Below are 450247 nucleotides of genomic sequence, written 5' to 3' on the forward strand. Positions count from 1 at the left end.
ATCGAGACGGCGCACAACGAGGCCTGGGAGATCCTGGTCGAGAACCGCGACGTCCTCGACAACCTGGTCCTCGCGCTCCTTGAGAAGGAGACGCTGGGCAAGGAGGAGATCGCCGAGGTCTTCTCGACGATCGTGAAGCGCCCGGCCCGCCCGGCGTGGACCGGCTCTTCGCACCGCACCCCGTCGACCCGTCCGCCGGTGCTCTCTCCCAAGGAGCTCCAGCTGACGAACTCGGCGAACGGCACGTCGGCGGGTGCGTCGGCCGTGTCCGTGGAGAAGGACCCCGCGCCGGAGGACCGCGCCGAGTAGCCCTCGGCCGGACCGTCCCGGAATGGATGCCGCGCCCCCCAGGTTCTAGCCTGGGGGGCGCGGCACTTTCGCGTGTCCGCGAGCGCCAGTGCACACAGGAACGAGGAAGAGATGACGGACCCAGTGACCCTGACCGGTGACGAGGGCACGATCGGCGAGTTCGACGAGAAGCGCGCCGAGGCGGCGGTCCGCGAACTCCTGATTGCGGTCGGCGAGGACCCGGACCGCGAAGGCCTCCTGGAGACCCCGGCCCGGGTGGCGAGGGCGTACAAGGAGATATTCGCGGGCCTCTACCAGAAGCCCGAAGAGGTCCTGACGACCACCTTCGACCTGGGACACGACGAGATGGTCCTGGTCAAGGACATCGAGGTCATGAGCAACTGTGAGCACCACCTGGTGCCCTTCCACGGCGTCGCCCACGTCGGCTACATCCCGTCCGTCGATGGCAAGATCACCGGCCTGTCGAAGCTGGCCCGCCTCGTGGACGTGTTCGCCCGCCGTCCGCAGGTGCAGGAGCGGCTGACCACGCAGATAGCGGACTCCCTGATGGAGATCCTGGAGCCGCGCGGGGTCATCGTGGTCGTCGAGTGCGAGCACATGTGCATGACGATGCGCGGGGTCCGCAAGCCCGGCGCGAAGACGATCACTTCGGCGGTCCGCGGCCAGCTCCGCGACCCCGCGACCCGCAACGAGGCCATGAGCCTGATCATGGCCCGCTGACCGGACGTCCACGCCCGGCCCGAGGGCGGTCAGGCGCGGGCCGGGGAGTGGGGGGTGGTGTCGTCGTCTTCCGGGAGTTTCAGGACGTGCTCCAGGAAGAGGGCGGCGGCGATCACGGCCGCGCCCGCCACGACAGAGAAGGCGGCGTACCAGGCCTGGTCGCGGCGGGCGGGTACCTCCAGGCCGTCGGCCAGGAGGAAGACGCCCACACCGCCGTACATGCCCGCAACGAGGGCGGCCACGAGAGCACTGGCCTGGCCGAAGACGACCGCGCGGGCCGCCATCAGCGGTTCCACGCCCTTGGCGCCCGGCCGGCGCTCGCGCTGGGCCTTGAGGCGGGCCCGCAGCGAGAGGGCCGTGGCCAGCAGGACGACCGCGATGACGCCCAGGACGATGGGCGCCGCCAGCGGGACGCCCGGCAGGGTCCCGTAGGCGTTCCACAGCCGGGCGCCCGCCCAGGACAGCACGCCGGCGACGACGAAGATCCCCGCCAGGACCACCGGCCTCAGTTGCTTCACGTGCCGTTCCCCGCTTTCGCTCTCCGCACCACGTCGTCGGCTTCAGCCAGCCACAGGTTAACGACTACTCGGGGAGGCGGAGTTCCAGGTCCGGGCGCGGCGTGACGCCCGTCAGGCCGATTCCGGCCAGGAGGGCCGCGACGGGGCCCTGCCCGGGGATCTGCGCCTCGGGGTCGACGTCGTTCCACGGGGCCAGGACGAAGGCCCGCTGGTGGGCCCGCGGGTGCGGGAGGGTGAGGACCGGGTCGTCGGAGACCACCTCGGCGTACGAGACGATGTCGACGTCGATGGTGCGCGGGCCCCAGCGCTCCTCGCGGACGCGGTCGAAGGCCTCCTCGATGGCGTGGCCGCGTTCCAGCAGGGACGACGGCGGCAGGGTCGTCTTCACGCGGACCACCGCGTTCAGGTACGAGGGCTGCGAGCCGGGCTCGACGCCCCACGGCTCGGTCTCGTAGACGGGGGAGACGGCCTTGACCCGCATGCCCGGGGTGTCGCCGAGGGCGTCGATGGCGCCTTGGAGGGTCTCCAGACGGTTGCCGAGGTTCGCGCCGAGCGCGATCACGGCCCATTTGGGGTTGGACAGGGTCACATCCGCCGCGTCGACCGCCTCGACGACGGATGCGGGCACCGGCTGGACGGTGGGGTCGCTCTGGGCGTTCAGTCCGTTGTTCACACGCGGCTCCGGGTGATCGTGATGGTCACGTCGTCGAAGGGGACGGTGATGGGGGCGTCCGGTTTGTGGACGACGACCTCCACCTGTGCCACCGCTTCGTGCTTCAGGCACTGCTGGGCGATCCGCTCGGCCAGGGTCTCGATCAGGTCGACGGGCTCTCCCTGGACCACGTCGACGACCTCTTCGGCGACGACCCCGTAGTGCACGGTCTTCGCCAGGTCGTCGTCGGCCGCCGCGGGGCGGGTGTCGATGTGCAGCACGAGGTCGACGATGAAGGTCTGGCCCTCCTCGCGTTCCCGGGGGAAGACGCCGTGGTGCCCGCGAGCCTTGAGGCCGCGCAGCGCGACACGATCCACGCGAATCACTCCTGCTTTCGTAGGTGCTTCCGGTCCGGGACTCCCCGGATCCATGGGCCTACGCCGAGTGCGGTCGGCGTCGTCCGTCTTCGAATTTACCTGCGAAATACCCCGGACCCCGCCGGAGGGGTCAGGCGGAGTCCTCTTCTTCGTCGTCGTCGGAGTCCGTCAGGACGGGAGAACCGTGGTGGGACCAGAGCCGCCAGCCGTCCGGTGTGCGTCGGAACACATTCGTGGCGACGACCAACTGGCCGACCAGCGGACCGAGCGCGCCGCCGTCCTCGGCGGGGCCGCCGCTGAGGATGTTCTCCGTACACGTCACCAGCGCGGTGTCACCTATGACGGCGACCTTCGTGTCGGTGAGGAAGAACTGGATGTAGTCGGTGTGGGACATGATCAGCGCGTACGAGCGCAGCACTTCGCCGCGGCCTGAGAGCACCGGCCAGCCCGGGTGCACGCAGGAGATCTCGTCTTCGAGCCAGAGCGCCGACAGTGCGTCGAAGTCCCCCCGCTCCATGGCCTCGTAGAAGGCCGTGTTGACCTCGTCGACGGCTTCGATGTCGGTACGGCTCACCGTTCCCCTCTCCTGGCTGTACGGGCCCCACCACTGGCGGGGCGGATCACAGGGCCCCTTCCACGGCGCGGGCCACCCGAACCGCGTCGGCGGTGGCCCGTACCTCGTGGACCCGTACGGCCCAGGCGCCCTGGTGGGCGGCGATGGCGGACACGGCGGCGGTGGCGGCGTCGCGCTCGCGGGCGGGCGGCGGTGCGGCGTCGGCGCCGGCCAGTACCCGGCCGAGGAATCGTTTGCGCGACGCGGCGACGAGCAGCGGGAAGCCGAGGGCGCGCAGTTCGGGGAGGTGGGCGACCAGGGCCAGGTCGTGCTCGGCGTTCTTGGCGAAGCCGAGGCCGGGGTCGACGAGGAGCCGCTCGGGGGCGATCCCGCCGGCCACGACGGCGTCGATGCGGGTGCGGAGCTCGGCGGTGACCTCGGCGAGGACGTCCTCGTAGACGGCGAGGCTGTTCATGCTGTCGCTGAAGCCGCGCCAGTGCATCACCACGAACGGCACCTCGGCGGCGGCGACGGCCGGGATCATGCCGGGGTCGGCGAGGCCGCCGCTGACGTCGTTGACCAGCAGCGCGCCGGCGGCGACGGCTCGGGCGGCGACCGAGGCGCGCATGGTGTCGACGGAGACGGTGACCCCCTCGGAGGCCAGGCCGCGCACCACGGGGACGACGCGGCGCAGCTCCTCCTCCTCGTCGACGCGGGAGGCGCCGGGGCGTGTGGACTCGCCGCCGACGTCGACGAGGTCGGCGCCCTGGGCGACGAGGTCGAGCCCGCGCTTGACGGCGGCGGTGGTGTCGAACCAGCGCCCGCCGTCGGAGAAGGAGTCCGGGGTCACGTTGACGACGCCCATGACCGCGCAGCGGTCCCAGTCCGGCAGGCCTGCGACCCGGCCCCTGCCGGTGGCCCCGCGCTCGATGTTCATGGCTCCAGGGTAGGGCCGCCGTGCTGACCGGGCGGAACGCGGGCAACGGCGCCCGGCCCCGACCGGGCGGGGAACGCCGAAGCCCGGCCCGCCGGGAGCGGCGGGCCTGGCTTCGCAAGCGGCGTACGGGTCGGCTCAGGCGACCTGGACCTCGCGGTCCGGCTTGGGCTGCGCCGGGACCGTGGCCGCCGGGTGGATGTGGGCGCAGGTGCGCACCGGCTTGGGACGGCGCCGGCTGGCGAACAGCCGGGGCAGCGCCACCGTCACGAAGCCCTCGGCCTGCATCACGGCGAAGCCGATGCGCGGCAGGTCGCTGCTGGTGCGGTAGACCATGAAGCGCGGCTCCCAGCGGGGGCGGAACTTCTCGTTGAACTTGTACAGCGACTCGATCTGGAACCAGCGGGAGAGGAAGACGAGCAGGCTGCGCCACATCCGGAGCACCGGGCCGGCGCCGATCTTCTCGCCGCGGGCCAGGGCCGCGCGGAACATCGCGAAGTTCAGGGAGACCTTCTCGATGCCGAGGTCGGGCGCCTGCTGCAGGGAGGCGACGATCAGCAGTTCGTTCATGCCGGGGTCGGCGGCGCGGTCGCGGCGCATCATCTCCAGCGACATGCCGTCCTTGCCCCACGGGACGAAGTGCTGGATGGCCTTGAGGTCGCCGAACGGGCTGGTGTCGCCCTCCTCGACGCGGTGCGCGGTGGCGATGAAGCAGTCCCCGTCGCCCGGGTCGCCGACGCGGCCCAGGGCCATGGAGAAGCCGCGCTCGGTGTCGGTGCCGCGCCAGGCCTCGGACGCGCCGCGGACCTGCTCCAGCTCCTCCTCGGTCAGCTCGCTGACCCGGCGGACCTTGGTGGTGTAGCCGTTGCGCTCGATGCGCTTCACCATCTGTCGGACGTTGCGCATGGGGCGGCCGGAGAGGGAGAAGTCTTTGACGTCGACGATCGCCTCGTCGCCGAGCTCCAGGGCGTCCAGACCGGTCTCGCGGGTCCAGACCTCGCCGCCGGTCTCGCTGCAGCCCACGACGGCCGGGGTCCAGGAGTGGGCCTTGGCCTCCTCCATGAACCGCTCGATGGCGCCGGGCCAGGCCTCGACGTCGCCGATGGGGTCGCCGGAGGCGAGCATCACGCCCGAGACGACGCGGTAGGTGACGGCCGCCTTGCCGCTGGGGGAGAAGACGACGGCCTTGTCGCGGCGGAGCGCGAAGTGGCCGAGGGAGTCGCGGCCGCCGTGCTTGGCCAGCAGCTCGCGCAGCTTGGTCTCGTCGTCGGCGGTGAGCCGGGCGGCCGGGTGCTCGGGGCGGAAGGCCAGGTAGATGGTGGTGAGCGCGGTCAGCATGCCGAGCGCGCCGAGGGAGTAGCCCACGGTCCAGGAGACCCGGCCCGCGTAGTCGACGGGGCCCTCGATGCCGAAGAGGCCGTACACGACGTGGCTGATCTGCTCGTAAATACCCGGATGGCCGACGACACGGCCCGGGTGGGAGTTGACGATGACCAGGCCGAGGCCGATGGAGCCGGCGCTCATCAGCACGAAGTTGGCGAGCGCCTTCCAGCGGCTGCGCGGGTCCGGCAGTGCCTTGAATTCACCCTGGTGGCGCACGATGAGCCCCAGGAGCACCGCCGCGATGACGACGCTGATGATGGAGTGGCGGTACGTGAACTGCGCCACGGCACCGGCCGGAAGCAGGGCGACGGCGGCCCGCCAGGCACGGCGCTTGCGGCGCTTGAGACCGTGGGCGAGGAGGAGCAGCAGGACGCCCGCGCTGATGGCGAGGGCGGCTGCGAACGGGCCCAGCGAGCCGGGCAGCACCTCGGTGACCGCGTGGATCCGGCTGTGCCGGAACCGCGGGAACACTCCCGCCGCGATGTCCAGAAGGCCGACGATCATGACGGCCGTACCTACGAGCCCTGGCACCGACTCCGGTCGGGGACCGCGGAAGATTCGGCGGACCTGCTTCGGAACCTGTCCCGACTTATCGCCATCTATCCTGCTAGACATCGCTTCCCGTTGCTCCGCGAGAGATCATGTGGCCGAAGGCCGCGACAGCCTCCGGAGTGTGGTGCGTCCACTAGGACGACATCGGGGTCGAGCGGGTTCACTCTTCCGCCGAGAAAAACTAGTCCTGCCATCAGAAAGTCGACTGACTGCTCATGGGTCTCACCAGTAATACGGTTCTGGCGCTGGCCATCATCGCCGGTGTGCTGCTGTTCGCGGCCACGGTGTGGTGCTGGCCCCGGCTCGCGGGCCGCACCTGGCGTGCGATGCTCGGCCGGATCGGCCTCCTGCTCGCGACCCAGCTGGCGCTGTTCTCGGCCGTCGGCCTCGCGGCGAACAAGTCCTTCTCCTTCTACGGCTCGTGGGCGGACCTGTTCGGCCAGCAGACTTCCGTCGGCAAGGTCGTGGACCACTCGATGAGCAGCAAGGACATCAAGGTCGTCGACAAGCAGAAGCTCGACGTGCCGGGCGGCGCCCAGCCCCAGGTGGGCGGACAGATCCTGAAGGTTGCCATAACCGGGCAGAAGTCGAAAATAACGAGCCCGGGGTACGTGTGGCTGCCGCCGGAGTACTTCCAGCCGCAGCACAAGGAGCAGAACTTTCCGGCCTCCATCGTGCTGACGGGCTACCCGGGCACCGCCGAGAACCTGATCAAAGGGCTGAACTACCCGATGACGGCCTTCAAGCAGGCCAAGGCGGGCAAGATGAAGCCGATGATCCTGGTGATGCTGCGCCCGACCATCGCGCCGCCGCGTGACACCGAGTGCGTGGACATACCGGGCGGCCCGCAGACCGAGACGTTCTTCGCCCAGGACCTGCCGCAGGCCATCCAGGACACCTTCCGGGTCGGCAAGAAGCCGCAGAACATGGGCTTCATCGGCAACTCGACGGGCGGCTACTGCGCTCTGAAGATCGCCGCGCACTACCCGGAGACCTTCGGTGCCGCCGCGGGTCTGTCCGCGTACTACGACGCCGCGAACGACGCGACGACCGGCAACCTGTTCCAGGGCGACGACAAGCTGAAGAAGCGTGCGGACGTCCTGCACAGCATCGAGCACAAGAAGCCGTCCGGTACGTCCTTCCTGGTCACCAGCAGCGAGCAGGGCGAGCCGAACCTGGACGACACCAAGAAGTTCATCAAGCTGGTCAAGGGCCCGGACCGGGTCTCCTCGATCATCCTCGACAGCGGCGGCCACAACTTCAACACGTGGCGCCGCGAGATCCCGCCGATGCTGGTGTGGATGAGCAACCGCATCCAGGCCTGACCCCCGGCGGGACGGCCCGCCAGCGTGACCGTGACCGGCCCGACGAGGCCGGTCACACGTCGTTCCGGGCCCTGTTGCCCCCGGCCGCGCGACGCCGTGACCGCGCGACGCCGTGAGCCCGGGCCCCGTGGGTCCTACGCCTCCTGCAACTGAGCCCGGCGCAGGGCCCGGTGGACGCCCTCCGGGGTCAGTACGCCGGCCAGCGCGCCGGTGTCCGGATCCGTGACCCCGATCCGGCCCGAGTCCTCCTGGAGCAGAGCGGCGAGGGCCTCGCGCAGGCTCGCCCCCAGCGCCACCGGTCCGGCCGCCGGAGGCGCTCCGTCCACCGCCGTCAGGTCCGCCCGCTCGACGGGGGTGACGGCGAGCCGCTTCAGGCCCCGGTCCGCGCCGACGAAGGAGGCCACGTACTCGGTGGCCGGGGCGCCCAGCACCGCGGCCGGGCGGGCGAACTGCTCGATGGTGCCCGTGCCGTAGACGGCGATGCGGTCGCCGAGCCGGATCGCCTCCTCCAGATCGTGCGTGACCAGCAGGATCGTTTTGCGCACCGTCTTCTGCAGGGCCAGGAACTCGTTCTGCAGGCGCTCGCGGACCACCGGGTCCACCGCCCCGAACGGCTCGTCCATCAGCAGCACCGGCGGATCGGCGGCGAGTGCGCGGGCGACGCCGACGCGCTGGCGCTGCCCGCCGGACAGCTGCTCCGGGTACCGGCCCCCGTACACGGCCGGGTCCAGACCCACCAGTTCGAGGAGCTCGGCCGCCCGGGCGCGGGCCTTGGCCTTGGGGGTGCCGGTCAGCTGCGGCACGGTCGCGGTGTTCTCCAGCACCGTCTTGTGCGGGAACAGCCCGACCTGCTGGATGACGTAGCCGATGCGCCGGCGCAGCTCGACCGGGTCGGCGCTCGCGATGTCCTCGCCACCGAGCAGGATCCGGCCGGAGGTCGGCTCGATGAGCCGGTTGACCATCTTCATCGTGGTCGTCTTGCCGCAGCCGGACGGGCCCACGAGTGTGACCAGCTCGCCCTCCGCGACCTCGAAGGACAGGTCCTCGACGGCCGTCGTCCCGTCGGGGTAGCGCTTGGTCACATGCTCGAATCGGATCACGGGCCCATCCTCCCCCACCCCGGCATCGAAATTTGTGACGGGAGCATTACCCCCGTACGAAGGATTCCGGCCATTGTCCGCGCCGGGGGTTATGGTCGCTTCCGGCCGTGTCCTTTCGAATGGGTGTGCGCGGCGGAGGCGGGGAGGTGAGGGCATGGACGGGCAGAACTGCCTGGTGGCGAACGACTGGATCTGCTGGGACTACGTCACGTCCCGCTCCCAGGAGCTCACCGACGCCACGCTCCAACACGTGTGGATCACGGGCGTATCGGTGCTCATCGGCCTCGTCGTGTCCCTTCCGCTGGCCCTGCTGGCCCGCCGGGGCCGGCGCTGGGCCGCGCCCGTCCTGGGCCTGACCACCCTGCTCTACACCGTCCCCTCGCTCGCCATGTTCTCCCTGCTGCTCCCGGTGTTCGGGCTGTCCGCCGCGTTGGTGGTGACCGGCCTGGTGCTGTACTCGCTGACGATCCTGGTCCGCAATGCGATGGCCGGCCTGGAAGCCGTCCCCGAGGAGGTGCGGGAGGCCGCACGCGGCATGGGCTACGGGCCCGCGAGGCTGCTGTGGCAGGTCGAACTGCCGCTGGCGCTGCCCGCGCTGCTCGCCGGGGTGCGGATCGCCATCGTGTCCACGGTGGCGCTGACCACCGTCGGCTCCATCGTCGGCAAGGGCGGTCTCGGCAACCTCATCGCCCCGGCGGTCAACAGCTCCTTCAAGGCCCAGGTGCTCACCGCGTCGGTGCTGTGCGTCCTGCTCGCGCTGGTGGCGGACCTGCTGCTGCTCGGCGTACAGCGGCTGCTCACTCCGTGGACGCGGGCGACGCGGGCGCCCCGTGCGCCGCGGGCCCGGCGGACGGCGCCGGCGCCCGCTCCGACCACGAAGGGGGCCTGAGGCGATGGGCGTGCTGGGACGGTCCTGGGACTGGCTGGCGACCGGAGCCAACTGGTCCGGGGAGAACGGGGTGTGGCACCGGCTCGGCGAGCACGTCTACGTCAGCGGCATCTCGCTCGCCATCGCCTGCGCGCTGGCCCTCCCGGTCGGCCTGTGGCTCGGCCACGTCGGCAAGGGCGGGGCGCTCGCCGTCAACGTCTCCAACATCGGGCGGGCCGTCCCGGTCTTCGCCGTGCTGGCCCTGTTCATGGTCTCGCCGCTGCGCAATGCGGGCTATCTGCCCACCATCGCCGCGCTCGTGCTCTTCGCCGTACCGCCGCTGCTGACCAACGCGTACGTCGGCATGCGTGAGGTGGACCGCTCGGTGGTGGAGGCCGCCCGGGGCATGGGCATGTCCGGCGGCCAGCTGTTCTGGCGGGTGGAACTGCCCCTCGCGCGCGGGCTGGTGATGACCGGGCTGCGGTCGGGCGCCGTCCAGGTGATCGCCACGGCCACGATCGCGGCCATGGTCGGCCAGGGCGGCCTCGGCAGGATCATCACCGCCGGCTTCAACACGTACAACACGCCGCAGGTCTTCGCGGGGGCCCTGCTGGTGGCGGCCCTGGCCCTGGTGGTCGAGGGCGTCCTGGTGGCGGCGGACCGGCTGTTCTCGCGCCCGGCGGCGCGCTGAGCCCTCCGGCCCGCGCCGCGCGCCCTCCCCTGTCGTTGGTCGTTCCCACTCCCTTGGAGGAGCAACAGATGAGCAAGTCCACGCGTGTCCTCGGCGCCGTACTGGGGGCGGCGGCCCTGACCGCCTCGCTCGCCGCGTGCGGCGGCGACAGCCTGGAGAAGAGCAAGGACTCCGGTACGGGCGCCTCCGCCCCCGCGGATTCCGGCTCCGGGTCCGGCAAGGGCAAGGTCGTGATCGGCGCGGCCGGGTTCACCGAGTCCAGCGTGCTGGCGGAGCTGTACGCGCAGGTACTGAAGGACGCCGGCTACGGCACGTCGATCACCACGGTGAACAACCGCGAGCTGTACGAGCCCTCGCTGGAGAAGGGCGAGATCGACGTCGTCCCGGAGTACGCGGCCACCCTCGCGGAGTTCCTCAACGCCAAGGTGAACGGATCGAAGGCGCCGGAGGAGAAGCCGGTCGCGTCGAGCGACGTGGCGGCGACGGTCGCGGGGCTGGAGAAGCTGGCCGGCCCGCTCGGCCTGAAGGCGCTCCCGGCGGGCGCGGCGGTCGACCAAAACGCGTTCGCGGTGTCGAAGGAATTCGCCCAGAAGAACAACCTGAAGACCCTTTCCGATCTCGGCAAGTCGGGCCTGAAGGTGAAGATCGCGGCGGGCGACGAATGCGCCGTCCGGCCCTTCTGCGCGCCGGGCTTGAAGACGACGTACGGAATCGACGTGTCCGGCATCGACCCGAAGGGCGTCGGCACCCCGCAGGCCAAGCAGGCGGTCAAGGACGGGGTGGACCAGCTGGTGCTCACCACGACCACGGACGCCACCCTCGACTCCTTCGGCCTGGTCCTGCTGGAGGACGACAAGAAGCTCCAGAACGCCGACAACGTCCTGCCGGTGGTCAACGCCAAGGACGCGGGGTCCCCGGAGATCGCGGCCGCCCTGGACAAGCTGACCAAGGTCCTCACGACCGCCGACCTCGTCGAGCTGAACAAGCGGGTGGACGCCCAGCGCGAGAAGCCGGCGGACGCCGCGAAGGCCTATCTGAAGGCGAAGGGCCTGACGAAGTAGCAGTAGTTACGGGTTTGATGGAGAAATGACGGGTAACTGCCCGGCCACAGATTGCCGGGCAGTTACCCCACTCGACCCCCACGCCCTGTAAATTTCAGGCCATGCCCCGTGGACGCCACCGCAATCCCGAACCCCTGCACCGGCTGCTCACGCCGACGACCGTGGCCGGAGTCTCCGTCGCCAGTGCGGCCGCGGCCTGGCTGCTCGCGGAACCCGTGCCACTGCGCCTGCTCGTGGCCCTCGCGGCGGGAGCGGGCGTGGCCGGCGCCGTCGTCATGCGCGCCTGGGACCGCTCGGCCGGGCGCCGCGTCGCGGAACTCGCACGCGAACGCGTCAAGGACGAGTGGAAGACCGAGGAGCGGATAGCCGAGCTGGAGTCCGACCTCGAAGAGGCCCGGGCCCTGCGCGCCAAGCTCGACGCGAAGCTGCGCGCCAAGCGGGTCGAACTCGCGGGGCTGCGCGGTGAGCACGCCGCGCTGCTGCGCCGGTACGCGACCGCCGAGACCGAACGGGCCAGCGCCCTGGAGGGCCGTCGGCTGCTCGCCATCGAGGCCTCCGCGGCCCCGGCGGCGGCGAAGGAGCTCCCGCCGGTGTCCGAGGAGCGCACGTCGAGCGGCGCGCCGACCAGCGTCGGCTACGCCCGGGCCCACGCGGCCCTGGCGGCCCTCGTCCGCAAGGCGGAGCCGGAGCCGGAGCCGGAGCCGGCCCGGCCGAAGGTGCTGGAGGGCAAGGGCGCCGAGCCCAGGGCGCTGGAGCCCGGTTCGCCGGCCGGCGACCCGCAGACCCGTACGGGCGCCGGTGCGGGCGCCCCGGCAGCGGTCCCGGCGCGCCGGCCGGCCGCGGCGGTGGCGCCGTACTCGGCCGCGCGCCGCTCGGCGTCCCGGGTCGAGGGCGGCTTCGACTTCTTCGGCACGAAGAACGCGGCCCAGGCTCGTGCCGCGATCGAATCCGTGCAGAACGAGGACCTGGCCGACGTGGTCGGCGCGGAGGCCCTCGCGGTGCACAAGGCGGAGTCGGCCCGGGCCGCCGCCGAGCAGCCGGTCAAGGAGCAGGGCTTCAAGCCGGCCACTCCCGAACAGCGCGCGGTGGGCCAGGTCATCGACCTGACGGCCCACGACGAGACCGAGCCGATCGACGTCGTCCGCCTGCGCACCGCCATCTCCTAGCGGCGCCGCCGGCAACGCCGGTTTCTCCGCCGGCCGGGCCGCCGGTCAAGCCGCGTACGAGCCCACCAGTCGGGCCGGGTGGCGCCCCGCCAGCGGGAGCGGGGTCGGCCGCCGACTCGGGCGCCGACACCGGGATCCTCGCCGTCCACGCCGAGCTGTACCGGCGTGGGGTCGGGGCCGGCTTCGGGGACGACAGCAGCACGCGGCTGATCGGGCTGCTGGGGGCCGGGCCGGCGGCCTCCGGGGGCGGCTGCGTCGGCGGCCGGGTACGGCGGACCACCCGGTCGTACTCGGGCTCAGAACAGCGGCAGCTGCCCCGGCAGCTCCGGCAGCACGAAGCCGGCCAGTGTGGGCGCCGACGCCCCGAGCACCACCCGTGCCCGGGATCCGGGGCAGGAGACCAGGTCACCGCGGCCGCGCCCGGTGGGCGGGTCGTGGCGGGCGATCCGGCCGGCGGTCACGGCGCAGTCGCGGCCGCATGCGGGACAGGCCCGTCGGGGGGAGTGGGACATGCCCCAAGTCTGCACTCCCGCACCGACATCGGCACCGACAGCGGCCCCGGCACCCGACAGCGGCCCCGGCACCCGCTTCGCCCCCGGCACCCGCTTCGGCCCCGGCTCCGCTTCAGCTCCCGGCCGCAGCCACCTCGGCTCCGGCGCCCACCTCCGCCGTCCGGCCGGCCAGCCACACCGCGTGCGCCGCGCACACCCGATCCCACAGCGCCGACCGGTCCTGCGCCGTCAGATCGTCGAGTTCGCGCTCGAAGAGCCCGCCGATCACCGCCCAGAACTCCCCGGGCGTGTCCAGGACCCGCTCGCTCGTCCCCTTCACCGGGTCGATCCGGCTCAGCACCCGCCCGCGCAGGGTGTCGACGCCGTCCGCATCGCGCCGCAGCAGGGCGAGGGTCCGTACGAAGCCCGAGTCCGGCGCGCTCGACAGCCGGACGTGCGTGGCCTCGAAGTCGGCCGTGGTCGCCGGCGCAGAGAGGATGTTGACCACCGGGCAGGGGGCCGCCTCGTTGACGTACCTCCAGCCGGTCCCGTCCCCCTCCAGCGGGCCCAGTTCGTACGTGAACGCCCCCTGCCGGTGCGTTCCGGCGCGCAGCGGCAGCGGCTCGTACGGGCCGTCGCCGAGCCCGGCGTCGACGAAGTACTCCTTGCCGTCGACCCGGACCGTCAGCGCGAGGTGGTCGCCGCTGACGTCGCGGCGCTCGCGGTCCGCCGCGCCGAGGACGCCCGCCAGGTGCCGGGTCACCGCGAAGCCGAGGTGTTCCAGGAGCTGCGCGAAGGCGCCGTTGAGGTGGAAGCAGTACCCGCCGCGTCCGGCCGCGAAGCGGCGTACGGACAGCTCGGGGTCGATGCCGGGCGGCCGGCCGAGCTGGATGTCGAGGTTCTCGTACGGTATGCGTTCGAGATGGGCGCGCTGGAGCGCGAAGAGCGCCTCCGCGGTGGGCCGGGGCGGCCGGGGGAAGCCGAGGCGTCGCAGGTAGCCGTCGTACATGCCTGGGGTCATTCCCGCACCCTAGGCACAAACGCCCGGCACAATCGCGGGAGTTCCCGCGACTTGTCACTTGTCGATATCGCCCACGACGAAGAACAGCGAGCCCAGGATCGCCACCATGTCCGCGACCAGCTGCCCCGGCAGCAGCACCGCCAGCGCCTGGATGTTGTTGTAGGAGGCGGAGCGCAGCTTCAGCCGGTACGGGGTCTTCTCGCCCTTGGAGACCAGGTAGTAGCCGTTGATGCCGAGCGGGTTCTCCGTCCAGGCGTACGTGGCCCCCTCGGGCGCCTTCAGCACCTTCGGGAGGCGCTGGTTGATCGGCCCGGGCGGCAGTTCGGCCATCCGGTCCAGGCAGGCCACGGCCAGGTCGAGCGCGTTGTGGGTCTGCTCCAGCAGGCACTCGAAGCGGGCCAGGCAGTCGCCCTCGGTGCGGGTGACCACCTTCAGGACGTCCTGGAGCTCCCCGTACGCCAGGTACGGCTCGTCGCGGCGCAGGTCGAAGTCGACGCCGGAGGCGCGGGCGATCGGCCCGGAGACCCCGTACGCGTGCACCGCCTCGGCCGACAGCACGCCCACCCCGCGGGTGCGGCCGCGGAAGATCTCGTTGCCGTGGACCAGCTTGTCGTAGACGTCCATGCGGGTGCGGACGTCGGCGATCGCGGCGCGCGCCCGGCCCAGCCAGCCGGCCGGAAGGTCCTCCTTGAGGCCGCCGACCCGGTTGAACATGTAGTGCATGCGGCCGCCGGAGATCTCCTCCATGACGGCCTGGAGCTCCTCGCGCTCACGGAACGCGTGGAAGATCGGGGTGATCCCGCCCAGTTCGAGGGGGTACGAGCCGAGGAACATCAGGTGGTTCAGCACCCGGTTCAGCTCGGCGAGCAGGGTCCGCATCCACACGGCCCGCTCGGGGACCTCCATGCCGAGCATCCGCTCGACGGCCATGACCACGCCGAGTTCGTTGGAGAACGCGGACAGCCAGTCGTGGCGGTTCGCGAGCATCACGATCTGCCGGTAGTCGCGCGCCTCGAAGAGCTTCTCGGCGCCGCGGTGCATGTAGCCGACGACCGGCTCGGCGCTGACGATCCGCTCGCCGTCCAGGACGAGGCGCAGGCGCAGCACGCCGTGCGTGGAAGGGTGCTGGGGTCCGATGTTGAGCACCATGTCGGTGCTCTCCGCCGCTCCGCCGATGCCGACCGTGGTCTCCGTCATGGCCGCATTCTCGCAGCCCTACGCTGAACCCATGGAAACGGGGACGACGGGTGAGACGAGCCGACCCGAGTGGGTGGGGCTGCCGGGCGGGCTGCTGACCCTGCGGCGGCTGCTGCTGGTGATCTGGACGGTGCCGCTCGCCGTGGGGACGGCGCTGCTGCTGGGGCTGACGGCCGGCCCGGCATGGGCGGCCACGGGGGTGTTCTGGCTGGCCGTCCTGGCCTGGGGCTGGGTGCTGCTGGGCCGCAACTGGCGGTCCTGGCGGTACGCCGAGCGCGCTGACGACCTGCTGATCAGCCGCGGGGTGCTGTGGCGGGAGCAGACCGTGGTCCCGTACGGGCGGATGCAGCTGGTCGAGGTGACCTCGGGGCCGCTGGAGCGGCGCTTCGGGCTGGCCTCCGTACAGCTGCACACGGCGGCCGCGGCCTCGGACGCCAAGATTCCGGGACTGGTCCCGGCCGAGGCGGAGCGGCTGCGGGACCGGCTGACGGAGCTCGGCGAGGCAAGGTCGGCGGGCTTGTGACCGCCGAATCCGAATCCGGAGCCGAGGCCGCAGCCGCAGCCGTGCCCGTGCCCGCAGCCGCAGCCGCAGTCGCTGCCGTGTCCGCAGCCGGGCTCGCGCCCGGCGCCGAGCGCCGGCTGCACCTGCTCACCCCGCTGCGCCGGGCGTGGGTGCCGATCGCCGCGACCGTCGGCGTCGTCGTCAAACAGGGCGACGAGGTCGAGCAGTGGGCGAGCGGGCTGTCCACGACCCTGCGGACGCTGACGCTGGCCGGGCTGGTCGTGGTGTTCGGCCTGTACGGGTTCCTGAGCTGGTGGTTCACCCACTACGCGGTGACCGACACCGAACTGCGCATCCGCAGCGGGCTGCTGTTCCGGCGCACCGCCCACATCCGGCTCGACCGGATCCAGGCGATCGACGTGACCCGGCCGCTGCTGGCCCGGGTGGCCGGGGTCGCCAAGCTGCGGATCGACGTGATCGGCACCGAGGACAAGGACGAGCTGGCCTTCCTCGACGAGCGGGACGCCGTCGCGCTGCGCGCCGAGCTGCTGGCCCGGGCGGCCGGGTTCGCCCCGGCCGAGGCCGTCACGCTCGGCGAGGCCCCGCAGCAGGAGCTGCTGCGCGTCCGGCCCGCCGATCTGGTGGTGTCGCTGCTGCTCACCCTCTCGGTGTGGGCGGCGCTCGCCGTCGGGCTGATCGCCCCCGTCGCCGTGTGGTGGTTCAGCGGCAACCCCTGGGCGACGATCGCGACCCTGCTGCCCATGCTGGGCGGGGTCTGGTCGGGTACGGCCGGCCGGTTCCTCACCGAGTTCGACTGGCGGGTCGCCGAATCCCCCGACGGGCTGCGGCTGGACCACGGGCTGCTGGACCGGGCCCACGAGACCGTGCCGCCGGGGCGGGTGCAGACCGTACGGATCGTGGAGCCGCTGCTGTGGCGGCGCCGGGGCTGGGTGCGCGTCGAGCTGGCGGTGGCCGGCTCGAAGAACGGGGTCCTGGTCCCGGTGGCCTCGCGGGCCGCCGCCCAGGCGCTCGTCGCCCGGGTGCTGCCGGGAGTGGACCTGGCCGGCCTCGCCTTCGGCCGGTCCCCGAAGGCCGGGTCGCGGTGGGTGCTCCCGGTGTGGTGGAGGGGCTACGCCCTGGCCGTCTCCCCGGACGTGTTCGCCGCCCGCAAGGGGCTGCTGTGCCGCCGTACGGAGATCGTCCCGCACGCCAAGGTGCAGAGCGTCCGGCTCACGCAGGGCCCGTGGGAGCGTGCCCGGGGCCTCGCCGACGTCCACGTGGACACGGGAGCCAACGCTACGGTCACGGCCCGCCTGCGCCCGGCGGCCGAGGCCGCCGACCTGCTGGACGCCCAGGCGGCCCGCTCCCGCACCTCCCGCGCGGACGCCCGCCCGGACCGCTGGATGACCTGACCCGCGGCGTGGCGGCCCGGCGGGCCGGGGAGAGGGGCAGACCGTCGTGGTGCCCGCCCGACTGGCCCGGGGAGGGGCACCGGGCGCCGGACACCGGACGCCGAGGGCCCCCGGTCCGCGCTGCCGGCAGCCGCTACGCGCCGCCGGCGCGGACCAGGCCCGTCTCGTACGCGAGGACGACGACCTGGACGCGGTCGCGCAGGTTCAGCTTGGTCAGGATGCGGCCCACGTGCGTCTTCACCGTCGCCTCCGACAGGACCAGGCGGCCGGCGATCTCGCCGTTGGAGAGGCCCTGGGCGACCAGCAGCATGACTTCGCGCTCGCGTTCCGTCAGCCGCTCGACGTCCTTGTTCTGGGGCTCCTGCGTGTTCGTCGGCAGCATCGGCGCGAAGCGGTCCAGCAGGCGCCGGGTCGTGGACGGGGCCACCACCGCGTCACCGCTGTGCACCGAGCGGATCGCGGCCAGCAGCTCCGCCGGCGGCACGTCCTTCAGCATGAACCCGCTCGCACCCGCCTTCAGACCCGAGAAGGCGTACTCGTCCAGGTCGAAGGTGGTCAGGATGATCACGTCGGGGTGCTCGTCCCGCTCGCAGATGCGGCGCGTGGCCTCGACCCCGTCGAGCTTCGGCATCCGGACGTCCATCAGCACCACGTCCACCTTCGTGGACCGCAGCACCTCCAGCGCCTCCAGGCCGTCGCCGGCCTCGGCGACGACCTCCATGTCCGGCTGGGCCGCGAGCACCATGCGGAAGCCCGTGCGCAGCAGTACCTGGTCGTCGACCAGCATCACTCGGATGGACATCAGTTACCTCGACCTCGTCATTTCTTCTTGAGCGGGAGCAGTGCGCTGATCCGGAAGCCTCCGCCGGGACGCGGGCCCGCGTCCAGGGTGCCTCCGACCATGCCGATCCGCTCGCGCATGCCGATCAGCCCGTGCCCGGCGCCGTCGGCGCCGCCGTCCTCGTACAGCTCGTGGGCCGCCCCCCGGCCGTCGTCCTCGATCAGCAGGCCGAGCCCGTCGTCGAAGTAGACCAGCCGGACGCTCGCCTTGGCGTCGGGGCCGCCGTGCTTGCGGGTGTTCGTCAGCGCCTCCTGCACGATCCGGTACGCGGTGAGCTCGACGCCCGTGGGCAGCCGGCGCGGTGCCCCCTCGACCTCGAAGTCCACCGTGAGCCCGGCCGCCCGTACCTGTTCGACCAGGACCTCGATCTGCTCCACGTCGGGCTGGGGCACGTAGTCCTCGGCCTCCTGCGGCTCCCCGGTGCGCAGCACGCCGAGCAGCCGGCGCATTTCGGCCAGGGCCTGGCGGCCGGTGCCGGAGATGGTCTGGAGGGCCTCCTTGGCCTGTTCCGGGGCCACGTCCATCACGTACGCGGCGCCGTCGGCCTGGACCACCATCACCGAGACGTTGTGCGCGACGACGTCGTGCAGCTCGCGGGCGATCCGGGCGCGCTCGGCGGCGACGGCCACCTTGGCCTGGGCCGCGCGCTCCTTCTCCAGCCGCTGGTTCCGCTCGACGAGCTGGGCGTAGTAGGCGCGGCGGGTGCGCAGGGAGTCGCCGAGCACCCAGGCGAGGGCGAAGGGGACGATCGCGAAGAGCGTGAACAGGATGTTGGCGGTGGTGTCGCCCTTGTCGACGCGGAAGCGCAGCGCGTAGAGGGGCGCGGAGACCAGTCCGACGGCGAGCGCCGTACGGGAGATGCGGCGCGAGACCTCCGCGGACGCCGCCACCGTGTACAGGATGATCAGCATCGCGAAGTCGGCGTTCTGGATCTCGGTGCCCGTGGCCAGCTGGTAGACGCCGGTGCCGACGGCGAGCCAGAACATCGGCTGCGTCCACTTGCGGCGCAGTGCCACGACGACGCCCATCGCCAGCACCGAGGGAACGGCGATCAGGCGCGCGGCGGTGCTGCTGAAACTGTCGTCGGCGACTTGCAGCAGTCCGAGCCCGACCAGGAGGACAGCCCAGAAGCTGTCGACGCCCGTCGGGTGTCTGCGGAGGAAGTCGTAGAGGCGCTGCACGTAACCCAGAGTAGGCAACGGAGATAGGTGCTGGAGTCAACCACAGGTGCGATCCGTGTGACGGAGGCGTACTCCCCAAGGTGGAGGGCGAGCTTAACCTTTCGGGGATGAGGACCCAGGGAGAAGTCGCGGACACGATTCCGGTTCCGGTTCGGTGGCGTACGGCGATGCAGGCCGCGCTGTACGGACCGGACGGGTTCTACGTGCGCCCGGGCGGGCCGGGACCCGCCGGGCACTTCCGCACCTCCGTGCACGCCTCGCCGCTGTTCGCGGGGGCGGTGGCCCGCCTGCTGCGGTGGGTGGACGCGGAACTCGGGCATCCGCCGGGGCTGGACCTGGTCGACGTCGGGGCCGGCCGGGGGGAGCTGCTGGCCGGGGTGCTGGCCGCGCTCCCGGCGCAGGACGCGGCGCGGGTACGCCCGTACGCGGTGGAGCGGGCGGCCCGGCCGGACGGACTCGATCCGCGCATCCGGTGGGTCGCCGAACCGCCCGAGGGGACCACGGGCCTGCTGTTCGCCAACGAGTGGCTGGACAACGTACCCCTGGAGATCGCGGAGGACGGCCGCTACGTGCTGGTGGCCCCGGACGGGACGGAGAGCCCCGGCCCGGCGGTGGACGGCGCGGACCGGGCGTGGCTGGAGCGGTGGTGGCCGGGGACGGGCCGCGCCGAGATCGGGCGGGCGCGCGACGAGGCCTGGGCGGGGGCCGTGGCCACGCTCGGCCGGGGGCTGGCGGTGGCCGTGGACTACGCCCACACCCTGGCCGAGGGGCGGCCGCCGTACGGGACGCTGACCGGGTTCCGATGCGGTCGGGAGGTCACGCCCGTCCCGGACGGGAGTTGCGACGTGACGGCGCACGTGGCGCTGGACGCGTGCGCATTGCCCGGGGCGGTGCTGGTTCCGCAGCGCGAGGCGCTGGGCCTTCTCGGGGTCTCGGGGGCTCGCCCCCCGCTGGCGATGGCCTCCGCGGACCCCGCGGGGTACGTCCGGGCGCTGGCCTCGGCCGGCGAGGCGGCGGAACTCACCGCCCGCGGCGGCCTCGGTGACTTCGGCTGGCTGATCCAGCCGGTCGGTGTCGCGGGCTGGCCCGGTTGACCGTGCGCCGCTGCGCGGGGCCTGCCCCCACCCCGCCCCTTCCCGGAACCGGGGGGGGCAGAGCCCCCGGACCCAGCCCCCGGACCCCCCGGACCCCCCGGGTCCTCACGCGCCGGACGGCTGGGAAGTCCGGCCCCGCCGGCGATCGAGGCACGGAGAAGGGGCGGGGCGGGGAGGGGGCCCCGCGCAGCGGAAGCCGTTACTGCACGGTGTCGTGGTCGTGGCCCGGGCGCAGACCGCCGCCCGTCGCGCCGCCCGTGGTCGGCTTCGAGGCGACCGGCTGCGACAGCGGGGCCAGGTCGAACGCGTAGTGGCCGACCGCGTTCGCGATGACGTCGACGTTGATGTCGAGCGCCTTCTGGTTGATGTTGGTGATGTCGTCGCCCTTGCCGTGGTAGTTCACGTCGTACGCGACACCCGCCTGGCCGCCGAACTTCGCGGCCTGCGCCGCCGTCTTGATGCCCTCGGCGCCCGTGTCCGTACCGCCGGACGGGATGCCCGCCTCGATGAACGGGCCGTAGTCCGAGCGGCCCGTGAAGTCCGAGCCCTCGTGCGGGATCTTCTGCGCGTCGAGGAAGTCGGTGATGCCCTTCTCCAGCTGCGCCGAGCCCTCCGGGCCGGGGCCCGAGCCGACGTGGTCGGAGTCGTCGCCGTCGTAGACGAAGTACGCGGCGTTCGGTGAGGCGATCATGTCGAAGTTCAGGTACAGCTTGATCTGCTTCTTCTGGGCGTCCGTCAGTCCGTTGACGTACGCCTCGGAGCCGAGCAGCCCGAACTCCTCCGCCGACCACCAGGCGAACTTGACCTTGTTCTTGATCTTGTTCTGGCTGCTCGCGAGGCGCTGCGCGACCTGGAGGATGCCGGCCGATCCGGACCCGTTGTCGTTGATGCCGGGGCCGGCCGAGACCGAGTCGAGGTGCGAGCCGAGGAAGACGGTGTTGTTCTCGTCGCCGCCCCGCGTCTCCGCGACGACGTTGTACGTCTTGCGGTTCTCGCGGAACTCGCGGATGTCGAGGGTGACCTCGACCGGGCCGGCCGCCGCCTCGGCGGCGAGCCGCTCGCCCTCCGCCTGGGTGACGCCGCCGGTGGGGACCTTGCCCGCGTCCGCCGCGCCGAGGGTGCCGTTGAGGGCGCCCGCGGTGTTGTTGTAGATGATCGCGCCGACCGCGCCGGCCGCCGCCGCATTGGCCTGCTTGGCCGCGAAGGTGCAGCCGCCGCGCTTGACGAGCGCGATCTTGCCGGTGAAGGCGCCCGCGGCGAAGTCGCCCGGCTCGCATCCGTTCGTACCGTCCGCGTCCACGGGGGCGACGGCTACCGGCGCCGTCACGCCGCCCTCCGGGCCGCTCGCCGTGTAGGTCATCAGCTTGATCGGGACGTCGCGGCCGCCCGCGCCGCCCACCTTCAGCGTCTCGGCGATCGTCTCGACGTACACGAAGTCGAACTCGTTCTTCGAGACCTCGTAGCCGGCCGCGCGCATCACGGCCTCGACGTACTGGGCGGACTGCACGTGGCCCTTGGAGCCGGCCACGCGGGTGCCCTTGTTGTAGTCGGCGATGGCCTGGAAGACCTTCAGGTGGTTGTTGGCGCCTTTGCCGGTCGCGTCCTTGACCAGCTTCCTGGCCAGTGCGTCGCCCCGTGCGGCATCGCTCTGCGGGCTGCCGGTGGCACCGGCCGGCCCGGCGAGCACGAGCGGGGAGACGAGGGCCGCGGCGGCCAGGGAGGCGGTTGCTGCGGCTATACGGCGTGAGGGCATGAAGATCCTTCCACGACAAGTACGAGCAGACACACGGACGGAGGCGGTGCACGGTACGTGGGGGAGCGGTGGACGCACGGTATAGACCATGGGGCCGGTCTGGCCAGAGGTTTCACTGTTTCCGGTTGACGAAATCCGCATATCGGTACGGTCAGCGCAGGATGCCCTCGATGAACTCCGAGCCGATCCGGGCGACCACTCCCAGGTCCAACTGGTGCTGGACGTACCGTCCTTGGCGCCGGGTGTGCAGCAGGCCGGCCTTCTTCATCGCCGACAGGTGCCGCGACACCTCAGGCGCCGTGATGCCGTGTACGGTCGCCAACTCGCTCGTCGTGTACGGGGCGCGGGCCAGGCTGCGGCACAGCATCATCCGCATCGGGTGCGCCAGCGCCTCCATCCGCCGCTGGAGCAGCTCCACCGAGCCCGGCTCGGGCAGTTCGGGGGAGCGCAGCGGATAGTGGACCACCGGCATCCAGCCGGGCGCGTGCAGGACCAGCAGGTGCGGCCAGCCGAAGTTCGTCGGGACGAAGACCAGGCCGGGGCCCATCTGCGGATCGGTCGCCGTGGCCGAGCCGTGGACCATCTTGTCGACGGTGATGGTGGTGGCGGCCTGGTCGACGCTCAGTGCCCTCGACACCTCCTGGAGCGTCGATGCCAGCCCCTTGCGGCGCAGCATCTCGGTCTTGTGCCGCGCGTCGGCGCTCTGCCCCGGCTCTATCCGGCGCCAGGTCTCCGCGAAGAACGCCTCGTCGCAGTCCTCCAACAGCCGCCGCAGCCACACCCGTACGGAGGCCGTGTCGTCCAGCAGCCGCAGCGAGAAGTCCAGCTGCCGGGGGCCGCGGGCGGCGGCCGTCTCCAGCGCCTTGGTCCGGGCCCGCGGGTCCTTCAGCGGGGAGGGGCCGCCGCCCTCGTTGTAGAGCGCCAGCCAGCAGTGCTCCAGGGCGGCCATCACGAACCGGTCGTCGTCCATCCGGTCGAGTACGTCGAGCTCCTCGGCCAGCGTCGCGGCGGGCAGGCCGCTGCCGCCGGGGATGGCGGCGAAGGCCATGAAGATGTCCGAGAAGGAGCTGCGCCACATGAACTCGCCCTCCAGCAGCCGGTCCGCGAGGCAGGGGTCCAGCGCGGCCGAGGTGGCGGTGGTCCAGGAGGCGAGGCCGGGGTGGTGCGCGGGCTGCGACAGCGAGTGCAGCGCCATGCAGAGCTCGGAGAGCGGGGAGGGCGCGAAGCGGATGCGGTCCGCGGGGAGCCCGGCGATGTCGATGGTGACGCTCATCGGCCCATTCTGACCCGTCGGAGGTCTGTGACCAGGCCAGACACGGATCGATTGACGAGGAGCGTCAATCGTCGTGCGGGGTGGGCCGAGCGGGTTCAGGGTGGATGCATGACAGCGATAGAGCAGTACCTCATCGACACCTGGCGGGCCTCCCAGCAGGGCGCCCCGATGCCCCCGCCGCCGGGCCGGGACGACGTCGCCGTGCTGCGCTCGGCCCGTACGTACGCGCAGTTCCAGGCCGTCGTCGACGGCAGAGGGGCCCGCCACCCCTGGTGGGCGGCCCTGTGCCGGCACGCGGCCGGAAGGACGTGATGCGGACCGGTCAGCGGTCTTCGGGGTGGAAGTCGATCTCGTACGCGATCTCGGAGCGGCGGTCGGCGACCACGATGTCGGCGGTCTCCACGGCCCGGCCGTCCGTCGCGTAGTACGTCCGTTCGATAGCGGTGATCAGGTCGCCGACGCTGATGCCGAGCAGATTGGCCTGCCGCTGGTTCGCGCGCGCCGGGCGGGGGACCTCCAGCGCCGAGGCGACCAGCACGCCGATGGAGCGCATCCGCTCGATGACCCCGGCGCCCTTGAACGGGCCCGCCTCCGGCAGGACGACCGGGGTGCCGTCCGTGACCGCCATCGGCTCCCAGGACTCGCAGATCTCCACCGGCCGGCCCTCGGCCAGGAACTCGTACGTGGTGAACACGCACGGGTCGCCCGCGGGGACCGCGAGCCGCTCCGCGATCCGCTCGGGTGCCGGCGTACGGGCCGTGGAGTGCGATTCCCACGTCAAGCCCGAACCGCCCGAACCGCCCGGACCGGCCCGGCGGCGGCGCCGGGAGCGGACCGTGCGCAGCCGTTCGCGCGGCTCGCACAGGTACGTGCCCGAGCCCGCGCGGCCCTCCAGCAGGCCCTCGATGATCAGCAGCTCCAGCGCGCGCTGCGTGACGCTCTGCCCGACGCCGTACTCCCGGGCGAACCGGGCCCGCGACGGCAGCTTCGCGCCGACGGGCCACTCCTCGGCCCGGATCCGGGCGCGCAGCGCGTCCGCGACCTTCAAGTACGCCGTATCACGGGCCATATGAGCCGTCCTGTGCCTGTCGACGAGTTGGGCTCAAGCTAATTCATCAGGTCGAACCCGAGTCTTCAGAACGGCGAGGAGTGAGAGGCCGCGCAGCCCGCCCGCCCCCCGGCAACCGTGCGGGCGGGGCGGGGCGAGCGGCATGCATGCGGCAGGCCGGCAGGCAGGAGGGCTGCGCGGCCTCAGTCGAAGTTCGGCGCGTTGCGCTCGTACACCAGGCGCAGCCCGATCAGCGTCAGCCACGGCTCGTGGTCGTCGATGACGGAGGACTCGCCGAGGACGATCGGGGCGAGCCCGCCCGTCGCGATGACCCGTACGTCGGACGGCTGGCCGGTCGGGCCCGCCAGCTCGCGGGCCATCCGGTTCACGATCCCGTCGACCTGGCCCGCGAAACCGTAGACCACGCCCGACTGCATGGCCTCGACCGTGGACTTGCCGATCACGTTGCGCGGCCGCGCCAGCTCGATCTTGCGGAGCTGGGCGCCCCGTACGCCGAGGGCCTCCATCGAGATCTCGATGCCCGGGGAGATCACCCCGCCCACGTACTCGCCCTTCGTGGACACCGCGTCGAAGGTGGTAGCCGTACCGAAGTCGACCACGATCGCCGGGCCGCCGTAGAGCTCGACGGCGGCGACCGCGTTGATGATGCGGTCCGCGCCGACCTCCTTCGGGTTGTCCATCAGGATCGGCACGCCCGTCTTGATGCCGGGCTCCACGAGCACCGCGGGGACGTCGCCGTAGTAGCGGCGGGTCACCTCGCGCAGCTCGTGCAGCACCGACGGCACGGTCGAGCAGATCGCGATGCCGTGGATGCCGTCGCCCAGCTCGCTGCCGAGCATCGGGTGCATGCCCATCAGACCCTGCATCAGCACGGCCATCTCGTCGGCCGTGCGCCGCGGGTCGGTCGAGATCCGCCAGTGCTCGACGATCTCGTCACCGTCGAACAGGCCGAGCACGGTGTGGGTGTTGCCGACGTCGATGGTCAGCAGCATTACCGCTCCTCGCGCAGGTCCAGCCCGATGTCCATGATCGGGGACGAGTGCGTGAGCCCGCCGACCGCCAGGTAGTCCACGCCCGTCTCCGCGTACGCGCGGGCGTTGGCCAGCGTGAGCCGGCCGGAGGACTCCAGCACCGCGCGGCCGGCGACCAGCGCGACGGCCTCCTCGGTCTCGATCGGCGTGAAGTTGTCCAGCAGGATCAGGTCGGCGCCCGCGTCCAGGGCCTCGCGGACCTGGTGCAGGGTGTCCACCTCGACCTCGATCGGCAGGTCGGGGAACTGCTCGCGGACGGCCTTGAACGCCTCCGCGACACCGCCCGCCGCGATCACGTGGTTGTCCTTGACCAGTGCCGCGTCCGACAGCGACATCCGGTGGTTGACGCCGCCGCCGCAGCGCACTGCGTACTTCTCCAGGGAGCGCAGGCCCGGCGTGGTCTTGCGGGTGTCACGGACCTTCGCCCCGGTGCCCTGCAGCTCGTCGGCCCACGTACGGGTCGCCGTCGCGATGCCCGACATCAGGCAGAGCAGGTTCAGCGCGCTGCGCTCACCGGTCAGCAGGTCCCGGGTGCGGGCCCTGACCGTCAGCAGCACCTGGCCGGGCTTCACCCGGTCGCCGTCCTCGACGTGCCGCTCGACCTCGAACTCGTCCTCGCAGACGACGGACAGGACGGCCTCGGCGACGCGCAGGCCGGCGACCGTGCCCGCCTCGCGGGCGGTGAAGTCGGCGTGCGCGACGGCGTCCTCGGGGACGGTCGCCACCGTGGTCACGTCCACCCCGCCGTCAAGGTCCTCGGAGATCGCCATGTGGGCGATGTCCTCGACCTCGATCGGGTCCAGGCCCGCGTCGGCCAGCAGCTGGGCCAGCGCCGGGTCCAGGCCGGACTCCTCGCCGTCGCCGCAGCCGCAGTCGTCGCCGCAGCCGCCCGCGGACTCGTCGAGGAGCGGCAGCTCCGCGTGCTCGTGCTCGTGGTCGTGCGTTTCGGGGGTGCTCACGATGACTGCTCCTGGCTCAGGGGGTGCTGTACGGACGGAAAGCCCGCGGAGTCGGTGGGGATGACGACCAGGGCCCGCTTTTCGGTGGCGGACAGCCGGACGACGAGGTGGCGGCGCCAGGCGGCGTCGTCGCGGTCGGGGTGGTCCTCGCGCCAGTGGCAGCCGCGGGTCTCCTCGCGGCGCAGGGCGGCGGCGACCAGCACGCGGGCCACGCACAGCAGGTTCGTGGCCTCCCAGGTCTCGGTGCCGGGCACGGCGGTCTTGCCGTCCGTCTCCAGCGCCGTGAGGGCGGTCGCGTACAGGTCCTCCAGGGCGGCGGCCGCCGTGCGCAGGGACTCGGCCGAGCGGAGCACGCCCGCGCCTGCCGTCATGATGCGCTGGATCTCGTACCGCGCCCCGGCGGGCTGGAGCGGCCCGGTCGCGGGGACCGGGATGCCCGGGCCGTTGCCCGCGGGCGCCCGGCCGATGATGTCGTCGGCGATCCGCTCGGCGAAGACCAGGCCCTCCAACAGGGAGTTGGACGCGAGCCGGTTCGCGCCGTGCACGCCGGTGCAGGCCACCTCGCCGCACGCGTACAGCCCGGGGACGGTCGTCCGGCCGTGCAGGTCGGTCCGTACGCCGCCGGAGGCGTAGTGCGCGGCGGGCGCGACCGGGATCGGCTCGGTCACCGGGTCGATGCCGTGGGAGCGGCAGGCGGCCAGGATGGTCGGGAAGCGCTGCTCCCACATCTGCGCGCCGAAGTGGCGGGCGTCCAGGTACATGTGCTGCGCGCCCTGCTCCTGCATGCGGCGCGTGATGCCCTTGGCCACGATGTCGCGCGGGGCCAGCTCGGCCAGCTCGTGCTGTCCGAGCATGAAGCGGACGCCGTCGCCGTCGACCAGGTGGGCGCCCTCGCCGCGGACCGCCTCCGACACCAGCGGCTGCTGGCCCTCGGCGTCCGGGCCGAGGAACAGCACGGTGGGGTGGAACTGGACGAACTCCAGGTCGGAGACCTCGGCCCCGGCCCGCAGGGCCAGCGCGACCCCGTCGCCGGTGGACACCGACGGGTTGGTGGTGGCCGAGAAGACCTGGCCCATGCCGCCGGTCGCGAGGATCACGGCGGGCGCGTGGACGGCGCCGACGCCGTCGTGCTGGCCCTCGCCCATGACGTGCAGGGTGACACCGGCCGTACGGCCCTCGGCGTCCTGGAGCAGGTCCAGTACGAGCGCGTTCTCGACCGTCTCGATGCCGGCCGCCTGCACGGCTTCGACCAGCGCCCGGGAGATCTCGGCGCCGGTGGCATCGCCGCCCGCGTGCGCGATCCGGCGGCGGTGGTGGCCGCCCTCACGGGTCAGCTCTATCTCGCCGGTCTCGGCGGAGGTGTCGAAGACCGCCCCGGTGGCGATGAGCCGGCGCACGGCGTCCGGTCCCTCGGTGACGAGGAGCCGCACCGCGGCCCCGTCGCACAGTCCGGCGCCCGCGACGAGCGTGTCGTCCAGGTGCTGCCCGGGAGTGTCGCCGTCGCCGAGGGCCGCGGCGATCCCGCCCTGCGCCCAGCGCGTGGAGCCGTCGTCGAGGCGGGCCTTGGTGACCACGACCGTACGGCGGCCCGCGGCGGCGCAGCGCAGTGCGGCCGTCAGGCCGGCGACGCCGGAGCCGACGACGACGACGTCCGCGTCGACGGCCCAGCCGGGGGCGGGGGCGTGCAGCCGTATGCCGGTACCGGCGGTGGCTGTGCCTGGGGTGCTCACGTGTGTGCTCCGAACTCCAATGGGATGTTGTCGATCAGCCGGGTCGTCCCCACCTTCGCGGCGACGGCCAGCACGGCCTGCCCGGTGAAGTCGGGGCCGACATCGGTGAAGTCCTGCGGATCCACCAGGGCCAGGTAGTCCAGCAGCAGCGGCGGATCCTGCCGGGCCGCCTCCTCCAGGACGTGCCGGGCGGCGGCCCGTACGGCGTCCGGGAGGCCGGTGCCCGCGGCGGACACGGCGTGTGCGTCGGCGGCCGACCGGATCTCGCCGAGCCGGGCCAGGGCGGTGGCCCGCTCGTCGCTGGCCGGAGACGCCTCGGCGCGGGCCCGCAGCGCGGCCTGCGCGGCGAGCCGGTCCTGCCCGGCGAACAGGGCGCGGGACAGGGCCAGGGCGGTGCGCCGCTCTCGGTCGGAGAGGTACCGGTTGCGGGAGGACAGCGCGAGCCCGTCCTCCTCGCGGACGGTCGGTACGCCGACCACCTTCGCGGGGAAGTTCAGGTCGGTGACCATCCGTCGGATCAGGGCCAGCTGCTGCGCGTCCTTCTGGCCGAAGAGGGCCAGGTCGGGACGGGTGAGGTGGAGCAGCTTGGCGACGACGGTCAGCATGCCGTCGAAGTGGCCGGGCCGGGTGGCCCCTTCGAGGCGCTCGCCCATCGGGCCGGCGCTGACCCGCACCTGGGGGGCGCCGCCGGGGTAGACCTCGTCGACCGCCGGGGCGAACACCGCATCGGCGCCGGCCGCCCGGGCGATCTCCAGGTCGGCGTCGAGGGTGCGGGGGTAGCGGTCGAGGTCCTCGTTGGCCCCGAACTGCAGCGGGTTCACGAAGACGGTGACCACGACCTGGCCCGCGGGCCCGGCCTGCTCGCGGGCCGTGCGGATCAAGGTGGCGTGGCCCTCGTGGAGGGCGCCCATGGTCATCACGACGGCGCGCGGGCCCTCGGCGGTGCGCGGGAGCTTGTGCAGTTCCTCCGCGGTGTCGATCAGCAGCAGGTCGTGGTTCACCGGCGGTCGTCCCCTTCGGTGCCGTTGACGCGGTCCGCGCCGTCGGCGAGCACCCCGAGCAGGTCCTCGGCGAGTTCGGGCTTCAGGAGGCCGTGCGCGAGGGCCCGGTCGGCGGTGGTGCGGGCCATCGCCAGGTACCCGGCGACCGTGCTGGGGGCGTGCTTGCGCAGCTCCGAGACGTGGGCGGCGACGGTGCCGGCGTCACCGCGGGCCACCGGGCCGGTCAGCGCGGCGTCACCGGAGCGCAGGGCGTTGTCGAGGGCCGCGCCGAGCAGCGGGCCGAGCATCCGGTCGGGGTGCTCGACCCCGGCCTTGTGCAGCAGCTCCATGGCCTGGGCGACCAGGGTGACCAAGTGGTTCGCGCCGAGTGCGAGGGCCGCGTGGTAGAGCGGACGGTTCTCCTCCGCGATCCACTCGGGCTCCCCGCCCATCTCGATCACCAGGGCCTCGGCCGCGAGCCGCAGCTCCTCGGGAGCCGTGACGCCGAACGAGCAGCCGGCGAGCCGCTGTACGTCGACCTCGGTGCCGGTGAAGGTCATCGCCGGGTGCAGGGCCAGCGGGAGCGCGCCCGCGCGCCGGGCCGGGGCCAGCACGGCGGTCCCGTACCGCCCGGAGGTGTGGACGAGGAGCTGGCCCGGCCGGACCGCGCCGGTTTCGGCGAGCCCCTCGACGAGCGACGGCAGCGCGTCGTCGGGCACGGTCAGCAGGACCAGGTCGGCCAGCTCCAGCACCTGCGCGGGCGGTACGAGCGGCACGTCGGGCAGCATCCGCGCGGCGCGCCGGCGGGAGGCGTCGGAGACGCCGGAGACGGCGACCGGCCGGTGTCCGGCCTGCTGGAGTGCGCGGGCCAGCGCGGGGCCGACCCGACCGGCGCCGACGACGCCGACGGTGAGCCGGGCCGGGCGCGGTTGCTGGGATGAATTCACGCGGGGAGGGCCTTCCGTTCCAGTCCGCGGGGGGTACCGGACGATACGTCGCCATGCTAGCCCCTGGGCGTGTTGGCCGGTCGGCGATGATCGGGGGCATGACTGCTGACGACGATCTGACGAAGAGGCTGGTGGCGGCGGGGCGCAGCGCCGAGCGGAGGCTCAGCGGCAGCCCGCGCGAGGCGACGGTCGGCGAGCTGCTGTCGGGTCTGGCGGCGCCGGATCCCGACGAGCCGGCCGACGTGTACGGGGACGGCGTGGTGACCCGGCTGGAGCGGCGGGTGGCGGAGCTCCTGGGCACGGAGGACGCGGCGTTCTTCCCGTCCGGGACGATGGCCCAGCAGATCGCGCTGCGCTGCTGGGCCGGCCGGACCGGGAACCAGGTGGTCGCGCTGCACCCGATGAGCCACCCGGAGGTGTGGGAGGGCGGTGCGCTGTCGCTGGTCTCGGGCCTGCGGACGGTGCACCCGACGACGGACCCGCGCCAGCCGACGGCCGAGGACGTCGCGGACCTGCCGGAGCCGTTCGGGACGCTGATGCTGGAGCTGCCGCTGCGGGAGGCCGGATTCCTCCTCCCCTCCTGGGAGGAGCTGGAGGCCGTGGTCGACGCGGCCCGAGACCGGGACGCGGTCGTCCACTTCGACGGGGCCCGGCTGTGGGAGTCGACGGTGCACTTCGGGCGGCCGTTGCCGGAGATCGCGGGGCTCGCGGACTCGGTGTACGTCTCGTTCTACAAGTCGCTCGGCGGCCTCAGCGGCGCGGCCCTGGCGGGCTCCTCGTCCCTGGTCTCGGAGGCGAGGGTCTGGCGCCACCGGTACGGCGGCCAGATCTTCCACCAGTTCCCGCAGGCCCTGTCGGCGCTGGCGGGCCTGGACCGGGAGCTGCCGCGCCTGCCGTCGTACGTGGAGCGGGCCCGCGTCGTGGCGGCGGCGCTGGCCGAGGCCCTGGCCGACGGTCCGGCCCCCTGGTTCCGGATCAACCCGGAGGTCCCGCACACGCACCAGTTCCAGGTGTGGCTGCCGTACGGGGCCGACCGGCTGACGGAGGCGGGCGTCCGCCTGGCGGAGGAGACAGGCACGGTCCTCTTCCGCAGGTGGTCCCCGACGGTGGTCCCGGGCGTGTCGATGACGGAAGTCACGGTCACGCAGCCGGGCCTCACCTGGACCGCGGAAGACGTCCGCGAGGCCACCCGGGCCTTCACGGCCCGCCTCTGAGGCGGGCCCGCCCCGCGCTTCCGGGCCCCGCCGGGCACGGTGCGGACCCGGCGTCGTCCGGGCGCAGGAGTGCGGGGCGGGGCCCCCGGCGGCGGTGCCGCAGATGCACGAACGGTCCCGCCAGTTCAACGACGACGCACCGAATTCCGCCGAAGTCGTCGGTCCGGCGCCCCGACGGAGTTACCTTCCCTTCCACGGGAAGCAACGGAGCCGTCCCCCGAGGAGAGACACCATGACCGCTCACCCCGCCTGGCAGAAGTCCACGTACTGCGGCGAAGGAGACGCCTGCGTCTACGTCTCCGCGGCCCCCGGACACCTCGTCCGTGTCGCTGACCGGGCCGACCCCGCGCACCTGGTTCTGGCCACCACCCAGGCCGCCTGGGCCGACTTCCTTGACGCAGTCAAGGCGCAGGGGTAGGGCCCGCCCCGGCCCGTCGCTCGGCGGACGCGCCCGGAATCACGCCCCTCAGGGGATTTTGTCCGATTAGCGCGTATCTTCGGCCCATGCCCACGCCCTACGGATCCCGCGGCGGCATGGCGTTCAGCGCCGCCGAGCTGCACGTGCTCAGGCGAACGCTCGCCCACGCCCTCCAGTCCTCCACGGCCCCCCTGACGACCTCCGAGGTCCAGGACTGCCTGCGCCTCGCGCAGTCGGTGGACGAAGCGGTCCAGGAGGCGGGGCGGCTGAGAGAGTTCCTCCTCGCCGACCTCGCCCGCTACCGCGGCGCCCTGCCCGGCAGCCTCTCCGGCTACCTGGAGCTGCTCCAGGACGCCCTGGCGGCGGGGTACGAGCCCGCGCCCGACGACCTCGCGGCACTGCGCGCGCTACGGGCCAACCCGGTCGCGGCGGCCCTGCTGGAACGCTGCCAGGCCATCGCCGAGCGCTCCGTGCGGCGGCGGTTCTCGACCGCGCCCGCGCCCCGGACGCGCCTGTTCGCCCTGGCGGGCGGGAAGGACGGCAAGGAGGACAAGGGCGCGAAGGACGCCAAGGGTGAGAAGGGTGAGAAGGGCGGCAAGGGCGGCAAGGAGGAGCCCGCCCGTCCCGCGCCGACCCCCAAGGAGCCCAAGGACCCCGAGCGGCCCGCCGAACGCCCGTCCGAGCGGCCCATTCCGACGCCCGGCGAGGTGTTCCCGCCGCGCCGCAAGCCCACCCCGCCCCCGGCGGCCGGGCTCGCCGCCGGGTAGCTACGCTGGGGGCATGGACTACGTTTCCGCGCTCGTGCCCCCCGTAGTGATGGCCGGCTTCTTCATCGCACTCGTCGTGACGATCGTGAAGAGCCAGGGCGGCGCCAACAAGGCGAAGGAAGACGCGGCGGCCGACGCCGTGATCGCCCGCGCCGAGGCCGCCCGGCAGGCGCAGCCCGGCAAGTAGCCGGCACCCCCCGGACGGCGCGCAGCCACTACCCGGGGCACACGTGCAGGGCCGGGGGTTCCCGCGACTTCGTCGGGGCGCCCCCGGGATTTCGTGGCGCGTTGCCTTCCGAATAGCCGGGCAATTCCGCACATTCCGCACTATCGTGCTGTTGTGCCTCGCCCCTTGGGAGAACTCGAAGACGCGGTCATGACGCGGGTGTGGCAGTGGAACCGCCCGGTCACTGTTCGTGAAGTACTGGAAGACCTCCAGCAGGAACGGTCCATCGCGTACACCACGGTCATGACGGTTATGGACAATCTTCATCAGAAGGGCTGGGTCCGCCGGGAAGCCGAAGGCCGCGCCTATCGATATACGGCGGTCTCCACCCGAGCCGCCTACTCGGCCGCACTGATGAACGAAGCGTGGTCGACGAGCGACAACCCCGCGGCCGCCCTCGTGGCCTTCTTCGGCATGATGTCCGCGGAACAGCGCGAAGCCCTCCGGGACGCCATCCGCATCGTCGGGTACGACGCCGAGTCGGGCGCCGAGTCCGCCGCGGCGCCCCCTGCCGCAGCGGCCCCCGATGCACTTCCCGAAGCGGCCTCCGAAGCGCCTTCCGAACAGCCGCCCGCCGAAGGGGACTCCGCCGGGCGCGGCACCGAGCCGGGGCGATAGCGTCCGGGCATGGGTGAGTTTTCCGCTGCACACGCAAAAACACTGACGATCCGCCGTGCCCGCACCGGCGATGTTCCCGCACTGCGCCGCCTGCTCGACCAGTACGTGCAGCAGCGGATCCTCCTCGACAAAGCCCCGGTCGTCCTTTACGAGGACATCCAGGAGTTCTGGGTCGCGGAACGCGGTTCCGACGGCCAGGTGGTGGGCTGCGGCGCTCTCCACGTCATGTGGGAAGACCTGGCCGAAGTGCGTACTCTCGCGGTCGACCGCGAGTTGAAGGGCGCTGGAGTCGGCCATCAGCTGCTCGGGCAGTTGTTGGACACCGCCCGGGCAGTGGGCGTCTCGAAGGTTTTCTGCCTCACCTTCGAAGTGGACTTCTTCGCGAAGCACGGCTTCGTCGAGATCGGCGAGACCCCGGTCGAGACGGATGTCTACATGGAGCTCCTGCGTTCCTATGACGAGGGCGTCGCCGAGTTCCTCGGTCTCGAACGGGTGAAGCCGAACACCTTGGGCAACAGCCGGATGCTTCTGCACCTCTGAACGATCACGGTGGCTTTTCCCGTGCTCCGCGCACCTGTGGCCTATGTCCGAATCGCGCACGTTTCCCGCCGCGTTGCGGTCTCGAACCTCTCCCCGGGGGTTTGTGTTTTCCAGGGAAAAGCGGTTTCCTTTCCGCGTACTGCTTTTCGATGAAAGGAAATCCCGGTGGCACAGAAGGTTCAGGTCCTTCTTGTCGACGACCTCGACGGTGGCGAGGCGGACGAGACCGTGACGTTCGCTCTGGATGGCAAGACCTACGAGATCGACCTCACCACCGCCAACGCGGAGAAGCTGCGTTCCGCGCTCGCCGACTACGTCAAGGGCGCTCGCCGCACCGGCGGCCGCGCCTCCGGTGGTCGCGCCAAGACGCGGACGGCCGCGACGTCCGGCAACCCGGACACCGCGGAGATCCGCGCGTGGGCCAAGGCCCAGGGGATGAGCGTCAACGACCGCGGGCGCGTCCCGCAGGAGATCCGCGAGGCCTACGAGAACGCCAAGGGCTGACCCGCGGCCTCTCGTTCCAGGGGCGTACGCCGCCACAGGCGCGCCCGGTGGCATTCCGTCGCCGCCGCGGCGACCAGGCGTACGAGATCGGGCCCGGCACCACCGTGCCCGGGACCGGCACCCTGCCCGGGACCGGGCAGGGACGGCAGCAGTGCCTCACACCCCTGCTCGGGGGGTCGCAGCCACACGGCGGCCCCCCGGGGAGTTCCCCCGGGGTGTCCCGGTGGAACCGGTGCCGCGATCCGGCCGCCGGCGCCCAGCCCGACGAGGTCCAGGGCGACTCCGCCCCACTCCAGCCAGTCGAGCAGCCCCTCCAGCTCGTCCGCGCTCCCCGGAGCCACCAGGAACCGCATCCGGCGTCCGGTGAGCGCCACCGGCCCCGTGGCGAGCGGCCTGCGCAGCAGCTCCGCCCCGGCATCGGCCGGTAGCTCCAGTACGTCGAACCGCGTCCCGGTGAGCAGCCGGGCGGGCGGCCCGGCCGCGACGGGCCAGCCGAGCACCCCCTCGTACCAGGACGCGTACGCGTCCCGGAACGAATCCGCGGGAGAATCCTCGGGCGCGACGCGGGGGAGCGGAGCGGTGACGGCCATGTCCGGAGCAACTCCGCGGCGACCGTGGAGTTACGCAGCGCACCGGGTTCTGTGCGGAACGTAAACTTCCGTCGGGGTGGGGTCCTACATTCGGGACGCAATCGTGTTCGCCCGTAGCTGAGGGAACCGGCGCCACCGGCATGGAGTGTCGGTCCTTACGGGTAAGACATTCCTAGTGGATCGGGGCGACACGCTGATTTGGCCGGCTTCCGTTCGCCATCGGCGTACACGTGTGACGGGTATCTGCCTGGCCTGCGGGAACATCGTCTCGCACCATCGGGTTGGAGCAGTTGTCGGCTGATGAAGCCGGTTTTCCCCACTGACGTGGGGGTGATCGCGGACGGATGTCGGCAGTTGGAATGAGCTGTCCCGCCCCGCGGGACTAGCATGCGGAAGGACAGGGCGGGGACCGACCCCGAACTGCCCGACCGCTCTGAGGAGCGATAAACGATGTTCGAGAGGTTCACCGACCGCGCGCGGCGGGTTGTCGTCCTGGCTCAGGAAGAAGCCCGGATGCTCAACCACAACTACATCGGCACCGAGCACATCCTCCTGGGTCTGATCCACGAGGGTGAGGGTGTCGCCGCTAAGGCCCTGGAGAGCCTCGGGATTTCGCTCGAGGCTGTTCGCCAGCAGGTTGAGGAGATCATCGGTCAGGGGCAGCAGGCCCCGTCCGGCCACATCCCCTTCACTCCGCGGGCGAAGAAGGTCCTGGAGCTTTCGCTCCGTGAGGCCCTCCAGCTCGGCCACAACTACATCGGCACCGAGCACATCCTGCTCGGCCTCATTCGCGAGGGCGAGGGCGTCGCCGCCCAGGTCCTGGTGAAGCTGGGCGCCGATCTCAACCGAGTCCGGCAGCAGGTCATCCAGCTGCTTTCCGGCTACTCCGGCGGAGGCAAGGAGTCGGCCACGGCCGGCGGCCCGGCCGAGGGCACCCCCTCGACCTCCCTCGTCCTGGACCAGTTCGGCCGCAATCTCACGCAGGCCGCCCGCGAATCCAAGCTCGACCCGGTCATCGGGCGCGAGAAGGAGATCGAGCGGGTCATGCAGGTCCTGTCCCGCCGTACCAAGAACAACCCGGTCCTCATCGGCGAGCCCGGCGTCGGCAAGACCGCCGTCGTCGAGGGCCTGGCCCAGGCGATCGTCAAGGGCGAGGTGCCCGAGACCCTCAAGGACAAGCACCTCTACACCCTGGACCTCGGCGCCCTGGTCGCGGGCTCCCGCTACCGCGGTGACTTCGAGGAGCGCCTGAAGAAGGTGCTCAAGGAGATCCGCACCCGCGGCGACATCATCCTGTTCATCGACGAGCTCCACACCCTCGTGGGTGCGGGCGCCGCCGAGGGCGCGATCGACGCCGCCAGCATCCTCAAGCCCATGCTGGCCCGTGGTGAGCTCCAGACCATCGGTGCCACGACGCTGGACGAGTACCGCAAGCACCTTGAGAAGGACGCGGCCCTTGAGCGCCGCTTCCAGCCGATCCAGGTGGCGGAGCCTTCCCTCCCCCACACGATCGAGATCCTCAAGGGCCTGCGCGACCGCTACGAGGCCCACCACCGCGTCTCCATCACGGACGAGGCCCTGGTCCAGGCGGCGACGCTGGCCGACCGGTACATCTCGGACCGCTTCCTGCCGGACAAGGCGATCGACCTGATCGACGAGGCCGGCTCCCGGATGCGCATCCGCCGGATGACCGCGCCGCCGGACCTCCGCGAGTTCGACGAGAAGATCGCGGGCGTGCGCCGCGACAAGGAGTCGGCCATCGACTCCCAGGACTTCGAGAAGGCGGCTTCCCTCCGTGACAAGGAGAAGCAGCTGCTGGCGGCGAAGGCCAAGCGCGAGAAGGAATGGAAGGCCGGCGACATGGACGTCGTCGCCGAGGTCGACGGCGAGCTCATCGCCGAAGTCCTCGCGACCGCGACCGGCATTCCCGTCTTCAAGCTCACCGAGGAGGAGTCCTCGCGACTGCTCCGCATGGAAGACGAGCTCCACAAGCGCGTCATCGGCCAGAAGGACGCCATCAAGGCGCTCTCCCAGGCCATCCGCCGTACCCGTGCGGGTCTGAAGGACCCGAAGCGCCCGGGTGGCTCGTTCATCTTCGCCGGCCCGTCCGGCGTCGGTAAGACCGAGCTGTCCAAGACGCTCGCCGAATTCCTCTTCGGCGACGAGGACGCGCTGATCTCCCTCGACATGTCGGAGTTCAGCGAGAAGCACACGGTTTCCCGCCTCTTCGGTTCGCCCCCCGGCTACGTGGGCTACGAAGAGGGCGGCCAGCTCACCGAGAAGGTGCGCCGCAAGCCGTTCTCCGTCGTCCTCTTCGACGAGGTCGAGAAGGCCCACCCGGATATCTTCAATTCCCTTCTCCAGATCCTGGAGGACGGTCGTCTGACCGACTCCCAGGGCCGGGTCGTGGACTTCAAGAACACGGTCATCATCATGACGACCAACCTGGGTACCCGGGACATCTCGAAGGGCTTCAACCTCGGCTTCGCCGCCGTGGGCGACGTCAAGACCGGTTACGACCGGATGAAGGCGAAGGTCAACGAAGAGCTCAAGCAGCACTTCCGGCCCGAGTTCCTGAACCGTGTCGACGACACGGTCGTCTTCCACCAGCTGTCGCAGGAAGACATCATCCAGATCGTCGACCTGATGATCGCCAAGGTCGACGAGCGCCTGAAGGACCGCGACATGGGCATCGAGCTGAGCGGCGACGCGAAGCTCCTGCTCGCCAAGCGGGGCTACGACCCGATCCTGGGTGCCCGCCCGCTGCGCCGCACCATCCAGCGCGAGATCGAGGACATCCTGTCCGAGAAGATCCTCTTCGGCGAGCTGCGTCCCGGCCACATCGTGGTCGTGGGCAAGGAGGGTGACGGCGAGGACGCCAAGTTCACCTTCCGCGGCGAGGAGAAGTCGGCTCTGCCGGACCTGCCCCCGATCGAGGCCACGGGCTCCGGCCCGGACCTGAGCAAGGGCGCGTAAGCACCGGTCGCACCGCTGCACGAGGGGCGGCCCCGGAACCATTCGGTTCCGGGGCCGCCCCTTTTCCGGTGACAAGCCGCACAGGGCAAATCGGACCTACGAGGACCTCTCGTAGGTCCAATGTCCGATTTGCCCTGGAATGGGGATGCCCTCCGCCCAGAAATGATGCCGTCAAACGGCTGCGTCACACCTCCGCGCCTACGAGTCCCGGTAGTAATCGGGAGGTTTGGGGATGTCGCGGGACACGGGTTACCAAGGGTGGGCAAGTCCGGCACCGCCTTCCGGCACGCCGGGTGGCTTCATGCCACGCCCCGCCCTTGTCCCCGGCCCCGGAGGTCTCCACATGTCCGTGAAGCGCGTCAGCACCCGTCGTACCCGTATCGTCCTCGGCGCCACCGCTCTCGGTGCGGCCCTGGCTCTCGGGGCCGGAACGACCGCCGCCTTCGCCGACACCGCCCCGCAGACCACCCTGACCGGCACCCCCGAGCTGGTCGCGGCCCAGGCCGCCGCCCAGGGCTCCGCGGCCGCCGCCGGGAAGACCGTCACCTGGCAGAAGCCGGTCGGGACCTACACGCTCTCGGCGACCTTCGGCAAGGGCGGCACCATGTGGTCCCACAAGCACTCGGGCCAGGACTTCGCCTGCCCCGTCGGCACCCCCGTCAAGGCCGCCCACGGCGGCATCGTCGTCAAGGCGGGCCCCAACGGCGGCGGCGACGGCCCGGCGTACGGCAACGCCATCGTGATCAAGCACGCGAACAACACGTACTCGCAGTACGCGCACCTCTCGAAGATCCAGGTCCGGATCGGCCAGAAGGTCACCAAGGGTGCGCAGATCGCGCTGTCCGGCAACACCGGCAACTCCAGCGGCCCGCACCTCCACTTCGAGATCCGGACCACCCCGAACTACGGCTCGGCCGTGAACCCGGTCGCGTTCCTGCGCAACGTCGGCGTCACCGTCTGATCCGAGCGGCAGCCGCTCAGTACAGCAGCCAGGAGCCCGTCGGCTTCGCCGACGCGTCCACCCGGCCCGCCTTGAGCGTGTCGATCTGCGCCGGGGACAGCAGGACGTCGTACGTCTGCACGCTGTCCATGGCGCCGCTCCAGGCGGCCGTCCACTTGTCCTCGTGCCGGGTCCGGGCCAGCTGGAGCGGGCCCGGCGCCTGGAAGACGCCCGGGACCGCGCTCTCGCCCGTCTTCTTCCCGTTCACGTACAGGGCGACCAGCTTGCGCTCGGCGTCGTAGGTCCCCGTCAGCTCCGCGAAGGTCTTCTCCATCTTCGGGTTGTCGCCGGCCACGACCACGGTGGTGGCGTCCGCGCCCTGGTCGCCCGTCTGCACGCGGAAGACCCAGGCCGGCTTGCCGTTCACCTGGTCCAGGCCCAGCTCGAACGAGGACGACTTCTCGTTGCCCTGGCTGACGGCGATCTGGCGCCCCTTGGCGGAGCGGACCCAGACCCGCGCCGAGACGGTGAAGCTCTTGGCCGTGTCCACCACGCGCTTCTCGGACTCGGCGTACGAGTTCTCGTTGCCCTTCGTGCGGATCTCGAAGCGCTTGTCGATCGGGAAGACCCCTGCGTCGGGGCCCATCTTCAGCGGGGCCTTTCCGCTGCGGTCGCGGATGCTCGTCGGGTCGTCCTTGACGGTCGGGGTGTTGTCGACCGGAGTCTTGCTCTTCGAGCCGCTGGGGGAGGGCGAGGCCGATACGGTCGGGGACGGCTTGTCGTCCTTCGCCTCGTTCTCGTCCTTGCCGTCGCCACCCAGCAGCAGGAACGTTCCACCGCCGGCGAGCAAGGCCAGTACGGTCACCCCGCCGCCGATCATCCACAGCCGCTTCTTGCGCTTCTCGGCCGCCGAGCGGTCGGCCATGGCCTCCCAGTCCGGCTGGTCCGACTGCGGCGCGAACGGCCCGGGGAGCCCGGGGCCCGGACCGACCGGCGGCGCCGGCGCGCCCATGTTCGGCAGGCCCTGGGCCCACTCCTGCTGCTGCGGCGGGACCGCGGCGGCCGGGGCCTGCTGGTACGGGGCGGGCTGGGCACCGGGATGGCCGCCCTGCTGCGGGTAGCCGTAGCCGGAGCCGTCCGCGGGCGGAACCGCCGGCGGGGGGCCGAAGCCACCGCCACCGGGGGCGGGCGCACCGGGCGGGTAGCCGTAGCCGGCCGCGGGGGCCGGCGGGACCGGCGGGAACCCGTAGCCCCCGTTCCCCGGGGCGGGCTCGGGCTGCGGGTTGCTGGAGGGATTCGTACCGTCGGTCATGCCTGGGATGCTAAAACACGGGACCGCACGGGTGTGCGGCCCGGTCCCGATCGGCATCCGGCCCGGCCCGGCGGTCCCGCGTCCCGGCGCCTCCTCCGGCTCAGCCCGACGGCTTGATGATGGGGAAGCTCCCCGTCGCCGTCGGCGCGTGCTCCGGCAGCCACAGCACCGCCACCGCTCCGGCCGCCGCACCCTCGCGGTCCACGCCGCCCGGGGCCGCCACGTTGCGGAACGTCAGCCGGGCGCCCAGCACCCGCGCCTGCCCCTCGGCGATGGTCAGCCCCAGCCCGTGCCCCACCCCGGCCCGGTCGGTCGAGCCGGTGCGGAACCGGCTCGGCCCCTCGCGCAGCAGCGCCTCCGGGAAGCCCGGCCCGTGGTCCCGGACCCGTACGACCCGGCCCTCGATGTCGACCTGGACCGGCGGCTGCCCGTACCGCGCGGCGTTGGCCAGCAGGTTGCCCAGGATCCGCTCCAGCCGTCGCGGGTCGGTGCTGACGATCTCGTCCGCCACCACCCGTACCGACGCCTCCGGCATCAGTGCCGTCACCCGTCGGCTCACGAACTCGCCCAGCGCCACGTCCTGGAGCTCCGCCCGCTCGGACGCGCTGTCCAGCCGGGCCACCTCCAGCACGTCCTCGACCAGCGCCCGCATCGCCTGCGCCCGGTCGCGCACCAGCTCGGTCGGCCGCCCCGGAGGCAGCAGCTCCGCCGCTGTGAGCAGGCCCGTCACCGGGGTCCGCAGCTCGTGGGCGATGTCCGCGGTCACCCGCCGCTCGGCCTCCAGCCGCTGCTGTAGCGCGTCCGCCATGGCGTCCACGGCCCGCGCGAGGTCGTCGGTCTCGTCCCGGACGACGCCGCCGACGGCGTCCCGCACCCGTACGTCGGGATCCCCGTGCGCCACCCGCTGCGCGGCGGTCGCGGCCTTGCGCAGCCGGCGCGAGATCTGCCCGCCGATGAGCACGCCGAGCGCCGCGCCCGCGACCACGACGGACAGCGACCCGACGACCAGGGCCCGGTCCAGGTCGCGCACCAGGTTGGCGCTCTCCTTGAACGGGCCGTGCAGCGACAGCACCTGGCCATTGCCGAGCGGCACCGCGGCCCACACCTCCGGCACGCCCTTGCGGGATTCGTGGACGTACGTGCCGCGCCGCCCCGACTTCGCCTTCTCGCGCAGCGAGGCGGGCAGCTCGGGGTCGTTGAGCTTGGCCCCCATGGGCGGCTTGCGCCCGGTCTCGACGAGGCGGGCGATGAACTGCACGTTGGTCAGCTGTGCCTCGCGGGCGCTTTCCAGCATCGACACGCGGGCAGCACTGTGCACGACCAGGCTCAGTGCGACGGCGACGAGTGCGCCGACGGCGGCGATGGCGAGCGTGATCTTCCAGCGGATCCCCGTACGGAGGGTGAAGCGCCTCATGCCTTCAGCTTGTATCCGAAGCCCCGGACCGTTTCGATCCGGTCCTGCCCGATCTTCGTGCGCAGCCGCTGGACGTGGACGTCCACGACGCGGGTGTCGCCGCCCCAGTCGTAGTCCCAGACGCGCTCCAGCAGCCGGTCGCGGGACAGTACGGTGCCGGGCGCGGAGGAGAACTCCAGCAGCAGCCGCATCTCGGTCGGCGTGAGCGCCACCGGGGCGCCGGCCTTGCGGACCTCCATGCCTTCGGTGTCGACCTCCAGGTCGCCGAAGAGCAGCACCCCGCGCTCCTCGGAGGGGTCCTCGCCGTTCGCGCCCGCCCGGCCGTTCTGCGGGCCGCCGGCGTGGCCGAAGCGGCGCAGCACGGCGCGGATGCGGGCGACGAGCACCGAGCCGTCGAAGGGCTTGGTGACGTAGTCGTCGGCGCCCGCCTCCAGGCCCAGCACGACGTCGATGGAGTCGGCGCGCGCCGACAGCATGATCACGGGGACGGTGGACTCGTCGCGGATGCGGCGGCACAGGCTCACGCCGTCCATGCCGGGCACCATCACGTCGAGCAGCGCGATGTCCGGGCGGTCGGCCCGGAAGGACTCCAGGCCGGACAGGCCGTCGGGCATGGCGGTGACCACGAACCCGTCGCGTTCCAGCGCCAGGGTCGTGGCCTCACGGATGACGTCGTCGTCCTCCACGAACAGGACATGGGTCTCGGCCATGCGGAAGCCTCGCCTCGGTTCTTCGGTCCGTCAGTTCTTCTGGGTGATCGCGGGTGCCGGCTGGGCCCCGCCGTCGACGTTGCTGTAGTCGGTGTGCACCCGGTCCTGCTCCGTGAACTTCTCGCCGTTCCAGTGGTACGTGACCACGTCCTCGCCCGACGGGTAGGAGAGGGGATCGGTCTTTCCGTAGACGGGCTTGGTGACGACCAGGTCGCCCCGGTCGATCTCCGCGTAGACGGGCGGCTGCTCGTCCGAGAACACATTCTCGTACGTCCCGCCCGCCGCCCTGTACACGTACGAGCCCCGCCCCAGCGCATCGGCGCAGGACAGCACGTTGACGACGATGTCGACGCTCTCGCCGCCGGTGACCTTCCCGTAGCTCACGTCGATCGGGTACTCCTTGCCCGTGCAGGGCTTGAGGTCCCGCTTGACCGCGGCGCTGACCTTCGGGTCAGCCTGGAGCAGTGCGACGGGGTCGACCTTCTTGCCGGGCTTGCCGGACGCGCCGGTGGTGGCCGGGACGTGGTCCGGCGGGGTGGTCGTCGGCGAGCCGCTCTTGCCCACGGCCTCGGTGTGGGCAGGGCCGCCGTCGCGCAGCCCGGTGCCGCCGGTGGAACAACCGGCCGCGAACAGCACAGTGCCGACGAGGACGATCGTCCCCGCCGACATCAGCACCAGCGAACTCCTGCCGCTCAGGCTTTGGCCATTCAGGCCGCGCACCGCTCACGCCCCTCGTACCGGATGGTGTGGTCACCGCGGTGGTCACCGCGCTCCAGCGCGCGCATGTCCAGGTCCCGGCTCTCCAGCTCCTGCCGGAGCCGGGCCAGTGCGCGGTGCAGGGTGCTCTTCACAGTACCCGCAGACATTCCGAGCGCGGCGGCGGTCTCCTCGGTGCTCATCTGCTCCCAGTGTCGCAGTACGACCACGCTGCGCTGCTTGGGCGCGAGGACCTTCAAGATGTCCATCAACAGGGCGCGGTCGGCGCGCTGGTCGGTGCCGTCCTCGACGGAGGCGTCCGGGAGCTGTTCGGTGGGGACCTCTTCGAGCTTGCGGGCGCGCCACCACTCGGTCCGGGTGTTGATCATGACGCGGCGCAGGTAGGCGTCGGCCAGGGACTTGTCGGCGATGCCGTCCCAGCGGCCGTACGTGCGCACCAGCGCGGTCTGCAGGAGGTCCTGGGCGTCGGTGGGGTCCGGGACCAGGCGCCGGGCACTGCGCAGGAGCGCGTCCTGCCGAGTGCGTACGTACTCTTCGAATCCGAGTACCTCGCCGTGCGCCATCTCAGACCGCCTCCGTCCCGTCCAACCAACCGCTCGTCCGCCCTACGGATTCGAAGGTACGGAGGGGTTGTCACGGGGTTGTGCGGGCCAGCCTTCGGTGGGCGCACGGACACCCATAGGTTGTGTAACAGTGCCGTGAGCTGGGGTTTCGCCGAGATAAACGGAATCTGTGACTCAGTTTGTGTCGGTGTCCCCGGACGGCCGTGCGGCGGTGCCCTGGGGCAGCCGGTACATCCCCGCGGCCAGCGGCTCGACCAGCCCGTCGGAGACCAGCCCGTCCAGCGCCCGCGCCCGCTGCACGGGCTCGTCCCAGACGGTGTCGAGCACGGACTGCGGAACCGGTCCGACCGCGTCCCGCAGCACCGCGAGGAGCTTGCCGCGCACCTGCCGGTCCGTCCCCGCGTACGTCTGTCCGCGCCGCGGCGGCCCGTCGTGGGCCGGCTTCCCGGCCAGGCGCCACGCGCACAGCCCGGCCACCGGGCAGCGCGCGCAGTCCGGGGACTTGGCCGTGCACACCAGGGCGCCGAGCTCCATCGAGGCGGCCGCCCAGCGGGCCGCGGTGCCCTCGTCCTCGGGCAGCAGGGCCCGGGCCAGGCGCCGCTCGGCCGCTGTGGTGGCGTTCGGCGGGTACTCGACGCCGGTCGTGGTGCGGGCGAACACCCGGCGCACGTTGGTGTCGAGCACCGCATGCCGCTGCCCGTACGCGAACGAGGCCACGGCCGCCGCCGTGTACTCGCCGATCCCGGGCAGTGCGAGCAGCTGCGCGTGCTCCTGCGGTACGTCGCCGCCGTGCCGCTCCGTTATCGCGACGGCCGCGCCGTGCAGGCGCAGGGCCCGCCGGGGGTAGCCGAGGCGCCCCCAGGCCCGGACCGCCTCGCCGGGGGCCTCGGCGGCCAGGTCGGCGGGGCGGGGCCACCGCGCGAGCCACTGCTCGTACACGGGCAGGACCCGGCTGACCGGGGTCTGCTGGAGCATGAACTCGCTGACCATGACCCCCCAGGGGCCGGCCTCGGGGCGGCGCCAGGGCAGGTCGCGGGCGTGCTCCTCGAACCAGGCGATGACCGGGGAGTGCAGCGCGTGGGACACGTCGGGGGACGCGGTGACGGATGCGGCGGGGGAAGGGCTGGTGGATGCAGTCATGGCAGACGGCATCCTGGCACGTTTCAGGGCTGCCGCGCGGGGCCCGGGCCGCTGAACCAGACAGCGGCGCGCCCCCCGCTCGCCCGCATGGCGGTGGTGATCGTACTGATCGGAGCGGTGAGGACCAGGACGGTGATCGCGGCGAGCGAACCGCCGAGCAGCAGGCCCACCACCACGTCGTGCGGGTAGTGCACCCCGACGAAGACCCGGGAGAAGGCCATCAGCAGGGCCAGCGGGACGGTCAGCAGCGCGAGGCGGCGTACGGCGAAGGCCAGCGCGACGGCGGCGGCCCCCGCGATGGCGGAGTGGTTGCTGGGGAACGACCAGTCGCCGGGGGCCGGGCAGGTGACGAGCGAGGCCGCGGCACCGGCCACGGCCCGGCACGGCCGCTCCTCGTGCACGGCGGACTTCACCACCTCGGAGCCCACGTACGCGAGGGCGGTCGCGAGCGGCGCGACGACGGCCAAGGCGATGGGCCCCGCGCCGGCCGCGGTTCGGGCGCGCCACCACACGGCTATGAAGAGCAGACCGAAGAGCAATAGCCCGTACTCGGTCCAGGCCTCGAACGCCGACTGCACCCAGCCGGGTGCGGAACGGGCGGAGTCGGTGATGTCGCGGTACAGGCCGGAGGTGTCCATGGTCACCGACCGTACTCAAACGCGATCAAGCCTGACACCCGGCCCTTGGCCGAATCTCGATGGTGCGGGCTCCGCCCCCGAGATGATCATCGGCAAAACAAGTCGGTTGCGCGGCATGTGGGGCGCGGATCGGGCCGCGGACTCTCGTAAAGTTCCGTCCGTGGGATCTATGCGCAATCCGGTCGGGCCGCTCCCCTCCTCCATCTACTGGCGACGGAGGGCCGTGCTGGCGTCCGTCGTCGCGCTCCTCGCGCTCCTCGCCGTATGGACCGTCAGTTCCGATGGTGGGAAGACGAGTACGAACGGCAAGGGCGAGAAGGGACCCGATCCCGTCGCCTCGATCACCCCGGGACCCTCGGGGACGGGGCCGGCGATCAGTCAGGCGCCGGGCGGGCGTGCGGAGTCGGGCGGAGGCTCCGGCAAGAACGGTGAACCGGGCGGCGCTCCGGGCACCGGCGCGGGTTCCGGTGGAGCCGGTGCGGGCGCCGGCGGCAGTGGCGCCGGCAGTAGCGCCGGCAGTAGCGGCGCGGGCGGCGCGGCGGCCCAGGTCCCGGCGGACTCCCCACTTCCCACGTGCGCCCCGAGCGGGCTGCAGTGGGAGGTCAAGAGCGTGAAGAACGAGTACGAGACGAGCGAGAAGCCCCGCCTCGAACTGCTCGCGCGCAACGTCTCCGGCACGACCTGCAAGGTCGACCTGGGCCCGAAGCAAGCGGTCCTGAGCATCCTTCAGGCGAGCACCAGCAAGGCCGTCTGGTCCTCGGCGGACTGCCCCTCGGGCGCGGGCAACGCGTTCTTCCGGGTGCCGGCGCAGGGCGAGACGAAGCAGTCGCTGGAGTGGGACAGGAAGTTCAGCGCCGCCGACCAGTGCCAGACGCCTCCGGCGGGGAGCGCGCCTGCGGACACCTACGTGGTGGAGGTCAAGTCGCCGGGCATGCCGGTGGCCCGGACCTCGTTCGTCCTCAAGCAGGACTAGCCGAGCGGTGGCCGGGCCCGGCAGCGCCGGGTCGGGCCGCCGGACCGGGCCGGGGGCCCGGGGTCAGACGTAGCGTTCGAGGATCGAGGACTCCGCCAGGCGCGATAGGCCCTCGCGGACGCTCCGCGCCCGCGCCTCGCCCACGCCGTCCACGGTCTGCAGGTCGTCCACCGACGCCGCCAGCAGCTTCTGCAGGCCCCCGAAGTGCTCCACCAGCCGCTCGATGATGGCACCCGGCAGCCGCGGAACCTTCGCCAGCAGCCGGTAGCCCCGCGGGGACACCGCCGAGTCCAGGGTCTCGGGCGAGCCCGTGTACCCCAGCGCCCGCGCCACGATGCCGAGCTCCAGCAGCTCCGGGTGCGTCAGCGCGTCCAGCGCCGGCAGCGCCTCCTCCACCGTGCGGGAGCGCTTCGCGGTCGGCTCCGGCACGTAGTCCCGGATGACCAGCTCCCGCTCCTGCTCGATGCCGACCGTCAGCTCGTCCAGCTGGAGCGACAGCAGTCGCCCGTCCGTGCCCAGCTCGACCACGTATTCAGCGATTTCCGTGGCAATGCGGCGGACCATTTCCAGCCGCTGGGCTACCGCCGTCACGTCGCGCACCGTGACCAGGTCCTCGATCTCCAACGCGGACAGCGTCCCGGCGACCTCGTCGAGGCGCAGCTTGTACCGCTCCAGCGTGGCCAGCGCCTGGTTCGCCCGCGACAGGATCGCCCCGGACTCCTCCAGGACCCGGCGCTCGCCGTCCACGTACAGCGCGATCAGCCGCATCGACTGCGACACCGACACCACGGGGAACCCGCACTGCTTCGAGACGCGGTCCGCGGTGCGGTGACGGGTGCCCGTCTCCTCCGTCGGGATCGACGCGTCCGGCACCAGCTGCACGCCGGCCCGCAGGATCTTGGTGATGTCCTTGTCGAGGATGAGCGCGCCGTCGAGCTTGCACAGCTCGCGCAGCCGGGTCGCGGTGAACTCCACGTCCAGCACGAAACCGCCCGTGCACATCGCCTCGACGGACTTGTCCATCCCGAGCACGATGAGGCCGCCGGTGTTGCCGCGGACGATCCGTTCCAGGCCGTCGCGCAGGGGCTGACCAGGTGCGACCGCGCTCAGCGAGGCGCGCATCATGGCCTCCTGCTTGGAGCTCGCGCCCGACTTCCCGGATGCTGCTGCCCCGTCCTTGGCTGCCACTGCACTCCTCCGGTCGCGGGTTGCGCCGCCTGCGTACGGCCGGGCGGACCAGCACAAAGTCTACCGGCGCGCGCTGTGCGCCCGCCGTGGCTTGGCCAGGAGCGCCCGCGGGGAGCCCCTCACGGGGCCCCTCACCAGCAACTCCTTCCCGGTGGCCGTGACTCCTCGGCCGTTACTCCTTGGCCGCCGCGCGCGACCGGCCGCGCGGCAGGACGCGCAGCGCGTCGCCCATGTCCGCGACCTCCGTGACCTTCATCCCGGCCGGCACCTTCCCGGGGTCGGCCGGGACCAGGGCGTGCGTGAAGCCGAGCCGGTGCGCCTCGGCGAGCCGTCGCTGCACCCCGGTCACGCGCCGCACCTCGCCCGCCAGGCCGACCTCGCCGATCGCCACCAGGTTCTTCGGCAGCGGCACGTCGCTCGCCGCCGAGGCCAGCGCCAGCGCGATCGCCAGGTCGGCGGCCGGCTCCGTCAGCTTCACCCCGCCCACGGTGGCGGAGTAGATGTCGCGCTTGCCGAGCGCGGTGATCCGGCCGCGCTGCTCCAGCACCGCCAGCATCATCGAGACGCGCGAGGTCTCCAGGCCCGAGGTGGTCCGCCGGGGCGAGGGGATCTGCGAGTCCACGGTCAGCGCCTGCACCTCGGCGACCAGCGGACGCTTGCCCTCCAGGGTCACCGTCAGGCAGGTTCCGGGCACGGCCTCCGCGCGCCGGGTCAGGAACAGCCCGCTCGGGTCCGCGAGCCCGGTGATCCCCTCGTCGTGGAGTTCGAAGCAGCCGACCTCGTCGGTGGCCCCGTACCGGTTCTTCACGCCGCGCACGAGGCGCAGCCGTGCGTGCCGGTCGCCCTCGAAGCTGAGGACGACGTCCACCAGGTGCTCCAACAGGCGGGGTCCGGCGATCGCCCCGTCCTTGGTGACGTGCCCGACGAGCAGGGTGGCCATCCCGCGCTCCTTGGAGGCGCGGATCAATGCTCCGGCCACCTCGCGGACCTGGGCCATTCCGCCGGGCGCGCCGTCGATCTCGGGAGAGGCCACGGTCTGTACGGAGTCCAGGACCAGCAGCGAGGGCTGTACGGCGTCGAGGTGGCCCAGTACGGCGGAAAGGTCGGTTTCGGCGGCGAGGAAGAGGTGGTCGTTCAGCGCGTTGATCCGGTCGGCCCGCAGCCGCACCTGGCTCGCCGATTCCTCGCCCGTGACGTACAGCGTGCGGTGCGCGTCGCTGGCCGCCTTCGCCGCGACGTCCAGCAGCAGCGTCGACTTCCCGACGCCCGGCTCGCCGGCCAGCAGCACCACGGCGCCGGGTACGAGCCCGCCGCCGAGGACGCGGTCCAGTTCGTCCACGCCCGTGCTCCGGGCGGTCGCCGTCCGGCCGTCGACCTGCGCGATCGGGAGCGCGGGCGCCGACACCCGCCCGGCGGCGGTCGTCCGTACGGCGGGGGCGCCGCCCATCTCCTCCACGGTGCCCCACGCCTGGCACTCGGGGCACCGGCCGAGCCATTTCGCGGTCGTCCAGCCGCACTCGGAGCAGCGGTAGGACGGCCGGTCCTTGGCGGATGAACGAGATGTACGGGCAGCCATGCGGCCCACGGTATCCGGACCCTGTGACAGTGCCCGCCCCGCGGGACGGTCCGGGCGGGCGTGCGCGGCCCCGCGCACCCGTTGCCGTGCCCGGCGTCAGGGCCGCAGTCAGCACAGGTTCGATCTGTTCACCCGTAAGGGCTAAAACAGCTGAAGGCTTCACGGCCGTCACCGGCGTGCCGCCTACCTTCGCCAGGGTGAGCAGCCGCAACCAGGAAAGCCCCGCCATGCGCACCGGCGCACACCGGGCGCACGGGCGCACGCCTCCCGAGGGCCCCAGAGGCCACAAGGGCCCCGAGGGTCCCGGAGGTCCCGTCAGCGATGAAGGCCCCGAAGGAGAACAGTCGGCTCCGCCCCCCTTCCGGCACGAGCCGTACCTGGACGGCCTGTTCACCTACTGCCTCTCGGTCCTGTGCGACCACGACGTCGCCACCGAGGTCCTTGCCGAGGTCCTGGCCGTCGCCGAGCGCCATCCCGGCCGATGTCCCGGCGAGGGGGACCGGCGGGCCTGGCTGTACGCCCTCGCCCGCTGGGGCTGCCTGCGGCGGCTGGCCGAGCACCGGCGGCCCCGGCAGGGAGCGCATTCCACCCGGCGCACGCCGGAGCGCACGGATGCCGAGCACGCGCCGGAGGTGCGCCGCGCTCTGGACGTCAGCGCGTACCGGCGCACCGAGCTGGCCCGGCTCGCCTGGCCCGAGGCCGCCGGGACCACGCCCGCCCAGCGCGAAGCCCTCGAACTCGCCGTCCGCCACCGCCTCGGCGTCCCCGAACTCGCCGCCGTCCTCGGCACGCCCCCCGCCACCGCCCGGGAACTGCTCGCCGGCGCCGCCTGCGAGGTGGAGCGGACCCGCGCCGCCCTCGCCGTCGTCGAGACCGGCAGCTGCCCCTCCGTATCCCGCCTCACCGGCGACGGACAGGTGCTGCTGTCCACCACCCTGCGCGCCGAGCTCGTCCGCCACGTCGACGACTGCCCGCGCTGCCGCCGCGTCGCCGAACGCGTCAACGCCGCCGCCCCCTGGCCCGGCACCGGCGGCATCGACGCCGCCCTCCCACTGGTCCCCGCGCCGCGCACCGCCGTCCGCGCGGCCATGCTCCGCTCCGGCAGCGGCCGGGGCCGACGCCGACCGGCCGGCCCGCGCTTCGACCGCACCGGCTTCCCCGTGGACCCCAGGGACCGCGCCGCCCGCCGCGACCGGCTGCGCGCCCGGGTCGTGACCACCACCGTCGTCGCCACCGTCGTGGCGGCCCCGGTCATCGCGCTCTGGGCGGCCTACCGCGGCGGACCGCACACCGGCGAGCCCGTCGGCGCCGACGCCACCCGGATCTCCGCGAGCGAGTCCGAGATCGCCGCGCCGCGCCGCGGCGGCGGCCCGCTGCCCGCGTACGAGAACGCCGGCAACACCGCCCACACCACCGGCGAGCCCGGCTTCGCCACGAGCAGCTCCGGCCCCGACACCCCGGACGTCTCCGTCGAGGTGATCAGCGCCGGTCCGCCCCCCGCCCCCGACCGGGCCGGGAACCCCGGCCGGCTCTCCGTCGCCGCCTCCTCGCACGGGGGCACCACCGTGCTCACCCTCACCGGGTCCGGCGGGGCCCCGGTGGACTGGCAGCTCTGGTCCGACGCCCCCTGGCTGCGCGCCAGCCGCACCGCGGGCACGGTGTCCCCCGGGGAATCGGTCACCCTCTGGATCACCGTCGACACCGGGGCCCAGCCCGTGGGCGCCTGGTCCGCCCGCGTCGGGGTGGACCCCGGTGGCGCGGTCGTCTCGATCCAGGGCCGCGGCCGCCCGGCGCCCACTCCGACGGAACCCGCGCACCCGACGCCGCCGCCCCCGACCCCGACGCCGCCCCCGACGCCCACTCCCACGCCGACGGAACCCCCCGCGCCCACGCCGACACCGACGCCGAGCGCATCAGGAGGAACGGTTTCCCCACCGACGGATCCGAGCGCGCCGGCCACGGGTTCCCCGTGAGCGACCGCGTGCAGGGCGTACGGGGCTAGCCGACGGGGTCGGCGGGGTGCGGAGCCATCGGCAGCAGCGAGGACAACCGCGCCTCGCACAGCTTCACGAGGGCCTCGTACCCCTCCTTGCCCATCAGCTCGGTCAGCTCGGCGCGGTACGACACGTACACCGGCTCGCCGGCGCCGTGCGCCGACGTCGCCGACGTGCACCACCAGTGCAGGTCGTGCCCGCCCGGCCCCCAGCCGCGCCGGTCGTACTCGCCGATCGAGACCTGGAGCACGCGGGTGTCGTCGGGCCGGTCGATCCACTCGTACGTCCGGCGGATCGGCAGCTGCCAGCACACGTCCGGCTTCGTCTCCAGTGGCTCGCGCCCCTCGCGCATCGCCAGGATGTGCAGCGAGCAGCCGGCCCCCGCGGGGAACCCCGGCCGGTTCAGGAAGATGCACGCGCCGTCCCAGCGGCGGGTCTGCTTCTCCCCGTCGTCGTCGTGCTGCGTCCACCCGGTCTCGCTGCCGACGTCGTGGAACTGCCACAGCTCCGGGGTCAGCCGCGTCACGTGCTCGGCGACCCGCTTCTCGTCGTCCTCGTCGGAGAAGTGCGCGCCGAGCGTGCAGCAGCCGTCGTCGGCCCGCCCGGCCTGGATGCCCTGGCAGCCACTGCCGAAGATGCACGTCCAGCGGGAGGTCAGCCAGGTCAGGTCACAGCGGAAGACCTGCTCGGCATCGGCGGGGTCGGGGAACTCCACCCAGGCCCGGGGGAAGTCGAGCCCCTTCTCGTCACCGGCGACCGGAGCCTTGGCCTGAGCGGGCTTGGCCTTCTTGGCCGGCTTGGCGGTCTTGGACTTGTTGGCCTTCTTCGTATTTGGCACAAACCCAAGCCTAAGCGCCCCTTACTCCACCCATACTCCAGCCGCACAGTAGCGTTTCCTCCCATGAGACTCGGTGTCCTTGATGTGGGTTCGAACACGATCCACCTGCTGGTGGTGGACGCGCACCCCGGCGCGCGCCCGCAGCCGGCGCACTCGCACAAGGTGGAACTGCGGCTGGCGGAGCTGCTCGACGAGCGCGGAGCGGTCACCCCGGAGGGCATAGAGCGCCTCGTGTCGGTGATCGGCGAAGCCGCGCAGGCCGCGGAGGACAAGGGCTGCGAGGACGTGCTGCCCTTCGCGACCAGCGCCGTACGGGAGGCCACGAACGCGGATGAGGTCCTGGCGCGGGTCAAGCAGGAGACCGGCGTCGACCTGCCCATCCTCAGCGGCGAGGACGAAGCGCGGCTGACCTTCCTCGCCGCCCGCCGCTGGTTCGGCTGGTCCGCGGGCAAGCTGCTGGTCCTCGACATCGGCGGCGGCTCGCTGGAGATCGCCTACGGCATCGACGAGGACCCCGACGCGGCGGTCTCGCTGCCGCTCGGCGCGGGCCGCCTCACCACCGGCTGGCTCCCGGGCGACCCGCCGGACCCGGCGGACGTACGGGCCCTGCGCCGGCACGCCCGGGCCCAGATCGCCCGTACCGTCGGCGAGTTCAGCAGGTTCGGGGCCCCGGACCACGTCGTGGCCACGTCCAAGACCTTCCGGCAGCTGGCCCGCATCGCGGGCGCGGCCCGCTCGGCCGACGGGCTGTACGTCCAGCGAGACCTGACCCGCAAGTCCCTGGAGGAGTGGGTCCCGCGCCTCGCGGCGATGACGACCGCGCAGCGCTCCGCCCTCCCGGGCGTTTCGGAAGGCCGCTCGGCCCAGCTGCTGGCGGGCGCCCTGGTCGCCGAGGGCGCGATGGACCTGTTCGGCGTGGACACCCTGGAAATCTGCCCCTGGGCCCTGCGCGAGGGCGTCATCCTCCGCAGACTGGACCACTTGCCGTCGTAGGGGGCGGGGCGGTACGAGCCCTGCGCCCGGGCGGGGCCTTGGCCCCCCACTGAACAAGGACGGTCGGGAAGCCCCCCAAGGACGGTCAGCCGGACACGAGCGGCGCGAGCAGGGCCCCATCAGCGCAGCCGGGCCCGGTCCCGGGGGATCCGGCTGCCCGGCCGGGGCCCATGAGCAGGCCGGTTCCGCGCCGGGGCGGGCCCAGCCGGAGCCGGGCGGCGGCCGAACCGCCATCAGCGCCGGGTCGGGGTGGTGATCGTCACGGCGGGGGAGGGGGGTCGGCCCGTACTCTGTCCCCGTGGCAGAACCAGTCCGCATCCCGACCGCGAAAGTCGCCCTCTCCACCGCCTCCGTCTATCCGGAGTCGACGGCGACCGCCTTCGAGATCGCCGCGCGCCTCGGTTACGACGGCGTCGAGGTGATGGTGTGGACCGACCCGGTGAGCCAGGACGTCGATGCGCTGCGGCGGCTGTCGGACCAGTACCAGGTGCCGATACTCGCCGTGCACGCGCCGTGTCTGCTGATCACGCAGCGCGTGTGGTCGACCGATCCGTGGACCAAGCTGCAGCGGGCGCAGGCCGCGGCCGAGCGGCTCGGGGCGTCCACCGTCGTCGTGCACCCGCCGTTCCGGTGGCAGCGGCAGTACGCGCGGGACTTCGTCAGCGGAATCTGGCGGATGGCCGACGAGACCGATGTGCGGTTCGCCGTGGAGAACATGTACCCCTGGCGCTACCGGGACAGGGAAATGCTCGCCTACGCCCCCGAGTGGGACGTGACCAAGGACGACTACCGGCACTTCACGGTCGACCTGTCGCACACCGCGACGGCCCGGACCGATGCCACCGAGATGATCGACCGGATGGGCGACCGGCTCGCGCACGTGCACCTCGCCGACGGGAACGGGTCCGCGAAGGACGAGCACCTCGTACCCGGCCGCGGTACGCAGCCCTGCGCCGAGCTGCTGGAGCGGCTCGCCCGGGCTTCCTTCGACGGGCACGTCGTCATCGAGGTCAACACCCGCCGTGCGATGTCCTCGGCAGAGCGTGAGGCCGACCTCGCCGAGGCGCTGGCCTTCACCCGGCTCCACCTCGCGGCGAGTGCCACCGCCGCCCCGGTCAGGGCCCCCCGCCGGTGACTGAGCACGCCAAGCCGCGCCGCGGCCCCGGCCGTCCCCGCCACGACGAGGCCGACGACGGACCCGGCACCCAGGAGCGGATCCGCCTCGCCGCCCGCGAGGTGTTCGCGGAGCGCGGGTACGACAAGACGTCCGTCCGCGGCATCGCGAAGGTGGCCGGCGTGGACCCGGCGCTGGTGCACCACTACTTCGGCAGCAAGGACGACCTGTTCGCCGCCGCCATCGAGGTCACCATGGAGCCGGCCCTCGGCGTCCCCGCGATCGTGGGGGAGGGCCCCGACGGCATCGGCGAACGGTTGGCCCGGTACTTCCTCGGCATCTGGGAGAACCCGGCCTCCCGGGCCCCCCTCCTCGCCGTCGTCCGCTCCGCCCTCACCCACGAGGCCGCGGCGGCGGTCCTGCGCCGGCTGATCCTGCGCCGGGTCCTGGAGCGGGTCGCGGCCGACCTCGACGTCCCCGACCCCACCTTCCGCGCCGAGCTCGCCGCCTCCCACATGATCGGCATCGCGCTCCTGCGGTACGTGGTCCGGATCGAGCCCCTCGCGTCCGCGGACCCGGAGGCCATCGTCACGCTGGTGGCCCCCACACTGCAGCGCTACCTGACCGAGGACTGAGCCCCCCGTCCCGTCATGCGGACAACGTGTCCGCATGACGGTCCGGGGGCGTAGCCTCGTAACCGAGCCATATCCACAGTCGTACAGTCGCGGCAGGCGCCCCGCGCCACCGCACTCATGGGGAGTGAACCCGATGCCCGAGCTGAGGTCCCGCACCGTCACCCACGGCCGCAACATGGCGGGCGCGCGCGCCCTTATGCGTGCGTCGGGCGTAGCGAGCGAGGACATCGGGAAGCCGATCATCGCGGTCGCCAACTCCTTCACGGAGTTCGTCCCCGGACACACGCACCTGGCCCCGGTCGGCCGGATCGTCTCCGACGCCATCCGTGCGGCCGGTGCGATCCCGCGCGAGTTCAACACGATCGCCGTCGACGACGGCATCGCCATGGGCCACGCGGGCATGCTGTACTCCCTGCCCTCCCGCGACCTCATCGCGGACAGCGTGGAGTACATGGTGGAGGCGCACTGCGCCGACGCTCTGATCTGCATCTCCAACTGCGACAAGATCACCCCCGGTATGCTGATGGCCGCCATGCGCCTCAACATCCCGGTCGTCTTCGTGTCCGGCGGCCCGATGGAGGCCGGCCAGGCGACGCTGGTGGACGGCACCGTCCGCAAGCTCGACCTGATCGACGCCATGGTCGACGCCTCCAACGAGAACATCTCGGACGCGGACATCCTGCGCATCGAGGAGAACGCCTGCCCGACCTGCGGTTCCTGTAGTGGCATGTTCACCGCCAACTCGATGAACTGCCTCGCCGAGGCCATCGGCCTGGCCCTCCCCGGCAACGGATCCGTCCTCGCCACGCACACCGCCCGCCGCGCCCTGTACGAGAACGCCGGCCGGACGGTCGTGGAGATCACCAAGCGGTACTACGAGGACGGCGACGAGTCCCTCCTGCCGCGCAACATCGCCACCCGCCAGGCCTTCGAGAACGCCATGGCCCTCGACATCGCCATGGGCGGCTCCACGAACACGATCCTGCACCTGCTGGCCGCCGCGCAGGAGGCGGGCCTGGACTACGACCTCACCGACATCGACGAGGTCTCGCGCCGCGTCCCGTGCCTGGCCAAGGTCGCCCCGAACGTGGCGCCCGGCGGCACGTACTACATGGAGGACGTCCACCGCGCCGGCGGCATCCCCGCCATCCTCGGCGAGCTGCACCGCGGCGGGCTCCTGAACAAGGACGTCACCACGGTCCACTCCAAGGGCCTGGAGGACTGGCTCGCGAACTGGGACGCCCGCTCCGGGACGGCGAGCGAGGAGGCCATGGAGCTGTGGCACGCGGCCCCCGGCTGCAAGCGCTCCGCCACCGCCTTCTCCCAGTCCGAGCGCTGGGAGACCCTCGACCTCGACGCCGAGGGCGGCTGCATCCGCTCCGTGCAGCACGCGTACTCCAAGGACGGCGGCCTCGCCGTGCTGCGCGGCAACATCGCCGCCGACGGGTGTGTCGTGAAGACCGCGGGCGTCGACGAGTCGATCTGGACCTTCGAGGGGCCGGCCGTCGTCTGCGAGTCGCAGGACGAGGCCGTCGACAAGATCCTCCGCAAGGAGATCCAGCCGGGCGACGTCGTCGTCATCCGCTACGAGGGCCCGCGCGGCGGACCCGGCATGCAGGAGATGCTCTACCCGACGTCCTTCCTCAAGGGCCGCGGCCTCGGCAAGGTCTGCGCCCTGGTGACGGACGGCCGTTTCTCCGGGGGTACCTCGGGCCTGTCCATCGGCCACGCCTCCCCCGAGGCGGCCTCGGGCGGCACCATCGCCGTCGTCGAGGACGGCGACCGGATCCGGATCGACATCCCGAACCGGTCGATCGAGCTCCTGGTCGACGAGGCCACGCTGGCCGCCCGGCACGCCGCCCTGAACGGCGTCTACGCCCCGAAGGACCGCGAGCGCAAGGTCTCGGCGGCCCTGCGCGCCTACGCGGCGATGGCCACGAGCGCCGACAAGGGCGCGGTGCGCGACGTCAGCCGCCTCTGACACGCGGACGCGGTCGGGACGCCGGCTGACGCCGGACTCCGTCAGCCGTCGGCCGTCAGCAGCACGAGCGAGTGCGGAGCCCCGCCGGGAAACCCCGGCGGGGCTCCGCCGACTCCGGGCCCGGCCGGGAGCCGGGCGTCACCAGGTCGCCGGGGCAGACGCGTCCGCGGCGAAGACCGAGCCGTCCGGGGCCGACGCGTAGACCCGGCCGGCGACGACCACCGGCGCCGGCAAGGACGCGGCGAACGTGCTCTGGCCGGAGGACATCCGCGGCTCGGTCTGTCCCGCCGGGCGACCCGTCCGCGCATCGACCGCCAGGAGCCGCCCGTCGGGGGCCGTCAGGTAGACCCGCCCGTCGGCGAACACCGGCCGGGACGCGACGGCCAGGCCCGTCTCCAGCCGCCACTCCTCCCTGGCCGCACCGATCGCCGCCAGCCCGCCCGAGGCGCCGAACGCGTACACCACCCCGTCCGGGCCCACCGATGCCTGTGCCTGGTAGAGCGGTGTCGCCAGCTGCACCCGCTTCACGGCGCGCGTGCCCAGATCCACCCGCACGACCGCGTCCGTCTTCGTCTGCACGTCGTTGTCCAGCAGGTAGATCCCGCCCTGCGCCACGCCGGCGGGCTGGAGCAGCCCGGCGGTGCGCATCTGCCAGTGGGTCGAACCGTTCGCCGGGTCCACGGCCATGAGCTGCGTCGACCTGCCGTCGCCGTCCGGCGTCACCACGTACACCGGTCCCACCGGTCCCGCCGGGTCGCCGGACTCCTCCGAGCCGCTCCACCACACGGAGCCCAGGCCGCCGATCTGCTTGGTCCAGCGCGGGGCTCCGGTCGCCGCGTCGAGCGCGGTGACGCTCCCGTTCGCCGCGACGGCCAGCACCAGCGCGCCGGCCGGGACGATGTGCGCCCCACCCGGCAGGCCGCGCCGCCAGCGCTCCTCGCCCGTGGCCGGGTCCCGGGCCTGGAGCAGCTCGCTGCCCTGCGCCACCGCGAGGACGAGCCCGCCCGCGTACAAGGGGGCGTCCTTCGCGGTCCGGGTGCCGGCGGGGGCGTTCGCCGGGACGGACCACATCACCGCTCCGTCCGCCGGGCTGAGCCGGGCCACGGCCAGCCCCGCGCCCGAGCAGTACAGGGCCGCGCCCTGCCAGGAGCAGGCGACGGTCCCCTGGGCCTGCCCCTGTACCGGCCCTCGTCCGCCCAGCGGGACCGCCCACGGCACGAAGGGCTGCGGTGACGGCGCGCCGTGGCCGGACTTCTCCGCGGCGAGCCGTCCCGGGCCGCCTCCCGCGTCGGACGCGAACAGCAGGTAGCCGCCGCCCGCCGCGACCGCCAGCAGCAGCCCGAGCCCGGCCGCCAGGAGCACCCGGCCGCGCCGCCCGCCGCCGGCGCCCGCGGGCGCGACACGGTCCCGCCGGTGGGTGGGCTCCTCGGCCGCGGCCTTCGCCTCGACCGGCGGCCGCGGCCGCGGAACGAAGCTCTGCGTGTCCTCGGAGGTCGGGTACGCCACCGCCCGCATCTCCGCGATCAGCTGCTCCGCGGTGGGCCGGTCGGTCGGCTCCTTCGCCAGGCACCGTGCGACGAGCGGTACGAGCTCCCGCGGCAGCCCGGTCAGGTCGGGCTCGCTGTGCACGACCTGGTACGCCACGAGGTAGTGGCTGTCGGAGTCGAACGGCCCGTGCCCCGTCGCCGCATGGACGAGGACGGCCCCCAGCGCGAAGACGTCCGCGGCCGTGCCCACCTCCCGCGGCCGCTGGAACTGCTCCGGCGCCATGTACGGCGGCGTGCCGATCAGCTTGCCGGTCTCGGTCCGCAGGTCGCTGTCCGCCGGCCGCGAGATGCCGAAGTCGATGACGCGCACCCCGTCGGGGGCCATCAGGACGTTGCTGGGCTTCAGGTCGCGGTGGACGACGCCCGCCCGGTGGATGTCCCGCAGGGCCTCCGCCAGCCCGGCGGCGAGCCGGGCCAGTTCGGCGGGGTCCAGCACGCGCTCCCGTACGCGCTCCGAAAGCGTCGGGGCGTCGATGAACAGGGTGGCCATCCAGGGCCGCTCGGCATCCGGATCGGCATCCACGACGGGCGCGGTGAACGCTCCGCTCACCCGCCGGGCGGCGCCGACCTCCTGCCGGAACCGGGCACGGAACTCCGGATCGACCGCGTGCTCGGCATGAACGATCTTGACGGCGAGTTTCAGCCCCGATCCGGAGGTGGCGAGGTGGACCACGCCCATCCCGCCGGAGCCGAGCACCGATTCGAGCCGGTACTGCCCGGCGTACTCCGGAAAGCCCACGTAGTCCGCGCGCAGCGAATGCACCGCTCACCACCCCCGCCGGAGCCTAGTCGATGCGCCGTACGAATCTCCAAAGGTCCTGCTACCCTGCGCGAGTTGCGCACGGCAACATCCACGGGGGGAGATTTCGCATGTCGGTGGAGAACGATTCCAGCCAAGTCCAGAGCGTTGACTCGGGCTCCGGATTCCCGACGTTCCCGGTCGCGCCGGGCTACCGGGTGAACGTCCGCAGCGGCCCCGGCACCAACTACGCGATCGTGAGCGTCCTGCCGTACGGCGCGTCCGTCGGGATCCGCTGCCAGTCCGAGGGCACCAACGTCTCGGGCCCGTACGGCACGACCGATCTCTGGGACTGCATCGGCAACGGCGAGTTCGTGTCCGACGCGTACGTGAAGACCGGCAGCGACGGCTACGTCACCTCCCGCTGCGGCTGACACCGCCCGCGGCGGCCGCGCCCCGGCCGTGCGCAGGGCCCCCGTCTGACACGTGAGACGACCCCGGCGCGGCAGGCCCGGCGGGGGATAATCGCCGGTGTGAGCGACGACGACCAGCGAGACCAGACCCCCGCCGAGCCGGCCCAGCCGGCCGCGCGGGTTCCTGCGGCGGCCGCGGGGCCCCAGCCCGAGCCGATCCGGTTCTTCGGCACCACCTGGGTGGACCACGACGGCGGCTACGCCCTGCGCCGCGTCGCCATGGCCGCCGGCTCGCTCATCACCGCGGTGGCCGCGGCCGTACTGCTCCGCCTCTCCTACGAGGGCCTGGAGATCGGCGACGTCGGCCCGTTCCTCAGCATCTCCGTCGTCGTCCTCTTCGCGATCGCCAGTTCCATCGCCTTCGTGAAGACCTGGGACTCCTACAAGCGCCGGCCGGCCCCCTCCTCCGACGAGGCCGCCCTCAAGGGCCTGAAGACGATCGGTTTCATCGGCTCCCTCATCGCGTACTTCCTGCGCTGCTTCGCCGAAGCCCCCGGTGAACGGCTCCGCCGCGCCGAGTACGAGCGCGCCACCGCCGAATTCGCCCGCCGCCGCAGCACCCGTACGGGCAATCCGGCCGCGCGCCGCCCCAAGCGGAAGAAGTAGGCCTCGTCCCTCCCGGTGATTGACGCCCCGGCACCGCCAGGAGCATTATTCATCACATGATGAATAATCGAGAGCGGGGAGCCGTCACGGCCCCGGCGGAGGCCACCGCCGCCGCCGTCCACGCCCGCGGCCTCACCGTCCGCCGCGGCACCGGCCGCACCCCCCGCACCGTCATCGACGGCATCGCCTTCGACGTCCCCCGCGGCCGCATCACCGGCCTCCTCGGCCCCTCCGGCTGCGGCAAATCCACCCTCATGCGCGCCGTCGTCGGCACCCAGGCACACGTCACCGGCACCCTCGACGTCCTCGGCCGCCCCGCCGGCCACCCCGAGCTCCGCTCCCGCATCGGCTACGTCACCCAGGCCCCCTCCGTCTACGACGACCTCACCGTCCGGCAGAACCTCGACTACTTCGCCGCCGTCCTCGACCCTGGCCGCGCCGCCGCCGACCGCCGCCGCGACACCGTCACCCGCGCCATCGCCGACGTCGACCTCACCACCCACGCCACCGCACTCGCCGGGAACCTCTCCGGCGGCCAGCGCAGCCGCGTCTCCCTCGCCGTCGCACTCCTCGGCGCCCCCGAACTCCTCGTCCTCGACGAACCCACCGTCGGCCTCGACCCCGTCCTGCGCCGCGACCTGTGGAACCTCTTCCACGACATCGCCACCACCCGCGGCGCCACGATCCTCGTCTCCTCCCACGTCATGGACGAGGCCGAGCGCTGCCACGACCTGCTCCTCATGCGCGAGGGCCGCATCCTCGCCCAGGACACCCCCGACGCACTGCGCACCCGTACGCACTCCGCCACCGTCGAAGAGGGCTTCCTCCGCCTCGTCGACGAGGCCAACGCCACCGCCGCACCCGCCGCGGCACCCGCCGCCGCAGTCCAGGAGCAGAGCCGATGACCGCCACCTCCGCCATCAGCGGCGCCCGCACCGCCGCCACCGCGGCCCGCGTCCTGCGCCAGCTGCGCCACGACCCGCGCTCCATCGCGCTGATGCTGCTGGTCCCCGTACTGATGCTGACGCTGCTGCGCTTCGTCTTCGACGGGAGCCCGCGCACCTTCGACAGCATCGGCGCGTCCCTCCTCGGGATCTTCCCCCTCATCACCATGTTCCTGGTGACCTCGATCGCCACCCTGCGCGAACGCACCTCCGGCACCCTCGAACGCCTCCTCGCCATGCCGCTCGGCAAGGGCGACCTCATCGGCGGCTACGCCCTCGCCTTCGGAGCCGTCGCCGTCGTCCAGTCCCTCCTCGCCACCGGCCTCGCCCTGTGGCTCCTCGGCCTCGACGTCGTCGGATCGCCCTGGCTGCTCCTGCTCGTCGCCCTCCTCGACGCCCTGCTCGGCACCGCCCTCGGCCTGTTCGTCTCGGCCTTCGCCGCCAGCGAGTTCCAGGCCGTCCAGTTCATGCCGGCCGTGATCTTCCCCCAGCTGCTGCTCTGCGGGCTCTTCGCCGCACGCGACACCATGCAGCCCGTCCTCGAAGGCATCTCGAACGCGCTGCCCATGTCCTACGCCGTCGACGGCATGACCCAGGTCCTCACCCACACCGACATGACCGCCGACTTCGTCCGCGACGCCGTGATCGTCGCCGCCTGCGCGCTGCTCGTCCTCGCCCTCGGCGCGGCCACCCTCCGCCGCCGCACCCCCTGACCACGGAGCGGACATCCCCTCGTCATGGCGCGCCCGGGTGCAAGGATGAGGACGTACGTCCTGAAGGTTCGTTCGGCGAGGTGAATCGGGCATGACCCAGACAGTCGCAGTCCTCGGTACCGGCAAGATCGGCGAGGCCCTGCTCAGCGGGATGATCCGCGGCGGCTGGCCCGCCTCCAAACTCCTCGTCACCGCCCGCCGCCCGGAACGCGCCGAGGAGCTCCGCTCCCGCTACGGCGTCGAGGCCGTCAGCAACGCCGAGGCCGCCAAGCGCGCCGACACCCTCATCCTCACCGTCAAGCCGCAGGACATGGGCAAGCTCCTGGAGGAGCTCGCCCCGCACGTCCCCGCCGACCGCCTGGTCATCAGCGGCGCCGCCGGCATCCCCACCTCCTTCTTCGAGGAGCGGCTCGCCTCCGGCACCCCCGTCGTCCGCGTCATGACGAACACCCCCGCCCTCGTCGACGAGGCCATGTCCGTCATCTCGGCCGGCAGCCACGCCACCGCCGGGCACCTCGCCCACACCGAGGAGATCTTCGGCGGCGTCGGCAAGACCCTGCGCGTCCCCGAGTCCCAGCAGGACGCCGCCACCGCCCTCTCCGGCTCCGGGCCCGCGTACTTCTACTTCCTGGTCGAGGCGATGACCGACGCCGGCATCCTCCTCGGCCTGCCCCGCGCCCAGGCCCACGACCTCATCGTCCAGGCCGCCATCGGCGCCGCCGTGATGCTCCGCGACAGCGGCGAGCACCCGGTCAAGCTCCGCGAGGCCGTCACCTCCCCGGCCGGCACCACCATCAACGCGATCGTCGAACTCGAACGGCACGGCGTACGGGCCGCCCTGATCGCAGCCCTCGAAGCAGCCCGCGACCGCAGCCGCGAACTCGCCTCCGGCAACAGCTGACACGGCCCCGGCCACGGCCCGTACGGAGGTACGAGCCGCGGCCGGGGCCGGGCCGGGCAGCCGGCCGGGCCCAGGACTGGGCCGGGTACCGGGCCCGGGACTCGGGCCCGGAATCCCGGGCGGGGCTCAGGGCTCCAGCAGCCCGATCGCCCGGTACGCCCGGTCCACGTGGGGCCGCGCCAGCGCCCGCGCCCGCCCGGCCCCCTCCCGCAGCACCTTCTCCACCGCCGCCGGATCGGCCGCCAGCTCGGCATGCCGCTCCCGCACCGGCCGCAGCACCTCCACCACCGCATCGGCGACGTCCCGCTTCAGTGCCCCGTACCCGCTGTACTCGTCCGCGAGCGCGCCCGGCTCCCCGCCGGTGCACGCGGCCAGCACGTCCAGCAGGTTCGCCACTCCCGGCCGTGCCTCCCGGTCGTAGACGACCCCGCCGTCCCCGCTGTCGGTCACGGCCCGCATGACCTTCTTCCGGATCACCTCGGGCTCGTCCAGCATGAACACCACCCCGGGCCCCGCCCCGCCGGACTTCCCCATCTTCGACGTCGGGTCCTGAAGGTCCATCACCCGCGCGGCCACCTTCGGGAGCGTCACCTTCGGCACGGTGAAGGTGTGCCCGTACCGCTGGTTGAACCGCACCGCCAGATCCCGGGCCAGCTCCACGTGCTGCCGCTGGTCCTCACCCACCGGGACCTCCGCGGTCCCGTACGCCAGGATGTCGGCGGCCATGAGCACCGGATACGTCAGCAGCGAAAGCCGCACACCCTCCCCGGTCGTCTGCGCCCGCGCGGACTTCTCCTTGTACTGGATCATCCGCCGCAGCTCACCGTCGGTGGCGGTGCATTCCAGTACGTACGACAGCCGGGTGTGTTCGTCGACGTGGCTCTGCATGAACAGGGTGCATTTCTCCGGGTCGAGCCCGGAGGCGAGGAACAGCGTCGCCACCTGCCTGCTCAGCCGGCGCACCCGCGCCGGATCGTGCTCGACGGTCAGGGCATGGAGGTCGACGACGCAGAACAGTGCCTCGTCCGGCTCCTGGTCGGCGGCGACCCACTGCCGGATGGCCCCCAGGTAGTTCCCCAGCGTCAGATGCCCGGTCGGCTTGATCCCGCTGAAGATCCTCGTCGTCATGTCCTGTCTCCCTGTCCGTGGCTGGTGTCGGGACCGCCGCTGCGGGCGGCCGAGCCACTCCCGGGAGGGGAGAAACAAGAACGGCCGCCGTAGCGGCGGCCGTGAGCGCATGCGTGCTCGCGTGAAGGTCGGCCGCCGTCAGGCGGCCCACCAGCAAAGGCTGAGCATGAGCGCATGCGTAGTCATGGGCCTCAGGCTAGCCCTTCAGGGCGGTGCCTGTCCTGGAGTTGACACACGAGTCCGAGATCCGTAAGGTTCTTCGAGTTGTCCGACGTGAGCGCCGACTCCGGTCGGTCCCCGGACAGCCATCCCGCACCAACACATTCGAACGAACGACGCACTGTGTCGTCTCGTTTTCATGCGTATTTGCGAATGAGGAATCCGTGTCCAAGGACGCGGCCCCCGATTAGGTTCGGGGGCAAGGAATCCGCTACTGTCTCACTCGCCGCAAGGGCCCAACAGCCCAAGCAGCACAACCCGCTGACTGGGAGTCAGGCCCGAAAGGATCTGATAGAGTCGGAATCGCCGGAAAGGGAAAACGCGAAAGCGAAGGATCTGGAAAGCGAGCAGGACTGACTCTGATAGAGTCGGAAACGCAAGAACGAAGAACGAAAGCCCGGAGGAAAGCCCGAGAGGGTGAGTACAAAGGAAGCGTCCGTTCCTTGAGAACTCAACAGCGTGCCAAAAATCAACGCCAGAAGTTGATACCCCGTCCATTTCGGTGGATGAGGTTCCTTTGAAAAAGTCCTGTCTTTCGGGGCAGGCAACAACACAGCGAGGACGCAGTGGACGGTCGGTCTTATTCCGACATGATCGTCCCGCTCTAAGTGCGTGTGCACCCGATTACGGGTAAACATTCATGGAGAGTTTGATCCTGGCTCAGGACGAACGCTGGCGGCGTGCTTAACACATGCAAGTCGAACGATGAAGCCCTTCGGGGTGGATTAGTGGCGAACGGGTGAGTAACACGTGGGCAATCTGCCCTTCACTCTGGGACAAGCCCTGGAAACGGGGTCTAATACCGGATAATACTCCTGCCTGCATGGGTGGGGGTTAAAAGCTCCGGCGGTGAAGGATGAGCCCGCGGCCTATCAGCTTGTTGGTGGGGTAATGGCCCACCAAGGCGACGACGGGTAGCCGGCCTGAGAGGGCGACCGGCCACACTGGGACTGAGACACGGCCCAGACTCCTACGGGAGGCAGCAGTGGGGAATATTGCACAATGGGCGAAAGCCTGATGCAGCGACGCCGCGTGAGGGATGACGGCCTTCGGGTTGTAAACCTCTTTCAGCAGGGAAGAAGCGAAAGTGACGGTACCTGCAGAAGAAGCGCCGGCTAACTACGTGCCAGCAGCCGCGGTAATACGTAGGGCGCAAGCGTTGTCCGGAATTATTGGGCGTAAAGAGCTCGTAGGCGGCTTGTCACGTCGGATGTGAAAGCCCGAGGCTTAACCTCGGGTCTGCATTCGATACGGGCTAGCTAGAGTGTGGTAGGGGAGATCGGAATTCCTGGTGTAGCGGTGAAATGCGCAGATATCAGGAGGAACACCGGTGGCGAAGGCGGATCTCTGGGCCATTACTGACGCTGAGGAGCGAAAGCGTGGGGAGCGAACAGGATTAGATACCCTGGTAGTCCACGCCGTAAACGTTGGGAACTAGGTGTTGGCGACATTCCACGTCGTCGGTGCCGCAGCTAACGCATTAAGTTCCCCGCCTGGGGAGTACGGCCGCAAGGCTAAAACTCAAAGGAATTGACGGGGGCCCGCACAAGCAGCGGAGCATGTGGCTTAATTCGACGCAACGCGAAGAACCTTACCAAGGCTTGACATATACCGGAAAGCATTAGAGATAGTGCCCCCTTGTGGTCGGTATACAGGTGGTGCATGGCTGTCGTCAGCTCGTGTCGTGAGATGTTGGGTTAAGTCCCGCAACGAGCGCAACCCTTGTCCTGTGTTGCCAGCATGCCCTTCGGGGTGATGGGGACTCACAGGAGACCGCCGGGGTCAACTCGGAGGAAGGTGGGGACGACGTCAAGTCATCATGCCCCTTATGTCTTGGGCTGCACACGTGCTACAATGGCCGGTACAATGAGCTGCGATACCGTGAGGTGGAGCGAATCTCAAAAAGCCGGTCTCAGTTCGGATTGGGGTCTGCAACTCGACCCCATGAAGTCGGAGTTGCTAGTAATCGCAGATCAGCATTGCTGCGGTGAATACGTTCCCGGGCCTTGTACACACCGCCCGTCACGTCACGAAAGTCGGTAACACCCGAAGCCGGTGGCCCAACCCGTAAGGGAGGGAGCTGTCGAAGGTGGGACTGGCGATTGGGACGAAGTCGTAACAAGGTAGCCGTACCGGAAGGTGCGGCTGGATCACCTCCTTTCTAAGGAGCACAGCACCGATTGCAGACAAACGTTCTGCACGGTCAGCTCATGGGTGGAACGTTGATTAGTTGGCACGGTTTCCAAAACTCTCTGTAAGTACTGCTTCGGCGTGGAACACAGTGAAGTGGAGGGGATCGTGCTTGGCACGTTGTTGGGTCCTGAAGGTACGGCCGTAAGGTCATGTCTTCAGTGCCGGCCCCAGTGAACTCGCCAGCTTGTCTGGTGGGGTGATGGGTGGCTGGTCGTTGTTTGAGAACTACACAGTGGACGCGAGCATCTGTGGCCAAGTTTTTAAGGGCGCACGGTGGATGCCTTGGCACCAGGAACCGATGAAGGACGTGAGAGGCCGCGATAGGCCCCGGGGAGCTGCCAACTGAGCTTTGATCCGGGGGTGTCCGAATGGGGAAACCCGGCAGTCGTCATGGGCTGTCACCCACTGCTGAACACATAGGCAGTGTGGAGGGAACGAGGGGAAGTGAAACATCTCAGTACCCTCAGGAAGAGAAAACAACCGTGATTCCGGGAGTAGTGGCGAGCGAAACCGGATGAGGCCAAACCGTATGCGTGTGATACCCGGCAGGGGTTGCGCATGCGGGGTTGTGGGAATTCTTTTGATCGGTCTGCCGGCCGGTCGGCGAGTCAGAAACCGTTGATGTAGTCGAAGGACATGCGAAAGGTCCGGCGTAGAGGGTAAGACCCCCGTAGACGAAACATCAGCGGCTTGCTTAAGAATCTCCCAAGTAGCACGGGGCCCGAGAAATCCCGTGTGAATCTGGCGGGACCACCCGCTAAGCCTAAATATTCCCTGGTGACCGATAGCGGATAGTACCGTGAGGGAATGGTGAAAAGTACCGCGGGAGCGGAGTGAAATAGTACCTGAAACCGTGTGCCTACAAGCCGTGGGAGCGTCGCTGTATGTGCTTGCACATACAGTCGTGACTGCGTGCCTTTTGAAGAATGAGCCTGCGAGTTAGCGGTGTGTAGCGAGGTTAACCCGTGTGGGGAAGCCGTAGCGAAAGCGAGTCCGAATAGGGCGATTGAGTTGCACGCTCTAGACCCGAAGCGGAGTGATCTAGCCATGGGCAGGTTGAAGCGGAGGTAAGACTTCGTGGAGGACCGAACCCACCAGGGTTGAAAACCTGGGGGATGACCTGTGGTTAGGGGTGAAAGGCCAATCAAACTCCGTGATAGCTGGTTCTCCCCGAAATGCATTTAGGTGCAGCGTCGTGTGTTTCTTGCCGGAGGTAGAGCACTGGATAGGCGATGGGCCCTACCGGGTTACTGACCTTAGCCAAACTCCGAATGCCGGTAAGTGAGAGCACGGCAGTGAGACTGTGGGGGATAAGCTCCATGGTCGAGAGGGAAACAGCCCAGAGCATCGACTAAGGCCCCTAAGCGTACGCTAAGTGGGAAAGGATGTGGAGTCGCAGAGACAACCAGGAGGTTGGCTTAGAAGCAGCCACCCTTGAAAGAGTGCGTAATAGCTCACTGGTCAAGTGATTCCGCGCCGACAATGTAGCGGGGCTCAAGCGTACCGCCGAAGTCGTGTCATTGCAGCAATAGGGCCAACGCCCGCTGTGATGGGTAGGGGAGCGTCGTGTGCCGGGTGAAGCAGCAGCGGAAGCTAGTTGTGGACGGTTCACGAGTGAGAATGCAGGCATGAGTAGCGATACACACGTGAGAAACGTGTGCGCCGATTGACTAAGGGTTCCTGGGTCAAGCTGATCTGCCCAGGGTAAGTCGGGACCTAAGGCGAGGCCGACAGGCGTAGTCGATGGACAACCGGTTGATATTCCGGTACCCGCTTTGAAACGCCCAATATCGAATCAGGCGATGCTAAGTCCGTGAAGCCGTTCCGGACCCTTCGGGGAAAGGAAAGTGGTGGAGCCGACGAACCAGACTTGTAGTAGGTAAGCGATGGGGTGACGCAGGAAGGTAGTCCAGCCCGGGCGGTGGTTGTCCCGGGGTAAGGGTGTAGGCCGAGGGGTAGGCAAATCCGTCCCTCATTAAGGCTGAGACCTGATGCCGAGCCGATTGTGGTGAAGTGGATGATCCTATGCTGTCGAGAAAAGCCTCTAGCGAGTTTCATGGCGGCCCGTACCCTAAACCGACTCAGGTGGTCAGGTAGAGAATACCGAGGCGTTCGGGTGAACTATGGTTAAGGAACTCGGCAAAATGCCCCCGTAACTTCGGGAGAAGGGGGGCCATCACTGGTGATCGGACTTGCTCCGTGAGCTGGGGGTGGCCGCAGAGACCAGCGAGAAGCGACTGTTTACTAAAAACACAGGTCCGTGCGAAGCCGTAAGGCGATGTATACGGACTGACGCCTGCCCGGTGCTGGAACGTTAAGGGGACCGGTTAGTGCACTTTCGGGTGTGCGAAGCTGAGAACTTAAGCGCCAGTAAACGGCGGTGGTAACTATAACCATCCTAAGGTAGCGAAATTCCTTGTCGGGTAAGTTCCGACCTGCACGAATGGCGTAACGACTTCTCGACTGTCTCAACCATAGGCCCGGTGAAATTGCACTACGAGTAAAGATGCTCGTTTCGCGCAGCAGGACGGAAAGACCCCGGGACCTTTACTACAGTTTGATATTGGTGTTCGGTTCGGCTTGTGTAGGATAGGTGGGAGACTTTGAAGCAGCCACGCCAGTGGTTGTGGAGTCGCCGTTGAAATACCACTCTGGTCGTGCTGGATGTCTAACCTCGGTCCGTGATCCGGATCAGGGACAGTGTCTGATGGGTAGTTTAACTGGGGCGGTTGCCTCCCAAAGGGTAACGGAGGCGCCCAAAGGTTCCCTCAGCCTGGTTGGCAATCAGGTGTTGAGTGTAAGTGCACAAGGGAGCTTGACTGTGAGACCGACGGGTCGAGCAGGGACGAAAGTCGGGACTAGTGATCCGGCGGTGGCTTGTGGAAGCGCCGTCGCTCAACGGATAAAAGGTACCCCGGGGATAACAGGCTGATCTTCCCCAAGAGTCCATATCGACGGGATGGTTTGGCACCTCGATGTCGGCTCGTCGCATCCTGGGGCTGGAGTCGGTCCCAAGGGTTGGGCTGTTCGCCCATTAAAGCGGTACGCGAGCTGGGTTTAGAACGTCGTGAGACAGTTCGGTCCCTATCCGCTGTGCGCGTAGGAATATTGAGAAGGGCTGTCCCTAGTACGAGAGGACCGGGACGGACGAACCTCTGGTGTGCCAGTTGTCCTGCCAAGGGCATGGCTGGTTGGCTACGTTCGGGAGGGATAACCGCTGAAAGCATCTAAGCGGGAAGCCTGCTTCAAGATGAGTATTCCCACCTCCTTGAGAGGGTAAGGCTCCCAGTAGACGACTGGGTTGATAGGCCAGATGTGGAAGCCCGGTAACGGGTGGAGCTGACTGGTACTAATAGGCCGAGGGCTTGTCCTCAGTTGCTCGCGTCCACTGTGTTAGTTCTGAAATAACGAACAGCTGTGATTTTAGCCAGCGTTCAAATTTCATAGTGTTTCGGTGGTCATAGCGTTAGGGAAACGCCCGGTTACATTCCGAACCCGGAAGCTAAGCCTTTCAGCGCCGATGGTACTGCAGGGGGGACCCTGTGGGAGAGTAGGACGCCGCCGAACAATCATTGTGGGAAAGCCCCGCACCTTCTGGTGCGGGGCTTTTCTGCGTTTCAGGGACACTCGCCCCGCGCAGTGCGTCGCAGTCCCGGCTTCACCAGTCGGCGGGGTAGCCCTTGACCACGAGGTCGGGGACTTCCTGGGGGGTGCCGCGGCCAGCGTATCCACGTCGGGGGGACGGAGCCTTTAGGTTTGGGGCATGGGCTATGACCTCGTCATCTTCGACAACGACGGCGTGCTGGTGGACAGCGAGCCGGTCGCCAACGGCATTCTGGCCGGGTACCTGACCGAGCTGGGGCATCCCACCTCGTACGAGGACTCGCTCCGCGACTACATGGGAGCCGCCGTGCACCGGGTGCACGATCTCGTCTTCGAGCGGACCGGGGAGCGGCTTCCCGCCGAGTTCGATGACGTTCTGCACGCACGGACCTTCGCCGCGTTCGAGCGGGAGCTGACGCCCGTCGCCGGTGTCGTGGACGTCCTCGACGCCCTCACCGCGCACGGGATGCCGTACTGCCTGGCCTCATCCGGGAGCCACGAACGGATCCGTGTCGGACACCGGGCGGCCGGGCTCGGCGCATGGTTCGAGGAGGAGTGGATCTTCAGTTCCCAGGACGTGGGGAAGGGGAAGCCCGCTCCCGATCTGTTCCTGCACGCGGCCCGGGCCATGGGCGTCGATCCCTCGCGGTGCGTGGTGATCGAGGACAGCCCGCTCGGGGTGCGGGCCGCCGTCGCCGCCGGGATGGACGTGTACGGGTTCACCGGGATGATGCCCGCCGAGCGGCTGGCCGGGGCCACCGGGTTCTTCGGGCACATGAAGGAGCTGACGGGGCTTCTGGAACTCCCCGTGTGATCTCTCTACCCACGGGTAGCCCGCAGGCCTACGCTGTGCCGCCATGACAGAAGACGTACGGCTGCGCCGGGGCAGGGGCTCCCTGGGGTTCAGCTTCTTCGTGCAGGGCGTGACCTTCGCCCTCCTCGTGACGCGGATCCCCGCCATCCAGGACCGGTACGGGATATCCGACGGGCTGCTGCCCGCCTTCCTCGCGGCCGTGCCGATCCTCGCCGGGGTGTCCAGCGTCGCCACCGAGCACCTGGTGAAGCGGGTCGGGCCCGCCACCGTACTGAGGTGGGCGCAGCCGCTGGTCCTGCTCGCCCTGCTGGGCGTCGGGGCCGGCAGCCGGATGTGGCACGCGGCGCTGGCCCTGGGGGCGTTCGGGCTGTCCGTCGGTGCGCTCGACGCGTCGATGAACATGCTGGGCGTCAGCCTCCAGCGTGCGTACGGGCGCAGCATCATGCTCGGCTTCCATGCCGCGTACAGCCTGGGCGGGATCGTCGGGGCGTCCGCCGCGTGGGCGGGGGCGCACTGGCACCTGTCGCTGTTCACCTCGTACCTGCCGGCGGTGGTCGTGCTGTTGCCGCTCGCGTTGTACGGGAGCCGGTCCTACGTCGGGCGGCCCGGCGTGGGGGACGAGGCGGCCGAGAAGGGGCTGGGAGCCGGCGGGTTCAAGCTGCTGCTGCCGCTGTGCCTGGTGATGGCGTGTGCGTACATCGGGGATTCGACCGTCTCGAACTGGAGCGCCAAGTACCTGCAGGACGTGCTGGGGAGCTCGGAGCAGCTGGCGACGGTTCCGTACAACGTGTACATGGTGACGACGCTGGTCGGGCGGGCCGTCGGGGACCTGGGCGTGCGGCGTTTCGGGGCGGTGTCCGTCGTGCGGATCGGGACGCTGGTCGCGGCCGGCGGGTTCGCGGTGGTGGCGGCGGCTCCCGGCGCATGGGCGGGGATGTTCGGTTTCACGCTGCTGGGGATCGGGTTGTGCGTGATCGTGCCGCAGACCTTTGCGGCGGCGGGGCGTCTTTTCCCCGGATCCTCCGATACGGCCGTCGCGCGGCTGAACATCTTCAACTACGTGGGCTTCTTGGTCGGATCGCCGCTCGTCGGCGGGATCGGGGACGCCTGGAGCTACCGGGGGGCGATGCTCGTGCCGATGGCGCTGGTCCTGGTGACGCTCTTCCACGCCCGTTCGTTCGGCGCGGAGGGCGCCCGATACGGTGTCGGGCATGAGCGGCCGCGGGTTGTTGATGTGGGACGAGGCGGTAACGAGGTATGACTTCGGACCGAGCCATCCGATGGACCCGGTGCGCCTGGCGCTGACCATGGGCCTGGTGCGCGCCTTCGGGCTGGACCGGGAGATGGAGGTACGGGCGGCCCGCGCGGCGGGGGACTCCACGCTGCGGCTGGTCCACCGGGAGGACTACGTGGCCGCGGTGCGCGAGGTGTCCGCGGATCCGGGGGTGGCCGACGGGTCGTACGGGCTGGGGACGATGGACGATCCGGCGTTCCACGGGATGCACGAGGCTTCGGCGCTGATCGCGGGGCAGTCGGTGGCGGCGGCGGAGGCGGTCTGGCGGGGGGAGGCCGAGCACGCGGTGAACTTCGCGGGCGGGCTGCACCATGCGATGCCGGGCGGGGCGGCCGGGTTCTGCGTGTACAACGACGCGGCGCTGGCGATCGCGCGGCTGCTGGAGCTGGGGGCCGAGCGGGTCGCGTACGTGGATGTGGACGTGCACCACGGGGACGGGGTCCAGGCGGCGTTCTGGGACGACCCGCGCGTGCTGACGATCTCCCTGCACGAACATCCGCGGACGCTGTTCCCGCAGACGGGCTGGCCGGAGGAGACGGGCGGGCCGGCCGCGGAGGGTTCGGCGGTGAACGTGGCGCTGCCGGCCGGGACCGCGGACGAGGGATGGCTGCGGGCCTTTCACGCGACGGTGCCGGAGCTGCTGGCCGATTTCCGGCCGCAGGTGCTGGTGACGCAGCACGGGGCGGATACGCATGTCGAGGACCCGCTGGCACACCTCGCGGTGTCGTTGGACGCGCAGCGGGCGGTGCAGGAGGCCTGTCACCGGCTGGCGCACGAGTACGCGGGCGGCCGGTGGGTGGCTCTGGGCGGCGGCGGGTACGCGGTCGTGGACGTCGTACCGCGGTCGTGGACGCACCTGGTGGGGATCGCGGCGCACCGTCCGGTCGATCCGCAGTCGCCGGTGCCGGACGCGTGGCGGGACGAGGTGTACGCGCGGACGCGGCAGCCGGCGCCGGCCCGGATGACGGACGGGCGGACGGTCGCGTGGCGGGACTGGGAGGCGGGCTACGATCCGGCCGACCGGATCGATCAGGCCGTTCTGGCGACCCGGCGGGCGGTGTTCCCGTTGCGTGGCTTGCTCACGTAAAGCCTGGATGCGGAGAAGCATCGTTACGCCAACTGTGGGGCGGTTCGCCGGAATTGATGCTCCGCCAGGTCTGGTGCGGCAGCATCGGAGGGTGTTGAGCACCGGCGCGTTGCGTGCGCATCTGCTGGCCGCCCGGTTGGCCGGGCCCGTCGCCACCTCGCGGGAGGAGAGCCTGCGCAGCTACCGGCTGTTCGCCGCGCGGGATCCTCGGGTGCTGCTGGGGCTGGATCCGGAGTGGGGCTGGGGCGAGGGTGACCTGCTGGGGCTGATGGCGGAGAAGTGCGGGGTCTCGGCGGATCCTGCGCACGTCAGAGGGCCGGACGTGATCGATCCGGAGCGGACGTTGGCGGGGTTGGAGGCGTTCGCGGAGCGATTGCGGGAGGCGGCCGGGGCGCGGTCGCCCGTGATGTTCGGGACGGGGCATCCGCACCGTCTCCTGGAGTTCTACGCCAGTTTGGCGCGGTCCCTGTCGGCGGCGGGATGTGATGTGCTCACCCCGGCGAAGGGGGCCGATGTCGACATGGCGACCCGGTTCGGCGTACGCAGGCACAGCATCGATTACGTACGGGGAGTCGCGTTGGTGCGGGAACCCGGCGCGCGCCCTCCCGGGAGTGCCACCGGCGCGCACACCCATTCACCCCTGCCGGTTCGGATCGCGCTCGGGGCGCTCGCGGAGGCTGGAGGGCCGTTGCCGGAATTGGTGGTCGGGGATCACGGGTGGGTCTGCGGCGCAGGTCAGCTCGGTGTGGAGGCGATCGGGCTGGCGGATACGGACGACCCGGCTCTGTTCGTCGGCGAGGCTGAGGGGCGCGTGGCGGCGGTCGTTCCGCTTGATGACGCGGTGCACGCGGACTACTACAGACCGCTCATTCGGTATGTACTCGATCGGGCGAGACTGCCGGGTGCGCAGGAGTGGCCGTAGCTCCTCTTCCCCACTCGTATCACACGCCCCTACTCTGGGGAGTGAGCGTGCGACGACGAGGAGTAACCGGAGGGGAAGCCGGTGCCCCGTCATGCGCGGAAGGTCAAGGTGTGTCATGGCTGCTGGCGAGAGGCCTCTTATCGAGGTTGCGTTCCTGACCGTGGCGGAGGTCGCCTCGGTGATGCGAGTGTCGAAGATGACCGTGTACCGCCTGGTGCACAACGGCCATCTGCCCGCAATCCGGGTGGGCCGGTCCTTCCGGGTCCCCGAGAACGCGGTTCACGAGTACCTCCGAGACTCCTACGTGGGGGTGGAGACGGCTTGAGATTGACCCGCGGTGTCCCTCGGATTACAAGCTCGGAGCTCGGGCGGGTAGGCTAGGCCGACGTAGGTCGTGTGGGCCCAGACGCCCCGCACCAGTGAAGAAGAAGTGAGCGAGGGTAGTCGTGGGCTCTGTTATCAAGAAGCGGCGCAAGCGGATGGCCAAGAAGAAGCACCGCAAGCTGCTCAAGCGCACCCGCGTCCAGCGCCGTAACAAGAAGTAAACGGCAGCTGTACGTGTTCTCCGCAGCCCCTCCACCATTCTGGTGGAGGGGCTGCGGTGTAGCCGGGGGACGACGAGGAAGGCGCTGAGCTCGTGGGGAAGGTCGTGCTCGTTACCGGGGCAGCCCGGCAGCTGGGGGGCCGCTTCGTGCGGCGCGTCCAGCGTGATCCTGAGGTCGATCGGGTCATCGCGGTCGACGCGGTGGCGCCGGCGCACCGGCTGGGGTCGGCGGAGTTCGTCCGTACGGACATCAGGCAGTCGTCCATCGCCCGGGTGCTCGCCGAGCACGCCGTGGACACGGTGGTCCACCTCGCCGTGACCGGGAGCGGGGCGGGTCCGGGCGGCGCGGGAAGTGCCGTCAAGGAGACCAACGTCATCGGGACGATGCAGCTTCTGGGGGCCTGCCAGAAGTCGCCGACGGTACGGCGGCTGGTGGTGAAGTCGAGCACGTACGTATACGGGGGCGCATCGCGGGATCCGGCCGTTTTCACGGAGACCACCCAATCCAAGTCGCTGCCGGCGGGCGGCTTCGCGAAGGACGCCGTCGAGGTCGAGTCGTACGTACGGGGCTTCGCGCGCAGGCGGCCCGACGTGGCGGTGTGCGTGCTGCGCTTCGCGAACATCCTGGGACCGTACGCGGACTCCGCGCTCGCCGAGTACTTCTCGATGCCCGTGATGCCGACGGTGCTGGGGTACGACCCGCGGCTGCAGTTCGTCCACGAGGACGACGTGCTGGACGTGTTGCGGCTGGCGGCCGGGGAGCCCCAGCCCGGGACGCTGAACAGCGGTACGTTCAACATCGCGGGCGACGGGGTGCTGCTGCTGTCGCAGTGCGCGCGCCGGCTGGGGCGGCCGACCGTGCCGCTGCTACTGCCCGCGGTGACATGGGTGGGGTCGGCGCTGCGGGCGGTGGGAGTCACCGATTTCTCGCCGGAGCAGATCAGACTCCTCACGCACGGGCGCGTCGTGGAGACGTCCCAGATGCGGGAGGTGCTGGGATTCAAGCCGATGTACACGACCGCCGAGGCCTTCGCCGACTTCGCGCGCAGCCGCGGGAACGGGCTGCTGCCGCCGGAGCGCGTCGGGCAGGCTGTCGACCGGGTCGCGTCCGTGCTGAACGTGGACGGCCCGGACGTCGGGGTTGTCGGAGCCGATGAGGGAGCGCAGCGATAGTGGCGGACGCCAAGGTCATTCCGTTCGACGAGGACCGGCCGCGCCGGCGGGGCGCCGCGACCCGGAGAGTACGGGCGGTGCCCGCTCCGGAGCCGGTGGTGGACGCCGTGGAGCCGGCCGTGCCGCAGCCCCCCGTGGAGTCCGGCGGGGCCGCTTGGGACCGCAAGATCGCCGGCGGCCTGGCGTTCCTCAGGCGGCGGGTCACCGGGGACTACGAGGTCGACGAGTTCGGCTACGACGAGGAGCTGACGGACCAGGTCCTGATGTCCTTGATGCGGCCGCTGTTCGACAAGTACTTCCGGGTCGAGGTCAAGGGCATCGAGAACATCCCGGCCGAGGGCGGGGCGCTGATCGTGGCGAACCACTCCGGGACGCTGCCGCTGGACGGGCTGATGATGCAAGTGGCGGTCCACGACCACCACCCGGCTCAGCGGCACCTGCGACTGCTGGCGGCGGACCTGGTGTTCATGCTGCCGGTGGTGAACGAGCTGGCGCGCAAGGCCGGGCACACGCTGGCGTGCTCGGAGGACGCGCAGCGGCTCCTGGAGGCCGGGGAACTGGTCGGGGTGATGCCGGAGGGCTTCAAGGGGATAGGGAAGCCGTTCGGAGACCGGTACAAGCTCCAGCGGTTCGGGCGCGGCGGGTTCGTGTCGACGGCGCTGCGGGCGGGGACACCGATCGTGCCGTGCTCGATCGTGGGCGCGGAGGAGATCTACCCGATGGTCGGCAACGCCAAGACGGTGGCGCGGCTGCTGGGGATCCCGTACTTCCCGATCACGCCGACGTTCCCGTGGCTGGGGCCGTTGGGTGCGGTGCCGTTGCCGACGAAGTGGACGATCCAGTTCGGCGAGCCGATCGCGACGGACGGGTATCCGCCGGAGGCGGCGGAGGACCCGATGCTGATGTTCAACCTGACGGACGAGGTCCGCGAACAGATCCAGCACACGCTGTACAAACTGCTGGTGCAGCGCCGGTCCGTGTTCTTCTGAGCCGTTCCAATGCGTAGGCCCCCAGCCCCGGTCGGGGCCGGGGGCCTACGGCTGTCCCGTGTTACTCGGCGTCCTCCGCCTTGAGGCCCAGGCCCGGGAGGAGACCCGGGAGGAGGGGCGGCAGGGTGATGTCCGGCTGTACGTGCTCCGGGGAGGACGAGGGAGCCGGGCTGCTCTGGCCCGCGGGCGGGTGGAGGAGGTCGCCCGCGCCGCCCAGGAGGCCACCGGGGGCGGGTGAGGGCTTGCCGGCGGTGGTCGCGGGCGGGGTCGGGCTGGCCGAGGGCGCGCCCGCCGCCGGTGCGGACTGGTGCTGTCCGGCCGGAGCGCTCGGCTTGGCAGGGGCACCGGAGCCGCGGGCCTGCTCCGGGGGTTTCGGGAGCATGCTCTGCAGGGGCGCCACGTCATCGTCTATGGCCTGGAAGACCGACTCGACTTCCCCGCCCACATCGGTGAGCTGCGCCGGGAGCTTGTCCCGGAGCCGGCCCCACGCGTCGCGGTGGGAGCGGGAGAAGGACGACAGTGCCTGGATCGGGCCGAGCGAGCCGTCCCGTTGGTAGGCCGCCTGGAGGAGCCGGTGGCCCTCCGACGCGTCGTGCTTCATGCCCGCGAGGGCCCGGCGGATCTCGCCGAGCGACTCGTGGTCCAGTACGCCCGTCCGGCCGCGCTCCATCAGCCTGCGGGCTTCCGACAGGCGGTTGGAGGCCTGGTCGAGGTAGAGCTCGCCCCGGTCCGCGTCCTCGTCGGCCATCCCGAGCTTCAGGTCCTCCATGCCCCGTTTGATCGGGTAGAGGGAGTCACCGGGGAGGGCGTCGGTGCTGGCAGCGGCCACGCCGCTGAAGGCCCCCGCGGCCACACCCACGGTGAGGCCGCCCGCTGCGATGCCCTTGGACCAGCGGGAGCGGGGCCGCAATTTCCGGAGCGAGGTCGCCCGGTGGGCGCCGCGGCCGGTCCGCTGCTCGGGCACTTGAGGGTCCGAGGCGGCACCGCCCCCGGCCCTCTCTTCCATCACCATCGCCTCCATGGCGGCCACGAGCTGGGCTCGTTGCACCACTTTGACCTCGGGGTCCAGCACCGGGCGCGGCATTCTTTCGCCGAACGCGCTCGCCAGGGCCAACAACCGGTCGTGGTCGGCAGGTTCGGCAGGTGCCTCGGACTGCTCGGCCGCCGGGTCCGGTTCCGAAAGGTCGGATGGGTTCCGATCCTCCAGGGCCTGGGCGAAGGCGTTCGCCCGCCGGTGCGGAGTCACGTTCGCGATCACTGGCGGCACCTCCTCTCGTCATGACGATCGACTCCCCAAGGTGTCCGGAAGGTTGCCTGCCTTGAGCACATCCACACTTTCGAGTGAGCGGCTTCGGGCAGGGCGTGTCCACAGGGAGCCTGCATCCCGCACAACGAGCGGCGCGGCACTTGGGTTACGGACGAAGGATGATCGGACCACAGCGTCATCGGGGGGTCACCGGTTGTGTGGATTGTCAGGAGGGTCGGAAGGCGTGGGGGGTGGGGCTGGGGGAGGCGCCCGGTGGCGGTGTTCCGGGGCCGGGAGCAGGTCAGCGGGCGTCGTCCGGGAGCAGGCGGGCCAGGGTGCGGACCGCCCGGTACTGGAGCGTTTTGATGGCGCCCTCGTTCTTGCCCATCACGCGGGCGGTCTCGGCGACCGACAGGCCCTGGAGGAACCGTAGGGTCACGCACTCCTGCTGCTGGGGATTGAGCTTGCGTACGGCTTCCAGCAGGGCGGCGTTGGAGAGGGACTCCAGGACCGAGTCTTCGGGGGATCGTTCCACCTCGTTCGCGTCCAGCATTTCGCCCGTGGTCACTTCGAGGCGGAAGCGGCTGGACTTGAAGTGGTCCGCGACCAGGTTGCGGGCGATCGTCACGAGCCAGGCGCCGAAGTCGCGGCCCTGCCAGGTGAAGGTGGAGATGCGGCGCAGCGCGCGCAGGAAGGTCTCACTGGTGAGGTCTTCCGCGGTCGCTTTGCCGCCGACGCGGTAGTAGATGTAGCGGTAGACCGTGTCGCTGTACTGGTCGTACAGCCGGCCGAAGGCCTCGGCCTCACCGGCCTGGGCGCGTTCGACCAGGTCCATCATGCGGGCCTGGTCGCTGTCCGCGGTGGGGCGGCGGGCGGCGGGCGCGCTCGTTCCGGTGGCCGCGCCGCCGCCTCCTCCCGCGCGACCGCGTCTGCCCACCGTTGCTCCGCCGTCGGTCAGGGCATAGCAAGGACCGGCCGGGCCGAGGCCGGCAGGGACCGCGGCGGCGAAGGCGGGAACGGCGTACGCGGTGGGGACGAAGCTGCCGCGCAGGTGGTCGAGGACCGTTGCGCGCAGCGTAGCCAGGCCCGAGGCGTCAACCCCGACAGGTGGGTACACGGGACTCCCAGAGGCAGAGCTTCCATCACGTGCAGTGCGGGACCGTTCACCCGTCGTGGCGACAGATGGGCGGTGGCATGCGTCTGAGGAGAATAACGCTTCGTACAGGCAGCACTACACCCAGTTGCTCAAATCACCGATTCCGACGCTTCCGTTGCGTGTCCAAGGCATATTCAGTCGCAATTGGTGATCGGTTCTTGATCGGTTGGACGCGCGGAATGGACGCTTCCACGCTGGCTCGCGACCGAGTCGGGCATGCGGGAGTGGCGCGTGGGGCGCGGGGGTAGAGGTGGGGGAATGCCGTGGCGCAGCGGCCGACGGCGCACGGGAAGCCGCCCCGCGGGCCGCTGGGCGGCTTCTGCGCAGGCAGCGGGCGGGTGGTGGGGTGCGGGGCCCTACTTGCGGCGGCGGTGCAGGGCGATCGCGGCGGCCGCGCCGCCCGCGATCGCGCCGACCCCGGCGGCTGCGGGGACGCCGACCTTCACGGCCTTGCGGCCGGTCCGATAGTCGCGCAGCCGCCAGTCGTGTGCCCGGGCGTGCTTGCGCAGTTTTGTGTCGGGATTGATCGCGTACGGATGCCCGACCAGTGACAGCATCGGAATGTCGTTGTGCGAATCGGAGTACGCGGCGCAGTGTTCGAGGTCGAGGCCCTCGGCGATGGCCAGGGCGCGGACCGCCTCGGCCTTCGCGGGTCCGTGCAGCGGCTCGCCGACGAGGCGGCCGGTGTAGATGCCGTCGACGGACTCGGCGACCGTGCCGAGGGCCCCGGTCAGGCCCAGCCGGCGGGCGATGATCGTGGCGGTCTCCACGGGCGCGGCCGTGACGAGCCAGACCTTTTGGCCGGCGTCGAGGTGGGCCTGGGCCAGGGCGCGGGTGCCCGGCCAGATCCGCTCGGCCATGTACTCGTCGTAGATCTCCTCGCCGATCGCCATGAGTTCGCAGACCTTGTGGCCCTTGACGATGGAGAGGGCGCTGTCGCGGGCGTCCTGCATGTGTTCGGGGTCCTCGACCCCGGCGAGCCGGAACCAGGCCTGCTGCCAGGCGAAGCGGGCGAGTTCGCGGCGGTGGAAGAACTCCCGCTTGTAGAGGCCGCGGCCGAAGTGGAAGATCGCGGCGCCCTGCATGACGGTGTTGTCGAGGTCGAAGAAGGCCGCGGCGAGGTCGTCACCGGCGACGGGGAACTCGGGTTCGGCCGGTTCCGCTTCCTCGGCCGCCCGCGCGGCGGCCTGCTCGACCTCATCGGGCTCGGCCGGTGGTCCGGCGTCCGCCTCGTGGGCCTGCGCGGTCTTGCGGGCGGCCTCGGCCGAGGCCTCGCCTGCCAGCACGCTCCGCGCGGTTGCGGAGCGCCTACGGGGGGTGAGCCATCCCAGAGCGGCCATGACGCGAGCATAGCCATTGTGTTCGGGAGTTCCCGAACCGATGGGGTGCCGGGGGCGTGAACTCTTCGGTGCGGTGGTGTTACGCGGCGGCGCGGGAGAATGGGGACATGAGCCCTTTGCTGCGTCGTAAGGAAAAGAAGCGGCCCGGCGAGCGGTTGGTCACGCTCATCGGGAAGCCGGGGTGCCATCTGTGTGATGACGCCCAGGAAGTGATCGAGAAGGTCTGCGCGGAAGTCGGAGCGCAGTGGGAGAAGAAGGACATCTCGCAGGACGCGGAGCTGTACCGGCTGCACTGGGAGCAGATCCCGGTGGTGCTGGTGGACGGTGAACAGCACACCTTCTGGAGGGTGAACCCGGACCGGCTGCGGCGGGCATTGGAGGGCTGACCCTCCGGCCGGTTACCATCATGGGCGATTTGTGGGGTCTCGGGGGCGTATCGATGAGGAGTGTGTGCCGTTTTGCCCCCCTCGGGATTTGAACGGGTTCGGCGTGTTGTGGGTTCCCGTCCCGCGTGCCCGGACCGCGTGACCCCGGTCACTTTGCTCGGACAAAGCGGACACAATCTTTGTGCACGCGTTCACAAAGACATAGCCTGCATTCGACGGGGCGGTCTTGGGACAAGTGACCGCCTGCAGCCCCGCTCATCCCGCAGGAGCATCGTGGCAACTGGCCGAACACACCGACCGGCGACCCGCAGCCGAGGTATTCCCGAGGCCACTGTCGCCCGGCTTCCGCTGTACTTGCGCGCACTCACCGCGCTCTCCGAGCGATCGGTGCCCACGGTGTCCTCTGAGGAGCTCGCCGCGGCTGCCGGAGTCAACTCCGCCAAGCTCCGCAAAGACTTCTCCTACCTGGGCTCGTACGGCACCCGCGGCGTGGGCTACGACGTCGAGTACCTCGTCTACCAGATCTCCCGCGAACTCGGCCTGACCCAGGACTGGCCCGTCGTGATCGTCGGCATCGGTAACCTCGGCGCGGCCCTCGCCAACTACGGCGGCTTCTCCGCGCGCGGATTCCGCGTCGCGGCGCTCATCGACGCCGACCCCGCGATGGCCGGCAAGCCGGTCGCGGGCATGCCGGTGCAGCACACCGATGACCTTGAGAAGATCATCGAGGAGAACGGCGTCTCGATCGGCGTCATCGCGACCCCGGCGGGTGCGGCCCAGCAGGTGAGCGAGCGGCTGATCGCCGCCGGTGTCACCTCCATCCTGAACTTCGCGCCGACCGTGCTGTCCGTGCCGGACGGTGTCGACGTGCGCAAGGTCGACCTGTCGATCGAGCTCCAGATCCTGGCGTTCCACGAGCAGCGCAAGGCCGGCGAGGAAGCGGCGGCCGGCGCCGGCTCCGCTTCCCCCGTCTCCGCCGCGGCCGGTGACGAGGACGCCGCCGAGGCGGCCCCCGCCACCGGTGGTTCCGGTGCGGCCCCGGCCGCCGCCGTCGAGCCGCCCGCCGGGCGCACCACCGCCGTCGCACGCAAGAACGGCCCCGAGGGCGAGGTTCCGGCGGTGATGCCGGCATGAGTCTGCTCGTCGTAGGGCTGAGCCACCGCAGCGCGCCGGTGAGCGTGCTCGAACGCGCCTCCCTGTCGGCCGACGCCAAGGTCAAGCTGCTGCACGACACCCTCGCCGCGGAGCCGGCGACGGAGGCGACGGTGCTCGCCACGTGCAACCGGATCGAGCTGTACGCGGACGTGGACAAGTTCCACGCCGGTGTGGCCGAGCTGTCGACCCTGCTCGCGCAGCACAGCGGCGTGGCGCTGGAGGAGCTCACCCCGTACCTCTACGTCCACTACGAGGACCGGGCCGTCCACCACCTGTTCTCGGTGGCGTGCGGACTGGATTCGATGGTGATCGGCGAGGGCCAGATCCTCGGGCAGATCAAGGACGCGCTGGCGCTGGGGCAGGAGCTCCACACCGCCGGCCGGCTGATCAACGACCTGTTCCAGCAGGCGCTGCGCGTCGGCAAGCGGGCGCACTCCGAGACCGGTATCGACCGGGCCGGGCAGTCGCTGGTGACCTTCGGGCTCGAACAGCTGACCGCCGGGCGCGAGCCGGTGGACGTCTGGGCCAAGGACAAGCGGGCCCTGGTGATCGGCGCCGGCTCGATGTCCTCGCTGTCCGCCGCCACGCTGGCGCGGATCGGTGTCGCCGAGATCGTCGTGGCGAACCGCACCGCCGAGCGGGCGGACCGTTTGGCCGAAATTCTGGTTGCCTCAGGCACTGGGGTGGCCGCGCGCGCCGTTCCGATGGCCTCGGTGGTCGACGAGCTGACACGAGTCGACATCGTCGTGTCCTGCACGGGGGCCACCGGGCTGGTGCTGACCGGCGACGACGTGGCCGCGGCCCTGGCGCAGGGCCCCTCGGGCCTGGCGCCCCTTGCCCCCGCCGTGCTCCCGGCCCCTGCGCCGCCGGCGCCCGCGAAGCCGGCAGGCGCCGGACTGGGCCCGGCCGACGCCGACGTCCTGGCCCGGCTCGTCGCCGCGGCCGAGGCCGGGGTGCGCCTCGCCGACGGGGGCGTGGCGCGGACCATCACGCCCGGGGCGGACCGCGACGGGTGCCCCGTCGACGTGCCGGCCGGCGACGGACGGGCCGCCCTCACCGGAGTCGACGCCAACTCCCTCGAACTGCACGGCACATGGGCCGACCAAGGTGAAGCGGCCGCACAGCGGCAGCCCCGCAAGGGCGCCCGCAGCCAGGTCGACGTGGCGCCGGTACGGCTGGCCCTGCTGGACCTGGCCATGCCGCGCGACATCGACGCCGCCGTGCACCGCATCCCGGGCGTGCGGCTCGTCGACATCGAATCGCTCGCCGAGGCTTCGGCCGACGCGCCGATGGCGGCCGACGTGGACGCCGTACGCGGGATCGTCGCCGAAGAGGTCGCCGCCTTCGGGGCCGCTCAGCGCGCCGCGCACATCACGCCGACCGTCGTCGCCCTGCGGGCGATGGCCGCCGAGGTCGTGGCCATGGAAGTGGCACGGCTCGACGGGCGGCTCCCGGACTTGGACGAACGACAGCGGGCCGAGGTCACCCAGACCGTGCGCCGTGTCGTCGACAAGCTCCTCCACGCGCCGACCGTGCGCGTCAAGCAGCTCGCCAGCGAGCCCGGCGGCGCCGGGTACGCCGAGGCGCTGCGCGAACTCTTCGACCTCGACCCGCAGACGGTGGCCTCCGTCAGCCGGGCCGACGCGGCCGGTCAGGCCGGACAGGTCGATCAGGCGGGACAGGCCGACAAGGCTGACAAGAACGACGACTCAGGACGGGCATCATGAATCCACGTCTCGACCAGCCCCTCCGGCTCGGCACGCGGCGAAGCAAGCTGGCCATGTCCCAGTCCGGCCATGTCGCCGACGCGGTACGGGCGATCACCGGCCGGCCCGTCGAGCTCGTGGAGATCACGACCTACGGTGACGTGTCGCGCGAGCACCTCGCGCAGATCGGCGGCACCGGCGTGTTCGTCACCGCGCTGCGCGACGCGCTGCTGCGCGGCGAGGTGGACTTCGCCGTCCACTCGCTGAAGGACCTGCCGACCGCGCAGCCCGAGGAGCTCGTGATCGCGGCCATGCCGTTGCGCGAGGACCCGCGCGACGCGCTCGTCGCCCGCGACGGCCTGACCTTCGAGCAGCTGCCCGACGGCGCCCGCATCGGTACCGGTTCGCCGCGCCGCACGGCGCAGCTGAACCACTACGCGCGCAGCCTCGGCAAGCGCATCGAGACCGTCGCCATCCGGGGGAACGTCGACACCCGGATCGGTTTCGTGCGCGACGGCGAGCTGGATGCCGTCGTCCTCGCCGCCGCCGGACTCAACCGGATCGGCCGCGGTGACGAAGCCACCGACCTGCTGTCCGTGGACTGCGTGCTGCCGGCTCCGGGCCAGGGTGCCCTGGCCGTGGAGTGCCTCGCGTCCGACGCGGAGCTCATCGCTTCGCTCGGCAAGCTCGACGACCCGCACACCCGGGCCGCCGTGACCGCCGAGCGTTCCCTGCTCGCCGCCCTGGAGGCCGGTTGTAGCGCACCTGTGGGTGCGCTCGCCGATCTGCTGGCCGACGGCCAGGTTGTCAATGAAATGCGCCTGCGCGGCGTCGTCGGAACCCTCGACGGCTCGACGCTGGTGCAGCTGTCCACCACCGGTCCCGTGCCCCAGTCTTATGACGAAGCCATGGCGCTCGGCCGCGAACTCGCGGACGAGATGCTGGCCAAGGGCGCGGCCGGTCTGATGGGGGAGCGATCGCTTTGAACCCCTCACGTCCGACCACCTCCGCTTGTCCGGTCGTCGCCGCCCACGGGCACGTCACCTTCCTCGGTGCCGGCCCCGGTGACCCGGGTCTGCTGACGCTCCGCGCCGTCGAGGCGCTCGCGGCCGCGGACGTACTGATCGCGGAGCCCGAGGTTCTTGAGGTCGTACGCACGCATGCGCGCGCGGGAGTGGACACGCCGCAGCTGACGATTGCTGACGAAGTGTCAGCAGCCGCCGGTGTCCCGGTGATCCGGGACGCGGCCAATCTTGTCATGGAGGCCGCGCGCTCCGGCAGGCGGGTCGTCCGTGCCGTCACCGGCGACCCCGGACTCGACGGCGACGCGGCCGAGGAGATGCTCGCCTGCGCCACCGGCGGGATCCCCTTCGAGGTGGTCCCCGGGGTCGCGACCGCCGTCGGCGTGCCCGCGTACGCCGGTGTACCGCTTCGCGGCGGCCGGGGCGACGAAGGCACGGACGTGCGCTTCGTCGACGCGCGCAACGCCTCCGCGCGCTGCTGGAGCGAGGTCGGCGCCAGCGACGGCACCCTCGTCGTGTCCGCGACGCTGGAGACCGTGGCGAGCGCTGCCGCCGAGCTGGTGTCCGCCGGGCGTAAGCCCGACACCCCGCTCACGGTGACCGTCGCCGGTACGACGACGCGCCAGCGGACCTGGAACGCCACCCTCGGGACCATCGCCCAGGTCTTCAAGCAGGGCAAGGTGCTCCCGTCGCCCGAGGGCGCCCGGCCGGTCATAGCCGTGGTCGGTGAGCGGGGCGCCGCCGCGCGGCGCGAGGAGCTGGCCTGGTTCGAGTCGAAGCCGCTGTTCGGCTGGCGGGTCCTCGTACCGCGTACGAAGGAGCAGGCCGCTTCGCTCTCCGACCAACTGCGTTCGTACGGCGCGGTGCCGCACGAGGTGCCGACCATCGCCGTGGAGCCGCCGCGCACCCCGCAGCAGATGGAGCGCGCGGTCAAGGGCCTGGTGACGGGCCGCTACGAGTGGATCGCCTTCACCAGCGTCAACGCGGTCAAGGCCGTCCGCGAGAAGTTCGAGGAGTACGGGCTCGACGCCCGGGCCTTCGCGGGCATCAAGGTCGCAGCCGTCGGCGAGCAGACCGCCGCCGCGCTCGTCGAGTTCGGCGTCAAGCCGGACCTGGTGCCGAGCGGCGAGCAGTCCGCGGCCGGACTGCTGGAGGACTGGCCGCCGTACGACCCGGTCTTCGACCCGATCGACCGCGTCTTCCTGCCGCGCGCCGACATCGCGACCGAGACGTTGGTCGCGGGCCTGATAGAGCTCGGGTGGGAGGTCGACGACGTCACCGCCTACCGGACCGTGCGCGCGTCGCCGCCGCCGGCCGACACGCGCGAGGCGATCAAGGGCGGCGGCTTCGACGCCGTTCTCTTCACGTCGTCCTCGACGGTGCGCAACCTCGTCGGCATCGCCGGCAAGCCGCACAACGTGACCGTCATCGCCTGCATCGGGCCGGCCACCGCCAAGACGGCGGAGGAACACGGCCTGCGGGTCGACGTCCTGTCGCCGGAGCCGAGCGTCAGCAAGTTGGCCGAGGCGCTGGCCGAGTACGGCGCGGCGCGCCGCGACGCGGCCAAGGAGGCGGGCGAGTCGGTGTCCCGCCCGAGCGAACGCCGCCCGGGCGCACGCCGGCGCCGTACGACCTGACCGGTGGGCAGAGCCTGACCAGGGCCCGGACGCAGCCGCGTCCGGGCCCTGTGCCGTTCCGGCTCCGCCTCGTACCCGTCCCCGGTTCCGTGCACGGCGGGCCCGGCCCGGAGCGGCCGGGGGCACGGCCTACGCTGGATCCCGACTGTTCTCGAAGCTCGAAGAGGCGACTGAGTATGAGCGCGTACGGATCCTTCCCCGGCTCGCGGCCCCGCCGGCTGCGCACCACCCCGGCGATGCGGCGGATGGTCGCGGAGAACCGGCTGCACCCCTCGGACCTGATCCTCCCGGCGTTCGTACGGGAGGGCATCAGCGAGCCCCTGGCCATCTCGGCGATGCCGGGCGTGGTCCAGCACACCCGCGACACGCTGCGCAAGGCTGCGGTGGAGGCGGTGGAAGCGGGCGTTGCGGGGATCATGCTGTTCGGTGTTCCGGCCGACGAGAACAAGGACGCGCTGGGCACGGCGGGCACCGAGCCGGACGGCATCCTCCAGCTCGCGATCCGCGACGTGAAGGCGGAGGTGGGCGACGATCTGGTGATCATGTCCGACCTGTGCCTGGACGAGTACACGGACCACGGCCACTGCGGTGTGCTGGACGAGAACGGGCGCGTCGACAACGACGCCACGCTGGAGCGGTACGCCGAGATGGCCCAGGTCCAGGCCGACGCGGGCGTCCACGTGGTCGGCCCGAGCGGCATGATGGACGGCCAGGTCGGCGTCGTCCGCGACGCGCTCGACGAGACCGGGCACGAGGACGTCTCGATCCTCGCCTACACCGCGAAGTACTCGTCGGCGTTCTACGGCCCGTTCCGCGAGGCCGTCGCCTCGTCGCTCCAGGGCGACCGCAAGACGTACCAGCAGGACCCGGCGAACGCCCGGGAGTCCCTGCGGGAGCTGGCGCTCGACCTGGAGGAGGGCGCGGACATGGTGATGGTCAAGCCGGCCGGCCCGTACCTGGACATCCTGTACCGGGTCGCGCAGGCGGTGGACGTCCCGGTGGCCGCGTACCAGATCAGCGGCGAGTTCGCGATGGTCGAGGCGGCGGCGGAGAAGGGCTGGATCGAGCGCGACCGCGCCATCCTGGAAACCCTGCTCGGCATCAAGCGGGCCGGCGCGGACACGATCCTCACGTACTGGGCCACCGAAGTCGCGGGCTGGCTGCGCGAAGCGCGCTGAGCCGGCGCTTCAGCGCAGGGGCCAGGGTCGGTCGGACCCGGAGGGAGGTCCGGCCCGCCAGACCCGCCGCCAGGCGCGCCACCACCTCGGCCCCGCTCGCCCCGCTCTGCCCATGCGGGGCAGCGTAGGCGGGGCCGGGGCGCGGGCTCACGGAGCGGGCCGGCGGTCCGTCACTTTGTGGACCGGACCGGACCGGACCGGACCGGACCGGACCGGACCGGATCCGGCGCGGCCCGGCGCGGCGCGACCGGTCGGCAACGACCCCGCGGCTCAAGGCCAGTCGACGATGCCGGTGAACACGATGCAGTCCAGGACGACGGCGGCGGGGGCGAGCAGCGCGAACCCGATGCGGCGGGCGGAGTTCCGCCGCTGCCGTGGCAGCGCCCAGCAGATCACCAGCACGGCCAGGGCGAGCAGCAGGCCGGTGGTGAAGACGGGGAAGGCGATGTCGTACGAGGCGTCGAACCGGTCGCTCGCCGCGTCCCCGCAGGAGTCGCAGGCCATGGGGGACAGCCCGACGAAGAAGAACGCGACGAGGGCCATCGGCAGCGTCAGCAGGGTGGAGACGAGCGGCGCGACGAACGCCCGCCGGTCGTGCGAGGTGTCCTGGTCGTGGTCCTGGTGCTGATCCATGACCACAGTCAACTGCGCTGACCGAAGCGGCACATGAGTGCGGGTACTCAGGCGGGGTGGGGTGCCGTGCTCGGGGTGGGGGCCGGGGCGGCGGCCAGGCCGGGTCAGGCGGGGAAGCCGAGCGCCAGGGCGGCGACCACGGGGGCCATGTAGACGAGGGGGAAGGGGGCGTGCCCGTAGGCCCGCGCCCGCAGAACGGCGATCACGGCTCCGGTGAAGTACAGGACGAGGCCGACGGCGGCGAGCAGGCCGATCACCGGGACGAAGAACCCGACGAGGAGGCCGATGCCGCCCGCGGCCTTCGCCGCGCCCAGCAGGTTCCACCACGACCGGGGGACCCCGTAGGCGGCCAGCGGCTCGACTACGTACTTGGCGCGGAGGAAGACCGACGCACCCGAGAAGCCCGACATGACGGCGGCGACGATGGTGACGACGGTGGTGGTGGTGGACATCGGATGCTCCTCATCGGGCGGCTTCGTTGCGCTCTTCACCCTCATGACCCGCCGCGCCGCACGTGTGTGACAGCCCGCCGAAAAAATCTTCGGTCCGGCTCGTGCCCGGCCACGGACGGCCGCCGCGCCCCGCCCCCGCTCGCGTTCCCCGCACCCCTGGCGCACCCTGGAGTGAAGGGTGACCCCCTGGAGGTGATGCACCATGCCCACACTCGTCGGGTGGCACGTGGAGCTCGAATTCACCGAGGAAGGCCATCGCACCAGCGCGGCGGCCATGGTCAGACTCGGCGACGGCTCCGAGATGAGGGCGCACGGCTACGCCATGCGTCACCCCTCCGACCCGGAGCAGCTGCGGGTCGGGGAAGAGATCGCAGGCGCTCGTGCGCTGATGGATCTCGCGTCCCAGATGTTGCAGAAGGCCCACTCGGAGATCGACGAGGCCACGGGTCGGCACTCCTACCCGCTCAGCCGCTGACCCACGAACGGCCGTGAGGGACTTTCGAGTCCCTCACGGCCGTCCGGCGGTGATGACCGGGGCGGGTCACGGGGCCGGGGGGCGGTCCTGCCGGGTCCGGTGGTCCGTGCGGGCCTGCAGGCGGGTCATGGCGCGGGTCAGTTCCGCGGACGCGCCGAACGGGACGAGTGCGGCGCGGGACGGGATGCGCAGGCCGCCCGTCAGGGCCACGCGGGTGCCGCCCGCGGGGTCGGGGGCGGCGGCCATGCCGATGATCAGGAAGCGGCTCTGCAGCCAGCACCAGCCCGGGCGCAGGACTCCGCGGAAGTGGGCGCGGAAGCCGTACTTGCTGCGGGCCAGGGCCTCCACCCGGTCGCCGGTGACCCGTAGGACGCGGACGCTGCGCATGTCCGGCTGGAAGCGGCCGAACTCGCCCTCCAGGTCCCCCATCACCGTCCAGACGGCGTCCAGCGGTGCGGGGAGGACCCGTTCGACCACGCGGGCGCCCCGGACTCCGGCCGCCATGACCCGCAGGCGGTTCACCTCGTCGATCGCGTACGCGTCGTGCGTCATGCGGACCACGCCCTTCGGAAGCTCGTACGGGCCCGGTGCAGCCGGGACTTGGCGGTGCCCGGCGGGACGCCGAGGAGGGCTGCCGCGGATTCCTCGTCGAGGCCCTCCACGTCCCGCAGCACCAGGACGGCCCGGTGGTCGGGCGAGAGGCGGGCCAGGACGTCGTCGATGTCGGCGGCGAGCTCGGGGTCGCCGGTGCCGGGGAGGTCGGCCAGTTCGGCGGGGCGGGCGCGGGCCGCGCGGCGGGCGGTGCGGACGGCCTCACGGACCGCGATGGCGCGGACCCAGCCGTACAGGGTCTGCGGATCGCGCAGCGACCGCAGCGCACGGAAGACCGCCACCAGGGCCTCCTGGCAGGCGTCGGGGCCGTCAGCGAGGGCGATGGGGGTGCAGATGCGGCCGATGTACGGGGTGAGGTGGTCGAGCAGGTCGTGCATCGCCAGGGTGTTGCCGGCGAGGGCGGCCCGGGCGAGCGTGACGCCGCGGTCGTGTTCGGCGGGGGTCACCGGGCGCGGGCCAACCGGGTGGCGGCCCAACCGAAGCCGAGGCAGGCGGGCGTGTAGAGGAACAGGTTCAGCCCGTAGAAGGGGCCGGCCGGGCTGTCGAGGAGTCCGGCGGCCCACCCCAGGCCGGCGACGCCCCGTACGGCCAGCCCGGCCGCGACGGCGCCGGTGACCGCCCGCGTGACGCGCCCGCCGCGGCCGTGGGCGTGCGCGAGGACGGCCCCGGCACCCGTGAGGGTGAGCGCCGCGAGCGGCAGGACGACGGGCGGGGCGAAGGAGACCTCCGCGCCGAGGACGGCGAGGGACAGGCCGCGCTCGCTCGCCGCGGGCCAGGTCCGCCCGGTGGCCCAGTACAGGTGCGCCAGCCCGTCCACGGCCAGCAGCGTCCCCACGGCGATCCCCGCCCGGCGCCGCGATGTGTCCCTCATGAGTGCCCCCTCGGTGTCGGAAACCAACACGACGAAGAGGAGGCGCACGGGGAGAACGTTCCCTGTGCGCCTCGTCACATCGGCGGGGCGGGAGCCGTCAGAGGCGCTCGGGGGTGCGGATGCCCAGGAGGGACATGCCCTTCGAGAGCGTCCGGGCGGTCAGGTCGCACAGGAACAGGCGGTTCTCGCCGACGACGAGCTCCGGCTCCGGCTTCACGACCGGGCACTGGTCGTAGAACGTCGTGAACAGCGAGGACAGCTGGTACAGGTACGCGGCCAGCTTGTGCGGGGCGTGCTCGGCGGCCGCCTCGGCGATCAGCTCGCCGAACTGGTCCAGGTGCAGGCCCAGCGCGCGCTCGGCCGGCGCCAGCTCCAGCTCCGGGTGCGCGACCGCCTCGCGGTCCCCGGCGCGGCGCAGGATCGACTTGATCCGGGCGTACGCGTACTGGAGGTACACGGACGTGTCGCCGTTCAGCGAGACCATCTGGTCCAGGTCGAACTTGTAGTCGCGCGCGGCGGAGGTCGACAGGTCCGCGTACTTGACCGCGCCGATGCCGACGTACCGGCCGTTCTCGACGATCTCCTCCTCCGACAGGCCGACCTTCTCCGCCTTCTCGCGGACGACGGCCGTCGCCCGGTCGACCGCCTCGTCGAGGAGGTCCACCAGCCGGACCGTCTCGCCCTCACGGGTCTTGAACGGCTTGCCGTCCTTGCCGAGGACCGTGCCGAAGGCCAGCTGTACGGCCTTGACCTCGTCGTTCAGCCAGCCCGCGCGGCGGGCCGTCTCGAAGACCATCTTGAAGTGCAGCGACTGGCGGGCGTCGACCACGTAGATCAGGGTGTCGGCCTTCAGGTTGCCGACGCGGTCGCGGATCGCCGACAGGTCGGTCGCGGCGTAGCCGAAGCCGCCGTCCGACTTCTGGACGATCAGCGGGGTCGGGTTGCCGTCCGGGCCCTTGTACTCGTCGAAGAACACGCACAGCGCGCCGTTGGAGCGGACGGCGACGCCCGACTCCTCCAGCAGCTTGCACGTCTCGACGAGCATGTCGTTGTAGCCGGACTCGCCGACGACGTCCGGGTCCTGGATGTCCATGTCCAGCTTGTCGAAGACGGAGTAGAAGTAGATCTTCGACTCGTCGACGAACCGCTGCCACAGCGCGAGGGTCTGCGCCTCGCCCGCCTGGAGGTCCACGACCCGGGCCCGCGCCCTGGTCTTGAACTCCTCGTCGGAGTCGAAGAGCGCCCGCGACGCCTTGTAGAGGCGGTTCAGGTTGGACATGGCCTCCTCGCCGGAGACCTCCTGCTCCGACTTGTGGTCCAGCTCGTGCGGGTGCTCCAGGAGGTACTGGATGAGCATGCCGAACTGGGTGCCCCAGTCGCCGATGTGGTGGCGCCGGACCACCGTCTCGCCCGTGAACTCCAGGATCTCGACCATCGCCGCGCCGATGACCGCGGACCGCAGGTGGCCGACGTGCATCTCCTTCGCGACGTTCGGCTGCGCGTAGTCGATCACCGTCGTGCCGGCGTTCGCGGCGTACGGGACACCGAGGCGGTCGTCGCCGGCGCGCGCGGCGAGGGTCTCGATGATCGCCCGGTCGGAAACCGTGATGTTGAGGAAGCCGGGGCCCGAGACCTCGATCTCCTTGATCAGGTCACCTGCGGGGAGGGAGTCGACCACGGTCGTCGCCAGCTCGCGCGGGTTGGCCTTGGCCTTCTTCGCGAGCGCCAGGATGCCGTTGGCCTGGAAGTCGGCCCGGTCGCTTCGTCGCAGCAGCGGGTCGGCGCCACCGGCCTCCGGCAGGGCCGAGGCGAGGGCGTCCGCGACGCGCTGATTGACGGAAGAAGCGAGGGAAGGGACCGAGGCCATGAGCTGCCGTTCCTGTGAGGTCGTGCTGGTGGGTGCACTTGGTTGTTCCGACAAGTGCCGAGTATCCCACGTGAGGCCCCTTCGCTTCGCGGGATATCGAGCGGGACGGCCACGGGCGGAAGCAACCCCGGAGCGGCCCGCTCCGTCTGGGAGAATGGCTGAACAGCATTCGAGATAGAAGGACGTGTCGTGGCTCAGAGCAGCACCGAGACCGACTGGGTCTCCCGTTTCGCGGACGAGGTCATCGCCGAGGCGGAGCGCCGAGCACCCGGCAAACCTGTCGTCGTCGCGTCCGGACTCTCCCCCTCCGGCCCGATCCACCTCGGCAACCTCCGCGAGGTCATGACCCCGCACCTGGTCGCCGACGAGATCCGCCGCCGCGGCTTCGAGGTCCGGCACGTGATCTCCTGGGACGACTACGACCGGTACCGGAAGGTGCCCAAGGGCATCCCCGGCGTCACCGAGGAGTCCCACGCCCAGCACATCGGCCGCCCGCTGACCGCCGTGCCCGCCCCCGAGGGTTCCGCGTACGCGAACTGGGCCGAGCACTTCAAGGCCGCCATGGTCGAGGCGCTGGCCGAGCTGGGCGTCGAGTACGACCCGATCAGCCAGACCGAGCAGTACCTGGCCGGCACCTACCGCGAGCAGATCCTGCACGCGATGAAGCACCGCGGCGACATCGACGCCGTCCTGGCCCAGTACCGCACGAAGCAGAAGCCGGGCGGCAAGAAGCCCCAGCAGAAGCCGGTCGACGACGCCGAGCTGGAGGCCGCCGAGGGCTCCGGCGCGGCGAACGAGGACGACGGCAGCGCCGACGGCTCGGAGTACTTCCCGTACAAGCCGTACTGCGGGGCGTGCAACAAGGACTTCACCAAGGTCGTCTCCTACAACGACGAGACCACGCAGCTGGACTACGTCTGCACCGAGTGCGAATTCGGCGAGACCGTCAAGCTGTCGGAGTTCAACCGCGGCAAGCTGGTCTGGAAGGTCGACTGGCCGATGCGCTGGGCGTACGAGGGCGTGATCTTCGAGCCCTCCGGCGTCGACCACTCTTCGCCGGGCTCGTCCTTCCAGGTCGGCGGGCAGATCGTGCACCTCTTCGGTGCCGAGCAGCCGATCGGACCGATGTACGCGTTCGTCGGCATCAGCGGCATGGCCAAGATGTCCTCGTCGAAGGGCGGGGTCCCGACCCCGGCCGACGCGCTGAAGATCATGGAGCCGCAGCTGCTGCGCTGGCTGTACGCCCGCCGCAAGCCCAACCAGTCCTTCAAGATCGCCTTCGACCAGGAGATCCAGCGCCTCTACGACGAGTGGGACAAGCTGGAGGCGAAGGTCGCCGACGGCTCCGTGCTCCCCGCCGACGCCGCCGCGCACACCCGCGCCGTACGCGTCGCCTCGCACGAGCTGCCGCGCACCCCGCGCCCGCTGCCGTACCGGACGCTCGCCTCCGTCGTCGACATCACCGCCGGCCACGACGAGCAGACCCTGCGCATCCTGACCGACCTGGACCCGTCGCAGCCGCTGACCTCCCTCGACGAGGTACGGCCGCGCCTGGACCGCGCCGAGAACTGGATCACCACCCAGGTCCCGGCCGACCAGCGGACCCTCGTGCGCGAGGAGCCCGACACCGAGCTCCTGTCCTCCCTGGACGACGAGGGCCGCGAGTCGCTGCGCCTGCTCGTCGACGGCCTCGACTCGCACTGGTCGCTCGACGGGCTCACCACGCTCGTCTACGGCGTCCCGAAGGTCATGGCCGGCCTGGAGCCCGACGCCAAGCCCACGCCCGAGCTCAAGGTCGCCCAGCGCACCTTCTTCGCGCTGCTGTACCGCCTGCTCGTGACCCGGGAGACCGGGCCGCGCCTGCCCACGCTGCTCCTGGCGGTCGGGGCGGACCGGGTCCGCAAGCTGCTCGCGGCCTGACGCCATGCGCAAGGGCCCGCACCCCTCGGGGGTGCGGGCCCTTGCGCATGGCGTCGGCGCGACGGCTAGGAGATGTGCTCGTTCTCCAGGTCGCGCTGGTAGCGCTGCTTGAGCTCCGGCATCAGCCGGCTGATCGTCCGGAAGGCGAGCGGGTGCGTTATCCCGTGCCGGTCCGAGAGGTATATGTCGATCTGCTCGGGGCTCGGCACCTTGCCGTTCTCCTCGATGTACGCCCGGAAGACCTCGTACGCCGCCTCCGTGAACTTCGCCTCGTCCACGGACCCGTCCGCGAACCCGTCCGCGAGCCCGTCCTCGCGCGCCGCCGGGATCGGCAGCTCCTGCTGGCCGGGAACCTGCTCCTGCGACTCCTCCGGGCCGGTCGGGGGCATCACCGGGGTCGGCTCCAGGCCCTCGACGTACTGCGGGTTGTAACCGCCCTCGTACGCGGCCTGAGGGGCCAACGGCGCGGCGAACCAGGCGCTGTCGTGGGCCGCGGGCATGGCCGTCGGATCCACCGCGAACGGCGGCGGGGCGGGGTGACCGGCGGCGACGGCCGCGGCGACGGGGGCAGCGGCCTGGGCCGGAACCTGGGCCTGGCCTTCGAACGGAGCCTGCGGGGACTGCGGAGCCTGCGCGCCCCGGGCAGCGGCCGACGCCTGGGGCGTGCCCGCCTGCCCGGCGGTGCCCGCCTCCAGGGCCGGAGCCGACGCCCCCGCGACCGCCGCGGCCGCCGGAGGCAGCAGCACCGGGTCGATGCCCGCCGCAGCCAACCCCTCCGGCGCCGTCTGCGCCAGCGGAACACCGATCCGGGCCAGCCGCAGCGGCATCAGCGCCTCCACCGGGGCCTTGCGCCGCCATGCCCGCCCGTACCGGGCCTGCAGCCGAGCCTGGTAGATCAGCCGGTCCTGCTCCATGCCCACGGCCTGCTCGTACGACCGCAGCTCCCACAGCTTCATCCGGCGCCACAGCTTGAAGGTGGGAAGGGGGGAGAGCAACCAGCGGGTGATCCGCACACCCTCCATGTGCCGGTCCGCGGTGATGTCCGCGATCCGGCCCACCGCGTGCCGGGCCGCCTCCACCGTGACCACGAACAGGATCGGGATCACCGCGTGCATGCCCACGCCCAGCGGGTCCGGCCAGGCCGCCGCACCGTTGAACGCGATCGTCGCCGCGGTCAGCAGCCACGCCGTCTGGCGCAGCAACGGGAACGGGATCCGGATCCACGTCAGCAGCAGGTCCAGCGCCAGCAGCACGCAGATGCCCATGTCGATGCCTATCGGGAACACCAGCGAGAAGTTCCCGAAGCCCTTCTGCAGGGCGAGCGCGCGCACCGCGGCGTACGAACCGGCGAAACCGATCCCCGCGATGACCACGGCTCCTGCGACCACGACGCCGATGAGTATCCGGTGCGTACGAGTCAGCTGCATCGCGGCCACCCGCGATCCCCTCCCCTTGTCGAGCTACGGCAGGCACAGCGTACGGGTGACTGCACAGGTGACTGAATGTCAGCCTCCCGTTAAGCCACCCCGACCCGCCGGGACCTACTGCGCGGAGGGAGAAGCCTGCTGCTCAGGCTGCTTCTGCTGCTCGTTGGCGGTGGCGACCGAGGCCACCGCCTCCTTCGCGGCGGCGATCGCGTCCTGGAGCAGCTTGGCCTGATCCGGAGCGCCCGCACCCTCGTACGCCGCACCGTTGTAGTCGAGCGTGACCACCACGTTCTGCGTGCGCGCCACGATCGTCGTGTTGAAGAAGTCGACGTCCTTCTTCACGCCGTACACGACCGAGGTCGCCTGGTCGCCGATGCCGCCGGCCTGCTCGACCTTCACGTCGTGCGCGCCCTCGGACGCCTTCGCGGCCTCGACCTGCTTGGTGTACTGGTCCTCGGCGCGCTTGTTCGCGCTGCCGAGCGAGGCGTGCGACTCGTAGCGGACCGTGGAGATCGACAGCCAGCGGTACTGCGAGCCCTTCAGGCCGTCCTCGTCCAGGCCGTTCCAGGAGCAGCTGGCACGGGTGGTCAAGTCGTTCGACTTGGTCGCGGTGCCGTTCTTGTCCTTCGCCTCGGGGACGAGGGTGCCGACGGTCGCCGTCTGGATCGCCTTGCACGGGTCGGGCAGCGTCGCGAACGCCGCCTTCTCCAGGGGAGCCGACGCCTTGCCGCTCGGCTTGGCGGAGGACGAGGACGCGCCGGGCTTCTTGTCGCCGCCCGAACCGGAGGTCTTGCCCGAATCGGACGAGCAGCCGGCGACGGTGAGGATCACCGGGACGGCTGCGCAAGCGAGAACGCGAGTGAGGCGCGAGGCTGATCGGTGCATGGTTCCTTCAGTACGTTGTGGGGCGCGTTCTGTGGACGCGGTGCGGGCGCGGGACCCGAGCAACGGTAGCCCGACCCGGCGCGCGCCTGCTGTGCGCGCCGTCACGCCGAGCCCCCCGCGCCCTCTCTCACTCGTTGAACCGCTCGACGAGTGCTTGCGCCAACTGCCGTGCCTTGTCTTGTGTTTCGGGGCTCGAAGGAACCGTACCGGGCAGCGCGGGCTGCACGCTGTACTCGACCGTGACGATCACATTCGAGGTGCGGAACACAATCCGCACGGTCCGCGCCTGCGCCGCGCTGGCACCGGCCGCGCTCAGCTTGTCCTCGATGTAGGCCTCGGTACCGAGGCCTTCGAGAACGCGCGACCCGAGCTCGGGCGGCGGGGCGGTGGGGCTGCTGCCGGCAGGGGACGGAGACTGCCCGGCGGCCGGGGGAGGGCCGGCGGGCGCAGGGGTGCCGGGGCTGGCCGCAGGACCGGTCGCGGCGCTGGTCGCGGGGCTCGGCGTGGGGCTCGTCGTGGGGCCGGGGAACGGCAGGTGCGCGTCCGTCAGCCGGCGCACGTACACCTGCCGCGCCTTGTCGTCGTCGCTCATGAGCGTCCGGTCGTACGACACCACGCGCTCGAAGCCCACCGACAGCAGCCGGGTCTCCTGGGGCGTCTGCGCGGTCCAGCGGCAGCCGACGTGCCGGTCGCCGTCGTACGAGGTGTCCGCACTGCCGGCGTACAGCTGCGCGCGCTGCTCGTCGGTGAGGCTGTCCCCGGTCGGGAGCATGGCGCGCAGGCGCTTGGCGTCGGCGGCCTTGCAGGGCGCGGGCAGGCTGCGGTACTTGCCGGCGGGTGCGGGTGCGGGGCTGCTGTCGCCCGCTTTGGAGTCGCTGTCGGAGCCGACGCCACTGCCGCTGGTGCACCCGGTCAGGCCGGCCACGCCGGCCATGAGTGCGGTGAGCATCGCGATGCCCGGCAGGACACCTCGCCGTACCGCCTTGCGCTGCACGTCCACTGGCTCCCTTCGACCGGCCGGCGGCCCGGCGGTCAGGAAAAATGCGTTGCCGCGCTTTGGACGCGGATGAACACAATGTCTATCGCACACGCTGGTGCTGGCGCCGGTCCCCTGTCTGTTTTGGGGCCATGAGCGAGGCTTTTTGCGTATTACGAACTTTCTGTGTTTCGCGGGGGATTGAAGCGTTATGTCGTATGTAGAGGTACCGGGGGCGAAGGTCCCGATCCGGATGTGGACCGACCCGGCGTCGGTCGAGGCCGGCGCGATGCAGCAGCTGCACAACGTCGCCACGCTTCCGTGGATCAAGGGCCTGGCGGTCATGCCGGACGTCCACTACGGCAAGGGCGCCACGGTCGGCTCGGTCATCGCGATGAAGGACGCGGTGTGCCCGGCGGCGGTGGGCGTCGACATCGGCTGCGGCATGTCGGCGGTGAAGACGTCCCTGACGGCGAACGACCTCCCGGGGGACCTGTCGGGCCTCCGCTCCAAGATCGAGCGCGCCATCCCGGTGGGCGCGGGCATGCACCGCGACCCGGTGGACCCGGACCGGCTGTACGGGTTCCCGGTGGAGGGGTACGAGGGGCTGTGGGAACGGTTCGACTACCTGGCGGATGCGGTCAAATTCCGTCGGGAACGGGCCGCAAAGCAGATCGGAACACTCGGATCGGGCAACCATTTTGTCGAATTCTGCCTTGATCAGTCAGGTTCGGTCTGGCTGATGTTGCACTCCGGTTCCCGCAACATCGGCAACGAGCTCGCCGAGCACCACATCAGTGTGGCCCGGAGCCTGGACCACAACCAGGGTCTGGTGGACCGCGACCTGGCGGTGTTCCTTGCGGCGACGCCCGAGATGGAGGCGTACCGCAACGACCTCTTCTGGGCGCAGGAATACGCCAAGTACAACCGGGCCGTGATGATGAGCCTGTTCAAGGAGGTCCTCCGCAAGGAGTTCCGGAAGGCGAAGGTGTCCTTCGACCGCGAGATCAGCTGCCACCACAACTACGTGGCGGAGGAGCGGTACGAGGGCATGGACCTGCTGGTCACCCGCAAGGGCGCGATCCGCGCCGGCAGCGGTGACTACGGGATCATCCCGGGCTCCATGGGGACGGGCTCGTACATCGTGAAGGGGCTGGGGAACGAGAAGTCGTTCAACTCGGCCTCTCACGGAGCGGGCCGGAAGATGAGCCGGACGGCCGCGAAGAAGCGCTTCTCGGCGCGGGACCTGGCCGAGCAGACCAAGGGCGTGGAGTGCCGCAAGGACTCGGGCGTGGTCGACGAGATCCCGGGCGCGTACAAGTCGATCGAGCAGGTCATCGACCAGCAGACGGACCTCGTCCAGGTCGTGGCCAAGCTCAAGCAGGTCATCTGCATCAAGGGCTGAGCCCGGGGTGCGGTTTACGGGGGACTGGAAGGGCCCGGACCGATCCCGGTCCGGGCCCTTCCGTGTGGGATCAGTCCTCGTCGCCGTCGAGGAGGCGGTCCCGGGGAGTTCGCGCGTGATGCCGATGGACTCGGGGAGGGGTGGGGTTGCCGCCCGTCGTGTCGCACGGGCGCGAGCCGAAGCTGCTGCGGCCTCCGTACGGGGCCGTGAACGACGAGGTGCGGGCCACGGCCAAGGCGCGCGGGGTGAAGGCGCTGGTCACGTGGACGTACGACTTCACGACCTGGGCCGAGACGCCACCGACCCCGCAGCTGAAGGCCGGGGACATCGTGCTGCTGCACTTCACGCCGACGCTGGCGGCCGATCTGGAGCGGGCCCTGGGTGCGGCGAAGGCCGCCGGGTTGAAGCCGGCGGCCCTCGTGCCGCACCTCAAGGCGGCCGGGCTCGTCCCGTAGCCGCTTACAGGTCGCGGTGGACCTTGGTGTTCGAGGCCTGGGCGCGGGGGCGGACCACCAGGAGGTCGATGTTGACGTGGCTGGGGCGGGTCACGGCCCAGGTGATGGTGTCGGCCACGTCATCGGCGGTGAGGGGGGCGGCCACGCCCGCGTAGACCTTCTCGGCCTTCTCCGCGTCGCCGCGGAAGCGGGTCTTGGCGAACTCCTCGGTCTTGACCATGCCCGGGGCGATCTCGATGACGCGGACCGGCTGGCCGACGATCTCCAGGCGGAGGGTCTCGGCGAGCACGCGGGCGCCGTTCTTGGCGGCGACGTAGCCGGCGCCGCCCTCGTACGTGGCGTGGCCGGCGGTGGAGGACAGGACCACGACGGTGCCGTCGCCGGAGGCGATGAGGGCGGGGAGGAGGGCCTGGGTGAGGTTGAGGGTGCCGATGACGTTGACCTCGTACATGGTGCGCCAGTCGGCGGGGTCGCTGGTGGCGACGGGCTCGGCGCCGATGGCGCCGCCGGCGTTGTTGACCAGGACGTCGCAGCGGTCGAGGGAGGCCGCGAAGGCGTCGACGGCGGGGCGGTCGGTGACGTCGAGGGCGTGGGCCGCGGCGGAGTGGCCGGCTGCCGTCAGCTCGGCGGCGAGGGCCTCGATGCGGTCCTTGCGGCGGGCCGTGAGGACGACGTGGTAGCCGGCGTCGGCGAGCTGCCGGGCGGTGGCCGCGCCGATGCCGCTGCTCGCGCCGGTGACTACGGCGGTCCGGTTGGTGGCGGCCGTGCTCATGTGCGGGCTCCTCGGTCGTTCGGCGGTTCGGTCGTTCGTACGGGCGAATCCCCGCCAGCATAGGCGGGGCTCAGCGGCCGCGCGGGGCGTACATGATCACGGCCGTGCCGGCGAGGCAGACGAGGGCTCCGGCGATGTCCCAGCGGTCGGGGCGGTAGCCGTCGGCGGCCACGCCCCAGAGGAGGGAGCCGGCGACGAAGACGCCGCCGTACGCGGCGAGGACGCGGGCGAAGTCGCCCTGGGGCTGGAGGGTGGCGACGAAGCCGTAGAGGCCGAGGGCGATGACCCCGGCGCCGATCCAGGCCCAGCCCTTGTGGTCGCGCACGCCCTGCCAGACGAGCCAGGCGCCGCCGATCTCCAGGAGGGCGGCGAGGGCGAACAGGGCGGCGGAGCGGGCGATCAGCATGGCTCGAAGCGTACGCAGGCGGGCCCGGGGCGCCGCCCGCCGGTTGGGGGAGGGCTCGCCCTCGTTCGTGTGATGGTCCGACCGGTCGGGGGCGGTGCTGGCTAGCCTCCGCGCGTGGAGGTGGTGGCGGTGCGCCGTAGTGCCGTACGGAGTGTGGTGGTGGCGGGTCTGCTGGTGCTCGGGGTGTCCGGCGGGTCCGGGGTCTCCAGGGCGTCCGGGGTCTCCGGGGCGTCCGAGGTGTCCTGGGCGTCCGGGATCCCGAGGGTCTCCGGGAGCGCGCGCAGCGGTCCCGAGGCGGACGTGGCGTACCACGGGCGGGTGTCCCTGGAGCAGGGGCGGCTGCGGGTGTGGGTGGTGCCGCAGAACGAGGGGCCGGCCGCGCTGGCGAACGCGACGCTGCGCGTGCGGCTGTCGGCGGACCTCGCGGACCGGCAGGAGTTGGCGGAGGGCTGCGTACGGGCCGGGCTGCGCGAGTTGGTGTGCGAGACGGGCGCGCTGCCGCTGCACGGGCGGGGCCGGCACATCGGGCTGCTGCTGGCGCTGAAGGAGCCGGTGCCGGAGGTGATGGTCCGGATCGACACGTGGTGGAACGGCGGGGCGTCCGACCGGGACCTGTCCAACAACCAGCACGCGGTGCTGGCGTTGGACACGGGCGACTCGTACGCGTTCTGACCCTCGTCCTACGGCGTGGCCGCCCTACGGGGTGGCCACGCCGCCGAATTCCTCCACGGCCTCGCTGACGATCCGCTCCAGGCGGGCGTGGTGGGCGCCGCGCCAGTAGACGCGTTCGCACGCCGTGCACTGGGCGAAGACGTCGTACGAGCGCTGCGTTCCGCTTTCGAGGCGGTCGCCGACGCTGTCCTTGTCGGCTTGCCGCAGTGGTCCGTTGCAGGCGGTGCAGCGGGTCCAGGGCGTGAGTGCGGGGGCGAACCGGCCGAGGACGTCGCGCAGTTGCTCGTCCGGGTTGTCGCTGTAGACGTACGCTCCGGCGAACAGCTCGCGGCGGCGCAGCAGTCCGCGGTCGCGGGAGAGCAGGACGCGCTGTTCGGCCGCGGAGCGGGTGGCGAGGGCGGGGTCGCCGATGTCTTCGTTCTCGTAGGCGGCGTCGACGCCGAGCAGGCGCAGGCGGCGGGCGAGGGTGCCGAGGTGGACGTCGAGGAGGAAGCGCAGCGGGGCGCCCTCGATCTGCTGGGGACGTTCGACGCCGAGGACTTCCACGCTCTGCCCGGCGCGGGGCACGTACGAGACGGGCACCTCGTGGCCGTCGACGAGGAGCCGGCCGACCTCGGTGAGCGGGACGCCGGCCGATTCGACGACGTGGCCGAGGCTGGAGGCGCCGTCGGTGGCGGTCGGTACGCGTTCGGCGCGCCGGCTGGGCGGGGCGAACAGGCGTAGTTCGGGGGCGAGGGTGAGCTGAATGGCGGGTCCGTTCACGCTGTCAGCATGCCATTGGGTGGCGGGGTGGCGCGGCCGAATTACGAGGTCGCGGTGGTGTCGTCGTAGGTGGTGCGGTGGGCGTTGACCTCGTCGAAGTGGTTCTCGGCCCACTGCTTCACCGAGGTGAGGAGGCAGGCGAGGCTGCTGCCGAGTCCGGTGAGGCGGTAGTCGACGCGGACGGGGACGGTGGGGGTGACGGTGCGGGTGACGAGGCCGTCGCGTTCGAGGGAGCGCAGGGTCTGGGTGAGCATCTTCTGGCTGACGCCGGGGATCTTGCGGCCGAGGTCGCTGTAGCGCATGGAGGCGTCGTCGGCCTGGGCGAGGGCGGCGACGATCAGGCCGACCCATTTGTCGCTGATGCGGGCCAGGAGCTGGCTGGTGGGGCACTCCTTGAGGAAGGCGTCGTAGGCGTAGCGGGCGTCTTCGCGGCGGGCGGCGGCGGTGCTGGTGGCCATGGGTGCCCCACTTCCGGGTCGGGTACGCACTCTGAAGTGCGTACTTACGAATGGAGAGTACCTCTCCCTAGGTTAGTGCTCAGCAGGAAAGAGCGAACGAAACCGAAACCCAGACCGAACCGGAAACCGGGGAGACATCATGAGCGAGAACGTGCAGACCGTGGAGACCATGCAGGCGGTCGTCGTGAACGGCTTCGGCGGGCCGGAGCAGGTGGAGGTCGTGCAGGTGCCGGTCCCGCAGCCGGAGGCCGGCCAGGTCCGTGTCCGGGTCGCGGCGGCCGGGGTCAACCCGGTGGACGGGGCGGTCCGCGTGGGCGTCTTCGGTGGTGCCGGGCAGCGGCTCGGGCTCGGTTGGGACGTGGCGGGCGAGATCGACGCGGTCGGCGCGGGGGTCACCGGTTGGTCGGTGGGGCAGCGGGTCGTCGGGCTGCACTACGGGCCGGTCAAGCCGCTGGGTACGCATGCGCAGTACGCGGTGCTCGACGTCTCGGCGGTGGCTGCCGCCCCGGCCACGGTGGACGCGGTCGCCGCGGCGGCGCTCCCGCTGAGCGGGCTGACCGCGGCCCGGGCGGTGGGGCTGCTGGGGCTGGCCCCCGGCTCCTCGGTGCTGATCACCGGGGCCGCAGGTGTGGTCGGCGGGCTCGCGGTGCAGCTCGCGGTGCGGGCGGGGCTGGTGGTGACGGCCCTGGCGGGCGAGGCGGACGAGGAGTTCGTACGGTCGCTGGGCGCGACGGGGTTCGTACCGCGGGGCTCGGTTCCGGCCGAGCCGGTGGACGGGGTCGTCGACGCGGCGGTCCTCGGGGAGCCGGCGCTGGCCTTCGTCCGTGACGGCGGGGTCTACGTGGGCCTGCGGCCGCACGCGGGCCCGGCCGCGGAGCGCGGGATCCGGGTGGTGGAGCAGGAGGTCGCGGCGGACGGCGCGCACCTGGCGGAGCTGGTGGGGCTGGTGGACGAGGGCGCCCTGACCCTGCGGGTCGCGCAGACGATCGCCCTGGCGGACGCGGCGAAGGCCCATGCCCTCCTGGCGGAGCCGGGCACCCGCGGCCGCCTGATCCTGACGACCTCCTGAACGGGCGACCTCCTGAACGGAGGGGCGACGGGGCCGTCCGCGGGGCGGACACGGGGCGCAGGCGGGGCGCAGGGTTGACGCCCCGCCACCCCTGCTCCGGCCGGGCAGGCGCCCGCCGCGGCGGCCCCGCAACCGGGCGGATCCTGCGCTGACCTGCGCGAACCCCGTCGGCTGGCCGGCTGGGACGCGCGGTGGAAGACTCGGTGGAAAGTGGCGAGGAGCGACCCATGGGTGCTTCGACTGTGCCGGTTGCGGGAGGGGCTCCGGCCCCGGCTCCGGTTCGACTGGACGATTCCGCGTACCACGAGCTGGCGCGTTCCTTCCGGGGCAGTCTGGTGCGGGTCGGGGACGCCCCGTACGAGGAGCGCCGGCGGATCTGGAACGGCGCGATCGACCGGCGCCCCGCCCTGATCGCGCCCTGTACCGGTTCGGCCGATGTGGTGGCGGCGCTGAAGTGGGCGGTGGAGTCGGGTGCGCCGGTCGCGGTGCGCAGCGGCGGTCACAGCTTTCCCGGGCATTCGGTGTGCGACGGCGGCGTGGTGATCGACCTGTCGGCGATGAAGGAGGTCCGGGTGGACCCCGAGGCCCGTACGGTCCGGGTCCAGGCGGGGGTGCTGCTGGGCGAGTTGGACGCGGCGACGCAGCCGTTCGGGCTGGCGGTGCCGTCGGGGATCGTGACGCACACGGGGGTGGCGGGGCTCACCCTCGGTGGCGGGATCGGCTGGCTGAGCCGCAAGTACGGGCTGAGCGTGGACCAGTTGTTGTCGGTGGACCTGGTCACGGCGGCCGGGGAGCGGGTGACGGCGAGCGCGGTGCACGAGCCGGAGCTGTTCTGGGGGATGCGCGGGGCGGGCGGGAATTTCGGCGTCGTCACGGAGTTCACGTTCCGGCTGAACCCGGTCGGCCCGACCGTGCTGGCCGGCCCGGTGCTGTGGCCGGCACAGGAGTCGGCGCAGGTGATGCGGTTCTACCGGGACTGGATCGAGGACGTGCCGGACGAGCTGACGACGATCGTGGTCCACCGCAAGGCCCCTCCGCTCCCGGCGATCCCGCAGGAGCTGCACGGCAGGCCGGTGGTGATGGTGATCGCCTGCTGGGTGGGGGACGCGGAGGCCGGTGGGGAAGTGTTGCGGCCGATGCGGGAGTTCGGGCGGCCGTTGCTCGATCTGTGCCGGCCCAAGCCGTACCTGGCGCACCAGGCGATGTTCGACGCGTCGTTCCCGCACGGCTGGTGGTACTACTTCCGGGGCTGTGGCCTCGACCGGCTCGCCGACGGGGTCGTGGACACGATGGCGCGGTACGCGGGGCGGATCGTCTCGCCGCAGAGCGGGTTCCCGCTGTTCCAGCTGGGCGGCGCGGTCGCCCGGGTCGGGGAGGACGACACGGCGACGGGTGGACGCGGGCTCGGCCACATGCTGAACATCAACGGGATCCGGCCCACGGCGGAGGGCTTCGCCGAGGAGTGCGGGTGGGTCCGGGAGTTCTGGTCGGCGCTGGAGCCGTACCACGCGGGTGTGTACGTGAACTTCCTGATGGACGAGGGCGAGCAGCGGATCCGGCAGGCCTACGGCTCGCGGGAGCGGAAGCTGGACCGGTTGCGGGCGCTGAAGGGCGAGTGGGATCCGGGGAACGTGTTCCGGCTCAACCAGAACATCCCTCCGGCGGGCCGGGCCGCCACTGCGGGCACGCCTTAGCCCGTGATCGCTTCCGGCGCGGCTACGGGCGGGCGCGGGACGGCATGGTCACGCTGGGTGGTGAGAGCGGGGGCCACCACCGAGCCGGAGGCACAGATGAGCCAGCCGAACCCGATGAACCCGATGAATCCGATGAACCCGATGAACCGTGCCGTACCGTTCACGACCGCCGAGACCTGCGGACTGCACGACGTGCTGCGCGAGATCGTCGCCGACGGCGCCACCCCGGGCGGCGTCGTCGTGTGCGGTACGGCGGCCGGGGACCGTGCCGTCCTGTCGGCCGGGGTCGTCTCCCCGTTCACCGGACCGGTGGCCCCCGACGAGAACACCGTCTACGACATCGCGTCCCTGACGAAGGTCACCGCGACCTGGCCGCTCGTCGGCCGTGCCGTGGACGCGGGCCTGCTCGCGCTCGACGGCCCCGTACGGGAGTTCCTGCCGGCCATGGACGGGACGATGCCCAGCGCGGAGGCCACCGTGCGACAGCTGCTCTCGCACACCGCCGGGCTGCGGGCGGCCACCCGGCTCGACCTCTACGACCTGACCGCGCGCCCCCTGCACGAGTTGATCTGCCAGGAGCTCATGGAGAACCTCCCGGGCACGCACCGCTACGTCAACCGCGGGTACATCCTCCTCGGCCTCGCCCTCGCCCATGTCCACGGGCGTCCGCTGGACGAGCTGGCCGGTGCCCTGTGGGCCGAGCTGGGCATGGGCGGCACCGCGTACGGCCCGGTGGCGCAGTCGCCGCGGGTCGCGCCGACCGAGCAGTGCGAGGGCCACGACCGGATCTGGGGTGTCGTCCACGACGAGAACGCGGCCGTGCTGGGCGGGGTCGCCGGCCATGCCGGGGTGTTCGCGCCGGCCGCCGATCTCGCCACGTACGCCGAGCGGCTGCTCGCGGGGCGCGAGAGCGCGCTCGGCCGGTGGCTCACTGCGAGCCTCATCCCCCAGACGGAGGTCGAGCCCGGCCTGCAGCGCGGCCTGGGCTGGATCCTGGGGGCCGGTGGAGCCGTGGCCTACCACCACGGGTTCACCGGTACGAGTCTGTTCCTCGCTCCCGCCACCGGCCGGTACGTGGTCATCGCCACCAACGCCGTCCACAACGGCGCCGCCTCGCGCATCCGGATCACGCCCCTGCGCGAGCGGGCCCTCAAGACGCTGACCGCTTCCGTCGGCTGATGCTTCAGGGCCGGGTCAGGGCCAGACGAGGCAGTACGGCTGGTGGCCCGCCTCGTGCAGCCGGTGGCTGAAGTCCTGCCACTCGTGGAGCAGCTGGTACACGTTGAAGGCGTCGCGGGGCCCGCCGCGGTCGGGGACCGTGGACCAGATGAACGCCGCGGCGCCCACCGACTCCTCGCCGATGCCGCGCAGCGGGTCGACGACGGTCATCGGGAGCTTGACCACCGCGTAGTCGGGGTGGAGGACGACGAGCTCCAGCGGGGGCACCTTGTGCAGCGGTATGCCCTCGATACCGGTCAGGACCATCGCGGCCACCGTCTCCGGCTTGATCTTGGTGAACAGGCCGCCCATGCCGAGCTCGTCGCCGCCGAGCTCCTCCGGTCGCATCGTGACCGGGACGCGGGCGGCCGTCGCGCCGTCGGGCGCGCCGAAGTACTTGTACGTCACGCCCATGCCGCGACCCTTGGGCAGGCCGTCGGCGTCGGGGGAATCCAGCGGCCCCGGTACCGGCTCGGCCGCGTCCGCTGCCCGGCGCCGGTGCTTGCCCCGTCGGCGGGCTTCGCGGGCCTCGCGGGCGCGCTGCGGGTCGAGGCCGTCCGTACCCTCGCCCGGTCCACCACCGCGTTGCATATCTCCACCCGACTGGTCTTGCCTGCCCCGGCCCCGTGACCTCCGCCACGCAGCCTGATCATCATGGCAGTGACCTCCCCAGGGGCGGCGCGGTGAAACGCCCGTCCGCAAGTCAGTCGCGGCCTGATGAGACCATGGCTGGTGTGAGCTACCCGTACCCGTATGAAGCCAAAGTCTCGCAGACTCTCTTTGACCGCGCGTCCCTCGTGACGCCTGGCGGCGTGAACTCTCCCGTGCGGGCCTTCCGCGCCGTGGGTGGAACGCCCAGGTTCATGGTGTCCGGTACCGGTCCGTACCTGACTGATGCCGACGGCCGCGAGTACGTCGACCTGGTCTGCTCGTGGGGACCGATGATTCTCGGCCACGCCCACCCGGCCGTGGTGGAGGCCATCCAGGCCGCCGTCGCCCGCGGCACCTCCTTCGGCACGCCCGGTGAGGGCGAGGTCGCGCTCGCCGAGGAGATCGTCGCGCGCATCGAACCCGTCGAGCAGGTCCGTCTGGTGTCTTCGGGCACCGAGGCGACCATGTCGGCGATCCGGCTGGCGCGCGGCTTCACCGGCCGGGCCAAGATCGTGAAGTTCGCGGGCTGCTATCACGGCCACGTGGACGCGCTGCTCGCCGCCGCCGGTTCCGGTTTGGCAACCTTCGCGCTTCCGGACACGCCCGGGGTGACCGGTGCGCAGGCCGGCGACACGATCGTGCTGCCGTACAACGACCTCGAAGCGGTGCGGGCGGCGTTCGCTGCGCACCCGGGCGAGATCGCCTGCGTGATCACCGAGGCCGCGCCCGGCAACATGGGTGTGGTGACCCCGGCCCCCGGCTTCAACCAGGGTCTCGCGGACGTGTGCCGGGAGAACGGCGCGCTCTACATCTCCGACGAGGTCATGACGGGTTTCCGCACCTCCCGCGCCGGCTGGTACGGCGTCGACGGGGTCAAGCCGGACCTGATGACCTTCGGCAAGGTCATGGGCGGCGGTTTCCCGGCCGCGGCGTTCGGTGGCCGCGCCGACGTGATGGGGTACCTGGCCCCGGCCGGCCCGGTCTACCAGGCGGGCACGCTCTCCGGTAACCCGATCGCCACGGCCGCCGGCCTCGCACAGCTCCAGCTCCTCGACGCGGCCGCGTACGAGAAGGTCGACGCGGTCTCCGCGCAGATCCAGGGCCTGGTCACGGACGCGCTCGCCAAGGAGGGCGTCACGCACCGGCTGCAGACCGCGTCCAACATGTTCTCCGTCTTCTTCACCGAGGACGAGGTCAAGAACTACGACGACGCCAAGAAGCAGGAGTCCTTCCGCTTCAACGGCTTCTTCCACTCGATGCTGTCGCAGGGCGTCTACCTGCCGCCGTCGGCGTTCGAGTCGTGGTTCGTCTCCACCGCCCACGACGAGCAGGCGGTCGAGCGGATCGCGGCCGCGCTGCCCGCCGCCGCCCGTGCCGCCGCGCAGGCCACCCCGGAGGCCACCGCATGAGCGAGATCACCGTCGTCCACCTGATGCGCCACGGAGAGGTGCACAACCCGGACGGGGTCCTCTACGGGCGCCGTTCCGGCTACCACCTCTCCGAGCTGGGCCGCGAGATGGCCGAGAGGGTCGCCGAGCACCTGCAGAACCGTGACATCACGTACGTGGTCTCCTCCCCGCTGGAGCGGGCGCAGGAGACGGCGGCGCCGGTCGCCAAGAGCCACGGCCTGGTCGTGGCGAGCGATGCGCGGCTGCTGGAGGCGGAGAACGTCTTCGAGGGCAAGACCTTCGGTGTCGGGGACGGCGCGCTGCGCAAGCCCGCCAACTGGAAGCACCTGACGAACCCGTTCAAGCCGTCGTGGGGCGAGCCGTACGTGGAGCAGGTCGTCCGGATGACGAGCGCGATCGAGGCGGCGCGTGACGCGGCCCGCGGCCACGAGGCGGTGGCGGTCAGCCACCAGCTGCCGATCTGGATCGTGCGCAGCTTCGCGGAGAAGCGCCGGCTGTGGCACGACCCGCGGCGCCGGCAGTGCACGCTGGCCTCACTGACGTCGTTCACGTACGACGGGGACCGGTTGGTGTCGGTGGGCTACAGCGAGCCGGCCCGGGACCTGGTCCCGGCTCATCTGCTCGCGGGAGCAAAGCCGGTGAAGGGCAAGTCGAAGGCCTTCGGCGCCTAAAAACTCGTACAAGTCGTACGGGATGTTCCGCGTTGCCCCTCGACTTCGCTGAAAAGTCCGTTTATGTGACTATTCATGAGCGAAGCGACGCGCGAATTCTTCACCCGAAGGGGACTGCTCGGGCTCGGCGCCGCGGCCGTCGCGGTGGCCGCCGGGGTCACCGGCTGCGGCGGCGGCAGCCGTCCGCCCGGCCCGGGCCGTCCCGGTCCGGACGGCCCCGGCGGTCCGGGCGGCCCCGGCCCGTCCGCGACGGCCGTCCGGCCGATCGGCGACGGCTCCACCGCCGACTGCGGACCGCAGCCCCACCAGCCGGCCAAGCCCGTGCCGCTCCAGCCGGGCGAGACCCCGCCGCAGTTCGTGGTGTTCAGCTGGGACGGCGCGGGGGAGATCGGCAACGGCCTCTTCCCGCGCTTCCTCAAGCTCGCCAAGGACCACGGGGCGGCCATGACCTTCTTCCTCTCCGGCATCTACCTGTTGCCCGAGTCGAAGAAGGACCTCTACAAGCCGCCGAACAACCCGGTCGGCGCCTCCGACATCGGCTACCTCAAGGACGAGAACGTCCGCAACACCCTCAAGTGCGTCCGCCAGGCATGGCTCGACGGCCACGAGGTGGGGACCCATTTCAACGGCCACTTCTGCGCCGGCTCCGGCTCCGTGGCCCACTGGACCCCCGACGACTGGCAGAGCGAGATCGACCAGGCCGTGTCCTTCGTCACCAACTGGCGGACCCACACGGGCTTCACCGACCTCGACCCCCTGCCCTTCGACTACCGCAAGGAGCTGGTCGGCGGCCGCACCCCGTGCCTGCTCGGCCAGGACAACCTGCTGCCGGTCGCGCAGAAGCTGGGCTGGCGCTACGACGCCTCCTCGCCCGGCGGGGTCCAGGCGTGGCCGGTGAAGAGGTCGGGCATCTGGGACCTGCCGCTCCAGTCCATGCCGTTCCCCGGGCACTCCTTCGAGGTGCTGTCGATGGACTACAACATCCTCGCCAACCAGTCGAAGAACACCACCCGGGGCATGCCCTCCAACTACCCGGCCTGGCGCACCCAGGCCACCAGCTCGTACCTCGGTGGCTTCCGGCGCGCGTACGAGACGAACCGCGCGCCGCTGTTCATCGGCAACCACTTCGAGGAGTGGAACGGCGGCATCTACATGGACGCCGTCGAGGAGGCCCTCAAGGGCATGTCGGACAAAAAGGACGTGCGGCTCGTCTCCTTCCGGCAGTTCGCCGACTGGCTCGACGCACAGGACCCCAAGCTGCTCGCCCGGCTCCAGGAGCTGGCTCCGGGTCAGTCACCGACCGGTGGCTGGCACACGTACCTCTCCGGGGCCTGACCAGCGGCTTAACACACCTCCGGGGGGTGCGAAAGATCGGCAAATCAGTCATGCGAAACTTTTCACATGAGAATTGGCCGCACGCGTCGTCGTCGAACCAGCAGCCGCTCGACCAGCGGCCGTGCCCTCCTGCTCACCGCCGTGACCCTCACGAGCGCACTGACCCTGTCGGCGTGCGGCGACGGCGACGCCAAGCCGAACGGCTCCTCGGGCGGGGGCTACGTGACCGGCACCCACGGCATCTCCACCGTCGCCAAGGACGCCCGCACCGACGCCCCCAAGCTCGACGGCGAGACCGTCGACGGCAAGACCCTCGACACCACCACCCTCAAGGGCAAGGTCGTCGTCCTCAACGTGTGGGGCTCCTGGTGCCCCCCGTGCCGCGCCGAGGCCCCGAACTTCGCGAAGGTGTCCAAGGAGCTCGCCGACGCCGGCAAGGACGTCGCCTTCGTCGGCATCAACACCCGCGACAGCAGCAAGCAGAACGCCGCGGCGTTCGAGGAGAACTTCGGGATCGGCTACCCGAGCCTCTACGACCCGGACGGGAAGCTGCTGCTCCGCTTCCCCTCGGGCACCCTCAACCCGCAGGCCATCCCCTCCACGATCGTCCTCGACAAGCAGGGCCACATCGCCGCCCGCACCCTCGTCGCGATCAACGAGGAACAGCTGCGCTCGATGATCGACCCGCTGCTCGCGGAGCAGTGACCTCGTGGTCCCCGAGCTCCTCACCCTCGCCGCCGAGCCGACCGGCGTGAACACGACGGTCCTCGGCGGCGCCCTGATGCTGGCGCTGCCCATCTCGGTACTGGCCGGCCTCGTCTCCTTCTTCTCGCCCTGCGTGCTGCCACTGGTCCCCGGCTACCTCTCTTACGTCACCGGCATCAGCGGGGCCGACCTCGCTGAGGCCCGGCGCGGCCGGATGCTGGCCGGGGCGAGCCTGTTCATCGTCGGATTCACGGCGGTGTTCGTGTCCACCGGCGCGCTCTTCGGATACTTCGGCGGCACGCTCCAGGCGAACCGGGAGGTCATCTCCCGGGTCCTCGGCGGTCTGGTGATCGTGCTCGGCCTCTTCTTCATGGGCCTGATCCCGGGCTTGACGATGCGCGAGTTCCGCTTCCACCGGAAGCCGACCGCGGGCCTGATCGGCGCGCCGCTGCTCGGCGTGCTCTTCGGCGTCGGCTGGACCCCCTGTATGGGCCCGACCCTCGCCGCGGTCAGCACGCTCTCCCTCGACCAGGCCAGCGCCGGCCGCGGCGCGCTGCTGACCGTCGCCTACTGTCTGGGCCTGGGACTGCCCTTCATCCTCGCCGCCCTCGCCTTCCGCAAGGCGCTCGGCGCATTCGGCTGGGTGAAGCAGCACTATGCATGGGTGATGCGCATCGGCGGCGGCATGCTGGTCCTGACCGGCCTGCTGCTCGTCACAGGAACGTGGGCCAGCATCGTCGACGACATGCGCATCTGGACCCAAGGCTTCACGGTGGGGATCTGAGGACTACACGCGAATGAGTACGACTGACAAGGCGTCCACCGAGGCGCCGAACCCGTCCGAGGAGTCCGCCGAGGCGGCCGCCGGGGCGCAGCTGTCCACCGCCCCCGCGGAGGAGGACGGCAGCGGCCCCGTCGGCATCGGCGTGATCGGCTGGCTCCGCTGGTTCTGGCGGCAGCTCACCTCGATGCGGGTGGCGCTGATCCTCCTCTTCCTGCTCTCCCTGGGCTCCATCCCCGGCTCCCTCGTCCCGCAGACCCAGGTCGACGCGATGAAGGTGACCAAGTGGAAGGAGGACCACTCCTTCTGGGTCCCGCTCGCCGAGAAGCTCCAGCTCTTCGACGTCTACAGCTCGGTGTGGTTCTCCGCGATCTACCTGCTGCTGTTCATCTCGCTGATCGGCTGCATCGTCCCGCGCAGCTGGCAGTTCGTCGGACAGCTCACCGGGCGTCCGCCCGGCGCCCCCAAGCGGCTGGACCGGCTGCCCGCGTACACGACGTGGCGTACGCGCAAGTCCCCCGACGAGGTGCTCGCGCAGGCGAAGACGGTCCTCGGCGGGCGGCGCTTCCGGATCGAGGCCGGCGCGGGCTCCGTGGCCGCCGAGAAGGGCTATCTGCGCGAGGCCGGCAACCTGGTCTTCCACATCGCCCTGATCGTGATGCTGATCGCGTTCGCCTGGGGCCAGCTGTTCAAGTCCGAGGGCGGCAAGCTCGTCCTGCGCGGCAAGGGCTTCGCGAACACGCTGACCCAGTACGACGACTTCAAGTCCGGCAGCATGTTCACCCCCGAGGACCTGTCGCCCTTCTCCTTCACCCTCGACAAGTTCGACGCCTCGTACGAGGAGAGCGGCCCGCAGAAGGGCACCGCGCGCGACTTCACGGCGCACGTCACCTTCCGCGACGGCGCGGACGGCGCACCGCAGAAGCGCGAGATCCAGGTCAACAAGCCCCTGGAGGTCGACGGCGCCAAGGTCTACCTGCTCGGCCACGGCTACGCGCCGGTCATCTCGGTGACCGACCCGACCGGCAAGGTGGTCTACAAGGACGCCGTGCCGATGCTGCCCTTCGACTCGAACCTGAGCTCCTCGGGCGCAGTCAAGGTGCCGGACGGCTACCGCGACAAGGACGGCGAGAAGGAGCAGCTCGGCTTCAACGCCATGTTCGTGCCGACCTTCGCCGGCGAGGGCAAGGGCACGATGCTCTCCCAGTTCCCGGACCTGAAGTTCCCCGTCCTCGCCCTCAGCGCCTACCACGGCAGCCTGGGCATGGACGCGGGCCTGCCGCAGAACGTGTACCAGCTGAACACCTCCAAGATGAAGGAGTTCAAGGACGCCGACGGGCAGCTGTTCAAGAAGCGGCTGCTGCCCGGCGAGACGATGGAGCTGCCGAACGGCGCGGGCACCGTGAAGTTCGAGGGCATCGAGCGCTGGGCCACCTTCACGATCACCCGGCAGCCCGGCAGCGGCCTCGCGCTCGCGGGTGCGATCGCCGCGATCGGCGGCCTGGCCGCGTCGCTGTTCATCCAGCGCCGCCGGGTCTGGGTGCGCGCGGCGGCCGGCGAGGACGGCGTGACCGTCGTCGAGATGGCGGGCCTCGGCCGCAGCGAGTCGGCCAAGCTCCCTGAGGAGCTGGGGCAGCTCGCCGCCGCCCTCCACGAGCAGGCGCCCACGGCGCCCGACCAACCTGTCAAGGAAACTGTTGAAGGGGAGCGCGGATGACGCCGCTCGCAGCCGAAGTCAACGAGAATTTGGCTCAGATCAGTAATTACCTGGTCTATTCGTCGATGGCGGTCTACACACTCGCCTTCCTGGCCCACATCGCCGAATGGATCTTCGGTAGCCGCAGCAAGGTGGGCCGCACGGCCGCCGCGCTCACCGGCGCCGGGTCCAAGACCGCGGCCGCGGCCGCGGCCGCCGGTGCTCCCGCGGTCCAGGTGCGCGGCAAGGCCGGCACGGCCGTCCTCGACAAGCCGAAGGTCGTCACCCGCTCCACGGCCGGAACCCGCGACGTGCCGGACGGCCCCGGCGCGGCCGGCGGCACCGAGAACGGCGACCTGTACGGCCGCATCGCGATCTCGCTGACCACCCTGGCCTTCGTCATCGAGGCGGCCGGTGTCGTCTCCCGCGCGATGTCCGTGCAGCGGGCCCCCTGGGGCAACATGTACGAGTTCTCGCTCACCTTCTCCACGGTGGCCGTCGGCGCGTACCTGATCCTGCTGGTGCTGAAGAAGAACGTCCGCTGGATGGGCCTGATCCTGGTCACCACCGTCCTGCTGGACCTCGGCATCGCCACCACCTGGCTGTACACCGCCAGTGACCAGTTGGTGCCGGCGCTGCACTCGTACTGGCTGTGGATCCACGTCTCCACCGCGATCATCTGCGGCGCGGTCTTCTACATCGGTGCGACCGGCACGGTGCTCTACCTCTTCCGCGACGGGTACGAGTCCAAGCTCGCCCGCGGCGGCACGCCCGGCCGGTTCGCCACGTCCGTGATGGAGCGGCTCCCCTCGGCGTCCACGCTCGACAAGTTCTCGTACCGGATCAACGCGGCCTTCTTCCCGCTGTGGACCTTCACCATCGTGGCGGGCGCGATCTGGGCGGGCGACGCCTGGGGCCGCTACTGGGGCTGGGACCCCAAGGAGGTCTGGTCCTTCGTGACCTGGGTGGCGTACGCCTGCTACCTGCACGCCCGAGCCACCGCCGGCTGGAAGGGCCGCAAGGCCGCGTACCTCGCGCTGTTCGCCTTCGCCTGCTGGATCTGGAACTACTACGGCGTGAACATCCTGCTCAACGGCAAGCACTCCTACGCGGGCGTCTGACCCGTAGGAGTGGCACGCTGGTGGCATGGCACCTGTCAGTCATGCCACCAGTGAGAGCCGCGGCGAGGGCCGCTGGCTGCTGCGGTTCGAGGTGCACGTGCCGACTGCGTACGAGGCGGTGTGGCCCGCCCTGACCACGGCGGACGGGTTGCGCGGCTGGCTGGCCGCCGCGGACGTCCTGGAGCGCAGGCTCGGCGGGGCCGTCACCCTGCACTGGTTGAACGGCGGGACGACGGTCTCGGGCCACGTCACGGCCTGGGACGTCGAGCGGGTCGTGGAGTACACGGTGGGCGAGCACGGCCGCATGCGCTTCCACCTGGAGGCGGTGGGCACGGACTCCACGGTGATCCGCTTCCTGAACGAGCGGGACGGCTCGCAGGAGGACCGCCTCGACTCCCTGGCCGGCTGGCACCACCACTTCGAGCTGCTGGAATCCGCGCTGCAGGGCCATCCGGCGGACTGGTCGCGGTGGACCGACGCGCGCTGGGCGGAGCTGAGGGCTTCCTACGCGTCCTTCTCCAGGACGTAGGCGCTGCGCGCCTCCGGATCGCCGTAGTAGAAGAACAGCTCCAGGGTCTGCCGCCGGTCGCGGCGCAGCTCGAAGGTCCACTTGTAGCGTGCGGGCGCGGACTGCGGCGCGGGTTGCGGCGGGGTGCCGCTGCGGGCCCCGGCGCCGGTCGGCGCGGGCAGGTGCAGGCGGACGTGCTGGCCGTAGTTCCAGCCGGCGGGCTCCTTGCCGATCAGCTTCCAGCTGCCGGTTCCCGAGAGCCTCCAGCCGAGGTCGTAGTCCCGCTCCTGGCCCCGCAGGTCGGTGACGGTGGCGGTTCCGTCGGCCCGGAAGACGACCTCGGTGCCCTCGACGCAGCGCCAGGTGCCGACGATCTCGTCGGCGCGCGCGTCGTAGACCGCGGGGACGGTGGCGTGGGTGTGCGGATCGCCTCCGGCCAGGGCGAGCAGGGCCGCGACGGCGACCCCGTACGCGAGCAGATTGCGCAGGATCGTGTCGACGACCCGCGGCCCCCCGCTGTTCTCCGGCACCGGCATCAGGCCATTCTTGCAGCAGCCTTGAACGCGTTCAATCGTGTGCTGCGCCACACGCCGCCATCGGGGCCGGCGGGGCCGTCCGGGTCGGTCAGTCCTTGTCCGTGTCCCGGTCCTTGTTCTTGTCGCGGTCCTCGCTGAGGGAGCGCAGGAACTCCGGGTTGTCGTCGGGCGCCACCCACTGCGTCCGGCGCGTCCGGCCTCCGCCGACCGCGGACCGCTGACGCCCCGCGAACAGCCACACCACCGGGCCGACGATCGAGAACAACAGGATGATGATCACCCAGACCACCTTCGGAAGGTGTTTGACCTCTTCCTCCGGGGTGTTCAGGCAGTCGATGAAGGCGTAGATGGTCAGCGCGATGATCAGCAGGAACGGCAGATAGCGCAGCACGGTGTGGGACCGACTCCCCAGCAGTGACGGGGGACCCGCCCTTGGGCCCCGGTGACGATCCCAGGTTAGTCGGTGACGGATACTGGCCCCTATGGCTTACGACGATCTCCGCTCGCTGCTCCGGGCTCTGGAGCGGGAGGGCGACCTCAAGCGCATCAAGGCCGAAGTCGACCCGTACCTGGAGGTCGGGGAGATCGTCGACAGAGTGAACAAGGCGGGGGGTCCGGCCCTCCTCTTCGAGAACGTCAAGGGCTCGGCGATGCCGCTGGCCATGAACGTCTTCGGGACCGACCGCCGCCTCCTGAAGGCCCTCGGCCTCAAGTCGTACGGCGAGATCAGCCAGAAGATCGGCGGCCTGCTCAAGCCGGAACTCCCGCAGGGCTTCATCGGGGTCCGCGAGGCCTTCGGCAAGCTCGGATCGATGGTGCACGTGCCGCCGAAGAAGGTGAAGGGCGACGCCCCCGTCCAGGAGGTCGTCCTCACCGGCGACGACGTCGACCTGGACCAGCTGCCGGCCCTGTTCACCTGGCCCAAGGACGGCGGCTCCTTCTTCAACCTCGGCCTCACGCACACCAAGCACCCCGAGACGGGCGTGCGCAACCTCGGCCTCTACCGCCTGCAGCGCCACGACAAGCGCACCATCGGCATGCACTGGCAGATCCACAAGGACAGTCGCAACCACTACGCCGTCGCCGCCAAGCGCGGCGAGCGGCTGCCGGTCGCGATCGCCTTCGGCTGCCCGCCGGCCGTCACCTACGCGTCGACCGCGCCGCTGCCCGGCGACATCGACGAGTACCTGTTCGCCGGGTTCGTCGCGGGCAAGCGGATCGAGATGGTCGACTGCAAGACGGTCCCGCTCCAGGTCCCGGCCAACGCCGAAGTCGTCATCGAGGGCTGGCTGGAGCCGGGCGAAATGCTGCCGGAGGGTCCCTTCGGCGACCACACCGGCTTCTACACCCCGCAGGAGCCCTTCCCCGCGCTGAAGATCGACTGCGTGACGATGCGCAAGCGTCCGCTGCTCCAGTCGATCGTCGTCGGCCGGCCGCCGACCGAGGACGGGCCGCTGGGCCGCGCCACGGAGCGGTTCTTCCTGCCCCTGCTGAAGATCATCGTGCCGGACATCGTGGACTACCACCTGCCCGAGTCGGGTGGCTTCCACAACTGCGCGATCGTCTCGATCGACAAGAAGTACCCGAAGCACGCCCAGAAGGTCATGCACGCCATCTGGGGCGCGCACATGATGTCGCTGACCAAGCTGATCATCGTGGTGGACTCCGACTGCGACGTCCACGACCTGCACGAGGTGTCCTGGCGGGCCCTCGGCAACACCGACTACTCCCGTGACCTCACCGTGGTCGAGGGACCGGTGGACCACCTGGACCACGCCTCGTACCAGCAGTTCTGGGGCGGCAAGGCGGGCATCGACGCGACCAAGAAGCTCCCCGAGGAGGGCTACACCCGCGACGGCGGTTGGCCCGACATGGTGGAGTCCGACCCGGCGACCGCGGCCCTGGTGGACCGCCGCTGGAAGGAGTACGGACTGTGAGCCCCGTAGCCATGGGCGGACCCGCCCTCTTCATCGGCACCGAAACCGCGTACGTGGCCGTCGTGCGCCCGCGCCTGGACCCGGCCGACCCCGAGGTCCGCGAGGCCGCCGAACAAGCCGGCGTCTCGCCTGAGGAGTTCGCGGGACCGGGCAACGTCTGGGCGCTGATGTGGGACGACGAGAGCGGCGAGGGCGGCGGCTTCGAGCTGCCGGGCCTGCGGGACGCGGAGGCCGAGGACTTCGCCGACCGCCTGCTGGCCGAGCTGTCCTTCGAGAGCGGCCCGTTCATCGTCGGGGCGGGCGAGGTGCTGCGCCTCCAGGCCTACCCGGGCGAGGGCGGCGGGGACTGCCGTTTCCTGGCCACCGTTACCCCGCCGGAGGGCGAGGAACTGGCCCCGCTCACGCTGGAGATCCCGCCCGTGGACGCCGACGCGCTCCGCGCGGAACTCGAAGACTTCCGGAGAGCCCTCGCATGATGACCACCGCCGACGGGGTGATCGGGCCCGGCCCGGCACCGCAGCCGACCGGCAAGGTGAAGGCGTTCCTGCGGCTCGTGATGATCGAGCACTCGGTCTTCGCGCTGCCGTTCGCCTACATCGCCGCACTGACGGCCATGTTCCGCCTCGACCGGGGCATGCACTGGGCCGAGCTGCTGCTCGTCACCGTCTGCATGGTGGGGCTGCGGACCTTCGCGATGGCCGCGAACCGGATCATCGACCGGGAGATCGACGCCCGCAATCCGCGCACCGCGGGGCGCGAGCTCGTCACGGGCGCCGTGTCCGTACGGTCGGCGTGGACCGGGGCCGGGATCGCGCTGGCCGTCTTCCTCGGGTCGGCGGCGCTGTTGAACCCGCTCTGCCTGGCGCTGGCGCCGGTCGCGGTGGTCCCGATGGTGGTGTACCCGTACGGGAAGCGGTTCACGAACTTCCCGCACGCGATCCTGGGCCTGGCGCAGGCCATGGGTCCCGTCGGGGCCTGGCTGGCGGTGACCGGCGAGTGGTCCTGGGACGCGGTGATCCTGGGCCTGGCGGTGGGCGTGTGGATCGGCGGCTTCGACCTGATCTTCGCCTGCCAGGACGTGGCGGCGGACCGCGCGGACGGAGTCAAGTCCGTCCCGGCACGGTTCGGTGTTCCGGCGGCCCTGTGGGGCGCGCGCGGCGCGCACGTGGCGACCACCGGCCTGCTGGCCTGGTACGCGGTGGCGACGGACGCGGGACCGTTCTTCTGGTTCGGCCTGCTGGTGGTCGTGGGGGCGTTCCTCTACGAGCACACGATCGTGAAGCCGCACGACCTGTCCCGTCTGAACCGGGCCTTCTTCACGGTGAACGGTTTCATCGGCATGGCCCTCTTCGCGTGCGCCCTGGCCGACCTGATCGCCCGCGGCCTGTCCCTGTGACGGCGTGACGCCGCGGCAGGACCCCGCCGCCCGACTCCCGCACGCGCGGGCGCGGCGGGGCTCGTTCGACGGTGCCGTCCTGCGCGACGTCGTGCGCGACCAGGTCCTCGGCCGGCCGCGCTAGGCGCCTACGGCCGCCGTCGGGCGGCGGAACGCGAAGGCGCAGGCCGTGCCCGTCAGGAGGCCGAAGAGGTGGCCCTGCCAGCTGACCGCGGTGTCGGTCGGCAGGATGCCGGTCACGATGCCCGTGCCCCAGTACGCGGCGATCGCGACGCCGACCAGCACGCCCAGCGGCCGCCGCTCGACGAAGCCGCGGACCAGCAGGTAGCCGAAGAGGCCGAAGACCAGCCCCGAGGCGCCGGCCGTGACAGTGTCCGGGGCGGAGACCAGCCATACGCCGAGCCCGTCCACGAGGACGACCACCGCGCACAGCGCGAGGAAGCGGCGGATCCCGCCGAGCGCGGTGACGAAGCCGAGGACCAGCAACGGGACGCTGTTGGACGCCAGGTGGCCGAAGCCGAAGTGGAGGAAGGGGGCCAGGGGGATCCCGGTCAGTCCGTCGGCGGTGCGGGCGGTGATCCCGTACGCGTCCAGGGCGTGGCCGGTGGCCAGGTCGACCAACTCGATCAGCCACAGCAGGGCCACCCAGGCCAGCATCAGCTTTCCGGCGGCCCCGGCCCGGTCGGTCCGGCTCCATTCGTCGAGCCGTACGGCGCCCTGCATTTCGGCCATGTCCTGATCCCCCGGTGTCGACGCTCGGGCCACCTTACTCAGCGTCGCTTTGCAGTGGCCGGATAGTCTCGGAGGTATGACTGACGGCAAGCGCACCCCGTGGGTGGTCGGGGTTTCCGGGGCGTCCGGGACGCCGTACGCGGCCGCGGTGATCCGCGGACTGCTCGCGGCGGGGGAGAGCGTGGACCTGGTGGTCAGCCGGGCTTCGCGGCTGACCCTGTTGGACGAGACCGGGATCGCCTTCCGCGACGCGCACTGGCGGGACGACCTCGCCGCCTGGCTGGAGCGCGGGGCGGACGGCAAGCCGGGGACGTATTCCCGGCCGGAACTTGACGACGTCCGCTACTGGGGCGCCGGTGACCTGGCCGCCGGGCCGAGTTCGGGCTCGTACCCCGTGCAGGGGATGCTGATCGTGCCGGCGTCCACGGCCTGTGTGGCGGGGGTGGCGCTCGGGCTTTCGAAGGACCTGCTCCAGCGCGTCGCGAGCGTGACGCTCAAGGAGCGGCGCCGGCTGGTGGTCGCGGTGCGGGAGACCCCGCTGAACGGGCAGACGCTGAAGCATCTGGTGGCGCTGGACGAGGCGGGCGCAGTGGTGCTGCCCGCCTCTCCGGCGTTCTATGCGGGTGCGACGCACATCCAGGACCTGGTGGATTTCGTCGCGGGGCGGGTGCTGGATGCGGCAGGGGTGCCGCACCAGCTGTACCGCCGGTGGGAGGGAGAGCTCGGTGGAGCCGCCCGCTCCCGGGAGGCAAGCGGTGGCTAGCGCTTCTTGGCGCGGCCCGGCTTGCGGGTCCGGTCGACGCGGTGGGCGGCGGCGGGCTGGTCGGTGCGGGATCGGTTGGCCAGCTCCTGGAGCTGTCGCATGTGCGCGTAGGCCATCTCGATCGTGTACACGGTGAACCACTCCTGAAGTCGTCAGATCATCGAGATCATCACTGATCTGTTGAAAGATTCACAGGGTGTTGACCCTGTGTGCCTTTGATTCTATACGTAAACTTGCGGGATCGCCGAATAATAGAAGGGTCCAGGCATATGGACGCGGTGGACAGGCAGCTCATCCAGGCACTTCGGGAGAACGGACGTGCCTCGTACGCGGAGCTGGGCCGGCTCGTGGGCCTCTCCGGCCCCAGCGTCACCGACCGGATCAACCGGCTTGAGTCGGCCGGCGTGATCACCGGCTACCGCGCGACCGTCGACGCGGCTTCGCTCGGCCTCGGCGTCACGGCGCTCATCGGCATCTCCCTCTCCGACGCCGCGGACCACGAGGACGTGGCCCGTCGCCTGCGCGACCTGGCGGAGATCGAGGACTGCTGGTTCATCGCCGGCGACGACTCGTACATGCTCAAGGTGCGGGCCGGCGACGTGGACGGGCTGGAGAAGATCATTCGGAAGCTCTCCAGCACCAAGGGCGTCTCGCGCACCCGTACCACCATCGTGCTCTCCACCAAGTGGGAGAACCGGGTCGGGGACCTGCCCGAAGAGGGCTAAGAGTACGGTGGGTGGCGGTTGCAGGCAGGACAGGACCCGTAGAGGAGACGACCGGAATGGACGCTGGGCTCAAGCGTGAGCTGGAGGACAAGGTTCGCTCCGGCGAGCGGCTGACCCGTGAGGACGGCATCGCCCTCTACGAGTCCGACGACCTGGCCTGGCTGGGCGGCCTCGCCCACGAGGTGCGCACGCGCAAGAACGGCGACGTCGTCCACTTCAACGTGAACCGCCACCTCAACATGACGAACGTGTGCACCGCGTCGTGCGCCTACTGCTCGTTCCAGCGCAAGCCGGGCGAGAAGGACGCGTACACGATGCGCATCGAGGAGGCCGTGCGCCTGGCCAAGGCCATGGAGAACGAGAACCTCACCGAGCTGCACATCGTCAACGGCCTGCACCCGAGCCTGCCGTGGCGGTACTACCCGCGCTCGCTCTCCGCGCTGAAGGAGGCGCTGCCGAACGTCTCGCTGAAGGCGTTCACGGCGACCGAGATCCACCACTTCGAGACGATCTCCGGGATGTCGGCCTCCGACATCCTCGACGAGCTGATCGAAGCCGGTCTGGAGTCGCTCACCGGCGGCGGCGCGGAGATCTTCGACTGGGAGGTCCGCCAGCACATCGTCGACCACAAGACCCACTGGGAAGACTGGTCGCGCATCCACCGCCTGGCGCACTCCAAGGGCCTCAAGACCCCGTCGACCATGCTCTACGGGCACATCGAGGAGCCGCGCCACCGCGTGGACCACGTGCTGCGGCTGCGCGAACTCCAGGACGAGACCGGCGGCTTCCAGGTCTTCATCCCGCTGCGCTACCAGCACGACTTCGTGGACATGCAGGACGGCAAGGTCCGCAACAAGCTCCAGGCGCGCACGACGATGGCGACGGGCGCCGAGGCGCTGAAGACCTTCGCGGTCTCGCGGCTGCTGTTCGACAACGTGCCGCACGTCAAGGTCTTCTGGGTCATGCACGGCGTGCAGACCGCCCAGCTCGCCCTCCAGCACGGCGCGGACGACATGGACGGCTCGGTCGTCGAGTACAAGATCACGCACGACGCGGACAACTACGGCACGCCGAACAAGCTGGGCCGTGACGATCTGCTGGAACTGATCCGGGAGGCGGGCTTCCGCCCCGTCGAGCGCAACACGCGGTACGAGATCATCCGCGAGTACCCCGGCCCGGACGCGGCGCTGCGCGAGACCCCGCAGGCGATGCGCGTCTGAGCGCGTTCACGGACGTTTCGGGCCCCGGGCCCCGGTTCTTCGCGAACCGGGACCCGGGGCCTTTCCGTGCGGCGCCCCTTTTCCGTTGCCCACCAGGGCCGGTAATAGATATTCTCCGCCCATGACCCTTACCTTCACGTTCGAGCCGACGGTCGACCGGGAGCTGCGCGACGGCCTCGTGCAGCTGTGGACCGACGTCTCCAACGCGGGCGGAGCGGTCGGCTTCGTCCCGCCCGTGACCGTGGACGACATCCGCCCCGAGCTGGTCAAGCACCTGGTGGCCATGGCCGAGGAGCGTAACCGGCTCGTCGTTGGGCGGGACGCGGACGGGCGGGTGCGCGCAGCCGCGTTCATCGGGCACAACGGCCACGCGCTCCAGCGGCACTGGGCCTGGGTCTACACCGTCATGGTCAGCCCCGAGCTCCAGGGGCGCGGCGCCGGGCGGGCCCTGATGGAGGCCGTCGCCGACGCGGCACGCTCCCTGGGCGGCCTCGACGCGCTGCGGCTCGGCTGCCGCGGCGGCCACGGGCTGGAGCACTTCTACGCGGCCTGCGGCTACAAGGAGGTCGGCCGCGTCCCGGGCGCCATCCGGGTGGCCCCGGGCGACGACCGCGACGACATCACCATGCTGCTGCCTCTCGTTTGACCCCCGGCGGGTTTGTCCGTACCTGCGCCGTGCTTCACTGGACGGGCACGTGACGACGTACCGACGAGAGAGAAGGGGTCACCGTGTCCCTCAAGCCGAGCGCGACGATCCGCTACACCGCGATGCGGCTGGGCATCTTCGTCGGATGCCTCGTCCTGGTTGCCGTACTGGTCAACGTGGGCTGGGTGCCCGCCGGCCTCGGCGACGCCAATCCCGCCTGGGTGGTGCTGCTCGCCCTGGTGATCTCCGCGCCGCTCTCCTTCGTGCTGTTGCGCAAGCAGCGTGACGAGATGTCCGCGCAGATCTCCGGACGCGTCGCGGGCGCCAAGGACCGGCTCGCCGCGAACCGCTCCCAGGAGGACGCGGCCGACGACGCCGCCCGCGCCTGAGTTAGCTTCCTCACACCTCTCCACTCACCGAACCGCCCCAGCACCGGGACTTCCCCCGTGTGCTGGGGCGTTCGGCGTTTCCGGGGGGTGCAGCTCCCTCTGGCTTCCCTCTGGCTCAAAGTGCACCTTTGAGAACCTCAAAGGGAAAGTGTTAGCGTGTTAAACATGTTGACCACAGTTGCGCATGAAATGACCGCGAGCGTCCCGCTCGTGGCGCGCCTGCACGTCGACCTCTGCCGCCGCGTGTCCGCGGCCTGTTGTGGCTGTCGCTGAGCCCACGCCGTTCTTCTCTTCCCCCCTTCTTTGCGCATCACCACCGGAGTGTGTCCGTGTCCGCGACCCCTCAGGCCCCTGCCAAGGCCTCCTTCAAGTTCCCGTTCTGGGCCCAGATCGTCACCGGCCTCGTGCTCGGCGTCCTCTTCGGCTGGATCGCCCGCAGCCAGGACGTCAGTTGGCTCGCCACGACCCTTGAGCAGATCGGCGACATCTTCGTCCAGCTGCTGAAGCTGGCCGTCGCCCCGCTCGTCTTCTTCGCGATCCTGGTGTCCATCACCAACCTGCGGAAGGTGAACAACGCCGCCCGGCTCGCCTCGCGCACCCTGCTCTGGTTCATGATCACCTCGCTGATCGCCGTCGGCATCGGCCTCGCGATCGGCCTGCTGACCAACCCGGGCGCCGGCACCGGCCTCACCCCGGCCGACGGCAAGCTGCCCAAGCGCCACGGCTCCTGGCTCGACTTCCTGACCGGCATCGTCCCGAAGGACATCGTCACGCCGTTCACCGAGCTGAACGTGCTCCAGATCGTCTTCCTCGCCGCCGTCGCCGGCATCGCCGCCCTCCAGCTCGGCAACAAGGCGCAGCCGCTCCTGAACGTCGCCGAGTCCGTCCTGGAGCTCCTCCAGAAGGCCCTGTGGTGGGTCATCCGCCTCGCCCCGATCGGCACCGTCGGCCTGATCGGCACCGCGATCGCCTCGTACGGCTGGGAACTCATCGGCAAGTACGCGACCTTCACCGCGGACGTCTACGTCGGCTCCGCCCTCGTGATGTTCGGCGTCTACCCGCTGCTCCTCGCGACGGTCGCCAAGGTCAACCCGATCCAGTTCTTCAAGGGCGCCTGGCCCGCGATCCAGCTGGCCTTCGTCTCCCGCTCCTCGGTCGGCACCATGCCGGTCACCCAGAAGGTCACCGAACGCCTCGGCGTCCCGAAGGAGTACGCCTCCTTCGCCGTCCCGTTCGGCGCCACCACGAAGATGGACGGCTGCGCCGCGATCTACCCGGCGCTCGCCGCGATCTTCATCGCGCAGATCTTCGACGTCCAGCTGACGATCACCGACTACCTGCTGATCGTCTTCGTCTCGGTGGTCGGCTCGGCAGCCACGGCCGGCCTGACCGGCGCCACGGTCATGCTGACGCTGACCCTCTCCACCCTGGGCCTGCCCCTGGAGGGCGTGGGCCTGCTGATGGCGATCGACCCGATCCTGGACATGATGCGCACCGCCACCAACGTCGCCGGCCAGGCCCTGGTCCCGGTCGTGGTCGCGGCCCGCGAGGGAATCCTGGACAAGAAGGCCTACGAGACCGCCTCGTCCTCCCCGCTGGACGAGCCTGTCCAGGTGGCCGTGGCCGCCTGACCGGCCCGGCCCCCGCAGCCCCCGCCCCGTCCGGGCGGGGGCTGCGGTGCGTCCGGTGACGGGCGCTCAGTCGACCCCGTGCAGATAGACCCGACTGCTCCGGTCGTCGGCCCGCGCCACGGCGACCTTCAACCAGTCCAGCTCGTCCTTGCAGGGCGCACAGACCTGCCCCTCCCGCACGTTCGCGAGCGATTCGGGCTCCGGGAGCCCGAGGTGCGCGAAGGGCGTCGCCGGCTTTCCTTCTCCGGCCCACGGCTTTTCGCGGAGCCGCAGGGGGCGTTCCGGCCGGAGCCGATCGAGGAAGCCGTCCACCTCGTCCGTCGGCAGGACGAAGGTGAGGATCAGCCCGTCGTCCTGGAACCCCTTCCGGCGGGCGGCCCGGGCATCGGTCGCCGTTGTGGGCACCTGCACCTGCAGGGTCTTCGAGACGGACTCCACGGTGGCCCCTTCCTCCCAGTGGGGCGCATCGCGGACGTCATGCCCCTCGCCCGCCCCGGAGCACCCGCCGAGCAGGGCGACGACCACGACAACGGCACCCACGAGGCCGGACCGCCGCATCCCCCGCCGCACACCACTCACCGTGCGTCCCCGTTACGTCCGAGGTCTTTACGGGTCCCGTCCCGCCCGGGGTCCTCCGGGTCCGGCCAGCTGCCGCCCCCGGCCGGGCTGAGGTCGTGGTGCTGTACCGAGCTGCTGCCCCGCATGTCGAACTCCTTCGCGAGTCCCGTCTGATGCAGCCGGGCCATGTCGGCGTCGGTCACGCTGGTCGGCCCGATGGGAGTGGATTTGCCGGGATCCCAGTTGTAACGGTCCCAGATGTTCACCTGGTAGTCGAAGCCGACCTGCGGCTTGCCATCCGGCCCGGGCACCACCGTCACGACACCCGTCGTGTTCGACATGGCGCTGCCCACAGCCAGGTACCAGTTGCGATCCGAGTGTTCGTACCCCTCTCCCCAGGTCTCCACCGGGATGGCGACGGGTTTGCCCCCCGACTTCTCAAAGGCGTCCAACGCCTGGCGGCGCCACTCGTCCTGTTCACGGGCGCGCACCATTCCCGTGTGGTCGCGCAGGGCGGCGTCGTCGGTCAGCATCCTGTCGACGTCGAGATCGAGGGTGCGGCCGCTGCCGTTCAGGTAGTGGTCCATGTGCCGGGCCGCATCGGTCATCCCGATGAAGTCACCGGAGTTCGAGATGCCGTTTGCCTGGAGCTCCTTCCAGTAGTCCCCGACGCCCGGCGACCGGGCGTCGAACGGCCCGGCTCCCTTGTCCGCGGACACCCGCTTCACCGTCGGCGTCAGCAGGCCCGCGGCCAGCAGGTCGTCCTTGTGCTGCGTCCACAGCTGGGCGCGGGACTCCGGGCTCAGGGACTCCCATAGCCGCCGCAGTTCCTTGCGCTGTGTGGCGTTGGCGTCTTCCCCGAGGCCGGCCAGCTTCATGGCGCGGGGCAGCATCTCCCCGTCGAGTGACGTGTACGTCGCGTGCCCCGGGTTGGAGGGGTCACCGCCGTGGCTCGCGCGCAGGGCCCGCACCGCGGCGGCGTCGACTTCGCCGGCGTGGGTCACCACGTCCGCGAGCGTGTCCGCGTACCAGTGCATCAGGTCCTGTTCCCGCTGCCCGGGCCCCTTCACCGTGCAGAGCAGGGGTTCGACGATCACGGTCGTGCCGTCCTTGCCGGCCCTGACGTTGAACCCGTTCTTCCGGGCGTCGTCCGCCAGGTTCTTCGCCTGCTGCTGGAGGTTCTTCAGCTCCGCGTGCGCGTCGTCGAGGACGCTGAAGATGCTCTTCGCCTCGGTGTGGAGGTCCTCGATCTCCTTGACCGTTTTTCCGGTGAAGTCCCGGGTGACCCCGGCGTTGACGCCTTCCCAGCGGGCCTTGTCGGCCTTGGCCTTGAGGCCGTCGCGGGCTTCGCCCCCGAGGCGCTGCAGTTCGCCGGACATGCGCTTCCAGTCCGCGACGGCCGTCCCCAACTTGCCGAGATCGACTTCGATGAGATCGGTGTAGTTCATGACGCACCCCCCCTTACTTGAAGTACTCGGCGAGCCGCGACACCGGCACGGCAGAGCCGTCGCGGTTGCGGAGGGACGCGGCGATCGCGGCATCGTCCTCGGCGTGCGCCTTCTTCGAGTAGTCCAGATGGTTGGATATGTGCGCGCAGGCCTGCAGAACGGTTCTGACCTGTGAGGTCCACACCGAGACCGTCGTCTCCAGCTCGCCCCCGAGAGCGAACGTGCTCGCCTTCAGCGCTGCGGCGGCCTGCATCGTGGAGCCGGCCCCCTCCGGGTTCGACCCGGCTCCGGCGATGTCCGCCTCTTTCTGCAACTTCCCGTGCAGGGCGAAGGCCTCATGACCCACGTCCCCTAGGTCGTCCTGGTGCACGACGAGATCAGCCTCGCCGCTGCTGCCCGCCGGGCCTCCCGGTAACTGGTTGAGCCGCATCGACACCTGCCGCTGGGCCACTGCTTCAGCCTTCGCGTTCTCCCATTCGTTCCATGCCATCGAGTCATTCCACCACGGCCCTACGACAGCGCAACTGCTCCACCAGCCAGGATCGTTGGTCATTGGCCGACGGCGTCAGAGGGTTTCGGCGCGGATGTAGGCGATCGCGCCGAGGACGACGGGGACGGCGTACCACCAGCGGTTCATCGTGCGGCGGTAGACCGGGAGGAGGGAGAGGAGCAGGCCGGCGAAGCTGATGCACACCGCGACCACGCCCATGGTGTGGGCATCGTCGCGCATGCGGTGGTCCAGGGGCGCGATCGGGTCCGCCATCAGCAGGAGGACGCAGATGTAGACCGCAGGCAGGTAGATGAGGCCGAGCGGGACGCCCAGGACCCATCGGAGGCAGCCCCGGTCCTCGGGCAGGTCGATGCTCTCGCGCCCGTACGTCATCGCATTGCCTTCTTCACGTTGCCGAGGTTGTTGCGGAAATCATCACCGTAGTCCTGGGCCTTCTTCGACTCCCAGTACGGGCCGCCGTTGTAGCGGGCTGCGATCTCCTGCATCTGGGCCTCGGTCAGCTGGTCCGCCGGGACGTTCGCGTAGCCGGTCTCCTCCTTGATCTGGGCCAGGAAGCCGGCCGCGATGAACGCGTTCTGCTTCGGGTCCTGGAGCGCGGACTTCACCACGTTGCGCTGCTGCTCGGTGAGGTGCTCCGGGTCGTAGCCGAGCACCTCCGCCCCGCGGCGCAGCTGCACCGCGATCGGCCCGAAGGAGGTCTCGTCCGGCTTGCCTCCCGCCCGGTCCGGCAGGTTCTCCGCCGTGATCGGGCTCAGCCCCCACGGGGCATCGGCGGCCTGGCGGAAGAAGTCCACGCCGTCGTCGAAGATGCCCGGCTGTCCACCGACCTCCTTCCAGGCGATGCCGGCGACCATCTCCTCCGGCAGGCCCGCCCGCTGCGCGGCGGCGCGCAGGATCTCCTTGTTGTTGCGGATCCACTCCGCCCGCCCCTCGTCCGACTGCGGCGGGTCCCAGTAGTTGTCGTCCGCCTCCGGCAGTCCCGCCACCCGCATCCGGATGTCGCGCAGCTCGGGGGAGACCGGGTCGTTGCCGAACGGCCCGGTCATGTCCTTCTTCGGGCCGCTGCCCGGGAGGTGCGTCAGCGGGTTGGTGCGGGCCTCGGCCGCCTCGCGGCGGATGTCGGCCATGGCCGCGTAGACGTCGACCCCGCCACCGGCGCCGCTCTTGACCTTGAACTCGGGCAGCAGCTCGTACGCCTGCTTCAGCGCGTGCACGCAGACGCTGCGTGCCTCGCCCTCGGCGGTTTTGGCCTGGTGGAAGCTGCCGCCCGCGTCGTCGTGGAGCCGGTTGGCCTCGTCACGGATGTCGTCCACGTCCATGGTCAGCTCGGCGAAGAAGTCCATGACGCCGGTCGTCGCCCGCATGTCCTCCCACTGGCACATCGGCTCCGCCTCCTGCGCCGTGCGCGTGATGGCGGTGCCCTTCGTGGCGATGAGCGCCGCGAGCTTGCGCTCGGTGCGCTTGCCGTTCGAGTAGTGCGACTTGGCGGTGGTCAGGGCCGCGGCGTACGCGTGCAGGGCGCTGGCGGCCTTGTCGTACCCCTCCGCCATGTGGAGGACGAGCTGGCGGGCCTCCGACAGGCGGTCGGTGTACGTGTGGCTGCCGTCGCTCTGCCACTGCGTACCGGTCTCGGCGCGCCGGGCGGGCTCCTCGACCTGGACGAGGAGGTCGCGCAGCCGCTTGAACTCGGCGGCGTTGCGCTCGACGAGGGCCGGGTTGCACTCCTCCAGGAACTCGACGTCCTTGCGGTGGCTCAGGCTCACTTCGACTCCGGCTTCACGTACTGGCCGCCGTCGAGGATGCCGTTGAGGAAGTTGCGGGCGGTCCCGTCGTCCACCTGCGCGAAGCTGGTTCCGGTGGTCTTGAGCTTGGTGGCCAGGGCGGCGAACAGGTTGATCGTGTCCTTGAACTGGTCGTCGGCGAAGCGGGCGAAGCGCAGGGCTTCCGTCGAGACGTCGGCGTGGGCCCGCGGGGCGCGGGCCATGGTGCTCGCGTCTCCATCGGGCCGGCCCTCGTGCAGGAGCGCGGCGATCTCGATCAGCAGGTTGGCGTTGCCGTTGATGGACTGCGCCCCGGCGACGAGGCTCCCGGCCGGGCTCCCCGCCGTGCTCGCGTCGGCGGGCACGTGGTTGAGGCGCATGGCGGGTGACTGCTGCGCGAGTGCGGCGGCCTTGTGCTGGGCCCATTCCGCGTCGAACGACATGTGTCCCCTGGATAGTTGATAACCGGACATGGCCAGATTCGGCTGGTCATGTCCATGAGAGACGTGGAAGGGGATCATACGGTTCCAAAATGCGAAACCGGCCACCCGAGTGCGCGTCTATAGTCGATCGCCGTTGATCAACTGACCTTGTATGGGGGACTGGTGACGGTACGGGAGATGCGCACGGCGGCACGGATGATCGGGCGGCGCAACGCGCTGCGCTACCTGGCGATCGGGGTCGGGGCCTCACTGGTCGCGGCGTGCGGAGCCAAGGGCAAGGACCCCCTGCCCGGCACGCCGGCGGCCCCGGCCGACCCGGCCGCCGGGGGAGGCCCGTCAGCCGGGGGAGGCCCGGCCGCATCGTCCGCGGCACCCGCCCCGGCCTCATCGGGTCCGATCGCCCGGGCCTTCGACGCGTTCATCAAGGGCGACTGGAACCTGGAGTCGACCACGCCGGGCGGCGAGACCGTGAAGGGGAAGGCCACCGTGAACGCGGACGGCGGGGGCAACTCCGGCTGGACCATCACCTGGACCAGCGGCCCCTCCCCCGTCACCTGGTCAGGAGGCTGGATGCTGCGCGGCGGCCACCTGGTCCTCGACGTGTACGAGGCCCCCAAGGCGAGCCTGAGCCGACTGACCGGCGGCGAGGCGCTGACCGTCCCCAAGGAGGTCGCGGAGAACGTCTCGCTCACGTTTCCCTGGAAGGCGCCCGGCCACAAGGACGCCAGCGACGGCCAGGTGTTGAAGGTGACCTACAAAGATGACGTCCTGCGGATCGTCCACAGCGAGAACGGGCACAGCGAGTCGGTGCACGTCTGCACCCGCGCCTGAGGGTCGTCGTCAGATGCCGGACGCGTGGGCCACGAACCCGGCCCACGCGCCGGGCCCGACGGTCAGGTGGGTTCGCGCGATGTCCTTGGAATCCCGGACCAGGACGGCGTCGGGGGTGGCCGCCACCTCGACGCAGTCGTTCCCGTCGCTGCTGTCGCTGTAGCTGCTCTTGAACCAGGCGACCTCGATGCAGTCGTTGCCGTCGCTGCTGCTGCTGTAGCTGCTCTTGAACCAGTCCAACTCGGTGTGGTGGATCATGTTTCTCCCAGCAGTTCCTCGATGAAGGCCCGCGATTCTCGGGGCGTAAGCGCCTGAGCTCGGATGATGCCATAGCGCAGCTCAAGGATTCGGAGCTGCTTGGGATCAGATACCGGGCGGCCGTGGAACGCTCCTTCTGCCCGACCTACAGCAGAGCCGTCAGCGAACTTCAGCAGCTCGATCAGCCCTTCCATCCCAGCATGGTCCTCACGGTTGGTCGGCATCACCTGGAACTCGATGTTCGGCAACTGGATGACCTCCAGGAGGTGTTCGAGCTGTCGGCGCAGCACCATTGTGCCTCCGATCGGGCGGCGGAGCGTGACCTCTTCTTGGACGAAACTGAGGGCCGGACCGGGGGACCGTTGGAAGATCGACCGCCGCGCCATACGGCCCGACACCATCCGCTCCATCTCGTCTGGCGTGTAGGAGGGGCGTGAGGTCCGAAACAGTGCCCGTGCGTATTCCTCGGTCTGCAACAGGCCATAGATGTTGTGGTTGTTGTAGGTGCCGATCTCGACCGCCTTGGCCTCCCTCTGCTTCAGGTCGCGGATCTTCTTGGGGTAGCGGACCTGTTCCAGGTCGACCTTCATCGCGGCGATCTTGCCGCCCGCCTTCAGTGCGGCGTCCGCCCGGTCCAGGTACTCGGGGCGGGGGATCCGCTTGCCCGCCTCGACCTTGCGGACCTGGTCCTCCCCGTACCCGACCGCCGCACCCAAGTCGGCCGCCCGCATATTGGCCGCTTCGCGCCAGGCCTTGAGCTGGCGGCCCAGCGCGGCCACCACGGCCACGCCCTGTTCGTCTTCCGGGTCGACGTCCCAGCCGGGCTCTTCCGTACCGTCACTGCTGTCCACGCTCATGCGCGCCCACCTCCGACGAGCCGATGTCCTCAGCGCCCCGTACCCGTCGGGTCCGGCCGGACAGCCCGGACAGGGCCGGACAAGCACCGGACAAGCGCGGGACGTACGGGCGGTGTTGCTTCTCACGGTACGCACGGACCGACACGCTGAGTGACGTGATTCCTCAACTCGTCGACTTTCACGTCCAGCTGTCCGCGACTCCGCGCGGGGCTCGACTCGGCCGCGTGCTGGCCGTCGAACAACTCCGCTCCTGGGGACTGCCCTTGGAGGTGCCTTCGCAGATCATCGCCGAGCTCGCCAGCAACGCGGTGACCCACGGGCGCGTGCCCGGGCGGGACTTCCGGCTGGCACTCACCGTCACGCCCGACACGCTGCTGATCGAGGTGACGGACCCGCGGGGTGACCGGATCCCGCAGATCCGCGAGCCGGGGCGGGGGCTGGTGCTGGTCGAGGCGCTCGCGGAGCGTTGGGGCGTACGGGAGGGGCCGTCCCCGTGCAAGGTGGTCTGGGCGGAGGTGTTGCTCGCCACCGCGCCCTGGGGTGCCGCGATCCGGCGCGCTTAGACGCATAAAGACCAAAGAACCGGTGGAAAGAACCAACCCACCCACCCCACCCGACCCCCGGTCGCTCGGTCGGGTGAACTGTGCCAACTGGGCTGGATTTCGGGTTGGTTGGCGGGCATATGCTCGGCCCCGACAACCACAGACATGAGACGGCCCCCGGCGGGACTGGCATCCCGGTCGAGGGCCTGACCAATCAGGAAGCGGACCTTCCTCATGGCTCTTGAGCAGCCTAGCGCGCCCTCGTGCGCCTCGTCCCGGGTTCCCGACGGGACCCCCCGATCCGGTGTCATCCACGTCAACACGTGGCACGCCAGTCACTACACCGTGATCGGCAACCACCTGCTCCAGCACCGGGAGCTGTCGGCGACGGCGATCGGGATCGCGGCGCACATCCAGTCGCTGCCGGAGGGCGCCCCGGTGGGCATCAGGGCGCTCACGGACCGTTTCCCGGAGGGCGAGAAGCGCATCAGCGCCGCCCTGCGGGAGCTGGAGCGGTGCGGGTACCTGGAGCGCCGGACCGAGCGGCAGGCCACGGGCCGGGTGGTGACCCGCACGTACTCGTACAACAAACCGCTGACCGGCCCGGACGGGCCGCCTCCGCCTCCGCCTCCGCCGGGCCGCGCGCCCGACCCGGCCCTGGACCCGACCCCGGCCCCGACGCCGGCCCCGACCCCGGTTCCGGTCCCGGTCCCGACCCCAGCCCCGGACTCGGGCCGGGAGCCGCAGCCCGGCCCGGCTCCGGAGGCCGGTCCGCGGCGGGTTCCGGACGCCGAGCCCGAGCACGAGCCCGAGCCGCGGCACCCGCATCCCGGGGCGGCCGATCTGCTCGCCGGGCTCCGCCGCTACGACCCGCGGCTGCTCCTGGCCGAGCGCGACGTGGAACGCCTCGCACCCGCCGTGTCGCTCTGGCTCGACCGGGGTGCGGACCCCGAGGCGGTCGGGCTGGCCCTGAGCGCGAACCTCCCGGAGCCGATGCGCAGCCCCGCCTCCGTGCTGGCGTACCGCCTGAAGGCGCTGCTCCCGCCGCACCTGCCCCTGGCCCCGGTCGCGTCGGCCAAGCCGGTCCGACGCCCGGACCCCTTCCAGACCTGCGACGGCTGCGAACGCGCCTTCCGCGCCCCCTACCCGGGCGGCCGATGCGGCGACTGTTCGTCCGGGGCGGGCGCAGCCGTCGCCGCCTGAGCCGGGCGGCCTCAGGGGTTGACGCGGCGCAGGAGCAGCGCGTCACGTTCAAGAAGAACGAGGTCCTGCGCCCCGGCTTCGTCGGCACCGACGGCCTGCCGTTCACCGGCATCAGCTCCCCGCCGCTCAAGGCGCTGCCCGTTGCTCCGCACACCACCACCGTCCGCTTCACCCTCAAGACGCAGCACTGCGACGGCCTCGGGACGGTCACCGAGGAGAACTGCCTGCCCGCCGGCACCTTCGACTACTCGGGCCCGGCCCCCTTCACGGTCGCCCCGCGTGCCGGTGGCGTGGCCGGCCCGAGCCGAGCGCTCTCAGGGGTTGACGTGCTGCGCCGTCCGGCCGCTCCGGTGGGATGTCGCCGCGGCTGCGGCCCCGGGGCGTGGCCTACTGGCAGGCGTCCCTGCTTACCGACATCGAAGGTGGTGCCCGGTGTACCGAGCCCGCTTCCTCACCGCGGCCGTGCCGGCACCACCGCGTACACGGTGCGACCCCCTTCACGGTCGTCCCCCACCCTGCCCGGGTGCCGGGTGGTCTCGTGTTCAAGTTGTCTGCGGCAGGTGATTCTTGCTGGTCAGACCGCTGCGAGAGCCGCTATTGCGGGCCATTCGGCGCGGAGTAGCCTGGAGTTGAGGGACGCTGCCTGATCCTGGAGGTACGCGATGTTTGTTCGACGGCTGCGGCGCCGTATACCGCATCGGTTTGTTCTTCTCGGCAACGGCCGTTCGATTAGAGGCTTCAGCGGGGGACTTTACGACGGCCACGGATATCTGTCCTGATACAGCCCACCGTGTCGAACTCGGCCTGCCGCAGAGTCCGTGCGGCAGGCCGAGTTTGGAGTATGTGCGGTGGCGGAAGAGACCGACACACTGGCGGCCATTACGCGGATTCTGTCGCCGCATTGCAGTGTCACCAGGACGTCCAGTGGTGCTCTGATTGCCGACTGGAGGCGGCGGACCCGTTTTCTCGGCATGACGGAGACGGACGTTCGAAAATTTGCGGAGGGAAGCTCCGAGGAACGCGCTGATCTCGTCACCGATATGATCCGCGCCGGGTGCGCAACCGACCACCGGAAGGCGTACTCGGACGTCGAAGTCGGGCTCTGGCTGCGCGGGGTGCACCTGTCGATCCGGACCATGGGCTTCGGGCGCGTCCTTCGGCTCCTGTACTTGGCGGCCCCGGTGTACGCACGTGCAGACGCCCCTTCAGCGGAGGAGGTGGCGCGGCTGAAACGAGCAGTGCGCTCACACAGTCGCAGAAGCTGGTTCGTGAACGACGACTGCAAGGCCGAGGCCGTGACGGCCTTCGTCCTCCTACGGCGACGCGGCTTGAATGCCACGCTTCACGTCGGTGTGCGCGAGCACCCGTTCGCCTTGCATGCCTGGAGCTCTTCAGGGGGCGTGTGCATCCCTGACTCCGATCCACGGGGCCACGCGTTCGCGCCGGTCCTCTCGATCAGTTGCGGCGGGCAGTGACGTGCAAGCACTCCGCCTTGACTGGGCCGGGGGCGCACCGAGGCTGCGGGCGGCCGAGGCCATGGAACGGCAGGGACTCGTGACGACGGTCTCCTCACGGGCCGGCACGGCGGTGGTCGTCGGCTGGGTCGGCTCGGTCCGTGACCGCGTGGCGGGCGCGCGCGGGCTCCTGGACGAAGTCGGCCGACCGGGAGCCGCACCGCGTCTGCCGATCGGCGACTATGCGGCCGTCCTGGTGTGCCACGACCGCATTGTGCTGATGCGCGACGACCGTGCGCGCATTCCCCTGTACTTCCGGGAATCCGGCGGGCGCGTGAGCGCGGTGAGTACGTCGGCGCGCTGTCTGGGCGACTTCGAAGCGCTGGAGCGTACCTACTTCTGCCGGTACCTGACCGGGAACCTGGCGCAACCGCACTCGGAACTCACCCCTTTCTCCGGTGTGCACCGGATCCTCGGCGGCGAGGTCGTGGAGCTTTCGCTCACCGGGCAGATGCGCGGGCGGGTGCGCAGCCGCGCCGGTGAGGCCGACGATCCGTGGGAGCCGACGGCAGACGGGCTCCGTCTCAGCGGGGCCGCCAAGAACCTGCGCCTCGCACTGGAGCATGCCGTCGGGCGCCGCATGGGCCGGATGCCGGCATGCCACGTCTCCGGCGGCACCGACTCCACCAGCGTCGCACTGCTCGCAGCACGCCTGCTCGCCGAGGGACAGGAGCACCCAGGGGGCCTCGTCCTGCTCGCCGGGCGCTTCGACGGAGGAGAGCTGGCCGGGGAGCAGCCGTACCTCGAAGCGGCAATGAAGGAGATCTGCCGTCATGCACCTGCGGCCCGCCCGGTGATCGCGGACGTCGGCGATGTGGCGGACTTCGACGATTTCGAACACCATGCGGGAGAAGCGGACGAGCCTCATGCGCACGCCTTCCGCGCCCCGTTCTGGAGCAGGCTCCACGGCCATGCGGCGGAACTCGGCTGCGACATCCTCCTGACCGGTTGCGGGGCCGATCCGATCGCGGACGCCAATCCTTTTCACCTGCACAGACTGGCCCGTACAGGGCAGCTCCGGCAGATGACGAAGCAGGCACGTGCCTGGGCCGAAGGCACCGAGCGCGGCCTGCGCGACGTCGTCTACGACTACGCCATGCGGCCGTCCCTGCCACTGGTGGCCGAGCAGATCGCCGCGCTCGACCGCCGCGGGACCGTGCTGGGCGGCCTCGGCCGCTTCACCCGCCCCCGCTGGCTGCGATCCGGATTTGCGCGGGCCCACGGCTACCGTGACGCGAGCCTCGCGGAGAGCCGTTTCGTGTTCGGACGCCGGCCGGAAGAGTCGTTCTTCGAGGCGGCCAATTACCTCGCCGCTCCCGACATGCTGTCCTGGAACCGAGCACGGCAGGACGGATTCTTCCTCTCGCACCCCTTTCTCGACCGCGAGGTCATCGCCACGATGCGCCGCCTCCCTGCCGAAGCCACGTTCCACCCGGGCCGTCCCAAGGCGGTTCTGCGCGAGGCCATGGCAGATCTGCTCCCCTCCCGGATCCGCGGCCGAGCGGTCAAAGTCCCCTTCGACCAGCTCTACGTCCGTGGCTTGCGGGTACACGGCGACGAACTCATCGACCTCTGCCGCTCCGCGAGGCATCCGCTGGTTGCGGAGATGTTCGACATCGAGGTGCTGTGCCGGGCGGTGAGGGAGGCACGGCTCGGCGTCGGGGACGCGGAATCGTGGGATCGCATGAACAGTTCTCTCGCCCTCGTCGCGTGGCTGGAGCGACTGGACCCGCGATCCCGCGCGCCCGGTGCGGCAAAGACGGTCACCGAGGGCGCTTGATGTCCCACAGCGATCGCTGGATCGGACCCGTCACGACATCGACGAGGCCGTACCGGTTACTCACCGCGCGGTCTTCCGCTTCGGGCGGGATGTGATCTTCGTCGCCTTTTCGCGTGATGGATGAGGAAACGTGTGCACCCTGCGTGCCGAACGTCCAATAGACGTCGACGAAGCGGGGGTCCATCGTGCGCTCGTCGATCGAATTGTTTTCGTGCACCCTGCCGCTGTAGATGAGGGCATCTAGATCCTTCTGTCTCTTCAACCACGAGGGCAATTTTCCGCCCTTCCAGGAATATCTGTGAAAATTGATTGAATCCAGGATTACTCGGTCCTTGCGTGCGAAGCTCGCGCTGGCGTAAAAGGCCACTTGGTCGTAGGGCGTGTCGATGGGCAGCTGCACAACCGTCCGAGCGGCGAACGAGTCGCTTGCCTCGATCCAGTTTCCCTGGATCATCCATGGCTGGGCCGCCACCAACTCGCCGGGCTGGTGGACCTCCCTCCGGGAGAGCGGGCTTTGATCCTGGTATTGCCACTTCTCGACATCGTGGCGCCATTGCTTCCGGAGTCGGTCATGCGCGTTCATTTCCACCTTTTGCCCCATGGCGTGGAACTCGGCACCCATGATGTAGAAACCCACATCGCTGTGGTTTTCGAGCGTAATGTCGATCGGCACGGCGAATGACTTTCCGTCCATACTCAATTCATGCTTCCCCATGGTCAGCTTGATGACGGGCCTGGCCCCGTGCTGGTAGGGCTCGTAGAGGTTCTGATAGCCGAAATTGGCGATCGCGAATACAGAGGAGACGATGAGCGCCGTGGCCACCCTCCTCGGAGCGGGGATCTCGACCGATGTCCGCCACACCGCGAAGACGGCCCATGCGGAACCCGCCGTGAGCAGGCTCGACAGCGCCATGTAGTACGGAGAGTCGCCCTTCAGTACCTCAAGCAGGACCATCGAATTGGTCAAGAATGCTGCGACAGTTCCGACTAGCGCGACCGTTCCGGAGTAGGGGAAGCTGTTCCAGAACCAGTGGTCCATGACCGCGATGCCGCCCAGTAGCGCGGCGACCGAGGCCGTGACGAGTCCGGCGCCGGTGACGCGGCCCATGAAGGTCAGGGCCTCGCTGAGGTCCTCGATGCCGAACCGGCCCAGGTAGCCCGCCGTCAAGAGGAGGACCAGCAGGACCAAAACCGGGGTCGTCCGTGACGGTGGGGTCTTCGCCGGTGTGCGCCGCGCCCGCACGCGCGGGTGGGGTCCGGACTTGGGTGGGATCCTCACGTGATCACCTCCTGGGACTGCAGGCCATGAGTGGAGCTCCCGATGCGCCGGTGATGACCGGGACCGGATGAGCGGCAACCTGCGGGCACCACCCTTTCGGCAGGGAAGCGGCCAGGTCATCGGTCGGCGGGTGCGGAATCGATCCCCCCTCGCCCGAACGGCCCAGGCGGGGATGCTCCTGGTGGTGCGTGGGGTGTGGAGGAGTCGGGTGGGTTCGGGTTGGGCTGGTCAGAGGGGTGGTCAGCGGGGGTGGCCCTCCGTAGATTACCGGCGGTAACTCCTAGTCGAGCCGAGCCGAGGAGAGCGCCGTGGATGGAGTGGGAGTCGAGCCCCGGCTGGTCCGCCCCGTGTTGACCGTCGTCGACGGGGTGGTGCGGGAGGTCGAGGTGCCCGCGCTGGTCCGCGTGCCGATGAGCGGGTCGCTCGGGGACATCCCGTTCCAGAACGCCCGCGAGGCCCCCGGCGAGCCGGTCCTCGCCCGCAAGGAGCGGGACGGGAGCTGGCGGGACGTGACCGCCGCCGAGTTCGCGGCCGAGGTCATGGCCGTGGCCAAGGGCCTCATCGCCGAGGGGCTGCGCGAGGGCGACCGGCTGGCCATCATGGCCCGGACCACCTACGAGTGGACCCTGCTGGACTTCGCCGGATGGGCCGCCGGGCTGGTCACCGTACCGATCTACCCGACATCGTCCGCGCTCCAGGCCCGCTGGATCATCCACGACTCCGGCGCCGTGGCCTGCGCCGTCGAGGACACCGCGCAGGCCCGCATCATCAGCGCCGAACGGGCCCACCTGCCCTGGCTGGCGCACCTGTGGGAGTTCGACACAGGCGCCGTGTCGCGGCTGATCAAGGCCGGTGAAGACCTGCCCGACGCCGTCGTGCACGCGCGCCGGTCCGTCCGTACGCCGGACTCCGTCGCCACCCTCATCTACACCTCCGGCACCACCGGACAGCCCAAGGGCTGCGTGATCACGCACGCCAACTTCTTCGCCGAAGCCGACAACGCCGTCGAGCTGCTGCACCCCGTCTTCAAGTCCGTCAGCAAGGACCCGGCCTCCACCCTGCTCTTCCTGCCGCTCTCGCACGTCTTCGGGCGGATGGTGGCCGTCGGCTGCATGCGGGCCCGCGTCAAGCTCGGGCACGCGCCGAGCATCCAGACGGAGGAGCTGCTGGCCGACCTCGCCGGGTTCCGCCCGACGTTCCTGCTGGCCATCCCGTACGTGCTGGAGAAGGTCTACAACAGCGCCCGCGCCACCGCCGAACGCATGGGCCGCGCCCCGTCGTTCGACCGGGCGGCGCGGATCGCGCAGCGGTACGGGGAGACCGTCGAGAGCGGGACCCCGGGCATGGGGCTGCGGGCGGCGCGGGCCCTGTACGACCCGCTCGTCTACCGGCGCATCCGGGCGGCGCTGGGCGGACGCGTCCGGTACGTCCTGAGCGGCGGCTCCCCGCTCGGGCGGCGCCTCGCGGCCTTCTACACCGGCGCCGGGATCGAGGTCTTCGAGGGGTACGGGCTCACCGAGACGACCGGGGCCAGCACCGTGACCCCGCCGCAGCAACCGAGGCTCGGGACGGTCGGCTGGCCACTGCCCGGCACGGCGGTGCGCATCGCGGAGGACGGGGAAGTGCTGCTGCGCGGGCGGCACGTCTTCGCGGGGTACTGGAACAGCGCCACGTACGAGGTGGTGGGCGGTGGCGGGTGGCTCACCACCGGGGACATCGGGGAGCTGGACGGGGAGGGCTACCTGACGATCACGGGGCGCAAGAAGGACCTGATCATCACCTCCGGCGGCAAGAACGTGGCCCCGGCCCCGCTGGAGGACTGGCTGCGGGCCCACCCGTTGGTCGGCCAGTGCATGGTGATCGGCGACAACCGGCCGTACGTGACGGCGGTGATCACCCTGGAGCCGGAGGGTCTGTCGCACTGGCGGCAGATGCGGAAGAAGACGGCGATGCCGATGCGGGAGTTGGTGCGGGACGAGGAACTGCGGGCGGACCTCCAACGCGCGGTGGACGAAGCGAACCGGCTGGTGTCGCGGGCGGAATCGATCCGGCGGTTCGCGGTGCTGCCGGGGGAGTTCACGGAGGCGAAGGGCCACCTGACGCCGTCGCTGAAGCTGAAGCGGGGCGTCATCGCCCGGGAGTTCGCCCAAGAGATCGACGACCTCTACCGCCGCCCCTGACCGGGGTCGAGTGACGGCGCAGCGGTGACGGTCACGGCGGGACGCGGGACGCGGGACGGGACGGCGACGGGAGCGTCGTAACCGGCGCCGACGACGCCCCGCAGGCCGCACACGGCATCGGGCTCGGCGGGCACGGGCGGCTGCCTGCGGGCCTGCCTGGGGTGCATGCCGCGTGGGCAACCGGCACCGCCCGCCGGAACCGCCGCGATCACCGCCGTGCGGGTCGGCGCTGCGCGGCGCTGGGCAGGCGGGCGGAGCCGGATGCGGGGCCAGATGCGGCCGCTACGCGGTGATGGCGGCCAGGCCCGCTTCGGCGATCTTGACGTCGTCCGACCAGTGGCCGCCCGAGACGCCGATTCCGCCCACCAGCTGGCCGTCCACGACGATCGGCAGGCCGCCGCCGAACGTGACCAGGCGGTCGATTCCGGTGCGGGCCCCCGCCGAAAGCTGCGCGTCGTTCTCGACGAACTCGTGCCAGCCGGAGGTGCTCAGGCCGAAGGCGGCCGCCGTGTACGCCTTGTCCTGGGCGATCTGGATCGTCATCAGGCCCGAGCCGTCCATCCGGGCGAACGCGCTGAGGTGGCCCGATTCGTCGACGACGGCGACGGCGAAGAACAGGTCGGTCTCCCGGGCGGCGGCAAGGGCGGCGTCGACGATGGCGCGTGCGAGGTCGTTGCCGAGGGCCGGGCGGGTGCGGACAGCAGTCATGGCGTCATCCCTTTGTAAGAAGAGTTCGTGCGCTTGTAGCTAACAGCATGCTTATAGGTATCTGCAAGCTGGCTGACTGCTTGGTGGTCACTGGCACCCGCTCCTACACTCGCCCCATGCACTACTCCGAGCGCCTGTTGATCCACATCAAGCAGGCCGAACGCATCACGCAGGCCGCCAAGGAGGCCGCGGTGCGCGAGGCCGGGATCACCGCTGCCCAGCAGGCCGCGCTCGCCGTGCTCAGCGACAACCCCGGGATCAACGCCGCCGAACTCGCGCGCCGCCTCTCGGTGACTCCGCAGACGATGAACAGCCTGCTCGGCCGGCTGGAGACCCGCGGCCTCGTCGCGCGCACCCCGCACCCGATCCACGGCACGCTCATCGAGATCCGGATGACCGAGCGCGGCGCGGAGGTGTTCGCCACCGCCGACGCGCTGGTGGCCAAGCTCGACGCCCGCCTCGCCGAGGGCCTATCCGAGGCCGAGTCGGCCGCCGTACGGGACCTGCTCGCCCGGATCGTCCGGAACGCGGAGGCCGCGGGCCGCTAGCGGCCCGGGCAGAGGGCCGCCGAGCCGGTGGCGGTCCGCTGCGTCCGCTGCCTCTCGCCCGCCTTGGCGAAGACGAGGGTGTCCGTGGAGCTCGGCGCGAGCGCGAGACACGACCGGGCGGTCAGCAGTCGGTGTGCGTCGGACGGCCCGCGAAGCGGTCAGCCAGCCAGTTGCCGGCTTCCGGGGAGTGGGTGATCACGCCGCTGACGTGCTCGCCGACCCAGACCGTGTCCCACTCCACGTCCGCCCCCTTCGCGCACCACTGCGCGCGCAGTTGCCGCCCGACGGCGTAGGGGATGAGCTCGTCGCCGAGCGCGTGGTACTGGTACACCGGCGCGGCCGGGGCCGTCCGCCCGAGCCTGCTCTGGTTCAACCGGGCCTGCCAGTCCGGCTGTTCCAGGGGGTTGCGGGTGGTGAGGTCGGTGATCCGCTTGAAGGATCCGGCGATGGCGTCGATGGCGACGCAGCCGTCCTTCATGCCCGCCACCAGGGCCTTGCCCGCCGGGTTGAGGTAGGAGTCGAGCCGGAGCTCGGGGAAGGCGGCGTCCTGGCCGGCGGCCGCCATGAAGATGAGGCCCGCGCCGTACGAGCCGTCGTTGAAGTCGGCCACCTCCATCAGGTCGGCCGGGACCCCGCCGGTCGCCGTGCCCTTGACCTGCAACTCCGGCGCGTACGAGCCCTGCAGTTCGGCGGCCCAGCTGCTGGCCTGGCCGCCCTGCGAGTAGCCCATGATGCCGACCGGGGTGCTCGCCGACAGCCCCGCCTCCGGGAGCCGCTCGGCGGCACGGGCGGCATCGAGCACGGCGTGCCCGGCCGAGGGGCCGACGGTGTAGGTGTGGACGCCCGGGGTGCCGAGGCCCTCGTAGTCGGTGACGACCACGGCCCAGCCGCGCAGGGTGAGCTGCTGGATGAGGTTGGCCTCCATCGCGGTGCCGTACGGGAGGTTGTTGCTCGGCGCGCAGGAATCGCCCATGCCGACGGTGCCGACGGCGTAGGTGACGAGCGGGCGCGGGCCGGTCCGGCCGTCCTGGGGGACGATCACGGTGCCGGAGACGGTGTTCGGGGCGCCGTCGGCGGTGGTGGAGCGGTAGTGGACCTTCCAGGCCTTGGTGTTGGTCGGCTGACCGGGCAGCGGGTGGAAGGCGGACGGAGCGGAGCTGACGACGTCCCCGGGCCGACCGGTGTCGGACGCGAAGTCGGAAGCGGTGACGGACGCGGTGTCGGACGCGGTGTCAGATGCCGTGGCGGTGACGGGGGTCCACACCGACACGGCCACGGCGGCGGCAGCGGTGACGGCGGCGATGGCGGTCCTGCGGGTGCGCGCGGGGGTACGGAAACGCATGGGGGCTCTCCCAACGAAACGTTTCGTGCGGGGGTGGGTGAGGAGAAGGTAGTGACCGACCGGTCGGAACGTCGCTGACCGTGCAGCTCACCTTTCCTGACCCGGCTTCGCACGCCCGGCCGCCAGGCACTCGGCCGTGATGGTGAACCTGGACGTGCTCCGCCGCGTTGCCGGTAGTGGTGCGGGGCCGCCGGGGATGATTCTGGAGCGGTGATCCATTTCAGGCGTCACGTGCTGCTCTCGCTCCTCTCATTGCTCGTGCTGTCGTCGGCCCTGTTCCTGGCCGGCCCCGCCCGGGCCGCGGATCCCCCTCGGGCCCGTTCCTGCAATCCGGACCGGCTCGCCGGGACGAAGATCACCACCTCGGCGGAGCTCGTCCACCGCGGCCGCGACGCCAGCACCATCACCAGCGTCACGGACATCAAGATCCCGGCGGGCTGGGAGCGGACCTCCGACCTGCTGCTGGACACGCATTCGCCGTTCTACCGGGACGCGCTCCGCTGCCTCCTGGGGAAGGGTGCCCCAGCCAAGGGGGAGGATCCCCTCGACTACGAATGGCGGTTGAAACCGCTTTCCGTGGAGCTCTCCGGCAAATGGGTCACCGTCCACTACGAGGCCGTCACTTGGATCCAGACGCTCGGCACGTACGAGGTGGGCTTGTGGACGCTGACGGCGGGCAAGGGCGAGTGGAGGGTCCGGCTGAGACCTCCTCCGAGCCTCACCAAGGCGACGTGGGAGACGGTCCGCGTACGCCTGGGGGGACCGTCCGCGATGTCGGCCTGGCCGCCGCCGACGTTCGGTGAGGACCGCGCCGAACTGAGCTGGCACGACAAGAAGCCGATCGAGGTCCCCGACGTGTCCTTCAGGCCGCCGGCCGCGCAGGAATGGGCGGCGCTCGCTCAAACGGAGGGCCAGATCTGGGAAGTGCTGGGCGTCGGCGGGGCGTCGGGGGCCTTCGGGGGCGTGGCAACCGGCCTCCTGGCCTTCGTCGCAGGCCGGTGGCTCCGGCGGGGCCTGCGGCGCGATCCCCTTCCAGCAGAGGAAAGGGCCCTCAAGGGGCTGGATTCATGGGCGGTGATCCTGGTGCTCGTCACCGTGGTCGCCTACCTGGGCGATGATCTTTACGGGCTCCTCCAAAGACGGTTCCTCTGGAGCGGGGACTACACGGCGACGGTCGAGCTGTTCTCGATCGTTTTCATCGGCGTCGTCCTGTGCTTCTTCGGGCAGCTGCGCAGGTGGCTGCTCGTCTTCGTCTGCGGACTCGCCGCCTGCGTCGTCTCCCTCTGCGTGGCCGCCGAACTGTCCGTGGCCGGGCTGCTTCCCACCAGTGACATCCTGATTGAGGGTCCTGGTCTCGGGCTGGCGGTGCTGGTCGATTCGGTGCCGGTGTTCCTGTGCTGTCTGGGGATCATCGCCAGCGGGCAACGCCTCCTGTGCCTGGGCGGCAGGCGACTGTCGCAAGGGGCGATGGTCTGCATCGCGGCCGGGGTGTCGGGAGCGACCATGCTCTGGGCGTTCCTTTCCTTCGACCGCAGCTGGGAGCGCAGGTCCTGGCTGAACGACGTCGTGGCGAACACCCCCGAATCGCCGTTGGCAAAGGCGTATGACGCATGGTGGTGGTGGTTCGCCGAAGACGCGCTGTCCGTACTGGCGGACATCATCGTCTTCCTGACGGCGCTGGCTCTGGTGGGCGCCCTGCGCGTGTGCAGGGCCGAACAGCACGAGGCCGATTCCTTCACGCCCAACGCGGCCGAGAAGTCGGTTCTCGCCGTTTTCTTCGTCGTCATCGTCGTCCCGAACTTCGCCTGGTATTTCGGATTCTCGGGATACGCGGCGACGCTGGTCACGGGTCTTGCCGCGGTGTCGGCCTTGCTGGCTCTGGGGCGGTCCAAGTCGGTCCTGGAACAGCCCGCCGCGGGCGATGCACCCCTGGGAAAGGTGATTTCGGGAACGGACCGGTCGCAGTGGTTGCGCCTGGCACGGCACTACAGGGAACTGACGGCCCGTCTGCACCACCTCGGTTCGGGATCCCAGGCCGAGCAGTCCGCGTCGCAGGAGGCCATCGAGCGGGAAATCGACCAGCTTGACCAGTGCCTGCCGGAAGGGGTCAGGCCCGTCGACCTGCCGTTCGCCCTCGGTCCCATGCTCACGTGGTGGGGCAACGCCTGCCGGTGCGCGCTCATCGCCTGCTTCGTGGGTCTTCCCGCCACCGGGCTGATGTACTGGATCGATCTGGTCCGCGGCGACTCCTGGGCCGTCATGGCGGAAAACTCCGTCGGGTTCTTGAAGGTGGTCCTGGAGATCCTCTACTGGCACATGACGTGGGTGGGCGGAGGGTTCTTCCTGGGTGCGCTGTGGCGTGACCTTCCCGGACGACACGGGCCGATGAAGGCCCTGTACGTGGCCATCGCCTTCGCCGTCCCGGTCGGATTCCACCAGATCATCGCCCAGATCACCGGTGACGCCATGCAGGGCACGATCGCCGCCAGCGCCGCCTTCGCGTCCGTGATGACCTGCACCGGTCTGGTCATGGACCTCCAGACGTTCGCGAGCGAACGGCGCTACTGGCCGTCCAACGCCAGCCTGCTGGTGTACGTCTACCAGATGCGCATCGCCTCGGTGGCGTTCTGCCTGGCGCAGCTCCTGGTGCTGGTCACGATCTGGAAGTCGTTCAAAGAAGGAGGGCCGACAGCGCCTCCGCCCTCCCGATGACGGACACCCGTACGACGGACAACCCGGGGCAGTCGGCGCAGCCCCGCTTGCAGAGCGGGCCGAGTGTGGCAGTACTCCCTGCGATGCCGTTACGGACCCTCGGAGGACTTGCATGGCACGCATCATCTCGGCCGGTGTCGTCACTGCCGCGCTGTTCGGCCTGGGGATCCCGGCGGCCGGTGCCGCCGCCCCGGTGACCTGTTTCGGGGTCGCCGCCACCATCACCGGCACCGGCGTCATCAACGGGACGCCCGGCAATGACGTCATCGTCGGCTCGGCGTCCGCCGACACCGTCAACGGGCTCGGTGGCAACGACCTCATCTGCGGGCTCGGCGGCAACGACCAGCTGGTCGGCGGTGCCGGGAACGACCGGCTCGACGGCGGCGCCGGCAACGACGTCATGCGCGGCGACGCGGCCGTCGCCTCCGGCAACGCCACCGGCGGCGGCCACGACGAGCTGCGCGGGCGCGACGGCGACGACGACATGGTCGGCGACTCGTTCACCGCCAGTGGGAATGCCGTGGGCGGGGGGAACGACCTGCTGGACGGCGGGGCCGGCGCCGACTTCATGGTGGGCGACTCCGAGAGCGATGACGCCGGGACCGCCCGGGGTGGCGGCAACGACCGCATGTTCGGCGGCGACGGCGACGACGAGCACATGACCGGCGACAGCGTCGCCCTGGGCGGCGACGCCACCGGCGGCGGCAACGACCTGCTGGACGGCGGCAACGGCGACGACGGCCTGCTCGGGGACTCCGCCTCGCCCTTCCAGGGGACGGGCACCGGCGCGGGCAACGACGTCCTGCGCGCCGGCCCGGGCACCGGGGACAACGTCGTCGGTGACAGCGAGGGCGTCGCGGGAGCCGTCGGCAGCGGCGGCAACGACCAGATCGACATGGGTGTCGACGGCGGCGTCTTCGCCCTGGGCGACCACAACATCGGCGACCCCGACGGCGGGCGGGCCAGGGGCGCGGGCAACGACCGGATCACCGGCGGTTCCGGTGCCGAGATCCTCATCGGCGACAGCTCCGTCGGCGACGACTCCGTCACCTCGGCCGGAAACGACCAGATCGACGGCGGGGGCGGCGACGACACGCTCTTCGGTGACAACTCCAACTTCGACGGGGACGCGACCGCGGGCACGGCGGGCGGCCGGGACCAGCTCCGCGGCCGGGCCGGCGACGACTCGATCTTCGCCGGCCCGGCGGACGACTTCCTCGACGGCGGCCCCAACACCGACGCCTGCGACGGTCAGGCCGGCACCGCCGATGTCGCCGTCAACTGCGAGTCGACGGCCAACATCCCCTAGACCTCCCGCGGCGCCGGCGGCCGGGTCAGCCGAACTGGCCCGGCTGGTAGTCGCCGGCCGGCTGCTGGATGATCACGTTCATCCGGTTGTAGGCGTTGATCAGGGCGATCAGCGAAACCAATGCCGCCAGCTGGTCCTCGTCGTGGTGCTTGGCGGCCTCGGCCCACGCCTCGTCCGTGACCCCGCCCGCCGCGTCGGCGATGCGGGTGCCCTGCTCGGTGAGTTCCAGGGCCGCCCGCTCGGCGTCGGTGAAGACCTTCGCCTCGCGCCAGGCCGCGACCATGTTCAGGCGGAGCGTCGTCTCCCCGGCGTGCGTGGCGTCCTTGGTGTGCATGTCGAGGCAGAAGCCGCAGCCGTTGAGCTGGCTGGCCCGGATCTTCACCAGCTCCTGCGTGGCGGCCGGGAGGGTCGAGTCGCTGACGACCTTGCCTGCCGAGTTGATGTACCGGGCGAACTTGCCGGCCACCGCGTTGCCGTAGAAGTTGAGGCGAGCTTCCATCGTGGACTCCTTGTCGTATCGACCGTTACACAGCACTGACGGAGCGCGCGGACCGGATGTGACAGGACGGCGGCGCGGAGGTGAGTGACGCGCGTCACTCTGCCGTCCAGCGTTCCACGAGGTCGTCCTGCGCGGGGCCCGACGCGACGCGGTACGCGCCCGGAGTCGTGCCCGTCCAGCGGCGGAACGCGCGGTGGAAGGCGGTGTCCTCGGAGAATCCGAGGCGGGCCGCCAGTTCGGCGATGGGTTCCTTGCCCTCCGCCAGGCCCGCGATCGCCGCGTCCCGCCGTACGTGGTCCTTCAGCTGCTGGAACGAGGTCCCCTCCTGCTGGAGCCGGCGCCGCAGCGTCGCCGGGGACACCGCCAGCCGTGCCGCGACCTCCCCGAGCGCCGGCAGCCGCGGGGAGCTGCGCAGTTGCCGGGCGAGGGCGCGGCGGACCTGTTCCGAGACGGTCGTCCCGTACGCCGGGCGCGACAGCAGGTCGAAGGGGGCCCGGCGCAGCATCTCGTCGAGCGCGGCCTCGTCCCGTACGAGGGGTGCGGCCAGCCAGTGGGCGTCGAAGGCGGCGCCCGTACGGTCGGCCCCGAAGCGGACCGGGCAGTCGAAGAGGATCTCGTACTCGGCCTCGTGCGGCGGCGGGGGATAGGCGAACGCCGCGTGCGCGAGGGGGATGCGGCGGCCGATCAGCCAGCTGCTCAGCCGGTGCCAGATGGCGAGCACGCATTCGGTGAGGAAGCGCTGCTCGTCCCGCGCGAAGTCGTTGTGGACGGTGAACCGGGCCTCGGAGCCGCTCACTTCGAGCGCGAGCTCCGGGCCGCCCGCGAACAGGCCGTAGAAGGTCGCGGCCCGCTCCACCGCGGCGCCGAGGTCCCGGCAGCCGAGCGAGGCGTGGCACATCATCGCGAAGGTGCCCGGGCGGCTCGGTACCGCCGACAAGCCGAGGAACTCGTCCTGCGTGGTCCGGTACAGCGCCCGGAACAGCCGGGCGAACTGCGCCGGGGTGATCCGCGCCCGGTCGTCGCCGAGCAGCAGCGGCGGGATCTGCGCCTCCTGGAGCAGTGGCACGGTGTCGATGCCGCCCCGCGCCGCCCCCGCGAGCAGGGCACGCACATGGTGCACGGTGATCGTCCGCCTCCCCATGGGTTCGACGGTAGCCCCAATGAGCGCTGGGGTCAGCGGGGCTGACGCTTCCGGTCATGCCGATCGGCGTCCGCAGCTGCCTAGCGTCGGGGGTCACCCATCCCGGGAGGGGAAGCCATGGACGGTCGGCCGCACACGCTGGCGGTGTTCACCCAGTGGACCGAGGACAGGTACGGGCAGGAGACCGCGCTGCGGTTCCGGTCGCCGGACGGCGGGTGGGAGACCCGTACGTACGCGGAGCTGGGCGCGGCGGTACGGCGGACGGGTCGGGCGCTGCTCGCGCTGGGGGTCGGTCCCGGCGAGCGGGTGGCGGTCCTGGCCGAGACGCGGCCGGCGTGGACGTACACCCACTTCGGGATCCTGGCGGCGGGCGCGGTCCTCGTACCGGTGTACCCGACGGCGGGGGAGGAGGAGCTGGCCTGGGTGCTTGCGGACTCGGAGGCGGTGGCCGTGGTCTGCGACGACGCGGCGCAGGCGGACCGGGTGGAGGCGCTGCGGGCGAAGCTCCCGGCGCTGCGCGCGGTCGTACGGATGGACGCGCTGACGGGCACGGACGCGCCGGCGGGCCTCGAACCGGTTCCGGAGGCGGAACTCCTGGAGCGGGCCCGGCGGGTGGCCCCGGAGGCGGACGCGTCGATCGTCTACACCTCGGGGACGACGGGCTTGCCCAAGGGCTGCCGCATCACGCACGGCAACACGGGCGCCATCCAGGACGCGACGCTCCCGCTGATCCAGGGCGGACCGGGCGACTCCACCTACCTGTACCTGCCGCTGGCGCACGTGCTGGCTCAGCTGATCCAGTTCACGACCCTGCTGGAGGGCGGTGAGCTGTGCTACTTCGGCGGCCGCATCGAGGACGTGCTGTCCGAGCTGGGCGAGGCGCGGCCCACCCACCTGCCGTCCGTGCCGCGCCTGTTCGAGAAGGTGCACTCGGTGGTGCTGTCGCTGGCCGAGTCCCAGGAGGGCGGCGCGGACCGCTTCCGGGAGGCGGTGCGGCTCGGGGTGCTGGCGGCGGAGGGACGACTGCCCGAGTCCGACCGGCCGGCGTACGAGGAGGCGGAGAAGAACCTGTACTCGCTGGTCAGGGGCGCCTTCGGCGGCCGGCTGAACCAGGCGGTGACCGGGGCGGCGCCGATCGCCCCGGCGACCATGGACTTCCTGCGGGCCTGCGGGATCGCGATCTACGAGGGCTACGGGATGACCGAGACCGCCGGGCTGATCAGCCTGAACCACCCGGGGGCCGTGCGCCCCGGCACGGTCGGCCGGCCCATCGCGGGCTGTGAGGTCCGCATCGCGCAGGACGGCGAGGTCCTGGTCCGGGGCCCGATGGTCTTCCCGGGCTACCACGCGGACCCGGCCGCGACGGAGCGGGCGCTGGATGCGCAGGGCTGGCTGCACACCGGGGACCTGGGGGAGGTGGACGCCGACGGGTTCCTGTCGATCACCGGCCGCAAGAAGGAGCTGATCATCACCTCGGCGGGGAAGAACATCACGCCGACGGAGGTCGAGTTCGCCGTCCAGCGCTCCCGGTACGTGTCGCGGGCGGTCCTGATCGGCGACCACCGGCCCCACCCCGTCGCCCTGATCACCCTGGACGCGGAGGAGATCACGGCCTGGGCGCGGCGCGAGGGCCTCGACCTGGACCTGCCCCGGGCGGCCGCCCACCCGGCGGTCCGCGCCCTGGTCGAGGAGGCGGTCACGGCGGCCAACGGAACGGTCTCGCGCCCGGCCCGCATCCGCGCCTTCCACGTCCTGCCGGAGGACTTCACCGTCGAGGCGGGCACCTTGACCCCGACCCTCAAGCTCCGCCGCACGGCGGTGGCGCAGCGCTACGCGACGGAGATCGACGCGCTGTACGGGGACTGACGGCCGGAGCGTCGTTGTCAGTGGGCCGGGCTACGGTGCCGCCATGACGAACTACGTACTGGTGGCAGGCACATGGCTCGGCTCGTGGGCGTGGGAGGAGGTGGCCGAGCGGCTGCGCGCTGCGGGGCACGGCGTCCATCCGCTGACGCTGTCCGGCCTGGCCGAGCGGCAGGGCGAACCGGCCGGACAGCAGACGCACGTCCGGGACATCGTGTCCGAGGTCGAACGCCTCGACCTGCGCGAGGTGGTCCTCGTCGGCCACAGCTACTCGGGCATCCCGGTCGGCCAGGCCGCCGAGCGGATGGGGGACCGGCTGGCCCGGGTGGTGTTCGTGGACGCCAACGTCCCGGTGGACGGCAAGTCCTTCTCGGACGCGTGGCCGGTGCAGGCCGAGATCGACGCCCACGGCGGCTCCTGGCCCCCGCTGACCGCCGACGACTACGCGGGCCAGGGCCTGGACGCGGAGCAGATCGACCGCATCGTGTCGGGCTCGACCCCGCACCCGGGCGCCACCCTCACGGAACCGGCGGAGCTCACGGGCGCGCTGCCCGAACTCCCTGCGCTGTACGTGAAGTGCCTGCTGGACGGTGAGGACCCCGGCCCGGTGGTGACGGGGCTCCTGGAGGGCGAGCGGTGGAGCCTCGTGCAGATGGAGACGGGGCACTGGCCGATGTTCTCGGCGCCGGCGGAACTGGCCCGGATCCTGTCGGACGCGGCGAGGGCTTCCAATGCCTGACGTTACGTCAAGATAGGTGCAACGGCGGTAAATTGAGGGCGAGTTGAGCCTGGAGGCAAAGGCTCCCCTTCATGATCGAGTTCTGAGGAACCCTTGAGCCGGAAGCCCTTGGTCCGCTGGTTGACTGACGCCGCACCAAGCCAAGCCACCCCCCAACCCGAGAGGGTCAGTCACCCATGTCCATGGCCACCACCCGCCGCCTCGCCACCACGGCCTTCGTCGGCCTCGCCGCCGCCGCACTGCTGGGTACGGGAACCGCCAACGCCTCGATCATCTCCGGCGACGGCATGCGCATCGCCTCCTACGAGAACAGCCTGAAGAACAGCACCGAGCCGGAGGCCGCGGCCACCCTCAAGGAGTTCGACGCGCTGGCGCACGACAAGAAGATCAAGTTCCTCGACTACACCGAGGACCCCGAGAACCTGAAGGCGCTGCTCCAGGAGGCCGCCGACGTTCCCGAGGCCGGGAAGTCCGTGCACTCGCTCGTGAACCTCAAGGACGGCGACGTCCAGATCCAGGCCGACAGCGACGCCACCTTCAAGCCCGATGCCGACGCCGACGGGGTCGCGGCCGGCGGCAAGCTCTCCCGGGGCTGGTGGGAGACCACGTACTCCGTGAAGCAGAAGATCCTCGGCGTCACGGTCACCAAGCTCAGCCTGTGGGTGAACTACTACACCAACGGCTCGTCCATCACGAAGGTCGACCACGCGGACTGCGCCAAGCGCAACTACAACGCCGCCGTGTCCATCGGTCACAGCGTCCCGAAGGCGCAGCTGGCCAGCGGTACCGCCATCGGCGAGGTGATCTGGGAGGGCTCGATCATCTACCGGGGCTTCGGCATCGAGATCGACAAGCGGCACCAGGTCAAGGCCAACGCGTACGGGTTCAAGAGCGGCTACCTGAAGAACATCTAGCCGGACCGGCCCAGGGCGCGCACGGGGGTGCCCTGGGCCACACCGTCGGCTAGAGGCTGATGCCACCCAGGAACGCGGCCCAGGCGGTCGGCGCCACGGCCAACTCGGGCCCTGAGGTCACCTTGGAGTCCCGGACGTGGACGGTGCTCGCGCAGGCGGCTACCTCGACACACTCGCCGCCTTCGCCGCTGCTGTAGCTCGACTTCCGCCAGTCGAAGGCGACTTCGACGCACTCGCCGCCCTCGCCATCGCTGTAGGAGCTCTTGAACCAAGCCAGGTCGGTGGAATTCATCTTTCTCCCAGCATCTTCTCGATCAGAGCCAGTGACTCATCCGGCGTCAGCGCCTGTGCCCGGATGATCCCATAGCGCTCCGCGTAGATCCGTACCTGTTCCGGATCGGTGATGAGGTTGGGGTGGCCGTAGCTCTCGGTGTAGGCGACCTGCTGGCGACCCTTGGGGGTGAGGAGGGTGAACGAGCCTCCCATCGCGGCATGTTCGCGCCGGTCAAACGGCATGACCTGGAGTTCGACGGTGCGCAGGCTGCCGATCTCGATGAAGCGGCGCAGCTGCTTTTCGTGCGCTGCCGGGCCGCCGACGGGGCGCATCAGCAGGCTGTGGTCGAGTACGAAGCTGAAGGTGGGCGAAGGCCACTGCTCGAAGATCTGCTGGCGAGCCAACCGGTCCGTGACGCGCTTCTCGATGGTCTCCTCGGATAGGAGGGGGCGGCGTTTCACGAAGATGGATCGCGCGTGGGCTTCCGTCTGAAGCATGCCAGGCACACCCTGATGGCCGTAGTAATGCAGGGCCACCGACGCCGCTTCCGCCTCCGCGAACTTGCGGAACCAGTCGGGATGCCGGGTGCGGGCGCGTTTCAGGGCCTCCTTTACCTCCGGGATCGCCGCCAGCAGGACCCCGTTGGCGCACAGCGCCCGGTCGGTGTTCTCCAGGAAGTCCGGCTGGGGGGTGCGTACTCCCCGTTCGATCGAGGAGATCAGCTCCTCGCTCACCCGCACCCGTGCGGCCAGTTCCTTCTGCTGGAGGCCCGCCGCTTCTCGGAGCGCCTTGATCATTTTTCCGAGCGCCTTGAAGAGGTACGTGGTGCCGTCGACCTCCATGGGTCGCTCCGGCTGTTCCTCGCGGTCTGACAGGTCGTTCACAGGCTGAACCGCCCTCGTCCGTACGGGCCGTACACGCAATACCGAAAAGCGTACGGCGGGTCCGACACGCTGGGTGAGGGGATGACCGAAATCAGTGACATTGCATAGGGGCTGTCAGTCGGAGCCGGTGAGGACCTCGTCCTGGCGCTCCAGGATCTGTTGCCAGGCCGCCTCGTGGTTGTCGCGGGAGGCCTCGTCGAGGAAGCCGGCGTGGGTCAGCCGCAGGTGCGTGCCGATGGGGTGGGGGAGGAGCTCGACGGTGAGCACCGTCTCGGCTCCCTCCGTGCCGCCCCGGCCCGTCACCCACGTCAGCTCCACGAGGTGGTTGGGGACCAGCCGCAGGAAGCGCCCGTAATGCGGGTGTCTGGTCGGCGTGGCCCCCGGCTCCGGTGCGAACTCCGTCTCGAAGAAGAACGGCGCGTTCACTTCGGCCCTCATCAGGACCGAGCCCGGTGCGGCGAACCAGCGGTCGAACTCCTCGGTCCAGCCCGCGTACAGGGTGTGCTCGCCGGCGATCATCGAGCGTTCGACGGTCAGCCGGTGGGGGCGGTCCGACAGGTCGGGGACGCGGATCGGATCGGTGGTCATGGCGATGACCCTAGTGACCGGGGTACCCCGCGCACGGGTGCGACGCGGGGCGGCCCGCTAGTACGACTGGAGCTCCCACAGGTTGCCCTCGGGGTCGCGGACGTGGGCGCTGCGCAGGGTCGGGCCCCACTCCGGGCGGTCGGCGGGCGGGGCCGCCGGGGTGGCGCCGCGGGCCAGGCAGGCGGCGTACGCGGTGTCCACGTCGGGGACGCGGCTGACCAGCATGCTGCGGTCGGCGGAGGCGGAGGCGGAGGCGGAGGCGGTGGCGGTGTCCAGCGGTGCCACCGTGGCGGCCATCGCCGAGCGGTCCAACAGTGAGAGCACGCCCTGGTCGGCCACGTCCCAGGAGGCGTACGGGCCGTCGCCGCCGCCGCGGGTGCGCGTCGCGCCGAGCAGTTCGGGGAGCAGGGCGTCGTAGAAGCGGAAGGTTTCGCCGAAGCGGGCGACGAGGAGTCGGGGATGCAGGGCGTCCATGGCGGGCTCCGTCAATCAGTAGGTGGGAACCAATGATTGGTGTCACCCTACAATGTATCCATGCTGCCGCTCTCGACGCCCCGACTGACCTCCCTCACCCCGTACTTGCTCTCCACGGTGGGCAAGGAGGCCCGCACCCTCGTCGGTGACCGGCTCGCCGCGCACGGGCTGCGGCTGTGGGACATGGCCGTGCTCGCCGCCCTCGACGATCACGGGCCGCAGCCGCAGCGCGATCTCGCCGAGCGGCTCGACGTGCACCCGAGCGACGTGGTCAAGGTCCTCGACGGTCTCGCCCGGCTCGGATACGTCGGGCGGGAGCGCGACACGGCCGACCGGCGCCGCGTCCTGGCGAGCATCAGCGAGCCGGGCCGGCTGTTGTTGGACGAATTGGCGGCGGAGACCGAGGCCGTCGGCGACCGTCTGTTGGCCCCGCTCGATGCGGCCGAACGGGCCACGCTGCAGGCGCTGCTGCAGCGGGTCCACGCCCATGCTCGGGCGGACGCGGGAGAGTGAATCCGGCCCCAAAGCGCAATCACGGTCAAACCAGGGTTCATTGGGGTCTTTCCGGCGCGCAACGGCGGATGTTGTCCGTTCGGTCGTGAGGACCCGGTGAAGCCGAGACGAATGGTGTGTCATATCTGTCGGGGTAGCGGCGAGTCGCGTCGGAATACCTGATAGACAGTGAATATCCACGGCTCGACCCGCCGTATACCTTGTCGGCCGCCTTGGGGGGATCGCCGAACTGTGAAGCCGCTTCACCGTCACCTCGTCAACACCTCGCGCAAGGTCCTGTGCACGGCCGCGCTCGCGGCCAGCCTGACGACCGCCGCCGTGGTGACCAACACGTCCACCGCCGACGCGGGGGAGTCCGAACCGACCCCGGACAGCCCCCAGGCCACCGACCGCGGTGACGCCCGCCTCGACCTGCCCGACCCGCTCGCCGACCCGGCCGCACCGCCCACCACGGGCACGGGCGCGGCCGAGGGTGCCAGCGGTATCCCCGCGACCGCACTCGACGCCTACAAGCGCGCCGAGCTCTCGGTGGCCGCCGCGCTTCCCGGCTGCAAGCTGCCCTGGCAGCTGCTCGCCGGCATAGGCAGGGTCGAGTCCGTGCACGCCTCCGGCTACGGGCTCAAGGCCGACGGCTACACCGAGAAGCCGATCCGCGGCCCGCGCCTCGACGGCAACGGCTTCGCCGAGATCAAGGACACCGACAAGGGCGAGTTCGACGGTGACGCCGTCTACGACCGCGCCGTCGGCCCGCTGCAGTTCATCCCCTCCACCTGGGAGAAGTGGGGTGCCGACGGCAACGGGGACTCCAAGCGCGACCCGAACAACATCTACGACGCGGCGCTGGGCGCCGGCCTCTACCTGTGCGCGGGCGACCGGAACCTCTCGGACGAGGCGCAGCTCGACCGGGCGATCCTCAGCTACAACAACTCCCGCGAGTACGTGAACACCGTGGTCGGGTACATGCACCAGTACCAGAACGGTGCCGCCGGAGTGCCGAACCCGCCCGTCGGGAACTACCCGACGCCGCCCACGACGACGCTGCCCACGCCGAGCCCGAGCACGCCGTCGCACACCCCGAAGCCGAATCCGACCCCGAAGCCGACGCCCACGCCGCAGAAGCCGACCGAGCCGCAGAAGCCGACGCCGCCGGCCCCGACCCTGGCCAAGCTGGAGCTGGTCGGCAGCGCGGAGCTCAAGGCCGAAGCCGGGTCCGCGTTCGCCACGGCCCCGCGGATCAAGGCGCTGCTCAGCGACGGCAAGCCGGCCGCCGCCAAGCCGATCCTGTTCGAGCTCAAGGACGACACCACGGGCTCCTCCATCGGGGCGGAGGGCAAGACCTTCCTCGTGGTCGACACCGACTCCGAGGGCGTCGCGACCCTGCCCGGCCTGAAGGCCGGAGCCAAGGCGGGCGGCTTCACCCTGCGGGTCGCGGCCTACAACACCGCCGCCCAGCTCACGGTGAACTTCACCGGCACCGTCACGGCGAAGCCGGCCCCGGTCGCGGACAAGTTGACCCGTACCGACGCCGACGCGGCGAAGCCGCTGGAGGTCGTCGCGGGCAAGAGCTTCACCGGTGTGGAGGTCACGGCCACCGCCAAGGACAAGGCGGTGGAGGGCACGCAGGTCACCGCCGGGCTGGTCGAGCAGAACGAGGCCGGCGCGTGGGTGCCGGTGGACCCGGCGAAGTCCAAGGGCCCCTGGTTCAAGGACAAGGACGGGAAGAAGGTCACCAGCCTGCTCCTCGCCCCGACGGGCGCCGACGGCAAGATCGCGCTGCCGGAGCTGTTCACCACGGACGTGGCCCCGGGCACGTACCGCCTCCGCCTGATCACGAAGGACAACGTGGTCCTGATCCTGGACCTCAAGATCACGGCCGCCCCGACGACGACGCCGACGCCCCCGGTGACGCCGACGCCGACGCCGACGTCGACGACGGCCGGCAAGCAGTGATGCGGTCGGGACGAGCCGCCGGGTTCCGGTAGCCCGTCCCCGCGGGCTCGCCCGCGAACGCCATCGCCCCCGTCACCGTGTTCACGGTGGCGGGGGCGATGGCGTTCGCCCCGTCCCCCACTCCGGGAGGGGAAAGGCAGGAGCCCCACCGCCTCCGAGTGAACGGAGGAGGCAGGGCTCCTTGGGTACTGCTATCCAACCGCGATTAGGTTGGCCCAGGCGACTAGGCCGGGGTGACGTTCTCCGCCTGCGGGCCCTTCGGACCCTGCGTGACGTCGAAGTTCACCATCTGGTTCTCCTCCAGGGAGCGGAAGCCAGAGGCGTTGATCGCGGAGTAGTGGACGAAGACATCCGGGCCGCCGCCGTCCTGGGCGATGAAGCCGAAGCCCTTTTCAGCGTTGAACCACTTCACGGTTCCGGTAGCCATGAGCCCTCCTATGGGCCAAAGGGTCGCCCTGCTCCAGAACCTGCTAAGAAGTCTGAAAACTACAAAAGCCTGCGGGTCACATTCTCCGCAGGCCTCGTACTGCAAGGGAAACCAAACTGCAACTTGCGACGAGCCTAGCACGCACCCTGCGGCGGAGACCAGAGGGAAAGATCACGTCACTCGGACGTTTGAGGCCCGCCTGAAGGCTGACGGAGACGCGGGGGCTAGTCTCGCGATGTGGACGTCTATCGCAGCCGGCCCCGCGTCGGCCACATTCAGTTCCTGAACTGCCTTCCCCTCTACTGGGGGCTGGCCAGAACCGGCACGTTGCTGGACCTGGAGCTGACCAAGGACACCCCCGAGAAGCTGAGCGAGCGCCTCGTCCAGGGGGAGCTCGACATGGGTCCGATCACCCTCGTGGAGTTCCTCCGCAATGCCGACCAGCTCGTCGCGTTCCCCGATCTCGCGGTCGGCTGCGACGGCCCGGTGATGTCCTGCGTGATCGTTTCGCAGGTGCCGCTGGACCAGCTGGACGGGGCCCGGGTCGCGCTCGGTTCGACCTCCCGCACGTCCGTACGCCTCGCCCAGCTGCTGCTTTCCGAGCGGTACGGGGTCGAGCCGGACTACTACACCTGCCCGCCCGACCTGGGCCTGATGATGCAGGAGGCCGACGCGGCCGTGCTGATCGGGGACGCCGCGCTGCGCGCCTCGCTGCACGATGCGCCCCGGCTAGGCCTCGACGTCCACGACCTGGGGCTGATGTGGAAGGAGTGGACCGGACTGCCGTTCGTCTTCGCCGTCTGGGCCGCCCGCAAGGACTACCTCGCCCGCGAGCCGGTCGTCGTCCGCAAGGTCCACGAGGCCTTCCTCGACTCCCGTGACCTCTCCCTCGAAGAGGTCGCCAAGGTCGCCGAGCAGGCGGCCCGCTGGGAGGCCTTCGACGCCGATCTGTTGCAGCGGTACTTCACGACGCTCGACTTCCGCTTCGGGCCCGAACAGTTGGCCGGTGTAAGGGAATTCGCGCGACGTACGGGAGCGACCACGGGCTATCCCGAGGATGTCGCCGTGGAGCTGCTGAACGGTGACGGCGCGCGCGTCTGATCGCATCCCCGGATCGATTAACGGGCGGTAGCCAGGGTTCCGGTCGCGGGGGATATGCCGTTTCCCGGGAATTCCCCCCTCTTTTCGCTTTTCCGACCATCGGACGGGAATGCGGAGTACCCCATTCGGCGGAGCGCGCACGTGGCGCCCGCGAGCCCTGTCGTCGACACCCGGCTCGGCCTGCCGACCGCGACGTCCTCGGCCCCGACCCGCAGGCCCTTGAGCAGGTGCCCGCCGGGTTCGAGCCGGCCGGATCCGCCCCGACGGGCCGGTGACGGCTCTAAGGTGCTCTTGGCGATCAGGGACCGAACGGGGAGGGGGACGCGATGCAGCCGCTCGACGCAGGCGAACCGCGGACCATCGGCGCGTACCGGCTGCTCGGCCGGCTCGGCTCCGGCGGCATGGGACGGGTCTACCTGGGCCGCAGCGCGGGCGGCCGGACGGTGGCCGTCAAGATCGTGCACCCGCACTTCGCCTCCGACGAGGAGTTCCGCGCCCGGTTCCGCCGCGAGGTCGAGGCCGCGCGGCGCGTCGGCGGCGAGTGGACCGCGCCCGTCCTGGACGCCGACCCGGAGGCGACGGTGCCGTGGGTGGCCACCGGGTACGTGGCGGGGCCCTCCCTGGGCGGCGCGGTGGCCGCGCACGGGCCCCTTCCCGAAGCCTCCGTACGGGCCGTCGGAGAAGGCCTGGCCCGCGCCTTGGTGGCCGTCCACGGGCTGGGCCTCGTCCACCGGGACGTGAAGCCGTCGAACGTGATGCTGAGCCTCGACGGCCCCCGGCTGATCGACTTCGGCATCGCGCGGGCCACCGACGGGACCGCCTCCCTCACCTCCACCGGCGTCTCCATCGGCTCGCCCGGCTACATGTCCCCCGAGCAGATCCTCGGCAAGGGGATCACCGGCGCCGCCGACGTGTTCTCGCTCGGCGCGGTGCTGGCCTACGCGGCGACCGGGCAGCCGCCGTTCACCGGGGACAACTCGGCGACCCTCCTCTACAAGGTGGTTCACGAACCGCCGGACCTCGACGCGGTCCCGGCCGGCGGACTGCGCGAGCTGATCGCGGCCTGCCTGGCCAAGACGGCCGCCGACCGGCCCGCCCCGGAGGCGATCGCGCAGACCCTCGCCGGAGCCCTCCACACCCGCGGCTGGCTTCCCGCGCCCCTCGTGGAAGAGGCCAGCCGCGCAGCGGTCGCCCTGCTGGACCTGGAGGCCGATCACTCCGGGGGCGGGTCGGGTCCGGCGGAGTCCGGGTCCGGGCCGGTGTCGTTCACGGGAGGCTCGTTCGGGGCGCCCGACCCTTCGTACGGCCGGGCCCCCCTGTACGCCGGCCAGGCCGTGCCGGCCGGCGGGACGCAGCCCGGCGCCGGATTCACGACTCCGGGCAGCGGCTCCTTCGCCGCGGCCCACGGGCAGAACCCGTACGGTCCCTACGGGCCGCCGCCGGCCGCCGTCCACGGCAGTCCCACCGCGACCTCCGGCGGTGGTGTGCCGCAGCCGCGGACCGCCCCCGACGCGGCCCGCCAGGTCACCTTCAACGCGGCCGGACGGCGGTTCAGCTGCTCGCTGGTCCTCGCGGCGACGGCCGTCCTGGCCGTACTGTCCGGCGGCGGTCTGTACGGGCTCGGGCTGCTCCCGGGCACCGGCGGCGACCAGGACCACACCGCTGCCACACCCCCGAAGGGCTCGGGCACGGCCTCCGCGGCCACCCCCGCACCGTCGGGAGCGACACCGAGCGGCACCCGGGGAGACGTCCCCAAGGAGCTCACCGGCACCTGGAAGGGCACGGTCACCACCGCCCGCGCGGGCGTCGCCGCCGAATTCGAGATCACCATAAAGACCGGCAGGGTCGGCGAGGTCGTGGGCCGGGACAAGTCGATCCTCCCCGTCCTCGGTACCGACTGCAGCGGCGACTGGAAGCTGGCCTCCGCCACCGACCGCTCCCTCGTCCTGAACACCACGGGCGGCCCCAACCCGGCCCCCGGCGTCTGCTCCAACGGGTCCGCCAACGAGCGTTTCACCCTCAACGCCGACGGGACGCTCCACTACAAGTCGGGCGACGTCCCGGCCGGAAACCCCGAGGGCGACCTCACCCGCATCCCCTGAAATCCGAGGCCGGGCCCTGGCGTAGGCTGGATCGGTCCGTACCTCTTGACACACCGCCGAAAGGTGACGCACCGGTGACCGACCAGGCCGCTCTCCAGTCTGTCCTCGACCGCGCCGCCGCAGGGGGCCGGATCACCAAGGAAGAGGCGCTCGACCTCTACCGGCACGCCCCGCTGCACGCGCTCGGCCAGGCGGCCGACGCGGTGCGCCGCCGCCGTTACGCCGGCACCGAGCACATCGCGACGTACATCATCGAGCGCAACATCAACTACACCAACGTGTGCGTCACGGCGTGCAAGTTCTGCGCCTTCTACGCGGCCCCCAAGGACACCAAGAAGGGCTGGTCCCGCGACCTCGACGACATCCTGCGCCGCTGCGCGGAGACCGTCGAGCTCGGCGGCACGCAGATCATGTTCCAGGGCGGACACCACCCCGACTACGGCGTGGAGTACTACGAGGAGCACTTCTCCGCCATCAAGAAGGCGTTCCCGCAGCTGGTCATCCACTCCCTCGGCGCGTCCGAGGTCGACCACATGGCCCGGATCTCGGGCGTGAGCGCCGAGGAGGCCATCCGCCGCATCCACGCGGCCGGCCTGGACTCCTTCGCGGGCGCCGGCGCCGAACTCCTGCCGGAGCGGCCGCGCAAGGCGATCGCCCCGCTGAAGGAATCCGGCGAGCGCTGGCTGGAGATCATGGAGATCGCCCACGGGCTGGGCGTGGAATCCACCTCCACCATGCTGATGGGCACCGGCGAGACCAACGCCGAACGCATCGAACACATCGCGATGATCCGCGACACGCAGGACCGCACGGGCGGCTTCCGCGCCTTCATCCCGTACACGTACCAGCCCGAGAACAACCACCTCAAGGGCCGGACCCAGGCGACGGTCTTCGAGTACCTGCGGATGATCGCGATCGCGCGGCTCTTCCTCGACAACATCGCCCACATCCAGGGCTCCTGGCTCACCGTGGGCAAGGAGGCCGGCCAGCTCTCGCTGCACTACGGCGCGGACGACCTCGGCTCGATCATGCTGGAGGAGAACGTGGTCTCCTCGGCCGGAGCCAAGCACCGGTCGAACCGGCAGGAGATCATCGACCTGATCCGCAAGGCGGGCCGCGTCCCCGCGCAGCGCGCGACGACGTACGAGCACCTCGCCGTGCACGAAGACCCGGCGAACGACCCCGTCGACGACCGCGTGGTCTCGCACATCTCCTCCACCGCGATCGAAGGCGGCACCGCGCACCCCGAGCTGAAGCTCATCCCGACGAACTGAGGCCCGGTGCTGACGCTTCACACCGCCGATCTCCTCGTCGCCGGACCAGGGGCCGCGCCGCTGCCCGGCGGGGCGGTCCTCGTCGACGGGGACCGGATCAGCCGCGTGGGCCCGTACGAGGAGCTCGGCGCGGCCTGGCCGCACGCCCGGGTCCGGCGCTGGCCCGGCGTACTGACGCCGGGGCTGCTCGTACGCGGGGCGGACGAGCTCCTGGAGCGCACGTACTACCCGGACGACCCGTACGAGACCGCCGAGCTCGGCGCGGACCCCATCAGCGGGGCCGAGGCGCTGGCCGGCCTGTCGATGACCGAGTCCCGCTGGGGCAACAGCGCCCGCCGGGCCACGCAGAAGCTACTGGCCCGCGGGGTCGTGGCGGTGACCGGGCGGCTCACGGTCCCGTCCGTGCGGACGGCAGTGATCCGCTCGGGCCTCACGCTCCTCCCGCCCGCGGCCGCGACGCCCCCGGACCTGCCGTCCCCGGACCTGCCGTCCCCGGACCTGCCGTCCCTGGACCCCTTCGCCGGCCGCGACACGGCCGAACAGGCCTTCTTCGGCACCTTGGAGCCGGGCACCCCGGCCCGTTTCGCGGTCTTCGCGGCCCCCGACGCCGAAGCGCTCCTGAAGCAGGGCGCCACCACCTGCGTGGCCACCGTGATCGCAGGCCGTCTCCTGCACCGCCGCCGCTAGGTCCTGACGCCCTCTCGGGCCAGGGCGGCCAGGAGACAGGCCTGGAGGCGGCTTATGCCGCCCAGCTTCGCCCGGATGTTGTGGACGTGGAACTTGACCGTGCTGACGGACAGTTGCAGCTCCCCGGCGAGTTCCGCGTTCGAGGCGCCGGTCGCAAGGCACAGGAACACGGTCGACTCCTGCTCGGTGAGCTGGACCTCCCGCCGCAGCTCCTCCCCCGTACGGGGCGGAAACCAGGCGGGGACGCTGAATCTGACGACATTCATGGTTCCACTCCTCGGCACCGGCCGATGCGCTGGTCAACACATCGGCGCTCCCTGTGCCTTAAGGGACGGGTGGTCCCGACAGGTAGGTTCCATTTCCGTCGAACGGCCAGGCGTTGGCCTCGCAGCCGAGCAGCCCCTTGATCTGCTGCATCATCGCCGGAGCGGGCTTTCCGGGGCCCGGGCAGGTCTCGTGGTCGTGGCCTATTTCGTGGCCCACCTCGTGATTGACGATCAGCGCCCGGTACTCCTCCACGGCACCCTTGAACTGCGGTGATCCCTCCAGCCAGCGCTTGAGGTTGACCACGACCGTGTGACCGGCCCGGCAGTTCGTCTCACCGATCAGTTCCGGGGTGACCACCTCGCACAGCCGGTCGGTCGTCGTGGGTGTGGCGATCTTCACGGTGAAGTCCACCGGCTGGCCGGTGCCGACGAGCTGGAAGCCGTACGCCGGGTCCTTGATCCAGCCCCGCGGGTCCCCGAGGATCTTCTCCACGGCGTGCGCGGCGGTGTCGGCGTCCACCCCGCTGCCCTCCTCGACCTCGATCCGCCACTTGCGGACGGTCCCCTTGCCCTGCGCCTGCCCGGAACGGGAAGAGGCCGCGAACACCCCCGGCCCGGACTGCGGCACCGCGGAACCGGAGCCGCCGCCCGGCTTCGCGTCCGTGACGCCCGGCTTCGCCGGCGGGGCGGAGGACGGGCCGGCCTGGGGGGAGCCGGAGGAACCCGAAGGGGACGGAACGGCGGCGTCCCGGTCGGGCGGCGCGGCGGGCGGCGCGGCCACGCTGTCGGAGACGGACTCGGCGTCGTCCAGCGGCACCACCGCGTACGCGGTCGCCAGGGCGGCGACCAGCGCCGCCGAGCCGAGGAACGTACGGCGGAGCCGCTTTCGCCGCTCGGCCCGGCGCCGGGCGCGCGGGCCGAGGGGGGAACCGCGGCCGGTGGAACGGCCTCGACCGATGGATTGGCCTGCCGGCATCGTGGAGCCCTTTGTTCGGGAATATCGTGTTTCGGCGGTCCTTGTCGGACCGTTCCGGCCAGTCAACGCGGCTGCGCGGGCTCCGCGTAACTGTCCATCGGGCCAGTTGTGCGCACCGCTGCCCCACCGCTGCGCACCGCTGCCCCGCCCCTGCGCACCGCCCGGTAGCGGGCCCCGGGCCGGGCGGCGGGCCAGGCCTGAGAGGATGGTCCGCAGACCGCCGATCCGCATCGCACACCAAGGGGCGAACGCCAGTGACAAGGGCTTCCCTGGACAAGCAGCCGCACGAAGTCGCCTCCATGTTCGACGGTGTGGCGGCGAACTACGACCTCACCAACGACGTCCTCTCCCTCGGACAGGCCCGCCTGTGGCGCAAGGAGGTCGCCAAGGCGGTCGGCGCGCGCCCCGGACACAAGGTGCTGGACCTGGCCGCCGGAACCGCGACGTCCTCGCTGCCGTTCGCCGCGACCGGCGCGTACGTCGTCCCCTGCGACTTCTCCCTCGGCATGCTCCGCGAGGGCAAGAAGCGCCACTCCTGGCTGCCGCTGACCGCGGGCGACGCGACGAAGCTGCCGTTCAAGGACGACGTCTTCGACACCGTGACGATCTCCTTCGGCCTGCGCAACGTCCAGGACACCGACGCCGCGCTGAGCGAGCTGTACCGGGTGACCAAGCCCGGCGGCCAGGTCGTCATCTGCGAGTTCTCGCAGCCCACCTGGGCGCCGTTCCGCACGGTCTACACCGAGTACCTGATGCGCGCCCTGCCGCCGGTGGCCCGCGCCGTGTCCTCCAACCCCGATGCCTACGTGTACCTCGCCGAGTCGATCCGCGAATGGCCGGACCAGCCGGCGCTGGCCGCGCTGCTGCAGAAGGCCGGCTGGTCCAAGGTCGCCTGGCGCAACCTGAGCGGCGGCATCGTCGCGCTGCACCGCGGCTCCAAGGCCTAGGGAGCGCGGGCCCGGTGGACTACCAGGAGCTGCTGGAGCGGATCGCGGCGGACATCGCCCCCTTGGTGGGCAGCGGTACGCCCGCCGAGTACATCCCGGCGCTCGCGTCCGTGGACGCCGGGCAGTTCGGCATGGCCGTCGCCGATCTCGACGGCAACGTGTACGGGGTGGGGGACTGGCAGGTGCCGTTCTCCGCGCAGTCGATCACCAAGGTGTTCGCCCTGGCCCTGGCACTGGCCGAGGGCGGCGACAGCCTGTGGGAGCGGGTCGGGCGGGAGCCGTCGGGCAACCCGTTCAACTCCCTCGTGCAGCTGGAGTACGAGAACGGCATTCCGCGCAATCCGTTCATCAACGCGGGCGCGCTCGTCGTCACCGACCGGCTGCAGACACTGACGGGCGACGCGAGCAGCGAGCTGCTGGAGTTCCTGCGGCAGGAAAGCGGCAACCCGGACCTCGGCTTCGACGCGGAAGTGGCCGCGTCCGAGCAGGAGCACGGCGACCGCAACGCCGCGCTCGCGCACTTCATGGCTTCCTACGGGAACATCGACAACCCCGTGCCGACGCTGCTCGACCACTACTTCTGGCAGTGCTCCATCGAGATGAGCTGCGCCGACCTGGCACGGGCGGCGCGGTTCCTGGCCCGGCACGGGCTGCGCGCGGACGGCTCGCGGCTGCTGACGCGGAGCGAGGCGAAGCAGGTCAACGCGGTGATGCTGACCTGCGGGACGTACGACGCGGCCGGAGAGTTCGCCTACCGGGTGGGCCTGCCGGGCAAGAGCGGCGTGGGCGGCGGGATCGTGGCGGTCGTCCCGGGACGGTGCACGCTGGCCGCCTGGAGCCCGGGCCTGGACCCCCACGGCAACTCGGTCGCGGCCGCGGCCGCCCTGGACCGCTTCACCACCCTGACGGGCCTCTCGGTCTTCTGACGCGCCGCTCGCACGCCTCGGCGCCGGGGCGCCTTCCCGGCTTCGCGCCGTTGCGCCGTTGCGCCGGACTCCGTCCATCGGCCCGGGGCGGGGCCGGCGGCAGTGGCCGGCCGGTGCGCACGGCCGCTGCGCGGGGCCGCCCCTCCCCGCCCCCTCCCGTCCACCGGGCTCCGCCCGGGGGGTGTTGGGGGGCCGGACCCCGCCAACGGCGCTGCGTGCGGGCGGGCCCGGGGCTAGTCGGGCTGGAGGGTGAGTTCGTAGCGGCGGCCGTACTTCTGGCCGTTCGGGAGGAGGAAGCGGGACGCCAGGGTCATGCCCAGCCGTTCCGCGACCGCGATCGACCGCTGGTTCTCGTCGTTGATCATCGCCACCACTCGCGGCACCCCGGCCGCCCGTACGCGTTCCAGCGTCGCCAGCGCCGCGGCATACGCGTACCCCTTGCCCCAGGCGGAGCGACCCAGCCGCCAGCCGATCTCTACCTCCCCGACCGGCCCCCATTCCTTCTCCCGCGGCCACGGCTGCGCGCCGGTGAACCCGATCACCGCGCCCTGCGCGTCCAGCAGCGTCCAGAGGCAGTAGCCGAGCTGCGCATCGTGCATCCGCTGCCGCGCGGTGAACTCCTCGTACAGGGACAGCTCGGCGGGACCGCCGAGGAACTCCATCACGTCGGGGTCGTCGAAGACCCCGTGCCAGGCCCGCGCATCCTCGTGGGTGGGCACGCGCAGCTCTACGGCGGGGAGCGAGGTGGTCATCGGGCAGCCCTTCGGGTTCGTGATCTCTCTCGCTGCATAGACTGCACATGTCCTGTGCCGTTGGGCACCCTTTATCGAGCCTTCGGGAGACCCCGCAGTGACCGAGCCCCTCTCCGAACACTCCGCGGATGTGATCGTCGTCGGGGCCGGACCCGCCGGCTCGACCACCGCCTACTACCTCGCCAAGGCGGGACTCGACGTCCTGCTGCTGGAGAAGACGGCGTTCCCGCGCGAGAAGGTCTGCGGCGACGGTCTGACCCCGCGCGCCACCAAGCAGCTGGTGGCGATGGGCATCGACATCTCCGAAGAGGCCGGCTGGCTGCGCAACAAGGGCCTGCGGATCATCGGTGGCGGCCAGCGGCTCCAGCTGGACTGGCCGGAACTCGCCTCCTTCCCCGACTACGGACTCGTCCGCAAGCGCGACGACTTCGACGAGACCCTGGCCCGCCAGGCCCAGAAGGCCGGCGCCCGCCTGTACGAGCGGTGCAACGTCGGCGAGCCGGTGCGGGATCCGCGGACCGGCCACATCACGGGCGTGCAGGCCAAGCTCGGCGAGGAGAAGATCCCGGTCACCTTCAGCGCGCCCCTCGTCGTCGCCGCCGACGGCAACTCCTCCAGGCTGTCCCTCGCGATGGGCCTGCACCGGCGCGAGGACCGGCCGATGGGCGTGGCCGTGCGGACGTACTTCACCTCCCCGCGCCACGACGACGACTACCTGGAGTCCTGGCTGGAACTGTGGGACCGGCGCGGAGCCCAGGACCGGCTGCTGCCCGGCTACGGCTGGATCTTCGGCATGGGCGACGGCACGTCCAACGTCGGTCTCGGCATCCTCAACTCCTCCTCCGCCTTCCGGGAGCTGGACTGGCGCGAGGTCCTCAAGGCCTGGTGCGCGTCCATGCCGGAGGACTGGGGCTACACCCCCGAGAACATGACGCAGCCGATCCGCGGCGCGGCCCTGCCGATGGCCTTCAACCGGCAGCCGCACTACACCAAGGGCCTGCTGCTCGTCGGTGACGCGGGCGGCCTCGTCAACCCGTTCAACGGCGAGGGCATCGCCTACGCGATGGAGTCGGGCCAGATCGCGGCCGACGTCATCGTGCAGGCGCACGCCCGGTCCACGCCGGCGCAGCGCGAGCTGGCCCTGCACAGCTACCCGAAGGTGCTCAAGGAGACCTACGGCGGCTACTACTCGCTGGGCCGCGCCTTCGTGAAGCTGATCGGCAACCCGAAGGTGATGAAGGTCGCCACCCAGCGCGGCCTGACGCACCCGGTGCTGATGCGGTTCACCCTGAAGATGCTGGCCAACCTGACCGACCCGGCGGGCGGCGACGCGATGGACCGCATCATCAACGGCCTCTCCAAGGTGGCTCCAAAAGCCTGATCATTCAAGGCCGGGCCGCTCGTTGGGTAGTTGAGCGGCCCGGCTCCTGACGTTTGGCCGTCAGACGTTGACGATCTTCACCTTCGGCGAGCCGGGAAGCTCCTCGGCGGCCTTGCACAGCGCCGGGATGTGCGACTTGTCGGAGGTGACGAGGAGTACCGGGGGCGGGCAGAGCGCGGCGGTGGCCACCACGAGTGCGTCCACGAGGCATTCGTGCCCGTCAAGGCCCGAGGTATCCAGCAGCTTCGCTGCGGCGTCTGTCACCGCGTCGTTGACCGGTTTCACGTCGAACCGGGACAGCAGGAACCGGAGTCGCTTGGCGGCTTCTCCTGTTCGGCGCACCTCCAAGGGCGTCAGTGCGGACAGCGCCACGCGTCTGCCGCTCTGCTGAGCGACCTCGATGCGCGCACGCATCCCCTCGTCGCCGTCGACGTGAAGCGAAAGCCCCTGGGCGTCCAGGACGAGCGTGCCCTCGCTCTTGGCTTTGATCTTGAGGCGCTTGCTTACCACTCCTGTTCCGCCTGCCGCCGCGCTTCGGCGGAGACGGGGCCGAACGCCTTGCGGTCGGCGGCCACGACCTCACGGAGCTTCTGCGCGGCGAGCCATTCCTCCAGGGCTTCGGCCACGACGGAGGAGAACCCGTTCTTGCCGGTGCGCTCCTCGACTTCCTTGATCAACGACTGTGCGAGCGACACGGATCTCTTACCGGCCCGCTCGGCGGCCTGGGGCGCTACGTGGCTGCTCATACCTAAAACGTAACACCGCTGGTAGGAAATTTCTCGTCCGATGGTTACCCCGGTGGAACCAAGGTGGCCCCGAAGGCCTGACGGGTGGCGTTACGAGGCGGGTCGGGCCGGGGTCTCGCCGGTTCGGTCCGCTCCGTCGTCACCGGAGCCTTCGTACGGGGCGGGCTCCGCCGCGCCGTGGACGGTGCGCACGCAGCGGGCCAGCAGGACCAGGCCCCACAGCAGCAGCGTGAGCGCAACGGCCCAGCCGAGCCCCAGGATGACGGGATGTCCGGGTTTGTGCCACGGGCGGGCGGTGTTCAGCAGCCAGCCGCCGACGGCGAGCAGGAAGAGCCCGGTGGCGGCCGGTGTAGCGGTGGGGTCGACGGTTCCCCCGCCGGAGCCGTGCTCCTCGTACGCCCTGCCGATCACGGTCCACCACCTCCCGGGCTGCATCTGTCCGCAGCACCCCCGCCATCTTCTCAAGGCCTCGGCCGGTTCCACACGGGCCGCCCGCCAGGCGGGATGAAGACCCGCCAGCAGCCCGGTGAACAACCCCGCGAGCGGGTGGGCACAGCGCGAGCCACGGCGGGTGGGCTCGGCGCGCAGGCACGGCGAAGGGCCGGCACTCCGCCCCGAGCGGGGGAGTGCCGGCCCTTCGCCGTGCCTGGAGGGGCTTCAGAGGCCCCTGGGAGCCTCAGAGGACGCGGACGGCGCCCGTCGGCGGGTCGTAGCTCAGGGAGCGCTCGACGATGCCCGTGCTGGGGTTCTGGGCGCCCACGAACTTGCCGCCGCCGACGTAGATGGCGACGTGGTAGGCGTTGCCGCGGGAGCCCCAGTACAGGATGTCGCCCGGCTTCAGGGAGCTCAGGGACACCGAGCTGCCCGCCGCGGACTGGTCCTGGGACACGCGGGGCAGCGAGATGCCGGCCTGGCGGTAGGCGGCCTGGACGAGGCCGGAGCAGTCGAACGAGGACGGGCCGGTCCCACCGCTGACGTACGCCTTGCCGACCTGCGCACGGGCGAAGTTCACGATGGCGGCGGCGGAGCCGGTCGCCGGGGCGGTGACGGTGCCCGAGCCCAGCTCGCCGGACCCGGAGGCGGAGGCGCTCTGCAGCGAGGTGCGGTCGGAGCTGCGGGTGGCGCGCTCGGCCGCGGCCTTGCGGTCCGCCTCCGCCTTCGCCTTCTTCTCGGCGTCGGCCTTCTCGGCGTCTTCCTTGGCCTTCTTCGCCTCGGCGGCAGCGCCCGTACGGGCCTGCTCCTCCTGAGTGCGCAGTTCGCCGGTGACGGCGGCGGCGGCCGTGTTCTCGGCGGCGGTGGTGACGGCGGAGGAGACCTCGGCGGCCAGGTCCAGGTTCAGGACCGGCATTTCGAGCGTCGTCTCGGTCACGGGCTCGGACGGGGACGCGCTCGCCGTGCCGGCCATCGCCAGGGTGCTGAGGACGCCACCGGCAACTCCGGCGCGGACCGCGAGCTTCGAGGCGGAGCGGCGGGGCTTCCGGTGGCTGGGTATGTGAGCGGTGTGGGACATGAGGACAACCGCTATCAGGGGGTCCGGGTTCCCATCAAGAAACGTGGTCTGCGCCACAGTTGCGCGAAAAGTGAGCTAACCGGGCGCGCCGCGCGTCTTATTGACGCCGTAACGGGCGAATCGGACACGCCGTCACAGGGCTGTGATCAAGGGGTTTCAGTAATTAGTCCGAAATGATCCACGGACTACCATCCCGGTGCACAGATGGCCAAGCCCTCTTTCGGAACCGAAAATTCGGTGTGACGCAGGTCACAGGAACGTCTCGCCGTGAGGGCGCTGTGGCCCGTCCGTGACCTTGCCGTGAACTTGCCGCGTGGGCGGCGCCGGCGCTCGTGAACATGTGCACGCAGTCACGTCCCCGACTGCCCCCGTTCACCCCGTCCATTCCCGTCCCCGGGGATTCCCTCGGCCGAGCGACGGCGACTTCCCTTTACCGTGCAAGGCTTGATCTCGCAAATTTGCCTGCACTGGGAATCGTTTGATAGTGCCACCCCCCTTCTACCTGCGGTAACGGGGGTGGATGTCACCTTTGGTGATCATGTGGATGCTTCGCGTATGAAGATCACAGCTCATCTGACTTCATGATCGTTCGTCAGGTGGTGGAGATCACAAACTCGTTGTTGTTACCCGTGTCGCAGATCACAGACCACCGGGCATAAGATGCGCACCAGTCCGGCTTGTGAACTGCCTCACATGCGATCTCTCGAAGTTGGGCGATCTTCGCGGGGCGGCTCGCTCGGTGCCGGCACAGCGGTCCAACGGTCAAGGACGACTGGAAGGAGCGAGGAGCGTGAATGCATACGCACCCATCCTCGTGCTCGGCGCCCTCGGCGCAGGGTTTGCGATCTTCTCCGTGGTCATGGCCACGCTGATCGGCCCAAAACGGTACAACCGGGCGAAGCTTGAGGCGTACGAGTGCGGCATCGAGCCGACGCCCACGCCGGCCGGCGGCGGTCGCTTCCCCATCAAGTACTACCTGACGGCGATGCTCTTCATCGTCTTCGACATCGAAGTTGTCTTCCTCTACCCCTGGGCCGTCACCTTCGACTCCCTGGGGATCTTCGGGCTCGTCGAGATGCTGCTCTTCGTGCTCACCGTCTTCGTCGCCTACGCCTACGTGTGGCGCCGCGGCGGCCTGGAATGGGACTGAGGGGCTGAATTTCCCATGGGACTGGAAGAGAAGCTGCCGAGCGGCTTTCTGCTGACCACCGTCGAACAGGCCGCGGGTTGGGTGCGCAAGTCATCCGTGTTCCCCGCGACCTTCGGCCTGGCCTGCTGCGCCATCGAGATGATGACCACCGGAGCGGGCCGGTACGACCTGGCCCGCTTCGGCATGGAGGTCTTCCGCGGCTCCCCGCGCCAGGCCGATCTGATGATCGTGGCCGGGCGGGTCAGCCAGAAGATGGCGCCGGTGCTGCGGCAGGTGTACGACCAGATGCCCGCTCCCAAATGGGTCATCTCCATGGGGGTTTGCGCATCTTCAGGCGGAATGTTCAATAACTACGCGATTGTCCAGGGCGTCGACCACATCGTCCCGGTGGACATCTATCTCCCCGGCTGCCCGCCGCGCCCCGAGATGCTGATCGACGCGATCCTCAAGCTCCACCAGAAGATCCAGGGCGGAAAGCTCGGCGTGAACCAGGAAGAGGCGGCGCGCGAGGCGGAGGCGGCGGCCCTCAAGGCCCTCCCCACCATCGAGATGAAGGGGCTCCTGCGGTGAGCCAGACCTCCCCAGACAACGGGAACAACGTTCCTGCCCCCCGGGACTCCGCCGGCGGCCCCGAGGTCATCGGCGTCCGCAAGGGCATGTTCGGAGCCCAGGGCGGCGGCGACACCAGTGGCTACGGCGGCCTCGTCCGCACCGTCGCGATGCCCGGAGCGAGCCACCGCCCCTACGGCTCCTACTTCGACGAGGTCGTGGACGAACTCGAAGGAGCGCTGGAGGAGCAGGACCTGCTTCCCGAGAACGCGATCGAGAAGGTCGTCGTCGACCGGGGCGAGCTGACGCTCCACATCGCCCGCGAGCACCTGCTCCGGGTGGCCGGCACCCTGCGCGACGACCCCGCCCTGCGCTTCGAGCTCTGCACCGGCGTCAGCGGGGTGCACTTCCCCGACGACAAGAGCCGCGAGCTGCACGCCGTCTACCACCTGCGCTCGATCACCCACGGCCGCGTGCTGCGCCTGGAGGTGTCGGCCCCGGACGCCGACCGCCACGTCCCGTCGCTCGTCTCCGTCTACCCGACGAACGACTGGCACGAGCGCGAGACCTACGACTTCTTCGGCCTGGTCTTCGACGGGCACCCGGCCCTCACCCGGATCATGATGCCGGACGACTGGCAGGGCTTCCCGCAGCGCAAGGACTACCCGCTCGGCGGCATCCCCGTCGAGTACAAGGGTGCCCAGATCCCGGCTCCCGACCAGCGGAGGTCGTACAGCTGATGTCCAACACCTCGAACCACGCGGCCTCCCGGGAAACCACAGAGGGCACCGTCTACACCGTCACCGGCGGCGACTGGGACGAGATCGTCCAGTCCGCGGCCAAGGCCGACGACGAGCGGATCGTCGTCAACATGGGCCCGCAGCACCCGTCCACCCACGGCGTGCTCCGCCTGATCCTGGAGATCGACGGCGAGACGGTCACCGAGGCCCGCTGCGGCATCGGCTACCTGCACACCGGCATCGAGAAGAACCTCGAATTCCGGAACTGGACGCAGGGCACCACCTTCGTGACGCGCATGGACTACCTGACGCCGTTCTTCAACGAGACGGCGTACTGCCTCGGCGTCGAGAAGCTGCTCGGCATCACCGACCAGATCCCGGACCGCGCCACCGTCATCCGCGTCCTGCTGATGGAGCTCAACCGGCTCTCCTCCCACCTGGTGTGCATCGCCACCGGCGGCATGGAGCTGGGCGCGACCACGATCATGATCTACGGCTTCCGGGACCGCGAGCTGATCCTCGACATCTTCGAGCTGATCACCGGCCTGCGCATGAACCACGCGTTCGTCCGCCCCGGAGGCCTCGCCCAGGACCTGCCCCCGGGCGCCGTGGACCAGCTGCGCGACTTCCTCAAGACCATGAAGAAGAACCTGCCGGAGTACGACAAGCTCGCCACCGGCAACCCCATCTTCAAGGCCCGCATGCAGGACGTCGGCTACCTCGACCTCACCGGCTGCATGGCGCTGGGCGCCACCGGCCCGATCCTGCGCTCCGCCGGCCTGCCGCACGACCTGCGCAAGGCGGACCCGTACTGCGGCTACGAGACCTACGAGTTCGACGTGCCGACCACCGAGACCTGCGACTCGTACGGGCGGTTCCTGGTCCGCCTGGAGGAGATGCGCCAGTCCCTGCGGATCGTCGAGCAGTGCCTGGAACGGCTGGAGCCGGGCCCGGTCATGGTCGCCGACAAGAAGATCGCCTGGCCGGCGCAGCTGGCGATGGGCCCGGACGGCCTCGGCAACTCGCTCGACCACATCAAGAACATCATGGGCACCTCCATGGAAGCCCTCATCCACCACTTCAAGCTGGTGACCGAGGGCTTCCGGGTACCGGCCGGGCAGGTGTACGCGGCCGTCGAGTCCCCCAAGGGCGAACTCGGCGTCCACGTCGTCTCCGACGGGGGCACCCGCCCCTACCGGGTCCACTTCCGCGACCCGTCCTTCACCAACCTGCAGGCCATGGCCGCGATGTGCGAGGGCGGCCAGGTCGCCGACGTCATCGTCGCCGTCGCCTCCATCGACCCCGTGATGGGAGGCGTCGACCGATGACCACTGAGTTTTCTGGAGGGGACACCCCCCAGGCCCCCCTGTCCCTGGGCATGCCCCAGCTGCCGGCCCCCGACTTCCCGGCCGACGTGCGCGCCCGGCTCGAAGCCGATGCCGCCGAGGTCATCGCCCGCTACCCCGACAGCCGCTCCGCGCTGCTGCCGCTGCTGCACCTGACGCAGGCGGAGGAAGGCCACGTCTCGCGGACCGGCATCCGGTTCTGCGCCGAGGTGCTGGGCCTGACCACCGCCGAGGTCACCGCCGTCGCCACCTTCTACACGATGTACCGGCGGCGGCCCTCCGGCGACTACCAGGTCGGCGTGTGCACGAACACCCTGTGCGCGGTCATGGGCGGCGACGCGATCTTCGACGAGCTCAAGGCGCACCTCGGGGTCGGCAACAACGAGACCACCCCCGACGGCAAGGTGACGCTGGAGCACATCGAGTGCAACGCGGCCTGCGACTACGCCCCCGTGGTGATGGTCAACTGGGAGTTCTTCGACAACCAGACCCCCGACTCCGCCAAGGCCATGGTCGACGACCTGATCGCGGGCCGACCCGTCGCGCCGACCCGGGGCGCGCCGCTGTGCACGTACAAGGAGACCGCCCGGATCCTGGCCGGCTTCCCGGACGAGCGCGAGGGCGCGGTCGAGGCGAGCGGCGGCGCCGGCCCCGCCTCCCTGATCGGCCTGCGCATCGCACGCGGCGAGACCCCGCAGCTCGGCAAGGTCGTGCACCCGCGTGGTGAGGCCGAGGCTGCCACCGAGGAGGGGGAGTGATGACGGTGACTGCCGAAATGCATGAGAACGGTGCGCCGGAGAAGCTGCTGGCGCCCGTGCTGTCGGCGTTCTGGGACGAGCCGCAGTCATGGACGCTGGAGACCTACCGGCGGCACGACGGGTACGAGGGCCTGCGCAAGGCACTCGCGATGACCCCGGACGACCTCATCGCATATGTGAAGGACTCCGGTCTGCGCGGCCGCGGCGGCGCGGGCTTCCCCACCGGAATGAAGTGGCAGTTCATTCCGCAGGGCGACGGAAAGCCGCACTACCTCGTCGTGAACGCGGACGAGTCGGAGCCGGGAACCTGCAAGGACATCCCCCTTCTCTTCGCCAACCCGCACTCCCTCATCGAGGGAATGATCATTGCCTGCTACGCGATCCGGTCGGAGCACGCCTTCATCTACCTGCGCGGCGAGGTCGTGCCGGTGCTGCGGCGCCTGCACGAGGCGGTGCGCGAGGCGTACGACGCCGGCTACCTCGGGGAGAACGTTCTCGGGAGCGGACTGAAGCTCGACATCACGGTGCACGCGGGAGCGGGCGCGTACATCTGCGGTGAGGAGACGGCACTCCTCGACTCCCTCGAAGGCCGGCGCGGCCAGCCCCGGCTGCGTCCCCCCTTCCCTGCCGTCGAGGGGCTCTACGCGTGCCCCACTGTCGTCAACAACGTCGAATCCATCGCCTCGGTTCCCGCGATCCTGAACCGGGGCAAGGACTGGTTCAAGGCGATGGGGACCGAGAAGTCCCCCGGCTTCACCCTGTACTCGCTCTCCGGGCACGTCGCCGGCCCCGGCCAGTACGAGGCCCCCCTCGGCATCACCCTGCGCCAGCTGCTCGACATGAGCGGCGGGATGCGGCCCGGGCACCGGCTGAAGTTCTGGACCCCGGGCGGCTCCTCCACCCCGATGTTCACGGACGAGCACCTGGACGTGCCGCTGGACTACGAGGGCGTCGGTGCGGCCGGCTCCATGCTCGGCACCAAGGCGCTCCAGTGCTTCGACGAGACGACCTGCGTGGTGCGGGCCGTCACCCGCTGGACCGAGTTCTACGCGCACGAGTCCTGTGGCAAGTGCACCCCCTGCCGCGAAGGCACCTACTGGCTGGTCCAGTTGCTCCGCGACATCGAAGCCGGCGAGGGCGTCATGTCGGACCTCGACAAGCTGAACGACATCGCCGACAACATCAACGGAAAGTCGTTCTGCGCGCTCGGCGACGGCGCCGCCAGCCCCATCTTCTCCTCGCTCAAGTACTTCCGCGCGGAGTACGAGCAGCACATCACGGGCAAGGGCTGCCCCTTCGACCCCAGGAAGTCGACCCTCTGGGCTGACACGGAGGTGAACGCATGACCGTCACCACTAATGCTCCGACCGGTGGCGGAGAGGCCGCCGTACCCCCCGAAGACCTGGTCTCCCTGACCATCGACGGCGTCGAACTGTCGGTGCCCAAGGGGACCCTGGTCATCCGGGCCGCCGAACAGATCGGCATCGAGATCCCCCGGTTCTGCGACCACCCCCTGCTCGACCCGGTCGGCGCCTGCCGCCAGTGCATCGTCGAGATCGAGGGCCAGCGCAAGCCGATGGCCTCCTGCACCATCACCTGCACCGACGGCATGGTCGTCAAGACGCAGCTGACCTCCCCGGTCGCCGAGAAGTCCCAGCGCGGCGTGATGGAGCTGCTGCTCATCAACCACCCGCTGGACTGCCCGGTCTGCGACAAGGGCGGCGAGTGCCCCCTGCAGAACCAGGCGATGTCCCACGGTCAGAGCGACTCGCGTTTCGATGGCAAGAAGCGCACCTACGAGAAGCCCGTCCCGATCTCCACCCAGGTGCTGCTGGACCGCGAGCGGTGTGTCCTGTGCGCGCGCTGCACCCGCTTCTCCACGCAGGTCGCGGGCGACCCGATGATCGAGATGCTCGAACGCGGGGCGCTCCAGCAGATCGGCACCGGCGAGGGAGACCCCTTCGAGTCGTACTTCTCCGGCAACACCATCCAGATCTGCCCCGTCGGCGCTCTCACCTCGGCCGCGTACCGGTTCCGCTCCCGCCCGTTCGACCTCGTCTCCTCCCCGAGCGTGTGCGAGCACTGCGCGGGCGGCTGCGCGACCCGGACCGACCACCGCCGCGGCAAGGTGCTGCGCCGGATGGCCGCCGAGGACCCCGAGGTCAACGAGGAGTGGATCTGCGACAAGGGCCGCTTCGGGTTCCGCTACGCGCAGCGCCCGGACCGGCTGACCACCCCGCTGGTGCGCGGCACCGACGGGGTCCTCGCCCCGGCGAGCTGGCCCGAGGCCCTGGAGGCCGCGGCCGCCGGGCTCGCCGCCGCGCGCGGCCGGGCAGGGGTGCTGACCGGCGGTCGGCTCACCGTCGAGGACGCCTACGCGTACGCCAAGTTCGCGCGGGTGGTCCTCGACACCAACGACATCGACTTCCGGGCCCGGATCCACAGCGCGGAGGAGACCGATTTCCTCGCGGCCACCGTCGCCGGCACCGGCAAGGACCTCGACGGCAAGGGGGTGACGTACTCCGCGCTGGAGGCCGCGCCCGCCGTCCTGCTCGTCGGCATCGAGTCGGAGGAAGAGGCCCCCGGCGTCTTCCTGCGGCTGCGCAAGGCCCACCGCAAGCACAAGCAGCGGACCTTCGCCCTCGCCCCGTTCGCCACCCGCGGCCTGGAGAAGGCCGGAGGCACCCTGCTGGCCGCCGCGCCCGGCACCGAGCCCGAATGGCTCGACGCGCTGGCCTCCCGGACCGGGCTGGAGGCCGGCGGGTCCGGGGCCGCCGACGCGCTGCGCCGCAGCGGCGCGGTCATCGTCCTCGGGGAGCGCCTGGCCGGCGTGCCCGGCGCGCTGACCGCCGCCGTACGGGCCGCCGCCGCCACCGGCGCGCAGCTGGTGTGGATCCCGCGCCGGGCCGGGGAGCGGGCCGCCGTCGAGGCGGGCGCGCTGCCGTCCCTGCTGCCGGGGGCCCGGCCGGCCACCGACCCGCGGGCCCGCGACGAGGTCGCCACCGCGTGGGGGCTGGACGAACTCCCGCACCGCTACGGCCGCGACACCGGCCAGATCGTCGAGGCGGCCGCCGGCCGCGAGCTCTCCGCCCTGCTGGTCGCCGGCGTCGAGGTCGCCGACCTGCCGGACCCGGCCCGCGCGCTCGTCGCCCTCCAGGAGGCCTTCGTCGTCTCGCTGGAACTGCGGCCCGGCCAGGTCACCGACCACGCGGACGTGGTCTTCCCGGTCGCCGCCGTCGCCGAGAAGGCGGGCGCGTTCATCAACTGGGAGGGCAGGGTCCGGCCGTTCGAGGCCGCGCTCAAGCCCGAACAGATGACCCGCCCGCTCGCCCCCGCCGACGCCCGCGTGCTGCACATGCTGGCCGACGCGGCCGACCGGCCGATCGCGCTGCCCGACGTACACGCCGTACGCCGCGAGCTCGACGCGCTCGGCCCGTGGACCGGTGAACGCGCCGCCGAGCAGTCCGCGGACACCATGCCGCCGCCCCGCCCCGGAGCGGGCGAGGCCGTCCTCGCGGGCCACCGGCTCCTCCTCGACCAGGGTCGGCTCCAGGAGGGCGACGACGCCCTCGCCGGCACCCGGCACGAGGCGAGCGCCCGGCTCTCGGCCGCCACGGCCGCCGAGACCGGCGTCAAGGACGGTGACGTCCTCGCGGTGACCGGCCCGGCCGGCTCCGTGGAACTCCCGCTACGGATCACCGAGATGCCCGACCGGGTGGTCTGGCTCCCGCTGAACTCCACCGGGCACGGCGTGCTCGCCGACACCGGGGCCCGCCCGGGCACCCTCGTACGGATCGGCCCGGCCGGGGTCGGCCCGGCGGCCGACGAGGACGCGGAGGTGCGGCCGTGAACGCGACCGCGCTGCGGCACTCGGCGTCGCTGACCCATGTCCTTCGGCCGGGCGAAGCTCCGGCCCCCGTAAGGGAGGTGCGAGCATGGTGAACCACCTCGCCCAGATCGCGGCCCAGTCGCAGCCGCACGTCCTCGCGGCCGAGGACCTGAGCCTGTTCGGCCGCGACGTGTGGTGGCTGGTCCTCATCAAGGCGGTGTTCTGCTTCGCCTTCCTGATGGTGACCGTGCTCTTCTCCATCGTGTGGGAGCGCAAGGTCGTCGCCTGGATGCAGCTGCGCATCGGCCCCAACCGGCACGGCCCCTGGGGCATGCTCCAGTCGCTCGCCGACGGCGTGAAGCTCATGCTCAAGGAAGACATCATCGTCAAGCGGGCCGACAAGGTGGTGTACGTCCTGGCCCCGATCATCGCGGCGATCCCGGCCTTCATGGCCATCGCGGTGATCCCCTTCGGCCCGGCCGACGACGAGGTCTCGATCTTCGGCCAGCGCACCACGATGCAGCTCACCGACCTGCCGATCGCGATGCTCTACATCCTCGCGGTCGCCTCCGTCGGCATCTACGGCATCGTCCTGGCAGGCTGGTCCTCGGGCTCGACGTACCCACTGCTCGGCGGCCTGCGTTCCTGCGCGCAGATGATCTCGTACGAGATCGCGATGGGCGCGGCCTTCGCCTCCGTCTTCCTCTACTCCGGGTCGATGTCGACCTCGGCGATCGTCGAGGCGCAGGCCGACCGCTGGTACATCGTGCTGCTGCCGGTGTCGTTCATCATCTACGTCATCACCATGGTCGGCGAGACGAACCGGGCGCCGTTCGACATGCCGGAGTCCGAGGGCGACCTCGTCGGCGGCTTCAACACCGAGTACTCCTCCATCAAGTTCGCGCTGTTCATGCTGGCCGAGTACGTCAACATGGTCACCGTCTCGGCGGTCTCGGTCACCCTCTTCCTCGGCGGCTGGCGCGCCCCCGCGCCGATCTCCACGTACTGGGAGGGCGCGAACCACGGCTGGTGGCCGATGCTCTGGTTCGTCATCAAGGTCCAGCTGCTGCTGTTCTTCTTCATCTGGCTGCGCGGCACGCTGCCCCGCGTGCGCTACGACCAACTGATGAAGCTCGGCTGGAAGGTCCTGATCCCGGTCTCGGTGCTCTGGCTGATGCTGGTCGCGACCGTCCGGGCGCTGCGCAACGAGCGCTACGACTTCTCGGAGATCGTCCTGTACGTCGGCGGCGCGGTCGTCGCGATCCTGCTGCTGTCCTTCGTCGCGGACCTGTTCCGCGACCGCAAGGAGAAGGCGGCCGCCGAACAGGCCGGCGAGGCCGCCGCGGACGCGCCCTTCGACCCGCTGGCGGGCGGATTCCCCGTACCGCCCAAGCCCGGCCAGCAGCTGGCACCCGTACCGCGCAGGCGGCCCCGCCGGGAGCGGGAGCTGATCGTCAGTGGCGGGACGAATACCGACAGTGACCGAGAGGAGGGTGCTGAGAATGCCTGAACCGGAGCAGAACGAGAAGTGGCAGAACCCGGTGGCCGGCTTCGGCGTGACCTTCAAGGCCATGTTCAAGAAGCGCCTCACCGAGCAGTACCCCGAGCAGCAGAAGACCACCGCCCCGCGCTTCCACGGACGGCACCAGCTGAACCGGCACCCGGACGGTCTGGAGAAGTGCATCGGGTGCGAACTGTGCGCCTGGGCCTGTCCCGCCGACGCCATCTACGTGGAGGGCGCGGACAACACCGACGAGGAGCGCTACTCCCCGGGCGAGCGGTACGGCCGGGTCTACCAGATCAACTACGCCCGCTGCATCCTGTGCGGGCTGTGCATCGAGGCCTGCCCGACGCGGGCGTTGACGATGACGAACGAGTTCGAACTGGCCGACTCCAGCCGCGAATCCCTCATCTACACCAAGGAGCAGCTGCTCGCGGGCCTGACCGAGGGCATGGTGGAGTCGCCGCACTCGATCTTCCCGGGCACCGACGAGCAGGACTACTACCGCGGTCTGGTCACCGGGGCGGCTCCCGGGACCGTCCGGCAGGTGGCGGTCTCCAAGGGCGAGACCGGGGCCGCGCCCGACGCCGAGGAGGTGCAGGCATGAGCGCCCTCGCAGCGGCCACCTCGACCTCCACGGGCGAAGCGGTCCAGTTCTGGGTCCTCGCCACCGTCGCCGTCATCGGGGCGCTGTCCACGATCCTGATGAAGAAGGCCGTACACAGCGCCCTGAGCCTGGCCGGGACGATGATCATCCTGGCGGTCTTCTACCTCGCCAACGGTGCGTACTTCCTCGGCGTGGTCCAGGTCATCGTCTACACCGGCGCGATCATGATGCTCTTCCTCTTCGTGGTCATGCTGGTCGGCGTCACCGCCGCCGACTCCCTCAAGGAGACCCTGAAGGGGCAGCGCTGGATGGCCGCCCTGTGCGGGCTCGGCTTCGGCGTCCTGCTCATCGCCGGCCTCGCCAACGCCCACCTCAGCCACTTCAACGGACTCGGCCGGACCAACTCCGCCGGGCACGTCGAGGGGCTGGCCACGCTGATCTTCACCAAGTACGTGTTCGCCTTCGAGATCACCGGCGCGCTGCTGATCACCGCAGCCGTCGGAGCGATGGTCCTCACCCACCGCGAGCGCACCGAGCGGGCCGCCACCCAGCGCGAGCTCGCCGAGCGGCGCGTCCGCGAGGGCGTCCAGCTCCCGCCGCTGCCCGCGCCCGGCGTGTACGCCCGGCACAACGCGGTGGACGTCGCCGGTCTGCTGCCGGACGGCACCCCGTCCGAGCTGACCGTCAGCAAGACGCTGCGCGCCCGCGGCCAGGTCCGGGACGTGTCGGACGAGGCACTGGAGGACTTGAAGGCGCTGGAGCAGCGGTCGGCCGAGCGGCTCGGCCGTGAGGAGGCCTCGAAGTGAACCCGGTCAACTACCTGTACCTGTCGGCGCTGCTGTTCACCATCGGCGCCGCCGGAGTACTGATCCGGAAGAACGCGATCGTGCTGTTCATGTGCATCGAGCTGATGCTCAACGCCTGCAACCTCGCCTTCGTGACCTTCTCCCGGATGCACGGCAACCTCGACGGCCAGATCATCGCCTTCTTCACGATGGTCGTCGCCGCTGCGGAGGTCGTGGTGGGCCTCGCGATCATCGTGTCGCTGTTCCGTACCCGCCACTCGGCCTCGGTCGACGACGCCAGCCTGATGAAGCTGTAAGGGGCGCTCACAGTGGAGAATCTGATTGGGCTGCTGATCGCGGCGCCCCTGCTCGGAGCGGCGGTGCTGCTGTGCGGCGGCCGGCGCCTCGACAAGGCCGGGCACTGGCTCGGCACCCTGCTCGCCGCCGCCTCCTTCGGCATCGGCGTGGCCCTGTTCGCGGACATGCTCGGACGCAGCGCCGACGACCGGACGCTGTACCAGAAGCTGTACACCTGGATCCCGGTCGAGAACTTCCAGGCGGACGTCGCCTTCCAGCTGGACCAGCTGTCGATGACGTTCGTCCTGCTGATCACCGGAGTGGGCACGCTCATCCACGTGTACTCGATCGGGTACATGGAGCACGACGAGCGCCGCCGCCGCTTCTTCGGCTACCTCAACCTGTTCCTCGCGGCGATGCTGCTGCTGGTCCTCGCCGACAACTACCTGCTGCTGTACGTCGGGTGGGAGGGCGTCGGCCTCGCCTCGTACCTGCTCATCGGCTTCTGGCAGCACAAGCCCAGCGCGGCGACCGCCGCGAAGAAGGCCTTCCTGGTCAACCGGGTCGGCGACATGGGCCTGTCGATCGCGATCATGCTGCTGTTCACCACCTTCGGGACCTTCGCCTTCGGACCGGTCTTCGCCTCCGTGGGGAACGCCACCGAGGGCAAGCTGACGGCGATCGCCCTGATGCTGCTGCTCGCCGCGTGCGGCAAGTCGGCCCAGGTGCCGCTGCAGTCCTGGCTCGGCGACGCGATGGAGGGCCCGACCCCGGTCTCGGCCCTGATCCACGCGGCGACCATGGTCACCGCCGGCGTCTACCTCATCACCCGCTCCGGGGCGGTCTTCAACGCCGCGCCGGACGCGCAGACCGCGGTCGTCGTGGTCGGCGGGGTCACGCTCCTCTTCGGTGCGATCGTCGGTTGCGCGAAGGACGACATCAAGAAGGCCCTCGCCGGCTCGACGATGTCGCAGATCGGGTACATGATCCTGGCCGCGGGCCTCGGCCCCATCGGTTACGCCTTCGCGATCATGCACCTGGTGACGCACGGCTTCTTCAAGGCCGGCCTCTTCCTCGGCGCGGGTTCCGTGATGCACGGGATGAACGACGAGGTGGACATGCGGCGCTACGGCGGCCTGCGCCGGTTCATGCCGGTCACCTTCGTCACCTTCGGCCTCGGCTACCTCGCCATCATCGGCTTCCCGGGCCTGTCCGGCTTCTGGTCCAAGGACAAGATCATCGAGGCGGCCTTCGCGAAGGGCGGCACCGAGGGCTGGATCCTCGGAGCGGTCACCCTGCTGGGCGCGGCCGTCACCGCGTTCTACATGACCCGCGTGATGCTCCTGACCTTCTTCGGTGAGAAGCGCTGGCAGCCGGACGCTGAAGGCCACGAGCCGCACCCGCACGAGTCCCCGAAGTCCATGACCCTCCCGATGGTCGTGCTGGCCTTCGGATCGGTCTTCGCAGGTGCCCTGTTCAGCTTCAACGAGTCCTTCGTGAAGTGGTTGGAGCCCGTCACCTCCTTCGAGCACGGGAACCCGCCGATCGGAGCCGCCGCGATCACCGCCTCGACGGTGGTGGTCCTGCTCATCGGCGTGGGCCTCGCCTACGTCCAGTACGGCAGGAAGCCCGTCCCGGTGGTCGCCCCGCGCGGCAGCTGGGCCACCCGGGCGGCCCGCCGGGACCTGTACCAGGACGACTTCAACCACGTCGTGCTGGTGCGCGGCGGGGAGCACCTGACCCGCTCGCTCGTGTACGTCGACCACACCCTGGTCGACGGAGTGGTCAACGGGACGGCCGCCACGGTCGGCGGCGCTTCGGGCCGGCTGCGCAAGCTGCAGAACGGCTACGCCCGCAGCTACGCGGTCTCGATGTTCGGGGGCGCGGCGATCCTCATCGCCGCGACCCTGCTGATGAGGGCGGTGTGAGATGAGTTTCCCGCTTCTGACGGTGACGGCCGCGCTCCCCGCGGTCGGCGCCGTCCTGACGGCGGCCGTCCCGGCCGCCCGCAGGACCGCCGCCAAATGGCTGGCGCTGCTCTTCTCGCTGGCGACCCTGGCCCTGGCCGTGCTCGTCGCGGTCCGCTTCGAGCCCGGCGGCGCCCGCTACCAGCTCACCGAATCGCACGCCTGGATCCCCGACTTCGGCGTCCGCTACCAACTGGGCGTCGACGGCATCGGGGTCGTCCTGATCGCGCTGACCGCGCTGCTGATCCCCTTCGTGATCGGGGCCGGCTGGCACGACGCCGACCCGCTGGAGACCGAGTCTCCGGCGGACTCGCGCTGGCGGCCCACCCAGGGCTTCTTCGCCCTGATCCTGCTGGTCGAGGCGATGGTGGTGATCTCCTTCGAGGCCACCGACGTCTTCCTCTTCTACATCTTCTTCGAAGCCATGCTGATCCCGATGTACTTCCTCATCGGCGGCTTCGGGGACCGGGCCCACTCCGGGACCGACGAGAACGCGGCCGCGCAGCGCTCGTACGCGGCGGTCAAGTTCCTCCTCTACAACCTGGTCGGCGGCCTGATCATGCTGGCCGCCGTCATCGGGCTGTACGTGGTCGCCGGGAACTTCTCGCTCCAGGAGATCGCCGCCGCCCGCGCCGCGGGCACGCTCGACATGGCGACCAACACCGAGCGGCTGCTGTTCCTCGGCTTCTTCTTCGCCTTCGCGGTGAAGGCCCCGCTGTGGCCGCTGCACACCTGGCTGCCGAACGCGATGGGAGAGTCCACCGCCCCGGTCGCCGTACTGATCACCGCGGTCGTCGACAAGGTCGGCACCTTCGCGATGCTCCGCTTCTGCCTCGGGCTGTTCCCCGACGCCAGCAAGTGGGCCACGCCGGCGATCCTCGTCCTGGCCCTGATCAGCATCGTCTACGGCGCGCTGGTCGCGGTCGGGCAGCGCGACATCAAGCGGCTGGTCGCGTACGCCTCGATCTCCCACTTCGGGTTCATCATCATGGGCATCTTCGCGATGACCTCCCAGGGGCAGTCGGGCGCGACGCTGTACATGGTCAACCACGGGCTCTCCACGGCCGCGCTGATGCTGGTGGCCGGCTTCCTGATCTCGCGCCGCGGCTCCCGCCTGATCGCCGACTACGGCGGCGTGCAGAAGGTGGCCCCGGTACTGGCCGGCACCTTCCTCATCGGTGGCCTCGCCACCCTGTCACTGCCGGGCCTGGCCCCGTTCGTCAGTGAATTCCTGGTCCTCGTCGGCACGTTCGCCCGCTACCCCGTCATCGGCATCATCGCCACCATCGGGATCGTGCTGGCCGCGCTCTACACGCTGGTGCTCTACCAGCGCACGATGACCGGCCCCGTGAAGGAGGAGGTCCGCCCGATGCAGGACCTGCGCCTGCGCGAGGTGCTCGTCGTCGCCCCGCTGATCGTGCTGCTGATCGCGCTGGGCGTGTACCCGAAGCCGCTCACCGAGATCGTCAACCCGGCGGTGGAGCACACCATGTCCGACGTACACCAGAAGGACCCGAAGCCTGAAGTGGCCGTCGAGGCCAAGAACGGGGAGGCGGCGAAGTGAGCACCATGGCTGCTGCCCAAGGGCTGCTGACGCTGGCGGCCGCGGAACCGGCCGACCGGATCCCGGCCCCGCACATCGAGTACGCACAGCTCGCGCCCACGCTGATCGTGGTGGGCGCGGCGGTCATCGGAGTGCTCGTCGAGGCCTTCGTCCCGCGCAAGTCCCGCTACTACGTCCAGGTGTTCCTCGCCGTCGCCGCACTGGCCTCGGCCTTCGCGGCGGTCGTCGGCCTCGCCGCCGGCGGGTACGGCGGCGACAAGGCACACATCGCGGCAATGGGCGCCGTGGCCGTCGACGGCCCGGCGCTGTTCCTCCAGGGGACCATCCTGCTCGCCTCGATCGTCGCGGTCTTCACCTTCGCCGAGCGGCGCCTGGACCCGGCAGCCCACGGCAACCGGGTGGACTCCTTCGCCGCGCAGGCGGCCTCCGTGCCGGGCAGCGACAGCGAGAAGGCCGCCGTCAAGGCGGGCTTCACCACCACCGAGGTCTTCCCGCTGGCGCTGTTCGCGATCTCCGGCATGCTGATCTTCCCGGCGGCCGACGACCTGCTGACGCTGTTCGTGGCCCTGGAGGTCTTCTCCCTCCCGCTGTACCTGCTCTGCGCGGTCGCCCGCCGCCAGCGCCTGATGTCGCAGGAGGCCGCGGTCAAGTACTTCCTGCTCGGCTCCTTCTCCTCCGCCTTCCTCCTCTTCGGCATCGCCCTGGTCTACGGCTACGCGGGCTCCGTCTCGTACGCGACCATCGCCGACGTGGTCGACGGCACCGTCACGAAGATCGACCCGGCACTCGCCGACACCATGGGCAACGACGCACTGCTGCTCATCGGCGGGGCGCTGATCCTGACGGGCCTGCTCTTCAAGGTCGGCGCGGTCCCGTTCCACATGTGGACCCCGGACGTCTACCAGGGAGCCCCGACCCCGGTCACGGGCTTCATGGCGGCGGCGACGAAGGTCGCCGCGTTCGGCGCGCTGCTCCGCCTGCTGTACGTCGTCCTCCCCGGCCTGCGGTGGGACTGGCGGCCGGTGATGTGGGGCGTGGCGATCGTGACGATGCTGGCCGGCGCGGTGATCGCGGTGACCCAGACCGACGTCAAGCGCCTGCTCGCCTACTCCTCGATCGCGCACGCGGGCTTCATCCTGGCCGGTGTGATCGCGACGTCCGCACAGGGCGTGCAGTCCGTCCTCTTCTACCTGGCCGCGTACTCCTTCGTGACGATCGGCGCGTTCGCCGTGGTCACACTGGTGCGCGACGCGGGCGGCGAGGCGACGCACCTGTCCAAGTGGGCGGGCCTGGGTCGCCGTTCCCCGCTCACGGCGGCAGTGTTCGCGGTGTTCCTGCTGGCCTTCGCCGGCATCCCGCTGACGTCCGGCTTCGCCGGCAAGTTCGCCGTGTTCAAGGCGGCGGCGGAGGGCGGCGCGGGGGTGCTGGTCGTGGTCGGTGTCATCTCGTCCGCGATCGCCGCGTTCTTCTACATCCGGGTGATCGTGCTGATGTTCTTCAGCGAGCCGAAGGCGGACGGCCCGACGGTGGCCGTCCCGTCCGTGCTGACGATGACCACGATCGCGGTCGGCGTGGCCGTCACCCTGGTCCTGGGCGTGGCCCCGCAGTACTTCCTGGACCTGGCGGGCCAGGCGAGCACGTTCGTCCGCTGACCGTCATGCACGGCGCAGGGCCCGACCCCTCCGGGGGACGGGCCCTGCGCCGTGTGCGGGACTACTCCGGCCGCCGCCGCTTCGGCATGATCCCGGTGAGATCCAGGTCGATGGGAAAGGGGTCGGAGACCTTCAGCCGGTCGTGGAAAATGCCGGCCGCGACGTAGGAGCCCGTCACCGGCTCGCGTTCGCACACGTGGACAACGGCTCGGCCGTCCTTGTTCTCGACGCGCCAGTAGTGCGGGATGCCGGCTCGGGCGTACTTCACCGGTTTGGTCTCGCGGTCACGGTCGATGGACTCCGGAGGCATGACCTCGATCGCCAGCAGGACCGCCTCGGCCGGAAGGCGGGTCTGGGCCAGGTCGTTGACGACGTCCTCACGGCACACGATGACATCAGGCTCGGGGCGGTTATGCCGATCGATGTCGATGGTGAACTCGCGGAGGACCTCCAGGCCTTCCGGGACCAGCGACTCGATCTGCCTCTCGAAGAAGGTGACGGCCCGCGAGCGGAAGAGCGTCTGCGGACTCACGAAGATCAGGCTCCCGTCGATCAGCTCCGTGTGCGGAGGCAGATTCGGAAGCGTGTCCAGGTCATCGGCAGTCCAGCCGCCCGCGGGCGGGACCGGCAAGCTGTGTTCCGGGTTCATCGGTGCTCCCATGAGCCGAGTCTCGCCAGTCCGTTCAGCGTATCGCCGGACATCTGCTCCGGACCGCCCACACGTGTGAGCGCACGGTCGTCTGTTGACCATGTGCCGGAGTCACAGACGAACGGCATATGCGCGGACGTCCGCGTCCGGGTCGGAGGTGGCCGTGGCCAGGGCCCTGCGGGCCTCCGGGACGGTGCGGTGGGTGCGCAGGGAGAGGACCGCGGCCTTGCGGACGTCCGCGTTCTCGTCCTTCAGGGCCTCGGCCAGTGCGGGTACGGCGGTGTCCGGGGCGGCTGCCGAGAGGGCCGTCGCCGCGCCGGCGCGGACCTGCCAGGCCGGGTCGGCCAGGGCTGCCGCGGCCGTGGCGGCGTACGGCGCGGGGCAGCCCGTCGCCGCCAGCGCCGCCAGGGCCGCGCCCCTGACCAGCGGGTCCGGATCGGACAGGAGCGGGTCCAGCGGGGCCGGCGCCGGGGCGTGGACCGCCGCGAGGCCCTTCGCCACCGCCACCCGGACCTCCCGCGCCGGATCCGCCGCCGCCCGCGCGAGGGCCGGGACGGCGTCCACCGAGACCAGCGCCCGCACCGCGTGGATCCGGACCTCCGGGTCGGGGTCCACGAGGGACTGCGCGTACAGGGCGGCGTCGCCGAGGCGCAGCGCGCGCAGGGCTTCGAGGGCGGCGGCGCGCACCACCGGGTCCGTTACGGCGAGTGCCGCGCGCAGGGCGGCCCCGAGCTCCGGATCACCGGGCAGGACCTCCAGCAGCTCCCGCAGCGAGGCCGCGGCCGTCGCCCGTACGGCCGGATCCGCGTCGCCGAGGCGGGCCGCCAGGTCCGGGCCCGCCCCCGCCGGGACGGTCTCGCCGATGGCGGTCACGGCGCCGGCCCTTACCGCCGGATCGGGGTCGGTGAGGTACGGCCGCAAGGCCGCCAGGTCCGGGGACTCCTCGGCCAGGGCGAGGAGTTCGAGGATCCGGGGCGAGGGGCCGCTGCCTACCGCGGCCTCGGCCGCGTCGGCGGCGGGTCCGCTCCCGGCCGCGTTCGCGACCGTGATTGCGGACTCCGCGGGCACCGGGACCGGGGCCGGTTCGGCGGCCGGGCCGGCATCGGCCGCGGTCCCCGTAGTGGCGGGGGTCCCGGCAGGGCGGGCGGTTCCGGCCGCGCCGTCGTTCCCGGCGGTGGCGGTGGCGGTGGCTCCGGCCTCCGCCACCACCAGGAGGCCGCCGGCGGCAGGGACCGCCTCGCGCGGCCCCGCCGTCGCCACGCCGACCAGCTCCACCTCGCCCAGGCGCCGCGAAGCCCCGCCGGTCGGCGTGAACTCGGGGACGGGGACGACGTACGGCTCCACCGGGCGGGCCGTGAACTCCATCGCCCCCGAAGCCGACTTGCGCAGGTCCAGGTGGTGCAGCCAGCCCGCGTCGTCGCGCCCCGGGTGGTCGAGCCGCTCGTGGTACAGGCCCCAGCGGGACTCCGTCCGCGCCAGCGAGGCCCGGGCCGCCATCTCCGCGCAGTCCCGGATGAAGGACACCTCCGCGCACCGCATCAGCTCGTGCGGGGTCCGCGCCCCCATCTCCTCGATCTCGCCGCTCATCCGGGTGAAGGCCTCCACCGCGAGGGAGAGCTTCGCGCCCGTCTTCGGCGGGGCCACGTAGTCGTTGACGAAGCGCCGCAGCTTGTACTCCACCTGCGGCTGCGGCGGCCCGTCCGGCCGGCGCAGCGGCCGGTAGACCAGCTCGTGCGCCGCCGCCACCTGGTCCGCCGGGAGGGGCCCCTCGTACGCGGTGTACTGCGCCGCGTCCTCGCCCGCCAGATCGCCGAAGACGAAAGCCCCGATCATGTAGTTGTGCGGTACGGACGCCAGGTCCCCGGCGGCGTACAGCCTGGGCACGGTGGTGCGCGCGTGGTCGTCGACGCGTACGCCCGACGCCGAGTGGCCGCCGCACAGCCCGATCTCCGAGATGTGCATCTCGATGTCGTGCGTGCGGTAGTCGTGGCCGCGGTTCGCGTGGAAGGTGCCGCGGGTGGGGCGTTCGGTGGTGTGCAGGATCGATTCGAGCGCGGAGACGGACTCCTCCGGGAGGTGGCTGAGCTTCAGGTACACCGGGCCCCGGTCCGAGGCGAGTTCGGCCGCGAACTCCGACATCATCTGCCCCGACCAGTAGTCGGAGTCGACGAACCGCTCGCCGTGCCGGTTGACCTGGTAGCCGCCGAAGGGGTTCGCGACGTACGCGCACGCCGGCCCGTTGTAGTCCTTGATCAGCGGGTTGATCTGGAAGCATTCGATCCCGGTGAGGGCCGCGCCGGCGTGGTAGGCCATGGCGTACCCGTCGCCCGCGTTGGTGGGGTTCTCGTACGTCCCGTACAGGTACCCGGAGGCGGGGAGTCCGAGCCGGCCGCAGGGGCCGGTCGCGAGGATCACGGCGCCCGCGCGGACCGTCACGAAGGCCCCGGTACGGGTGTTGAAGGCTGCGGCGCCGATCGCCCGGCCGTCCTCGGGGGAGGTGAGGACGCGGACCGGCATCACCCGGTTCTCGATCCGGATCCGCTCGCGCATCTCGCGGCGGCGCAGCTGCCGGTAGAGGACCTTCTTGACGTCCTTGCCCTCCGGCATCGGGAGCACGTACGAGCCGGAGCGGTGCACCCGACGGACCGCGTACTCGCCGTGCTCGTCCTTCTCGAACTTCACGCCGTACGACTCCAGGCGCTGCACCATCGCGAAGCCGCGGGTGGCGGTCTGGCGGACCGTGGACTGGTCGACGACGCCGTCGTTGGCGCGGGTGATCTCGGCGACGTAGTCGTCGGGCTCGGCACGGCCGGGGACGACCGCGTTGTTCACGCCGTCCATGCCCATGGCGAGGGCGCCGGAGTGGCGCACGTGCGCCTTCTCCAGCAGCAGGACCCGCGCGCCGCGCCCGGCGGCGGTCAGCGCCGCCATCGTGCCGGCGGTGCCGCCGCCGATGACGAGTACGTCGCAGGAGATTTCCTCGGCGTCGGCGATCGCGGGGATGTCCATGGTGGGGTCCTTGGGGAGTCGGAGGTCAGAGGGAGGAGAGGATCCGGCGCCGGAGGGCGGAGTGGTCCGCGGTCCGCTCGCGCCGAAGCGGTACGTCGAGTACGTCCAGCAGCGCGCCGGCGGCGAGGAGCACGACGCGGTCACCCAGGAAGAGGGCCTCGTCCACGTCGTGGGTGACGAAGACGACCGTCGCCCCGGTGCCGGCGAGCACGTCGACCAGGAGGTCCTGCATCCCGGCGCGGGTCTGGGCGTCGAGTGCCCCGAAAGGCTCGTCCATGAGCACGGCGCGCGGGCGCGCGGCGAGGGCGCGCGCCAGCTGGACGCGCTGGCGCTGTCCGCCGGAGAGTTGGTGCGGAAGCCTGTGCGCGTGGTCGGCGAGGCCGACACGGCCCAGCCACTCGGTGGCGGTGCGGCGGCGCTCCGCCTTGGGCTCTTTCCGGATGGCGAGCGGGAGTTCGACGTTGGCGAGGGCGGTCCGCCAGGGGAGGAGGGCGTCCTCCTGGAAGACCAGCGCCCGGTCGGCGTGCGGGCCCCCGATCGGACGGCCGTCCTGTTCCACGGCCCCGCCCCGGGAGGGCAGCAGCCCGGCCAGCGTGCGCAGCAGGGTCGACTTCCCGCAGCCGGAGGGCCCCACGACGGCCAGTACCTCGCCGGGCCGGACGGTGAGGTCGAGTCCCCGGAGCACGGTGTTCCCCGGGTGTCCGAGCCGGACACCGTGCAGCCGGAAGGCTGCGCCGGTGGTGGTCGCGGTGGTCATGGTCACTCCTTCGAGTTGCAGTTCCGACGGGCCGGTCTCGGCGCCGCTCACGCCCGGCTCCGCTCCCGTGCCCGGGGGCCGGCGCAGCGCCCGTCCGGGCCGCCAGGTCGATCCGGCCCCGCCGGCGCGGAAGGCGCTGGGGGTCCCCCGGCGGTGGCCGGGGAGGGCCGGGGGCACCCCCGTCCGCGGCGCCGCACCGGAACGCGTCCGGGCGGAGCCCTGAAAGCACCTCCCAGCGGTGGCCGGGGTGGGAACGGGGGAAGGGCGGGGTGGGGCAGGGCTCCGCGCAGCGGGTCACGGCGAGCGGACGCCGGACAGGTGCCGGCCGCCGGGCGGGGCGGATCCGTCCGCGGACCCCGGGTCCGCTGACGCAGTGGCGGACCCGGGGTGCGGCCCCTCGGCGGGGGCCGGGGGGCCGGGGGACGCAAGGGCCGAGCCCGGGGCGCGGGTGGGGAGCCAGCGGGTCAGGCGGCGGCCCGTGCGCTCCACCGCCGTCGACGTCAGCCAGCCGAGGGCCCCGATCGTCACCATCCCGACGAACACGCCCGGGTAGTCCACCACCGTGTAGTCCTGCCACGTGCGGTAGCCCACCCCGTACTCCCCCGAGATCATCTCGGCGGAGATCACACAGATCCACGACACCCCGATCCCGACGGACAGCCCGCCGAAGATCCCGGGGAGCGCGCCGGGCAGGACCACCGACAGCAGGACCCGTCCGCGGCCGCCGCCCATCGTCAGGACGGCCTCCTCCCAGACGGGGGACAGCGCGGCCACCGCGTGCCGTGTCGACACCAGCACCGGGAAGAACGCCGCCGCGCAGGTGATGAACACGATCCCCTGCTCGTTCGAGGGGAACAGCAAGATCGCCACCGGCACCAACGCGATCGCCGGGATCGGCCGCAGCACCTCCAGCACCGGGCCGAGCACGTCCGCCGCCACCCGCGAGCGGGCGATCGCCGTGCCCACCGCCACGCCCAGGACCGCGGCCAGCGCGAATCCCGACACGATGCGGCGCAGGCTGTCGGCCAGGTCCTGCCAGTAGGGCCCGGTCGAGGCCCGTTCGGCGAGCTTCGCCGCGACCTCCGTCACCGTCGGGAACTGCCCGAACCGCAGCCACAGTTCCACGTCGAGGGAAGTCAGCGTCTGCCAGACCGCCAGGGCCACCCCCAGCGAAGCCACGCGCAGCAGCCGGCGCCCGGGGGTCATGACGCGATGCCTCCGGCTTCGGCGAAGCTCACGATCCGCGCCCCGGATCCCTGGTGCCCGTCGACGTACGCCTTGGCGCCCGCCGGCGTGACGAACGCCCGCAGTTCGGAGCCCTCCGCCACCCAGACCGCCTTGTCCGCGAACCAGAGCGTGCCCGTCACCGCGTCCGGGACGTACGCCGCCCGGACGTCCGCGCCCTTGAGGGCCTTCAGCAGGGCCGCCGGGGTGTCGAAGGTCCGGGTGGCGGTCTCGTTCTTCAGCCACAGCTCCGGTCGGGCGGCCGCGGCCACCGGATAGTCCGGTCCCAGGTCCGCCGCGAGCCGCTTCAGCGGCGCCGGGTCCACGAACCCGTCGACGTCCACGTCGCCGACCAGCTTCGCGTCCTTGAGGACCGGTACGTCCTCCTTCAGCGCCGCCAGCAGCTCCGGCCGCAGCGCCGGGTCGAACGTCGCGATCCCGTTCGACCCGTTGTAGAGGTAGACGACCTCCGCCGGCAGGCCGGTGTCCTTCGCCACCGACTCGGCCGCCGCGACCGGCCGGGTCCGCAGGTAGTCGGTCGCCTTGCGCTGGGCCCGCAGGAATTCGTCCAGCACGCCGGGCCGCTGCGCCGCGAACCCCTGCCGGACCGTGACCCCGTGGAAGGTCGGCAGGTTCAGTTCGGCGCCGTCGTAGAGCGCCTTGGCCTTGCCCTCGTACGCGAGCTGCCCCGGCCAGGCCACGAACTGCGACAGCGCGTCCGCGCTGCCCGCTTGGAGTGCCGAAGCCCCCACGCTGGGCTGCTGGTTGAGCTTCTGGATCCCGGTGGCCGGGTCGATCCCGGCGCGCTGCAGGGCCCGTACCAGGGTCCCGTCGGCAGCCGAGCCGACCGAGGTCGACACCTTCTTGCCGCGCAGGTCGGCCAGCGATTCGAGCTTCGCGCCGGGCGCCGTGACGATGGTGTTGAGGCCGCCGCGCAGGTTGTAGCCGGTCACGGAGACGAGCCGGGTGGGCTGCCCCAGCTCCTTGCCGCGCGCCGCGTTGATCAGGAGCGGGAAATCGCCCATCGAGCCGATGTCGATCTTGCCGGCGGTCATCTGGGCGGTGATGGGCGCACCGGTGGCGTAGTCCTGCCAGTCGACCTTGTAGGTGATGCCGTCCTTCTTGCCGCGCGCCGCGAGCTCCTGCTCGAAGTAGCCGAGGGAGCGCAGCAGGGTGCCGGCGGTGACGGTGTTGATGGTCTTGGACTGGTAGCCGACCGTGACGGTCACGGTCCCCGGGCCGTCCGCGCCGGCCGCGTCCCCGCCGCACGCGGTGGCCAGCGGGGCGAGGAGCAGCAGGGCGGCGGGTGCGAGGGCTCTCGTACGGAACATGGGAAGCGGGCCTTTCACCGGGGTCACCTGAGTCACCGGGGTCACCGGGGTCACCGGAGGAGATAGGGCATGTTGACGGTCACCGCGCCGGTGGGACAGCGGGCGGCGCACGGGCCGCAGTACCAGCACTCGTCCACGTGCATGTAGGCCTTGCCGCTGTCCTGGTGGATCGCGAGCGAGTCGAGCGGACACATGTCGACGCAGAGGGTGCAGCCGTCGATGCACAGGGACTCGTCGATCGTCACGGGCACGTCGCCGCGCTGGGGGACCACGGGCATGGCTGTCTCCAGGAAAGGGGTGGGGAAAGGGGCTCAGAGGGAGCGGCGGAGCACGCCGCTCATGGTGATCCGGTCGCCGCGGAAGCGGATGAACTCCAGGTCCACGGGCCGGCCGTCGCCCAGGTGGGTGAGCCGCTCCAGCATCAGCACGGCGGCCCCGCGCGGGGCTTGGAGGACGGCGGCGGAGTGCGCGTCCGCGTTGACGGCCTCAAGGGTGATCTCGGCGTGGCCGAGGGGCTGTCCCGTCAGGGACTCCAGCAGCCGGAAGACGTCGGTGTTCTCCAGGTCGCAGCCGATGAGTTCGGCGCCGATGTCCAGGGGGACGTACGTGAGGTCGAGGGAGAGCGGCAGCCCGTTCAGCCGCCGCAGCCGCTCGATGTAGAGCACGTCGGCGTGCTCGGGAAGCCGCAGCCGGGCGGCCACGGGGGCGGGGGCGCGCACCGGACCGACGGTGCGGACCTCGTTGGTCACCCGGCCGTGCTCGTGCAGGGTCTCGGCCAGGCCCTGGAGCCGGTCGAGGCCGTGCGGGTACTTCTCGCAGACGACGACGGTACCGACGCCGGGCCGGCGTTCGACGAGGCGCTCGCCGCGCAGCAGGTCGAGGGCCTGGCGGACGGTGTTGCGGCCGGCCCCGTAGTCGGCGGCGAGGGCGTCCTCCAGGGGGAGGACGCCGTCGGGGTACCCGCCGGCCAGGATCTGGTGGCGCAGCAGGTCGGCGAGCTGCCGCGCCTGGTCCGCGCGCAGTCGCCGCCGGCGCGCGGCGGCGACCGGGACGGTGTGCTCACGGATGCGTTCGGCTGGCATGGCAGGGAACATACCGACGGCTTCCGGCCGGTGGTGTTGCCGCAGTGTTGCGCCACCGCGCGCCCTCAACCGCAGGGCTGTGACCTGCTACGACGACGGGGTGGCGGAAAGATCCGCCACCCCGGTGAGGCCGTTCGTCCCGAGGGGCGGACTAGCGGGATCCCACAATGCGGCCGGTGACCTCGCCGAGGCCGACCCGGGTGCCCTCGGGGCCCGGTGCCCAGGCGGTGAGGGTGACGGTGTCGCCGTCCTCAAGGAAGGTGCGCTTGCCGTCGGCGAGCTCGATCGCGTCGCGCCCGTTCCACGTCAGCTCCAGCAGCGAGCCGCGCTGGGCGACCTCGGGGCCGCTGACCGTGCCCGAGCCGTAGACGTCGCCGGTGCGCAGGGAGGCGCCGTTGACGGTCATGTGCGCGAGCTGCTGGGCGGCGGTCCAGTACATCGTCGCGAACGGCGGCCGCGCGACCTCCTGCCCGTTGATGGAAACGGTGATGTGCAGGTCGAAGCCGCCGGGCCGGTCGGCTTCGGCGTCGTCGAGGTAGGGCAGCAGCGGGAAGTCGCGGGCGGGCGGGGTGACCCGGGCCGCGTCCAGGGCCTCCAGCGGGGTGACCCAGGCGGAGACGGAGGTCGCGAAGGACTTGCCGAGGAAGGGGCCCAGCGGCACGTACTCCCAGGCCTGGATGTCGCGCGCCGACCAGTCGTTGAGCAGGAACAGCCCGAAGACGTGGTCCTCGAACTCGGCCAGCGGCACCGGGCGGCCCAGCTCGGAGGGGGTGCCGACGACGAAGCCGACCTCCGCCTCGATGTCGAGCTTGACGGACGGGCCGAAGACGGGCGCCGGGTCGGCGGGGGCCTTGCGCTGCCCGGAGGGGCGGACGACGTCGGTGCCGGAGACGACGATCGTGCCGGAACGGCCGTGGTAACCGATCGGCAGGTGCTTCCAGTTGGGGGTCAGCGCGTCCCCGTCCGGGCGGAACATCTTGCCGACGTTGGTGGCGTGGTGCTCGCTCGCGTAGAAGTCGACGTAGTCGGCGACCTCGTACGGCAGGTGCAGGGTGACGGCGTCGAGCGGGAGGAGGTGCGGCTCGACGGTCTCCCGGTGGCCGGGGTCGGTCACCCACGCGGTCAGCGCGCGGCGCACGTCGCGCCAGGCGGTGCGGCCGGCGGCCAGCAGCGGGTTGAGCGAGGCCTGCCCGAGCAGCGCCGCGTACGGGGAACCGAGCGCGGTAGCGGCCGCCCCCGCGTCGAGCACGTGTCCGCCGATGCGCACACCGATGCGACGGCGGGGTTCCCCGGAGGTGGAGAAGACGCCGTACGGGAGGTTGTGCGGCCCGAACGGGTCGCCCTCGGGGACATCGAGGGGGCTCTGCTGGGGCATGGGGTACTGCCTCGCTTTCGACGCGGTCCGGGGGTGTCCCGGTGGCTGGTTGATACGTTACGTGCCCAGTGGGACCTGTGGGAGGCCGGATTCGGGCTCTATTTGTAGGACTTGTCCAATGGGGTCCGTATCCTTGCGCCGTGACTTCCGCTCCGCTTTCGGCCCTCCCCTTCACCCTGATCGCCACTGACCTGGACGGGACCCTGCTGCGCGCCGGAGACACCGTCTCCGCGCGCTCCTACGCGGCGCTCGCGACGGCGCGCGCCGCCGGCGCCCAGCACATCATCGTCACCGGACGCCCCGTCCCGCAGGTCCGGCACGTCCTGGACGACCTCGGCTACACAGGGCTCGCGGTGTGCGGGCAGGGCGCGCAGGTGTACGACACGGCGCGCGGGCGCCTGCTGCACTCCGTGGAGATGGACCGGGAGCTGGCGGAGGTGGCGCTCGGGAAGATCGAGGCGGAGATCGGAGAGGTCTACGCGGCGGTCGACGGGGAAGGCGTGGACGCCGAGATGCTGATCGCGCCCGGCTACCGGATGCCGCACCCGCACCTGCCGACGGTGCGGGTACCGCGTCGGTCCGACCTGTGGACCGCACCGATCAACAAGGTGCTGCTCCAGCACCCGGAGCTCGACGACGACGAACTGACCCGGGTGGCCCGCGGGGTCGTCGGCCACATGGTCAACGTGACGATGGCGGGGGAGCACACGGTGGAGCTCCAGCCGCCGGGCGTCAGCAAGGCGAGCGGGCTGGCCCTGGCGGCGCAGGTGCTGGGCGTCGGCCCGGCGTCGACGATCGCCTTCGGCGACATGCCGAACGACGTCCCGATGTTCGCGTGGGCGGCGCACGGCGTCGCGATGGCCAACGCCCACCGCGAGCTGGTGGCCGTGGCCGACGAGCTGACGCTGTCCAACGAGGAGGACGGCATCGCGGTGGTCCTGGAGCGCCTCTTCGCCTGACGGCCGGGCCTGTCGGCCGGGCCTGTCGGCCGGGCCTGTCGGCCCGGTGTGGCGGCCCGGCCTGTCGGCCCCGGTGTGGCGGCCCCGGCCTGTCGGCCCGGTCTGTGGCCTCAGCCTGCGGCGCGCGGTAGGCGGCGCTCCCACGTGCGGTGGAAGACCACCTCCTCGCCCTCCCGGCACACCAGCTCGTTCGAGGTCAGGAAGCCGCCCTCGTCGCAGGAGACCTCCGAGCGGGTCTCCACCCGTACGTCCCAGGCCAGCTCGGGCCGGTGCAGCCGGATCCGCCAGTCCGAGCGGGTCCGGGCCGACAGCGGGTCCGCCGAGTCGATCTCGTACACCTCCAGCGCCTCCTCGCCGTACTCCAGGCCGTCCGGGTACACCCGTGTCCCGCCGTACCGGGGGTCGACCTCCAGTCGCCACCTGCCGCGCGCGACGTCCCGTACGACCAGCCGCTGCGGCCGCGGTTCGTCCAGCGTGGCCGGGTACGACACCCCGAGCGGCTCCGACTGCTCCGGCGGCTCGAACGCGATCCCGCCGCGGTCCTCGGGATCCGCGGACCGGACCGGCAGGACCAGCGAACTGCCCGCCGGGTCCAGGGTCCAGCCCGCCTCCGAGCCGGCCCGCGGCCAGATCCACGGCCAGTACGCCGAGGACAGCGCGAGCCGGATGCGGTGGCCGGCCGCGAAGCAGTGCCCGATGCCGTTCAGCTCGAAGACCACGTCCTCGTACGCCCCCACCGGCCAGGGCACCGCCTTGTCCCGGCCCAGCCTGGCGGAGAGGTTCAGCGCGCCCCGGGTGACCAGCGTCGAGGAGCCGTCGGGCGCAACGTCGCACAGCCGGGCCACCACCTGGCCGTACGGGACGTCCATCCGCAGCCGGGCCGTCACCCGGGCCCGGCCCAGGACCTCCACCGGCCCACGCCCCACCGGGAACTCGAAGCAGGCCGACTTCGCGTCCTCCTCCCGCTGGTCCGGCGGCAGGTCCGCGGAGTTGCCGAACGGGAAGAACCGCCCCGCGTCCAGTCCCGTGTGCTGCGGGGACGCGATGGCCACCGGCGCGCCCTGGAGCGCGTAGGTGACCGGCGTGACGGCGGGGGAGGGCCACTCGGAGTCCCCGACCCAGCGGCCCGGCAGCACCTCGTACGAGGTCGCCGGCGGATGGGACTCCGAGATCCAGGAGCGCAACAGCGGCTCGTCCATCACCCCGTTGTCCGTGCCCTTCAGCCAGTGGTCCCACCAGCGCAGGGTCTCCTGGAGGAACCCGATCGACGGGCCCGGCGGCAGCCCCCGGTCCGGGTACTGGTGCGACCAGGGCCCGATCAGCCCGCGAACCCGTTCGGCGGGCAGGTGGGACACCAGCCGCAGCACCGTGTCCCGGTACGGGTCGTGCCAGCCGCCGACCGCGAGCACGGCCGCGCCGATCGCCGGGTAGTCCTCGCAGACGCTGCCGTGGCGCCAGTAGTCGTCCCGCGTCTGGTGCGCCAGCCAGGTGTGGATCAGGGGTTCGACGGATTCCAGCCGCGCCAACCACTGCCCGCGCCAGCCCTCGCCGGCGAACAGCGGGTCCGGCGGGCGGGCCGCGAAGGCCAGCATGGTCGCCGCCCACGCGTGCATGTCCACTGCGAGCACCGAGCCGCCCATGTAATGGACGTCGTTGTCGTAGCGGTCGTCCGTGGAGCAGACGGTGACGACCGCCTTCAGGGCCGGTGGTGCCAGCGCCGCGATCTGCAGGGAGTTGGAACCGCCCCACGAGATCCCGAACATCCCCACCGACCCCGTGCACCACTCTTGCTCCGCCAGCCACTGCACCACCGCGATCCCGTCGGTCAGTTCCCGCGCGTCGTACTCGTCGCCCGGGTTCCCGCCGCTGCAGCCGTGGCCCCGTACGTCCACCCGGACCGAGGCGTAGCCGTGGCCCGCGTACCAGGGGTGGCGCTGCCAGTCGCGCGGCGCGGTCCAGTCGGTCAGCCGGTACGGCACGTACTCCAGTAGGGCCGGGACCGGCTCGTCCGTCACGGGGCGCCAGATCCGGGCGTACAGCTCCACGCCGTCCGGCATCGGGATCCGGACGTCCTCGTGCGCCGTCGGGTACGGGAACTCGGTACGGATGATCATGTGGGAACCGCCTCGTCGCCTCGTTCGCCTCAGTGGAGGGGGTGCATCGTGCGGGGAGGGACCCACGTACGGGCGCAGCCGCCCGTGCCACTCACGGGTCACCCGCGGGCTGCGGAACACGACCGCGAAGGAGACGGCCGGAGCGATCACCGGGACGAGCGTCAGCAGGTCGACGCAGCGGCCCGTCGTCAGCCACCCGACGGCGGTTTAGTGCAGTGCCAGTTCTGGACAAAACGTATTCTCCAGGTGTTTCGGCTCCTCCTGAACATACCGGTGCGCATCGGGCAGTGCGTGGGTGGCGACATGACGGGCGCTCTCGGTGATCGAAAACAGACCGGATACGCTGGCTTGAGTGAAGGCAGCGACACATCGACAATCCAGGTGATCGTCACCGTGATCGTCAGCAGACAGGAGTACCCCTCGTGACCGTCGTCGGGCCGTTCGGACTGAGCGTGCGGGACCAGGCTCTTGAGACCGATGTCCAGGCCGGACTGGCCGCCGTCGAGGCGGGTCTGCTGGAGGCCACCAAGAGCGAAGTCCCCTTCATCACCGAGGCCGCACAGCACCTGCTCCGGGCCGGCGGCAAGCGGTTCCGGCCGCTGCTCGTGATGCTCGCCTCCCGGTTCGGCGATCCCTACGCGCCCGGGATCGTGCCCGCCGCGGTCGTCGTCGAGCTCACCCACCTGGCGACGCTCTACCACGACGACATCATGGACGAGGCGGACGAGCGCCGCGGCGTGGCCAGCGCCAACGCCCGCTGGGGCAACTCGCTGGCCGTCCTGACGGGTGACTTCCTGTTCGCCCGCGCCTCGCACATCCTGGCCGACCTCGGGCCGGAAGCCGTGCGCATCCAGGCCGAGGCCTTCGAGCGGCTGGTGACGGGCCAGATCCTGGAGACCGCCGGTCCGCGCGACGGCCGCGACCCCGTCGCCCACTACCTCGACGTCATCGCCGGCAAGACCGGCTCGCTGATCGCGGTCTCCGGCCGGTTCGGCGCGCTGATGTCCGGCGCCGACGAGTCGGTCGTCGACATCCTGACCCAGTACGGCGAACGCCTCGGCACCGCCTTCCAGCTCGCCGACGACCTCCTCGACATCGCCTCCGACTCGCACGAGTCCGGCAAGACCCCGGGGACGGACCTGCGCGAGGGCATCCCCACGCTGCCCGTGCTGCAGCTGCGCCAGATGGCGGCCCAGGGCGGCGACCCCGACGACCTGGAGCTCGTGGGCCTGCTGGACGGCGACCTGACGGACGACGCCCTGCATGCGGAGGTGCTCGCCCGGCTGCGGGTGCACCCCGCCCTGGAGCAGGCCCGCCGCGACACCATCCGGTACGCGCAGGAAGCGCGGGCCGCGCTCGCGCCGCTGCCGGAGTGCTTCGCGAAGTCGGCGCTCGAAGAGCTGTGCGACGCGGTGGTGCACCGCGCCGGCTAGGACGCGACCGGGCGCAGGCCGGGTACGGCCCGGTACGACCGGATACGTCGTGTGGCGCAGGCGAGGGCCCCGCATCCCCTACGGGTAGGAGGATGCGGGGCCCTCGCCGTGTCATCCCTGGGGCGTACGCCGAGTTGAGCCCGGGGAGTGACGCCCCGCCCCCCTCCCCTTTGGTCAGATGGAGACACACCAGAACGGGTGACAAAGAGGTAGGGCAGACATGGCAACGAACGCAAAGACCCGCAAGGCCGCCCGGTACGCCGTACCGGTAGCGGTGGCGGGTGTGGCCGCCGCGACCGTGGCGATGGTCCCGGCCTTCGCGAACTCCGGGGGCCCCGACCTGCCGAAGGTGACGGCGCAGCAGCTCATCGAGAAGGTGGCCGCCTCCGACGTGCAGCAGCTGTCCGGCAGCGCGAAGATCAGCACCGACTTGGGTCTTCCGACCCTGGCGAGCGGCCTCCTCGGCGGCGGGGGTGTCGCGGGAGGCTCGGCCAACCCCGAGGACAAGATCGCGCAGCTGGCGAACGGCACGCACACCGTGCGCGTCGCGGCCGACGGACCGGACCGCCAGAAGCTCACGTTCGTGGACGGCAAGGACGAGTACAGCCTCGTCCACAACGGCGCCGACGTCTGGGGGTACGACACCAAGGCCAACGAGGTCTGGCACGAGAAGCACCCCGAAGGCGCGGCGGCAGGCAAGGACGGGAAGAAGACCGCGGACCGGCTGGGCGGCGCCTCGCCCCAGCAGCTCGCGCAGGACGTGCTGAAGGCCGCCGGCCCGACCACGGACGTCAGCGTGGGCGAGACCGCCCAGGTCGCCGGCCGGGACGCCTACCAGCTGGTGCTGAAGCCGAAGCACGCCGGATCCACCGTCGCCTCGGTCAAGATCGCGGTGGACGCCAAGAACGGCGTGCCGCTGCGCGTGCAGCTGCTGGCCACCGAGGGCGGCAAGCCGATCGTCGACGCCGGGTTCACCAAGGTGGACTTCGCCAAGCCGTCCGCCGACACGTTCGCGTTCACCGCGCCCAAGGGCGCCAAGGTGACCGAGGGCGCTGCCGAGGAGGCCAAGGGCGGAGCCGGGCACGGCAAGGAGTTCAAGGGCCTGGAGTCCCTCCCCGGCCTCGACGCCCTGACCGGCGGCGCGGCCGGCAAGGGCGGCAAGGGCGACACGAAGGTCCTCGGCGAGGGCTGGTCGGCCATCGCCCGCATCGACACGGGCGCCGGCAAGGGCCTCCAGGACCTCGACAAGGCGGCGAACGGCAAGAACGCGCCGAAGGAGGCCAAGCAGTTCCTCGACTCCCTCGGGGGCAAGGTCACCGGCAAGTTCGGCGAGGGCCGGGTCTTCAAGACCCGCCTGGTCAACGCCCTGATCACGGACGACGGCAAGGTCTACGTCGGCGCGGTCACCAAGGACGCGCTGGTGCAGGCGGCCGACGCCAACAAGTAACCCCGCCGCGGCGGGTAGCTGTCCGAAGGGTGGGCGGGGACTGTGTCCCTGCCCACCCTTCCGCCGTTCCGCCCCTGTGTACAGCGAGCCCGCTGTACCGTGAAAAGCATGTCGAGACACGTGACCATCCGCCTGGACGAAGAGTTCCACGAGCGCCTCAAGGCACGCGCGGCGGCGCTGGGCACGACGGTCACCGCACTGATCACCGAGGTGACGGAACGCGAGCTGGACGAGGACCGCAAGAACTTCCTGTCCGGCATCGAGGAGTTCGCCGATCACTGGGGCTACTTCCAGGAGCGGTTCGGCAATTGAAGATCACCATGGAGTGGGCCTGGACCGCTCTGGCCCACCATCTCCCGTCAGATCCCGCCGTGTGGGATCCCTCAGGGGTGGCCGCCGCGGTCGCCCGGCACCAGAACGACCTCGTCCTGGTGCCCGAACAGCCCGCCCCGGACACCGCGTGGCGGGCCGCCGCGTTTCTGCACACCCTCGCGGTGTGCCCGGCGCTGGAATCGCCGATGAACGAGTTCTACGCGGCCGCCGCCACGCGCTCGTACCTGCGCGTGGCGGGGGCCAGGCAACTGCCGTCGCCGGAGGACCTCGGCGACCTGGTGGAAGCGGCGAAGCTGGGCCGCGCCGACATCGCAGCGGTCGCAGAGGAGCTCCGCGCCCTCATACAGGAGCCGCTGACGGTCCCGCCGTCCTAGGGCCGGACACGTCCTAGGGCCGGACACGTCCTAGGGCCGGACACGTCCTAGGGCCGGACACGTCCTAGGGCCGGACACGTCCTAGAAGGTGATCTTCCAGCTGTTGATGTAGCCGGTGTCCTGCGCCGCCGCGTCCTTGACCTGGAGCTTCCAGACGCCGTTGGCCACCTCGCCGGAGGCGTTGACCGTGTACGTCTGGACGAGGTTGTCGGCGCTGCCGCCGCTGCGGTTGTGCAGGTTGTAGACCGTGCCGTCGGGGGCGACCAGGTCGACCACCAGGTCACCGCGGTAGGTGTGGACGATGTTCACGTCGACCTTGGTGGTGGCAGGGGCGTTGCCCGCGACGCCGGAGACCGTGACGGGCGAGGTCACCGCGGCTCCGGGGGAGTCCGGGATGTTCACGTCCGCGGTGTTCTCGAAGGACGGGCCCGGCGGGACCGGGGTGGCCGCCCCCAGGTTCCAGATCGCGTACGCGATGGCGTCGGAGTTGCGGTCCAGGGCGGTGTCGTCGATGTTCGCCGACGTGTCGCACGAGGCGTGGTAGCAGCGGTCGAAGGCCTGCCCCGAGGTGCCGCCCCACTTCTGCGCCTGCGCCGCCGTCTTGGTGTAGTCGGCGCCGGAGAACAGGCCGCCGACCGGGATGCCCGCGTTCTTGAACGGGGCGTGGTCGGAGCGGCCGTCGCCCTCGGTCTCGATCTCCGTCGGGACGCCGATCCCCGCGTAGTAGTTCTTGAAGGTCTGCTCGATGGTCGGGTCGTCGTCGTAGACGAAGTAGCCCGGGTTCGGCGAGCCGATCATGTCGAAGTTCAGGTAGCCGGAGATCTTCGTCTTCTCGGTGCTCGGCAGGTTGTTCACGTAGTACTTCGACCCGACCATGCCGAGCTCCTCCGCGCCCCACCAACCGAACCGCAGGTGCTTGGTGGGCTGGAGCTGGGCGCGCGAGACGGCGAGCGCCGTCTCCAGAACGGCTGCCGAGCCGGAACCGTTGTCGTTGATGCCGGGACCCGCGGTCACCGAGTCCAGGTGCGAGCCGGACATCAGCACCGAGTTGGGGTCGCCGCCCGGCCAGTCGGCGATCAGGTTGTAGCCGGTCGCGCCGCTGCTGGTGAAGGTCTGCAGGGTGGTGGTGAAACCGGCCGCGTCGAGCTTGGCCTTCACGTAGTCGATCGAGGCCTTGTAGCCGGCGCGGCCGTGGGCGCGGTTGCCGGCGTTGGCGGTGGCTATGGACTGGAGCTGCGCCAGGTGCGCCTTGACGTTGGCGACCGGAATGTCGGGCGGTGTCGGCGCCGCGGTCAGCGCCGTGGGGGCGGCGAGTGCGGCGGGGGCGGAGGAGGCGAACAGACCGGCGACCGCGATCGCGGTCACGGCGGCCAGGCGCCGGGAGACGGACAGGCTCATGTGGGGGACTCCGGAATTCCGTTGGGGATTGAACGGAACGTGCGGGGTGGCGCATTTGAGCGATAGTGCGTCAGTGCGAGCCTGATGTTCAGTGGAGATGTGACTGTCCGTCAAGACCGAGATCCGGTCAGGATGGTTCGGAAAACGGACGATCCCCGCCACGGGACGCCTCCCAGTGGTAGCTGGGCGAGGGTTCCGTGACGGGGATCGTGGGGGTGAGGGGCGCGCGGTGCGGTGCCGGCGGCCCTACGCGGGCTCGGGCGCAGGCGCGGGCGCGGGCTCCGGTACCGCCACCGGTCCGGCGGTGCGGGCCTGTTCGAGCCGCGCCGCCTCGGCCCGGTTCTTGCGCGCCGTGCGCAGGGCGTCCCAGGTCAGCAGCGCGAGCGCCAGCCAGACCAGGGAGAACCCGGCCCAGCGCTCCGGCGGCATCGCCTCGTGGAAGTACACGACGCCGAGCCCGAACTGGAACACCGGGGCCAGGTACTGGAGCAGCCCGAGCGTGGACAGCGGGACCCGGATCGCGGCCGCTCCGAAGCAGACCAGCGGGATCGCCGTGACCAGTCCGGTCGAGGCGAGCAGCGCGGAGTGCCCGAGGCCCTCTGAGGCGAAGCTCAACCGGCCCTGCGTCCCCAGCCACAGCAGGTAACCGAGGGCGGGCAGGAACAGCAGCGCGGTCTCGGCGGCGAGCGACTCGACCCCGCCCATGTTGAGCTTCTTCTTGATCAGCCCGTACGCGGCGAAGGTGAAGGCCAGCACCAGCGAGATCCACGGCGGCCGCCCGTACCCGATGGCGAGCACCAGCACGGCGGCCACGCCGATGCCGACCGCCGCCCACTGTGCGCGGCGCAGCCGCTCGCCGAGTACCAGCACGCCGATCCCGATGGTGACCAGCGGGTTGATGAAGTAGCCGAGGCTGGCCTCGACGACCGCGCCGTTGTTGACGGCCCAGATGTACAGGCCCCAGTTCACGGAGATCACCGAGGCGGCCAGCGCGGTCAGGCCGAGCTTGCGGGGCTGCCGGAGCAGCTCCCGTATCCAGCCCCAGCGGCGCATGGCGAGCAGCAGCACCCCGACCACGCCCAGCGACCACACCATGCGGTGGGCGAGGATCTCGATGGCCCCGGCCGGCTTGAGCAGCGGCCAGAACAAGGGGACCAGCCCCCACATCCCGTAGGCGCCGAATCCGTAGAGCAAACCCGTGCGCTGCTCGTTCTCCGCTTTCACGGGGGCCTCCAGTCACATTCCAGCCAACTTCACGAAGGTAGCGCCGGAGGGGCCGGATGTCATGCCCGTAGACACGAGATACTCATGACATCTTCGAGGTCTTGTGTGGCCGGGGCCGCGTCGGCTCAGGCCAGGGCGGAGGCGATCGCGTGGGCCACCGGGGTCGTCGGGCGGCCGATGAGCCGGGACAGGTCCCCGCCGGTGTGGGCCAGCCGGCCGCGGGAGATCGCCGCGTCCACGTCGACGAGGATCGCCGCGAAGCCCTCGGGGACCCCGGCGTCGGTCAGGATCGACAGGTGCGTCCCGGCCGGGACCTCGCTGTACGCGACCTCCTTGCCGGTCTGGGCCGCGACCTCTGCCGCGTACTCCGCCAGGCTCCACGCGGTGTCGCCGGAGAGCTCGTACACCTGGTTCAGGTGGCCCTCGCCGGTCAGCACGGCGGCCGCCGCGGCGGCGTAGTCCGCCCGTGCAGCAGAGGCGATCCGGCCCTCGCCCGCGCTGCCCACGACCGCGCCGTGCTCCAGGACGGTGCCCAGGTGGCCCGTGTAGTTCTCGTGGTACCAACCGTTGCGCAGGAAGGTGTGGGGGAGGCCCGAGTCCAGGACGGCCTGCTCGGTGACCTTGTGCTCGGCGGCCAGGTCGAAGTCGGCCTCGGGGCCGCCGAGGATCCCGGTGTACGCGAGCTGGGCGACGCCCGCGGCCTTCGCGGCCCCGATCACCGCGAGGTGCTGCGGCACCCGACGGCCGACCTCGTTGCCGGAGATCAGCAGGACGCGGTCGCCCGGGCGGAAGGCGGAGGCCAGGGTCTCGGGGACGTCGTAGTCCGCGACGCGCACCTCGACCCCGCGCTCGGCCAGGTCGGCGGCCTTCTCCTTGCTGCGGACGACGACGGCGACGCGCTCGGCGGGAACCTGGTTCAGCAGCTCCTCGACGACGAGGCGGCCGAGGGCTCCGGTGGCTCCGGTGACGACGATGCTCATGGGGTGCGCTCCTTGCGTTGGGGTGTGTCACCACCCTAAGGACAGCGCTAACCTTTCGTAAGTACCCACTTCAAAGTAAGGTACTGGTATGAAGGTAAGTAACGCGACGGCGGCCGCTGCGCCGCCGATGGTCAACGCTCCGATGGTCAATGCGCCGATGTGCCCCTCCCGCGGAGTACTGGAACACGTCACCAGCCGCTGGGGCGTACTGGTCCTGGCCGCCCTCGTTGAGCGCTCCTACCGGTTCAGCGAACTGCGCCGCGAGGTGGGTGGCGTCAGCGAGAAGATGCTGGCGCAGACCCTCCAGACGCTGGAGCGCGACGGATTCCTGCTGCGCGACGCCAAGCCCGTGATCCCGCCGCGCGTGGACTATTCGCTGACCGAGCTGGGGCGCGAGGCCGCCGAGCAGGTGTGGGCCCTCGCCCGCTGGACCGAGCGGCGCACTCCCGAGGTCCAGGCGGCGCGCGCCGCCTACGACGGAGCCCGGAGCTCCTGAGGAACTCCGGGCCGTAGCCGTGTGCGGGCGGTGGGGCTAGCCGATGACCGTCCAGGTGTCGTTGCCGGCGAGGAGCGTGCTGAGGTCTCCCTTGCCCTTGGCGTCGACGGCGGTCTCCAGCTGCTCGGCCATCAGCGTGTCGTAGACGGGCCGCTCCACGCTGCGGAAGACCCCGATGGGCGTCTGGTGCAGGGTGTGCGGGTCCGCGAGCCGGGACAGGGCGAACGCGGTGGTCGGGCCGGCGCTGTGCGCGTCGTGGACCAGGATCCGGGACTCGTTCTCCGGGGTCACCGCGACGACCTCCAGCTCTCCGGTGGCCTGATCGCGTACGACGCCCTTGTGTCCGTCGGCGCCGAAGCGGATCGGCTGTCCGTGCTCCAGCCGGATCACGGCCTCCTGCGCCTGCACGTTGTCCTTGAGCACGTCGAAGGCGCCGTCGTTGAAGATGTTGCAGTTCTGGTAGATCTCGACGAGGGCGGTGCCCTGGTGGTCGGCGGCGGCCCGCAGTACCTCGGTCAGGTGCTTGCGGTCGGAGTCGATGGTGCGGGCGACGAAGGTGGCCTCGGCTCCGAGGGCGAGGGAGACGGGGTTGAAGGGGGCGTCGAGGGAGCCCATCGGCGTGGATTTGGTGATCTTGCCGACTTCGGAGGTGGGTGAGTACTGGCCCTTGGTGAGTCCGTAGATCCGGTTGTTGAACAGCAGGATCTTGAGGTTGACGTTGCGGCGCAGGGCGTGGATCAGGTGGTTCCCGCCGATGGAGAGGGCGTCGCCGTCGCCGGTGACGACCCAGACGGACAGGTCGCGGCGGGAGGTGGCCAGGCCGGTGGCGATGGCCGGTGCGCGGCCGTGGATGGAGTGCATCCCGTAGGTGTTCATGTAGTACGGGAAGCGGGAGGAGCAGCCGATGCCGGAGACGAAGACGATGTTCTCCTTCGCCAGGCCCAGCTCGGGCATGAAGCCCTGGACCGCTGCGAGGACGGCGTAGTCACCGCAGCCGGGGCACCAGCGGACCTCCTGGTCCGATTTGAAGTCCTTCATGGACTGCTGGGCCTCGGCCTTGGGTACCAGCGAGAGCAGGTGGGGGGCGTCGGTCACCTCAGTCATTGATGGCCTCCTTGAGAACCTTCGAGAGCTGCTCGGCCTTGAACGGCATTCCGTTGACCTGGGTGTACGACTGGGCGTCCACCAGGTACTTCGCCCGGATCAGGGTGGCGAGCTGCCCGAGGTTCATCTCCGGCACCACTACCTTGTCGTAACGCTTCAGGACCTCCCCGAGATTCCTCGGGAAGGGGTTGAGGTGGCGCAGATGGGCCTGCGCGACCGGGATGCCGACATTGCGCAGACGGCGGACGGCGGCGGTGATGGGGCCGTAAGTGGAGCCCCAGCCCAGGACGAGGGTGCGGGCCCGGTCGGGGTCGTCGACCTCCAGGTCGGGGACCTCGATGCCGTCGATCTTGGCCTGGCGGGTGCGGACCATGAAGTCGTGGTTGGCGGGGTCGTAGGAGATGTTGCCCGTGCCGTCCTGCTTCTCGATGCCGCCGATCCGGTGCTCCAGACCGGGCGTGCCCGGGACCGCCCAGGGGCGGGCCAGGGTCTGCGGGTCCCGCTTGTACGGCCAGAACACCTCGGTGCCGTCCGCGAGCTGCTGGTTGGGCCCGGAGGCGAACTGCACCTTCAGGTCCGGGAGGTCGGCGACGTCCGGGATGCGCCAGGGCTCGGAGCCGTTGGCGAGGTAGCCGTCGGAGAGCAGGAACACCGGGGTCCGGTACGTCAGCGCGATCCGCGCCGCGTCGAGGGCGGCGTCGAAGCAGTCCGCGGGGGTGCGGGGCGCCACGACGGGGACGGGGGCCTCGCCGTTGCGGCCGTACATCGCCTGGAGCAGGTCCGCCTGCTCGGTCTTGGTCGGCAGGCCGGTGGAGGGGCCGCCGCGCTGGATGTCCACGATCAGCAGCGGCAGCTCCAGAGACACCGCCAGCCCGATCGTCTCGGACTTCAGGGCGACGCCGGGGCCGGAGGTGGTGGTCACGCCGAGCGCGCCGCCGAAGGCCGCGCCGAGCGCCGCGCCGATGCCGGCGATCTCGTCCTCGGCCTGGAAGGTCCGCACGCCGAAGTTCTTGTGCTTGCTCAGCTCGTGCAGGATGTCCGACGCCGGAGTGATCGGGTACGAGCCCAGGTAGAGCGGCAGGTCGGCCTGGCGGCTGGCCGCGATCAGGCCGTAGGACAGGGCCAGGTTCCCGGAGATGTTGCGGTAGGTGCCGGTCGGGAACGCCCGCGTCGCCGGGGCCACCTCGTAGGAGACCGCGAAGTCCTCGGTCGTCTCCCCGAAGTTCCAGCCCGCGCGGAACGCGGCCACGTTCGCCTCGGCGATGTCCGGCTTCTTCGCGAACTTCTGCCGCAGGAAGTTCTCCGTGCCCTCCGTGGGCCGGTGGTACATCCAGGACAGCAGGCCCAGCGCGAACATGTTCTTGCTGCGCTCGGCCTCCTTGCGGGAGAGCCCGAAGTCCTTCAGCGCTTCCACGGTGAGCGTGGTCAGCGGCACCGGGTGGATGTTGTAGGCGCCCAGCGAGCCGTCTTCCAGCGGCGAGGTGTCGTAGCCGACCTTCGCCATCGGGCGCTTGGTGAATTCATCGGTATTGATGATGATCTCGGCCCCGCGCGGGACGTCCCCGATGTTCGCCTTCAGCGCCGCCGGATTCATCGCCACCAGCACGTTCGGGGCATCGCCCGGTGTCAGGATGTCGTGATCGGCGAAATGCAACTGGAACGAGGAGACGCCGGGCAGGGTGCCGGCAGGGGCGCGGATCTCGGCCGGAAAGTTCGGCAGCGTGGAGAGGTCGTTCCCGAAGGAAGCCGTCTCCGAGGTGAACCGGTCACCAGTGAGCTGCATGCCGTCACCCGAGTCACCCGCGAAACGGATGATCACCCGGTCGAGGCGGCGTACTTCCTTGCCGCTCGGGGCCGGGGGTGTCCGTTGTTCGCCGACGACGGCTCCTTCGGCTCCTTCGGCCCCTTCGGCCCCGTCGGCCTGTTCGGCTGGACTACTGACCTGGCTGGTCACTGAACTGGACCTCCTTCGAGGCGTGGCGTTCCCGCTCCCAAGGTCAACCCTACGTCGGTAGGACTGGCCTTTTCCGGGGACGCTCGTATTCCGGACCGTCGTCTGCGGCGGTCTGTCGAGAGAATCCCTTGCGATTCCAAGAGATTCCGAGAGATTCCGAGATTTCGTGCCGTGCAGAAATAGTGCGAGCCCCAGCGGCCAGGTGTGCTATCGCCGCACCTGACAGGGTGTCAGTTGATCAAGGTTTTGATCAATGCCCAGTCTTGGTCGAGAGGGTTTTCGATCAAGACCGCAGGTAGGTGAGGACAGCCAGGACCCGCCGGTGGTCCCCGTCGCTCGGTGACAGCCCGAGCTTCATGAAGATGTTGCTGACGTGCTTCTCCACGGCTCCGTCGCTGACCACGAGCTGCTTCGCCACCGCCGAATTGGTCCGTCCCTCGGCCATCAGGCCCAGCACCTCGCGCTCGCGCGGGGTCAGCCCCGCCAGCACGTCCTGCTTGCGGCTGCGGCCGAGCAGCTGGGCGACCACCTCGGGGTCCAGCGCCGTCCCGCCCCGGGCCACGCGCACGACGGCGTCCAGGAACTCCCGCACGTCGGCCACCCGGTCCTTGAGGAGGTACCCCACCCCGGTGCTGGAACCGGCCAGCAGTTCGGTGGCGTACTGCTCCTCCACGTACTGCGACAGCACGAGCACGCCTATGCCGGGGTGCTCGCGCCGCAGCCGTACGGCCGCACGCACGCCCTCGTCGGTGTGTGTCGGCGGCATCCGCACGTCAGCCACCACCACGTCCGGCAGCGCATCCTCGGCCGCCAGCTCCGCCACCGTCTTGATCAGGGCTTCCGCGTCCCCGACGCCGGCCACGACGTCATGCCCCCGGTCGGTCAACAACCGGGTCAGGCCCTCGCGCAGCAGCACTGAATCCTCGGCGATGACCACCCGCACCCTGTCTTCCACGATCCAGCAGCTCCCGCGTCCACGTCGTCCGATGTACCTGACCCAGCCAAGCATCCCAGCCCGAGGGGCGGATGGAGGCGAGTCCGATCATCACGTGGAAGCGGGAGCGGGGGACACCCACGGCGGCCGACCGGCCGTGTCGCCCTACCGGGAACGCCAGGGGAGCTCGGCGGTGACGGTGGTGCCGCCGTCGGCCGGCGAATCCACGACCAGCACCCCGTCCACGGCGTCCAGCCGCTCGGCCAGCCCCGCCAGGCCGGTTCCCGGGCCCGCGGTGCTCGCTCCGCCACGGCCGTCGTCCGCGACCTGGATCAGCAGCCGCCCCCCGGACCGCCACACGTCCACGCCCGCCGTACGGGCCCCGGAGTGCTTGCTGATGTTCTGGAGCAGCTCCGAGACGGTGAAGTACGCGATCCCCTCCACCGCCGACGCGGGCCGCTCCGGCAGGTCCACCGACACCCGTACCGGCACCGCGCACCGCGAGGCCACCGATGACAGCGCCGCGTCGAGACCGCGGTCCGTCAGCACCGCCGGGTGGATCCCGCGGGCCAGGTCGCGCAGCTCCTGGAGCGCGATCTTCACCTCCCCGTGCGCCTCGTCCACCATCCGGGCGGCGGCGCGGGGATCCTCGGCGAGCTTCTCCTTCGCCAGCCCCAGGTCCATCGCCAGCGCCACCAGGCGGGCCTGCGCGCCGTCGTGCAGGTCCCGCTCGATGCGCCGCAGGTCGGCGGCGGCGGTGTCGACCACGACCCCGCGGTCGGACTCCAGCTCCGTGACCCGGTGGTCGAGGCGCGAAGGCCCGAGCAGCCCGCCGACGAGCACCCGGTCGACGGTGGTCAGCGCCCGCAGCACCCACGGCGTGGCCAGGGTGAAGCCCAGCCCCACCAGGCAGGCGAGGGCGATCTCCACGGGGGAGTCGAGGTAGAAGGTGTAGTCGCCGTTCTGGAAGAGCTGCAGGCCCGGCATGTCGGTGTAGGCGGGGAAGACCCAGAACCACACCGGGTACAGCAGGAAGGCCCACCCGTACACCCAGAACACCAGTGCCAGGGTGAAGGCGAACACGGACCACGGAAGGTGGATCACCGAGTACAGCGCGTGCCGCCAGGCGCTGCCGCTCCGCAGGAGTGCCCCCATCGCGGCGACCGGACCCGGCTTCTTCGCCCTCGGCGGCGCCGGCTCGGCGATGTCGACCCCGAGAAGGCCGCGCGCCCGGGCCCTCTCGACCCGCCCGAACCCGCGGCACATCGCGAGCACCCCGGCCAGCACCGGGATGCCGAGGAAGGTGACGAGCAGTCCGGCGCCGAGGGTGACACCGGTGATCGCGAGCGAGAAGTACAGCAGGCTCAGCGGCAGTCCGAGCAACAGATACCCGAACTCCCGCCACGTCCGCCCCTCGACCGGAGCCCGCAACACGCGACCTACACCCATGATCCCGACCCGCCCTTCAGCAGTCCCATGACCCACCCCAACCCTCCCGCCCGGCCCCGGCCGATTCCATCGGGCGGGTAGGCCTCTCGACAGGGGGGATAACCCCACCCCGGAGCGGCCGGAACCCGCCCCCACCCCGGATGGGACCCGTGCACACCCCGGGCGGGACCCCCGCCGATGCCCCGCCGATGCCCTGGACGGGACCCCGCCGATACCCCGGACGGGACTCCGCCCCCACCCCGGCCGGAACCCCGACCCGTGCACACCCCGGGCGGGACTCCGCCTACACCCGGGGCGGGAGCCGCGCACCCCCCGGGACGAGACCCGCCCATACCCCGGGCGGGACGTCCGCCCACACCCCGGACGGGAGTCCCGATCACAGACCGAAGCCCAGGCCGAGGCCCAGGCCATGGCCGGCGCTCAGCGCGAGCGCCACGGTAGCTCCGCCGTCACCACCGTTCCCTCCCCCTCGGGGGACTCGACCAGGAACACCCCGTCCACGGCCCGCAGCCGCTCCGCCAGCCCCGCCAGCCCCGACCCGCCTTCCGTGTCGGCCCCGCCCCGCCCGTCGTCCGACACCCGGATCAGCAGCCGCCCCGCGGGCTCCGCCCCCGTCCGCCACACCTCGACGCTCGCGCCCCGCGCCCCCGCGTGCTTGCTCACGTTCTGCAGCAGCTCCGACACCGTGAAGTACGCGATCCCCTCGATGGCGGCCGCAGGCCGCTCCGGCAGGTCCACCAACACCTTCACCGGCACCACGCACCGCGACGCCACCGATGACAGCGCCGCGTCCAGACCCCGGTCCGTCAGCACCGCCGGGTGGATGCCCCGCGCCAGGTCCCGCAGTTCCTGGAGCGCGAGCTTCACTTCCCCGTGCGCCTCGTCGACCATCGCCGCCGCCGCGTCCGGGTCCTCCAGCAGCTTCTCCTTGGCCAGGCCCAGCCCCATCGCCAGCGCGACCAGCCGTGCCTGGGCCCCGTCGTGGAGGTCCCGTTCGATGCGCCGCATGTCGGCCGCCGCCGTGTCGACCACCACGCCCCGGTCGGATTCCAGTTCCGCGATCCGCCGCTCCAGCTCGTCCGAGGGCGAGAGCAGCCCCCGTACCATCAGCCGGTCCACGTTCGAGAGCCAGCGCACCACGTAGGGCAGTACCGGCCACAGCACCAGTAGCCCGATCAGCGCCACGGTGAAGGTCAGCACCCCCCACGGCAGCCGCACCAGCTCGTACAGCACGGTCCGCCAGGCCACCGGGTCCTTGACGCCCGCCCATAGCCAGGGGAAGAACCCGCCGGCCCGCCGCGGCCCCGGCAGCGGAGTCGGCTCCTCCACACGTACGCCGAGCAGCGCGCGCGCCCGCGCCCGCTCCAGCCGTCCCAACTGGCGAGACGCGAGCAGACCGCCTGCGAGCAGCGGGAGGCCGATCGCGGTCACCGACAGACCGCCCGTGACCGACACCATCGTCACGGTGTAGACGAACCCGACGAGCGCGAACGGGAGATTGCCCAGCAGATGGGCGGTCTCCTTCCACGCCACGGCGCCCAGCGCCGGTCGTACGGGAGGAGGCCGGTCATTGTCGGGGCCCGGGTGGGAGACTTGAATGCGCGCGGTCATGCGGCCCAGCCTGCCAATTCCACCCGGCCGATGCCATGGGGTAGCCGGGCCGTTGTAAACGGGGGATAACCCCACCCTGTGTGAGCCAGGGCCTAGACTCCCGTCCGTACCAGATCATCGACAGTGGCCAAGGAGCGAGGAACGGACGTGCCCGACCCAACGGTATCGACCGTAACCGTGCTCGCGGCGGACTATTTCCGGAGTTATTCGGTCGTCGGCCTGCTGGCCGTCCTCGGTGTGCTCTTCGTGGCCGTCGCGTTCGGCGCGGGCCGCCTGCTGAGACCGGTCGTCCCGACCCCTGAGAAGCTGCTGACGTACGAGTGCGGCGTGGACCCCGTGGGCGAGGGCTGGGCGCACACCCAGGTCCGCTACTACGTCTACGCGTTCCTCTACGTCATCTTCGCCGTCGACTCGATCTTCCTCTTCCCGTGGGCGACCGTGTTCGCCGCCGCCGGCTACGGCACGACGACGCTCGTGGAGATGTTCATCTTCCTGGGCTTCCTGGCCGTCGGCCTGCTCTACGCGTACAAGAAGGGCGTCCTCGAATGGACGTGACACCGGCCGGGACGTCGGCCGAGCCCCAGCTGCTCCCGGAGCCCAAGCGGCTCGGGGTCCTCTCCCGGCTCGCCCCGGAGCCCATGAAGGTGGTCCTGAACTGGGGCCGCCGCTACAGCCTGTGGGTCTTCAACTTCGGCCTCGCCTGCTGCGCGATCGAGTTCATCGCCGCGTCGATGGCCCGGCACGACTTCATCCGGCTCGGCGTCATCCCCTTCGCCCCCGGCCCGCGCCAGGCGGACCTGATGATCGTCTCCGGCACGGTGACGGACAAGATGGCGCCGGCCGTGAAGCGGCTGTACGAGCAGATGCCGGAGCCCAAGTACGTCATCTCCTTCGGCGCCTGCTCCAACTGCGGCGGGCCCTACTGGGACTCGTACTCGGTGACGAAGGGCGTCGACCAGATCATCCCCGTCGACGTCTACGTCCCCGGCTGCCCGCCGCGCCCGGAGGCGCTGCTCCAGGGCATCCTCAAGCTCCAGGAGAAGATCGCCCGGGAGTCGCTGGCGGACCGCTACGCCACCTCCGCAACCGGGGCGGGGCCCTCGGTCACGCAGCTCACCAGCGGCCTGGTCACGCCCCCGCCGGCACCGGGAGCGGGCGCATGAACCTCTACGACTCCCTCCCCGACGCCGCCGCGACGGTCTTCGGCGCGGAGGCGGTGGCCGAGCACGCGTACGACCTCCTGACCGTCGACGTGCCGGTCGGCAGCTGGATCGCGGCGCTGGAGATCGCCCGGGACAAGCTGGGCTGCACGTACTTCGACTGGCTGAGCGCGGTCGACGAGCCGGGCACCGGCTTCCGGATCTGCGCGCACGTCGTGTCCCTCGAAAACCACCGCGTACGCAGGCTGCTCCTGCGGACGACGGTCCCGCACTCGGCGCCGTCCCTGCCGTCGGCGGTCGCGGTCTACGCGGGCGCGGAATGGCACGAGCGGGAGACGTTCGAGATGTTCGGCGTGGTCTTCACCGACCACCCGCACCTGGTCCCGCTGCTCCTCCCGGAGAACTTCGAGGGGCACCCGCTGCGCAAGGACTTCGTCCTGGCCGCGCGCGTGGCGAAGGCCTGGCCGGGAGCCAAGGAGCCGGGCGAGGCACACGACCCCGATGCGCCGAAGCGCCGCCAGATGCTCCCGCCGGGCGTCCCGGACCCCAACGACTGGGGCCCGCTCAAGGGCCAGCTCCCGCCGGCCCCCGCCCGCCCGGCCCGTACCGCCCGCGCCCCGCGCGAGGGCGCCCCGGTCCGGCGCACCCGCTCGGTGACGGAAGGCTCCGCGACCCAATCCGCGGAAACCGAAGCCGCCGCCCCGCGCCCGGCCCGGCGTACCCGCTCGGTGTCGGAGGGTTCGGCGAGTCAGGCGGTCCCCGCGGCGGAGCCGGAAACCGAAGCCGCCGCCCCGCGCCCGGCCCGGCGTACCCGCTCGGTGTCGGAGGGTTCGGCGAGTCAGGCGGTCCCCGCGGCGGAGCCGGAAACCGAAGCCGCCGCCCCGCGCCCGGCCCGGCGTACCCGCTCGGTGTCGGAGGGTTCGGCGAGTCAGGCGGTCCCCGCGGCGGAGCCGGAAACCGAAGCCGCCGCCCCGCGCCCGGCCCGGCGTACCCGCTCGGTGTCGGAGGGTTCGGCGAGTCAGGCGGTCCCCGCGGCGGAGCCGGAAACCGAAGCCGCCGCCCCGCGCCCGGCCCGGCGTACCCGCTCGGTGTCGGAGGGTTCGGCGAGTCAGGCGGTCCCCGCGGCGGAGCCCGGTGCGGAGCCCGAGGCCCCGCGGCCGGACAGTCAGGCCGTGCCGTCGGCGGAGCCGGAGGCCGAGGCCGAGGCCGACGAGGCGCGCCCGCGGCGTACCGTCGCGCCGGGGAGGCGCCCCGCCCCCCGCAGCGCGGACGCGCCCTGGCACAACCCCCAGCCCGCCTTCGCGGACCGGGATCCCGAGCCGGAACCGGAACGGGAACCCGAACGGGAACCCAAGACCGGGCCCGGCGACACCCCCGAACCCGAACCCGAACCCGACAACGGAGGCGACGCGTGAACGACGTCCTCGACGTCGCCCTGCGACTCATCGTCGTCTTCGCCGTCTTCCTCGTGCTCCCGCTCGTCGTCGGGCAGACCGAGCACAAGGTGATGGCGCACATGCAGGGCCGCCTCGGCCCCATGTACGCAGGCGGCTTCCACGGCTGGGCCCAGCTCGTCGCCGACGGCGTGAAGTTCGCGCAGAAGGAGGACGTCGTCCCGGCCGAGGCCGACCGCCGCATCTTCCAGCTCGCACCCGCCGTCGCCCTGCTGCCGTACCTCCTCGTCCTCGTCGCCATCCCCATCGGCCCGGGCGAGGGCGCCGTCGGCCAGGTCATCGACGCCGGGCTGTTCTTCGTGCTCGCCGTCATGGGCGTCGGCGTCCTCGGCAGCCTGATGGCCGGCTGGGCTTCCGCCAACAAGTTCTCCCTGCTCGGCGGCCTGCGCACCGCCGCTCAGCTCCTCGCGTACGAGCTCCCCATGCTGCTCGCCGCCGCCTCCGTCGCGATGGCCGCCGGGACCGTGTCCCTCCCCGGCATCGTCGACGCCTTCCACTGGTGGTGGCTGCCCTGGCAGATCGCCGGCGCGCTCGTCTTCTTCACGGCCGGCCTCGCCGAACTCCAGCGGCCCCCCTTCGACATGCCCGTCGCCGACTCCGAGATCATCTTCGGCGCGTACACCGAGTACACCGGCCTGCGCTTCGCGCTGTTCCTGCTCGCCGAGTACGCCGGCATCGTCGTCCTGTGCGCCCTGACCACCGTCCTGTTCCTCGGCGGCTGGCACGGGCCGTTCGCCGACGGCTGGGTCTGGACCCTCCTGAAGACCGCGGTCCTCGCGTTCGTCGTGATCTGGCTCCGCGTCAGCTACCCCCGGCTGCGCGAGGACCAGCTCCAGAAGCTCGCCTGGACCACACTCATCCCGCTGGCGCTCGCCCAGATCGCGCTCACCGGCATCGTGAAGGTGGCGATCCTCTAATGCCCGTCCCCGGATCCGGCCTCGCCAAGGGCCTCGCCGTCACGCTGCGCACGATGACGAAGCGCGCGCACACCGCCCAGTACCCCGAGGTGCAGCCCGAGCTCCCGCCCCGCACCCGCGGGGTCATCGGCCTGTTCGAGGAGAACTGCACGGTCTGCATGCTGTGCGCCCGCGAGTGCCCCGACTGGTGCATCTACATCGACTCCCACAAGGAGACGGTCCCGGCCGCCACCCCCGGCGGACGCGAGCGCAGCCGCAACGTCCTCGACCGTTTCGCCATCGACTTCTCCCTCTGCATGTACTGCGGCATCTGCATCGAGGTGTGCCCCTTCGACGCCCTCTTCTGGTCGCCGGAGTTCGAGTACGCGGAGACGGACATCCTCGAACTCACCCACGAGCGCGACAAGCTGCGCGAGTGGATGTGGACCGTCCCGGCCCCGCCCGCCCTGGACCCGGCCGCGGAGGAGCCCAAGGAGATCGCCGCCGCCCGCAAGGCCGTGGAGAAGGCCGAGGTCGCGGCCGCGGCCGCTGCGGCAGCCGCCGCCGAGGCCGCAGGCGAAGCGCCCGCCGCAGGCGAAGCCCCCGCCGCGCCCGGCACCGACGACCCGACCACCACCCCGGAGGGAGACGCGTGACCCCCGCAGCCACCGCCCTGGCCGCCGCGGCGACGGGCCACGGGTTCCTGTCCCCGACCGGCGTCGAGATCGCCTTCGTCCTCGTCGGCCTCGCCACCCTCGGCGCGGCCGCGGTCACGGTCACCACCAGGCAGCTCGTGCACGCCGCCCTGTGGCTGGTCGTCGCGCTCGGCGGCATCGCCGTCGAGTACCTCCTGCTGACGGCCGAGTTCATCGCCTGGGTCCAGGTCCTGATCTACCTCGGCTCCGTGGTCGTCCTCCTCCTCTTCGGGCTGATGCTCACCAAGGCCCCCATCGGCCGTTCCCCGGACGCCGACTCGAACAACCGCTGGGTCGCCCTCGGCGTCGCCCTCGTCGCGGCCGCCGCGCTCGTCTGGGTCGTCGTCGACGCGTTCCGCACCACCTGGATCGACCTCGACGGACCCGTCCAGGGTTCCACCGAGGTCATCGGCAAGATCCTCTTCCAGCACTGGGTGCTGCCCTTCGAGGCGCTCTCCGTCCTCCTCCTCGCGGCCCTGATCGGCGCCATCGTCCTCTCCCGCAGGGACGCCGTCGGTGGGCCCGACGACAAGAAGGGGCAGCAGCGCTGATGCACCTCGTCTACCCCGCCGTGCTCGCGGCGCTCCTCTTCTGCACGGGCCTGTACGGAGTGCTCGCCCGCCGCAACGCCATCCTGGTCCTGATGTCCGTCGAGCTGATGCTCAACGCCGTCAACCTCAACCTGGTGGCCTTCGACGTCTGGCTGCGCGACGCCCTGCACGCAGGCCAGGCCCTCACGCTCTTCACCATCGCCATCGCCGCCGCCGAGATCGGCATCGGCCTCGCGATCGTGCTGATGGTGTACCGCAACCGCGGCACGTCGGACGTCGACCGGCTGCGCGACACCGCCGAGGGCCACGAGCCCGCCCCGAACAACCAGAGCGAGGTCACCGCGTGAGCACCACGACCCTCGCGGTCCTCGTCCCGCTCCTGCCCTTCCTGGGCGCGGTGGCGGGACTGCTGTTCGGCCGCCGAGCCCCCGGCTTCGTCAGGCCCCTCGCCGTGCTGCCGGCGCTGGCCTCGGCCGTGCTGGCCGTGCTCGTCGCCTTCCGTCAGGGCGGCGGGAAGCCGATCGTCGCCTCGACCGAGCTGACCCCGACCGGCTCGGTGCCGATCGACCTCTCGCTCTACCTGAACGGCTTCGCCGCGCTGGCCGCCGTCCTGGTCGGCGTCGTCGCCACCTGCGTACAGCTCTACTCCACGGCGTACCTCCGTGAGGACCCGCGCTACCCGTCGTACGCCGCTCTCGTCTCGCTGTTCACCTCCGCCATGCTGCTCGTCGTCTACTCCGGCGACCTGATGGTGCTGCTGGTCGGCTGGGAGGTCATGGGCATCTGCTCGTACTTCCTCGTCGGCCACTACTGGGAGACCGAGGCGGCCCGCTCCGCCTCCCTCAAGGCCTTCCTCGTCACCAAGCTCGGCGACGTCCCCTTCCTGATCGGCCTGTTCGCGCTCGCCATCGACGCCGACTCCTTCGAGATCCCCAAGATCCTGGGCGCCGTCGCCGCGGGCGGCCTCGACCACCCCACGCTGATCGCGCTCCTGCTGCTCGCCGGAGTCGCGGGCAAGTCCGCGCAGTTCCCGCTGCACACCTGGCTCCCGGACGCCATGGCGGGCCCCACCCCGGTCTCCGCACTGATCCACGCCGCGACGATGGTCGCCGCCGGTGTCTACTTCATCGCCCGCCTCCTCCCGGTCTTCACGGCCTCCGCGGCCGCACTGGTGGTCATGGCCGTCATGGCGGCCGTCACGATGATCGGCTCCGGCCTCGCCGCCCTGGCCCAGGACGACATCAAGCGCGTCCTCGCCTACTCCACGATCGGCCAGCTCGGCTACATGATCGGGGCGCTGGCCGTCGGCGACCGCGGGGCCGCCGTCTTCCACCTCATCTCCCACGGCGCCTTCAAGGCGCTCCTGTTCCTCGGTGCGGGCGTGATCATCCACGCCGCCGGGACGAACTCCCTGGCCGCCATGTCCCGGATGGACGGCCTGGCCAAGCGCGTGCCCGACGCCTTCTGGACCATGACGATCGCGCTGCTCGCGCTCGCCGCGATCCCGCCCTTCGCCGGCTTCTTCTCCAAGGAAGCCGTCCTCGTCGCCGCCGAGCACGCCGCCGCCGGACACTCGCAGTCCGCTCCCAGCGCCGCCGGCTGGCTCGTCCTCGTCGCCGGGGTGCTGACCGCCCTGCTCACTGCCGCCTACGCCACCCGGCTCTGGCTGATGGCCTTCCGCGGCCGGGGCGCCGCCGCCCCCGACCACGGCAAGGAGCCCGTCGCCATGACCGGCGTGCTCTGGCTGCTCGCGATCCCGTCCATCGGCCTCGGCCTCACCGCCGGCCCGATCGCCGACTGGTTCGACGGCAACGCACTCACCCCGACACTGACCACCTCCGTCCTCGGCACGGGAGCCGCCGCCGTCGGCGCGGTACTGACCTACGCCCTGTGGCAGCGGGCCACGGCCAAGGCCGCCGCGGTCGGCTACGGAGCCGGCGGATCAGTGGCCGCAGCCGTCGCGGAGTCCGCAGCCGAGACCCCCGAGGTCGCCGAGGTCACCCACGACCACCCCGCCGTCCCGGCCGGCGCAGCCCCCGACCCCGGCCGGGCTCTGCTCGGCCCGCTGCACCGCCACGCGGCCGACGGCTTCCACCTCGACGCCGTCTACGACCGGCTGTTCGTCCGCCCCGTCCGCGGCGCCGCGAGCCTCGTCCGCTTCCTCGACCGCGAGGTCGTGGACACGTACGTCCGCGGCGCGGGCGCCGGCCCCCGGCTGCTCGGCAGCCTCGTACGCCGGGCCCAGACCGGCAACGTGCAGAGCTACCTGAGCGCCCTGCTCGCCGGCGCCGTGGTCCTGGCGATCGCCACCGCCGTCCTCGCCAACGTCAACGCCGGATCGTGAGCCGTGAGTCAGCCGTGATTGATATCAGCCCGTCCGTGATGCAGTTCCTTCTGGCGTTCGTCGTGGCCGCACCGCTCCTCGGCGCCGTCGCGGCCCTCCTGCCGCCCCCGCCCGGACTCAAGGGCAAGAGCCCCGCACAGGCCGTGCTGCGCCACGGCGTGACCGTCACCGGCGCGATCCTGGCCGCGGCCATCGCCCTCGCCCTGGGCTTCGACCGGGACACCCCGGCCCGCTTCCAGGCGACCACGGACATCAACTGGATCCAGGCGCTGAACGTCCGGATCCACCTCGGCATCGACGGCATCTCGCTCCCCCTCCTCCTGATGACCGCGCTGCTGTTCTTCCTCTGCGCGCTCTACAGCTACTTCAAGCTCCCAGAAGGCCCCTCCCCGAAGGCCTTCGTCGCGCTGCTCCTCGTCCTCGAATCCGGCACCCTCGCGACCTTCGCCGTACTCGACCTGCTGCTGTTCTTCCTCGCCTTCGAGATGGTCCTCATCCCGATGTACTTCCTCATCGCCCGCTGGGGCGGTGCTCAGCGGCAGGCCGCCGCCTGGAAGTTCATCCTCTACACCCTCCTCGGGTCCGTGGTCATGCTGCTCGGACTGCTGCTGATCGGACTGAACAGCGGCACCTTCGACATGGTGACACTGGCCTCTGACAACGGCCGCGAACTGACCCACACCACCCAGCTCCTGGCCGTCCTCGCCATCGGCATCGGGCTCGCGGTGAAGACCCCGATGTGGCCGCTGCACAGCTGGCTGCCCGACGCCCACACGGCCGCCCCCACCGTCGGATCCGTCCTGCTGGCCGGCGTCCTGCTCAAGATGGGCACCTACGGGTTCGTCCGCATCCTGCTCCCCGTCACCCCCAGCGGCATGGCGACCTTCGCCCCCTACCTGGGCGCCTTCGCCGCCATCGGCATCGTCTACGGGTCCCTCGCCTGCCTCTCGCTCGCCCGCAAGGGCAACAAGGGCGACCTCAAGCGCCTCATCGCCTACTCCTCCGTCGGCCACATGGGCTTCGTCCTGCTCGGCATCGCCTCGATGACCCCCACCGGCGTCAACGGCGCGCTGTTCGCCAACATCGCCCACGGCCTGATCACCGGCCTCCTCTTCTTCCTGGTCGGCGCCCTCAAGGACCGCTACGGCACCGCCGACCTCGACACCCTCGCCGGAGCCACCGGCGCCGCCCTCTACGGCCGCGCCCCCCGGCTCGGCGCCCTCCTCGCCTTCGCCGCCGTCGCCTCCCTCGGCCTGCCCGGCCTCGCCGGGTTCTGGGGCGAGATGCTGGCCCTGTTCGGCGCGTTCGAACCGGCGCAGGGCCTGTCCCGGCCCGCCTTCCTCACGTACATGGCCTTCGGCGCGTTCGGCACCCTGCTCACCGCCGCCTACCTGCTGATCGTCGTACGCCGCGTCTGCATGGGCGACCCCAAGGCCCGGCCCGAGTCCGGGCCCGCGCTCGAACTCGCGGACATCCAGCGCTACGAGTTCGCCGCCTGGACCCCGCTCGCGGCGCTGACCGTCCTCGCCGGCCTGTGGCCCGCTGTCCTCCTCGGCCTCACCGACCCGGCCGTCCAGAAGCTCCTCGCAGGAGGCAACGCATGACGGCCCTGACGGCCTCCGCCCTGCCCGCGGCCCCGGCCACCGAGGCCGCGAGCCTCGTCCAGAGCGTCGACTGGCTCGCGATCACCCCCGTGGTCCTCCCCGCCGCCGTCGCCCTGGTCGTCCTGGTCGCCGACCTCTTCCTGCCGGAGCGGCGCAAGCCGCTGCTCGGCTGGCTCTCCGTGGCCGGCCTCGCCGTCGCGACCGTCTTCCTGCTGCCGCTGCGCGCCGGCGACCGCGCCACCTTCTGCCTCACCACCGACCCCGGGGCGTGCAGCTACACCGCCGACCACTTCGCGCTCGTCATCCAGTTCCTGGTGCTGGCCGGCGCCCTGATCACCGCCCTGCTGTCGGTCACCACCGTCCGCGACGCGCACGTTCCGGCCGGTGAGTACTGGTTCCTGCTGCTGTCCTCCGCCGCCGGCGCGGCCCTGCTGCCCGCCTCCCGCGACCTCGCCACCCTGATCGTCGCCCTCGAAGTCGCCTCGCTGCCCGCCTTCGCCCTCGTCGGCATGCGCCGCGGCGACCGCCTCTCCTCCGAGGCCGCGCTCAAGTTCTTCCTGTCCTCCGTCACCGCCACCGCCGTGTCGCTGATGGGCATCAGCTTCGTCTACGCCGTCACCGGCTCCCTGCACTTCACGCAGGTCGCCGACCGGCTCGAAGACGTACCCGGGCAGCTCGACACCCTCGCCATGGCCGGGGTCGCGCTGACCCTCGTCGGCTTCGCCTTCAAGACCGCCGCCGTCCCCTTCCACTTCTGGGTCCCGGACACCTACGTCGGCGCGCCGCTGCCCATCGCGGGCTACCTCTCCGTGATCGGCAAGGCCGTCGGTTTCACCGGCCTCATCCTCGTCACGGTGATCGTCTTCCCCGCGTACTCCGACATCTGGGGCCCGGCCCTCGCCGTCCTCGCCGCGCTCACCATGACGCTCGGCAACACCGCCGCCCTGCGCCAGCGCGCGGACCGGCCGAACAGCGCCGTACGGCTGCTCGCCTGGTCCTCCGTCGGCCAGGCCGGCTACCTGCTCGTCCCGATCGCCGCCGCCGCGTACTCCGGGCGCGACCAGATCGGCTCCACCGTCGCGTACGCCCTCATGTACGGCGCCGTGAACCTCGGCGCCTTCGCCGTGGCCGCCCTGGTCGCCCGCACGAAGCCGCTGAACCGGATCAGCGACTACCGCGGCCTGTACGCGCAGCGCCCCGCCGCCGCCCTCTCGCTGGCCTTCTTCCTGCTCTGCCTGGCCGGCCTGCCGCCGGGCCTCATCGGTCTCTTCGCCAAGGTCACCGTCTTCCGCTCCGCGGTCGACGCGGGCCTTGGCTGGCTGGCCGTGGTCATGGCGGTCAACGTCGTCATCGCCCTGTACTACTACCTGCGCTGGACGGCACTGCTCTTCCGCGCCCCGGAGGTCGCCGCCGAGACCCGTACGAAGGCCCCGTGGCCGGTCACCGCCGCGATCGCCCTCACGGCCGTCACCGCCGTGGTCCTCTCGGGAGCCCCGCAGCTGGTCCTGCGCTTCGCCTCGGGCAGCCTGTTCCCGCAGTAGCCCGCACGCCGTGACCCGCACGGCCGAACGCCCGCCGTACGCCCGCCGCCCCGCCCGCCCGGGCGGCGGGCACGGCACGCCCTGGGAACCAGAAGCCCCCACCTCGCGTTGACCGTGAAGGAAGGGTCCACTGGACCGTAGACCCTCAGATCCACAGATCCTGGACGCGGGTCCCCCTGCCGCACCACTTGGAGGGCGTACCGTGCACCGCCGGCACAACGGGCTGAAGACCGCCGTACTCCTCGGCGGGCTGTCCGCACTCATCATCCTCATCGGAAGCTTCTTCGGGCGGGGCGGCCTGATCATCGCCGTCCTCGTCGCCCTCGGGACGAACGCGTACGCCTACTGGAACAGCGACAAGCTGGCTCTACGCGCGATGCGCGCCCGCCCGGTCAGCGAGTTCGAGGCCCCGCAGCTCTACCGCATGGTGCGCGAGCTCTCCACGTCCGCGCGCCAGCCCATGCCCCAGCTCTACATCTCGCCGACCGAGGCGCCGAACGCCTTCGCCACCGGTCGCAACCCGCGCAACGCCGCCGTCTGCTGCACCGAGGGCATCCTGCGCATACTCGACGAGCGTGAGCTGCGCGGGGTGATCGGCCACGAACTGAGCCACGTCTACAACCGCGACATCCTGATCTCCTCCGTCGCCGGAGCCCTCGCCTCCGTGATCATGTTCCTGGTGAACTTCGCCTGGCTGATCCCGGTCGGCCGGTCCAACGACGACGAGGGGCCCGGAATCCTCGGCATGCTGCTGATCATGATCCTGGGCCCGCTGGCCGCCTCCGTGATCCAGCTGGCCATCAGCCGCTCGCGCGAGTACGAGGCGGACGCGTCCGGCGCCCAGCTCACCGGCGACCCGCTCGCCCTGGCCAGCGCCCTGCGCAAGCTGGACGCCGGCGTCAAGCAGCTCCCGCTGCCCCCCGAGCCCCGACTGGAGACCGCGAGCCACATGATGATCGCCAATCCGTTCCGCCCGGGTCAGGGCCTTTCTAAGATGTTCTCGACGCACCCTCCGATGGCCGAGCGCATCGCCCGGCTCGAACAGATGGCAGGACGTAGCCAGTGAAGACCATCCTCAACATCATTTGGCTCGTCCTCAGCGGCATCTGGCTGTTCCTGGGCTACTGCCTCGCGGGCGTGCTCCTGTGCATCACCATCATCGGCATCCCGTTCGGCATCGCGGCCTTCCGCATCGCCGTCTACGCCCTCTGGCCCTTCGGCTACACCACGATCGAGCGTCGGGACGCGGGCGCGGCGTCCTGCATCGGCAACGTCCTGTGGCTGGTCCTGGCGGGCTGGTGGCTGGCCATCGGCCACATCGTCACCGGCCTCGCCCTCTGCGTGACGATCATCGGCATTCCGTTCGGCATCGCCAACTTCAAGATGGTCCCGCTGTCGCTGCTCCCGCTGGGCCGTGAGATCGTCCCGACCGACGCGCCGTTCGCGTCCCGGTAGGCCCCGGCAGACCGCCGGGCGGCGAACAACTCACGTGCAGGGAGAGTCAGTGTCGGCTGCGAGCACGGCCACGACCCTGTCGGTCATCGTGCCGATGTACAACGAGGAAGAGGCGCTCCCCGCCCTGGTGAGCCGCCTGCGCCCGGTGCTCGACGACACCGGCGTCGGGTACGAGGTGCTCGCCGTCGACGACGGCAGCACCGACCGGACCGCCGAACTCCTGGAGAAGTTCCGCACGGACTGGCCCGAGCTCCGCATCGTGCGGCTGCGCGGCAACTCTGGCCACCAGGCCGCCCTGCGCGCCGGGCTGCACAGCGCGGTCGGGGCGTACGTGGCCAGCATCGACGCCGACCTCCAGGACCCGCCGGAGAAAATACCGGAGATGCTGGACCTCGCCCGGTCCGAGAACCTCGACATCGTCTACGGCGTCCGCTCCGACCGCAGCACCGACACCGGCTTCAAGCGGCGCACCGCCGCCGCCTACTACTGGCTCATGCGCCGCATGGTCGGCAAGCAGGTGCCCGCGCAGGCCGGGGACTTCCGGCTGCTCAGCCGCGAGGCCGTGGAGGCCCTCAAGGCCCTGCCCGACCAGCAGCAGGTCTACCGGCTGCTGGTGCCCTGGCTCGGCTTCCCGAGCGGCCAGGTCACGTACCGGCGGGCCGAGCGCGTGGCGGGCGAGACCAAGTACCCGCTGAGCAAGATGATCCGCCTCGCCGTGGACGGCATCACCAACTTCTCGGCCGCCCCGCTGCGGATCGCGACCTGGCTCGGCGTCATCAGCTTCGTGGCGTGCCTCGTCATGATCGCCGTGACCTTGGTGGTCTTCCTGGTCGGCAAGACCGTGCCCGGCTGGACCTCGCTGTTCGTCGCCATGCTCTTCCTCGGCGGGGTGCAGCTGATCTGCGTCGGCCTGCTCGGCGAGTACATCGGCCGGATCTACACCGCCGTACAGCGCCGCCCCACGTACTTCATCGGGTACGACTCGGCGCGCGAGGACACCGACAAGGGGCCTCGGGAGACGGGCGGCTGACGGCGGCTCGGGCGCGCTTCGGCACAGGTCAGGGCGATTGTCAGTGGTGTGGGTCACCATGAACGCATGAACGAGACCGAGCAGTTGCTGGAGCAAGTCGCCACCCGTGCGCGCAGCGGTGCGGACGGGCCCGCGAAGCCCCTGCCGGCGCCGTTGGACGCCGCGGAGCCGGCCCGCGCCGCGCTCATACTCGGCTTCGAGCTTCCGCCGCTGCTCGCCGGTCTCCACACCCGTGTCGCGGACGGCGGGTTCGGCCCGGAGGGCGGGCTGATGCCCCTGGAGGACGCCGTCGCCACCTACCGGGCGATGCGCGGGTCCGGATGGAAATGGCCCGGCGGCGTGCTGCCGATCGCCCACTGGGGCTGCGGGACGTACGTGTGCGTCGACTGCCGGTCCGAGACCGCCCAAGTCCTGCTGTTCGACCCGACCCTGGGCGAACCGGACCTCGCCTGGTTCATCGACGCCCCGAGCCTGGCCGACTGGCTGCGCGGCTGGCTCGACGGCAGCGCCTGGTACTGCGAGGACTCCGCCGCGGGGGAGGAGTACGACCTGGACCTGGCGCCCTGGACCGACTTCAGGTCCCGCGTGTGACCCGCTCGCGCAGGGCGTAGACCAGCGCACCCACGGCCAGCACCGCAGCCCCCGCGACCGCCGAAGCGGGAGGCAGCGCGCAGGCCAGCACGACACAGCCGGACAGCCCGACCGCTGCCACGGCCCGGCCCTTGACACCTGAATCGAGAGTCCACGCGGAAGCGTTCGCGATCGCGTAGTAGGCCAACACTCCGAAGGAGGAGAAGCCGATCGCGCCCCGCAGATCGGTGGTCGCCGCGAGCACCGCGACCACCGCACCCACGGCGAGCTCCGCACGGTGCGGCACCTGGTGCCGGGGGTGTACGGCGGCCAGCGCGCGGGGGAGATGGCCGTCCCGGGCCATCGCCAGGGTGGTCCGCGACACCCCGAGCACCAGGGCCAGCAGCGAGCCCAGCGCCGCCAGGGCCGCCCCGGCCCGGACCACGGGGGTCAGTCCGGGCCGGCCCGCCGCCCGTACCGCGTCGGCCAGCGGGGCCGTCGAAGCCGCCAGGGCGTCGGCCCCCAGCACCGACAGCGCCGCCACCGCCACCGCGGCGTACACGAACAGGGCGATCCCCAGAGCGAGGGGCACCGCCCGCGGGATCGTGCGCTCCGGATCACGCACCTCCTCGCCCAGGGTGGTGATCCGTGCGTACCCCGCGAAGGCGAAGAACAGCAGCCCGGCCGCCTGGAGCAGGCCGCCCGCGCCGCCCCCGGCCGGACCGCCGAGCCGGCTCGCGTCCGCCGCGCCGGACGTCAGGCACACCACCACGACCCCGGCCAGCACGGCCAGTACCGCCGCCACGATCAGCCGGGCGATCCGGGCGGACTTCTGCACGCCGCCGTAGCTCGCGGCAGTCAGCGCCACCACCGCCGCGACGGCCAGGGCCCGCTGCTGCCCGGGCCACACGTACGCCCCCACGGTGAGCGCCATCGCCGCGCACGAGGCGGTCTTGCCGATGACGAAACCCCAGCCGGCCAGGTACCCCCAGAACGGGCCGAGCCGTTCCCGCCCGTACACGTAGGTCCCCCCGGAGGCCGGGTACCGGGCGGCCAGCCGCGCCGAGGACCACGCGTTGCAGTAGGCGATCAGGGCCGCCACCGCGAGGGCGGTGAGCAGCGCGCCGCCCGCCGGTCCCGCGGCGCCCGCCGCCGGGGCGAGCGCGGCGAAGATGCCGGCCCCGACCATGGCGCCCAGCCCGACGACGACCGCGTCGAAGACGCCCAGTGTCCGCTTCAGCCCTGTGTTCACGGGCGGAGGGTAACCGCCCTAGATGACGCCCTCGCGACCGGCCAACGGGGTCCGGTTCTGCTCCCAGCCGTGAAGGGCCGTCAGGCAGGCGTGGTCCAGGTGGCGCAGCCCGCTCAGGTCGAGGCGCACGGGCTGTCCGGCCGGCAGTGCGTCAAGGTCGTCCAGCAGTTTCGGCAGCCGCAGGAAGCTGGCGCTCCCCATGACCTGCACGCGGAGCTCCTCGCCCTCCCACACCTCCTCGATGTGCACGTGGGAGGTCTCCCAAGCCGCCTTGACCACGGCGAGTCCCAGTCCGACCAGCACCCCCTCGAAGAGGTTGGTGGCCACGATCGCGCCCGCCGTCGCCACCAGCACCACCGCCTCGCCCCGGTGTGAGCGCCACAGGCCGGCGACGGCCCGCGCCGGCAGCAGTTTCCATCCGGCGTGCAGCAGCACCCCGGCCAGTGCGGCGAGCGGCACCACTTGGAGCAGTTGGGGGAGCGCGACGGCGAACAACAGCAGCCAGCCGCCGTGCAGCACCCGGGACGCCCGGGTGCGGGCCCCGGCTTCCACGTTGGCGGCGCTGCGCACGATGACGGCCGTCATCGGCAGCGCACCGAGCAGTCCGCACACGGTGTTGCCGACGCCCTGGGCCATGAGCTCCCGGTCGTAGTGGGTCTTCGGCCCGTCGTGCATCCGGTCGACGGCGGCCGCGCTGAACAGCGTCTCGGCGGAGGCGATCAGGGTCAGGGCGACCACGGTTCCGAGGGCGCCGGCCGAGGCGAGCAACCCGAAGTCCCTCCAGCCGGGAGGGGTCACGGCCCCCAGCACGCCGGTCACCGTCACCTTGTCGACGGGCAGCCGCAGCAGCACGGACACGAGGGTGGCGGCCGCCACCCCGACGAGCGCTCCGGGTACGAGCCGCATCCGGGCCGGCATCCGGCGCCAGGCCACGACGACGGCGATGGTTCCGGCCCCGAGCGCGACGGCCGCCCAATCGGCCTGTCCGGCGAGCGACGGCACCGCGGCCAGCTTCTCCAGCGTGCCGCCGGGGGCCGGTACCCCGCCCATGGCGTACAGCTGCCCCGCGATCAGGACGAGGCCGATCCCGGCGAGCATCCCGTGCACGACGGCCACGGAGATCGCCCGGAACCATCGACCGAGCCGCAGCGCTCCCATGGCCAGCTGGAGCACCCCGGCGGCCAGGACCAGGACACCGAGCGCGCGCGCCCCGTGCGTGTGCACCGCTTCGTAGACGAGCACGGTGAGACCGGCGGCCGGCCCGCTCACCTGGAGCGAGCTGCCCCGGAACCAGCCGGTGATCAGCCCGCCCACCACACCGGTGACGATGCCGAGCTCGGCCGGCACACCGGAGGCGACGGCCACGCCCACGCAGAGCGGCAGTGCGACGAGCGCGACGACGACGGAAGCCCCGAAGTCTTCGCGAAACGTGTCGAGACCGGACATCCGAGAACCTCCCCTGACCCGCGGTGACGGGTGTCCCCAGGGTGGTGGGCGCGCGTAGCGCTGCCCAAGTGGTCATCGGGAGCCATTGAGGCGCATGCGCCGCGCACGCCGGGCCCATGTCCCGCACGCCCCCGGAAACAGCCGCGGCCCGGCGGTCCTGGAGAGGACCGCCGGGCCGCCGGACGGCAGGTGGCAGACCGCGATCAGCGGTAGTTCACGAACTGGATCGCGAAGTCCAGGTCCTTGCCCTTGAGCAGCGCCTGGATGGCCTGCAGGTCGTCACGGCTCTTGGAGCTGACGCGCAGCTCCTCGCCCTGCACCTGGGCCTTGACGCCCTTGGGGCCCTCGTCCCGGATGATCTTCGCGACCTTCTTGGCGTTCTCCTGGGAGATGCCCTCCTCGATGGAGGCGAAGATCTTGTACTCCTTGCCGGACAGCTGCGGCTCGCCGGCGTCGAGCGCCTTCAGCGAGATCCCGCGCTTGACCAGCTTGGTCTCGAACACGTCCAGGACGGCCTTGACGCGCTCCTCGGAGTTCGCCTCCATCAGGATCTTCTCGCCGGACCAGGCGATGGTGGCGCCGGTGCCCTTGAAGTCGTAGCGCTGCGAGAGTTCCTTGGCGGCCTGGTTGAGGGCGTTGTCGACCTCCTGCCGCTCGACCTTCGAGACGATGTCGAAACTGGAGTCGGCCATGTGCTGTGGCTCCTTGAAGTCGGCTGTCATTGCCCCGGAGGGCGCGGCCGGACATCCCCGGACCGCTCCGCAAAGCCTAGCCACCGCGCCCACTCGCAGGGCTGATCAATCCGGTGGTGAAGCACCCCCGGTCATCAGGTATCGTTTACGTCGTTGCCAGGGAGCGCCGCCGCGAGGCGGAAAAAATGGCAGCACCTCTTGGCGGTGTGCCCGAGTGGCCAAAGGGAGCAGACTGTAAATCTGCCGGCTCAGCCTACCCAGGTTCGAACCCTGGCGCCGCCACGCGATGTGAGACCCCCGTACTGCGGAAGCGCCGTACGGGGGTCTTCTCGCATACCGCCGTTCGGCGGGGGGCCGGTGACCGGCCGCATCGTCCCGGTCCGCTGTTCGTTCTCCGGACGTGAACCTCATTTCTGACACGCGCGGGAAGGTCGGCGGCGGCGTGCTCCTCGCCCTCCTCGGAGCCGGCATCCCGGCCCTGGTCGGCGCGGCACTGCACAGCCACGTGGGCGCGCCCTACCAGGAGACCACCCTCTATTTCGGCACCGAACGCCCCGGCGGCCGGACCCCCGTCGCGGAGCAGGAGTTCATGCGGTTCCTGGACCGCGAGATCACGCCCGCCTTCCCCGAGGGCCTCACGCTCCTGGACGGGCGCGGCCAGTGGCAGCGGGCCGGCAAGGTCATCCGCGAGACCTCGTACGAGGTGGTCCTGCTCTACCCGGAGAAGGAGGCCGACGAGCGCAGCGCACGCATCGAGCGGATCCGGCAGGCCTACGAGAAGCAGTACCAGCAGGACTCCGTCGGCCGCTCCGACGACAAGGTGACCGCCGAGTTCTGAGGGCTCCTCAGCTGCTCCCCAGCCGCCCCACAACCGTCGCTCAGCCGTCCCTCAGTTGCCCGCGACGTCCTTGACGGCCACCGCGACCGGCGTCGACCCCCCGATCAGCTCCAGCGTCAGTCCGGCCGTCGCCGGGGTCTCGACCAGCTCCGCCAGCACGGCCGCCACGTCGTCGCGCGTCACCGGTCCGCGGCCCGTCCGCGCCTCCAGCCGCACGTGCCCCGTCCCGGGGTCGTCGGTGAGCGAGCCGGGCCGCAGGACCGTCCACTCCAGGCCCAGCCGCGTCCGTACGTGCTCGTCCGCCGCGCCCTTCGCCCGCAGGTAGACGTCGAAGACGTCATCGCCCTCGTGGTGCGCGTCCGCGCCCATCGAAGAGACCATCAGGAAGCGCCGCACCCGCGCCCGTTCGGCCGCGTCGGCGAACAGCACCGCCGCACCCCGGTCCACGGTGTCCTTGCGGCCCGCGCCGCTGCCCGGGCCGGCCCCGGCCGCGAACACCGCCACGTCCGCGCCCTGCAGGATGCCCGCCACATGCTCGACCGTAGCCGACTCCAGGTCGCAGAGCACCGGTTCGGCGCCCGACTCCCGCAGGTCGTCGCCCTGCGCCCGGTCGCGGATGATGCCGGCGACCTCGTACCCGCGCGCGGCGAGGAGCTGCTCCAGCCGCAGAGCGATCTGACCGTGTCCACCCGCGATGACGATGCGCATGCCCCGACCGTACGACGAGCCGGGCGCCCGCGCCCGCGAAGGTCACCGCCGACGGGCCGGCGGACGTTCAGGGACCGGGCTCCGTACGGCCCTGCCGGGGCAGGTCCAGGGCCACCGCGACCGCCGAGTCGCAGTACTCCCGTACGGCACTCGTCCGGGCTACCACCCGGCCGCGGTGGATCACGATCCGGCTGTAGGCCAGGGACAGCACGCCCGCGATCCGGTCCCCGCGCACGGCGAGCAGCTCCGCCGGGAAACCGGCCTCGACCCGGACCTCCGGCAGCCCCATGGCCTCGCGGGCGCAGGCGCTCACCGACGCGTAGGCCTCGCCCGCCCGCAGCCCGCCCTGGGACGCCAACAGGTACGCCGCCTCCAGCGGGTCGCCGCGCCCGACCGGGTTCCCGGCGTCCCGCAGCGCCCCGCTGCCGGCCGCGACCCGCACCCCGGCGGCACGCAGCAGCCGTACGGGCGCGGTCCGCAGGCCGCGCCGCTCCAGGGCCGCACAGTCGCCCTGGGGCAGGCAGGTCACCCGTACGCCGGCCGCGGCCAGCTGGTCGGCGGCCCGGTGCGCCACGTCCAGCGGGAGCCGCGACAGCCCGCCGCAGGGGCCGATCGTGACCCCCGGCCGGAGCCCGCCCGCCATCGCCGCGAGCCGGGCCAGCCGGCCGGGATCGTCACCGTCCGTGTGCAGGTCGACGGGGCAGCCGTGCTCGGCGGCGAGTTCCAGGACGGCTTCGAGGAAGCCCGTCGGGTCGGGGTCCAGGTCCGGGCAGCCGCCGATGACGGAGGCGCCCATCTTCACCGCGTCCCGCAGCATGGCGAGCCCGTCCCCCCCGGCCGCGCCGGTCAGCAGGCGGGGCACGGCGACGGCGGTCAGGTCGGCGAGCCCCCGCAGGGAGCGGCGGGCCTGGAGCACGGCCTCCATGGGGCCGAGGCCGTGGACGTCGCCGATCCGGACGTGGGAGCGCACCGCCGTGGCGCCGTGCCCGAGCTGGAGCAGGGCGGCCTCGGTGGCCCGCCGCTGCACCTCGTCGGGCGTGTACGAGACGGGCCCCTCGCCGTCGGCGGTCAGGGCGGTGTCCCCGTGGGCGTGCGGCTCGGCGGGGGCGGGCAGCAGCAGGTAGCCGCTGAGGTCCACCCGGTTGAGCGCGGGGGAGGGCAGGCTGCCCGCGGTGCCGACGGCCTGGATCCGGCCGCCGCCGAGCCGGACGTCGACCGTACGGCCGTCCGTGAGGCGGGCCCCGACGAGCAGGAGGGTGGAGGATTCGGCGGCGGCCGCGTTCGCGTTGCCGGCCGGGCGCTGCGGCCCGTGGCCGCCGCCCTCGCCACGGCCGCCCGGCGGGAAGGGGGACGGCTGCTGCGGCTGGCTGTCGGACATCGCGCTCCTGCGGTGGCTCGGGCGGTTCCTGGGCCGTGTGGCCGCTGCCCGCGGCCCAAGATCACGCAGCGTGCTCAGAGCCTAGGGTGCAGGGCTCTCCCGTTCACGGAGGAGCGCAATAGTCGTACCGGTGTGGTGCCCGTGCGCCGCAGCGTGCAGGCGCGCGCGGGTCGCCCGCGTGCGCCTGCCGTACGGGTTCGACGCGTGCCCTCTCGTGCGGGCCCGGGAGCGCCGCGCGGGGTGTCAGTTTTGTGAGCCCGGCCACAATCTGACCCGAAATCGGCTCCGGGGCCGCCTGCGCCCTGATCGGGAAAGTCTCGGCGACCCCCTCGGAGGCCAGTCCCCGCAAAGGATTTGGGCGATGGGCGGGCAACCGTGTAATGTCTTCATCGCTCGCCCCAATAGCTCAGTCGGTAGAGCGTCTCCATGGTAAGGAGAAGGTCTGCGGTTCGATTCCGCATTGGGGCTCTGGTGAGAGAGGTTCCCTGCCCTCGGGTGGGGAGCTGATCACATCAAAGCGGCGTAGCTCAGTCGGTAGAGCAAGCGGCTCATAATCGCTGTGTCACCGGTTCAAGTCCGGTCGCCGCTACCCACAGTAGCCGATTGCGGGGTCGGTCTCCCGATCGGCTACTCTTTTATGCGTTCATCCGTCCCATAGTCCGTCAAGGAGCACTCACGTGGCTGCCACCGACGTCCGCCCGAAGATCACGCTGGCCTGCGTGGAGTGCAAGGAGCGGAACTACATCACCAAGAAGAACCGGCGTAACAACCCGGACCGCATGGAGATGAAGAAGCACTGCCCGCGCTGCAACTCGCACACCGCGCACCGCGAGACCCGCTGACCCTAGCGAAGTCTCGAATACAGGCACCGTCATGAGGTCGTCCCCTTCATCGGGGGGCGGCCTCGTGTCGTTTCCACGATCGGCTCCCTGATCGTTTTGTGATCGGTTCCCTGATCGTTTTCCTGATGTGACCGTCTTTTTCAACAGGAGGTAGGGAGCCATGGCGCTCGACCAGTCCTTCGTCGGGCGGAGCTACCCGCCCACCGATCCGTACGAGGTCGGCCGGGAGAAGATCCGCGAATTCGCGGTGGCGGTGGGTGACGTGAATCCCGTCTACACCGACCCCGATGCCGCCAAGGCGTTCGGCCACCTCGATGTGATCGCTCCGCCGACTTTCGTGTTTGCGATCACATTCGCGGCGGCGGGCCAGGTAGTGGAGGACCCGCAGTTGGGTCTGGACTACAGCCGCGTCGTGCACGGCGACCAGAAGTTCGCCTATTCGCGGCCCGTGCGGGCCGGTGACCGCCTGTCGGTCACCTCCACCATCGAAGCCGTGAAGTCGATGGCGGGCAACGACATCATCGACATCCGCGGCGAGGTCCACGACGAGACCGGCGAGCACGTGGTGACGGCGTGGACGAAGCTCGTCTCCCGCGCCCCCGAGGAGGCCTGAGATGACTGCGCAGATCAACTACGCCGACGTCGAGGTCGGCACGGAGCTGCCGGCGGCGTCCTTCCCGGTGACGCGCGCCACGCTGGTGCGGTACGCGGGCGCCTCGGGCGACTTCAACCCGATCCACTGGAACGAGAAGTTCGCCAAGGGGGTCGGGCTGCCGGACGTGATCGCGCACGGCATGTTCACGATGGCCGAGGCGATCCGCGTCGTCACCGACTGGGTCGGCGACCCGGGCGCGGTCGTGGAGTACGGCGTGCGGTTCACGAAGCCGGTGGTCGTGCCGAACGACGACGAGGGCGCGCTGATCGAGGTCACGGGCAAGGTCGCGGCCAAGCTGGAGGACAACCGGGTACGGGTTGACCTGACGGCCATGAGCGCGGGCCAGAAGGTCCTGGGCATGTCCCGGGCCGTGGTGACCCTGGCTTGACCCGTCCGTTCCCCGGCCGCCACGGCGCCGGGGAACGGCTCCGGCCGGGGTTGACTTAGTTAGTGATTGAGCACTAACTTATTGCCATGGCAAGGATGAGCGCAGACGAGCGACGTGAGAGCGTCATCCGCGCGGCGATGCACGAGTTCGCCCGCGGCGGGTACTACGGGACCTCCACCGAGGCCATCGCCAAGCGCGTCGGCGTTTCGCAGCCGTACTTGTTCCGCCTCTTCCCCAACAAGCCGGCCATCTTCCTCGCCGCCGCCGAGCGCTGCCTGCGGGACACCCGCGAGGTCTTCGCCGCCGCCGCCGAGGGGCTGGAGGGGGAAGAAGCCACGGTCGCCATGGCGAACGCGTACGCCCGGCTCATCTCCGAGGACCCGGACAAGCTCCAGATGCAGCTCCAGATGTACGTCACCGTCGCCGCCGCCGAGGCGGCCGGCGACCACCAGCTCGGCGAACTCGTCCGCAAGGGCTGGATGGAACTCTGGGACACCGTTCACATCCCCCTCGGCGGCGACGTGAACGAGACCACGACCTTCATGGCCTACGGAATGCTGATCAACACCCTGGCCGCCATGGGTTTTCCGCCCGGGCACCGGGTGTGGGAGGCGCTGTACCCCTCCGCCCGCGTCGAGAAGCAGTCGGAACCGGAGTAGGTGCATCCGGGCTCTGCGCTGCGGCGCATTTTCATGCGCCGCAAAGTTAGTAAGTGATAACTAACAGCTCAGTTCTCACCTTCAGGGGGAAACCGTGAACGGCTCGCAAGACACCAGAGAGACCCGAGACACCCGCGAGGCACGGGACACCGCGATGCGCGCACCCGCCGTCTGGGCCCTCGTCCTCACCTCCACGGCCGGCTTCATGGCCGCCCTCGACAACCTCGTCGTCACCACCGCGCTCCCCGCCATCCGCAAGGACCTCGGCGGTGCGCTGGAGGAGTTGGAGTGGACGGTGAACGCGTACACGCTCACCTTCGCCGTCCTCCTGATGTTCGGCGCGGCCCTCGGCGACCGCTTCGGCCGGCGCCGTCTCTTCATGGCCGGCCTCGCGGTATTCACCGGAGCCTCCGCTGCGGCCGCCATCTCGCCCGGCATCAACGAGCTCATCGCCGCCCGCGCAGTCCAGGGCGTCGGCGCCGCGGTCATGATGCCGCTCACCCTCACCCTGCTCACCGCCGCCGTCCCGGCCGCCCGCCGAGGCATGGCCCTCGGGATCTTCGGCGCCGTCGGCGGCCTCGCCGTCGCCAGCGGCCCGCTCATCGGCGGCACCCTCACCGAGCACATCTCCTGGCAGTGGATCTTCTGGTTGAACGTCCCGATCGGGCTGGCCCTGATCCCGCTCGCCCGCCTCAAGCTGGCCGAGTCGACCGCCCCGAACGCCCGTCTCGACGTACCGGGCACGCTCCTCATCAGCGGCGGCCTCTTCGGCATCGTCTACGGGCTCGTCAACGCCAACGCCCACGGCTGGACCAGTGCTCCCGTACTCACCGGCCTGATCGCCGGCACCGCGCTCGTCGGCGGATTCGTCCACCACGGCTTCCGCAACCCGAACCCGATGCTGCCCATGCGCCTCTTCCTGCGCCGCGGCTTCCTCGGGATCAACATGGCCAGCCTGCTGATGTACCTGGGCATGTTCGGCTCGATCTTCCTGCTCAGCCAGTTCCTCCAGGGCGTCGCCGGCTACTCGCCCACCCAGGCCGGGGTGCGCATGCTCCCCTGGACCGCCATGCCGATGTTCGTGGCCCCGGTCGCGGGCATCCTGTCCGACCGGATCGGCGGCCGTCCCGTCGTCGCCGCCGGGCTCGCGCTGCAAGCCCTCGGCCTCGGCTGGTTCGCGATGATCCTGAGCGCCGACGTCTCGTACGCCGCCCAGCTGCCGGCGCTGATCCTCAGCGGCATCGGCATGGGCCTGTACTTCGCCCCCGCCTCCAACATCCTGATGTCCACCGTGTCCCCCGCCGACCACGGCAAGGCCTCCGGCGCCAACAACGCCCTGCGCGAGGTCGGCGGAGCACTCGGGGTCGCCGTCCTGGCCTCCGTCTTCTCCGCCCAGGGCGGCTACGAGTCCCCGCAGGCCTTCACCGACGGGACCGTGCCCGCGCTGTGGATAGGCGCCGCCGCGGTGGCCGTGGCAGCCGCCTTCGCCCTTCTGGTCCCGGGCAAGCGGGCCGCCCAGGGCCGGGCGCCCGGCGCCGCCGGGAACGCCCCCGCCTCCGCCCACAGCCCCGCTACCAGCCCCGTCCCCGCCGACAAGGTCCCCGCCGCGCGCTGAACGGCTCCCGACCGCGAACGGAAAGGAACACCCGCCATGCCCGACGTCCCCTGGTCCACGCCCACCCCGCCCGCTCCCGGCGCCGAGGTCCACGTCATGGCCTCCCGCTTCGAGACCGAGACCCTCATCGGAGCCTTCCGGTTCTTCCTCCGGTCGCCCGGCATCATCCGCCAGGTCCGCCGGGCCCCCGGAGCCCACGGCGTCGCCCTCCGGGCCCGGGTCTTCAGCCGGACCTTCCTGACCCTCTCCGCCTGGCAGGACCGCGACGCGCTGTACCGCTTCGCCGGCAGCGAGCCGCACCGCTCCAGCTCCCGCGCCGCCGCGGCGTTCATGCGGGAATCGACCTTCGCCTTCTGGACCGCCCCGGCCTCCGGGCTCCCGGTCACCTGGGCCGAGGCCGAGCGCCGGCTGGCCGAACAGCGGGCCCGCTCGTGACGTGCGGTCCGTGGCCCCGCAGGGATGCGAGGGGTACGGACCGTACTCTTGTCCACGTGCAGGAACTCCACGACGCCCCCCTCGCCCCCCTGACCACCTTCCGTCTCGGTGGCCCCGCCACCCGGCTGGTCACCGCGACCACCGACGCCGAGGTGGTCGAGGCCGTCCGCACCGCGGACGAGAGCGGCACCCCGCTCCTCGTCATCGGCGGTGGCAGCAACCTGGTCATCGGCGACCGCGGCTTCGAGGGCACCGCCCTGCGCATCGCGACCACCGGCTTCCACCTCGACGGCACCACCCTGGAGCTCGCCGCCGGCGAGAACTGGAGCGACGCCGTCGCCCGCAGCGTCGAGGCGGGCCTGGCCGGCATCGAGTGCCTCGCCGGAATCCCCGGCTCCGCCGGTGCCACCCCCATCCAGAACGTCGGGGCGTACGGCCAGGAGGTCTGCGACACCATCACCGAGGTCGTCGCGTACGACCGCACCCGGCGCGAGACGGTCACGCTGACCGCCGCCGAGTGCGCCTTCCGGTACCGCAACAGCACCTTCAAGGACCAGCCCGACCGCTACGTCGTGCTGCGCGTCCGCTTCGCCCTGGAGGACGCGGGCGGCCTGTCCGCACCGATCAAGTACCCCGAGACCGCCCGCGCCCTCGGCGTCGAGGCCGGCGACCGCGTCCCGGCCGCCAGCGCCCGCGACACCGTGCTGCGCCTGCGCGCGGGCAAGGGCATGGTCCTCGACCCCGCCGACCACGACACCTGGTCCGCCGGCTCCTTCTTCCACAACCCGATCCTGAGCGACGAGGCGTACAGCGCCTTCCTCACCCGCGTCCAGGACCGCCTCGGCCCCGACACCGCCCCGCCCGCGTACCCCGCCGGCGACGGCCGTACGAAGACCAGCGCGGCCTGGCTGATCGACAAGGCCGGCTTCACCAAGGGATACGGCACCGGCCCCGCCCGGATCTCCACCAAGCACACCCTCGCGCTGACCAACCGTGGCGGGGCCACCACCGAGGACCTCCTCGCCCTGGCCCGCGAGGTCGTCACGGGCGTCCATGCGGTCTTCGGGGTCACCTTGGTCAACGAGCCGGTGACGGTCGGCGTCAGCATCTGAGGAGCCCCGGCCGCCATGCTCTGTCCACTGCACGGGGCCGGTACGGACCCCACCCGCCTGGTGGGACGCACGATCAGCCGGATCGTCGCGTCCTGGCACGTCTACGAGGGCGAGCGCTCCGAGGCGCCGCTCGACGTCTGGCTGATCGACAGCGAGGGCGAGTCCACCAGGATCAGCACCGGGTCCGACTGGTGCCTGATCGTCGAGTCCGCGCAGCCCCACGCGCCGTACGACATGGGGGAGTGGGGCCGGATCGAGGTCGGCGAGGACCTCGGCGACCACCCCTTCCTGCGCCACCTCGGGCACACGGTGGCGACCGTGGCCGAGTTCGCGGTCCCGGAGACCGGGCGCACCCAGCTGGAGATCGGCTTCCCCGACGGCGACCGGGTCCGGGCCGACTGCTGGGAAGGCGACCTGCGGCTCACCCGCTGACCGCCGGACGGCCGGCTACGAGGCCAGCCAGTGGTCGATCCCGGCCAGCAGCTTGTCCTGTACGTCCGCCGGCGCCGCCGAACCCCGCACCGACTGCCGGGCCAGCTCGGCGAGCTCCGCGTCCGTGAACGCGTGGTGGCGGCGGGCGATCTCGTACTGCGCCGCCAGCCGTGACCCGAACAGCAGCGGGTCGTCCGCGCCCAGCGCCATCGGCACCCCGGCCTCGAAGAGCGTGCGCAGCGGGACGTCCTCGGGCCGCTCGTAGACCCCGAGGGCGACGTTCGACGCCGGGCAGACCTCGCAGGTGATCTGCCGGTCCGCGAGGCGCTGTAGCAGCCGCGGGTCCTCGGCGGCCCGCACGCCGTGGCCGATGCGCGAGGCGTGCAGATCGTCCAGGCAGTCCCGGACCGAGGCGGGCCCGGTGAGCTCGCCGCCGTGCGGGGCCGCGAGCAGGCCGCCCTCACGGGCGATGGCGAAGGCCCGGTCGAAGTCGCGGGCCATGCCGCGGCGCTCGTCGTTGGAGAGCCCGAAGCCGACGATGCCGCGGTCGGCGTAGCGGACGGCCAGGCGGGCGAGGGTGCGGGCGTCGAGCGGGTGCTTCATCCGGTTGGCGGCGATCAGCACGCGCATGCCGAGGCCGGTCTCGCGCGATGCCGCGTCGACGGCGTCCAGGATGATCTCGACGGCGGGGATCATGCCGCCGAGCAGCGGGGCGTAGGAGGTGGGATCCACCTGGATCTCCAGCCAGCCGCTGCCGTCCCGTACGTCCTCCTCGGCGGCCTCGCGGACGAGGCGCCGGATGTCGTCGGGCTCGCGCAGGCAGGACCGGGCGGCGTCGTACAGGCGCTGGAAACGGAACCAGCCGCGCTCGTCGGTGGCGCGGAGCTTGGGTGGCTCCCCGGCGGTCAGGGCGTCCGGCAGGCGGACGCCGTACTTGTCGGCCAGCTCCAGCAGGGTCGACGGGCGCATCGAGCCGGTGAAGTGCAGGTGCAGGTGGGCCTTCGGCAGAAGCGTGAGATCGCGTGCGTGCTCCATCTGGTGATCCTGCCAAACCGCAGCGCCCGGCGGGAGGGTCTTTTACCGATCGGGGTCTTGCTCGTACGCGTGAGCGGGGTGCGGGACCCGCGGTGCGGGGCTGACGGGCGCCGCCCGTACCCGCGCCCCGAACGCCGGCGGGGCAGCTCCTCGGGGCCCCTCCCCGGGCCCGGGAACGCCGGAGCGGCGCCACCCGACGGGGTGGCGCCGCTCCGTATCCGCTCCGCTCGACCGCCGGAGGGCTCGGCCTAGGCCGAGGCCTAGGCCTTGGCCTCCGCCAGCAGCTTCTGGATGCGGGACACGCCCTCGGCCAGGTCCGCGTCGCCCAGGGCGTACGACAGGCGCAGGTAGCCGGGGGTGCCGAAGGCCTCGCCCGGGACGACGGCGACCTCGGCCTCGTCCAGGATCAGCGCGGCCAGCTCGACGGAGGTCTGCGGGCGCTTGCCGCGGATCTCCTTGCCGAGGAGCTCCTTGACCGACGGGTACGCGTAGAACGCGCCCTCGGGCGTCGGGCAGAACACGCCGTCGATCTCGTTCAGCATCTTGACCATGGTCTGGCGACGGCGGTCGAAGGCCTTGCGCATCTCCGCGACCGCGTCCAGGTTGCCCGAGACGGCGGCCAGCGCCGCGACCTGGGCCACGTTGGAGACGTTGGACGTGGCGTGCGACTGCAGGTTGGTCGCCGCCTTGATGACGTCCTGCGGGGCGATGACCCAGCCCACGCGCCAGCCCGTCATCGCGTACGTCTTGGCGACGCCGTTGACGACGATGCACTTGTCGCGCAGCGCCGGGACCAGGACCGGCAGCGAGGTGAACTTCGCGTCGCCGTAGACGAGGTGCTCGTAGATCTCGTCCGTCAGGACCCACAGGCCGTGCTCGGCGGCCCACTCGCCGATCGCCTTCGCGTCGGCCTCGGAGTACACGGCGCCGGTCGGGTTCGACGGGGAGACGAACAGGACGACCTTGGTGCGCTCGGTGCGGGCGGCTTCGAGCTGCTCGACGGACACGCGGTAGCCGGTGGTCTCGTCGGCGACGACCTCGACCGGGACTCCGCCCGCGAGGCGGATCGACTCGGGGTAGGTGGTCCAGTACGGAGCCGGGACGATGACCTCGTCACCCGGGTCGAGGACGGCGGCGAACGCCTCGTAGATCGCCTGCTTGCCGCCGTTGGTCACCAGGACCTGCGATGCGTCGACCTCGTAGCCCGAGTCGCGCAGCGTCTTCGCGGCGATCGCGGTCTTCAGCTCGGGCAGACCCCCGGCCGGCGTGTAGCGGTGGTACTTCGGGTTGCGGCAGGCCTCGACCGCGGCCTCGACGATGTAGTCCGGGGTCGGGAAGTCGGGCTCGCCCGCGCCGAAGCCGATCACCGGGCGCCCGGCGGCCTTGAGGGCCTTGGCCTTGGCGTCCACGGCGAGCGTGGCGGACTCGGAAATGGCGCCGATACGGGCGGACACCCGGCGCTCGGAGGAAGGCGTTGCAGAGGTCATGCGGCCAATCGTCCCAGACGCTCCGGAGGCGCCGCACACCGTTTCAGTCATCGGACGGAGCAGCCCAAAATGCGCTCTGTTCGACGTCAGGGCCCGGACCACGTACACTCACCTGTCGTTGGACCCCGCCGATCACTCCAGAGCGCGAGCACTCCGTGCACCCGTCTGGATGCGGTAGGTTGGGGGACGCAACAAAGGGTCGTAGCTCAATTGGTAGAGCACTGGTCTCCAAAACCAGCGGTTGGGGGTTCGAGTCCCTCCGGCCCTGCTCCACACTCCGTCTCGGACGTGTGCGCAGGTACGTACTTCGATGCAACGCCGTGCGGCGCAACCGGGCGCGGCTACGGCCACGACCCGGATTCAGGTGAGAGACGTGACGGACGCCCTGGGCTCCATCGACATGCCTGACGCCGAGGACGACACCCGCGAGAAGAAGGCCCGCAAGGGCGGCAAGCGCGGCAAGAAGGGTCCTCTGGGCCGACTCGCGCTGTTCTACCGCCAGATCATCGCGGAGCTCCGCAAGGTCGTCTGGCCGACGCGCAACCAGCTCACGACGTACACCACCGTGGTGATTGTCTTCGTCGTCATCATGATCGGTCTGGTGACCGTGATTGACTATGGGTTCCAGGAAGCCATCAAGTTCGTCTTCGGCTGATCCCCGCGGGGGGCGGCGCCTTGATGGGTGCCGCCCGTTTTCGCATGTTCGACCACCTTTTGTATCCAGGAAGAAGCAGCCACCGTGTCTGACCCGAACCTGAACGCGAGCCCCGACTCCGTCGAGTCCGTCGAGGACGCGCTCGACATCGTCGAGGCGGCAGACGCTGTGGACCCCGACGAGGCCGAGCTCGCCGACGCCGAGGCGGGTGTCGCCGCCGAGCAGGCCGCGCTGCACGTCGAGGACGAGGCTGACGAGGTCGCGGACGACGAAGACGCGGACGAGGACGCCGTCGCGGCCGAGGCCGACGACGTCGAGGACGAGGCCGAGGCCGCCGAGGACGCGGAGGAGGTCGAGGAGGCCGCCGACGCAGAGCCCGCCGAGCCGGTCGACCCCATCCAGGCCCTGCGCGACGAGCTGCGCCTCCTGCCCGGCGAGTGGTACGTGATCCACACCTACGCGGGCTACGAGAAGCGCGTGAAGGCCAACCTGGAGCAGCGCGCCGTCTCGCTGAACGTCGAGGAGTTCATCTACCAGGCCGAGGTGCCCGAGGAAGAGATCGTCCAGATCAAGAACGGCGAGCGCAAGAACGTCCGGCAGAACAAGCTGCCCGGTTACGTTCTCGTCCGCATGGATCTGACGAACGAGTCCTGGGGCGTCGTCCGCAACACCCCCGGTGTCACCGGCTTCGTCGGCAACGCGTACGACCCGTACCCGCTGACGCTGGACGAGATCGTCAAGATGCTCGCCCCCGAGGCGCAGGAGAAGGCCGCCAAGCAGGCCGCGGAAGAGGCCGGTCTGCCCGCGCCCGCCGTCAAGCGCACCATCGAGGTCCTGGACTTCGAGGTCGGCGACTCGGTCACCGTCACCGACGGCCCGTTCGCGACGCTGCAGGCGACCATCAACGAGATCAACCCCGACTCGAAGAAGGTCAAGGGCCTGGTCGAGATCTTCGGTCGCGAGACCCCGGTCGAGCTCAGCTTCGACCAGATCCAGAAGAACTGACGATCTTCTGAGCCAACGCTTCCGGACAGGTCAGATCGCCCCCTGAAGGGCGGTCTGACCTGCTCGGTTTTTAGCCCCGCTCCGATACCCGTTATCGTGGTGCGGTATGCCTCCATCCGGATGACCGGATTGGCGGCGAAAAACTCTCACTAGGACCCGGAGAGAGCAATGCCTCCCAAGAAGAAGAAGATCACGGGGCTTATCAAGCTCCAGATCAAGGCCGGTGCGGCCAACCCGGCTCCGCCGGTCGGCCCCGCGCTCGGTCAGCACGGCGTCAACATCATGGAGTTCTGCAAGGCCTACAACGCCGCGACCGAGTCGCAGCGTGGCATGGTCGTGCCGGTGGAGATCACGGTCTACGAGGACCGCACCTTCACCTTCATCACCAAGACTCCGCCGGCCGCGCGCCTCATCCTGAAGGCCGCGGGCATCGAGAAGGGCTCCGGCGAGCCCCACAAGACCAAGGTCGCCAAGCTCACCGGCGCCCAGGTCCGCGAGATCGCCGAGCTGAAGATGCCCGACCTCAACGCCAACGACGTCGACGCCGCGATGAAGATCATCGCCGGCACCGCGCGCTCGATGGGCGTCACGGTCGAGGGCTGATCCAGCCACCCCCCAGCACCACCCAGTGGTAGGACCAAGCGCTGGTCCGCACCACGACTCCATGCCTGAAGCCAAAAAACAGGAGCAGAAGTGAAGCGCAGCAAGACTCTCCGCGCTGCGGACGCCAAGGTCGACCGGGAGAAGCTGTACGCCCCGCTCGAAGCCGTGCGTCTCGCCAAGGAGACCTCCACGACCAAGTTCGACGCCACCGTCGAGGTCGCCTTCCGCCTGGGTGTCGACCCGCGCAAGGCCGACCAGATGGTCCGTGGCACCGTGAACCTCCCGCACGGCACCGGTAAGACCGCCCGGGTCCTGGTCTTCGCGACCGGTGACCGTGCTGCGGCCGCGGAAGCCGCTGGCGCCGACATCGTCGGCGACGACGAGCTGATCAGCGAGATCGCCAAGGGCAACCGCCTGAACGAGTTCGACGCGGTTGTCGCCACCCCGGACCTCATGGGCAAGGTCGGCCGCCTCGGCCGCGTGCTCGGTCCGCGTGGTCTGATGCCGAACCCGAAGACCGGCACCGTCACCATGGACGTTGCCAAGGCTGTCACCGAGATCAAGGGTGGCAAGATCGAGTTCCGTGTCGACAAGCACTCGAACCTGCACTTCATCATCGGCAAGGTCTCCTTCTCCGATGAGCAGCTGGTCGAGAACTACGGCGCGGCCCTGGACGAGATCCTTCGTCTGAAGCCGTCCGCCGCCAAGGGCCGCTACGTCAAGAAGGCCGCCCTGAGCACCACGATGGGCCCCGGCATCCAGCTGGACTCGAACCGCACCCGGAACCTCCTCGTCGAGGAAGACCCGGCCGCTGTCTGAGCCCCACGCTGAGCCAACGGCTCACTTGAGTGGCTGAACGGGCCCCTCGCCCCCTCACAGGGCGGCGAGGGGCCCGTTTTCTCGTACGGGGAGGGGCGCCGTCGGGTGGCGGAGGTCGTCGTTCCGTACCGGGAGGGCGGCCGGCTGCTGACCGATTTGCCTGAGCGGTGCCGCGTCGCGTAGTCTCCTCCAGAAGCCAAAGACCGCTGGTCGTTGCCGCGCCCGTGAGGGTGTGGTGGCCGAAGGATCCGCCAATTGCGGACGTCCTGCGCAGGTGACTGTGGAAAGTTCCCGGGATTTCATTCCGGTTGAGCTACGCCCTGGCGCCTGCGCCGGGGCGTTTCGTATGTCAGCCCCTTCTGAGCGGTCCTCATCACCCGGAAGGAGGCGAACGCACCATGCCGACGCCCAACAAGGCTGCATCGGTAGCCGAGCTCAAGGACGCGTTCCAGAGCTCGAACGCCGCCGTGCTGACCGAGTACCGGGGTCTCACCGTCGCGCAGCTCAAGACGCTGCGTCGCTCCCTTGGTGAGAACGCCCAGTACGCCGTGGTGAAGAACACGCTGACCAAGATTGCGGCCAACCAGGCCGGGATCACCGCGCTGGACGAGCACTTCGCTGGTCCGACTGCGGTCGCCTTCATCACCGGTGACCCGGTGGAGTCGGCGAAGGCCCTGCGTGACTTCGCCAAGGACAACCCGAACCTCATCATCAAGGCGGGTGTCCTTGATGGTAAGGCGCTCACCGCCGATGAGATCAAGAAGCTTGCGGACCTTGAGTCCCGCGAGGTTCTGCTCAGCAAGCTGGCCGGCGCGTTCAAGGGCAAGCAGTCCCAGGCTGCCTCGCTCTTCCAGGCGCTGCCGTCGAAGTTCGTCCGCACCGCGGAAGCGCTTCGCGTCAAGCTCGCCGAGCAGGGCGGTGCCGAGTAATTCGGCTCGCGCATTGATCCACGCCGCCTAGTGCGTGGGTCGTAGCGGGCCGTTACGCCCGCCTCTATACACATCCGGCACCTGCCGAATTAGTGGAAGGATCGCCCATCATGGCGAAGCTCTCTCAGGACGACCTCCTCGCCCAGTTCGAGGAGATGACCCTCATCGAGCTCTCCGAGTTCGTTAAGGCCTTCGAGGAGAAGTTCGACGTCACCGCCGCCGCGGCCGTCGCCGTTGCCGGCCCCGCCGGTGTCGGCCCCGCCGCCGAGGCCGAGGAGGAGAAGGACGAGTTCGACGTCATCCTCACCGGCGCCGGTGACAAGAAGATCCAGGTCATCAAGGTCGTGCGTGAGCTGACCTCCCTGGGCCTCAAGGAGGCCAAGGACCTCGTGGACGGCGCCCCGAAGCCCGTCCTGGAGAAGGTCAACAAGGAGGCCGCTGAGAAGGCCGCCGAGTCCCTCAAGGGCGCCGGTGCCTCCGTCGAGGTCAAGTAACACCTCTGGGGCCTCCTGAGGCCCCAACCGAGGGCGATCACCCGTAAGGGTGGTCGCCCTTTGGCGTACCCGCAGTGCCTGACTTGCCCTGGTCTCGTTGGGGAGTAGGGTGATCATCGTTGCCCCGCGGCCGGGTCCGAAGCTGATCCGCACGGAGCAGGGGGCCTTGACGAACGGCACGCGGCGCGCAATTCTCAGTCCCGTTGTGGGATCGATCGGCTCGATCGTGGATCCGAGGTATGGATCGACTACGAAGAGGGCAGTACTGATACGCGCTCTGTGTGCGAGAGCCACGAGAGACGCGTGTTGGACGCAGGGTCGCAGGGTTGGTTTAAACGACATGGGGAAGGCCTGTTGCCGGTTTCCGGAAACCTGGTCTGGACATCAGTGAGCCAAGTGGCTACACTGACCCTTTGCGCTGCCTGTTAGCTGCCCCCTGCCCGTCGCCAGGGGCATGCCCACGCTTAAGCACACTTGATAGATACGCCCTGACCAGGTCTTTTCGGCCAAATCAGGGGGACCGTCTTCTGTGTCAGCTGGGACCGGTACGCGCGTAGTGAGTCCGAGCCCTCGGAAGGACCCCCTCTTGGCCGCCTCGCGCAACGCCTCGACCAATACGAACACCGGTGCCAGCACCGCCCCGCTGCGCATCTCCTTTGCAAAGATCAAGGAGCCCCTCGAGGTTCCGAACCTCCTGGCGCTGCAGACCGAGAGCTTTGACTGGCTGCTCGGCAATGCAGCCTGGAAGTCTCGCGTCGAGTCGGCGCTTGAGAGTGGACAGGACGTCCCCACCAAGTCCGGTCTGGAAGAGATCTTCGAGGAGATCTCGCCGATCGAGGACTTCTCCGGGTCGATGTCGCTGACCTTCCGCGACCACCGTTTCGAGCCGGCGAAGAACTCCGTCGACGAGTGCAAGGACCGCGACTTCACGTACGCGGCGCCGCTTTTCGTCACGGCCGAGTTCACGAACAACGAGACCGGAGAGATCAAGTCTCAGACGGTCTTCATGGGCGATTTCCCGCTCATGACCAACAAGGGCACCTTCGTCATCAACGGCACCGAGCGTGTCGTGGTGTCGCAGCTCGTCCGTTCCCCCGGTGTCTACTTCGACTCCTCCATCGACAAGACGTCCGACAAGGACATCTTCGCGGCCAAGATCATCCCGTCCCGGGGTGCCTGGCTGGAGATGGAGATCGACAAGCGCGACATGGTCGGTGTCCGCATCGACCGCAAGCGCAAGCAGTCCGTCACCGTCCTCCTGAAGGCTCTCGGCTGGACCACCGAGCAGATCCTTGAGGAGTTCGGCGAGTACGAGTCCATGCGCGCCACCCTGGAGAAGGACCACACCCAGGGCCAGGACGACGCGCTGCTCGACATCTACCGCAAGCTGCGCCCCGGCGAGCCGCCGACCCGCGAGGCCGCTCAGACGCTGCTGGAGAACCTCTACTTCAACCCGAAGCGCTACGACCTCGCGAAGGTCGGCCGCTACAAGGTGAACAAGAAGCTCGGCGCCGACGAGCCGCTCGACGCCGGTGTGCTCACCACCGACGACATCATCGCGACCATCAAGTACCTCGTGAAGCTCCACGCGGGCGAGACCGAGACCACCGGTGAGTCGGGCCGTTCGATCGTCGTCGAGACCGACGACATCGACCACTTCGGCAACCGTCGTCTGCGCAACGTCGGCGAGCTCATCCAGAACCAGGTCCGCACGGGTCTGGCTCGTATGGAGCGCGTCGTCCGCGAGCGCATGACCACGCAGGACGTCGAGGCGATCACGCCGCAGACCCTGATCAACATCCGGCCGGTCGTCGCCTCCATCAAGGAGTTCTTCGGCACCAGCCAGCTGTCGCAGTTCATGGACCAGAACAACCCGCTGTCGGGTCTGACGCACAAGCGTCGTCTCTCGGCTCTGGGTCCCGGTGGTCTGTCCCGTGAGCGGGCCGGCTTCGAGGTCCGTGACGTGCACCCGTCGCACTACGGCCGCATGTGCCCGATCGAGACCCCCGAAGGTCCGAACATCGGTCTGATCGGCTCGCTCGCGTCCTACGGCCGCGTCAACGCGTTCGGTTTCGTCGAGACCCCGTACCGCAAGGTCGTCGAGGGTGTCGTCACCGACGAGGTCGACTACCTGACCGCCGACGAGGAAGACCGCTTCGTCATCGCCCAGGCCAACGCCGGCCTGAACGACGAGATGCGCTTCACCGAGAACCGCGTCCTGGTCCGCCGTCGTGGCGGCGAGATCGACTACATCGCCGGCGGCGACGTCGACTACATGGACGTCTCCCCGCGCCAGATGGTGTCCGTCGCGACCGCGATGATCCCCTTCCTGGAGCACGACGACGCCAACCGCGCCCTCATGGGCGCGAACATGATGCGCCAGGCCGTTCCGCTGATCAAGGCGGAGGCCCCGCTCGTCGGCACCGGCATGGAGTACCGCTGTGCGGTCGACGCCGGTGACTCGATCAAGGCGGAGAAGGACGGTGTCGTCCAGGAGGTCTCGGCCGACTACATCACCGTCGCCAACGACGACGGCACGTACACCACGTACCGCGTCGCCAAGTTCTCCCGCTCGAACCAGGGCACCTCGGTCAACCAGAAGGTCATCGTCAACGAGGGCGACCGGATCGTCGAGGCCCAGGTCCTCGCCGACGGCCCGGCCACCGAAGAGGGCGAAATGGCCCTCGGCAAGAACCTGCTCGTCGCGTTCATGCCGTGGGAAGGCCACAACTACGAGGACGCGATCATCCTGTCGCAGCGCCTCGTACAGGACGACGTCCTCTCCTCGATCCACATCGAGGAGCACGAGGTCGACGCCCGTGACACCAAGCTGGGCCCCGAGGAGATCACCCGGGACATCCCGAACGTCTCCGAGGAGGTCCTCGCCGACCTCGACGAGCGCGGCATCATCCGCATCGGTGCGGACGTCGTCGCCGGCGACATCCTGGTCGGCAAGGTCACGCCCAAGGGCGAGACCGAGCTGACCCCCGAGGAGCGCCTGCTCCGCGCGATCTTCGGTGAGAAGGCCCGCGAGGTGCGTGACACCTCGCTCAAGGTGCCTCACGGTGAGATCGGCAAGGTCATCGGTGTCCGCGTCTTCGACCGCGAGGAGGGCGACGAGCTTCCCCCGGGCGTGAACCAGCTGGTCCGCGTCTACGTCGCCCAGAAGCGCAAGATCACCGACGGTGACAAGCTCGCCGGCCGCCACGGCAACAAGGGTGTCATCTCCAAGATCCTTCCGATCGAGGACATGCCCTTCCTTGAGGACGGCACGCCGGTCGACATCATCCTGAACCCGCTGGGTGTCCCGTCCCGAATGAACCCGGGACAGGTCCTGGAGATCCACCTCGGCTGGCTCGCCAGCCGCGGCTGGGACGTCTCCGGCCTCGCGGAGGACTGGGCCGAGCGCCTGAAGGTCATCGGCGCCGACCGCGTCGAGCCCGGCACCAACGTCGCCACCCCGGTGTTCGACGGCGCCCGCGAGGACGAGCTCGCCGGCCTGTTCGAGCACACCATCCCGAACCGCGACGGTGACCGCCTGGTCCTCCCGTCCGGCAAGGCGCGCCTGTTCGACGGCCGCTCCGGCGAGCCGTTCCCGGACCCGATCTCGATCGGGTACATGTACATCCTCAAGCTCCACCACCTGGTCGACGACAAGCTCCACGCTCGGTCGACCGGTCCGTACTCGATGATCACGCAGCAGCCGCTGGGTGGTAAGGCGCAGTTCGGTGGCCAGCGCTTCGGTGAGATGGAGGTGTGGGCGCTTGAGGCTTATGGCGCCGCTTACGCCCTCCAGGAGCTGCTGACCATCAAGTCCGACGACGTCACCGGCCGCGTGAAGGTCTACGAGGCCATCGTCAAGGGCGAGAACATCCCCGAGCCGGGCATTCCCGAGTCCTTCAAGGTGCTCATCAAGGAAATGCAGTCGCTCTGCCTCAACGTGGAGGTGCTGTCCTCGGACGGCATGTCCATCGAGATGCGCGACACCGACGAGGACGTCTTCCGCGCGGCGGAGGAGCTCGGTATCGACCTGTCCCGGCGCGAGCCGAGCAGCGTCGAAGAGGTCTGACGGGCCTGACGGGGGGCTCGCTCAAGAGCCCCCCGTCATCCCCGGGACCGTTCAGACCATGATTGAGACTCGACCCCGAAAGAGGGATTGACGCACAGTGCTCGACGTCAACTTCTTCGACGAGCTGCGGATCGGCCTTGCCACCGCGGACGACATCCGAACCTGGTCGCACGGCGAGGTCAAGAAGCCGGAGACCATCAACTACCGCACCCTCAAGCCCGAGAAGGACGGACTCTTCTGCGAGAAGATCTTCGGTCCGACCCGGGACTGGGAGTGCTACTGCGGCAAGTACAAGCGTGTCCGCTTCAAGGGCATCATCTGTGAGCGCTGTGGCGTCGAGGTCACGCGCGCCAAGGTGCGTCGTGAGCGGATGGGCCACATCGAGCTTGCCGCCCCTGTCACCCACATCTGGTACTTCAAGGGCGTCCCGTCGCGCCTCGGCTACCTGCTGGACCTCGCGCCGAAGGACCTCGAAAAGGTCATCTACTTCGCCGCGTACATGATCACGTTCGTGGACGACGAGCGCCGCACCCGCGACCTCCCGTCGCTGGAGGCCCACGTCTCCGTCGAGCGCCAGCAGATCGAGAACCGCCGTGACGCGGACCTCGAAGGCCGGGCCAAGAAGCTTGAGACCGACCTGGCCGAGCTTGAGGCCGAGGGTGCGAAGGCCGACGTGCGCCGCAAGGTGCGCGAGGGTGCCGAGCGCGAGATGAAGCAGCTCCGTGACCGCGCCCAGCGCGAGATCGACCGCCTCGACGAGGTGTGGGCCCGCTTCAAGAACCTCAAGGTCCAGGACCTTGAGGGCGACGAGCTGCTCTACCGCGAGCTGCGCGACCGCTTCGGTACGTACTTCGACGGCTGCATGGGCGCCGCGGCGCTGCAGAAGCGCCTGGAGTCCTTCGACCTCGACGAGGAGGCCGAGCGCCTCCGCGAGATCATCCGTACCGGCAAGGGCCAGAAGAAGACCCGTGCGCTCAAGCGCCTCAAGGTCGTCTCGGCGTTCCTGCAGACCAGCAACAAGCCCAAGGGCATGGTTCTGGACTGTGTCCCGGTCATCCCGCCGGACCTGCGTCCGATGGTGCAGCTGGACGGTGGCCGCTTCGCGACCTCCGACCTGAACGACCTGTACCGCCGCGTGATCAACCGTAACAACCGCCTGAAGCGCCTTCTCGACCTCGGTGCCCCCGAGATCATCGTGAACAACGAGAAGCGCATGCTCCAGGAGGCGGTCGACGCCCTCTTCGACAACGGCCGTCGTGGTCGCCCGGTCACGGGCCCCGGCAACCGTCCGCTGAAGTCCCTGAGCGACATGCTCAAGGGCAAGCAGGGTCGATTCCGTCAGAACCTCCTCGGCAAGCGCGTGGACTACTCCGCGCGTTCCGTGATCGTCGTCGGTCCGCAGCTGAAGCTGCACCAGTGTGGTCTGCCCAAGGCCATGGCGCTGGAGCTCTTCAAGCCGTTCGTGATGAAGCGCCTGGTCGACCTGAACCACGCGCAGAACATCAAGTCGGCGAAGCGCATGGTCGAGCGCGGCCGCACGGTCGTGTACGACGTGCTCGAAGAGGTCATCGCCGAGCACCCGGTGCTGCTGAACCGTGCACCCACGCTGCACCGCCTCGGCATCCAGGCCTTCGAGCCCCAGCTGGTCGAAGGCAAGGCCATCCAGATCCACCCGCTCGTCTGTACCGCGTTCAACGCGGACTTCGACGGTGACCAGATGGCCGTGCACCTGCCGCTCTCCGCGGAGGCGCAGGCCGAGGCCCGCATCCTGATGCTGTCCTCGAACAACATCCTCAAGCCGGCCGACGGCCGTCCGGTCACGATGCCGACCCAGGACATGGTCCTCGGTCTGTTCTTCCTGACCACCGACGGTGAGCTCCGTGACACCAAGGGCGAGGGCCGCGCGTTCGGCTCCACGGCCGAGGCGATCATGGCGTTCGACGCCGGCGAGCTCGCGCTGCAGTCGTCCGTCGACATCCGCTTCCCGGTGGGCACCATCCCGCCGCGCGGCTGGGTGCCGCCGGTCGCCGAAGAGGGCGAGCAGGAGTTCCAGCCGGGCGACAGCTTCCGTCTGAAGACCTCCCTGGGTCGCGCGCTCTTCAACGAGCTGCTGCCCGAGGACTACCCGTTCGTCGACTACTCGGTGGGCAAGAAGCAGCTCTCCGAGATCGTCAACGACCTGGCGGAGCGCTACCCCAAGGTCATCGTGGCGGCGACGCTCGACAACCTGAAGGCGGCCGGCTTCCACTGGGCGACCCGTTCGGGCGTCACCGTGGCCATCTCCGACGTCGTCGTGCCCGAGGCCAAGAAGGCCATCGTCGCGGGCTACGAGGCGATGGACGAGAAGGTCCAGAAGCAGTACGAGCGCGGTCTGATCACCAAGGACGAGCGCACGCAGGAGCTCATCGCGATCTGGACCAAGGCGACCAACGAGGTTGCCGAGGCGATGAACGCGAACTTCCCCAAGACGAACCCCATCTTCATGATGGTTGACTCGGGTGCCCGAGGAAACATGATGCAGATGCGACAGATCGCCGGTATGCGTGGTCTGGTGTCGAACGCGAAGAACGAGACCATCCCGCGTCCGATCAAGGCGTCCTTCCGTGAGGGCCTCACCGTTCTGGAGTACTTCATCTCCACGCACGGTGCCCGTAAGGGTCTGGCGGACACCGCCCTGCGTACCGCCGACTCGGGTTACCTGACCCGTCGTCTGGTGGACGTCTCGCAGGACGTGATCATCCGCGAGGAGGACTGCGGCACCGAGCGCGGCCTGAAGCTGAAGATCGCCGTCCGCGGCGAGGACGGCGTGCTGCGCAAGGCCGACGACGTCGAGACCTCGGTCTACGCCCGCATGCTGGCCGAGGACGTCGTCATCGACGGCAAGGTCATCGCGCCGGCCAACGTCGACCTCGGTGACGTCCTGATCGACGCCCTGGTCGCCAACGGCGTCGAGGAGGTCAAGACCCGCTCGGTCCTGACCTGTGAGTCCGCGGTCGGCACCTGTGCCTTCTGCTACGGACGCTCGCTCGCCACCGGCAAGCTGGTCGACATCGGTGAGGCGGTCGGCATCATCGCCGCCCAGTCCATCGGTGAGCCCGGTACCCAGCTGACGATGCGTACCTTCCACACCGGTGGTGTGGCCGGTGACGACATCACGCAGGGTCTGCCGCGTGTCGTCGAGCTCTTCGAGGCCCGTACCCCGAAGGGTGTCGCCCCGATCTCCGAGGCCGCCGGCCGCGTGCGGATCGAGGAGACCGAGAAGACGAAGAAGATCGTCATCACGCCCGACGACGGCAGCGACGAGACGGCGTTCCCGATCTCGAAGCGCGCCAAGGTCATCGTGCACGAGGGCGACCACGTCGAGGTGGGCCAGAAGCTCACCGCGGGTGCCACCAACCCGCACGACGTGCTGCGCATCCTCGGCCAGCGCGCCGTCCAGGTCCACCTGGTCGGCGAAGTCCAGAAGGTCTACAACTCGCAGGGCGTGTCGATCCACGACAAGCACATCGAGATCATCATCCGGCAGATGCTCCGCCGCGTGACGATCATCGAGTCCGGCGACGCGGAGCTCCTGCCGGGCGAGCTCGTCGAGCGCTCGAAGTTCGAGACCGAGAACCGTCGTGTGGTCACCGAGGGCGGTCACCCCGCCTCCGGCCGTCCGCAGCTGATGGGTATCACCAAGGCCTCGCTGGCGACGGAATCCTGGCTGTCGGCCGCCTCCTTCCAGGAGACGACCCGAGTCCTGACGGATGCGGCGATCAACGCCAAGTCCGACAGCCTCATCGGCCTCAAGGAGAACGTCATCATCGGTAAGCTCATCCCGGCCGGTACGGGCCTCGCCCGCTACCGCAACATCCGGGTCGAGCCCACCGAGGAGGCCAAGGCCGCGATGTACTCGGCCGTCGGCTACGACGACATCGACTACTCGCCCTTCGGCACCGGCTCCGGCCAGGCTGTCCCGCTGGAGGACTACGACTACGGCCCGTACAACGGCTGAGTCGAGCACGAGCAGTAACGCAGGGCGGTCACCCGAGAGGGTGGCCGCCCTGCGGCGTTCCCGGGGGCTGCAGGTACGGCCGGAGGTGGTGCAGCCGGGTGCGGTGGTCGGGGTGGCGGGACAGGAGGCGTGCGGCCGCGGGGACGCCGCAGGTCCGGTCCGCCTGGTGGGGGCGGGTCTCCTCCTCGGCGACCCTGCTCCAGGAGGCCGGCGAGCAACGGCACGAATCCGAAGCTCGCTGCGTGGGCGTCGGCCCGCAGCTCCGCACGGCGACCGACGGCGGCCATCACCCAGGGCAGGTCGAGCAGGAGGAGGGACGGGCCGCAGGTTGCGGCGAGCGTGGCCCACGTGAACCAGCACGCGGCGACGGTCAGGACCACCACGGTGGTGGAGGACTGGGAACGCCCCAGCAGGAGACCGAGCCGCACCGCGGCCCATCGCAGCGTCCGACCGGGCAGGGAGTACCACTGGCCGAGCAGCCCGGCCCAGGAGCGGCCGCCGATGTGGTGTCCCAGCTCGTGGGCGATGACCGCGGCCAGCTGGGCGTCGCAGGTGCTGCGGTGCGTGCCGGGTGACGCCGACGAGGTGTCCCGCGGTGGCGAAGGCATTGAGCTCGGAGCCCTCCTCGATCCACGGGTCGTACGGGCTGCCGTCCACGCCCGCCCGGGTGGTGACCTCGTGCCATAGCGGTCCGAGGACCGCCTGCTCGTGGGGGAGGGGCCGGTGCAGGCGTAGCAAGTGGCGGGCGAGGAGCGTCTCGGTGGGCCGGTGGAACACCAGGAGACCGGAGGCGAGCCACACGGCCACGGGCAGCCAGCCCGGCACCCCGGGCCAGGCCTGGTCAGGGCCCGCGGCGTCACGGCGGGCAGCAGCGCGGCGAGGGCGGACACCAGCGCTGCCGCTCCGCCCCACCAGAGCATCCGGCCGGGTCCGGACAGGGAGCCCGGCCGCCGGCGCGCGCCCGCCAGCTGCGCGGTGAACAACCCCGCGGCCATGCCGTCACCGGCGGCCCCGGACGGGATCGGACGCCGTCCGGGCCCCGCTCAGCGGGCACGTGCTGGCCGAGAACGGCTTTCGCCGGTCCCGGAACCGTGGGATTACCTCGTGGCGGCGCGGCGGCGGCGGAAGGTGGTGAGCGTGACCGAGGTGAGGGCCAGGAGGGCCAGGGCGGCGGCCGACAGGCCCGGGGCGAGGCCCTTCGGGGTGAAGGTGCAGGAGACCTTGTCCGTGCCCGGGGGGAGGGGGAGGGAGACCAGGCCGTGGAAGGGGGTCGGGGCGGTCGTGCGGGAGCCCGCCGTGCACTGCCAGCCCGGGACGTCGGTCATGGCGAAGACCGCCGTGCCCGTGGCGCCCTTCGGGAGGGTGGCTTCGATGGAGTGGCCGCCCGCCGTGACCTTCGTGGCGCCGGTGGACTTCAGGGATCCGATCGCGGTGTCCAGGGCGGCGCGGTCCAGGCAGCCGACGGGGTGGTCGCCGGCCGTTGCGTCCTTCGTCCGGGTGTTCACCGTGACCGAGACGGTGCCGTCCGCGGGGACCGGGCCGAGCTCGGCCACCCCGGTCATCCGGTCCTCCAGGGGGCGCGACGAGCCGCCGTGGGCGAGGGTGCCGTAGAGCTCGGGGGAGAACCAGTACGCCTCGGAGCCCGGGGTGCAGCGGGCGGTGTACGTCTGCTCCGTGGCGCTGCCGCCGCGGGTGACCTGCGGGACCTGGTAGACGGTGGCGCCCAGGACGTTCTCCTGGCGGGCGTAGACGCTGCCGGCCGGGTTGGGGGAGGTGTAGCCGGAGCTGCGGACCGTCACCAGCGGCGGGGCGGCGAAGCGGGTGGCGGTCCAGGTGTCCTTCGCCGGGCCGGGGTGGACGCGGGCGCCGATGGAGAAGATCGCGTCGAGCACCGGGTTGTCGGCGCCGAAGAAGGTCCGGCCGTCGTTCTTGAAGCCGTAGCCGAGGGGCTCCAGGGCCTGGTAGGTGGCCTCCGGCAGGTAGCTGCTGTAGTACTGCGGGCCCTCGGCGCGCAGGGCGAGGGCGTCGTTGTACGAGGTCTGCGGCGCGCCGGAGTCGGTCCGGTATGTGGGCCAGCCGTCCACCTGCCGGACGGCGTCGAAGTGCGCGCCGATCGAGCGGTTCGAGGTGGCGACGGGCTTCGCCCAGCGTTCGCGGCTGCGGCGGGAGTCCGCGTTGGCGGCGGCCACGGTGGATTCCGCGAAGACCACGCCGACCATGAGGACGGCGGCCACGGGGATCAGGAACCGGCGCTTGTCGCCCAGGGCCAGGAGGACCAGGGCGAGTAGTGAGACGCCCCCGCCGACGAGCACCGCGGGCCAGGTCCAGCCGCCGAAGTCGTCGGTGCGCCGGAGTACGAAGGTGGCCGCCACCAGCAGGGCTGCCGTCAGCGCCAGGTGGAGCGGGCGCGGGCGGTGGGCCAGGGCCAGCCAGGCCAGGATCACCACCATGCCGCTGAAGACGAAGGCCTCGCGGTAGGGATTGCCGTTCGGCACCGCCAGCCCGTGCCACACGTACTGCGTCGGCGGGAACTGGAACGAGGCGACGACCAGCAGCGTCGCCGCCGCCCACACGAGACGGGTCCTGCGGCCGATGGCGGCGTTGAAGAGGAACGATCCGGCGAGGATCAGGCCCAGCGAGGCGACGTACAGCCGCGGCCGGCCGCCCCACAGATGGGTGGCCGGGAGCATCCCGGCGAGGAAGAGCTCGATCCGTACGGGCTCGAACGCCCCGGCCTGGGTGGGCTGGGCGGAGCCGCTGGACAGGAACGACGGCAGCAGGAGCGGGAGGGTGAGCAGGATGCCCGTCGCGGCGCCGGTCGACGCCCTCCACAGGGCGCGCAGCCGCTGGCGGCCGGTCATGTCCCGTGTGATCAGGCGGATGGCGAGCAGGACGCAGGCGGCCATCGTCGCCATCATCGCGGTGTAGAAGTTCCCGAACCAGGCGAGCGCGACGAACAGCGCCACCCCCGGCCAGCGGCGTTCCTCCAGGCACCATTCGACGGCGATGCCGAGGAGCGGGAGCGCGACCAGGCCCCACAGCCACATGGGGATGTACGAGGCGTCGCTGAGAGCCCAGCCGCACAGGCCGTAGCAGGCTCCGAGGACCCCGCGCTGCCACCACGGGCCTGGGTGGAGCTTGCCGAGGTAGACCGTCATGACGGCGGCGGCGGCGCCCATCGTGATCGGGGTGATGGCGAAGACGGCGAGGTCGACGTGGTCGCGGGGGACCAGCACGGCCAGCCAGGAGAACGGGTTGCCGAGGTACGTGTAGTAGTCGGACAGGAACTGCTGGCCGAAGCCGCCGCGCCAGGTGAACAGGACGTCGCCGGCGGCCTGCCCGTGGACCAGGTCCCACAGTGCGCGGTGGAAGGGCACGTACTGGTTGGCCTGGTCGTTGAGGGCCCGGCCGGTGTTGCCGAAGGGGTAGGTGCCGCGCGCGACCCAGGCCGAGCAGAACGCGGCCGAGGTGACGAGGAAGGCCAGCAGGGGCCCGTACAGGGGGGCGGTCCGCGGCTGCCGGGGGCGGGGCGAGGGGTGGACCGGGGTGACCGCCGCCGCCGTCGGCTCCGAGGTGACCGTCCGCAATGTCCCGCTCCCTGGTGGTCGTGGATGTTCGTGCCGTTCCGGGTGAATCGCTGGGGCAGTTTAGTGGGCGGGGGCGGGCACCCCGTCCGGCTGCGCTTAGCACGCCTTTACCACATGCGCGAGTCGGAGGGGTCACACCGGGGCCTCGCCCAAGCGGCACATGACCGGCCGCGATGTCGCGGCCGTCGTGTCCGGGCCTTTGTTTTGACCGGATGGGATGCGGTGGGTACGCTCAGACCTTGTGCCTGGGGTGTGCCTGGGCTCCCGTGCGTGTCCATCAACCGCACGAGAGCCGGATCGGCCACCGCGATCCATGCGTTTCCGTGCTTGCGCGGAGTCCCGCCGGATCCGACACACCCGACCGCGTGGGTCGGCAAAGTTCCAGGTTAGCTTCACTACACGGCACACAGAAACCGGAGAAGTAGTGCCTACGATCCAGCAGCTGGTCCGTAAGGGCCGGCAGGACAAGGTCGAGAAGACGAAGACGCCCGCGCTTGAGGCTTCGCCCCAGCGCCGTGGCGTCTGCACGCGTGTGTTCACGACCACCCCGAAGAAGCCGAACTCGGCGCTCCGTAAGGTCGCGCGTGTGCGTCTGACCTCCGGCATCGAGGTCACCGCTTACATTCCGGGTGAGGGACACAACCTGCAGGAGCACTCGATCGTGCTCGTGCGTGGTGGCCGTGTGAAGGACCTGCCGGGTGTTCGTTACAAGATCATCCGCGGTGCGCTTGACACCCAGGCTGTCAAGAACCGCAAGCAGGCCCGCAGCCGCTACGGCGCCAAGAAGGAGAAGTAAGAATGCCTCGTAAGGGCCCCGCCCCGAAGCGCCCGGTCATCATCGACCCGGTCTACGCATCTCCTCTGGTGACGTCGCTCATCAACAAGATCCTCCTGAACGGCAAGCGCTCCACCGCCGAGCGCATCGTTTACGGCGCCATGGAAGGCCTCCGCGAGAAGACCGGCAACGACCCGGTCATCACGCTGAAGCGCGCGCTGGAGAACGTCAAGCCGTCGCTTGAGGTCAAGTCCCGCCGTGTCGGTGGCGCGACCTACCAGGTCCCCGTCGAGGTCAAGCCGGGTCGCCAGTCGACCCTGGCCCTCCGCTGGCTCGTGGGTTACTCCCGCGCCCGTCGTGAGAAGACCATGACCGAGCGCCTCATGAACGAGCTGCTCGACGCCTCCAACGGTCTTGGCGCTGCCGTCAAGAAGCGCGAGGACACGCACAAGATGGCCGAGTCCAACAAGGCCTTCGCGCACTACCGCTGGTAGTCCCACCCCACATCGAGACCGAGAGAAGACCGAAGCCTCATGGCTACCACTTCGCTTGACCTGGCCAAGGTGCGCAACATCGGCATCATGGCTCACATCGACGCGGGCAAGACGACCACCACCGAGCGCATCCTGTTCTACACCGGTGTGTCGTACAAGATCGGTGAGGTCCACGACGGCGCCGCCACGATGGACTGGATGGAGCAGGAGCAGGAGCGTGGTATCACCATCACGTCTGCCGCGACGACCTGCCACTGGCCCCTCGAAGACGTTGACCACACCATCAACATCATCGACACCCCGGGTCACGTCGACTTCACCGTCGAGGTGGAGCGTTCGCTCCGCGTCCTCGACGGTGCCGTCACCGTCTTCGACGGTGTCGCCGGTGTCGAGCCGCAGTCCGAGACCGTTTGGCGTCAGGCGGACCGCTACGGCGTGCCGCGCATCTGCTTCGTCAACAAGCTCGACCGCACCGGCGCCGAGTTCCACCGCTGTGTCGACATGATCAAGGACCGCCTCGGCGCGGTCCCGATCGTCATGCAGCTCCCCATCGGCGCCGAGATGGACTTCCAGGGCGTTGTCGACCTGGTCACCATGAAGGCGTTCGTCTGGTCCGCCGAGGCGACCAAGGGCGAGATGTACGACATCGTCGACATCCCGGCCACGCACACCGAGGCTGCTGAAGAGTGGCGCGGCAAGCTGGTCGAGACCGTCGCCGAGAACGACGACGAGATCATGGAGCTCTTCCTGAACGGCGACGAGCCGTCCGTGGAGCAGCTGCACGCCGCCGTCCGTCGCATCATCCTCGGCTCCGGCAAGGGCAAGGGCGAGCCCACGATCACCGCGGTGTTCTGTGGCACGGCGTTCAAGAACAAGGGCGTCCAGCCCCTGCTCGACGCCGTCGTCCGCTACCTGCCGTCGCCGCTGGACATCGAGGCCATCGAGGGCCACGACGTCCGCGACGCCGAGGTGGTCGTGAAGCGCAAGCCGTCCGACGAGGAGCCCCTCGCCGCGCTCGCGTTCAAGATCATGAGCGACCCGCACCTCGGCAAGCTCACCTTCGTCCGGGTTTACTCGGGCCGCCTGGAGGCCGGCACCTCGGTGCTGAACTCCGTCAAGGGCAAGAAGGAGCGCATCGGCAAGATCTACCGCATGCACGCGAACAAGCGTGAGGAGATCGCCGCGGTGGGCGCCGGTGACATCGTCGCCGTCATGGGCCTGAAGCAGACCACCACTGGTGAGACGCTGTGTGACGACAAGCAGCCCGTGATCCTGGAGTCCATGGACTTCCCGGCTCCGGTCATCCAGGTCGCCATCGAGCCCAAGTCCAAGGGTGACCAGGAGAAGCTGGGTGTCGCCATCCAGCGCCTGGCGGAGGAGGACCCCTCCTTCCACGTTCACTCGGACGAGGAGACGGGCCAGACCATCCTCGGCGGTATGGGCGAGCTGCACCTTGAGGTGCTGGTCGACCGTATGAAGCGCGAGTTCAAGGTCGAGGCCAACGTCGGCAAGCCGCAGGTCGCGTACCGCGAGACGATCCGCGGTACCGTCGAGCGTCACGACTACACCCACAAGAAGCAGACCGGTGGTACCGGTCAGTTCGCCAAGGTGCAGATCGCGATCGAGCCCATCACCGAGGCCGACGGTCCGGCGTACGAGTTCGTGAACAAGGTCACCGGTGGCCGCGTGCCGAAGGAGTACATCCCTTCGGTCGACGCCGGTGCGCAGGAGGCCATGCAGTTCGGCATCCTGGCCGGCTACGAGATGACGGGCGTCCGCGTCACGCTTCTCGACGGTGGCTACCACGAGGTCGACTCCTCCGAGCTCGCGTTCAAGATCGCCGGTTCGCAGGCCTTCAAGGAGGCCGCGCGCAAGGCGTCCCCCGTGCTCATGGAGCCGATGATGGCCGTAGAGGTCACCACGCCCGAGGACTACATGGGTGACGTGATCGGCGACATCAACTCCCGCCGTGGCCAGATCCAGGCCATGGAGGAGCGTCACGGCGCTCGCGTCGTGAAGGGCCTCGTGCCGCTTTCGGAGATGTTCGGCTACGTCGGCGACCTCCGCAGCAAGACCTCGGGTCGCGCCAGCTACTCGATGCAGTTCGACTCCTACGCCGAGGTTCCCCGGAACGTCGCCGAGGAGATCATCGCGAAGGCCAAGGGCGAGTAACTCTTCCGAGTACACGCTTTAGGCTTGTCACCGGCAGCCTCTGGGGCAACAGGAGAACACTCCCGTTGCCCCGGGGACCGGCCGGCTATCCAGCAAAGATCACCTGGCGCCGATCTGTAAGGCGTACAGAACCACTCTCCAGGAGGACCCCCGTGGCGAAGGCGAAGTTCGAGCGGACTAAGCCGCACGTCAACATCGGCACCATCGGTCACATTGACCACGGTAAGACGACCCTCACGGCCGCCATTACCAAGGTGCTGCACGACGCGTACCCGGACCTGAACGAGGCCTCGGCCTTCGACCAGATCGACAAGGCTCCTGAGGAGCGCCAGCGCGGTATCACCATCTCCATCGCGCACGTCGAGTACCAGACCGAGGCGCGTCACTACGCCCACGTCGACTGCCCGGGTCACGCGGACTACATCAAGAACATGATCACCGGTGCCGCGCAGATGGACGGCGCGATCCTCGTGGTCGCCGCCACCGACGGCCCGATGCCGCAGACCAAGGAGCACGTGCTCCTGGCCCGCCAGGTCGGCGTCCCCTACATCGTCGTCGCCCTGAACAAGGCCGACATGGTGGACGACGAGGAGATCCTGGAGCTCGTCGAGCTCGAGGTCCGTGAGCTGCTCTCCGAGTACGAGTTCCCGGGCGACGACCTGCCGGTCGTCCGCGTCTCCGCGCTGAAGGCCCTTGAGGGCGACAAGGAGTGGGGCGAGAAGCTTCTCGGCCTCATGGCTGCCGTCGACGAGGCCATCCCGACCCCGCCGCGTGACACCGACAAGCCGTTCCTCATGCCCGTCGAGGACGTCTTCACGATCACCGGTCGCGGTACGGTCGTCACCGGCCGTATCGAGCGTGGTGTCCTGAAGGTCAACGAGACCGTCGACATCATCGGTATCAAGGAAGAGAAGACCACCACCACGGTCACCGGTATCGAGATGTTCCGCAAGCTGCTCGACGAGGGCCAGGCCGGCGAGAACGTCGGTCTGCTCCTCCGTGGCATCAAGCGCGAGGACGTCGAGCGCGGCCAGGTCATCATCAAGCCCGGTTCGGTCACGCCGCACACCGAGTTCGAGGCCCAGGCCTACATCCTGTCGAAGGACGAGGGTGGCCGTCACACCCCCTTCTTCAACAACTACCGCCCGCAGTTCTACTTCCGTACCACGGACGTCACGGGTGTCGTCACCCTGCCGGCCGGCACGGAGATGGTCATGCCGGGCGACAACACCGAGATGTCGGTCGCGCTGATCCAGCCGATCGCCATGGAGGAGGGCCTGAAGTTCGCCATCCGTGAGGGTGGTCGTACGGTCGGCGCCGGCCAGGTCATCAAGATCACGAAGTAATTCGTGCTCTGACCTGGTAGCTCGCGCGAGCGGGCACCACGTTTGACAGGAGGGCCCCTTCCCTTCCGCTCCGGCGGCGGGGGAGGGGCCCTTCGTCGTACGGGACGTACACGAGGTACGCGTCGTACGCCATGCGGAAGAGGGCCGCACCCCCGATCGCGGGGTGCGGCCCTCTTCGTATGCCCGTGGGTCGGCGTCAGTCGGTCACGCGCAGCGACTCGGTGAACTCCTTGCAGACGGCGTAGTCCGGCAGGAGGCCCGAGGAGATCGCATCGGCCAGCGACGGCGCGGCCTCGTCGCGGGCGGACAGCAGCGGGACGTCGGCCGGCCATTCGATGCCCAGGTCCGGGTCGAGCGGGTGAACCGAGTGCTCGCCGGTCGGGTTGTACGTCTCCGAGCAGAGGTACGAAAGCGTGGCGTCGTCGCTCAGCGCGCAGAACCCGTGGCCCAGGCCCTCCGGGATGTAGACCGCACGGCGGTCCACGTCGTCCAGCCGGACGCCCTCCCAGCGGCCGAAGGTCGGGGAGCCGACGCGCAGGTCCACGATGACGTCGAGCACGGCGCCGCGCACGCAGCTCACGTACTTGGCCTGGCCGCGCGGAACGTCGGCGAAGTGGATGCCGCGGACCACGCCGCGCGAGGACACCGAGAGGTTCGCCTGGGCCAGGTTCAGCGGGTGGCCGACGACCTCGGAGAGCTTGTCGAAGCGGTACCACTCGGTGAACAGGCCGCGCGGGTCGCCGTGCAGCTGCGGGGTGATCTCGTAGGCGCCCTCGATGGAGAGCTGACGGAACTTCACCGGGAGGACTCCTCGTCGAGAAGGCTGATCAGGTAATCCCCGTAACCGCTCTTGAGCAGCGGCTGGGCCAGTTCGCGCAGCTGCGCGGAGTCGATCAGGCCGGCCCGCCAGGCCGCCTCCTCGATGCAGCCGATCTTGAAGCCCTGGCGCTCTTCGATCACGCGGACGAACTCCGAGGCCTGGACCATGGAGACGAACGTCCCGGTGTCGAGCCAGGCGGTGCCGCGGTCGAGGATGGTGACATTCAACTCACCGGCCTGCAGGTACGCGTCGTTGACCGCGGTGATCTCCAGTTCGCCGCGCGCGCTGGGCTCCAGGTTGCGGGCGATCTCGACGACGCGGTTGTCGTAGAAGTACAGACCGGGCACCGCGTAGCGGGACTTGGGCTGGACCGGCTTCTCCTCGATGGAGATGGCCTGGCCGTTCTCGTCGAACTCGACCACGCCGTACGCCGTCGGGTCGGCCACCGGGTACGCGAAGACCCGGCCGCCCTTGGAGTCGGTGTGCGCGGCCAGGCGCGTGCCGAGGCCGCTGCCGTGGAAGATGTTGTCGCCGAGGATCAGGGCGACGGACTCGTCACCGATGAAGTCGGCGCCGAGCACGAACGCCTGGGCGATGCCCTCGGGGCGCTCCTGGACCGCGTACTCCAGCCGGATGCCGAACTGGGAGCCGTCGCCGAGCAGTCGCTCGAACTGCGCACGGTCCTCCGGCGTGGTGATGACGAGAATCTCGCTGATTCCGGCCATGACCAGGGTGGAGAGCGGATAGTAGATCATCGGCTTGTCGAAGACGGGGAGCAGCTGCTTCGAGACTGCCCGGGTCAGCGGCCAGAGTCGGGATCCGGTGCCACCGGCCAAGAGAATTCCACGCATGGGCACAACCCTATGCGAGAGCCCGTGGGGCGCCTCGGTCCGGGCCGGGTGGGTGGTGTACGAGCGGCTAGACTCTCCATATTATGCGCATCCTCGTGACCGGCGGCGCCGGCTTCATCGGTTCAGAATTCGTTCGCCAGCAGCTCGGTGCAGACGCATCGGCCCAGATCACGGTCTTCGACAAGCTGACCTACTCCGGTGTCGAAGCCAACCTCGCCCCGGTCGCGGACCACCCCGGTTACAAGTTCGTCAAGGGCGACATCTGTGACGCCGAGGCCGTCGACCAGGTGATGCCCGGGCACGACGTGGTGGTGCACTTCGCCGCCGAGTCCCACGTGGACCGCTCGATCGCCGGTGCCGGCCCGTTCGTGATGACCAACGTCGTCGGTACGCAGGTGCTGCTCGACGCCGCCCGCAAGCACGGCGTCGGCCGCTTCGTCCACATCTCCACCGACGAGGTGTACGGCTCGATCAGCGAGGGCTCCTGGACCGAGGAGTGGCCGCTGGTCCCGAACTCCCCGTACTCCGCCTCGAAGGCCTCCTCCGACCTGCTGGCCCTGGCCTACGCCCGCACGCACGGCATGGACGTCGTCGTCACGCGCTGCTCCAACAACTACGGGCACTACCAGTTCCCGGAGAAGGTCATCCCGCTGTTCGTCTCGAACCTGATGGACGGCAAGAAGGTCCCGCTGTACGGCAACGGCGGCAACGTCCGCGACTGGCTGCACGTCTCCGACCACTGCCGCGGCATCGACCTGGCGATGCGCAAGGGGCGTGCCGGCGAGGTCTACAACATCGGCGGCGGCACCGAGCTCACCAACAAGGAGCTCACCGGCGTCCTGCTCGAAGCGGCGGGCCTCGGCTGGGACATGGTCGAACAGGTCGAGGACCGCAAGGGCCACGACCTGCGCTACTCCATCGACATCAGCAAGATCGGCGCCGAGCTCGGCTACGCCCCGCAGGTCACGTTCGAGGACGGCATCGCCGCCACGGTCGCGTGGTACCGCGAGAACCGCGCCTGGTGGGAGCCGCTGAAGACGAAGGCGGCCCTGCAGAAGTGAGGACCAACCCGCTGGCCGGGCGCTGGCTCGTCACCGGCGCCGCCGGGATGCTCGGCCAGGACGTCCTGAAGGTCCTGAAGGCCGCCAAGATCGAGGCCGTGGGCCTGCGCCGCGCAGACCTCGACATCACCGACCCGGCCGCGGTCCGCGCGGCGGTCGAGGGCGTCACCGTGGTCGTGAACTGCGCCGCCTGGACCGACGTGGACGGCGCCGAGACCGCCGAGGACGCCGCGACCGCGGTCAACGGCACCGGCGTGCGCGTCCTCGCCGAGGCCTGCGCCGCCGCCCACGTGCGCCTGCTGCACGTCTCCACCGACTACGTGCTCCCCGGCGACGCCACGGAGCCGTACCGCGAGGACGCCGAGACCGGCCCGCTCAACGCGTACGGGCGCTCCAAGCTGCTCGGCGAGCAGGCCGTCGCCGAACTGCTGCCGCAGGACGGCTACATCGTCCGGACCGCCTGGCTGTACGGCGAGCACGGTCCGAACTTCGTCGCCACCATGCTCAAGCTGGCCGCCCAGCGCGACACCCTCGACGTCGTCGACGACCAGCACGGCCAGCCCACCTGGTCCTACGCGCTGGCCCGCCGGCTGGTCGACCTCGGCCTGGCCGCGCTGAAGGGCTGGGCCATGGGCGGGATCTACCACGGCACCGCGAGCGGCCGGACCACCTGGATGGGGCTGGCCCGCGAAACGTACCGGCTGAGCGGGCTCGACCCCGAGCGGATCCGGCCGACCACCTCCGCCGCGTTCGTCCGTCCCGCCGCCCGCCCCGCGTTCAGCGTGCTCGGGCACGACGCCTGGGAGGACCAGGCGGGCCTGCCCCCGCTCGCCGACTGGCGCGAGCAGCTCGCCGAGGCCCTGGCCACCCCCGCCTTCACCGCGCTGGCCGCCGCGGCCAGGAACGGCAGTACGGGATGAAGTCCCTGCTGAGCAGGCTCACCGCGGCGCTGCCGCCGGGCACCGTCGCGGTGGCCGGCGGCACCGTCGTGCTGGGTGCGGCCTCGTACGTCCACCTGGGCGTGGCCGGCCACAGCCTGTCCACGGACGCCATGGCCAACGTCTCGGTCCTGTGGACGATCGTCATGGCGCTCGGCCTCGGCATCTTCTTCCCCATCGAGCAGGAGCTCACCCGCATCGTCGCCGCCCGCGTGGTGCTCGGCCAGGGCGCGGCCCCCGTACTGCGCCGGGCCACCCTGCTGACCGCGGGCATCCTCGGCGCGACCCTGCTCGTCCTGGCCGCCGGTGCGGGCCCCATCGCCGACCTGCTCTTCCGCGGCGACCGCGGCCTGGTGGCGGCCCTCGGCGGCGCCTTCACCGGCATGGCCGTCTGCTACCTGACCCGCGGGGTCCTGGCCGGCCTCGGCCGGTTCGGCGCGTACGGCACCCAACTCGCCGTCGACGGCGGGCTGCGCATCGCCCTCGCTTTCGGCTGCGCGCTGGCCGGGCTGCACTCCGCGCTCGCCTTCAGCCTGGTCCTCGCCGTCGCGCCGATCGCCGCGACGCTGGTCACCCTGCCCACGCTGCTGCGCGCCGTGGAGCCCGGCGAGGAGATCGCCTGGCGGGAACTGACCGCCGGGCTCGGCCTGCTGATCTGCTCGACGCTGCTGTCCCAGGTCGTCGTCAACGCCGCGGTGATGAGCACCAAGCTGCTCGCCCCCACCGACAGCGTGCTGATCGCGGCGCTGCTGAACGCGCTCGTCCTGGCCCGGGTGCCGCTGTTCGTCTTCGGCTCGCTCCAGGCCTCGCTGCTGGGCGGGCTCACCGCCGCCTACACGGCCGGCGACCGGGCGGCGTTCTCGGCGATGCTGCGCCGCATCGGCGTGGTCGTCGGGCTGCTGGGGCTGCTCGGCGGCGTACCCGCGACCGCGCTCGGCCCCTGGCTGATCAAGGTGCTGTTCGACGCCGGCCCCGTACTGGGCTGCCTCGACTTCTTCCTTTTGTCCGCGGGCACCGTCGCATACATGTTCGCGATGGTGCTGGGCCAGGCGCTGATGGTATTCAAGCGGCACAACCTGCAACTGCTCTGCTGGGCCATCGGCACCGCCGTCCTGATCGGCGTCACCTTCGCTCCGGGCGAAGTGGCCCTGCGCGTCATCCTGGCTTACGCTCTCGGATCCCTCGCCACCGTGCTCGGTATGCTGGCCGTGCTGAGGCTGAGGTTCCCCGGAGCAGTTCCGGGCGCAACCGAAGGACCCGGGCACAAGGTCGCCGCAAGCCCACTGGGCGCCGGAGCGGTCGGGGAGTGACCATGCCGGCTTCCGACGTCCCACCGATCACCGAGCACGCGCACGTGCCACATTCCGCTGGAGCTACCGTGTCCCAATACGACGATGTCTGGCTGGTCATACCGGCCTATAACGAGGGCCAGGTGATCGCCGATGTGGTCGAGGGAGCGCGTGCGACCTTCCCGAACATAGTCGTCGTCGACGACGGCAGCTCCGACAACTCGTCCGAGCACATCGCGACGACCGGTGCCCACCTGGTGCGCCACCCGGTCAACCTCGGCCAGGGCGCCGCCCTCCAGACCGGCCTCAAGTACGCCCTCGCGCAGCCCGGTGCCCGCTACTTCGCGACGTTCGACGCGGACGGCCAGCACCAGACGCACGACGTCGAGAAGATGGTTCAGGTGCTGCGCGACGACGAGGCCGACGTGGTCCTCGGCTCGCGCTTCATCGAGCAGAACGGCCAAGTGCCGTGGATCAAGCGCGTCGTGCTGCGCACGGCCGCGACGGTCAGCCCGACCGCCCGCAAGCTCAAGCTCACCGACTCGCACAACGGCCTGCGCGTGCTCAGCCGCAAGGCGGCCGAGCAGCTGGACATCACCATGAACGGCATGGCGCACGCGTCCGAGATCGTCGGTTTCCTGGCCGGGTCCGGCCTGCGCGTCACCGAGGTCCCCGTGGACATCCTCTACACCGAGTACTCGCGCGCCAAGGGCCAGTCCCTGATCAACGGCGTCAACATCATCTTTGACATCACGATGCGGGAGCGAAACCGCTGATGAAGTACTTCTGGATCCAGCTGCTGCTCATCGCGGGCTCGGTGTCGATGGCACTGATGTTCATACGTACGTGGGGCCAGGCGAAGAACCGTGCCTGGAAGCGCATCGCGTTCTCGGTGTTCGTCGTCGTCAACGTGTACGCCGTGCTCCGCCCCACGGACGTCACGTGGGTGGCGCACCAGCTCGGCGTCGGCCGCGGCACCGACCTGGTGCTGTACGTCATGGTGCTGGCCATGGGCTTCCTGACCCTCAACACCTTCCTGCGCTTCCGCTCGTTGGAGAAGAAGATCACCGACCTGGCCCGGACGGTGGCCCTGAGTGAGGGTGCGCGGCACAACGACGCGCGCCTCGGCACGACCATCGGTGCGCCCGCGACCGAGCCGGCGCCCGCCGCGGAGCCGAAGCCCGCAGACGCCGACTCCGTGAAGGCCTGAAGTCCCGTGGTGACCTTCGACTTCATGCTCCCCTACTACGGGGACGTGCAGCTGATGCAGGACGCCGTCCGCAGCGTCCTGGCGCAGACGGACCGGGACTTCCGCCTCGTCGTCGTCGACGACGGCAAGGAGCCGGACGTCCCGGGCTGGTTCGAGGCCCTCGGCGACGAGCGGGTGCACTACACCCGCAACGAGCAGAACCTCGGCATCACCAAGAACTTCCAGAAGTGCGTACGGCTCTCCGAAGCCGACTACGTCGTCATCATGGGCTGCGACGACCTGCTGCACCCGCACTACCTGGAGACCGTCCGCGGCCTCATCGCCGACAACCCGGGCATCGGCATGGTCCAGCCCGGCGTCGAGGTCATCGACGGCACCGGCCAGGTCGCGTACGGGCTGGCCGACCAGACCAAGCGGCGGCTGTACGCACCGCAGGTCAAGGACCGGCGTCTGATGGGCGGCGAGGAGCTGGCCACCAGCGTGCTGCGCGGGAACTGGCTGTACTTCCCGTCGATCTGCTGGCGCGGCGAGGCCCTGCGCGGGGTCAACTTCCGCGACGAGTACTCGGTGATCCAGGACCTGGCCCTGGTCGTCGACCTCCTCGAACTCGGCGAGCAGATGCTGATCGACGAGTCCACCACGGTGTTCCGGTACCGCCGCCACGCGGTCAGCGAATCGTCGGTGCAGGCCTTCTCCGGCACCCGCTTCACCGAGGCCGAACGGTACTTCTCCGCCGTGGCCGCCCGCATGGACGCCCGCGGCTGGACCAAGGCCGCGCGCGCGGCCCGTTTCCACAGCGCCTCCCGGCTGCACGCCATCACCATGCTCCCCGGCGCCCTGCGCCGCGGCCACCGCGAGGGCGTCCGCACGCTGGCCAAGCACGCCTTCACCGCCGGTCAGCGCGCCGACTGACACCCGCGACGGAATTGGACTGAGATGACACACCTGGCCCCCGAGGTCGTCGGAGCATCCGGCACGGCGCACCGCCGGACCGGTACCGGGATCCCGGATGCCGGACCGGTCTCGTCCACCTCGGCGACCCGCCGCCCGTGGAGGTCCCGGCGTCGGGTGCTGGCCGTCGCCGAGGGCGTCGTCAGCCTCACGGCGGCCCTCGGTTACGTGCTGCTCAGCCGGCACATCAGCGTGAACCCGATCGTCCGCCTCGGCCAGGTCAGCGGCCTCGCCAAGCTCCAGCAGTACGCCGCGCTCATCGGCCTGCCGCTGCTCGGGCTGCTCCTGTACACCGCGCACCGGGGCGCGGCCCGGCGCCACCAGCTGGTCAAGCGCCTCGTCTGCGCCGCCCTCGCGGGCCTGGCCACCGGCGTGATCGCCGGCGGTGTCGTCGTCGCCCTGCGCGGCACGCCCCACCCGCTCGGCGGCCAGGAGGCCGACCCGGGCGTCCTGATCGACATGGCCAACTCGTTCCTGCACCACGAGGGGATGTCGGGCATCTACCCGCCCGCCTTCCCGGCCCTCATCGCCCTCTGGGCGAAGATCCGCTACAACGGCCGCGGCGAGACCGGCTTCGCCCTGCACGACCTCCAGATCTTCTTCACCGCCGTGGCCGGACCGATGGCCTACCTGGCCTGGCGGATACTGCTGCGGCCCTTCTGGGCACTGCTGATCGCGGTCCCCGCCGCGGTGGTCTTCCTCGACCCGATCCGCCCCTACAGCCACATCGTCATGATCGTGCTGCTGCCACTGCTCGGCTACTGGCTGCGCGAGATGCGCCGGGCGGGCCGGCGCACCACCAAGCACCTGCTGCAGCGCGGCGCGGGCCTCGGTCTGGTCTTCGGCGCGCTGTTCCTCTGGTACTCCGGCTGGTACATCTGGGCCGCGCCCGGAGCCGTCATGGCCGCGCTGTTCTTCTTCCCGTGGCGCCAGGGCGCCGCGACGGCCAAGCGGGCCGGCCTGTACGTCGCGGTCACGCTGGCGTCGACCGTCGTCGTCGGCGCCCCGCTGCTGTACCAGATGGTCAGGCTGGGCGCGGAGAACCCCGACCGCTACGCCTTCCTCGCCGTCTACGCGGACCCCACGTACGTCCTCGGCTGGGTCTCCGACCGCTCCGGGACCCTGACCTACCAGACCTGGCCGGCGGCCGGCGAGCTGGCTGGCCAGAGCGGATTCGCCCTGTTGCTGCTCCTCGGGGTGGGCTTCGGCCTCGGCCTCGGCCTGCGCAACGTCATGGTCCGCACCGCGGCCGCGGTCCTCGCAGGCGCCTGGTTGGCCCGCTTCTGGTTCGCCGGGCGCATGGCCCACGACAAGGCCATCCAGCTCTACCCGCGCACCACGTGGATCATCATGTACTGCCTGATGATCCTGGCCGTGCTCGGCGTGATGGCCGCGGTCAACCGGGGCTCCGGGTGGATCGAGCGCACGCTGCGCCCGGCCGGCGCGGCATCCGGTGCCGTGGTCGCCCGGGTCGTCCCCCGGCGGGTGGTGCGCCAGCTCGCCGCCGGCATGGTGTGCGTGGTCGCCCTGTTCGCGACCATGGGAGCGTCCTGGTCCGTCAACCGGTACATGCCCTCGTCCGACGTCGACTCGATGGGCATCGACGCGTACCGCGCACACGTGATCAAGCAGCGGGACGGTAGCTGCCCGCGCTTCTCGCCCGTCAAGGACTGCAAGGACATCGAGAAGGACGACTGGAAGCCCGGCGAGATCCAGGACTACATCTGGTGCGCCGGCATCGTGGCCGACGACTGGCCCAGCGTGTGCGGGATGAAGGCGCCCAAGCGCGTGCGCTCGCGGGCGGACATCGAGCGGGACGCCCAGGCCGAGAAGGACGCCCGGAAGGCGGCGGCGGAGGCCGACAAGGCCGCGGGCAAGAAGTAGCTGCCACCTGCTGGTGGGACCCCTTCCCGGGGGTCCCGCTCCCGTTTGCGTGGCGCGGTTTGACCAGACACCACGGAGGGGTATTCTCTTCGGCCCGATTGGCGCAGTACGTGTCTTGTATGGCAGACTACTCAAGTTGCTCGGCTGAGTGCCGATGCTGCGCGCCTCCCGCCGGGAGGACCGGAAGCGAGTCCCACAGTACTCGTCGCCTTTATCTGCCTCTCGGGGCAGCAATGGGGCGGACGTACGGGAATCTTCTGGGAAGCGTCAGCACGGTGTTCGCCAGGCGCTCGGTGGGTGTTTCTCCCCCGAACCGCGGCCTTGGGCCGCACCCCCTTGGACGAGGGAGTTTCCGTATGGGAATTTTCTGTAGAGGGAGTGCGACACGCCCGACCGCGTGGGTCGGAGAGAAGCGGTGGAGAGATCCACAGCCGGCCGAGAGCCAGAGCGTTTCCACAACAGACAGGACTACGGAGTAGCCATGGCGGGACAGAAGATCCGCATCCGGCTCAAGGCCTACGACCACGAGGTCATCGACTCCTCGGCGAAGAAGATCGTCGAGACGGTGACCCGCACTGGTGCGTCGGTCGCAGGCCCGGTGCCGCTGCCCACTGAGAAGAACGTGTACTGCGTCATCAAGTCGCCGCACAAGTACAAGGACTCGCGCGAGCACTTCGAGATGCGCACGCACAAGCGCCTGATCGACATCCTCGACCCGACGCCCAAGACCGTTGACTCGCTGATGCGCCTGGACCTTCCGGCCGGCGTTGACATCGAGATCAAGCTCTGAGAGGCGTCGAGAAGATGGCAAAGCAGATCAAGGGCGTCCTGGGCGAGAAGCTCGGCATGACCCAGGTCTGGGACGAGAACAACCGTGTCGTCCCGGTGACCGTCGTCAAGGCCGGGCCCTGCGTCGTTACCCAGGTCCGTACGAACGACATCGACGGCTACGAGTCGGTCCAGATCGCCTTCGGCGAGATCGACCCGCGCAAGGTGAACAAGCCCCTCAAGGGCCACTTCGCCAAGGCCGACGTGACCCCCCGCCGCCACCTGGTGGAGCTCCGCACCTCCGACGCCAGCGAGTACACGCTCGGCCAGGAGATCACTGCTGAGGTGTTCGAGTCCGGCGTCAAGGTTGACGTCACGGGCAACAGCAAGGGCAAGGGCTTCGCCGGTGTCATGAAGCGGCACAACTTCCGGGGCCTCGGCGCCGGTCACGGTGTGCAGCGCAAGCACCGCTCCCCCGGTTCGATCGGTGGCTGCGCCACCCCTGGGCGTGTCTTCAAGGGCATGCGCATGGCCGGTCGCATGGGCAACGAGCGCGTCACCACCCAGAACCTGACCATCCACGCGGTTGACGCGGAGAAGGGTCTGCTCCTCATCAAGGGCGCAGTCCCCGGTCCGAACGGCGGCCTCGTCCTGGTCCGTACCGCGGCCAAGGGGGCTTGAGGTAATGAGCACCATTGACATCCTTTCGCCGGCAGGCGACAAGGCCGGTACCGTCGAGCTCCCCGCGGAGATCTTCGACGCGAAGACCAGCGTTCCGCTGATCCACCAGGTCGTTGTCGCTCAGCTGGCTGCTGCCCGTCAGGGCACGCACAAGACCAAGCGTCGCGGCGAAGTCCGTGGTGGTGGCCGCAAGCCGTACCGCCAGAAGGGCACCGGCCGCGCCCGTCAGGGTTCGACCCGCGCTCCGCAGTTCGTCGGCGGTGGCGTCGTCCACGGCCCGCAGCCGCGTGACTACTCCCAGCGGACCCCGAAGAAGATGAAGGCCGCCGCCCTCCGCGGTGCCCTCTCGGACCGTGCGCGTCACTCCCGCATCCACGTCGTCACCGGCGTGGTCGAGGGTGCCGCCTCCACGAAGGCCGCCAAGACGCTGTTCGGCAAGATCTCGGAGCGCAAGAACCTGCTCCTGGTCGTCGAGCGCGCCGACGAGGCCGCGTGGCTGTCCGCCCGCAACCTGCCCCAGGTTCACATCCTGGAGCCGGGCCAGCTGAACACGTACGACGTGATCGTCTCTGACGACGTGGTCTTCACTCAGGCCGCTTTCGAGTCCTTCGTGTCTGGCCCCAAGGCCGATGAGACCGAAGGGAGCGACGCCTGATGTCTGAGGCGACCGTTACCAGCAAGACCTTCACTGACCCGCGCGACCTGCTGATCAAGCCGGTTGTCTCGGAGAAGAGCTACGCGCTGCTGGACGAGAACAAGTACACGTTCATCGTCGCGCCCGGCTCCAACAAGACCCAGATCAAGCAGGCCGTCGAGGCGGTCTTCGGGGTCAAGGTCACCGGGGTCAACACGATCAACCGTCAGGGTAAGCGCAAGCGCACCAAGACCGGTTTCGGCAAGCGCGCTGACACCAAGCGCGCCATCGTGACCCTCGCTGAGGGCGACCGAATCGACATCTTCGGCGGCCAGGCCTCCTAACGGAGGTCTAGTCGTCCGGAATCGGACGAGGACTGAGAAATGGGTATCCGCAAGTACAAGCCGACGACCCCGGGCCGTCGTGGCTCCAGCGTCGCCGACTTTGTCGAGATCACGCGGTCCACGCCGGAGAAGTCGCTGGTTCGCCCGCTGCACAGCAAGGGCGGCCGTAACAACACCGGTCGGATCACCGTTCGCCACCAGGGTGGTGGACACAAGCGCGCCTACCGCGTGATCGACTTCCGTCGTCACGACAAGGACGGCGTGCCGGCCAAGGTCGCGCACATCGAGTACGACCCCAACCGCACGGCGCGCATCGCGCTCCTGCACTACGCGGACGGCGAGAAGCGCTACATCATCGCTCCCCGCGGTCTGTCCCAGGGCGACCGGATTGAGAACGGCCCCACGGCCGACATCAAGCCCGGCAACAACCTGGCCCTCCGCAACATCCCGGTCGGTACCACGATCCACGCGATCGAGCTCCGTCCCGGTGGTGGCGCCAAGTTCGCCCGTTCCGCGGGTGCCTCCGTGCAGCTGCTGGCGAAGGAGGGCACGATGGCCCACCTTCGTATGCCGTCCGGTGAGATCCGCCTGGTCGACGCGCGCTGCCGCGCGACGGTCGGCGAGGTCGGCAACGCCGAGCAGTCGAACATCAACTGGGGCAAGGCCGGCCGCATGCGCTGGAAGGGCGTTCGCCCCTCCGTCCGCGGTGTCGCGATGAACCCGGTTGACCACCCGCACGGTGGTGGTGAGGGCAAGACCAGCGGTGGTCGCCACCCGGTCTCCCCGTGGGGTCAGAAGGAGGGTCGTACTCGCTCGCCGAAGAAGGCTTCGAGCAAGTACATCGTCCGCCGCCGCAAGACGAACAAGAAGCGCTAGGAGCGGGTTTAGATGCCGCGCAGTCTCAAGAAGGGACCCTTCGTCGACGGACACCTCGTTAAGAAGGTGGACGCTCAGAACGAAGCTGGTACCAAGAACGTCATCAAGACCTGGTCCCGTCGCTCGATGATCATCCCGGCCATGCTGGGTCACACCATCGCGGTGCACAACGGCAAGACCCACGTCCCGGTGTTCGTCACCGAGTCGATGGTCGGCCACAAGCTCGGCGAGTTCTCGCCGACTCGCACCTTCCGCGGCCACGTCAAGGACGACCGGAAGTCGAAGCGCCGCTAATCGCGGGGTGGTTACGACTATGACTAACACCGAAGGGACAACCATGGAAGCCAGGGCCCAGGCGCGGTACATCCGCGTCACGCCCATGAAGGCCCGCCGAGTGGTGGACCTCATCCGTGGCATGGATGCCACGGAGGCTCAGGCGGTCCTGCGTTTCGCCCCGCAGGCCGCGAGCGTGCCGGTAGGCAAGGTGCTTGACAGCGCCATTGCCAACGCCGCACACAACTACAACCACCCGGACGCCTCCACGCTGGTCATCAGCGAGGCGTACGTGGACGAGGGCCCGACCCTGAAGCGGTTCCGTCCGCGTGCGCAGGGCCGTGCCTACCGGATCCGCAAGCGGACCAGCCACATCACCGTGGTCGTCAGCAGCAAGGAAGGTTCCCGGTAATGGGCCAGAAGGTAAACCCGCACGGGTTCCGGCTCGGCATCACCACCGACTTCAAGTCGCGTTGGTACGCCGACAAGCTGTACAAGGACTACGTCAAGGAAGACGTCGCCATCCGTCGGATGATGACGTCCGGCATGGAGCGCGCCGGCATCTCGAAGGTTGAGATCGAGCGCACCCGTGACCGCGTGCGTGTGGACATCCACACCGCTCGTCCGGGCATCGTCATCGGCCGCCGTGGCGCCGAGGCCGACCGCATCCGCGGCGACCTCGAAAAGCTCACGGGCAAGCAGGTCCAGCTGAACATCCTCGAGGTCAAGAACCCCGAGCTCGACGCTCAGCTGGTTGCTCAGGCCGTTGCCGAGCAGCTCTCCTCCCGCGTCTCCTTCCGTCGTGCCATGCGCAAGAGCATGCAGGGCACCATGAAGGCCGGCGCCAAGGGCATCAAGATCCAGTGTGGCGGCCGTCTCGGCGGCGCCGAGATGTCCCGCTCCGAGTTCTACCGCGAGGGTCGTGTGCCGCTGCACACGCTGCGCGCGAACGTGGACTACGGCTTCTTCGAGGCCAAGACCACCTTCGGCCGTATCGGTGTGAAGGTCTGGATCTACAAGGGCGACGTCAAGAACATCGCCGAGGTTCGCGCCGAGAACGCTGCGGCCCGTGCGGGTAACCGCCCGGCCCGTGGTGCCGCAGGCGCTGGCGACCGTCCCGCCGGCCGTGGTGGCCGTGGTGGCGAGCGCGGCGGCCGTGGTGGCCGCAAGCCGCAGCAGGCTGCTGGTGCCGAGGCCCCCAAGGCCGACGCTCCCGCCGCCGCTCCGGCCGAGAGCACCGGAACGGAGGCCTGACCGACATGCTGATCCCTCGTAGGGTCAAGCACCGCAAGCAGCACCACCCGAAGCGCAGCGGTATGGCCAAGGGCGGTACTGAGGTCTCGTTCGGCGAGTACGGCATCCAGGCGCTGACCCCGGCGTACGTGACGAACCGCCAGATCGAGGCGGCTCGTATTGCGATGACCCGCCACATCAAGCGTGGCGGCAAGGTCTGGATCAACATCTACCCGGACCGTCCGCTCACGAAGAAGCCGGCCGAAACCCGCATGGGTTCCGGTAAGGGTTCTCCCGAGTGGTGGATCGCCAACGTGCACCCGGGCCGGGTCATGTTCGAGCTGTCCTACCCGAACGAGAAGATTGCTCGTGAGGCGCTCACCCGCGCTGCTCACAAGCTTCCGATGAAGTGCCGGATTGTTCGGCGCGAGGCAGGTGAGTCGTGATGGCGACGGGAACCAAGGCGTCCGAGCTGCGTGAGCTCGGCAACGAGGAGCTCGTTGGCAAGCTGCGCGAGGCCAAGGAGGAGCTGTTCAAGCTCCGCTTCCAGGCGGCCACGGGTCAGCTGGAGAACAACGGCCGGCTCAAGTCCGTCCGTAAGGACATCGCTCGCATCTACACCCTGATGCACGAGCGTGAGCTCGGTATCGAGACGGTGGAGAGCGCCTGATGAGCGAGAAGAACGTGACTGAGACGAACGAGCGCGGCTTCCGCAAGACCCGTGAGGGTCTCGTCGTCAGCGACAAGATGGACAAGACCGTCGTCGTCGCCGTCGAGGACCGCGTCAAGCACGCGCTGTACGGCAAGGTCATCCGCCGTACGAACAAGCTCAAGGCTCACGACGAGCAGAACGCTGCCGGCGTCGGCGACCGCGTCCTCATCATGGAGACGCGTCCGCTGTCGGCGAGCAAGCGCTGGCGCATCGTCGAGATCCTCGAGAAGGCCAAGTAATCACCTGAGGGGTTTCCCTCAGGTCAGTTCCGCCAGGCTCGGTGGGGGCCTCGCTCCTCGGAGTGAAGCCCCCGCCGGGAACCGGCAGACAAACAGGAGATACACGTGATCCAGCAGGAGTCGCGACTGCGTATCGCCGACAACACTGGTGCCAAGGAAATCCTTTGCATCCGTGTTCTCGGTGGTTCCGGTCGCCGCTACGCGGGCATCGGTGACGTCATCGTCGCCACCGTCAAGGACGCGATCCCCGGTGGCAACGTGAAGAAGGGTGACGTCGTCAAGGCGGTCATCGTTCGCACCGTCAAGGAGCGTCGCCGCCAGGACGGCTCGTACATCCGCTTTGACGAGAACGCCGCCGTCATTCTGAAGAACGACGGCGACCCTCGCGGCACCCGTATCTTCGGCCCGGTGGGCCGTGAGCTGCGCGAGAAGAAGTTCATGAAGATCATCTCGCTCGCGCCGGAGGTGCTGTAAGCATGAAGATCAAGAAGGGCGACCTGGTCCAGGTCATCACCGGTAAGGACAAGGGCAAGCAGGGCAAGGTCATTCAGGCCATCCCTACTGAGAACCGTGTCCTCGTCGAGGGTGTCAACCGGGTCAAGAAGCACACCAAGGCCGGCCAGACCGCTGGTGGCTCGCAGACCGGCGGCATCGTGATCACCGAGGCGCCGATCCACGTCAGCAACGTTCAGCTGGTTGTGGAGAAGGACGGCCAGAAGGTCGTTACCCGCGTCGGTTTCCGCTTCGACGACGAGGGCAACAAGATCCGCGTTGCCAAGCGGACGGGTGAGGACATCTGATGGCTACCACTCCGCGTCTCAAGACGAAGTACCGCGAGGACATCGCGGGCAAGCTGCGTGAAGAGTTCTCGTACGAGAACGTCATGCAGATCCCCGGCCTCGTGAAGATCGTGGTCAACATGGGTGTGGGCGACGCCGCCCGCGACTCCAAGCTGATCGACGGCGCCATCCGCGACCTGACGACGATCACCGGTCAGAAGCCGGCCGTCACGAAGGCCCGCAAGTCCATCGCGCAGTTCAAGCTGCGTGAGGGTCAGCCGATCGGCTGCCACGTCACCCTCCGTGGTGACCGCATGTGGGAGTTCCTGGACCGTACGCTGTCGCTCGCGCTGCCGCGTATCCGTGACTTCCGTGGTCTGTCGCCGAAGCAGTTCGACGGCCGTGGCAACTACACCTTCGGTCTCACGGAGCAGGTCATGTTCCACGAGATCGACCAGGACAAGATCGACCGTACCCGGGGTATGGACATCACCGTGGTCACCACGGCGACCAACGACGCTGAGGGCCGCGCGCTCCTTCGTCACCTCGGCTTCCCCTTCAAGGAGGCGTAAGCGAGATGGCGAAGAAGGCTCTCATCGCGAAGGCTGCCCGCAAGCCCAAGTTCGGTGTGCGTGCGTACACCCGCTGCCAGCGCTGCGGTCGTCCCCACTCCGTGTACCGCAAGTTCGGCCTGTGCCGCGTATGCCTTCGTGAGATGGCTCACCGTGGCGAGCTGCCGGGCGTGACCAAGAGCTCCTGGTAAATCACCCTCGTCCGCAAGGACTTGGGGAGTACCAGGCACTCTCGGTAAGCATCTGGACGGTGGGTGCCCGGCCGCGCATGCCTTAGGCTTGTGTGGTTGGGCGTCCGTCGCCCATAACGACTTACTACGCCGTAGGTCCCCGCACCGCACCCGTCCCGCCACTGAGTGGGGAGAGGGATGGCGCATACAGGAAACCCCGGCGAGAGAGGCCGAAGGCCACTTCATGACCATGACTGACCCGATCGCAGACATGCTGACCCGTCTGCGTAACGCTAACTCGGCGTACCACGACACTGTCGTGATGCCGCACAGCAAGATCAAGTCGCACATCGCGGAGATCCTCAAGCAGGAGGGTTTCATCACCGGCTGGAAGGTCGAGGACGCCGAGGTCGGCAAGAACCTCGTCCTCGAGCTGAAGTTCGGGCCGAACCGTGAGCGCTCCATCGCGGGCATCAAGCGGATCTCGAAGCCCGGTCTGCGCGTGTACGCAAAGTCCACCAACCTGCCGAAGGTCCTCGGCGGCCTGGGCGTGGCGATCATCTCCACGTCCCACGGTCTCCTGACCGGCCAGCAGGCAGGCAAGAAGGGCGTAGGTGGGGAAGTCCTCGCCTACGTCTGGTAGTCGGGAACGGAGGAAAAGCAATGTCGCGAATCGGCAAGCTCCCCATCCAGGTTCCCGCCGGTGTGGACGTCACCATCGATGGCCGCACGGTCGCAGTGAAGGGCCCCAAGGGTCTCCTTTCGCACACCGTCGCCGCGCCGATCGAGATCGTCAAGGGTGAGGACGGCGTTCTGAACGTCACCCGCCCCAACGACGAGCGTCAGAACAAGGCCCTGCACGGCCTGTCCCGCACGCTGGTGGCGAACATGATCACCGGTGTGACCACGGGATACGTCAAGGCTCTCGAGATCAGCGGTGTCGGTTACCGCGTCGCCGCGAAGGGCTCCGCTCTGGAGTTCCAGCTTGGTTACAGCCACCCGATCCTGATCGAGGCGCCCGAGGGCATCTCCTTCAAGGTCGAGTCGCCCACCAAGTTCTCGGTCGAGGGCATCGACAAGCAGAAGGTCGGCGAGGTCGCCGCCAACATCCGCAAGCTGCGGAAGCCCGACCCGTACAAGGCCAAGGGTGTCAAGTACGCCGGCGAGGTCATCCGCCGCAAGGTCGGAAAGGCTGGTAAGTAGCCATGGCATACGGTGTGAAGATCGCCAAGGGCGACGCGTACAAGCGCGCTGCCAAGGCTCGCCGCCACATCCGCATCCGCAAGAACGTCTCGGGTACGGCGGAGCGTCCGCGCCTCGTCGTGACGCGTTCGAACCGCAACATCGTTGCTCAGGTCATCGACGACCTCCAGGGTCACACCCTGGCGTCCGCGTCGACCCTGGACGCTTCGATCCGCGGTGGCGAAGGCGACAAGAGCTCGCAGGCCCAGGCTGTCGGCGCGCTCGTCGCCGAGCGTGCCAAGGCCGCGGGTGTCGAGACCGTCGTGTTCGACCGCGGTGGCAACCGATACGCCGGGCGCATTGCCGCTCTGGCTGACGCCGCCCGCGAAGCCGGGCTGAAGTTCTAAGCCCCGGTTCCGGGACTCACGGACGTAACAGAGAGAGGTAATCCAATGGCTGGACCCCAGCGCCGCGGAAGCGGTGCCGGTGGCGGCGAGCGGCGGGACCGGAAGGGTCGCGACGGTGGCCCTGCCGCCGAGAAGACCGCTTACGTTGAGCGCGTTGTCGCGATCAACCGCGTCGCCAAGGTTGTCAAGGGTGGTCGCCGCTTCAGCTTCACCGCGCTGGTCGTGGTGGGCGACGGTGACGGCACTGTAGGTGTCGGTTACGGCAAGGCCAAGGAAGTTCCCGCGGCCATCGCCAAGGGTGTCGAGGAAGCCAAGAAGAGCTTCTTCAAGGTTCCGCGCATCCAGGGCACCATCCCTCACCCGATCACGGGCGAGCGTGCCGCGGGTGTCGTGCTCCTGAAGCCGGCTGCCCCGGGTACCGGTGTTATCGCCGGTGGTCCGGTGCGCGCCGTTCTGGAGTGCGCCGGCGTTCACGACATTCTGTCGAAGTCGCTCGGCTCTTCGAACGCGATCAACATCGTGCACGCGACCGTGGCGGCCCTCAAGGGCCTGCAGCGTCCCGAGGAGATCGCGGCTCGCCGCGGTCTGCCCCTTGAGGACGTCGCCCCCGCGGCTCTGCTCCGTGCACGTGCTGGGGCGGGTGCGTAATGGCTCGCCTCAAGATCACGCAGACGAAGTCGTACATCGGCAGCAAGCAGAACCACCGCGACACGCTGCGTTCGCTCGGGCTCAAGCGCCTGAACGACGTCGTCGTCAAGGAGGACCGCCCCGAGTTCCGCGGAATGGTTCACACCGTCCGCCACCTCGTGACGGTTGAGGAGGTTGACTAATCATGGCTGAGAACAGCCCGCTGAAGGCCCACAACCTCCGTCCCGCCCCCGGCGCCAAGACCGCGAAGACCCGTGTCGGTCGTGGTGAGGCGTCGAAGGGTAAGACGGCAGGTCGTGGTACGAAGGGCCAGAAGGCCCGTTACCAGATCCCGCAGCGCTTCGAGGGTGGGCAGATGCCCCTCCACATGCGCCTGCCGAAGCTCAAGGGCTTCAAGAACCCGTTCCGCACCGAGTTCCAGGTTGTCAACCTGGACAAGCTCGGCGCTCTCTACCCCGAGGGTGGAGAGGTCACGGTGGCCGACCTGGTCGCCAAGGGCGCGGTTCGCAAGAACAGCCTCGTCAAGGTCCTGGGCCAGGGCGAGATCTCCGTGGCGCTGACGGTGTCGGTTGACGCCGTTTCCGCCTCCGCCAAGGAGAAGATTGCCGCTGCCGGCGGCACCGTCACCGAGCTCGTCTAGCACGTACCAGGTGACAAATAGCGAGTAAAACCCGACCGGGGATGCCTCACATATGGGGCATCCCCGGTTGGTCGTTCCACGGGGGGCGCAGTCGCCGGTAAGGTGGCCTGCACCTTTGCTTGTACGTATTCGTCGATCCCTCAGACCGTCACCTCTGACGCAGTAGCGCGGGGGTCGCAGGAGGCACCGTGCTCACCGCGTTCGCCCGGGCGTTCAAGACGCCCGACCTGCGCAAGAAGCTGCTCTTCACGCTCGGCATCATCATGCTGTTCCGGCTCGGGTCCCACATCCCGGTACCCGGCGTGAGCTACAAGAACGTTCAGATCTGTGTCGACCAGGCCGGGAGCAGCAACAGCCTCTTCGGTCTCGTCAACATGTTCAGCGGCGGTGCGCTGCTGCAGATCACGATCTTCGCGCTCGGCATCATGCCGTACATCACGGCGAGCATCATCCTGCAGCTGCTGACCGTGGTCATCCCGAAGCTGGAGAACCTCAAAAAAGAGGGTCAGTCCGGCACCGCGAAGATCACTCAGTACACGCGCTATCTGACGGTCGCACTCGCGATCCTGCAGGGCACCGGCCTCGTCGCCACTGCCCGCACTGGTGCCCTGTTCCAGGGCTGCCAGGTCGCCAGCCAGATCGTCCCGAACCGGTCGATCTTCACCACGATCGTCATGGTCATCACGATGACCGCGGGTACCTGCGTCGTCATGTGGCTCGGTGAGCTCGTGACCGACCGCGGCATCGGCAACGGCATGTCGATCCTGATGTTCATCTCGATCGCCGCCGGCTTCATCGGCGCGCTGTGGCAGATCAAGCTCCAGGGCAAGATCGCCGACGGCTGGGTCGAGTTCGGCGTGGTCATCCTCGTCGGCCTGGCGATGGTCGCCCTGGTGGTCTTCGTCGAGCAGGCGCAGCGACGGATTCCGGTCCAGTACGCGAAGCGCATGATCGGCCGCCGTGCGTACGGGGGCACCTCGACGTACATCCCGCTCAAGGTGAACCAGGCCGGTGTCATCCCGGTCATCTTCGCCTCGTCGCTGCTGTACATCCCTGCACTGATCGTGCAGTTCAGTGGCTCGACCGCGAGCTGGGCCACCTGGATCCAGAAGCACTTCGTCAAGGGCGACCACCCGTACTACATCGCCGCCTACTTCCTCCTGATCGTCTTCTTCGCGTTCTTCTACGTGGCGATTTCTTTCAACCCCGAGGAAGTTGCAGACAACATGAAGAAGTATGGTGGGTTCATCCCGGGTATCCGTGCCGGTCGACCCACCGCCGAGTACCTGAGCTACGTGCTCAACCGGATCACCTGGCCGGGGTCGCTGTACCTGGGTCTCATCGCTCTTGTGCCGACGATGGCGTTGGCCGGCTTCGGAGCGAACCAGAACTTCCCGTTCGGCGGGACGAGCATCCTCATCATCGTGGGTGTGGGTCTGGAAACCGTGAAGCAGATCGAGAGCCAGCTCCAGCAGCGCAATTACGAAGGGTTCCTCCGCTGATGCGAATCGTCCTCGTCGGACCGCCCGGTGCGGGCAAGGGAACGCAGGCCGCGTTCCTTGCGAAGAACCTGTCGATCCCGCACATCTCCACGGGCGACCTCTTCCGCGCCAACATCAGCAAGAACACCGAGCTGGGCCAGCGCGCGAAGGCGTTCATGGACGCCGGTGACCTCGTCCCCGACGAGATCACCATCGGCATGGCCAAGGACCGGATGGAGCAGCCGGACGCCGTCAACGGCTTCCTGCTGGACGGCTTCCCGCGCAACGTCTCGCAGGCCGAGGCGCTGGACGAGATGCTGCAGACCGCGAGCATGAAGCTCGACGCCGTCCTTGACCTGGAGGTCGAGGAGGACGAGGTGGTCAAGCGCATCGCCGGCCGCCGGATCTGCCGCAACGAGTCCGCGCACGTTTTCCACGTCGTGTACGCCGCTCCGAAGACCGAGGGCGTCTGCGACACCTGCGGTGGCGAGCTGTACCAGCGCGACGACGACTCCGAGGCGACCGTTCGCAACCGGCTTGAGGTCTACCACACGCAGACCGAGCCGATCATCGACTACTACAAGGCCCAGGGCCTGCTGGTGACCATCCCGGCCCTCGGTGAGGTCGCGGACGTCACGCAGCGCGCGATGGACGCCCTCAAGAAGTAGTACCCCTGCTAGAGCAGTACGGCCGCGGTGTCCCCAGGACCCCGCGGCCGTACTGTTGAGACGACCTGATTACGTAGATCCGAAGGTGGAAGGCACTTCCCATGGTCCAGATCAAGACCCCCGAGCAGATCGCGAAGATGCGCGAGGCAGGGCTGGTCGTCGCCGCGATCCACGCGGCGACCCGTGAGGCGGCCGTGCCGGGCGCCACGACGCGGGATCTGGACATGGTGGCCCGCAAGGTCATCGCGGATGCCGGGGCCAAGTCGAACTTCCTGGGTTACGGCGGCTTCCCCGCGACGATCTGCACCTCGGTCAACGAGGTCGTCGTCCACGGCATCCCGGACGACAAGACGGTCCTCAAGGACGGCGACATCATCTCGATCGACGCCGGCGCGATCGTCGACGGCTGGCACGGCGACGCCGCGTACACGGCCTTCGTGGGCACCGGTCACGCTCCGGAGCTCGTGGAGCTCTCCCGGGTGACCGAGGAGTCGATGTGGGCCGGCATCGCCGCCATGAAGCTCGGCAACCGCCTCGTGGACATCTCCAAGGCGATCGAGGGCTACATCAAGCGCCAGCCGCGGCCCGCCACCGGGGAGCACAGCCTCGGCAAGTTCGGGATCATCGAGGATTACGGCGGCCACGGGATCGGTTCCGAGATGCACATGGACCCGCACCTGCTGAACTACGTCTCGCGCAAGCGGGGCAAGGGCATCAAGCTGGTTCCGGGCGTCTGCCTGGCCATCGAGCCGATGGTCTCGCTGGGCACCCCCCAGACGGAGGTCCTGGCGGACGACTGGACGGTCATCACGACGGACGGCACCTGGTCCTCGCACTGGGAGCACTCGATCGCGCTGACGGAGGCCGGCCCCATCGTCCTGACCAGCCCGGACTGCGGCAAGGCGAAGCTGGCGGAGTACGGCGTCACCACGGCGCCCGACCCGCTCGGTTAATGATCTAGTCTGTGGGGCAAACTTTCCGGATTCGTCTTTCTGGGTGCCCTGACGTAGACTGACTCGTCGGCTCCTTTGCACCCGCATGTCCTCATGCGAAGCAGGGAGCTGATCAAGGTAGCCGATTCGAAGGGCGAAGCGTGGCCAAGAAGCAAGGTGCCATCGAAATCGAGGGCACCGTGATCGAGTCCCTCCCGAACGCGATGTTCAAGGTGGAACTGCAGAACGGTCACAAGGTCCTCGCGCACATCAGCGGCAAGATGCGTATGCACTACATCCGCATCCTCCCGGATGACCGGGTCGTTGTGGAGCTGTCTCCGTACGACCTGACGCGTGGCCGGATCGTCTACCGATACAAGTAGATCTTGTCCTCACTCCTGCCTGGGCGGACGTCCCGGTGCGGGTGGTGGCACTGACCCGGAGAACCTCACCAACATGAAGGTCAAGCCGAGCGTCAAGAAGATCTGCGACAAGTGCAAGGTGATCCGCCGTCACGGTCGGGTCATGGTCATCTGCGACAACCTGCGCCACAAGCAGCGCCAGGGCTGACGCACGCCGACCGACCTGCACTACGCAGTTCTTCGCGCGACGTAAGAAAACGTACATACGCAGAACCCGCCCAGCCCCGTACGGGGCCGGCGGCACCTCCGGCGGGGGCCGGGGACCCGGACGTACCACCGCCCAGCAGGGTGGTCGGCGGTCGGGATTGGTTCTGCGGAAGACCCCCGAACACACAGGAGCCATTGAATGGCACGCGTTTCCGGTGTTGACATCCCGCGCGAAAAGCGTGTGGAGATCGCACTCACCTACGTCTTCGGTATCGGGCGCACCCGGTCCAAGGAGATCCTCGCCTCCACCGGCGTGAACCCGAACACCCGCGTTCGTGACCTGGCCGAAGAGGACCTCGTCAAGATCCGCGAGTACGTGGACGCCAACCTCCGTACCGAGGGTGACCTCCGCCGCGAGATCCAGGGCGACATCCGCCGCAAGATCGAGATCCAGTGCTACCAGGGCATCCGCCACCGTCGTGGCCTGCCGGTGCACGGTCAGCGCACCAGCACGAACGCGCGTACCCGCAAGGGCCCGCGTCGCGCGATCGCCGGTAAGAAGAAGCCGGGCAAGAAGTAGTCCTGTTCAGCGGTCTTGCGCTGTAGGACCGACCACCTCCCGTAGGAGATTTAGATGCCCCCCAAGGGTCGTCAGGGCGCTGCCAAGAAGGTGCGCCGCAAGGAAAAGAAGAACGTCGCTCACGGGCACGCCCACATCAAGAGCACGTTCAACAACACCATCGTTTCGATCACCGACCCCTCGGGCAACGTGATCTCTTGGGCCTCCGCCGGCCACGTCGGCTTCAAGGGCTCGCGCAAGTCCACCCCCTTCGCCGCGCAGATGGCCGCCGAGTCGGCCGCCCGCCGCGCGCAGGAGCACGGCATGCGCAAGGTCGACGTCTTCGTCAAGGGTCCGGGCTCCGGCCGCGAGACCGCGATCCGCTCCCTCCAGGCCACCGGCCTTGAGGTCGGCTCGATCCAGGACGTCACCCCCACCCCGCACAACGGCTGCCGTCCGCCGAAGCGCCGCCGCGTCTGACGCAGCGACGCCTGTGCGTCTTTGAGTGTCCGGGCGGTACGACCCCTTCGGGGGCCGTGCCGCCCGTACCCTTGCAGTACCCAGCAGTACATGTCGGGCGTCAAATAGTGGGCGTCCACGACTGAAGGAACACAGACATGCTTATCGCTCAGCGTCCTTCGCTGACCGAAGAGGTCGTCGACGAGTACCGCTCGCGGTTCGTGATCGAGCCGCTGGAGCCGGGCTTCGGCTACACCCTCGGCAACTCGCTGCGCCGCACGCTCCTGTCCTCGATCCCGGGTGCCGCTGTCACCAGCATCCGCGTGGACGGCGTCCTGCACGAGTTCACCACCGTGCCCGGTGTCAAGGAAGACGTCACCGACATCATCCTCAACATCAAGCAGCTGGTCGTCTCCTCGGAGCACGACGAGCCGGTCGTGATGTACCTGCGCAAGCAGGGTCCCGGCCTGGTCACCGCTGCCGACATCGCGCCCCCGGCCGGTGTCGAGGTGCACAACCCGGACCTGGTCCTCGCCACGCTCAACGGCAAGGGCAAGCTGGAGATGGAGCTGACCGTCGAGCGCGGTCGCGGCTACGTCTCCGCCGTCCAGAACAAGCAGCTGGGCCAGGAGATCGGTCGTATCCCGATCGACTCCATCTACAGCCCGGTCCTCAAGGTCACCTACAAGGTCGAGGCGACCCGAGTCGAGCAGCGCACCGACTTCGACAAGCTGATCGTCGACGTCGAGACCAAGCAGGCCATGCGCCCGCGCGACGCCATGGCGTCCGCCGGTAAGACCCTGGTCGAGCTGTTCGGTCTGGCCCGCGAGCTCAACATCGACGCCGAGGGCATCGACATGGGCCCGTCCCCGACGGACGCCGCCCTGGCCGCCGATCTGGCGCTGCCGATCGAGGAGCTTGAGCTCACCGTTCGGTCGTACAACTGCCTCAAGCGCGAGGGCATCCACTCCGTGGGTGAGCTCGTCGCCCGCTCCGAGGCCGACCTGCTCGACATCCGCAACTTCGGTGCGAAGTCGATCGACGAGGTCAAGGCGAAGCTGGCCGGCATGGGCCTGGCCCTCAAGGACAGCCCGCCCGGATTCGACCCGACCGCCGCCGCCGACGCCTTCGGCGCCGACGACGACGCGGACGCCGGTTTCGTCGAGACCGAGCAGTACTAAGAAAAGACTTTCCCGGGGCAGCCGCCCCGGGGGAACTGACACCGGTACCTGACACGGCCGGTGCAGATATGAAGGAGTAACACCATGCCGCGTCCCGCAAAGGGTGCCCGTCTGGGCGGCTCCGCCGCGCACGAGAAGCACCTTCTCGCGAACCTCGCGAAGGCGCTCTTCGAGCACGGCCGCATCACCACCACCGAGGCCAAGGCCCGCCGCCTGCGTCCCTACGCCGAGCGTCTGGTCACCAAGGCCAAGAAGGGCGACATCCACAACCGTCGCCTGGTGCTGCAGACGATCACGGACAAGAGCATCGTGCACACGCTGTTCACCGAGATCGCCCCGCGCTACGAGAACCGCCCCGGTGGTTACACGCGCATCACCAAGATCGGCAACCGTCGTGGCGACAACGCCCCGATGGCCGTGATCGAGCTGGTCGAGGCCCTCACGGTCGCCCAGCAGGCCACTGGTGAGGCCGAGGCCGCCACCAAGCGCGCCGCGAAGGACGCCGAGGCCGTGGCCGAGGCTCCCGCTGCCGAGGAGACCAAGGAGGCCTGATCCCCCGGGATCACGCTTGCTTGATCGGCTCTGAACGGGCCCGCCCCTTCCCGGGGCGGGCCCGTTCTGCATTCGTTCAAAAGATGCAGCTGAGAGGATCGCTCACGTGAGTGACGAGGTGGAGCCCGGGCACGTCCGGGTACGGCTGGACCTGTCGTACGACGGCAAGGACTTCTCCGGCTGGGCGAAGCAGCGCACGCTGCGGACCGTGCAGGGCGAACTGGAGTCCGCCCTGCAGACCGTGATGCGCCTGCCGCACCAGGTCGAGCTGACCGTGGCCGGGCGGACCGACGCGGGCGTGCACGCCCGCGGGCAGGTCGCCCAGTTCGACATCGCCGAGGAGGTGTGGGCCGAGCACCACGACAAGCTGCTGCGCCGCCTCGCGGGCCGGCTGCCGCACGACGTACGCGTGTGGAAGGTCGCGCAGGCCCCGGAGGGCTTCAACGCCCGTTTCTCCGCCATCTGGCGCCGCTACGCCTACCGGGTCGGCGACCACCAGGGCGGCGTCGACCCGCTGCGCCGCGGGCACGTGCTGTGGCACCAGTGGCCGCTGGACGTGGACGCCATGAACGAGGCCGCCGCCGCGCTCGTCGGGGAGCACGACTTCGCCGCCTACTGCAAGAAGCGCGAGGGCGCCACGACCATCCGCACCCTCCAGCAGCTCAGCTGGGAGCGCGCCGAGGACGGGATCGTCACCGCGACGGTCCGCGCCGACGCCTTCTGCCACAACATGGTCCGCTCGCTGGTCGGCGCGCTGCTGCACGTCGGTGACGGGCACCGGCCCACCGACTGGCCGGGGAAGGTCCTGCGGGCGGCCGTACGGGACTCCTCGGTGCACGTCGTCAAGCCGCACGGGCTCACCCTGGAGGAGGTCGGCTACCCGGCGGACGAGTTGCTGGCCGCCCGCAGCAAGGAAGCACGCAACGTGCGGACCCTCCCGGGTGCCGGCTGCTGCTGATCCGCCGTGGCCCCACCTAATCCGTTTGGGCGGATCGGCGCCGGGCCTGGACAATGCCCGGCATGGGACATCTCGAAGCCAGCCACCTGGAGTACTACCTTCCCGACGGGCGGGTCCTGCTCCCCGACGTCTCCTTCCGCGTGGGGGAGGGGTCGGTCGTCGCCCTCGTCGGGGCGAACGGGGCCGGCAAGTCCACCCTGCTGAAGCTGATCTCCGGTGACCTCCAGCCGCACGGCGGCGGGGTCACCGTCAGCGGCGGCCTCGGCGTGATGTCGCAGTTCGTGGGCTCCGTACGGGACGAGACGACCGTACGGGACCTGCTGGTCTCGGTGGCCCAGCCGCGGCTGCGGGCGGCCGCCAAGGCCGTCGACCACGCCGAGCACCTGATCATGACGGTGGACGACGAGGCCGCCCAGATGGCGTACGCGCAGGCGCTCAGCGACTGGGCCGACGTGCAGGGCTACGAGGCGGAGACCCTGTGGGACGTCTGCACCATGGCCGCGCTGGCCATCCCGTACGACGCCGCGCAGTTCCGCGAGGTGCGCACGCTGTCGGGCGGTGAGCAGAAGCGCCTCGTGCTGGAGGCGCTGCTGCGCGGGCCGGACGAGGTGCTGCTGCTCGACGAGCCGGACAACTACCTGGACGTCCCGGGCAAACGCTGGCTGGAGGAGCAGCTCAAGGTCACCCGCAAGACGGTGCTCTTCGTGTCGCACGACCGGGAGCTGCTCTCCCGGGCCGCCGAGAAGATCATCAGCCTGGAGCCGAGCCCCACGGGGACCGACGTGTGGGTGCACGGCGCGGGCTTCGACACGTACCACGAGGCCCGCAAGGAGCGCTTCGCCCGCTTCGAGGAGCTCAAGCGGCGCTGGGACGAGGAGCACGCGCGCCTGAAGGCGCTGGTCCTGCGGCTGCGCAACCAGGCGGCGAGCAGCCCCGACATGGCGTCGCGCTACAAGGCGATGCAGACCCGCTTCCAGAAGTTCGAGGAGGCCGGTCCGCCGCCGGAGCCGCCGCGCGAGCAGGACATCCGGATGCGGCTCAAGGGCGGCCGCACCGGCGTGCGCGCGCTGACCGTGGAGAACCTGGAGCTCACGGGCCTGATGAAGCCGTTCTCGCTGGAGGTCTTCTACGGGGAGCGGGTCGGGGTGCTCGGCTCGAACGGATCCGGGAAGTCGCACTTCCTGCGGCTCCTGGCGGGCGAGGACGTCAAGCACTCGGGCACCTGGAAGCTGGGCGCGCGGGTGGTTCCCGGCCATTTCGCGCAGACCCACGCCCATCCGGAGCTGTTCGGCCGAACCCTCGTCGACATCCTGTGGACGGAGGCGGCGAAGCCGCTCGGCGCAGCCATGGCGGTCCTGCGCCGGTACGAGCTGGAGCGCCAGGGCGAGCAGCCGTTCGAGAAGCTGTCGGGCGGCCAGCAGGCGCGTTTCCAGATCCTGCTGCTGGAGCTGGCCGGTACGACGGCGCTGCTGCTGGACGAGCCGACGGACAACCTGGACCTGGAGTCCGCGGAGGCGCTCCAGGACGGCCTGGAGTCGTACGAGGGCACTGTGTTGTGCGTCACGCACGACCGGTGGTTCGCGCGGACATTTGACCGTTTCCTGGTCTTCGGCTCGGACGGTGTTGTACGAGAGACTCAGGAACCCGTGTGGGACGAGCGGCGCGTGGAGCGCCGCCGCTGAGACGGGCGTTCGGAGTGGGGGAGGGGCATCGTGGGCCTGAGGCCTGGCATCTGGCTCATGAAATGGGAGGAGCGGGCCTCGGGGAACCGGACGGTCGACCGGCTGCTCCGGCCGGCCTCCCGGCCCTGGCAGTTCCTCTGCCTCGCCGTGCTCCTCGGGATATGCGTCTCCACGAGCCTGCGGGAGAACTGGGGCTCTGACAACGCCTTCGTGGTGAAGGCGGCCGACACGCTGCTGGCCGGTGGCTCCCCGTACGAGGACAAGCGCTTCCTCTACCTGCCCAGCGCCGTGCTCATGGCGGTGCCGGAGGCCCTGGTCCCGCGCGAGGTGCTGCGCTGGGTCCTGCCGGTGGGGATGTCGGGGCTGCTGGGCATCGGCTGGATGGCCGCCCTGCGGCTGTTCTCGGTGCCGCTGCGCTCGCGCTTCGCGGTCGGCGGTCTCGCCTTCCTCGCCCTCGCCTACAAGCCGTTCGAGAACCTCGTCCTGATCGGCAACTGGACGGCCATCTCGGCGGCCGCGCTGCCGGTGGCGCTGCTGCTCGCGCACCGGAGGTCCTGGGGGTCCGCCGGGCTGGTGATAGGACTGGCCATCGCCTGCAAGCCGATGCTGGTGCCGATCGGGCTGCTCTTCCTGCTCGCCCGGCAGTGGCGGGGGCTGGCGGCGGCCGTGCTGGTGCCGCTGGGGCTGTCGTTGGCCGGGGCCCTGATGATGCCGAGCCCCTCGCTGTTCTTCACCAAGACCCTGCCCTTCCTGCTCCAGGGGCAGGACGCGTACGCCATGCCGTGGGACGCTTCGCCGATCGCGGTGCTGCCGCGGCTGGGGGTGCCGCAGTCGGTGGCGGTGCTGCTGGCGTTCGCGGGGGCCGGGGCCGGCCTGTGGGCGGCCTGGACGCGGTGGCGGCGTCCGGACGGGGACGGTGACGACGGCGAGCTGCGGCTGGTGGAGACCGCCTGCATGGTGATGCTCGCCGCATTCCTGGTCTCGCGGCCGTCCTTCGACCACTACCTGCTGGTGGTGCTCCCGCTGCTGCTGGCCTCGGCGGTGCGGCCGGGCTCGATGCCCCGCTCGCCCTGGTTCTGGCTGGCCCTGACGCCCCAGGTGGCGCTGGTGCCGTGGCCCTCCGAGCTGGCCCACAAGCGGCGTGCCTTCAAGGACTGCGCCACCCTGTGCGGGCTCGCGATCTTGCTGGTGCGTCGTGCGCTGCGCTCCAGTCGGGTTACTCTGGGACCCGTAACAACTGCGGGGTCCCCACCCAGGACCGAACCGGAGTGCGCCGCGACGCCAGCAGAATCGGCATCGCGGACCGCGTTTTGACCCGTACGGGTCTGCTTGGGTATCCTGCTGGTTTGTTATGCGTATTGGCTTTCTCATTCTCACGTGAAAGGGCCTTGCGCCGGTCCACCGGACCGATGACCAGCGGTTCACACGGGTTGCGTCCCCGATGTGAACGAGGGCTGTCGTGATCGTCCGTGGTGACCCTGTCAGGACCTTCCCGTGGGGCTTCGCGCCCTTGGGATACCACCACTGAAGAAGCGAAGGCATACGCGTGCGTACGTTCAGCCCCAAGCCCGGCGACATCTCGCGCCAGTGGCTCGTCATCGACGCCCAGGACGTTGTCCTCGGCCGTCTGGCGACCCAGGCCGCTGCCCTCCTGCGGGGTAAGCACAAGCCGACCTACGCCCCCCACATGGACATGGGCGACTTCGTCATCATCGTCAACGCCGACAAGGTTCACCTGTCCGGCAACAAGGCGTCCCAGAAGATGGCGTACCGCCACTCCGGCTTCCCGGGCGGTCTGCGTTCCGTGCGCTACGACGACCTCCTGGCGAACAACCCGGAGAAGGCCGTCGAGAAGGCCATCAAGGGCATGCTCCCCAAGAACACCCTGGGCCGTCAGATGCTCTCGAAGCTGAAGGTCTACTCGGGCGACCAGCACCCCCACGCTGCCCAGCAGCCGGTGCCGTTCGAGATCACCCAGGTCGCGCAGTAGTTCCGGCCACCCCCTAAGACGTAGAAAATTCTGAGGAGCATCGTGGCCGAGACCACCGCCGAGACCCCCGTCGAAGAGTTCGAGGGCGTCGAGGAGTACACCACCGAGTCTGAGGTCGTCGTCGAGGGCGACTACACCTCCGAGTCCCTTGCCGGCCGCTTCGGCGACCCGCAGCCGGCCGCAGGCCTGGGCCGTCGCAAGAACGCCATCGCCCGCGTCCGGATCGTTCCGGGCACCGGCAAGTGGAAGATCAACGGTCGCACCCTTGAGGACTACTTCCCCAACAAGGTGCACCAGCAGGAAGTCAACGAGCCGTTCAAGCTCCTTGAGCTCGACGGTCGCTACGACATCATCGCCCGCATCTCGGGTGGCGGCGTCTCCGGTCAGGCCGGCGCCCTGCGCCTCGGCGTGGCCCGCGCCCTGAACGAGGCGGACGTCGACAACAACCGCCCGGCGCTGAAGAAGGCCGGCTTCCTCTCCCGCGACGACCGTGCGGTCGAGCGCAAGAAGGCCGGTCTCAAGAAGGCCCGTAAGGCTCCGCAGTACAGCAAGCGTTAATCTGCGCCTGCTGTTCAGCAACAAACCGCCCCGGCAGCACTCTCCGTGCTGCCGGGGCGGTTCGTTTACCGCCACAAGCGGCAAATACATGTCACAAGCGGTCACAAACGAAGCGTGAACTCGGGAGGACAACAGTGGGACAACTCTTCGGGACGGACGGTGTACGCGGCGTCGCCAACGCGGATCTGACGGCTGAGCTCGCGCTCGGTCTCTCCGTGGCAGCTGCCCACGTACTCGCCGAGGCGGGAACCTTCGCGGGCCACCGGGCGACCGCGGTCGTCGGGCGCGACCCCCGCGCCTCCGGTGAATTCCTGGAGGCCGCCGTCGTCGCGGGCCTCGCGAGCGCGGGCGTGGACGTCCTGCGCGTCGGTGTGCTGCCCACCCCGGCGGTGGCGTATCTCACCGGTGCGCTGGGTGCCGACCTCGGCGTGATGCTCTCCGCCAGCCACAACGCGATGCCCGACAACGGCATCAAGTTCTTCGCCCGCGGTGGCCACAAGCTCGCCGACGAGCTCGAAGACCGCATCGAGGCCGTCTACGAGGAGCACCGCACCGGCGCTCCCTGGGACCGGCCGACCGGCGCCGGTGTCGGCCGCGTCTCCGACTACGACGAGGGCTTCGACAAGTACGTCGCGCACCTCATCGGGGTCCTCCCCAACCGCCTCGACGGGCTCAAGATCGTCCTGGACGAGGCGCACGGCGCGGCCGCCCGCGTCTCGCCCGAGGCCTTCACCCGGGCGGGTGCCGAGGTCGTCACCATCGGCGCCGAGCCGGACGGCCTCAACATCAACGACGGCTGCGGCTCCACCCACCTGGGCCTCCTCAAGCAGGCCGTCGTCGAGCACGGCGCCGACCTCGGCATCGCGCACGACGGCGACGCTGACCGCTGCCTCGCGGTCGACGCCTCCGGCGCCGAGATCGACGGCGACCAGATCCTCGCGGTACTGGCCCTGACCATGCGCGAGGCGGGCTCCCTGCGCGGGAACACCGTCGTCGGCACCGTGATGTCCAACCTCGGCTTCAAGCTGGCCATGGAGGGCGAGGGCATCCAGGTCGTCCAGACCGGCGTCGGCGACCGGTACGTACTGGAGTCGATGAAGGAGCACGGCTACGCGCTCGGCGGCGAGCAGTCCGGGCACGTGATCATCCTCGACCACGCCACGACCGGCGACGGCACGCTCACCGGCCTGATGCTGGCGGCGCGCATCGCGGCCACCGGCCGTTCGATGGCCGACCTCGCGGGCGTCATGCAGCGGCTGCCGCAGGTGCTGGTCAACGTCCCCGACGTGGACAGGTCCCGGGTCAAGACCTCCGCCGAGCTGGCCGCGGCCGTCGCCGACGCCGAGCGCGAGCTGGGCACCACCGGCCGGGTACTGCTCCGTCCGTCGGGTACCGAGCCTCTCGTACGGGTGATGGTCGAGGCCGCCGACATCGAGCAGGCCCGCGCGATCGCCGGGCGGCTCGCGGACGTCGTGAAGTCGGCCCTCGGCTAGTACCGGCCAGGACCGCGCCCCGGCCCCGTCCTCCCGCGATCCGCGGGAGGACGGGGCCGGGGCCGTTTCACGCCTGCGGCCGGCGCACCCAGCGGCCGCGCTGCGTACGCCACAGCACCTTCTGCGCGAAGAGGGTCAGCACGCCGGCCAGCATGATCCCGCCCAGGTTCAGCAGCAGCTGCTCCGCCGACCCCCACATCTGGCCGAACTCGCCGTAGCTGAGGGCCACGGCGGCGTTAGCACCGGCCGGGACGGTGGTCACCGAGATCGCGACGCCCACCAGCGCCCCGGACTTGGCGGAGGTGAGCGACAGCACCCCCGCCACGCCCGCGAGCAGCGACACCACGAAGGAGAACGGGTCCGGCTGCCAGATGAAGCCGGTGTTCGGGCGGGGCCGGTCCAGCATCCCCTCGTGGAACTGCCCGATGGCGTCCATACCCAGGCTGAAGAGGGTGGTGGCCGCGATCGCCACGCCGAAACCGATCAGCAGTGCGCTGAGGGACCGCAGCGCGAGCCGCGGCGCGCGCCGCACCACCGCGGTGCACACGCCCGCGAGCGGGCCGAACTCCGGACCGACCGCCATTGCGCCCACGATCAGGATGGCGTTGTCGAGCACGACACCGCATGCCGCGATCATGGTCGCCAGGACCATGAACGCGAGGTAGGTGATGGTGAGCGTGGACTCCTCGTGCGTGGCCTCGGTCAGCTGCTCCCACAGCACCGCGTCGGCGCCCTCGCCCGGCGCCTCCTCCTCGGCCGCGTCGGCCCGCCCGGACAGCGACAGGTCGATGTTCTCGACGGCGATCGAGCCGTCCTTCTCGATGCCGAGCTCCTGGAGCTCGTGCAGCAGCTCGTCCCCGGCCTCCCGGGCGACGTCGCACAGCACGAGGTCGCCCCGGGGTTCACGGGCGGCGCCCGGTAGTACGACCACATGGGTGGTTCCGACCGTCGATTCGATGACCGAGACCACGGCCTCGGTCCGGTCCGCCGGAGTGATCAATCGCAGGTGCAGCATGGCCGCACCCTAAGGGGCGACGTGGGTCAGAGCTTGCGGAGGCTGAGCTTCTGCACCTTGTGGTCGGGGCCCTTGCGCACGACGAGCGTGGCGCGGCCGCGGGTGGGGGCGACGTTCTCCAGGAGGTTGGGCTTGTTGATCGTGCGCCACATGGTCTGCGCGTACTCCATGGCCTCCTCCTCGGAGACCTGGGTGTACTTGCGGAAGTAGGAGAAAGGATTCTGGAAGGCGGTCTCGCGCAGCTTCCGGAACCGGTTGAGGTACCAGCGCTCGATGTCCTCGGGCCGGGCGTCCACGTACACGCTGAAGTCGAAGTAGTCCGCGAGACCCACGCGCGTGCGGCCGTCCTTGCCGGGCAGGGCCGGCTGGAGGACGTTGAGCCCCTCGACGATCAGGATGTCGGGGCGGCGCACGACGAGCTGCTCGCCCGGCACGATGTCGTAGATCAGGTGCGAGTACACCGGGGCGGTGACCTCGTCCTTGCCCGCCTTGATGTCCGCGACGAAACGGGTCAGAGCGCGCCGGTCGTACGACTCCGGGAAGCCCTTGCGGGAGGTCAGCCCGCGCCGCTGCAACTCCTTCATGGGGTACAGGAAGCCGTCTGTGGTGACCAGCTCGACCCGCGGGTGCTCCGGCCAGCGGGCCAGCAGGGCCTGGAGGAGCCGGGCCACCGTGGACTTGCCGACGGCGACGGAGCCGGCGACCCCTATGACGAAGGGGGTGCCCTGCTGGGCGCCGTGGCCGTTGCCGGCGTCGCCCAGGAAGGTGTTGAGGGTGCCGCGGAGGTTGCTCGTGGCGCCCACGTAGAGGTTGAGGAGGCGGGAGAGCGGGAGGTAGACGTCCCGGACCTCGTCGAGGTCGATGACGTCCCCGAGCCCGCGCAGCCGCTCGACCTCGTCGGCCGTCAGGGGCAGCGGGGTGCGCTCGCGCAGGGCGCTCCACTCGGCGCGGGTGAGGTCGACGTACGGGGAGACCTCGGTCCGGCGGTGGGGTCGCTCGGGCCGTTCGGGGCGCTCCATCGCGCTGTCCGGCGTGCTTCGTGGCGGCGAAGTGATCACAGGGCCATTGTCGTGGCTCGGGGCCGGTTGTGGGTGGTGTGGTCGGTCACGTGCCGGGGGCCTGCGGCCGGCGGTGCGGTGTCGGCGGGGTGTCGTCCAGCGGTTCCCGGTCGGCCCGAGCTCCGGGTGCGAGTGGATCTCACCCCGGTCGCGATCGGCGGCATGCGGCGGGAAATGGGCGGCCCATGATCGGATCGACCCGTAGATTTGCCGGTGCCCGCGGGTCCTTTGCAGCCGCGGTCGTCTTTGTCGTGTTCTGTGTTCTGGGGGAGATCTTTCGTGCCTAGCACCCTTGTCCGTCGTACCGTCGTGACCGCGTCCGCGGTGTCCCTGGCCCTGCTGGCCACCGCCTGCGGTTCCGACAAGGCGGACGACAAGAAGGCCGACGCCAAGCCGTCCGCCGCCGCCTCGTCCGCGGCCCCGGCCGCGAAGGGGAAGACGGACGCGGAGCTGGCCGCGCTGCTGGTGACGCAGGCCGAGCTCCCGACCCACGCGGTGCGGGCGGCCACCCCCGCCGAGCTCGCGGCGGCGGCCAGTGCCGGGACCGACAAGCCCGAGTGCCTGCCGCTGGCCAAGGCGCAGTCCTCGGCGCCGGTCGGCACCCCGGTGGGCCGGGCGGGCACCAAGGCGGTCACCATCCCGAAGTCCGCGGCCGATGTCCTGGGTGCCACGGTCACGTCCATCGCACTCGCCTCGTACGACGGCAAGGGCGCCGAGGAGGCCTTCGCCGCCGTCAAGGCCGCGGCCACGGCCTGCGCCGGCGGCTACACGGGCAGCCAGGCCGGCGACTCCCTCAAGATCGAGAAGGTGGTCCCGGGCGCCCCGGTCACCGCGGGCGACGAGGCGCTCGCCTACACCGCGATGGCGAACGTGGACGGTGAGAAGGCCGCCACGGAGCTCGTGGTCGTGCGCAAGGGCAACACCATCGCCACCTTCTCGGCCGTGAGCCCGAGCGGCTCCGCCGAGCAGCCGAAGGCCGTCGTCGAGATCCAGGCCAAGAAGCTCGGCTGAGGTCCGGCCCGTTCGGGCGTTCGAACAGGTGCCAATCCCGCCCCGGCGCATTCGCCGGGGCGGGTTTTTCGTCTTGTTCAGGTACGGGGCAGGCAGCCGACTTCCGCGTACGCTGCGCCGTATGTGCGGAATTGTGGGTTACGTGGGAGCGCAGTCGGCGCTCGATGTGGTCATCGCCGGACTCAAGCGGCTGGAGTACCGCGGCTACGACTCGGCGGGCGTCGCCGTGCTCGCCGACGGGGGGCTCGCCGCCACCAAGAAGGCCGGAAAACTGGTCAATCTGGAGAAGGAGCTGGTCGGGCATCCGCTGCCGGCCGGTTCCACCGGAGTCGGTCACACCCGCTGGGCGACCCACGGCGGGCCCACCGACGTCAACGCCCACCCGCACCTCGACAACGCGGGCCGGGTGGCCGTCGTGCACAACGGCATCATCGAGAACTTCGCCGCGCTGCGCACCGAACTGACCGAGCGCGGGCACCGGTTGGAGTCCGAGACGGACACCGAGGTCGTCGCCCACCTGCTGGCGGAGCGCTTCGAAGCCGGCGGGGACCTCGCCGAAGCCATGCGGCAGGTGTGCCGGCGCCTGGAGGGCGCGTTCACGCTGGTCGCGGTGCACGCCGACGCGCCGGACGTGGTGGTCGGGGCCCGCCGGAACTCCCCCCTGGTGGTGGGCGTCGGAGAGGGCGAGAACTTCCTCGCCTCGGACGTGGCCGCGTTCATCGCCCACACCCGGTCCGCGATCGAGCTGGGGCAGGACCAGGTGGTCGAGCTCCGCCGCGACGGGGTCACGGTGACCGACTTCGACGGTGCGCCCGCGGCCGTGCGGGCCTACCACGTGGACTGGGACGCCTCGGCGGCCGAGAAGGGGGGCTACGACTACTTCATGCTCAAGGAGATCGCCGAGCAGCCGAAGGCCGTCGCCGACACCCTCCTGGGCAGGATCGACGCGAACGGCTCGCTGAGCCTGGACGAGGTGCGCATCCCCGTCTCGGTGCTCAGGGAGGTCGACAAGGTCGTGATCGTGGCCTGCGGTACGGCATACCACGCGGGCATGATCGCGAAACTGGCCATCGAGCACTGGACCCGCATCCCGTGCGAGACGGAGCTGGCGAGCGAGTTCCGCTACCGCGACCCGATCCTGGACCAGCGGACGCTGGTGGTCGCGATCTCGCAGAGCGGCGAGACCATGGACACCCTGATGGCGCTGCGGCACGCGCGCGAGCAGGGCGCCAAGGTGCTGGCCATCTGCAACACGAACGGGTCGACGATCCCGCGCGAATCCGACGCGGTGCTGTACACGCACGCCGGTCCGGAGGTGGCCGTCGCCTCGACCAAGGCGTTCTTGACGCAGCTGGTCGCCTGCTACCTGGTCGCGCTGTACCTCGGGCAGGTCCGGGGCACGAAGCGGGGCGACGAGATCGAGGCGGTGATCCGCGAGCTGTCCGACATCGCCGCGGCGGTGGACACCGTACTGGAGACCATGGAGCCGGTACGGCAGCTGGCGCGCTCGCTCGCGGACAAGGACACCGTGCTGTTCCTCGGGCGGCACGTCGGGTACCCGGTGGCCCTGGAGGGCGCGCTCAAGCTCAAGGAGCTGGCGTACATGCACGCCGAGGGCTTCGCGGCGGGCGAGCTCAAGCACGGGCCGATCGCGCTCATCGAGAAGGACCTGCCGGTGGTGGTCGTCGTGCCGTCGCCGCGCGGGCGTTCCGTGCTGCACGACAAGATCGTGTCGAACATCCAGGAGATCCGGGCGCGCGGGGCGCGGACGATCGTGATCGCGGAGGAGGGCGACGAGGCGGTCGTCCCGTACGCCGACCACCTGATCCGGATCCCGGCGACGCCGACGCTGCTCCAACCGCTGGTGGCGACGGTGCCGTTGCAGGTGTTCGCGTGCGAGCTCGCGACCGCGCGCGGGAACGAAGTGGACCAACCGCGTAATCTCGCGAAGTCCGTGACGGTGGAGTAGCGAAGCGAGTTGGCGTTGTGATTATCGGTGTGGGGATCGACGTTGCCGAGATCGATCGGTTCGGGGCGTCGCTGGCGCGTACGCCGCAACTGGCACAACGGCTGTTCGTCGAATCCGAATTGACACTGCCGAGCGGCGAACGGCGCGGGACCGCCTCGCTCGCCGCCCGGTTCGCGGCCAAGGAGGCCCTCGCCAAGGCGCTCGGCGCACCCGGCGGCATGCTGTGGACCGACGCCGAGGTGTACGTCGAGGAGACCGGGCAGCCGCGGGTGCGGGTGTCGGGGACGGTCGCGGCCAGGGCCGAGGCACTGGGCGTGAAGTCCTGGCACGTGTCGCTGAGCCACGACGCGGGTGTCGCCTCGGCCGTGGTGATCGCCGAAGGGTAGGGGGCGTCCGGCGGATCGGGGCCGGACACCCCCTGGCCGCTCGGGCCGCAGCCGCGTCCGCGGGGTTTTCGGGCAGGCTGGTGCCATGCGTACTGCTTACAGCGTGGAGACCGTACGGGCCGCCGAGCGGGAGCTGATGGCCCGGCTTCCGGAGGGCGCCCTGATGCAGCGGGCGGCGGCCGGGCTGGCCGCCGTCTGCGCGGGGCTGCTGCGCCGGGTGTACGGGGCGCGCGTGGTGCTGCTCGTGGGGCCCGGGGACAACGGCGGTGACGCACTGTACGCCGGCGCCCGGCTCGCACGGCGCGGCGCCGGGGTGACGGCCGTACCGATGGATCCGGAGCGCCTGCACGCGGGTGGGCTGCGGGCGCTGCTGGCCGCCGGGGGCCGGCTGGAGCAGGACGTTCCAGGCCGGGCGGACCTCGTACTGGACGGGCTCGTCGGCATCGGCGGACGCGGCGGTCTGCGGCCTGCCGCGGCGGCGCTGGCGGAGCGGATCCCGGCCGGTGCGGTCGTCGTCGCGGTGGACCTGCCCAGCGGCGTCGACGCGGACACCGGCGAGGTGGCCGGGGCGGCGGTCCGGGCCGACGTCACGGTGACGTTCGGGGCGTACAAGCCGGGGCTGCTGATCGACCCGGGGGCCTCGCGCACGGGCGCGCTGCGGCTGGTGGACATCGGACTGTCGCTGCCCGAGCCGGACGCGGAGGCCTTGCAGCACGCCGATGTGGCGGGCCTGCTGCCGGAGCCGACGGCGTCGAGCGACAAGTACCGGCGGGGCGTGGTCGGCATCGTCGCCGGCTCGGTGCAGTACCCGGGCGCGGCGGTGCTCGCCGTCGCAGGGGCGTTGCGCGGGGGTGCGGGCGCGGTGCGCTACGTCGGTCCGGCGGCGGACGCGGTACTGGCGCGGTACCCCGAGACGCTGATCGGGCGGGGCCGGGTGCAGGCGTGGGTGGTCGGGCCGGGGTTGGGGGAGGGCCGGGCGGCGGAGGTCGCCCAGGCGCTGGCGGACCCGGTGCCGGTGCTGGTGGACGCGGACGGGCTGCGCGGGCTGGACCCGGAGGTGTTGCGGGCCCGGCCGGCCGAGACCCTGCTGACCCCGCACGCGGGCGAGGCGGCCGTGCTGCTGGGGGTGGACCGGCAGTCGGTGGAGTCGGCCCGGCTGTCGTCCGTACGGTCCCTGGCGGCCAGGTACGGCGCGACGGCCCTGTTGAAGGGCTCGACGACGCTGGTGTCGCGCGGCGGCGGCCCCGTCCGGGTCAACCCGACGGGAACCGCGTGGCTGGCGACGGCGGGCAGCGGTGACGTCCTGTCGGGCCTGGCGGGCTCGCTGCTGGCCTCGGGCCTGCCGGCGGTGGACGCCGCTTCGGTCGCGGCGTACCTCCACGGCCTGGCGGGGCGCCGGGCGGCCTCCGGGGCCCCGCTCCTCGCCCAGCAGATCGCCGAGTTCCTCCCGGAGGCGTGGCGCGGTATCGGCCGCTCCTGAGACGCCGGCCGGGTATCAGCCACCCCCGAGATGCGGTTGATGTGTCATCAGGGGTGAAATAACCCGGTATGCATGGTGTGAACGGCGGTCGCGCAGGCCACGGCCGGGCTCTGAGAGACTGGGGGCGATGAACGAGACACCGACGCGCGTGTACGCCGAGATCGATCTTGACGCCGTACGGGCGAACGTACGCGCACTGCGCGAGCGGGCACCCCGTGCCGAGCTGATGGCCGTCGTCAAGGCGGACGCCTATGGCCACGGCGCGATCCCGTGCGCCCGCGCGGCCCAGGACGCCGGTGCCACCTGGCTCGGAACCGCCACTCCCGAGGAGGCGCTCGCCCTGCGCGCCGCCGGGATCGGTGGGCCGATCATGTGCTGGCTGTGGACCCCCGGCGGGCCCTGGCAGGAGGCCGTCGAGGCCGACCTGGACATCTCCGTCAGCGGGATGTGGGCCCTCGACGAGGTGCGCAAGGCCGCGCACGCCGCCGACCGCCCGGCCAGGATCCAGCTCAAGGCCGACACCGGCCTCGGCCGCAACGGCTGCCAGCCCGCCGACTGGGCCGAGCTCGTCGGCGCGGCCGTCGCCGCCCAGGCCGAGGGCACCGTCCGGATCACCGGCGTCTGGTCCCACTTCGCCTGCGCCGACGAGCCCGGCCACCCCTCCATCGCGCTCCAGCTGGCGGCCTTCCGCGACATGCTGGCGTACGCCGAGAAGGAGGGCGTGGAGCCCGAGGTCCGGCACATCGCCAACTCGCCCGCGACCCTGACCCTGCCCGAGAGCCACTACGACCTCGTGCGCTGCGGCCTCGCCGTCTACGGCGTGTCCCCGGCCCCCGAGCTGGGCACCTCCGAGGAGCTGGGCCTGCGCCCCGCGATGACCCTCAAGGCCTCCGTCGCGCTGGTCAAGGCCGTGCCCCCGGGCCACGGGGTGAGCTACGGGCACCACTACGTCACCGAGGCCGAGACCAACCTCGCCCTCATCCCCGCCGGGTACGCCGACGGAATCCCCCGGCACGCCTCCGGCCGCGGCCCCGTGTTCGTCGGCGGCAAGGTCCGCCGCGTCGCCGGCCGCGTCGCCATGGACCAGTTCGTCGTCGACCTCGGCAGCGACCTGGTACGGGCCGGGGACGAGGCCGTCCTCTTCGGCACCGGCGAGCACGGCGAGCCCACCGCCGAGGACTGGGCTCAAGCGGCACACACCATCGCCTATGAGATCGTCACCCGTATCGGGGTGCGCGTTCCTCGGGTCTACCGCAACGGCTAACGGGCTGAGTGAGGACGGCGTGAGCGAGAACTGGCGCAAGGCGGGCTGGGCCGGCGCCGCGATCGGCGTGATAGCCGCAGGCGCGGCCGCCGGTGTCGCGGTCGAACGGATCACGGTCGGGCGCGGCGTGCGCCGCAAGGCGCGCCTCGCGCTCGACGCCACCGGGGACTACGGCTCGCTGCGCGGGACCCCGGGCGCCTGCTACGCCGAGGACGGCACCGAGCTCTACTACGAGGTCGACGAGCCGCCCGAGGGCCCGAAGAAGCGGGCCCGGCTGCGCCGCAAGGGCCCGGTCGCCCCGACCGTCGTGTTCTGCCACGGCTACTGCCTCGCCCAGGACTCCTGGCACTTCCAGCGCGCCGCCCTGCGCGGACTGGTCCGCTCCGTGTACTGGGACCAGCGCAGCCACGGCCGCAGCGCACGCGGGTTCGCCCAGGCCGACGGCGAGCGCGTGACCATCGACCAGCTCGGCCGCGACCTGAAGACCGTCATCGACGCCGCCGCTCCCGAGGGCCCGCTGATCCTGGTGGGTCACTCGATGGGCGGCATGACCGTCATGGCGCTGGCCGAGCAGTTCCCCGACCTGATCCGCGACCGGGTGCTCGGCGTCGCCCTGGTCGGCACCTCCAGCGGGCACCTCGACCAGGTGACGTACGGGCTGCCCTCCGTCGGCATGGGGGCCGTCCGACGCATCCTGCCGCCCGTGCTCAAGGCGCTCGGCTCACAGGTGGAGCTCGTGGAGAAGGGCCGGCGGGCCACCGCCGACCTCTTCGCCGGCATGATCAAGATGTACTCGTTCGGCGCCCCCCGCGAGGTCGACCCCGGCGTCGCCCGCTTCGCCGAGCGGCTCATCGAGGCCACCCCGATCGACGTGGTCGCCGAGTTCTACCCGGCCTTCCAGATCCACGACAAGAGCGCCGCCCTCCAGCGGTTCGCCGACATCCCCGTCACCGTCATCGCCGGCGACCGCGACATGGTCACCCCGGCCGCGCACAGCCAGGCCATCAAGGACGCGCTGCCCGCCGCCGAGCTCGTGGTCCTGGAATCCGCCGGGCACCTGATGATGCTGGAGTACCCCGACACGGTGACCGTCCTGCTGACCGAGCTGCTGGCGCGCACCGGTGCGGTGCCCGCAGCGACTAACGTTGGCGGGCATGGAAGAAGTACCGCTGGAAGCGCCGCGAGCACCGCACCGTCAGGCACCGCGGCAGGGAACTGAGGCGGCCGACGCCGAGGCGCGCATCACCGTCGACTCGCCCGAGGCCATGCAGGAGCTGGGCCGCACCCTCGCCGGCCTGCTGCGCCCGGGCGACCTCGTCCTGCTGACCGGGGAGCTCGGCGCGGGCAAGACCACGCTGACCCGGGGCCTGGGCGAGGGGCTGGGCGTACGGGGCGCCGTGACCTCGCCGACCTTCGTGATCGCCCGGGTCCACCCCTCGCTGCGGGGCGGGCCGGCGCTGGTCCACGTGGACGCGTACCGGCTCGGCGGCGGGCTGGACGAGATGGAGGACCTGGACCTCGACGTCTCGCTGCCCGAGTCCGTGGTCGTCGTGGAATGGGGCGACGGCAAGGTCGAGGAGCTCTCCGACGACCGGCTGCACGTGGTGATCGCGCGGGCGGTCGGCCACGAGGAGGTCCTGGACGACGTACGGGAGGTCTCCGTGCGCGGGATCGGCGCGCGCTGGTCCGGGGCGGACGCACTGGCGGCGCTGTCCACGACCCCGGCGCGCTAGAACCGGCGCGCTAGAACCGGCGCGCTAGAACCGGCGGGCGAGGACCGGCGGACGGGGCAGGGGGACCGCGGGAAATCGTACCGACAACTCGTCGGCAAGATATTGCGCCGACGGAGTCGGGCGTGGTCACATGGTACCGAGGGCTGGTTAGGCCTACCTAAGTACGGGCCGGCCCCGGGCCAGGAGGCAGCCATGTCCGCAGCAGGAGCGCAGCGCCACCCCCGCCCGTCCGTCGTGCCCATGGGGGCTCTGCTCGCAGCGGGGGCCGCCGCCACCGCCGTATCGACCCCGCCGGGCCGCGAGCACGCCCCGGACGCGCCCGAAGACGCCGTGGCCCAGGTGCGCGAACAGGCCGCCCCGGAGTCCGAGGCGGCCTGAGGTCTGCACGCGCCGTAGCCCGTGCGGGTGAATCCGCGGCCGGCCGCCCGTCAGGGGCGACAGGGGGTCAGGGGAGGACGACGACCTTCGAGTTGAGCGTCGCGAAGGACCACATCGCATCGCCGTCGGTCCGCGTCATGCGGATGCCGCCGGTCTTCTTGTTCGGATCGGGCTCCGGCATCTGGCCGTCCACCCGGGCGCTGAACCCGACCACGACACCGTCCGCGGTGGCGAACCGCACGACGTGCTCGATCGGCACCCCGTCCGAGCCGGTGACCGCGCCCGAGCGCGAGTTCACCAGGTACGTGCCCGGCAGCGGGTGGGCCGTGCTGGGCTTGACCACGAACGACTTCGGCTCCTGCCCGCCCTCGCCGACCAGCCACACCCGCTTCAGGCTCACCGAGTACACGACCCGCGAGCCGGTGCCCGAAGCGTTCGGCACCGCCACCGGCTTCGCCTCCTCGCCCGCGTGCGCGGACGGGACGGGGGAAGGGGCCGCCACCTGCGGGGCCGCCTTCGCGGGGTGCGCGGGCGCGGTCGCGGAGGCCTGGTATCCGAGGAAGCCGACGACGGCGATCGCCGCGACGGTGAGCCCGGCCACGATTCCCGAGCTGCTGCGTGCCACCTTGCTCCACCTCTCCCGTGCTTCCCCAGTGCCGGGGCGCCGTCCGGGCAGCTTGCCCCGGCCCGGAACCCGGCCGATACCTGGGTCGAAGGTAGCAGCCGGGGTGCCCCGTGACCGGCCGCGAGGGCCCGGCCCCCCGGAGTCGTAGGCTGTTCGCGTGCTCTTGCTCGCTGTAGATACCGCCACGCCCGCCGTCACCGTCGCCCTGCACGACGGCGAGTCCGTCCTCGCCGAGTCGAACCAGGTCGACGCCCGCCGCCACGGGGAGCTCCTGCTGCCCTCCGTCGACAAGGTGCTCGCCGAGGCCGGGCTGAAGCTCGACGCCCTCACCGGCATCGTCGTCGGCGTCGGCCCCGGCCCCTACACCGGGCTGCGCGTCGGCCTCGTCACCGCCTCCACCTTCGCCACCGTGCTCGGCATCCCCGTACACGGCCTGTGCACCCTCGACGGCCTCGCGTACGCCGCGGGCGCCGCCGGGATCGAGGGCCCCTTCACCGTCGCCACCGACGCGCGGCGCAAGGAGGTCTACTGGGCCCGGTACGAGGACCCGCGCACGCGCGTCGGCGAGCCCGCGGTGGACCGCCCGGCCGACATCGCCGAGCAGGTCGCAGGCCTGCCCGCGGTGGGCCAGGGCGCGCTCCTGTACCCGGACGTCTTCAACGACGCGCGGGCTCCCGAGCACCAGAGCGCCGCCGCGCTCGCCTCCCTGGCCGTGGAACGGCTCGCGGCAGGGGCGGAGTTCCTGCCTCCCACGCCGCTCTACCTGCGCCGGCCCGACGCGCAGGTGCCCAAGAACTACAAGGTGGTCACCCCGCAGTGACCTCAGTGACCGCAGTGCTCCGCGAGATGCGCTGGTGGGACATCGAGCCCGTGCTGGACCTGGAGCACGAGCTGTTCCCCGAGGACGCCTGGTCCGCGGGCATGTTCTGGTCCGAGCTCGCCCACGCCCGCGGCCCGCACGCCACCCGCCGCTACGTCGTCGCCCAGGACCCGGGGACCGGCCGCATCGTCGGCTACGCCGGGCTGGCCGCCGCCGGCGACCTGGCCGACGTACAGACCATCGCGGCCGCGCGCGACCAGTGGGGGACCGGGCTCGGCGCCCGGCTCCTCACCGACCTGCTGCGCGCCGCCACCGCATTCGAGTGCGCCGAGGTGCTGCTGGAGGTACGGGTGGACAACACCCGGGCCCAGAAGCTCTACGAGCGCTTCGGCTTCGAACCGATCGGCTTCCGGCGGGGCTACTACCAGCCCGGCAACGTCGACGCGCTCGTGATGCGCCTTTCCGATCCCGCTAGCTCCGTCACCGCAGACGGACCCGTACAAGGTGAGACCCATGGCTGACGAACCGCTCGTCCTCGGCATCGAGACCTCCTGCGACGAGACCGGCGTCGGCGTGGTCCGCGGCACGACCCTGCTGGCGGACGCGATCGCCTCCAGCGTCGACGAGCACGCGCGCTTCGGCGGCGTCGTGCCCGAGGTGGCCTCCCGGGCACACCTGGAGGCGATGGTCCCGACCATCGAGCGCGCCCTGAAGGAGGCCGGGGTCAGCGCCCGCGACCTCGACGGCATCGCCGTCACGGCGGGTCCCGGCCTCGCGGGGGCGCTGCTGGTGGGCGTCTCGGCCGCCAAGGCGTACGCGTACGCGCTGGGCAAGCCGCTGTACGGGGTGAACCACCTGGCCTCCCACATCTGCGTGGACCAGCTGGAGCACGGCCCGCTGCCGGAGCCGACCATGGCGCTGCTGGTGTCCGGCGGGCACTCCTCGCTGCTGCTCGCCCCGGACATCACCTCCGACGTACGGCCGCTGGGCGCGACCATCGACGACGCGGCGGGCGAGGCCTTCGACAAGATCGCGCGCGTGCTCCAGCTGGGCTTCCCCGGCGGCCCGGTCATCGACCGGCTCGCGCGCGAGGGCGACCCGAAGGCGATCAACTTCCCGCGCGGGCTGACGGGGCCGCGCGATGCGGCGTACGACTTCTCCTTCTCCGGGCTCAAGACGGCGGTCGCCCGTTGGATCGAGGCGAAGCGGAACGCGGGCGAGGAGGTGCCGGTGCGCGATGTGGCGGCGTCCTTCCAGGAGGCCGTGGTGGACGTGCTGACCCGCAAGGCGATCCGCGCCTGCAAGGACGAGGGCGTCGACCACCTCATGATCGGCGGCGGCGTGGCGGCCAATTCCCGGCTGCGCTCGCTCGCGCAGGAGCGGTGCGACGACGCGGGGATCATCCTGCGGGTGCCGCGGCCGAAGCTGTGCACGGACAACGGCGCGATGGTCGCGGCGCTGGGCGCCGAGATGGTCAAGCGGAACCGGCCGGCCTCGGACTGGGACCTGTCGGCGGACTCCTCGCTGCCGGTGACGGACCCGCACGTGCCGGGCACGGCGCACGGGCACGGGCCCGGCCATGACCACGACCACGTGCACGAGTTGAGCAAGGACAACCTGTACTGATGGGCACCGTCGCGCTGATGTGGGAGGCCCGGGCCGCCGCCGGGCGGGGCAACGAGCTGCTGGAATGGGCCCGTTCGCAAGTGCTGGCGCGCGAGCCGGTGCGCCGCGAACTGTTGCGGGCCCCGCAGGACCGGGTGCTGGTCGTCACCTGGTGGGAGGCGGCCGAGGGCGTGGCGGCGGAACTGCCCGAACTCCCCGAGCCCGCCGATGACCTGATCACCCGCCCGGTACACCGCTGGCGGTTCGAGTCGGTGGAGACCATCGGGAGTTGACGCGCGGCCGACTCCCGGGGCCCGGCGCACGGGAGCCGGACCGTGGGGGTCCGCTCTCCAGCGACTCCGGAGCGGGCCTGTGGCAGAGTGCGGATATCGTCATGTGCATGCCTCGCCGTGACCTGCCGCCTCCGCCGCCCCCCGCCCACATGCGCGCTTGGCTGGACGCGAACGCCGTACGGGCCGACCGCGCGCGGTTCCTCGACGAGCTGGGCCGACGCAGCCTGGGTGTGGGGCGGTTGCTGCTGCTCTGGGCCGTCGCCGCGGTCTTCGCGCTCGGCTGGTCCTTCGTCGGCATGGCGCTGATGTCCTTCGAGACGCCCGGCGACCCGCTCTCGTACGTGTTCGGCCTGATCTTCGCCCTGCTCGGCGCGGGCGTGCTGATCCCGGCCGGGTTCTGGTTCGCCCGGGGCGCCAAGCGGGACCGGCTGGTGCACCGGCTGCTGTGCGCCTGGGCCGAGTCGGACCGCGATCCGGCCGCCGACGCCCGGGTCCGTGCCCCCGGCCGCAGCCTGACCTGGCTGCTGGCCTCCTTCGTGCTCGGCGCGTTCGGGCTGTACGTGACCTTCGGGTCCGCCGTGTCGGCCCGCCCGGGCAGCACCACGTACGGAGAGGTCACGTACTACATGGGGCTCGGCATGATCCTGTGGATCACCGGCCTGCTGGGCCTCGGCAAGGCCGGCGCGCACTACCGGTGGGCGGTGCGCGCCTTCCGCGGCGGCCCTACGGTGCGCTGACGGGCGAGCCGATCAGCATCGACGGGGCGCCCGCGACCCGGGTCAGGAAGACGGTCGCCGAGTGCGGCCCCTGCGGCTTGACCTTCTTGCGCAGCTCCTCGGGCTCGATGGCCGAACCGCGCTTCTTGACGGTCAGGACGCCCACCTCGCGCTCGCGCAGCAGCGCCTTCAGCTTCTTGAGGCCGAACGGCAGCACGTCGGTGATCTCGTACGCGGTGGCGTAAGGCGTCGCGCGCAGCTCGTCGGCGGTGATGTACGCGATGGTCGGGTCGATGAGCCGGCCGGCCAGCTGCTCGGCGGCCTCGGCGACGAGGTGGGCGCGGATCACGGCGCCGTCGGGCTCGTAGAGGTAGCGGCCGACGGGCCCGGCCTCGGGGTCGGGCAGCGGATCGGCGGTGTGCAGGGTCCGAGGACCCGGCAGCAGGGTGGCGCGTACGGTGCCGGGCGCCGTCCCGAACCACAGCACGGCCTCCTTCACGTCCCCGTGGTCGGAGATCCACTCGGCCTCGGCCTCCGACGGAACGGCCTCGTGCGGAATCCCGGGGGCGATCTTGATGGCCGCGTACTCGGCCTTGCGGGCGGCCTCGACGGCCCACGACAGCGGCGGCGAGTAGCTCTCCGGGTCGAAGATCCGGCCACGGCCGCTGCCACGCCGGGCGGGGTCGAGGAAGACGGCGTCGTACCCGGAGGTGTCGACGTCGGTCACGTCCGCCTCGCGGACCTCGATGAGCTCCGTCAGCCCCAGTGCCTCGGCGTTGGCGCGGGCGACGGCGACGGTCAGCGGGTCGCGGTCCACGGCCAGCACGCGGATGCCGAGCCGGGCCATGGCCAGGGCGTCCCCGCCGATGCCGCAGCACAGGTCGGCGACGCTGCGCACGCCGAGTGCCGCGAGCCGCTCGGCGCGGTACGAGGCCACCGAGGCGCGGGTGGCCATCTCGCCGCCGCCGGGCGTGAAGTACATCCGGAACGCGTCCTCGGCACCGAACTTCGCCACTGCGCGCTGGCGCAGCCGGGCCTGCCCGAGCGCGGCGGAGACCAGTGCGGCGGGGTGTTCGCGGCGCAGCCGGGTGGCGACGGCGAGTTCCTGTGCCGGGTCGTGGTCGCGGAGCGAGTCGAGGAGGGCGCGGCCCTCGGGCGTGAGGAGCGCGGCGAAGTCTTCGGGGGTCACCGGTTCATTGTCGGTCAGTGTGGGCCACTCGATGGAAGGTCGTCTTCCGTCGGCGGTGTCGGCGGGGCGGCGCGCAGGGCCGGGTGCCAGGATGCGCTGCTATGCAGCTAGTCAGACAAAAGGAACATAAGACGCTCCATGGTCACCGGTCCGCGGCTGGTCCGCGCGGCCGCGTTGGGGTGGCACTGGCCGCACTGCTGGTCGCCGCCCTCGGAACGGCATGCGGCTCCGGCACGGACTCCGGTGCGCCCGCCAAGACCAACGGCGCCAAGACCGGCAAGGGCGCCGAGACCGTGGGCGCGGGCGGTGCGGTCGCCGGCTCGGCCGAGCAGCTGAAGGCCGCCCAGCAGGCCCGCGTCGCCGCGGCCAAGAAGTGGAAGCTGGCCAAGCCGCCGCTGACCGCGCCGCCCGCCCCGAAGACCAAGCCCGAGATCAGCGCCCGCGAGGGCTTCGAGGTCGAGGGCCAGGAGGACCTCCCGCCCGTCTTCACCACCGTCCCCACCGAGGAGAAGGTCGTCTTCCTGACGATCGACGACGGCGCGGAGAAGGACCCCGAGTTCCTGAAGATGATGCAGGAGCTGAAGATCCCGTACACGGCGTTCCTCAGCGACTACCTCGTCCGCGACAACTACCCCTACTTCAAGGAGATGCAGGCCGCCGGCGTCACCTTGAACAACCACACCCTCAACCACCGGTACCTGCCGGCCCTCTCGTACGAGGAGCAGCACGAGGAGATCTGCGGCCAGCAGGACACCATCCAGAAGCAGTTCGGCAAGCGGCCGACGCTGTTCCGGCCGCCGTACGGCAACTACAACCAGGACACGCTGCGCGCGGCCAAGTCCTGCGGCATCAAGGCGGTTCCGCTGTGGAACGCGGAGGCCTTCCCGAACCGCATGGACTGGCGCGAGTGGGACCGCGACCTCCACCCCGGGGACATCATCCTGACTCATTTCCGAGGGCGGGAGGACTGGAAGGGGTCCATGCCTGACATGATCCGTCATGTCATGAAGACCGTCACGGACAAGGGGTACGCCGTGGCCCGCCTGGAGGACTACTTGTGAGGCACACGCGCCGGTTGGTAGCCGGATCGCTGGCGGCCGGCGCGCTCGCGCTGTCCCTGACGGGGTGCGGGAACAGCGTGGACCCGATCGAACGACTGGGCCGCAAGACGACGGAGGCGCAGCAGTCACCGACGGCGACCCCGTCGCAGTCGGCGACCGCAGGCGCGCCGGGGGACGAGGCGTACAAGAAGTGGGGCCTGTCGGCCCCGCTCCAGTTCGCCCCGAAGCCGGCCCAGAAGCCCGCCCTCGCCCCGGCGGTCCCGGGCAAGGCCCAGGTGGTGGACCGAATACCCGTCCCGGCCACCGACAAGGTCGTCTTCCTGACCTTCGACGACGGCGCGGAGAAGGACCCCGAGTTCCTGAAGATGGCGGCCGACCTCAAGCTGCCGATCAGCATGTTCCTGACGGACAACATCGCCTCGTCGGACTACGGGCACTTCGAGAAGCTCCGCGACAACGGCTCAGGCAGCACGATCAACAACCACACCCTGACGCACCCGAACCTCCGGACCCTGCCCTTCGCGGCGCAGAAGAAGGAGATATGCGGCCAGCAGGAACACCTGGAGAAGCGCTTCGGCGCCAAGCCGACCCGCTTCCGCCCGCCGTACGGCAACTACAACGACGACACCCTCAAGGCCGCCTCCGAATGCGGCATCTCGCAGGTCATCCTGTGGCGCGTGTCGATGCAGATCAACAACTTCCAGTACGCCGAGGGCTCCGCCCTCAAACCGGGCGACATCATCCTGGCCCACTTCCGCGGCCCGTCGGAACTCAAGGGCGCGACGGAGATCCAGATGACGACCCGCATGCTCCAGCGCATCCAGGAACAGGGCTACCGGATAGGCCGCCTGGAGGAATACCTCTGAATCACCCGGCACCCACCGGCGGGAGCGCCGCCACCACCGGGGTGATCGTCGTCTCCGCCGGGCCGCGGACGTCCGCCTCGCGTTGGCGTTCCGTGCTGTCGCTGATGCGCAGGAGCAGGGCGATCATGATCCAGTTGGCCAGCAGGGACGAGCCGCCCTTCGCCAGGAACGGCAGCGCCTTGCCGGTCAGGGGGATCAGGCCCGTCACACCGCCCGCCACCACGAAGACCTGGAGCGCCAGCGCCGCCGACAGGCCCACCGCCAGCAGCTTCCCGAACGGGTCGCGGGCACCCAGGGCCATCCGCAGCCCCCGCTGGACCAGGAGCGCGTACAGCACCAGTACCGCCATGACCCCGGCCAGGCCGAGCTCCTCGCCCACCGTGGTCAGGATGAAGTCGCTGCGCCCCGCGAAGCCGATCAGCTCCGGGTGGCCCATCCCCAGCCCGGTGCCCGACATGCCGCCCGTACCGAAGCTGAACAGCGCCTGTGCGGACTGGTCCGAGATGACCCCCGGCGGCCGGTCCTTCCAGTAGTACGACAGCGGTTCCAACCAGGCGGCCACGCGCCCCTTGACGTGCGGTTCCGTGGAGCCCACCACGAAGGCGCCCACACCCGCCATGAGCAGGCCGGTCACGATCCAACTGGTGCGCTCGGTGGCGACGTACAGCATCACCACGAACACGCCGAAGAAGATCAGCGACGTACCCAGGTCGCGTTCGAAGACCAGCACCAACAGCGACACGATCCACACCGTGATGATCGGCCCGAGCTGCCGCATCGGGGGCAGCCGCACGCCGAGGAACTTCCGGCCCGTCAGGGCCAGCGAGTCGCGGTGGATGACCAGGTAGCCCGCGAAGAAGACCGAGATCATGATCTTCACGAACTCGCCCGGCTGGAGCGAGAACCCGAAGAGGATGATCCAGCGCTTCGCGCCGTAGGTGTCCGCGCCGAAGAACGCCGGCGCGATCAGCAGCACCAGTGCGACGACCATCGTGATGTAGATGAACCGCTGGAGCAGCCGGTGGTCGCGCAGCAGGGCCACGACCGCGAGGCAGGCGGCCACGCCGATGACCGTCCACAGCAGCTGCCCGGGTGCGTTCGCGTCGCCGCCGTACCGCGCGATGTACGACTGGTCGAGCCGGTGCAGCAGGACCAGCCCGAGCCCGGACAGCAGCATCGCGAGCGGGAGGACCAGCGGGTCCGCGTACGCCGCGAACCGGCGCACGCCCAGGTGCCCGACCATCGCCAGCAGCGTCATGCTGATCGTGAAGCCGGCGAGGTTGGCGGGCAGTTCGCCGTTCATCGCCAGGCCGGCGCTCGCGTGCCCGAAGACGGTGAGCGCCACGACGAAGACGAGGAGCAGCGCCTCGGTACGGCGGCGGGCGCCCGCCGTGGTGAGGGGCCTCAGTCCACGCACGGGATGCCGCCACCATCGCGGGCGGGGCTGCTGCTCGCCCCCGCCGGGGCGGTCGGATCCGGGGCGGCCGGATCCGGTGCCGGACCCGAGCCGGCCGCACCCGACGCACCCGATGCGCCCGGTGCCGGTGGCGTCCCCGGTGCGTCGCTCGAACCCGGAGCGGTCGCGGAGGCGGAAGCCTGCGGTCCGATCTGCTCGGCAATGAGGCGCTTTATCTTCATATCGTCTACGACGTTTATGTCCTCCCCATGGTTCCTTCCGAACCGCTCGACGGGCAGTGTCGTGAACGCCACTTTGCCGCCGGACAGGTTCTTCGCCTGCTTCACGAACGCCAGCAGGTCCCAGCCCTCGTCCGTCACCACGTCCTGTTTCGCGGCGTCGACCAGTTTCATCAGCTTGACCGGATCGGTGAAGGTCCCGGCCGAGTTCAGCTTCTGCGCGGCTCCCGCCAGGAAGGCCTGCTGGCGCTTCGTCCGGTCCAGATCGCCCATGTCCAGGCCGTGCCGCTGCCGTACGAAGGCCAGGGACTGCTGACCGTTCAGGCTCTGGCGGCCCGCCGGGAAATCGGCGCCCGAGTACGCGTCCCGCACCGGCTTCTTCAGGCACACGGGTACGCCGCCCAGCGCGTCCGCCAGGTGGTAGAAACCAGCCAGGTTGAGTTCGGCGAAGTGATCGATCGGGACGCCCAGGAAGTTCCGTACCGTCTCGATCTGCGCCGTGCGGCCCGCCTCCCGCCCCGCGCGCTCCAGTTCCCGCGCGTCCTCGACCCCCCGGGCCGTCAGCCGCTCCTCCTCCGCGGCCTTCGCCAGCCCGTACGCCTTCTTGATCTTGTCTTTCCCCCGGCCCGGGAGGTCGACGAAGTCGTCGCGCGGGACCGAGAAGGCCTTCGCCCGGCTGCCGTCGCCGGGGACGTGGAGCAGGATCAGCGTGTTCGCGTTGTAGCCGCCGATGTCCGAGCTGCCGGCGTGCAGTTTGTCGAGGACCGCCTCGGGGAGCTTCTCGCCGTTCTGGTCGCGGCGGCTGTCCAGGCCCATCAGCAGGATGTTGGTGTCCCCGTGCTTCGACTTCTCGGCGCCGTGGAGGGCCTTGGAGCTGCCGATGCTGCCGGCGAGGTCCCGGTACGCGTACCAGGCACCAGCGGCGGCCACGGCGGCCAGCGCGCAGACGGCGACGAGCAGGGTGCGGGCGGTGCGGCGCGGCCGGTGCCGCTGCCGGCGGGGGCGGCGGGCGGGACGGCTGGGCTTCCTCCGGTGCGCGCTCATGCCAGTCGATGGTGGGGGAGGGGTGCTGAAGAAGTCCTGAGGGTCCTGAAGGCGCGTTCAGGACCCTGAGCAGGAGTCCGAGGACGAGACCGTCCCGCGCGGCAGGCGCAGGACCACGCGGGCACCGGAGCCGCCGCTTCCCCTGTCGCTTCCGTTGTCGCTTCCGCTGGCCGCGCGCGGCGGCACGGCACGGGCGTCGCCGCCGTGGGCGCGGGCGATCTCACGGACGATCGACAGGCCGAGGCCGGTGCCGCCGGCGGTGCGGCCGCGGTCCGCGTCGAGCCGTACGAACCGCTCGAAGACCCGGTCCCGGTCCGGCTCCGCAATGCCCGGGCCGTCGTCCTCGACCTCCAGAACCGCCCAGCCGTCGCGCTCCGCGGACGGCTCGGTGGCCGCCCGTACGACGACCCCCGTACGGGCGTGCCGCAGCGCGTTGTCCACCAGGTTCGCCAGCGCCCGCTCCAGCCGCGCCGGGTCCCCGGCCGCCGGTACGGGTGCGGGCGCCTCCAGCCGGAGCGGGACCCGGGGCGCCGGGCGCCGGGCCAGGTCCTCCGCGGCCAGCAGGGCCAGGTCCACGGGCTCGGTCCGCGGTACCGGGCCGCCGTCGAGCCGGGCCAGCAGCAGCAGGTCCGCGGCGATGCGCTGGAGCCGCTCGGTGTCGGCCAGCGCGGCGGCGACGGACCCCCGGTCGGGGCGGCCCGTGGCCAGGGCCACCTCCAGCCGGGCCCGCACCGCGGCGAGCGGGTTGCGCAGCTCGTGAGAGGCATCGGCGGTGAACTGACGCTGCCGGGCGTCGGACCGCTCCAGCCGGTCGAGCGTGTCGTTGACGGTCCGGGCCAGCTGCGCGATCTCGTCCGCCCCACCCGGATCGGGAACCCGCCGGTCCAGCTCGCTCGCGGTGACCGCCGCCAGGCCGGTCCGGATCGCGGTGACCGGCCGCAGCGCATGCCCCGTCACCCACCAGGCCAGGGCCGCCGCGAAGCCGATCAGCGGGGGTGCGCCGGCCAGCAGGCCGAGCGCGATGGCCCGTGTCGCGTCGTCGACGTCGCCGAGCACGGTGACGGCGTACACCTCGTGGGCTCCCGGCGCCTCGACCACGACCACCGCACGCCGTTCCGCGCCGGGGTGCGCGGGTGCAAGGACCGCGGAACGGGAGTCCTCGCCGGGTGCGCCGGGCGGCGGAGGGCGCAGACCACCCAGGTCGGGGGCGTCCCCGAGGTCCCCGGTGGAGGCGACGGTCCGGCCCTGCGCGTCCCGTACGAGGACCAGGTCCACCCCGCTCTCCGGCGCGGCCAGTCGGCCGCCGGGCGGTACGCCGTCGCCCCGGAGCTGGGCGGCGACCTTGCGGGCGGCGAGCTCGGTGCGGCCGGTGGTGTTGTCGAGGAGGTTGGCCCGCAGCAGCGTGTAGAGCCACAGACCGCCGGCGGCCAGGACGGCGGCCATGGCGAGGGCCGCGGCCACGGCCGCGCGGCGCCGGAGCGGGCTAGCCACCGTCCTGGGCCATCCGGTAGCCGGTGCCGTGGACGGTCAGGATCGAGCGACGGCCGAACGGCGCGTCGATCTTCTTGCGCAGCGAGGAGACGTACACCTCGACGATGTTCGGGTCGATGGCGTGCGGGGTGTCCCAGACCTGGTCCAGGATGTCCTGCTTGGCGACGGCCCGGCCGGGCTGCTCCATCAGGCAGGCGAGCACGCCGAGCTCGCGGGCGGTGAGCTCGATGTCGTGCGTGCCGCGGCGGCAGCGGCGGGCGGCGGGGTCGAGGAGGAGGTCGCCGGCCTGGAAGGTCGAGGGGCCCGCGGCGGCCGTGGGGGCGGCCGCGCGGCGGGCGAGGGCGCGCAGGCGCGCGGCCAGAACGACGAACGAGAACGGTTTGGTGAGGTAGTCGTCGGCGCCGGAGTCGAGGCCTTCGGCCTCGTCGTACTCGCCGTCCTTGGCGGTCAGCATGAGCACGGGCGTGGGGTCGCCGTCGGCGCGCATGCGGGCGCAGATCTCGTAGCCGCTGATGCCGGGCAGCATCAGGTCCAGGAGGACGGCGTCGTACGGACCGGTGCGGACGAGGTCCAGGCCGCGGTGGCCGTCGTGGGCGACGTCGACCCAGTGGCCGTCGGCGGAGAGGCCGCGCCGCAGGGACTCGGCGAGGCCTTCTTCGTCTTCGACCACGAGAATGCGCACCCCACCAACTTTCACACACCCCCACCCCGAGCCGGGGCCTCCGGCCGGGTCGGCCCCACCGGACGGTGGTCGTGGGCGGGTGCGGCGCCGTGCCGGGGGCGCTGCCCCCGAACTCCCGCGCCTCAAACGCTGGCGGGGCTGGGTTTGCCGGGCGGCCGCCGGAGCGCGCGGCGGTCATGGGCGCCGCCCCGTGCCACCGCGCCTCAAACGCCGGTGGGGCTGGAATTGCAGGGGTTCGGGGTGCCCGGGGAGCCCCCGGATGCCGAAGACGCAGCGGAGCGTGTTGGCACTCCGCTTGACCGAGTGCTAATCACCGGAATAGTCTCGCACCTGGCACTCACCCCCGGTGAGTGCCAACACAGCGACGGGCAGGTCCGGCACCCGCGACGACGGATCCACCTGGTCGCCACCTCAGACAGTTAGCCCCGTGAGATCTCCGAAGGGGGAGGTCGGATCGTGACGACCACCAGCTCCAAGGTTGCCATCAAGCCGCTTGAGGACCGCATTGTGGTCCAGCCGCTCGACGCCGAGCAGACCACGGCTTCCGGCCTGGTCATCCCGGACACGGCGAAGGAGAAGCCCCAGGAGGGCGTCGTCCTCGCCGTGGGCCCGGGCCGCTTCGAGGACGGCCAGCGTCTTCCGCTGGACGTCAGCGTCGGCGACATCGTGCTGTACAGCAAGTACGGCGGCACCGAAGTGAAGTACAGCGGCGAGGAGTACCTCGTCCTCTCGGCTCGCGACGTGCTCGCGATCATCGAGAAGTAAGACGTACAGCGTCATTCGCTTCACCTGTATTGCTTGAGCTGCGCCCCTGGTCACCCCGCTGATTGCCGGGCGGCAAGGGGCGCAGTTCGTTAAACCCGAGTTTTCGAGAGGGCTGAACCGCTCCCATGGCGAAGATCCTGAAGTTCGACGAGGACGCCCGTCGCGCCCTCGAGCGCGGCGTCAACAAGCTTGCCGACACGGTCAAGGTGACGATCGGCCCCAAGGGCCGCAACGTCGTCATCGACAAGAAGTTCGGCGCCCCCACCATCACCAACGACGGTGTCACCATCGCCCGCGAGGTCGAGCTGGACGACCCGTACGAGAACCTGGGCGCGCAGCTCGTGAAGGAGGTGGCGACCAAGACCAACGACATCGCGGGTGACGGCACCACCACCGCCACCGTGCTGGCCCAGGCGCTGGTCCGCGAGGGTCTGCGCAACGTCGCCGCGGGTGCTTCCCCGGCCGCCCTGAAGAAGGGCATCGACGCCGCGGTCAAGGCCGTGTCCGAGGAGCTCCTCGCGACCGCCCGCCCGATCGAGGACAAGTCCGACATCGCCGCCGTGGCCGCGCTCTCCGCGCAGGACCAGCAGGTCGGCGAGCTCATCGCCGAGGCGATGGACAAGGTCGGCAAGGACGGTGTCATCACCGTCGAGGAGTCCAACACCTTCGGCCTGGAGCTGGAGTTCACCGAGGGCATGGCCTTCGACAAGGGCTACCTCTCCCCGTACATGGTCACCGACCAGGAGCGTATGGAGGCCGTCCTCGACGACCCGTACATCCTGATCAACCAGGGCAAGATCTCCTCCATCCAGGACCTGCTGCCCCTGCTGGAGAAGGTCATCCAGGCCGGCGGCTCCCGCCCGCTGCTGATCATCGCCGAGGACGTCGAGGGCGAGGCGCTCTCCACCCTCGTCGTCAACAAGATCCGCGGCACCTTCAACGCGGTTGCCGTCAAGGCCCCGGGCTTCGGCGACCGCCGCAAGGCGATGCTCCAGGACATGGCCACCCTCACCGGTGCCACCGTCATCGCCGAGGAGGTCGGCCTCAAGCTCGACCAGGCCGGTCTCGACGTCCTCGGCTCTGCGCGCCGCGTGACCATCTCCAAGGACGACACCACGGTCGTCGACGGTGGCGGCAGCTCCGACGAGGTCCTCGGCCGCGTCAACCAGATCAAGGCCGAGATCGAGTCCACGGACTCGGACTGGGACCGCGAGAAGCTGCAGGAGCGCCTGGCGAAGCTCGCCGGCGGCGTCTGCGTCATCAAGGTCGGCGCCGCCACCGAGGTGGAGCTCAAGGAGAAGAAGCACCGCCTTGAGGACGCCATCTCGGCGACCCGCGCCGCGGTCGAGGAGGGCATCGTCTCCGGCGGTGGCTCCGCGCTCGTCCACGCCGTGAAGGTGCTGGAGGGCAACCTGGGTCTGTCCGGCGACGAGGGCACGGGTGTCGCGGTCGTCCGCCGCGCCGCCGTCGAGCCGCTGCGCTGGATCGCCGAGAACGCCGGCCTTGAGGGCTACGTCATCACCTCGAAGGTGGCGGAGCTGGAGAAGGGCAACGGCTTCAACGCCGCTACCGGCGAGTACGGCGACCTGGTCAAGGCCGGCGTCATCGACCCGGTCAAGGTCACCCGTTCCGCGCTGGAGAACGCCGCTTCCATCGCCTCCCTGCTGCTCACGACCGAGACCCTGGTCGTCGAGAAGCCGGCCGAGGACGAGGGCGACGCCGGTCACGGCCACGGTCACGGCCACAGCCACTGACCCGTGTAGTCGAACGGAGGAAGGCCCCGGTCGTCGCCGCCAACGCGGTGGTGACCGGGGCCTTTCCCATGGGTTCGGGGGTTCGGGGGTGCGGAGGGTTCGGGGGCGCGGGGGTGCGGGAGGCGGTTACATCGCGCCCAGTTCCCTCATCAGGCGCATGGCGTCGTAGTGCCACCAGCCTTCTTTGATCATTCCGTCCTCGCACCGGAAGACCGTCGTACCGGTCATCGTGCACGTCTTGCCGGTCGGGCTGATCCCCATGAACTCGCCCTTGTGCTTGCCGGTCCAGGTCCACATCGTGGTGACGTAGTCGTCCTGCGCCATCTGGGCGTCCCGCGTGAAAGTGAAGTCGAACGCGCTGCGCCACATCCCGACGTCCTCGCGGATGCCGTCGCGGCCCATCTTGTCCACGGGGTTGCTGATGTCGTGGTCCCGGTAGTCCGCCGCGAAGATCTCGTCCACGACGGACATGTCGCCCTTCATGGCGACGTCGTCGTACATGCGGTTCGCGAGCAGCGTGTTGAGGTGCTCGTCGCGGATGACGTCCAGGTTGGTGAACCTGGGCATCCCGTCGCAGAGGGCCATCATCTCCTGGAACATCTTGTCCGTCTCGGGGAGGTGAGAGTTCTTCATGGCCGCTTCGTACGACGGGAATTCGACGACGTCCACGAAGTGCGTGTCGGATTCGCGGTCCCTGCCCACGACGGTGTGGGACACGGTGCGCTTGCCCTTCGTCTTCGCCAGGTACCGGTCGATGACCTCGTTGACGGCATCCGGCTTGCTGGTCTCGTAATCGACTATTTGTACGAATGTCATGGTGTGCTCCCGGGCTGGATGGGACACGTCCAGTTTAGGGAGATTTCACCCGGTCGGCCGGTTTCAGGGCCGGCCTACCCGCAGGTCACTTGGGCGGTCACCCGCACTACTGCGGACCGTACTTGCGGCCCGTGCGCGAGGACACCCCGCCCAGTAGCCCGCGCGGGGTCAGCTTCACCACGCCCATCAGCGCCTTGTACCGCGGGTCCGGGATCGAGACGGTCTTGCCGCGCGCCAGGTCGGCCAGGGCCGCGGCGACCAGCTTGTCCGCGTCCAGCCACATCCAGTTGGGGATGTTGTCCGTTCCCATGCCGGCGCGCTGGTGGAACTCGGTCCGTACGAAGCCGGGGCACAGCGCCATCAGCCGTACGCCCGATCCCCCCAGGTCCTTCGCCGCGCCCTGGGTGAACTGCACGACCCACGCCTTGCTCGCCCCGTACGTCCCGCGCGGCACGAACGCCGCCACCGAGGCCACGTTGATGACGCCGCCGCGCCCGCGCGAGCGCATCGACTCGGTGGCCGCCGACGTCAGCCGCAGGACGGCCTCGATGTGCACCTTCAGCATGGTCAGCTCATCGGCCATGGAGACTTCGAGGTACCGGCCCTTGTTGCCGAAGCCCGCGTTGTTGACCAGCAGGTCCACCGGGTGCGTACGGTCGCCGAGGCGCTGTTCCACCGCCGCGATGCCTTCGTCGGTGGACAGGTCGGCGGTCAGCACCTCGGCCTCGATGCCGTGCCGGTCGTGCAGCTCGGTGGCCTGCTCGCCGAGCCGCTTCGTGTCGCGGGCCACCAGCACGAGGTTGTGGCCCTGGGCGGCGAGCCGCCGGGCGAAAGCGGCGCCGATGCCCGCCGTGGATCCCGTAATCAACGCAGTCGTCATAGGCGCAACCTAGCCGCCCCCGGCGACAGCTCAAGTGGAGCCCGCCGGGCGGTACCCCTTCGTGACGCAGCGCGGCGCGGACCGTCGCTTCCCGCTGCGGAACCGTTACTTCCGGCTACTTGTCGGCCACTTCCCGGGCCGGCGCGGCCGCATCGGCGCCGACTCCCGGGCCGGTACCCGCACTTCCCGTACGCACCCGTGCCCGCTCCCCGTACTTCTCCAGGTACGAGCGGACCGCCTCGTGCCCCGCCGGCTCCATCGCCGCGCCCGCCGCCAGGGTGCGCGGGAGCAGCGACCGCTCGGTGGTGAAGGCCCGGAACCAGAGCTCCACCGTCACGTCGTGGTCCGGGCGGTGGAGGACCTCGACGCGGTCGCCGGGGGAGACCGGACCCTCCTGGACCACGCGCAGGTACGCGCCCGGCCGCGCGGCCCGTGTGAACCGCTTGACCCAGGCCTTCTCGCCGAGGGCGCCCTGGAAGGTGCGGCACGGGATGCGGGCCGAGGCCACTTCGAGGACGAGGTCCGCGCCGACCCGCCAGCGCTCGCCGAGCAGTGCGCCGGTCAGGTCGAGGCCGGTGGTGGTGAGGTTCTCGCCGAAGAGCCCGGCGGGCAGCGTGCGGCCCAGCTCGCGTTCCCACCAGTCGAGGTCCTCGCGCGCGTAGGCGTAGACGGCCTGGTGGTCCCCGCCGTGGTGGCGCAGGTCGCAGACGGCGTCGCCGTCGAGTCCGCCGGCGCCGATGCCCTTGGGCCCGGGGGAGGACACCCGGACCGGGCCGGGGACGGGGCGCTTGCCGATGCCGGTCGCCCCGCCCTCCGCGTCGGTGTAGTCGACGGCCGTCGCGCGACCGAGGTTCACGGAGAGGACGCGCCGGGGCGCCACGGGGGCGGGGGCGGCGGAGGTGATGGGGGCCATGCGGGACACGCTAGCCCAGCCCCCTCAAAGGGGCACGGGAATATTGGCGCTGCGATCAAAGTGGGGCTTATGCTTCAAGGATGATCGAGGCACGTCATCTCCGGGTACTGCGCGCCGTCGCCGGCACCGGATCCTTCTCCGCCGCCGCCCGCGAGCTCGGCTGCACCCAGCCCGCCGTCTCCCAGCAGATGAAGGCGCTGGAGCAGTCGGCCGGCACCCCGCTGCTCATCCGGGCCGGCCGCGAGATGCGGCTGACCCAGGCCGGCACGGCCCTGGTCCGGCACGCCGCCGGGATCCTCGCCGGGCTGACCGCCGCCGAGGAGGAGGTCGCGGCCATCGCCGGGCTGCGCGCGGGCCGGGTCCGGCTGGTGTCCTTCCCCAGCGGGAGCTCCACGCTGGTGCCCACCGCGCTCGCCGCGATGCGCGCCGAGCACCCCGGCACCCGGATCTCGCTGGTCGAGGCGGAGCCGCCGCGGTCGGTGGAGATGCTGCGCGAGGGCGACTGCGACCTGGCACTGGCCTTCCGGTACGGCGGGGCTGCGGGTTCGGCCGCGGAGTGGGAGGACCTCGTCGTACGGCCGCTGCTCACGGACCGGCTCGTCGGGCTGGTCCCCGAGGGGCACCGGCTGGCCGGGGCGGAGCGCGTGGGCATGGCGGAACTGGCCGACGAGCCCTGGATCGCGGGCTGTCCGCGCTGTCGCCGCCATCTGGTGGAGGTGTGCGAGGCGGCGGGCTTCACCCCGCGCATCGACTTCGCGACCGACGACTACCCGGCCGTGGTCGGCCTGGTCGGCGCCGGACTGGGCGTCGCGGTGCTGCCGGAGCTCGCCGTGGAGTCCGTACGGGCCAAGGGCGTGAGCACGGTGGCCGTGGAGCCCGCAGTGGAGCGGGAGGTCGTGGCGCTGACCCTGCCAGACCTGGCCCGGGTGCCGGCCGTTGCGGCGACGCTGGCCGAGCTGGAGCGGGCCGCCACGCGCTGACCTTTGACCGTACGGGAGTACGGCGGTACGGCCGATCGCGTGGCGTTCCGGTCCGTGACCCGGGTCGGGCGGCCAGGAGAAACGTTCCTTCGTGCGTTTCGGCGAATCCGCGGATCAGTGCGGGGGCAGGGGTCCGATCGTGCTCGACGCGGGGATCAGGCGATGGCGTGCGCGTCCCATCAGCTCTTCGCGCTCGTCTTCGGTGAGGCCGCCCCACACCCCGTAGGGCTCGCGGACGGCCAGTGCGTGCGCGGCGCATTCCGAGCGCACCGGGCATCTCATGCAGACCTCTTTAGCCGAGGCCTCGCGCGCACTCCTGGCCGCGCCCCGCTCGCCTTCCGGGTGGAAGAAGAGGGAGCTGTCGACCCCCCGGCAGGCGGCCAGCAGCTGCCAGTCCCAGAGGTCGGCGTTCGGTCCGGGGAGGCGGGAGAAATCTGCCATGGGTAGTCCTCTTGGTGCCGGTACTGAGACGGATACGGTCCAAGTCTCCACACCTACTGTCGTAGTAGATGTAAATATGACTCATTGGGAATCTAGCCTCAGACACGTGCCAAACGGAAGGAAAGCCGCCAAATAGGGCATAGCTCCAGATGGAGGACGCGCGGCGAGTGGCAGCCGCGTCGTGATCGCATCCTCACGTAGAGTGCCGAAGGTGTCCGTCCGACCCGTAACTCTTTCGAGTGACCATCGTTGAGAGTGCGAAGGCGGTTGAACCAAGAAGTTCCCGGACAGGTGTCCGAGGGCATCGACCGCACAGGTGACGATACGTACCAGCCTGGAGGCTCAAGGTGACGCGCATCAGCAGCTGCGGAGGGCGGTCATGACTTCCGTCCTCGTCTGCGACGACTCCCCGCTTGCCCGAGAGGCGCTCCGTCGCGCGGTTGCCACCGTGCCCGGCGTCGAGCGTGTGACGACGGCTGCCAACGGCGAGGAAGTCCTCCGCCGCTGGGGTGCCGACCGCTCCGACCTGATTCTGATGGATGTACGGATGCCGGGGCTGGGCGGTGTGGAGACGGTGCGCCGGCTGCTCTCGGCCGATCCGGGCGCCCGCATCATCATGCTGACGGTCGCCGAGGACCTGGACGGGGTGGCCCTCGCGGTCGCCGCCGGCGCCCGGGGCTATCTGCACAAGGACGCCTCGCGCGCCGAACTGCGGGCCACGGTCACCCAGGCCCTCGCCGACCCGACCTGGCGACTGGCCCCGCGCCGGCTCCGCTCGGCCGAGATGGGCGCCGCGCCCACGCTCACCGCGCGCGAGATCCAGGTCCTGGAGGGCATGAGTCACGGCCGGTCCAACGCGGAGATCGGGCGCGAGCTCTTCCTCTCCGAGGACACGGTCAAGACACACGCCCGCCGACTGTTCAAGAAGCTGGGCGCCTCGGACCGGGCGCACGCCGTGGCGCTCGGATTCCGCTGGGGCTTGGTCCGCTGACCGTGAGCCCGCAGGCCGGAGGCTGAGAGCGGTCCCGTCCGCCACCGGCGGGCGGGGCGCCGTGCCGAGGCCGGCGGCCCGTCGGCCACGGCCCGTTCCCTGCCGATCCGGCCCGTCCGTTCCCGTCCCGCCGTACCCGGTGCGTACCCGGGGACGGGCGGGGCACAATCGGGGGACGTGTCGCTTCGCGCGCGATGCCGCATGCTTGAGGTGTGGCGCATTTTCTGGGATGGGGCCTCGGGGAGTATTCGGTCGAGCGGGAGGGGAGGGCGCAGTGACGAGCTCAGGCGCACCCGCTCATAACGCTTCGACGCACAACACGGGCCGTGGTGCCGCGAATGCCCCGGCGCCAAGGCACCATGGATTGATGCGCGACGACGAGGCCCCGGGGGCACCCGCGGCCACAGGTTCCACCGGCGCCGCCAAGGGCGGCAGCGCCGGGGCCGTCAGCGCGCTCGTACGCCGTGCGGTGGAGGGCGACGAGCAGGCCACGCACGACCTGCTCGCCTTCGTGCACCCGCTGGCCATCCGCTACTGCCGTGCCCGGCTCTCGCGGCTTCCGGGCGACGCCCGCCACTTCGTGGAGGACCTCGCACAGGAGGTCTGCGTGGCCGTGCTGATGGCGCTGCCGCGGTACCGGGACACCGGCCGGCCCTTCGAAGCCTTCGTCTTCGCCATCGCCGCGCACAAGGTCGCCGACCTCCAGCGGGCCGCCATGCGGCACCCGGGGAGTACGGCCGTGCCCTCGGACGAGATGCCCGAGCGGCCGGACGACTCGCTGGGCCCGGAGGAGCGGGCGCTGCTGAGCAGTGACGCCGCCTGGGCCAAGAAGCTGCTGGCCAACCTTCCGGAGAACCAGCGCGAGCTCCTCGTACTGCGGGTGGCGGTCGGGCTGACCGCCGAGGAGACCGGGCAGATGCTCGGGATGTCCCCCGGCGCGGTGCGGGTGGCACAGCACCGTGCGCTCAGCCGGCTGCGGGCGCTCGCCGAGCAGTAGCCGGGAGCAGTGACCCGGAGACGATCGGGGCGGACGTGCATGTTCCGCCGAGATCCCGCTGCCTATCAATAGTAGGAAGCCACGAAACTTGGGCTTGATTGAGCTCGTGGAATGAGACGCGCCGCGATCCCGTTAGCATGGAGACCCGCGCTGAGCAAGACCATTTGGGAAGGTGTCATGACCGCCGACGGAGTGCCCGACAAATTCGCCACGCTCGGACTGACCTACGACGACGTGCTGCTGCTGCCGGGCGCGTCCGATATGGCGCCGGACGAGATCGACACCTCCTCCCTCATCTCGCGGAACGTGCGCGTGAACGTTCCGCTGCTCTCCGCCGCGATGGACAAGGTCACCGAGGCCCGCATGGCCATCGCGATGGCCCGCCAGGGCGGCGTCGGCGTCCTGCACCGCAACCTGTCGATCGCCGACCAGGCCAACCAGGTCGACCTGGTCAAGCGCTCCGAGTCCGGCATGGTCACCGACCCGATCACGGTGCACCCCGACGCGACGCTGCGCGAAGCCGACGAGCTCTGCGCGAAGTTCCGCATCTCCGGGGTCCCGGTCACCGACCCCGCCGGCAAGCTGCTGGGCATCGTCACCAACCGCGACATGGCCTTCGAGTCGGACCGCAGCCGCCAGGTGCGCGAGGTCATGACCCCGATGCCGCTGGTCACGGGCAAGGTCGGCATCTCCGGCGTGGACGCCATGGAGCTGCTGCGCCGCCACAAGATCGAGAAGCTTCCGCTGGTCGACGAGGCGGGCATCCTCAAGGGCCTCATCACGGTCAAGGACTTCGTCAAGGCCGAGAAGTACCCGAACGCCGCCAAGGACAAGGGTGGCCGCCTCCTGGTCGGCGCCGCGGTCGGCGTCGCCGGTGACGCGTACGACCGCGCCCAGGCCCTGATCGAGGCGGGCGCCGACTTCATCGTCGTCGACACGGCCCACGGCCACTCCCGCCTGGTCGGCGACATGGTCGCCAAGATCAAGTCGAACGCCTCCGTCGACGTCATCGGCGGCAACGTCGCCACCCGTGACGGTGCCCAGGCGCTGATCGACGCCGGCTGCGACGGCATCAAGGTCGGTGTCGGCCCCGGCTCCATCTGCACCACCCGCGTCGTCGCCGGCATCGGCGTCCCGCAGGTCACCGCCATCTACGAGGCCTCGCTCGCCGCGAAGGCGGCCGGTGTCCCCGTCATCGGCGACGGCGGCCTCCAGTACTCCGGCGACATCGCCAAGGCGCTCGTCGCGGGCGCCGACACGGTGATGCTCGGCTCGCTGCTCGCGGGCTGCGAGGAGTCCCCCGGCGAGCTGCTCTTCATCAACGGCAAGCAGTTCAAGTCGTACCGCGGCATGGGCTCGCTCGGCGCGATGCAGTCCCGCGGCGACCAGCGTTCCTTCTCCAAGGACCGCTACTTCCAGGAGGGCGTGGGCGGCGACGACAAGCTCATCCCCGAGGGCATCGAGGGCCAGGTCCCCTACCGCGGCCCGCTCTCCGCGGTCGTGCACCAGCTCGTCGGAGGCCTGCGCCAGTCGATGTTCTACGTCGGCGGCCGCACCGTGCCGGAGCTCCAGGACCGCGGCCGCTTCGTCCGCATCACCTCGGCGGGCCTCAAGGAGAGCCACCCGCACGACATCCAGATGACGGTCGAGGCGCCGAATTACTCCCGTAAGGGCTGATCAGGCTACGAGCGACGGTGAAGGGCGGCCCCGGGTTACCGGGGCCGCCCTTCACCGTTCCCGGGCGGGCCGCCGCCGGAGCGGCTGGATCGGGCGTCCGTACGGCGGTCACCGGAACGCGCGGGGCCGGGGTTCGGGGATACTGGACGGGCAGACCCAGAGGAAAGGCCACCACACGTGACTGAGATCGAGATCGGGCGCGGCAAGCGCGGCCGCAGGGCGTACGCGTTCGACGACATCGCCATCGTCCCGAGCCGGCGTACGCGGGACCCGAAGGAGGTCTCGATCGCCTGGCAGATCGACGCCTACCGCTTCGAGCTCCCGTTCCTCGCCGCCCCCATGGACTCGGTCGTCTCCCCGCAGACCGCCATCCGCATCGGCGAGCTCGGCGGCCTCGGCGTGCTGAACCTCGAAGGCCTGTGGACCCGCTACGAGGACCCGCAGCCGCTGCTCGACGAGATCACGGAGCTGGACGAGGAGTCCGCCACCCGTCGTCTCCAGGAGATCTACTCCGCCCCCATCCAGGCGGACCTGATCCGGCAGCGCATCAAGGAGGTCCGCGACTCCGGTGTCGTCACCGCCGCCGCGCTCTCCCCGCAGCGCACCGCCGAGTTCTCCAAGGCCGTCGTCGATGCGGGCGTGGACATCTTCGTGATCCGCGGCACCACCGTGTCGGCGGAGCACGTCTCCGGCGCCGCCGAGCCGCTGAACCTCAAGCAGTTCATCTACGAGCTCGACGTCCCGGTCATCGTCGGCGGCTGCGCCACGTACACCGCGGCCCTGCACCTGATGCGTACCGGCGCCGCGGGCGTCCTGGTCGGCTTCGGCGGCGGCGCCGCGCACACCACGCGCAACGTGCTCGGCATCCAGGTCCCGATGGCCACCGCCGTCGCGGACGTGGCCGCGGCCCGCCGCGACTACATGGACGAGTCCGGCGGCCGCTACGTGCACGTCATCGCCGACGGCGGCGTGGGCTGGTCGGGCGACCTCCCCAAGGCCGTCGCCTGCGGTGCGGACGCCGTGATGATGGGCTCCCCGCTGGCCCGTGCCACCGACGCGCCCGGCAAGGGCCACCACTGGGGCATGGAGGCCGTCCACGAGGACGTGCCGCGCGGCAAGAAGGTCGACCTGGGCACGGTCGGCACCACCGAGGAGATCCTCACCGGCCCGTCGCACATCTCGGACGGCTCGATGAACCTCTTCGGCGCGCTGCGCCGCTCGATGGCCACCACGGGCTACAGCGAGCTCAAGGAGTTCCAGCGCGTCGAGGTCACGGTCGCGGACTCGCAGCACCGCCGCTGACCCCCGCGTACGCCTAAGGGCCGGCCCCGGACGGGGCCGGCCCTTAGGCGTACCGCGGTCCGGCGGGTGGGCCGGCCTGCGGGTGCGTGGCGCCAGGGGTCAGTCGCTCGCCTTCTTGGCCGCGCCGAAGGCCACGAAGCCGCCGATGGCGAGGAAGACGTAGTCCATGGCGTCCGCGCCCTCCTGCCAGATGTCGTTCAGGCCGCCGACGCCCGCCTTGTCGAGCACCTCGCCGAGGCCGACGTTGCCGTAGTCCGCGAGTGCCAGTGCGATGAAGAACAGCTGGCCCAGGTAGACGGCGCCGAGGGAGAGGACCGCGCCGGCCACGGGGAGCACCGGGTTCCTGCCGCCGAGCTTGCCCGCGGCGAAGCCGACCAGCAGGCCGACGCCGACCGCCGCGTAACCGACCTGGCGGTCGATCGCGTTCATGATCGCGCCGTACGCGGCGGCCGCGGCCAGGGCGGCGACCACGGCCGCGACGATGCCCAGGCCGATGTTGCCGCTGCGGGCGGGCTCGGCGGGGTACGGGGCGGCCGGGGCCGCGGAGTCGGGCGCGGGCGGCTGGACGTGCTGGCTCATGAAGAAATCCCCCCCAGGGATTCGGGCATGCGCAGCTCCGCGGTCACCGGGGCGCATGTATGTGCGAGATAAGTCGCCGCAGGCTAGCAGCCCGTTGAGACATCCGCGGGTGGGATTTCCGGCGAGGTCAGAGCCGGTGGGCAGCGCCCGGCGGGCTGGCGCCCCGGGTGTCCAGCAGCAACTGTGCCTTCACCGCGAGCCCTTGGAGGTCGTACGTGCGGTGCTGCTGGAGCAGGATCGTCAGATCGGCGTTGGCGGCGGCCTCGTACAACGATTCGGCACGGGGGACCGGACGGTCCCTGACGCGCCATCCGGCGATGTACGGGTCGTGGTAGCTGACCAGCGCCCCGAGGTCCAGGAGGCGGCTGGCGATCTCGCGGGCCGGGGAGCCCTCCTGGTCGCCCAGGTCCGGCTTGTACGTGACGCCGAGCAGCAGGACCCGGGCCCCGCGGGCCGATTTGCCGTGCTCGTTCAGCAGGGTGGCGGAGCGCTGGATGACGTACTGGGGCATCCGGCCGTTGATCTCCTGTGCCAGTCCGACCATGCGCAGGGGGTGGCCCGGGGTGCGGGTGGTGTGGGGGAGGTAGTTGGGGTCGAGGGGGACGCTGTGGCCGCCGACCCCCGGGCCGGGTCGGAAGGCCTGGAAACCGTACGGCTTGGTCTCGGCGCAGCGGATGACGTCCCACAGGTCGACGCCGAGGTCGTGGCAGAGCACCGCCATCTCGTTCATGAGGGCGATGTTGACGTGCCGGTAGTTCGTTTCGAGGAGCTGGACGGTCTCGGCCTCGCGCAGCCCGCGGGCGCGGACCACCTTCTCGGTGAGGCGGGCATAGAAGGCGTGCGCGGACTCGGTGCAGGCGGGGGTGAGGCCGCCGATCACCTTGGGGGTGTTGGCGATGCCGTGCGTCCGGTTGCCCGGGTCGAGGCGGCTGGGGGAGTAGGCCAGGTGGAAGTCCCGCCCTGCGCGCAGTCCGGAGCCGGCCTCCAGGACGGGCCGCAGGTAGTCCTCGGTGACGCCCGGGTGGGCGGCGGATTCGAGGATGACGGTGGTGTGCGGGCGCAGCCGGGCGGCGAGCGTGCGGCCCGCCTCGCCGACGGCGGACAGGTCCAGCGCGCGGTCGGCGCCGAGCTGGGTGGGGGCGCAGATGACGGCGGTGCGGACCCGGCCGAGTTCGGCGGGGTTGGTGGTGACCCGGAAGCCGGCGGCCGACATGCGCCGGACCTCGGCGGCGGTGAGGGTGGAGTCCGTGGCCGGACCGCTGTCGTAGCCGACCGTCTCGATTCCGGCGGCGACGGCCGCCTGGGCCAGCGGGAGGCCGAGGTGGCCCAGTCCGATGACGCCGAGGTCTGCGGGCATGGGGTGCCGTCCCTTCCCTGACATGCATGAGGAGGCTGGGTGCGCAAGTCCTGTGGACCGTGCGGGTCCGGCATGGAGCTGGCGCGATGTCAGACTAGGCGTATATATGACCGATCTGTCGCATTACGGGGTAGAGGTCACCGTTGTGTTGTCCACAGGCGGTGGCTGATGTGGGTGCGGCGGGTCAGAATCGTGAGCGGGGGATGTGAGCGGGATCACCCGCACCGACCGCACCGAGCGGGGATGACCCGCACCAACGGGAGGCAGCCGTGAGGACAGCGACACTGGGGCCGGTCCAGCGCGAAGAGGCACTCGCCCGGATGGCCGAGCGGGAACTGGACGTGCTCGTGGTGGGTGCGGGCGTGGTCGGCGCGGGCACCGCGCTCGACGCCGCGACCAGAGGCCTCTCGACGGGGCTGGTGGAAGCCCGCGACTGGGCCTCCGGCACCTCCAGCCGGTCCAGCAAGCTCATCCACGGCGGCCTGCGGTACCTGGAGATGCTCGACTTCGCCCTCGTGCGGGAGGCCCTCAAAGAGCGCGGCCTGCTCCTGGAGCGGCTGGCCCCGCACCTGGTGAAACCCGTGCCGTTCCTCTACCCGCTCCAGCACAAGGGCTGGGAGCGGTTCTACGCCGGATCGGGCGTCGCGCTGTACGACGCGATGTCGGTGTCCAGCGGGCACGGGCGGGGCCTGCCGGTGCACCGGCACCTGTCGCGCAAGCGCGCCCTGCGGGTCGCGCCGGCCCTGCGCAAGGACGCGCTGGTGGGGGCGCTCCAGTACTACGACGCCCAGATGGACGATGCGCGGTACGTGGCCACGTTGGTTCGGACGGCCGCGGCGTACGGGGTGCACTGCGCCAACCGGGCGAGGGTCGTCGGCTTCCTGCGCGAGGGCGAGCGGGTCGTCGGGGCCCGCGTGCAGGACGTCGAGGGCGGCGGCGAGTACGAGATCCGCGCGCGGCAGGTGGTGAACGCGACGGGGGTGTGGACGGACGACACGCAGGCGCTGATCGGGGAGCGCGGGCAGTTCCACGTCCGGGCGTCGAAGGGCATCCACCTGGTCGTCCCCAAGGACCGGATCCACTCCTCGACCGGGCTGATCCTGCGCACCGAGAAGTCGGTGCTGTTCGTGATCCCGTGGGGCCGGCACTGGATCGTGGGCACGACCGACACCGACTGGGACCTGGACAAGGCGCACCCGGCGGCGTCGAGCGCGGACATCGACTACCTGCTGGAGCACGTGAACTCCGTGCTGGCGGTGCCGCTGACGCGGGACGACGTACAGGGCGTGTACGCGGGCCTGCGGCCGTTGCTGGCCGGGGAATCCGACGCGACGAGCAAGCTGTCGCGCGAGCACACCGTGGCGCATCCCGTGCCGGGGCTGGTGGTGGTCGCGGGCGGCAAGTACACGACGTACCGGGTCATGGCGAAGGACGCGGTCGACGAAGCGGTGCACGGGCTGGACCAGCGGGTCGCGGAGTGCGTGACCGAGGACGTACCGCTGGTGGGGGCCGAAGGGTACCGGGCGTTGTGGAATGGACGGGTCCGGATCGCGGCACGGGCGGGCCTCCATGTGGTGCGGGTCGAACACCTGTTGAACCGGTACGGCTCGATGACCGACGAACTGCTGGACCTGATCGCGGCGGACCCCGGACTGGCACAGCCGCTGGGCGGGGCGGAGGACTACCTGCGGGCCGAAGTGGTGTACGCCGCCTCGCACGAGGGAGCGCGGCACCTCGACGACGTACTGACGCGGCGGACCCGGATCTCGATCGAGACGTTCGACCGGGGGACGCGGTCGGCGCGGGAATGCGCGGAGCTGATGGCGCCGGTCCTGGGGTGGGACAAGCAGCAGATCGAGAAGGAAGTGGAACACTACGAGAAGCGGGTTCAAGCGGAACGGGAATCGCAGCGCCAGCCTGACGACCAGACCGCAGATGCGGCGCGGTTGGGGGCTCCCGACATCGTTCCGTTGTAACTCCGGGATGCGGAGGGGGGAACCGCGGACCCGGGGCGCCCGTCCGTTGCGGAGTGAGGAACAATGAGGGTTCTGCCGGGGCGGGTTACCGCACGGGTTCTTCCGGAGCGGGCCACCGGGGACCCCGGGGGCTGCCGGAGCAGCGATCGCAGAGGGGACGCATGTCGAAGCCGGAGCACACCGAGTCGCCTGCGGCGAAGCAGGACCGGGCGAAGCCCGTGTCGGCGAAGCCGGAGTCGCCTGCGGCGAAGCCTGCAGTACCGCCTGCGGCGGAGCCGGCCTTGTCCGCCGAGCCGGCGGACGAGGAACCCGCGGCTGCCGCCGAGGGCGCGAAGCCTGCCGGCACGCCTGCGGCGAAGGCTGACCTGACGAAGCCTCCGGCTGCCGCCGAGGGTGCGAAGCCGGACCTGGGCAAGCCTGCGGCCGGTGCCGCCGAGGGTGCGAAGCCGGACCTGGGCAAGCCTGCGGCCGGTGCCGCCGAGGGTGCGAAGCCGGACCTGGGCAAGCCTGCGGCTGGTGCCGCTGAGGGTGCGAAGCCGGACCCGGGCAAGCCTGCGGCCGGTGCCGCCGAGGGTGCGAAGCCTGCCGACTCGCCTGCGGCGAAGGCCGACCTGACGAAGTCTCCGGCTGCCGCCGAGGGCGCGAAGAAGGCCGATACGGCCAAGCCTGCGGGGAATTCCGTCGTCGAGAAGGCCGATGCCGTTGCGGCCGCCGTCAAGGCCGCGGCCGCCAAGGCCGCCGAGGAGGGGCAGGACGAGGGACGGCTGCTCGCGCGCCGCTACCGGCTGCGCGGAGTCCTCGGCAAGGGCGGCATGGGCACCGTCTGGCGTGCCGAGGACGAGACCCTCGGCCGGACGGTCGCCGTCAAGGAACTCCGTTTCAGCACCGGCGTCGACGAGGACGAGAAGCGCCGCCTCATCACCCGGACCCTCCGCGAGGCCAAGGCGATCGCCCGGATCCGCAGCGGCGGCGCCGTCACCGTCTTCGACGTCGTGGACGAGGACGGCCGCCCCTGGATCGTCATGGAGCTCATCGAGGGCCCCTCGCTCGCCGAGTTCATCCGTGAACAGGGCCCGCTGACCCCCCACCGCGCCGCCGAGGTCGGTCTCGCCGTCCTCGACGTGCTCCGCGCAGCGCACGGACAGGGCATCCTGCACCGGGACGTGAAGCCGTCCAACGTGCTCATCGCCGGCACCGGCCGCGTCGTCCTCACCGACTTCGGCATCGCCCAGGTGGAGGGCGACCCCTCCGTCACCTCCACCGGCATGCTCGTCGGCGCCCCCTCGTACATCTCCCCCGAGCGCGCCCGCGGTCAGAAGCCGGGCCCGCCCGCCGACATGTGGTCCCTCGGCGGACTGCTCTACGCCGCCGTCGAGGGCGTGCCCCCGTACGACAAGGGGTCCGCCCTCGCCACCCTCACCGCCGTCATGACCGAGCCGGTGGACCCGCCCAAGAACGCGGGCCCGCTGACCGAGGTCATCTACGGCCTGCTGGCCAAGGACCCGGCCCGCCGCCTCGACGAGGAGCGCGCCCGGGCGATGCTCACCGCCGTCATCAACGCGCCGGAGCCGGCGCCCGCCCCGCTCCTCCCGCCGGCCGTCGAAGAGACCCGGCAGATCTCGCTGGTCGACGCCAAGGAGGCGGCGGCCAAGGCCGCTGCCGAAAAGGCCGCCGAAAAGGCGGAGAAGAAGGAACGCGAGCGGCAGGAACGCGAACAGCGCGACCGCGCCCGCGCGGCGCTGAAGGCGGCCCGCAAGGCCGCGGCGGCCGCAGCGGCGGCGCCCGCGGTCTCGGCGGCCGAGCCCCCGGCGCCCGCCCCGGGCAGGACCTCGCCGGTCGCGGCGCCGCTCACCGACGTCATGTCCCGCCGCACCATCGCCCTCGCGATAGCCGGTGTGGTCGTCGCGCTCGCCGTCATCGGTTCGCTGATCGCCTACATGTTCAGCGGTGACGACCCGGTCACGAAGAAGGACGAGGGCAAGGGCGGTCCGGGCACGAAGGTTTCCGGCAGCCCTGACCCCGGCGCGTCCGCCAAGACGGGCGAGACCAACGCCACCGCGGGCAAGGGCACAGGCACCAGCGCGACCGCCGGCACCGGCACCGGCTCCGGCGGTACCGAGCCGAGCCAGGGGCAGTCCCCGGGCGGGCAGCAGGCCCAGGGTCAGACGCAGGGGCAGAGCCAGGGCCAAGGCCAGGGCCAGGGCTCCACCACGGGCGGCCCGGGAGCCGGGCTCCCCGACGGCTACACGAAGGTGACCGACCCGGGGTTCCACTTCTCGATGGCGATGCCCTCGGGCTTCAAGGTGACGGGCATAGCCGGCGAGAACTCCGGCGCGATATACAGCCGCGACGGCGGCTTTCCGCGCATTCAGGTCGACTACACCGACAGCCCCGGCAACGACGCCCGCGCGGCGTGGGCCGCGGCCGTCGCGGGAGTGGCGAGCTCCAGCACGAACTACCGCACGATCCGCATCGACTCGACGGAGTACAACGGCTACCCGACCGTCGCCGACTGGGAGTTCGAGCGGGAACAGAAGGGCATCAAGGTCCGGGTCCTCAACCGCGGCTTCAAGGTCGACGCGAAGCGCGGCTACGCCATCATGATCAGCTGCCCGGCGGACCAGTGGGACGGCCCGGAGTGCACGACGATGCGCAACACGGCGTTCCAGACCTTCCAGCCGCTGGGCTGACGGGCCACCGGGCTGACGGTCCGCCGGACTGACGGCCACTGGACCCACGAGCCTTCCCAGGCCCGGGACGCGGGCGCCCTGCGCGACGTATCGTGGCAGTGGGGCCATGGGGGACGTGCGCCCCGGCACTCGGGGGAGGCGAAGTGGAGGACTACGCGGGCCGGATCCTGGCCGACCGCTACCGTCTGCCGCTACCGCCGTCGGACGAGTACGAGCTGGTCGAGACCCGCGCCTTCGACACGCGCAGCGGGCAGGAAGTCCTGGTACGGCAGGTGCCGTTACCGGAGATCGTGGATGCCGAGCTGCTCGACGAAGCCCCCGGGCAGGCGCTCCGTCCCGCGGGGCGCCGTTCGGCGGGGGACCTCCCGGCCGTGCGCCGCGCCATCGCCGCCGCGCAGGCGGCCGCGTCCGTGCCCGACCATCCGCGGCTGGACCAGGTCTTCGACGTGTTCGCCGAGGGCGGGTCGCTGTGGATAGTGAGCGAGTTGGTGCCGGCGCGTCCGCTGGCGGCACTGATCGCCGACGAACCGCTGAGCCCGTACCGGGCGGCAGAGGTCGCCGCGGACGTACTGACCGCACTGCGGGTGCTGCACGCGCACGGCTGGACGCACCGGAACATCACGGCCCGGACCGTGTTGGTATGCGATGACGGACGGGTCGTCCTGACGGGGTTGGCGGCGGGCGCCGCCGAAGACGCCCTCTGCGGCTACGACCCGGTCCCCCCGGAGTCCGCTCCCGCCTCGGACGACGCCCCGGGCCGGGGCGCGCCGGGCGTTGGCGCAGCCGTGGTCCGGAGCACGCCGCCCGCGACGGCGCCGGGTGCGCACGCGTCGGGCGGTGGTCCGGGCAATGGTGCAACCCCCGTTGGGCCGAACCCGGGCGGGGCCGAGGAGTGGGCCGTGACGCCCGGTGCGGGAGCCGACCCGGAGGGCGGTTCGGTCCCGGCCGCGCAGGCAGGTGTGGAACTGCAGGCCGAAGACGGTGCGGCCGGTACGGGGCTCGCCGTACGGGGGCCGCAGCCCGGTGCGCAGGCCGGGTACGCGCCGCTCGTGGCGCCCGGGTACGACACCGGGCCGCGGTACTCCGACCACATCACCCCCGGGGCCGCGGGGGAGCGACCCGAACTCAAGGCGGCCGCCCGGGCCGGGGCCATCGCCGCGTACCGGGCCGGGGCGCAGGCCGCCGTCGCACGGGTCACGGAACAGCGCAAGGGCGGCTCCGAGCCCGCGCCGGAGCCGAGGCCGCAGGGGTCGAACCTCCCGCAGGGGTACTCGTACCCGTACGGGGGCCCGGAGAACGGGACGAAGGCGCCCTGGCACGGGGCCACCCCGCGCCGGCAGCCCGCGCTGCCGGCCGCCGGGCAGCCCTCGCCGGAGTCGTCGCTGGAGCCGGAGCCCTCGCCGGAGTCGTCGCTGGAGCCGGAGCCGGAGCCGGAGCCGGAGCCGGAGCCGGAGCCGGAGCAGGAACAGGAACAGGAGCCCGGGGCGACGCCCGCCCCGGCGCCGGTGCGCCCCGCGCTGCCCGCGCAACTCGCCCTGCCCGAGGGGTACCACCAGGCCGAAGCCCCGGCCCCGACCGCCTACCGGACGCCGCGCGGCTCCCACGACCCGACCCCGGTCCCGCGGCCGACCATGGCCTCCTACTTGCCCTCCGAGGACCCGGACGGCCAGACCCGGCCCGCCAGGCCCGCCCGGTCGGCCGCCGAACTCCGCCCCGACCGTCCCCGGCCCGGGCAGGCCGTGTTGCCGGGGAGCGAGGTCGAGGGCCCGGCCGCGACCTCGCACCTGCGCCCCGGCTCTTCCGGCTACCCCGGCCCGTCCGTGCCGCACGCCGAGGCCGCGGGCCGGGGTTGGGGCGAAGGGGGGATCCGGAGCGGGTTGGATGCCGAGCGGGCCCGGCAGACGCGGATGGCCGTCGTCGGGGCCGTCACCGAGCGGTGGGCTCCCGAGCAGGCCGGGTCCGTCGCGGGGCCCTGGCAGTTGGCCGCGCCCGTCGGGCCCACCACCGACCTCTGGGGGCTCGGCGCGCTGCTCTACCGGGCCGTGCAGGGCCATGCCCCCTACCCCGAGGACAGCGTCACCGAGCTCGTCGACATGGTGTGCGCCGAGCCCCCGGCCTTCGCCGAGGAGTGCGGGCCGCTGCGCCCGATCGTGGAGTCGTTGCTGCGCCAGGACCCCACCGAGCGCCCCGACTTCGAGGAGCTCCGCGGCTGGCTGCGTTCGCTCGTGCGGTCCGCCCCCGAACCGGACGGTGGCGTCGGCCTCGCGGCGCTCCCGCTGCCGGAGCCGGATCCCGCGCGGCTGCCCGTCGTACGCCGACGGGGCGACCTGCACGGCCGTCACCGCAGTACCGCCCCTTCCCGCAAGCCGCGTTCCCTCGGGCGGAACCTGCTCGTCGGCGTACTCGCCCTGCTCGCGGGGGCGGTGGCGTACGCGCTGCTCTTCCTGCCCCGGGCCGGGGAGCAGGGTCAGGGTGCCGTAGCCGAGTCCCCCGTGGCGCAGCCCTCCGCCTCCCCGTCGCCTTCGGCCAAGCCGAGCCGGACGCCGCAGGCGTCGCAGACGCCCCAGTCGGCGCCCGCTCCCGGGCCCGCGCCCGCCGGTTACACCACCCAGCAGGACCCCGAGCACTTCGAGATCGCCGTTCCGGGCGGCTGGGAGCGGCGCGGGATCAACGAGGCAGGGCAGGTCCGCTACACCGACGGGGAGTACGTCCTGACGGTCGTTCCCGGCCGGGACAAGGTGGACGGCAATCCGGACCCGGCGACGTACCAGAAGGACAAGGAGCCCGAGCTGGCTCCGTACCGGTCCTCCACCTGGGCCAGCGGCGGCGACGTCAAGACGACGAAGGTCGGTCAGCAGCTCCGTGTCACCGGCCGCTACACGTGGATCGACGGCAACGGCCGCAGCGTCGTCGCCCGGAACTTCGTGGTGGCGCTCGGCGGCAGCTACCACGTCGTCATGGTCACGGGTCCCCAGGACGGGGAAGGTAAGGTCACCGAAGTCTTCGAAAAGGCCACGGCGAGTTACCGCGCGGGCGGGTGACGGGCAATCAGTACGGCGATTGCGTCACAGTGCTACCGGAACCGCGCCTTCACGGTTCCGGGAGCCCCGAGCGCTCCGTAATCTGGCCCGAAGTGCACAGAGTGGCGGGGTTTCGTGGAACAGCAGACAGGTGCGGGCGCGGTGCTCGCTGGCCGGTACCGGCTCGTGGAGCCCATCGGCAGCGGCGGCATGGGCAAGGTGTGGCGCGCGCATGACGAGCTGCTGCACAGGACCGTCGCCGTCAAGGAACTGACGGCGGGTCTGTACGTGGCCCAGGCCGACCGGGAGGTGCTGCACGCCCGGACCCAGAAGGAGGCCCGGGCCGCGGCCCGGATCCAGCACCCGGCGGTCGTGGTGGTCCACGACGTGCTGGAGCACGACGACCGGCCGTGGATCGTCATGGAGTACATCGACGGGCCCTCCCTCGCGGAGGCCGCTAAGGCGGCCGGCCGGATCGAGCCGGCCGAGGCGGCCCGGATCGGCCTGCACGTACTGGGAGCACTGCGCGCCGCGCACGCGGTCGGTGTCCTGCACCGGGACGTCAAGCCGGGCAACGTGCTGCTCGCCAAGGACGGCCGGGTCCTGCTCACGGACTTCGGGATCGCCGCGATCGAGGGCGACTCCTCCATCACGCGGACCGGCGAGATCGTCGGCTCCATCGACTACCTGGCCCCGGAGCGGGTCACCGGCGGGACCCCGGGCACGGCCTCCGACCTGTGGTCGCTGGGCGCGACCCTGTACACGGCCGTCGAGGCGCGTTCGCCGTTCCGTCGGACCTCGCCCATCTCCAGCCTCCAGGCCGTGGTCAACGACGAGCCGCCGGCGCTGCGGCAGTCGGGCGTCCTGGGACCGGTCATCACGGCCCTGCTGCGCAAGGACCCGGCCGAGCGGCCGTCGGCGCAGGAGACCGAGCGGATGCTGATCGAGGCGATGGAGGGGCGGGCGCCGAAGGCGGCGCAGGCGTACGTGCCCACGCGCGCGGTCACTCCGCAGGAACTCGCCGACGCCCAGGAGCCCGACACCGCGGGCACCGACCCGCGGGCGCAGGCCGAGTCCGCCGCGAGGACGCCGTCGACACCCGATGCGGCGCGTACGGCGGCCCTGCCCGAACAGCCCGGGCCGGTCCCCCCGGCGGGGAGTCCGGCGACGGGCGGCGGCCGCATCAAGCGGGCCGCGGCCGTGGCCCTCGTGGCGGCGCTGGTGGGCGGCGGTGCCGTCTTCGGCGTGCTGAAGTTCACCGGGGACGGCGAAGGGGGCGCGGGCGACGGCTCCGACAAGAACGCGAGCGCCCCCGACCAGCAGGGCGGCGATGACGCTGCCCCTCCGGCCGGCTACAGCGAGGTCACCGACCCGGCGGGCTTCACGCTGTTCGTTCCGGACGGCTGGAAGCGCCAGATGGACGGCGACCAGATCGACTACACCCCGGACAACGGGAAGCACTTCATCCGGATCGCCTCCGACGCGACGCCGGACTACGACAACCCGTACATGCACCTGCTCGACCTGGAGAAGCAGCTCAAGCAGCGGACGGACTACAAGCGGCAGAAGCTGAACCAGAACACCTTCCAGGACAGCACCCGCGCCGCCCTGTGGGACTTCACCTGGACCGAGAAGGGGGCGCACGCCGGGCCGCGCCGGGCCATCGAGCAGATGTACATCGCCCCGGACGGCACCGAGTACGCGGTGTACATGTCGGGTCCCGCGGCCGACTGGCAGACCACCCGCGCCCAGTTCGACAACGTGCTGAGCGGCTGGGCCCCGCCCCCCAAGAAGGGCTGACCCGGCCCCGGGGAGCGGCTCGCCGCGGGGCTTGCCGGCCATCCTGCCAGCGATCGCTGGCGGAAATGACAAAATCCGGTTACCGACGGGTACCCAAAGCCCCGCGGGCGGAATACGCTCACCGCCATGACGGACTCGCAGGCCCCGGCCCCCCTCCGCAGCGCACCGCAGCCCACCAACCCGGTCGCCGCCGCCCCGGCCGGTGCCCGCACCGCAGCCGACGTGGTGACCCCCGACCTGGTCACCCGGCTCACCCGCGGAGTGATCGGCTCCGGCCGGACCGCCAACCACACCCCCTTCACCGGGGCCAAGCTGGCGGACCTCCCCGAGGCCACCCCCGAAGACGTCGCCGAGGCCTTCGAACGGGCCCGCGCCGCCCAGGGCGCCTGGGCCGCCGTCCCCGTACGCAAGCGGGCCGCCGTGCTGCTCCGGTTCCACGACCTGGTCCTGGCCCGGCAGGCCGAGGTGCTCGACCTCATCCAGCTGGAGACCGGCAAGGCCCGCCTGCACGCCCACGAGGAGGTCCAGGCCGTAGCCGTCGCCTCCCGCCACTACGGCCGCAAGGCCCCCGGGTACCTGCGCCCCAAGGGCCACACGGGCGCCATGCCCACCCTCACCAAGGTCACCGAGCTGCGCCAGCCGCGCGGGGTCGTCGGCCAGATCGCCCCCTGGAACTACCCCCTCGAACTGTCCGTCGGTGACGCGCTGCCCGCCTTCGTGGCCGGCAACGCCGTCGTGATGAAGCCCGACACCGAGACCGCGCTCACCGCCCTGTGGGCCCGTGACCTGCTGATCGAGGCCGGACTGCCCGCCGAGGTCTTCCAGATCGTCCTCGGCGAGGGACCCGTCGTCGGCCCCGAGGTGGTCCGGCACGCCGACTACGTCTCCTTCACCGGCTCCACGCGGACCGGCCGCGAGGTCGCCCGGGGCGCCGCCGCCCGCCTGGTCGGGGTCTCCCTCGAACTCGGCGGCAAGAACGCCATGCTCGTCCTGCACGACGCCGACGTGGAGAAGGCCGCCGCGGGCGCCGTCCGCGCCTGCTTCTCCTCCGCGGGCCAGCTGTGCATCTCCATCGAGCGGCTCTACGTCCACGCCTCCGTCGCCGACGCGTTCGTCGAGCGCTTCGCCGCCCGTACGAAGGCCATGCGGCTCGGCGCGTCCCTCGCGTACGGCGCGGACATGGGCTCGCTGGTCGGCGAGCGCCAGCTGGAGACCGTACAGCGGCACGTCGACGAGGCCGTCGCCAAGGGCGCCACCCTCGTCGCGGGCGGTACCGCCCGCCCCGACATCGGCCCGCTCTTCTACGAGCCCACGATCCTCGACGGCGTCCAGGCGCCGATGGCGGTCTGCGGCGAGGAGACCTTCGGCCCGGTCGTCTCGATCTACCGGTTCACCGACGAGGACGAGGCCGTCGCACAGGCCAACTCCACCGCGTACGGGCTCAACTCCAGCATCTGGACCAAGGACGCCCGCCGCGGCCACGCCGTCGCCGCCCGCCTGCGCACCGGCACCGTCAACATCAACGAGGGCTACGCCCCCGCCTACGGCAGCGCCCAGGCGCCCATGGGCGGCATGAAGGACTCCGGGCTCGGCCGCCGCCACGGTTCCGAGGGCATCCTCAAGTACACCGAGGCGCAGACCGTGGCCCACCAGCGGCTGCTCCCGATGGCGCCCTCGCTGGGCATGGACGACGAGAAGTACGCGGCGTTCATGACCCGCAGCCTCAAGGTCATGAAGGCCCTCCGACTCCGCTAAGGGGCAGCACCGTGTCTGAGTCGTACGACTACGACGTCATCGTCATCGGATCGGGCTTCGGAGGGTCGGTCTCGGCACTGCGGCTGACCGAGAAGGGGTACCGGGTCGGCGTCCTGGAGGCCGGGCGCCGGTTCACCCGCGAGAGCCTGCCGAGGAACAGCTGGGACCTGCGGAACTACCTGTGGGCCCCGGCGCTGGGGCTGTACGGCATCCAGCGCATCCACCTGCTCGGCAACGTGATGGTCCTCGCCGGCGCCGGAGTGGGCGGCGGCTCGCTCAACTACGCCAACACCCTGTACGTGCCGCCCGCGGCCTTCTTCGAGGACCGGCAGTGGGCTTCCATCACCGACTGGCGCGAGGAGCTCGCCCCGTACTACGACCAGGCCAAGCGGATGCTCGGCGTACGCCTCAATCCGACGATGACCCCCTCCGACGTCCACCTGAAGGCCGCCGCCGAGAAGATGGGCGTGGGGGACTCCTTCCACATGGCCCCGGTCGGCGTCTTCTTCGGCGACGGCGCGGACGCCGAGGGCGGCTGCGGGGCCCGCCCCGGCCAGGAGGTCCCCGACCCGTACTTCGGAGGTGCCGGACCCGCCCGCAAGGCGTGCACCGAGTGCGGCGAGTGCATGACCGGCTGCCGGCACGGCGCGAAGAACACCCTCAACGAGAACTACCTGCACCTCGCCGAGCGCGCCGGCGCCGTCATCCACCCGATGACCACCGTCACCGCGCTCGCCGAGCACCCCGAGGGCGGCTACCGGATCCGCACCGTCCCCACCGATGCCCGCCGCCGGGGCATCGCCAAGGAGCTGCGCGCCCGGCACGTGGTCGTCGCGGCGGGCACGTACGGCACCCAGACGCTGCTGCACACGATGAAGGACAACGGGCTGCTCCCGCGGATCTCGGACCGGCTCGGCGAGCTGACCCGGACCAACTCGGAGGGCCTGGTCGGTGCGCAGACCGACGACCGCCGCTACCGCAGGCGCCGCGGCGCGGGCCCCGCCGGGGAACCGCGGGCCGACTTCACGCGGGGCGTCGCGATCACCTCGTCCGTGCACCCCGACGCCGACACCCACATCGAGCCCGTCCGCTACGGCAAGGGCTCCAACGCCATGGGGTTCATGACCGTCCTCCAGGTGCCGTACGGAAAGAACCGGGTGCGGGCCTGGTTCGCCCGGACCGCGAAGCACCCGGTGCAGCTGGCCCGCTCGCTGTCCAACCGGCGCTGGTCGGAGCGCACGATCATCGGGCTCGTCATGCAGTCGCTGGACAACTCGCTGACGACGTACCGCAAGCCCGGCGGCCTCGGCAAGGGCCTGCTCACCGCCCGCCAGGGGCACGGCGCCCCGAACCCGGTGCAGATCAAGGAGGCCACCGAGGCGGCCACCCTGCTGGCCGAGGAGATCAACGGCTTCGCCGGCAGCAACATCGGCGAGCTGATGGGCACCCCGCTCACCGCGCACTTCCTCGGCGGCTGCCCGATCGGCGCCTCCGCCGAGCAGGGCGTGGTGGACCCGTACCACCGGCTGTACGGGCACCCGGGCATCTCGGTGGTCGACGGCTCGGCGGTCTCCGCGAACCTCGGGGTGAACCCGTCGCTGACGATCACGGCGCAGGCGGAGCGGGCGATGTCGTACTGGCCGAACAAGGGCGAGCAGGACCCGAGGCCGGAGCAGGGTGCGGCCTACGCGCGCCTGGCAGCGGTGGAGCCCGTCCGTCCGGTGGTTCCGAAGGAGGCGTTCGGCGCGCTGCGGCTGCCGCTGCTGCCGGTGCCGGAGGTTCCGAAGAAGCCGTGACCGCGTGACACGTGTACCGGCGGCGGGGTCTGCGCTCCCCCTCCGAGCGCAGAACCCGCCGCCGTGCACCTAAGTGACAGGTGATCAGTCCGGATGGTTGCATGTGATGCCCGTCACCCTTCGAAGAGGGCAACTGTGGCCCGGCCTCGGCGGTCTCGATCTTCATGGACAAGCGCATCTCCCTTTTGGCGGCTACGGGGTTGGCGACACTGAGCCTCGGCGCGGCCGCCCCCGCGCTCGCCGCGGAACCCGCCTTCCCGCTCAGCGGGCCCTCCGCCCAGGTGCTCCAGCCCTCCCCGGACTCGGGCGCCTCGAAGGAGCGGAGCCTCCGCTACGACCTGAACTACGTGGGCCCCGGAAACGGCTTCCCCGGCGAGTTCACCGTCACCGTCGACCTGACCAAGGTCGCCGGGTTGGCATCCGTCCGACTCGATCCGGCCAAGCCCAGGCCGCACTGCACGACGAGCGCCACCGCGATCGTCTGCAAGCAGCAGGGCCTTTCCGTCGGGCCCGGCAACAGCTTCGACCTGCTCGTCTCCGCCGCCCAGGGCAGCAAGAACGGTGGGAGCGGCGAGATCGCGGTCAAGGCCGCGGTGGCCGGGGCGACCGTCACGCCCGTCACCACCAAGGTCACCGTCGGCGGCCCCGACCTGCACATGGGGGAACTGAAGCCCAAGGCGGAGGTGACCGCCGGCGAGCAGCAGGACCTGCCGCTCGCCTTCGCGAACCGGGGCACCCTGCCCGCCAAGTCGGTGGCGCTGGAGCTGGACGCCACGGCCGGCCTGGCGCCGGCGGAGACCTACGACAACTGCAGCAGCCAGGACCACGGCAGCATGGGCGCCACCACGGTGTGCCTCGTCGAGGGCGAGTTCCTGCCGGGTGAGTCGTACCAGCTGTCGCCGGACTCCCCGCTGCACCTCAAGACGACCGAGCGGGCCTACCGCGACTCGCTGCGGTACGGGGTCGTGCCCGACCCGGCGCCGCGCAAGGACGCGCCGGCGGCCAAGGCGGCCACCGGCAAGAAGCTGATGCTGGTCAAGGCGTCGGCGGCCGTGCCGGTCTCGGACTCCCACCTGGACCCGGCGGCCGTGAGCGGGACCGGGGACACCGACCTGAACCCGGGCGACAACGGGCGCTCGTTCGACTTCACCGCCAAGGGCACCACGGCCGATTTCGAGGCGGTCACCGCCTCGCCCGCCGGCAAGGTCGGCGACACGGTCGTGGCCGACCTCGGCTTCCGCAACAAGGGCCCGGCCGTGATCAACTACGTGCGGTCCGGTGAGAGCGCGGCCCGCACCGACATCGTGATGCCGGCCGGCGTGCAGGTCACGGACGCGCCCGCGAACTGCCGCGCGGTCAACGCCGACGGCAGCGCCCGTACGGAGCGCCTGGGTGCGCCGCGCTACTTCTGCGACGGCGGGACCTTCGCGGACGTCCACGAGCCGTACACCCACAAGTTCGTCATGAAGATCGAGAAGGCGGTCGCGAACGCCAAGGGATCGGTCACCGTCGGCGAGCCGGCCGCGGCCGGCACCAAGCTGCACGCCGTCGACCCGGTCGCGGGCAACAACACGGCCGCGTTCGTGGTCGACGTCAAGGCCGGCGCGAGCGCGAGCCCGTCCACCTCGGCCTCCACCTCCCCGTCCCCGTCCGCCTCGGTCTCGGCGTCGGTGTCGGCGAGCGCGTCCTCGTCCGTCTCCGCCGCCGGCGGCACGGGCGGCAACCTGGCCTCGACCGGCAGCTCCGTCGGCCCGATCGCGCTGGGCGCGCTGGGCGCCGTGGTCGTCGGCGGTGCGCTGTACGTGGGGGCGCGCCGCCGCTCCGGCAAGCACGCGTAGCCCGAAGGAACGCGGAACGGCCGGCCGGGGGCGTCCCCCCGGCCGGCCGTCCTTTTCCCGGGGTGACCGGGCTGCTGTCCCCTGCCGTCCGGTCACACGAAGGAGCGAGGTCCCACGACGCACGTTCCGGAGGGCCGTACGTCTCATCGCTCCGGCGGAGCCACGCGTGGTGCTGCGGTCCCGCGCCTGGCTGACGCGGCCATCCACACCAACGAAGACCGCCGGGGCCGGTCACGGGTCCGGACGAGTGACGAACGGGCGTCAGACCGGCGGCCGGGCAGGCGGCGCCGGACGCCTCAGACGCGGCCGCGGCACAGCTCCAGCAGGGTCATGGCGAGCGTGGTCCCCGGCTTCCCGAGGGCGTCGTTCCAGTGCGCGAGCACCTCCATCTCGCGCGAGAGGTGCACCCGGCGGCCGCCCGAGGCGATCCGGGCCTCCTGGATGACGGCCGACACGGCCATCCGTTCCTGGATCAGGCCGATGATCCGGTCGTCGATGGCGTCGATGCGCTCGCGGGACTCGGCGATCAGCTGCGCGGGGGTGGTCGTCACGGTCATGTTCTTACTCCTGTGGGTCTTGCCGGCAGGAGCGGAAACGCCAGAGCGCCCCGGTCCTGTCGGACCGGGGCGCTCTGGGAAGTCAGTGGCTCAAGCGAGCATCACACGGACCCATGGCGACCGGACCGGCCGGTGCCATAGGTAAAGAGGAAGCTCAGCTGCTTGCGCACGGTGTGGATTATTGCCTCCCGCCCCCGTCCCGGCCAACCGGGTTCGGATCGTGAGACGGTCGGGGTGACGCGGGCCTCGGATGGTGCGACAAACCCGCCGCCGGCGCCACCGGTAGAATCGACAAAACAGCCACCTCTTCCGCCGGAAGGCCGCCCCGTGCCAGAAGCACCCTCCGCCGCCCACGACAGCGCCCCGGACACGGTTCTCGTCGTCGACTTCGGCGCCCAGTACGCCCAGCTCATCGCCCGCCGCGTCCGCGAGGCCCGGGTCTACAGCGAGATCGTGCCCAGCACGATGCCCGTGGCCGAGATGCTGGCCAAGAACCCCAAGGCGATCATCCTCTCCGGCGGCCCGTCCTCCGTCTACGAAGAGGGCGCCCCGCGCCTGGACGACGGCCTGGCCCTGTTCGAGTCCGGCGTCCCCGTCTTCGGCATGTGCTACGGCTTCCAGCTGATGGCGACCACCCTGGGTGGCACCGTCGACAACACCGGCGCCCGCGAGTACGGCCGTACGCCGCTCGCCGTCTCCAAGGCCGGCTCCACGCTCTTCGAGGGCACCCCCGAGAACCAGTCGGTGTGGATGTCCCACGGCGACGCCTGCTCCGCCGCTCCCGAGGGCTTCACCGTCACCGCGTCGACGAACGTCGTCCCGGTCGCGGCCTTCGAGAACGACGAGAAGAAGCTCTACGGCGTGCAGTACCACCCCGAGGTGATGCACTCCACGCACGGCCAGCTGGTGCTGGAGCACTTCCTCTACCGCGGCGCCGGCCTGGAGCCCACCTGGACCACCGGCAACATCGTCGAGGAGCAGGTCGCGGCCATCCGCGAGCAGGTCGGCGACAAGCGCGCCATCTGCGGCCTCTCCGGCGGCGTGGACTCCGCGGTCGCCGCGGCCCTCGTCCAGAAGGCCATCGGCTCCCAGCTGACCTGCGTGTACGTCGACCACGGCCTGATGCGCAAGGGCGAGACCGAGCAGGTCGAGAAGGACTTCGTCGCCGCCACCGGCGTACAGCTGAAGGTCGTCGACGCGCAGGAGCGCTTCCTGACCGCGCTCGCCGGCGTCTCCGACCCGGAGACCAAGCGGAAGATCATCGGTCGCGAGTTCATCCGCGTCTTCGAGCAGGCCCAGCTGGAGATCCTCCAGGAGGACGGCCCCGCGGTGGCCTTCCTGGTCCAGGGCACCCTGTACCCGGACGTCGTCGAGTCCGGCGGCGGCACCGGCACCGCCAACATCAAGTCCCACCACAACGTCGGCGGCCTCCCCGACGACATCGAGTTCGAGCTCGTCGAGCCGCTGCGCCAGCTGTTCAAGGACGAGGTCCGGATGGTCGGCCAGGAGCTCGGCCTGCCGGACGAGATCGTCCAGCGCCAGCCCTTCCCGGGCCCCGGCCTCGGCATCCGCATCGTCGGCGAGGTCACCAAGGAGCGCCTGGACCTGCTCCGCGAGGCCGACGCCATCGCCCGCCACGAGCTGACCGCGGCCGGCCTGGACCGCGAGATCTGGCAGTGCCCGGTCGTCCTGCTCGCGGACGTCCGCAGCGTCGGCGTCCAGGGCGACGGCCGCACCTACGGTCACCCGATCGTGCTGCGCCCCGTCTCCTCCGAGGACGCCATGACCGCGGACTGGACGCGCATGCCGTACGAGGTGCTCGCGCGGATCTCCACCCGCATCACCAACGAGGTGCCCGACGTGAACCGCGTCGTCCTCGACTGCACGAGCAAGCCCCCGGGCACCATCGAGTGGGAGTAGTCCCCACCCGCAGCCCGTGACGAAGCCGCCGTTCCCCCCGGGGAGCGGCGGCTTCGCCGTCGGTATGGCCAGTTTCGGGAGCCGCCGGTACCTTGCGCCGCGAGCCGAGCCGTCGAAGGAGCGCCCATGGCCGAGCAGCCCGTACCCGTACCCGTGGACCGGCTGCGGTTCCCGATGCCACCCGTGCACACCGACCCGGACGTGGAGCGCGCCCACCGCAAGGGACGCCTCGCCGGAGCGCTGCGGCTGTTCGGGCGGCTCGGGTACGAGGAGGGCGTCGCCGGGCACGCCAGCACGCGCGACCCCGAGTTCCGGGACTGCTACTGGACCAACCCCTTCGGCCAGGCCCTGTCCGCACTCACCGCCGACGACCTGCTGCTCGTCGACGGCGACGGGCGCGTCCTCCAGGGCGACCGGCGCGTCAACGAACTGGCCTTCGCCGTGCACGCCGCCGTGCACCGGGCCCGCCCCGATGCGGTCGCGGTGGTGCACACGCACGCCCCGTACGGCAGGGCGCTGGCAGCGCTCGGCGAACTGCTCGCCCCGATCACCGAGGAGGCCTGTGCCTTCTTCGAGGACCACGCGCTCCTGGACGGTTTCGCCGGTCCGGCGGACGCCGACCGGATCGCCCGCGCCCTCGGCCCGTACAAGGCGCTGGTCCTGCGCAACCGCGGGCTGCTGACGGTGGGGAACTCCGTGGACGCGGCGGCCTGGTGGTTCATCGCGGCGGAACGCGCCGCGCAGGTGCAGCTGATCGCCCGGGCCGCCGGGAAGCCGGTACCGATCGAGCACCGTAGCGCGCTCGCCGCGCGGGAGCGTTTCGGCACGGATCTCGCCGCCTGGGTCAGCTACCAGCCCCTGTGGCAGACCGTCGCCCCCTGACGGGACTGGGCCGGGCGGGTGACGTCAACATCATGAACGGTTAATCACCTGCTCTGACATCGTGCGCAATCCGGAGCACTGCCGCAGTGGTGCACAATTCGCTGGCATTGCACCGTAGTTCAGAGAGGCGGCACGCACGTGGCTGTCCAAGAGATGTCCCGAAGCACCCACGGCGGCGCCTGCACCTGTGACGACTGCCCGCACGGCGCCCAGGAGGGGCACCGGCGCGCGGTCGCCGCGTTCACCGAGAAGCGCGACGAGTTCGCCGCCGGCCAGGGGCTGCCGGCCGCGGTGGCCCGGTCCGCCGGAGCCTCCCGGCAGTGGGTCTCCGACGAACTGACCCTGTCCGCCCGCACCGTCGCCGACCGCAGCCGGGAAGCCGGCAACTCCTGGCTGTACCTGTTCTCGCGGCGGGCCGTCCTCGCCGTGTGGATCGCCGCCGGGGTGCTGCTGCTGGTACAGGTCGGCACCGCGCTGGGCACCGGCTGGTCCACGGCGCGCACCGCCGGGCTGCTCGCGGCGGTGGTCCTGGCCGGGCTGCTCACGGTCGCCGCCCGCGCCCAGTCGGTGCGCGGCGGGCTGCTCGCCCCACTGGTCGGGGAGGACAACCGGCTGTCCACCTCGAAGGCGGTTCCGTGCGCGTGGGTGGTGCTGACGGCGTTCGCCGCGCTGCTGCCCGCGCTGCGGCTGGCGGCCTCGTCGCCCGGCCCGGAACGACAGGCCCTGTACGCCGGGCTGGCGCTGGGACGGGCGCTGCCGCTGCTCGCGGTGGTCGCGCTGACCTCGGCCGTCGCGGTGCTGGTACGCCGCGTGGTCACCGTACGGATCATGGGCCAGCGGATGCAGAAGCTGCCGGCGGACCGGCCGCGCGGGGTCGACCTGCTCACGGACGACGCGGGCCGCGGGAGCTTCCCGGACGCGCAGTACATCCTGGTCTCCACGGTGGTGCTGGCCTTCGCAGCGGTGTCGTTGGCCCGGTTCCCGGACCGGCTGCCGCGGCTCCCGTGGGCGCTGGCCATGCTGGTGGCCCTGTCGGCGACGGTGTACCTGGCGGCGAAGTTCGCGGAGGTGACCCGTCCGCTCGTGCTGTCGGTGGTCCGCAGACGGGAGCCCGGCGACCTCGACGCGGCCGTCCGGCCCGGCGACGACATCGAGATCCGCGGCGTGGGCTTCGTGCCGCCGGGGGCGCAGACGCCGGAGATGCTGGCCCGGCTGGTCGTACGCGTCGGGGCGGTCCACGTGCACGTGCCGCTGGTGCCCGTCGCGGGCGGGTTCACCAACCCCTCGGACTCGGTCCTGACCGTGCCGGTCCCGGCGGAAGTGGAACCCGGGCGCGTCGAGGTCCAAGTGGTCACGGCCGCAGGAGTGGAATCCAACCGCTGCACCATCGACGTGGCCGAATGAACGGGGTACACATGGGGCGTGACCCGAACTGACGTCCCTTCCGCCGCCCGGCCCGGACTACGGGAACGGGCCGCCCGCTACGCCCTGCTGCCGCTGCGGATCTTCCTCGGCGTGACCTTCGTCTACGCGGGCCTGGACAAGCTGACCGACTCCGCGTTCCTGTCCGTCTCCGGCCCCGGCTCCATCGGCGAGCTGATGCACGGCGTGCGCGACACCTCCGCGATCCCCGCCCTGGTGGACTGGGCCCTGCTGTCGCCCGTCGGCTTCGCCGTGGTGCTGGCCATCGGTGAGCTCCTGGTCGGCCTGGGCGTCCTGGCCGGCCTGCTGACCCGGATCGCGGCCACCGGCGGAGCGCTGATCTCGCTCAGCCTGTGGCTCACGGTGTCCTGGCAGGTGTCCCCGTACTACTACGGCAACGACCTGATCTACCTGATGGCCTGGATCCCGATGATCCTGGCCGGTGCGCCCTACCTGTCGCTGGACTCGCTGATCCGGTCGCGCCGGTCCCGGCGGACCGCGTAGGTCACCAGCCCCACCAGCGCGGCAAGGCCGAGCCCGCCCATGGTCATCGGGATGACCAGGAACCACGGCAGGTCCGCCTCCCCGGTCGCATCGAGCAGGTACAGCACGCCCGCGGCGACCAAGACCAGGCCGGCCAGCAGCCGCCCGGGCTGGAACTCATGACGCCGCACGGGCCACCTCCACCTGTCCCACACCCGTGTCCAGGTGCAGCTCGATCGTCCCCCCGGCCTCGGTGCCGGCGGACGGCTTCAGCGTCACCTGCTGGGTTTCGCCACCGCTCTTGATGCGTACGTCCTGGCTGGTGTCCCCGGGCATCGCGATGTCGCCCAGCTTGACCGAGACATCGGCCTGCGCCGTGACCTCGCGGGGCAGGATCACCTTGAGCCGGCCCGCCTTCAGGTGGGCGCGTACGGGCAGCGTGCTGCCCTTCGGCACGTCCAGCCGGCTCAGGTCCAGCGTCGCCAGCCCCGTGCCCGCCGTGTACACGGGCTTCACATCGGCCACCGCGGCCGGCCGCCACTCCACGGCCTTCCAGTCGGTGCCGATCTCACGGGGCAGCGCGGAGGCGCCGGCCAGCAGCCCGGCGGTGATCATCGCGAGCAGGATGGTCCCGAAACCGGTGCGGCCCTTGACCGAGCTGAACGCCAGACCCAGACCGAAGACGGCCAGCGCCGAGGCCAGCCCGATCTGCAGCGCGTGCGAGAGGGTGCTGCCCTGCCAGACCGACGCGGTGGCGACGCCCCCGGCCAGCAGGGCCAGGACGAACACCCGGCCGCCGATGCCACCGCGCGGGACCGGCGTGGCAGCGGCCCGCCCGAACTCCGCCGCGACGCGACCGCTCCCGATGTTCCGGGCGGCGTTGGCGTCGGCGGAATCATCCGGCCCCCACAGGTACCCGGTGGTTCCGACGGGGCCGGTGGTGCCGTCCTTGACCAGCGGGTCCCGCCACCACGACGGACTGCCCGGCGCGGGCGGCGCCTGGGTCTCCGGCGGGCCCGGGCGGTGCGTCGCCTGCGGCTCCGCCTCGGGGGCGGCCGTGCTCCGGCGGCGCTGCGACCAGTACGAGGCGCCGCCGAGGGCCAGGACGGCCAGGACGGAGAACACGGCCAGTCCGCCGTTGTCCAGCATCGACAGGAACAGTGCGCAGCCGACCAGGGCCGCGAACACCGCGGCCAGGGTGGCACCCTCGACCCGGCCGGTCAGCAGCTTCTTCGCCTCGCTGTCCTCCTCGCCGTCCACCGGCACCAGCAGCCAGGCGAAGCCGTAGAAGATCAGGCCCACACCGCCGGTGATCGCGAGGACGCCGAGCACGATCCGGAAGATCACCGGATCCAGGTCGAAGTACCGGCCCAAACCGCCGCACACGCCCGCGAGGACCTTGTCGCGCTTGCTGCGGCGCAGCGACGGCCGGTCGGCGGCGCGATCGGTCGCGCGGTCGGCGGGCCGGTCCGCGGTGCGGCCGCCCGGCGGCGGCGGTGCCGCGCCGGCACCGGCCGGAGAGGGCGGGGAGTCGTGCTTGGTCATGGGTCCATGGTGACAACCCGCCGCACCGCGCGGCACCGGGCCCGACCCTGGCACAACCCTGATATCCCCCCGACAGAACTGGGGGGATGCCCTGATGCCGCACGCGCCGCGCGCATGTGACCATCAGTGACATGCCCGTCTCCGCCGCCCCCCGCCCCCCGCACACGGCAGATGCCGACGAACCGGTCCAGCGCAGGCTCTACCGCAGCGCCGACGGTCGGATGCTCGGCGGTGTAGCGCGCGGTCTCGCCGGGCACCTCGGGCTGCCCGTCGTCTGGGTCCGGCTCGCCTTCCTCGGCCTGTTCATGTGGGGCGACGGACTGGGCGTCCTGCTGTACGCCGCGTTCTGGGTCTTCGTACCGCTGGGGGTCGGCGGCCGCACCGGCCACCGCTCCTTCTTCGAGACCCTCTCCGACGGCACCCGCCGCCTGCGCAAACCCGACAAGGGGCAGATCACCGCGCTCATCGCCCTGTGCATCGGCGCCGGGATCTTCATCTCCAAGGTCCAGCTCGGCGGCACCTCCGGCCGGTACGTGTGGCCGACGCTGCTGGTCGGCGCCGGCGTGGTCCTCGTCTGGCGGCAGGCCGACAACGCCCGCCGCGCCCACTGGGGCGCGGCCGCCGGGCGCAATGCCCGCCTGCTCCAGCTGGCCCGCGGGTTCGCCGGGGTCGCGCTGGTCGGGGTTGGCCTGACCGTCTTCATCGTCGTACGCGGCTCCGCGGCGCAGCTCGGCAACGTACTGACCGCGGCCCTCGCCGTCCTCGTCGGCATAGCCCTGTTGGCCGGACCCTGGCTGATCCGGATGACCCAGGACCTCTCCGAGGAACGCCTGATGCGCATCCGCGCCCAGGAGCGCGCCGAGGTCGCCGCCCACGTACACGACTCGGTGCTGCACACCCTCACCCTGATCCAGCGCAACGCGGAGGACGTCGGCGAGGTGCGCCGCCTCGCCCGGGCGCAGGAGCGGGAGCTGCGGAACTGGCTGTACAAGCCAGAAGGCACCGGCAAGGACGAGGCGGAGGAACCCACCACCCTCGCGGAGGCCGTCAAGAAGACGGCGGCCGAGGTGGAGGACCACCACGGCGTCCCGATCGAGGTCGTCGTGGTCGGCGACTGCCCGCTCGACGAGAAGCTGGCCGCACAGATGCAGGCCGCGCGCGAGGCGATGGTCAACGCCGCCAAGTACGGTGGCGAGGGCGGGCCGGTGCAGGTGTACGCCGAGGTGGAGGGGCAACAGGTGTTCGTTTCCGTACGGGACCGGGGGCCGGGCTTCGACATCGACGCGGTACCGGACGACCGCATGGGCGTACGAGAATCGATCATCGGCCGGATGCAGCGCAACGGCGGGACCGCACGGCTGCGGTCCGCGCCCGACGGCGGCACGGAAGTCGAGCTGGAGATGGAGAGGGCGGCGAACGCAGCATGACCGAAGAGACCGGCATCGGGGCAGTGGCCAGGCACGTTCGGGTGGTGCTCGTCGACGACCACCGGATGTTCCGTACGGGCGTGCAGGCCGAGATCGGCGAGACCGCCCGGACCGGGGTCGAAGTCGTCGGCGAGGCGGCCGATGTCGACCAGGCCGTCACCGTCATCACCGCCACCCGGCCCGAGGTGGTCCTGCTCGACGTGCACCTGCCCGGTGGCGGCGGTGTCGAGGTGCTGCGGCGCTGCGCCCCGCTGATGGCGGCGGCCGAGGACCAGGTGAGGTTCCTGGCCCTGTCGGTGTCGGACGCCGCCGAGGACGTCATCGGGGTCATCCGGGGCGGCGCGCGCGGGTACGTCACCAAGACCATCACCGGGACCGACCTGGTGGACTCGATCTTCCGGGTGCAGGAGGGGGACGCGGTGTTCTCGCCGCGGCTCGCGGGCTTCGTGCTCGACGCCTTCGCCTCGACGGACGCACCGCCGGTCGACGAGGACCTGGACCGCCTCACGCAGCGCGAGCGCGAGGTGCTGCGGCTGATCGCGCGCGGGTACGCGTACAAGGAGATCGCCAAGCAGCTCTTCATCTCGGTCAAGACCGTCGAATCGCACGTCTCGGCGGTGCTCCGCAAGCTCCAGCTCTCCAACCGTCACGAGCTGACCCGCTGGGCGACGGCGCGCCGCCTGGTCTGATCCCGGGCCGGGACGCCCGGACCTTTGGCCTGTGATTTACGCCGCAGCCACCGGCGGGAACCCGCGCGTACGACGCGGCCCTCTTGGGTTGCGTGATGAGCTTGACCGGGATTCCCCTTTTCGCGACGGCGATCGTCCTTACGGCGATCGCCGTCGTCCTGCCGCTGGTCGTGTGGAGCAAGGTGCGCGGCCCCGCCGTCGTACGGGTGTCGACCCGGGCCGTGATGCTGCTGTTCGCCCAGGTCACCGCCGTGGCCCTGGTGTTCATCGCGGTGAACCGGCAGGAGACCTTCTACAACTCCTGGGGCGATCTGCTCGGCACCGGCAAGTACGTCACCGCCGCCCCCGACCTCGGCCCGGACGGGCTCGGCGGCAAGAAGGCCGCGGAGGTCAAGGCCGAGCCGAAGGTGCACCAGGAGTTCCAGCCGGTCGAGGGCCTCGGCGGCCGGGTCAAGAAGACCGAGCTCGACGGCAAGATCTCCGGGGTCAAGGGCGACGTCATGGTGTGGCTGCCGCCGCAGTACGACGACCCGGCGTTCAAGGACAAGAAGTTCCCGGTGGTGGAGCTGATCCCCGGCATACCCGGGACGGGCAAGTCCTGGTTCCAGGGGCTCAAGGCGGCCGAGGTGCTGGAGCCGCTGATGAAGAGCGGCAAGGTGCAGCCGTTCATCCTGGTCTCGCCGCGCGCGATGCTGCTGGGCAACGGCGACACCGGCTGCGCGAACATCCCCGGCAAGGTCAACGCCGACAGCTGGTTCAGCGTCGACGTCCGCAAGATGGTCACCGACAACTTCCGGGCGTCGGACGAGGCCCGCACCTGGGGCGTCGCCGGGTACTCGGCGGGTGCGTACTGCGCCGCGAAGCTGGCGATCCTGCACCCCGACCGCTACAGCGCGGCCGTCTCCCTGTCCGGATACAACGACCCGGGCCAGGAGCCCACCTCGCTCGTCGCCCAGGACCCGGAGATGCGGCGCACCCACAACCTGAAGGCCCTGCTCAAGGCCGCGCCCGCGCCGCCGGCGGTGTCGCTGTGGATGTCGGGCGCCGAGCAGGACGGCTACCTGTCCGGCACGGACCTCAAGGGGATCGCGCAGAACCCCACCGCGGTGCACGCGGAGAAGGTCACCGGCGGCCACAACCTCGACTCGTGGTCGAAGCAGATCCCGCAGACCTTCGGCTGGCTGAGCACGCAGGTCAAGGCGCCGTAGGCCCGTCACGCCACCCGGCCCGTCACGCCACCCGGCCCGTCACGCCGGGCGGGAAGCGCCGGCCCAGGGCATGGAGTCGACGGGGGCCACCCGGACCGTGGACCCGGGCCGCGGGGCGTGGATCATCTGGCCGTTGCCGATGTAGAGGCCGACGTGGGTCACCCCGGAGTAGAAGAACACCAGGTCGCCGGGGGCCAGCTGGTCGCGGGAGACGCGCTGTCCCGCGTTGATCTGGGTGTAGGTGGTGCGGGGGAGGGAGACCCCGGCCGAGCGCCAGGCAGCCTGGGTCAGGCCGGAGCAGTCGAACGAGCCCGGTCCGGTCGCGCCCCAGACGTACGGTTTGCCGATCGCCCCGTACGCGAAGGCGACCGCACGGGCGGCGCGCGAGCCGTCCGAAGCCGGCGGGGCCGTGGTGCCCGGCCCGGCCGGGGCCGCACCCGCGGCGGACCCGGTCCCCCCGGCGGATCCGGCACCTGCGGCCTCGTAGGCGGCGCGCTCCTCGGCGGTGAGCTTGGCCAGCAGCTGCTTGGCGGTGCTGAGCTTGCCCTCGATGGTGGTCTTGGCCGCCGCGAGTTCGCCCTCGCGGGCGCGCAGGTCGGCGAGCCGGCCGGCGGCCCGCTCCTTGAGCTGTCCGACCTCGTCCAGTTGGTGCCGCACGGAGGAGATCTCGGCGGCGCTGCGGTCGCCGGTGCGGGTGAGGAACGAGGCCCGGGCCAGGTAGTCCTGCGGGTCCGCGGCCAGGGCCAGCTGCATGGCGGGTCCCAGGCCGCCGCTGCGGTACTGGCCGGCGGCCAGGGAGCCGAGCGCCCGGCGGGCGGTGTTGAGCCGGTCGGTCTTGCGGGCGGTCTCGTCGCGCAGGCCGTCGAGCGCGCGCTCGGCCTCGTCGGCCTTCTCCTTCGCCCCGTTGTACCGCTCGGTCGCCTCCTCGGCCTGCTCGTAGAGCCGGTCCACTTCCGCCTTCACCTGGGAGGGCGTCTGCTGGGGGTCGGCCTGCGAGGTGCCTTCGAAGGCGGTGGCGGTGGCAGCGCCCGCCAGGGCGAGCGTGGCGGCGGTGCGTACGGTGCCGCGGGAGAGCGGGCGCTGCCTGGGCTTTCGGTGACTGGCCACGAGGGCCTCACGTCCTTCCTCGCTCGGGAGCTCGGTGCTTGGAGGAGGACGCTAGACCGGGAGGTAACAGTCGGATGACGAGATGACCGCAAGTGTTCCGACCCGACCGGATGTGGCGGTTCCGGGTCGGTGCCGGGTCAGTGCCAGAGGACGGCGATGAAGATATTGACCACGGTCAGTCCGCCGACCGCGCCGAACAGAGCCTTGTCCACGTGTTCCTCGTCCCGCTTCACGTAGACGAGCGCGAGGATCACGAAGAGCACGGCGAGCTTCACGCCGATCTTGATGTTGTTGACGCTGCCGCCGTCCATCTCGCGGAAGCCGACCAGCAGGACGCCGGTGACGAGCATCGTCAGCGCACCGTGCAGCATCGCGGGCACGAAGCGGGCGGTGCCGGCGCTCATCGCCTTCATCTGGGTCAGGAAGCCGCCCAGGAGGGAGGCGATACCGATGATGTGCAGGCCCACGAAGACACTGATGAGTACGTCCATGGGGGCGAGCGTACGGGGGCTCCCGGTCAGCCCAGGAAGCGGGTCAGCTCCTCGACGACCACCTCCGGGCGCTCCTCCGGCAGGTAGTGCCCGCTGCCGTCGACGCGCACCACGCGGGTGTCGGTGCCCAGGGCCGGGACGGCGGCGACGAGGCTCTCGTAGTTGCTGTACTCGCCGCCGAGGGCCAGGATCGGCGCGGTCACCGGGGCGTACGTGGCCAGGTCGGCGATGTCCCGGGTGAAGGTCCGGTACCAGTCGTTGGCGGCGCGTACGGCCTCCGGCGCGTCGTAGGCGCGGGCGTACACCTCGCGGGCGTGCGCGTCGACCGAGGCGGGGTCGGCGGTGGCGTTCTCGAACAGCCAGTCCAGCAGGAGGTGGAAGCGGCCGGCGAGCAGCTGCTCGGGGAGCCCGTGGACCTGGTTGAAGGCGAACCACCACTTGTGGCGCTGCCCCTGCTGGGGGAGCAGGGCCATCCGGGCCCAGCTCTCCTCGGGGTGGGACACGTCCAGGAGGGCGATCTTCCGGGTCGCCCCGGGGTGGTTGGCGGCGTACGCGTAGGCCACCATCGCGCCGATGTCGTGGCCGACGAGGTGCGCGGAGTCGATGCCGAGCCGGCCGAGCAGCGCGTGGACGTCGTGGGCCAGGGTCTTCTTGTCGTAGCCGGCCGCGGGCTTGGCGGAGCCGCCCATGCCGCGCAGGTCGACGGCGATCACGCGGTAGCGGGCGGCCAGGGCGGGCAGCACCTTGCGCCACTGCCACCAGGTCTGCGGCCACCCGCCGAGCAGGACGAGCGGCTCGCCGCTGCCGCCCTGGACATAGTGCAGCCGGGTGCCGTCGACGTCGGCGTGGTGGCTGGTGAAGCCGCCGTCGAGGGAGGCGGCGAGGGTGGCGTCGTCGAAGGGGAAGGCCTGGGGAGCGGCGGTGCTGGGCACGGGGTGTCCTCACGGGGCGGGGGCGATGGGGCCCGACCGTACGAAGAATTCGAACGGTCAGGCAGTGTCGACTGTACGAGATCTTCGAATGGTCAGGCAAGGTCCGTACGAGATCTGCGTACAGTGAGGGCATGGCTGCCGCTGCTGAGCTGACCCACCCCTGCGCCGAGCACCTCGAACTCGCCGAGGTGCTCGCGGCCCTCGGCCACCCCGTCCGGCTGGAGATCGTCCGCAGGCTCGCCTCCGGCGCGGAGGCCTTCTGCGGCGAAGTGGTGCCCGACCTGCCCAGGTCGAGCGTCACCCACCACCTCAAGACGCTCCGCGAAGGCGGTGTGATCTGCCAGCGCCCGCAGGGCCGCAAGCTCTACCTCACGCTGCGCCGGGACGACCTGGAGCTGCGCTTCCCCGGCCTGCTGGAACTCGTCCTGCGGTGAGCCCGGGGTGAGGGGAGCCACAGGGGCGGGAGCAGCCGATTTTCCGCGGCCGGGGCCGGGTGTCCGTCCCGCCCCCTAGACTCGGAAAGCGATGAGCAGCCTCTTTGACGACAGCTTCCTGGCGGACCTCTCCCCCTCCGACGAGGTCCCTCCGCCGCCCGAGGACCACGCCGCACCGGAACCGGGTGCGGACGACCTCTTCGGGGGCCGGTTCGACGTACCCATGAGCGGGGACGCGTACTACCGGGACGGCGACCCCAAGCCCGTCATCGACCCCGCGACGCTCCTGGACGGGCTCAACGAGCAGCAGGCCGCCGCCGTGGTGCACGCGGGCTCGCCGCTGCTCATCGTGGCCGGCGCCGGCTCCGGCAAGACCCGGGTGCTGACCCACCGCATCGGCCACCTGCTGGCCGCGCGGGGCGTCCACCCCGGCCAAATCCTGGCGATCACCTTCACCAACAAGGCCGCCGGTGAGATGAAGGAGCGCGTCGAGGGGCTGGTCGGCCCGCGCGCCAACGCCATGTGGGTCTCCACCTTCCACAGCGCGTGCGTGCGCATCCTGCGCCGCGAATCCAAGCGCCTCGGCTTCACCTCGTCGTTCTCGATCTACGACGCCGCCGACTCGAAGCGCCTGATGGCGCTCGTCTGCCGCGACCTGGACCTGGACCCGAAGAAGTTCCCGCCCAAGTCCTTCAACGCCAAGATCTCGAACCTCAAGAACGAGCTCATCGACGAGGACGCCTTCGCGGCACAGGCGGCCGACGGCTTCGAGAAGACCCTCGCCCAGGCGTACGCGATGTACCAGGGGCGGCTGCGCGAGGCCAACGCGCTCGACTTCGACGACATCATCATGACCACGGTGCACCTGCTCCAGGCGTTCCCGGACGTCGCCGAGCACTACCGGCGCCGCTTCCGTCACGTCCTCGTGGACGAGTACCAGGACACCAACCACGCCCAGTACACGCTGGTGCGCGAGCTCGTCGGCACCGGCTACCCGGACCTGCCGCCGGCCGAGCTGTGCGTGGTGGGTGACGCCGACCAGTCGATCTACGCCTTCCGCGGCGCGACCATCCGCAACATCCTCCAGTTCGAGGAGGACTACAAGGACGCGACGACGATCCTGCTGGAGCAGAACTACCGCTCCACGCAGACGATCCTCTCCGCCGCCAACGCGGTCATCGAACGCAACGAGAACCGCCGCGCCAAGAACCTGTGGACCCAGGCCGGCAGCGGCTCCGTCATCACCGGCTACGTCGCGGACACCGAGCACGACGAGGCGCAGTTCGTCGCCGATGAGATCGACCGGCTCACGGACGCGGGCGAAGCCAAGGCGGGCGACGTGGCGATCTTCTACCGGACGAACGCGCAGTCGCGCGTGTTCGAGGAGATCTTCATCCGGGTCGGCCTGCCCTACAAGGTCGTCGGTGGCGTCCGCTTCTACGAGCGCAAGGAGGTCCGGGACGTCCTCGCGTACCTGCGCGTCCTGGCGAACCCGGAGGACAACGTTCCGCTGCGCCGCATCCTGAACGTGCCGAAGCGCGGCATCGGCGAGCGCGCGGAAGCGATGATCGACGCCCTCGCCATGCGCGAGAAGATCACCTTCCCGCAGGCGCTGCGACGCGTGGACGAGGCCTTCGGCATGGCCGCCCGCTCGACCAACGCCGTGAAGCGGTTCAACGTGCTGATGGAGGAACTCCGCACGATCGTCGAATCGGGCGCGGGCCCGGCGGTGGTGCTGGAAGCGGTGCTGGAGCGCACGGGCTACCTCGCCGAGCTCCAGGCCTCGACCGACCCGCAGGACGAGACGCGGATCGAGAACCTCCAGGAACTCGCGGCCGTGGCCCTGGAATTCGAACAGGCCCGGGGCGAAGACGCCGCGACGCCGGCGGCAGCCGCCACGGGCGGGACCCTCGCCGAGTTCCTGGAACAGGTCGCACTCGTCGCCGACTCCGACCAGATCCCCGACGAGGACGAGGACGGCTCGGGCGTCATCACGCTGATGACCCTGCACACCGCCAAGGGCCTGGAGTTCCCGGTGGTCTTCCTGACCGGCATGGAGGACGGGGTTTTCCCGCACATGCGGGCGCTGGGCCAGACCAAGGAGCTGGAGGAGGAGCGCCGCCTCGCCTACGTCGGCATCACGCGGGCGCGCGAGCGGCTGTACCTGACCCGCTCGTCGATGCGCAGTGCGTGGGGCACCCCTTCCTACAACCCGCCGTCGCGGTTCCTCGAAGAGATCCCGGCGGAGTACCTCCAGTGGAAGCGCACGGGCGCGGCCCAGAGGCCGGCGGGCCCGATGCGGGGCTCCGGCTCGGGGTCCGGGTACGGATCCGGGACGGGGAAGGCGACCTTCGGGACCTCGCCGGAGGCGTTCCTGTCCTCGTCGCGTACGAAGTCGGGGCCGTCCGGGTTCGCGACGCGCCGGGCCAACGACAAGCCGGTCATCGCGCTGGCGGTCGGGGACCGGGTCACGCACGACCAGTTCGGGCTGGGCACGGTCATGGAGGTCAGGGGAGCTGGCGCGGACGCGCAGGCCACCGTCGACTTCGGGGACGACAAGCCGAAGCGCCTGCTGCTGCGCTACGCGCCGGTGCAGAAGCTGTAACGGCTCCGCCGGGCCCGGGCCGGTGCGGTCCGGGCCGATGTGGCTGAGGCTGATGTGGCTCTGGCTGATGGGGCCCGGGCCGATGTGGTTCGGCCGGGGCGGTCTTAGCTCGGGTCCAGGCCGTGGCTACGGAGCCACGGCAGCGGGTCGATCGCCGAGCCGCCGCCGGGCCGGACCTCGAAGTGCAGGTGCGGACCGGTGGAGTTGCCGGAGTTGCCGGAGTAGGCGATGACGTCGCCCGCCTTGACCTTGCCGGACCGGAGCTTGGTGCTGCTGAGGTGGCAGTACCACGTCTCGGTGCCGTCGGGCGAGGTCACTATGGCCATGTTGCCGTAGGCGCTGTTCCACTGCGTGCGCACGGTGCCGTCGGTGGCGGACATGACCGGGGTGCCGTAGGAGACCGGGAAGTCGATGCCGGTGTGCACCGACATCCACATGCCGCCGGCCTGGCCGAACGTGGCGCTCAGGCCGTGCTGTTCGACCGGGATCGCGAACTTGGGGCGGGCCGCCTCCTTGGCCGCTTCCTCCTCCGCCTTCTTCTTCTTCTCGTCTTCCTGGCGCTGACGCAGGTCGATGCGCTCCTGCGTGCGGCTCGCGCGGTCCGCGAAGTCGCCGGCGTCGGCGCTGAGCGCCGTCAGCTGGGTGTCGAGCTTGCTGTTCGCCGCGACCGGCTTCACCGAGGCCGGGTCGGGCGCGGCCATCGTGGTGGTGTCCTCGGCGGGCTTGTCCACGCCGGTGAGTCCGCCGACGGAGGCGGCCGCGACACCCGCGACGCCCATCACGCAGGCGGACGGTACGGCCACGGTCAGCAAGGCGGAACGCTTCGCCGGGGAGCGGCGCCGGCTGTTGCCTCCGCTGGAGGGGGCCGTTGCCGCCGACTTCGTCTTGGCGCCGGCGCGGCGCGAGGCGCGGGGCGCGGGTGCGTCGGCCGGGGTGAGCGGCATGGCCTGGGTGGGCAGGTCGTGCACCGGGTCGGCCGCGGCGTCGGCATCGAGGTCGAGGTCGAGGTCGAAGTCGTGCTCGTGGTCGTGGCCGAGTTCCGGCTCGGGGCCCTCGTCGCCGAGGACTTCGAAGACGGCGGTCTCGCTGTAGGCGTCGGCGGCGGGAGCGGCCGGTGCCTCGTAGGAGTAGGTCGTGTCGTGGTGCGTCTGCTGCTGGGCCTGCTGCTGGTACTCGTACTGGTAGTCGTACGAGAAGGTCTGCGTCTGCTGTTCGTGCTGCGGGACGGCGTTCCAGGCGGTGGCGTCGTACGCGCCGGTCTCGGTGCCGGTGGTGCCGTAGCCCGGCACCGCCCACTGGCCGGTCTGCCCGGGCTGCTCGTAGTCGAACCCGGTGGCCTGGTAGTCCGTGCCGCCCTGCTGGTTCCAGGCGCTCGCGTCCCACTGTCCGGTGCCGGTGTCCTCGCAGACGCCGCCCTGGGCGGGGATGCTCGACAGGTAGCCGCCGTCCTGCGCGTAACTGTCCTGCGCGGACCAGGCGGTGGTGTCGTACGCGCCGGTCTCGTACGAGGCGTAGGAGGCGTAGTCGTACCCCTGGCCCTGCGTTTCGTAGGAAACGTATGTCGAGTCACCAGCGAAAGTGGTGTTGGAAAGGCCTTCGTACCCGGAATCGGGGTACAGGCCCGACGAGGGGCGGTCGTTCACCAACTTCTCTTTCGCCTCGGCAGTGGGGGGCCTGGGTGGCCAAGGAACTTGAGGTTCCCTGGGGAGAGCAGTGGCGTGACTGTACCCGGCGGTTACTGGCAACGACAATCTTCCAGGGGTTTCCGGCTTTCCGGAACCGGGCATTCGGCCGTCTTTCGGTCGCAGCAAGGCCGAGCCTTGGCCTTGAGTTCGAAATCCGTTCGAGTTTCGATCGGTTGGTGTTCACGCGACGGAAGCGGCGTCCTCCAGGCCTTCGACGGCGGCCGGGCCGGTCCTGTCCAGTGCGCGCCGGACCGCTGCCGTCACGGCCGGATGTGCGGGTAGTGCGAGATGTCCGATGCCCGTGACCTGCACGTTCTCCACGAGGAGGTCCGGATGCTCGATACGGGCCGTCTCGGTCGGGTCCATCAGCTCGTCGAACTCGCTCCAGAACGCCACGCATCGGGTGCGGCAGCCGGGCGCGGGCGCCCGCAGCTCGGCCAGCACCTCGGAATCCGGGCGCATCTGCCGGACCAGCGGATGCGCGTCCATGAAGGGGGCGACCCGCGTACCGGAATGCGGAGTGCCGAGCGTGACGAGCGTGCGGACGCGGGCGTCACCGCCGAGGCGCTGGACGTAGTACCGCCCGACCAGCCCGCCCAGACTGTGCCCGACCAGGTCCACCCGCTCCTGCCCCGTGCGCTCGCACAGCTCCTCGACGCGCCGGGCGAGGTGGCGGGCGGTGACGCGCAGGTCGCGGGTGAAGGGGGAGTAGTTGTACGTCTCCACCTGCCGCCGGCCGCCCGCGGCGAGGGTGCGGCGCAGCAGGACGAACACGGACCGGTTGTCCGTGAACCCGTGCAGCAGGAGCACCGGCGTCTGCCCGAGGCGTTTTGCGGCGGTTGCGGGCGGCTTTTCCTGACGTATCCCGGTCGGGTACAGCAGTAGGTGCCCGCCGAGGACCACCGCCTCCAACACTCCGGCCCGCAGCGCGGCCCCGGACACGGACACGGGTACGGGTATGGACACCCCCATCGACGGCCTCCCCTAAGCCTTTTGGGACTGCGGTCGGCCGCGCCACCGTGCCGTGCGGCTGTCGGTACGGTGGCGCGCGCCCCCCGGTTCGGCTCCCCATGGCGGTGAATCAACGCCGTCCCACGTGTGATTTCCCCCTCGTGGTTGACCGTGAAACGGGGGTGTGCGCGATGCTGTACTTAACGTTCGTTCACTCGGGAGGCAGTGCGATGGGTGTGACCGGTCCGATCCGTGTGGTGGTGGCCAAGCCGGGTCTCGACGGCCACGACCGCGGGGCCAAAGTGATCGCGCGTGCGCTGCGGGACGCGGGCATGGAGGTCATCTACACGGGCCTCCACCAGACTCCCGAGCAGATCGTGGACACCGCGATCCAGGAGGACGCCGACGCGATCGGCCTCTCGATCCTTTCGGGCGCCCACAACACGCTGTTCGTGCGCGTCCTGGAACTGCTGAAGGAGCGCGAGGCGGAGGACATCAAGGTCTTCGGCGGCGGCATCATCCCGGAGGACGACATCGCCCCCCTGAAGGCGAAGGGCGTGGCCGAGATCTTCACCCCGGGCGCGACGACGACGTCGATCGTGGACTGGGTCCGCGCCCACGTCCGCCAGTAGCCTGCGCCGCTCACCCGACGGGCGACCCGACGCCCCGCGAACCCGACCGTGCGTGTCGGTGCGGTGGGGCGGCGCGGCGCCGGCCCCCGCCGGGCGGCGGAGATCCGCGCCGGACCGGGCCCGCGACCGCGGGCCGGTGGGACGCCGCGGGGTCAGGGCCCGGGCGGGGTCAGTTCCCCGAGCATGGTGGCGCGGAGGCGGAGCGTGGCGACCAGGCGTTGGAAGGCCTCGGCCCAATACGCCGCCGCGCCCGCAGACGTGTCCGGCGGGCCGTCCGAAGTCGCCGTCAAGGACTCCAGGAGGTCGGCTTCCGCGGGATCCAGGCAGCGTTCCGCCAGGCCCATCACTCCGCTGAAGCTCCACGGGTAGCTGCCCGCTTCCCGCGCCGCGTCCAGGGCGTCCACCACCGCCCGCCCCAGCGTCCCCGCCCACGGCACCACGCACACGCCGAGCAGCTGGAAGGCCTCCGAAAGGCCGTGGGCCCGTATGAACTCCGCGACCCACTGCGCCCGTTGCCCGTCCGGCAGGATGGACAGCAGCTTCGCCCGCTCCGCCAGCGACGCCGTGCCCGGGGCCGTCGCGGGAGGCGACGACGCCGAGCCGAGCAGGGCCTTCGACCACTGCGGATCGCGCTGGCGGACCGCCGCCCGGCACCACGCCGCGTGCAGCTCCTCCCGCCAGCTCTCGCCCCCGGCCACCGGCAGCGCCACGATCTCCGCCGGGCCGAGCCCCCCGAACCGCTCCCCCCAACAGGACAGCGGAGCCGCCTCCACCAGCTGGCCCAGCCACCAGGCCCGTTCCCCGCGCCCGGCGGGCGGCCGCTCGACCACCCCGTCGCGGAGCATCCCCGCATCGCACTCGGCCGGCGGAGTCACCCCCTCCGGCCCGACGCAGGCCCGTGCCCGCTCGGCCATCCGCCGGGCCAGCGCCGACTGCGGCAGTGCGGACAGCAGCTCGGCGGCCGTCGCCCGGACGTTGCGGCTCCGGTCACCCAGGGCCGCTTCCAGGAACGGCTCGTCCCCTTCCGTCAGCCCCACCCGCAGTGAGTCGAGGAACATCAGCCGGTCCTCGGCCCGCTCCGCGGCCCAGGTCGTGGACAGCAGCCGTGTCGCGGCCGCCGCCTCGTGCACCCGTACGGTCCCCAGCAGGGCCACGCGTTCCGCGAACAGTCCCTCCTGCCACAGCCGTTCCACCCCGGCCCCGTCCTCGGGGTCGGGGAGCTCCCCGCCGCCCGCCCCGCCGCGCAGGGCGAACCGCCAGTCCGGATTCAGCCTGGCCAGCCACAGGCCCCGCGCCCCGGCCAGGGCCAGCGCCTGTGCCCGCAGGTCCGTCCTGGCCCGGGCCGCGTCCAGCAGCGCCGGCACGAGCGCGGCCGGCGCCCGGTAGCCGTGCCGGCCGGCGGCGGCCAGCCACTGCGGCAGCAGCTCCGTCAGGTCCGGGGCCGCCCCGCGCCGCCCGCCGCCGCTGCCCGCGCCGGTCCGGCCGGCCAGCAGCTGTGCGAGACGCCTCCGGGCCGGCTCCGGCGGAGCCGGGCGCGGATCCCGTGGTGCGGGATCCGGCCGCGGACCCGCCGGGGCGGGCCGCAGCCCCGCCCGGCGCCGTACGGTCTGCACGGCCGCCGCATCGAGCAGCGCCGACGGGTCGCCCTGGCGCCGCCCCGTGCCCAGCAGTGCGGCGGCGACCAGCTCCTCCCACTCCCCGTGACCCGTGTTCGTGTCCCTGTTGGTGTCCGTGTCCGTGTCCGTCGTCTTCGCCGTCACCGCGCCCCTCCTTCTCTTGCGGTAGTGCTCCGGTCCCGCCCCCTCCGCGGGACCGGAGCAGCTCTCGTCCCCCTTGCCCGACCCTTCAGCTTGCGTGGTTGTCGTTCACAAAAGCCCCCCGGCTTCGTCGTTCGTGCACGTCGGCGCCCCCGCGCAGACGTTCCCTCCCCTACGGGACCCCCCGGTCCCTTCACCCCAGGGCGACCGGTTCCGGGCAGCCCGGCTGCCAGGCCGTCAACGGGGTGAATCCGCGGTGTCCGCATTCGCCGAACACCGTGACCGGCCCGCCGCCCGAGAGCGCGGCCAGCTGCCACAAACCGGACCGCGATGCGCCGCCCGAGAGCGCGACCGGCAGCGCGGAGGTGCCCTCCGCATCCGCCAGTTGCCAGCCCAGCTCCCCCGGTATCGGGATCACCGGGCCCAGCACCACGGGCCACGAGTCCAGCCACGGGTCCTCCCGCAGCGCCGCCCCGTACGCCTCCAGTGCCGCCCCCGTACTGATCCCGGCGGGAGGCTGGTCGTTCGCCGCGGCCGGCGCGGCCCTCTCCCCGAGATCCGCCCGCAGCCCCGCCGTACCCGGCCGGAAGCGAGCCTCCGCCTCCAGCACCAATCCCACGGGAAGTGCCAGCCCCGGCGGCCGCCCGGGCGGGCCGAAGTCCAGCACCAGGGCCGGGCGCCCGCTTCCCAGCCCGCGCAGCCACGTCCGGCGGGTGGTGAGCCTGCCGTCCGGTGACACCGAGTCGTACTGGGCCAGCACCAGCCAGCGGTCCCGTACGACCTCCCCCTCCGCGGCGGAACCCGGAAGCCCCACCCTGCTCCGGACCGTCGCGGCGAGCGGCTGCGGCAGGCCTGCCAACCCGAGCCAACCCCGGTTCAGCAGGTGCAGCAGCGCGCCCTCCTCCAGCATCCGGGCGGGCCATCCGGGACCGCAACTGGGTATCGTCCCCAACTCCCGCACCCGCGCCGCGAGTCCCGGCGCCTGGGCGTCGACCATCCGCGCGGCGGTCTCCTCCCAGGGCGCGTACCCCGCCTGCTGCTGACCGGCCAGGCCCCCGCGCAGCACGTCCTCCAGCCGCTGTTCCAGCTCGGTGACGCCGGCGCTGATCCGGGCCGCCCTCCGTTCGGCCCGGATCTTCGCCGCCCCCTCGTCCGCCGGACCCTCCGCCGCGGAGGCCGCACGCGCGGCCTTCGCCGCCCGCCCCGCCTGCCATTCGGCGGCCCAGTCCGGCGCCCCGCCGCGCTCGCCGAACCCCTCGGCCGACCGGAGCAGGAGCAGCCCGAGCGCGTGCTTGCACGGGAACTTCCGGCTCGGACAGGAGCAGTTGTACGCCGGGCCCGTCAGGTCCACGACCGTCCGGTACGGCGTACTGCCGCTGCCCTTGCACACCCCCCACACCAAACCGGAAGCGGAATCTCCGGTCTGTGACCACGGACCCGCCCCGCCCAGCTTGGCCCCCGCCGTGCGTGATGCAACGTCAGGAGCCAGAGCCAGTACCTGTTCCGCTGTCCAGCGGACCCCCTGCTCAGTCATGTGCTCCACCGTAGAGACCCCCACTGACAATCGCTCTGACCTGCAACAACCCTGCGGGAGAGGGTCGTTGTCAGTGGCGTGGTGCACGGTTGTTCCAACAGTCGGAAGCGGCTGTCGAGCATTGGAGGGGGACCATGACCATGCCCGAGAACGGCACGGGCGCCGAGGTGCTGCGACCGCACGCCGAAGACGCCTTCGCGGACGAACTGAAAGCCCTCGCGGCCACCGACGACCGGCCCCGGCCGACGCGTTGGAAGCTCTCCCCGTGGGCCGTCGCGACGTACCTCCTGGGCGGCACCCTCGCCGACGGCACGGTCATCACGCCCAAGTACGTCGGCCCGCGCCGCATCGTCGAGGTCGCCGTCACCACCCTCGCCACCGACCGCGCCCTGCTCCTGCTCGGCGTCCCCGGCACCGCCAAGACCTGGGTGTCAGAGCACCTGGCCGCCGCCGTCAGCGGAGACTCCACCCTCCTCGTCCAGGGCACCGCCGGCACCCCCGAGGAGGCGATCCGGTACGGCTGGAACTACGCCCGCCTCCTCTCCCAGGGCCCCAGCCGCGAGGCCCTCGTACCGAGCCCCGTCATGCGCGCCATGGCCGAGGGCTCGACCGCCCGCGTCGAGGAGCTCACCCGCATCCCGGCCGACGTCCAGGACACCCTCATCACCGTCCTGTCCGAGAAGACGCTGCCCATACCCGAGCTCGGCCAGGAGGTGCAGGCCGTGCGCGGCTTCAACCTCATCGCCACCGCCAACGACCGCGACCGCGGGGTCAACGAACTGTCCAGCGCGCTGCGCCGCCGCTTCAACACGGTCGTCCTGCCGCTGCCCGCCACCGCCGACGCCGAGGTCGACATCGTCGCCCGCCGCGTCGACCAGATGGGCCGCGCGCTCGACCTGCCCGCCGCGCCCGAGGGCCTGGAGGAGATCCGCCGCGTCGTCACCGTCTTCCGCGAGCTGCGCGACGGGGTCACCGGCGACGGCCGTACGAAGGTGAAGTCGCCGAGCGGCACGCTGTCCACCGCCGAGGCCATCTCCGTCGTCACGGGCGGCCTCGCGCTCGCCGCCCATTTCGGGGACGGCGTCCTGCGCCCGTCCGACGTGGCCGCCGGAATCCTCGGCGCCGTGGTCCGCGACCCGGCCGCCGACGGGATCGTCTGGCAGGAGTACCTCGAAACCGTGGTGCGCGAGCGGGACGGCTGGAAGGACTTCTACCGCGCCTGCCGGGAGGTGACGGCATGAGCGGCCCGACCGCCGGGCGGCGGGGGCCGCTGCTGCTGGGCGTACGGCACCACGGGCCGGGCTCGGCCCGCGCCGTGCGGGCCGCCCTCGACGCGACCCGCCCGGCGGCCGTGCTGATCGAGGGCCCGCCCGAGGGGGACGCGCTGCTCCCGCTGGCCGCCGACCCCGGGATGCGGCCACCCGTCGCCCTGCTCGCGCACGCCGCCGACGATCCGGGACGGGCCGCGTTCTGGCCGCTGGCCGCGTTCTCGCCCGAGTGGGTCGCCGTCCGCTGGGCGCAGGAGCAGGACGAACCGGTTCCGGTGCGGTTCATCGACCTCCCGGCCGCGCACACGCTGGCCGCGCGGGCCGACCCGGAAGAGGCGGACGGGACGGACACGACGGACGCGACGGACTCCGTACGGCTCGACCCCCTCGCGGTGCTCGCAGAGACCGCCGGGTACGACGACCCCGAGCGCTGGTGGGAGGACGTGGTCGAGCACCGCGGCGCCGCCCCGCAGGATCCCCTCGCCGCGTTCGAGGCGCTCGGGGAGGCCATGGGGGCCCTGCGCGAGGCGTACGGGGACGGCGGCCGGCCCCGGGACCGGGTGCGCGAGGCGTACATGCGCCAGCGCATGCGGGCCGCCCGTCGGGAGTTCGGCGACGCGTACGCCGTGGTGTGCGGGGCCTGGCACGTGCCGGCGCTGCGCGCGAAGACCACGGCCGCCGCGGACAAGGCGCTGCTGACCGGGCTCCCCAAGGTCAAGGTGGAGACCACCTGGGTCCCGTGGACCCACCGGCGGCTCGCCCGGGCCGGCGGGTACGGCGCGGGCATCACCTCGCCCGGCTGGTACGCGCACCTCTTCGCGGCCCGCGACCGGCCGGTGGAGCGGTGGCTGACCCGGGTCGCCGGGCTGCTGCGGGAGGAGGACCTACAGGTCTCCCCGGCGCACGTCATCGAGGCGGTCCGGCTGGCCGGGACCCTGGCCGCGGTACGGGGGCGGCCGGCGGCCGGACTGACGGAAACCCTCGAAGCGGCACGGGCGGTGATGTGTGACGGCTCCGACGTCCCGCTCGCGCTCGTGGAGGACCGGCTGGTCGTCGGCGACGTGCTCGGCGAGGTCCCCGACGGGGCGCCCGCCGTCCCCCTGCAACGGGACCTGACCCGGCAGCGGCGCTCACTGCGGCTCAAGGCCGAGGCGCAGGACCGCGAGCTGGAACTCGACCTGCGCAAGGACACCGACGCGGCCAAGTCCCGACTGCTGCACCGGCTGCGGCTGCTCGGCATCGACTGGGGCACGCCGGCCGCCTCGCGGGGAAGCACCGGGACGTTCCGCGAGACGTGGCGGCTCTGCTGGGAGCCGGAGCTGTCGGTGAGGGTCGCCGAGGCCGGCATCTGGGGCACCACCGTCGTCGCCGCCGCCACCGCGAAGGCCGAGGCGGACGCGGCCGGGGCGGCCGAGCTCGGCGAGGTGACGGCGCTGGCCGAGCGGTGCCTGTTGGCCGGGCTGTCCGGGGCGCTGCCCGCCGTACTGCGGGCGCTGTCCGACATGGCCGCGATGGACGCCGATGTGGCGCGGCTCGCCAAGGCCCTGCCGGCGCTGGCCCGTTCGTTGCGGTACGGAGACGTACGGGGGACCGACGCGGCGGCGCTGAGGACGGTCGCGGGCGGGCTCGCGGAGCGGATATGCGTGGCGTTGCCGCCGGCCTGCGCGGCGGGCCTGGACGCGGACGCGGCCGGCGAGATGCGGGGCCGTGTGGACGGGGTGCACGGCGCGATCGGCCTCCTCGACGAGAACGGGCTGCGGGAGCGCTGGGCGGCGGTGCTGGGGGCGCTGGCCGGCCGGGACACCGTGCCGGGGGTCATCCGCGGCCGCGCGGCCCGGCTGCTCCTGGACGAGGGGCGGCTGACGGCGGAGAAAACGGCGCGGCTGATGGGACTCGCTCTTTCCCCGGCGGCCGCCCCGGCCGATGCGGCGGGTTGGATCGAGGGCTTCGCGGGCGCAGGCTCGGGCGGCGGCACGCTGCTGGTCCACGACGAGCGGCTGCTGGGGCTGATCGACGCGTGGCTGGTCGGAGTGCCGGAGGGGGCGTTCATCGATGTACTGCCGCTGCTGCGGCGGACGTTCGGGGCGTACGAGGCGGGCGTCAAGCGGAGCCTGGGGGAGCTGGTGCGCCGCGGGCCGTCGGCGAAGCCGGCGCCGGGTGCGGCCCCCGAGGGCTTCGCCCCCACCCTGGACCCCGTCCGGGCCGACGCGGTGCTGCCGGTCCTGGCCCTCCTCCTCCCCGCCGCACCGGGATGACTCCGGGGGCGGGTCCGGGGGCGGCGCCGTTGCGCGAGCGTTCCCGGCTGCGCCGGGCTCCGGGGTTGCGCCCAGGGTCCTGGGCCCCAAACGCAGGCGGGCTGGTTCGGGCCGGCGGGATGGATACGGGTACGCGCCGGCGGCGGAAGCCGGTGGCACGGTTGGCAGGAGGGACGGGGAGATGAGCGGGACCGGGATTTCGGACAACGGCGGGGCCGCCGCACAGGAGCGGGGGCGGCGGTGGCGGATGGTGCTCGGCGGGGACGGGGACGGGACCGGGTTCGTGCCGGGTGGGCGGGACGCCGGGATGGATGCCGCGCTCACCGCGCTGTACGGCGGCTCCGGCCCCCGCAGCGGCGGGCTCGGCGGGTCCGCGCCGAACGTGGCCCGCTGGCTCGGGGACATCCGTACGTACTTCCCCGCTTCCGTCGTGCAGGTCATGCAGCGGGACGCCATCGAGCGGCTCGGCCTGTCCTCCCTGCTCCTTGAGCCGGAGATGCTGGAGGCCGTCGAGCCCGACGTGCACCTCGTCGGCACGCTCCTCTCCCTCAACAAGGCCATGCCGGAGACGACGCGCGAGAGCGCCCGCGCCGTGGTCCGCGCCGTGGTCGAGCAGTTGGAGAAGCGGCTCGCGTCCCGCACCCGCGCCACCCTCACCGGCGCCCTCGACCGTTCCGCCCGGACCAGCCGCCCCCGGCACGCGGACATCGACTGGGACCGGACCATCCGGGCGAATCTGAAGAACTACCTGCCCGAGTACCAGACCGTCGTCCCCGAGCGGCTCATCGGCCACGGCCGGGCGGCGCAGTCGGTCAAGAAGGAGGTGGTCCTGTGCATCGACCAGTCGGGGTCGATGGCGGCCTCCGTCGTCTACGCGTCCGTCTTCGGCGCGGTGCTCGCCTCGATGCGGTCGATCGCGACGCGGCTCGTCGTGTTCGACACGGCCGTCGTCGACCTGACGGATCAGCTCGACGATCCGGTCGACGTCCTGTTCGGTACGCAGCTCGGCGGCGGCACCGACATCAACCGCGCCCTCGCCTACTGTCAGTCGAAGATCACCCGCCCTGCCGACACCGTCGTGGTCCTGATCAGTGATCTCTACGAGGGCGGCATACGCAACGAGATGCTCGCCCGGGTCGCGGCGATGAAGGCGTCGGGCGTCGAGTTCGTCACCCTGCTCGCCCTGTCCGACGAGGGCGCTCCCGCGTACGACCACGAGCACGCCGCGGCCCTCGCGGCACTGGGCGCTCCTGCCTTCGCCTGCACCCCCGACCTGTTCCCGGACGTGATGGCCGCGGCCCTGGAGAGGCGCCCCCTGCCCACCCCGTGACCGGCCCTCCCGGCCACCCCCGGTCGGTGCCGTCCCGGCTGGCGGATCACACGAATTTCCAGTTCAAGCGTGAGGCGATCTGTGACAGGTATCACCGCTCAGGTGTGATCTGCGATTTAGGGACGCAGGTCCCACGGGGATAACCTGCGGGACGGACATGCCGCGTCCACGGTCACCGTGTGCGCCTCCCTAGTGACAGCGCCGTCACGTTGCCCTCCGCGGCACGCCCACGCAGACAACCGCGAATCACTGCGAATCTTTGAAGACAAGGGACGGACGCGCGTGGACCTGTTCGAGTACCAGGCGAGGGACCTCTTCGCCAAGCACGGTGTACCGGTGCTGGCCGGTGAAGTCATCGACACGCCTGAGGCGGCTCGCGAGGCCACCGAGCGGCTGGGCGGCAAGTCGGTCGTCAAGGCGCAGGTGAAGGTCGGCGGCCGCGGCAAGGCCGGCGGCGTCAAGCTCGCCGCCACCCCGGACGAGGCCGTCGCCCGTGCGACGGACATCCTGGGCATGGACATCAAGGGCCACACGGTCCACAAGGTGATGATCGCCGAGACCGCTCCCGAGATCCTTGAGGAGTACTACGTCTCGTACCTCCTCGACCGCACCAACCGCACCTTCCTGGCCATGGCCTCGGTCGCGGGCGGCATGGACATCGAGGAGGTCGCCGCGACGACCCCCGAGAAGCTCGCCAAGGTCCCGGTGAACGCCAACGAGGGCGTGACCATCGAGAAGGCCCGCGAGATCGTCGCGCTGGCGCAGTTCCCGGCCGAGGTCGCCGAGAAGGTCGCCGAGGTCCTCGTGACCCTGTGGCAGACCTTCATCGCCGAGGACGCGCTCCTCGTCGAGGTCAACCCGCTCGCGAAGGTCGCCTCCGGCGACGTCATCGCCCTCGACGGCAAGGTCTCGCTCGACGAGAACGCCGAGTTCCGTCAGCCGGGCCACGAGGAGTTCGTCGACCACGCGGCCGCGAACCCGCTTGAGGCCGCCGCCAAGGCGAAGAACCTCAACTACGTGAAGCTCGACGGCGAGGTCGGCATCATCGGCAACGGCGCGGGTCTCGTCATGAGCACCCTCGACGTCGTCGCGTACGCCGGTGAGAACCACGGCGGCGTCAAGCCCGCCAACTTCCTGGACATCGGCGGTGGCGCCTCCGCCGCCGTCATGGCCAACGGCCTTGAGATCATCCTCGGCGACCCGGACGTCAAGTCCGTCTTCGTCAACGTCTTCGGTGGCATCACCGCGTGTGACGAGGTCGCCAACGGCATCGTCCAGGCGCTGGAGCTGCTGAAGGAGAAGGGCGAAGAGGTCACCAAGCCGCTCGTCGTCCGTCTCGACGGCAACAACGCCGAGCTGGGTCGCAAGATCCTCTCGGACGCCAACCACCCGCTGGTCCAGCGCGTGGACACCATGGACGGTGCGGCCGACAAGGCCGCCGAGCTCGCGGCTGCGAAGTAAGGGCAGAGGTCACAGACTCACATGGCTATCTTCCTCAACAAGGACAGCAAGGTCATCGTCCAGGGCATGACCGGTGCCACGGGCATGAAGCACACCAAGCTGATGCTGGCTGACGGCACCAACATCGTCGGCGGCGTGAACCCGCGCAAGGCCGGCACCACCGTCGACTTCGACGGCACCGAGGTCCCGGTCTTCGGCTCGGTCGCCGAGGCGATGAAGGAGACGGGCGCCAACGTCTCCGTCCTCTTCGTCCCGCCGGCGTTCGCCAAGGCCGCGGTCGTCGAGGCTATCGACGCCGAGATCCCGCTGGCCGTCGTCATCACCGAGGGCATCGCGGTGCACGACTCCGCCGCCTTCTGGGCGTACGCGACCGCCAAGGGCAACAAGACCCGGATCATCGGCCCGAACTGCCCGGGTCTGATCACCCCCGGCCAGTCCAACGCCGGCATCATCCCGGGCGACATCACCAAGCCCGGCAAGATCGGTCTCGTGTCCAAGTCCGGCACGCTGACCTACCAGATGATGTACGAGCTCCGTGACCTCGGCTTCTCCTCCGCCGTCGGCATCGGTGGCGACCCGGTCATCGGCACCACGCACATCGACGCCCTCGCGGCGTTCGAGGCGGACCCGGAGACCGAGCTCATCGTCATGATCGGCGAGATCGGCGGCGACGCCGAGGAGCGTGCGGCGGACTTCATCGCGAAGAACGTCACCAAGCCGGTCGTCGGCTACGTCGCGGGCTTCACCGCCCCCGAGGGCAAGACCATGGGCCACGCCGGCGCCATCGTCTCCGGCTCCTCCGGCACCGCGCAGGCCAAGAAGGAGGCCCTTGAGGCCGCCGGCGTCAAGGTCGGCAAGACGCCGACCGAGACGGCCAAGCTCGCGCGCGAGATCCTGAACGCCGCGAAGTAACGCTTGCCGTTGCCGTAGGTGCGTGTACGGGCGTGGCCCGCATCCCGAGGGATGCGGGCCACGCCCGTTTTCCGTGGGCGCCTGCGGCTATCCGAGGCTGGGGGCGAGCCGGTTCGGCTTGTGCGCCGGGTGTGCGCGCAGCTTGGCGTGGAGCTGCCGGGTCTCCTCGGTGAGCCGTTGGGGGCCGCTGAGCGGGGGGACCCCCGAGACGCTCGCGCCGGGCGCGACGGGGGGCTCGTACTGCCGGGGCGCGGTCACGGTGGTGTACGCGGTCGCGACGGCGATCACGGCCGTCAGACCGAGGAACGCCCGGGTCCACCGCGTGGCACGCTGCTCGGCGGCCATCCGGACGGCGGCCGCGGGGCGGGGTTCCAGCCGGACGGCCGGTGTGACCGAGCCGAGCCGCTCGCGCAGCACCGCGGACTCCTTCCCGGGCGGTGCGGCGGCCAGTTCCGGGATGCGGTCGGCGAGGGCGGCGTGTGCGTGCAGGAGGCGGTTGCCGGCGGTGGGGGTGCTGGCCTCCGTCTCGGCGGCGGTGTCGGGCAGGTCGAGGCCGACGCCGTCATAGAGCAGCACGGTACGGCGGTGGGCCGCGGGCAGCGCCAGCATGGCGTCCATCAGGATGCGGTCGGCGGGGTCGGCGGGGGCCTTGTCGGGGTGCTTGTGGGCGCGGCGGAACCGGTGCCAGGGGGAGAGGGCGTACTCGTACACGGCTGCGCGCACCCAGCCGACCGGGTCGGGATCGACGGCCACCTCGGGCCACCGGGCCCAGGCCTGCTGGAACGCCTGCTCCACGGCCTCGTGGGAGAGGCGGCGCCGGCCGGTGAGCAGGTACGCCTGCCGGGTGAGGGCGGGGGCGGCGTAGTCGTACATCGCATCGAACACTTCCCGCGGCCCGGGCGGCCGTTCGGGCCCGGGAGGGGCCGGTACGGACTCCACCGGATCGGGGGCGGCCCCCTCCGGGTCGGAGGCGGGGTCGGGGGCGGAGGCGGGGGCCGCGGGGGCGGGGGTCGGCTCCGGGCCGTACGGGGTGGCGGGCACCGGCGCCCGGTCCGGTAGGGCCAGGGCGTGCGGGAGGTCCGGGAGGCGGACGGGCGACCAGGAGGTTCCGGGGCCGGGCGTGCCAATGCCGCCAGCGGTGGCGTTGGCGGTGAGCTCGGCCCCTCGCCGGGGCGCGGCCGGCCCGGCGAGGGGCGGCGACAGGGGCTGCTGCCCGTGCCCGCCCATGCCGAAGGGGCGGTAGGCCCCCGCCCTCCACAACGCCGCCGCGTCGGGTCCGGCCGATGACGTGGCGTCAGCCATCGCCGGACCCGGCGCGGCGGCGGGTTCTGCCGCGGGCTCGGCCCCGGGACCCTGAGGCGGCGTCACGGCGGGGGCCGGGCCCAGGCCCAGGGCCGGAGTCGGAGTCGGAGTCGGGTCCGGGGTCGGGTCCGGGGTCGGGCCCGGGGCGGCGGCCGCGACCGGGGGCTGGGGTTCGAGGGAGGCCAGGAAAAGGGCGTAAGCCTCGCGTTTGCGGCCCCGGGGGCCGGTGCGTCCCGATTCCCAGGAGCGGACCGTGGTCACCGTCACGCCCACCGCCGTCGCGACGTCCTCGTACGTCAGGTCCGCCGCCTCGCGCAGTCTGCGACGTTCCTCGGGCGAGGGGAGCCTCGGCTCCTCGACGCTTGCTGTCATGTCACACTCCCCGTGACCTGCCGACAGACCTGGGCGTAAAAGTACATAAAACGTATATTGGGCGACACCACGGAAATTCGCCTGTTACCCGCCCATAGCGCGTGTCGTTGGCACCATGGCGGGGTGACCCAAGTGACCGAACGCGGGACCCCGTTGCAGATGGCCCCGCGGGCCGCCGCCGGGCGGCGCCGTTCGCCGGCCGCCGCCGCCTGTGTGCTGGGCGGCGCCATGGCCGCCGGGCTGGGGCTCGGCTTCCTCGCCGTGCTCGTCATCGTGCTGTGGATCAGCTCCCCCTACCCCGATAGCGGCCCGGGCGGAGCCCTGCACCTGGCGGCCGGGCTCTGGCTGCTCGCGCACGGGACCGAGCTCGTCCGGTACGAGACCCTGTCCGGGGTGCCGGCGCCCGTCGGCGTGACCCCGCTGCTGCTCGTCGCGCTGCCCGCGCTGCTGATGCGCCGGGCCGCCCGGCTCGGCAGCGCCTCGGGTGACGGCAACGACGGCGACGAGGTGCTGCCCGCCAGCGCCGTCTTCTCGGCCGTGACCTGCGGATACCTCTGCGTCGGAGCACTGGCCACCGTCTACGCGGCCGGCGGCCCCATGCCCGCCGACCCGCTGAGCGCCGCCTGGCACGTCCCGCTGGTCGCCGTGCTCGCCGCCGCCGGCGGGGTGTGGGCCGCCAAGGGGCGTCCGGTCGGGCCGCTGCCGCACTGGGTCCCGGAGGCGGTGCGCCGGGCTGTCGTCCGGCCCCGCTACGCCCTCGCGCTGCGCGCCGGAGCCGCCGGGGCCCTCGTCCTCCTGGGCGGCGGCGCGCTGCTCGTCGGGGCTTCGCTCGCCTGGCACGGCGCGGAGGTCCAGGCCTCGTTCCTGGCGCTGACCAGCGTCTGGTCCGGCCGCTTCGCGGTGCTGCTCCTCGCGCTGGCGCTGCTCCCGAACGCCGTGGTGTGGGGCGCGTCCTACGCCCTCGGCCCCGGTTTCGCCCTCGGCGCCGGTGCGACCGCGACCCCGCTCGGCTTCGCCGGCGCGCCCGCCCTGCCGAGGTTCCCGCTGTTGGCGGGGCTGCCGCCGGAGGGGCCGGGGACCCTGCTGACGTGTGCGACCGCGGGGGTGCCGCTGGTGGCCGGGCTGGCGGTCGGGTGGTTCGCGGTACGCCGGGCGCGTGAAGTCCGGTACCGGGAGACCGCCCTGACGGCGGCTCTGGGCGCCCTGGTGTGCGCGCTGCTGCTGGCCGGGCTCGCGGCGGCCGCCTCGGGGCCGCTCGGCTCGCGGGGGCTGGCGAGCTGCGGCCCGGTGTGGTGGGCGACCGGCGCGGCGACCTTCGCGTGGATGCTGCTCCCGGCGGTGCCGGTGGCGGTGGCGGTGCACTCCTGGCGGACCCGGCCGGTCCGGCAGGCGGAGGCACTCGCGATGGAGGCGGGGGACGAGTGGCACGACAGCGGCGTACGGGAGCTGCGCTGGGAGGCCCTGCAGCGGGCCGCCGGCGTGTTGGTCCCCGACCTGGCCCAGGAAGCGCCGCAGGCCGGGCCGGAGCCTGCCGCCGCGATGGCCGTGGTACCCGAGGCCCCGGCCGGCACCGGGTCTCCCGTCACCGCCGTCGCTCCGGCCAAACCGCCACGCCAGGTCACCGTCGTGACGGAGTTTCACCTGGACCTGACGCCGATTCCGGTCCCGCCGAACCCGGTGGACACGTCGAACCCGGTGGACACGTCGAACCAGGCAGTGCCGTCGGCCGAGCCGGCCCGGCCCGTCGTCCCGCCCGTTGCCGGTGCCCGCGTGCTGGCCCGCCGCAAGCCCCCGGCCTGAGACGGGCGCACCGCGCCGTCGCTACTGCTGGACCTTCAGGACCTTGCCGAGCACGCTGTCCGGCAGCAGGTTGTTGCACTGCAGTTCCGCCGACTTGGTGAGTGCGTCGTCGCGGCACACGTAGAAGTCCTTGTAGGCCAGCTGCAAGCCGTACGAGGTCATCGCGAGCAGGATGGCCAGCGAGGCCGTGACCAGCCCGCCGATCGCCGCCGTCCGCTGGGGGCGGGCCGCCGGTCCGAGGGCCGCCAGGCCCCCCTGGGCGGCGGGGGCGGCCGGAGCGCCGGAGCTCAGTGCGTCCGCCGCGGACCGGTCGGCGGCCGCCGGCTTCCCGCGCAGCCCGCTGATCCCCCAGTACAGGGCGAGCGCGCCGAGCAGCAGTCCCACCGACGGGATTCCGAAGATCCCGAAGAAGAAGCCCCACATTCCGGCCAGCAGCGCGTAGCGGGCGCGCCGCTGGATGGGGTCCGTCGGGTCCCAGCGCACAGGCCCGCCGGAGGTGGAACCGGAGCCGGGGTCCTCGCCCGGGCGGCCGCCTCCGTCGCCACCGCTGCGCGGCTGCCACGGCTGGTCGGGCCGGCCTTCCGGGGGAGCCGCGAAGGGGTTGTCGTCGGTGGAGGGGTCGGGCTGGCGGCGGTCCGGCATCGAGAGCGTTACTTCCCCTGTGTCGTGGACGTCGAAGAACGTCGTGGGCGTCGTGCGTCGTAAGGGCTGTTGACGTGCTGCACGGTGCTGTGCACCGCGCCGTACGCGGCATGTACGCCAGACGCTACCCCTCACCCGTCCCCCCGTCCCTCGGGGGCTGTCCGGTGTGCCGGTATCGTTGCAGGCGGTCGGCGGCTTCGTAGGGTCCCCCGTATTTCAGGGCATCCGGGTTTCGTCTGATCACACAAGATGTACGGAAGCATTCCCGCAGAAAGGGCCTCCCATGGCCGCCTCCCGCCTGGTCGTGCTGGTCTCCGGTTCCGGCACCAACCTCCAGGCCCTGCTCGACGCCATCGACGCCCACCCCGGCGGATCCGAGGGCTTCGGCGCCGAAGTCGTCGCCGTGGGGGCCGACCGCGAGAACATCGTCGGCCTGGAGCGGGCGGAGAAGGCGGGCATCCCCACCTTCGTGTGCCCGGTCAAGGCGTACGGGACCCGTGAGGAGTGGGACGCCGCGCTGACCGGGGCGACCGCCGCCCACGAGCCGGACCTCGTCGTGTCCGCCGGGTTCATGAAGATCGTGGGCGCGTCGTTCATAAGCCGCTTCGGCGGCCGCTTCATCAACACGCACCCCGCCCTCCTCCCGGCCTTCCCCGGCGCCCACGGCGTACGGGACGCCCTCGCCTACGGCGCGAAGGTCACCGGCTGCACGGTCCACTTCGTGGACGCCGGCGTGGACACCGGTCCGATCATCGCCCAGGGTGTGGTCGAGGTCCGGGACGAGGACGACGAAGCCGCTCTGCACGAGCGCATCAAGGAAGTCGAGCGCCAGCTGCTCGTCGACGTCGTGGGGCGCCTGGCCCGGCACGGCTACCGCATTGAGGGACGAAAGGTAACGATCCAGTGACCGCCGTAGAGAGCAGCACCACCTCGTCGAAGCGACCGATCAGGCGCGCGCTCGTCAGTGTCTACGACAAGACGGGACTGGAGGAGCTGGCCCGCGGCCTGCACGAGGCGGGCGTCTCGCTCGTCTCCACCGGCTCCACCGCCTCCAAGATCGCCGCCGCCGGCGTGCCCGTCACCAAGGTCGAGGAGCTCACCGGCTTCCCCGAGTGCCTGGACGGCCGGGTCAAGACCCTGCACCCGCGCGTGCACGCCGGCATCCTCGCCGACCTGCGCCTGGAGGACCACCAGCGCCAGCTCGCCGAGCTCGGGGTCGAGCCGTTCGACCTGGTGATCGTCAACCTGTACCCGTTCCGGGAGACCGTCGCCTCGGGCGCCACCCCCGACGAGTGCGTCGAGCAGATCGACATCGGCGGCCCGTCGATGGTCCGCGCCGCCGCCAAGAACCACCCCTCGGTCGCCGTCGTCACCAGCCCCGCGCGGTACGCCGACGTCCTCGCCGCGGCCCAGGGCGGCGGCTTCGACCTCACCGCGCGCAAGCGGCTGGCGGCCGAGGCCTTCCAGCACACCGCCGCGTACGACGTCGCCGTGGCCTCCTGGTTCACGAATGCGTACGCCCCGGAGCCCGAGGCCGTACTGCCCGAGTTCCTGGCCGGCGCGTGGGACCGCAAGTCGACCCTCCGGTACGGCGAGAACCCGCACCAGTCCGCCGCCCTCTACACGGACGGGCAGCCGGGCGGGCTCGCCAACGCCGAGCAGCTGCACGGCAAGGAGATGTCCTTCAACAACTACGTGGACACCGAGGCCGCCCGTCGCGCCGCGTACGACCACGACGAGCCCTGCGTCGCGATCATCAAGCACGCCAACCCGTGCGGCATCGCCGTCGGCGCGGACGTCGCCGCCGCGCACCGCAAGGCCCACGCCTGCGACCCGCTGTCGGCGTTCGGCGGCGTCATCGCCGTCAACCGCCCGGTGACCGTCGAGCTCGCCGAGCAGGTCGCGGAGATCTTCACCGAGGTCATCGCCGCCCCGGCGTACGAGGACGGCGCGGTCGAGATCCTGGCCAAGAAGAAGAACATCCGCGTCCTCAAGGTTGACGGCACCCCGCACCAGCCGGGTGACCTGAAGCCGATCTCCGGCGGCGCGCTGCTCCAGCAGAGCGACCTCTTCCAGGCCGAGGGCGACGACCCGAAGAACTGGACCCTGGCCACCGGCGACGCCCTCTCCCCGGAGGAGCTCGCCGAGCTCGCCTTCGCGTGGAAGGCCTGCCGGGCCGTCAAGTCCAACGCCATCCTGCTCGCCAAGGACAGCGCCTCGGTCGGCGTCGGCATGGGCCAGGTCAACCGCGTCGACTCGGCGAAGCTCGCCGTGGAGCGGGCGGGCGCCGAGCGCGCGCAGGGCTCGTACGCCGCTTCCGACGCCTTCTTCCCCTTCCCGGACGGGCTGGAGATCCTGACCGCCGCGGGCATCAAGGCCGTGGTCCAGCCCGGCGGTTCGGTCCGTGACGAGCAGGTGATCGAGGCGGCGAAGGCGGCCGGCGTGACCATGTACTTCACCGGGACCCGGCACTTCTTCCACTGAGCCGGCGCTCCGAGTACGGCGAAGGCCGCCATCCGCAGCACGTGCGGGTGGCGGCCTTCGCCGTGGTGCCGGGGCCCTGCGGGGATCAGTAGCGCGGGCGGTTGAACCAGGCCACCGAGTCCTTGTTGACCGCGGCGATCAGGATGACCACGCCGATGGCGAGGCCGATGATGCCGCCCAGCACGCCGGCCGGCGTGCTGCCGTTGCCGCTCGTGTTCGCGAAGTTCGCGAGGCTGCTGAGCAGGAAGAGCACGGAGTACACGATCGTCGTGATCCGCGTGGCGTTGCCGCCCTTGCCGAACTTCACGCCGAGGACGATCGCCCACACGGCGAAGCCCATGGCGACCAGCGCGATGGCGGCGATCACACCGGCCGCCATCTGGCCCGAGGAGCTGCTGCTGCCGTATTCGTTGCTGGACAGGAAGGCGGCGCCCAGCAGGGCGAACGCGCCGACGATCAGCTGCAGGGCCGCGATGATGAAGAGCAGTACGCGGGCGGTCTTGAGCAGACCCGGCATCTGCATGGGCATGCCCGGGTAGCCGCCGGGGCCGGCCGGGTAGCCCTGCTGCGGGTAGCCCATCGGGGCCTGCTGCGGGTAGGCGTAGCCGCCCTGCGGCGGGACGCCCTGCGGGGCCTGCTGCGGGTAGCCGTAGCCGGGCTGGCCCTGCGGGGCCGGCGGCTGCTGCCCGTACGGGTTGTTCGGGTCGCCGAAGCTCATCTTGGGGTGTTCCTCCGTGGAAGTGCGGGGACGCACGGCACGCACGGAGGAAACACTGCGATGTGCGGTCCGCCCCCCGGCACTGCCCGCGGCACTCTTTGTCCGTCATCGTCGTCCGATCGGGCCGGAGTTGTCCAGCGCCCGCGCGACCGGCCCGTCACTTGTTGTGCAAGTGCAATGAATGGTTCAAGCCTGTGACGAAGCGCGGGAGACGCCCCCACGACTGGAACCGGGGGCGCTCCATCCGGGAGGATGGGGTCATGACCGCCCAGATTCTCGATGGCAAGGCCACCGCCGCCGCGATCAAGTCCGAACTGACCGCCCGCGTGGCGGCGCTCAAGGCCCGGGGCATCACCCCCGGCCTCGGCACCCTGTTGGTCGGCGACGACCCGGGTAGCCGCTGGTACGTCAACGGCAAGCACAAGGACTGTGCCGAGGTCGGCATCGCGTCCATCCAGCGCGAACTGCCCGCGACGGCCTCCCAGGAGGACATCGAGGCGGTCGTGCGGGAGCTCAACGGGAACCCGGAGTGCACCGGCTACATCGTCCAACTCCCGCTCCCCAAGGGCATCGACACCAACCGGGTCCTGGAACTGATGGACCCGGCCAAGGACGCCGACGGCCTCCACCCGATGTCGCTCGGCCGGCTGGTCCTGAACGAGCCGGGCCCGCTGCCCTGCACCCCGTACGGGATCGTCCAGCTGCTGCGCCACCACGGCATCGAGATCAACGGCGCGCACGTCGTGCTCCTGGGCCGCGGCATCACCGTCGGACGCTCCATGGGCCTGCTGCTGACCCGCAAGTCGGAGAACGCCACCGTGACCCTGTGCCACACCGGCACCCGTGACCTGGCCGCCCAGCTGCGCCAGGCGGACATCATCGTCGCGGCCGCCGGTGTCCCGCACCTGGTCAAGCCGGAGGACGTGAAGCCCGGCGCGGCCGTCCTGGACGTGGGCGTCAGCCGAGACGAGAACGGCAAGATCGTCGGAGACGTGCACCCGGGCGTCGCCGAGGTGGCCGGCTGGATCTCCCCGAACCCGGGCGGCGTCGGCCCGATGACGCGGGCGCAGCTGCTCGTGAACGTCGTCGAGGCGGCGGAACGGACGTCGACCAGTGCGGGCTGAGCACGAAGCGGAAGCCGGGACCGGTGCGGAGGCCGGCCCCGGCCCCGGCTCCGGCCCCGCCCCCGACGCCGGTCCCGCCGACCCGACCGAAGGCGCGACGGCTACGAGCCCGGCGGCTGCGAGCGCGGACGCTACGAGCCCGGCGGCTGCGAGCGCGGACGCCGCGAGCCCGGCGGCTGCGAGCGCGGACGCCGCGAGCCCGGCCGCCGGAACCGAGAGGGCTGCGGCCGAGAGCGGGGCCGCCGCCGGTTCGGAGGCCGCCAAGTCGCGCCGCTTCCCCTCCATCACCCAGGACACCGCCCGCCCCGAGGGCCATGGCCGTGCCGGACCCGGGGACGCCCTCGCGGCCCGCCAGTGGCCGATGCTGAGCGTGCTCGCCGCGACCGCGGTCGGACTGCTCCTGACCGCGCTGGGGCACCCCAAGGGCGGCTGCCTGGTGATCGGCGTGGCCCTGATCGCGGCCTCCGTGCTGCGGCGCGTGCTGCCGTCGGTGGGCATGCTCGCGGTGCGCTCCCGCTTCACGGACATGGTCACGTACGGGCTGCTGGGCGTGGCGATCACGCTGCTCACGCTGGTGATGGAGCCCAGGCCGTGGCTGGAGATCTCGTTCCTGGAGAGCGCGGTCCGCTTCACCGTCCGCTGAGGGTGCTCGTAGGAGGCTCTCGTACACCCGTCCGGCGGGTGGCGGACGGTCGAAAAGCGGGGGGAAATGCCCCTCCCCGCCTTCGAACTCCCGGTCCGTGTGCCGTGCACCACACAGACCGGGGGGTTGGGTCGCTCCAAGGTCGGATAGCCTGACGCCGGATGTCTCTTCACGTCAAGATTCGCAGGGGAGCGGCGTCCGCCAGCACATGGGGCAGGGACGCCCCACCGCCAGCTGTCTAACGGAGAAGGCCATGACCCGCACTCCCGTGAATGTCACCGTCACCGGCGCCGCCGGCCAGATCGGCTACGCGCTGCTCTTCCGCATCGCCTCCGGTCACCTGCTCGGCGCGGACGTGCCGGTCAAGCTCCGTCTTCTGGAGATCCCCCAGGGCATGAAGGCCGCTGAGGGCACCGCCATGGAGCTCGACGACTGCGCCTTCCCGCTGCTCAAGGGCATCGACATCTTCGACGACCCGAACGCGGGCTTCGAGGGTGCCAACGTCGCCCTGCTCGTGGGCGCCCGCCCGCGCACCAAGGGCATGGAGCGCGGTGACCTGCTCTCCGCCAACGGCGGCATCTTCAAGCCGCAGGGCGCCGCGATCAACGCGCACGCCGCGGACGACATCAAGGTCCTGGTCGTGGGCAACCCGGCCAACACCAACGCGCTCATCGCGCAGGCCGCCGCCCCGGACGTACCGGCCGAGCGCTTCACCGCGATGACCCGCCTGGACCACAACCGCGCGATCTCGCAGCTCGCCAAGAAGACCGGTGCCGACCTCACCGACATCAAGCGCCTCACCATCTGGGGCAACCACTCGGCGACCCAGTACCCGGACGTCTTCCACGCGGAGATCGCCGGCAAGAACGCCGCCGAGGTCGTGGGCGACGAGCTGTGGCTGGCCGACACCTTCATCCCGACCGTCGCCAAGCGCGGCGCCGCGATCATCGAGGCCCGTGGCGCGTCCTCGGCCGCCTCCGCCGCCAACGCGGCCATCGACCACGTCCACACGTGGGTCAACGGCACCGCCGCGGGCGACTGGACCTCCATGGGCATCCCGTCGGACGGCTCCTACGGCGTCCCGGAGGGCCTCATCTCCTCCTTCCCCGTCACCTGCAAGGACGGCAAGTACGAGATCGTCCAGGGCCTGGACATCAACGAGTTCTCCCGTACGCGCATCGACGCGTCCGTGGCGGAGCTCGTCGAGGAGCGCGACGCGGTCCGCGAGCTCGGCCTGATCTGATCCGGCTGATCCGGATCCGGCCGGTCCGTTCCGGCTGATCCGACCCCGAAACGCCCGAAGAGGCCCCGGCGCAACCGCGACGGGGCCTTTTGGCGTGATCCGCCCTATCCCGCGCCCCCCGGGCGCCGTACGGTTTCCCTCCTCCCGACCGAGGAGAGCGCGTGAGCGGCAGTGCGACAGGCACGGGAACACCGGACGGCAGGGCCCCCGCCGACCCGGCGACGACGGAGGCGGGACGCCTCCTGTGCGCGGGCACCTACCTCGACCCCGCCTACCGCGACCGGGTCATCGAGGAGCTGTACGTCCACGAAGAACGGTTCCCCGCGCCCTCCTACGGGTTCGACGCCACCCGCGTCCTCGCCCACGCCCTGCGCGCCCTGCGCACCGAAGCGGCCTGGTCGGCGGCCATCGTCGCGACGTGGGGCCTCGGCCTGTTCCTCACCCGTACGTTCTTCCTCTTCCTGCTCCTCCCGGCGCTGCTCCTGAGCGGGGCGGGGCGGATCAAGAAGCGCCGCGAGCGGATCGGCCGCGGCGGCGGCCGCATCTTCGAATGGATCCTGCGCGGCTACGCCTGCTTCGTCCTCGCCAGGATCCTGTGGGGCGTGCTCCGCGGGTTCTTCGCGGACGACGCGTACGTCGGCGGCAGCGGGGGGCTCAGCTTCCTCGGCGAGTACCTCAAGCAGGTGGTCATGGACAACCCGCTGGGCATCTTCCTGGAGGTGCCCAGGATCGGCGAGTCCTACGGGGAGTCCTACTCCTGGACGGTCGTCCTGATCGCCGTGCTGGTCACGGTGCTGGTCGGCTTCCGGCGGGAGCACTTCGCGCAGATCATCCACTCCTCCCTCAGTCGCGCGCAGTACGCGGACCGCGGTGCCGATCCGACCGCGGGCCGGCGCTTCCGCCGGGTCCGGGACGAGATCGAACGCAGCCAGCACGCACAAGTGGTCCTGTACGAGGTCGGCAACCCGTTCTGCGGCGCAGGCAAGGCCCATCTGCCGTGGCAGCTGGCCGTGGAGCTGCGCCCGCGCGCCGGGACGCAAGCCCGGCGCCTCGACAGCGGGGCGATCATCGAGCAGATCCGGCCCAAGCTGGAGGCCCTCAGGATCCCCTCGCCGCGCGGCTCCGAGGAGACGGAGGACGCCGTGCTGGACCGGCTGCGCGAGCTGGTCGTCGACGAGTGCGTGTTCCTGCCGGCCGCCGGACTGCCCGACGTGGACGCGGTGGACCTGTCCGCGGAAGCCTTCGCCGCGCACCGGGCCGGCGCGGTCGAGGAGGGCGGCGAGCGGCGCCGGCACTTCCTGCGCGTCCGGATCGGCGGCTGGGACGAGAACCTCGTCATCACCGTCTTCATCCGGGTCCACACGCAGGGCGGCATGCTGATGCTGGAGGTCGCGCCGCACGTACTGCTGCCCGTGCGGCCCGATTTCCAGCGGGCCGACGACATCGCCCGACGGCACCGCCGCAACACCCCCGTCGCCAAGGTGCTGCTGGCCCTCAGCCAGGCACCCGGCTCGCTCGGCGTGGCCCTCGCCACGCTGGGCGGCGCCTGCCGGGTCCCGTGGCGGCTGGCGACCGCCGGGCACAGCGTCGCGTACGCGGCGGGACCGGCCGCATCCGTCCGCGAACTGGCCTCACAGGAGGACGGATCGCTGTTCCAGCTGATGGACCTCGACCGGTACTTGAAGACCATCCAGGAGCGGATCGTCGGCGGTGTGACGCTGGCGCTGCACGACGCGGGCTGGCACACCGAGGAGTTCGCGGAGCGCGCCGTCAACGTCGCGGACGGCGGGGTGTTCATCCAGTCGGTGAGCAACAGCGCCTTCGGGATCCACGGAGTGAGCCACAACAGCACGGTGAACCACGGGAAGACGGCGGACAAGGCGGAACGGAAGGACGGGCGCGTGCGCGTGGGCAAGGAGAACAGAAGTGGCCGGTAGCGCAGGGGACGGGCAGTCGCAGCCCTCGGTGCGGATCGGGGGAGTGTCGGGCAGCGCCTTCAGCATCGGCGGTACGGAGGTCCGCAACAGCACCGTCAACCACGGCGGTACGGGCGCGGGCGCCGCCGGGCCGACCGCGGAGCAGCTGCTGGAGGCCGTACGCGACCTGCGCGCCGCCCTCGTACGGTTGCCCCGGAGCGCGGACCGGGCCGCGCTGGACGCCGAACTCGACGTGGCTGCGGGGGAGTTGGAGGAGGCCGGTGAGGAGGTCCGGCCGGGTCTGCCCGCTCGGCTGCGCGGGGCGCTGGAGCGGTGGGCCCCGCTGGTGGACTCGGTGAGCGCGGCCACCGCGCTGGCCGCCCTGCTGGTCTCGTTCGGGGGGTGATCCGTGCCCCCGGGGAGCGGATCCGCCCGATGGAACCCGCGGGCGCAGCGGTGGGAGGAGCCCGAGGAGCTGGAGTGGTTGGAGTGGCTGGAGGAGGAAGAGCGGCTGGAGGCGGAGCGGACGGAGGCGGGGGCCGGGCTGCCGCCGATGCCCGCCTACCCGCCGGGCAGCGCTCCCGATGACGCCCCGGCCGGTCCCGCGCCCGCACGGCGTCGGGCGCGCCGCTGGTGGATCCGGTCGGCGGTCGCCCTGGGGGTGGTGGCCGTCCTGGGCGGAGCCGCGCTGGGGGCCTCGTACCTGCTGGCGGACCCGGAGGGCCCGCCGGACGGCTACCAGGTGCTGCGCAGCGCCGGGTCGGGCTTCCGGGTCGCGGTCCCCGGCGGCTGGCAACTCAGCACGTCCGAGTCCGGGGCCGCAGCCGGCACGGTGTACCGGCCGGCACAGGGCCGGGGCAGCCTCCTCCAGGTCCTGCGGGTCACCAGCGGGCCCGACAACCCGTGCGAGGTCCTGGTCGAGGGCAGCAGCCAGCTGAGCTCCCGGGACGGCTACCGGCGGCTCTCGCTCGAAGGGACCGAGGGCCGCGGCTGCGAGATCGTCTTCGAGGTCCCGGACGGGGAGACCAGCGGGAAGGCCCGCTGCATCGGGCGGCTCGTCGTCGCCTCCGACGGCAGCCGGTGGGTGCTCTTGTCCTTCGGCCCGGCAGACGAGGCCAAGGCCGTTCGCGTGCGCTTGACGGCGGCCCTGGGCTCGTTCCGGCCGGACTGACGACCGGGCGACCGGCGGCCCGGGAAGCGGTGAGCCGGTCCTACGAGAACATGCCCGGCGTGTAGTGGCCCGGGACCATGCGGGTGGTCACCGCGAAGCGGTTCCAGACGTTGATCGTCGCGATCACGGCGATCAGCTGGGCGAGCTCCTTCTCCTCGAAGTGCTTCGCGGCGTTCTCGTACACCTCGTCGGGAACGAAGCGGTCGGTCAGCACGGTCACGGCCTCGGTCAGCTCGATGGCTGCCGCTTCCTTCTCCGTGTAGAAGTGGCGCGACTCCTCCCAGGCGCTGAGCTGGACGATCCGCTCGATCGTCTCGCCCGCGGCGAGCGCGTCCTTCGTGTGCATGTCCAGGCAGAACGCGCAGTGGTTCAGCTGCGAGGCGCGGATCTTGACCAGTTCGACCAGGACCGGGTCCAGGCCCTTCTTCGAGGCGATCTCCAGGCCCACGATCGCCTTGTATACGTCGGGCACGTGCTTGGCCCAGCCCATGCGGGGCGTGTGCTCGGGGGCGTGTGCGGCGGTGTGTTCGTGCGTGGTGGTCATGTCTCAACCCTACGGATCATGCGGCCCGTCGATATGGTCCATGTTCATGACGGAATCATGGGCCACTTTCCGTGCCGACCTCGCTGCCGACACGGGTGCCGACCTGCACCTGGACCTCGCCGCCGGGCGCGGTCTGCGGGCCGGGCTCGTCGAGGCGCTGCGCGAGGCCGCGCGCAGCGGTCGGCTGGCGCCCGGAACCCGGCTGCCGTCCTCGCGGTCCTTCGCCGCGGACCTCGGGATCGCGCGCAACACGGTCGCGGAGGCGTACGCCGAGCTCGTCGCCGAGGGCTGGCTCACCGCCCGGCAGGGCTCCGGCACCCGCGTCGCGGAACGGGCCCGGCCGCGGCGGCCCGCCGGCACCGCCCGGGTCCGGCAGCCCGCACCGCGCCGGCCCTCGTACAGCCTGGTGCCCGGTACCCCCGACCTGGGCGGCTTCCCGCGCGCCGGCTGGCTGACGGCCGCCCGGCGGGCGCTGACCGATGCACCGAACGAGGCCTTCGGGTACGCGGCCGACGCGCGCGGCAGGGTGGAGCTGAGGGAGGCGCTCGCCGGATACCTGGCGCGGGCGCGCGGGGTGTACGCGGATCCGGAACGGATCGTGCTGTGCGCGGGGTTCGCGCACGCCCTGACCCTGCTCGCGGGGGTGCTGCGGGCACGCCGGGTGCGGGGGGTGGCGGTGGAGGGGTACAGCCTCGACGTGCACCGGGAACTGCTGACGGGGGCGGGGCTGCGGACCCTGCCGCTGGCAGTGGACGCGTCCGGGGCGCGGACGGCGGACCTGACGGGGGAGGCGGGGGCGGTGCTGCTGACCCCAGCCCACCAGTTCCCCACCGGGGTGGCGCTGACCCCGGCCCGGCGGGCGGCGGCGGTCGACTGGGCCCGGACCACGGGCGGCCTGATCCTGGAGGACGACTACGACGGCGAGTTCCGCTACGACCGCCAGGCGGTGGGGGCGCTCCAGGGGCTGGACCCGGACCGGGTGGTCTACCTCGGCACGGCCAGCAAGTCCCTCGCCCCCGGGCTGCGGATGGGCTGGATGGTGGTCCCGCCCGGGCTGCTGGACGAGGTCGTCGCGGCCAAGGGACGGACCGATTGGACGTCGAGCGCGCTGGAGCAGCTGACGCTGGCCGAATTCATTCGCTCCGGGGCGTACGACCGGCACGTACGGGGCATGCGACTGCGGTACCGGCGGCGCAGGGACGAACTCGTCGCGGCCGTTGCCGGCCGGGTGGCGGTGTCGGGCATCGCGGCGGGCCTGCACGCGGTGCTGGACCTCCCTGCGGGTACGCAGGCTTCGGTGCTGCGGGCCGCGGCCTGGCAGGACCTGGACCTGGAGACCCTCGCCCGCTACACCCACCCGGAGGCGGGCCTACCGCCGCGGGAAGCCCTGGTGGTCGGCTACGGAACCCCGCCCACGAGCGCTTGGTCCCCCACGCTGTCGGCCCTCCTGGCCACTTTGCCGTGACCCCACCGTCGAGGCCCCCGGACGCCGCCCAGGGGTGAGTTTTGCGGCGCAGCCCGGACGGGAGCTACGCGGCCGCGGGGTCGGACGGCGTCGGGGGTTCGCCGAAGCGGGCCAGGGTCAGGGCGCCGGCCACCGCCACCGCGAAGCCGAGGAGGGCCAGCCAGGTCAGGCCCTCGCGGGTGCGGTCGCCGAGCCAGACCACGCCCACCACCGCCGGGCCGATCGTCTCGCCGAGCACCATGCCCGCCGTGGCCACCGTCACCGAGCCGCGCTGGAGCGCCGAGGTGAGCAGCAGGAACGCCGCACCGCCGCCCAGCAGCAGCGCGTACACCGCCGGGTTCGTGAACGAGATGCCGTCGATGAGGCGGACGGCCACCTCCACCACCCCGAAGCCCGTCCCCGCAGCCAGGCCGAGGACCAGCGCGCGGGAGCGGTCCGGGAGCCCGCCGGCCACCGCTCCCACCAGCAGCACCAGACCGGCCACCCCCAGCAGCCCCAGCTTCAGCGCGAACGTTCCCGTTCCCGAACCCTCCTCGCCCGACGCCAGCCCCAGCATCGCCAGCCCTGCGCAGACCACCCCCACCGCGCCCCACTCGGCCCCGCTCAGCGGTACGTGCAGCAGCCGCGCCGAGACCACCGCCGTCACCGCGAGGCTGGCCGCCAGCGCCGCGCTCACCGCGTAGATCGGGATGTGCTTCAACGCGATGATCTGGAGGACGAACCCGGCCGCGTCCAGCCCGAGGCCCAGCACGTACCGCCACTGCCGGGCCGCCCGCAGCAGCAGTGCCGTGTCCACCCCCGACCCGGTTCCCGGCTCCGCCGCCCGCGCGGCCATCGCCTGGAGGACCGACGCCGTGCCGAAGCAGACCGCCGCACCGAGCGCGCAAACCATCCCAAGGAGCACGAATGGACTCTAGGTCATGAAGGTCATGAGAGGGTTTCGACGGCCGGATTCCATCGCTCAACGACCCCGCTCTAGTCTTGCCGCCATGGATGGCATGGACGACAGCAGTAGAAGTGACGGCACCGCCCGACGCCGCATGCGTTCCGGCAGCGTGGCCCTCGGCGGCATGGGGCTGCTCGCCGCCGCGCTCGTGGCCTGCGGCAGCAGCAGCGAGCCGGACAAGCGCTGCGTGGACCGCGCCACCCTGGAGAAGCTGAACACCAAGGAGTGCAAGAGCGGCGGCAGCGGCCGCGGCACGTACTACTACGGCGGCTCCGTCTCCAAGAACCGCGTCAGTGGCGGCAGCTTCGACAAGTCCGCCGTCACCCGCGGCGGCATCGGCGGCCACTCCAGCTCCAGCGGCGGCTGACCGCGTGCGCCGTCACACCATCGAACCGCGCCCCGGCTGGCAGCAGACCGTCGAGGAGCAGGGGCTGATCTACCCGCTCACCCGCTACCCCGACGACTCCCTGCGCCCCTACTGGGACGAGAGCGCGTACTACTCCTTCTCGCTCCCCGAGGTCGAGGCGCTGGAGAACGTCGTCGAGGAGCTGCACGCCATGTGCCTGGCCGCGGCCGCGCACATCGTCGAGCACGACCGCTTCGCGGACCTCGGCATCACCGATCCGCGCCTCGCGGAGCAGATCGCCGAGTCCTGGCGCCGGCGCGCCGAACAGCCCTCCCTCTACGGCCGGTTCGACCTGCGCTACGACGGCGGCGGCAGCGCGGCCAAGATGCTGGAGTACAACGCCGACACCCCGACCTCCCTCGTGGAGGCGGCCAGCCCGCAGTGGTTCTGGATGGAGGAGCGCTTCCCCGGCGCCGACCAGTGGAACTCCCTCCACGAGCGGCTCGTCGAGGCCTGGCGCCGGCAGGCGGAACTGCTGCCGCCCGGCCCGCTGCACTTCGCGCACTCCGAGACCGACGAGCTCGGCGAGGACCTGATGACGGTCGCCTACCTCCAGGAGACCGCCGAGCAGGCGGGGCTGGAGACCGAGGCGCTGTCCGTGGAGCAGATCGGCTGGGACGACCTGTCGGGCCGGTTCGTGGACCAGAAGCTCCGCTTCATCCGCGGCTGCTTCAAGCTCTACCCGTGGGAATGGCTGGCCGCCGACGAGTTCGGCCCCCAGGTCCTCGGTACCTACGACCACGGCGGCGGCTCCGGGACCACCACCTGGATCGAGCCGCTGTGGAAGATGCTGCTGTCCAACAAGGCGCTGCTGGCGATCTTGTGGGAGCTCTTCCCGGAGCACCCGAACCTACTGCCCGCCTACCTCGACGGCCCGCGCGAACTCGCCGCGACGACGGGGTACGCCGCGAAGCCGCTGCTGGGCCGCGAGGGCGCCGGGGTCACCCTGCACCCGGTCGGCGGCGAGCCGTTCGTACCGGCCGAGGACGAGACGTACGTCTTCCAGGGCCTGGCTCCGCTGCCCGACTTCGACGGCAACCGCGTGGTGCTCGGCGCATGGGTCGTCGAGGAGGAGGCGGCGGGCCTGGGCATCCGCGAGTCGGCGGGCCCGGTCACGGACGAGTACGCCCGCTTCCTGCCCCACGTCATCCTCTAGGGGCGCGCGCAGGCACTCTCGAAGCCGGTCCTGGCGCCCGCGGTCCAGCCCTTCCCGTAGGTGGTGGACCGGGTCTGGCTCTTGTCCGGCTCGGGCGGCTCGCCGGTGCAGCCCGCCGCGGCCGCCTGCTTGCTCGCCGCCCGGCACGCCCGGGCGGAGAGCCGGCGGAGCAGGTCAGGCCGGGGGCGCGGCCGGGCGACGTGAGGGCCCGGCCGCGCCCGCGGTGGTGGCCGGCGGCCTCAGCCGGCTGCCAGTACGGCGCGCAGCTGGTCCAGACCCCAGTCCAGGTCCTCCTTGCTGATCACCAGCGGGGGCGCGATCCGGATCGTCGACCCGTGGGTGTCCTTGACCAGCACCCCGAGCTCCATCAGCTTCTCGGAGATCTCCCGGCCCGTACCGTGCGCCGGGTCGATGTCGACGCCCGCCCACAGCCCCCGCCCGCGTACGGCGGTCACCGCGCCCCCGCCGACCAGCAGGTTCAGCTCCCGGTGCAGGTGGTCGCCGAGCTCGGCGGCGCGCTGCTGGTACTCGCCGGTGCGCAGCATCGCGACGACCTCCAGGGCGACCGCGCAGGCCAGCGGGTTGCCGCCGAAGGTGGAGCCGTGCTCGCCGGGCCGGAACACCCCAAGCACGTCCCGGTCGGCGACGACGGCCGACACCGGGACCACGCCGCCGCCCAGCGCCTTGCCGAGGATGTACACGTCCGGCACGACCTCCTCGTGCTCGCACGCGAAGGTCTTTCCGGTCCGGCCCAGCCCCGACTGGATCTCGTCCGCCATGAACAGGACGTTCCGCTCGCGCGTGAGCTCCCGTACGCCCCGGAGGTAGCCGGCGGGCGGCACCAGCACCCCGGCCTCGCCCTGGATCGGTTCCAGCAGCACGGCCACGGTGTTCGCCGTGACGGCCGCGGCCAGGGCGGTGAGGTCCCCGTAGGGAACGATCTCGAAGCCGGGAGTGTAGGGGCCGAAGTGGTCGCGGGCCTCGTGGTCCGTCGAGAAGCTCACGATCGTCGTCGTCCGGCCGTGGAAGTTGCCGGCCGCGACCACGATCTTGGCCTGCCCGTCCGGAACGCCCTTGACCTCGTACCCCCACTTGCGGGCGGTCTTCACCGCCGTCTCCACGGCCTCCGCACCCGTGTTCATCGGCAGCACCATCTCCTTGCCGCACAGCGCGGCGAGTTCGGAGCAGAACTCGGCGAACCGGTCGTGGTGGAACGCCCGCGAGGTGAGGGTGACCCGCTCCAGCTGCGCCTTGGCCGCATCGATCAGCCGCCGGTTGCCGTGGCCGAAGTTGAGTGCCGAATAGCCCGCGAGCATGTCGAGGAAGCGCCGGCCCTCCACGTCGGTCATCCACGCGCCTTCCGCGGACGCCACGACGACGGGCAGCGGGTGGTAGTTGTGCGCGCTGTGCGCCTCGGCGGAACGCATCGCTTCAGCAGTTGTCGACACGGGGTCTCCGATCGTCGGTCGGGCGGGCCGGGTTGCGGGTGGCGCGGGTGACGAGGGTGGCGACACCCGCCTCCACCTTGTATACGGCTATACGTCGCTCGTATACCGGACGGGGAAACCTTTCTTGTGGAGCGCCCGCTAAGGTGAGCGGTACGCACGGCGACTGGCGTACGGAGAACCAACTCCGGGGGAGTCGTGCGCGCACGACCGCATACAGGGCCGCTCGCCTGGGCCTCGCGGGGACGAGACCTGACATCGACCCCGGAGGAGCCGCCATGAGCGCGAGCCGCCACCCCGCCCTTCTTGCGACCGACCCCGAGCTGGCGTCCTTCGTCGCCGCCGAGGAATCCCTGCAGGCCGAGACCCTGCGCCTGATCCCCAGCGAGAACTACGTGTCCGCGGCCGTGCTCGAAGCCTCCGGCACGGTGCTGCAGAACAAGTACAGCGAGGGCTACCCGGGCCGCCGCTACTACGAGGGCCAGCAGAACATCGACCGCGTCGAGGCGCTGGCCGTCGAGCGGGCGAAGGGCCTGTTCGGGGTGGACCACGCCAACGTCCAGCCGTACTCCGGCTCGCCGGCGAACCTCGCGGTGTACCTGGCGTTCGCGAAGCCCGGCGACACGGTGATGGGCATGGCCCTGCCGATGGGCGGGCACCTGACGCACGGCTGGGGGGTCTCGGCGACGGGCTCCTGGTTCCGGGGCGTCCAGTACGGCGTGTCGGCCGACACGGGCCTGATCGACTACGACGCGGTGCGGGCGCTGGCGCTGGCCGAGCGCCCGAAGATCATCTTCTGTGGCGGCACGGCCCTGCCGCGCACGATCGACTTCGCGGCGTTCGCGTCGATCGCCAAGGAGGCAGGCGCGGTCCTGGTCGCGGACGTGGCCCACATCGCCGGCCTGATCGCGGGCGGTGCGCACCCGTCGCCCGTCGGGCACGTGGACGTCGTCTCGACGACCACCCACAAGACCCTGCGGGGGCCGCGCGGCGCGATGCTGATGTGTCGGGAGGAGCACGCGAAGGCCATCGACAAGGCGGTGTTCCCGGGCCTCCAGGGCGGACCGCACAACCAGACGACGGCGGGCATCGCGGTGGCCCTGCACGAGGCGGCGCAGCCGTCGTTCACGGCGTACGCGCACGCGGTCGTCGCCAACGCGAAGGCGCTGGCCGCGGCGCTGCTGGAGCGGGGCTTCGACCTCGTCTCGGGCGGCACGGACAACCACCTGATCCTGATGGACCTCACGTCCCGGGGCGTGCCGGGCAAGATCGCGGCGAAGGCGCTGGACCGCGCGGGCATCGTGGTGAACTACAACACGGTGCCGTTCGACCCCCGCAAGCCGTTCGACCCGTCCGGCATCCGGATCGGCACGCCGTCGCTGACCTCGCGGGGCCTGGGCGTGGAGCACATGCCGGTGGTGGCGGAGTGGATCTCCCGAGCGGTGGACGCGGCGGCCACGTCCGACGAGCAGGCCCTGTCCGGGATCCGCGCCGAGGTCGCCGACCTGATGTCCGCGCACCCGGCCCCGGGCCTCCCGCTGGCCTGAGCCGCCCGATCTCCGGCCCGGCGGCTCTCCGCGCCGGGCCGGGGACTTCCGGCCCCGCCGGCGTTCGGGGCGCGAGTCCGGACGGAGCCCGGTGCCGTACCTGAGACAATGAAGGCATGGCTTCTGATCGTCCTCGCGCGCTCTCCGGCATCCAGCCCACCTCCGGTTCGTTCCACCTCGGGAACTACCTCGGAGCGATCCGCCAGTACGTCGCCCTGCAGGAGACGCACGACGCCTTCTACATGGTGGTCGACCTGCACGCGATCACCATGCCGCAGGATCCGAAGGACCTGCGCGCGAACACCCGGCTCTCCGCCGCCCAGCTCCTCGCCGCCGGGCTCGACCCCGAGCGCTGCACGCTGTTCATCCAGAGCCACGTCCCCGAGCACGCGCAGCTCGGCTGGGTCATGAACTGCATCACCGGCTTCGGCGAGGCGAGCCGCATGACCCAGTTCAAGGACAAGTCGGCCAAGGGCGGTGTGAACAGCGCCAGCGTCGGCCTGTTCACGTACCCGATCCTGCAGGTCGCCGACATCCTGCTCTACCAGGCGAACGCCGTCCCCGTCGGCGAGGACCAGCGCCAGCACATCGAGCTGACCCGCGACCTGGCCGAGCGTTTCAACCAGCGCTACGGCCAGACCTTCACGCTCCCCGCCGCGCACATCGTCAAGGAGGTCGCGAAGATCTACGACCTCCAGGACCCGTCGATCAAAATGTCGAAGTCGGCGTCGTCCCCCAAGGGCCTGATCAACCTCCTCGACGAGCCCAAGGTCACCGAGAAGAAGATCAAGAGCGCGGTCACCGACACCGAGGCCGAGGTCCGCTTCGACACCGAGAACAAGCCCGGCGTCAGCAACCTGCTCACGATCTACTCCACCCTCACGGGCGAGTCGATCCCGGCCCTGGAGGCCTCGTACGAGGGCAAGGGCTACGGCGCGCTGAAGACCGACCTGGCGGCCGTGATGGTCGACTTCGTCACACCCTTCAAGCAGCGCACCCAGGAGTACCTGGACGACCCGGAGACGCTGGATTCCATCCTGGCCAAGGGCGCGGAGAAGGCCCGTGCGGTCGCCGCCGAGACCCTGGCGCAGGCCTACGACCGCCTCGGTCTGGTCCCCGCGAAGCACTGACCGACGGAGGCCCTGGCAATCCGGGGGGTGCTGGCCCCACACTGGGTCGGCAGGACCCATACGCACCAGACGACGGAGGAGACATACGTGGGGACCGTAACGCTCGGCGTTTCGATCGCGGTCCCGGAGCCGTACGGCAGCCGCCTCCAGGAGCTGCGCGCCGGCTTCGGGGACGCTGCCGCGCACGGCATCCCCACGCACGTCACCCTCGTCCCGCCCACCGAGGTGGAGCCGGACCGGCTGCCGGCGATCAGGGCCCACCTGTCGGAGGTGGCGGCCGCCTTCGGTCCCTTCGCGATGCGGCTGGAGGGCACGGGCACGTTCCGCCCGCTCTCGCCGGTCGTCTTCGTCCAGGTCGTCGAGGGCGGTGCGGGCTGCACCAGGCTCCAGGGCCTGGTCCGCGACCCGGACGGGCCGCTCGACCGGGAGCTGGCGTTCCCGTACCACCCGCACGTCACGGTCGCCCACGGGATCTCCGAGGAGGCGATGGACCTGGCGTTCGCCACCCTCGCCGACTACGCGGCGCAGTGGACCTGTACCGGCTTCGCGCTCTACGAGCAGGGCTCGGACGGGGTCTGGCGCAAGCTGCGCGAATACCCTTTCGGTAGCGGCCCGGTCGGCGGGGTCCCGGCGCAGCTGGGCTCACCGGTGGACGAGGCGACGGGTGCCGCGGGCTCGGCGGAGACCGCCGGACGAAGTTCCTGACGCAGTGGCCTGAGGCTCTGGCGGGCGTAGAACCTGAGCGTGCGCAGGACCAGGGTGCGGAACGGACGGCCCCGGCCCGCCGGACGGGTTTCGCGAAAAGTCACAGTCGTCGACCGTAGTACCCAAAACCGACAATCCCGGCTATTTACATCGGCTCATTTACGGTGACCCCATGGACTGGCTGACGAAACTCCCGGTGATCGGCCCGCTGGTGGTGCGGCTGATGCACACGCACGCCTGGCATTCGTACGAGCGCCTGGACCGGGTCCACTGGAGCCGTCTCGCCGCCGCGATCACCTTCATCAGCTTCATCGCGCTCTTCCCGCTGATCACCGTGGCCGCCGTCATCGGCGCCGCCCTGCTCAGCCAGGAGCAGCTGGACCGGCTGCAGAAGAACCTCGCCGAGCAGGTCCCCGGAATCTCCGGGCAGCTCGACATCAACGGCCTCGTCGCCAACGCGGGGGCGATCGGCCTCGTCGCCGCCGCGCTGCTGCTCGTCACCGGCATCGGGTGGATCGGCTCGATGCGGGACTGTCTGCGCGCGGTGTGGGAGAAGGACGACGAGGACCTGGGGAACCCCGTCGTCCGCAAGGGCAAGGACGCGCTCGTGCTCGTCGGCCTCGGCGGCGTGGGCCTGGCCTCGGCCGCGGCCTCGACGCTCGGTTCCAGCGCGGTCGGCAAGTTCGGCAGCTGGCTGGGCGTGCCGCAGCAGGGCGCGGGCGGGGTGCTCCTGCGCACCGGCGCCTTCCTCGTCGGCGTCGTGGCGGCCTTCCTGATCCTGCTGTACGTCCTGACCCTGCTGCCCGGCGTCGAACCGCCGCGCCGCAGCCTCATCCAGGCCGCCCTGCTCGGCGCGGCCGGCTTCGAACTGCTGAAACTGCTGCTCAGCGGCTATATGCGCGGGGTCGCCGCGAAGAGCATGTACGGGGCCTTCGGAGTGCCGGTCGCGCTGCTGATCTGGATCAACCTGATGGCGAAGCTGCTGCTGTACTGCTCCGCCTGGACGGCGACCTCCGCCGAAGGCCCGGTAAAGCCCGTCGGGCCCGCGAAGTCGAAGGCCTGACCCTAGGTCGGCTGCCCGCCGTCGCGGCGGCCGCGCGGGCCCCGGGGCCAGCGGCGGTTGACGGCGTACGCGCCGCCCGCGATCACGGCCAGCGCACCGCCCGCGACGCCGAGCGCGGTGCCGATGCCGCCTCCCGCCTCCTCGCGGGCCGCCGAGGGCTTGTGCTCGTGCGTCTGGGCCGGGGAGCCGAAGGGGGAGGTGTCCGCGCTCTTCGGCGGGACGAGCTCGCCGACCGGCTTGACCTTGCCGATCGCCGCGAAGCCCCAGTCGAGGAGGTTGGCGGTCTCCTCGTAGACGGAGTTCAGCCCGCCCGCACTCGGGTTCATCACCGTGACCAGCAGCTTCTTGTTGCCCTGCTGGGCCATACCGGTGAAGGTGGAGCCGGCCATGGTGGTGTTGCCGTTCTTCACCCCGGCGATGCCCTTGTACGGGGAGAGGCCGCTCGCGCCCGTCATCAGCCGGTTGGTGTTCTGGATCTCGAAGTACTCGCGCGGCTTCCCGGGCTCCTGCCTGCCGGGGAACTTCGCGCTCGCCGTGCCGCAGTACTCCCGGAAGTCCTGCTTCTGCAGGCCGGAGCGGGCGATGAGGGTGAGGTCGTACGCGCTCGACACCTGCTCCGGGGCGTCGTACCCGTCCGGGGACACGACGTGGGTGTCCAGGGCCTGGAGCTCCTCGGCGTGCGCCTGCATGTCCTTGACGGTCTTGTCGATGCCGCCGTTCATGGCGGCGAGCACGTGCACGGCGTCGTTCCCGGACCGCAGGAACACCCCGAGCCACAGGTCGTGCACGGTGTACTCGTGGTCCTCCTTGACCCCGACGAGGCTGGAACCCGCGCCGACGCCCTCCATCTCCTGCTCGGTGACCTTGTGCACCTGGTCCTTGGGGAGGCTGGGCAGCACCGTGTCGGCGAAGAGCATCTTCATGGTGGAGGCGGGCGGCAGCCGCCAGTGCGCGTTGTTGGCGGCCAGGACCTCGCCGGTCTCGGCGTCGGCGACGATCCACGAACGCCCCGTCAGCTCCGTCGGCAGGGCGGGGGCGCCCGCCAGCGGATTGACCTGGACGCCCGGCTTGCCGAGGAGGGCCCCGCCGACGGTGGACATCGACGCAGGTGGCGCGGCCACGGCCTTGGGCGGCTGCCCCTTCCCGTCCGGTGGCGGGGTGGGCGCGGCGTGCGCGGGCACCACGAGCATCGCGGGAACCAGCAGCCCGGCGGAAAGGACCGTCAGCGCGGTCTTCTTGGCAGACACGCAGGTGAAAGTACATCCCGATCGGCTGTCTGCCGTCCGGGACCGGCCAACTTGTCCGAACCACCCCCGGTACAGCCCACCCCGACGCGTCCGTCCTGGGGACCAAACCGATACTGGGGGCATGAAACTCAGCCGCGCCGTCTCCTGGTTCCTGCTCGCGTTCGGAGTGTGGAGCTGGTTCATCTGGGTGTCTTTCGTCCGGAACCTGTGGAAGGACGCCAGCGGTCTGGCATTCGACGCGGCGGGCGGGCCGACGGCTTACTTCTGGGTCCACTTTCTCCTGGCGATCGCGTCCTTTCTCCTGGGGACGGCCGTTGGTGTGATCGGGTTGCGCGGCGTCCTGGCGCTGCGGCGTGAATCACGCCGGGGTCCCGGGGCGGGCTCCGGTCCCGGATCTGGCTCGTCCGAATGAAGGTCGCGCTCTTCGCGGTGATCGCCCTGGTGGTCCTGGCGCTGCTCGTCCTGGTCCACCGCTGGCTGTGGATCCGGCTGGTCCGCGACACGACGCGCGCGCACGGTACGGCGCGCCGGATCGGCACCACCCTCGCCTTCGCACTGCCGCTCCTCTCGTTGGCCGCCCTCACCACGGGCCGCGCCGGCGCCCCCTTCTGGCTCCAACGGTCCGTGGCCTGGCCGGGTTACATGTGGCTCGCGGTGCTCCTGTACCTGTCGCTGGCCATGCTCGTGGCCGAACCCGTGCGGGCGCTGCTGATCCGCCGCGCCTCCCCGGCGCCCCGCGGCTCCGCCCCGGCTCCCGCGCCCGCGACACCGCTCCCGGCGGTGCGGGGCGGCGACCCGCTCCGGGCCGCGCCGGCCGGTGACCCGCTCCCGGCCGAGCCCGCCCGTGACCCGATCGAGCCCGCGGCCGGCACCGCTTGCGGTCCCGACGGCGTCAGCCGGCGGCAGTTCGTGGCGCGCGCCGTCGGCGGTGCGGCCGCCGCGGCCGCCGTCGGGACCGTCGGGTACGGGACGTACGGGGTCCTGCGCGGCCCGCGCGTGAAGCGGGTCCAGGTGCCCCTCGCCAAGCTGCCCCGCGCCGCGCACGGTTTCCGGATCGCCGTCGTCAGCGACATCCACCTCGGCCCGGTCCTCGGCCGCGCCCACACCACCCGCATCGTCGACACCGTCAACCGCACCCAACCCGACCTCATCGCGGTCGTCGGTGACCTCGTGGACGGCAACGTGCACGACCTGGGCAGCGCCGCCGAGCCCCTGCGCCGGCTCCGGGCACGGCACGGCGCGTACTTCGTCACCGGAAACCACGAGTACTTCTCGGGCGCCCAGCAGTGGATCGACCACGTCCGCGAGCTGGGCCTCACCCCCCTGGAGAACGCGCGCAGGGCGCTCCCGCACTTCGACCTCGCCGGGGTCAATGACGTACAGGGCGAGACGGAGGGCCACGGCCCGGACTTCGCGGCGGCGCTCGGTGACCGGGACCGGGCGCGCGCCGCCGTGCTGATGGCCCACCAGCCCGTCGTCATCCACGAGGCGGTCCGCCACGGCGTCGACCTCCAGCTCTCCGGCCACACCCACGGCGGCCAGCTCTGGCCGGGCAACTACATCGCCGAGCTCGCCAACCCCACCGTCGCCGGCCTCGAACGCTACGGCGACACCCAGCTCTACGTCTCGCGCGGCGCGGGCGCCTGGGGACCTCCCGTCCGGGTCGGCGCGCCGTCCGACATCACGGTCGTCGAACTCGCCTCATACCAGGCTTGACCGGGCGCAACCGGTAACGACTCGCCGTGAATCGGCCTTCCCGAGGCCAAATTTCCATGATGGGATATCCGTTAATCGGATATGGGGATCCGATTAACGGTCAATCCATGGCATGGGTGGGGTGGGGTCAAGGATGAAGTCTGTCCGCTCGAAGGTCATCGCGGCGGGACTGGTGATCGGCGTGGCCGGCGTCGGCGCCTGGCAGCTGCTGCCCGAGGAGGGCCGCGGCAGCGGGACCGCCCTGCGGGTCGGGACGAGCGACGTCGTCTCCTCGCTCGACCCCGCCGGGGCCTACGACGCCGGCTCCTGGGCCCTGTTCAGCAACATCTACCAGTCGCTGCTGACCATCAGGTCCGGCTCCGACACCCCCGTCCCGGACGCGGCCTCCGCCTGCAAGTTCATCGGCCAGGAGCTCACCACGTACCAGTGCGACCTGCGCCCCGACCTGAAGTTCGCGAGCGGGCGCGCGGTGACGGCCGAGGACGTCAAGCACTCCTTCGAACGCATCAAGGCGATCAACTCCGACCAGGGCCCGGCGCCGCTGTTCAACACCCTGCAGTCGGTCAAGGCCGAGGGCCGCAGCGTCACCTTCAACCTCTCCGCCCCGGACGCCACCTTCCCCTTCAAGATCGCGACGGGCGCCGCCTCGATCGTCGACAAGGAGAAGTACCCGGCGAAGGCGCTGCGCGAGGACGGCAAGGCCGACGGCTCCGGCCCATTCGCCCTCGGCGCGTACCAGGCCGGTGCCAGTGCCGAGCTCAAGCCCAACCCGGCCTACCTGGGCCAGTCCAAGCCCGCCAAGACGGCCGTCACCGTCCGGTACTACAAGGACTCCGCCCAGCTCAACCAGGCCTGGCAGGACCACCAGGTCGAGGTCGCCCACCGCGACATGCCGCCGGAAGTGCTCGCCGGGCTCAACCCGGGCCTCAAGGACACCCGGTACCAGGCCTCCGGCGGCACCGAGACCCGCAGCGTGGTCTTCAACGTCCGGCCGGGTTCGACCGCGGCCCCGCTCGCCGTACGCCAGGCCGCGGCCGCCGTCATCGACCGCTCCAAGGTCGCCGGGGAGATCCACAAGGGTACGGTGACCCCGCTCTACTCCCTCGTCCCGGCCGGTGTCGCCGCCCACGGCACGCCGTTCTTCGACAGCTACCCGTCGCCCAACGGCGCCGCCGCGCGCAAGCTCCTCAAGGACGCCGGGATCACCGCCCCGGTCTCCCTGACCCTCGGCGTGAACACGCGCGGTCCGAACGTCGCGGAGGCCGACGAGATCGCGAAGCAGCTCCGGGCCACCGGGCTCTTCCAGGTCAAGGTCAAGGCCGTGGACAAGTGGGCCGACTTCCAGAAGGCCTACGCGGCGGGCGAGTTCGACGCCTACACCATCGGCTGGATCGCCGACTTCCCGGACGCGGACAACTTCCTCGCCCCGCTCGTCGGTGCCGACTCCAGCATGAACAACGGCTTCTCCGACAAGGCCGTCGACGAGCTGATCACCCGTACCCAGTCCTTCTCGGACCGGGCCCGGGCCTCCGGCGACTTCCGCGACCTCCAGAAGCTGGTGTCCCAGCAGATCCCGCTGCTGCCCATCTGGCAGAAGAAGGACTACGTGATGTCCCGCGAGGCCGTCTCCGGAGCCCAGTACCTCTCCGACGGCACCGGGGTGTGGCGTCTGTGGGAGCTCAACTGGTTGTGACCGCGGCCCGGTGACGGCCGGGGGCCCCGGCCGTCACGCCGGGTCGGGGTCCGGGGCGGAGGCCCGCCTCTTCTTCGACGCCACCGTCTGCGCCATCCCCGGCAGGAAGTCCGCGAACAGCCCGTGGACCTCGCCCACCAGCGGCCGCAGCACCCGGAACCGGGCCAGGACGATGCCCCGCGTCGTCAGCTGCGCGCCGCGCTCCGCGAGCCGCCGCGTCTTCTCGCTGTTCGGGGACCGGTCGAAGACCCAGTACAGGACGAGCCCCATCTGCGAGAGCCACATCAGCTCCGGCAGTACGTCGGCCAGTTCGTCCGGGACCTTCGTCTTCGCGCCGGCCAGCACCTCGCGGTGCATGTCGATCGCAGCCCGGCGGGCGGGTTCCGATTCGGGGGAGAAGGGGCTGAGCGGGCTCTCCGGGTCCGCCGCGTTCTTGAAGAACTGCGAGGCGAACTCGTGGTACGGAGCCGCGATGTCGAGCCAGCTCGTCAGCACGCCCGCGAGCCGCTTCTGCAGATCGGTCTCGCTGTCCAGGATGGGCCGGACCGCCGCTTGGTGCGCGGCGCCGATCCGGTCGTAGAACCCCTGGACGAGGTGTTCCTTCGACTCGAAGTAGTAGTAGGCGTTGCCGACCGAGACCCCTGCCTCCTTGGCGATGGCCCGCATGGTCGTCTTGTCGAAACCGCGCTCCTGGAAGAGACGGAGTGCGGTTTCGAGGATGAGCGTGCGGGTCTGCTCGCTCTTGGGAGCCTTCTGATCAGTCACGGTGTACGACCCTATCGGGGTGCGGCGCAGTGGTCGTCACAGGCCGGTGCCTCCGGCTCCGGTTCCCCCGCCGGCCCGCCCTCCGTGCGTACCGCCTGCCGCCACGCGGAGGCCGTGTACATGGCGGCCCGGGCGAAGGGCCGGCCCGCCGTCGTGGCGAGCCAGTTCGCCTTCGGTCGGTGCTCCATCAGCGCCCACAGGCACACGATGAAGGCGTCGGTGCCGGTCCACACCTGCCCCGTGTCCCCGATGACGGTGATCTCGCGGAGCGTTGCCGCATGGTCGAGCTGCGGGTAGCGCTGCTGCGCCTCCTGGGACCCGGCCGGCAGCAGCCGCAGCGGTACCAGCTGGCGCTGCCCGAGGAGCCAGTGCCGGATGTGGACGCAGAGCGGGCAGTCGGCGTCGTACAACACGGTCAGGCGCCGGATGGCCGGCGTTCGCGCCGTCATCGGTCAGGCCCCGGCCGGAGCGGTCCACGCGTTCGGTGCGACCGGCGGGGTCTGCTGGCGCTCCATGATCCCGCGGCGGCGCATCTTGTTCAGCACCCAGACGTTCCCGAGGTGCATGACGCCGAGGACCAGCAGGACGACGCCGAGCTTGACCGACAGGGCCTCGAAGAGCTCGCGGGCCGAGACGATCTCGTCGTCCGAGCGCAGGTACAGGGTCACGAACCCGATGTTCACGAGGTAGAAGCCGACCACCAGGAGGTGGTTGACGGCGTCCGCGAGCTTCTCGTTCCCGTGCAGGACGTCGGCGATGAAGATCCGCCCGTTGCGGCTGAGGGTACGGGCCACCCAGACGGTCAGGCCGATGCTGATGAGCAGGTAGATGACGTATGCGACGACGGTGAGGTCCATGCCCTCGCCCCCCTTGAACGTGTTCAACTTGTTGGCAGGACTGACTGTAGACCTCTTTTTGAACAGGTTCAAGCCTTCGTGCCGGCGGCTACCGGGAGGCGGGGCGGGCGCGTCAGCAGGGCGGCCTGAAGTCGTCGCGATCCGCGTGCGGGCGGTCCGCCGAGACGATCGCCGCCTCGGCGCGCGGCATGGGGGCGCCGTCGGGCAGGAGGAGGGGGCCGGGTTCCAGGACGATGCCGACGTCCGCGCCGCGGCGGGTCGTGTTCGCGGCGGTGACACGGCTGAGCGGGGCCGGCGTGAGCGTCGCCGTCTCGCGGACGTACGCGACGAAGCTCTCGAAGTCGCGCTGGTGGCGGTACGGCGCCTCGAAGCCGCTCAGTGCCCCGTACCCGTCGTTCGCCAGGAAGGTGTACGAGGGGGACGCGAGGCGGTAGGTACCGGTGAGGCTGAGCGGGGTGCCGTCGATGAACACGTCCGCCGGGTTCACGCGGTCACCCGCCTCGCCCAGGGTGTCGAAGGTGTAGCGGACGTTCTTGGAGACGGCCAGCGGAGCGAAGAGCAGCTCGCCGCTCGCCGCGATCGTCCACTGCTGCTCCAGCGCGTCGTGGATCTGCTGCCCGGTCACCGTCGCGCTGACGATCGGGTCGCCGAAACCGACGGCCCGCCAGGCGCGCCCGAAGGTGACGGCGCCGCCGGACGCCGGGTCGCGGACCAGGTCGCCGGCGATGATGGCCTGGCCGACCCGGGGAGCCGCGGCCACCACGGCCAGCTGGGCCGGGACGTTGGGGTGGATGTTGGCGTCGTTCTCGGGATCGGTCGGGCGGCGGCCCGCCCACAGCGCCCAGTCGGCGACCAGGTCGCCCATGGTGCTCTCGCCCGCGGTGTTGCGCGTCCGCAGGAACGAGCCGGTCTGCTTGCCGATCCGGGTCGTGTCGCGCGCCGCGGCCTGGCCCGCCCAGTAGTCCACGACCTCCTTGAGGGCCGGATCGGGGGTCACGTCACGGGTGTTGGGGTGGTTGGTGGAGACGGTCAGCTCGCGGACCACCTTGCCGGTGGTGGGGTCGAGGCGGAGGTTGATCTCGTTGATGAGCTGGCCGTAGCAGCCGGCCTCGACGAAGGGCCGGGGGACGCCGTGGGGGTCCGGGACCATCATGTTGAACCGGGTGTGCCAGTGGCCGGTGACGATGGCGTCGATGTCGGGGGAGACCCGCAGCGCCAGGTCGAGGGCCGGGCCGGAGGGGTCGGTACCGCTGTTGAAGTCGGCGCCCGCGACCGCCCCGTCGTGCATGCTGAGGACGATCGCGTTGACCCCCTGGGCCTTGAGCAGGGCCGCGTACCGGTCGGCGGTGGCGACCTCGTCGAGGGTGGCGAGGCCCGGCTGGTAGGAGCCGGGGAAGAGTTCGGTGCCGAGCGCGGTGAGGTGGATGAAGCCGATCTGCAGTTCCTGGCCGGCGGCGGTGCGGACCTTCTCGATGCTGTACGCGGGCAGGACGTTGCTCTGGTCCGCGGACCGGACGACGTTGGCGCTGTAGTACCGGAAGTCGGAGCCGTGGAAGCGGGCGCCGGAGGAGTCCGTGAAGGTGGCGTCGCGGCCCTCGACGGGGAACGGGACCCCCTGCTCCATGTGTCGTTGCAGCATGGCGGGGGACTTGTCGAACTCGTGGTTCCCGGCGGTCGCGAAGTCGAGGCCCATGCGGTTCAGGGCTTCGACGGTGGGCTCGTCGGCGAACGCGGCGGCGTCGAACTCCCAGCCGGAGAAGGCGTCTCCGGGGGTGAAGAACAGCGAGTTGAGGCGGCCGGCGCGCAGCCCGGCGAGGTGGGCGGCCATGTAGGCGACGCCGCCGACGGTGTAGGTCCGGCCGCCGTTGCCGGTGATGGTGGCGTTGCTGCCGGGGGCGGCCTGGAGATAGCCGTGCAGGTCGGTGATGTTGAGCAGCTGGACGTCGACGTATTCGACGGCCGAGGCGGCGTCGCGGGCGTGGGCGGTGGCGTGGGCGGGAACGCCGGTGGCGAAGGTGGCTGCGGCGGTTCCCGCGGCGGTGAGGAAGGTCCGTCGTCCGAGGTGAAGTGAACTCCGGTCCGGATACGTGGTCTTGGAGAGCCTCGTCACGGGGGAATGGTCCCGCGGGCAGGAGCCGCTGTCGACGCGGCGTGCCGGGCGCCGGCACGCGGGCCCGCGCCCGGATGGCGGGCCGGCGGGCCCGGTGGCAGCCTGGAGGAGAAGCCGCGCGCAGGCAGGGCCACGCGCCGAAACCTTTCCCCGCCCGGCCCCGCCACCGCCGGAAACCACTGTTCGTGTTCGCGGGAGGTGGAACTCCTTGAACGGGCACGCTTCGCTCACCCGAACCGCTCTGGGCCTCGCCGTGGCCGCAGCCCTGTCGACCGCGCTCGTACCCGTCGCGGCGGCGCCGGCAACGGCCGTCACCTGCGACGCCGCGGCCGCGGCCCGGGCCCCGACCAGCAGCAATGACACCGCCGCACGCAATGCGCTGATCTGCCTCATCAACGCCCAGCGCACGCAGCGCGGCCTGCCCGCCCTCACCGTGAACCAGGCCCTGACGACGGCGGCGCAGCAGCACTCCGCCGCCGCCGTGCAGCTGAAGTGGTGGGGACCGGGCAAGGACCCGCACCGCAACCCGCAGACCGGTTCGACCCCGGAGAGCCGCATCAAGGCCGCGGGCTACTGCCCGAACCCCAGGTCGTGGGCCGTCGCCGAGATCACGTACACGGGCTGGGGCGGCTCGGGGACCCCGAAGGCCGCCGTCAACTGGTGGGTGAACGTGAGCACGTACGGCCACCGCCAGATCGTCCTGGACCCGTCGCTGCGCGAGATCGGCGCCTGGGCCCAGCCGGGCGCGGCGGATCGCGCCGGAGCCGGGGCGAGCCAGGCCGGCACCTACGTGGTGACGTTCGGCCGCTGCCAGCAGTGACCCGCTCCTGCGCTGCGGACTCCCGGGGCTGCGGGCTACCGGCGGCCGGCAACTAGGGCCGCCCCCAGCGCTCCCCGGACGTGCGGCGCCCGGCTGCCGGCCGTTGTCGGCGGGGCCCTTACGCTCCTGGTCATGGGAACGGTGACCTTCGTCGACGTGACGACAGCGGGCGGCCCGGACGACGGTCGGGGCGACGGCCGGGTGGGTGGCTGACATGGCCGCGAGCAGGAGCAAGACCATCGCCTACGCCGACGCCGCCCACCGTGCCCTGGACGAACAGAACGCCCCGGAGCTCGCCACTGCGCTGCTCAAGGCCGCCATCGCGTACAGCGGCCACTGGGGCAGGGGCGAGGCGGCCGACGCCTCCGACGTCCCCGACGCCCCCACGACGACCGCGTAGCCGGCCCGGTCCGTCACCGGGGGGAGGGGCCGCCGGCGGAGTGGGTGCGCGCGGTGTCGAGGGCCCCGGTGAGGCCGCGCTTCAAGACCTTGGCGAGCGGACGTTCGACGAGGCGGTGGACCAGCCAGGCGGCGATGAGCATGCCCACCGTCATCACGGCGACCAGCGCCCACGGCGACAGGTGGTGGCGGAGCAGTCTGATGCCGGTCCAGCCGATGTGCTCGTGGAGGAGGTAGAGCGGGTAGGTGGTCGCGCCGGCGACGGTCAGCCACTTGCCCCGTACCCAGTCCAGCCGGCCGAGCGCGAGGGCGAGCATCACAAGGTAGCCGAGGGTCATCAGGGCGATCGCCGGCTTCGAGTCCAGGGTCCGGCCGAGGCTGACGGCAAGGGTGTCGTTGTACAGGGCGACCTGGCGGACGGAGAACAGCCAGGAGATCGCGACGATGCCCCACAGCAGCACGGTCGGCCGGAATCGGTGCATCAGGTACATCGCGACACCGGCGATGAAGTAGGGCGAGTACTCCGGCATGACGAGGTAGTCGGCGAAGGGGAAACGGCCGGCGGTGACCAGGACCGAGGCCACCGTCCACAGCGCGCAGAAGAGGACCACCCGCCGGTAGGTGACGCCCTTCCACACCACCAGGGCGAACAGGAGGTAGAAGCGCAGCTCCACCCAGAGCGTCCAGTACACGGCGTCCACCGAACCGACCCGGAACGGCTCCTGCAGCATGGTGAGGTTGAGGAGCACGTCCTTCATGCCGACCGGCTGCACGACCACCGGCCAGAGGGTGACCACCGCGGTCGTGGCCAGGACGCCGAACCAGTACGCCGGGTAGAGCCGCACCACCCGCGAGGTGAAGAAGTCACCGAGGCTGCGTCCCCAGCTGCTCATGCAGATGACGAAGCCACTGATGACGAAGAAGAACTCGACTCCGGTCCAGGTGTACGAGGCCAGCCAGGAGGCTGTGGGGAAGACCACGTCCACCGGCTTCGTCCAGGCGTTCTTGGCCGCCTCGGCATTGCCCCCGAAACCCACGTAGTGATGGAAGACCACCATCAAAGCGGCGATCAGCCGCAACCCGTCCAAGGCCGCCAGCCGAGGACGCTTCCCGGCAGCGGGAACGGGCTCGGGAGCGGCCTCGCGTCGCAGGGTGGGTATGAGGTGGGTCGCCATCCGGCAGATCCTACCGACGGCTCCGCCGTGGTCATGACCGTGGCGGAGCCGTGGATCAGATGCTGAGGGAGCGGGCGTAGTTGATCTGGTTCATCACCCAGGGGAAGGTGCTGGCGTCGACCGCCGGGATCATCGTGGAGTGGTGGCGGCCGCCGCTGGTGACCGTGACCTGGATGTAGCCGGTGGTGGTCTTCTCCTTCATGAGGAGGAAGAGCAGGCCCAGCAGGCAGAACAGGAAGAAGACGATCGCGAGCACGACCGCGTGCGTCGGGATCTTCGTCTCGGTGCGCGAGAAATCCGTGGCGTTCCACATCGCGCCCCTGAGCGGCATCGGGCCCGACGGGGTGATGATCTGGTCCCCGGCGATGGTGATGTCGCCGAGGGCCAGGCCGGAGCCGCCGGCGGCCTGCGGGGCGGCGGGGAACGCAGGGGGCATCATCGGCGGCTGGGCCGGGGACGGGATGCCCGCGCCGCCGACGGTCGGTTGGTGCGCCGGGGCAGCCGGGTAGCCCTGCTGCGGGTAGCCGTAACCGGCCGGACCGGGCTGCGGGTAGCCGTAACCCGGCTGTCCCTGGGGCCCGTTGTGACTCGCGTACGGATTCGGCTGCTGCTCACTCATACGGCCGATCTTTCCACAGTCGGCCACTCGCCCGTACCCCCGTCAGGAAGCCGCTTCGACGAACTCGTACGCGCAGACGCCCGACCCCGAGTACAGGCGAGGCCCCGCACCCGGATGTGGGATCCGGGTGCGGGGCCTCGTACGACCGACTGCGAACGATCGGAAGCGATCGCAGGCGATCAGAAGCGGCGCGTGATCAGGGCGCGCTTGACTTCCTGGATCGCCTTCGTGACCTCGATGCCGCGGGGGCAGGCGTCGGTGCAGTTGAAGGTCGTGCGGCAGCGCCACACGCCGTCCTTGTCGTTCAGGATCTCCAGCCGCTGCTCGCCGGCCTCGTCGCGCGAGTCGAAGATGAAGCGGTGGGCGTTGACGATCGCCGCCGGGCCGAAGTACTGGCCGTCGTTCCAGAACACCGGGCACGAGGACGTGCACGCGGCGCACAGGATGCACTTGGTGGTGTCGTCGAAACGCTCGCGGTCCTCGGCGGTCTGCAGACGCTCACGCGTCGGCTCGTTGCCCTTGGTGACCAGGAACGGCATGACGTCGCGGTACGCCTGGAAGAAGGGCTCCATGTCGACGACGAGGTCCTTCATCACCGTGAGGCCCTTGATGGCCTCGACGGTGATCGGCTTCTCCGGGTTGATGTCCTTGATCAGCGTCTTGCAGGCGAGCCTGTTCTTGCCGTTGATCCGCATCGCGTCGGAGCCGCAGATGCCGTGCGCGCACGACCGGCGGAACGTCAGCGTGCCGTCGAGCTCCCACTTGATCTTGTGGAGACCGTCGAGCACGCGCTCCTTCGGGTCGATCTCGATCTGGAAGTCCTGCCACTGCGCCTCGTCCGAGATCTCGGGGTTGTAGCGGCGGATCCGGAACGTGACCGTGATGTACGGGGAGGCCGCGGCCGCCTCTTCCATCTTGTCGAGGGTGGGGGTAGCCATCAGTACTTACGCTCCATCGGCTGGTAGCGGGTCGTCACGACCGGCTTGTAGTCGAGCCGGACCGAGTCCGAGCCGTCGGCTCCGACCTCGCGGTACGCCATGGTGTGGCGCATGAAGTTGACGTCGTCGCGGTTCGGGTAGTCCTCGCGGTAGTGACCGCCGCGGGACTCCTTGCGCGCCAGCGCGGACACGGCCATGACCTCGGCCAGGTCGAGCAGGTTGCCCAGCTCGATGGCCTCCAGCAGGTCCGTGTTGAAGCGCTTGCCCTTGTCCTGGACGGACACGTTCTTGTAGCGCTCGCGCAGCTCCGCGATCTTCTCGACCGCGGTCTTGATGGTCTGCTCCGTACGGAACACCATCACGCAGGCGTCCATCGTCTCCTGGAGCTCCAGGCGCAGGTCGGCGACCCGCTCCTTGCCCGTGGAGTTGCGAAGGTGCTCGACGAGGTCGATGACCTGCTGCGCCGGGTTCTCGGGGAGCTCGACGTAGTCGTTCTCCTGCGAGTACTTCGCCGCGGCGATGCCGGAGCGCTTGCCGAAGACGTTGATGTCCAGCAGCGAGTTCGTGCCGAGGCGGTTGGCGCCGTGCACGGAGACGCAGGCGACCTCGCCGGCCGCGTACAGGCCCGGGACGACGGTGGTGTTGTCCGACAGGACCTCACCCTCGACGTTCGTCGGGATGCCGCCCATGGCGTAGTGCGCGGTGGGCTGGATCGGGATCGGGTCCGTGTACGGCTCGATGCCCAGGTACGTGCGCGCGAACTCGGTGATGTCCGGGAGCTTCGCGTCGAGCTGCTCCGGCGGCAGGTGCGTCAGGTCCAGGTACACGTGGTCACCGGCCGGACCGCAGCCGCGGCCCTCACGGATCTCGGTGTAGATGGAGCGCGAGACGACGTCACGGGACGCGAGGTCCTTCATGACCGGCGCGTACTTCTCCATGAAGCGCTCGCCGTCCTTGTTGCGGAGGATGCCGCCCTCACCGCGGGCGCCCTCCGTGAGCAGGATGCCCATGCGCCAGATGCCCGTCGGGTGGAACTGGAAGAACTCCATGTCCTCCAGCGGCAGGCCGCGGCGGTAGCAGGCCGCCTGGCCGTCACCCGTCAGGGTGTGCGCGTTGGAGGTCACCTTGAAGAACTTGCCGGTGCCGCCGGAGGCGTAGATGACGGCCTTGGCCTGGAACACGTGGATCTCGCCGGTGGCGAGCTCGTACGCGACCACACCGGCCGACTTCTTGACGCCGTCTTCCTCGACGAGCAGCTGGTCCAGGACGTAGAACTCGTTGAAGAACTCCACGCCCTCCTTGACGCAGTTCTGGTACAGCGTCTGGAGGATCATGTGGCCCGTGCGGTCCGCGGCGTAGCAGGACCGGCGCACCGGGGCCTCGCCGTGGTTGCGCGAGTGGCCGCCGAAGCGGCGCTGGTCGATGGTGCCGTCCGGGGTGCGGTTGAACGGCAGGCCCATCTTCTCCAGGTCGAGGACAGCGTCGATGGCCTCCTTCGCCAGGATCTCGGCGGCGTCCTGGTCGACCAGGTAGTCACCGCCCTTGACCGTGTCGAAGGTGTGCCACTCCCAGTTGTCCTCCTCCACGTTCGCCAGCGCGGCGGCCATGCCGCCCTGCGCGGCGCCCGTGTGGGAGCGGGTGGGGTAGAGCTTCGTCAGCACCGCGGTGCGGCTGCGCTTCGTCGACTCGATGGCGGCGCGCATGCCGGCGCCACCTGCACCGACGATGACGGTGTCGTACTTGTGGATCTTCATTGTTTCGCCTCAGCCCCGTTGCCTAGCGGATGTTCGGGTCGAAGGTGAAGATCACCAGCGTGCCCAGAAGGATGGTGAACACCGTGGCGGTGTAGAGCAGGCCCTTCAGCCACAGCCGTGTGTTGGCGCGCTCCGCGTAGTCGTTGATGACGGTACGCAGGCCGTTGGCGCCGTGCAGCATGGCGAGCCACAGCATCAGCAGGTCCCAGACCTGCCAGAACGGGGACGCCCAGCGGCCGGCCACGAAGGCGAAACCGACCTTGGAGACGCCGCCGTCCAGCACCAGCTGGATGACGAGGTGCCCGATGACGAGGACGACGAGGACGATGCCCGAGAGGCGCATGAAGAGCCAGGCGGCCATCTCGAAGTTGCCGCGGGTCGAGCGCGGCGTCTTGCCCGTGCGCTTGCGCGGGGCCTCGATGTACGGCGCCGGGTTCTCGACGTCGTAGAGGCTCACGCCCTCGACGTCGCCGATGGCCTGGGCGGAAGAAGTGTCAGAAGACATGCGTGTCACTTCCCGAACAGTTCAGCAGCTGCGTGGCCGAGGACGGGGTACAGCGCCCCGCCCATCAGGACGATCCAGACGATCACCACGCTCCAGAGCATCTGCTTCTGGAGACGGGGACCCTTGGACCAGAAGTCCACGGCGATCACACGGAGACCGTTGAGCGCGTGGAACAGGATGGCGGCCACGAGGCCGTACTCCATCAGCGCGACGATCGGAGTCTTGTAGGTAGCCACGACATCGTCGTACGCCTCGGGGGAGACGCGGACGAGAGCGGTGTCGAGGACGTGTACGAACAGGAAGAAGAAGATGAGGACGCCGGTGACTCGATGAGCCACCCAGGACCACATTCCTTCCCGGCCGCGGTACAACGTTCCAGCCGGCACGGAAAACCCTCCGGAAGCGGGGCGGGGGCCAGCCGGCTTCTTTGTCGGTCGGGCCCGGCCGGGTACGGTCCTCCGGCCCCGGACATCGTAGCGACGCTTTGTCGGTTCCCTCGCGCCGGGTCCAGTGGTGTGATCAAACAGGCACGGACGGGCTATCCCACAGGGGCGAATAGCCCGGAATCAGCGGCAGACGCCCCATCCGGCGAGGTCAGCCAATGTGTCAGGTCGGCGAGCCGCACCTGTGCGAGGCGGCGCAGCTCGTCCGCCGAGATCGACCGTTCCTCGTCCGCCTCCAGCTCCATCCGGCGCCGGATCGCGGCCAGCAGCTGGTCCGCCTGCTCGTCCGGAGGATGCCCGTCCAGACAGATCACGAAGGCGTGGCCGAATTTGCGCTCGTACTCCGCATGGGCGGCATCCAGCGCCAGGAGCGCGGCGTACGGGGCCCCGTGGTTCAGCTCCACCGGGAACTCCGAGGCCAGCGCCTCGCTCAGATCCGTCTGGGAGAGGTCGTACGAGGCTTCGTCGGCGGCGGCCAGCAGCACGCCCGGGTCCGGGTAGGGCCGGTGGGTGGCCACCCGCTGCGCCCAGCGCCGGCTCCCGCAGCAGTGCAGCAGGACGGCCTCGGCGGCTTCGGGGGACAGGGCGTTGAACAGCGCCAGTCCGGAACCGGGGGAAGGATCGCAGGAGCCGCGGGCCTGTGCCGGAAGGTGGCTGGACAGCGGGGGGCTCCTCGGGGCGTGACGCGGGTGTACCGCCACGCTAGCGACGGCGGGCGGGGTGTGTCGTACCCAATCAGAGGTTTTCACCCGGAAGTGAGCCGAAAGGATGACGGCGGCAGCGCCGGGAGCGGCGCGAACGCGCCGGGAGGGGGAGGCGGAAGACGACCGAGGCCGCCACCCCCCACAGGAGAGGCCCCGGTCGCCGTCCGTACGGGCTCGTGCGACAAGCCCGTACCCCTCTCAGCGCCGCGGGTGCGTTTTGTGTCACACCCCGCTTCGCGCATGCTTGGTTGCTCCCCGTACAACTCGTGGACGAAGGTACTTGAAAGCCGTAACGTGCTGATTTGCGCCACACGTACAGGACAGTGAACGGGTTGGGGACTTTGCTGGGGGACGACGCGGAGCTGACCGCCGCGGTGCTCGCGGCGCAGGGCGGCGACGAGAGCGGTTTCCGTACGGTGTACCGCGCCGTGCACCCACGCCTGCTCGGTTACGTACGCACGCTCGTCGGGGACGCCGACGCCGAAGACGTGACGTCCGAGGCCTGGCTGCAGATAGCCCGCGACCTCGACTCCTTCACCGGCGACGCAGACCGCTTCCGCGGCTGGGCCGCCCGGATCGGCCGCAATCGGGCCCTCGACCACATCCGCATGCGCGGGCGCCGCCCCGCCATCGGCGGCGACGAGACCGAGCTGACGGGTCGCGCCGCCGACAGCGACACCGCCGTCGAGGCCATGGAGGCCCTGTCGACCGGCAGGACCATGGCACTGATCGCCCAGCTTCCGCAGGACCAGGCCGAGGCCGTGGTGCTCCGGGTCGTCGTCGGGCTCGACGCCAAGAGCGCCGCGGAAACCCTGGGCAAGCGGCCCGGAGCGGTACGCACCGCAGCCCACCGGGGCTTGAAGAAGCTGGCCGAGCTGCTCTGCGCGGAGGGCGGCTTCGCGCCGGACCCGGATGCGGGCTCGGACGCGACGGGGCCGGTCGGCCATAATGCCGGTGGCCCGGCACGGGACGGCGGGGGCGGGAGGGATCTCGACGCCGTGCCCGCTCAGCGCGGCCGGGGCGGTGGCCTCGTGGAGAAAACCGGTGTGACGCATTCACGTTGGCGGACGCAGAAGGACATGTGATGGCCGACGAGCGCAACAGGTGGCTGGACCGGGCGGCGGCGGAACGAGTGCTGCGCGGCGGCCCGGCCGTACCTGGCGCCGACCCGCGCGCCCACGAAGCGGAAGCCCGGCTCCGGGCTGCCCTCGACATGCTGGCCGGGCCGCAGCCGCCCGCCGATGCGGAACTGCCCGGCGAGGCCGCCGCGCTGGCCGCCTTCCGCGCGGCCCGCGCCGGTGCGGCAACGACCGGGGCATCCGGTGCGGCCGGGGCGTCCGGGCCGAGCGGTGTCTTCGCACCGGTCGGCTTCGACGCCGCCCCCCTCGTGGAACTCGGCAGGATCATCCCGCTCGCCGCCCCCGTCCCCGCGCCCCGGCGAACCCGCCCCGTGCGGTTCGGGCTGGTGGCCGCGTTGGCCGGCGTCGCCGTCGGTGGCCTCGCGGTCGCCGCCGGGGCCGGCCTGCTGGACCGGGACACGCACGACACGGCGGGCCCCGCACCGGCGGTCTCCCTCAGCGCCGACACGAACCCGTCCCCGGCCGGTGGCACCGCGGGCCCGACGCCCGCACCCCAGCCGCGACCCGACCCGCTCCGCGGCACCGACGGAACGCAGCCCACCCCGGGCGGGCAGACTCCGGGCGCGGACTCGGGTGCGGCGCAGGGATTCGGGAACGGAACGGGAACCGGTCCGGACGCCTCCGGCGGCGCCGCGGACGCGGACGCCGGCGGCGGCAAGGACGTGAAGGACGGCAAGGACGCGCCCATGGGCGGGACCTCGTCGCTGAAGGACTCGGACAAGCAGACCCGGCTGAGAGCCGTCGACCTGTGCGAGGCCTACCGGTCGGGTCATATGACCTCCGACCGCCGCGACAAGCTCTCGAAGCTCGCACAGGGGCTGTCGCGCATCCCGCACTTCTGCGAGGCGCTGCTCGACGGGCCTCCCCCGAGCGCTTCCCCGAGCGTCCCTCGGACCTCGGACGACGGCAGCGACGTGCTCAAGGCGCCGACGTTCCTCCCGGCGAGCCCGGGCGTGTCCGCGCCCGCCCGCCTGCCGACGCGCTGACGGCCGTCGTTCGGGTGGTCCGTGCGCGCTCCGCGCGCGGGTTCCCGGCGGCAGGGCGAACGGCCTGTAACACTTTTCGAACCTGCGGCGCAGTACATAACGAGCCGACTGGTCATCGGCCGCGCATGAGCCGGGGTTCCCCCCGTACCCCTGGGCTCTGCGCACCCGGCGCGGGCGGGGTTCGTTCCCCCGGCCCTGCCCGCGCCCTTTACTTCCCAGACCGGATCACCGGGACCCGGTGATCACAGGGGCCCCGGGGTCACCGGGACCCCGGGATCGCCCGGCCCGCCAGTTCGGATCACCAGTAGACGACGACCTTGTCGCCCACCTGGACCTGCTCGAACAGCGCCGCGAGCTTGCCCTTGTCCCGGACGTTCACGCAGCCGTGCGAGGCGCCGGCGTAACCGCGGGCCGCGAAGTCGGCGGAGTAGTGCACCGCCTGGCCCTGGCTGAAGAACATCGAGTACGGCATCGGCGTGTGGTAGATCGTCGACGTCCAGTCCTTGGCCTTCCACTCCACCTTGAACTGGCCCTCACGGGTCGGAGTGTTCTCGGAGCCGAAACGGACGTCCAGCGTGGAGACGATCTTGCCGTCGATCATCCAGGCGAGCGTGCGGCTCTCCTTGCTGATGCACATGACGCGGCCCGTCATGCAGCGCGGGTCCGGCGCGTCGACCTCGTTGACGGTCGGCGGACGCAGCTCGTCGGCGGTGGGCTTCTTGCTCAGGCCCTGGACCTTCTTCCAGGTGGCCTCGTCGACCGACCCGGAGGCCGTCAGGCCGTTCTTCGCCTGGAAGGACTTGACCGCGGCGGTCGTCTTCGAACCGTAGAAACCGGTCGGCGCGACCGTCATGTACTTGAGCTGCTTCAAACGGGCCTGGAGCTCGCGCACCTGCTCGCTGTCGTCGCCGTTCGCCATGATGGCCTTGACGGTGGTCGGCGAAGGGGACGCGGACGGCGACTGCGAGGCGGACGGCGAAGGCGAGGGCGACGCATCGGCGGGCTTGTCGTCCGTCGACGGTGAGCTCTCAGGGGTGGAACCCGCCGCGGACGCGGACGGAACCGAAGAGGCGGAACCGGCCGGCTCCGTCTTCTGGGGCCCGCAGGCGGTCGCGGCGAGCGCGACGGCGGTGGCCACCCCGAGCGTGCGGACTATGACTCTCTGGCGGTGCATCTCGGTCCCCCGATTTCTACGTCGTGTATCTAGGTGATGCTTGGCGGGCGTGGAGAGTTGCGGACGGCCCGGGGATGTTGCGCCATTGTGACCAGCGGCCGACAGGCAACGGCCGCAGCCGTCGCGGGGAGGTTGTACCAGCCCCGGGGCCGTTCGCTCTACGGAGGGCTTGGTCACATGGCGAGTACTGAGAGCGGGATTCCGATCGAACCCGTCTACGGGCCGGGGGACCTGACGACGTGGGATCCGGGGGGCAAACTGGGTGAACCCGGGGCGTATCCCTATACGCGGGGGGTCTATCCGACCATGTACACCGGCAAGCCGTGGACGATGCGGCAGTACGCCGGGTTCGGAACGGCGGCCGAATCCAACGCCCGGTACCGGCAGCTCATCGCGGGCGGCGGCACCGGACTGTCGGTCGCCTTCGACCTGCCCACCCAGATGGGCCACGACTCCGACGCGCCGCTCGCGCACGGGGAGGTCGGCAAGGTCGGCGTCGCGATCGACTCCGTCGAGGACATGCGGGTGCTGTTCGACGGGATCCCGCTCGACCGGGTCTCCACGTCCATGACCATCAACGCCCCGGCGGCGCTGCTGCTCCTCATGTACCAGCTGGTCGCCGAGGAGCACGGGATCGCGGGCGGGCAGCTGACCGGGACCGTGCAGAACGACGTGCTCAAGGAGTACATCGCGCGGGGCACGTACATCTTCCCGCCGGAGCACTCGCTCCGGCTGACCGCCGACACCTTCCGGTACTGCAAGGCCGAGATCCCCCGCTGGAACACCATCTCCATCTCCGGCTACCACATGGCCGAGGCCGGGGCCTCGCCCGCGCAGGAGATCGCCTTCACGCTGGCCGACGGCATCGCGTACGTACGGACGGCGCTGGCCGCCGGGATGGAGGTCGACGAGTTCGCCCCGCGCCTGTCCTTCTTCTTCGTCGCCCGCACCACCCTGCTGGAGGAGGTCGCGAAGTTCCGGGCCGCGCGGCGGATCTGGGCCCGTGTCATGCGGGAGGAGTTCGGCGCCCGCGATCCCAAGTCGCTGATGCTCCGCTTCCACACCCAGACCGCCGGGGTCCAGCTGACGGCGCAGCAGCCGGAGCTGAACCTCGTACGGGTGGCCGTACAGGCGCTGGGTGCGGTGCTGGGCGGCACGCAGTCACTGCACACCAACTCCTTCGACGAGGCGATCGCCCTGCCGACGGAGAAGTCGGCGCGGCTGGCACTGCGGACCCAGCAGGTGCTGGCGTACGAGACGGACGTGCCGCACACCGTCGACCCCTTCGCGGGCTCGTACGCGGTGGAGCGGATGACGGACGACGTCGAGGAGGCGGCGCTCGCGCTGATGCAGCGGGTCGAGGACATGGGCGGGGCGGTGGCCGCGATCGAGGCCGGCTTCCAGAAGGGGGAGATCGAGCGGAACGCCTACCGCATCGCGCGCGAGACGGACGACGGCGAACGGGTGGTGGTCGGGGTCAACCGCTTCACGCTGGAGCAGGAGGAACGGTACGAGCCGCTGCGCGTCGACCCGGCGATCGAGGACCGGCAGCGGGAAGCGCTGGCCGCCCTGCGCGCGGACCGCGACAACGACGCGGTGGCGACGGCGCTGGGCGCCCTGCGCGAGGCGGCGGCCGGGACCGACAACGTCCTCCACCCGATGAAGGAAGCCCTGCGCGCCCGCGCCACGGTGGGCGAGGTCTGCAACGCCCTCCGGGAGGTGTGGGGCACGTACGAGCCGACGGATTCCACATGGTGAAACAGCGGATAGACAGGAGCAACCCTATGGGACACTCCTGCACATGCTGGGTGTCACCGATCTGCCGACCTACCTCGTCGGGCTCATACTGATCATTTTGCTGCCGGGGCCGAACTCGCTCTACGTGCTCTCCGTCGCGGCCCGCCGCGGCGTGCGCACCGGGTACAAGGCCGCGGCCGGGGTGTTCTCCGGGGACGCCGTGCTGATGGTGCTCGCCGCCGCCGGGGCGGGGGCGCTGCTCCAGGCCAGTCCGGTGGCCTTCGGCATCGTCAAGCTGCTCGGCGCAGGGTACCTGACCTGGCTCGCCGTCGGGATGATGCGCGGGGCGTGGGCGCTGTGGCGTTCGCGGACCGAGCGGGCCGAGGCCCCGGCCGACCTGCAGGCCGCGGACGGCGGCGAGGGCGAGCGGCCCTACCGGCGGGCGCTGCTGATCAGCCTGTTCAACCCCAAGGCGATCCTGTTCCTCGTCTCCTTCTTCGTGCAGTTCGTCGACCCCTCGTACGCCTACCCGGCGCTCTCCTTCCTCCTGCTGGGCGCGCTGCTCCAGCTCGGCAGCTTCCTCTACCTGACCCTGCTGATCTTCAGCGGGACCCGGCTGTCCGCCGCCTTCCGCCGCCGCAAGCGGCTCTCGGCCGGGGCCACCTCGGCGGCGTGCGTGCTCTTCCTCGGCTTCGCCGCCAAGCTCGCCGTCAGCTGAGGGACGTGCGCCTGCGGCGCCGGCTCCGCGGGGCCGCGACGGCAACGCCGTCGGCGGTGGCCGTCACCCGGGGCGGGCCGTGCGCAGCCGCCGCAGTCGGCGGACCACGCGGCGCACGGCCGGGCTCGCCGGGAGGAAGGACAGCTGGGCGGGGATGCCGCCGGGCAGGCCCAGGGTGGTCAGCCGGCGGCGTTTGAAGTAGCGCCAGGTCCGGTCGTCCAGGTGCGCGGCCAGATACCGTTCGGCCTCCGCGCGGCGCGGCGCCAGGACCTGCGGCTGCATGGTGAACCCGACCGCGGTGAGCAGTCCGGTCAGGGCGCCCCGGGCCCCTTCGGGGCCGGGCGCGGTCCAGCGGGCGACGGCGTCGGCGTCCGCGAGGGGCGGGAGCAGCGCGTCGACCAGCGTCAGCGGGATCCGGTTGCTGTTCTGGTACGGGGCGAGGCGGGCCAGTACGGCCTCGGTTCCGGTGCGCGCGACCGGCAGCCCGTACAGGGTGGCGGCGGTCAGCAGCCCGGTGGAGAAGCAGCCGACGACCAGGGCGGGGCGCAGCCGCTGGTAGAGGGTCTCGGCCAGGACGGGGGCGGTCACGACGGTGAGGCGGGCGCCGAGCCGCTCGGCCTCGGCCTCGGCGCGACGGGAGTACTCGGCGGGTGCGCTGGGGTGGGGCTTGAAGACGAGTTCGCGGTGGCCGAGGGCGTGCGCGCCGCGGACCATCTCCACGTGGAGTTCCTCCTCCTCCTGGGGGGAGAGGAGTTCGAGGGCGGAGAGGTACTGGCCCAGCAGCAGCGCGGGCGCCTCGCCGAACCCGGCCTCTTCGCCGGTCCCGGTCGGCCCGGGCCCGTACGAGGGGAGTTCGGCGAGGACCTTCAGGAACTCGGGGGTCGGGACGAGCTCCGGCGGTACGTCGAACTCGGTGAGCAGCAGCGGATCCAGGCCCGGCACCAGGTCGAGGTGCAGGACGCGGCGCACGCGCATGCCGAGCTGCGGGTCGAGGCGGAAGCGGGTGGGTCCGTAGCTCATCAGCCCGTCGGCGTAGACGTCGACGGTGGCGCCGGGGAAGAGCGTGCACAGGGTGCGGGCGGGCGGGACCTGGATGGACTCCACGATGAGCTCGACGCGGTCCTCGCCCAGTCCCCAGACGGCCCGCAGCTGCCGTTCCCACAGGGGGACGTCCTCGGGGCGGGGGGCCCAGGCGCTGGGGTGCTGCGGGGCGATGGCCGCGTTCCAGTCGAGGACCTCGTCGAAGCGGGTGCGCAGGGTGGCGAAGCCCGGCATGTCGGCGAGGCCGGGGGAGACCTCGGCGGTGAGGGAATGGTTGCTGGTGAGCAAGATGCGCCGGCCGGCCGGCGGGAAGCTGCCCGCGTCGATGCCGGCGGCGAGCGTGGCCATGCCGTAGAGGGTGGAGGCGAGGAAGATCTGGGTGCACGGGATGCTCTGAGCGGCCATCAGGCAGCGGCTCCCGTTCGCGCCGGCCGGCGGCGCAGGCGGCGCAGCACACCGGCGCGATCGGCGTCCATTGCGTTGAGGACCCGGTCCAGTACGTCCTGGGGCATGCGTCCGAGCGCGGCCGTGCTCATCGAACGGAGTTTTTTGGCCACGACCGGTTCATACCTTTCGATGGTCCCGATATGGTGCGCGATAATTGCGCAATACGTTCGGACGGCTTTCGGTAGTAGAAGATCACTTTCATGATCTTCGGCCGTATCGGCCAGAACCTGGTCGAACGCCTGGATGAAATCGAGCTGGCGCTCGTCCTTGATCTGCGTCAACGAGGTCGAGACGCCGCGCCGGTAGAAGATCCCGGGCAGTCCGATCGCCGCGAACGACCGGGCCTCGCGGTGCAGCCGCCAGATCCACGGCCGGTCCTCCGCAGTCCGCAGCCCGTCGGTGAAGTGCAGCAGCCCGCGGTCCAGCAGCCGCCGGTGGTACATGCCGGCCCAGGCGTACGGGTAGTCGACAGAGGTCGCCCGGGAGGCGGGCAGGATCCCGGCGCGCGGATCGCCGACGACCAGCTGCGGACCGTACGGGACGTGCTGCACGCTGCGGCTCCGGCCGGTCACCTGGACATGGTCGTTACGGACGAAATCGCAGCTCAGAGCCTCTATGGTGGCCAGTGTGCGGGCCAGATGGCCGGGCGCCAGCCAGTCGTCGCCGTCCAGGAAGGCGAGGTATTCGCCGCGGGCCGCGTCCAGACCGGTGTTCCGGGCGGTGGCCAGGCCGCCGTTGCGTTCGTGTCTGAGGAGCACCGCCCCGGGCAGCTCGCGCGCCGCCCGGTCCAGGAGTTCGGGCGTCCCGTCCGTCGAACAGTCGTCGACGAGCAGGAACTCGAAATCGTCCCGGGCGTTGAGTTCGAGGCTTTTCAGGGCATCCAGTGCGTATGTCTGCACGTTGTAGAACGGCACGACGACGGAGAGCTTGAGCACCCGCAAGACATTAAGGCGCCGCCCGGCATTCACCATGGCCCGAATGCGGATTCCGTGTGAACGACGCGGGGCGGGCGCGTTAACCGGTACGGTTTCGCATTAAGTCGACGGGTTGTTAACCCGCTGTTGTGCGTTCGTTGGGCCGATCACCGAAATCGCGGAATAGCTTCTGCCGGGTGCCAGTCAGCAATCGCGCAGCATCTCGTACTCATCCGCGTACTGCCCTTCGCGTCGCCGTACTCGCCGATTCCGATACGCGCTGGAAATGGGGCGCACTCACCGCTCGCCGCCTCGCGACGCAGCCGCACCTCACCGGATACCTGCTCCGCGGCCGGGCCACCCCGACCGCGCGCCAGCTCGGCGAGGTCGGCGTGCAGGCCGACCGCCTCTCCGAGGTGACCTGCGCACAGTTCCTCGCGGAGATCGAGCGCGAACGGTACGACGTCGTCGTCCTCGCCCTCGTCGGCGGCGCAGTCCAGGCCGTCCTGCACGGGGTCCGCGCCCTGTGGCCCGAGCCGGCCGCCCGCCCCGTGCTCGTCACCGGGTACGTGGGCGTCGTATACGAGAAGCTCGCCGACGGGCTGCTGCTGCGGCACGGCGCCGACCTCGTCCTCGCCAACTCCCGACACGACGCGGGACGTTTCCGCGCGGTCTACGAGGGCGTCGGCGCCGACGCAGGCGCCGTCACGGAGACGGCGCTTCCGTTCCTGGACGGAGCGGCGTACGAGCGGGTCGGCGACCGCGCCCACACCGTGGTCTTCGCCGTCCAGCCGTCCGTCCCCGAAAGCCGCACCGACCGCGCCTACCTGCTGGAACGTGCCGCCCGGCACGCGCGACTGCACCCCGGGCGGGAGGTGCTGATCAAGCTGCGCAGCCGGCCCGGGGAGCACACCACGCACCTGGAGGAACAGCCCTACCAGCGGCTGGCCGAACGGATCCCCGGCGGACTGCCCGCCAATTGCCGGCTGGTGTACGGGAACATGGGCGAGGTCCTGGACGGCACGGACCTGCTGGTCACCGTCTCCTCCACGGCAGCGCTGGAGTCCCTGCACCGCGGCATCCCGACGGCCGTCCTCACCGACCTCGGCATCCGCGAGGTGCTCGGCAACCACCACTTCCTCGGCTCGGGCTGCCTGGCCTCCTGGGACCAGCTCGACGCCGGACTGCTGCCGCAGGGCGACCCGGACTGGCTGGCCGACCAGGGCGTGAGCGGCGCCGAGGACGCCTTCGCCGCCGCCCGCGCCCGGCTCGACGAACTGCTGGAGCGCGGAGTGCTCCCAGCCGTCGCCCCCCACTACACCCGGGTCACCGCCCCCGGGTACCTGCCCGGGATCCTGGCCCGGCACCACCTCGCCCCCGACGGGACCCAACTGCCCGCCGCCGTCCGCGAGGGCGGCGGCGAGTCCCGGCTGCGCCGCCGGCTGCGCGCGTACCTGCGCGACGCGGCCCGCGGGGCGTACCGGCACGGCGTGCAGCGCGTGGCCCCGATGATCCGCCGGATGGGCGAACTGTGAGCCCGGCCGCGAGCACCGCTGCGAGCACCACCGCGCGTCCCGCCGCGGACCCCGGCGTGGAGCCGGCCGCGCGTCCCGCCGCGCAGCCCGCCACGGGCACCGCCGGGCGGCCCCGGGTGCTGGCCGTGATCCCGGCCCGGGGCGGGTCCAAGGGAGTCCCGGGCAAGAACCTCGCCGAGGTGGCCGGAGTCCCCCTCGTCGTACGGGCCGTGGAGGCCTGCCGGGGCGCCGCCACCGTCACCGACGTCGTGGTCTCCACCGACGCCGGGCCCATCGCCGCCGCCGCCCGCACCGCCGGCGCCGACGCGATCCGGCGGCCCGCAGCCATCTCCGGGGACACCGCGAGCAGCGAAGCCGCCGTACTGCACGCGCTCGACGCCTTCGAGGAACTCCACTCCCTCACCGTGGACGTCGTCCTCCTCGTCCAGTGCACCAGCCCCTTCCTGACCTCCTCCGACGTCGAGTCGGTCGCCGCAGCCGTCGCCACCGGCGCGGCCGACTCGGCCCTGACCGTCGCCCCGTTCCACGGCTTCCTCTGGCGGGAGGCCGCCGACGGGGCCGCGGCCGGCGTCAACCACGACAAGGCCGTACGCCCCCGCCGGCAGGACCGCCCCCAGGACCTGCTGGAGACCGGCGCCGCCTACGCCATGGACGCAGGCGGGTTCCGCACCGCCCGGCACCGCTTCTTCGGGCGCACCCTCCCCGTCGCCACCGACCCCGCCCGGGTCCTGGAGATCGACGACCCGCACGACCTGGCCCGCGCCCGCGTCCTCGCCCCCCTGTTCACACCCCCTCCGCACCCCCACGCACCGAACGAAGGACCTCAGCTGCCATGACCGTCGCCACCCCCAACTCCCGCCTGCGCACCTTCGGCTCGCGCACCGCCGGCCCCGGCCGCCCGGTCTACGTCGTCGGCGAGATCGGCATCAACCACAACGGCGACCTCGGCAACGCGTTCGCCCTCATCGACGCCGCCGCCGAAGCGGGCTGCGACGCCGTGAAGTTCCAGAAGCGCACCCCGGAGATCTGCACCCCGCGCGACCAGTGGGACATCGAGCGCGACACGCCCTGGGGCCGGATGACGTACATCGACTACCGCCACCGCGTGGAGTTCGGCGAGGCCGAGTACCGCTCCATCGACGAGCACTGCGCCAAGCGCGGCATCGACTGGTTCGCCTCCCCGTGGGACACCGAGGCCGTCGCCTTCCTGGAAAAGTTCGACGTCCCCGCCCACAAGGTGGCCTCCGCCTCCCTCACCGACGACGAGCTGCTGCGCGCCCTGCGCGCCACCGGCCGCACCGTCGTCCTTTCCACCGGCATGTCCACCCCGAAGCAGATCCGCCACGCGGTGGAGGTGCTCGGCAGCGACAACATCCTCCTCTGCCACGCCACCTCCACGTACCCGGCCAAGGCCGAGGAGCTCAACCTGCGGGTGATCAACAGCCTCCAGGAGGAGTACCCGAACGTCCCGATCGGCTACTCCGGCCACGAGACCGGCCTGCAGACCACCCTCGCGGCCGTCGCCCTCGGCGCCACCTTCGTCGAGCGGCACATCACCCTCGACCGTGCCATGTGGGGCTCCGACCAGGCCGCCTCCGTGGAGCCCGGCGGCCTGACCCGTCTGGTCCGCGACATCCGCACCATCGAGACCGCCCTCGGCGACGGCGTCAAGCGCGTCTACGACTCCGAGCTCGGCCCCATGAAGAAGCTCCGCCGGGTCCAGGGCGAACTCGCCTCGGTCTGACCCGCAGCCCGTCCGGTACGACGCCCCACCCGGTACGACGCCCCGCCCCGCCCCTGACGAGGAGTACGTGGTGACCCCCTCAACCTCCATCCTGGCTTTCGTCGAGAGTCCGGTCCAGCTCCTGAACGTGCTGGAGTGGGCGCACGCCGAAGCCGCGTCCCCGCCGGGCGGCACCCCCCTGCTCGACGCCGTCCCCCGCCAACCGGGCCCCCTCGCCTCGCGCACCCCCGGCCCGTCACCGGCGGCGGACCGCGGCGGGGCGGCGTCCTGGCTGCGGATCGTCGTCCTGCCCCCCACCGACCCGATGTCCCGGGGCCAGCTGCGCCGGATGGCGGGGCTGGCCCGGGACGAGGGGTACGAGGTCGCCTGGCAGGAGGCCCGCGGCGGCCGCCTCGCCCCGCTCAAGGCGCTGGCCGCGCTGGCCCGCGACGTGCGCGCGGCCCGCCGGGTCGTCGTCGGCGACCCCTTCTCCCGGTACGTACAGCTGCTGCTGACCCTCGTACGGGCCGAGGAACTCGTGGTGGTCGACGACGGCACCGCCACCATGGAGTTCGTCGCCCAGACCGCCCGCGGCGAACGCCTCGTACGCTGGCACCGGGTCGGCGGCGGAGGCCTACCCGGCCGCCTCCGCGAGCTCGCGTACGCGCCGGTCTCGGCCACCGCCCGGCGCCGCTTCACCCCGGCCGCGGGCAAGGGGCGCCGCGTCGAGGTGTTCAGCTCGATGCCCGTCACCGTCCATGCCGCGATGACGCTGCGCGTCAACGAGTTCGCCTGGACCCGCTCCCGGTTCGGCCCGCCGCGCCTGACCAAGGGCACCGACCTGGTCGGCACCTCCCTCGTGGAGACCGGCGTGGTCGACCCGGCCCGCTACCTGGACGCCGTACGCGCCCTGACCCTGGAGCACGGCGCCACCCGCTACTTCGCGCACCGCCGGGAGTCCCCGGAAAAGCTGCGCCTGCTCAGCGGGGCGACCGGACTGGAGATCGTCCGCCCGGACCTGCCGCTGGAGCTGATCGCCCGGCGCGGGCCGGTCGGCCGAACGATCGTCAGCTTTCCGTCCACGGTCGTCCACACCCTGCCGTACGCGCTGGCCGGTACCGGTGTGACCGTCGCCGTATGCGATGTCGACCCGGCCTGGCTCACCGGCTCCGCCTCGCCGCGGGCGCGCAGCTTCCTCGCCGGGGTCACCGAGACCGCTCGTGATGTGCACAGACTCCCCGCCCAGACAGCCTCCGCGGCCGGATGAGCGCGCGAGTTTACCCCCGGGTGCATCCGGTCATGCGTCCAGAGGTCTGGTTTTTTTCCCCTAACGGCATGAACTTTTGGTGATCCCCGGCCAGTTGAGCCATTCGTGCGCCTACCCTTCAACGGGTGAACCAGTTGATGTCCCGCGAGTCCCAGACCGCCCTGCCCGGCACGCCCGACCGGCCCGAGCTGCCCGGCAAGCTTCCGGACCACCTGCGTGCCGAACTGATCGCCTTCCGCCGGGACTTGCACATGCACCCCGAGCTAGGACACCAGGAGTTCCGCACCACGGCGGCGATCAAGGCCCGGCTGGAGAAAGCGGGCCTACGCCCACGCGTGCTGAAGTCCGGAACCGGCCTGATCTGTGACGTGGGCACCTGGGACGGGGGCCGGCCGATGCTGGCCCTGCGCGCGGACATCGACGCCCTACCCATTCCGGACGCCAAGACCCACGTCGCGTACCGCTCGACCTTCCCCGACCGCGCCCACGCCTGCGGCCACGACGTGCACACCGCGGTCGTCCTCGGCGCCGGGCTGGTCCTCGCCGACCTCGACCGGCAGGGCCTGCTGCCCCGCCCGGTCCGGCTGCTGTTCCAGCCCGCGGAGGAGGTGCTCCCCGGCGGGGCCACCGACGCCATCGCCTCGGGAGTCCTGGACGGTGTGGGCCGCATCATCGCGGTGCACTGCGACCCGCGGGTCGACGCCGGGAAGATCGGACTGCGGACCGGAGCCATTACTTCTGCCTGTGACCGGCTGGAAATCGCTCTCGCCGGCCCCGGTGGGCACACCGCCCGGCCGCACCTGACCACCGATCTCGTGACCGCCGCCGCGCGGGTCGCCATCGACCTGCCGGCCGTCCTGTCCCGCCGGATGGACGCCCGCTCGGGCATGTCGATCACCTGGGGCCGGATCGAGGCCGGGCACGCCTGCAACGTGATCCCGATGCACGCCGAGCTGTCCGGAACGATTCGCTGTCTTGACATCAACGCGTGGCACGAAGCACCCGAGCAGATCCACGCCGCGATCGACGAGATCGCCGGAATGCACCGCGCCAAGTCGGAGATCACCTACGTGCGCGGCGTCCCGCCGGTCGTGAACGACCCGGTGGTCACCGAGCTGCTGCGCGAGTCGATGGCGGCCCGCCTCGGCAAGGAGTCGATCGAGGACACCGAGCAGAGCCTCGGCGGCGAGGACTTCTCCTGGTACCTGGAGCACGTGCCTGGAGCCATGGCCAGGCTCGGTGTGCACACCCCTGGCGCGAGCGCCAAGCGGGACCTGCACCGGGGCGACTTCGACGTCGACGAGTCCGCGATCGGGGTCGGCGTGGAGTTCTTCACGGCAGCCGCACTGCTCGACGGCCGTCGTTCGAGGCCGATCGGGTAAAAATTCTTACAACATCTGAGCGGTTCCTGTCACACCTGTCCAGCCCTTGGTAGACAAGGGCTGGACTCTTGGGGAGTTACCAAACGGTCACTGTCCGATTCACGACGATCCGATAACGACTCATGAACGGCCCTTTAACTGACATCTACGCGCGTTACGATCGCCGCGAAACCAGCGCCGGTCGTGGCGCTTCGGTCAGGTTTTGAAGGAGCCTCCCCTTGCGCCGGATCACCAGGATCGCCACCGTGGGCATCGCGTCCGCGGCGCTGGCCCTCTCGGCCACCGCCTGTGGCGGAAAGAAGTCGTCTGACACCTCCGCCTCCCCCTCGGAGTCGGGCGGTGCCAAGTCCGTTGCCCTCGCCTATGACATCGGCGGTCGCGGTGACCAGTCCTTCAACGACGCCGCGTACGCGGGTCTGGAGAAGGCCGCGAAGGAACTGAAGGTCAAGACCGCGGAGGCCGAGCCCACCGAGGGCGAGAGCGAGGCGGACAAGGTCCAGCGCCTCACCGAGCTCGCGCGCAAGGGCAACAACCCGGTCATCGGCGTCGGCTTCGCCTACGCCCCGGCCGTCAAGAAGGTCGCCGAGAAGTTCCCGAAGACCACCTTCGGCCTCATCGACGACACCTCGGTGACCGGTCCGAACATCGCGAACCTGGTCTTCAACGAGGAGCAGGGCTCGTACCTGGCCGGCGTCGCCGCCGCCAAGGCGTCCAAGACCGGCACGGTCGGCTTCATCGGCGGTGTCGAGGTCCCGCTGATCAAGAAGTTCGAGGCGGGCTTCACCCAGGGCGTCAAGGACACCAACCCGAACGCCAAGGTGCTGTCGGCCTACCTGTCCCAGCCGCCGGACTTCTCCGGTTTCGCCAAGCCCGACCTGGGCAAGGCCACCGCCAAGGGCCAGCTCGACAACGGCGCCGACGTGATCTACGCCGCCGCCGGTCTCGCCGGCACCGGCGCGATCGAGGCCACTGCCAACGCGGGCAAGTGGGCCATCGGTGTCGACTCGGACCAGTACAACCAGGCCGGTCTGTCGAAGTACAAGGACCACATCCTGACCTCGGTCACCAAGGACGTCGCCGACGCGGTCTTCAACGAGATCAAGTCGGTCGAGGACGGCAAGCCGGCGACCGGTGAGATCCGTTACGGCCTGGACAAGAACGGTGTCGGCCTGGCCGACTCCAACCCCGAGTACAAGAAGATGGCCGACGTCATCGCCGCGGTGGAGAAGGCGAAGGCCGACATCATCGCCAAGAAGATCAACGTCAAGACCGCCCCGTAAGGCCGTCCCTGACGTGAAGTAACGGTCTCGGGGTCTGGGAATGCGGTCTCTACCGCTCCCGGGCCCCGAACCGCGTCCGTGACGCTTGTGACCTGCATGGTCACAAGTTTTCACTTTCGACAGTGCTACGCGCGTAGAGGCATCGTGGACGCGATACCTTCTCTCCCCGCCCTGTCCCCCCGCCACAAGGCTTTCCAGCTCCTTCCGCGCCAAGGAGAGTGCGTCATCAACGCGTCCAGCCCCCCCGCCGTAGAACTGCACGGCATCACCAAGCGTTTCCCCGGCGTCGTCGCCAACAAGGACATCGCCATCACCGTCCGCAAGGGCACCGTCCACGCCCTGATCGGTGAGAACGGTGCCGGCAAGTCGACCCTGATGAAGATCCTCTACGGCATGCAGAAGCCGGACGAGGGCACCATTGCCATCGACGGGGAACAGGTCTCCTTCAGCAACCCCGGCGACGCCATCGCCCGCGGCATCGGCATGGTGCACCAGCACTTCATGCTCGCCGACAACCTCACCGTCCTGGAGAACGTGGTTCTCGGCAGCGAGAAGCTGTACGGCATCGGTGCCAAGGCCCGTAAGAAGATCCAGGAGATCTCGGACGCCTACGGCCTCGGCGTGCGCTCCGACGCGCTGGTCGAGGACCTCGGTGTCGCCGACCGGCAGCGCGTGGAGATCCTCAAGGTCCTCTACCGCGGTGCGCGCACCCTCATCCTCGACGAGCCCACCGCGGTGCTCGTGCCGCAGGAAGTGGACGCGCTCTTCGACAACCTGCGCGAGCTCAAGGCCGAGGGCCTGACCGTCATCTTCATCTCGCACAAGCTGGGCGAGGTGCTGAAGGTCGCCGACGACATCACCGTCATCCGCCGCGGCACCACGGTCGGTACCGCCGACCCGAAGACCGCCACCACCAAGCAGCTCGCCGAGCTGATGGTCGGCAGCGAGCTGCCCACGCCCGAGACCCGCGAGTCGACGGTCACGGACATTCCGATGCTGACCGTCAAGGGCCTGACCCTCGCCGCGTCCGACGCCGTCGTCGAGCCGGAGGCCATGGCCCCGACGGCCCCGGAGGACTCCTCCCTCCGCGAGCACGTCGAAACCGGCCGGCTCCTGCTCGACGACATCAGCTTCACCATCCACAAGGGCGAGATCCTCGGCATCGCGGGTGTCGAGGGCAACGGCCAGACGGAGCTCATCGAAGCCCTGATGGGCATGAACTCCGCCGACACGGGCGTGATCACCCTCGACGGCCGCGACATCACGAAGTCGCCGGTGCGCAAGCGCCGCGAGGGAGGCGTCGGGTACATCCCCGAGGACCGCCACCGCCACGCCCTGCTGTTGGATTCCCCGCTCTGGGAGAACCGCATCCTCGGCCACGTCACCGAGGCGCCCAACTCCAAGCGCGGCATCCTCGACCCCAAGGCCGCCCGCAAGGACACCGAGCGGATCGTGCGCGAGTACGACGTCCGCACCCCGGGCATCGACGTCACCGCGGCCTCGCTCTCCGGCGGCAACCAGCAGAAGCTGATCGTCGGCCGCGAGATGAGCCACGCCCCGAAGTTCCTCATCGCCGCCCACCCCACCCGCGGTGTGGACGTCGGTGCGCAGGCGCAGATCTGGGACGCGATCCGCGAGGCCCGTCGCGAGGGCCTGGCCGTGCTCCTGATCTCGGCCGACCTCGACGAGCTGATCGGCCTGTCCGACACCCTGCGCGTCATCTACCGCGGCCGCCTGGTCGCGGACGCCGACCCGGCCGCCGTCACGCCCGAGGAGCTCGGCACCGCCATGACGGGTGCCGCCCGCGGTCACCTGGAAGCCACCGACAACCCTTCCGCCGCTGCCGACGGTGACACGACGGAGGACGAGGCCCGATGAAGAAATTCGACAAGGACCGGCTGCTCCTGGCAGTCGCCGGCCCGGCGCTCGCACTGATCAGCGCCTTCGTACTGACCGTGATCGTGCTGGCGGCCTCGGGCGTCGACCCGATCGAACCGCTGCGCATCATGATCGACCAGGCTGGCTACGAGGACATCCAAGTCCTCATCGTCAACCAGGCGGGCATCTACTTCCTGGCAGCCCTGGCCGTGGCCATCGGCTTCCGGATGAACCTCTTCAACATCGGCGTGGACGGCCAGTACCGTCTCGCGGCGGTGATCTCCGCCGTGGTCGGTGCCTCGGTCTCGCTGCCCGGGCCGCTGCACATCCTGCTGATCGTGCTCGTCGCCATGGTCACCGGTGCCTTCTGGGCCGGCATCGCGGGCATCCTCAAGGCCAAGCGCGGGGTGAGCGAGGTCGTCTCCACGATCATGCTCAACGCCATCGCGACCTCCCTGATCGCCTGGCTGATCCTGCCGAAGAACCTCGGCGTCCAGCCGCCCGGATCGAACGACCTGACGACCGGCGACATCTCGGAGTCGGGCTGGTTCCCGGCCCTGTCCCTTCCCGGCGGCGATATCTACGGCTTCACCTTCGTGGCCTTCGCCCTCGGCATCGTCTACTGGTTCGTGCTCAACCGGACCCGCTTCGGCTTCGACCTGCGGGCCACCGGCGCCAGCGAGTCCGCCGCGCAGGCCTCCGGCGTGGACGCCAAGAAGATGATCATGACCGCGATGCTCATCTCGGGTGCGGTCGCCGGTCTGACCGGCATGCCGTTGCTGCTCGGCGAGTCCCACACGTACAACCTGTCCTTCCCCCTGGGCATCGGCTTCACCGGCATCACCGTCGCGCTGCTCGGCCGCAACAACCCGATCGGCATCCTCTTCTCCGCGTTCCTGCTCGCCTTCATCAAGCAGACGTCCGCCGGGCTCGACCAGAACGGCTACGCCCAGGAAATCGGCGTGATCATGCAGGGTCTGATCGTGATCGCGGTCGTCGTCAGCTACGAGCTCGTCCGCCGCTACGGCATCCGCCGTCAGCAGCAGAAGGTCGGCCAGGAACTGGCCGCCGGGCACGCCCTCAAGACCGACAACAAGGAGGTCGCGGCGTGAGCACCAGCACCGTCTCCGCGACGAGCGCCGCGCCCAAGAAGGGCGGCGGCCGCCGCAAGCTCACCCTGCCCTGGATCCTGCTGATCATCGCGGGCGGTCTCGTCCTGATCTCGCTGGTCCGGGTCATCTCCGGCGCCCAGGACCTGACCTCCGTCGGTCAGATCTCGGGCACGCTCCAGCTCGCCGTGCCGATCGCCCTCGCGGGCCTCGGCGGCCTGTGGTCCGAGCGTGCGGGCGTGGTCAACATCGGCCTCGAAGGCATGATGATCCTCGGCACCTGGTTCGGCGCCTGGGCCGGCTACCAGTGGGGTCCGTGGACCGGTGTCCTCGTGGGCATCATCGGCGGCGCCCTCGGCGGCCTGCTCCACGCGGTCATCACGGTGACGTTCAACGTCAACCACATCGTCTCCGGCGTGGCGGTCAACATCCTGGCCGTCGGCTTCACCCAGTACCTGTCGAACTTCACCTTCGACAAGGTCCCGGGCGGTTCTTCCAAGCAGTCCCCGCGCATCGACCCGATCACCGAGATCACCGTCCCAGGGCTCTCGGACTGGCTCGGCACGCTCCACGGCAAGCACTGGTTCCTGATCTCGGACCTCGCCGGAATCCTCGGCGGCCTGGTCACCAACCTGTCGCTGCTGACCGTCGTCGCGATCCTGCTGATCCCCGTAACCTGGTGGGTGCTGTGGCGCACCTCCTTCGGCCTGCGGCTGCGCTCCTGCGGTGAGAACCCGACCGCCGCCGAGTCCCTCGGCGTCAACGTCTACAAGTACAAGTACATCGCCGTGATCGTCTCCGGCGGAATGGCCGGCCTCGGCGGCGCGTTCCTCGCCATCGTCTCCACCGGCATCTACCAGGAGGGCCAGACCGGCGGCCGCGGCTACATCGGTCTCGCCGCCATGATCTTCGGCAACTGGATGCCGGGCGGAATGGCGCTGGGCTCGGGCCTCTTCGGCTTCACCTACAGCCTCCGGCTGCGCGGTGGCGCCGAGAACGTCCACGCGATGCTGCTGCTCATCGCGATCCTGCTCGCCGTGGTCGTCGTCTGGCAGCTGTACAAGCGCAAGCACTTCCAGGCCGCCGTCGCCGGTGTGTGCGCCGCCGGCCTGTTCGTCTGGTACGCGCTGACCGACTCGGTCCCGAGCCAGTTCGTCGACGCCGCCCCGTACGTCACGACGCTCCTGGTGCTCGCCCTGTCCTCGCAGCGCCTGCGGATGCCCAAGGCCGACGGCATGCCCTACCGCAAGGGCCAGGGCAAGTGACCGACGTGGACTGGGAAGCCCTGCGGGAGGCCGCCCGGGACGCCATGTCCAGGGCGTACGCCCCGTACTCGGGCTTCCCGGTCGGCGTCGCCGCCCGCGTCGACGACGGTCGCACCGTGGTCGGCTGCAACGTGGAGAACGCCAGCTACGGGCTCGGGCTGTGCGCCGAGTGCGGGCTGGTCTCCTCCCTCCAGGCCACCGGCGGCGGCCGCCTGACGCACTTCACCTGCGTCGACGGCAAGGGCGAGAAGCTCGTCCCGTGCGGGCGCTGCCGCCAGCTGCTGTTCGAGTTCGGTGGGCCGGAACTGCTGGTGGACACCCCGAACGGGATCCTTCCGCTGGCCGAGATGCTGCCGCAGGCCTTCGGGCCGGACCACCTGAGATAGCCGTGCCGACGGCCCTTCGCCCTGCCGGGCGAAGGGCCGTCGTACTTCTCCGGACCCCTCTCTTCACACCCCTCTCTATGCGCGTAGAAGGAAGCACCACATGGACGTCATCTCCGTCATCCGTACGAAGCGGGACCGCGGTGAGCTGAGCCCCGAGCAGATCGACTGGGTCATCGACGCGTACACGCGCGGTGTCGTCGCCGACGAGCAGATGTCGGCGCTGGCGATGGCCATCCTGCTGAACGGCATGAACCGGGCCGAGATCAAGCGCTGGACCGCCGCGATGATCGCGTCGGGCGAGCGGATGAACTTCGACTCCCTTTCCCGTCCGACCGCCGACAAGCACTCCACGGGTGGCGTCGGCGACAAGATCACCCTTCCGTTGGCCCCGCTCGTCGCCGCCTGCGGCGCGGCCGTACCGCAGCTGTCGGGCCGCGGCCTCGGCCACACCGGCGGCACCCTGGACAAGCTGGAGTCCATCCCCGGCTGGCGCGCGCTGCTGTCCAACGAGGAGATGCTGAACGTCCTCGACACCACCGGCGCGGTCATCTGCGCGGCGGGCGACGGCCTGGCCCCCGCCGACAAGAAGCTGTACGCCCTGCGCGACGTGACGGGCACCGTCGAGGCCATCCCGCTGATCGCCTCCTCGATCATGTCGAAGAAGATCGCCGAGGGCACCGGCTCGCTCGTCCTCGACGTGAAGGTCGGCACCGGCGCGTTCATGAAGAACATCGAGGACGCGCGCGAGCTCGCCTCCACGATGGTCGCCCTCGGCACCGACAGCGGCGTCAAGACGATCGCCCTGCTCACCGACATGTCCACCCCGCTCGGCCTGACCGCCGGCAACGCGCTGGAGATCCGCGAGTCGGTCGAGGTCCTGGCCGGCGGCGGCCCCTCCGACGTCGTCGAGCTGACCCTGGCGCTGGCCCGCGAGATGCTGGACGCGGCGGGCATCAAGGACGCCGACCCGGCCAAGGCCCTGGCCGACGGCTCCGCCATGGACGTGTGGCGCCGGATGATCGCGGCCCAGGGCGGCGACCCGGACGCGGCCCTGCCGGTCGCCCGCGAGCAGCACGTGGTCACCGCCCCCGAGTCGGGCGTCCTGACCCGCCTGGACGCGTACGGCGTGGGCGTCGGCGCCTGGCGCCTGGGCGCCGGCCGCGCGCGCAAGGAGGACCCGGTGCAGGCGGGTGCGGGCATCGAGCTGCACGCCAAGCCGGGCGACACGGTCACCGCGGGCCAGCCCCTGATGACCCTGCACACGGACACCCCGGAGAAGTTCGAGTACGCCCTGGCCTCCCTGGAGGGCACCTTCGACATCGCCGCGGCCGGCACGGCGTTCACCGCCACGCCGATCGTCCTGGACCGCATCGCCTGATAGCTGCGGCTTCCCTTCCGGGTGAACGGGACCGGCGGACCCCCGCCGGTCCCGTTCGGCATGCCGGGGCCGGTGCCGACGGCTCGTGCCGATGAGTTCCCGGTGGTGCAGGAGTCATCCCCGCATGGAGACGACCCGCCTCGTGCTGCCCGGACCGAGCCCCACGGCGCGCGACGCCGTACTGCTGTGCGCGCGCCTGTCCCGGCTGTACGAGGACGGTGCGCCCGCGGTGGTGTGCGATGCCGGCGCCGTCACCGCGCCGGACCTGAGCGCGGTCGAAATCCTGGCCCGGCTGCGGCTGACCGCCCGGGGCCGGCCGCTGCGGGTGGAGGGCGCCCCGCCCGCCCTACGCGCCCTGCTGCACTTCGTCGGGCTCGCCGAGCTCCTCGGGCAGACCGAAGAGGGGGAACCAGCGGTCGGTGTCCAGGAAGGCGTTGAGCCCGACGATCTTGCCGGCTGAGATCTCCAGGACCTGGAGCGCCCACGGCACGTGCCCCGGCCGCCCGTCCTCCCGCGGCCGGTACTGGCCGAACGCCGGCAGGCCGTTCGCCGTGGTCGGGACCAGGCGGGAGCCCTTGCAGCCGATGCCCTGGTTCAGGTGCCAGGCCGCGATGTCCTCGTGGCCCCGCAGCCACAGGTCGAACGGCGGCATCGACAGCACTGCGTCCTCGTGCAGCAGGGTGGTCAGCCGGGAGATGTCGTACGCCTCGAAGGCGGACAGGTACTGCTCCAGCAGCTTCACCTGCTCCGCGTCCAGCGGGTCCGCCGCATCGCTCTCGCGCACGCGCGTCGCGGACATGGTCGCCCGGGCCCGCTGGAGAGCGCTGTTCACCGACGCCACCGTGGTCTCCAGCAGCGCCGCGACCTCGTCCGCCTTCCACGCCAGCACCTCGCGCAGGATCAGCACCGCGCGCTGCTTCGCCGGCAGGTGCTGGAGCGCCGCCACGAACGCCAGCCGTACGGATTCCTTCGCCAGGGCCATCTCCGCCGGATCGGCGGTCTGCGGCAGCACCCGCCCGTCCGGCACCGGCTCCAGCCAGGTCACCTCCGGCCGCTCGTTCAAGACCGCGGAGGCCTGGTGTTGCGGGGCGCTGAGGTCCATCGGCCGGGCCCGCTTGTTCCCCGCGCTCAGCAGGTCCAGGCAGACGTTCGTGGCGATCCGGTACAGCCAGGAGCGCAGCGAGGACCGGCCCTCGAACTTCGCATGGCTGCGCCAGGCGCGGACGTACGTGTCCTGCACCGCGTCCTCGGCGTCGAAGGAGGAGCCGAGCATGCGGTAGCAGTAGCCGGTGAGCTCGACCCGGTAGCGCTCCATCGCCGCATCCAGGTCGGACTCCGTGGTGGTTCCGGTGCCGGTCGCGAGGTCACTCATGGCTGTCGTCCCCCAGTAGATCCGATACCCCGCAAGCTACCGGAGGGGTCTGACAACGGCAGCCGGACGGCCGCGGGCCCGACCTACGTACCGGGCTTGCGGCCGTACACGAACACGTCCTCGCCCTTGGCCAGCAGGTTCCAGTACGCCTTGGCGTCCGCGAGCCGCATGTTCACGCACCCGCCCGACCCCGGCGGGTTCCACATGCTCTTGTCGACGGAGTGGAAGGCGATCCCGCCGTCGAAGAACTGCGCGTACGGCATCGACACGTCGTAGATCGTCGACCAGTGGTCGATGCTGCGGTAGTAGATCCGCTTCAGACCGGTCCGGGTCTCGGTGCCGGCCTTCCCGGTGCGGACCGGGACCGGCCCGTACTTCAGGGTGGCGCCGTCCTGGACCCAGCTGAGCTGGCGCGTCAGGTCGACGCAGGCGATCCGGCCCAGGTTCACCGGGCACTTCCCGTCCTGGTTCGGCGTGCTGCCCGCCGCCCGCTGCGCCAGCATCACGCTCATCGTCTGCCAGGTCACCGGCCCGGCGTACCCCGCGGTCGGGGTGATGCCGTGCTGCGCCTGGAACGCCTTGGTCGCCCGGCAGTCGGCCGCGGACTGCGCCCCGTCGACCGGCCGCCCCAAGAACTGCTCCACCTGCCGCTGGTACGGCCCCGCGGTCATGTTGCACGAGCCGGCGGCCTGCGCCGCCCCGCCCCCGCCGACCACCAGAGAGGCCGCGAGCGCCACCGCCCCGCAAACCGCCGCCGCCGTACGCCGCTTCGTCCGCATCCGCATGTCGTACTCCCTCCCACCCCGCATTCCTGCCCGGCGGGGAGGGGCAACGCGCCGGAGCCCGGGGCGTCTTGCGCCTCCGGGCTCCGTAAATCACCTCGTACCGATGCCGTACGGACGGATCCGCGAGCGGCGTAGCGGCCGTTCAGCGGGCGGCGGCCAGCACACCTGGACGGCGCTGCTGCGCGCGCGCCGCGTGCGAGCCGTAGAGGGTGATCGATACGACGCCGAGCACCGCCAGCAGCGCGATGCCCACCGTCGCCGCCCAGCCCGCCGAGTGGTAGGCGAGCGCGCCGAGCGTGCCGCCCGCGCTGGAACCCAGGTAGTACGCCGACTGGTACAGCGCCGAGGCCTGCGCGCGGCCCGACGTCGCGGTCCGGCTCACCGCGGCGGACGCCACAGCGTGGCCCGCGAAGAAGCCGGCGGTGATCAGGACCAGCCCGACCAGGATCGCGGCGAGCGAGTCCGCGAGGGACAGCAGCAGGCCCAGCGCGGTCGTGGTCACCGCCAGGTACAGCGCGCCGCGCCGCCCCGTGCGGGCCACCAGCTGCCCGGCGGCGGCCGAGGAGACCGTGCCGACCAGATAGATCAGGAAGATCGACCCGATCACGCCCTGCCCGAGGGAGAACGGCTCGTCCACCAGCCGGTAGCCGATGACGGTGTAAACGGCGCCGAAGACCGTCATGAACAACGCGCCGATCCCGTACAGCCGCAGCAGCAGCGGATCGCGCAGATGGCCGGCGACGGTCCGGCCGACCGCGCGCGGGTTCAGCGAGGCCGGGCGGAAGAACCGGGCCCGGGGGAGCAGGACCAGGAAGGCGCCCGCGCAGGCCAGCGCCATGACGCCGACGGCCAGCAGCCCGCCGCGCCAGCCCCATGCCTGGGCCGCCCAGCCGGTGACGAGGCGGCCGCTCATACCGCCGATGGAATTGCCCGCCACGAACAGGCCGATCGCGCCCACCAGCGCCTTCGGCTTGACCTCCTCCGCCAGGTACGCCATCGCGGATGCCGGGATGCCGGCGATCGCCGCGCCCTGGACGGCGCGCAGCACCACCAGCCACTCCAGGTTCGGCGCGAACGGCACGAGGAGGCCGACGCCGACGGCGACGATCATGGAGATCGTCATCATCCGGGTCCGCCCGAAGCGCTCGGAGAGCGCGCTGAGCGGCAGGACGAACAGGGCGAGGGCGCCGGTGGCCGCGGACACCGTCCAGCTGGCCTGACCCGCCGTCACCCCGAACCCCTCGGAGATCGCGGGCAGCAGCGCCTGGGTGGAGTAGAGGAGGGCGAACGTCGCGAGTCCGGCGGCGAAGAGCGCGAGGCTCATCCGGCGGTAGCCGGGGCGGCCGGGGGAGTGGGGCTGCGGTGCGGCAGGGGACGGCGGGGTGGAGGCACCCGTGATGACGGGTGCCCCGGTATGAACGGGAGGCATGCAACGACCGTAGACCCGCCCCGTTTCATGCGTCCAATGCACAGAATCGCGATAATCGATCCACTGGCGCATCAGTGCAGTTCAGAAGGGTGCCTGTCGATGAACCGTTACGTAGAAGACATGGAAGTGACAGGGTTGCTGGCCCCGCGACTGGCGTACTTCGCCGCCGTCGCCCGCCACGAGCACGTCACCCGCGCCGCGCACGAACTGGGCGTCCCGCAGTCCACCCTGTCCCGGGCCATGGTCCGGCTCGAACAGGACCTGGGCGTCACGCTGTTCGCCCGCAAGGGCCGCACCGTCGCCCTCACCACGGCCGGGCGGACCTTCCTCGCCTCGACCGAGCAGGCCCTCGCCGAAATCGCCCGCGCCGCCGAGTCGGTGCAACAGGACGCGGACCCGGCCTTCGGAAAGGTGGCGTTCGGCTTCCTGCACACCCTCGGCCCCGAGACCGTGCCCGGCCTGATCCGCGCCTTCCGCGCCGACCACCCGCGCGTGCGCTTCTCCCTGGTGCAGAACTACGGCGAAGCCATGCTGGAGAAGCTGCGGGCCGGCGAACTCGACCTCTGCCTGACCTCACCGCTCCCCGACGCTCCCGACCTGCTCGCGCGCCGCCTGGACGAGCAGCGGCTGCGGCTCGTCGTCCCCGACGACCACCGCCTGGCCGGCCGCAAGCGCATCCGCCTCGCCGAGGCCGCCGAGGAGACCTTCGTGACCCTGGAGGCCGGCTACGGGCTGCGCCGCATCACCGACGACCTGTGCGCGGAGGCCGGGTTCACCCCCCGGGTGGCCTTCGAGGGCGAGGAGGCCGAGACCCTGCGCGGGCTGGTCGCGGCGGGCCTCGGCGTGGCCCTGCTGCCGCCGCCGGCGGTGGCCCGACCCGGCGTGGTCGAGCTGACGGTGACGGCCCCGCGCGCGGTCCGCGAGATCGGCGTCGCCTGGCTCGACGGCCACCCCGACACCCCGCCGGTCGCCGAGTTCAAGCGGTTCCTGCTGTCCCGGCGCGGCCGGCTGATCCCGGAGCTGCACGGCGGTCCCGGGCACCCCGGTCAGGACCCGGCGCCGTCGGCTTCGGCGTCCACGCAGGGGGTGGCCCCGGGGGCGGGAAGTGCCGAGGGGGCGAGCAAGTAGCCGGCCTGGAAGCGGGACTTGGCGCCCGCCGCCCGCATGATCTCCGCGATGTGGCGCTGACAGGTCCGCTCCGACATGCCCAGCCGGCGGGCGATCACCTTGTCCTCCAGCCCCTCTGACAGGAACCGGACGATCGTCTGCCGCAGCTCGTCCGAGAGCGAGCGCGCCGCGTCCGGACCCACCGTCGTCGGGAACGGCTCCGCCGCCACCCACGACCGCTCGAACGCCGACGTCATGAAGTGCAAGACCGCCGGCTCCCGCACCACGAGCGCCGCCCCGCTGCGGTCCGGCACCGACATCAGTCCCGTGTGCTCGTCGAAGACCAGCATCCGCATCAGGCCGTCGCCCAGCGTCCGCACCTGCGCGCCCAGCGCCGTCACCCGCTCCACGTACGCCGCCGTGGGCCGCGAGTAGCGCGCCGTGTGCTGGTAGATCGTGCGCATCCGCACCCCGCGCGCCAGCAGCGACTCGTCCCGCCCGATCGCCTCCTCCAGCGTCTCCAGCGGCCGCCCCCCGCCGGGCTGCGAGGTCAGGAGCTCCTTCTCGCAGGCCGCGACGAGCTCCGCGATCAGGGCGCGCACCGCCCCCAGATCGGTGACCAGCTCCAGTTCCGACCGCCCCGACCCGTTCCGTTCCAGGTGCGCCGCACCCGCCTCGTACGCCGGCACCAGCGTCTCCAGCCGCCCGCGCAGCCGGTCCATCTCGTCGTGGGTCTCCCGTACGAGCAGTGCCAGCGGAGCCAGTGCCCGGGCCGCCGCGGCCCTGGGCGCGACGGCGCTCCACCGGTCCGGGCCGCCGCCGGGGGCCCGCTGGAGCAGGTGCGCGGCGGCCAGCTCGGTGATCGCCGCGGCCGCCCGGGCCCCGAGGGCTCCGGTGGCCTCGGCTTCGGCGAACGAGTGCCGCTCCACGGCGTACGCGTACAGCCGCCGGGCGGCGCGGCTCAGGTCGCCCCCGGACGGCGGTTCGGCTTCGTCGGCTGGCATATGCGTATTCGTCCCGGATTGCTGATGTTTATAAACCCCTCGTGTTCCCGCAAGGCGGCAAGACGACGCCCGAACGGGCCCCGCACGCATATGCCGGACCGGCACAGTGGTCACACCGGGTGAAGGGGGAAACGCGGTGACGGGGGAGCGGGAGCGGGTGAACGGGACCGGGCGGGGGCCCACGGCGGTCCTGCTGAGCCCGCGCCCCGCCGTGGTGGCCGCCGCCCGACGGGTCGGCGCGCGCACCGTGGTGGTCGCGCCGGGACCGCCGGTGCCGTCCGACCGTGAGGGGGCGGAGCGGCGGGTGCCGGCGGACTGGCGCGACCACCGCCGCCTGGTCGGCGCCGTCGGCCGGCTGGAGGCGGTCCGGCGCGGGCACGCCCGGGTCTTCGGCTTCGACCCCGCCGCAGCACTCGCCGCCGCCCGCGCCAACGAGGCCCTCGGCCTGCCCGGCACCCCCGCGGCGGCCGTCACCGCCCTCATGGACAAGGCCGCCCTGCGCGCCCGCTCCAACGCCCTGCACGCCGCGCGGCCCGTCTCCTTCGTCCGCTGCGGCCGCGCCGCGCTCCTCCCCTTCCTCGCCGGCCTGATCGGCTTCCCGTGCGTGGTCAAGCCCCGCGCGGGGGCCCTCGGCGAGGGCGTGCGGCTGTTGGCCGGCCCGGCCGGGGCCGCAACCGCCGTCCGCGACTACCCCGAGGTCACCGACCTCCTCGTCCAGGAGTACCTGGAAGGCCCCGAGCTCGCCGTCGAAGCCGTCTCCCGCGGGGGCCGCCACTGCATCCTCGGCTGGACCCGCCGGATCCCGGGGCCGGGGACGGCCACCACCGCCACCGGGTACGACCTGCCCGTCGCGCTCGCCGCCGGCACCGCAGAGGCCGTACGGGCCCTCGTGCGCGGCGTCCTCGACCTTGCCGGGCACCGCGACGGCCCCTCGCACACCGAGGTCGTCCTCACCCCTCACGGCCCCCGCCTCGTCGAGGCCCACGCGCACCCCGGAGCCGAGGAGCTCGTCCAGCTGCTCCGCCTCGCCCACGGCACCGACGTGCTCGCCCTCGCCCTCGCCGCCGGACTGGGCCTGCCCGACCCGGTGCACCACCTGCGCACCGCCCACGCCGGGCTGCGGTACGTGGACTTCCCGCCCGGCACCCGCATCGAGCGGGCCCACCGGGGACCGGCAGCCGCCCGCGCCGTGCCGGGGGTGGTCCGGGTGCGGCTGGAGGTCCCGCCGGGCGCGACGGTACGCCGGGCCCCGACCGGCTCGCTGCACCACGCCCACGTCCTCGCCACCGCCCCGACGGCGCTCTCCTTGACCCGCGCCCTGGACCGGGCCGCGGCCCTGCTCGGGCGAGCGGGACCCCTCACCCCGGATTCACTCGGGATTCACGTGCCGCCGCCACCGTGGAGGGATGGCCCTCACCCGACGTGAACTCCTGGCGAGCGGCGCGACCGGCGCCGCCGCAGTCGCCGCCCCGCAGCTGTCCGCCCCCTCCCCGGACACCCGGGTCCTGCGCGGCACGATCCCCCCGGGCGCCCCCGACTTCGTGGAGATACCGCTCGAAATACCTCCAGGCGTACGCGAGTTACGCGTGGCCTACACGTACGGGAAACCACCCGTGCCGCCCGGCACCCCCGGCAACGCCCTCGACATCGGCATCTTCGACCAGCACGGCACCGCCCTCGGCGGCCGCGGCTTCCGCGGCTGGTCCGGCGGCGCCCGCAGCGAGTTCTTCCTGCGCGCCGACGACGCGACCCCCGGCTACCTTCCCGGCCCGATCGGCGCCGGCCGCTGGCACGTGCTGCTGGGCCCGTACACCGTGGCCCCGCAGGGGCTCCCGTACGAGATCACCGCACGCTTCACCTTCGGGACGCCGGACCCCGCACCCCGCCCGGTCTACCCGCCCCCGCGGGCCCGGGGCCGCGGCCGGGCCTGGTACCGCGGCGACTGCCACGTCCACTCCGTGCACTCCGACGGGCGGCGCACCCCGGCCGAGATCGCCGCCCTGGCCCGGCAGGCCGGGCTGGACTTCATCAACTCCTCGGACCACAACACCCACAGCGCGCACGCCGCCTGGGCCGACGCGGTCCCGCCGGACCTGCTGGTCCTGACCGGCGAGGAGATCACCACCCGCACCGGCCACGTACTGGCCGTCGGAACCGCCCCCGGGACCTTCGTCGACTGGCGCTACCGGGCGCGCGAAGGCCGCTTCGGCCGCTTCGCCCGTACGATCCGCAGCGCGGGCGGCCTGGTCGTACCCGCCCACCCGCACGCCACTTGCATCGGCTGCGCCTGGAAGTTCGGCTTCGACGACGCCGACGCCGACGCCGTCGAGGTGTGGAACGGCCCCTGGACCCCGGACGACGAGGTCTCCCTGGCCTCCTGGGACGCCACCCTGCGGGGCGCCGACGGCGAGCGGTGGCTCCCGGCCGTGGCGGGCAGCGACTTCCACCGCGACCCCGACCGCATCGGCGGCCCCCAGACCGCGGTCCTCGCCGAAGACCTCACCCGGGAGGCCGTCCTCGCCGGGATACGGGCCGGGCGGTCCTACGGCGCGGAATCGGCGCAGGTCGCGATCGTCTTCGAGGCGCTGGGCGGGCGCGGCGAACACGCCGGCATCGGAGAGCGGCTGCGGGTGGCCCCGAACGCGGACGTCCTGATCCGGCTCACGGTCACGGGCGCCCCGGGCTGCGAACTCCGGCTGATCACCGACCAGGGTCTCGCCGTCACGGCGCCGGACGCGAGCACCTTGGAATGGCACACCACGCCCGTCCGCTCGGCCTACGTGCGGGCCGAGGTCCGCCACCCCGCCACGGCGCCGCCGTTTCCCGGCGCCCTGGCGGCCTTCACGAACCCGGTGTGGCTCCCCGTCGGCTGAGGCCGCGCGGGGACCTCGTCAGGCCGGCTTCGCGTACTGGCCGAAGCCGGTCCAGTCGACCGCGACGCACTGCTCGTCGCCGACGATCCAGGCGTCGTGTCCGGGTTCGATCTGCATGAAGTCGCCGGGCCCGTACTCCTCGCTGGTCCCGTCGTCCATGACGACCTTCATCCGGCCGCTCACCATGTAGCCCGTGTGCGCGGCCTGGCAGCTGTCCGTGCCCGCCAGCGGCTTGATGTGCTCCGACCAGCGCCAGCCCGGTTCGAAGACCGCGCGGCCCACGGCCCCGCCATCCGTCTGGATGACATCGAGCCTGCCCTTGCCGTCTTCGAACGGACGGGTCTCGTCCGCCTCGTCGAAGCTCTTGCGTACGATCCCGGCCATGCCGAATCGCCTCCCGCGGAGAAGCGCCCCGAGTCCACTCCTCACTTTACGCTCGGGCGAACCGGACATCCTGCCTGCGGGAAGTCCGGGGCAAATCGGGGGTAGACCCGGCGCAAGGCCGGCGTGAGGGCGGGCGCAGGGGCGGCGCAAGCCTGCGGGACCCGTGGCTCAGCCCCGCAGCGAACGCCCGAAGCCGGAGGCGAGCGGCATCCGCAGCCCCAGCGGCGGCGGCGCCGCCAGCGCGTCCGTCACCGGCCGCGAGTAGCGGCCGGAGAACATCGCCCCCAGAACGAAGTCCACGGACAGCGCCACGACTTCCGCCCGGTGCTCGTGCAGCCGGTGCCCGTCCGAGTGCACCTCGAACCGGCAGGTGGAGCGGTTCGCCTTCTTCGCCCGTGCCGCCAGCCGAAACGATGCTTCCGGATCGCTGTTCGCGTCGTTGGTCCCGTGCACGATCAGCACCTGCCGTCCCGACAGCTGTTTCACCGGTTCCGGCGAGTCCGCTGCGGCCGCTTCCCCTAAGGAAGGGGCGAGCGCCAGCACCGAGTTGACGGCCTCGTGGCCCGCCGCCCGCAGCGCGGCCCGGCCGCCCGCGTCGTACCCGGCGAGGCACACCGGCACGTCCCCGTACCTGCGCAGCACCTCGTCGGCCGCCCACCGCGCGTCGTCCTCCCGGCAGGCCCCCCTGCCGTGCAGCACGGCGTGCGCCACCAGCCCGTCCGCCCCGCCCGCCCGGGCCAGTGCCCGCGCGAGCGGACGCACCGGACCGGGGGACAATCTGGACGCTCCGGGGAGCAGGAGGACCACTCCGTTGACCGTGCTGCCCGTCGACTTAGAGCCGTTCGCGCCGGCCGCCCGCCCCAGGCGGGCCCCGCGCGCCGGCGGCGCATGCTGTGCCATGGCGGAACAGTCTCAGACTGACAGGTGTACGCCACCCGTCCGTACGGTCTCTGTTACGTATCGACGCCCGTCGTCACCGCGCGGCTCTACGCGCGTAGGAGTAGAGTGCCCGGATGACGAGCGAGACTCCCAACCTGCCGACCCCGGACCAGATCCGCCGCTCTCCGAAGGTGCTGCTCCACGACCACCTCGACGGAGGCCTGCGGCCCGGGACCATCATCGAGCTGGCCCGCGAGGTCGGTTACGAGAACCTTCCGGAGACCGACGCCGACAAGCTCGGCATCTGGTTCTTGGAAGCCGCCGACTCCGGCTCCCTGCCGCGCTACCTGGAGACGTTCGCGCACACGTGCGCCGTCATGCAGACGAAGGCGGCCCTGTTCCGGGTCGCCGCCGAGTGCGCCGAGGACCTGGCCGAGGACGGCGTCGTGTACGCCGAGATCCGCTACGCCCCCGAGCAGCACCTGGAAGCCGGCCTGACCCTCGAAGAGGTCGTCGAGGCCGTGAACGACGGCTTCCGCGAGGGCGAGCGCCGCGCAAAGGCCAACGGGCACCGCATCCGCGTCGGAGCCCTGCTCACCGCGATGCGCCACGCCGCCCGCGCGCTGGAGATCGCCGAGCTGGCCAACCGCTACCGCGACAACGGCGTGGTCGGCTTCGACATCGCCGGCGCCGAGGCCGGGTTCCCTCCCACCCGCCACCTCGACGCGTTCGAGTACCTCAAGCGCGAGAACAACCACTTCACCATCCACGCGGGCGAGGCCTTCGGTCTGCCGTCGATCTGGCAGGCCCTCCAGTGGTGCGGCGCCGACCGCCTGGGCCACGGTGTGAAGATCATCGACGACATCGAGGTCGCCGCCGACGGCTCGGTGACGCTGGGCCGGCTGGCCTCGTACGTCCGGGACAAGCGCATCCCCCTGGAGATGTGCCCCACCTCGAACCTGCAGACCGCCGCGGCCGCCTCGTACGCCGAGCACCCCATCGGCCTGCTGCGGAAGCTGCACTTCAGGCTGACGGTCAACACCGACAACCGTCTGATGAGCGGCACCAGCATGAGCCGCGAGTTCGAGCACCTGGTCGACGCCTTCGGCTACACGCTCGACGACATGCAGTGGTTCACCGTCAATGCGATGAAGTCCGCGTTCATTCCTTTCGACGAACGACTGGCCATGATCAATGAGGTCATCAAGCCGGGTTATGCGGAGCTGAAGTCGGAATGGCTGTTCCAGCAGACCGCTTCGACCAGCGGTTCTGTATCGGCCTAGGCCACGGCATGACGTAAGGGGAGCGCCCGGGAACATTAATTCCCGGGCGCTTTCTCATATTTACGTATGTTTGCGGGCCGGGGTTTGAAGTGACTAGTTTGCGGAGCCGCTCAATTCCCCGTCGCAAGGACTCATCTTCATGAAGAAGTCAGCTGCCAAGACCCTCGGTGCCGCCGCCATCGGTGCCGCTTTCGTCGCCGCCGCCGCCGGTTCCGCCTCGGCTGCGCCCGCGATCGGCCTCTCCGACGCGCTCACCACCGTCACCGGCGCCGCCCAGGGGCTCACGAGCCAGCAGAAGGTCACCGGCGAGGACGGTCAGAAGTCCAGCGACCCGGCGGCTCCCGTCGGCGAGCTCGCCAACGCGCTCGGCCCCACCCTCGGCGGCCTGCCCATCGGTGGCGCGCTCGGCGGCTGATCCCCGCCCCCCCGCCGCGGATTCGTCTGCGGAACATTCGTACGCGCACGCACGTGGCGCACGCCGGTTCGATCGGGTGTGTGCCGCGTCGTGCCGTGTGCCACGATCACCACCAACTGCCCGCCGACGCATATGGGTATGAGGTTTCGGTCATGCGCTTCAAGGCACGAGTCACGGTCGGAGCGGCCTGCGCCGCCCTGCTCCCCGCCCTCCTCCTGGGGGCCACCGGGTGCAGCAGCAAGGGCGCCCCCGCGGCCGGCAAGACCCCGGACCTGGACCCCAAGGGCTCCGCGCCCGCGGGCTCTCCCACCGCGTCCCCGGGCGGCGCCCCGAGCGGTGCGGCCATGCCGAAGGCCGGCGCGAGCAAGCTGGAGCGGTCCTCGCTCGAACAGGGTGATCTGGCCGACTACCAGGTCTCGGCGCAGGGCAAGAACCCCCGTGCCCCCGACGGCCAGCCGCAGGCCGACCGCAAGGCCTGCCAGCCCCTTGCCGACATCATGGGCGACAAGCCCGACTCGGCCGCCCGCGAGACCGTCAATCGCGGGATCGGCTCCCAGAAGCAGGTCGGACTGGCCGTGTCCGCCTCCGTCAGCTCCTACGCCGAGGGCGACGCCAAGTCCCTGATGGCCCGCCTCCAGGCCGCGGTCGGCGCCTGCGGTACGGGTTTCACCGCCACCGTCGAGAAGCAGAGCGGCACCTACCGCGACGTGCGGGCCGCCGAGTACAAGACGGCCGGCGACGAGACCGTCAGCTGGACCACCACCGCTGCCGCCCAGGGCGTCTCGGCGCAGGTCCACGTGGTCGTCGTACGCCAGGGTGCCACCGTCGTACGGCTGATGGCGCTGAACGTCGCGGGAGCCCAGCAGAAGGTCCTGGTCCCGCACGAGGTGACCGACAAGCAGCTGGAGAAGGTCCGCGCCGCGGGCTGATCCCTACCGGACGGGCTGATCCCTACCAGGCGCTGGACGAGGACTTCTCGTTCGGCAGGAGCACCCACAGCGCCAGGTAGATCAGGAACTGCGGGCCGGGCAGCAGGCACGAGACGACGAATATCAGGCGCATCGTGTTCGCGGAAATTCCGAAGCGGCGCGCCAGTCCGGCGCAGACGCCGCCGATCCAGCGGCCGTCACGGGGGCGGGCAATGGCGCTCATGGGTTCTCCTCTAGGCATCCAGCGGGGGGTTTTCCCGCGATGCCTCAATACTCCCGCGGCACCGCCGACAAAACCTCGGTCCAGGGGCCTAGCCCGACCCTGGGAATTCTCGGGGTGGACCCCTGAGAAGCCCGCTGCGACTGCCGGGAGCGCCGCATCCGCGCCCGCAGCGCCGGTACGACGGCCACGTGCGCGAGCACCACGCCCAGTCCGTTCAACAGCACCGAGTCCACGTCGACCACCTGCCCGGGGACGGCGCTCTGGAGCATCTCGATGCTGAGCGAGACCAGCACGCCCGCGGCGGCGGTCCGGCCCAGCGAGGACCACGCGGCCAGCGGCGACGGCGCCAGGCTCCCGTTGACGAGCGGCAGCAGCACCCCGAGCGGGGCCAACAGCGCCAACCCCTCGCCGATCCGCCGGGCCGCCTCCAGCGGCCCGTAGCCGAGGTCCGCCCGGATCCCCTCCAGCGGGGTCAGATTGGCCGCAGCCGCCCAGGGCACGTCCAGGGGCCGCAGGGTGAGCCAGCCGACGAGGAGGAGATGCGCGACCAGCAGACCCCCGCCCAGGAGCCGGAGCCGGAAGTGAATGGCGGTGGCGGCACTGCGGCCGACCTCGTTGCGCTGCACATGTGCGAGGACGCAGCCCCCGGTGGCCGCGGTTCCGGCCGGATCCGGTGAGCGGACGACATGTGACGATCCGATCGGATGAAAGTACGGCGGGTCGGCGCCGGGCCCGCCCGCGCCGCCGCCGCGGAGGCGCACAGTGAGCGCGGCCACCCGGGCAGCAGAGGGAGAGACACCATGCCGACAGGACGCAGCGCAGTGCGGAACGGAGCGACGGGGGCCGCCGCACGACGGCCGCTGCGCACGATCGTGACCGGGGCGTGCGCCCGCGCACTGGCCGCGGCCCTCGCAGGCCTGGGCGTCCCCCGGGCCTGATCCGCGCCGCGGACCGGCCGGGGCGCGGTCAGCGGACGGCGAACAGCACGATCAGGAGCACCGCGCCCAGGACGGTGGGCGCGATGATCTCGTACGACCACTGCACGCGCACGCTGCCCTGGGCGCCCGCCCGCGTGGCGCCGCGCTCGGCCAGCTCGCGCAGTTCGCCGACCACCTGGTCCGCCTGGGCCCGCTGCGGTTCGCCGGCGGCGCCCGCGTCGGCCCGCCCGGCCCCGCCGGGGGCCTTGCCGTTGATCCCGCCGCGGGGGGACTGCTGCCGGTTCGCCTTCTTCCGCTCGCGCAGCGAGACCGGGACGGACCACAGCTGGTACTTCGACCCCTCGGCCAGCACTTCAGCCGAGTACCCGGCACGCACCGCGTCCACGGCGCCCCAGGGCAGCTCGATGACCCGGAAGGGGTTCCGTACGCGCATCCGGTCGGCGTTGGCGAAGACGGCCGGGCGGATGGTGAACGCGACGATCAGGGGCACGACCAGCAGGGCGATCGCCGCGGCGAACCACGGGGAGTTCCCCGGACC

Annotated in this window: 437 protein-coding genes, 4 tRNA genes, 3 rRNA genes, 3 pseudogenes and 1 riboswitch (2 of these 448 cut by a window edge); of the genes and pseudogenes, 284 read left to right on the plus strand and 163 right to left on the minus strand. The window is 71.1% G+C overall.

Features of this window, described 5'->3' with window-relative positions:
* Together ftsH and folE are read left to right on the plus strand one after the other, a co-directional pair.
* Nucleotides 1-309 carry the end of an ATP-dependent zinc metalloprotease FtsH gene (gene ftsH, locus OHA65_RS21105; RefSeq protein ID WP_327284668.1) on the plus strand. Its footprint begins 1713 nt before the window's first position, so the window shows 309 of its 2022 coding nt (coding positions 1714-2022); the start codon falls outside the window, past its left edge; its stop codon occupies nucleotides 307-309.
* A 111-nt stretch (nucleotides 310-420) separates the two neighbouring features.
* The gene (folE, locus tag OHA65_RS21110) at nucleotides 421-1029 is read left to right on the plus strand and encodes a GTP cyclohydrolase I FolE (protein WP_030867983.1); all 609 of its coding nucleotides are present in this window, start codon (nucleotides 421-423) and stop codon (nucleotides 1027-1029) included.
* Nucleotides 1030-1058: 29 nt separating this feature from the next.
* Here the strand turns inward: folE and OHA65_RS21115 are convergent, their stop codons facing one another.
* The 6 genes from OHA65_RS21115 to OHA65_RS21140 all read right to left on the minus strand — a co-directional run bounded on the left by OHA65_RS21115 (nucleotide 1059) and on the right by OHA65_RS21140 (nucleotide 6061).
* Nucleotides 1059-1547, minus strand: coding sequence for a DUF3180 domain-containing protein (locus OHA65_RS21115; protein ID WP_327284669.1), 489 nt, complete (start codon nucleotides 1545-1547; stop codon nucleotides 1059-1061).
* Nucleotides 1548-1611: 64 nt separating this feature from the next.
* Entirely contained in the window at nucleotides 1612-2220 is a 609-nt protein-coding gene (gene folK / locus OHA65_RS21120; protein ID WP_327284670.1) for a 2-amino-4-hydroxy-6-hydroxymethyldihydropteridine diphosphokinase, read from the minus strand.
* Complete coding sequence (gene folB / locus OHA65_RS21125; RefSeq protein ID WP_030158540.1) at nucleotides 2217-2576, minus strand: dihydroneopterin aldolase; 360 nt, start codon at nucleotides 2574-2576, stop codon at nucleotides 2217-2219. Before folB ends, folK begins: the two co-directional genes overlap by 4 nt.
* 130 nt (nucleotides 2577-2706) lie before the next feature.
* On the minus strand, nucleotides 2707-3150 hold the full coding sequence (locus OHA65_RS21130; protein ID WP_328763327.1) for a nuclear transport factor 2 family protein: 444 nt from the start codon (nucleotides 3148-3150) through the stop codon (nucleotides 2707-2709).
* 46 nt (nucleotides 3151-3196) lie between these two features.
* A complete protein-coding gene (gene folP / locus OHA65_RS21135) occupies nucleotides 3197-4066 on the minus strand; it encodes a dihydropteroate synthase (protein WP_327284671.1) in 870 nt (289 codons plus the stop codon).
* A gap of 135 nt (nucleotides 4067-4201) precedes the next feature.
* Entirely contained in the window at nucleotides 4202-6061 is a 1860-nt protein-coding gene (locus OHA65_RS21140) for a phosphatidylglycerol lysyltransferase domain-containing protein (RefSeq protein WP_329314210.1), read from the minus strand.
* 152 nt (nucleotides 6062-6213) lie between these two features.
* Between OHA65_RS21140 and OHA65_RS21145 the strand changes: the two genes are divergently transcribed.
* Complete coding sequence (locus OHA65_RS21145) at nucleotides 6214-7323, plus strand: alpha/beta hydrolase-fold protein (RefSeq protein ID WP_327284673.1); 1110 nt, start codon at nucleotides 6214-6216, stop codon at nucleotides 7321-7323.
* 134 nt (nucleotides 7324-7457) lie between these two features.
* Here OHA65_RS21145 and OHA65_RS21150 read toward each other — a convergent pair whose 3' ends face one another.
* The gene (locus OHA65_RS21150; RefSeq protein ID WP_327284674.1) at nucleotides 7458-8423 is read right to left on the minus strand and encodes an ATP-binding cassette domain-containing protein; all 966 of its coding nucleotides are present in this window, start codon (nucleotides 8421-8423) and stop codon (nucleotides 7458-7460) included.
* A 154-nt stretch (nucleotides 8424-8577) separates the two neighbouring features.
* On the opposite strand from OHA65_RS21150, the gene OHA65_RS21155 reads away from it, so the two are divergent.
* From OHA65_RS21155 to OHA65_RS21170, 4 genes are all read left to right on the plus strand, one after another.
* Nucleotides 8578-9312 (plus strand): ABC transporter permease, encoded by a 735-nt coding sequence (locus tag OHA65_RS21155; protein ID WP_405762288.1) that lies wholly within the window; start codon nucleotides 8578-8580, stop codon nucleotides 9310-9312.
* A gap of 4 nt (nucleotides 9313-9316) precedes the next feature.
* On the plus strand, nucleotides 9317-9982 hold the full coding sequence (locus OHA65_RS21160; RefSeq protein ID WP_327284676.1) for an ABC transporter permease: 666 nt from the start codon (nucleotides 9317-9319) through the stop codon (nucleotides 9980-9982).
* Between the two features lie 68 nt (nucleotides 9983-10050).
* Complete coding sequence (locus tag OHA65_RS21165; RefSeq protein WP_327284677.1) at nucleotides 10051-11043, plus strand: ABC transporter substrate-binding protein; 993 nt, start codon at nucleotides 10051-10053, stop codon at nucleotides 11041-11043.
* A 101-nt stretch (nucleotides 11044-11144) separates the two neighbouring features.
* Complete coding sequence (locus tag OHA65_RS21170) at nucleotides 11145-12209, plus strand: hypothetical protein (protein WP_405762290.1); 1065 nt, start codon at nucleotides 11145-11147, stop codon at nucleotides 12207-12209.
* A gap of 296 nt (nucleotides 12210-12505) precedes the next feature.
* On the opposite strand, the gene OHA65_RS21175 is transcribed toward OHA65_RS21170, so the two are convergent.
* The 3 genes from OHA65_RS21175 to OHA65_RS21185 form a co-directional block, all read right to left on the minus strand.
* Nucleotides 12506-12721, minus strand: coding sequence for a hypothetical protein (locus OHA65_RS21175; RefSeq protein ID WP_328763329.1), 216 nt, complete (start codon nucleotides 12719-12721; stop codon nucleotides 12506-12508).
* A gap of 112 nt (nucleotides 12722-12833) precedes the next feature.
* Entirely contained in the window at nucleotides 12834-13721 is an 888-nt protein-coding gene (locus OHA65_RS21180) for an arylamine N-acetyltransferase (RefSeq protein ID WP_327284680.1), read from the minus strand.
* Between the two features lie 54 nt (nucleotides 13722-13775).
* A complete protein-coding gene (locus OHA65_RS21185) occupies nucleotides 13776-14918 on the minus strand; it encodes an NADH-quinone oxidoreductase subunit D (protein WP_327284681.1) in 1143 nt (380 codons plus the stop codon).
* A 31-nt stretch (nucleotides 14919-14949) separates the two neighbouring features.
* Between OHA65_RS21185 and OHA65_RS21190 the strand changes: the two genes are divergently transcribed.
* Entirely contained in the window at nucleotides 14950-15441 is a 492-nt protein-coding gene (locus OHA65_RS21190; RefSeq protein ID WP_327284682.1) for a PH domain-containing protein, read from the plus strand.
* 47 nt (nucleotides 15442-15488) lie between these two features.
* Nucleotides 15489-16832, plus strand: coding sequence for a PH domain-containing protein (locus tag OHA65_RS21195; protein WP_405763424.1), 1344 nt, complete (start codon nucleotides 15489-15491; stop codon nucleotides 16830-16832).
* A 133-nt stretch (nucleotides 16833-16965) separates the two neighbouring features.
* Here the strand turns inward: OHA65_RS21195 and OHA65_RS21200 are convergent, their stop codons facing one another.
* Together OHA65_RS21200 and OHA65_RS21205 are read right to left on the minus strand one after the other, a co-directional pair.
* Nucleotides 16966-17634, minus strand: a complete 669-nt coding sequence (locus tag OHA65_RS21200; protein ID WP_327284683.1) for a response regulator transcription factor — start codon at nucleotides 17632-17634, stop codon at nucleotides 16966-16968.
* 17 nt (nucleotides 17635-17651) lie between these two features.
* Nucleotides 17652-18854: a sensor histidine kinase gene (locus OHA65_RS21205; RefSeq protein ID WP_327284684.1), complete on the minus strand. Its 1203-nt coding sequence runs from the start codon at nucleotides 18852-18854 to the stop codon at nucleotides 17652-17654.
* 107 nt (nucleotides 18855-18961) lie between these two features.
* Here OHA65_RS21205 and OHA65_RS21210 point away from each other — a divergent pair, with 107 nt between their 5' ends.
* Entirely contained in the window at nucleotides 18962-19948 is a 987-nt protein-coding gene (locus OHA65_RS21210; RefSeq protein WP_327284685.1) for an SAM-dependent methyltransferase, read from the plus strand.
* A 199-nt stretch (nucleotides 19949-20147) separates the two neighbouring features.
* Here the strand turns inward: OHA65_RS21210 and OHA65_RS21215 are convergent, their stop codons facing one another.
* Entirely contained in the window at nucleotides 20148-21701 is a 1554-nt protein-coding gene (locus tag OHA65_RS21215; RefSeq protein WP_327284686.1) for a M28 family metallopeptidase, read from the minus strand.
* Between the two features lie 151 nt (nucleotides 21702-21852).
* The gene (locus OHA65_RS21220) at nucleotides 21853-22974 is read right to left on the minus strand and encodes a DUF5937 family protein (protein ID WP_327284688.1); all 1122 of its coding nucleotides are present in this window, start codon (nucleotides 22972-22974) and stop codon (nucleotides 21853-21855) included.
* Nucleotides 22975-23082: 108 nt separating this feature from the next.
* Between OHA65_RS21220 and OHA65_RS21225 the strand changes: the two genes are divergently transcribed.
* Entirely contained in the window at nucleotides 23083-23286 is a 204-nt protein-coding gene (locus tag OHA65_RS21225) for a hypothetical protein (RefSeq protein WP_405762292.1), read from the plus strand.
* Nucleotides 23287-23296: 10 nt separating this feature from the next.
* Here the strand turns inward: OHA65_RS21225 and OHA65_RS21230 are convergent, their stop codons facing one another.
* The 6 genes from OHA65_RS21230 to OHA65_RS21255 form a co-directional block, all read right to left on the minus strand.
* The gene (locus OHA65_RS21230) at nucleotides 23297-24043 is read right to left on the minus strand and encodes a GntR family transcriptional regulator (RefSeq protein ID WP_327284690.1); all 747 of its coding nucleotides are present in this window, start codon (nucleotides 24041-24043) and stop codon (nucleotides 23297-23299) included.
* A 182-nt stretch (nucleotides 24044-24225) separates the two neighbouring features.
* Nucleotides 24226-25035, minus strand: a complete 810-nt coding sequence (locus tag OHA65_RS21235) for a type III pantothenate kinase (RefSeq protein ID WP_327284692.1) — start codon at nucleotides 25033-25035, stop codon at nucleotides 24226-24228.
* Complete coding sequence (gene nadC, locus OHA65_RS21240) at nucleotides 25035-26033, minus strand: carboxylating nicotinate-nucleotide diphosphorylase (protein WP_327284693.1); 999 nt, start codon at nucleotides 26031-26033, stop codon at nucleotides 25035-25037. Before nadC ends, OHA65_RS21235 begins: the two co-directional genes overlap by 1 nt.
* Nucleotides 26030-27763, minus strand: coding sequence for an L-aspartate oxidase (locus OHA65_RS21245; protein ID WP_327284694.1), 1734 nt, complete (start codon nucleotides 27761-27763; stop codon nucleotides 26030-26032). Before OHA65_RS21245 ends, nadC begins: the two co-directional genes overlap by 4 nt.
* Nucleotides 27760-28764 (minus strand): pantoate--beta-alanine ligase, encoded by a 1005-nt coding sequence (panC, locus tag OHA65_RS21250; RefSeq protein ID WP_327284695.1) that lies wholly within the window; start codon nucleotides 28762-28764, stop codon nucleotides 27760-27762. Before panC ends, OHA65_RS21245 begins: the two co-directional genes overlap by 4 nt.
* The gene (locus tag OHA65_RS21255; protein ID WP_328763333.1) at nucleotides 28761-29690 is read right to left on the minus strand and encodes a DUF2520 domain-containing protein; all 930 of its coding nucleotides are present in this window, start codon (nucleotides 29688-29690) and stop codon (nucleotides 28761-28763) included. Before OHA65_RS21255 ends, panC begins: the two co-directional genes overlap by 4 nt.
* Nucleotides 29691-29788: 98 nt before the next feature.
* Here OHA65_RS21255 and OHA65_RS21260 point away from each other — a divergent pair, with 98 nt between their 5' ends.
* The 7 genes from OHA65_RS21260 to OHA65_RS21290 all read left to right on the plus strand — a co-directional run bounded on the left by OHA65_RS21260 (nucleotide 29789) and on the right by OHA65_RS21290 (nucleotide 33977).
* Nucleotides 29789-30904, plus strand: a complete 1116-nt coding sequence (locus tag OHA65_RS21260) for a beta-eliminating lyase-related protein (RefSeq protein WP_327284697.1) — start codon at nucleotides 29789-29791, stop codon at nucleotides 30902-30904.
* A gap of 232 nt (nucleotides 30905-31136) precedes the next feature.
* Nucleotides 31137-31322, plus strand: a complete 186-nt coding sequence (locus OHA65_RS21265; RefSeq protein ID WP_327284698.1) for a DUF397 domain-containing protein — start codon at nucleotides 31137-31139, stop codon at nucleotides 31320-31322.
* 86 nt (nucleotides 31323-31408) lie between these two features.
* A complete protein-coding gene (locus tag OHA65_RS21270) occupies nucleotides 31409-32089 on the plus strand; it encodes a hypothetical protein (protein WP_328763334.1) in 681 nt (226 codons plus the stop codon).
* Between the two features lie 13 nt (nucleotides 32090-32102).
* Entirely contained in the window at nucleotides 32103-32276 is a 174-nt protein-coding gene (locus OHA65_RS21275; protein ID WP_327284700.1) for a hypothetical protein, read from the plus strand.
* Nucleotides 32277-32429: 153 nt separating this feature from the next.
* Nucleotides 32430-32933, plus strand: coding sequence for a BlaI/MecI/CopY family transcriptional regulator (locus OHA65_RS21280; RefSeq protein WP_327284701.1), 504 nt, complete (start codon nucleotides 32430-32432; stop codon nucleotides 32931-32933).
* A 9-nt stretch (nucleotides 32934-32942) separates the two neighbouring features.
* Nucleotides 32943-33473, plus strand: a complete 531-nt coding sequence (locus OHA65_RS21285; protein ID WP_327284702.1) for an amino-acid N-acetyltransferase — start codon at nucleotides 32943-32945, stop codon at nucleotides 33471-33473.
* A 165-nt stretch (nucleotides 33474-33638) separates the two neighbouring features.
* Nucleotides 33639-33977: an Lsr2 family protein gene (locus OHA65_RS21290; protein ID WP_030867899.1), complete on the plus strand. Its 339-nt coding sequence runs from the start codon at nucleotides 33639-33641 to the stop codon at nucleotides 33975-33977.
* Here OHA65_RS21290 and OHA65_RS21295 read toward each other — a convergent pair.
* Entirely contained in the window at nucleotides 33956-34567 is a 612-nt protein-coding gene (locus OHA65_RS21295; RefSeq protein WP_327284703.1) for an SCO3374 family protein, read from the minus strand. The two genes, OHA65_RS21290 and OHA65_RS21295, sit on opposite strands and share 22 nt — an antisense overlap.
* 450 nt (nucleotides 34568-35017) lie before the next feature.
* On the opposite strand from OHA65_RS21295, the gene OHA65_RS21300 reads away from it, so the two are divergent.
* Nucleotides 35018-37543 carry an ATP-dependent Clp protease ATP-binding subunit gene (locus OHA65_RS21300; protein WP_030158472.1) on the plus strand — a complete coding sequence of 842 codons (2526 nt, stop codon included), beginning with the start codon at nucleotides 35018-35020 and terminating at the stop codon, nucleotides 37541-37543.
* 343 nt (nucleotides 37544-37886) lie between these two features.
* Nucleotides 37887-38504, plus strand: a complete 618-nt coding sequence (locus tag OHA65_RS21305; protein ID WP_327284704.1) for a M23 family metallopeptidase — start codon at nucleotides 37887-37889, stop codon at nucleotides 38502-38504.
* A gap of 16 nt (nucleotides 38505-38520) precedes the next feature.
* Here the strand turns inward: OHA65_RS21305 and OHA65_RS21310 are convergent, their stop codons facing one another.
* The 7 genes from OHA65_RS21310 to OHA65_RS21340 all read right to left on the minus strand — a co-directional run bounded on the left by OHA65_RS21310 (nucleotide 38521) and on the right by OHA65_RS21340 (nucleotide 44977).
* Complete coding sequence (locus OHA65_RS21310) at nucleotides 38521-39795, minus strand: LamG domain-containing protein (protein ID WP_405762294.1); 1275 nt, start codon at nucleotides 39793-39795, stop codon at nucleotides 38521-38523.
* A 100-nt stretch (nucleotides 39796-39895) separates the two neighbouring features.
* On the minus strand, nucleotides 39896-41209 hold the full coding sequence (gene cseC / locus OHA65_RS21315) for a two-component system sensor histidine kinase CseC (protein ID WP_327284706.1): 1314 nt from the start codon (nucleotides 41207-41209) through the stop codon (nucleotides 39896-39898).
* Nucleotides 41206-41919 carry a two-component system response regulator CseB gene (cseB, locus tag OHA65_RS21320; RefSeq protein WP_327284707.1) on the minus strand — a complete coding sequence of 238 codons (714 nt, stop codon included), beginning with the start codon at nucleotides 41917-41919 and terminating at the stop codon, nucleotides 41206-41208. The genes cseC and cseB overlap by 4 nt, the downstream gene beginning before the upstream one ends.
* Before the next feature lie 30 nt (nucleotides 41920-41949).
* Nucleotides 41950-42588: a hypothetical protein gene (locus OHA65_RS21325; RefSeq protein ID WP_329316403.1), complete on the minus strand. Its 639-nt coding sequence runs from the start codon at nucleotides 42586-42588 to the stop codon at nucleotides 41950-41952.
* Nucleotides 42589-42626: 38 nt separating this feature from the next.
* Nucleotides 42627-43199, minus strand: coding sequence for a SigE family RNA polymerase sigma factor (locus tag OHA65_RS21330; protein ID WP_030867865.1), 573 nt, complete (start codon nucleotides 43197-43199; stop codon nucleotides 42627-42629).
* A gap of 174 nt (nucleotides 43200-43373) precedes the next feature.
* Complete coding sequence (locus OHA65_RS21335) at nucleotides 43374-44339, minus strand: A/G-specific adenine glycosylase (RefSeq protein WP_327284708.1); 966 nt, start codon at nucleotides 44337-44339, stop codon at nucleotides 43374-43376.
* Nucleotides 44340-44362: 23 nt separating this feature from the next.
* The gene (locus OHA65_RS21340; protein WP_327284709.1) at nucleotides 44363-44977 is read right to left on the minus strand and encodes a phosphatase PAP2 family protein; all 615 of its coding nucleotides are present in this window, start codon (nucleotides 44975-44977) and stop codon (nucleotides 44363-44365) included.
* Between the two features lie 169 nt (nucleotides 44978-45146).
* On the opposite strand from OHA65_RS21340, the gene OHA65_RS21345 reads away from it, so the two are divergent.
* Nucleotides 45147-45950, plus strand: a complete 804-nt coding sequence (locus OHA65_RS21345; protein WP_405763425.1) for a hypothetical protein — start codon at nucleotides 45147-45149, stop codon at nucleotides 45948-45950.
* 63 nt (nucleotides 45951-46013) lie between these two features.
* On the opposite strand, the gene disA is transcribed toward OHA65_RS21345, so the two are convergent.
* The gene (gene disA, locus OHA65_RS21350) at nucleotides 46014-47138 is read right to left on the minus strand and encodes a DNA integrity scanning diadenylate cyclase DisA (protein ID WP_327284710.1); all 1125 of its coding nucleotides are present in this window, start codon (nucleotides 47136-47138) and stop codon (nucleotides 46014-46016) included.
* A gap of 172 nt (nucleotides 47139-47310) precedes the next feature.
* On the minus strand, nucleotides 47311-48714 hold the full coding sequence (radA, locus tag OHA65_RS21355) for a DNA repair protein RadA (RefSeq protein WP_327284711.1): 1404 nt from the start codon (nucleotides 48712-48714) through the stop codon (nucleotides 47311-47313).
* Between the two features lie 197 nt (nucleotides 48715-48911).
* Here radA and OHA65_RS21360 point away from each other — a divergent pair, with 197 nt between their 5' ends.
* Nucleotides 48912-50687 (plus strand): BACON domain-containing protein, encoded by a 1776-nt coding sequence (locus tag OHA65_RS21360; protein WP_405756426.1) that lies wholly within the window; start codon nucleotides 48912-48914, stop codon nucleotides 50685-50687.
* 25 nt (nucleotides 50688-50712) lie between these two features.
* Here OHA65_RS21360 and OHA65_RS21365 read toward each other — a convergent pair whose 3' ends face one another.
* On the minus strand, nucleotides 50713-51546 hold the full coding sequence (locus OHA65_RS21365) for a hypothetical protein (protein ID WP_327284713.1): 834 nt from the start codon (nucleotides 51544-51546) through the stop codon (nucleotides 50713-50715).
* Nucleotides 51547-51609: 63 nt separating this feature from the next.
* Here OHA65_RS21365 and OHA65_RS21370 point away from each other — a divergent pair, with 63 nt between their 5' ends.
* From OHA65_RS21370 to ilvD, 4 genes are all read left to right on the plus strand, one after another.
* A complete protein-coding gene (locus OHA65_RS21370; RefSeq protein ID WP_327284714.1) occupies nucleotides 51610-52539 on the plus strand; it encodes a Ppx/GppA phosphatase family protein in 930 nt (309 codons plus the stop codon).
* A gap of 298 nt (nucleotides 52540-52837) precedes the next feature.
* Nucleotides 52838-53674: a sugar phosphate isomerase/epimerase gene (locus OHA65_RS21375; RefSeq protein WP_327284715.1), complete on the plus strand. Its 837-nt coding sequence runs from the start codon at nucleotides 52838-52840 to the stop codon at nucleotides 53672-53674.
* Entirely contained in the window at nucleotides 53671-54288 is a 618-nt protein-coding gene (locus OHA65_RS21380; protein WP_327284716.1) for a TetR family transcriptional regulator, read from the plus strand. Before OHA65_RS21375 ends, OHA65_RS21380 begins: the two co-directional genes overlap by 4 nt.
* Before the next feature lie 133 nt (nucleotides 54289-54421).
* A complete protein-coding gene (gene ilvD / locus OHA65_RS21385) occupies nucleotides 54422-56269 on the plus strand; it encodes a dihydroxy-acid dehydratase (protein ID WP_327284717.1) in 1848 nt (615 codons plus the stop codon).
* A 138-nt stretch (nucleotides 56270-56407) separates the two neighbouring features.
* Here ilvD and OHA65_RS21390 read toward each other — a convergent pair whose 3' ends face one another.
* A complete protein-coding gene (locus OHA65_RS21390; protein WP_405762296.1) occupies nucleotides 56408-58579 on the minus strand; it encodes a serine/threonine-protein kinase in 2172 nt (723 codons plus the stop codon).
* Between the two features lie 107 nt (nucleotides 58580-58686).
* Between OHA65_RS21390 and OHA65_RS21395 the strand changes: the two genes are divergently transcribed.
* The 5 genes from OHA65_RS21395 to proC all read left to right on the plus strand — a co-directional run bounded on the left by OHA65_RS21395 (nucleotide 58687) and on the right by proC (nucleotide 62192).
* Nucleotides 58687-58989, plus strand: coding sequence for a peptidase (locus tag OHA65_RS21395; protein WP_328763338.1), 303 nt, complete (start codon nucleotides 58687-58689; stop codon nucleotides 58987-58989).
* A gap of 99 nt (nucleotides 58990-59088) precedes the next feature.
* Nucleotides 59089-59634: a hypothetical protein gene (locus tag OHA65_RS21400; protein WP_371644412.1), complete on the plus strand. Its 546-nt coding sequence runs from the start codon at nucleotides 59089-59091 to the stop codon at nucleotides 59632-59634.
* Nucleotides 59635-59690: 56 nt separating this feature from the next.
* The gene (locus OHA65_RS21405; protein WP_327284720.1) at nucleotides 59691-60539 is read left to right on the plus strand and encodes an ABC transporter ATP-binding protein; all 849 of its coding nucleotides are present in this window, start codon (nucleotides 59691-59693) and stop codon (nucleotides 60537-60539) included.
* Complete coding sequence (locus tag OHA65_RS21410) at nucleotides 60536-61291, plus strand: ABC transporter permease (RefSeq protein WP_328763339.1); 756 nt, start codon at nucleotides 60536-60538, stop codon at nucleotides 61289-61291. The genes OHA65_RS21405 and OHA65_RS21410 overlap by 4 nt, the downstream gene beginning before the upstream one ends.
* Before the next feature lie 91 nt (nucleotides 61292-61382).
* Complete coding sequence (gene proC / locus OHA65_RS21415; protein ID WP_327284722.1) at nucleotides 61383-62192, plus strand: pyrroline-5-carboxylate reductase; 810 nt, start codon at nucleotides 61383-61385, stop codon at nucleotides 62190-62192.
* 126 nt (nucleotides 62193-62318) lie between these two features.
* On the opposite strand, the gene trpS (OHA65_RS21420) is transcribed toward proC, so the two are convergent.
* Nucleotides 62319-63320: a tryptophan--tRNA ligase gene (gene trpS, locus OHA65_RS21420; RefSeq protein WP_328763340.1), complete on the minus strand. Its 1002-nt coding sequence runs from the start codon at nucleotides 63318-63320 to the stop codon at nucleotides 62319-62321.
* Nucleotides 63321-64176: 856 nt separating this feature from the next.
* Between trpS (OHA65_RS21420) and OHA65_RS21425 the strand changes: the two genes are divergently transcribed.
* The 11 genes from OHA65_RS21425 to OHA65_RS21475 all read left to right on the plus strand — a co-directional run bounded on the left by OHA65_RS21425 (nucleotide 64177) and on the right by OHA65_RS21475 (nucleotide 76158).
* Nucleotides 64177-65700: ribosomal RNA gene (locus tag OHA65_RS21425) — 16S ribosomal RNA — on the plus strand.
* A 282-nt stretch (nucleotides 65701-65982) separates the two neighbouring features.
* Nucleotides 65983-69105 (plus strand): 23S ribosomal RNA (locus OHA65_RS21430).
* Between the two features lie 77 nt (nucleotides 69106-69182).
* Nucleotides 69183-69299 (plus strand): 5S ribosomal RNA (gene rrf / locus OHA65_RS21435).
* Together the 16S, 23S and 5S rRNA genes form the textbook arrangement of a ribosomal RNA operon.
* Nucleotides 69300-69495: 196 nt before the next feature.
* The gene (locus tag OHA65_RS21440; RefSeq protein ID WP_405762299.1) at nucleotides 69496-70149 is read left to right on the plus strand and encodes an HAD family hydrolase; all 654 of its coding nucleotides are present in this window, start codon (nucleotides 69496-69498) and stop codon (nucleotides 70147-70149) included.
* A gap of 43 nt (nucleotides 70150-70192) precedes the next feature.
* On the plus strand, nucleotides 70193-71410 hold the full coding sequence (locus tag OHA65_RS21445) for an MFS transporter (RefSeq protein WP_327284726.1): 1218 nt from the start codon (nucleotides 70193-70195) through the stop codon (nucleotides 71408-71410).
* Nucleotides 71361-72530 (plus strand): acetoin utilization protein AcuC, encoded by a 1170-nt coding sequence (locus OHA65_RS21450; protein WP_327284727.1) that lies wholly within the window; start codon nucleotides 71361-71363, stop codon nucleotides 72528-72530. Before OHA65_RS21445 ends, OHA65_RS21450 begins: the two co-directional genes overlap by 50 nt.
* Before the next feature lie 91 nt (nucleotides 72531-72621).
* Complete coding sequence (locus OHA65_RS21455) at nucleotides 72622-73452, plus strand: phosphatase (protein WP_327284728.1); 831 nt, start codon at nucleotides 72622-72624, stop codon at nucleotides 73450-73452.
* A 115-nt stretch (nucleotides 73453-73567) separates the two neighbouring features.
* Nucleotides 73568-73777, plus strand: coding sequence for a helix-turn-helix domain-containing protein (locus OHA65_RS21460; protein WP_159044166.1), 210 nt, complete (start codon nucleotides 73568-73570; stop codon nucleotides 73775-73777).
* A 121-nt stretch (nucleotides 73778-73898) separates the two neighbouring features.
* Nucleotides 73899-73997, plus strand: a complete 99-nt coding sequence (locus tag OHA65_RS21465; protein ID WP_003948845.1) for a 30S ribosomal protein bS22 — start codon at nucleotides 73899-73901, stop codon at nucleotides 73995-73997.
* 92 nt (nucleotides 73998-74089) lie between these two features.
* A complete protein-coding gene (locus tag OHA65_RS21470) occupies nucleotides 74090-75169 on the plus strand; it encodes an NAD-dependent epimerase/dehydratase family protein (RefSeq protein ID WP_327284729.1) in 1080 nt (359 codons plus the stop codon).
* Nucleotides 75169-76158, plus strand: coding sequence for a lysophospholipid acyltransferase family protein (locus OHA65_RS21475; RefSeq protein WP_327284730.1), 990 nt, complete (start codon nucleotides 75169-75171; stop codon nucleotides 76156-76158). The genes OHA65_RS21470 and OHA65_RS21475 overlap by 1 nt, the downstream gene beginning before the upstream one ends.
* Nucleotides 76159-76219: 61 nt before the next feature.
* Here the strand turns inward: OHA65_RS21475 and OHA65_RS21480 are convergent, their stop codons facing one another.
* From OHA65_RS21480 to OHA65_RS21490, 3 genes are all read right to left on the minus strand, one after another.
* Complete coding sequence (locus OHA65_RS21480) at nucleotides 76220-77416, minus strand: DUF5667 domain-containing protein (RefSeq protein WP_405762301.1); 1197 nt, start codon at nucleotides 77414-77416, stop codon at nucleotides 76220-76222.
* A gap of 289 nt (nucleotides 77417-77705) precedes the next feature.
* Nucleotides 77706-78521 (minus strand): ECF subfamily RNA polymerase sigma factor, BldN family, encoded by an 816-nt coding sequence (locus OHA65_RS21485; protein WP_327284732.1) that lies wholly within the window; start codon nucleotides 78519-78521, stop codon nucleotides 77706-77708.
* A gap of 395 nt (nucleotides 78522-78916) precedes the next feature.
* Nucleotides 78917-79900, minus strand: coding sequence for an HAD-IB family hydrolase (locus tag OHA65_RS21490; protein WP_327284733.1), 984 nt, complete (start codon nucleotides 79898-79900; stop codon nucleotides 78917-78919).
* Nucleotides 79901-80007: 107 nt separating this feature from the next.
* On the opposite strand from OHA65_RS21490, the gene OHA65_RS21495 reads away from it, so the two are divergent.
* The 6 genes from OHA65_RS21495 to hemB all read left to right on the plus strand — a co-directional run bounded on the left by OHA65_RS21495 (nucleotide 80008) and on the right by hemB (nucleotide 86984).
* Entirely contained in the window at nucleotides 80008-80286 is a 279-nt protein-coding gene (locus OHA65_RS21495) for a glutaredoxin family protein (RefSeq protein WP_053790970.1), read from the plus strand.
* Nucleotides 80287-80559: 273 nt separating this feature from the next.
* The gene (locus OHA65_RS21500) at nucleotides 80560-81420 is read left to right on the plus strand and encodes a redox-sensing transcriptional repressor Rex (RefSeq protein WP_327284734.1); all 861 of its coding nucleotides are present in this window, start codon (nucleotides 80560-80562) and stop codon (nucleotides 81418-81420) included.
* Nucleotides 81417-83168, plus strand: coding sequence for a glutamyl-tRNA reductase (locus tag OHA65_RS21505; RefSeq protein ID WP_327284735.1), 1752 nt, complete (start codon nucleotides 81417-81419; stop codon nucleotides 83166-83168). Before OHA65_RS21500 ends, OHA65_RS21505 begins: the two co-directional genes overlap by 4 nt.
* A complete protein-coding gene (gene hemC / locus OHA65_RS21510; protein WP_327284736.1) occupies nucleotides 83165-84133 on the plus strand; it encodes a hydroxymethylbilane synthase in 969 nt (322 codons plus the stop codon). The genes OHA65_RS21505 and hemC overlap by 4 nt, the downstream gene beginning before the upstream one ends.
* Entirely contained in the window at nucleotides 84130-85806 is a 1677-nt protein-coding gene (locus OHA65_RS21515) for a bifunctional uroporphyrinogen-III C-methyltransferase/uroporphyrinogen-III synthase (RefSeq protein ID WP_327284737.1), read from the plus strand. The genes hemC and OHA65_RS21515 overlap by 4 nt, the downstream gene beginning before the upstream one ends.
* Nucleotides 85807-85982: 176 nt before the next feature.
* Nucleotides 85983-86984, plus strand: a complete 1002-nt coding sequence (hemB, locus tag OHA65_RS21520; protein ID WP_327284738.1) for a porphobilinogen synthase — start codon at nucleotides 85983-85985, stop codon at nucleotides 86982-86984.
* A 270-nt stretch (nucleotides 86985-87254) separates the two neighbouring features.
* Here the strand turns inward: hemB and OHA65_RS21525 are convergent, their stop codons facing one another.
* Nucleotides 87255-87617, minus strand: coding sequence for a hypothetical protein (locus OHA65_RS21525; protein WP_327284739.1), 363 nt, complete (start codon nucleotides 87615-87617; stop codon nucleotides 87255-87257).
* A gap of 104 nt (nucleotides 87618-87721) precedes the next feature.
* A complete protein-coding gene (locus OHA65_RS21530) occupies nucleotides 87722-88069 on the minus strand; it encodes a DoxX family protein (RefSeq protein WP_327284740.1) in 348 nt (115 codons plus the stop codon).
* 202 nt (nucleotides 88070-88271) lie between these two features.
* Here OHA65_RS21530 and OHA65_RS21535 point away from each other — a divergent pair, with 202 nt between their 5' ends.
* A complete protein-coding gene (locus tag OHA65_RS21535) occupies nucleotides 88272-88544 on the plus strand; it encodes a DUF1876 domain-containing protein (RefSeq protein ID WP_327284741.1) in 273 nt (90 codons plus the stop codon).
* A 66-nt stretch (nucleotides 88545-88610) separates the two neighbouring features.
* Here OHA65_RS21535 and OHA65_RS21540 read toward each other — a convergent pair whose 3' ends face one another.
* The 4 genes from OHA65_RS21540 to argS all read right to left on the minus strand — a co-directional run bounded on the left by OHA65_RS21540 (nucleotide 88611) and on the right by argS (nucleotide 91894).
* On the minus strand, nucleotides 88611-89096 hold the full coding sequence (locus tag OHA65_RS21540; protein ID WP_327284742.1) for a hypothetical protein: 486 nt from the start codon (nucleotides 89094-89096) through the stop codon (nucleotides 88611-88613).
* Nucleotides 89093-89602 carry an RNA polymerase sigma factor gene (locus OHA65_RS21545; protein WP_327284743.1) on the minus strand — a complete coding sequence of 170 codons (510 nt, stop codon included), beginning with the start codon at nucleotides 89600-89602 and terminating at the stop codon, nucleotides 89093-89095. Before OHA65_RS21545 ends, OHA65_RS21540 begins: the two co-directional genes overlap by 4 nt.
* Nucleotides 89599-90027 carry a DUF3995 domain-containing protein gene (locus tag OHA65_RS21550; RefSeq protein ID WP_327284744.1) on the minus strand — a complete coding sequence of 143 codons (429 nt, stop codon included), beginning with the start codon at nucleotides 90025-90027 and terminating at the stop codon, nucleotides 89599-89601. The genes OHA65_RS21545 and OHA65_RS21550 overlap by 4 nt, the downstream gene beginning before the upstream one ends.
* Nucleotides 90028-90124: 97 nt before the next feature.
* Complete coding sequence (gene argS / locus OHA65_RS21555; protein ID WP_327284745.1) at nucleotides 90125-91894, minus strand: arginine--tRNA ligase; 1770 nt, start codon at nucleotides 91892-91894, stop codon at nucleotides 90125-90127.
* A gap of 189 nt (nucleotides 91895-92083) precedes the next feature.
* On the opposite strand from argS, the gene lysS reads away from it, so the two are divergent.
* Nucleotides 92084-93814 (plus strand): lysine--tRNA ligase, encoded by a 1731-nt coding sequence (gene lysS / locus OHA65_RS21560; RefSeq protein WP_327284746.1) that lies wholly within the window; start codon nucleotides 92084-92086, stop codon nucleotides 93812-93814.
* A gap of 65 nt (nucleotides 93815-93879) precedes the next feature.
* On the opposite strand, the gene OHA65_RS21565 is transcribed toward lysS, so the two are convergent.
* The 3 genes from OHA65_RS21565 to OHA65_RS21575 form a co-directional block, all read right to left on the minus strand.
* The gene (locus tag OHA65_RS21565; protein WP_329314240.1) at nucleotides 93880-95250 is read right to left on the minus strand and encodes a DUF2637 domain-containing protein; all 1371 of its coding nucleotides are present in this window, start codon (nucleotides 95248-95250) and stop codon (nucleotides 93880-93882) included.
* A 105-nt stretch (nucleotides 95251-95355) separates the two neighbouring features.
* Nucleotides 95356-96126, minus strand: coding sequence for a DUF3558 family protein (locus OHA65_RS21570; protein ID WP_327284747.1), 771 nt, complete (start codon nucleotides 96124-96126; stop codon nucleotides 95356-95358).
* Nucleotides 96127-96253: 127 nt separating this feature from the next.
* Nucleotides 96254-97120 carry a DUF3558 domain-containing protein gene (locus OHA65_RS21575; RefSeq protein WP_327284748.1) on the minus strand — a complete coding sequence of 289 codons (867 nt, stop codon included), beginning with the start codon at nucleotides 97118-97120 and terminating at the stop codon, nucleotides 96254-96256.
* Nucleotides 97121-97313: 193 nt separating this feature from the next.
* Between OHA65_RS21575 and OHA65_RS21580 the strand changes: the two genes are divergently transcribed.
* Together OHA65_RS21580 and OHA65_RS21585 are read left to right on the plus strand one after the other, a co-directional pair.
* The gene (locus tag OHA65_RS21580) at nucleotides 97314-98507 is read left to right on the plus strand and encodes an RtcB family protein (protein ID WP_327284749.1); all 1194 of its coding nucleotides are present in this window, start codon (nucleotides 97314-97316) and stop codon (nucleotides 98505-98507) included.
* 146 nt (nucleotides 98508-98653) lie between these two features.
* The gene (locus tag OHA65_RS21585) at nucleotides 98654-98962 is read left to right on the plus strand and encodes a hypothetical protein (protein ID WP_327284750.1); all 309 of its coding nucleotides are present in this window, start codon (nucleotides 98654-98656) and stop codon (nucleotides 98960-98962) included.
* Between the two features lie 4 nt (nucleotides 98963-98966).
* On the opposite strand, the gene OHA65_RS21590 is transcribed toward OHA65_RS21585, so the two are convergent.
* Together OHA65_RS21590 and OHA65_RS21595 are read right to left on the minus strand one after the other, a co-directional pair.
* Nucleotides 98967-99734, minus strand: a complete 768-nt coding sequence (locus OHA65_RS21590) for an SDR family NAD(P)-dependent oxidoreductase (protein WP_327284751.1) — start codon at nucleotides 99732-99734, stop codon at nucleotides 98967-98969.
* Between the two features lie 70 nt (nucleotides 99735-99804).
* Nucleotides 99805-100140: a YnfA family protein gene (locus OHA65_RS21595; protein ID WP_327284752.1), complete on the minus strand. Its 336-nt coding sequence runs from the start codon at nucleotides 100138-100140 to the stop codon at nucleotides 99805-99807.
* A gap of 129 nt (nucleotides 100141-100269) precedes the next feature.
* Here OHA65_RS21595 and OHA65_RS21600 point away from each other — a divergent pair, with 129 nt between their 5' ends.
* On the plus strand, nucleotides 100270-100812 hold the full coding sequence (locus OHA65_RS21600) for a hypothetical protein (protein ID WP_327284753.1): 543 nt from the start codon (nucleotides 100270-100272) through the stop codon (nucleotides 100810-100812).
* A gap of 24 nt (nucleotides 100813-100836) precedes the next feature.
* On the opposite strand, the gene OHA65_RS21605 is transcribed toward OHA65_RS21600, so the two are convergent.
* The gene (locus OHA65_RS21605) at nucleotides 100837-101574 is read right to left on the minus strand and encodes a Mut7-C RNAse domain-containing protein (protein ID WP_327284754.1); all 738 of its coding nucleotides are present in this window, start codon (nucleotides 101572-101574) and stop codon (nucleotides 100837-100839) included.
* Between the two features lie 41 nt (nucleotides 101575-101615).
* On the minus strand, nucleotides 101616-102032 hold the full coding sequence (locus OHA65_RS21610) for a helix-turn-helix domain-containing protein (RefSeq protein ID WP_327284755.1): 417 nt from the start codon (nucleotides 102030-102032) through the stop codon (nucleotides 101616-101618).
* A 169-nt stretch (nucleotides 102033-102201) separates the two neighbouring features.
* Here OHA65_RS21610 and OHA65_RS21615 point away from each other — a divergent pair, with 169 nt between their 5' ends.
* From OHA65_RS21615 to OHA65_RS21625, 3 genes are all read left to right on the plus strand, one after another.
* Entirely contained in the window at nucleotides 102202-103101 is a 900-nt protein-coding gene (locus tag OHA65_RS21615; RefSeq protein ID WP_327285737.1) for an NADP-dependent oxidoreductase, read from the plus strand.
* 227 nt (nucleotides 103102-103328) lie between these two features.
* The gene (locus OHA65_RS21620) at nucleotides 103329-104795 is read left to right on the plus strand and encodes an FAD-binding oxidoreductase (protein WP_329314242.1); all 1467 of its coding nucleotides are present in this window, start codon (nucleotides 103329-103331) and stop codon (nucleotides 104793-104795) included.
* A 96-nt stretch (nucleotides 104796-104891) separates the two neighbouring features.
* Entirely contained in the window at nucleotides 104892-105974 is a 1083-nt protein-coding gene (locus OHA65_RS21625) for a serine hydrolase domain-containing protein (RefSeq protein WP_328763345.1), read from the plus strand.
* A gap of 15 nt (nucleotides 105975-105989) precedes the next feature.
* Here the strand turns inward: OHA65_RS21625 and OHA65_RS21630 are convergent, their stop codons facing one another.
* On the minus strand, nucleotides 105990-106427 hold the full coding sequence (locus OHA65_RS21630) for a hypothetical protein (protein WP_030161262.1): 438 nt from the start codon (nucleotides 106425-106427) through the stop codon (nucleotides 105990-105992).
* A 311-nt stretch (nucleotides 106428-106738) separates the two neighbouring features.
* On the opposite strand from OHA65_RS21630, the gene hemL reads away from it, so the two are divergent.
* The 8 genes from hemL to OHA65_RS21670 all read left to right on the plus strand — a co-directional run bounded on the left by hemL (nucleotide 106739) and on the right by OHA65_RS21670 (nucleotide 114911).
* Nucleotides 106739-108073, plus strand: a complete 1335-nt coding sequence (hemL, locus tag OHA65_RS21635) for a glutamate-1-semialdehyde 2,1-aminomutase (protein WP_327284758.1) — start codon at nucleotides 106739-106741, stop codon at nucleotides 108071-108073.
* Nucleotides 108070-108744, plus strand: coding sequence for a histidine phosphatase family protein (locus OHA65_RS21640; protein WP_327284759.1), 675 nt, complete (start codon nucleotides 108070-108072; stop codon nucleotides 108742-108744). The genes hemL and OHA65_RS21640 overlap by 4 nt, the downstream gene beginning before the upstream one ends.
* A gap of 75 nt (nucleotides 108745-108819) precedes the next feature.
* Nucleotides 108820-110079 (plus strand): hypothetical protein, encoded by a 1260-nt coding sequence (locus tag OHA65_RS21645; protein ID WP_327284760.1) that lies wholly within the window; start codon nucleotides 108820-108822, stop codon nucleotides 110077-110079.
* Between the two features lie 66 nt (nucleotides 110080-110145).
* A complete protein-coding gene (locus OHA65_RS21650) occupies nucleotides 110146-110784 on the plus strand; it encodes a TlpA disulfide reductase family protein (protein ID WP_327284761.1) in 639 nt (212 codons plus the stop codon).
* A gap of 76 nt (nucleotides 110785-110860) precedes the next feature.
* Nucleotides 110861-111568, plus strand: a complete 708-nt coding sequence (locus OHA65_RS21655) for a cytochrome c biogenesis CcdA family protein (protein ID WP_371646901.1) — start codon at nucleotides 110861-110863, stop codon at nucleotides 111566-111568.
* Nucleotides 111569-111581: 13 nt separating this feature from the next.
* Nucleotides 111582-113282 (plus strand): cytochrome c biogenesis protein ResB, encoded by a 1701-nt coding sequence (locus OHA65_RS21660; protein WP_327284763.1) that lies wholly within the window; start codon nucleotides 111582-111584, stop codon nucleotides 113280-113282.
* Nucleotides 113279-114382 (plus strand): c-type cytochrome biogenesis protein CcsB, encoded by a 1104-nt coding sequence (gene ccsB / locus OHA65_RS21665; protein ID WP_329314244.1) that lies wholly within the window; start codon nucleotides 113279-113281, stop codon nucleotides 114380-114382. Before OHA65_RS21660 ends, ccsB begins: the two co-directional genes overlap by 4 nt.
* A 25-nt stretch (nucleotides 114383-114407) precedes the next feature.
* Nucleotides 114408-114911, plus strand: a complete 504-nt coding sequence (locus tag OHA65_RS21670; protein WP_327284765.1) for an SRPBCC domain-containing protein — start codon at nucleotides 114408-114410, stop codon at nucleotides 114909-114911.
* Here the strand turns inward: OHA65_RS21670 and OHA65_RS21675 are convergent.
* The gene (locus OHA65_RS21675) at nucleotides 114887-115426 is read right to left on the minus strand and encodes a hypothetical protein (RefSeq protein ID WP_328763346.1); all 540 of its coding nucleotides are present in this window, start codon (nucleotides 115424-115426) and stop codon (nucleotides 114887-114889) included. The genes OHA65_RS21670 and OHA65_RS21675 overlap by 25 nt on opposite strands.
* 88 nt (nucleotides 115427-115514) lie before the next feature.
* Entirely contained in the window at nucleotides 115515-115817 is a 303-nt protein-coding gene (locus OHA65_RS21680) for a PLD nuclease N-terminal domain-containing protein (protein WP_327284767.1), read from the minus strand.
* Between the two features lie 91 nt (nucleotides 115818-115908).
* Between OHA65_RS21680 and OHA65_RS21685 the strand changes: the two genes are divergently transcribed.
* From OHA65_RS21685 to mqnP, 3 genes are read left to right on the plus strand one after another with little or no spacing between them, the layout of a single operon-like run.
* Nucleotides 115909-117363: a menaquinone biosynthesis decarboxylase gene (locus tag OHA65_RS21685; RefSeq protein WP_327284768.1), complete on the plus strand. Its 1455-nt coding sequence runs from the start codon at nucleotides 115909-115911 to the stop codon at nucleotides 117361-117363.
* Nucleotides 117360-117839 (plus strand): hypothetical protein, encoded by a 480-nt coding sequence (locus OHA65_RS21690; protein ID WP_327284769.1) that lies wholly within the window; start codon nucleotides 117360-117362, stop codon nucleotides 117837-117839. The genes OHA65_RS21685 and OHA65_RS21690 overlap by 4 nt, the downstream gene beginning before the upstream one ends.
* A complete protein-coding gene (gene mqnP / locus OHA65_RS21695; RefSeq protein ID WP_327284770.1) occupies nucleotides 117836-118759 on the plus strand; it encodes a menaquinone biosynthesis prenyltransferase MqnP in 924 nt (307 codons plus the stop codon). The genes OHA65_RS21690 and mqnP overlap by 4 nt, the downstream gene beginning before the upstream one ends.
* A gap of 120 nt (nucleotides 118760-118879) precedes the next feature.
* On the opposite strand, the gene OHA65_RS21700 is transcribed toward mqnP, so the two are convergent.
* The gene (locus tag OHA65_RS21700) at nucleotides 118880-119491 is read right to left on the minus strand and encodes a rhomboid family intramembrane serine protease (RefSeq protein ID WP_327284771.1); all 612 of its coding nucleotides are present in this window, start codon (nucleotides 119489-119491) and stop codon (nucleotides 118880-118882) included.
* A gap of 76 nt (nucleotides 119492-119567) precedes the next feature.
* Here OHA65_RS21700 and OHA65_RS21705 point away from each other — a divergent pair, with 76 nt between their 5' ends.
* The gene (locus OHA65_RS21705; protein ID WP_327284772.1) at nucleotides 119568-120254 is read left to right on the plus strand and encodes a UbiX family flavin prenyltransferase; all 687 of its coding nucleotides are present in this window, start codon (nucleotides 119568-119570) and stop codon (nucleotides 120252-120254) included.
* Here the strand turns inward: OHA65_RS21705 and OHA65_RS21710 are convergent.
* The gene (locus OHA65_RS21710; protein ID WP_327284773.1) at nucleotides 120251-120385 is read right to left on the minus strand and encodes a hypothetical protein; all 135 of its coding nucleotides are present in this window, start codon (nucleotides 120383-120385) and stop codon (nucleotides 120251-120253) included. The two genes, OHA65_RS21705 and OHA65_RS21710, sit on opposite strands and share 4 nt — an antisense overlap.
* A 138-nt stretch (nucleotides 120386-120523) precedes the next feature.
* Between OHA65_RS21710 and OHA65_RS21715 the strand changes: the two genes are divergently transcribed.
* The 5 genes from OHA65_RS21715 to OHA65_RS21735 all read left to right on the plus strand — a co-directional run bounded on the left by OHA65_RS21715 (nucleotide 120524) and on the right by OHA65_RS21735 (nucleotide 124865).
* On the plus strand, nucleotides 120524-120979 hold the full coding sequence (locus OHA65_RS21715; protein WP_327284774.1) for an Lrp/AsnC family transcriptional regulator: 456 nt from the start codon (nucleotides 120524-120526) through the stop codon (nucleotides 120977-120979).
* 56 nt (nucleotides 120980-121035) lie between these two features.
* Nucleotides 121036-122199 carry an aminofutalosine synthase MqnE gene (gene mqnE / locus OHA65_RS21720; protein ID WP_054223295.1) on the plus strand — a complete coding sequence of 388 codons (1164 nt, stop codon included), beginning with the start codon at nucleotides 121036-121038 and terminating at the stop codon, nucleotides 122197-122199.
* A 121-nt stretch (nucleotides 122200-122320) separates the two neighbouring features.
* Nucleotides 122321-122845, plus strand: coding sequence for a GNAT family N-acetyltransferase (locus OHA65_RS21725; protein WP_327284775.1), 525 nt, complete (start codon nucleotides 122321-122323; stop codon nucleotides 122843-122845).
* A 122-nt stretch (nucleotides 122846-122967) separates the two neighbouring features.
* Nucleotides 122968-123234, plus strand: coding sequence for a DUF4229 domain-containing protein (locus OHA65_RS21730; protein WP_371646903.1), 267 nt, complete (start codon nucleotides 122968-122970; stop codon nucleotides 123232-123234).
* A 323-nt stretch (nucleotides 123235-123557) separates the two neighbouring features.
* On the plus strand, nucleotides 123558-124865 hold the full coding sequence (locus OHA65_RS21735) for a dicarboxylate/amino acid:cation symporter (protein WP_327284777.1): 1308 nt from the start codon (nucleotides 123558-123560) through the stop codon (nucleotides 124863-124865).
* 66 nt (nucleotides 124866-124931) lie between these two features.
* Here OHA65_RS21735 and OHA65_RS21740 read toward each other — a convergent pair whose 3' ends face one another.
* The 6 genes from OHA65_RS21740 to OHA65_RS21765 form a co-directional block, all read right to left on the minus strand.
* A complete protein-coding gene (locus tag OHA65_RS21740; RefSeq protein ID WP_327284778.1) occupies nucleotides 124932-125405 on the minus strand; it encodes a hypothetical protein in 474 nt (157 codons plus the stop codon).
* Nucleotides 125406-125440: 35 nt separating this feature from the next.
* Nucleotides 125441-126871, minus strand: a complete 1431-nt coding sequence (locus tag OHA65_RS21745; protein ID WP_327284780.1) for a hypothetical protein — start codon at nucleotides 126869-126871, stop codon at nucleotides 125441-125443.
* A 13-nt stretch (nucleotides 126872-126884) separates the two neighbouring features.
* Nucleotides 126885-127361: a hypothetical protein gene (locus tag OHA65_RS21750; protein ID WP_327284781.1), complete on the minus strand. Its 477-nt coding sequence runs from the start codon at nucleotides 127359-127361 to the stop codon at nucleotides 126885-126887.
* A gap of 75 nt (nucleotides 127362-127436) precedes the next feature.
* Nucleotides 127437-127754: a hypothetical protein gene (locus OHA65_RS21755; RefSeq protein WP_327284782.1), complete on the minus strand. Its 318-nt coding sequence runs from the start codon at nucleotides 127752-127754 to the stop codon at nucleotides 127437-127439.
* Nucleotides 127751-129145 carry a hypothetical protein gene (locus OHA65_RS21760; RefSeq protein WP_327284783.1) on the minus strand — a complete coding sequence of 465 codons (1395 nt, stop codon included), beginning with the start codon at nucleotides 129143-129145 and terminating at the stop codon, nucleotides 127751-127753. The genes OHA65_RS21755 and OHA65_RS21760 overlap by 4 nt, the downstream gene beginning before the upstream one ends.
* Complete coding sequence (locus tag OHA65_RS21765) at nucleotides 129142-129585, minus strand: hypothetical protein (RefSeq protein WP_327284784.1); 444 nt, start codon at nucleotides 129583-129585, stop codon at nucleotides 129142-129144. The genes OHA65_RS21760 and OHA65_RS21765 overlap by 4 nt, the downstream gene beginning before the upstream one ends.
* Before the next feature lie 177 nt (nucleotides 129586-129762).
* Here OHA65_RS21765 and OHA65_RS21770 point away from each other — a divergent pair, with 177 nt between their 5' ends.
* Nucleotides 129763-130416: a hypothetical protein gene (locus tag OHA65_RS21770; protein ID WP_329314246.1), complete on the plus strand. Its 654-nt coding sequence runs from the start codon at nucleotides 129763-129765 to the stop codon at nucleotides 130414-130416.
* A 9-nt stretch (nucleotides 130417-130425) separates the two neighbouring features.
* Here OHA65_RS21770 and OHA65_RS21775 read toward each other — a convergent pair whose 3' ends face one another.
* Together OHA65_RS21775 and OHA65_RS21780 are read right to left on the minus strand one after the other, a co-directional pair.
* On the minus strand, nucleotides 130426-130674 hold the full coding sequence (locus OHA65_RS21775; protein ID WP_329314248.1) for a DUF397 domain-containing protein: 249 nt from the start codon (nucleotides 130672-130674) through the stop codon (nucleotides 130426-130428).
* Nucleotides 130671-131531, minus strand: coding sequence for a helix-turn-helix transcriptional regulator (locus OHA65_RS21780; RefSeq protein WP_329314250.1), 861 nt, complete (start codon nucleotides 131529-131531; stop codon nucleotides 130671-130673). The genes OHA65_RS21775 and OHA65_RS21780 overlap by 4 nt, the downstream gene beginning before the upstream one ends.
* Before the next feature lie 155 nt (nucleotides 131532-131686).
* Between OHA65_RS21780 and OHA65_RS21785 the strand changes: the two genes are divergently transcribed.
* Together OHA65_RS21785 and OHA65_RS21790 are read left to right on the plus strand one after the other, a co-directional pair.
* Nucleotides 131687-132094: an ATP-binding protein gene (locus tag OHA65_RS21785; RefSeq protein WP_329314252.1), complete on the plus strand. Its 408-nt coding sequence runs from the start codon at nucleotides 131687-131689 to the stop codon at nucleotides 132092-132094.
* 324 nt (nucleotides 132095-132418) lie between these two features.
* Entirely contained in the window at nucleotides 132419-133276 is an 858-nt protein-coding gene (locus OHA65_RS21790) for a helix-turn-helix domain-containing protein (protein ID WP_329314254.1), read from the plus strand.
* A gap of 11 nt (nucleotides 133277-133287) precedes the next feature.
* Here OHA65_RS21790 and OHA65_RS21795 read toward each other — a convergent pair whose 3' ends face one another.
* A complete protein-coding gene (locus OHA65_RS21795) occupies nucleotides 133288-133464 on the minus strand; it encodes a hypothetical protein (RefSeq protein ID WP_405762304.1) in 177 nt (58 codons plus the stop codon).
* A gap of 660 nt (nucleotides 133465-134124) precedes the next feature.
* On the opposite strand from OHA65_RS21795, the gene OHA65_RS21800 reads away from it, so the two are divergent.
* Nucleotides 134125-134751: a lasso peptide biosynthesis B2 protein gene (locus OHA65_RS21800; protein ID WP_327284791.1), complete on the plus strand. Its 627-nt coding sequence runs from the start codon at nucleotides 134125-134127 to the stop codon at nucleotides 134749-134751.
* A gap of 61 nt (nucleotides 134752-134812) precedes the next feature.
* Entirely contained in the window at nucleotides 134813-136570 is a 1758-nt protein-coding gene (locus OHA65_RS21805; RefSeq protein ID WP_329314258.1) for an asparagine synthase-related protein, read from the plus strand.
* On the opposite strand, the gene OHA65_RS21810 is transcribed toward OHA65_RS21805, so the two are convergent.
* A complete protein-coding gene (locus tag OHA65_RS21810; RefSeq protein ID WP_329314260.1) occupies nucleotides 136554-137759 on the minus strand; it encodes a hypothetical protein in 1206 nt (401 codons plus the stop codon). The genes OHA65_RS21805 and OHA65_RS21810 overlap by 17 nt on opposite strands.
* A 398-nt stretch (nucleotides 137760-138157) precedes the next feature.
* On the opposite strand from OHA65_RS21810, the gene OHA65_RS21815 reads away from it, so the two are divergent.
* The gene (locus OHA65_RS21815) at nucleotides 138158-140029 is read left to right on the plus strand and encodes an AMP-dependent synthetase/ligase (RefSeq protein WP_405762306.1); all 1872 of its coding nucleotides are present in this window, start codon (nucleotides 138158-138160) and stop codon (nucleotides 140027-140029) included.
* Here OHA65_RS21815 and OHA65_RS21820 read toward each other — a convergent pair.
* Together OHA65_RS21820 and OHA65_RS21825 are read right to left on the minus strand one after the other, a co-directional pair.
* Nucleotides 140014-140196: a hypothetical protein gene (locus tag OHA65_RS21820; RefSeq protein WP_329314262.1), complete on the minus strand. Its 183-nt coding sequence runs from the start codon at nucleotides 140194-140196 to the stop codon at nucleotides 140014-140016. The genes OHA65_RS21815 and OHA65_RS21820 overlap by 16 nt on opposite strands.
* A 115-nt stretch (nucleotides 140197-140311) precedes the next feature.
* Complete coding sequence (locus OHA65_RS21825) at nucleotides 140312-140737, minus strand: heme-binding protein (RefSeq protein WP_327284794.1); 426 nt, start codon at nucleotides 140735-140737, stop codon at nucleotides 140312-140314.
* A gap of 116 nt (nucleotides 140738-140853) precedes the next feature.
* On the opposite strand from OHA65_RS21825, the gene OHA65_RS21830 reads away from it, so the two are divergent.
* A complete protein-coding gene (locus tag OHA65_RS21830; RefSeq protein WP_405762308.1) occupies nucleotides 140854-141285 on the plus strand; it encodes a MarR family winged helix-turn-helix transcriptional regulator in 432 nt (143 codons plus the stop codon).
* Between the two features lie 121 nt (nucleotides 141286-141406).
* Here OHA65_RS21830 and OHA65_RS21835 read toward each other — a convergent pair whose 3' ends face one another.
* Nucleotides 141407-142627 carry a lipase family protein gene (locus OHA65_RS21835; RefSeq protein WP_405762309.1) on the minus strand — a complete coding sequence of 407 codons (1221 nt, stop codon included), beginning with the start codon at nucleotides 142625-142627 and terminating at the stop codon, nucleotides 141407-141409.
* Between the two features lie 210 nt (nucleotides 142628-142837).
* Here OHA65_RS21835 and OHA65_RS21840 point away from each other — a divergent pair, with 210 nt between their 5' ends.
* Both OHA65_RS21840 and OHA65_RS21845 read left to right on the plus strand, forming a co-directional pair.
* The gene (locus OHA65_RS21840; RefSeq protein WP_405762310.1) at nucleotides 142838-145339 is read left to right on the plus strand and encodes a DUF6185 family protein; all 2502 of its coding nucleotides are present in this window, start codon (nucleotides 142838-142840) and stop codon (nucleotides 145337-145339) included.
* A gap of 112 nt (nucleotides 145340-145451) precedes the next feature.
* Entirely contained in the window at nucleotides 145452-146648 is a 1197-nt protein-coding gene (locus OHA65_RS21845) for a calcium-binding protein (RefSeq protein ID WP_328763358.1), read from the plus strand.
* 25 nt (nucleotides 146649-146673) lie between these two features.
* Here OHA65_RS21845 and OHA65_RS21850 read toward each other — a convergent pair whose 3' ends face one another.
* Both OHA65_RS21850 and OHA65_RS21855 read right to left on the minus strand, forming a co-directional pair.
* On the minus strand, nucleotides 146674-147147 hold the full coding sequence (locus OHA65_RS21850; RefSeq protein WP_327284800.1) for a carboxymuconolactone decarboxylase family protein: 474 nt from the start codon (nucleotides 147145-147147) through the stop codon (nucleotides 146674-146676).
* A 94-nt stretch (nucleotides 147148-147241) separates the two neighbouring features.
* The gene (locus OHA65_RS21855; RefSeq protein ID WP_405762313.1) at nucleotides 147242-148288 is read right to left on the minus strand and encodes an AraC family transcriptional regulator; all 1047 of its coding nucleotides are present in this window, start codon (nucleotides 148286-148288) and stop codon (nucleotides 147242-147244) included.
* Nucleotides 148289-148405: 117 nt separating this feature from the next.
* Here OHA65_RS21855 and OHA65_RS21860 point away from each other — a divergent pair, with 117 nt between their 5' ends.
* From OHA65_RS21860 to OHA65_RS21870, 3 genes are all read left to right on the plus strand, one after another.
* Nucleotides 148406-150154, plus strand: coding sequence for an AMP-dependent synthetase/ligase (locus tag OHA65_RS21860; protein ID WP_405756438.1), 1749 nt, complete (start codon nucleotides 148406-148408; stop codon nucleotides 150152-150154).
* 43 nt (nucleotides 150155-150197) lie between these two features.
* Complete coding sequence (locus OHA65_RS21865) at nucleotides 150198-150890, plus strand: alpha/beta hydrolase (RefSeq protein WP_327284803.1); 693 nt, start codon at nucleotides 150198-150200, stop codon at nucleotides 150888-150890.
* 176 nt (nucleotides 150891-151066) lie between these two features.
* A complete protein-coding gene (locus OHA65_RS21870; RefSeq protein ID WP_329314268.1) occupies nucleotides 151067-151804 on the plus strand; it encodes a hypothetical protein in 738 nt (245 codons plus the stop codon).
* Between the two features lie 49 nt (nucleotides 151805-151853).
* Here the strand turns inward: OHA65_RS21870 and OHA65_RS21875 are convergent, their stop codons facing one another.
* The 4 genes from OHA65_RS21875 to OHA65_RS21890 form a co-directional block, all read right to left on the minus strand.
* Nucleotides 151854-152096: a DUF397 domain-containing protein gene (locus OHA65_RS21875; protein ID WP_329314270.1), complete on the minus strand. Its 243-nt coding sequence runs from the start codon at nucleotides 152094-152096 to the stop codon at nucleotides 151854-151856.
* Nucleotides 152093-152920 (minus strand): helix-turn-helix transcriptional regulator, encoded by an 828-nt coding sequence (locus tag OHA65_RS21880; protein WP_328763361.1) that lies wholly within the window; start codon nucleotides 152918-152920, stop codon nucleotides 152093-152095. Before OHA65_RS21880 ends, OHA65_RS21875 begins: the two co-directional genes overlap by 4 nt.
* 156 nt (nucleotides 152921-153076) lie before the next feature.
* The gene (locus OHA65_RS21885; RefSeq protein ID WP_329314272.1) at nucleotides 153077-153550 is read right to left on the minus strand and encodes an SRPBCC domain-containing protein; all 474 of its coding nucleotides are present in this window, start codon (nucleotides 153548-153550) and stop codon (nucleotides 153077-153079) included.
* Nucleotides 153551-153607: 57 nt separating this feature from the next.
* Nucleotides 153608-154024, minus strand: a complete 417-nt coding sequence (locus OHA65_RS21890; protein WP_405762316.1) for a VOC family protein — start codon at nucleotides 154022-154024, stop codon at nucleotides 153608-153610.
* Between the two features lie 60 nt (nucleotides 154025-154084).
* Between OHA65_RS21890 and OHA65_RS21895 the strand changes: the two genes are divergently transcribed.
* Nucleotides 154085-154537, plus strand: a complete 453-nt coding sequence (locus OHA65_RS21895; protein WP_327284809.1) for a MarR family transcriptional regulator — start codon at nucleotides 154085-154087, stop codon at nucleotides 154535-154537.
* Nucleotides 154538-154768: 231 nt separating this feature from the next.
* Nucleotides 154769-156487, plus strand: coding sequence for a hypothetical protein (locus OHA65_RS21900; RefSeq protein ID WP_329314276.1), 1719 nt, complete (start codon nucleotides 154769-154771; stop codon nucleotides 156485-156487).
* A 223-nt stretch (nucleotides 156488-156710) separates the two neighbouring features.
* Here OHA65_RS21900 and OHA65_RS21905 read toward each other — a convergent pair whose 3' ends face one another.
* Nucleotides 156711-156914, minus strand: a complete 204-nt coding sequence (locus tag OHA65_RS21905) for a cold-shock protein (RefSeq protein ID WP_030162033.1) — start codon at nucleotides 156912-156914, stop codon at nucleotides 156711-156713.
* A 237-nt stretch (nucleotides 156915-157151) separates the two neighbouring features.
* Between OHA65_RS21905 and OHA65_RS21910 the strand changes: the two genes are divergently transcribed.
* From OHA65_RS21910 to OHA65_RS21925, 4 genes are all read left to right on the plus strand, one after another.
* Nucleotides 157152-158015, plus strand: coding sequence for a menaquinone biosynthesis protein (locus tag OHA65_RS21910; RefSeq protein ID WP_327284811.1), 864 nt, complete (start codon nucleotides 157152-157154; stop codon nucleotides 158013-158015).
* A 326-nt stretch (nucleotides 158016-158341) separates the two neighbouring features.
* A complete protein-coding gene (locus OHA65_RS21915; RefSeq protein WP_329314278.1) occupies nucleotides 158342-160117 on the plus strand; it encodes a serine/threonine-protein kinase in 1776 nt (591 codons plus the stop codon).
* A gap of 74 nt (nucleotides 160118-160191) precedes the next feature.
* Nucleotides 160192-161391: a cyclic dehypoxanthinyl futalosine synthase gene (gene mqnC / locus OHA65_RS21920; protein ID WP_328763364.1), complete on the plus strand. Its 1200-nt coding sequence runs from the start codon at nucleotides 160192-160194 to the stop codon at nucleotides 161389-161391.
* 6 nt (nucleotides 161392-161397) lie between these two features.
* A complete protein-coding gene (locus OHA65_RS21925) occupies nucleotides 161398-162078 on the plus strand; it encodes an imidazolonepropionase-like domain-containing protein (protein WP_329314280.1) in 681 nt (226 codons plus the stop codon).
* Here OHA65_RS21925 and OHA65_RS21930 read toward each other — a convergent pair.
* Both OHA65_RS21930 and OHA65_RS21935 read right to left on the minus strand, forming a co-directional pair.
* Nucleotides 162075-162344 (minus strand): helix-turn-helix transcriptional regulator, encoded by a 270-nt coding sequence (locus tag OHA65_RS21930; RefSeq protein WP_327284815.1) that lies wholly within the window; start codon nucleotides 162342-162344, stop codon nucleotides 162075-162077. The genes OHA65_RS21925 and OHA65_RS21930 overlap by 4 nt on opposite strands.
* Nucleotides 162345-162402: 58 nt before the next feature.
* A complete protein-coding gene (locus OHA65_RS21935; protein ID WP_327284816.1) occupies nucleotides 162403-163320 on the minus strand; it encodes a DUF3152 domain-containing protein in 918 nt (305 codons plus the stop codon).
* Nucleotides 163321-163574: 254 nt separating this feature from the next.
* On the opposite strand from OHA65_RS21935, the gene OHA65_RS21940 reads away from it, so the two are divergent.
* Together OHA65_RS21940 and OHA65_RS21945 are read left to right on the plus strand one after the other, a co-directional pair.
* The gene (locus OHA65_RS21940) at nucleotides 163575-164267 is read left to right on the plus strand and encodes a demethylmenaquinone methyltransferase (protein ID WP_327284817.1); all 693 of its coding nucleotides are present in this window, start codon (nucleotides 163575-163577) and stop codon (nucleotides 164265-164267) included.
* Nucleotides 164268-164281: 14 nt separating this feature from the next.
* Complete coding sequence (locus OHA65_RS21945; RefSeq protein ID WP_327284818.1) at nucleotides 164282-165193, plus strand: glutaminase; 912 nt, start codon at nucleotides 164282-164284, stop codon at nucleotides 165191-165193.
* A 233-nt stretch (nucleotides 165194-165426) separates the two neighbouring features.
* On the opposite strand, the gene OHA65_RS21950 is transcribed toward OHA65_RS21945, so the two are convergent.
* Nucleotides 165427-165945, minus strand: coding sequence for a GNAT family N-acetyltransferase (locus tag OHA65_RS21950; RefSeq protein WP_327284819.1), 519 nt, complete (start codon nucleotides 165943-165945; stop codon nucleotides 165427-165429).
* A 97-nt stretch (nucleotides 165946-166042) separates the two neighbouring features.
* Between OHA65_RS21950 and OHA65_RS21955 the strand changes: the two genes are divergently transcribed.
* Nucleotides 166043-167326, plus strand: coding sequence for a geranylgeranyl reductase family protein (locus OHA65_RS21955; RefSeq protein ID WP_327284820.1), 1284 nt, complete (start codon nucleotides 166043-166045; stop codon nucleotides 167324-167326).
* Between the two features lie 60 nt (nucleotides 167327-167386).
* On the opposite strand, the gene OHA65_RS21960 is transcribed toward OHA65_RS21955, so the two are convergent.
* From OHA65_RS21960 to OHA65_RS21975, 4 genes are all read right to left on the minus strand, one after another.
* Nucleotides 167387-167836 carry a DNA-binding protein gene (locus OHA65_RS21960; protein WP_327284821.1) on the minus strand — a complete coding sequence of 150 codons (450 nt, stop codon included), beginning with the start codon at nucleotides 167834-167836 and terminating at the stop codon, nucleotides 167387-167389.
* Nucleotides 167830-168021, minus strand: coding sequence for a hypothetical protein (locus OHA65_RS21965; protein WP_351275476.1), 192 nt, complete (start codon nucleotides 168019-168021; stop codon nucleotides 167830-167832). The genes OHA65_RS21960 and OHA65_RS21965 overlap by 7 nt, the downstream gene beginning before the upstream one ends.
* 141 nt (nucleotides 168022-168162) lie before the next feature.
* The gene (locus tag OHA65_RS21970) at nucleotides 168163-168483 is read right to left on the minus strand and encodes a hypothetical protein (protein ID WP_327284823.1); all 321 of its coding nucleotides are present in this window, start codon (nucleotides 168481-168483) and stop codon (nucleotides 168163-168165) included.
* Between the two features lie 265 nt (nucleotides 168484-168748).
* On the minus strand, nucleotides 168749-169582 hold the full coding sequence (locus tag OHA65_RS21975) for a C40 family peptidase (protein ID WP_327284824.1): 834 nt from the start codon (nucleotides 169580-169582) through the stop codon (nucleotides 168749-168751).
* 790 nt (nucleotides 169583-170372) lie between these two features.
* Here OHA65_RS21975 and OHA65_RS21980 point away from each other — a divergent pair.
* From OHA65_RS21980 to nuoN, 14 genes are all read left to right on the plus strand, one after another.
* Nucleotides 170373-170732: an NADH-quinone oxidoreductase subunit A gene (locus OHA65_RS21980; RefSeq protein WP_030028256.1), complete on the plus strand. Its 360-nt coding sequence runs from the start codon at nucleotides 170373-170375 to the stop codon at nucleotides 170730-170732.
* A 15-nt stretch (nucleotides 170733-170747) separates the two neighbouring features.
* On the plus strand, nucleotides 170748-171302 hold the full coding sequence (locus OHA65_RS21985) for an NADH-quinone oxidoreductase subunit B family protein (protein ID WP_327284825.1): 555 nt from the start codon (nucleotides 170748-170750) through the stop codon (nucleotides 171300-171302).
* A complete protein-coding gene (locus OHA65_RS21990) occupies nucleotides 171299-172021 on the plus strand; it encodes an NADH-quinone oxidoreductase subunit C (protein ID WP_329314282.1) in 723 nt (240 codons plus the stop codon). Before OHA65_RS21985 ends, OHA65_RS21990 begins: the two co-directional genes overlap by 4 nt.
* Nucleotides 172021-173349 carry an NADH-quinone oxidoreductase subunit D gene (locus OHA65_RS21995; protein WP_327284827.1) on the plus strand — a complete coding sequence of 443 codons (1329 nt, stop codon included), beginning with the start codon at nucleotides 172021-172023 and terminating at the stop codon, nucleotides 173347-173349. Before OHA65_RS21990 ends, OHA65_RS21995 begins: the two co-directional genes overlap by 1 nt.
* Nucleotides 173346-174125, plus strand: a complete 780-nt coding sequence (gene nuoE / locus OHA65_RS22000) for an NADH-quinone oxidoreductase subunit NuoE (RefSeq protein WP_327284828.1) — start codon at nucleotides 173346-173348, stop codon at nucleotides 174123-174125. The genes OHA65_RS21995 and nuoE overlap by 4 nt, the downstream gene beginning before the upstream one ends.
* Entirely contained in the window at nucleotides 174122-175471 is a 1350-nt protein-coding gene (gene nuoF / locus OHA65_RS22005; RefSeq protein WP_327284829.1) for an NADH-quinone oxidoreductase subunit NuoF, read from the plus strand. The genes nuoE and nuoF overlap by 4 nt, the downstream gene beginning before the upstream one ends.
* Complete coding sequence (locus OHA65_RS22010) at nucleotides 175468-177975, plus strand: NADH-quinone oxidoreductase subunit G (protein WP_405762319.1); 2508 nt, start codon at nucleotides 175468-175470, stop codon at nucleotides 177973-177975. Before nuoF ends, OHA65_RS22010 begins: the two co-directional genes overlap by 4 nt.
* Nucleotides 177976-178060: 85 nt before the next feature.
* On the plus strand, nucleotides 178061-179464 hold the full coding sequence (nuoH, locus tag OHA65_RS22015) for an NADH-quinone oxidoreductase subunit NuoH (protein ID WP_327284831.1): 1404 nt from the start codon (nucleotides 178061-178063) through the stop codon (nucleotides 179462-179464).
* Nucleotides 179457-180062: an NADH-quinone oxidoreductase subunit NuoI gene (gene nuoI, locus OHA65_RS22020; protein ID WP_327284832.1), complete on the plus strand. Its 606-nt coding sequence runs from the start codon at nucleotides 179457-179459 to the stop codon at nucleotides 180060-180062. Before nuoH ends, nuoI begins: the two co-directional genes overlap by 8 nt.
* Nucleotides 180059-180868: an NADH-quinone oxidoreductase subunit J gene (locus OHA65_RS22025; RefSeq protein WP_327284833.1), complete on the plus strand. Its 810-nt coding sequence runs from the start codon at nucleotides 180059-180061 to the stop codon at nucleotides 180866-180868. The genes nuoI and OHA65_RS22025 overlap by 4 nt, the downstream gene beginning before the upstream one ends.
* Nucleotides 180865-181164 carry an NADH-quinone oxidoreductase subunit NuoK gene (nuoK, locus tag OHA65_RS22030; RefSeq protein WP_054223348.1) on the plus strand — a complete coding sequence of 100 codons (300 nt, stop codon included), beginning with the start codon at nucleotides 180865-180867 and terminating at the stop codon, nucleotides 181162-181164. The genes OHA65_RS22025 and nuoK (OHA65_RS22030) overlap by 4 nt, the downstream gene beginning before the upstream one ends.
* Nucleotides 181165-181176: 12 nt before the next feature.
* Entirely contained in the window at nucleotides 181177-183072 is a 1896-nt protein-coding gene (gene nuoL / locus OHA65_RS22035; protein WP_327284834.1) for an NADH-quinone oxidoreductase subunit L, read from the plus strand.
* A 1-nt stretch (nucleotide 183073) separates the two neighbouring features.
* Entirely contained in the window at nucleotides 183074-184675 is a 1602-nt protein-coding gene (locus tag OHA65_RS22040) for an NADH-quinone oxidoreductase subunit M (protein ID WP_327284835.1), read from the plus strand.
* A 5-nt stretch (nucleotides 184676-184680) separates the two neighbouring features.
* On the plus strand, nucleotides 184681-186327 hold the full coding sequence (gene nuoN, locus OHA65_RS22045; RefSeq protein ID WP_327284836.1) for an NADH-quinone oxidoreductase subunit NuoN: 1647 nt from the start codon (nucleotides 184681-184683) through the stop codon (nucleotides 186325-186327).
* A gap of 61 nt (nucleotides 186328-186388) precedes the next feature.
* Here the strand turns inward: nuoN and OHA65_RS22050 are convergent, their stop codons facing one another.
* From OHA65_RS22050 to fahA, 8 genes are all read right to left on the minus strand, one after another.
* Nucleotides 186389-186988, minus strand: coding sequence for a Uma2 family endonuclease (locus tag OHA65_RS22050; protein ID WP_405762321.1), 600 nt, complete (start codon nucleotides 186986-186988; stop codon nucleotides 186389-186391).
* A gap of 99 nt (nucleotides 186989-187087) precedes the next feature.
* Nucleotides 187088-189985, minus strand: coding sequence for a fumarate reductase/succinate dehydrogenase flavoprotein subunit (locus OHA65_RS22055; protein WP_405762323.1), 2898 nt, complete (start codon nucleotides 189983-189985; stop codon nucleotides 187088-187090).
* A gap of 25 nt (nucleotides 189986-190010) precedes the next feature.
* A complete protein-coding gene (locus tag OHA65_RS22060) occupies nucleotides 190011-190742 on the minus strand; it encodes an ABC transporter ATP-binding protein (protein ID WP_405762325.1) in 732 nt (243 codons plus the stop codon).
* 294 nt (nucleotides 190743-191036) lie between these two features.
* Nucleotides 191037-191948, minus strand: a complete 912-nt coding sequence (locus OHA65_RS22065) for an ABC transporter permease (RefSeq protein ID WP_327284840.1) — start codon at nucleotides 191946-191948, stop codon at nucleotides 191037-191039.
* Nucleotides 191945-193297 carry an ABC transporter substrate-binding protein gene (locus OHA65_RS22070; protein WP_405762327.1) on the minus strand — a complete coding sequence of 451 codons (1353 nt, stop codon included), beginning with the start codon at nucleotides 193295-193297 and terminating at the stop codon, nucleotides 191945-191947. The genes OHA65_RS22065 and OHA65_RS22070 overlap by 4 nt, the downstream gene beginning before the upstream one ends.
* 50 nt (nucleotides 193298-193347) lie before the next feature.
* Nucleotides 193348-193575, minus strand: a complete 228-nt coding sequence (locus OHA65_RS22075) for a ferredoxin family protein (RefSeq protein ID WP_327284842.1) — start codon at nucleotides 193573-193575, stop codon at nucleotides 193348-193350.
* Between the two features lie 33 nt (nucleotides 193576-193608).
* On the minus strand, nucleotides 193609-194379 hold the full coding sequence (locus OHA65_RS22080; RefSeq protein ID WP_327284843.1) for a GntR family transcriptional regulator: 771 nt from the start codon (nucleotides 194377-194379) through the stop codon (nucleotides 193609-193611).
* A gap of 151 nt (nucleotides 194380-194530) precedes the next feature.
* Nucleotides 194531-195754 carry a fumarylacetoacetase gene (fahA, locus tag OHA65_RS22085; protein WP_327284844.1) on the minus strand — a complete coding sequence of 408 codons (1224 nt, stop codon included), beginning with the start codon at nucleotides 195752-195754 and terminating at the stop codon, nucleotides 194531-194533.
* A 140-nt stretch (nucleotides 195755-195894) separates the two neighbouring features.
* Here fahA and OHA65_RS22090 point away from each other — a divergent pair, with 140 nt between their 5' ends.
* The gene (locus tag OHA65_RS22090) at nucleotides 195895-196713 is read left to right on the plus strand and encodes an HAD family hydrolase (RefSeq protein ID WP_327284845.1); all 819 of its coding nucleotides are present in this window, start codon (nucleotides 195895-195897) and stop codon (nucleotides 196711-196713) included.
* Between the two features lie 110 nt (nucleotides 196714-196823).
* Here OHA65_RS22090 and OHA65_RS22095 read toward each other — a convergent pair whose 3' ends face one another.
* A complete protein-coding gene (locus tag OHA65_RS22095; protein ID WP_328763371.1) occupies nucleotides 196824-198827 on the minus strand; it encodes a CocE/NonD family hydrolase in 2004 nt (667 codons plus the stop codon).
* A gap of 422 nt (nucleotides 198828-199249) precedes the next feature.
* Between OHA65_RS22095 and OHA65_RS22100 the strand changes: the two genes are divergently transcribed.
* From OHA65_RS22100 to OHA65_RS22115, 4 genes are all read left to right on the plus strand, one after another.
* On the plus strand, nucleotides 199250-200260 hold the full coding sequence (locus OHA65_RS22100; RefSeq protein WP_327284848.1) for a polyprenyl synthetase family protein: 1011 nt from the start codon (nucleotides 199250-199252) through the stop codon (nucleotides 200258-200260).
* 220 nt (nucleotides 200261-200480) lie between these two features.
* Nucleotides 200481-201707, plus strand: coding sequence for a LolA family protein (locus OHA65_RS22105; protein ID WP_405762329.1), 1227 nt, complete (start codon nucleotides 200481-200483; stop codon nucleotides 201705-201707).
* 108 nt (nucleotides 201708-201815) lie between these two features.
* Nucleotides 201816-202019, plus strand: a complete 204-nt coding sequence (locus OHA65_RS22110; protein ID WP_225884906.1) for a ribbon-helix-helix domain-containing protein — start codon at nucleotides 201816-201818, stop codon at nucleotides 202017-202019.
* Nucleotides 202016-202414 carry a hypothetical protein gene (locus OHA65_RS22115; RefSeq protein ID WP_327284850.1) on the plus strand — a complete coding sequence of 133 codons (399 nt, stop codon included), beginning with the start codon at nucleotides 202016-202018 and terminating at the stop codon, nucleotides 202412-202414. Before OHA65_RS22110 ends, OHA65_RS22115 begins: the two co-directional genes overlap by 4 nt.
* Nucleotides 202415-202495: 81 nt before the next feature.
* Here the strand turns inward: OHA65_RS22115 and OHA65_RS22120 are convergent, their stop codons facing one another.
* The 3 genes from OHA65_RS22120 to OHA65_RS22130 all read right to left on the minus strand — a co-directional run bounded on the left by OHA65_RS22120 (nucleotide 202496) and on the right by OHA65_RS22130 (nucleotide 206016).
* A complete protein-coding gene (locus OHA65_RS22120) occupies nucleotides 202496-203812 on the minus strand; it encodes a M28 family metallopeptidase (RefSeq protein WP_329314292.1) in 1317 nt (438 codons plus the stop codon).
* Nucleotides 203813-204058: 246 nt separating this feature from the next.
* A complete protein-coding gene (rarD, locus tag OHA65_RS22125; RefSeq protein WP_327284852.1) occupies nucleotides 204059-205036 on the minus strand; it encodes an EamA family transporter RarD in 978 nt (325 codons plus the stop codon).
* A gap of 125 nt (nucleotides 205037-205161) precedes the next feature.
* Nucleotides 205162-206016 carry an SDR family oxidoreductase gene (locus OHA65_RS22130; protein WP_327284853.1) on the minus strand — a complete coding sequence of 285 codons (855 nt, stop codon included), beginning with the start codon at nucleotides 206014-206016 and terminating at the stop codon, nucleotides 205162-205164.
* Between the two features lie 88 nt (nucleotides 206017-206104).
* Between OHA65_RS22130 and OHA65_RS22135 the strand changes: the two genes are divergently transcribed.
* Complete coding sequence (locus OHA65_RS22135; protein WP_371644502.1) at nucleotides 206105-206512, plus strand: winged helix-turn-helix transcriptional regulator; 408 nt, start codon at nucleotides 206105-206107, stop codon at nucleotides 206510-206512.
* 36 nt (nucleotides 206513-206548) lie between these two features.
* Here the strand turns inward: OHA65_RS22135 and OHA65_RS22140 are convergent, their stop codons facing one another.
* The 5 genes from OHA65_RS22140 to OHA65_RS22160 form a co-directional block, all read right to left on the minus strand.
* Entirely contained in the window at nucleotides 206549-207616 is a 1068-nt protein-coding gene (locus OHA65_RS22140) for a 2-oxoacid:ferredoxin oxidoreductase subunit beta (protein ID WP_329314294.1), read from the minus strand.
* Entirely contained in the window at nucleotides 207609-209570 is a 1962-nt protein-coding gene (locus tag OHA65_RS22145; protein WP_371644504.1) for a 2-oxoacid:acceptor oxidoreductase subunit alpha, read from the minus strand. Before OHA65_RS22145 ends, OHA65_RS22140 begins: the two co-directional genes overlap by 8 nt.
* Before the next feature lie 283 nt (nucleotides 209571-209853).
* Nucleotides 209854-210513, minus strand: coding sequence for a response regulator transcription factor (locus OHA65_RS22150; protein ID WP_030161942.1), 660 nt, complete (start codon nucleotides 210511-210513; stop codon nucleotides 209854-209856).
* A gap of 156 nt (nucleotides 210514-210669) precedes the next feature.
* Nucleotides 210670-211953 (minus strand): sensor domain-containing protein, encoded by a 1284-nt coding sequence (locus tag OHA65_RS22155; protein ID WP_329314298.1) that lies wholly within the window; start codon nucleotides 211951-211953, stop codon nucleotides 210670-210672.
* 420 nt (nucleotides 211954-212373) lie between these two features.
* Nucleotides 212374-213564: a sensor domain-containing protein gene (locus OHA65_RS22160; protein ID WP_328763375.1), complete on the minus strand. Its 1191-nt coding sequence runs from the start codon at nucleotides 213562-213564 to the stop codon at nucleotides 212374-212376.
* A 147-nt stretch (nucleotides 213565-213711) separates the two neighbouring features.
* On the opposite strand from OHA65_RS22160, the gene OHA65_RS22165 reads away from it, so the two are divergent.
* The 14 genes from OHA65_RS22165 (at nucleotide 213712) to OHA65_RS22230 (ending at nucleotide 226885) form a co-directional block, all read left to right on the plus strand.
* A complete protein-coding gene (locus tag OHA65_RS22165; RefSeq protein WP_327284857.1) occupies nucleotides 213712-214119 on the plus strand; it encodes an NADH-quinone oxidoreductase subunit A in 408 nt (135 codons plus the stop codon).
* Nucleotides 214110-214727 (plus strand): NADH-quinone oxidoreductase subunit B family protein, encoded by a 618-nt coding sequence (locus OHA65_RS22170; RefSeq protein WP_327284858.1) that lies wholly within the window; start codon nucleotides 214110-214112, stop codon nucleotides 214725-214727. Before OHA65_RS22165 ends, OHA65_RS22170 begins: the two co-directional genes overlap by 10 nt.
* Complete coding sequence (locus OHA65_RS22175; RefSeq protein ID WP_405762330.1) at nucleotides 214724-216139, plus strand: NADH-quinone oxidoreductase subunit C; 1416 nt, start codon at nucleotides 214724-214726, stop codon at nucleotides 216137-216139. Before OHA65_RS22170 ends, OHA65_RS22175 begins: the two co-directional genes overlap by 4 nt.
* Entirely contained in the window at nucleotides 216136-217095 is a 960-nt protein-coding gene (locus OHA65_RS22180) for a complex I subunit 1 family protein (protein WP_327284860.1), read from the plus strand. The genes OHA65_RS22175 and OHA65_RS22180 overlap by 4 nt, the downstream gene beginning before the upstream one ends.
* The gene (locus tag OHA65_RS22185; RefSeq protein WP_328763377.1) at nucleotides 217095-217730 is read left to right on the plus strand and encodes an NADH-quinone oxidoreductase subunit I; all 636 of its coding nucleotides are present in this window, start codon (nucleotides 217095-217097) and stop codon (nucleotides 217728-217730) included. Before OHA65_RS22180 ends, OHA65_RS22185 begins: the two co-directional genes overlap by 1 nt.
* On the plus strand, nucleotides 217727-218320 hold the full coding sequence (locus OHA65_RS22190) for an NADH-quinone oxidoreductase subunit J (protein ID WP_327284862.1): 594 nt from the start codon (nucleotides 217727-217729) through the stop codon (nucleotides 218318-218320). Before OHA65_RS22185 ends, OHA65_RS22190 begins: the two co-directional genes overlap by 4 nt.
* Nucleotides 218320-218667 carry an NADH-quinone oxidoreductase subunit NuoK gene (gene nuoK / locus OHA65_RS22195; protein WP_327284863.1) on the plus strand — a complete coding sequence of 116 codons (348 nt, stop codon included), beginning with the start codon at nucleotides 218320-218322 and terminating at the stop codon, nucleotides 218665-218667. The genes OHA65_RS22190 and nuoK (OHA65_RS22195) overlap by 1 nt, the downstream gene beginning before the upstream one ends.
* The gene (locus tag OHA65_RS22200) at nucleotides 218664-220664 is read left to right on the plus strand and encodes an NADH-quinone oxidoreductase subunit L (RefSeq protein ID WP_371644509.1); all 2001 of its coding nucleotides are present in this window, start codon (nucleotides 218664-218666) and stop codon (nucleotides 220662-220664) included. Before nuoK (OHA65_RS22195) ends, OHA65_RS22200 begins: the two co-directional genes overlap by 4 nt.
* 38 nt (nucleotides 220665-220702) lie before the next feature.
* Complete coding sequence (locus OHA65_RS22205; RefSeq protein WP_327285742.1) at nucleotides 220703-222268, plus strand: NADH-quinone oxidoreductase subunit M; 1566 nt, start codon at nucleotides 220703-220705, stop codon at nucleotides 222266-222268.
* The gene (locus OHA65_RS22210) at nucleotides 222265-223809 is read left to right on the plus strand and encodes an NADH-quinone oxidoreductase subunit N (protein ID WP_328763378.1); all 1545 of its coding nucleotides are present in this window, start codon (nucleotides 222265-222267) and stop codon (nucleotides 223807-223809) included. The genes OHA65_RS22205 and OHA65_RS22210 overlap by 4 nt, the downstream gene beginning before the upstream one ends.
* 202 nt (nucleotides 223810-224011) lie before the next feature.
* Nucleotides 224012-224875 carry a zinc metalloprotease HtpX gene (htpX, locus tag OHA65_RS22215; protein WP_327284866.1) on the plus strand — a complete coding sequence of 288 codons (864 nt, stop codon included), beginning with the start codon at nucleotides 224012-224014 and terminating at the stop codon, nucleotides 224873-224875.
* A complete protein-coding gene (locus OHA65_RS22220) occupies nucleotides 224872-225264 on the plus strand; it encodes a YccF domain-containing protein (protein WP_328763379.1) in 393 nt (130 codons plus the stop codon). The genes htpX and OHA65_RS22220 overlap by 4 nt, the downstream gene beginning before the upstream one ends.
* Nucleotides 225265-225358: 94 nt before the next feature.
* On the plus strand, nucleotides 225359-226294 hold the full coding sequence (locus OHA65_RS22225) for a glycosyltransferase family 2 protein (protein WP_405759254.1): 936 nt from the start codon (nucleotides 225359-225361) through the stop codon (nucleotides 226292-226294).
* 66 nt (nucleotides 226295-226360) lie between these two features.
* Nucleotides 226361-226885, plus strand: a complete 525-nt coding sequence (locus OHA65_RS22230) for an SMI1/KNR4 family protein (RefSeq protein ID WP_371644512.1) — start codon at nucleotides 226361-226363, stop codon at nucleotides 226883-226885.
* Here OHA65_RS22230 and OHA65_RS22235 read toward each other — a convergent pair.
* The 3 genes from OHA65_RS22235 to OHA65_RS22245 form a co-directional block, all read right to left on the minus strand.
* The gene (locus OHA65_RS22235) at nucleotides 226869-228116 is read right to left on the minus strand and encodes an APC family permease (protein ID WP_405762332.1); all 1248 of its coding nucleotides are present in this window, start codon (nucleotides 228114-228116) and stop codon (nucleotides 226869-226871) included. The two genes, OHA65_RS22230 and OHA65_RS22235, sit on opposite strands and share 17 nt — an antisense overlap.
* 18 nt (nucleotides 228117-228134) lie before the next feature.
* Nucleotides 228135-229562 (minus strand): SulP family inorganic anion transporter, encoded by a 1428-nt coding sequence (locus OHA65_RS22240; RefSeq protein WP_328763382.1) that lies wholly within the window; start codon nucleotides 229560-229562, stop codon nucleotides 228135-228137.
* 203 nt (nucleotides 229563-229765) lie between these two features.
* Nucleotides 229766-230254: a YajQ family cyclic di-GMP-binding protein gene (locus OHA65_RS22245; protein ID WP_030163016.1), complete on the minus strand. Its 489-nt coding sequence runs from the start codon at nucleotides 230252-230254 to the stop codon at nucleotides 229766-229768.
* A 200-nt stretch (nucleotides 230255-230454) separates the two neighbouring features.
* Between OHA65_RS22245 and OHA65_RS22250 the strand changes: the two genes are divergently transcribed.
* Both OHA65_RS22250 and OHA65_RS22255 read left to right on the plus strand, forming a co-directional pair.
* Nucleotides 230455-230536, plus strand: a tRNA-Tyr gene (locus OHA65_RS22250).
* 118 nt (nucleotides 230537-230654) lie between these two features.
* Nucleotides 230655-231092, plus strand: a complete 438-nt coding sequence (locus OHA65_RS22255) for a DUF3574 domain-containing protein (protein WP_327284890.1) — start codon at nucleotides 230655-230657, stop codon at nucleotides 231090-231092.
* Between the two features lie 51 nt (nucleotides 231093-231143).
* On the opposite strand, the gene OHA65_RS22260 is transcribed toward OHA65_RS22255, so the two are convergent.
* The gene (locus OHA65_RS22260; RefSeq protein WP_327284891.1) at nucleotides 231144-231800 is read right to left on the minus strand and encodes an SDR family oxidoreductase; all 657 of its coding nucleotides are present in this window, start codon (nucleotides 231798-231800) and stop codon (nucleotides 231144-231146) included.
* Between the two features lie 67 nt (nucleotides 231801-231867).
* A complete protein-coding gene (locus tag OHA65_RS22265; protein ID WP_327284892.1) occupies nucleotides 231868-233178 on the minus strand; it encodes an amidohydrolase family protein in 1311 nt (436 codons plus the stop codon).
* Nucleotides 233179-233573: 395 nt separating this feature from the next.
* Here OHA65_RS22265 and OHA65_RS22270 point away from each other — a divergent pair.
* From OHA65_RS22270 to OHA65_RS22315, 10 genes are all read left to right on the plus strand, one after another.
* A tRNA-Thr gene (locus OHA65_RS22270) sits at nucleotides 233574-233646 on the plus strand.
* A gap of 48 nt (nucleotides 233647-233694) precedes the next feature.
* A tRNA-Met gene (locus OHA65_RS22275) sits at nucleotides 233695-233767 on the plus strand.
* 88 nt (nucleotides 233768-233855) lie between these two features.
* Entirely contained in the window at nucleotides 233856-234020 is a 165-nt protein-coding gene (gene rpmG / locus OHA65_RS22280; RefSeq protein ID WP_007265873.1) for a 50S ribosomal protein L33, read from the plus strand.
* Between the two features lie 160 nt (nucleotides 234021-234180).
* Complete coding sequence (locus OHA65_RS22285) at nucleotides 234181-234633, plus strand: MaoC family dehydratase N-terminal domain-containing protein (RefSeq protein ID WP_327284893.1); 453 nt, start codon at nucleotides 234181-234183, stop codon at nucleotides 234631-234633.
* A 1-nt stretch (nucleotide 234634) separates the two neighbouring features.
* On the plus strand, nucleotides 234635-235063 hold the full coding sequence (locus OHA65_RS22290; protein WP_329314304.1) for a MaoC family dehydratase: 429 nt from the start codon (nucleotides 234635-234637) through the stop codon (nucleotides 235061-235063).
* A gap of 86 nt (nucleotides 235064-235149) precedes the next feature.
* Entirely contained in the window at nucleotides 235150-235722 is a 573-nt protein-coding gene (locus OHA65_RS22295; RefSeq protein WP_327284895.1) for a helix-turn-helix domain-containing protein, read from the plus strand.
* A gap of 154 nt (nucleotides 235723-235876) precedes the next feature.
* The gene (locus tag OHA65_RS22300; RefSeq protein WP_327285745.1) at nucleotides 235877-237337 is read left to right on the plus strand and encodes a DHA2 family efflux MFS transporter permease subunit; all 1461 of its coding nucleotides are present in this window, start codon (nucleotides 235877-235879) and stop codon (nucleotides 237335-237337) included.
* Between the two features lie 36 nt (nucleotides 237338-237373).
* Nucleotides 237374-237772: a DUF3291 domain-containing protein gene (locus OHA65_RS22305; protein ID WP_327284896.1), complete on the plus strand. Its 399-nt coding sequence runs from the start codon at nucleotides 237374-237376 to the stop codon at nucleotides 237770-237772.
* Entirely contained in the window at nucleotides 237769-238884 is a 1116-nt protein-coding gene (locus tag OHA65_RS22310; RefSeq protein WP_328763385.1) for a UDP-N-acetylmuramate dehydrogenase, read from the plus strand. The genes OHA65_RS22305 and OHA65_RS22310 overlap by 4 nt, the downstream gene beginning before the upstream one ends.
* Before the next feature lie 15 nt (nucleotides 238885-238899).
* Nucleotides 238900-239316 (plus strand): hypothetical protein, encoded by a 417-nt coding sequence (locus OHA65_RS22315; protein ID WP_327284898.1) that lies wholly within the window; start codon nucleotides 238900-238902, stop codon nucleotides 239314-239316.
* 15 nt (nucleotides 239317-239331) lie between these two features.
* On the opposite strand, the gene OHA65_RS22320 is transcribed toward OHA65_RS22315, so the two are convergent.
* Together OHA65_RS22320 and OHA65_RS22325 are read right to left on the minus strand one after the other, a co-directional pair.
* Nucleotides 239332-240351 (minus strand): adenosine deaminase, encoded by a 1020-nt coding sequence (locus OHA65_RS22320; RefSeq protein ID WP_327284899.1) that lies wholly within the window; start codon nucleotides 240349-240351, stop codon nucleotides 239332-239334.
* Between the two features lie 260 nt (nucleotides 240352-240611).
* Nucleotides 240612-241838, minus strand: a complete 1227-nt coding sequence (locus OHA65_RS22325) for a pyridoxal phosphate-dependent aminotransferase (protein WP_327284900.1) — start codon at nucleotides 241836-241838, stop codon at nucleotides 240612-240614.
* A gap of 195 nt (nucleotides 241839-242033) precedes the next feature.
* Between OHA65_RS22325 and OHA65_RS22330 the strand changes: the two genes are divergently transcribed.
* The 9 genes from OHA65_RS22330 (at nucleotide 242034) to OHA65_RS22370 (ending at nucleotide 254409) form a co-directional block, all read left to right on the plus strand.
* Nucleotides 242034-242106 (plus strand) — tRNA-Trp (locus tag OHA65_RS22330).
* 105 nt (nucleotides 242107-242211) lie between these two features.
* Complete coding sequence (gene secE, locus OHA65_RS22335; RefSeq protein ID WP_030154653.1) at nucleotides 242212-242493, plus strand: preprotein translocase subunit SecE; 282 nt, start codon at nucleotides 242212-242214, stop codon at nucleotides 242491-242493.
* 84 nt (nucleotides 242494-242577) lie between these two features.
* Nucleotides 242578-243498: a transcription termination/antitermination protein NusG gene (gene nusG / locus OHA65_RS22340; RefSeq protein ID WP_405762335.1), complete on the plus strand. Its 921-nt coding sequence runs from the start codon at nucleotides 242578-242580 to the stop codon at nucleotides 243496-243498.
* A gap of 168 nt (nucleotides 243499-243666) precedes the next feature.
* Entirely contained in the window at nucleotides 243667-244101 is a 435-nt protein-coding gene (gene rplK / locus OHA65_RS22345; protein ID WP_327284902.1) for a 50S ribosomal protein L11, read from the plus strand.
* 90 nt (nucleotides 244102-244191) lie between these two features.
* Nucleotides 244192-244920 carry a 50S ribosomal protein L1 gene (rplA, locus tag OHA65_RS22350; RefSeq protein WP_327284903.1) on the plus strand — a complete coding sequence of 243 codons (729 nt, stop codon included), beginning with the start codon at nucleotides 244192-244194 and terminating at the stop codon, nucleotides 244918-244920.
* A 398-nt stretch (nucleotides 244921-245318) separates the two neighbouring features.
* The gene (rplJ, locus tag OHA65_RS22355) at nucleotides 245319-245849 is read left to right on the plus strand and encodes a 50S ribosomal protein L10 (protein WP_327284904.1); all 531 of its coding nucleotides are present in this window, start codon (nucleotides 245319-245321) and stop codon (nucleotides 245847-245849) included.
* Nucleotides 245850-245959: 110 nt separating this feature from the next.
* Nucleotides 245960-246343 (plus strand): 50S ribosomal protein L7/L12, encoded by a 384-nt coding sequence (gene rplL / locus OHA65_RS22360; protein WP_327284905.1) that lies wholly within the window; start codon nucleotides 245960-245962, stop codon nucleotides 246341-246343.
* 586 nt (nucleotides 246344-246929) lie between these two features.
* Nucleotides 246930-250412, plus strand: a complete 3483-nt coding sequence (gene rpoB / locus OHA65_RS22365) for a DNA-directed RNA polymerase subunit beta (protein ID WP_327284906.1) — start codon at nucleotides 246930-246932, stop codon at nucleotides 250410-250412.
* Nucleotides 250413-250509: 97 nt separating this feature from the next.
* On the plus strand, nucleotides 250510-254409 hold the full coding sequence (locus OHA65_RS22370) for a DNA-directed RNA polymerase subunit beta' (RefSeq protein WP_327284907.1): 3900 nt from the start codon (nucleotides 250510-250512) through the stop codon (nucleotides 254407-254409).
* On the opposite strand, the gene OHA65_RS22375 is transcribed toward OHA65_RS22370, so the two are convergent.
* Nucleotides 254388-255017: a hypothetical protein gene (locus OHA65_RS22375; protein ID WP_405762336.1), complete on the minus strand. Its 630-nt coding sequence runs from the start codon at nucleotides 255015-255017 to the stop codon at nucleotides 254388-254390. The genes OHA65_RS22370 and OHA65_RS22375 overlap by 22 nt on opposite strands.
* A gap of 489 nt (nucleotides 255018-255506) precedes the next feature.
* The gene (locus tag OHA65_RS22380; protein WP_329314312.1) at nucleotides 255507-257996 is read right to left on the minus strand and encodes a YfhO family protein; all 2490 of its coding nucleotides are present in this window, start codon (nucleotides 257994-257996) and stop codon (nucleotides 255507-255509) included.
* A 424-nt stretch (nucleotides 257997-258420) separates the two neighbouring features.
* Between OHA65_RS22380 and rpsL the strand changes: the two genes are divergently transcribed.
* From rpsL to tuf, 4 genes are all read left to right on the plus strand, one after another.
* Nucleotides 258421-258792 carry a 30S ribosomal protein S12 gene (gene rpsL / locus OHA65_RS22385; RefSeq protein ID WP_007265893.1) on the plus strand — a complete coding sequence of 124 codons (372 nt, stop codon included), beginning with the start codon at nucleotides 258421-258423 and terminating at the stop codon, nucleotides 258790-258792.
* Nucleotides 258793-258794: 2 nt separating this feature from the next.
* The gene (gene rpsG, locus OHA65_RS22390; protein ID WP_007265894.1) at nucleotides 258795-259265 is read left to right on the plus strand and encodes a 30S ribosomal protein S7; all 471 of its coding nucleotides are present in this window, start codon (nucleotides 258795-258797) and stop codon (nucleotides 259263-259265) included.
* Nucleotides 259266-259304: 39 nt separating this feature from the next.
* Entirely contained in the window at nucleotides 259305-261437 is a 2133-nt protein-coding gene (fusA, locus tag OHA65_RS22395) for an elongation factor G (protein WP_327284915.1), read from the plus strand.
* A gap of 152 nt (nucleotides 261438-261589) precedes the next feature.
* Nucleotides 261590-262783, plus strand: coding sequence for an elongation factor Tu (tuf, locus tag OHA65_RS22400; RefSeq protein WP_327284916.1), 1194 nt, complete (start codon nucleotides 261590-261592; stop codon nucleotides 262781-262783).
* A 196-nt stretch (nucleotides 262784-262979) separates the two neighbouring features.
* On the opposite strand, the gene rfbC is transcribed toward tuf, so the two are convergent.
* Together rfbC and rfbA are read right to left on the minus strand one after the other, a co-directional pair.
* Nucleotides 262980-263582 (minus strand): dTDP-4-dehydrorhamnose 3,5-epimerase, encoded by a 603-nt coding sequence (gene rfbC / locus OHA65_RS22405; protein WP_327284917.1) that lies wholly within the window; start codon nucleotides 263580-263582, stop codon nucleotides 262980-262982.
* Nucleotides 263579-264454, minus strand: coding sequence for a glucose-1-phosphate thymidylyltransferase RfbA (rfbA, locus tag OHA65_RS22410; protein ID WP_327284918.1), 876 nt, complete (start codon nucleotides 264452-264454; stop codon nucleotides 263579-263581). Before rfbA ends, rfbC begins: the two co-directional genes overlap by 4 nt.
* Before the next feature lie 83 nt (nucleotides 264455-264537).
* On the opposite strand from rfbA, the gene rfbB reads away from it, so the two are divergent.
* The 43 genes from rfbB (at nucleotide 264538) to glmM (ending at nucleotide 295027) form a co-directional block, all read left to right on the plus strand.
* Entirely contained in the window at nucleotides 264538-265515 is a 978-nt protein-coding gene (rfbB, locus tag OHA65_RS22415) for a dTDP-glucose 4,6-dehydratase (RefSeq protein WP_327284919.1), read from the plus strand.
* An 11-nt stretch (nucleotides 265516-265526) separates the two neighbouring features.
* Nucleotides 265527-266435 carry a dTDP-4-dehydrorhamnose reductase gene (rfbD, locus tag OHA65_RS22420; protein ID WP_328765223.1) on the plus strand — a complete coding sequence of 303 codons (909 nt, stop codon included), beginning with the start codon at nucleotides 265527-265529 and terminating at the stop codon, nucleotides 266433-266435.
* Nucleotides 266432-267763, plus strand: coding sequence for a hypothetical protein (locus OHA65_RS22425; RefSeq protein WP_328763392.1), 1332 nt, complete (start codon nucleotides 266432-266434; stop codon nucleotides 267761-267763). The genes rfbD and OHA65_RS22425 overlap by 4 nt, the downstream gene beginning before the upstream one ends.
* A 68-nt stretch (nucleotides 267764-267831) precedes the next feature.
* Nucleotides 267832-268518: a glycosyltransferase family 2 protein gene (locus tag OHA65_RS22430; RefSeq protein ID WP_327284921.1), complete on the plus strand. Its 687-nt coding sequence runs from the start codon at nucleotides 267832-267834 to the stop codon at nucleotides 268516-268518.
* Nucleotides 268518-268952 (plus strand): DUF2304 domain-containing protein, encoded by a 435-nt coding sequence (locus tag OHA65_RS22435; RefSeq protein ID WP_327284922.1) that lies wholly within the window; start codon nucleotides 268518-268520, stop codon nucleotides 268950-268952. The genes OHA65_RS22430 and OHA65_RS22435 overlap by 1 nt, the downstream gene beginning before the upstream one ends.
* 9 nt (nucleotides 268953-268961) lie before the next feature.
* Nucleotides 268962-269864, plus strand: coding sequence for a glycosyltransferase (locus OHA65_RS22440; protein ID WP_327284923.1), 903 nt, complete (start codon nucleotides 268962-268964; stop codon nucleotides 269862-269864).
* A 24-nt stretch (nucleotides 269865-269888) separates the two neighbouring features.
* Nucleotides 269889-271787: a hypothetical protein gene (locus OHA65_RS22445; protein WP_327284924.1), complete on the plus strand. Its 1899-nt coding sequence runs from the start codon at nucleotides 269889-269891 to the stop codon at nucleotides 271785-271787.
* A 481-nt stretch (nucleotides 271788-272268) separates the two neighbouring features.
* Entirely contained in the window at nucleotides 272269-272577 is a 309-nt protein-coding gene (gene rpsJ / locus OHA65_RS22450; RefSeq protein WP_003948644.1) for a 30S ribosomal protein S10, read from the plus strand.
* A 14-nt stretch (nucleotides 272578-272591) separates the two neighbouring features.
* Complete coding sequence (rplC, locus tag OHA65_RS22455) at nucleotides 272592-273236, plus strand: 50S ribosomal protein L3 (protein ID WP_007265899.1); 645 nt, start codon at nucleotides 272592-272594, stop codon at nucleotides 273234-273236.
* A 4-nt stretch (nucleotides 273237-273240) separates the two neighbouring features.
* Entirely contained in the window at nucleotides 273241-273891 is a 651-nt protein-coding gene (rplD, locus tag OHA65_RS22460) for a 50S ribosomal protein L4 (protein ID WP_030008466.1), read from the plus strand.
* Nucleotides 273891-274214 carry a 50S ribosomal protein L23 gene (gene rplW / locus OHA65_RS22465; RefSeq protein WP_030154694.1) on the plus strand — a complete coding sequence of 108 codons (324 nt, stop codon included), beginning with the start codon at nucleotides 273891-273893 and terminating at the stop codon, nucleotides 274212-274214. The genes rplD and rplW overlap by 1 nt, the downstream gene beginning before the upstream one ends.
* Before the next feature lie 39 nt (nucleotides 274215-274253).
* A complete protein-coding gene (gene rplB / locus OHA65_RS22470; RefSeq protein ID WP_030298213.1) occupies nucleotides 274254-275090 on the plus strand; it encodes a 50S ribosomal protein L2 in 837 nt (278 codons plus the stop codon).
* 12 nt (nucleotides 275091-275102) lie between these two features.
* Nucleotides 275103-275384, plus strand: a complete 282-nt coding sequence (gene rpsS, locus OHA65_RS22475; protein ID WP_030154697.1) for a 30S ribosomal protein S19 — start codon at nucleotides 275103-275105, stop codon at nucleotides 275382-275384.
* Nucleotides 275385-275427: 43 nt separating this feature from the next.
* Entirely contained in the window at nucleotides 275428-275775 is a 348-nt protein-coding gene (rplV, locus tag OHA65_RS22480; protein WP_007265904.1) for a 50S ribosomal protein L22, read from the plus strand.
* Nucleotides 275775-276617 carry a 30S ribosomal protein S3 gene (gene rpsC / locus OHA65_RS22485; RefSeq protein ID WP_266626437.1) on the plus strand — a complete coding sequence of 281 codons (843 nt, stop codon included), beginning with the start codon at nucleotides 275775-275777 and terminating at the stop codon, nucleotides 276615-276617. Before rplV ends, rpsC begins: the two co-directional genes overlap by 1 nt.
* A 5-nt stretch (nucleotides 276618-276622) precedes the next feature.
* Entirely contained in the window at nucleotides 276623-277042 is a 420-nt protein-coding gene (gene rplP / locus OHA65_RS22490) for a 50S ribosomal protein L16 (RefSeq protein WP_112447745.1), read from the plus strand.
* On the plus strand, nucleotides 277042-277266 hold the full coding sequence (rpmC, locus tag OHA65_RS22495) for a 50S ribosomal protein L29 (RefSeq protein ID WP_008739703.1): 225 nt from the start codon (nucleotides 277042-277044) through the stop codon (nucleotides 277264-277266). The genes rplP and rpmC overlap by 1 nt, the downstream gene beginning before the upstream one ends.
* Complete coding sequence (gene rpsQ / locus OHA65_RS22500; protein WP_030026328.1) at nucleotides 277266-277547, plus strand: 30S ribosomal protein S17; 282 nt, start codon at nucleotides 277266-277268, stop codon at nucleotides 277545-277547. Before rpmC ends, rpsQ begins: the two co-directional genes overlap by 1 nt.
* 105 nt (nucleotides 277548-277652) lie before the next feature.
* Nucleotides 277653-278021, plus strand: coding sequence for a 50S ribosomal protein L14 (rplN, locus tag OHA65_RS22505; protein WP_008739701.1), 369 nt, complete (start codon nucleotides 277653-277655; stop codon nucleotides 278019-278021).
* A gap of 2 nt (nucleotides 278022-278023) precedes the next feature.
* A complete protein-coding gene (rplX, locus tag OHA65_RS22510; protein WP_266626434.1) occupies nucleotides 278024-278347 on the plus strand; it encodes a 50S ribosomal protein L24 in 324 nt (107 codons plus the stop codon).
* On the plus strand, nucleotides 278347-278898 hold the full coding sequence (gene rplE / locus OHA65_RS22515; RefSeq protein WP_030154702.1) for a 50S ribosomal protein L5: 552 nt from the start codon (nucleotides 278347-278349) through the stop codon (nucleotides 278896-278898). The genes rplX and rplE overlap by 1 nt, the downstream gene beginning before the upstream one ends.
* Nucleotides 278899-278903: 5 nt before the next feature.
* On the plus strand, nucleotides 278904-279089 hold the full coding sequence (locus OHA65_RS22520; RefSeq protein WP_003956452.1) for a type Z 30S ribosomal protein S14: 186 nt from the start codon (nucleotides 278904-278906) through the stop codon (nucleotides 279087-279089).
* Between the two features lie 223 nt (nucleotides 279090-279312).
* On the plus strand, nucleotides 279313-279711 hold the full coding sequence (gene rpsH, locus OHA65_RS22525) for a 30S ribosomal protein S8 (RefSeq protein ID WP_007265911.1): 399 nt from the start codon (nucleotides 279313-279315) through the stop codon (nucleotides 279709-279711).
* Between the two features lie 20 nt (nucleotides 279712-279731).
* A complete protein-coding gene (gene rplF, locus OHA65_RS22530) occupies nucleotides 279732-280271 on the plus strand; it encodes a 50S ribosomal protein L6 (protein ID WP_030154703.1) in 540 nt (179 codons plus the stop codon).
* A 2-nt stretch (nucleotides 280272-280273) separates the two neighbouring features.
* A complete protein-coding gene (gene rplR / locus OHA65_RS22535) occupies nucleotides 280274-280657 on the plus strand; it encodes a 50S ribosomal protein L18 (protein WP_030008471.1) in 384 nt (127 codons plus the stop codon).
* Between the two features lie 45 nt (nucleotides 280658-280702).
* The gene (gene rpsE, locus OHA65_RS22540; protein ID WP_008739695.1) at nucleotides 280703-281305 is read left to right on the plus strand and encodes a 30S ribosomal protein S5; all 603 of its coding nucleotides are present in this window, start codon (nucleotides 280703-280705) and stop codon (nucleotides 281303-281305) included.
* Complete coding sequence (gene rpmD / locus OHA65_RS22545) at nucleotides 281305-281487, plus strand: 50S ribosomal protein L30 (RefSeq protein ID WP_005313525.1); 183 nt, start codon at nucleotides 281305-281307, stop codon at nucleotides 281485-281487. Before rpsE ends, rpmD begins: the two co-directional genes overlap by 1 nt.
* 2 nt (nucleotides 281488-281489) lie before the next feature.
* Nucleotides 281490-281945: a 50S ribosomal protein L15 gene (rplO, locus tag OHA65_RS22550; RefSeq protein WP_030154704.1), complete on the plus strand. Its 456-nt coding sequence runs from the start codon at nucleotides 281490-281492 to the stop codon at nucleotides 281943-281945.
* Between the two features lie 188 nt (nucleotides 281946-282133).
* Nucleotides 282134-283447, plus strand: a complete 1314-nt coding sequence (gene secY, locus OHA65_RS22555; RefSeq protein ID WP_327284925.1) for a preprotein translocase subunit SecY — start codon at nucleotides 282134-282136, stop codon at nucleotides 283445-283447.
* A complete protein-coding gene (locus tag OHA65_RS22560; protein ID WP_327284926.1) occupies nucleotides 283447-284094 on the plus strand; it encodes an adenylate kinase in 648 nt (215 codons plus the stop codon). Before secY ends, OHA65_RS22560 begins: the two co-directional genes overlap by 1 nt.
* A gap of 101 nt (nucleotides 284095-284195) precedes the next feature.
* A complete protein-coding gene (gene map, locus OHA65_RS22565; RefSeq protein WP_327284927.1) occupies nucleotides 284196-285047 on the plus strand; it encodes a type I methionyl aminopeptidase in 852 nt (283 codons plus the stop codon).
* A gap of 140 nt (nucleotides 285048-285187) precedes the next feature.
* Complete coding sequence (gene infA, locus OHA65_RS22570) at nucleotides 285188-285409, plus strand: translation initiation factor IF-1 (RefSeq protein WP_003956442.1); 222 nt, start codon at nucleotides 285188-285190, stop codon at nucleotides 285407-285409.
* A 73-nt stretch (nucleotides 285410-285482) separates the two neighbouring features.
* On the plus strand, nucleotides 285483-285596 hold the full coding sequence (gene rpmJ, locus OHA65_RS22575; protein WP_003956441.1) for a 50S ribosomal protein L36: 114 nt from the start codon (nucleotides 285483-285485) through the stop codon (nucleotides 285594-285596).
* A gap of 198 nt (nucleotides 285597-285794) precedes the next feature.
* Nucleotides 285795-286175, plus strand: a complete 381-nt coding sequence (rpsM, locus tag OHA65_RS22580) for a 30S ribosomal protein S13 (protein ID WP_007265919.1) — start codon at nucleotides 285795-285797, stop codon at nucleotides 286173-286175.
* Nucleotides 286176-286229: 54 nt separating this feature from the next.
* Complete coding sequence (gene rpsK / locus OHA65_RS22585; protein WP_003956432.1) at nucleotides 286230-286634, plus strand: 30S ribosomal protein S11; 405 nt, start codon at nucleotides 286230-286232, stop codon at nucleotides 286632-286634.
* A 137-nt stretch (nucleotides 286635-286771) separates the two neighbouring features.
* Nucleotides 286772-287794 carry a DNA-directed RNA polymerase subunit alpha gene (locus OHA65_RS22590; RefSeq protein ID WP_008739666.1) on the plus strand — a complete coding sequence of 341 codons (1023 nt, stop codon included), beginning with the start codon at nucleotides 286772-286774 and terminating at the stop codon, nucleotides 287792-287794.
* Between the two features lie 84 nt (nucleotides 287795-287878).
* A complete protein-coding gene (rplQ, locus tag OHA65_RS22595; RefSeq protein WP_030298228.1) occupies nucleotides 287879-288346 on the plus strand; it encodes a 50S ribosomal protein L17 in 468 nt (155 codons plus the stop codon).
* Between the two features lie 106 nt (nucleotides 288347-288452).
* Complete coding sequence (gene truA / locus OHA65_RS22600; protein WP_327284928.1) at nucleotides 288453-289304, plus strand: tRNA pseudouridine(38-40) synthase TruA; 852 nt, start codon at nucleotides 288453-288455, stop codon at nucleotides 289302-289304.
* Nucleotides 289305-289366: 62 nt separating this feature from the next.
* Entirely contained in the window at nucleotides 289367-290986 is a 1620-nt protein-coding gene (locus OHA65_RS22605; RefSeq protein ID WP_327284929.1) for an ATP-binding cassette domain-containing protein, read from the plus strand.
* 30 nt (nucleotides 290987-291016) lie between these two features.
* Entirely contained in the window at nucleotides 291017-292300 is a 1284-nt protein-coding gene (locus tag OHA65_RS22610; protein WP_329314314.1) for a glycosyltransferase family 87 protein, read from the plus strand.
* Between the two features lie 232 nt (nucleotides 292301-292532).
* Complete coding sequence (gene rplM, locus OHA65_RS22615) at nucleotides 292533-292976, plus strand: 50S ribosomal protein L13 (RefSeq protein WP_327284931.1); 444 nt, start codon at nucleotides 292533-292535, stop codon at nucleotides 292974-292976.
* A 42-nt stretch (nucleotides 292977-293018) separates the two neighbouring features.
* A complete protein-coding gene (gene rpsI, locus OHA65_RS22620) occupies nucleotides 293019-293534 on the plus strand; it encodes a 30S ribosomal protein S9 (RefSeq protein WP_327284932.1) in 516 nt (171 codons plus the stop codon).
* Nucleotides 293535-293668: 134 nt separating this feature from the next.
* Entirely contained in the window at nucleotides 293669-295027 is a 1359-nt protein-coding gene (glmM, locus tag OHA65_RS22625; RefSeq protein ID WP_327284933.1) for a phosphoglucosamine mutase, read from the plus strand.
* Between the two features lie 67 nt (nucleotides 295028-295094).
* On the opposite strand, the gene OHA65_RS22630 is transcribed toward glmM, so the two are convergent.
* Together OHA65_RS22630 and coaA are read right to left on the minus strand one after the other, a co-directional pair.
* Nucleotides 295095-296042, minus strand: coding sequence for a DUF389 domain-containing protein (locus OHA65_RS22630; RefSeq protein WP_327284934.1), 948 nt, complete (start codon nucleotides 296040-296042; stop codon nucleotides 295095-295097).
* A 26-nt stretch (nucleotides 296043-296068) separates the two neighbouring features.
* On the minus strand, nucleotides 296069-297061 hold the full coding sequence (coaA, locus tag OHA65_RS22635) for a type I pantothenate kinase (protein WP_327285747.1): 993 nt from the start codon (nucleotides 297059-297061) through the stop codon (nucleotides 296069-296071).
* 318 nt (nucleotides 297062-297379) lie between these two features.
* Between coaA and OHA65_RS22640 the strand changes: the two genes are divergently transcribed.
* From OHA65_RS22640 to OHA65_RS22675, 8 genes are all read left to right on the plus strand, one after another.
* On the plus strand, nucleotides 297380-298111 hold the full coding sequence (locus OHA65_RS22640; RefSeq protein WP_327284935.1) for a hypothetical protein: 732 nt from the start codon (nucleotides 297380-297382) through the stop codon (nucleotides 298109-298111).
* 121 nt (nucleotides 298112-298232) lie between these two features.
* Nucleotides 298233-300080, plus strand: a complete 1848-nt coding sequence (gene glmS / locus OHA65_RS22645) for a glutamine--fructose-6-phosphate transaminase (isomerizing) (RefSeq protein ID WP_327284936.1) — start codon at nucleotides 298233-298235, stop codon at nucleotides 300078-300080.
* A 17-nt stretch (nucleotides 300081-300097) separates the two neighbouring features.
* Entirely contained in the window at nucleotides 300098-300466 is a 369-nt protein-coding gene (locus OHA65_RS22650) for a holo-ACP synthase (protein WP_329314316.1), read from the plus strand.
* A gap of 85 nt (nucleotides 300467-300551) precedes the next feature.
* Nucleotides 300552-301946 (plus strand): NAD(P)H-hydrate dehydratase, encoded by a 1395-nt coding sequence (locus OHA65_RS22655; RefSeq protein WP_329314318.1) that lies wholly within the window; start codon nucleotides 300552-300554, stop codon nucleotides 301944-301946.
* A 127-nt stretch (nucleotides 301947-302073) separates the two neighbouring features.
* Nucleotides 302074-303210 (plus strand): alanine racemase, encoded by a 1137-nt coding sequence (gene alr / locus OHA65_RS22660; RefSeq protein WP_327284939.1) that lies wholly within the window; start codon nucleotides 302074-302076, stop codon nucleotides 303208-303210.
* Nucleotides 303155-304429, plus strand: a complete 1275-nt coding sequence (locus tag OHA65_RS22665; RefSeq protein ID WP_327284940.1) for an alpha/beta hydrolase — start codon at nucleotides 303155-303157, stop codon at nucleotides 304427-304429. Before alr ends, OHA65_RS22665 begins: the two co-directional genes overlap by 56 nt.
* Nucleotides 304380-304943, plus strand: a complete 564-nt coding sequence (gene tsaE, locus OHA65_RS22670) for a tRNA (adenosine(37)-N6)-threonylcarbamoyltransferase complex ATPase subunit type 1 TsaE (RefSeq protein WP_371646907.1) — start codon at nucleotides 304380-304382, stop codon at nucleotides 304941-304943. The genes OHA65_RS22665 and tsaE overlap by 50 nt, the downstream gene beginning before the upstream one ends.
* Nucleotides 304944-305135: 192 nt before the next feature.
* Nucleotides 305136-305321: a hypothetical protein gene (locus tag OHA65_RS22675; RefSeq protein ID WP_327284941.1), complete on the plus strand. Its 186-nt coding sequence runs from the start codon at nucleotides 305136-305138 to the stop codon at nucleotides 305319-305321.
* 67 nt (nucleotides 305322-305388) lie between these two features.
* Here OHA65_RS22675 and OHA65_RS22680 read toward each other — a convergent pair whose 3' ends face one another.
* On the minus strand, nucleotides 305389-305946 hold the full coding sequence (locus OHA65_RS22680) for a hypothetical protein (protein WP_327284942.1): 558 nt from the start codon (nucleotides 305944-305946) through the stop codon (nucleotides 305389-305391).
* Between the two features lie 157 nt (nucleotides 305947-306103).
* Here OHA65_RS22680 and tsaB point away from each other — a divergent pair, with 157 nt between their 5' ends.
* The 5 genes from tsaB (at nucleotide 306104) to OHA65_RS22705 (ending at nucleotide 309401) form a co-directional block, all read left to right on the plus strand.
* Entirely contained in the window at nucleotides 306104-306766 is a 663-nt protein-coding gene (gene tsaB / locus OHA65_RS22685) for a tRNA (adenosine(37)-N6)-threonylcarbamoyltransferase complex dimerization subunit type 1 TsaB (RefSeq protein WP_327284943.1), read from the plus strand.
* Nucleotides 306763-307287, plus strand: a complete 525-nt coding sequence (gene rimI, locus OHA65_RS22690; RefSeq protein ID WP_327284944.1) for a ribosomal protein S18-alanine N-acetyltransferase — start codon at nucleotides 306763-306765, stop codon at nucleotides 307285-307287. Before tsaB ends, rimI begins: the two co-directional genes overlap by 4 nt.
* On the plus strand, nucleotides 307280-308392 hold the full coding sequence (gene tsaD, locus OHA65_RS22695) for a tRNA (adenosine(37)-N6)-threonylcarbamoyltransferase complex transferase subunit TsaD (RefSeq protein ID WP_327284945.1): 1113 nt from the start codon (nucleotides 307280-307282) through the stop codon (nucleotides 308390-308392). Before rimI ends, tsaD begins: the two co-directional genes overlap by 8 nt.
* Entirely contained in the window at nucleotides 308392-308664 is a 273-nt protein-coding gene (locus OHA65_RS22700; RefSeq protein WP_327284946.1) for a hypothetical protein, read from the plus strand. The genes tsaD and OHA65_RS22700 overlap by 1 nt, the downstream gene beginning before the upstream one ends.
* A 107-nt stretch (nucleotides 308665-308771) precedes the next feature.
* Nucleotides 308772-309401: a hypothetical protein gene (locus tag OHA65_RS22705; protein ID WP_327284947.1), complete on the plus strand. Its 630-nt coding sequence runs from the start codon at nucleotides 308772-308774 to the stop codon at nucleotides 309399-309401.
* Here the strand turns inward: OHA65_RS22705 and OHA65_RS22710 are convergent.
* Nucleotides 309388-310569, minus strand: a complete 1182-nt coding sequence (locus tag OHA65_RS22710) for a THUMP-like domain-containing protein (protein ID WP_327284948.1) — start codon at nucleotides 310567-310569, stop codon at nucleotides 309388-309390. The two genes, OHA65_RS22705 and OHA65_RS22710, sit on opposite strands and share 14 nt — an antisense overlap.
* Nucleotides 310570-310670: 101 nt before the next feature.
* On the opposite strand from OHA65_RS22710, the gene OHA65_RS22715 reads away from it, so the two are divergent.
* Together OHA65_RS22715 and OHA65_RS22720 are read left to right on the plus strand one after the other, a co-directional pair.
* Complete coding sequence (locus OHA65_RS22715) at nucleotides 310671-311630, plus strand: polysaccharide deacetylase family protein (RefSeq protein WP_371644532.1); 960 nt, start codon at nucleotides 310671-310673, stop codon at nucleotides 311628-311630.
* Nucleotides 311627-312496 carry a polysaccharide deacetylase family protein gene (locus tag OHA65_RS22720; RefSeq protein ID WP_405762337.1) on the plus strand — a complete coding sequence of 290 codons (870 nt, stop codon included), beginning with the start codon at nucleotides 311627-311629 and terminating at the stop codon, nucleotides 312494-312496. The genes OHA65_RS22715 and OHA65_RS22720 overlap by 4 nt, the downstream gene beginning before the upstream one ends.
* Before the next feature lies 1 nt (nucleotide 312497).
* Here the strand turns inward: OHA65_RS22720 and OHA65_RS22725 are convergent, their stop codons facing one another.
* From OHA65_RS22725 to OHA65_RS22740, 4 genes are read right to left on the minus strand one after another with little or no spacing between them, the layout of a single operon-like run.
* Nucleotides 312498-313913, minus strand: coding sequence for an FtsW/RodA/SpoVE family cell cycle protein (locus OHA65_RS22725; RefSeq protein ID WP_327284951.1), 1416 nt, complete (start codon nucleotides 313911-313913; stop codon nucleotides 312498-312500).
* Entirely contained in the window at nucleotides 313901-315175 is a 1275-nt protein-coding gene (locus OHA65_RS22730) for an LCP family protein (protein WP_327284952.1), read from the minus strand. The genes OHA65_RS22725 and OHA65_RS22730 overlap by 13 nt, the downstream gene beginning before the upstream one ends.
* A 57-nt stretch (nucleotides 315176-315232) precedes the next feature.
* Nucleotides 315233-316666, minus strand: coding sequence for a HAMP domain-containing sensor histidine kinase (locus OHA65_RS22735; protein ID WP_327284953.1), 1434 nt, complete (start codon nucleotides 316664-316666; stop codon nucleotides 315233-315235).
* Nucleotides 316659-317348: a response regulator transcription factor gene (locus OHA65_RS22740; protein ID WP_405762338.1), complete on the minus strand. Its 690-nt coding sequence runs from the start codon at nucleotides 317346-317348 to the stop codon at nucleotides 316659-316661. Before OHA65_RS22740 ends, OHA65_RS22735 begins: the two co-directional genes overlap by 8 nt.
* Nucleotides 317349-317804: 456 nt before the next feature.
* On the opposite strand from OHA65_RS22740, the gene groES reads away from it, so the two are divergent.
* Nucleotides 317805-318113 (plus strand): co-chaperone GroES, encoded by a 309-nt coding sequence (groES, locus tag OHA65_RS22745; RefSeq protein WP_030154760.1) that lies wholly within the window; start codon nucleotides 317805-317807, stop codon nucleotides 318111-318113.
* 125 nt (nucleotides 318114-318238) lie between these two features.
* Nucleotides 318239-319867 carry a chaperonin GroEL gene (gene groL, locus OHA65_RS22750; protein WP_327284955.1) on the plus strand — a complete coding sequence of 543 codons (1629 nt, stop codon included), beginning with the start codon at nucleotides 318239-318241 and terminating at the stop codon, nucleotides 319865-319867.
* Between the two features lie 126 nt (nucleotides 319868-319993).
* Here groL and OHA65_RS22755 read toward each other — a convergent pair whose 3' ends face one another.
* The 3 genes from OHA65_RS22755 to OHA65_RS22765 all read right to left on the minus strand — a co-directional run bounded on the left by OHA65_RS22755 (nucleotide 319994) and on the right by OHA65_RS22765 (nucleotide 322476).
* On the minus strand, nucleotides 319994-320683 hold the full coding sequence (locus OHA65_RS22755; protein WP_327284956.1) for an ester cyclase: 690 nt from the start codon (nucleotides 320681-320683) through the stop codon (nucleotides 319994-319996).
* Nucleotides 320684-320789: 106 nt separating this feature from the next.
* Nucleotides 320790-321563, minus strand: a complete 774-nt coding sequence (locus OHA65_RS22760; RefSeq protein WP_327284957.1) for an SDR family oxidoreductase — start codon at nucleotides 321561-321563, stop codon at nucleotides 320790-320792.
* A 115-nt stretch (nucleotides 321564-321678) separates the two neighbouring features.
* The gene (locus OHA65_RS22765; protein WP_327284958.1) at nucleotides 321679-322476 is read right to left on the minus strand and encodes an MOSC domain-containing protein; all 798 of its coding nucleotides are present in this window, start codon (nucleotides 322474-322476) and stop codon (nucleotides 321679-321681) included.
* 80 nt (nucleotides 322477-322556) lie between these two features.
* On the opposite strand from OHA65_RS22765, the gene OHA65_RS22770 reads away from it, so the two are divergent.
* Nucleotides 322557-323456, plus strand: coding sequence for a LysR family transcriptional regulator (locus tag OHA65_RS22770; RefSeq protein WP_327284959.1), 900 nt, complete (start codon nucleotides 322557-322559; stop codon nucleotides 323454-323456).
* Between the two features lie 114 nt (nucleotides 323457-323570).
* On the opposite strand, the gene OHA65_RS22775 is transcribed toward OHA65_RS22770, so the two are convergent.
* Entirely contained in the window at nucleotides 323571-323897 is a 327-nt protein-coding gene (locus OHA65_RS22775; protein WP_030864318.1) for a WhiB family transcriptional regulator, read from the minus strand.
* Between the two features lie 379 nt (nucleotides 323898-324276).
* On the opposite strand from OHA65_RS22775, the gene OHA65_RS22780 reads away from it, so the two are divergent.
* From OHA65_RS22780 to OHA65_RS22795, 4 genes are all read left to right on the plus strand, one after another.
* The gene (locus OHA65_RS22780; RefSeq protein WP_003948568.1) at nucleotides 324277-324888 is read left to right on the plus strand and encodes a response regulator transcription factor; all 612 of its coding nucleotides are present in this window, start codon (nucleotides 324277-324279) and stop codon (nucleotides 324886-324888) included.
* 367 nt (nucleotides 324889-325255) lie between these two features.
* Entirely contained in the window at nucleotides 325256-325885 is a 630-nt protein-coding gene (locus tag OHA65_RS22785; protein ID WP_405762340.1) for a sigma-70 family RNA polymerase sigma factor, read from the plus strand.
* A 177-nt stretch (nucleotides 325886-326062) separates the two neighbouring features.
* Entirely contained in the window at nucleotides 326063-327562 is a 1500-nt protein-coding gene (guaB, locus tag OHA65_RS22790; protein WP_327284961.1) for an IMP dehydrogenase, read from the plus strand.
* A gap of 177 nt (nucleotides 327563-327739) precedes the next feature.
* Nucleotides 327740-328864, plus strand: coding sequence for a GuaB3 family IMP dehydrogenase-related protein (locus OHA65_RS22795; protein ID WP_327284962.1), 1125 nt, complete (start codon nucleotides 327740-327742; stop codon nucleotides 328862-328864).
* A 99-nt stretch (nucleotides 328865-328963) separates the two neighbouring features.
* Here the strand turns inward: OHA65_RS22795 and OHA65_RS22800 are convergent, their stop codons facing one another.
* Both OHA65_RS22800 and OHA65_RS22805 read right to left on the minus strand, forming a co-directional pair.
* Nucleotides 328964-329443: a hypothetical protein gene (locus OHA65_RS22800; RefSeq protein ID WP_327284963.1), complete on the minus strand. Its 480-nt coding sequence runs from the start codon at nucleotides 329441-329443 to the stop codon at nucleotides 328964-328966.
* Nucleotides 329444-329570: 127 nt separating this feature from the next.
* On the minus strand, nucleotides 329571-330800 hold the full coding sequence (locus tag OHA65_RS22805; protein ID WP_327284964.1) for a nucleotide sugar dehydrogenase: 1230 nt from the start codon (nucleotides 330798-330800) through the stop codon (nucleotides 329571-329573).
* A gap of 269 nt (nucleotides 330801-331069) precedes the next feature.
* Here OHA65_RS22805 and OHA65_RS22810 point away from each other — a divergent pair, with 269 nt between their 5' ends.
* From OHA65_RS22810 to OHA65_RS22840, 7 genes are all read left to right on the plus strand, one after another.
* Nucleotides 331070-332776, plus strand: coding sequence for a glycerol-3-phosphate dehydrogenase/oxidase (locus OHA65_RS22810; protein WP_328763397.1), 1707 nt, complete (start codon nucleotides 331070-331072; stop codon nucleotides 332774-332776).
* Nucleotides 332777-332937: 161 nt separating this feature from the next.
* Nucleotides 332938-335466: a protein kinase domain-containing protein gene (locus OHA65_RS22815; protein WP_405762342.1), complete on the plus strand. Its 2529-nt coding sequence runs from the start codon at nucleotides 332938-332940 to the stop codon at nucleotides 335464-335466.
* Nucleotides 335467-335609: 143 nt separating this feature from the next.
* Nucleotides 335610-338507 carry a protein kinase gene (locus OHA65_RS22820; RefSeq protein WP_405762344.1) on the plus strand — a complete coding sequence of 966 codons (2898 nt, stop codon included), beginning with the start codon at nucleotides 335610-335612 and terminating at the stop codon, nucleotides 338505-338507.
* Between the two features lie 114 nt (nucleotides 338508-338621).
* The gene (locus OHA65_RS22825) at nucleotides 338622-340286 is read left to right on the plus strand and encodes a protein kinase domain-containing protein (protein WP_329314334.1); all 1665 of its coding nucleotides are present in this window, start codon (nucleotides 338622-338624) and stop codon (nucleotides 340284-340286) included.
* A 126-nt stretch (nucleotides 340287-340412) separates the two neighbouring features.
* Entirely contained in the window at nucleotides 340413-342041 is a 1629-nt protein-coding gene (locus tag OHA65_RS22830) for a succinic semialdehyde dehydrogenase (protein WP_405762346.1), read from the plus strand.
* An 11-nt stretch (nucleotides 342042-342052) separates the two neighbouring features.
* On the plus strand, nucleotides 342053-343837 hold the full coding sequence (locus tag OHA65_RS22835) for a GMC family oxidoreductase (RefSeq protein WP_327284970.1): 1785 nt from the start codon (nucleotides 342053-342055) through the stop codon (nucleotides 343835-343837).
* 200 nt (nucleotides 343838-344037) lie between these two features.
* Entirely contained in the window at nucleotides 344038-345675 is a 1638-nt protein-coding gene (locus OHA65_RS22840) for a peptidase (protein ID WP_328763401.1), read from the plus strand.
* Nucleotides 345676-345971: 296 nt separating this feature from the next.
* Here the strand turns inward: OHA65_RS22840 and OHA65_RS22845 are convergent.
* Nucleotides 345972-346268: pseudogene (locus tag OHA65_RS22845) on the minus strand (chorismate mutase); the annotation flags it as partial.
* Between the two features lie 291 nt (nucleotides 346269-346559).
* On the opposite strand from OHA65_RS22845, the gene guaA reads away from it, so the two are divergent.
* The 4 genes from guaA (at nucleotide 346560) to OHA65_RS22865 (ending at nucleotide 350960) form a co-directional block, all read left to right on the plus strand.
* Nucleotides 346560-348152 carry a glutamine-hydrolyzing GMP synthase gene (gene guaA / locus OHA65_RS22850; RefSeq protein WP_327284973.1) on the plus strand — a complete coding sequence of 531 codons (1593 nt, stop codon included), beginning with the start codon at nucleotides 346560-346562 and terminating at the stop codon, nucleotides 348150-348152.
* A gap of 126 nt (nucleotides 348153-348278) precedes the next feature.
* Nucleotides 348279-349034 (plus strand): class II aldolase/adducin family protein, encoded by a 756-nt coding sequence (locus OHA65_RS22855; RefSeq protein WP_327284974.1) that lies wholly within the window; start codon nucleotides 348279-348281, stop codon nucleotides 349032-349034.
* Nucleotides 349035-349187: 153 nt separating this feature from the next.
* Entirely contained in the window at nucleotides 349188-350438 is a 1251-nt protein-coding gene (locus OHA65_RS22860) for a hypothetical protein (RefSeq protein WP_371644553.1), read from the plus strand.
* Between the two features lie 18 nt (nucleotides 350439-350456).
* Nucleotides 350457-350960, plus strand: coding sequence for a DoxX family protein (locus OHA65_RS22865; protein WP_327284976.1), 504 nt, complete (start codon nucleotides 350457-350459; stop codon nucleotides 350958-350960).
* Here OHA65_RS22865 and OHA65_RS22870 read toward each other — a convergent pair.
* The gene (locus OHA65_RS22870; protein ID WP_327284977.1) at nucleotides 350906-351130 is read right to left on the minus strand and encodes a hypothetical protein; all 225 of its coding nucleotides are present in this window, start codon (nucleotides 351128-351130) and stop codon (nucleotides 350906-350908) included. The two genes, OHA65_RS22865 and OHA65_RS22870, sit on opposite strands and share 55 nt — an antisense overlap.
* Nucleotides 351117-352484: a PspC domain-containing protein gene (locus OHA65_RS22875; protein WP_327284978.1), complete on the minus strand. Its 1368-nt coding sequence runs from the start codon at nucleotides 352482-352484 to the stop codon at nucleotides 351117-351119. Before OHA65_RS22875 ends, OHA65_RS22870 begins: the two co-directional genes overlap by 14 nt.
* Before the next feature lie 131 nt (nucleotides 352485-352615).
* Here OHA65_RS22875 and OHA65_RS22880 point away from each other — a divergent pair, with 131 nt between their 5' ends.
* The 3 genes from OHA65_RS22880 to OHA65_RS22890 all read left to right on the plus strand — a co-directional run bounded on the left by OHA65_RS22880 (nucleotide 352616) and on the right by OHA65_RS22890 (nucleotide 355808).
* Nucleotides 352616-353911: a PspC domain-containing protein gene (locus OHA65_RS22880; protein WP_327284979.1), complete on the plus strand. Its 1296-nt coding sequence runs from the start codon at nucleotides 352616-352618 to the stop codon at nucleotides 353909-353911.
* Nucleotides 353908-354600, plus strand: coding sequence for a response regulator transcription factor (locus OHA65_RS22885; RefSeq protein WP_327284980.1), 693 nt, complete (start codon nucleotides 353908-353910; stop codon nucleotides 354598-354600). The genes OHA65_RS22880 and OHA65_RS22885 overlap by 4 nt, the downstream gene beginning before the upstream one ends.
* A gap of 95 nt (nucleotides 354601-354695) precedes the next feature.
* Complete coding sequence (locus OHA65_RS22890) at nucleotides 354696-355808, plus strand: alpha/beta hydrolase-fold protein (RefSeq protein ID WP_327284981.1); 1113 nt, start codon at nucleotides 354696-354698, stop codon at nucleotides 355806-355808.
* Nucleotides 355809-355847: 39 nt separating this feature from the next.
* On the opposite strand, the gene OHA65_RS22895 is transcribed toward OHA65_RS22890, so the two are convergent.
* The 3 genes from OHA65_RS22895 to OHA65_RS22905 all read right to left on the minus strand — a co-directional run bounded on the left by OHA65_RS22895 (nucleotide 355848) and on the right by OHA65_RS22905 (nucleotide 358338).
* Complete coding sequence (locus tag OHA65_RS22895) at nucleotides 355848-356915, minus strand: NlpC/P60 family protein (protein WP_327284982.1); 1068 nt, start codon at nucleotides 356913-356915, stop codon at nucleotides 355848-355850.
* Between the two features lie 137 nt (nucleotides 356916-357052).
* Nucleotides 357053-357406, minus strand: coding sequence for a hypothetical protein (locus tag OHA65_RS22900; protein WP_327284983.1), 354 nt, complete (start codon nucleotides 357404-357406; stop codon nucleotides 357053-357055).
* 26 nt (nucleotides 357407-357432) lie between these two features.
* The gene (locus OHA65_RS22905; protein WP_405762348.1) at nucleotides 357433-358338 is read right to left on the minus strand and encodes an alpha/beta fold hydrolase; all 906 of its coding nucleotides are present in this window, start codon (nucleotides 358336-358338) and stop codon (nucleotides 357433-357435) included.
* A 131-nt stretch (nucleotides 358339-358469) separates the two neighbouring features.
* Between OHA65_RS22905 and OHA65_RS22910 the strand changes: the two genes are divergently transcribed.
* Complete coding sequence (locus OHA65_RS22910; protein WP_327284985.1) at nucleotides 358470-358772, plus strand: helix-turn-helix domain-containing protein; 303 nt, start codon at nucleotides 358470-358472, stop codon at nucleotides 358770-358772.
* Nucleotides 358773-358863: 91 nt separating this feature from the next.
* Nucleotides 358864-361377 (plus strand): DNA helicase PcrA, encoded by a 2514-nt coding sequence (gene pcrA / locus OHA65_RS22915; protein ID WP_405762350.1) that lies wholly within the window; start codon nucleotides 358864-358866, stop codon nucleotides 361375-361377.
* Between the two features lie 104 nt (nucleotides 361378-361481).
* Here the strand turns inward: pcrA and OHA65_RS22920 are convergent, their stop codons facing one another.
* Nucleotides 361482-363020, minus strand: coding sequence for a M23 family metallopeptidase (locus OHA65_RS22920; RefSeq protein WP_405762352.1), 1539 nt, complete (start codon nucleotides 363018-363020; stop codon nucleotides 361482-361484).
* Between the two features lie 222 nt (nucleotides 363021-363242).
* Nucleotides 363243-364034 (minus strand): alpha/beta fold hydrolase, encoded by a 792-nt coding sequence (locus OHA65_RS22925; protein ID WP_327284988.1) that lies wholly within the window; start codon nucleotides 364032-364034, stop codon nucleotides 363243-363245.
* 209 nt (nucleotides 364035-364243) lie between these two features.
* Between OHA65_RS22925 and OHA65_RS22930 the strand changes: the two genes are divergently transcribed.
* Complete coding sequence (locus tag OHA65_RS22930) at nucleotides 364244-364645, plus strand: cobalamin B12-binding domain-containing protein (protein WP_327284989.1); 402 nt, start codon at nucleotides 364244-364246, stop codon at nucleotides 364643-364645.
* 152 nt (nucleotides 364646-364797) lie between these two features.
* Here OHA65_RS22930 and OHA65_RS22935 read toward each other — a convergent pair whose 3' ends face one another.
* Entirely contained in the window at nucleotides 364798-366405 is a 1608-nt protein-coding gene (locus tag OHA65_RS22935; RefSeq protein ID WP_371644563.1) for a DUF5691 domain-containing protein, read from the minus strand.
* Nucleotides 366406-366595: 190 nt separating this feature from the next.
* Nucleotides 366596-367936, minus strand: coding sequence for an SWIM zinc finger family protein (locus OHA65_RS22940; RefSeq protein WP_327284991.1), 1341 nt, complete (start codon nucleotides 367934-367936; stop codon nucleotides 366596-366598).
* 134 nt (nucleotides 367937-368070) lie between these two features.
* Between OHA65_RS22940 and OHA65_RS22945 the strand changes: the two genes are divergently transcribed.
* From OHA65_RS22945 to sucD, 5 genes are all read left to right on the plus strand, one after another.
* Entirely contained in the window at nucleotides 368071-369177 is a 1107-nt protein-coding gene (locus OHA65_RS22945) for an AAA family ATPase (protein ID WP_327284992.1), read from the plus strand.
* Entirely contained in the window at nucleotides 369174-371459 is a 2286-nt protein-coding gene (locus OHA65_RS22950) for a DUF5682 family protein (protein ID WP_405762354.1), read from the plus strand. Before OHA65_RS22945 ends, OHA65_RS22950 begins: the two co-directional genes overlap by 4 nt.
* 181 nt (nucleotides 371460-371640) lie before the next feature.
* Nucleotides 371641-372789: a VWA domain-containing protein gene (locus OHA65_RS22955; protein ID WP_328763410.1), complete on the plus strand. Its 1149-nt coding sequence runs from the start codon at nucleotides 371641-371643 to the stop codon at nucleotides 372787-372789.
* A gap of 282 nt (nucleotides 372790-373071) precedes the next feature.
* A complete protein-coding gene (gene sucC, locus OHA65_RS22960) occupies nucleotides 373072-374250 on the plus strand; it encodes an ADP-forming succinate--CoA ligase subunit beta (protein WP_327284995.1) in 1179 nt (392 codons plus the stop codon).
* Nucleotides 374251-374271: 21 nt separating this feature from the next.
* Nucleotides 374272-375162: a succinate--CoA ligase subunit alpha gene (gene sucD / locus OHA65_RS22965; protein ID WP_327284996.1), complete on the plus strand. Its 891-nt coding sequence runs from the start codon at nucleotides 374272-374274 to the stop codon at nucleotides 375160-375162.
* A gap of 87 nt (nucleotides 375163-375249) precedes the next feature.
* On the opposite strand, the gene OHA65_RS22970 is transcribed toward sucD, so the two are convergent.
* Nucleotides 375250-376836, minus strand: a complete 1587-nt coding sequence (locus OHA65_RS22970; RefSeq protein WP_405762355.1) for a helix-turn-helix domain-containing protein — start codon at nucleotides 376834-376836, stop codon at nucleotides 375250-375252.
* A gap of 123 nt (nucleotides 376837-376959) precedes the next feature.
* Between OHA65_RS22970 and OHA65_RS22975 the strand changes: the two genes are divergently transcribed.
* The gene (locus OHA65_RS22975) at nucleotides 376960-378636 is read left to right on the plus strand and encodes a DUF6350 family protein (RefSeq protein WP_405762357.1); all 1677 of its coding nucleotides are present in this window, start codon (nucleotides 376960-376962) and stop codon (nucleotides 378634-378636) included.
* A gap of 21 nt (nucleotides 378637-378657) precedes the next feature.
* On the opposite strand, the gene OHA65_RS22980 is transcribed toward OHA65_RS22975, so the two are convergent.
* Nucleotides 378658-379278, minus strand: a complete 621-nt coding sequence (locus OHA65_RS22980; protein WP_327284999.1) for a hypothetical protein — start codon at nucleotides 379276-379278, stop codon at nucleotides 378658-378660.
* Nucleotides 379279-379561: 283 nt separating this feature from the next.
* On the opposite strand from OHA65_RS22980, the gene purN reads away from it, so the two are divergent.
* Together purN and purH are read left to right on the plus strand one after the other, a co-directional pair.
* Nucleotides 379562-380185: a phosphoribosylglycinamide formyltransferase gene (gene purN, locus OHA65_RS22985; protein ID WP_327285000.1), complete on the plus strand. Its 624-nt coding sequence runs from the start codon at nucleotides 379562-379564 to the stop codon at nucleotides 380183-380185.
* The gene (gene purH / locus OHA65_RS22990) at nucleotides 380182-381762 is read left to right on the plus strand and encodes a bifunctional phosphoribosylaminoimidazolecarboxamide formyltransferase/IMP cyclohydrolase (RefSeq protein ID WP_327285001.1); all 1581 of its coding nucleotides are present in this window, start codon (nucleotides 380182-380184) and stop codon (nucleotides 381760-381762) included. The genes purN and purH overlap by 4 nt, the downstream gene beginning before the upstream one ends.
* A gap of 85 nt (nucleotides 381763-381847) precedes the next feature.
* On the opposite strand, the gene OHA65_RS22995 is transcribed toward purH, so the two are convergent.
* Nucleotides 381848-382480, minus strand: coding sequence for a hypothetical protein (locus OHA65_RS22995; protein ID WP_327285002.1), 633 nt, complete (start codon nucleotides 382478-382480; stop codon nucleotides 381848-381850).
* Nucleotides 382481-382740: 260 nt separating this feature from the next.
* On the opposite strand from OHA65_RS22995, the gene OHA65_RS23000 reads away from it, so the two are divergent.
* The 6 genes from OHA65_RS23000 to OHA65_RS23025 all read left to right on the plus strand — a co-directional run bounded on the left by OHA65_RS23000 (nucleotide 382741) and on the right by OHA65_RS23025 (nucleotide 388577).
* Nucleotides 382741-383604: a bifunctional methylenetetrahydrofolate dehydrogenase/methenyltetrahydrofolate cyclohydrolase gene (locus OHA65_RS23000; RefSeq protein ID WP_327285003.1), complete on the plus strand. Its 864-nt coding sequence runs from the start codon at nucleotides 382741-382743 to the stop codon at nucleotides 383602-383604.
* The gene (locus OHA65_RS23005) at nucleotides 383594-384247 is read left to right on the plus strand and encodes a DUF3017 domain-containing protein (RefSeq protein WP_328763413.1); all 654 of its coding nucleotides are present in this window, start codon (nucleotides 383594-383596) and stop codon (nucleotides 384245-384247) included. Before OHA65_RS23000 ends, OHA65_RS23005 begins: the two co-directional genes overlap by 11 nt.
* A gap of 253 nt (nucleotides 384248-384500) precedes the next feature.
* Complete coding sequence (locus tag OHA65_RS23010) at nucleotides 384501-385490, plus strand: malate dehydrogenase (RefSeq protein WP_327285005.1); 990 nt, start codon at nucleotides 384501-384503, stop codon at nucleotides 385488-385490.
* 161 nt (nucleotides 385491-385651) lie between these two features.
* On the plus strand, nucleotides 385652-387427 hold the full coding sequence (locus tag OHA65_RS23015; protein ID WP_405762359.1) for a hypothetical protein: 1776 nt from the start codon (nucleotides 385652-385654) through the stop codon (nucleotides 387425-387427).
* A complete protein-coding gene (locus OHA65_RS23020; RefSeq protein ID WP_327285007.1) occupies nucleotides 387417-387812 on the plus strand; it encodes a hypothetical protein in 396 nt (131 codons plus the stop codon). Before OHA65_RS23015 ends, OHA65_RS23020 begins: the two co-directional genes overlap by 11 nt.
* Nucleotides 387813-387815: 3 nt before the next feature.
* Nucleotides 387816-388577 carry a hypothetical protein gene (locus OHA65_RS23025; RefSeq protein ID WP_328763415.1) on the plus strand — a complete coding sequence of 254 codons (762 nt, stop codon included), beginning with the start codon at nucleotides 387816-387818 and terminating at the stop codon, nucleotides 388575-388577.
* 40 nt (nucleotides 388578-388617) lie between these two features.
* Here the strand turns inward: OHA65_RS23025 and OHA65_RS23030 are convergent, their stop codons facing one another.
* Nucleotides 388618-389121, minus strand: a complete 504-nt coding sequence (locus tag OHA65_RS23030; RefSeq protein ID WP_405762360.1) for a carboxymuconolactone decarboxylase family protein — start codon at nucleotides 389119-389121, stop codon at nucleotides 388618-388620.
* Between the two features lie 46 nt (nucleotides 389122-389167).
* On the opposite strand from OHA65_RS23030, the gene OHA65_RS23035 reads away from it, so the two are divergent.
* The gene (locus OHA65_RS23035; RefSeq protein ID WP_327285010.1) at nucleotides 389168-390586 is read left to right on the plus strand and encodes a PLP-dependent aminotransferase family protein; all 1419 of its coding nucleotides are present in this window, start codon (nucleotides 389168-389170) and stop codon (nucleotides 390584-390586) included.
* A 64-nt stretch (nucleotides 390587-390650) separates the two neighbouring features.
* Here OHA65_RS23035 and OHA65_RS23040 read toward each other — a convergent pair whose 3' ends face one another.
* Nucleotides 390651-391478 (minus strand): hypothetical protein, encoded by an 828-nt coding sequence (locus tag OHA65_RS23040; protein ID WP_371646909.1) that lies wholly within the window; start codon nucleotides 391476-391478, stop codon nucleotides 390651-390653.
* 97 nt (nucleotides 391479-391575) lie between these two features.
* Here OHA65_RS23040 and OHA65_RS23045 point away from each other — a divergent pair, with 97 nt between their 5' ends.
* Nucleotides 391576-391899, plus strand: coding sequence for a hypothetical protein (locus tag OHA65_RS23045; RefSeq protein WP_327285011.1), 324 nt, complete (start codon nucleotides 391576-391578; stop codon nucleotides 391897-391899).
* Nucleotides 391900-391903: 4 nt separating this feature from the next.
* Complete coding sequence (locus OHA65_RS23050) at nucleotides 391904-393094, plus strand: glutathionylspermidine synthase family protein (RefSeq protein ID WP_327285012.1); 1191 nt, start codon at nucleotides 391904-391906, stop codon at nucleotides 393092-393094.
* Between the two features lie 239 nt (nucleotides 393095-393333).
* On the opposite strand, the gene rocD is transcribed toward OHA65_RS23050, so the two are convergent.
* Complete coding sequence (gene rocD / locus OHA65_RS23055) at nucleotides 393334-394521, minus strand: ornithine--oxo-acid transaminase (RefSeq protein ID WP_371646911.1); 1188 nt, start codon at nucleotides 394519-394521, stop codon at nucleotides 393334-393336.
* 170 nt (nucleotides 394522-394691) lie between these two features.
* Nucleotides 394692-394782: riboswitch (ZMP/ZTP riboswitch) on the plus strand.
* Between the two features lie 35 nt (nucleotides 394783-394817).
* On the opposite strand from rocD, the gene glyA reads away from it, so the two are divergent.
* From glyA to OHA65_RS23075, 4 genes are all read left to right on the plus strand, one after another.
* On the plus strand, nucleotides 394818-396086 hold the full coding sequence (gene glyA, locus OHA65_RS23060) for a serine hydroxymethyltransferase (protein ID WP_328763417.1): 1269 nt from the start codon (nucleotides 394818-394820) through the stop codon (nucleotides 396084-396086).
* A 116-nt stretch (nucleotides 396087-396202) separates the two neighbouring features.
* Nucleotides 396203-397216 (plus strand): tryptophan--tRNA ligase, encoded by a 1014-nt coding sequence (trpS, locus tag OHA65_RS23065; protein ID WP_327285015.1) that lies wholly within the window; start codon nucleotides 396203-396205, stop codon nucleotides 397214-397216.
* Between the two features lie 87 nt (nucleotides 397217-397303).
* On the plus strand, nucleotides 397304-397921 hold the full coding sequence (locus OHA65_RS23070; RefSeq protein WP_327285016.1) for a 2'-5' RNA ligase family protein: 618 nt from the start codon (nucleotides 397304-397306) through the stop codon (nucleotides 397919-397921).
* 172 nt (nucleotides 397922-398093) lie between these two features.
* Complete coding sequence (locus tag OHA65_RS23075) at nucleotides 398094-398984, plus strand: YihY/virulence factor BrkB family protein (protein ID WP_327285017.1); 891 nt, start codon at nucleotides 398094-398096, stop codon at nucleotides 398982-398984.
* Between the two features lie 2 nt (nucleotides 398985-398986).
* On the opposite strand, the gene OHA65_RS23080 is transcribed toward OHA65_RS23075, so the two are convergent.
* Nucleotides 398987-400231: a D-alanyl-D-alanine carboxypeptidase family protein gene (locus OHA65_RS23080; RefSeq protein ID WP_405762362.1), complete on the minus strand. Its 1245-nt coding sequence runs from the start codon at nucleotides 400229-400231 to the stop codon at nucleotides 398987-398989.
* 121 nt (nucleotides 400232-400352) lie between these two features.
* Between OHA65_RS23080 and OHA65_RS23085 the strand changes: the two genes are divergently transcribed.
* The 3 genes from OHA65_RS23085 to OHA65_RS23095 all read left to right on the plus strand — a co-directional run bounded on the left by OHA65_RS23085 (nucleotide 400353) and on the right by OHA65_RS23095 (nucleotide 403640).
* Complete coding sequence (locus OHA65_RS23085) at nucleotides 400353-400643, plus strand: SCO4848 family membrane protein (RefSeq protein ID WP_327285019.1); 291 nt, start codon at nucleotides 400353-400355, stop codon at nucleotides 400641-400643.
* Complete coding sequence (locus tag OHA65_RS23090; RefSeq protein WP_327285020.1) at nucleotides 400640-401947, plus strand: metallophosphoesterase; 1308 nt, start codon at nucleotides 400640-400642, stop codon at nucleotides 401945-401947. The genes OHA65_RS23085 and OHA65_RS23090 overlap by 4 nt, the downstream gene beginning before the upstream one ends.
* 133 nt (nucleotides 401948-402080) lie before the next feature.
* Nucleotides 402081-403640, plus strand: a complete 1560-nt coding sequence (locus OHA65_RS23095; protein WP_327285021.1) for an ABC transporter substrate-binding protein — start codon at nucleotides 402081-402083, stop codon at nucleotides 403638-403640.
* 33 nt (nucleotides 403641-403673) lie between these two features.
* Here OHA65_RS23095 and OHA65_RS23100 read toward each other — a convergent pair whose 3' ends face one another.
* The 4 genes from OHA65_RS23100 to OHA65_RS23115 all read right to left on the minus strand — a co-directional run bounded on the left by OHA65_RS23100 (nucleotide 403674) and on the right by OHA65_RS23115 (nucleotide 407372).
* The gene (locus tag OHA65_RS23100) at nucleotides 403674-404405 is read right to left on the minus strand and encodes a TetR family transcriptional regulator (RefSeq protein WP_327285022.1); all 732 of its coding nucleotides are present in this window, start codon (nucleotides 404403-404405) and stop codon (nucleotides 403674-403676) included.
* 11 nt (nucleotides 404406-404416) lie between these two features.
* Nucleotides 404417-404854: a DCC1-like thiol-disulfide oxidoreductase family protein gene (locus tag OHA65_RS23105; protein WP_327285023.1), complete on the minus strand. Its 438-nt coding sequence runs from the start codon at nucleotides 404852-404854 to the stop codon at nucleotides 404417-404419.
* Between the two features lie 3 nt (nucleotides 404855-404857).
* Nucleotides 404858-405262 (minus strand): hypothetical protein, encoded by a 405-nt coding sequence (locus tag OHA65_RS23110; protein WP_327285024.1) that lies wholly within the window; start codon nucleotides 405260-405262, stop codon nucleotides 404858-404860.
* 112 nt (nucleotides 405263-405374) lie between these two features.
* Nucleotides 405375-407372 carry a bifunctional metallophosphatase/5'-nucleotidase gene (locus OHA65_RS23115; protein ID WP_405762365.1) on the minus strand — a complete coding sequence of 666 codons (1998 nt, stop codon included), beginning with the start codon at nucleotides 407370-407372 and terminating at the stop codon, nucleotides 405375-405377.
* Between the two features lie 208 nt (nucleotides 407373-407580).
* On the opposite strand from OHA65_RS23115, the gene OHA65_RS23120 reads away from it, so the two are divergent.
* Complete coding sequence (locus tag OHA65_RS23120) at nucleotides 407581-408192, plus strand: CAP domain-containing protein (protein WP_327285026.1); 612 nt, start codon at nucleotides 407581-407583, stop codon at nucleotides 408190-408192.
* 214 nt (nucleotides 408193-408406) lie between these two features.
* Nucleotides 408407-408592, plus strand: a complete 186-nt coding sequence (locus OHA65_RS23125; RefSeq protein WP_327285027.1) for a hypothetical protein — start codon at nucleotides 408407-408409, stop codon at nucleotides 408590-408592.
* A 13-nt stretch (nucleotides 408593-408605) separates the two neighbouring features.
* On the opposite strand, the gene OHA65_RS23130 is transcribed toward OHA65_RS23125, so the two are convergent.
* The 7 genes from OHA65_RS23130 to OHA65_RS23160 all read right to left on the minus strand — a co-directional run bounded on the left by OHA65_RS23130 (nucleotide 408606) and on the right by OHA65_RS23160 (nucleotide 414726).
* A complete protein-coding gene (locus tag OHA65_RS23130; RefSeq protein WP_327285028.1) occupies nucleotides 408606-409766 on the minus strand; it encodes an acyltransferase in 1161 nt (386 codons plus the stop codon).
* A 55-nt stretch (nucleotides 409767-409821) separates the two neighbouring features.
* Nucleotides 409822-410385 carry a hypothetical protein gene (locus OHA65_RS23135; protein ID WP_327285029.1) on the minus strand — a complete coding sequence of 188 codons (564 nt, stop codon included), beginning with the start codon at nucleotides 410383-410385 and terminating at the stop codon, nucleotides 409822-409824.
* Between the two features lie 179 nt (nucleotides 410386-410564).
* Nucleotides 410565-411323 carry a succinate dehydrogenase iron-sulfur subunit gene (locus OHA65_RS23140; RefSeq protein ID WP_327285030.1) on the minus strand — a complete coding sequence of 253 codons (759 nt, stop codon included), beginning with the start codon at nucleotides 411321-411323 and terminating at the stop codon, nucleotides 410565-410567.
* Nucleotides 411323-413077: a succinate dehydrogenase flavoprotein subunit gene (sdhA, locus tag OHA65_RS23145; RefSeq protein ID WP_327285031.1), complete on the minus strand. Its 1755-nt coding sequence runs from the start codon at nucleotides 413075-413077 to the stop codon at nucleotides 411323-411325. The genes OHA65_RS23140 and sdhA overlap by 1 nt, the downstream gene beginning before the upstream one ends.
* Nucleotides 413078-413099: 22 nt before the next feature.
* Nucleotides 413100-413582: a succinate dehydrogenase hydrophobic membrane anchor subunit gene (locus OHA65_RS23150; RefSeq protein WP_327285032.1), complete on the minus strand. Its 483-nt coding sequence runs from the start codon at nucleotides 413580-413582 to the stop codon at nucleotides 413100-413102.
* A 5-nt stretch (nucleotides 413583-413587) separates the two neighbouring features.
* Nucleotides 413588-413968, minus strand: a complete 381-nt coding sequence (gene sdhC, locus OHA65_RS23155) for a succinate dehydrogenase, cytochrome b556 subunit (RefSeq protein WP_327285033.1) — start codon at nucleotides 413966-413968, stop codon at nucleotides 413588-413590.
* A 152-nt stretch (nucleotides 413969-414120) separates the two neighbouring features.
* Complete coding sequence (locus OHA65_RS23160; RefSeq protein ID WP_327285034.1) at nucleotides 414121-414726, minus strand: 2-oxo-4-hydroxy-4-carboxy-5-ureidoimidazoline decarboxylase; 606 nt, start codon at nucleotides 414724-414726, stop codon at nucleotides 414121-414123.
* 344 nt (nucleotides 414727-415070) lie between these two features.
* Between OHA65_RS23160 and OHA65_RS23165 the strand changes: the two genes are divergently transcribed.
* Nucleotides 415071-415814: an RNA polymerase sigma factor gene (locus OHA65_RS23165; RefSeq protein WP_327285750.1), complete on the plus strand. Its 744-nt coding sequence runs from the start codon at nucleotides 415071-415073 to the stop codon at nucleotides 415812-415814.
* A complete protein-coding gene (locus OHA65_RS23170; protein WP_327285035.1) occupies nucleotides 415814-416854 on the plus strand; it encodes a hypothetical protein in 1041 nt (346 codons plus the stop codon). Before OHA65_RS23165 ends, OHA65_RS23170 begins: the two co-directional genes overlap by 1 nt.
* 298 nt (nucleotides 416855-417152) lie before the next feature.
* On the opposite strand, the gene OHA65_RS23175 is transcribed toward OHA65_RS23170, so the two are convergent.
* Nucleotides 417153-418028, minus strand: a complete 876-nt coding sequence (locus tag OHA65_RS23175) for a L,D-transpeptidase family protein (protein ID WP_329314361.1) — start codon at nucleotides 418026-418028, stop codon at nucleotides 417153-417155.
* A 177-nt stretch (nucleotides 418029-418205) separates the two neighbouring features.
* On the opposite strand from OHA65_RS23175, the gene OHA65_RS23180 reads away from it, so the two are divergent.
* Complete coding sequence (locus tag OHA65_RS23180) at nucleotides 418206-419786, plus strand: methylmalonyl-CoA mutase family protein (protein WP_328763425.1); 1581 nt, start codon at nucleotides 418206-418208, stop codon at nucleotides 419784-419786.
* A 43-nt stretch (nucleotides 419787-419829) separates the two neighbouring features.
* Nucleotides 419830-420483 (plus strand): leucine efflux protein LeuE, encoded by a 654-nt coding sequence (leuE, locus tag OHA65_RS23185; RefSeq protein WP_405762367.1) that lies wholly within the window; start codon nucleotides 419830-419832, stop codon nucleotides 420481-420483.
* A 63-nt stretch (nucleotides 420484-420546) separates the two neighbouring features.
* On the opposite strand, the gene OHA65_RS23190 is transcribed toward leuE, so the two are convergent.
* Both OHA65_RS23190 and OHA65_RS23195 read right to left on the minus strand, forming a co-directional pair.
* Nucleotides 420547-421929, minus strand: coding sequence for a polysialyltransferase family glycosyltransferase (locus OHA65_RS23190; protein ID WP_327285039.1), 1383 nt, complete (start codon nucleotides 421927-421929; stop codon nucleotides 420547-420549).
* The gene (locus tag OHA65_RS23195; protein WP_327285751.1) at nucleotides 421929-422906 is read right to left on the minus strand and encodes a glycosyltransferase family 2 protein; all 978 of its coding nucleotides are present in this window, start codon (nucleotides 422904-422906) and stop codon (nucleotides 421929-421931) included. Before OHA65_RS23195 ends, OHA65_RS23190 begins: the two co-directional genes overlap by 1 nt.
* A gap of 176 nt (nucleotides 422907-423082) precedes the next feature.
* Here OHA65_RS23195 and OHA65_RS23200 point away from each other — a divergent pair, with 176 nt between their 5' ends.
* From OHA65_RS23200 to OHA65_RS23255, 12 genes and pseudogenes are all read left to right on the plus strand, one after another.
* Nucleotides 423083-424420, plus strand: a complete 1338-nt coding sequence (locus OHA65_RS23200; protein ID WP_405762369.1) for a DUF6716 putative glycosyltransferase — start codon at nucleotides 423083-423085, stop codon at nucleotides 424418-424420.
* 56 nt (nucleotides 424421-424476) lie between these two features.
* Nucleotides 424477-425205 (plus strand): annotated as a pseudogene (locus OHA65_RS23205) (cytidylyltransferase domain-containing protein); the annotation flags it as partial.
* A gap of 47 nt (nucleotides 425206-425252) precedes the next feature.
* Complete coding sequence (locus OHA65_RS23210; protein WP_327285041.1) at nucleotides 425253-426164, plus strand: N-acetylneuraminate synthase family protein; 912 nt, start codon at nucleotides 425253-425255, stop codon at nucleotides 426162-426164.
* A gap of 70 nt (nucleotides 426165-426234) precedes the next feature.
* Nucleotides 426235-427410, plus strand: coding sequence for a hypothetical protein (locus tag OHA65_RS23215; protein ID WP_405762371.1), 1176 nt, complete (start codon nucleotides 426235-426237; stop codon nucleotides 427408-427410).
* 137 nt (nucleotides 427411-427547) lie between these two features.
* A complete protein-coding gene (locus tag OHA65_RS23220) occupies nucleotides 427548-428792 on the plus strand; it encodes an amidohydrolase (protein WP_327285752.1) in 1245 nt (414 codons plus the stop codon).
* Nucleotides 428793-429010: 218 nt separating this feature from the next.
* A complete protein-coding gene (locus tag OHA65_RS23225; RefSeq protein ID WP_327285043.1) occupies nucleotides 429011-430072 on the plus strand; it encodes a BMP family ABC transporter substrate-binding protein in 1062 nt (353 codons plus the stop codon).
* 96 nt (nucleotides 430073-430168) lie between these two features.
* Entirely contained in the window at nucleotides 430169-431950 is a 1782-nt protein-coding gene (locus OHA65_RS23230; RefSeq protein ID WP_327285044.1) for an ABC transporter ATP-binding protein, read from the plus strand.
* Nucleotides 431947-433062, plus strand: a complete 1116-nt coding sequence (locus tag OHA65_RS23235; RefSeq protein WP_327285045.1) for an ABC transporter permease — start codon at nucleotides 431947-431949, stop codon at nucleotides 433060-433062. Before OHA65_RS23230 ends, OHA65_RS23235 begins: the two co-directional genes overlap by 4 nt.
* Nucleotides 433059-434324 (plus strand): ABC transporter permease, encoded by a 1266-nt coding sequence (locus OHA65_RS23240; RefSeq protein WP_328763429.1) that lies wholly within the window; start codon nucleotides 433059-433061, stop codon nucleotides 434322-434324. The genes OHA65_RS23235 and OHA65_RS23240 overlap by 4 nt, the downstream gene beginning before the upstream one ends.
* Entirely contained in the window at nucleotides 434321-434710 is a 390-nt protein-coding gene (locus OHA65_RS23245; RefSeq protein WP_328763430.1) for a cytidine deaminase, read from the plus strand. Before OHA65_RS23240 ends, OHA65_RS23245 begins: the two co-directional genes overlap by 4 nt.
* A 100-nt stretch (nucleotides 434711-434810) precedes the next feature.
* A complete protein-coding gene (locus OHA65_RS23250; protein ID WP_327285047.1) occupies nucleotides 434811-436088 on the plus strand; it encodes a thymidine phosphorylase in 1278 nt (425 codons plus the stop codon).
* 124 nt (nucleotides 436089-436212) lie between these two features.
* On the plus strand, nucleotides 436213-436548 hold the full coding sequence (locus OHA65_RS23255) for an STAS domain-containing protein (protein WP_405756468.1): 336 nt from the start codon (nucleotides 436213-436215) through the stop codon (nucleotides 436546-436548).
* On the opposite strand, the gene OHA65_RS23260 is transcribed toward OHA65_RS23255, so the two are convergent.
* The 3 genes from OHA65_RS23260 to OHA65_RS23270 all read right to left on the minus strand — a co-directional run bounded on the left by OHA65_RS23260 (nucleotide 436435) and on the right by OHA65_RS23270 (nucleotide 439674).
* Nucleotides 436435-437460 (minus strand): sigma-70 family RNA polymerase sigma factor, encoded by a 1026-nt coding sequence (locus tag OHA65_RS23260; protein WP_405756469.1) that lies wholly within the window; start codon nucleotides 437458-437460, stop codon nucleotides 436435-436437. The two genes, OHA65_RS23255 and OHA65_RS23260, sit on opposite strands and share 114 nt — an antisense overlap.
* 83 nt (nucleotides 437461-437543) lie before the next feature.
* Nucleotides 437544-438245: a L,D-transpeptidase family protein gene (locus tag OHA65_RS23265; RefSeq protein ID WP_327285050.1), complete on the minus strand. Its 702-nt coding sequence runs from the start codon at nucleotides 438243-438245 to the stop codon at nucleotides 437544-437546.
* A gap of 142 nt (nucleotides 438246-438387) precedes the next feature.
* A complete protein-coding gene (locus OHA65_RS23270; protein WP_328763432.1) occupies nucleotides 438388-439674 on the minus strand; it encodes an MFS transporter in 1287 nt (428 codons plus the stop codon).
* 63 nt (nucleotides 439675-439737) lie between these two features.
* Here OHA65_RS23270 and OHA65_RS23275 point away from each other — a divergent pair.
* Nucleotides 439738-440694: pseudogene (locus OHA65_RS23275) on the plus strand (LysR family transcriptional regulator); the annotation flags it as partial.
* 26 nt (nucleotides 440695-440720) lie between these two features.
* Here the strand turns inward: OHA65_RS23275 and OHA65_RS23280 are convergent.
* A complete protein-coding gene (locus OHA65_RS23280; protein ID WP_327285052.1) occupies nucleotides 440721-441785 on the minus strand; it encodes a helix-turn-helix transcriptional regulator in 1065 nt (354 codons plus the stop codon).
* A 136-nt stretch (nucleotides 441786-441921) separates the two neighbouring features.
* Between OHA65_RS23280 and OHA65_RS23285 the strand changes: the two genes are divergently transcribed.
* Together OHA65_RS23285 and OHA65_RS23290 are read left to right on the plus strand one after the other, a co-directional pair.
* Entirely contained in the window at nucleotides 441922-443211 is a 1290-nt protein-coding gene (locus OHA65_RS23285) for an ATP-grasp domain-containing protein (RefSeq protein WP_405756470.1), read from the plus strand.
* Nucleotides 443192-444658 (plus strand): CehA/McbA family metallohydrolase, encoded by a 1467-nt coding sequence (locus OHA65_RS23290; RefSeq protein ID WP_405756471.1) that lies wholly within the window; start codon nucleotides 443192-443194, stop codon nucleotides 444656-444658. The genes OHA65_RS23285 and OHA65_RS23290 overlap by 20 nt, the downstream gene beginning before the upstream one ends.
* 18 nt (nucleotides 444659-444676) lie before the next feature.
* Here OHA65_RS23290 and OHA65_RS23295 read toward each other — a convergent pair whose 3' ends face one another.
* Together OHA65_RS23295 and OHA65_RS23300 are read right to left on the minus strand one after the other, a co-directional pair.
* A complete protein-coding gene (locus OHA65_RS23295; protein ID WP_327285055.1) occupies nucleotides 444677-445042 on the minus strand; it encodes a cupin domain-containing protein in 366 nt (121 codons plus the stop codon).
* A gap of 168 nt (nucleotides 445043-445210) precedes the next feature.
* Nucleotides 445211-445942 (minus strand): alpha/beta hydrolase, encoded by a 732-nt coding sequence (locus OHA65_RS23300; protein WP_327285056.1) that lies wholly within the window; start codon nucleotides 445940-445942, stop codon nucleotides 445211-445213.
* Nucleotides 445943-446055: 113 nt separating this feature from the next.
* Here OHA65_RS23300 and OHA65_RS23305 point away from each other — a divergent pair, with 113 nt between their 5' ends.
* From OHA65_RS23305 to OHA65_RS23315, 3 genes are all read left to right on the plus strand, one after another.
* A complete protein-coding gene (locus tag OHA65_RS23305; RefSeq protein WP_327285057.1) occupies nucleotides 446056-447204 on the plus strand; it encodes an adenosine deaminase in 1149 nt (382 codons plus the stop codon).
* Nucleotides 447205-447343: 139 nt separating this feature from the next.
* Nucleotides 447344-447619, plus strand: coding sequence for a hypothetical protein (locus tag OHA65_RS23310; RefSeq protein WP_327285058.1), 276 nt, complete (start codon nucleotides 447344-447346; stop codon nucleotides 447617-447619).
* 152 nt (nucleotides 447620-447771) lie between these two features.
* The gene (locus OHA65_RS23315; protein ID WP_327285059.1) at nucleotides 447772-448548 is read left to right on the plus strand and encodes a hypothetical protein; all 777 of its coding nucleotides are present in this window, start codon (nucleotides 447772-447774) and stop codon (nucleotides 448546-448548) included.
* A 22-nt stretch (nucleotides 448549-448570) separates the two neighbouring features.
* On the opposite strand, the gene OHA65_RS23320 is transcribed toward OHA65_RS23315, so the two are convergent.
* Nucleotides 448571-448771, minus strand: a complete 201-nt coding sequence (locus OHA65_RS23320) for a PspC domain-containing protein (RefSeq protein ID WP_327285060.1) — start codon at nucleotides 448769-448771, stop codon at nucleotides 448571-448573.
* A gap of 44 nt (nucleotides 448772-448815) precedes the next feature.
* On the minus strand, nucleotides 448816-449397 hold the full coding sequence (locus OHA65_RS23325) for a VanZ family protein (RefSeq protein ID WP_327285754.1): 582 nt from the start codon (nucleotides 449395-449397) through the stop codon (nucleotides 448816-448818).
* 174 nt (nucleotides 449398-449571) lie between these two features.
* Between OHA65_RS23325 and OHA65_RS23330 the strand changes: the two genes are divergently transcribed.
* Nucleotides 449572-449709, plus strand: coding sequence for a hypothetical protein (locus tag OHA65_RS23330; RefSeq protein WP_327285061.1), 138 nt, complete (start codon nucleotides 449572-449574; stop codon nucleotides 449707-449709).
* Nucleotides 449710-449737: 28 nt separating this feature from the next.
* Here the strand turns inward: OHA65_RS23330 and OHA65_RS23335 are convergent, their stop codons facing one another.
* On the minus strand, nucleotides 449738-450247 hold the 3' portion of the coding sequence (locus OHA65_RS23335) for a PH domain-containing protein (RefSeq protein WP_327285062.1). It continues 129 nt past the right edge of the window; 510 of the gene's 639 nt are visible here — the last part of the coding sequence; the start codon falls outside the window, past its right edge — the gene reads right to left on this strand; the stop codon is at nucleotides 449738-449740.

Origin of the sequence: Streptomyces sp. NBC_00045 (assembly GCF_045041095.1) — a bacterium.
In the GTDB taxonomy this organism is placed as follows: Bacteria; Actinomycetota; Actinomycetes; order Streptomycetales; family Streptomycetaceae; genus Streptomyces.

Excerpts from the sequence above, each read along its gene's own strand:
- hemL (WP_327284758.1), top strand. The coding sequence starts at position 106,739 with ATGGCTGGTGTGAGCTACCCGTACCCGTATGAAGCCAAAGTCTCGCAG.
- OHA65_RS22940 (WP_327284991.1), bottom strand. The coding sequence starts at position 367,936 with ATGACTGAGCAGGGGGTCCGCTGGACAGCGGAACAGGTACTGGCTCTG.
- OHA65_RS22605 (WP_327284929.1), top strand. The coding sequence starts at position 289,367 with ATGGGACATCTCGAAGCCAGCCACCTGGAGTACTACCTTCCCGACGGG.
- OHA65_RS23170 (WP_327285035.1), top strand. The coding sequence starts at position 415,814 with ATGGCCGACGAGCGCAACAGGTGGCTGGACCGGGCGGCGGCGGAACGA.
- OHA65_RS21460 (WP_159044166.1), top strand. The coding sequence starts at position 73,568 with ATGGCTGCTGGCGAGAGGCCTCTTATCGAGGTTGCGTTCCTGACCGTG.
- OHA65_RS21405 (WP_327284720.1), top strand. The coding sequence starts at position 59,691 with ATGATGAATAATCGAGAGCGGGGAGCCGTCACGGCCCCGGCGGAGGCC.
- rfbB (WP_327284919.1), top strand. The coding sequence starts at position 264,538 with ATGCGCATCCTCGTGACCGGCGGCGCCGGCTTCATCGGTTCAGAATTC.
- OHA65_RS22210 (WP_328763378.1), top strand. The coding sequence starts at position 222,265 with ATGACGGCCCTGACGGCCTCCGCCCTGCCCGCGGCCCCGGCCACCGAG.
- OHA65_RS22860 (WP_371644553.1), top strand. The coding sequence starts at position 349,188 with ATGTCCCGAAGCACCCACGGCGGCGCCTGCACCTGTGACGACTGCCCG.
- fahA (WP_327284844.1), bottom strand. The coding sequence starts at position 195,754 with ATGCCCCAGCAGAGCCCCCTCGATGTCCCCGAGGGCGACCCGTTCGGG.
- OHA65_RS21755 (WP_327284782.1), bottom strand. The coding sequence starts at position 127,754 with ATGACGTACGGGCGCGAGAGCATCGACCTGCCCGAGGACCGGGGCTGC.
- OHA65_RS21295 (WP_327284703.1), bottom strand. The coding sequence starts at position 34,567 with ATGGCCGTCACCGCTCCGCTCCCCCGCGTCGCGCCCGAGGATTCTCCC.
- OHA65_RS23190 (WP_327285039.1), bottom strand. The coding sequence starts at position 421,929 with ATGGCCGCTCAGAGCATCCCGTGCACCCAGATCTTCCTCGCCTCCACC.
- OHA65_RS22970 (WP_405762355.1), bottom strand. The coding sequence starts at position 376,836 with ATGACAGCAAGCGTCGAGGAGCCGAGGCTCCCCTCGCCCGAGGAACGT.
- OHA65_RS22285 (WP_327284893.1), top strand. The coding sequence starts at position 234,181 with ATGGCGCTCGACCAGTCCTTCGTCGGGCGGAGCTACCCGCCCACCGAT.
- OHA65_RS22855 (WP_327284974.1), top strand. The coding sequence starts at position 348,279 with ATGGCCGAGCAGCCCGTACCCGTACCCGTGGACCGGCTGCGGTTCCCG.
- OHA65_RS22245 (WP_030163016.1), bottom strand. The coding sequence starts at position 230,254 with ATGGCCGACTCCAGTTTCGACATCGTCTCGAAGGTCGAGCGGCAGGAG.
- OHA65_RS22260 (WP_327284891.1), bottom strand. The coding sequence starts at position 231,800 with ATGCGCATCGTCATCGCGGGTGGACACGGTCAGATCGCTCTGCGGCTG.
- folE (WP_030867983.1), top strand. The coding sequence starts at position 421 with ATGACGGACCCAGTGACCCTGACCGGTGACGAGGGCACGATCGGCGAG.
- OHA65_RS22060 (WP_405762325.1), bottom strand. The coding sequence starts at position 190,742 with ATGACCACCGCGACCACCACCGGCGCAGCCTTCCGGCTGCACGGTGTC.
- OHA65_RS21620 (WP_329314242.1), top strand. The coding sequence starts at position 103,329 with ATGGGTGCTTCGACTGTGCCGGTTGCGGGAGGGGCTCCGGCCCCGGCT.
- OHA65_RS23135 (WP_327285029.1), bottom strand. The coding sequence starts at position 410,385 with ATGAGTGAGCAGCAGCCGAATCCGTACGCGAGTCACAACGGGCCCCAG.
- rpmJ (WP_003956441.1), top strand. The coding sequence starts at position 285,483 with ATGAAGGTCAAGCCGAGCGTCAAGAAGATCTGCGACAAGTGCAAGGTG.
- OHA65_RS21540 (WP_327284742.1), bottom strand. The coding sequence starts at position 89,096 with ATGACGCACGACGCGTACGCGATCGACGAGGTGAACCGCCTGCGGGTC.
- OHA65_RS21310 (WP_405762294.1), bottom strand. The coding sequence starts at position 39,795 with ATGACCGACGGTACGAATCCCTCCAGCAACCCGCAGCCCGAGCCCGCC.
- OHA65_RS21765 (WP_327284784.1), bottom strand. The coding sequence starts at position 129,585 with ATGTCGTTCGACGCGGAATGGGCCCAGCACAAGGCCGCCGCACTCGCG.
- OHA65_RS21715 (WP_327284774.1), top strand. The coding sequence starts at position 120,524 with ATGGACGCGGTGGACAGGCAGCTCATCCAGGCACTTCGGGAGAACGGA.
- OHA65_RS23075 (WP_327285017.1), top strand. The coding sequence starts at position 398,094 with ATGGACTGGCTGACGAAACTCCCGGTGATCGGCCCGCTGGTGGTGCGG.
- OHA65_RS23230 (WP_327285044.1), top strand. The coding sequence starts at position 430,169 with ATGGTCACAAGTTTTCACTTTCGACAGTGCTACGCGCGTAGAGGCATC.
- glmS (WP_327284936.1), top strand. The coding sequence starts at position 298,233 with ATGTGCGGAATTGTGGGTTACGTGGGAGCGCAGTCGGCGCTCGATGTG.
- OHA65_RS22945 (WP_327284992.1), top strand. The coding sequence starts at position 368,071 with ATGACCATGCCCGAGAACGGCACGGGCGCCGAGGTGCTGCGACCGCAC.
- OHA65_RS23235 (WP_327285045.1), top strand. The coding sequence starts at position 431,947 with ATGAAGAAATTCGACAAGGACCGGCTGCTCCTGGCAGTCGCCGGCCCG.
- OHA65_RS21530 (WP_327284740.1), bottom strand. The coding sequence starts at position 88,069 with ATGTCCACCACCACCACCGTCGTCACCATCGTCGCCGCCGTCATGTCG.
- OHA65_RS23085 (WP_327285019.1), top strand. The coding sequence starts at position 400,353 with ATGAAACTCAGCCGCGCCGTCTCCTGGTTCCTGCTCGCGTTCGGAGTG.
- rplE (WP_030154702.1), top strand. The coding sequence starts at position 278,347 with ATGGCTACCACTCCGCGTCTCAAGACGAAGTACCGCGAGGACATCGCG.
- OHA65_RS22765 (WP_327284958.1), bottom strand. The coding sequence starts at position 322,476 with ATGGCCCCCATCACCTCCGCCGCCCCCGCCCCCGTGGCGCCCCGGCGC.
- OHA65_RS21830 (WP_405762308.1), top strand. The coding sequence starts at position 140,854 with ATGCACTACTCCGAGCGCCTGTTGATCCACATCAAGCAGGCCGAACGC.
- OHA65_RS21395 (WP_328763338.1), top strand. The coding sequence starts at position 58,687 with ATGTCGGTGGAGAACGATTCCAGCCAAGTCCAGAGCGTTGACTCGGGC.
- OHA65_RS21200 (WP_327284683.1), bottom strand. The coding sequence starts at position 17,634 with ATGTCCATCCGAGTGATGCTGGTCGACGACCAGGTACTGCTGCGCACG.
- OHA65_RS22885 (WP_327284980.1), top strand. The coding sequence starts at position 353,908 with ATGACCGAAGAGACCGGCATCGGGGCAGTGGCCAGGCACGTTCGGGTG.
- OHA65_RS23270 (WP_328763432.1), bottom strand. The coding sequence starts at position 439,674 with ATGCCTCCCGTTCATACCGGGGCACCCGTCATCACGGGTGCCTCCACC.
- OHA65_RS22910 (WP_327284985.1), top strand. The coding sequence starts at position 358,470 with ATGGCTGCCGCTGCTGAGCTGACCCACCCCTGCGCCGAGCACCTCGAA.
- OHA65_RS23315 (WP_327285059.1), top strand. The coding sequence starts at position 447,772 with ATGCGCTTCAAGGCACGAGTCACGGTCGGAGCGGCCTGCGCCGCCCTG.
- OHA65_RS22315 (WP_327284898.1), top strand. The coding sequence starts at position 238,900 with ATGCTCTGTCCACTGCACGGGGCCGGTACGGACCCCACCCGCCTGGTG.
- OHA65_RS22135 (WP_371644502.1), top strand. The coding sequence starts at position 206,105 with ATGAAGGTAAGTAACGCGACGGCGGCCGCTGCGCCGCCGATGGTCAAC.
- OHA65_RS21950 (WP_327284819.1), bottom strand. The coding sequence starts at position 165,945 with ATGACCACCTCGCTCCCCGCCGTAGAGCTGCGCGTGCCCACCCACGAG.
- sdhA (WP_327285031.1), bottom strand. The coding sequence starts at position 413,077 with ATGAAGATCCACAAGTACGACACCGTCATCGTCGGTGCAGGTGGCGCC.
- OHA65_RS22110 (WP_225884906.1), top strand. The coding sequence starts at position 201,816 with ATGTCGAGACACGTGACCATCCGCCTGGACGAAGAGTTCCACGAGCGC.
- OHA65_RS21870 (WP_329314268.1), top strand. The coding sequence starts at position 151,067 with ATGTCCATGGCCACCACCCGCCGCCTCGCCACCACGGCCTTCGTCGGC.
- OHA65_RS23150 (WP_327285032.1), bottom strand. The coding sequence starts at position 413,582 with ATGTCTTCTGACACTTCTTCCGCCCAGGCCATCGGCGACGTCGAGGGC.
- OHA65_RS21275 (WP_327284700.1), top strand. The coding sequence starts at position 32,103 with ATGGACTACGTTTCCGCGCTCGTGCCCCCCGTAGTGATGGCCGGCTTC.
- OHA65_RS21650 (WP_327284761.1), top strand. The coding sequence starts at position 110,146 with ATGAGAATTGGCCGCACGCGTCGTCGTCGAACCAGCAGCCGCTCGACC.
- OHA65_RS21975 (WP_327284824.1), bottom strand. The coding sequence starts at position 169,582 with ATGTCCCACACCGCTCACATACCCAGCCACCGGAAGCCCCGCCGCTCC.
- OHA65_RS22980 (WP_327284999.1), bottom strand. The coding sequence starts at position 379,278 with ATGCCGGACCGCCGCCAGCCCGACCCCTCCACCGACGACAACCCCTTC.
- rpmC (WP_008739703.1), top strand. The coding sequence starts at position 277,042 with ATGGCGACGGGAACCAAGGCGTCCGAGCTGCGTGAGCTCGGCAACGAG.
- fusA (WP_327284915.1), top strand. The coding sequence starts at position 259,305 with ATGGCTACCACTTCGCTTGACCTGGCCAAGGTGCGCAACATCGGCATC.
- OHA65_RS21930 (WP_327284815.1), bottom strand. The coding sequence starts at position 162,344 with ATGAATGTCGTCAGATTCAGCGTCCCCGCCTGGTTTCCGCCCCGTACG.
- mqnE (WP_054223295.1), top strand. The coding sequence starts at position 121,036 with ATGGACGCTGGGCTCAAGCGTGAGCTGGAGGACAAGGTTCGCTCCGGC.
- OHA65_RS21780 (WP_329314250.1), bottom strand. The coding sequence starts at position 131,531 with ATGAGCGTGGACAGCAGTGACGGTACGGAAGAGCCCGGCTGGGACGTC.
- OHA65_RS22560 (WP_327284926.1), top strand. The coding sequence starts at position 283,447 with ATGCGAATCGTCCTCGTCGGACCGCCCGGTGCGGGCAAGGGAACGCAG.
- rplC (WP_007265899.1), top strand. The coding sequence starts at position 272,592 with ATGGCAAAGCAGATCAAGGGCGTCCTGGGCGAGAAGCTCGGCATGACC.
- coaA (WP_327285747.1), bottom strand. The coding sequence starts at position 297,061 with ATGGAGCGCCCCGAACGGCCCGAGCGACCCCACCGCCGGACCGAGGTC.
- OHA65_RS21410 (WP_328763339.1), top strand. The coding sequence starts at position 60,536 with ATGACCGCCACCTCCGCCATCAGCGGCGCCCGCACCGCCGCCACCGCG.
- OHA65_RS22830 (WP_405762346.1), top strand. The coding sequence starts at position 340,413 with ATGACGGACTCGCAGGCCCCGGCCCCCCTCCGCAGCGCACCGCAGCCC.
- OHA65_RS22175 (WP_405762330.1), top strand. The coding sequence starts at position 214,724 with ATGAACCTCTACGACTCCCTCCCCGACGCCGCCGCGACGGTCTTCGGC.
- OHA65_RS21160 (WP_327284676.1), top strand. The coding sequence starts at position 9,317 with ATGGGCGTGCTGGGACGGTCCTGGGACTGGCTGGCGACCGGAGCCAAC.
- OHA65_RS21190 (WP_327284682.1), top strand. The coding sequence starts at position 14,950 with ATGGAAACGGGGACGACGGGTGAGACGAGCCGACCCGAGTGGGTGGGG.
- OHA65_RS22095 (WP_328763371.1), bottom strand. The coding sequence starts at position 198,827 with ATGATCATCCGTACCGAGTTCCCGTACCCGACGGCGCACGAGGACGTC.
- OHA65_RS22995 (WP_327285002.1), bottom strand. The coding sequence starts at position 382,480 with ATGAGCTTCGGCGACCCGAACAACCCGTACGGGCAGCAGCCGCCGGCC.
- OHA65_RS21535 (WP_327284741.1), top strand. The coding sequence starts at position 88,272 with ATGCCCACACTCGTCGGGTGGCACGTGGAGCTCGAATTCACCGAGGAA.
- pcrA (WP_405762350.1), top strand. The coding sequence starts at position 358,864 with ATGAGCAGCCTCTTTGACGACAGCTTCCTGGCGGACCTCTCCCCCTCC.
- OHA65_RS21325 (WP_329316403.1), bottom strand. The coding sequence starts at position 42,588 with ATGTCGGCGGGGACGATCGTCCTCGTCGGCACTGTGCTGTTCGCGGCC.
- OHA65_RS21220 (WP_327284688.1), bottom strand. The coding sequence starts at position 22,974 with ATGAGCGTCACCATCGACATCGCCGGGCTCCCCGCGGACCGCATCCGC.
- rplJ (WP_327284904.1), top strand. The coding sequence starts at position 245,319 with ATGCCGACGCCCAACAAGGCTGCATCGGTAGCCGAGCTCAAGGACGCG.
- OHA65_RS21335 (WP_327284708.1), bottom strand. The coding sequence starts at position 44,339 with ATGACTGCATCCACCAGCCCTTCCCCCGCCGCATCCGTCACCGCGTCC.
- map (WP_327284927.1), top strand. The coding sequence starts at position 284,196 with ATGGTCCAGATCAAGACCCCCGAGCAGATCGCGAAGATGCGCGAGGCA.
- OHA65_RS21140 (WP_329314210.1), bottom strand. The coding sequence starts at position 6,061 with ATGTCTAGCAGGATAGATGGCGATAAGTCGGGACAGGTTCCGAAGCAG.
- OHA65_RS21175 (WP_328763329.1), bottom strand. The coding sequence starts at position 12,721 with ATGTCCCACTCCCCCCGACGGGCCTGTCCCGCATGCGGCCGCGACTGC.
- rplV (WP_007265904.1), top strand. The coding sequence starts at position 275,428 with ATGGAAGCCAGGGCCCAGGCGCGGTACATCCGCGTCACGCCCATGAAG.
- OHA65_RS21595 (WP_327284752.1), bottom strand. The coding sequence starts at position 100,140 with ATGCTGATCGCCCGCTCCGCCGCCCTGTTCGCCCTCGCCGCCCTCCTG.
- OHA65_RS22375 (WP_405762336.1), bottom strand. The coding sequence starts at position 255,017 with ATGCCTTCGCCACCGCGGGACACCTCGTCGGCGTCACCCGGCACGCAC.
- rpsM (WP_007265919.1), top strand. The coding sequence starts at position 285,795 with ATGGCACGCGTTTCCGGTGTTGACATCCCGCGCGAAAAGCGTGTGGAG.
- OHA65_RS21215 (WP_327284686.1), bottom strand. The coding sequence starts at position 21,701 with ATGCCCTCACGCCGTATAGCCGCAGCAACCGCCTCCCTGGCCGCCGCG.
- rplQ (WP_030298228.1), top strand. The coding sequence starts at position 287,879 with ATGCCGCGTCCCGCAAAGGGTGCCCGTCTGGGCGGCTCCGCCGCGCAC.
- rplR (WP_030008471.1), top strand. The coding sequence starts at position 280,274 with ATGGCATACGGTGTGAAGATCGCCAAGGGCGACGCGTACAAGCGCGCT.
- hemB (WP_327284738.1), top strand. The coding sequence starts at position 85,983 with ATGAGCGCGTACGGATCCTTCCCCGGCTCGCGGCCCCGCCGGCTGCGC.
- OHA65_RS21550 (WP_327284744.1), bottom strand. The coding sequence starts at position 90,027 with ATGAGGGACACATCGCGGCGCCGGGCGGGGATCGCCGTGGGGACGCTG.
- OHA65_RS22140 (WP_329314294.1), bottom strand. The coding sequence starts at position 207,616 with ATGACTGAGGTGACCGACGCCCCCCACCTGCTCTCGCTGGTACCCAAG.
- OHA65_RS23305 (WP_327285057.1), top strand. The coding sequence starts at position 446,056 with ATGACGAGCGAGACTCCCAACCTGCCGACCCCGGACCAGATCCGCCGC.
- OHA65_RS21890 (WP_405762316.1), bottom strand. The coding sequence starts at position 154,024 with ATGGACGCCCTGCATCCCCGACTCCTCGTCGCCCGCTTCGGCGAAACC.
- OHA65_RS21235 (WP_327284692.1), bottom strand. The coding sequence starts at position 25,035 with ATGCTGCTGACCATCGACGTCGGCAACACCCACACCGTGCTCGGCCTG.
- OHA65_RS21805 (WP_329314258.1), top strand. The coding sequence starts at position 134,813 with ATGGAACGGCAGGGACTCGTGACGACGGTCTCCTCACGGGCCGGCACG.
- OHA65_RS23180 (WP_328763425.1), top strand. The coding sequence starts at position 418,206 with ATGGCGAGTACTGAGAGCGGGATTCCGATCGAACCCGTCTACGGGCCG.
- OHA65_RS22890 (WP_327284981.1), top strand. The coding sequence starts at position 354,696 with ATGAGCTTGACCGGGATTCCCCTTTTCGCGACGGCGATCGTCCTTACG.
- OHA65_RS23125 (WP_327285027.1), top strand. The coding sequence starts at position 408,407 with ATGGCCGCGAGCAGGAGCAAGACCATCGCCTACGCCGACGCCGCCCAC.
- OHA65_RS21155 (WP_405762288.1), top strand. The coding sequence starts at position 8,578 with ATGGACGGGCAGAACTGCCTGGTGGCGAACGACTGGATCTGCTGGGAC.
- OHA65_RS22025 (WP_327284833.1), top strand. The coding sequence starts at position 180,059 with ATGAGCGCCCTCGCAGCGGCCACCTCGACCTCCACGGGCGAAGCGGTC.
- OHA65_RS22675 (WP_327284941.1), top strand. The coding sequence starts at position 305,136 with ATGTCCGCAGCAGGAGCGCAGCGCCACCCCCGCCCGTCCGTCGTGCCC.
- OHA65_RS21675 (WP_328763346.1), bottom strand. The coding sequence starts at position 115,426 with ATGCCGGTGCCGGAGAACAGCGGGGGGCCGCGGGTCGTCGACACGATC.
- OHA65_RS22155 (WP_329314298.1), bottom strand. The coding sequence starts at position 211,953 with ATGGGTGTAGGTCGCGTGTTGCGGGCTCCGGTCGAGGGGCGGACGTGG.
- OHA65_RS22955 (WP_328763410.1), top strand. The coding sequence starts at position 371,641 with ATGAGCGGGACCGGGATTTCGGACAACGGCGGGGCCGCCGCACAGGAG.
- ilvD (WP_327284717.1), top strand. The coding sequence starts at position 54,422 with ATGCCCGAGCTGAGGTCCCGCACCGTCACCCACGGCCGCAACATGGCG.
- glyA (WP_328763417.1), top strand. The coding sequence starts at position 394,818 with ATGAGCGCGAGCCGCCACCCCGCCCTTCTTGCGACCGACCCCGAGCTG.
- OHA65_RS22040 (WP_327284835.1), top strand. The coding sequence starts at position 183,074 with ATGAGTTTCCCGCTTCTGACGGTGACGGCCGCGCTCCCCGCGGTCGGC.
- OHA65_RS22050 (WP_405762321.1), bottom strand. The coding sequence starts at position 186,988 with ATGGGAGCACCGATGAACCCGGAACACAGCTTGCCGGTCCCGCCCGCG.
- rplD (WP_030008466.1), top strand. The coding sequence starts at position 273,241 with ATGAGCACCATTGACATCCTTTCGCCGGCAGGCGACAAGGCCGGTACC.
- OHA65_RS23110 (WP_327285024.1), bottom strand. The coding sequence starts at position 405,262 with ATGGACCTCACCGTCGTCGCATACGTCATCTACCTGCTCATCAGCATC.
- OHA65_RS22295 (WP_327284895.1), top strand. The coding sequence starts at position 235,150 with ATGGCAAGGATGAGCGCAGACGAGCGACGTGAGAGCGTCATCCGCGCG.
- OHA65_RS22665 (WP_327284940.1), top strand. The coding sequence starts at position 303,155 with ATGAGATCGTCACCCGTATCGGGGTGCGCGTTCCTCGGGTCTACCGCA.
- OHA65_RS21305 (WP_327284704.1), top strand. The coding sequence starts at position 37,887 with ATGTCCGTGAAGCGCGTCAGCACCCGTCGTACCCGTATCGTCCTCGGC.
- OHA65_RS23250 (WP_327285047.1), top strand. The coding sequence starts at position 434,811 with ATGGACGTCATCTCCGTCATCCGTACGAAGCGGGACCGCGGTGAGCTG.
- OHA65_RS21865 (WP_327284803.1), top strand. The coding sequence starts at position 150,198 with ATGACGAACTACGTACTGGTGGCAGGCACATGGCTCGGCTCGTGGGCG.
- OHA65_RS22240 (WP_328763382.1), bottom strand. The coding sequence starts at position 229,562 with ATGTCCGGTCTCGACACGTTTCGCGAAGACTTCGGGGCTTCCGTCGTC.
- OHA65_RS23000 (WP_327285003.1), top strand. The coding sequence starts at position 382,741 with ATGACCGCCCAGATTCTCGATGGCAAGGCCACCGCCGCCGCGATCAAG.
- OHA65_RS21640 (WP_327284759.1), top strand. The coding sequence starts at position 108,070 with ATGAGCGAGATCACCGTCGTCCACCTGATGCGCCACGGAGAGGTGCAC.
- OHA65_RS22815 (WP_405762342.1), top strand. The coding sequence starts at position 332,938 with ATGTCGAAGCCGGAGCACACCGAGTCGCCTGCGGCGAAGCAGGACCGG.
- OHA65_RS21265 (WP_327284698.1), top strand. The coding sequence starts at position 31,137 with ATGACCGCTCACCCCGCCTGGCAGAAGTCCACGTACTGCGGCGAAGGA.
- OHA65_RS21505 (WP_327284735.1), top strand. The coding sequence starts at position 81,417 with ATGAGTCTGCTCGTCGTAGGGCTGAGCCACCGCAGCGCGCCGGTGAGC.
- rpsE (WP_008739695.1), top strand. The coding sequence starts at position 280,703 with ATGGCTGGACCCCAGCGCCGCGGAAGCGGTGCCGGTGGCGGCGAGCGG.
- OHA65_RS22950 (WP_405762354.1), top strand. The coding sequence starts at position 369,174 with ATGAGCGGCCCGACCGCCGGGCGGCGGGGGCCGCTGCTGCTGGGCGTA.
- OHA65_RS22705 (WP_327284947.1), top strand. The coding sequence starts at position 308,772 with ATGCCTCGCCGTGACCTGCCGCCTCCGCCGCCCCCCGCCCACATGCGC.
- OHA65_RS22325 (WP_327284900.1), bottom strand. The coding sequence starts at position 241,838 with ATGACCTCTGCAACGCCTTCCTCCGAGCGCCGGGTGTCCGCCCGTATC.
- radA (WP_327284711.1), bottom strand. The coding sequence starts at position 48,714 with ATGGCTGCCCGTACATCTCGTTCATCCGCCAAGGACCGGCCGTCCTAC.
- OHA65_RS22425 (WP_328763392.1), top strand. The coding sequence starts at position 266,432 with ATGAAGTCCCTGCTGAGCAGGCTCACCGCGGCGCTGCCGCCGGGCACC.
- rpsK (WP_003956432.1), top strand. The coding sequence starts at position 286,230 with ATGCCCCCCAAGGGTCGTCAGGGCGCTGCCAAGAAGGTGCGCCGCAAG.
- groL (WP_327284955.1), top strand. The coding sequence starts at position 318,239 with ATGGCGAAGATCCTGAAGTTCGACGAGGACGCCCGTCGCGCCCTCGAG.
- OHA65_RS23030 (WP_405762360.1), bottom strand. The coding sequence starts at position 389,121 with ATGACCACCACGCACGAACACACCGCCGCACACGCCCCCGAGCACACG.
- mqnP (WP_327284770.1), top strand. The coding sequence starts at position 117,836 with ATGATGACCACCGCCGACGGGGTGATCGGGCCCGGCCCGGCACCGCAG.
- OHA65_RS23290 (WP_405756471.1), top strand. The coding sequence starts at position 443,192 with ATGGCCCTCACCCGACGTGAACTCCTGGCGAGCGGCGCGACCGGCGCC.
- rplB (WP_030298213.1), top strand. The coding sequence starts at position 274,254 with ATGGGTATCCGCAAGTACAAGCCGACGACCCCGGGCCGTCGTGGCTCC.
- nuoN (WP_327284836.1), top strand. The coding sequence starts at position 184,681 with ATGGCTGCTGCCCAAGGGCTGCTGACGCTGGCGGCCGCGGAACCGGCC.
- OHA65_RS22770 (WP_327284959.1), top strand. The coding sequence starts at position 322,557 with ATGATCGAGGCACGTCATCTCCGGGTACTGCGCGCCGTCGCCGGCACC.
- OHA65_RS21270 (WP_328763334.1), top strand. The coding sequence starts at position 31,409 with ATGCCCACGCCCTACGGATCCCGCGGCGGCATGGCGTTCAGCGCCGCC.
- OHA65_RS21440 (WP_405762299.1), top strand. The coding sequence starts at position 69,496 with ATGGGCTATGACCTCGTCATCTTCGACAACGACGGCGTGCTGGTGGAC.
- OHA65_RS21630 (WP_030161262.1), bottom strand. The coding sequence starts at position 106,427 with ATGGGCGTGACGTACAAGTACTTCGGCGCGCCCGACGGCGCGACGGCC.
- OHA65_RS21750 (WP_327284781.1), bottom strand. The coding sequence starts at position 127,361 with ATGGCATGGAACGAATGGGAGAACGCGAAGGCTGAAGCAGTGGCCCAG.
- ccsB (WP_329314244.1), top strand. The coding sequence starts at position 113,279 with ATGACGCCGCTCGCAGCCGAAGTCAACGAGAATTTGGCTCAGATCAGT.
- OHA65_RS23090 (WP_327285020.1), top strand. The coding sequence starts at position 400,640 with ATGAAGGTCGCGCTCTTCGCGGTGATCGCCCTGGTGGTCCTGGCGCTG.
- OHA65_RS22435 (WP_327284922.1), top strand. The coding sequence starts at position 268,518 with ATGAAGTACTTCTGGATCCAGCTGCTGCTCATCGCGGGCTCGGTGTCG.
- rpsS (WP_030154697.1), top strand. The coding sequence starts at position 275,103 with ATGCCGCGCAGTCTCAAGAAGGGACCCTTCGTCGACGGACACCTCGTT.
- OHA65_RS22700 (WP_327284946.1), top strand. The coding sequence starts at position 308,392 with ATGGGCACCGTCGCGCTGATGTGGGAGGCCCGGGCCGCCGCCGGGCGG.
- OHA65_RS22805 (WP_327284964.1), bottom strand. The coding sequence starts at position 330,800 with ATGCCCGCAGACCTCGGCGTCATCGGACTGGGCCACCTCGGCCTCCCG.
- OHA65_RS23260 (WP_405756469.1), bottom strand. The coding sequence starts at position 437,460 with ATGAGTGACCTCGCGACCGGCACCGGAACCACCACGGAGTCCGACCTG.
- OHA65_RS22120 (WP_329314292.1), bottom strand. The coding sequence starts at position 203,812 with ATGAGCCTGTCCGTCTCCCGGCGCCTGGCCGCCGTGACCGCGATCGCG.
- OHA65_RS21935 (WP_327284816.1), bottom strand. The coding sequence starts at position 163,320 with ATGCCGGCAGGCCAATCCATCGGTCGAGGCCGTTCCACCGGCCGCGGT.
- purN (WP_327285000.1), top strand. The coding sequence starts at position 379,562 with ATGGCCGCCTCCCGCCTGGTCGTGCTGGTCTCCGGTTCCGGCACCAAC.
- OHA65_RS22205 (WP_327285742.1), top strand. The coding sequence starts at position 220,703 with ATGCAGTTCCTTCTGGCGTTCGTCGTGGCCGCACCGCTCCTCGGCGCC.
- OHA65_RS22875 (WP_327284978.1), bottom strand. The coding sequence starts at position 352,484 with ATGACCAAGCACGACTCCCCGCCCTCTCCGGCCGGTGCCGGCGCGGCA.
- OHA65_RS21345 (WP_405763425.1), top strand. The coding sequence starts at position 45,147 with ATGCGCAATCCGGTCGGGCCGCTCCCCTCCTCCATCTACTGGCGACGG.
- OHA65_RS21165 (WP_327284677.1), top strand. The coding sequence starts at position 10,051 with ATGAGCAAGTCCACGCGTGTCCTCGGCGCCGTACTGGGGGCGGCGGCC.
- OHA65_RS23210 (WP_327285041.1), top strand. The coding sequence starts at position 425,253 with ATGACCGTCGCCACCCCCAACTCCCGCCTGCGCACCTTCGGCTCGCGC.
- OHA65_RS21180 (WP_327284680.1), bottom strand. The coding sequence starts at position 13,721 with ATGACCCCAGGCATGTACGACGGCTACCTGCGACGCCTCGGCTTCCCC.
- rplF (WP_030154703.1), top strand. The coding sequence starts at position 279,732 with ATGTCGCGAATCGGCAAGCTCCCCATCCAGGTTCCCGCCGGTGTGGAC.
- OHA65_RS21995 (WP_327284827.1), top strand. The coding sequence starts at position 172,021 with ATGTCCAACACCTCGAACCACGCGGCCTCCCGGGAAACCACAGAGGGC.
- OHA65_RS23105 (WP_327285023.1), bottom strand. The coding sequence starts at position 404,854 with ATGACGGCGCGAACGCCGGCCATCCGGCGCCTGACCGTGTTGTACGAC.
- OHA65_RS22160 (WP_328763375.1), bottom strand. The coding sequence starts at position 213,564 with ATGACCGCGCGCATTCAAGTCTCCCACCCGGGCCCCGACAATGACCGG.
- OHA65_RS21855 (WP_405762313.1), bottom strand. The coding sequence starts at position 148,288 with ATGGGGAGGCGGACGATCACCGTGCACCATGTGCGTGCCCTGCTCGCG.
- rplK (WP_327284902.1), top strand. The coding sequence starts at position 243,667 with ATGCCTCCCAAGAAGAAGAAGATCACGGGGCTTATCAAGCTCCAGATC.
- rpsQ (WP_030026328.1), top strand. The coding sequence starts at position 277,266 with ATGAGCGAGAAGAACGTGACTGAGACGAACGAGCGCGGCTTCCGCAAG.
- OHA65_RS21645 (WP_327284760.1), top strand. The coding sequence starts at position 108,820 with ATGAGCGAAGCGACGCGCGAATTCTTCACCCGAAGGGGACTGCTCGGG.
- argS (WP_327284745.1), bottom strand. The coding sequence starts at position 91,894 with ATGGCCTCGGTCCCTTCCCTCGCTTCTTCCGTCAATCAGCGCGTCGCG.
- OHA65_RS21745 (WP_327284780.1), bottom strand. The coding sequence starts at position 126,871 with ATGAACTACACCGATCTCATCGAAGTCGATCTCGGCAAGTTGGGGACG.
- rplP (WP_112447745.1), top strand. The coding sequence starts at position 276,623 with ATGCTGATCCCTCGTAGGGTCAAGCACCGCAAGCAGCACCACCCGAAG.
- OHA65_RS22925 (WP_327284988.1), bottom strand. The coding sequence starts at position 364,034 with ATGGGGGTGTCCATACCCGTACCCGTGTCCGTGTCCGGGGCCGCGCTG.
- OHA65_RS21685 (WP_327284768.1), top strand. The coding sequence starts at position 115,909 with ATGGCTTACGACGATCTCCGCTCGCTGCTCCGGGCTCTGGAGCGGGAG.
- OHA65_RS21210 (WP_327284685.1), top strand. The coding sequence starts at position 18,962 with ATGAGGACCCAGGGAGAAGTCGCGGACACGATTCCGGTTCCGGTTCGG.
- OHA65_RS22075 (WP_327284842.1), bottom strand. The coding sequence starts at position 193,575 with ATGCCCGTGGTCCCCCAGCGCGGCGACGTGCCCGTGACGATCGACGAG.
- OHA65_RS23255 (WP_405756468.1), top strand. The coding sequence starts at position 436,213 with ATGGAGACGACCCGCCTCGTGCTGCCCGGACCGAGCCCCACGGCGCGC.
- OHA65_RS21570 (WP_327284747.1), bottom strand. The coding sequence starts at position 96,126 with ATGCACCGATCAGCCTCGCGCCTCACTCGCGTTCTCGCTTGCGCAGCC.
- OHA65_RS22065 (WP_327284840.1), bottom strand. The coding sequence starts at position 191,948 with ATGACCCCCGGGCGCCGGCTGCTGCGCGTGGCTTCGCTGGGGGTGGCC.
- nuoI (WP_327284832.1), top strand. The coding sequence starts at position 179,457 with ATGCCTGAACCGGAGCAGAACGAGAAGTGGCAGAACCCGGTGGCCGGC.
- OHA65_RS21700 (WP_327284771.1), bottom strand. The coding sequence starts at position 119,491 with ATGGCCGAAATGCAGGGCGCCGTACGGCTCGACGAATGGAGCCGGACC.
- OHA65_RS23295 (WP_327285055.1), bottom strand. The coding sequence starts at position 445,042 with ATGGCCGGGATCGTACGCAAGAGCTTCGACGAGGCGGACGAGACCCGT.
- OHA65_RS22730 (WP_327284952.1), bottom strand. The coding sequence starts at position 315,175 with ATGAGCGCGCACCGGAGGAAGCCCAGCCGTCCCGCCCGCCGCCCCCGC.
- OHA65_RS22130 (WP_327284853.1), bottom strand. The coding sequence starts at position 206,016 with ATGAGCATCGTCGTCACCGGAGCCACCGGAGCCCTCGGCCGCCTCGTC.
- OHA65_RS22755 (WP_327284956.1), bottom strand. The coding sequence starts at position 320,683 with ATGACATTCGTACAAATAGTCGATTACGAGACCAGCAAGCCGGATGCC.
- OHA65_RS21370 (WP_327284714.1), top strand. The coding sequence starts at position 51,610 with ATGAGACTCGGTGTCCTTGATGTGGGTTCGAACACGATCCACCTGCTG.
- OHA65_RS23045 (WP_327285011.1), top strand. The coding sequence starts at position 391,576 with ATGGATGGCATGGACGACAGCAGTAGAAGTGACGGCACCGCCCGACGC.
- OHA65_RS22760 (WP_327284957.1), bottom strand. The coding sequence starts at position 321,563 with ATGACGACTGCGTTGATTACGGGATCCACGGCGGGCATCGGCGCCGCT.
- rpsH (WP_007265911.1), top strand. The coding sequence starts at position 279,313 with ATGACCATGACTGACCCGATCGCAGACATGCTGACCCGTCTGCGTAAC.
- OHA65_RS21835 (WP_405762309.1), bottom strand. The coding sequence starts at position 142,627 with ATGCGTTTCCGTACCCCCGCGCGCACCCGCAGGACCGCCATCGCCGCC.
- OHA65_RS22230 (WP_371644512.1), top strand. The coding sequence starts at position 226,361 with ATGAACGAGACCGAGCAGTTGCTGGAGCAAGTCGCCACCCGTGCGCGC.
- rpsJ (WP_003948644.1), top strand. The coding sequence starts at position 272,269 with ATGGCGGGACAGAAGATCCGCATCCGGCTCAAGGCCTACGACCACGAG.
- OHA65_RS21860 (WP_405756438.1), top strand. The coding sequence starts at position 148,406 with ATGGACGGTCGGCCGCACACGCTGGCGGTGTTCACCCAGTGGACCGAG.
- rpsG (WP_007265894.1), top strand. The coding sequence starts at position 258,795 with ATGCCTCGTAAGGGCCCCGCCCCGAAGCGCCCGGTCATCATCGACCCG.
- OHA65_RS23095 (WP_327285021.1), top strand. The coding sequence starts at position 402,081 with ATGAAGTCTGTCCGCTCGAAGGTCATCGCGGCGGGACTGGTGATCGGC.
- OHA65_RS22655 (WP_329314318.1), top strand. The coding sequence starts at position 300,552 with ATGCGTACTGCTTACAGCGTGGAGACCGTACGGGCCGCCGAGCGGGAG.
- tsaD (WP_327284945.1), top strand. The coding sequence starts at position 307,280 with ATGGCTGACGAACCGCTCGTCCTCGGCATCGAGACCTCCTGCGACGAG.
- folP (WP_327284671.1), bottom strand. The coding sequence starts at position 4,066 with ATGAACATCGAGCGCGGGGCCACCGGCAGGGGCCGGGTCGCAGGCCTG.
- OHA65_RS21825 (WP_327284794.1), bottom strand. The coding sequence starts at position 140,737 with ATGACTGCTGTCCGCACCCGCCCGGCCCTCGGCAACGACCTCGCACGC.
- OHA65_RS21655 (WP_371646901.1), top strand. The coding sequence starts at position 110,861 with ATGCTGGCGCTGCCCATCTCGGTACTGGCCGGCCTCGTCTCCTTCTTC.
- OHA65_RS22105 (WP_405762329.1), top strand. The coding sequence starts at position 200,481 with ATGGCAACGAACGCAAAGACCCGCAAGGCCGCCCGGTACGCCGTACCG.
- OHA65_RS21445 (WP_327284726.1), top strand. The coding sequence starts at position 70,193 with ATGACAGAAGACGTACGGCTGCGCCGGGGCAGGGGCTCCCTGGGGTTC.
- OHA65_RS22170 (WP_327284858.1), top strand. The coding sequence starts at position 214,110 with ATGGACGTGACACCGGCCGGGACGTCGGCCGAGCCCCAGCTGCTCCCG.
- hemC (WP_327284736.1), top strand. The coding sequence starts at position 83,165 with ATGAATCCACGTCTCGACCAGCCCCTCCGGCTCGGCACGCGGCGAAGC.
- OHA65_RS23130 (WP_327285028.1), bottom strand. The coding sequence starts at position 409,766 with ATGGCGACCCACCTCATACCCACCCTGCGACGCGAGGCCGCTCCCGAG.
- OHA65_RS21915 (WP_329314278.1), top strand. The coding sequence starts at position 158,342 with ATGCAGCCGCTCGACGCAGGCGAACCGCGGACCATCGGCGCGTACCGG.
- OHA65_RS22265 (WP_327284892.1), bottom strand. The coding sequence starts at position 233,178 with ATGTCCGACAGCCAGCCGCAGCAGCCGTCCCCCTTCCCGCCGGGCGGC.
- OHA65_RS23010 (WP_327285005.1), top strand. The coding sequence starts at position 384,501 with ATGACCCGCACTCCCGTGAATGTCACCGTCACCGGCGCCGCCGGCCAG.
- OHA65_RS22930 (WP_327284989.1), top strand. The coding sequence starts at position 364,244 with ATGGGTGTGACCGGTCCGATCCGTGTGGTGGTGGCCAAGCCGGGTCTC.
- OHA65_RS21705 (WP_327284772.1), top strand. The coding sequence starts at position 119,568 with ATGACTGACGGCAAGCGCACCCCGTGGGTGGTCGGGGTTTCCGGGGCG.
- OHA65_RS21615 (WP_327285737.1), top strand. The coding sequence starts at position 102,202 with ATGCAGGCGGTCGTCGTGAACGGCTTCGGCGGGCCGGAGCAGGTGGAG.
- OHA65_RS21450 (WP_327284727.1), top strand. The coding sequence starts at position 71,361 with ATGAGCGGCCGCGGGTTGTTGATGTGGGACGAGGCGGTAACGAGGTAT.
- OHA65_RS22630 (WP_327284934.1), bottom strand. The coding sequence starts at position 296,042 with ATGCTGCACCTGCGATTGATCACTCCGGCGGACCGGACCGAGGCCGTG.
- leuE (WP_405762367.1), top strand. The coding sequence starts at position 419,830 with ATGCTGGGTGTCACCGATCTGCCGACCTACCTCGTCGGGCTCATACTG.
- OHA65_RS23265 (WP_327285050.1), bottom strand. The coding sequence starts at position 438,245 with ATGCGGATGCGGACGAAGCGGCGTACGGCGGCGGCGGTTTGCGGGGCG.
- nuoE (WP_327284828.1), top strand. The coding sequence starts at position 173,346 with ATGACCACTGAGTTTTCTGGAGGGGACACCCCCCAGGCCCCCCTGTCC.
- OHA65_RS21660 (WP_327284763.1), top strand. The coding sequence starts at position 111,582 with ATGAGTACGACTGACAAGGCGTCCACCGAGGCGCCGAACCCGTCCGAG.
- rocD (WP_371646911.1), bottom strand. The coding sequence starts at position 394,521 with ATGCGTTCCGCCGAGGCGCACAGCGCGCACAACTACCACCCGCTGCCC.
- OHA65_RS21225 (WP_405762292.1), top strand. The coding sequence starts at position 23,083 with ATGACAGCGATAGAGCAGTACCTCATCGACACCTGGCGGGCCTCCCAG.
- OHA65_RS23175 (WP_329314361.1), bottom strand. The coding sequence starts at position 418,028 with ATGCACCGCCAGAGAGTCATAGTCCGCACGCTCGGGGTGGCCACCGCC.
- cseC (WP_327284706.1), bottom strand. The coding sequence starts at position 41,209 with ATGAGGCGCTTCACCCTCCGTACGGGGATCCGCTGGAAGATCACGCTC.
- OHA65_RS21525 (WP_327284739.1), bottom strand. The coding sequence starts at position 87,617 with ATGGATCAGCACCAGGACCACGACCAGGACACCTCGCACGACCGGCGG.
- OHA65_RS23040 (WP_371646909.1), bottom strand. The coding sequence starts at position 391,478 with ATGGTTTGCGCGCTCGGTGCGGCGGTCTGCTTCGGCACGGCGTCGGTC.
- OHA65_RS21300 (WP_030158472.1), top strand. The coding sequence starts at position 35,018 with ATGTTCGAGAGGTTCACCGACCGCGCGCGGCGGGTTGTCGTCCTGGCT.
- OHA65_RS23300 (WP_327285056.1), bottom strand. The coding sequence starts at position 445,942 with ATGGCACAGCATGCGCCGCCGGCGCGCGGGGCCCGCCTGGGGCGGGCG.
- rplW (WP_030154694.1), top strand. The coding sequence starts at position 273,891 with ATGTCTGAGGCGACCGTTACCAGCAAGACCTTCACTGACCCGCGCGAC.
- alr (WP_327284939.1), top strand. The coding sequence starts at position 302,074 with ATGAACGAGACACCGACGCGCGTGTACGCCGAGATCGATCTTGACGCC.
- OHA65_RS22320 (WP_327284899.1), bottom strand. The coding sequence starts at position 240,351 with ATGGAGCACGCACGCGATCTCACGCTTCTGCCGAAGGCCCACCTGCAC.
- OHA65_RS22225 (WP_405759254.1), top strand. The coding sequence starts at position 225,359 with ATGTACAACGAGGAAGAGGCGCTCCCCGCCCTGGTGAGCCGCCTGCGC.
- OHA65_RS21885 (WP_329314272.1), bottom strand. The coding sequence starts at position 153,550 with ATGACCACCGATCCGATCCGCGTCCCCGACCTGTCGGACCGCCCCCAC.
- OHA65_RS21625 (WP_328763345.1), top strand. The coding sequence starts at position 104,892 with ATGAGCCAGCCGAACCCGATGAACCCGATGAATCCGATGAACCCGATG.
- trpS (WP_327285015.1), top strand. The coding sequence starts at position 396,203 with ATGGCTTCTGATCGTCCTCGCGCGCTCTCCGGCATCCAGCCCACCTCC.
- OHA65_RS23140 (WP_327285030.1), bottom strand. The coding sequence starts at position 411,323 with ATGGCTACCCCCACCCTCGACAAGATGGAAGAGGCGGCCGCGGCCTCC.
- OHA65_RS22300 (WP_327285745.1), top strand. The coding sequence starts at position 235,877 with ATGCGCGCACCCGCCGTCTGGGCCCTCGTCCTCACCTCCACGGCCGGC.
- OHA65_RS21875 (WP_329314270.1), bottom strand. The coding sequence starts at position 152,096 with ATGAATTCCACCGACCTGGCTTGGTTCAAGAGCTCCTACAGCGATGGC.
- OHA65_RS23035 (WP_327285010.1), top strand. The coding sequence starts at position 389,168 with ATGACGGAATCATGGGCCACTTTCCGTGCCGACCTCGCTGCCGACACG.
- OHA65_RS21725 (WP_327284775.1), top strand. The coding sequence starts at position 122,321 with ATGACCCTTACCTTCACGTTCGAGCCGACGGTCGACCGGGAGCTGCGC.
- OHA65_RS22305 (WP_327284896.1), top strand. The coding sequence starts at position 237,374 with ATGCCCGACGTCCCCTGGTCCACGCCCACCCCGCCCGCTCCCGGCGCC.
- OHA65_RS21850 (WP_327284800.1), bottom strand. The coding sequence starts at position 147,147 with ATGGAAGCTCGCCTCAACTTCTACGGCAACGCGGTGGCCGGCAAGTTC.
- OHA65_RS22185 (WP_328763377.1), top strand. The coding sequence starts at position 217,095 with ATGCCCGTCCCCGGATCCGGCCTCGCCAAGGGCCTCGCCGTCACGCTG.
- OHA65_RS22010 (WP_405762319.1), top strand. The coding sequence starts at position 175,468 with ATGACCGTCACCACTAATGCTCCGACCGGTGGCGGAGAGGCCGCCGTA.
- OHA65_RS22520 (WP_003956452.1), top strand. The coding sequence starts at position 278,904 with ATGGCGAAGAAGGCTCTCATCGCGAAGGCTGCCCGCAAGCCCAAGTTC.
- OHA65_RS23220 (WP_327285752.1), top strand. The coding sequence starts at position 427,548 with ATGTCCCGCGAGTCCCAGACCGCCCTGCCCGGCACGCCCGACCGGCCC.
- rpsC (WP_266626437.1), top strand. The coding sequence starts at position 275,775 with ATGGGCCAGAAGGTAAACCCGCACGGGTTCCGGCTCGGCATCACCACC.
- OHA65_RS22080 (WP_327284843.1), bottom strand. The coding sequence starts at position 194,379 with ATGCCAGCCGAACGCATCCGTGAGCACACCGTCCCGGTCGCCGCCGCG.
- rfbA (WP_327284918.1), bottom strand. The coding sequence starts at position 264,454 with ATGCGTGGAATTCTCTTGGCCGGTGGCACCGGATCCCGACTCTGGCCG.
- OHA65_RS21590 (WP_327284751.1), bottom strand. The coding sequence starts at position 99,734 with ATGAGCACGGCCGCCACCAACCGGACCGCCGTAGTCACCGGCGCGAGC.
- OHA65_RS21730 (WP_371646903.1), top strand. The coding sequence starts at position 122,968 with ATGCGGCTGGGCATCTTCGTCGGATGCCTCGTCCTGGTTGCCGTACTG.
- OHA65_RS21820 (WP_329314262.1), bottom strand. The coding sequence starts at position 140,196 with ATGCACCCCAGGCAGGCCCGCAGGCAGCCGCCCGTGCCCGCCGAGCCC.
- OHA65_RS21260 (WP_327284697.1), top strand. The coding sequence starts at position 29,789 with ATGACTGCTGACGACGATCTGACGAAGAGGCTGGTGGCGGCGGGGCGC.
- nuoH (WP_327284831.1), top strand. The coding sequence starts at position 178,061 with ATGGTGAACCACCTCGCCCAGATCGCGGCCCAGTCGCAGCCGCACGTC.
- guaB (WP_327284961.1), top strand. The coding sequence starts at position 326,063 with ATGACCGCCGACGGAGTGCCCGACAAATTCGCCACGCTCGGACTGACC.
- OHA65_RS22900 (WP_327284983.1), bottom strand. The coding sequence starts at position 357,406 with ATGGACGTACTCATCAGTGTCTTCGTGGGCCTGCACATCATCGGTATC.
- OHA65_RS22715 (WP_371644532.1), top strand. The coding sequence starts at position 310,671 with ATGCAGCTAGTCAGACAAAAGGAACATAAGACGCTCCATGGTCACCGG.
- OHA65_RS21330 (WP_030867865.1), bottom strand. The coding sequence starts at position 43,199 with ATGGCGCACGGCGAGGTACTCGGATTCGAAGAGTACGTACGCACTCGG.
- OHA65_RS21880 (WP_328763361.1), bottom strand. The coding sequence starts at position 152,920 with ATGGAGGTCGACGGCACCACGTACCTCTTCAAGGCGCTCGGAAAAATG.
- OHA65_RS23330 (WP_327285061.1), top strand. The coding sequence starts at position 449,572 with ATGCCGACAGGACGCAGCGCAGTGCGGAACGGAGCGACGGGGGCCGCC.
- OHA65_RS22070 (WP_405762327.1), bottom strand. The coding sequence starts at position 193,297 with ATGTTCCGTACGAGAGCCCTCGCACCCGCCGCCCTGCTGCTCCTCGCC.
- OHA65_RS21285 (WP_327284702.1), top strand. The coding sequence starts at position 32,943 with ATGGGTGAGTTTTCCGCTGCACACGCAAAAACACTGACGATCCGCCGT.
- rplL (WP_327284905.1), top strand. The coding sequence starts at position 245,960 with ATGGCGAAGCTCTCTCAGGACGACCTCCTCGCCCAGTTCGAGGAGATG.
- OHA65_RS21170 (WP_405762290.1), top strand. The coding sequence starts at position 11,145 with ATGCCCCGTGGACGCCACCGCAATCCCGAACCCCTGCACCGGCTGCTC.
- OHA65_RS23320 (WP_327285060.1), bottom strand. The coding sequence starts at position 448,771 with ATGAGCGCCATTGCCCGCCCCCGTGACGGCCGCTGGATCGGCGGCGTC.
- OHA65_RS21490 (WP_327284733.1), bottom strand. The coding sequence starts at position 79,900 with ATGGCCGCTCTGGGATGGCTCACCCCCCGTAGGCGCTCCGCAACCGCG.
- OHA65_RS22785 (WP_405762340.1), top strand. The coding sequence starts at position 325,256 with ATGCGCGACGACGAGGCCCCGGGGGCACCCGCGGCCACAGGTTCCACC.
- OHA65_RS22590 (WP_008739666.1), top strand. The coding sequence starts at position 286,772 with ATGCTTATCGCTCAGCGTCCTTCGCTGACCGAAGAGGTCGTCGACGAG.
- OHA65_RS22445 (WP_327284924.1), top strand. The coding sequence starts at position 269,889 with ATGACACACCTGGCCCCCGAGGTCGTCGGAGCATCCGGCACGGCGCAC.
- OHA65_RS22290 (WP_329314304.1), top strand. The coding sequence starts at position 234,635 with ATGACTGCGCAGATCAACTACGCCGACGTCGAGGTCGGCACGGAGCTG.
- OHA65_RS21985 (WP_327284825.1), top strand. The coding sequence starts at position 170,748 with ATGGGACTGGAAGAGAAGCTGCCGAGCGGCTTTCTGCTGACCACCGTC.
- OHA65_RS23280 (WP_327285052.1), bottom strand. The coding sequence starts at position 441,785 with ATGCCAGCCGACGAAGCCGAACCGCCGTCCGGGGGCGACCTGAGCCGC.
- OHA65_RS21845 (WP_328763358.1), top strand. The coding sequence starts at position 145,452 with ATGGCACGCATCATCTCGGCCGGTGTCGTCACTGCCGCGCTGTTCGGC.
- cseB (WP_327284707.1), bottom strand. The coding sequence starts at position 41,919 with ATGGCCGAGACCCATGTCCTGTTCGTGGAGGACGACGACGTCATCCGT.
- rpmD (WP_005313525.1), top strand. The coding sequence starts at position 281,305 with ATGGCTCGCCTCAAGATCACGCAGACGAAGTCGTACATCGGCAGCAAG.
- OHA65_RS21340 (WP_327284709.1), bottom strand. The coding sequence starts at position 44,977 with ATGGACACCTCCGGCCTGTACCGCGACATCACCGACTCCGCCCGTTCC.
- proC (WP_327284722.1), top strand. The coding sequence starts at position 61,383 with ATGACCCAGACAGTCGCAGTCCTCGGTACCGGCAAGATCGGCGAGGCC.
- OHA65_RS23310 (WP_327285058.1), top strand. The coding sequence starts at position 447,344 with ATGAAGAAGTCAGCTGCCAAGACCCTCGGTGCCGCCGCCATCGGTGCC.
- OHA65_RS21230 (WP_327284690.1), bottom strand. The coding sequence starts at position 24,043 with ATGGCCCGTGATACGGCGTACTTGAAGGTCGCGGACGCGCTGCGCGCC.
- nuoK (WP_327284863.1), top strand. The coding sequence starts at position 218,320 with ATGCACCTCGTCTACCCCGCCGTGCTCGCGGCGCTCCTCTTCTGCACG.
- OHA65_RS21580 (WP_327284749.1), top strand. The coding sequence starts at position 97,314 with ATGTCGTATGTAGAGGTACCGGGGGCGAAGGTCCCGATCCGGATGTGG.
- OHA65_RS21145 (WP_327284673.1), top strand. The coding sequence starts at position 6,214 with ATGGGTCTCACCAGTAATACGGTTCTGGCGCTGGCCATCATCGCCGGT.
- OHA65_RS21895 (WP_327284809.1), top strand. The coding sequence starts at position 154,085 with ATGCTGCCGCTCTCGACGCCCCGACTGACCTCCCTCACCCCGTACTTG.
- OHA65_RS22800 (WP_327284963.1), bottom strand. The coding sequence starts at position 329,443 with ATGAGCCAGCACGTCCAGCCGCCCGCGCCCGACTCCGCGGCCCCGGCC.
- OHA65_RS21185 (WP_327284681.1), bottom strand. The coding sequence starts at position 14,918 with ATGACGGAGACCACGGTCGGCATCGGCGGAGCGGCGGAGAGCACCGAC.
- sucD (WP_327284996.1), top strand. The coding sequence starts at position 374,272 with ATGGCTATCTTCCTCAACAAGGACAGCAAGGTCATCGTCCAGGGCATG.
- OHA65_RS21670 (WP_327284765.1), top strand. The coding sequence starts at position 114,408 with ATGGCACCTGTCAGTCATGCCACCAGTGAGAGCCGCGGCGAGGGCCGC.
- trpS (WP_328763340.1), bottom strand. The coding sequence starts at position 63,320 with ATGACGACGAGGATCTTCAGCGGGATCAAGCCGACCGGGCATCTGACG.
- OHA65_RS22780 (WP_003948568.1), top strand. The coding sequence starts at position 324,277 with ATGACTTCCGTCCTCGTCTGCGACGACTCCCCGCTTGCCCGAGAGGCG.
- OHA65_RS22055 (WP_405762323.1), bottom strand. The coding sequence starts at position 189,985 with ATGGACATCCCCGCGATCGCCGACGCCGAGGAAATCTCCTGCGACGTA.
- OHA65_RS22775 (WP_030864318.1), bottom strand. The coding sequence starts at position 323,897 with ATGGCAGATTTCTCCCGCCTCCCCGGACCGAACGCCGACCTCTGGGAC.
- OHA65_RS21905 (WP_030162033.1), bottom strand. The coding sequence starts at position 156,914 with ATGGCTACCGGAACCGTGAAGTGGTTCAACGCTGAAAAGGGCTTCGGC.
- rplX (WP_266626434.1), top strand. The coding sequence starts at position 278,024 with ATGAAGATCAAGAAGGGCGACCTGGTCCAGGTCATCACCGGTAAGGAC.
- OHA65_RS21775 (WP_329314248.1), bottom strand. The coding sequence starts at position 130,674 with ATGATCCACCACACCGAGTTGGACTGGTTCAAGAGCAGCTACAGCAGC.
- OHA65_RS22880 (WP_327284979.1), top strand. The coding sequence starts at position 352,616 with ATGCCCGTCTCCGCCGCCCCCCGCCCCCCGCACACGGCAGATGCCGAC.
- OHA65_RS21770 (WP_329314246.1), top strand. The coding sequence starts at position 129,763 with ATGCGCACGGCGGCACGGATGATCGGGCGGCGCAACGCGCTGCGCTAC.
- rplO (WP_030154704.1), top strand. The coding sequence starts at position 281,490 with ATGGCTGAGAACAGCCCGCTGAAGGCCCACAACCTCCGTCCCGCCCCC.
- OHA65_RS21610 (WP_327284755.1), bottom strand. The coding sequence starts at position 102,032 with ATGGCCACCAGCACCGCCGCCGCCCGCCGCGAAGACGCCCGCTACGCC.
- OHA65_RS21495 (WP_053790970.1), top strand. The coding sequence starts at position 80,008 with ATGAGCCCTTTGCTGCGTCGTAAGGAAAAGAAGCGGCCCGGCGAGCGG.